A 461373-nucleotide genomic window follows, 5' to 3' on the forward strand; every position below is an offset into this window, starting at 1 on the left:
AACGCGAGCTCGACGTCGCTCTGGGCTCCGCCTGGGACGAAGAGCTCGAGCCCTTCCGCCATGCCGGCGACGACCAGCAGATCGTCTGGCTGCACAAGGTCGGTTGAGACCGTCGGGCGGGGGAGGCGCCACTACCGGAGGTCGGTGACCACACCCGGCACCGGGACCGCGTATCCCTCGCCTGACAAGACGAGAGCCCCCTGGCATCCCCGATTGCAGTCGGGTGGATGCCAGGGGGCTCTCGCCGTGCGGAAGACCGCGCTCAGACCGAGGCGATGGCCACGACGGCGTTGTGACCGCCGAAGCCGAAGGAGTTGCTGATCGCGAGCTGGTCGCCGGCTCCGAGCTCGACGGCCGAGCCGGACAGGGCGAACGGGACCTCGGGGTCCTGCTCGGTGAGGTTGATCGTCGGCGGGGCGACCCGATTCTGAAGCGCCAGCACCGTGAAGATCGCCTCGAGGGCACCGGTTCCACCGAGCAGGTGGCCGGTGGAGGCCTTGGTGGCCGACACCGGGATCTCGTCGACACGGGCGCCGAACACGGCGCGCAGCGCCTTGTACTCGTTCGGGTCGCCGACCGGGGTCGAGGTGGCGTGGGCGTTGATGTGGGTGACGTCGTCGACCGACGCGCCCGCCATCTCGAGCGCCATGTGCACGGCTCGTGCGGCCCCGTGACCCTCGGGATCGTTGGCGGTGATGTGATACGAATCCGCCGTGACGCCGCCGCCCACGATCGAGGCGTAGATCTTCGCGCCGCGGGCCTTCGCGTGTTCCTCGGTCTCGAGGATGAGGACACCGGCGCCCTCGCCCATGACGAAGCCGTCGCGGTCGATGCTGGCCGGGCGGGACGCCGTCTCGGGGGAGTCGTTGCGCTTGGAGAGCGCCTGCATCGACGCGAACGAGGCGATCGTGATGGGGTGGATCGCCGACTCGGTGCCACCGGCGATCACCACGTCGGCCAGGCCGTCGCGGATGTGCTGCACGGCGTTCACGATCGACTCGGTGCTCGAGGCACAGGCCGAGGCGACCGTGCGCGCGAACGCGCGGGCGTTGAAGTGCAGGGAGAGGTTGCCTGCGGCCGCGTTAGGCATGAGCATGGGCACCGTCATCGGCATGACGCGCCGCGGGCCCTTCTCGCGCAGGGTGTCCCATGCGTCGAGCAGCGTCCAGACGCCGCCGATACCGGTGGCGAAGTCGACGCCGAGACGGTCGGGGTCGATGTCGGGGGAGCCGGCGTCTTCCCAGGCCTCTTTCGCCGCCACCATCGCGAGCTGCGACGAAGGGTCGAGGCGCTTGGCGACGGGGCGCTCGAGCACGGTCTCGGGGCGCACCAGGGCCTCGGCGGCGAAGGTGACGGGCAGGTTGTACTGCTCGACCCACTCGTGCTCGAGGGAACGGGCGCCGGAGGTTCCGGCGAGCAGGGCGGACCAGCTCTCGGGTGCCGTGCCGCCGATGGGCGAAGTGGCTCCGATGCCGGTGACGACGATGCGGGGTGTGCTCATGAGCGAGAAATCCTTGGTGCGGCCGACAGGTCGTGACCGGTGGGGGCCGGAGCCCCCACCGGGAGATGTCAGGACTGGTTCGACGTGATGAAGGTCACGGCGTCGCCGACGGTCTTGAGGTTCTTGACCTCGTCGTCGGGAATGGTGACGCCGAACTTCTCCTCGGCGTTGACCACGATCGTCATCATCGAGATGGAGTCGATGTCGAGGTCGTCGGTGAAGGACTTCTCGAGCGCGACCTCGTCGGCCGAAATACCCGTCTCGTCGGTGATGAGCTCGGCAAGGCCGGCGAGAACCTCGTCGTTGGTGAATGCCATGATGTCTCCTGTTTCTTGGGGGCGGGGCCTGTCGGGCCCCGATCAGTCTAGAGTTCGACGGCGCTGCGTCAGGGCAGCACGACGACCTGCGCGCCGAACACCAGTCCGGCTCCGAAGCCGATCTGCAGCGCGAGGCCGCCGCTGAGCTCGGGGTGTTCCTCGAGCAAGCGGTGGGTGGCGAGGGGAATGGACGCCGCAGACGTGTTGCCGGTGGTCTCGATGTCGCGACCGATCACGACGGTCTCGGGAAGACCGAGCTGCTTGGCGAACTCGTCGATGATGCGCATGTTCGCCTGGTGCGGCACGAAGGCGGCGAGGTCGGCGGGCTCGATGCCCGCAGCCTCGATGGCCTGGCGCGCCACCTTGACCATCTCCCAGACGGCCCAGCGGAAGACCGTGGGGCCCTCCTGACGCAGGGTCGGCCAGGCGGCGACCCCGTCGCGAGAAGTCGGTGAGGGTGGCGTTCATGCCCACGGCATCCGACTTCGAACCGTCCGAGCCCCAGATGGTGGGACCGATGCCGGGGGTGTCGCTCGGGCCGACGACCACGGCACCCGCGCCGTCGCCGAGCAGGAACGAGATGCTCCGGTCGGTGGGGTCGACGACGTCGCTGAGCTTCTCGGCGCCGACGACCACCACGTGCTTAGCGAGGCCGGCGCGCACGAGGGCGTCCGCCTGACCGACGCCGTAGGCGAAGCCCGCGCACGCGGCGTTGAGGTCGTACGCGGCGGCCGGGTTGACACCGATGCGGTCCGCGACGATGGCCGAGGCGGACGGCGTCTGCTTGGGGTTGCTGATGGTCGCCACGATCACCGCGTCGATGTCTTCGGGCGCCACGCCCGACTTCTCGACGGCCTCGCGCGCGGCCGTGGTGGCCAGGTCGATGGCATCCGTCTCTTTGTTCGCGCGAACGCGCGTGACGATGCCGGTGCGCTGGCGGATCCACTCGTCGCTCGAGTCGATCGGGCCGACGAGGTCGTCGTTCGGCACGAAGTTCTCGCCACGGGCGGCGCCGTACGAGTAGATGCGCGTGTGCGCGGGGCCCTGCAGCTGGCGGAGGGTGGGGGTGCTCATGCCTGTTCTTCTTTCAGCAGGGAGACGGCCGCGTCGAGGTCGTCGGGGGTCTTGACCGCGACGGTCGGGGTGCCGCGGAGGGCGCGCTTGGCGAGCCCGGTGAGGGCGCCGGCGGGGGACATCTCGATGATGCCGGTCACGCCGTGCTCGGCGAACGAGAGCATGCAGCGGTCCCAGCGCACGGGGGAGGCGACCTGAGCGACGACGAGGTCGAGGGCGCGACGTCCCTCGGCGACGACGGAGCCGTCGGAGTTCGTCCAGAGCGTCGTGCTCGGGTCGGAGACCGCGACGTCGGCCGCGGCGGCGCGGAGGGTCTCGACGGCGGGCTCCATGAAACGGGTGTGGAACGCTCCCGCGACCTGGAGCGCGATGACGCGCGCACCGCGCGGCGCCTCGGAGGCGAGCTCTGCCAACGCCGAGAGTTCACCGGCCGCCACGATCTGACCACCGCCGTTGTAGTTGGCCGGGGTGAGGCCGAGCACGTCCAGTCGCTCGAGCACGGTCTGCTCGTCGCCGCCCAGGACGGCGCTCATGCCGGTCTCGACGGCCGCGGCGGCCTCGGCCATCGCGCGGCCGCGGAGTCCGACCAGACGCAACGCGTCGTCCTCGGAGAGCACACCGGATGCCGCCAGTGCGGCGATCTCGCCGACGGAGTGTCCCGCGACCCCGTGCACCGACGCGCCGGCGCGATCGTTCAGCGCGGCCCACGACAGCAGGCTCGCCGCCACGATCAGCGGCTGCGCCACGCTCGTGTCGCGGATGCGATCGGCATCCCACTCGGTACCGGCGGCGATGAGATCGACGCCCGCCTGCTCGGAATAGGCGGCGAGACGCTCACGCGCCCCGTCGAGTTCGAGCCAGGGCGAAAGGAACCCGGGGGTCTGAGAGCCCTGTCCGGGGAAGACGGCGATGATCACCGTTCCATCCTGTCAAGGATCGGGCACGCGCTTCTGGAGATATCGACACAGAAATACGGCGTGTCTTTGTGCGCGCCGTGCATCAACGCGCCAGAGGCGACCGTCGGCCCACCGGACTCCGGCGGCGCGTGGCATCCGTTCCGATCGATCCCAGGATGAGCGCGGTCTGCAGGATGAGCGCTTCTCGCGGCCCGGTGGCGTCCCACCCGATGACCTCCGACACGCGCTTGAGGCGGTACCGCACGGTGTTGGGATGCACGTACAGCTCGCGGGCCGTGGCCTCGAGCGAGCGGCCGTTGTCAAGGTAACTCCACAGGGTCGCGACGAGATCCGCGCTGTGCGCGTGCAGGGGCTGATACACGCGGTCGACCAAGGTCTGCTTGGCCACGGCGTCGCCGGCGAGGGCGCGCTCGGGCAACAGGTCGTCGGCCTCGACCGGGCGCGGGGCATGGCGCCAGGCACGGGCCACGGCGAAGCCGGCGAGGGCCGCACGAGCGCTCTGCCCGGCGTCGACCAGCGCGGGCACGGCGGGCCCGAGCACGAGATGCCCGGTGCCGAAGCCCGGCTCGAGGCGCCTCGCGATCTCGGGGAACGGCAGTTCGGCATTCTCTTCGCCGGCACGGGCGGGCAGGTCGGCCCGACCGACCACGAGCACCAGGCGGGAACCCTGCACACCGATGAGCACGTCGACGCCGAGCTTGCGCGCGGTGCGCCTTACCTGGTCGACGTCGAGCTGCGGGGGAGTCGTGCCCACCAGGACCGCGACTTCTCCGTGGCCGTGCCACCCGAGGGCGGCGATACGGCTGGGGAGTTCGTCGTCGGCCTCGCCGGTGAGGATCGAGTCGACGACGAGGGCTTCGAGGCGCGCATCCCAGAGCCCTCTCGCCTCGGCGGCACGCGCGTACACGTCGGCGGCGGCGAAGGCGACCTCGCGCGAATACGACAGCATCGCCTCGCGCACCTTCTCGCTGCGGCCTGCCACGCGTTCCTCCATGACCTCGACGGTCACGCGGACGAGCTGAAGTGTCTGCGTCAGGCTGACGCTGCGCAGCAGCTCACGGGGAGCGGCGGCGAAGATGTCCGCGGCGATGGCGGGGGTGGATGCCGGCTCCTCGAACCACTGCAGGAACGAGGTGATCCCCGCCTGGGCGACGAGCCCGACGGCCGAACGCCGCGCGGGGGGCATCTCGGCGTACCAGGGCAGGGTCTCTTCGAGGCGCTGGATCGTCGCCGTGGCCAGATCGCCCGAGATACGCCGGAGCCAGGTGAGGGTGTCGGCCTTCTCCTGCGCGGCGGCTACCGAGCCCGCAGACCGGTCGGGTCCGGCCCCGCCCGTGGAGGCGGAACCGGACCCGTCGGTGGTGCTCGTCACGTGATCAGGCCTCGCCGCCCGCGTTGCCGGTCGTTCCGGCGTTGACGTCGTGGAGACGGTACTTCTCGATCGCCTGTCCGACGACCGCGCGGTCGACCTTGCCCTCTTCGGCCAGCGCCTGCAGGGTGCGGACGACCATCGAGGGACCGTCGATCTTGAAGAAGCGACGTGCGGCGGCACGGGTGTCGGAGAAGCCGAAGCCGTCGGCCCCGAGGGTCCAGTAGTTCTGCGGGACCCACTGACGGATCTGGTCCTGGACCGCGTGCATCCAGTCGCTGACCGCAATGACCGGGCCCTGGGCTTCCTTCAACTTGTCCGTGAGGTACGGCACGCGAGGCTCTTCCTCGGGGTGCAGGAAGTTGTGCTCGTCGGCGGCGAGGCCGTCGCGGCGCAGTTCGCTCCACGAGGTGACCGACCACACGTCGGCGACCACGCCCCAGTCGTCCTTCAGCAGACGCTGGGCCTCGAAAGCCCACGGCACGCCGACGCCCGAGGCGAGCAGCTGGGCACGGGGGCCGTCGCCCTCGCCCGAGGAGATGTGATGGATGCCGCGGACGATGCCATCGACATCGACGCCCTCGGGCTCGGCCGGCTGCACGTACGGCTCGTTGTAGACCGTCATGTAGTACATGACGTTGGGGTCGGGGTGGTTCCCGCCGTACATCCGCTCGATACCCGAGCGCACGATGTGCGAGATCTCGTAGCCGTAAGCCGGGTCGTACGACACCGTGGCCGGGTTGGTGGACGCGAGCAGCTGCGAGTGACCGTCGGCGTGCTGCAGGCCCTCGCCGGTCAGGGTGGTGCGACCGGCGGTGGCGCCGATGATGAAACCGCGCGCCATCTGGTCGCCCGCGGCCCACTGGGCGTCACCCGTGCGCTGGAAGCCGAACATCGAGTAGAAGACATACACCGGGATGAGCGGCTCGCCGTGGGTCGAGTACGCCGTGCCCGCCGCGGTGAACGCCGCGAGAGCGCCCGCCTCGTTGATGCCGACGTGCACGATCTGACCCTGCGGGCTCTCCTTGTACGCCAGCAGCAGCTCGCGGTCGACGGAGGTGTAGTGCTGGCCCTTGGGGTTGTAGATCTTCGCCGTCGGGAAGTACGCGTCCATACCGAACGTGCGCGCCTCGTCGGGGATGATCGGCACGATGCGGTGACCGAAGTCCTTGACCCGCAGCAGGTCCTTCAGCAGACGCACGAACGCCATGGTCGTGGCGATCTCCTGCGTGCCCGAGCCCTTCTTGGGCAGCGCGTACGCGGCATCCCCCGGCAGTTCGAGACCGACGTGGGTGGTGCGACGCTCGGGAAGGAAACCGCCGAGCGCACGACGACGCTCGAGCATGTACTTGATCGTCTCGTCCTGCTCACCCGGGTTGTAGTACGGCGGCTGGTACGGGTTCTCGTCGAGCTGCGCATCGGTGACGGGGATGTCCATCGCGTCGCGGAACGCCTTGAGGTCGTCGAGCGTCAGCTTCTTCATCTGGTGGGTCGCGTTGCGGCCCTCGAAGTGCGGACCGAGGCCGTAGCCCTTGATCGTCTTCGCCAGGATGACGGTGGGCTGACCCTTGTGCTCCTTGGCCGCCTTGAAGGCTGCGTAGACCTTGCGGTAGTCGTGGCCACCGCGCTTGAGGCCCCAGACCTGCTCGTCGGTGTAGTCCTTGACGAGCTCGAGAGCGCGGGGGTCGCGACCGAAGAAGTTCTCGCGGACGTACGCGCCGTTCTCGGCCTTGTAGGTCTGGTAGTCGCCGTCGGGCGTGCTGTTCATGAGGTTGAGCAGCGCGCCCTCGGTGTCGCGGGCGAGGAGGTCGTCCCACTCGCGGCCCCAGACGACCTTGATGACGTTCCAGCCGGCACCGCGGAAGAAGCTCTCGAGCTCCTGGATGATCTTGCCGTTACCGCGGACGGGGCCGTCGAGACGCTGGAGGTTGCAGTTGACGATGAAGGTCAGGTTGTCGAGACCCTCGTTCGCCGCGACCTGCAACTGACCGCGGCTCTCGACCTCGTCCATCTCGCCGTCGCCGAGGTAGGCCCAGACGTGCGAGTCACCGACGTCCTTGATGCCGCGGTTGGAGAGGTACTTGTTCGACATCGCCTGGTAGATCGCGTTGATCGGGCCGAGGCCCATCGACACGGTCGGGAACTGCCAGAACTCCGGCATGAGGCGCGGGTGCGGGTACGACGGGATGCCGTTGGGCGCCTGCGACTTCTCCTGACGGAAGCCGTCGAGCTGCGCCTCGGTCAGACGGCCCTCGAGGTACGCGCGGGCATACGCGCCGGGGGAGGCGTGGCCCTGCACGAAGATCTGGTCGCCGCCCGACGGGTCGTCGAGACCGCGGAAGAAGTGGTTGAAGCCCACCTCGTACAGCGCGGCCGACGACGCGTAGGTCGAGATGTGGCCGCCGACGCCGATACCGGGACGCTGAGCGCGGTGCACGGTGACCGCGGCGTTCCAGCGGATCCACTTACGGTAGCGCCGCTCGAGCTCCTCGTCACCGGGGAACTCGGGCTCGTTCTTCTGCGAGATCGTGTTGATGTAGTCGGTGGTCGGAACCATCGGCACATTCAGGTGGAGTTCTTTGGAGCCCTTCAGAAGGCTCAGCATGATCTCGCGAGCGCGAGCCGGACCCTTCGCCTGGACCAGCTGTCGCAGGGATTCCTGCCACTCCCCGGTCTCTTCCGGGTCGCTGTCCTGCGGCCCCTGCGAATACGGATCCTGGTCGTGAACAGTCACGGAAGACCTTTCGTCGTCTGGCAGGTCATGCCAGAGAATCGCCATACGAGTGCGGCAACCCTTGTCTGCTCCGCACAATCAACCAGCGTCCAGCCTAGCGAGTCGCGGCGACATCGGATGCGCCACGGCCGCGACGAACCGGCCCGCGCCGCGCAGACGCTTCGACGTCGAGACGAGCTCCGGCCTATCAAGACCGCCTGAAGCCACCGCGTCGGGCGAGGCGTGCGGGGGCGCGGGTCTATCCTGACCGCGTGAGCACGCACGAGAGCGAAGGCTTCCGCACCCGACCGGAGCATCGCTGGCCGGTTCTGATCGCCCTGGCCGTCGGCACGGGCCTGTACGCGGTGCTCCCGAACGAGACGTCGGGCGTGCTCCGCTACGTCGTCGTCGGCGCCGGCGTGCTGTGCACGATCCCCATGGTGGTGACGAACCCCTCACGCCTGTCGCGCGAATCCGCCGTGGGCCGGGGCTTCGCTCTCGCCTTCACCGCCGTGCTGCTGCTGGCGAACCAGGTGGCGTTCTTCCTGCTCATCCAGCAGTTGCTGCGCGGAGAGGGCAGCGGCGCCGGAACCCTGCTCGGGGCTGCGCAGGTGTGGGCCATCAACGTCATCGGCTACGCCGTCGTCTACTGGGAGATGGATCGCGGGGGTCCGATCGCCCGCCGCCGCGACGCGCGAGACGACTTGCCGCCGGCAGACTTCCAATTCCCGCAGGACTCGGATCGGGATGCCGTGAGCGAGGTGGCCCGCCGTTCCTCCGACACCGAGGACTGGGCACCCGGGTACGTCGACTACCTGTACTTCTCGGCATCCAACGCCATGGCGTTCAGCCCCACCGACGTCATGCCGCTGAGCACGCGCGCGAAGCTCTTCATGATGGTGCAGGCGGTGTCGGGCTTCATCCTGCTCGCGCTCGTGATCTCGCGCAGCGTGAACATCCTGAACTGACGGTGGGCCCTGCCGGGATCGAACCGACGACATCCACGGTGTAAACGTGGCGCTCTACCAGCTGAGCTAAAGGCCCTGATGCCTCGAGTCTAGCGTCCGCCCGGCTCCTGGCCCGCGCCACCGCCGCCGCGAGGTCACGTGAACCGGGCGAGGGCACGGGGCATGTCGTGCGTCCTCGACCAGGTCGCGTGATCTGGCCCTCTCACGGCCACGGCTCGTCGCCGAGGCCGCGTGATCTGCCCCATCGGCAGCTTCGGCCCCGCACACCACGGACCCTGCCCGGTGGCGCGGCGATCGCGTACCGCCGATGTCGGAGCCCCGGGGTAGCGTGGAACCCGTGAATGCCGATCCCGCCGACCAGCGCAAACTGCTCGACCTCGCCGACCTCGACGCCCGTATCCGTCGTGACGAGAAGGTCTCGGCCAACCCGCCGCAGGCCGAGCGCGTGCGCGAGCTCCTCGCGCAGCGGGCGACGCTCACGCAAGAGCTGTCGACCCGCGCCAACGCGCGCGATGACATCACCGCCGAGCTGAAGCGTCTCGAGTCCGACGTGGCCGTCGTCGACGCCCGCATCGCGCGCGACACCGAGCGCCTCGCCGCCTCGTCGAACGCCAAGCAGGCGCAGGGCTTCGAAAGCGAGCTGGCCTCGCTCAAGCGGCGCAAGGGTGACCTCGAAGACTTGGAGATCGCGCTCATGGAACGCCTCGAGACCGCCGACGCCGCGGTCTCGGAGCAAGAGGCCCTCATCGCCGAGATGAATGCCCTGGGCACGCGGTTGAGCGCCGAGGCGAAAACCACCGTCTCCGATGCGACCACGCGCCTCGAGGGCGCCCGCCGCGATCGCGACGCGGTGGCCGCCTCTGTTCCCGCCGACCTGCTGGGACTGTACGAGCGTCTCGCCGCACGTGGCAACGGAGCCGGGCTCCTTCGCGCCGGCGCCTGCGAGGCGTGCCGCATGGTCCTCCCGCCGAGCGATGTCGCCACGGTGCGCCGCGCCCAGACCGACGAGGTCGTGTTCTGTCCCGAGTGCGGCGCCATTCTCGTTCGCACCGAAGAGTCACGATGACCCGAGACGGCCGTGCCGTCTGACACGGTCGTCGTCGGCTCCACATCCGCCGGGCGGATCGCCCTGATCGATCTGGATTCAGAGGGCTCACCGACGCGCACGATCGAGATCGCCGCAAACGAGCTGGCCTCCGTCGTCTCGACGCGCGAAGCAGCGGGTGAGATCCGCTGGGTATGGGCCGATTCCGCCGCGCTGTACGCCCGACTCCTGGCGGCCGGCGTGCGGGTGGCGCGGGCTTGGGACCTGCGTCTGGTCCACGCCATCCTCCGCGACGCCTCCGCGGTCGTCGACGACCACGACCTGCGGGCGGCCACGACCTGGGATGCCACCACCTCGGGCCCCCGCAGCCGGCGACACCCTCTTCGATCTCGGGGAGTCGGCATCCGGGGTTCCCGAGAGCGCAGACGCGGCCCTCGCCGAGTACCGGCGGCAGGGAGCGGCCATCGCATCGTCGACGAGTCCCGGGGCGCTGCGCCTGCTCTGCGCCGCAGAGTCGGCCGGGGCCCTCATCGCCGTCGAACTGCACGCGGCGGGCGTGCCGTGGAGCACCGCAGCGCACGAGAAGTTGCTTGAGAGCGAGCTCGGCCCGCGGCGAGGCGGCGGGCTTCCGCAAACCGTCGAGGAGACGGCAGCGGCCGTGCGCGCGGCCCTCGGCGATCCCGCGGCCTCGCTCGACTCACAGCCGCGGCTGCTGCGGTCGCTGCACCGCGCGGGACTCCTCGTCCAATCCACGAGTCAGTGGGAGCTGGCAGAGCACGACCACCCGGTCGTCGCCCCGCTCGTCGCCTACAAGAAGCTCATGCGGCTCTACACCGCGAACGGCTGGGCGTGGCTCAACGAGTGGGTCAGCGACGGACGCTTCCGACCCGTCTACGTTCCCGCGGGCGTCGTGACGGGCCGCTGGGCATCATCGGGCGGGGGAGCGTTGCAGATCCCGCGCAATCTCCGCACCGCGGTGCGTGCCGACCCGGGATGGACACTCGTCACCGCGGACGTCGCCCAGCTCGAACCGCGCGTCCTCGCCGCGATGGCGCGCGACACGGCCCTGGCCGAGGCGGCAGCCGGTCGCGATCTGTACGCCGGCATCGTCGAGCGAGGCGCCGTCGCCAGCCGCGACGAGGCGAAGCTCGCGATGCTGGGCGCCATGTACGGCGCTACGACAGGGGAGAGCGGTCGACTCCTGCCGCGCCTTCGCCGCACCTTCCCCCGGGCCATGCAGCTCGTCGACGACGCCGCACGCACGGGGGAGGACGGCGGACTGGTCCGCACCTGGCTCGGACGAACCTCACCCGCAGCCGGCGAATCGTGGCGCGGCCTGCAGTCGCGGGCGAGCGACGCAGCGGCATCCGGAATCGACGAGACACGCGCGCGTCGCTCCGCCCGAGACCGGGGAAGATTCACGCGCAACTTCGTCGTGCAGGGCACGGCGGCCGAGTGGGCGCTGGCGTGGCTGGCCGATCTCCGCTCCCGTCTCGCGAAGCTTCCCCCGGTGGATGCCGCCCACGCAGCGCCTGCGTCGGGCCCGGTGTTCGCGCGCTCTGCGCACCTGGCGTTCTTCCTGCACGACGAGATCGTCGTGCACACACCGCTCGAGCAGGCCGAAGCCGTGGCTGAGGCGGTGCGCGAGTCGGCCGCGTCGGCGGGACGCCTGCTGTTCGGAACCTTTCCCATCGACTTCCCGCTCGACCTTCGCATCGGCGAGACGGCGGAGAAGGGCTGAGCGGTCGGGGCCGCGCCGGTAGACTGGCGATCGCGAATGGGTCGGCTGGACGGTCGCGTCACGGGTTCGCCCGTGCCGAGGAACGTCCGGGCTCCACAGGGCAGGACGGTGGGTAACGCCCACCCGGAGCAATCCGCGAGACAGTGCCACAGAGAGCAGACCGCCTCGGCCCTTCGGGACCGGGGTAAGGGTGAAAGGGTGGTGTAAGAGACCACCGGGGTCGTGGTGACACGACCCGCGAGGTAAACCTCGTCCGGAGCAAGGCCAGACAGGGGATGACGACGCGGCTCGCCGAGTCCCCGGGTAGGCCGCTGGAGCGGCACGGCAACGTGTCGCCGAGAGAGATGACCGTCCACGGGGTTTCGACCCCCGGACAGAACCCGGCGTACAGGCCGGCCCATTCGCGCTTTTCCACGCCGGCTCGCCCTTCTCACCGGCGTCACCGCAGACCTGGCCCGAACAGACGCCGCGCGAGGGACACGCGCGCCGGAGGGCCGTCGAGGCCGAGCTCGAGCGCAAGACCGTCGGCTCGTCGAACCGATGTCGAGTGTCGTACATATGTTCTACACTCGAGCACGGCCGGGAAAGGGGTCCGGCGCATGGGTACGAGGGTCAGCGACGAGATGGTCGCGCGGGTGCTGGCATCCATCGCCCCCTGCACGCTTCAACCCGAGACGTGGGGGGCGCGGGCGATCGACTGGTATCCGCAGAAGCGCCCGGTGTGGGCATGGGTGACCTGGCCGAACCGCGCCGCGACACGCGAACCGGCGTGGGCGACCGGCGGGAACGATCGCGTCGTCATGCTCGAGGTGCCGTGCGAGGGCGGGCACTGGGCGCCCGTCGTGTGGCGGAACGCGGTGAGTGTGCGCCGGGTGGACGAGGCAGCCTGATCCGGCCGACACGGGGCATGGATGCATTCCCGTGCCGCGCCGCCCCGGCGGCACCCGTCTTCGGACGCCGACGGGACCTACTTGACCGCCGGCAGGGCCTCGGGCACCGGCACGGCGAGCGAGGCCGCACCGATGATGCCCGCGTTGTTGCGGTGCTTCGCCGGCACGATCGGCGCGCGGAGCTTCAGCAGCGGCAGGAAGTTCTCGGAGTGCTTCGAGACCCCGCCGCCGACGACGATGAGGTCGGGGCTGAAGAGGAACTCGACGTAGTCGTAGTACCACTGCAGACGCTTCGCCCACTTCTCCCACGACAGCTCTTCGCGCTCCATCGCGGAGTAGGCCGCGAAGTGCTCGGCGTCTTTCTTGTGGCCGGCGCGCTGCAGGTGACCCAGCTCGCTGTTGGGCACGAGCACGCCGTCGTAGATCATGGCCGACCCGATACCGGTGCCGAGCGTCGTGAGGATGACGAGACCGTCGACACCCTTCGCCGCGCCGTAGCGGACCTCGGCGATGCCGGCGACGTCGGCGTCGTTGGCGAAGTGGATGTCGCGCGAGAGCCCGTGCTCGAAGAACTTCTCGGCCTCGAAGCCGATCCACGACTTCGACACGTTCGCGGCCGACAGGGTGCGGCCGCCCTTCACGATGGCCGGGAAAGCCACGCCCAGCGGCAGATCCGCGGGAGCTTCGAGGGTCTCGAGCACCTGGTGCACGGCCGCCAGCACGTCGGCAGGCTCCGCGCCCGCGGGGGTTGCGACCTTGACGCGGTCGCTGACGAGCTCCCCGGCATCCAGATCCACGATTCCGGCTTTGATGCCGGTTCCGCCGATGTCCACTCCGACCGCACGAGACGCATTCGTTGCCATACCCCTCAGCCTATCCAGCCGCACGGTCGGGATCAGTAGGATCGGGGGAGCACCGGCGGTTCGCGCCGAGACGCGAGATCCACGTGAGGAGCGATCGTGAGCGACGAAGACAAGAAGTACTGGTACAACCTCGAGACCGGCAAGGTCGAGCAGGGGTACGAGTCGCCCGCGGTGGATCGCGCCGGTCCCTTCGACACCGCCGAAGAAGCGGCCAACGCGCCGCAGCTCATGAAGGAGCGGTCGAAGCAGTGGGCCGAAGAAGACGCCCGCGACGACTGGGGCTCCGGCTCCGCCCGCTGAACGCCCACCGAAACGAGGGATGACGATGGACAAGCAGCGCGATTTCGTCTTGCGCACGATCGAGGAGCGGGGCGTCAAGTTCGTCCGCCTCTGGTTCACCGACGTGGTCGGCACGCTGAAGTCGGTGGCGATCGCCCCGGCTGAGGTCGAGGGCGCCTTCACCGAGGGGCTCGGCTTCGACGGCTCGGCGATCGAGGGGCTAACGCGCTCCTACGAGTCGGACCTGCTGGCGCACCCCGATCCCACGACCTTCCAGATCCTGCCGTGGCGCGGAGAGATCGACCCGACGGCGCGCATGTTCTGCGACATCACGACGCCCGACGGCCAGCCCGCCGTCGCCGACCCCCGGCACGTGCTCAAGCGAACGCTCGCGAAGGCGGCCGACGCCGGGTTCACGTTCTATACGCACCCCGAGATCGAGTTCTACCTGCTGAAGTCGTCGCAGCTCGGCGCGGACGGACGCCCGCAGCCCGTCGACTCGGCCGGATACTTCGACAACGTCCCTGGCGGCACGGCGCACGACTTCCGCCGCCGTTCGGTGCGCATGCTCGAAGACCTCGGTATCTCGGTTGAGTTCAGCCACCACGAGGGCGGTCCCGGCCAGAACGAGATCGACCTGCGGTATGCCGACGCGCTCACCACGGCCGACAACATCATGACCTTCCGCACGGTGGTGAAGGAGGTCGCGATCGAGCAGGGCGTGTACGCCACCTTCATGCCCAAGCCCATCAGCGGCCAGCCCGGCAGCGGTATGCACACGCACCTGTCGCTCTTCGAGGGTGACATGAACGCCTTCTACGAAGAGGGCGGGCAGTACCAGCTCTCGAAGGTCGGTCGCCACTTCATCGCGGGCCTGCTCCGCCACGCGAACGAGATCTCGGCCGTGACGAACCAGTTCGTCAACTCGTACAAGCGTCTGTGGGGCGGCGACGAGGCACCGAGCTTCATCTGCTGGGGCCACAACAACCGCTCCGCTCTCGTGCGCGTGCCGCTGTACAAGCCCAACAAGGGCCAGTCGACCCGCGTCGAATACCGCGCCCTCGACTCCGCCGCGAACCCCTACCTGTCGTACGCGCTCATGCTCGCGGCCGGACTCAAGGGCATCGAGCAGGAGTACGAGCTCCCCGCCGAGGCGGAGGACAACGTGTGGTCGCTCAGCGACACCGAGCGCCGTGCCCTCGGCTATGCGCCGCTTCCCGCGAGCCTCGACCACGCCCTCGAGTACCTCGAGGAGTCGGAGCTCGTCGCCGAGACGCTGGGCGAGACGGTCTTCAAGTACGTGCTGCTCAACAAGCGTCGCGAGTGGCAGCAGTACCGCGCCCAGGTGACGCCGTTCGAGCTCGCGAGCAACCTCGAAGCACTCTGACGGTCGTTCCATGACCTCGGGCGATCGCTCCACCGCGCTCACCGCCCTGGCTCGCACCGGCTTCTCGCGGCTCGCCGAAGCAGACTCCCTGCTCGGCGAGCTCGAGGAGTCGGTGGGGGTCGGACGGGCGGATGCCATGCAGCTCGCGCAGCGCGTGGCGGATCCCGACCGTGCCCTCCTGTCGATCCTGCAGGTCGCCCGCCGCGATCGTGAGGCGGTTCGCACGACGGCCGCCGACGCCGGCGCGTGGCGGGCCCTGTGGGATCTGGCCGGCGCCTCCGACGGGTTCGCCGAGTTCTACCTCCGCCACCCCGACGAGCTCGCCCACCTGTCGGGTGCCGGTCTGACGCTGCCGGACGAGCCCACCATGAGGGCCGAGCTCCTGGCATCCGTCGGCGATGTCGAGGGTTTCGCGTCCGATTCCTCGGATGCCGCGTGGGTCGCATTGCGCGTGCGCTATCGCCGCTTGCTGGCCCGGATCGCGGCGTACGACCTCGGCCAGGATGACCCGGCGGGGGCGATCCCCGTCGTTTCCTCCTCGCTCGCCGATCTGGCGGGAGCCGCCCTCGAAGCCGCGCTGAGCGTGGCTCGGGCGCGGGTGTCCGGTGCCGGGCCGGGGTCCTTTCCGCGCGAACAGGTGGAGGCGACCCGGTTCGCCATCATCGCAATGGGCAAGACCGGCGCACGCGAGCTGAACTACGTCAGCGACGTCGACGTGATCTTCGTCGGCGGATCCGCCGACGAAGACGTGGTCTCCGAGGCGAGGGCGATCGATATCGGTACCCGCCTCGCCGTTCAGACGATGCGCGGCATCTCGGGACCCGAGATCGAGCCACCCCTGTGGGAGGTCGACCCGAATCTGCGCCCCGAGGGCAAGCAGGGCGCGCTGGTGCGCAGCCTCGCCTCGCACGAGCAGTACTACGCCCGGTGGGCCAAGAGCTGGGAGTTCCAGGCGCTGCTGAAGGCCCGGGCCATCGCGGGGGACGCGACGCTCGGCGCTGAGTACGTCGCGGCGGTCCAACCGCTCGTCTGGCACAGCGCCGCGCGCGAGAACTTCGTCGAGGGCGTGCAGCGCATGCGCGAGCGCGTGACCGACCACATTCCCGCAGCCGAGGTCAACCGTCAGCTCAAGCTCGGCCCCGGCGGTATCCGCGACGTCGAGTTCACCGTGCAGCTGCTGCAGCTCGTGCACGGTCTCACCGACGAGCGCATCCGCCAGCGCGGCACGCTGGAGGCGCTCGACGCTCTCGTGGCCGAGGGCTACATCGGTCGCGCCGAGGCTGAGGCCTTCGGTCGCGACTATCGTCTGCTGCGGCTGCTCGAGCACCGCCTTCAGCTCCGCGGTCTGCGCCGGACGGCCCTGCTGCCCGAGAAGGACGACGATCTCCGGGTGCTCGCACGAGCGTCCCGCCTGGCCGACTCGGCATCCGGAGTGCAGGCGGTGTGGGAGGGCATCAAACGCGAGGTGCGCGACATCCACGTGCGCCTGTTCTACCGGCCCCTGCTCTCGGCCGTCGCCGCCCTCCCCGAGGGGGAACGGACGCTCTCGACCGAGCAGGCGCGCGACCGGCTCGCCGCGATCGGCTTCCGCGACCCGGCCGGCGCGCTGCGCCACATCGCGGCGCTGACCAGCGGGCTCAGCCGCAAGGCCACCATCCAGCGGCACCTCATGCCGATCATGATCCGCTGGTTCGCCGACGGCGTCGACCCCGACTACGGTCTGCTCGTCTTCCGCCGCATCAGCGAGCGGCTCGGAAACACCCCGTGGTTCTTGCGCATGCTGCGCGACTCGGCGGGCGCTGCCGAGAGCCTCACACGCGTGTTGTCCGGCTCGAAGTACATCGGCGAACTCATGGAGTGGATCCCCGAGTCGGTCGCCTGGCTCGACGACGACGCCCTGCTGCGTCCCCGCTCGGGCAAGGCCCTCGAAGAAGAGGCGCGAGCGATCCAGACGCGGTGGCAGAACATCGACGACGCGATGCGCTCGGTGCGCGCCCTCCGCCGCCGCGAGATGCTGCGCGTCGCGATGGCCGCGGTGCTCGGCACCGTGTCGCTGGAGGAACTCTCCGACGCTCTCACCACCATCACCGAGGTCACGATCCAGGCCACCCTGCGCGCCGTGCGCCGGGTCGTCGTGCCGCCCGAAGACGACGACCTCGACTTCGCGGTCATCGCGATGGGACGCTTCGGCGGCCGGGAGATCGGATTCGGTTCCGATGCCGACGTCATGTACGTCTACCGCGCGAACGGCGTCGACCCTCAGCGGGCGGGCCAACTCGCGCTCAAGCTCGTCGCGGGCCTGCGCGAGCATTCGGAAGACCACCGCCTGCCGCTCGACCTGGACGCCGAGCTGCGCCCCGAGGGGCGTAGCGGTCCCCTGGCCCGCTCTCTCGATGCGTACGCCGAGTACTACCGGCGATGGTCGCTGTCGTGGGAGGCGCAGGCTTTGCTGCGCGCCCGCGGCGTGGCCGGCAGCGTGAAACTCATCGGGGCGTTCCTCGACCTCGCCGACGAGGTGCGCTACCCCGAGTCGGCCGACCCGAACGGCCTGCGCGAGATTCGCCGGATCAAAGCCCGTGTCGAGAACGAACGTCTGCCGCAGGGCGCCGACCCGGCGCGACACCTCAAGCTCGGCCCGGGCTCGATCAGCGACGTGGAATGGCTCGTGCAACTCCTGCAGTTGCAGCACGCTCGCGCGACCCCCGCGATGCGCACGACGTCTACCCTCGAGGCACTCGAAGCGGCCGTCGATGCGGGTCACATCGAGAGCGACGCGGCCGACAAACTCGCAGCGGCATGGCACCTGGCGAGCCGTCTGCGCTCCGCGAACACCCTGCTGTCGGGGCAGACGAGCAACGTCCTCCCCGTGGACCGCGCCAAACTCGACGGCATCGGCCGCATCCTCGAGTACGCGCCGCGCTCCGCGACGCAGGTCGAGGAGGACTACTTCGGCGCCACCCGCCGCGCCCGCCGCGTCTTCGACAAGCTCTTCTACGGCTGACGGCTGCAAAGGAAGGGATGCCGCGAGACCGCGGCATCCCTTCCTCTCATGCTTTGGACATCAGGCGTTCGCGGACCTCACGGCGCTGCACCTTGCCGATGAGCGAGCGGGGAAGGTCGTCGACGATGACGACTCGACGCGGAACCTTGTAGGCCGCGAGTCGCGCCTTGCAGAAGTCACGGATGGCGTCGGGCTCGACATGCACGCCCTCGCGCAGCACGATCGCCGCGGCGACGTCTTCTTGGCCGCTGGACTTCGGAAGGGCGACCACGGCTGCTCCCGCGATGTCGGGGTGCGAGGTGAGGACGTCTTCGACCTCGCTCGGCGAGACGTTGAAGCCGCCGGTGATGATGATCTCTTTGAGCCGGTCGACGATGGTGACGAATCCGTCGGGCGAGACCGTGGCGATGTCGCCCGTCCGCAGCCAGCCGCCGTCGAGCAGCGTGGCCGCCGTGTCGGACGGACGGTTCCAGTACCCCTGGAAGACCTGGGGGCCGCGCAGCAGCAGCTCACCGGCCTCGCCCTGCGGTCGGTCGACCGTGGGGTCTTCGGGGTCCACGACGCGGATGTCGGTGCTGGGGAACGGCACGCCCACCGTTCCGGGGCGACGCGACGGTCCGATCGGGTTGCCGAGGGCCACGGGCGAGGACTCCGTCATGCCGTAGCCCTCGACGAGCAACCCGCCGGTGGCGGCCTCCCAGCGATCCACGGTGGCGACAGGCAGACTCATCGCGCCTGAGATCGCGAACCGCACGCTGCTCAGATCGAGGGTGCCGCGCGCTGCCGCGCGCGCGAGCTGATCGTAGATGGGGGGAACCGCCGGAAGGAACGTCGGCGGACTCTTCTTCGCCGCCGCCGACACCAGGTCGAGGTCGTACTTGGGAAACAGCACGAGTTTCGCGCCGATGCTCATCGCGAACGTGAGGCAGAGCGTGAGTCCGTAGGCGTGGAAGAGCGGGAGCACACCGTAGAACGTCTCTTCACCGTCGCGCAGGCCGGGTACCCACGCGCGACCCTGCATCGCGTTCGCGCGGAGGTTGGAGTGCGTGAGGACCGCACCCTTAGGCGTACCTGTGGTGCCGCTGGTGTATTGCAACAGTGCGATGTCGTCGAGAACCGGCCCCGCGTGCTTACGCGAGAGCGTGCCGTGCGTCAGCAGCTTCTCCCACGCGAGCGGCCGCTTCGAGCGCGGGGTGCTCGTGAGCTGCTCACGCGCGGCCTTCGCCTTCGCGATGGGCAGACGCAGCGCCAGGCGCTTGGCGAGCGGGAGCGCGGCCGTGATGTCGACGCTGACGATCTTCTCGAGCGCGAGGTCGGCGGGGAACTCCGCGACCGTGTCGGCCAGCTTGTCCCAGACGATGGCGAACCGCGCGCCGTGGTCCTCGAACTGGTGGCGGAGCTCGCGCGGGGTGTAGATCGGGTTGTGCTCGATGACAATGGCACCGAGTCGGAGCGCAGCGTAGAAGGCGACGACGTGCTGCGGGGAGTTCGGAAGCACGAGAGCGACGCGGTCCCCGGCCCTCACGCCGATGCGCCGTAGTCCCTCGGCAGCCCGGGCGACCTGGTCGCCGAGCTCGCGATAGGTGGTGGGTGCGCCGAAGAATTCGAGTGCGGTCTTCTTGCCGAACTGGGCGACCGACGCGGCCAGCATTTCGGGGAGCGTTTGCGAGGGCTCATCGATCTCGAGGGGGACACCCTCGGCGTAGGAGGCAGACCACGGACGCGAGGCGTAGGGAGACTCGGGCATGCTCCCATCCTTGCGTGCCCCTCCGACATGGCGGCGGAGGTTGACCTGAAGGGATGCCGCGAAGTCGGTGACCTGGTTCGATGGGGGAGTGCACTTCCGACCGCTGGCCGACGATGACCTCGCCGTCTCTCCCTCATGGTGGGCTGATCGCTCACTTGCCCGCGACCGTTGGCGCGACGACGAGACCCGATCAGCGGTTGTCATCGACGGGGGCGAGATCGTCGCCGCGGGAGCGATCTGGCTCTCGCGACTGCACGAGGATCGATTCTGGCTCGAGATTGTCGTGGACCCCGAACGACGCCGACGGGGCATCGGAACCGCGCTGACGCAGCACCTGTCGACGCTGCGCTCGCGCGACCTGCCCTTCATGGCACGCGGCTACGTCGACGACGAGAGCATGCACTTCGCCGATGCGTTGGGCGCTCGCACAGTCCAGACCGTCCCGCCGGCGCGCGCGAGACTCGACACACTGACGGAGCTGCGCACCCACCCCGGGGTGCAACCGCTCACCGGTGCCGACAGCTCGCGCATCGAGTCGGCGTACGCGGAGCTTTATCGCTGGACGCACGAAACCTGGAGTCCGGTGCGAGCCGGCTTCGAAACCTCTCTCGCCGAGGGTCTCTGGGACGAGCTGGACGTCGAGGCCTCGGCTCTCGCGGTCGACGAATCGGGCCGCATCCGAGCCCTCGCTCTCACCTTCCGCGACACCGACCCCGCGCTGATCGTCGCCGAGACGATCGCACGCAACGAGCCGGAAGGGGAGCACCTGGTCGAGGGGTGCATCCGCCGCGCGATGACGATCCTCGCCCATCGCGGTCTCACCATGGTCGATTTCGACGGACACGTGAGCGACCCGCACTTCCTCCCCGCCCTCTCGCGCCTGCGTCCGGCCGGGCGCTGGTTTCGCCTCGTCGAGATCCCGGCCCCGTGAGCCGGGCCGGAGACCGCTGGACGCGCGAGCTGGATCGGCAGTTACGCGCGCGCGGACGCACCTGGGCGGTGCTCCTGATCCTGGGTGCAGTCGTGTTCGGGTCGCTCCTCGGCGCGTACGTGCTCTCGATCCTCGCGGACCTCAGCGCCGGCAGCATCGACTGGGACGACGCGCTCGGCTCCGGCCGAAGGCACATCCCCGCCGGGGTCATGGTCTGGGTGGGCGGCCCGTTCGCCGTGCTCAGCCTCGTCTACGGCGCCGCTCTCACCGTGCGCCTGGTCCGCGCCTGGCGCGACATGTCCCGCGAGGAAACGCAGCGCCCCTCGCGGTGAGCGGTCGATCGGCCTAGCCTGTCGGGCATGTGCCGCAACATCGTTCCCCTGCACAATTTCACGCCCCCCGCGACGGATGCCGAGTGCCACGACGCAGCGCTGCAGTTCGTACGCAAGATCGTGGGGACGACGTCGCCGTCGCGGGCGAATACGGACGTTTTCGATCGCGCCGTGGACGAGATCGCGGCATCCGTCCGGCATCTGCTCGACGACCTCGTGACGAACGCCCCGCCGAAGGTGCGCGAGGTCGAGGCGGCGAAGCGTCAGGCCCGCTCCGCCGAGCGCTACGAGGCGATCCGCGTGTTCCAAGAGCAGAAACGCGCTGCGCGCGCGAACTGAGACCGTATGCCGTGGTTACCGGCATCGCGGGGACCAACGAAGACGCCCGCCCCCGCGAAACGGCGGGGACGGGCGTCGACGTGGATGATCGGGCGATCAGACCCCGAAGTACAGCTCGTACTCGAAGGGGTGCGGGCGCTGGGCGATCGGCTGGATCTCGTTCTCGATCTTGTACTCGATCCAGGTGTCGATCAGCTCCTGCGTGAAGACGCCACCGGCGAGCAGGAACTCGTGGTCGGCGCGCAGAGCCTCGAGCGAGTCGAGCAGCGAGTTCGGAACCTGCGGGATGTTCTTGGCCTCTTCGGCGGGGAGCTCGTAGAGGTCCTTGTCGACGGGCTCGTGCGGCTCGATGCGGTTCTTGATGCCGTCGATACCGGCCATGAGCTGAGCCGCGAACGCGAGGTACGGGTTGCCCGAGGCGTCGGGCGCGCGGAACTCGATGCGCTTGGCCTTGGGGTTGGTGCCCGTGATCGGGATGCGGATGGCGGCGGAGCGGTTACCGGCCGAGTACACCAGGTTGACCGGCGCCTCGAAGCCCTTCACCAGACGGTGGTAGCTGTTGAGGGTCGGGTTGGTGAAGGCGAGGACGGCGGGCGCGTGCGCCAGCAGACCACCGATGTACCAGCGGGCGATGTCGGAGAGCCCGCCGTAGCCGGTCTCGTCGTAGAACAGCGGCTTGCCGTCATTCCACAGCGACTGGTGGGTGTGCATGCCCGAGCCGTTGTCACCGAAGAGCGGCTTCGGCATGAAGGTCGCAACCTTGCCCCACTGCTCGCAGGTGTTCTTGACGATGTACTTGAACTTCAGGATGTCGTCGGCCGCGTGCAGCATCGTGTCGAAGCGGTAGTTGATCTCCTGCTGACCACCCGTGCCGACCTCGTGGTGCGAGCGCTCGAGGGCGAAGCCCGCCTCGATCAGCTTGAGGGTGATGTCGTCGCGGAGATCCGCCGTCTTGTCGACGGGGGAGACGGGGAAGTAGCCGCCCTTGTAGGGGGTCTTGTTGGCGAGGTTCCCGCCCTCTTCTTCGCGACCGGTGTTCCAGGCGCCTTCCTCGGAGTCGACCGAGTAGAAGCTCGAGTTCTGCTTCACCTCGTAACGCACGTCGTCGAAGATGTAGAACTCGGCCTCGGGGGCGAAGAACGCGGTGTCGGCGATGCCGGTGGAGGCGAGGTACTTCTCGGCCTTCTTGGCGACCTGGCGGGGGTCCTTGCCGTAGATCTCACCGTTGCGCGGGTTGTAGATGTCGAAGATCATGACGAGGGTCTTGGCCTCGCGGAACTGGTCGACGTACGCCGTGGTCACGTCGGGGATCAGCTGCATGTCCGACTCGTGGATGTTCGCGAACCCCGCGGATCGACGAGCCATCGAACAGCTGTCCGACGGTGAAGAACTCCTCGTCGACGGTCGAGGCGGGGATGTTGAAGTGCTGCTGCACACCAGGAAGATCCGTGAAACGGATGTCGAGGAACTTGACGTCCTCGTCCTGGATGAACTTGAGCACCTCGGACGAATCTTTGAACATGAAGACTCCAGAGGTAGAACATTCGGGATCATGCCGGCCTCGGCCAGCCTCCTCGACCCTACCCAGAACCGGTGTCCCGGTCATATCTCGCATGTTTCGGGGATGTTACGGGGCCCCGATTACGCTGGATACCGTGAGCCTCCCCGCCGAGAACGAGTATCCGGGCCAGCGGCTCGGCCTTCCCCGCGAGGGTCGCGGCTCCATCGCCCGGCCGGGGCGCCGGATCGCGGCGCTGTTGATCGACGTCGCGAGCGCCGGTCTGATCGGATACGCGTTCTTCTCCGCCCCCGACCCTGTGACGGGTGTTCCGTTCGCCAACCCGATCGCGACGAACCTCATCTTCTTCGCCGTGCAGATCCTGTTCATCCCGCTCTTGGGCGGAAGCCCGGGGCACCGGATCATGGGGATGCGGCTCGAGCTGGCATCCGGGGGCTGGGTGGGCGTCTGGCGCCCGATCGTCCGTACCGTACTGCTGGCCGTGATCATCCCCGCGGTCGTCTGGGACGCCGATCAGCGTGGCCTGCACGACAAAGTGGTCGGCACGGTTCTCGTCCGCACCTGAACCCGACAGCACCGATGAGAAAGGCCCCCGCCGCGGCGGGGGCCTTTCTCATCGAATCAACGGGGGCGCGGTGAGCGCATCTTGGTCGGGTCGACACCCTTCGGAATCGGCAGCGACGACAGGCCCTGCGACACCGACGACACACGCTTGATGACGGCAGCCATCGTCGAGCGGTCGACCTTCTTCGGCAGCGCCTTGATGGTCGAGGCCAGCTTGGCGATCGGCACCTCGTCGTCGCCGTGACCGACGTAGAGCACGGTGACGGGGACGCCGGCCGCGACACGCGTCACACGGGAACGCTCCTCGCCGACGAGACGCGTCAGTCGGCTTCGGTTGCCCTCGCCGATGAGCACGACGCCACCGCGGCCGATGGCGCGGTAGACGGCCTCCTGCGTGCGGGGGTTGACGCCGATCGGCGCCTCCGAGGCCTGCCAGTTACGACCGAGAGAAGACGACAGCACGTGCCCGGTCGCGCCGGGCATGCCGTCGATCTTCTTGTACATGGCCGTCGTCGAGAGACGCGTCATGGTGATCATCGACGCCAGGATGCCGGCCAGCAGACCCGTCACACCCCAGAGGATGACGCTCCATGCGGCGAGCGGCGGGATGAGGAAGCCGACGAGCACGCCGAGGGCGATGCCCACCAACACGATGCCGGCGAGCAGGAACGGCAGCCACCGGTACTCCTTCTGCGTGAAGGTGTACAGGGTTTTCAGCTGCGAGAAGAAGCCCGGACGCTTCTCGGGCGTGGTGGTGCGAGCGGCCATGAGAACGATTCTATCTTTGCCGCGAGACCTTCCTCCCCAGCGGACGGTTCCGCCGAATGGTCCCCGCTTCCGACTTTTCTCGACACGCGGTCGGAGCGGTTCCGCCACCATCGCGGGATGAGCAGCTCCACGGCATCCGTTCTCGCCGAACCCTTCGATACGTACCTGCGGCGTCGCGCGCGCAGCACGGTCCCCCTCACCGCGGGGGAGGCGGTGACCGCCGCCGTCGGCCTCCTTCGCGGATGCCGCGGGGCAGCCGCCGCTCGAGAGGGAACGACGTGGTGGCTGACGGCGACCGGCTGCCCCGTGGCCGTGGACGACCCGGGCGGACCGGACGGCGTCGCCGCGACGGCGGAGAGCCTCGCGCACCTCGCCGAGATCGCAGCAGACCCGCCCACCCGCGACATCCTCGGTCGGGCACGAGAGAGCGTCCTGACCCGCCCTCCCCGGGATTGGGATGCCGTCGAAAGACGCCTCTTCTCGCACGCGGCGCCTCTGCCTCTCGTCCTCGGCCCGCTCATCCCGTCCGTCGAAGCCGCAGCGCCTTCAGCCGAGCGCGAAGGTGCGATGGCGCGTGTGCTCGAGTTGGTCGACGCCGATCTGGCCGACGCGACGCGCAGCGCTCTCGGGGGGATCCGCGAGCGTTGGCGCACGTCACGGATGCTTCGACTCGCGACCGTCGGAGGGGGCCTCGCCGTGATAGCGGTCATCGGTTTTTCTCTCATTCCGGCCGAGCACAACTCGGAGCCGACCGCATCCGAACAGGTGCTGATGGATCCCGCACCGACCTTCTCCACGCCGTGGCTGTCGGACCCGCCGCCGGTGGATGAAAGACGCCCGCTCTCCGATGACGTCGAAGAGATCGCGCGGAGGCTCTTCACGGACATCGCCGGATGCCGCGACGACGAGGCCTGCGCGTCGTCCTACGAGGAGAATTCGGTGTTCCCGCGGGAGCCTCTCCTCGCGGATGCCGCCGCGGGGGAGATCGAGGTGGTCGACGACTTCGGGGGAGTGACCGTCGTACGCGTCGACGCCGCAGGATCGACGCAGTACGTCACTCTCGTGCGGCAGAACGAGAGATGGCTGGTCCGCGCCGCCAGAACGGTCGCGGACCAGCCATCATGAGCTGGTGCTCGGCGGGATCAGATCCCGAGGTCGCCCTCGAACTGCGCCGCCTCGAGGCGAGCCTTGACCGTCCCGAGGAAACGGGCCGCGTCGGCGCCATCGATGATGCGGTGATCGTACGACAGTGCAAGGTACACGTACGAGCGCACCGCGATGGCGTCCTTTCCGTCGACCGACACGATCCCCGGCTTTTTCACCACGGCGCCGAGGCCGAGGATCGCCGACTGGGGCAGGAACACGATGGGCGTGTCGAAGAGCGCGCCGCGCGAACCGGTGTTGGTCAGCGTGAAGGTGCCACCGGCGAGCTCGTCGGGCTTCAGCTTGTTGTCACGCGTGCGGGCAGCGAGGTCAGCGATCTCGCGCGCGAGCTGGGCGATGTTCTTGTCACCGGCGTCCTTGACCACCGGCGTCAGCAGGCCGCGCTCGGTGTCGACGGCGATCGAGACGTTCTCGTGGGCCGGGTAGACGATCTCGTCGCCCTCGACCGTGGAGTTGATGATCGGGTAGGCCTTGAGGCCTTCGATGGCCGCGATGGCGAAGAACGGCAGGAACGAGAGCTTGTCGCCCGTCTTCTGCTGGAACTCGCCCTTCATGCGATCGCGCAGGGCGGCGAGCTTCGTCACGTCGACCTCGACGACAGTGGTCAGCTGGGCCGTGGCCTGCATCGATGCGACGGCGCGCTCGGCGATGACCTTGCGCAGACGCGACATCTTCTGCGTGGTGCCGCGCAAAGGCGAGACCTCGACGGGGGCGGCAGCAACGGGAGCCGCAGCGGCGGGAGCCGCCGCCGGAGCCGACTTCGCGGCCTCGGCGGCCTTGAGAACGTCTTCCTTGCGAATGCGTCCACCGACGCCGCTGCCCTTGACCGAGGCCAGGTCGACGCCCTGCTGCTGAGCGAGGCGACGCACGAGCGGGGTCACGTAGGTGATGTCGTCGTTCGACGACGCGGCGGGAGCCTGCTCGACGGGCTTCTCGGCGGCGGGGGCGGGAGCCGCAGGCTTCTCTTCCGCGGCGGGGGCGGGCTGCTCGGCAGGCTTCTGCTCGGCCGCGGGCTGTTCCACCGGCTTCTCCTCGGCGGCGGGCGCCGGGGCCTCGGGCTGAGCGGCCGGGGCCGCACCGCTGCCGATGCGCGCGAGAGCGGCACCGACGTTGACCGTCTCGTCCTCCTGCACGAGGATCTCCTGCAGCGTGCCGGCGACCGGCGAAGGGATCTCGGTGTCGACCTTGTCGGTCGAGATCTCGAGGAGGGGCTCGTCGACCGCGACGTCATCGCCGACGGCTTTCAGCCAACGGGTGACGGTGCCCTCGGTGACGCTCTCACCGAGCTCCGGGAGCTTCACCTCGGTCGAGTCGCCGGCGGCGGCCGGAGCCGGCTGCTCGGCGGGAGCCGCCTGCGCGGCCGGGGCGGACTCGGCGGGAGCGGCCTCTTCCGCGGGAGCGGACTCCTGCTCGGCGGGAGCCGCCTGCGGGGCGTCGTCGGACGACGCGGCGCCCGAGCCGTCACCGATCTTCGCGAGGACCGCGCCGACCTCGACCGTCTCGTCTTCTTGGACCAGGATCTCCTCGATCACGCCCGAGATGGGCGAGGGGATCTCGGTGTCGACCTTGTCGGTCGAGATCTCCAGCAGACCCTCGTCCTCCTGGACGGTGTCACCGACCTGCTTGAGCCAGCGGGTGACCGTTCCCTCGGTGACGCTCTCGCCGAGAGCGGGGAGGACGACGGAAGTGCTCATGGGTATGTCTCCTTCGTACCGGATGCGGTACCTAGCTTAGTGACCGGTTGCGGTCAGAGTGCGTGCAGGGGCTTGCCCGCGAGGGCCAGGAAGGCCTCGCCGAGCGCCTCGCTCTGGGTGGGGTGTGCGTGGACGAACGGCGCAATGTCCTCGGGGTGGGCTTCCCAGCCCACCGCGAGTTGCGCCTCCGAGATCAATTCGCCGACGCGATCGCCCACCAGGTGGGCACCGACGACGGGCCCGTCGACACGCCGGACGATCTTCACGATGCCCGAGGTACCGATGATCTCGCTGCGGCCGTTTCCGGCCAGGTTGTATTCGTACGCCTTCACGGCCTCGGATCCGTAACGATCCTGAGCCTGCGCCTCGGTCAGTCCGACGGACGCGACCTCGGGGTGGGAGTAGGCGACGCGGGGCACGTCGACATCGGGAACGAGCACGGGCGAGAGACCCGCGATCTCCTCCGCGACGAAGATGCCCTGCTGGAAGCCGCGGTGCGCGAGTTGCAGACCCGGCACGATGTCGCCCACGGCCCACACGTGGGCAGCGGCGGTGCGCAGACGCTCGTCGGTCTGGACGAAGCCTCGGTCGAGCACGACCCCGGCCTCTTCGTAACCGAGCCCGGCGGTGACGGGACCTCGCCCGACCGCGACCAGGACGTAGTCGGCCACGAGTTCCGAACCGTCGTCGAGGGTCACCGTCACGGAGCCCGCGGTCTGCGCGAGCGAGGCGAAGCGTCGACCCAGCTGGAAAGCGATCCCGCGCTTGCGGAACGCCCGCTCGAGAGCCTTGCTGGATGCCACGTCCTCCGCGGGCAGCAGATGCGGAAGCGCCTCGATGATCGTGACGTCCACGCCGAACGAACGCCAGACACTGGCGAACTCGACGCCGATCACGCCACCGCCGAGAACGATCACGCGCTCGGGGATCACGTCGAGCTCGAGCGCCTGCTCGCTCGTCAGCACACGTCCACCGACATCGAGACCGGGCAGGCTGCGGCTGTACGAGCCGGTCGCGAGAATGACGTCGGTGCCGCGATAGAGGTCGTCGCCGACGCGCACCGCGGGTCCGGCCTCGAGCGAGCCCTCGCCGCGGACCACGCGGATGCCGCGGGCCGAGATCAACCCCTCGAGCCCTTTGAACTTCTTGGCGACGATGCCCTCGCGGTACGAACGCACCCGCACCGGGTCGATGCCCGAGAAGGTCACGTCGACGCCGATATCGGCCGCGCCGCGCGCGGCGTCGGCGACCTCTCCGGCGTGCAGCAGCGCTTTGGTGGGGATGCAGCCGCGGTGCAGGCACGTTCCGCCGAGCTTGTCCTTCTCGACGAGCACCACATCTTTGCCCAGCTCGGCGAGGCGCAGAGCTGCGGCGTACCCGCCGCTTCCCCCGCCGAGCACGACGACGTCGGCGGTGTACTCGGTCACCGCGCGCCGTCCGTGGCCAGCATCTCGACGAGCGAGCGGACCGTTGCTCCCGTCACGCCCTTGTCGGTGTAGCCGAACGGTGCGGACTTGTTCATTCCCACTCCGGCGATGTCGAGGTGCACCCACGGGATGCGGGGGGCGTCGGCCTCCGCAGAGACGCGGCCGACGAAGTGACGGAGGAAGAGCCCGGCGAACAGCGAGCCGCCCGCGGGGTCTCCGATCTTCGCGTTCTGCAGGTCCGCGATGGGGGAGTCGAGATCATCGACCATGTGGTCGGGCAGCGGCAGCTGCCAGGCGAGTTCTGCCGTGCGGGCCGCTGCCGCGAGGTACTTCGCCACCGCGTCGTCGTCGCCCATCACGCCGGTGTGGCGGTTGCCGAGCGCCACGGTGATGGCGCCCGTCAGGGTGGCGACGTCGACGATGAGATCGGGGTTCTCGCGGCTGGCCGCAGCGAGGCCGTCGGCGAGCACCAGGCGCCCCTCGGCGTCGGTGTTCAGCACCTCGACCGTGGTGCCGTCGAGGGTGCGCAGCACGTCGCCCGGGCGCGTCGCACGGCCCGACGGCATGTTGTCGGCGATGCAGAGCCAGGCGCTGACGTGGACGGGCAACTGCATCTCGGCCGCGGCCTTGAGCACCGCCAGCACCGTCGCGGCGCCGCACATGTCGTACTTCATTCCGACCATCGATGCCGGCGGCTTCAGGGAGAGACCACCGGTGTCGAACGTGATGCCCTTGCCGACCAGAGCGACGTGGCGCTCGGCACCGGCGGGGGAGTATTCGAGGCGCACCATGCGCGGCGGGCGATCCGACCCCTGACCCACGCCGAGGATGCCGCCGTAACCGCCCTCGCGCAGGGCGGTCTCGTCGAGCACCTCGACCTCGACGGGGAGACCCTCGACGGCCTTGACGGCGGCGTCGGCGAAGTCGGCCGGGCCGAGCCACTCGGCGGGCGTCGTGACGAGGTCCTTCACCAGAGCCACGGCTCCGGCGACGGCCGCGACCGCCGCGGCGTCGGCGTCAGCGGGCGCCTCCTCGGCGACGACGGTCACCCGCGTGGCGCGCACCTTCGCGGCCTTCTTCTTGTAGTCGGCGAAACGGTAACCGCCCAGGGCGGCGCCCTCGGCGATCGGGCGCCAGGCGGAGGAGGCGAGCGACTGCACCGCAATGTGCTCGAAGCCGGTCAGCTGACGAAGACCGGTACCCGCGGCGTCGCGAAGCGCGGCCTCGGTGGGGTTCGCACCCGCACCTGCGACGGCGACCGGTGTCGCCACTCCCGGGACGTGAACCCGCTGGAACGATCCGGCGGCACCGGTGAAGCCGACCGCCGACAGAGCCGACCCGAGACCTTCCCAACCGTCGGGATCCGGGGATCCCTCCGAAAGGGTGGGAACGATCAGCAGGATCGCATCGGCGTCGGACTCGAGAGCGGGGGCGTGGGTGTACGCCACGGAGGGAAACGGCATGGCATCCATCCTAGGTTCGAGCGTGTTCGCTAGGAACGGGACGCACCGCGACCGACGCATCCGGCACGCTCGTAGAGTGGAGACATGCGCTCCTCCGCCCCGCTGTACGACCGCGCCCCCGCGGCGCCACCCGTGCCGTCGGGCCTGCCGCTCGTGATCGCACTGACCGGTTTCACGGATGCCGGTGGGGCGGTGACCCGCCTGGTCGAGTACTTCCGCAACGACGTGCAGCCCAACGCCCTCTTCGTCTTCGACAACGACTCGCTTCTGGACTACCGCGCGCGTCGCCCGGCGATCACCTTCGTGGAAGACCACCTCACCGACTTCCGTCCGGCGCGCCTCGAGCTCTCTCTCGCGCACGACTCACTCGGACAGCCGTTCCTCCTTCTTGCGGGGTACGAGCCCGACTTCCTCTGGGAGGCGTTCGCCGAAACCGTTCTCGAGCTGTCGGCGGGTCTGCAGGTGTCGTCGATCACCTGGGTGCACGCCATCCCCATGCCGGTGCCGCACACGCGCCCCATCGGCACCACCGTCAGCGGGACGCGCCCCGACCTCGCCGAGGCGCACTCCGTCTGGCGTCCGCACACGCAGGTCCCCTCGACCGCGGGCCATCTGCTCGAGTACCGCTTCGCGGAAGCCGGCGCCAAGGTCGCCGGTTTCGCGCTCCTCGTTCCGCACTATCTCGGTGATACCGAGTACCCCGCTGCGGCCCTCGCCGCCCTCGACAGCCTCACGGTCGCAACCGGTCTGGTGTTCGCAGGCGAAGTGCTCCGCGAAGAGAACCGCGAATTCCTCGGCAAGGTGACCGAGCAGGTCGAGGCGAGCGACGAGCTGACCCGCATGCTTGAGAACCTCGAGGAGCGCTACGACGCTTACATGGCGGGCTCCACGCAGGCCACCCCGATCATCCACACGGGCGATCTCCCCAGCGCCGACGAACTGGCCGCCGAACTGGAGCGCTTCCTCGCCACCCGGCCCGGCGACGACGATCGCCGCGGCAAGCTCGGCTGAGATCGGTCCTGCACCGCACGTACCCGGTCGCCGAGAAGACGGCATCCGGGAATGCCTTCCTTCTTGCGGGCGTTGTCTACGCATAGATCCCAGGCCCACGTCAAGTCCCGGTCCGGGAATGTGAGACAATGAAGAACCTGACCCGTTGTCAACCGGACCAGGAGCCCCCGCTCCTCGGTTCGGGACTTGACAAGGGTCTTACTAGTGTCCGAGAACGACCGGTGGCCGTGCAGCGTGCGTTCCCGGTGAAAGGCGAAACGTGGCAGACACGACAACCAAGACCCGCTCCCGGAGTGCGAAGGACACCGAACTCGAGAACTCCGAGGAGACCGTGACGGCGTCGAAGACGACGACCGCCAAGAAGGCCCCCGCGAAGAAGGCTCCGGCCAAGGCCAAGGCGGCCCCCGCCAAGGCGAAGACGAAGGCCAAGAAGGACGACGACCTCGAAGAAGACGAGGAAGACGTCGAAGTGGGCGATGTCGAGATCGACGACGCCGACGACAGCGACGACTCCGACGACGCGGCCAAGACAGACGCGAAGAAGTCCGACGACGACGACGAGGACGAGACCCCGGCGGCGCCCGCCGAGGCCCTCCCCACCGGCGCGATCGTCATCTCGTCGAGCGACGAGGACGACGTCCCCGTCTACTCCGCGCAGATCACGGGCGCGACCGCCGACCCGGTCAAGGACTACCTGAAGCAGATCGGAAAGGTTCCGCTGCTGAACGCGGCCGAAGAGGTCGAGCTCGCCATGCGCATCGAGGCGGGTCTGTTCGCCGAAGAGAAGCTGTCGAACATGACCGCGGCCGAGAAGACGAGCCAGCTCGGTCTCGATCTGCAGTGGGTCGCCCGTGACGGTCAGCGTGCCAAGAGCCACCTGCTCGGCGCCAACCTCCGCCTGGTCGTCTCGCTCGCCAAGCGCTACACCGGTCGCGGCATGCAGTTCCTCGATCTGATCCAGGAAGGCAACCTGGGCCTCATCCGTGCCGTCGAGAAGTTCGACTACACCAAGGGCTTCAAGTTCTCGACCTACGCCACGTGGTGGATCCGTCAGGCGATCACGCGTGCCATGGCCGACCAGGCCCGTACCATCCGTATCCCCGTGCACATGGTCGAGGTCATCAACAAGCTGGCTCGCGTTCAGCGCCAGATGCTGCAGGACCTCGGTCGCGAACCCACTCCGGAAGAACTGTCGCGCGAACTCGACATGACCCCCGAGAAGGTCATCGAGGTGCAGAAGTACGGCCGCGAGCCCATCTCCCTGCACACCCCTCTCGGCGAGGACGGCGACAGCGAGTTCGGTGACCTCATCGAGGACACCGAGGCCGTCGTCCCGGCCGACGCGGTGGGCTTCACCATGCTGCAGCGCCAGCTCGAGTCGCTTCTCGACTCGCTCAGCGAGCGCGAGGCGGGCGTGATCCGCATGCGCTTCGGCCTCGGCGACGGTCAGCCCAAGACCCTCGACCAGATCGGCGACACGTTCGGCGTCACGCGCGAGCGTATCCGTCAGATCGAGTCGAAGACGATGGCGAAGCTGCGTCACCCGAGCCGTTCGCAGTCGCTTCGGGACTACCTCGAATGAGCGCGGAGGCCAACGCCGGCAAGGCGCTCACCGTCACCGTCGAGGGCACCTCGTACGCTCGCATCCCGATCCGCACGCGGGTCGTCATGCCCGGTGACGACCTCGACGCCTTCATCCTCGAGTACGCGAAGGATGCCGTGCAGCCGGGCGACCTGCTGTTCGTCACCGAGAAGATCGTCGCGATCACGCAGGGTCGTTCGTTCAAACTCGACACGATCAAGCCCCGAAAGCTGGCTCTGTTCCTGTCGAAGTACGTCACTCGCACGCCGTACGGCATCGGTCTCGGCATGCCCGAGACCATGGAGATGGCCCTGCGCGAGTGCGGAACGCCCCGCATCCTGTTCGCCGCCGCCGTCTCGGCCGTGACCAAGGCGATGGGTCGCAAGGGCGACTTCTACCGCATCGCCGGCGACAAGGCGCGCGCGATCGACGGCCCCACCAAGGGCACGATCCCGCCGTACAACCAGGCCGTCGTCCTCGGCCCGGAGCGTCCCCGCGAGGTCGCCGCGCGCCTGAAGTCGCTGCTCGGCGGTGACCTGCAGGTTGCCGTGGTCGACATCAACGACCTGGGTGGCAACATCCTCGGCTCCACGATGGACAAGGCCGGCGAGAAGCGCCTCGTCGCGATCCTGAAGGACAACCCGCTCGGCCAGGGACACGAGTCCACGCCGCTGGGTATCGTCCGCCACAGCTGACACCATCCGACGAGAAGGCCCGCTCCCGTTCCGGGGAGCGGGCCTTCTCGTTATTTGGATGCCGCGGGGCACGCGGCGAAGACGGCGACCGCCCACGCGCGCCGGGCGCCGAGTCCAGAGCCCACGCGAAAGGCCCGCCCCCGACGCGGGAAGCGGGCCTTCGTACGCCCGGGGTCAGAACCCGATGGCGGCCTGGTAGCGCGGCTTGTGGCCGGTGCGGATTCCGGTGACGCTCGGCTTGTTCTCGTACACGCCGGCGCCCCAGTTGCCCTCGACGAGCACGGGTCCGTCGGGGCCGACGACGATGTCCCAGCCGACGTACTGCACCTGGGGCACGACGCGCGCGACCCGGTCGACGAACGCCTTCACCTCGTCGATCATCGGCAGCTGGAAGTCGGCGATGCGCGCTCCCGAGTCGGGGTGCAGCTCGTGCACATGCCCGTGCGAGTCGTAGCCGGCGCCGAGGGCGTGGCCGTTCTCGTCGAGCATCGTGTAGAAGCCGCCGAAGGTCATCTGGTCGCTGACCGCTCCGCGGCCGAACTTCTGCGCCATCGCGAGGATGTGCGTCTTGTCTCCGTCGAAGAAGGCCGTGACGCGCGTGGTGTTGACGGTGCCGGGGCAGACGGCCGCGAGGTCGTCGTGCTGGCGGATGACCTCTTCGACGAGGATCTCGCCGCGCTCGAGCAGCCCGCGGTGGAACTGCTCCCAGTCCTCGACCTCGGCCGCGTGGTAGCGGTGCACGCCGGTTCCGGCCTGACCGACCGGCTCCTTCGTGACGATGGTGCCGAGACGCTCGGTGAAGGCGCGCAGCTCGTCGGCGTTGTCCGCGTCGACCACCATCCACTCGCGGCGGAGGAACTCGCTGAACGTGCGGTCGAACTCGACCTTGTCCTGGAAGAGGCCGCGGTAGTCGGGGTGGTCGTACTTCTGCGAGATCTGGTTCGACACCGGATGCGTCATGTAGGTGGCGCGCTCGGCGGGGGTGAGAATCGCGAAGTCGTAGTCGATGTAGTCCTGGAAGCCGACGTTCTTCACACCCGCTTGGAACAGCATGTCGGCGACGACGAGCGGCAGGGCCTTGCCGTGCTGGGCCGAGACTTCTTTGGCGCGTTCGACGACGGATCCGACGTCGATGCGGCGGGCGCGTCCGGCGAGGTAGCGAAGGCGCGTGACGGGGGAGAAACCCTGCTGAGGCATGTGGCTCCGGGGTCGGGGAAGGAGGACCCCGTTAGTCTAAAGGGGTGACCTCCACGCTCCCTGCCCGCTTGCCCGCGGCCGGGGGAGTGGCGCCCGTGGCGCTCGTCTCGGAGTCCGCCCTGCGTCAGAACGCCCCGCTCGCCCTCGCGGCCGGCACCGGCTCACGCGCCGGCGACGTCTTCGCCGCCGATGCCTGGGGCCACGGCGCGGAGTGGGTGGCATCCGTGCTCTCGGATCTCGGGATGGATGCCGCACCCCTCGACGCCGCGGTCCTGTTCGGCCTGCCCGGCTCGCACACTCGCCCCGTGCTGTCGCTGCGCGGTCGAGCGCTCGGGACCAAGCCCCTGCTGCGCGGTGAGGGCGTCTCATACGGGTACACGCACCGAGCCCCCCTCGACACCACCGTCGCCCTGGTGACCGGCGGCTACGCCCAGGGCGTCGTGCGATCCCTGGGCAACGCGGTCTCGGTCTCGATCGACGGCCGACGTCATCTCATCGTCGGGCGCGTCGCCATGGACGTCTGCGTCGTCGACGTCGGAGACGCCGTCGTGCCGCGCGGCTCCGAGGTGGTCTTCTTCGGCGACCCTGCCGCGGGTCACCCCTCGCTGCAGGAGTGGACGGATGCCACCGGCCTCACCCCGGCCGAGATCGTCGCCGTCGTGGGTGTCCGCGCGGATCGGAGGGTGTCCGCGTGAGCGCCGTCTACCGCGTCGACCTCGACGCTCTCGCCCGGAATCTCCGCCGCGTGCGCGAGGCCGTCGCCCCCGCCACTGCCATGCTCGTCGTCAAGGACGACGCCTACGCCCACGGGCTCGAACCGATCGTGAGGCGTGCCGTCGAAGAGGGCGTTCGCTGGATCGGCGCCTTCGACGTGGTCACCGGAACCGAGGTCCGCCGCATCGCCGGACCCGACGTCCGCATCTTCGTATGGCTCATCGGCGGGAGCGACGACCTCGCCGCGGGCGTCGATGCCGACCTCGACCTCGGTATCGGCGACGAAGCGCTGCTCGACGACCTCGCGGGTCTCCGCCTCGAGCGCCCCGCACGCGTGCACCTCAAGATCGACACGGGCCTGCACCGAAACGGGATCCGTCCCGAGCGGTGGAACGCCGCACTCGCGCAGACCGCCGCGCTGGTCGCCGACGGTCGCGCCGTGTTCGAGGGCATCTGGTCCCACATCTCGGAAGCCTCGGATGCCGATGACGACGACGCCCGTGCGGTGTTCTTGGCGGCGCGGGAGACCGCGCGCGCGGCAGGGCTCGATCCCCGCTTCTCCCATCTGGCCGCCAGTGCGGCGGGTTTCGCCCGGGGCGAGTTCCGGGAGGATCTGGTGCGCGTCGGGGCGTTCTCGTACGGCATCCGGCCCGCCGGCGGACCCAGCGAGGTCGAGCTGGGGATCGAGCCGATCAGCCGCCTCACCGCCACGGTGACCGCCGTCGACGCTGCGGGCGTCCACCTCGACGTCGGAAGCTTGCACGGGCTGCCGAGCGCCCTCGGCGGACGTTTCGACGCGCCCACGCCGGAGGGGCCTCGCCGCGTCGAGGCCATCACCCCGACCGAGACGGTGCTCGCCCCGTGGGCGGGCGCCGCTCCCGGTGACGAGATCGTGCTGTTCGGCTCGGGCGCCCTCTACGGCGTCACCGACCTCGCCGAACTCATCGACACGATCGGCGAAGAGATCGCGTTGCGCGTGTCTCCCACCGTGCCGAGGTCCTATTTCACCGATCGAGCCTGAGACGCGAAACGGGCCCCGACGCACAAGGTGCGCGGGGCCCGTTTTCGATGACGTGGTCTTACTCGGCGGCGTTCAGTCGCGCCGTCTCGTCGTGCCACGAGGTGGCGACGCTGCGGAGCTTCTCTTCGTACTTGCGGCCGTGGTGCGCACAAAACAGCAGCTCGCTGCCGTTGACCGTCGCGGCGATGTACGCCTGTGCGCCGCAGGAGTCGCAGCGATCCGCCGCCGTCAGGCGGTGGTCGAGGACGGCTGACGCTTCGGGTGCAGTCGTGGTGGTCATGTCGGGTGCCCTCCTCAGGTGGTCGTGGGCGAGTCTCCATATACAACCACGCGGATGTTTCCCCTATGCCGCGGCTTGATCACATTTCGCTGTGCGCGTACGGTGACCCGACCCGCCTGTGTGTCTGGCAGTGGATGTCGGTGGCCCCGATTACGCTCAGAGATCGTGACGTCCGAGTACTCCGCCCATCATCTACAGGTCCTCGAGGGCCTCGAAGCCGTGCGCAAGCGCCCGGGCATGTACATCGGGTCCACCGACTCCCGCGGTCTCATGCACTGCCTGTGGGAGATCATCGACAACTCCGTCGACGAAGCCCTCGGCGGACACGGCTCGCGCATCGACATCGTGCTGCACGCCGACGGCAGCGTCGAGGTGCGCGACCGCGCCCGCGGCATCCCGGTCGACGTCGAGCCCCGCACCGGCCTGACCGGTGTCGAGGTGGTCTTCACCAAGCTTCACGCGGGAGGCAAGTTCGGTGGCGGATCCTACGCTGCCTCCGGCGGCCTGCACGGCGTCGGCGCCTCGGTCGTGAACGCGCTGTCCGAGCGACTCGACGTCGAGGTCGACCGCGGCGGCAAGACGTACGCGATGTCGTTCCACCGCGGCGAGCCCGGTCTGTTCGCCGGGGACACCCCCGACTCCACGTTCACGCCGTTCGAACGCAGCAGCGAGCTGCGCGTGATCGGCAAAGCGCCGCGCGGTGTCACCGGCACGCGCATCCGTTACTGGGCCGACCGACAGATCTTCACCAAAGACGCCGCCTTCGGCCTCGATGAACTCGTGCAGCGCGTGCGCCAGACCGCGTTCCTCGTGCCGGGACTCGAGATCGTCGTGCAGGACGAACGGGGCGAGGAGCGCGTCGAGACCAGCTACCGCTTCGACGGCGGGATCTCGGAGTTCGCGGAGTTCCTCGCACCCGACGCCGCCGTCACCGACACCTGGCGTCTCACCGGCACCGGCACCTTCACCGAGACCGTCCCCGTGCTGCAGCCCGGCGGATCGATGATCCCCACCGAGGTCGAGCGCGAGTGCGAGGTCGACATCGCGGTGCGCTGGGGCACCGGCTACGACACGACGACCCGCTCGTTCGTCAACATCATCGCCACCCCCAAGGGTGGCACGCACCAGCAGGGCTTCGAGCAGGGCCTGATGAAGGTGCTGCGTTCGCAGGTCGAGCAGAACGCCCGAAAGCTCAAGGTCGGCAACGACAAGATCGAGAAGGACGACCTGCTCGCCGGTCTCACCGCCGTCATGACCGTGCGCCTTCCCGAGCCGCAGTTCGAGGGCCAGACCAAAGAGATCCTCGGCACTCCCGCGGTTCGGCAGATCGTGGCATCCGTCGTTCAGAAAGAGCTGTCGGCCCGCTTCGCCTCGCCCAAGCGCGACGACAAGGCGCAGACCGCTCAGCTGCTCGAGAAGATCGTCTCCGAGATGAAGGCGCGCATCTCGGCGCGCACCCACAAAGAGACCCAGCGTCGAAAGAACGCCCTCGAGTCCTCCTCGCTTCCCGCGAAGCTCGTCGACTGCCGTTCCAACGACGTCAACGACTCCGAGCTGTTCATCGTCGAGGGCGACTCCGCCCTCGGCACGGCGAAGCTCGCCCGCAACAGCGAGTTCCAAGCGCTCCTGCCCATCCGCGGCAAGATCCTCAACACGCAGAAGGCCTCGATCAGCGACATGCTGTCGAACGCCGAGTGCGCGTCGATCATCCAGGTGATCGGCGCGGGCTCGGGTCGATCGTTCGATCTCGACGCGGCCCGCTACGGCAAGATCATCCTGATGAGCGACGCCGACGTCGACGGCGCGCACATCCGCACGCTGCTGCTGACGTTGTTCTTCCGGTACATGCGCCCGCTCGTCGAGGAGGGCCGGGTCTTCGCCGCCGTACCACCGCTGCATCGCGTGATCGTCATGAACCCGGGCACCAAGCCCAACGAGACGATCTACACCTACAGCGAGCAGGAGCTCCACACCCTGCTCACCAAGCTCAAGCGTGGCAACAAGCGTTGGCAAGAGCCGGTGCAGCGGTACAAGGGCCTCGGCGAGATGGATGCCGATCAACTCGCGACGACGACCATGGATCGCGGCGGCCGCATGCTGCGCCGCGTTCGCGTGCAGGACATGGAGGCCGCGGCATCCGTCTTCGATCTGCTCATGGGCAGCGACGTCGCGCCGCGCCGCGAGTTCATCATCGACTCGAGCGACCGCCTCGCGCGCGAGCGCATCGACGTCTGACGCCCTTTTCGTCGGCGCCCCGCTCGGGTGCGCCTCTGTGCCGGACCGTCGGGCGGACTCGGGGCTCGACACGTCGCCCCTGCCGCCCCTGCCACCGCGCGCCACCGACGAACTCCGCACGACGGCACATCGCCACCCCCAGAGAGGGCGCCCCCACCGCCGGCCCGAACGGTACCGTCGGGCGGACTCTCACCCCGACACGCCTCCCCAGCCACCCCTGCCCCGGCGCGCCAACGATCAACTCCGCACGACGGCGCACAAGGCGAGCCGACGGGGGAGCAGCCGGGCTCAGCGGACGACGGTCCCGATCGCGCCGATGACGGCCTCGAGCGGCTGACCCGACGCGTCGCGCTTCGCGCCCGCATCGGGCAGAGTCCGCACCGAGCCGTCGCTTCCGACAGCACGCGGGTCGGTACCGACCCAGGCGAGCACGAGGGCGTCCTCGCCGCGGAGCAGACGCTGCGCGCGCACGCCACCGGTGGCGCGGCCCTTCGCGGGGAACTCGGTGAACGCCGACACCTTCGCGCTGCCCGCGTCGGTACCCGGGAGCGCGGCAGACGAGCCGGCGACGGTGACCACGACGGCATCGAAGGCGGAGGCGCCCACCACGGCGAACGAGATCACGCGCGCGCCGTCGGAGAGACGGATGCCGGCCATACCTCCCGCGGACCGTCCCTGTGGTCGCACCGACGAGGCCTCGAAACGCAGCAGCTGCGCGTCGCTCGCGATGAAGACGAGCTCCGCGTTGTCGCCGGCGGGGGCAGCGCCGACGACGCGGTCGCCGTCGCGTAGCGCGATGATCTCGATCTCGTCCTTGGTGCCCAGCTCGGTCGCGGCGACGCGCTTGACCACCCCCTGCTCGGTGCCGAGGGCGATCGTGGGGGAGTCGACCAGGGGCACGAGGGCGACGACCTTCTCGCCCTTCGCCAGCGCCAGATACTGCTCCACCTTGGTTCCGGCGGCGACCTGCACCGAGTTGGCCGGCACCGAGGGAAGGTCGACGGGGGAGAAGCGCACGAGGCGCCCGGCCGAGGTGACCGCCGCGATGTCACCACGGGTGGTCGTGTCGACCGAGGAGCGGATCGCGTCGTGCTTGGACCGACGCGCGGGCGGGACCACGCCGCCGGCGGGGGCGTCGACCACGAGCTCGGCGCGGACCATGCGGCCGGTGGCCGAGAGATACACACGGCACGGTGCGTCCGCGATCTGCAGGTCCGCGGCGGCGGCGGCCTTCGCCGAACGGGGCTGCACGGGTCCGCCGTTGAGCAGCATGGTGCGCCGCGGGGTGCCGTGCGCCTCGGCCGCGGCATCCAGCTCTCTCGCCACCTGCTGGCGCAGCAGGGTCTCGCTGCCCAGGAGCTCGACCAGCTGGGCGATCTCGGCGTTCAACTGGTCGCGCTCGGCCTCGAGCTCGATGCGCGAGAACTTCGTCAGTCGACGCAGGCGCAGCTCGAGGATGTACTCGGCCTGGGGGTGCGAAAGGTCGAAGACCTCCTGCAGCTTCGTGCGCGCCTCGCTCGCCGTCGTCGGAGGAGCGGATGACCTGGATGACCTCGTCGATGTCGAGGATCGCGATGAGCAGACCCTCGACGAGGTGCAGACGCTCCCGTTTGCGGGCCAATCGGTACTCGCTGCGTCGCGTGACGACACGAATGCGGTGATCGATGTAGACGCGCAGCATCTCGCGCAGACCGAGAGTCTGCGGCTGCCCGTCGACGAGCGCGACGTTGTTGATGCCGAACGAGTCCTCGAGCGGGGTCAGCCGGTACAACTGCTCGAGAACGGCTTTCGGGTCGAATCCGGTCTTGATCCCGATGACGAGGCGCAGACCGTTGTTGCGGTCGGTGAGGTCGGTGACGTCGGCGATGCCCGTGAGCTTCTTCGCCTGCACGGCGTCTTTGATCTTCTCGATCACGCGCTCGGGGCCGACGAGATACGGCAGCTCGGTGATCACGATGCCGGTGCGACGCGGACCGAGCGACTCGATCGACGCCTTCGCGCGCGTGCGGAACGTTCCGCGGCCGTTCGTGTAGGCATCTTTGATGCCGTCGAGGCCGACGATGATTCCGCCCGAGGGCAGGTCGGGGCCGGGGACGAACTCCATGAGCTCTTCGACCGTGGCCTCGGGGTGCTGCAGCAGGTGGATGGCTGCGGCGACGACCTCGATGAGGTTGTGCGGCGCCATGTTCGTGGCCATGCCGACCGCGATGCCCGTCGCCCCGTTCACGAGGAGGTTCGGGAACGCCGCCGGAAGAACCTCGGGCTGCTGGAACTGTCCGTCGTAGTTGGGGATGAAGTCGACGACGTCCTCGTCGAGGTTCTCGGTCAGCGCCAGCGCCGCTGCCGCCAAGCGCGCCTCGGTGTAACGCGGGGCGGCGGGTCCGTCGTCGAGCGAGCCGAAGTTGCCGTGGCCGTCGACCAGGGGAACCCGCAGCGAGAAGTACTGCGCCAGCCGGACGAGAGCGTCGTAGATCGGCGCGTCGCCGTGGGGGTGCAGCTTTCCCATGACCTCGCCCACGACCCGCGCACTCTTGACGTGGCCGCGGTCGGGCCGAAGGCCCATCTCCGCCATCTGGTAGAGGATGCGGCGCTGCACCGGCTTGAGTCCGTCGCGCGCATCGGGCAGGGCGCGCGAGTAGATGACCGAGTAGGCGTACTCGAGGAACGACCCCTGCATCTCGGTCGAGACATCGACGTCTTCGATGCGCTCGACGACGGACGAGTTCGAGGGAGAGGAGGAACGGGAATCGGGCATAGGTACGGCCTCGGGTCGGGCGGGCGTCGCGTCTCGACGGGGATCGGGACTCCTGTGGAAGACTGGGCCCGATGTCACTCAGCCTACCGGCGGACCCGCCGCGCTCTCGGAGCCTCACCGGTGTGGTGCCCCAGTCGATCGCCGCCCTGAGGGGCGAGTCGGAGTGGTTCGCTCCCGCCCGCAGCGCCATCGTCATGCTCGTGGACGGGCTCGGCGCACACAACCTGGCGGCCCGGCGCGGCCACGCGCGGTTCCTGGGCTCGGTGGGCGGTCGCAAGGACGTCGCACGCACGGTGTTCCCCTCGACCACGGCCGCGGCGCTCACGAGCCTGCTCACCGGCGCGGAGCCCGGCAGCCACGGCATCGTGGGCTACCGCACCCGCATTCCCGGCACCGAGATCGCGCCCAATCAGCTGCACGGGTGGGAGACCGACAGCCTCGACCCGCTCACCTGGCAGAGACGCACTCCGCTTTTCGCCCTGCGCGCCGACGCCGGGCTCCGCAGCTTCGTCGTCTCACGACCGAGCTATACCGGCACCGGCTTCACCGAGGCGACGCTGCGCGGGGCGGAGTTCACCTCGTCCGACGACATCGACGAGCGCGTACGCCTGGCGGCCGATCTGGCCGCACGGCATCCGGGATCTCTGACCTACCTGTACGCCCCCGAGCTCGATACCGCGGGTCACCGGGACGGGTGGGAATCCGACCGATGGACCGACGCCCTCGAGCGGGTGGATGCCGCGGCCCGCCGCCTCGCCGAGTCCATCGACCCGCGCACGGGCGTCGTCGTCACGGCCGATCACGGCATGGTCGACGTCCCCGCCCACAAGCACGTCCTGCTCCGAGAGGGGGACCCGTTGCTCGAGGGAGTCGTTCTCATCGGCGGCGAGCCCCGAATGCTCCACCTGTACACCCACGCGGGGCGAGCGGATGCCGTGGCCGCGCTGTGGCGTGAGACCGAGGCGGCACGGGCCTGGGTGCTCACGCGCGAAGAGGCCATCGCAGCCGGCCTCTTCGGCGACGTCGACGCCGAGGTCCGCCCGCGCATCGGGGACGTGCTCGTCGCCGCGCGCGGACGTTTCGCGTACTACGACGACCGCGAGCCCGACAAGCGCCCGCAGCGCATGGTGGGCCAGCACGGCTCGCTCACCGACGAAGAGCGCACGGTGCCGCTCCTCCGTCTGGGCGCGTTCGCCTGAGCACAGCCCGAAGGCCGGGGTGCCGGCATCCGTCTCGGGCGGACCCGGATCGGCTGACCGAGGAACCGATCGAGAAGGTCGATCCCTCGTCAGCTCTCGTCGGAACGAGCGCCGAAGACGATCTCGTCCCACGACGGCATCGACGGTCGCCCCTTCGCGCGGCGACCGTTGTCGGCCTGGGGACGCTCGGGTTCACTCGGCGTCTCTTCGCTCTCGTCGACGTAGCCCGGCTCGACGGCGTCGAACAGGGCGACCGGCGGGCTCGAGGGACGCGGCTCCGGCTCGGCGACCTCGGAGGCACCGGGCAGCGGCTCGCGCTGGCCCCGACGGCGACGGAGCGCCTCGAGCAGGTCGGCGGTCTCGGCCGAGGTGACGGGCGCATCGGGTGCACGCTTGATGGCGGCAGCCTGAACGGCGGTGGCGACGGGACCGGTGGCCTCCACACCCGGCTCGTCGTCGATGTCGATGCGGCGAGGCCCGAAGGCTCCGCTGTCGAAACGGGAGTCGTCCTTCGAGACGTTGTCGAGGGCGCGAAGGCGGGGGATGAGCCCCTCGGGAAGCGAGCCCTGGCGAGACAACTGGATGGCGTCCGAGTTCTGCGGGGAGAGGACGCTGCGACGCGGGTCGAAGCTCCAGCGCGCGTCGTGGTCGATGCCGTTGGCAGTGAACTCCAGCTTGACGGACCAGCCCGAGCTCTCTTTCCAGCTCGTCCAACGCTCCGCGGACGCACCGGCCTCGGCGAGCTTGGCACGTACGGCCGCCCCGAAGGTGATGGGGGAGTCGTGCTCGAGGGTGCCGCCCAGCAGCACAGGCACGGCGAGGGCTTGAGCCACGACGTGCTCGCGCTCGGCGAGGACGGGACCCTCGAAGCGTTCCACGTCTTCGACGCGGGCGTTCAGAAGCGTCGCCACCTCACGAGCCGACATGCCGGCGCGAATGTGCGCCTGGATTTCTCGGGGGCTCGGGCGCGGGGCACGGTCGTCGTCCTCACGGTCCCGACGCGCACGGCGCGCTTCAGCGCGCAGCACCTCATCGAGCGCGAGGGCGAAGCGTTCGCCCGCCTGCGTCGCCACGACGAGGACGTCATCTTCGGTTCCGATGACTTTGAGCTGTTCCATACGAAACACCCCTCCGATCTGCGGTCAGCGTTCATGCTGTCACGCGTGCCGCCCGCAACCGGGAATATCGCGGGCGCGCCGCGAGTTTCCCGTCAGGCCTGACACGCTCGCCCCTCTCGGAGCATTTGCTTATCGAGGACGGGTCATGCAAACTATGGCCGCCCGATCGGGCACCCGATGGGGCATAGCACCACGAAATCCGGAAGTAGAGACCTGCACGCATGGCAACCGATTACGACGCACCGCGCAAGACCGAGGACGACAGCGAGTCGATCGAGGCCCTCAAAGAGCGCGTGCCCGACAAGGCGTCGGGGTCGATCGACAACGAGGATGCCGATAACCCCTCGGGCTTCGAACTGCCCGGCGCCGACCTCTCCGACATCGAGCTCGATGTCGTCGTGCTTCCCGCTCAGGAAGACGAGTTCACCTGCATGAACTGCTTCCTCGTGAAGCACCGTTCCCAGATCGCCGAAGAGAGCGGCCCCGGCTTCATCTGCCTGGAGTGCGCAGCCTGACCTGAGCACGCTGGATCGCCGCGACCAGGCGATCCGGCGTGCGGGTGGACACCACCCACGACGGGGTCGGGTCGTCGGGATCGGTCACGGGAACCGTGACGATGCCGTCGATACCGCCGCGGATCACGTGCCATGCCCGGTGGTCGAGACCACTCCCACGGGCGGTACGAGCCTCTTCGGCGACGACGCCGACGGGCGCACCCAGGAGGTCGACCGGGATGTGCGCGCGTCCCGCGCGCAGTTCGCCGTCACGGATCTCGATCACGGGGGCGATCGCCAGCAGACCCGACACGATCCCCACCGACACCACGAGCCCGATGAACAGAGCCAGGGTCGTGTCGAGCGGCGAGAAGACGACCGCCGCCATCGGACCGCACACGGCTGCGGCGACCAGCGCCCACAGCGACGGGCTGAGACGCTCTCGATACTCGGCTGCGGTGCGGATGCCGCACCCCCTCTTCTGCATTACCCTCGTGGGGTGACCGAAACGGTGGACGTCCTCATTGTCGCATCCGAGCCTCCGGTCTTCGCCCACCCCGGCGACGCCGGAGCCGACCTGACCGCCGCCGAGGCGGTTCGACTGGAACCCGGGCGCCGCGCCCTCGTCTCGACGGGGGTGCGCATCGCGCTTCCCGAGGGGTATGCCGCGTTCGTCGTGCCCCGCAGCGGCCTGGCCGCCAAGCACGGCATCACGATCGTGAACGCGCCGGGCACCATCGACGCCGGTTACCGCGGCGAGATCAAGGTCGCCCTTTTGAACACCGACCTCGACGAGGCCTATGACATCGCGGTCGGAGACCGCATCGCCCAGCTCATCGTGATGCCCGTCCCGACCGTGCGCTTCGTCCCCGTCGACGAACTGCCCGACAGCGTGCGCGGTCAAGGCGGCTTCGGATCGAGCGGATACCAGACTCTGCAAGGGAGCACCCGATGACCGACGACGAGTCGCAGACCACGCCCGAGACCACCGAAGACGATCAGTCCGGCGCCGAGGCGGTGCCGGCGACCAAGAGCGCCCCGGTCGACCGCGAGAGCGCGGGCCCGTTCGACGAGGCCGAGGCCAACCCCGTGCGCCCCTACATCGACCTGGGCGGGATCAAGATCCTGCCGCGCGAGGGCCTGAACCTCCGCCTCGAGGTCGAGGAGCAGACCAAGCGCATCGTGGCCGTCGGCCTCGACTACGCCGACTCGACCCTGCAGGTGCAGCCGTTCGCCGCTCCGCGCTCGAGCGGCCTGTGGGAAGAGACGCGCGACCAGATCCGCCAGCAGGTCAAGCAGCAGGGCGGCCGCGTCGAAGAGCGCGAGGGCCCCCTCGGTCCCGAGCTCCTCGCCGAGGTCCCCGTCGCCGCGGCGGACGGCGCGAGCAAGCGTCTCGCCCGGTTCGTGGGCGTCGACGGACCCCGCTGGTTCCTGCGCGGCGTCGTCGGGGGAGCGGCCACCAGTGACGTCGAGGCCGCCGCCGCTGTCGAAGACCTCTTCCGTTCGATCGTCGTTGTCCGCGGATCCTCGCCGATGCCGCCGCGCGATCTCATCCCGCTCCGGATGCCGTCGAGCCCCGGAACGGCATGAGCGACGATTCCGCCCGCCCGGCGCGAGAAGACGACCGCGTCCCCCTCGACCCGCCCTCCGCGGCGGAGAGCGTGAGTGCGGCTCTCGGTAACGCCGCGCGTCGCGCAGGCCTCGACCCGGCCAAGCACACCTCGACCGGCGCCGCCGTGTGGTCGGCGATGGGCGGGGTGCGCGGCATCCTGGAATCCGTCCTGCCCTCGCTCGCGTTCGTCGTGCTGTTCACGATCACGATCGACCCCGAGACGCGCCAGGGAAACCTGTGGTTGAGCCTGGGCGTCTCGGTCGGGCTGGCCGTCGTCTTCACGCTCGCGAGACTCATCGCCAAGTCACCGCCGAGCGCCGCGATCGGCGGGCTGCTCGCGACGGCGGGAGCCGCCGTGCTGTCGCTGGTGACCGGGCGCGGTCAAGACAACTTCGTGCCGGGGTTCTTCACCAACGGGGCATACGGGACGGCGTTCCTGGTGTCGGCGCTGATCGGCTGGCCGCTGATCGGTCTGGTGGCGGGCTACCTGCTCGGCGAGGGCACCCGCTGGCGCGCCGATCGCCGCAAGCGCCGCGCCTACACGTGGCTCTCGATCGCGTGGGCGGCCCTGTTCGCCGCGCGTCTCGCGGTGCAACTGCCGCTGTACTTCGCGGGAGACGTGACAGCGCTGGGGACGCTCAAGATCGTCATGGGCCTGCCGTTGTTCGCGCCGATGCTGGCGGTGACGTGGCTCGTCGTGCGCGCCCTCCACCCTCGTCGAGAGTCCTGATATTATCTTGACATCAAGATAAATCCGCTGCCTCGGGCGGTTAGGTCGACCTTCCTGGAATCGACCTCTCCCCGCGGGGAAGATGGAGAAATGCGGGCCGACGCCTGCGCATTCGCCGACGAAGGAGACGATCGTGTCCACGGTTGACAGCTTCGGTGCCAAGAGCACCCTGACGGTCGGCAGCACCGACTACGAGATCTTCCGCATCGACACGGTCGCCGGTCACGAGAAGCTCCCGTTCAGCCTCAAGGTGCTGCTCGAGAACCTTCTGCGTACCGAGGACGGCGCCAACGTCACCAAGGAGCAGATCGAGGCGCTCGGCTCGTGGGACCCCACGGCCGAGCCCGACACCGAGATCCAGTTCACCCCGGCGCGCGTGGTCATGCAGGACTTCACCGGTGTGCCCTGCATCGTCGACCTCGCCACCATGCGCGAGGCCGTCACCGCCCTCGGCGGCGACCCGAACAAGATCAATCCGCTCTCGCCCGCCGAGATGGTCATCGACCACTCGGTCATCGCCGACCTGTTCGGTAGCGAGAACGCCCTCGAGCGCAACGTCGAGATCGAGTACGAGCGCAACGGCGAGCGGTACCAGTTCCTTCGCTGGGGTCAGTCGGCCTTCGACGACTTCAAGGTCGTCCCCCCGGGAACCGGCATCGTGCACCAGGTCAACATCGAGCACCTCGCCAAGGTCATCTACGACCGCTCCGTCGACGGCGTGCTGCGTGCGTACCCCGACACCTGTGTCGGCACCGACTCGCACACCACCATGGTCAACGGCCTGGGCGTTCTCGGTTGGGGCGTCGGCGGCATCGAAGCCGAGGCGGCCATGCTCGGCCAGCCCGTGTCGATGCTCATCCCGCGCGTCGTCGGCTTCAAGCTCAGCGGTGAGATCCCCGCGGGCGTGACCGCGACCGACGTCGTGCTCACGATCACCGACATGCTGCGCAAGCACGGCGTCGTCGGAAAGTTCGTGGAGTTCTACGGCGAGGGTGTGGCCTCGGTTCCGCTCGCCAACCGCGCCACCATCGGAAACATGAGCCCCGAGTTCGGCTCCACCGCCGCGATGTTCCCCATCGACGACGTCACGCTCGAGTACCTGCGTCTGACCGGTCGCGACGAGCAGACCGTCGCCCTGGTCGAGGCGTACGCCAAAGAGCAGAAGCTCTGGCACGACGCCGACCGCGAGCTGGCCTTCAGCGAGTACATGGAGCTCGACCTGTCGACGGTCGTCCCCTCGATCGCCGGCCCCAAGCGCCCGCAGGACCGCATCCTCCTCTCCGAGGCGAAGTCGCAGTTCGAGAAGGACATCCTCAACTACGCCGGCGGCGCGACCTCGGACTCCGTCGTCGACCTCGAGGTCGACGGCACGTTCCCGGCCTCGGACCCCGGTTCGGTCCCCGGCCAAGAGCACGAGCACGTCACCGAGACCGAGGTGCTCGTCTCGTCGGGTCACCCCGCGAACGCCTCCAACCCGGTGCGCGTCACCACGCCGGAGGGCCAGTCGTACCTGCTCGACAATGGCGCGGTCACTCTGGCAGCCATCACCTCGTGCACGAACACCTCGAACCCCTCGGTCATGATCGCGGCCGGCCTCCTCGCCAAGAAACGCCGTCGACAAGGGCCTCAAGCGCAAGCCCTGGGTCAAGACCACGCTCGGCCCGGGCTCGAAGGTCGTCACCGACTACTACGAGAAGTCCGGTCTCGACAAGGCACTCGAGGGCCTCGACTTCTACACCGTCGGCTACGGCTGCACGATCTGCATCGGCAACTCGGGTCCGCTCATCGAAGAGGTCTCCGAGGCCATCAACGAGAACGACCTCGCCGTCACGGCCGTCCTCTCGGGAAACCGCAACTTCGAGGGTCGCATCAGCCCCGATGTGAAGATGAACTACCTGGCCTCGCCGCCGCTGGTGGTCGCCTACGCCCTCGCCGGCTCGATGAACTTCGACTTCGAGACCGACGCCCTCGGCAAGGACCAGAACGGCGAAGACGTCTTCCTCAAGGACATCTGGCCCGCCCCCGACCAGGTGCAGACGATCATCGACGCATCGATCTCGCGCGAGCAGTTCATCCAGCAGTACGCCACCGTGTTCGAGGGCGACGAGCGTTGGAAGAACCTGCCCACCCCGACCGGCCCGGTCTTCGAGTGGGATGCCGACTCGACCTACGTGCGCAAGGCCCCCTACTTCGACGGCATGACCATGCAGCCGGATGCCGTGCGCGACATCACCGGTGCGCGCGTGATGGCGACGCTCGGCGACTCGGTCACCACCGACCACATCAGCCCGGCCGGAAACATCAAGGCGGGCACCCCCGCTGCGCAGTACCTCATGGAGCACGGCGTCGCGCAGAAGGACTTCAACTCGTACGGCTCGCGCCGTGGCAACCACGAAGTCATGATCCGCGGTACCTTCGCCAACATCCGCCTGAAGAACGAGCTCACCGCGGCCGTCAACGACGGCACCGTGGTCGAGGGTGGTTACACCCGCGACTTCACCCAGGAGGGCGGCCCGAAGTCGTACATCTTCGACGCGAGCCAGAACTACCAGCAGCAGGGCACTCCGCTGGTGATCTTCGGCGGCAAGGAGTACGGCTCCGGCTCGTCGCGTGACTGGGCGGCCAAGGGCACGAACCTGCTGGGCGTCAAGGCCGTCATCACCGAGAGCTTCGAGCGCATCCACCGCTCGAACCTCATCGGCATGGGCGTCGTTCCGCTGCAGTTCCCGGCCGGCGAGAGCTGGAAGTCGCTGGGCCTCGACGGCACCGAGATCGTCTCGATCGAGGGCCTCGAGCAGCTCAACGAGGGTGTGACGCCGAAGACGGTCAAGGTCACCGCCGAGCCGAGCGAGTTCTCGCCCGAGGGCAAGCAGACCGTGACGTTCGACGCCGTGGTCCGCATCGACACCCCCGGTGAGGCCGACTACTACCGCAACGGCGGAATCCTGCAGTACGTGCTGCGTTCGCTGGTCTGACCCGCAGGCGAAGTGCCCCGGAAGCCTCGCGCTTTCGGGGCACTTCGCTTTCCGCAGAGACCACGTGGACGCGATCCGCGCAAGCCGTTGCCGGGCCCGTTCACCCCTCGGAGACTAGAATCGACCCGTACGCGCGGACCCCGCGCGCATCGCACGAGAGGAGTCTTATGGCTCTCCTACCCGGCATTCACGGTCCCCGTGACCTCGACGGGCTGACCCCCGACCAGCTACGACAGCTGGCCGCAGAAGTCCGCTCCTTCCTCGTCGAGAATGTCTCCCGCACGGGCGGACACCTCGGACCGAACCTCGGCGTCGTCGAACTGACGATCGCTCTGCACAAGGTCTTCGACTCCCCGTCCGACCCGATCATCTTCGACACCGGGCACCAGTCCTACGTGCACAAGATGCTCACCGGGCGTCAGGACTTCACGGCCCTGCGTTCGCGCGGCGGCCTCGCGGGCTACCCGCAGCGCTCCGAGAGCGCTCACGACGTCGTCGAGTCGTCGCACGCCTCGAGCTCCCTCAGCTGGGCGGACGGCGTCTCACGCGCCTTCAGCCGCACCGGTCGCCGCGACCGCCATGTCGTCGCCGTCGTCGGCGACGGCGCACTCACGGGCGGAATGACCTGGGAAGCGCTCAACAACATCAGCGACGACAACGAGCGCAACCTCGTCATCGTCGTGAACGACAACGGTCGGTCCTACGCGCCGACCATCGGCGGCATGGCGCGCTACCTCAACCGGGTGCGCACGAACGACGCCTACCGCACGCTGCATCGCGGGTCCGACACGCTCTTCCGGCGCCTCGGCCCGGCTGCCCGCGCGGTCTATCGCGGCGTGCGCGGCGGCACCCACGGCTTCCTGTCGCGTTTCACCAACAACGAGGCGCTGTACAGCAACCTCGACATCAAGTACCTCGGCCCCATCGACGGACACGACTTCGAGTCCCTCATCGAGACGCTCGAGCTCGCCAAGTCGTACGGTGCGCCCGTCATCGTCCACGCCATCACCGACAAGGGCAGCGGCTACGCGCCGGCGATGAGCGACGAGGCCGACCAGTTCCACGCCGTCGGCAAGATCGACCCCCTCACGGGTGAGGCTCTCGGCGCGGCCGGCGGTCTCCAGTGGACCGACGTGTTCGCCGAAGAACTAGTGAAGGTCGGAGCCGAGCGCGACGACGTCATCGCCATGACCGCCGCGATGCTGCGTCCGACCGGGCTGCAGAAGTTCGCCGAGCGCTTCCCCGAGCGGGTCTACGACGTGGGCATCGCGGAGCAACACGCCGTGGCATCCGCCGCCGGTCTCGCCTTCGGCGGTCTGCATCCGGTCGTCGCGATCTACGCGACGTTCATGAATCGCGCGTTCGACCAGGTCATGATGGACGTCGCCCTGCACAAGGCGGGCGTCACCTTCGTTCTCGACCGCGCCGGGGTCACCGGTCCCGACGGCCCGAGCCATCACGGGATCTGGGATCTCGCGATGCTGCAGCTCGTTCCCGGCATCCGGATCGCGGCTCCGCGCGATGCCGCGCGGCTTCGCGAGGAGTTCCGCGAGGCCACGGCGATCCAGGATGCCCCCACGGTCGTGCGCTACCCCAAGGGCAAGGTCAACGACGACGTCGAGGCCATCGAACGCCTGCACGACGGCGTCGACGTCCTGAGCCGCGGCACGAGCGAAGACGTGCTGCTCGTCGGCATCGGTCCGATGGTGCACCTCGCCCTCGAGGTCGCGGAGCGCCTCAAGGCGCAGGGAATCGGGGCGACGGTGATCGACCCGCGCTGGGCGATCCCCGTACAGCCCTCCGTCATCGAGCTCGCCCGCACGCACCGCCTGGTGATCACGATCGAAGACGGCATCCGCGTCGGCGGCGTCGGCACACGCGTGCGCCAGGTGCTGCGCGAAGCCGGGGTCGACACGGCCGTCGACGAGCTCGGGATCCCCGACGAGTTCATCGATCACGCCACGCGCGAGCAGATCCTCGAGGATGCCGGCCTCACCGCCGCCAAGATCGCCCACGATGTCGTGGCCCAGGTGCTCGGCACACGGATCCCCATGGCGCGGCAGACGCCGACCGGCTCGATCCCCACGATCGAGGCATGGGAGAACTCGCGCCCCTGAGGCGATAGCACCATCGGGACCGGGCCGGGATGCCGTAATCCCGGCCCGGTCTTGCATCTCCGGCGTCCGTCCGACGGTCGTCAGAACAGGAGAGTGCATCGAGAACAGGACGGAACCGCCCGATTCGGCCTGTTCTCGTCGCACAGCCTGTTCTCGTGACGCGCCCCACCCTGCGTCACGAGAACACGAACGACGGCGGCGCCGCCCCCGAAGGGACGGCGCCGCTGTCGTGTCCGGGGCTCAGGCCCCGATACCCCGGATCGGCGGGTGATGGAACGTGTCGCCGAAGGCACGCTCGGACGCCCCCTCGCGGTCGAGGTAGGGCGAGGCACCGCCATCGATGAACGGCCAACCGGCGCCGAGGATCAGGCACAGGTCGATGTCCTGCACCTCGGGGACCACGCCCTCGTCGAGCATGATCCCGATCTCCTGAGCGAGGCCGTCCTGCACGCGGGCGAGGATCGTCTCGGGCGCGACCGGCGCCTTCCCGGTGACGAGCACCTTCTGCGCAGCCTTGGTCCAGCCGGTCACCCGACCGCCCTTGTCTTTCTCGACGACCTCGGGGAGCGCGGCGAGCTCGTGGAAGTTCTCCGACGAGAAGAACCGGTCGGGGAAGGCGTGCGCCATCGTGTCCTGCACGTGCGCGGCGACTTTCCACCCGACGAGGTCGATGAGTTGGAACGGCCCCATCGGCAGACCGAGAGGCGCGAAAGCCTTCTCCACGACGGCGATGGGCGTTCCCTCGTACACCGCCCTCGCCGCTTCGCCCATGACCTTCGCCAGCAGACGGTTCACGACGAAGCCGGGGGCGTCGGCGGTGAGCACCGCGTTCTTGCCGAGGCCCTTCGCCACTACGAACGCCGTCGAGAGGGCGGCGTCGCTCGTGGCATCCGTCTTCACGACCTCGATGAGCGGCATCACCGCGACGGGGTTGAAGAAGTGGAAGCCGACAAGCCGCTCGGGGTGCTGCAGCACCGAACCGATCTCGGCGACCGACAGCGACGAGGTGTTGGTGGCCAGAATGGCGTCTTCGGACACGATCTTCTCGATCGCCGAGAAGACGTCCTGCTTGACGCCGACCTCTTCGAACACGGCCTCGATGACGAAGTCGCAGTCCGCGAACTCCGAGCGGTCGGTCGTGCCGTGCACGAGCGCGCGCAGCTGGTTGGCCGTGTCGCCGTCCAGACGCCCCTTGGCCTCGAGCTTGCCGATCTCGTCGTGGATGGATGCCACGCCCTTGTCGACACGGCCCTGGTCCAGGTCGGTGATGATCACGGGCACGCGCAGCCTGCGCACGAACAGCAGCGCGAACTGCGAGGCCATGAGCCCCGCGCCGATGACGCCGACCTTCGTGACCTTCTTCGCCAACGCCTTGTCGGGGGCTCCGACCGGACGCTTCGCGCGCTTCTGCACGAGATCGAAGGCGTACATGGATGCCGCGAACTGATCGCCCGTGATGAGGTCGGTCAGTGCTTCGTCTTCGCGGGCGAAGCCCTCGGCCTTCGTGCCGCTCTTGGCCTTGTCGAGCAGGTCGAGCGCGACATAGGGGGAGCGGGGGACGGTACCGATCTTCGACTCGAGCATGCCGCGGGCCATCTTGATGGCGATGGGCCACTTCGTGAGACGTTCGAGCTTGCCCGGCTCGTTCTTCCGCTCGACGCGGACCCGACCGGTCAGCACGCCATCCGCCCAGCGGAGCGAATCCTCGAGGTAGGAGGCGGCGGGGAAGATGGCGTCCATGATCCCGAGGTCGAATGCCTGCTGCGGCTTGAGCATGCGGTTCTGCTTGAGCGGGTTCGAGATGACGACCTCGAGCGCGTTCTCGATGCCGATGAGGTTCGGCAGCAGGTAGGCACCGCCCCAGCCGGGGATGAGGCCGAGGAACACCTCCGGCAACGCGACGGCTGCGGCTGAGGCGTCGACCGTGCGATACGTCGAGTTCAACGCGATCTCGAGACCGCCGCCGAGGGCGAGACCGTTCACGAAGGCGAACGAGGGCACGCCCAGCTCGGACAGTGAGCCGATGACCTGGTGGCCGCGCTGCGCGATGAGACGGGCGACGTCCTTCGAGGGCAGCTTGGCGACGTCGGACAGGTCGGCACCGGCGGCGAGGATGTACTGCTTGCCGGTGATCGCGACGGCGTGGATCTCGCCCGCAGCGGCACGCTCCTGGAGCGTCTGGAGCGTGCGCCCGAGTTCGGCGAGCGTCCCCGGCCCCAGCGTGTTCGGCCGCGTGTGATCGCGACCGTTGTCGAGCGTGATCAGAGCGAGCACGTTGCCCGAGGGCAGTCGCACGTCGCGGACGGGGGAGTGGGTGACCACCTCGTCGCCGGTCAGGGCGTCCAGAGGCGTGAAGTCGATCGCGGTGTAGTCGGTCACTTGCGCTTCTTCTTTCCGTCGAAGAACGGGTTCTCCCAGATGACCGAGCCGCCCTGGCCCAGGCCCACGCACATGGCGGTGAGGCCGTAGCGGACGTCGGGGCGCTCCGCGAACTGCGCGGCCAGCTGGATCATGAGACGGACTCCGGATGCCGCGAGCGGGTGGCCCAGGGCGATCGCACCGCCCCACGGGTTCACCCGGGGGGCGTCATCGGCGATACCGAAGTGATCGAGCAACGAGATCACCTGGATGGCGAAGGCCTCGTTGAGCTCGAACAGACCGATGTCGTCGATCGTGAGTCCGGCTTTCTTCAGAGCCTTCTCGGTCGAGGGAATCGGTCCGATGCCCATGATCTCGGGCTCGACCCCCGCGAAGGCGAACGACACCATGCGCATCTTCGGCGCGAGACCGAACTCTTTCACGGCGTCGCTTCCCGCCAGCAGGCTGATCGTCGCGCCGTCGGTGAGCGGCGACGAGGTGCCGGCGGTGACGCGACCGTGCGGACGGAACGGCGTCTTCAGCGTCGCGAGGCCCTCGAGCGTGGTCTCGGGCCGACGGCCCTCGTCCTCCGTCGCCAGGCCCCATGCACCGTCGGCGTCCTTGACCGCGACCGATACGAGGTCGGGCTGGATCTTGCCGGCGTCGTAGGCGGCCTGCACCTTGTGCTGGCTCGCGACGCCGAAGCGGTCGGCACGTTCTTTCGTGAGGTGCGGGAACCGGTCGTGGATGCGTTCCGCCGTCACGCCCATGTTGAGCGCACCCGGGTCGACAAGCTTCTCCGCGACGAAGCGGGGGTTGGGATCGACGTTGCCGCCGATGGGGTGTCGGCCCATGTGCTCGACGCCGCCGGCGAGGGCGAGGTCGTACATGCCCACGCCGATCGACGCGCCCATGGTGGTGACGCTCGTCATGGCGCCGGCGCACATGCGCTCGACCGCCAGACCGGGCACGGTCATGGGCAGCCCGGCCAGGATCGCCGCAGTCCGCCCCAGGGTCAGTCCCTGATCACCGGTCTGCGACGTCGCGGCGATGGCCACGTCATCGATCCGGTCCTTCGGCACGCCTGCGTTGCGCTCCATCAACCCGATGATCGCCTTGACCACGAGGTCGTCGGCGCGGGTGTTCCAGTACATGCCCTTTTCGCCGGCGCGCCCGAAGGGGGTACGCATTCCATCGACGAAGAAGACGTCCGTCATCTCGGCCACTCTGCCTCCAAAGTTTGGGATGACCCCAGCCTAGGAAGGCGAGATTGCTGCGCAGAATCGGTTGTCCGAACCTACGAATCGGTGGCGGACCCGTCGTCGTCGGTGTTGAGGGAAGCTACAAAGCTATCGGCGATCACCTGTGAGGTCTGGTCAATCTGCCAGGGGCGCGCGCCGAGCTCGGCGAGGGCTGCCCCGACAGAATCGGCGGTGAGCTCGGCCGGCGGCGCCCAGGCCAGACGGCGCAGGGTCTCGGGTGTGAGCAGATTCTCGGTCGGCATCCGCAGCTCTTCCGCCCGTGCCTCGACAGCCGGGCGGGCCTTCTTCAACCGGCGGTCGGCCTCGGGGTTGCGGTCCGCCCACGCGCGCGGCGGGGGGAGGGTGTCGCTGGGCACGCGATCGGCGGGCAGATCCGTCGATTCGCGACCGGCGACGATGGCGTTCCACCAGCGGTCCAGCTGGGTACGGCTGGCGCGACCGTTGAACTCTTTCACGCCCGCGAGCGCCTGCTTGCTCGCCGGGTCGGCAAGCACGGCCGCGACGAGGGCGCGATCGGGTACGAGTCGGCCGGGCGCGATGTCCTGCTCGCGGGCGTAGTCCTCGCGCGCCTGCCAGAGCGACCGGGCGACGGCCAGCGAGCGGCGACCGCGCACGCTGTGCAGCCCGCTCAACCGACGCCACGGGTCGTCGCGCGGTGGCTTCGGCTCACGATCGAGAACGGCCTGGAACTCCTGGCGTGCGATCTCGGTCTTGTCCTGCTCGGTCAGTTCGGCGTCGAGCACGTCGCGCACGTCGATCAGGTGCTCGACATCGAGGGCCGCGTATTCGAGCCAGGATGCCGGCAGGGGGCGCGTCGACCAGTCGGCGGCGGAGTGGGCCTTGGCCAGCGTGATGCCCAACGTCTGCTCGACGACCGCCCCGAGACCGACGCGCTCGTGCCCGAGCAGGCGCGAGCCCAGCTCGGTGTCGAAGATGCGCGGGGGCTCGAGCCCTCGTTCACGCAGCGACGGAAGGTCCTGGCTGGCGGCGTGGAACACCCATTCGACGTCGCCGATGGCGTCTTGAAGGGGCGAGAAGTCCTCGATCGTCGAGGGGTCGAAGAGGAAGACCCCGGCCTCGCGGCGGAAGACCTGGATGAGGTAGGCGCGCTGCGAGTAGCGGAAGCCGGAGGCACGCTCGACGTCGACCGCGACGGGACCGCTCCCCGCGTTCAGGGTCTCGCAGGCGGCGAGGAAGCCCGCGGCATCCTCGATGACGATGTACTCAACCACGCGTGGGCCTCCGGGCTCCGAGAACAGCGACGCCCTCCGACCCCGGGGGGAGGCCTGCGAGCATGCACACGAGCTCCGCCCACGCCTCGAGGTGCGGGCGGAAGGGACCGCGCGGCGACCACGACGCGCGAAGTTCGATCTGCGACCCCTCGCCCTGCGAGGCCAGGGCCCCGAAGCCGGTCGAGAGGGTCTTGGTGGCGGTGCCCGATTCCGAGTGGCGATCGGCACCGCGCGAGTCGAGCGCATCGATGAGCCACGACCAGGCGACCTCGGCCAGCAGGGGGTCCACGCCGATCTCGGGCTCGAGAGGCGCCTGCGCGAAACAGACGATGCGCCAGGCACCGCCCCACGGCTCGGGCTCCTCGGGGTCGTGCAGCAGGATGAACCGCCCGGTCCCGAAGGGCGAGTCGGTGGCGTGCTCTTCGGGCCGCACATCTCCCGCCAGAGCGAGAGAGAAGGGGGCCAAGCCGGAGGGCGACGGAATCTGCCGGACGACCAGATCATCGCGGAAAGTCGTGTCGCGCACCTCTTCGACGGCTCGCGCGAAGGGGCTGTCGGCCTCCGCCGGGCGCTGGTCACTCACGGCCACAGACTAGAGTGAGGCCTCGATGAACGCTCCCAGGCGCGCCGCGGGTTCCCGCGCATCGCAGCGCTCGACCACCGGTGTGCGCGCCACCCTCGCGGCCCTCGGCATCGCCCTCGCCGCCTCCGCGACGACGCTGGGGGCGGTCTCGCTCCGCATGGCGCGTACGGTCGTCCGCCCCGCCGGGCGACGCCCCGACACGCGTATCATGCGTCTCGACGCCGCGTCGCAGACGATCACCCTCGAGCGCACGCCGGACACGACTCTGCCCGGCCGATACGGTCTTTTCACCGTCGGCTCGGTGGACTATCTGCGACTCGGCTCGATCGTCGGAGAAGACGAGACCACCGTCACCCGCAAACTCCTCACGCATGTCCCCGCCGACGGCGATCTCGCCTCGGAGGCGGCCTTCAGCGGGTGGTACTTCGACAAGCCCGAGGACCTCATGCTCCCGTTCCAGGCGCTCGAGGTCGACGCCGGGGTCGGCTCGTGCCCCGCCTGGGAGTTCCCCGCCGAGGGCGACTCCGACGTCTGGGTCGTTCAGGTGCACGGGCGCGGAACGACGCGGTCCGAGGCCCTCCGCGCCGTCCCGGTCTTCCACGCGCTCGGCATCTCGAGCCTCGTGGTGTCGTACCGCAACGACGGAGATGCCCCTCGCAGCCCCTCGGGCACATACGCCCTGGGCGCGACCGAGTGGCGCGACGTCGACGCCGCGATCGGCTACGCCCGCCGTCGGGGGGCGCGCCGCGTGCTGTTGATGGGGTGGTCGATGGGAGGAGCGTTGTCGCTCCAGGCCGCCCTCGAATCGCCCCACGCCGACGTCATCGCCGGTCTCGTCCTCGAGTCGCCCGTGGTGGACTGGCGCACGGTTCTCGATTTCCAGGGTCGCGCGATGCACCTGCCCACGCCCGTCATCGCGATGGCCGAACGCGTACTCGCCTCCACCTGGGGAGCGACCGCGCTGCGCAGCGGCGAACCCATCCCTCTCGATCGCCTCGACGTGGTTTCGAGGGCGGTCGAGCTCCGGCATCCCGTGCTCATCCTCCACAGCGACGACGACGGCTTCGTCCCCGCCGATGCCTCGCACGCTCTCGCGAAGGCGCGTCCCGACCTCGTCACGATGGAGACCTTCACGGTCGCCCGGCACACGAAGCTGTGGAACTACGACGAGACGCGGTGGACCACCGCGATCCAGGACTGGGTGCGCGGGCAGGGCCTCTCTCGGGAGTGATCCCGGATGCCGGCCCCCGGCGACGCGTGCGGCTCAGGCGTCGCGCTTCGCGCGCACCTGACGCTTGGCGCGCATGAGCATGCCCGTCATGCCGGCGATGCGGAGCGGACTGACGGCGCGCGTGAGACCGATGCTCTGTGGGAAGTCGTCGGGCACGGCGAGGGCCTCCTCGGCGCTGAGACCGGTCAGCCCCTGCGCGAGGATGCTCGCGAAGCCGCGCGTGGTCGGCGCCTCGGCGGGAGCGGTGGCGTGCATCGCGACGCGGTCGTCGCCGTCGACCGTGACGATGATGAACACGGGGGACTGGCACTCCACCACGCGCTCGCGCAACTCGGGGTGATCGGCCAGCTCCTCGGGAACCTCGGGCAGCTCCTGCGAGAACTCCAGCAGCAGCTGCAAGCGGTCGGGCTCGTCGAGCTCGAGGAACTCGTCGCGGATCGCGGCGAAGCGAGCGGGGAGATTGTTGTCGGACATCACCGTCATCCTCCCACGCCCGCGTCGGCTGCGGTCAGCGCGAGGGCACCTCGCCGGGCTCCGACCCCGAGACGATCGGTACGCGCACCGCGCTGCCCCACTCGGTCCACGAGCCGTCGTAGTTGCGGACGTCGTCGAAGCCGAGCAGGTGCTTCAGCACGAACCAGGTGTGGCTCGAGCGCTCACCGATGCGGCAGTAGGCCACGATCTTGTCGCCATCGGCGAGCCCCGCACCGTCGCGGTAGATGGCGTCGAGCTCCTCGCGCGACTTGAAACCGCCGTCCTCGGCGACGGCCTTGCCCCACGGCACGCTCTGGGCGCTGGGGATGTGGCCGGCGCGGAGCGCACCCTCTTCGGGGTAGGCAGGCGCGGTGGTGCGCTCGCCGGAGTACTCCTCGGGGGAGCGCACGTCGATGAGCGGATTGCCGAGGTGGGCGAGCACATCGTCCTTGTAGGCGCGAAGCGCGGAGTCGTCGCGCTCGACGACGGGGTAGTCGGTGCGCTCGACGACCGTCTTGTCGGTGGTGATCGGGCGTCCCTCGGCGATCCACTTGTCGCGGCCGCCGTCGAGCAGACGCACGTCTTCGTGGCCGAACAGCGAGAACACCCACAGCGCGTACGCGGCCCACCAGTTGTTCTTGTCGCCGTAGATGACGACCGTGTCGTCGCGCGAGATGCCCTTGGCGCTCAGAAGTTCGGCGAAGCCCGCACCGTCGACGTAGTCGCGCACGACCGGGTCGTTCAGTTCGGTGTGCCAGTCGACCTTCACCGAGCCGGGGATGTGACCCGTCTCGTACAGCAGCACGTCTTCGTCGGACTCGACGACCACGAGGCCCGGCTGACCGAGGCGCTCTTCCAGCCACTCAGCCGTGACGAGTCGTCCGGGCTCGGCGTAGTCGGCGAACTTGGGGGAGGTGGTGTCGAACTCGACGGTCACGGGTACTCCTCGGTCAAGGCGATGCACGGTGCGGCATAGGGTGGACACCGCACCATCGACCCTAGATCCGCGGCATGGGGCACGCACCCTCCCCGTAAGACTTGGACACAGGACGGCCATGACCTCCACTCCCGCCACGACCGGCCTCATCCACCTGACCGAGCGCGAGCCCGCGGTATCGGGCGCCGACATGGTCAACGCCCTCGTCCCGCCGCCGCAGTTCGACGCAGCGACCTTCGAGTCGTACCGCGCCGACGACGCCTACCCCTCGCAGCAGGAGGCCAAGGTGCTGCTGCAGGAGTTCTCCGGAAAGCAGGCCGCCCCCGCCAAGAAGGGCGGCTTCTTCCGCCGCGCCGAGAAGGCCGCCCCCGTCAAGCCCGGTGTGTACCTCGACGGCGGCTTCGGCGTCGGAAAGACTCACCTCTTGGCCGCGATCTATCACGCGATGCCCGCTCGCCGGAAGTACTTCGGCTCCTTCATCGAGTACACCGCGCTGGTCGGCGTACTGGGCTATGCCAAGGCCGTCGAGCTCTTCCGGGGCTCAGATCTTCTCTGCATCGACGAGTTCGAACTCGACGACCCGGGCGACACGATGGTCATGACGCGCCTGCTCGGTGAGCTCGTGGCATCCGGAACCCGGCTCGCCGCCACCTCGAACACCCCGCCCAATGCCCTGGGCGAGGGGCGCTTCGCGGCCCAGGACTTCCTCCGCGAGATCCAGTCGATGGCCGACAGCTTCCGCACGATCCGCATCGACGGCACGGACTTCCGTCAGCGCGCGATCGACGGAGAAGCCAAGGTCCTGACCGACGAGGGTTATCGAGAGGCGATGGATGCCGCAGCCTCCGGCTCGGTCGTCGCCGACGACGCATTCCTGGACCTCGTCGACCACCTCGCTCGGGTTCACCCCTCCCGCTTCATCCGGCTGATCGACGGGGTCGACGTCATCGGCCTGCGCGACGTGCAGGTGCTGCACGACCAGTCGGCGGCACTGCGTCTGGTCGCTTTCGTCGATCGCGCCTACGACGCGCAGATTCCGATCCGGGCCACCGGCGTGCCGTTGAACACGGTGTTCAGCGAGGAGATGCTGGGCGGCGGGTACCGCAAGAAGTACCTGCGCGCGGTCTCGCGCCTCGTCGCGCTCACGCACTCCTGAGGCGAGTTCATCGCCGGTTCGCGGGCGCAGGAAACGCGATGTTTACCGGAGCGGCCCGGCTGTAACACCCCCGAAACACGGGGCGAACGGCGACGGAACCGGGGCTGTGGACACTGAGGGGACCCGACGCTTTACCTGCGTCCCTGCAGAGAGGTTCCCTCCGAGATGGATCAAGGCAACACCGCATTCATCCTGATAGCAGCCGCCCTCGTGCTGCTCATGACGCCAGGACTCGCATTCTTCTACGGCGGTCTCGTCAAGGCCAAGAGCGTCATCAGCATGATGATGATGAGCTTCGGCGCGATGGGCCTCATGGGCGTGCTGTGGGTGCTCTACGGCTACGCGATCGCGTTCCCCGCGACCGACGCCGGGGTCACCAACGCCCCGTGGCACATCGACGGCGCTGACTTCGGCCTCGCGAACGTTCTCACCACCCCCGAGGGCGCCGCGTACCCGCCGCTCGCCTTCGTCGCCTTCCAGGCCACCTTCGCCATCATCACCGTCGCCCTCGTCTCGGGCGCGATCGCCGACCGCGCCAAGTTCGGCGCGTGGATGATCTTCGCCGGCATCTGGGCCACGGTCGTCTACTTCCCCGTCGCGAGCTGGGTCTTCAACTTCGGCCTCGCCGAGGACGGCTCCTTCAGCTACGGCGGCTGGATCACGCACGGTCTGCAGGACGTCTTCGGCGTCGGCGCGATCGACTTCGCCGGTGGAACCGCCGTGCACATCAACGCCGGTGCCGCGGCCCTCGCGCTCGCCCTGGTCCTCGGCAAGCGCGTCGGCTTCCAGAAGGGCGCCCACGTCCCGCACAACCCGCCGTTCGTCCTCCTCGGCGCGGGCCTGCTGTGGTTCGGCTGGTTCGGCTTCAACGCCGGCTCCGAGCTCGCGGCCGACAACACCGCCGCCCTGGCCGTCGTCAACACGATCGCCGCTCCCGCCGCAGCCCTGCTCGCGTGGCTGATCGTCGAGAAGATCAAGGACGGCAAGCCCACGTCGGTCGGCGCCGCCTCCGGTGCCGTCGCCGGTCTCGTCGCGATCACCCCGGCCTGCGCGGCTCTCACGCCGGTCTGGGCCATCGTGCTGGGCCTGCTCGCCGGTGCGGTCTGCGCCCTCGCCATCGAGCTCAAGTTCAAGCTCGGCTTCGACGACTCGCTCGACGTCGTCGGCATCCACCTCGTGGGTGGTCTGCTCGGTACGCTCTACCTCGGCATCTTCGCCAACACGAGCGGCCTCATCTACAGCGGCTCGTTCAACCAGCTCATCGTCCAGGCGATCGCCGCCCTCGCGGTCCTGGTCTACTCCTTCGTGCTGGCCTTCATCATCGGCTTCGCGATCGAGAAGACGATCGGCTTCCGCGTGAAGAACGAGGACGAGATCGCCGGTATCGACACCGTCGTGCACGGCGAAGAGGGCTACGTGCTCTCCGACGTCCGCGGCTGACACCCGCCTCACCCCGAACGGGGCGTCGCCGATTCGTCGGTGGCGCCCCGTTCGTCGTGCCTAGGGTGTGGGTATGGGAACCACGTCTCGTCTGCTGTCGGCCTTTCTCGGGATGTTCCGTTCCGCGCCGCCCACGCGTCGCTCCACCCCGGCGCAGCCCACACCGCGTCCGAGCGCCCCTCGTGGCACGGAGACGGTCGAGATCGATCCCCCGAGGCGCTTGACCCTCTCGTACGCGCCGAAGCGCGACAACGCCCCCGACGGCGGAGAGATCGTCTGGACGTGGGTGCCGTACGAGGAGCGCGACGGGCGGGGCAAGGATCGTCCCGTCCTCGTCCTCGGGCGAGCGGATGCCACCCGCTCCTACGCGGTGAGGTTGACCAGCAAGCCGCACGACGGCGACCGGCACTACCTGTCCCTCGGCACGGGGGAGTGGGATCCCCAGCGACGCCCCTCGTGGATCGACGTCGAGCAGGTGTATCTGGTGCATGACGCGGGTATGCGGCGCGAGGCCGCCGCACTCGACCGCAAGCGCTTCGATGCCGTCGCCGACGCTCTCGCGGCGCGCTACGGGTGGGCACGCTCCTGACGCGGTTCTTCGCCTGATCGCGTCACCCGCCGAGGAACGGTTCGTGAGACCCAGGTGAGATTCCTCTCATCTGACGGGATTTTCGACGGATGAGCATTCGTTCTCGCGCGCGCTGTCGATAAATTTCTGCCGTGCCGTTGGATCCCGAAGAGTCGTTCGCGCAGGTGGAAGCCGATGTTCGTCGTGCCGAGCTGCGAGCCGCGCAGATGCCGGCCTTCGAGGCCGCGGTCGACGGCGTTCGCGGTACAGGCCGCTCGCGCGGCAGAGACATCGTCGCGCAGGTGGACTCCGCGGGCCGCGTCGTCGACCTTCGACTGAGCGAAGCGGCTCTGGCGCGCGGAGCCCAGCGTCTCTCGACGGAGATCCTGTCGACCATCCGCCAGGCCGAGGCCGATGCGCGAGAGAGCACCCTGCGCGCAGTCGCCGACCTGCTGGGCGCCGACGACCCCATCGTCGCGCAGCTGCGCGACGCCGAATCCGCCTCACCCGAGAGGACTCTTCATGGCCGATGACATCGCCGTCGACTTCGATCGACTCCGACAGCACGCAGCTTTCGTCGACTCCCTCGTGGGCGACGTGGGGTCGGCTCTCTCCGTCCTCCGCGGCGGCAATCTCCTCCCCGAGGCGTTCGGTCTGCTGTGCGCCTTCCTCGTCCCCCCGGGACTCGCCCTGTCGGCGGCCGCGACAGGACTCCTCGGCGAAGACCAGTCGCTTCTGGTGCGCACCGCCGGCGAACTCCGCCAGACCGCCGACCAATGGGAGCAATTCGAGAGCGACACCATCGCGACCATCCGCTCGCTCGAGTCTGCGATGGGCGCCTGATGAGCACTGTCGTCGCGCCCGGCACCACTTTCTCCGGAAGCCGCGTCATCGAATCGGGCCGCGCTCTCTCCGAGGCCGTCAAAAGCGGCAACTGGCTCGATGGCGGCATGGCCTTCCTCGACACCCTCGGCGACGCGGCCGCGGCTCTCACCGACCCGATCGGCACGCTCACCGCCTGTGGCCTCGGGTGGGTCATGGAGCACCTCAAGCCGCTGAGCACCTGGCTCGACCAGCTTGCGGGAAGCGCGTCGAACGTCGCCTCCGTCGCATCGCAGTGGGTTTCCGCCGGGTCGTCGATGCGGCAGGCCGGTGCCGACCTCACCCGTCGCCTGAGCGATCTCGACGGCATGACCGGGGGCAGCATCACCGCCTACGTGCGCTTCGCCACCGATGCGGCTGCGCACCTCGGCGCCTCGGGGGAGTGGGCCGAGGCCGCCGCCAGCGGCCTGACCTCGGCCTCCACGCTCGTGACGAAGATGCAGGGCGTGGTCAAGTCGGCGATCTCGAAGGTCGTCGCGACGGCAATCGAGGCGATGGCCGTGGTCGCCGCCTCGTTCGGCCTCGGCATGGGGTACGCGATCGCGCGCGTGGTCATGAAGGTCAACGAGATGGTCAACAAGGTGGTTCGCCCCTTGCGCGCCGTTCTCGGCTCGGTGAAGGCCCTCACGGGTCTGGTTCAGCAGCTGCGGGGCGTCTTCGACCGCACCTCGACCACCACCGCGGCCGCTCTGCAGACGGGCGCCCAGTCGATCCGGATCGATGCGGGAAGCGTCGTGGATGCGTCCGACGCCACGCGCTACGGCAACAGCGCCGCCCACGACCTGACGGTTCGCAACGAACGCGCGAACGGCGTCGTCTACCGCCCGTTCACGGTCTCGGGCGAGCACGCATCGGGGGACTTCCACCTGAGCGGCGCGCAGCCGCTCTCCGGCGCGCCCACGCCCGACGGCTCGGTCGTGGGACATGCTTCCCTCGGCGGGGCCGGCGGCGGTGGCTCTCTCGGCGGCACGTCGACGGTGGATGCCAGGGCGATGACCGGCGTCCCCGCTGGCGGCAGCGGACCCCTCATCGGGGGTACCGCCGGGGGAGCGGCCATGGCCGCGACGTCGATGACGTCGACTCAGGGAACGGGACCGGGGGGCCTTCGCCCTCCGCTGACGGGAGCGGGCACCTCGCACGGCGCAGGAGCAGGGAGCCGGCAGAAGCTCGGCCAACGGCGCCGGGATCTGCGCGTGGTCATCGAAGACGACTGACGCGCCCCACGACGACGCCCCGGCGCTCGACCTCACGATGGTCGGGCGCCGGGGCGCGGCCATGTAGGCGGCCTGCTGATCGCGCGAACACATCGAGGTGGTCTCGGAGCGGCTCGCGGCACACGACCGGGACACCCGACCCGATGCTCAGAGCCGCACCGCCCACGAAAACAGAAAACCCCCGGGAGAACCGGGGGTCTGACTGTGGGCGATGCCGGACTCGAACCGACGACCTCTTCCGTGTGAAGGAAGCGCGCTACCAACTGCGCCAATCGCCCTCATCCCGAACGGGACTCATCGATCGTACCGGATGCCGAGAGGTGCTTCGAACCAGTGCCGGGAGACACGCGCGGGGGGCGCCTCGTTTTGCGCCCGCGCTGAGATCGGGTAATGTCTTACGAGTGCTCGGGGCAAGCCCCGGGAACGAAATGCGGATGTAGCGCAGTTGGTAGCGCACAACCTTGCCAAGGTTGGGGTCGCGAGTTCGAGTCTCGTCATCCGCTCGAGTGGAGGGATATCCGTCTGGGAAACCGATGGAGCATCACGACACGTGGGTCGAACCACATCACGGTGGCGTGGCCGAGCGGCTAGGCACCGGCCTGCAAAGCCGTTTACACGGGTTCGAATCCCGTCGCCACCTCGCCTCACAATAGAACAGCCTGTATAGGCGCGATTGGCGCAGCGGTAGCGCGCTTCCCTGACACGGAAGAGGTCACTGGTTCGATCCCAGTATCGCGCACCACCTGAGAAGCCCCCGGTTCGCCGGGGGTTTCGTCGTTTCCGGGTGCGGCACAAGACCCGGACGACGGCGTGAATGCGACGTACCGTGCAGGGTTCTCGCGACGCTCTGTCCGACGACGTTCGCACGACTGTCGCGCAACGGCGCGCTCATGGACGAGTCGGTAACCCGCACCCCGAGTTCGGGAGCTGCGCCGAGGGGAGCTCTATCGAGCCGGTCAGGCGGAGAGCCATCGGACCGAGTGGTCGTTCCCGCCGCCAGTAAGGGGGGCTGCGGAGTGCCTGGCGGCGGGAACAACACGAGACTACGTCTTGTCCACCATTTGGGGGACACATTGGGTCGAGTCTTGTGGTGTCCTTGCGCTGATCTTGCGCTCGCTTTGCGCGGAGAACCTCGCGCGCACAGCGGGCGCATCGTCGAAGCTCAGTATCGTGACCTGGCACCCTGCGTGACCGCCGCCGACGCCCGAACCGCCTCGCGGAACAGGAAGCGAGACCCCCGTGAACAATGAAGCCCCCCTCTTCTCGACCCCGTCGGGTCCGATCCGCGGACGCCGTGAGGGCGCGGTTCTGCGCGCAAGCGGCATCCCCTATGCGCGCGCGAACCGCTTCGATCCCCCGGAACCGCTCGAGGACCGACCCGCACATGACGTGTTCGACGCGATCGCCCCGTCTCCCGCCTCCCCCCAGGCGCCCACCCCGCTGATCGATGCTCTCGGTGACCAGACAGGGGGGCTGCCGATCCGTGAGGACTGCCAGCACCTCTCCATCACCGTGCCCGCCGATCCGGGCACCGACGACGCACCTCTTCCGGTGATGGTGTGGATCCACGGTGGCGGGTACACGAGTGGCGCGGGTGACCTTCCGGTGTACGACCCCTCCGTGCTCGCGCACGAACAGCGGGTCGTCGTCGTGACGGTCACCTACCGCCTCGGCGTTCTGGGTTATCTCGGCGACGGTGCGGGACGGCCGGCGAACCTCGGTCTGCTCGACCAGCTGGCGGCCCTCGAATGGGTGCAGCGCAACATCGCGGGCTTCGGGGGAGACCCCGCGCGTGTGACCGCCTTCGGGCAGTCCGCCGGCGGCGACGCGGTCCTGCACCTCATGGCGACCGATCGGGCCCGCGGGCTGTTCGCTCGAGCGATCGTTCAGAGCGCCCCGATGGGAACCATGGGCGCACGCGTCAAGCTCGCGGCGGCGATGAGTGCCGCATCCGCCGAACTCACACCCATCACGCCGGTGGGGGAGCTGGCACGCATTCAGGCGGCCGCCCTGCGGGTCTCGCGCGGCTTCGGGCGTTTCTCTCTCATGCCGTTCGCGCCTCAGCCGGGATTCTCTCCGCTCCCTCCCGAGAAACAGATCCGCGAGAGGTGGCTCGAGCGCGCCGCCGGCATCCCTCTGCTCATCGGCGTGACGGCCGAGGAGACGCGGCTCTTCCTGCCGGGGATCTCGGTTCTCGACGGCCTTCGATCCCTCCCGCCGCTCTACGCGCTCGCCTCGATCGCGCTCGACAGGGCCATGAACGCCATCGTCTACGGCCTCCCCGCTCGTCGGCTCGCCCGTGACTATCGCCGTGCGGGCGGGACGGCGCTGCGTTACGTCTTCCAATGGCGGGCGAATGACGTCTACCGCGCTTCCCACGCGATCGAGGTGCCCTTCGTCTTCGGCACGGAGTCGACCGGGGCGCATTTTCCCCCGTACGCGGGAGCGCGGCCCGACGAACTCGCCGCCGTCGGGAAGAGCGTTCGTGCGCTGTGGGGCAGCTTCGCACACGGACGGACGGGAGAGATGGCATCCGTCCCCGAGGTTCTCGACCTGTACGGGGATCGAGGCGGGCCGTCGGCGCAACCCACCCCGGCGGAGAGCGCGGCGCACTACGGTGACACCATGACCGTCCCCGATGCCCAGTGGCGCGAGCTCGCCGCCACGCCGTTCGTCTCTCTCGGTACCTACCGCCGCAACGGCGCCCTGGTGGCCGTTCCCGTGTGGATCGCGCGCGACGGGGACGAGCTGGTCGTCACGAGCGAGCGTTCGACGGGCAAGGTCAAGCGTCTGCGCAACGACTCCCGCGTCACGCTGCAGCCCTGCAGCCGCATGGGGAAGGTCGAACCGGACGCCATCCGCGTCGAGGCCGAGGGACGCATCGCCGGACCCGCCACCGACGACGCCCGCGCGAATGCCGCGCTCAAAGGCAAATACGGGTTGCAGTACCGCGCCATCCTCGGCTTCGAGGCCTTCGCCAGGCGGATCCAGCGGAAGCCCGGTGACCGCGTCATCATCCGCATCTCGCGCGACGCCTGATCGGCGGCATCCGCTGCGCTATCCCGAACGCGCAGTCCACCGCAAGGGGATTGCGCGCGAGAGGGTTTCGAGAGACCGTTCACACAGAGAGCGGTTGCCGGCCCCCGGATCCCGCGTTCCCCTTCTCGCCGAGAGGCGCAGGGCCGTGGGCGGCGGCGACGGGAGTGGAAAATGGGCAAGTTCATCTACGACAGCAACGTCAAGGTCGATTTCGAAGACCGGCTGCTGGCCCACCTGCAGGCGGTCATCATGGCCAAGGTCCGGCGAGGCGAGAGCTTCCCCTTCACGTGGAAGGACGACATCAGCACCGGCGGGGGACGCACGACGGTCTACATCCACCCGCACGTGTCGCTGGTGTTCAAGTTCCACGGCAGCCGCACGCCGCAGCTCAGCACGGCCTGGCTGCACGCGCTGACCTACAACGCCAACTCGGGTCGAGGGCTCTATGTCGTGACCGAGCCCGACGAGTTCGTTCCCCGCGAGAGCGTGCGGCGCGAAGAGATGGTGTTCAGCGAGGTTCCGAACGACCAGGCCCCCCACTCCATCCGCGGCTGAGCAGGGAATGGATGCCGAGCCCTCGGCGGTTACCTCCGGTATGAGCAATTGGGCCACCACCAAGCCGTACTTCGAGACCGATGCCGTAGCACACCTGGCGACACTCATGCGTGACGGATCGCCCCACTCGATCCCGCTCTGGGTCGGGGTGGATGGCGAACGGCTCATGCTGTTCACCGAGGTCGACACCCTCAAGGACCGCAACCTGCAGCGCGACCCTCGCGTGGCCATCTCGGTCACGGCATCCGACAACAGCTACTCGATGGCGTTCGTGCGTGGCGTGGCCGTGGAACGGATCGACGGCGACGCCGCCCTGCCGTACGTCGATCGCATCGCACGGCTCTACACGGGCGAGGACTACGGTCTGCGCGAGGGACTGGCGGTCTGGTTCATCGAGCCCGGCAAGGCGTGGTCGCGTACCTACGAGGATTGACCGCTCACCACACGAGCGGCAGGACGCCCAGCAACAGGATCAGCGGCGCGATCACCGCGCCGAGCAGGACGAATCGGCTCCACCGCACCTCGACGCCCGCCGCGACGAGACGGTCGTGCCACAGCAGGGTCGCCAACGACGCCCAAGGCGTGACGATCGGACCGGCGTTCACACCGATCAGCAGCGCAGCCAGTCGCGCGGGAGAGCCCGCCACCGACTCGAGGGCGAGGTAGGCGGGCAGGTTGTTGATGCCGTTCGCCGCGAGGGCGCCGACACCCGCCACCTGCCAGAGCGACACGAGGTCGTCGCCCGAGCCGGCCAGCACCGCGGTGACCCGCCCGATCCCGAGGGCCTCGAGGGCCCCTACGGCCAGGAACAGTCCGCCGGCGAACACCAGCAGAGACCAGGGCACCAGACGGATGCCGAGGGCTCGCGGCGCGCGCCAGGCGAACGCGGCGATCAGGACGAGGGCCGCTCCCGTGGCCGGCATCCAGGGTTCGAGTCCGATGACCAGCAGGGGAAGCAGAGCGACGGTCACCACCGCCGAGACGCGTAGCAGAAGGCGATCCGAGACCTCGGGGGAGGCGGCATCCGGGTATGTCTTCGGCAGTCGGCGCAGGAACACGAGCGTCAGCACGATGACCGACACGGCAATGGCGATGAGCGCCGAGGGACCCAGCAGCGCGAGGAACGCGACGGGGTCGTGACCGCCGCCGAGCGCCTCGGATGCCAGCAGGTTGGTGAGGTTCGACACCGGGAGCACCAGCGAGGCGGTGTTGGCGAGCACGACCGTGACGAAGGCGAAGGGAAGCGGATCCAGCCGCCGCGCCACGGCCATGGCGACGACCACGGGAGTGAGCAGCACCGCGGTCGTGTCCAGCGACAGGAACGCCGTCGCCATCGTGGCCAGGGCCACGACGAGCACCCACAGCAAGGCGGTGCGCCCGCGAGCGATCCTCGCCAGGCGCGCGGCCACGACGTCGAACAGCCCCGCCTTCGAGGCCAGTTCGGCGACGATCGTCACGGCGACGACGAAAAGCAGGATGGGCCAGACGCGGTCGGCGACGGCGAGGGCGGCGTCGGCGGGGAAGACGCCGGTGAGCAGCGCGATGAGCCCGAGCACCCAGAGCACGCCGCCGATGATGGCCAAAGTCACCGCTCCACTATGAGGCACGTCGCGTGCGGTCGAGACCACGCCCGCCCGGTAGCCTGGAAACGACCCCTTCAGGAGATGTTCTGTGACTGATTTCCCCGCCGATGGCTTCGCCCTCTTCCCCGACCGTTCAGTCGTCGCTCTGCGCGTCAACGGGGAGTTGAAAGACCTGGCCACGACCGTGACGGCCGATGACCGGGTGGAGCCGGTCACGGTCGACAGCGCCGACGGTCTGTCGATCCTGCGCCACTCCACCGCGCACGTGCTCGCCCAGGCCGTGCAGCGTGTCAAGCCCCAGGCCAACCTCGGCATCGGTCCGCCCGTCACCGACGGTTTCTACTACGACTTCCAGGTCGACGAGCCCTTCACCCCCGACGACCTCAAGGTCATCAAGAAAGAGATGGAGCGCATCGTCCGCGAGAACCAGCGGTTCGTGCGCCGTGTCGTCAGCGACGACGAGGCCCGGGCGGAGTTGTCCGACGAACCGTTCAAGCTCGAGCTGATCGGGCTCAAGGGCGGCTCGGCCGAGGCGGCCGAGGGCGCGTCCGTCGAGGTCGGCGCCGGCGAGCTGACGATCTACGACAACGTCACCCGAGACGGCGAGACCGCCTGGAAAGACCTCTGCCGCGGCCCCCACGTTCCGGGCACCCGCCTCATCGGAAACGGTTGGGACCTCACGCGCATCGCCGGTGCCTACTGGCGCGGCAGCGAGAAGAACCCGCAACTGCAGCGCATCTACGGCACCGCGTGGCCCACCAAGGACGAACTGCGCGCCTACCAGCACCGTCTCGAAGAGGCCGCGAAGCGCGACCACCGCAAGCTCGGCAAAGAGCTCGACCTCTTCTCGTTCCCCGACGAGATCGGTCCGGGTTTGGCGGTGTTCCACCCCAAGGGCGGCATCATCCGCTACGAGATCGAGCGCTACATGCGCGAGCGCCTGCTCGCCAGCGGCTACGAGGTCGTCAATACCCCGCACATCACCAAGGGCGACCTGTTCATGACGAGCGGTCACCTGCAGTGGTACGCCGACGGCATGTACCCCCCGATGGTCCTCGACGAGGTCGTGGATGCCGACGGGCACGTGTCGCGCGAGGGCCAGGAGTACTACCTGAAGCCCATGAACTGCCCGTTCCACAACCTGATCTTCCGTTCGCGCGGACGCAGCTACCGCGAGCTGCCTCTGCGCCTGAGCGAATTCGGGTCCGTCTACCGCTACGAGAAGAGCGGAACCCTCTCGGGCCTCACGCGCGTGCGCGGCATGACTCAGGACGACACGCACATCTACGTCACCGCCGAACAGGTCAAGGGCGAGCTGACCCACAGCCTCGACTTCGTGCTGCAGACCCTGCGCGACTACGGTCTCAACGACTTCTATCTCGAGCTGTCGACCAAAGAAGACGGCAACCCCAAGTTCATCGGCGACGACGCGCTGTGGACCGAAGCGACCGAGACCCTTCGCGAGGTCGCCGAGGCCTCCGGCCTCGAGCTCGTGCCCGACCCGGGCGGGGCGGCCTTCTACGGTCCCAAGATCTCGGTGCAGGCGCGCGACGCGATCGGACGCACCTGGCAGATGTCGACCATCCAGCTCGACTTCAACCAGCCCGAGCGCTTCGAGCTCGAGTACACCGGCCCCGACGGCGAGAAGCACCGCCCCGTCATGATCCACCGTGCCCTGTTCGGCTCAGTGGAGCGCTTCTTCGCCATCCTGCTCGAGCACTATGCCGGAGCCTTCCCGGTGTGGCTCGCGCCCGTGCAGGTCGTGGCCGTTCCCGTGGCCGCCGAGTACGGCGACTACCTCCAGGGCATCGTGGCCGACCTCAAGGCCCGAGGCGTACGCGCCGAGGCCGATCACAGCGACGACCGCATGCAGAAGAAGATCCGCACGCACACCACGCAGAAGGTGCCGCTCATGCTGATCGCGGGGGAGCAGGACCGCGCGGGCGGCACGGTCTCGTTCCGCTTCCGCGACGGCACCCAGCTCAACGGCATCCCCGTCGACGAGGCTGTCGCGCGCATCACCGGGGCGATCTCGGCCCGGACGCTCGTCAACACCGCCGAGGATCTCGCGTGACCACCGATCCGGATGCCGTCGCGGCGGACTCGTCGCCGGTGGCCGGCCCGACACCCGCCAGCGACGGGTCCGGATCGGTTACGACCGACGCCGAACTCGTCGACGCCATGACGCTCCCGGGCGTGCCCGACGAGTTCCAGCGCCTGTGGACACCGCACCGCATGGCGTACATCTCGGCGGGCCGGGGGCCTATGGAGCAGAACTGCCCGTTCTGCGCCGCCCCCGACAAGTCCGACGAGGACGGTCTGATCGTCGCGCGCGGGAAGACCGCTTACGTGCTGCTGAACCTGTTCCCGTACAACTCGGGCCACCTGCTGGTGTGCCCGTACCGCCACATCGCGACGTACGACCAGGCCACCGACGAAGAGGTCGCCGAGATCGGCGCGCTCACGCAGCGCGGCATGCGGGTGCTGCGGGCGGTGTCTAAGTGCGACGGCTTCAACCTGGGCATGAACCAGGGCGCGATCGCGGGAGCCGGCGTCGACGGGCACCTGCACCAGCACATCGTGCCCCGCTGGGCGTCGGACGCGAACTTCTTCCCGATCATCGCGAAGACGAAGGCGCTGCCCCAGCTGCTCGGCGACGTGCGCCGCACGGTCTCCGACGCCTGGGGAGAGTGAACACGGCGGTGCCGGTCCGCGGATCGTCTTCGCGAACCGGCACCGTCGTTTCAGGCGTTACAGACCGTCATGGTGCATCGCCTGGATGAGCCGCACGTTGCGGTCGAACGCGGTCTCACTGAACTCGTCCGAGTAGTTCAGCCCGTACGGCCACATGTGGCTGCCGCCGCAGTTGATCCGCGCGTCCGGACCATCCCACGACTTCAGCAGGGGTAGGGCGGAGGGCCAATCCTGCGCGTCGCATTTGGCCTGAAAGTGGCCGGCTGTGCCTACCCCGACGGTGTGCGAGATCTCGTGTAGCGCCGTCCCCTCGACCATGTAGGAACGATTGCTTCCGAAGCGGATGTCACCGTTGATGCTGGCCTCGGCCGTGGGGACGCCGGGTGCGTAGGAGACATTCAGGTGCCGCCAGGTGTTGTTGAACTTGTTGTACCGGGCGAGCGCACGGTCCATCGCGTCCCTGATGCGGGCGTAGGCATCGAGCTCATCGGCCGACGGGTTCGACGACTCGTGGAGGGTGTATGTCATCTTCGACACGTTCGGGTCCGTAAGGCGCCAGCGCTGGACGCCGGAGCCGTCGCAGGTGACCTGCGACAGCAGCCCCCCGTCGGCAGGGGACGCGACACTCTGCAGGCAGAGGTTGTTGTACTTGTTGCGGATCTCGGTCCAGCCGCCTCCGACGTCGGTCAGCTGCCACTGCTGCACGTCGCCGCCCCAGCACGACCACTGACGCACCTCCGATCCGCTCGTGGTGGCGAAGTTGTAGTTGTCGAGGCAGAGGTTGCTGAACCTGTTCTTGATCTCGGCGTAGCCGTTTCCGAGATCGGTGATCGCCCAGAGCTGATTCTGGCCCTCGAGGCAGGTCCACTGGCGCACCTCGGCACCCGGCTGAGTATCGAAGGCGTAGTCGTCCATGCACAGGGTGTTCTGCTGATTGCGAATCTCTTGGTTCGTGCCCGTGCCGACCGGCGCGGTCGGTGCGGCCGAGGCGGGGGAGGCTGAGCCGAACACGGCGAGACAGAGGGCAAGGGATGTCAGGAGCGCGCTGCCCAGGCTCCATCCTCGACCTCCTGCTCGGGACGTCGTCGTCCGAGACATGTGAGTACCTTTCGTTGTGCCGGACCGCCACGAGGCGAGCCCGGGTGGGGCAGGGGAACGCCGCGCGCCGCAGGCAGGGAGTGCCGGCCGGAAGCGCACGACAGCGCGTCGTCGGGGAGGGGGTTGCCCGGCAGACCGCGACCCCTGACGGGATCTGCGGAGACGCGTTCTCGCGGGGCGTCGACTCCAGTGTTAACGCTCACATACCCGCTTGGGTGCGATCTTCTCGTCGCGAACCGGCCTCTGTCAAGGCGTCTTTGGACGTCATGCGTAACGCGTCGGACGAGAGCGCTCCCAGAACCTCGAGCGACCACGTATCGAGCAAACCGGGGTTATGCACAACCCCCGTCCGCGACGAGAGCGTTCCCGATAGCGTCACGGCATGAGCTCTCGGACTCGCCCTCTGGTTCTTTCCCTCACGCTCGCCGCCGTCCTCCTCGGGACGACAGCCTGCATCCCGCTGCCGAGCCCGCTCGAGCCCGACGGCGCCGCGGGGCGGCCGACCTCCGCTCCCGACGGCGCGCAGAGTCCTGTGCCCGAGGAGTCGACCACCGCCGATCCCGACGATGTGTCCGACGTCTTCGCGGAGCGGGAGGAGTACTTCCGCGAGCAGCAGCTTCCGATGGACGGTTCACCGCTGGTCGCGGTCACGCCTGCCCAGAAAGAATTCATCGCCGAGCAGCGGGCGTACGTCGAGCAGCAGGGTTCGGCTTGGACGTCGGCCGATGAGAGCCTGGCACTGGCCCTCGCCGGAGACGCGTGCGAGACAGCGATCCTCAACCGCCACCAGGTCGATGCCTCGACCATGAACACCCACGTCGCGACCTCCCCGCTGTTCGCCCAACTCATCCCGAGCGACCTCCAGGGCGCCGCGCGCACACAGGCCGAGAAGCCCATCGCGAGCGTCATGGTCTTCGGCGCGACCTTCATGTGCCCCGCCGACGGCGACGCCTGGGTCGCCGCGTATCGAGAGGTGTACGGCGACTGAGCCGCGTCAGCGCACCTGGCGGACGGCGAACTGCAGACGGGGGTTCGCGTAGGCCTCCTGCGACTCGATGAGTCGCAGTTCGCGCGATCCGGATTCGAAGGTGTTCGAGAGCAGATCGAAGACACTCGACGCCGTGCGCGCCAAGGCGTCGGCCGCGTCGCCGCTGCGGCGGTAGTGGGCGGTGAAGAGCGCCGCCGTCACATCTCCGGAGCCGTTGGCCTTCATGGGGATGAGAGGCGTCTGCACGATCCACGCGCCGGCGTCGTCGACGACCATCATCTCGATGGTGTCGGCCTCTCGGTCGGGGCGTTCCACGCTCGTGACGAGGATCGTGCGCGGACCCCGCTCGCGCACGAGGTCGGCCGAGGCGAGGGTCGAGTCGATGCCGTCGGGCTCGGTGCCGGTGAGGAATCCGAGTTCGAACTGGTTCGGCGTCAGGATGTCGGCCACCGGCACGACTCGCTCGCGCAGGAGTTCGGGAATCGCGGGCGCCACGAAGCAGCCCGACTTGGCGTTGCCCATGACGGGGTCGCAGGCGTAGACGGCATCCGGATTCGCCCTCTTGACCCGCTCGACGACGTCGATGATGACGTCGGCGATGCCCTCGCCGCCCTGGTAACCCGAGAGGACCACGTCGATCTCGGGGAAAACGCCGCGCTCCTCGATACCGGTGAGCACGTCGGCGACGTCGGCGGGAGAGATGAGGGGTCCGCGCCAGGCACCGTAGCCGGTGTGATTGGAGAAGTTGACCGTGTAGACGGGCAGGACCTCGACGCCGATGCGCTGGAGGGGGAAGACGGCGGCGGAGTTGCCGACGTGCCCGAACGCGACGGCCGACTGGATCGAGAGAACCTTCATGCCTCGATCCTCCCACCTCGGACGCCCGGACGGAGTGCGCCCGCGGCGACGGCGAGGTCGTCGGCGAGGGCGGCGGCCGAGGCCTCGTCGAGGTCGTGCACCGTCAGGCGCAGGAAGGCGCCGGCGTGGTCGGGGGAGAGGAAGAACGGATCCCCCTCGCGCACCAGCCAGCCGCGGTGCATGAGCTCCTCGCGGACGGACGCGGCCGGAACCGGCAGCGGTACCCAGAGGTTGAGGCCGTCGCCCGGGGCCACCGGCAGTCCGCGTTCGGTGAGGGCTGCTGCGAACGCCGCGTTGCGCGCGGCGTAGTGCTCGGCGGCCGCCTCGATGTCGGCTCGAACGGAATCGTCGGTGACGAGGGCGAGGGTCATGCGCTGCAGGATGTGGCTCACCCACGTCGTGCCCGGTGTGAGACGGACGGCGAGACCATCGGCCGTGTCGGGATCGGATGCCGTGACCGCGAGGCACGTGTCGGGCCCGAGGAACTTCGACATCGACCGGATGCGCGCCCACCGGCGTTGCGAGGGACCGATGACCGAGTGCAGGGGAGCACGCGACAAGAGCGAGAAGTGGTCGTCCTCGATCACCAGCACGTAGGGGTGCTCCGCGAGCACCTCCCGCAGGGCCGCGGCGCGCTCGGCGCTCAGGCTCGCCCCCGTGGGGTTGTGCGCACGGGGCGTACAGATCACGGCGCGAACGCCGGCCTCCAGGGCCGCGCGCAGTCCCTCGACGGTCATGCCCTCGGCATCCACCGCCACCGGCACCGCGCGATACCCGCCGGTGCGGACCGTGTGCAGCGCCGACAAGAAGCACGGGTCCTCCAGCGCCACGGCGTCGTCACGCTGCAGGGCCTGCGCGAGGAGGCGCTCGATCGCGTCGCTCGCGCCGCTGGTGACGGTGATCAGCAGATCGTCATGGGGCAGCTGGTCGGCCATCCAGCCGCGGGCCCAGGCCTCCAAGCCCGGGTCGATGACCGGCTCCCCGTAGAGCACCGGGCGCGTCGAGCGCGCCAGGGCCGCGGTGGGGTCGGGAATGAGCGCGGGGTCGGGGTTACCGGTACCCACGTCGCGCAGGACGGTATCGGGCGTGTAGCCCTCCTGAGCGACGGCGGTGCGGTCGGCGACACGCGTGCCGCCGCGGCCTCGCGCCTCGACGAGCCCCGCCTGCGCAAGCTGGCGGTAGGCCGCGACGACCGTGTTCCGGTTCACGCCGAGGTCCGCGGCGACGGCCCGCACCGACGGGAGGAGCGTCCCCGGTGGCAGCTCGCCCCGCTCGATCCGCTCGCGCAGGTCGGCGGCGATGCCGGATGCCGATCGGCCGGTCACATCGATGGTCATAGCCCCCCTGAGTCCAGACCAGCCTATGTCCTGCGCCATGCTACGGTTTGGCCTAAGCCAATTAGACGCGCCCCGAAGCGCGCATCTCGCGCCCCCGGGCGCCGAACGGAGTGGACATGACCGACACCGGAACCTCCCGCGTCAAGCGCGGACTCGCCGAGATGCTCAAGGGCGGCGTCATCATGGACGTCGTCACCGCCGACCAGGCGCGCATCGCCGAGGACGCCGGCGCCGTAGCCGTCATGGCACTCGAGCGTGTGCCCGCCGACATCCGCGCCCAGGGCGGCGTGGCGCGCATGAGCGACCCCGACCTGATCGACGACATCATCGCGTCGGTGTCGATCCCGGTCATGGCCAAGGCCCGCATCGGCCACTTCGTCGAGGCGCAGATCCTTCAGGAGCTCGGCGTCGACTACATCGACGAATCCGAGGTGCTCTCGCCCGCCGACTACGTCAACCACATCGACAAGTACGACTTCACCGTGCCGTTCGTGTGCGGGGCGACCAACCTGGGCGAGGCGCTGCGCCGCATCACCGAGGGCGCGGCGATGATCCGCTCGAAGGGCGAGGCCGGCACCGGCGACGTGTCCGAGGCCACCAAGCACATCCGCACCATCCGCGGCGAGATCAACGCCCTGCGCGCCAAGACCAAGGACGAGCTGTACGTCGCCGCCAAGGAGCTGCAGGCACCCTACGACCTGGTTGCCGAGATCGCCGAGACCGGCGAGCTGCCCGTCGTGCTGTTCACGGCCGGGGGCGTGGCCACTCCCGCGGACGCTGCGATGATGATGCAGCTCGGCGCCGACGGCGTCTTCGTGGGCTCGGGCATCTTCAAGTCGGGCAACCCCGCCCAGCGCGCCGCGGCCATCGTGAAGGCCACGACCTTCCACGACGACCCCAAGATCGTGGCCGAGGCCTCGCGCGGACTCGGTGAGGCGATGGTCGGCATCAACGTCGCCGACCTCCCCGCCCCGCACCGCCTCGCCGAGCGTGGCTGGTAAGCCCCGCGTCGGCGTTCTCGCACTCCAGGGAGACGTGCGAGAGCATCTCGCGGTCCTGACGACTCTCGGCGCCGACGCACGACCTGTGCGCCGGCCCGAGGAGCTCGCCGCCGTGGAGGGCCTCGTCCTTCCCGGCGGCGAGTCGAGCGTCATCGACAAGCTCGCGCGCGCCTTCGGCCTTTTCGACCCCATCCGCGAGGCGATCGCGGCCGGGATGCCGATGTACGGCACGTGCGCGGGACTCATCCTGCTCGCCGACCGCATCGACGGCGCCATCACCGGCCAGCGGACCTTCGGGGGCATCGACGCGCGCGTCGCCCGCAACGTCTTCGGCAGCCAGACCGCCTCGTTCGAGACCGACCTCGACGTCCCCGTCCTGGGCGACCCACCGGTGCACGCCGTCTTCATCCGTGCGCCCGCGGTCGTCGAGTGGGGACCGGATGCCGAGCCCCTGGCATCCCTTCCCGATGGACGTGTCGTGGCTATCGAACAAGGCGCACTGCTGGGCACCGCGTTCCACCCCGAATCGACGGGGGAGACGCGCTTCCATCGCCGATTCCTGGACCAGGTGTCCACCCGACACAGCACGCGCGCGCCCGCGCTCTAGACTGGAAGCCATGTCCGGACACTCCAAATGGGCCACGACCAAGCACAAGAAGGCGGTCATCGACTCCCGCCGCGCCAAGTCGTGGGCCAAGCTCATCAAGAACATCGAGGTCGCCGCGAAGCTCGGTGGAGCCGACCTCCAGGGCAACCCCACCCTCTTCGACGCCGTGCTCAAGGCCAAGAAGACCTCGGTCCCCAAAGACAACATCGACCGCGCGATCAAGCGCGGTGCCGGTATCGGCGGCGAAGCCGTCGAGTACACCTCGATCATGTACGAGGGCTACGGACCCAACGGGGTGGCCTTCCTCATCGAGTGTCTGACCGACAACAAGAACCGCGCCGCAGCCGAGGTGCGCACAGCCCTCAGCCGTAACGGCGGCACCCTCGCCGACCCGGGCAGCGTCGCCTACAACTTCAGCCGCAAGGGCGTCATCGTGGTCCCCTCCGAGGGCACCACCGAAGACGACGTCATGCTCGCGGTCCTCGAGGCCGGAGCCGAAGAGGTCGAGCCGCACGGCGAGGGCTTCGGCGTCATCACCGAGGCCTCCGACCTCGTATCGGTGCGCAGCGCTCTGCAGGATGCCGGCATCGAGTACGACTCCGCCGACGTCGAGTTCGTCCCCTCCCTCAAGGTCGAGGTCGACGCCGACACCGCCCGCAAGGTGTTCCGCCTCATCGACGCTCTGGAAGACAGCGACGACGTGCAGAACGTCTACACCAACTTCGACATGACGGCCGAGGTCCAGGCCGAGCTCGAGAACGACGAGTAAGGGCGCGCCCTCTCCTCGGCACGGCCCCCGGCGCTTAGCGTGGGGGCCGTGTCTCGTTCCCTCCGCGTCCTCGGCATCGACCCCGGACTGACCCGCTGCGGCCTCGGCGTCGTCGACGTCTCGCCGAACCGCACGGCCTCCCTCGTGCACGTGGGCGTCGCGCGGTCCGCACCGACGGATCCGATCGAGAAGCGCCTCGCGGCGATCGCCGCCGGCATCCGCGAGGTGCTCGTCCGACACCAGCCGCACGTCGTCGCCGTCGAGCGCGTCTTCGCCCAGAACAACCTGCACTCGGTCATGGGCACCGCCCAAGCCAGCGGCATCGCGTTGCTGCTCGCCGCCGAACACGGGCTCGCCGCCGCGACCCACACGCCCAGCGAGGTCAAGGCCGCGATCACCGGTTACGGCTCCGCCGACAAGCTGCAGGTGCAGACGATGGTCGCGCGGGTGCTGCGTCTCGACTCCCTTCCGCAGCCCGCGGACGCCGCTGACGCCCTGGCCATCGCCCTGTGCCACGCCTGGCGCGGGGGAGCCGCCGCAGCGTCGGGCGACGACACTCTGACACCCGCGCAGAAAGCCTGGCGGGATGCCGAGAAGAAGCGCACCCCGCCGACGCGTGTCGCTCGAACACATGTACGAACGGGCGCGTAAGCTGGTCCGATGATCTCATCGCTGCACGGTACGGCGGCTCACGTCGCCGACGACTCGCTGGTCATCGTGGTGGGAGGTGTCGGCTTCTCCGTCGCGGTGACCGCCCAGCTGGCACGCACGGTGCACGTCGGCGACGACGTCCACCTGCACACCAACCTCATCGTGCGCGAGGACGCGCTGTCGCTCTACGGGTTCGAGGCCCGTGAAGAACTCACCGTCTTCACGCAACTGATTAGCGTCACCGGCGTCGGCCCGAAGTCCGCCCTCGGCGTGCTGTCGTCGCTGACCGTGCCGCAGATCGCCCAGGCCGTGGCCGACGACTACGACGCACCGTTCCGCCGCGTCTCGGGCATCGGCCCCAAGACCGCGAAGCTCATCGTCGTGCAGCTGGCCGGCAAGCTGCAGGTCGCGCCGTCCGCGGCTCCCGCCGCCGCCTCGCCGCACGGACAGATTCCCGCGCAGGTCACGCAGGCGCTCGTGGGCCTGGGCTGGACGGAACGAACCGCGGCCGAGGCCGTGGCATCCGTCGCCGAATCCGCCTCCGAGGCCGACCGCGCCTCGGTCCAGTCGCTCCTCCGCCTCACTCTCGCTCTGCTGGGTCCCGCCCGGAAGGAGAGCGTGAGTGGCTGACGTCCGCGACGCCGGCACGCCCGACGACGAGGTCGAACTCGCCATCGAAGGCGCCCTGCGCCCCACCTCTCTCGCCGAGTTCGTCGGTCAGCAGAAGGTGCGCGGCCAGTTGCAGCTGCTGCTCGACGCCGCCCGGATCCAGCAGCGCTCTCCCGATCACATCCTGCTCTCGGGCCCTCCGGGGCTCGGCAAGACCACCCTCGCGATGATCGTGGCCCACGAGAGCGGTCGGCCGCTGCGCCTGTCGAGCGGCCCCGCGATCCAGCACGCGGGCGACCTCGCCGCCCTGCTGTCGTCGCTCACGCCGGGGGAGGTGCTCTTCATCGACGAGATCCACCGCATGGCGCGCTCGGCTGAAGAGATGCTCTATCTCGCGATGGAAGACTTCCGCATCGACATCATGGTCGGAAAGGGAGCGGGCGCGACCAGCATCCCCCTCGACCTCGCTCCCTTCACCCTCGTGGGCGCCACGACGCGCGCGGGCCTGCTGCCGAACCCGCTGCGCGACCGCTTCGGGTTCACCGCTCACCTCGAGTACTACGAGCCGGAAGAGCTGGAGCGGGTGGTCTCGCGGTCGGCATCCATGCTCGATGTCGGCCTGCCGGGCACCGCGCGCTCCGAGATCGCCCGCCGTTCGCGAGGAACTCCCCGTATCGCCAACCGCCTGCTCCGGCGCGTCCGGGATTACCTGGTCGTGAACGGCCCGTCGACCGGTACCGACGAGGGTCACGCCGACGTGCGCACGGTGGGCGCCGCCCTCGATCTCTACGACGTGGATGCCATCGGGCTCGACCGCCTCGACCGGGCCGTCCTCGATGCCCTCGTGCGCCGATTCCGCGGGGGACCGGTGGGGCTCAGCACCCTCGCCGTGGCCGTGGGAGAAGAGCCGGAGACCATCGAGTCGGTCGTCGAGCCGTACCTCGTGCGCATCGGATTCATGGGTCGGACCCCGCGCGGCCGTGTGGCGACTCCCGAGGCGTACGACCACCTCGGAGCACCCCATCCCGACGGCATGCTCCGATTCACCCGGGGGTCATGACCTATACTCGGCGGGGGATTCCCCGACCCACGCTAGGCAGTGCCGCACGGCGCGCCTGATCTGAAAGGTGCACCGCCTCCATGGACTCCAGTTTCCTCCTGCTCATCCTGTTCGCCGGTCTGCTCGTCTTCATGTTCCTGAGCTCCCGTCGGCGCATGAAGAAGCAGAAGGCCGAGCTCGAGCAGAAGGCTCGCGAGACGGTCCCCGGCGCCGAAGTGCTGCTGCAGGGCGGCCTCTACGGCACCATCGTCGAGTACGACGCCGAAGACCTCGACAAGCCCGCGCACGTCGAGATCGCCCCCGGCGTCGTCATCAAGGTGCACAGCCAGGCGATCCTGCGCATCGTCGACCCCGCCGCGGGCACGGTGACCGAAGACGAGTACATCGAAGCCGAAGAGACCGAGGCCGAGTACGCCGCCGGTGTCGCCGATGGCGACATCACCTCGATCAGCGACGACCAGCGCGCCGCCCGCCAGCACGCCGCCGACGCAGAGCGCGATGACAAGGACCGCCCCGCGGTCTGATCGCCCCTCCCGCCGTTTCGTTCACCGCCGCACAGAAAGCCGACTCCGTGGCGCCCTCGACTCCTGTCCGTCACGCCTGGCGCGTTTTGACCGGATTGCTCGCCATCACCGGCGTGCTCTTCGGCATCAACGCGCTGGGCGTGTACGTCTTCAACGCCAGTTCCTGGACCCCCGAGCTCGCGCTCGACCTCCAGGGCGGCACGCAGATCATCCTGCAAGCCCAGACCACCGACGGCGCCGCGCCCGACAGCGAACAGCTGGCTCAGGCCGTCACGATCATCCGCCAACGCGTCGACGCCTCGGGCGTGGGTGAGGCCGACGTCGCCACCGAGGGTGGCCGCAACATCGTCGTCCAGATCCCCGGCCAGGCCGATGAGGCCACGCGCCAGCGCATCCAGAGCTCGGCCCAGCTGCAGTTGCGCCCGGTGCTGTTCAGCGGCTCGCCGGCGACCTCGTTCGTGGGTCAGGACGGTGTCTCCACGCCGTACCCGACGCCCGACCCGAGCCTGCCGTCGACGCCGACCGCCTCGCCGACCAATGCGAGCGACCCGGCCTACATCACCCCGGCTCTGCAGGCGCAGTTCCTCGCGTACGACTGCGCGAACCCGCCGAGCAATCCCGCCCAGGCTCCGGCCGATCAGCCGATGATCACGTGCGGCACGAACGACGGGCAGAAGTACATCCTCGGCCCCGTCGAGCTCGACGGCACCGACATCTCCAACGCCACCAACGGTCAGGAGCAGAACACCGGCCAGTGGGCCGTCAACCTCGTCTTCAACGACCAGGGCACGCAGAAGTTCGCCGAGATCAGCCAGCGCCTCTACGGAGCGCAGCCGCCGCTGAACCAGTTCGCGTTCGTGCTCGACGGCTCCGTGCTGTCGGCACCGTCCATGAACGGCATCATCGTCGACGGTCGCCCCAGCATCACCGGCTCGTTCACGCAGGAGTCGTCGAAGGCCCTCGCCGACCAGCTGAAGTACGGCGCCCTGCCGCTGAGCTTCCAGGTGGTCAGCTCCGACACCGTGTCGGCGACGCTCGGTTCGCAGCAGTTGCAGGTCGGTTTCATCGCCGGCCTCATCGGCCTCGGTCTCGTCGCGATCTACTCGCTCATCGTCTACCGCGTGCTCGGGACGGTCATCATCGCCTCGCTCGGCGTGATGGCGGTGCTGACGTATCTCGCGCTGTGCGTCCTGGCGTGGCGAGCAGGCTTCCGCCTCTCGCTCGCGGGCGTCGCGGGTCTGATCGTGACGATCGGCTTCACCGCCGACTCGTTCATCGTCTATTTCGAAAGAATCAGAGACGAATTGCGCGACGGCAAGTCGATCACCGCTGCCGTCGAAGACGGCTGGTCGCGCGCCAAGCGCACGATCTACATCTCGAAGTCGATCAACATCCTCGCGGCCGTCGTGCTGTACATCCTCGCGGATGCCACGGTGAAGGGCTTCGCGTTCACGCTCGGCCTCACGACCGCGATCGACATCTTGATCTTCATCCTGTTCACGCACCCCGTGATGCAGTTGCTCGCTCGCACGCGCTTCTTCGGCTCGGGTCACCCCCTCTCGGGGATGGACCCCAACGCCCTCGGCGCCGTGTACCGCGGTCGCGCGCAGTTCCGGGCTCCCGTGGTCGACGCGGGCCGGGTGAAGAAGTCTCGCGGCGAGGCTCAGCGTCGGCAGACGATCGCCGAACGCAAGCAGGCCGAACTGGCGGCCGCCAGCCGCGGTGATAGCCGCTCCACGAAGGAGGGAGACGACTGATGCGCTCCATGTCGCAGCTCGGTAACGACCTCTACTCGGGGAAGACGTCCTTCCCCTTCGTGCAGCGTCGTCGCCTGTGGTTCATCATCGCCGCGGTCCTCGTGATCGGCGCGGCCCTCGTGCCGCTGTTCCGCCCCGTGCAGTTCTCGATCGAGTTCACCGGCGGCTCGCAGTTCACGGTGTCCAACCCGTCGACGTTCGACCAGGCTCTGGCCACGCAGGCCGTCACCTCGGTCGTCCCGGATGCCGCGACGCGCGTCACCACGATCAGCGATCAGTCCGTGCGCGTGCAGACCGACCAGCTGGACAACGACCAGACGCAGGCGGTCTCGGCCGCCCTCGCGACGGCATACGACGTTCCCACCTCGGAGATCACGAACTCGTTCATCGGACCCACCTGGGGCAACGACGTCACCCGACAGTCGCTCTGGGGTCTGTCGATCTTCCTCGCGCTGACCTTCCTGATCCTGGCGCTCTACTTCCGCACGTGGAAGATGTCGGTCGCCGCGATCATCGGTCTCGTCGACGTGCTCGTCATCACCATCGGTGTCTACGCCGTCTTCGGCTTCGAGATCTCGCCGGCCGCCGTCATCGGCTTCTTGACCATCCTCTCCTACGCCCTCTACGACACCACCGTCGTCTTCGACAAGGTGAGAGAGAACACCAGGGACGACGGCGAGATCTCCGGTCGCACGTTCGCGGAGTCGGTCAACCTCGCCGCCAACCAGACGCTGATCCGATCGATCAACACCACGGTGGTCGCGATCCTGCCCGTCGGCGCGATCCTCTTCATCGGTGTGCCGCTCGGCGCGCGCACACTCAGCGACATCTCGCTGTCGATCTTCGTCGGCACGATCGTCGCCGCGTATTCGACGCTCTTCGTCGCCGTCCCGATGTACGCCCTGCTGCGCGAGAAGGAGAAGCCGATCGCTCAGCGTGACGAACGTGTCGTGGCGGCTCGCGAGAAGGCGGGTGTCCCGGCCTGAGGCCGGGGCCCCGCCCCCGGGGTCTCACCCGCGGACCCCGCCTTGGACTCCTGTCTCGAGGCATAGACTTGATCGACTGGCCGTAAGGAAGGGGTGGCACATGGCTGAGACCACTTCCTCCGCGCCGCCGCCGTCTTCGCTCCGGCGTCTGGTCCCGCGCATCTTCTCGCGCGCCGCTCGCCGCGACGACGTCGACAAGCTGCTGCGCACGGTGCGTACGCACCACCCCAAGGGTGACCTCGCGATCATCGAGCGGGCCTATGCCGTCGCCGACAAGGCGCACGACGGGCAGAAGCGCCAGAGCGGCGAGCCGTACATCACGCACCCGCTCGCCGTCGCGCAGATCCTCGCCGAACTCGGCTTGGGACCGAAGGCCATCGCCGCCGCTCTGCTGCACGACACCGTCGAAGACACGGGATACCCCCTCGACGAGCTCGCCGCCGACTTCGGCGACGAGGTCGCGATGCTCGTCGACGGCGTGACCAAGCTCGACAAGGTCAAGTACGGCGACAGCGCGCAGGCAGAGACCGTGCGGAAGATGATCGTGGCGATGTCGAAAGACATACGCGTCCTGCTCATCAAGCTCGCCGATCGCCTGCACAACGCCCGGACCTGGGGCTTCATGCCCCCGCACAAGGCCGCGAAGAAGGCCACCGAGACTCTCGAGATCTACGCGCCCCTCGCGCACCGCCTCGGTATCCAGGCGATCAAGAGCGAGCTCGAAGACCTCTCTTTCGCGGTGATGCATCCCAAGCTCTACGCCGAGATCGACAGCCTGGTCAAGCAGCGTACGCCGCAGCGCGAGCAGTACGTCCAGAACGTCATCGACGCCGTCGACGCCGATCTGCGCGAACTGCGCGTCCGCGGCCGCGTGATGGGACGCCCGAAGCAGCTCTACTCCGTGTACCAGAAGATGGTCGTTCGAGGTCGCGAGTTCGACGACATCTACGACCTCATCGGTATTCGCATCCTCGTCGGCACCGTCCGCGACTGCTACGCGGTGCTCGGCGCCATCCACGCGCGGTGGACGCCCCTGCCGGGGCGATTCAAGGACTACATCGCCACGCCGAAGTTCAACCTGTACCAGTCGCTGCACACCACGGTGATCGGCCCGGGCGGACGCACGGTCGAGATCCAGATCCGCACGCACGAGATGCACCAGCAGGCGGAGTTCGGTGTCGCCGCGCACTGGAAGTACAAGGAGAGGATGGCGGGCGGCAAAGCCGACGCCAAGGCCGTCGACGCCGACATGGCCTGGATCGCGCACATCTCGGACTGGCAGGCCGAGACCGCCGACCCGGGGGAGTTCCTCGACTCGCTGCGCTTCGAGATCGGTGCGAAAGAGGTCTACGTCTTCACGCCGAAGGGCCGTGTGGTCGGCCTGCCGACCGGCGCGACCCCGGTCGACTTCGCCTACGCCGTGCACACCGAGATCGGCCACCGCACCATGGGGGCCAAGGTCAACGGACGCCTGGTGCCGCTCGAGTCGACGCTGCAGAGCGGCGACGTCGTCGAGGTCTTCACCTCCAAGAACCCCGACGCGGGTCCGAGCCAGGACTGGCTCGGCTTCGTCAAGAGCACCCGCGCGCGCAACAAGATCCGCGGGTGGTTCACCAAGGAACGTCGCGAAGAAGCCATCGAACAGGGCAAGGACTCCATCGCCCGTGCCATGCGCCGGCAGAACCTGCCACTGCAGCGGCTGATGAACCAGGACTCGTTCACGGAGGTCGCTCGCCTCTTCCACTACGAAGACGTCTCCGCCCTGTACGCCGCCGTCGGCGAGGGCCACGTCTCGACGCAGTCCGTGATCGAGAAGGTCACGGCGCTCGTCAACGTCGAAGAGACCAACACCGGGCCCATCGACATCCCCGTCGGTCGCAGCCGTGCCCCGCGCGGTGGCGATTCGGGCGTGCTCGTTCGCGGTGCCCCCGACATCCTCGTCAAGCTCGCCAAGTGCTGTACGCCGGTCCCGGGAGACGAGATCGTCGGTTTCGTCACGCGGGGGAGCGGCGTCTCGGTTCACCGCGGCGACTGCACCAACGTCAAGGCGCTGAAGGAAGAGCCCGACCGACTGATCGACGTGGAGTGGGCACCCACCACGAAGAGCGTCTTCCTCGTACAGATCCAGGTCGAGGCCCTCGACCGATCCGGGCTCCTGAGCGATGTGACCCGTGTGCTGAGCGAGCATCACGTCAACATCCTCTCGGCCACCGTGTCGACCACGAACGACCGTCTGGCGCTCAGCAAGTTCGTGTTCGAGATGGGTGACACCGTGCACCTCGACCGCGTGCTCAACGCCGTACGACGCATCGACGCCGTCTACGACGTCTACCGCGTGACTTCCTCCTAGCCGCCGCATCGGCGTTCCGAGTCCGCGGTCGCGAGCAGCGCGATCCCTCGCCGCCCGTAGGGGAAGGTCGGATGCCGATCGAGCCACGCTCGCGCATCGCTTCTCGCTCGCGGATCGGACGCCGCCCACGCGACCGCCGCAGCGCGCTGATGCTCGTCGTCGGAGCGGGCGAGGTCGGCCAGCGTGCGTCCCGGTGTGCTGAGGTGTACGCCGGCGAGCGACGTCGTATCTGCGGGTGGCAGGCGCACGTCGTGATATGTCACACGGGTCCCGTCATGGGCCCGTGTCCGCCTCGTCACGACCCGCTGAAGGTGATGCCGCGTCGGCTCGGTCGGAATCCCTCCGTGCACCCACGCGGCGGTCAGGCGCACCCCCGCCCATCGCTCCCCGAGAAGGGGCAGCAGGCTACGGGCGCGCATCCACGCCGTCTCGACGGCATCGGCGGGCATGAACCCTTCGCCGAGGGGCACCAGCAGCCCGTCGAGACACGCAGCGCTCAGTTCGCTCAAGGCGAGACGCTCCCCGGGGAAGAACAGAAAGGGCGACACCATCCCGTCAGTGTGACGGGGCGGTGTCGCCCGTGACGGTCGAAACCGTCGACCTGTGGAGAACCGATCAGCCGCCGAGGGCGCGGAGCCAGGTGCGGCGTGCTTCGAGAGCCTCCGATGCCTGAGCCGCGGCGCGCTTGTCGCCGCGCGACTCGGCCTCGGCGAGTTCGGCCTCGAGCTTGTCGATCGCGTCGGTCAGCTGGCGCGTCATGTCGTTGGCACGCGCCTTCTGCTCGGGGTCGTTCCGCTTCCAGTCGGCGTCCTCACGGGTGCGCACACTCTGCTCGATCTTGCGGAGCTCGTCGTCGAGGACACGCTCCTTGTCGCGGGGGAAGATCCGGCCGATCTCGTCCCACTCGCGCTGGATGGCGGTGAGCTTCTGGCGGGCGGTCGCGAGGTTCTTCTCGTCGACGATGGGTGCGGCCTTCTCGAGCAGGGCACGCTTCTGCTCGATCTTCTCCTTCGAGGCCTCGGCGTCGGCGGACTCACGCTCGATGCGCGCTCCGTAGAGGGCATCTCCCGCAGCCTTGAAACGAGCCCAGAGCGCGTCGTCGACCTTGCGGCCGGCGCGGCCCGAGGCCTTCCACGCGTCGAGCAGGTCGCGGTATGCCCCGATGCCGTCCTCGCCACGCGGCGCGAGAGCCTCGGCGCGCTCGACGAGACGCGTCTTCGCCTCGCGGGCGGACTTGTGGACCTCGTCGAGCGAAGAGAAGAACTCGCGGCGGTGACGGTCGACCGTGGCGCGGGCGTCGCGGAAGCGGCGCCAGAGCTGCTGAGCGGTCGACTTCGACAGACGGGGGCCGTTCTGCTGGTGAGCCTGCCACCGGTCGAACAGAGCCGTCATCTCGGCGGTCATCTGCTTCCACTGCACCGTCTGCGGGTCACGGGCGGCGAGGGCCTCGGCCTCTTCGACGATCGCGGTCCGCTCGCGCACAGCCTCTTCGGTGGCCTGCTTGGCGGCGACGGCCTCGGTCTCGCTCGCCTCGGCGAGCTCAGAGGTGAGGGCATCCACGCGAGCGATCAGGGCCTCGAGATCGCCCACCGCGGCCGCACCGTCGAGCTTGCCGCGAAGGGTCTTCGCCGTCGAACGGAGGTCGGATGCCGACGCCCCACCGCGACGATGACGCGTCTCGAGCAGGGTGACCTCGCCGGCGAGATCCGAGAACTTGCGCTGGTAGTAAGCGAGAGCTTCGGCGGGCGTGCCGTCGGGGTACTGCCCCACGACGCGCCAGTCCTCACCCTCGCGGACCGAGACGGTGCCCTCTTCGTCGACGCGACCCCACGGCTGCGCGGTCGAAGTGGACGCGGTCTTTCCCGGAGGCGGTCCGGGGATACGCGCGCCGGGCCGCGGAGCGGCGGGCTGCGCGGGCGCGGACGGGGTGCTGGGCGCCTCAGCCGCGTCGGAGGAGGCCTCGACCTCGGCGGTCGCACCGTCGTCGATCGCGTCATCGCCGGAGGGAGCATCGGCGGTGGACGCCGGCTCAGCGGCATCCGACGACTGCTCTGCGATCGGCACCTCACCCGCGGGAGCTTCATGCTCCTCGGCTGGCGCGGCGGCCTCGTCGGAGGAGGCGCTCGGGGCCGAAGATGCATCGGCCTCCGCCTCGACCGAGGTCGTGGCGGTGGGATCGACCTCGACGGCGTTCTCGTCGTCGCGCGGGTCGGAGGTCTCGGGAGTGGGGACGGAAGTCACGGGTAGCACCTCATCGCGGCAGAACCGCCTGGGGGAGAAGGACCCTCCGAGCCTAGTACGCGCGACCCCGGGGTTACAGGATCGAGCCCTGCCGATCACCGCGCGGCGGTTCCCACCGCACGGCGCGAGAGGTCAAGGAGTGGTCGACTCCGACGGCACGGGAGCGGGGACCTCCGTCGAGGCGGGCGTCGCGGGGGTATCGGTCGACGAGGGTGCCGGGTCCGGTGCGCCCGGGCCCGCGACGAAGTAGGCGGTCTGTGCGCCGACCGCGCCGGCGATCAGGACGAGCCCGACCACGAGACCGATGAGATTGTCGCGTGTGCGGCGTCGCCCCTGACGCTCGTGGAGCTCGAGCCGCGCCTGATACGCGCGAGCACGCTCGCGCTGCTCTCGCGCCTGCCGGTCTTTTCCGCGCGCCGCCACATCGACCTCCTCCGCCCGTCCGGGCACGTCGATCCTACAAAGAGCCGTCCAGCGACCGGGTTCGCCGCTCGCAGCACGGTGTCGGAGGCCGCGGTTAGCCTGGAGTGGTGACCCCATCTTCCGCGCTCTTCCAGGGCCAGACACCGCTCGCGGTGCGCATGCGCCCCGTGAGCCTCGACGAGGTCGCCGGCCAGGGGCATCTGTTGCGACCCGGGTCCCCGCTGGTCACGCTCGCGACGACCGACTCCTCGGCATCCGTCACCGCCGCCTCGGTGATCCTGTGGGGCCCGCCCGGAACGGGCAAGACCACGCTCGCCCAGGCGATCGCGCGGTCGTCGGGGCGCCGCTTCGTCGAGCTCTCAGCGATCACGGCGGGTGTGAAAGACGTTCGCGAGGTCATGCAAGAAGCCCTCACGCAGCGCGACCTCTACGGGCAGTCCACGATCCTCTTCCTCGACGAGATCCACCGCTTCACGAAGGCCCAGCAGGACGCCCTGCTGCCGGGGGTCGAGAACGGGTGGGTCGTGCTCATCGCCGCGACCACCGAGAACCCCTCGTTCTCGGTCATCTCGCCGTTGCTGTCGCGTTCTCTCCTGCTCACCCTCCGTCCCCTCGGCGACGACGACCTGGGCGCCCTCGTGGACCGAGCCGTGACCGACCCGCGCGGTCTGGCCGGCCGCGTCGTGCTCGAGGACGACGCTCGCGCCGCCCTGGTCCGCCTGGCATCCGGAGACGCCCGTCGCGCTCTCACCGCCCTCGAAGCCGCGGCCTCGGTCGCGGGCGACGACGGCGTCGCCCCCGCGTCGGCATCCGGCGGAGGCGACGATGAAGACGATGACGACGAGCAGGACCCGGGACCGTTCGTCGACGACGGGGGAGAGCTCCCCGTGATCACCGCCGACCACATCGCCCAGGCCGTGGACCGCGCTCTGCTGCGTTACGACCGCCAGGGCGACGAGCACTACGACGTGATCAGCGCCTTCATCAAGTCGGTGCGAGGTTCGGATCCGGATGCCGCGATCCACTACCTCGCGCGGATGATCGAGGCGGGGGAGGACCCCCGTTTCATCGCGCGGCGCCTGGTGATCTCCGCCGCGGAAGACATCGGCATGGCCGATCCGCAGGCGCTGCAGATCGCCGTCGCGGCGGCGGACGCCGTCGCCTTCATCGGCATGCCCGAGGGCCGCATCCCCCTCGCCGAAGCGACGGTGTACCTCGCGACGACCGCCAAGTCGAACGCCGCCTACAACGCCATCAATGCCGCGATCGCCGACGTACGCGCCGGTGGTTTCGGACGCGTGCCGATGCACCTCCGCGACGCGCACTACCCGGGCGCCAAGCGCCTGGGACACGGCAAGGGGTACAAGTACGCGCACGACAGCGAGATCGGCATCGTGGCGCAGCAGTACCTGCCCGACGAACTCCGGGGCAAGCGCTACTACGAGCCCACGAATCACGGCACCGAGCGCGACGTCTCCGCGCGCCTGGAGAAGATCCGACGCATCCTCGACGGGAAGTGAGCGTGCAGAGGGCACGCGTGGGTGGCTCTGATAGCATGAACCGGCTCGAAACAGGGTTTTCGGGCATCCCCTCCTTCCTGTGATCACCTTCCGGTGCGCCCCGGCGTGCGCTTCGGATCGGGCGGAAGGGGGCGATACGCCCGTGAGCCGTGAAAGGCGCGGCCACGTCATCGGAAGGAGAACTTCGTGACCACGAAGTCTCAGGACCGCCGCAAGGTGCGTCTGTCGCGCGCCCTCGGCGTCGCACTCACCCCCAAGGCCGCCCGCTACCTCGAGAAGCGTCCCTACGCTCCCGGCGAGCACGGTCGCACCAAGCGCAAGGCCGACAGCGACTACGCCGTCCGTCTCCGCGAGAAGCAGCGTCTGCGCGAGCAGTACGGCATCCGCGAGAAGCAGCTGCGCATCGCGTTCAACGAGGCCCGCCGCACCGACGGCCTGACCGGTGAGAACCTGGTCGAGCTGCTCGAGATGCGTCTGGACGCCCTCGTCGTGCGTTCGGGCTTCGCCCGCACCACCGCGCAGGCTCGCCAGCTCGTCGTGCACCGCCACATCATGGTCGACGGCCAGCTCGTGGACCGCCCGTCGTTCCGCGTGAAGCCGGGTCAGCTGATCCACGTCAAGACCAAGAGCGAGGGTCTCGAGCCCTTCCAGGTCGCCGCCGCCGGTGGGCACGCCGAAGTGCTGCCCCCCGTTCCGGGCTACCTCGAGGTCGACCTCTCGACGCTGCAGGCGAAGCTCGTTCGTCGCCCCAAGCGCGCCGAGGTGCCCGTCACGTGTGACGTGCAGCTCGTCGTCGAGTACTACGCCGCCCGCTGACCTCAGCGAGCACAGAAGGGCGCCGGGTTCTCCCGGCGCCCTTTCTGGTTCTCGGATCGCGCTTGCGCGCGACCCACCGCCGATTCCGACCCGATTCCGGGGGAGCTGCCCGAGATGACCCGCGTCGCGGCGGGACTCGCCGAGGAGCGTGCGCGTGTTCGAGCCTCACGCCGCCGCACGAGCCGGTGGCGACCTCGGCGACCGAGTCCGCGGCATCCGACCGGCGGACGCGCGCTCCGCGGGGGCCCTCGCCTACGATGGGGGAATGCCGCGACCGCGGCGTCGTATCGAGGAAGAAGTGGTGATCGTGAGAAGCCTCGTCTGGTTCGCGTTGGGCATCGTCGGCGGTTTCGTCGCCGCCCACCTCGTCAACAAGGACCCCCGCGGGCAGGAGGTGCTCGCGCAGCTCGACTCCCGCATCGGCGAGTTCACCGACCGTATGAGCGACGCCTACCACGCGCAGGAGACCCGCCTCTCCGAGATCATCGACGACGCGAAGAGCGTCGCGTCCTCGGCGGTCGAGAAGTCCGCCGACGCCGTCGACGACGCCGCCCGCGCCGCCGAGAAGGCCGTTTCCCCCTCCGACTGACCCCCTCCGGCCTCCCGCCCCCACACGTGGGGCGGATCCGCATGCGTACGGAAAGACCCGCCATGAAAACCGCCGAGATCGCCCAGCGCTTCCTCGACTTCTTCGAGAAGAAGAACCACACGATCGTCCCCTCGGCCTCGCTCGTCACCGACGACCCGGCCCTGCTGTTCACCGTGGCGGGCATGGTGCCCTTCATCCCGTATCTGAGCGGGGTCGTTCCGCCGCCCTATCCGCGCGCTGCCGACGTGCAGAAGTGCATCCGCACCAACGACATCGAAGAAGTCGGCAAGACCCCACGTCACGGCACCTTCTTCCAGATGCTCGGCAACTGGTCGTTCGGCGACTACTTCAAGGAAGACGCGATCCGCTTCGCCTGGGAGCTGCTGACGGCCCCCGAGTCGGAGGGCGGCCTCGCGTTCGATCCGAAGGACCTCTGGGTCACGGTCTACGAGGAGGACGACGAAGCCCGCGACCTCTGGCTCGAGCTCAGCTCCCTGCCCGACGAGCGCATCCAGCGCCTGGGCAAGGACACGAACTACTGGTCGACCGGTCTGCCCGGCCCCGCCGGTCCCTGCTCGGAGATCTTCTTCGACCGCGGTCCCGAGTACGGCATCGACGGAGGCCCCGCCACCGACGACGACCGCTACGTCGAGATCTGGAACCTCGTGTTCATGCAGTACGAGATCACCAACGTGCGCTCGAAGTACGACTTCGACATCGTCGGGGAGCTGCCCGCGAAGAACATCGACACCGGCATGGGCCTGGAGCGCATCGCGTTCATCAAGCAGGGCGTCGACAACATGTACGAGACCGACCAGGTGCGCCCCGTGCTGGATCTGGCCGCCAAGCTCGCGGGCAAGTCGTACGGCCAGGAGTCGCACGACGACGACGTGCGCCTGCGCATCGTCGCCGACCACGTGCGCTCATCCCTCATGCTGCTCGCCGATGGCGTCACCCCCTCGAACGAGGGCCGCGGCTACATCCTGCGCCGCATCATGCGTCGCGCGATCCGCTCGATGCGCCTCCTCGGCGTCGACGGCCCCACGTTCCCCGAGCTGTTCGCCGCCTCACGCGACGCGATGAAAGAGTCCTACCCCGAGGTCGAGGCCGATTACGCGCGCCTCTCGGCCTACGCGATCGCCGAGGAGCAGACGTTCCTCCGCACGCTCGCGGCCGGATCCGCGATCCTCGACCAGTCGGTCGTCGAGGCCAAGAACGGCGGCGGCACCACGCTGTCGGGCTCCGAGGCGTTCCTGCTGCACGACACCTACGGCTTCCCGATCGACCTCACGCTCGAGATCGCCGAAGAGGCCGGGCTGTCCGTCGACCGCGGCGCCTTCGACCAGCTCATGCTCGAGCAGCGCACACGTGCCAAGGCCGACGCCCGCGCCCGCAAGGGCACGATCGCCGACCAGAGCGCCTACCGCGAGTTCCGCGCCCACGGCGAGACCGTCTTCACCGGCTACACCGAGATGCAGACGGAATCGCGGGTTCTCGGCATCCTGATCCAGGGGGTCGGAACCGACCGCGCGGCCGAGGGCCAGATCGCCGAGGTGATCCTCGCCGAGACCGCCCTGTACGCCGAGTCGGGTGGCCAGGTCGCCGACAAGGGCGTCATCGTCGGTCCCGGCTACGAGCTCGAGGTGCTCGACGTGCAGCGTCCCGTTCCGGGTCTCGTCAGCCACACCGTCGAGGTGACGACCGGTGAGGTCTCGGTCGGCGCGCCCGCGACGACCGTCGTCGACGCGCTCAACCGCCACGCCGCCCAGCAGGCGCACACCGCGACTCACCTGGTGCACGCGGCGATCCGCGACACCCTCGGCAAGACGGCGACCCAGACCGGTTCGCTCAATCGCGCGGGTTACATGCGCTTCGACTTCAGCTGGGGCTCCGCGCTGTCGCCCGAGACCCGCACCGAGATCGAGGACATCGCCAACAACGCGGTGCGCGACAACCTCGAGGTCACCACGCGCGTGATGTCGCTCGACGAGGCGAAAGCCGCGGGCGCCATGGCGCTGTTCGGCGAGAAGTACGGCGACACCGTGCGCATGGTCGACATCGGCGGTCCCTGGTCGCGTGAGCTGTGCGGTGGCACGCACGTGTCTCGCAGCGCCGAGATCGGCCTGGTCAACCTCGTGGGCGAGCAGTCGGTCGGCGCGTCGAACCGCCGCGTGGAAGCCCTCGTGGGCCTCGACGCCTTCCGTGACCTCGCCGCCGAGCGCGCGATCGTCTCTCAGCTCAGCTCGAGCCTGAAGACGCCGCGCGAGCAGCTGCCCACCCGCATCGCCGAGTTGGCCGCGAGCCTCAAGGCCGCCGAGAAGAAGATCGCGGCGTTCGAGGCGCAGGCCCTCACCGGTCGCCTGCCCCAGCTGGTGGAGTCGGCCGTCGCCGTCGGCACCGTGCGGGTGGTCGCACAGAGCCTGGGGGAGGGCGCCTCGGCAGACGACGTGCGCTCGCTCGCGCTGCAGGTGCGCGACCGCCTGGGCAGCGACCCCGCGGTCGTCGCTCTCGCGAGCACCACCGGCGGCCGCGCCACGGTGGTCGTCGTCACCAACGACTCCGCGCGCGAACGGGGGCTCGCCGCGGGCGCCCTCGCCAAGGCGGCGGCCGGTGTGCTCGGCGGCGGTGGCGGAGGTCGTCCCGACGTCGCCCAGGGCGGCGGAACGGATGCCGCGGCCCTGCCGCAGGCGCTCGAGGGAATCGTCTCGGACGTGAGGACGACGATCGCGTGACGTCGTTTCGTCGCGGCATCCGATTCGGGATCGACGTCGGGCGCGCGCGCGTCGGCGTGGCGCGGTCAGACCCGGACGGGGTACTCGCCGTTCCCGTCGAGACGGTGCCTCGAAAGGGCGAGCCGATCCGCCGCATCGCGGCTCTGGCGGCCGAGTACGAGGCATTCGAGATCCTGGTGGGGCTGCCGCTGAACCTGCGCGGTGAAGACACGCCGTCGACGACCGACGCCCGCGCCTTCGCCGCGGCGCTGGCCGCTGCTCTGCCGATGCCCGTCCGCCTGGTCGATGAACGCCTGAGCACCGTTTCGGCGCACAGTGTTCTGCGCGAAGCAGGGCGTTCTCAGCGGGATTCTCGTAGCATTGTGGACCAAGTCGCCGCCGTGGTGCTTCTGCAGCAGGCGATCGATGTGGAGCGACAGTCCGGCGAGCCGGCCGGACCCGCCGTAACACCGGGACAGGAGCCCGCCTGACATGCCCGAGAACCAGCACCCCGAAAACGATCCGTTCGCGGATCTTTACGGTCGTCTGCCCGACCCGCGCACCGGTACGCGCTCCTCTCGCCTCCCCGGCGGCGAGGATGCCGCTCCGCCGTCGCGCCGGGCCGCCCGCGAGGCCCGACGCGCGGCGACCGAGGCCACGCCGACCATGTCCGCGGAGCAGGCGGTCGAAGGCACGTCCACCGCGCCCGCCGATCGCGGAGCCGAATCCACGGCCGCACCGCGAGTCGCGGACGCTCAGCCGCCGCTGGAGCCGGCCGCTCCCGCCGAACATCCGACAGCCTTCCCCGCCGAGCCGTCGGGTGCTTCGCGCCCCGGCTCGACACCCGCGCCTCGTGCCGCAGCCGAGCAGGCGGCAGGGAGGGAGTCTGCGCCCGCGCGACGCACCGATTCCCCTTCGCCGCAGACCCCGCGAGCCGCCGCGTCCGCTGGCGGCCGCGACGAGGCGGCGCCGGGGCCGCGCCGCAGCGGTGCTCCCGCCGCGGCCTCCGCGACGGCGCCGGAACCGGCGGCCTCAGACCGTGCCACGCGCTCTGTCCGAGATCAGGCGCCTCGCACGACCTCCGCGCAGAGCACTCCCTCCCAGCCCTCCGGCGCCGCGCAGCCCGCCCGTGACACGCAGTCCGCCGCCTGGCAGGCCGCCGCCCGCCGCGCGGACGCTCCCCGTTCCGGATCCGAGTCTCGCCGCAACGAGCCTTCGCGCGACCGCGAACCCGCCCTCGTCGGAGCCGGCGCGGGAACGGCGGCCGCATCCTCCACCACGCCTCGCAGCACGGCATCCGGATCTCTCGAAGACCTCTTCACCGGTGAGACCACCACGCAGCAGATCGGCTGGGCACCTCAGAAGCCTCCGAAGCGGCGCCGCGGTGGGGGTCGCTGGATCGCCCTCGCCATCGTGTTGATCCTCGTCGGCGGTGTCGCCGGCGGCGGCTTCCCGCTGTGGAACACCTACGGCGAACGTATCCAGGCGTTCCTCGGCAACGGCGAGCCGCTCGAGTACGAAGCGGGACAGGCGACCGGCGAAGCACGCGTCACGATCGTGTCCGGTGACACGGGCCAGTCCGTTTCGCCGAAGCTCTTCGAGGCGGGCGTGACGAAGGCGACCAACTCGCTCTACAAGTACATGGTCGACAACGCGGTGGGGTTCACGTTCCAGCCCGGTGTCTACAAGCTGCAGCAGCAGATGACCTCGGAGGCGGTGATCGCCGCGCTCCGCGACCCGGCCAACCGTCTCGACAACTCGGTGCAGCTGCGTGAGGGGCTCACCCTGACGCAGTCGCTGGACATCATCTCGGAGCAGGCCGGCATCGCGCGCGCCGATCTCGATGCCGCGGTCGCGACCCCCTCGACCTACGGGGTCTCCGCCTCGACCCTCGAGGGCTGGATCTTCCCCGCGACCTACGATTTCGACGACGGAGTCACCGCCCCACAGGTCATCGATCGAATGGTCAAGCGCACGATCGAGTCGCTCGACAAGGCCGGCGTGGCGCCGAACGATCGAGAGCGCATCCTCACCATCGCCTCGATCATCGAACGCGAAGCCCGCAGCAGCGAGGACTTCTACAAGGTCTCACGCGTGATCGAGAACCGTCTGCAACCCGACAACACCGAGACGCACGGTCTGCTGCAGATGGACTCGACGGCGCAGTACGGCGCGAACGAGCTCGACGCCGGAGCCTCGTCGTCGAGCGCGAACGCCCTCAACAGCGACAATCCCTACAACACCTACAAGTATCCCGGGCTCCCCGTCGGGCCGATCGCCAACGCCGGAGACCTCGCGATCGACGCCGCGATGCACCCCGTCGACGGCCCCTGGTACTACTTCACGACGGTGAACCTGTCGACGGGGGAGACGGTGTTCTCGACCACCTACGCCGACCAGGAGAAGGCGGTCGCGCAGTTCCAGCAGTGGTGCCGCGAGAACCCGAACGGCGGATGCTGACCGGGCCTCGCCGCCGTCTGGCCGTCTGGGGCGACCCGATCGCGCATTCGCGGTCGCCCCGGCTGCACGCGGCGGCGTACGGCACGCTCGGCCTCGACTGGGACTACGGGCGCCGACGGGTGGGCGAGGCGAACTTCGCCGCTGCGGTGGAAGAACTGGATGCCGCCTGGCGCGGCCTCTCGCTCACCATGCCGCTCAAGCACGCGGCCGCTCGCGCCGCCGTCTCGCTCGACGACGACGCGCGGCTGACCGGCGCCGTGAACACCTTCCTGCTGGCCGAGGGCGGCCCCCGCGGTTTCAACACCGACGTGGGCGGCCTGGCCCGTGCCCTCGACGAGATCGGTGTGCGCGAGCCCGGGGCGATCCGCGTGCTCGGTGCCGGAGCCACAGCGACCTCCGCGGTGGTCGCCGCCGCCCGTACGGGAGCCGGTCTCATCGAGGTCCGCGCGCGGCGGCCCGAGGCGGCCGCCCCCCTCGGCGCCCTCGCCGACCCCCTGGGGGTCGTCGTTCGCGTCGTCGCCCTCGACGACCCCGAGCTGTCACCGGTGGACGCCACCATCGCGGCTCTGCCCGGGGGCACCGATCTCGGCCGCGTCGCCGACGATCTGGCATCAGTCTCCGGTCCGCTCGTCGACGTCGTCTACGGCGGCTGGCCGGCCCCGCTCGCTCAGGCGTGGGAACGCGCGGGCGGCGAGGCGCACGACGGTCTCGCGATGCTGCTGCACCAAGCTCTGCTGCAGGTGCGCGTCTTCGTCGGGGCAGACCCCGAGGTCGCCCTCGAACGCGAGACCGAGGTGCTGGCCGCAATGCGCACCGCGCTCGTGGGAGACTAGGACCATGCTTCGCGTTCTCACCGCCGGCGAGTCCCACGGCCCCGAGCTGATCGCCCTCATGGAAGGGATGCCGGCCGGCGTCCCCATCTCTTCGGCGCAGATCCGCGCCGAACTGGCGCGCCGTCGCCTGGGATACGGTCGCGGTTCGCGCATGAAGTTCGAAGAGGACGAGCTGTCGCTGTCCACCGGCATCGTGCACGGCTTCACGATCGGAAGCCCCATCGCCCTGCGCATCGGCAACACCGAGTGGCCGAAGTGGACCGAGGTGATGAGCCCCGAGCCCGTCGAGCTGTCCGACCGCTCGCGCGGCCGCGGCGCCGCTCTCACGCGCCCCCGTCCCGGCCACGCCGACCTCGTCGGCATGCAGAAGTACGGCTTCGACGAAGCCCGGCCCATCCTCGAGCGCGCCTCGGCCCGCGAGACGGCCGCGCGCGTCGCACTGGGTGCCGTCGCCCGCTCGTTCCTCAACGAGCTCGGCATCCGCCTGGTCAGCCACACCCTCTCGATCGGCCCCGTGCGTGTCCCCGACGACGCGGAGTTCCCCACGCCCGACGACGTCGACCGCCTCGACGCCGATCCGCTGCGCTGCTTCCACGCCGAGACGAGCGCGGCCATGGTCGCCGAGGTCGACGACGCCAAGAAGACGGGCGACACCCTCGGCGGTGTCGTCGAGGTCCTCGCCTACGGCCTTCCGCCGGGGCTCGGCTCCCACGTGCAGTGGGATCGTCGACTGGATGCCAAGCTCGCTCAGGCGCTGATGAGCATCCAGGCGATCAAGGGGGTGGAAGTCGGCGACGGCTTCCTCACCACCACCCGCCGTGGATCGCAGGCACACGACGAGCTGTTCGCCACGGGCGACGGGATCACGCGGTCGTCCGACCGCGCGGGCGGCACCGAGGGCGGCATGTCCACGGGAACCGTGCTGCGCGTGCGTGCCGGGATGAAGCCGATCGCGACGATCCCCAAGGCCCTCCGCACGGTCGATGTGGCCACCGGCGACACCGCCGCCGCCCACCACCAGCGCTCCGACGTCTGCGCGGTTCCGGCGGCCGGTGTCGTGGCCGAAGCCATGGTCGCGATCACCCTCGCCGACGCGGTGCTCGAGAAGTTCGGCGGCGACAACATCGTCGAGACCCGCCGCAACGTCGAGACGTACCTCGCGAACCTCCCCGAGACGCTGCGCACGACCGACGCGTCCGACGCGGCGCTGCTCGCGCATGACCTCGCCTGAGCAGCCGAACGCGGGTTCGGCCGTCGTGCTCATCGGTCCGATGGGCGCGGGAAAGACCAGCGTCGGGCGCCGCGTGGCGCGAGCGCTGGGCACGCCCTTCACCGACACCGACAAGCTCGTCGTCCGCGACCACGGCCCGATCCCGGCGCTGTTCGTCGCCCACGGCGAGCCGCACTTCCGCGCCCTCGAGCGCGAGGCGGTCGTCGAGGCCCTGGCCCGCGGCGGAGTGGTCGCGCTCGGTGGGGGAGCGGTCCTCGACCCGTTGACGCGCGCGCGCCTGCGCGAGCACCGCGTCGTGCTGCTGACCGTGGCGCCGCACGTCGTGGCATCCCGGATCCACGGCGACGAACGGCCGTTGCTCGGCGGAGAAGACCCCGTCGCGCGCTGGCAGCGCATCTTCGAAGAACGGCGGCCCGTGTACGAGCAGACCGCCGACATCGCTTTCGACACCTCGTCCGGCCCGCTCGCACGGGTCGTCGACGACATCGTGGCCTGGGCACGCCGTGTGCCGGCCGGAGAGACGGTATGACCGACACCACCACCATCAGCGTCGCCGGCGAGCCCGGCTACGACATCACGATCGGACGGGGCCTTCTCGCCTCGCTCGGCGAGGCACTGCCCGCGGCGGCGCAGAAGGTGCTGGTGGTTCACCCGCCGACGCTCGCGAAGCAGGCCGAAGAGCTTCGCGCCCAGCTCGTGGGCGATCGTCAGGTGCTGCTCGCCGAGATCCCGGATGCCGAGGCCGGAAAGCGCGTCGAGGTCGCGGCGTTCTGCTGGCAGGTCATGGGGCAGGCCGACTTCACCCGCACGGACGTCGTCGTAGGGTTCGGCGGCGGCGCGGTGACCGACCTCGCCGGTTTCGTCGCCGCGACCTGGCTGCGCGGCGTCGCTCTCGTGCAGGTGCCCACGACAGTGCTGGGGATGGTCGATGCCGCCGTCGGCGGCAAGACCGGCATCAACACCGCCGAGGGCAAGAACCTCGTCGGGGCATTCTGGCCGCCGGTCGCCGTGGTGTGCGACCTCGACCTGCTCGACACGCTCTCGAAGAACGAAGCGACCGCCGGCTTCGCCGAGGTGGTCAAGGCGGGCTTCATCTGGCATCCGGAGATCCTCGATCTCATCGAGGCCGACCCGGAGGGGATCGTGAACCCCCGCGGAGACGGCTTCCGTCGCTGCGTCGAACTCGCGATCGACATGAAGGCGCGCGTGGTCGGCGAAGACCTGCGAGAGGCCGGACTGCGCGAGGTGCTCAACTACGGGCACACGCTGGGACACGCGATCGAGCACGCCGAGCGGTACCGCTGGCGTCACGGCGCGGCGATCTCGGTCGGCATGGTGTTCGCCGCCGAGCTGTCGCGCCTGGCGGGGCGGCTCTCGGATGACGTCGCTCAGCGCCACCGCACGGTGCTGGAGTCTCTGGGTCTTCCGACGACGTACCGCGCCGGGGCGTTCCAGACCCTGAAGGCAACCATGCAGCGCGATAAGAAAAGTCGGGGCAGCATGTTGCGCTTCATCGTGCTCGACGACCTCGCGCGTCCCACCGTGCTGCAGGCGCCCGACGAATCGCTGCTCTTCGCGGCGTATCAGGAGGTCGGTGCGTGAGCATCGCCGTGCGCCGCGTGCGCGCGGATGAGGGTGCCCGCGTGCGCGAGCTACGACTGCGCGCGGTCGGAGACCCGGTGGCATCCATCGCCTTCCTGACCACCCGCGAGGAGGAGCTCGAGCGCGACTCGGCCTTCTGGGACGAGCGCGCGGCGGGCGGTGCCGCGGGGCAGGCCGCGGCGATGTTCGTGGCCGAAGACGGCGACGCGTGGGTCGGATCGCTGACCGTGCTGGTTCGCCGTGCGGGCGATGTCGACCACACGGCGCGGCGGCTGAGCACGGGGCGCGCTGACATCGTCGGCGTGTACGTCGCCCCCGAGGCGCGGGGGAGCGGAGCGATCGACGCTCTTCTCGACGCCGCCGCGCGCTGGAGCGCCGAACAGGGCTTCGAGACACTGTCACTCGACGTGCACGTCGACAATGCCCGCGCTCAGGCCGTGTACCGGCGCGCGGGATTCGAGCCGACCGGCGAGACGTTCACGGGGCCGATCGGCGCCGAACTCGCGATGAGCCGGTCGCTGCGCACGCTCTGACGCGCGCGCCGCTGCGCCGACGTCCGCACGCAGGTCGGATTCCCGCGCCGAAATCGGAACACCCCGCCCGCTTCCTCGAACCCGTTGCGAGTCTCCGGATCGATGAGGCGCGCGAGTGCCGAGGCGGTGGCATCCGGTCCTGATTCCCTCGCGAACCCGACGTCGAGCGCGGTCTTCCGAGATCACCCGTGCGCGCGAAAGCCCCGCCTTCCGGAGAGGACGGGGCTTTCGCGAGCCGATCAGACCGTCGCAGGAGCGCGGCGCTCAGCGGCGAGGCCGAGCTGATCGGTCGGGACGTCCTTCGTCTCGCGGGCGGTGAGGGCGCTCACCGAGGCGATCACGGCGATGACGGCGGTGAAGACGCTGATGACGACCCAGCCGCCGGCCGATCCGCCGCCGAGGGCGGCGACGATGCTCGGGGCGAAACCGGCCATGAGGAAGCCGAGCTGGGTGCCGATCGCCATGCCCGAGAAGCGGACGCGGACGCTGAACATCTCGCCGTAGAACGAGGGCCACACGGCGTTGGCCGCCGCGTATCCGCACGAGAACGTGAGGATCGCCAGACCGAAGGTGACGAGGTTGTTCCCGGCGCCCATCGACAGCATGTAGAACGGCATGAACGCCGCCGACGACAGCGCGCCGTAGATGAAGACGGGCTTGCGTCCGATGCGGTCGGCGAGCGTGCCGAACAGCGGCTGCGTGAACAGCGCGACGACGTTGGCCACGACGACGAGCCACAGGGTGACGCTCGCGTCGAGACCCTCTTCCTTGCCGTAGGCGATCGCGAGGGTGCCGAACACGGTCGAGACCGCGGCGATGAACGCGCAGCAGATCACCCGGAGCACGTCGCGCCAGTGGTTCTTCAGCAACGGCACCAGCGGCATGCGGGCGATCTGGCCGTCGGCCTTGGCCTGCTCGAACTCGGGCGTCTCGTGCAGGCTCCGTCGGATGAAGAACGCCACGACCACGACGACGGCGCTCAGCCAGAACGGCACGCGCCAGCCCCACGAGAACTTGATGTCATCGGGCAGGGCGACCACCGGGATGAAGATCAACGCGGCGAGGATCTGTCCACCCTGGGTGCCGGTCAGCGTCCACGAGGTGAAGAACGAGCGACGCGAATCCGGAGCGTGCTCCAGGGTGAGAGACGACGCTCCCGCCTGCTCGCCGGCGGCCGAGAGCCCCTGGGCGAGACGGCAGAGCACCAGCAGCACCGGGGCGAACCAGCCGATCTGCGCGAAGCCGGGGAGGCAGCCGATGACGAAGGTCGACAGCCCCATGAGCAGCAAGGTGAACATCAGCACCTTCTGGCGTCCGATGCGATCCCCGAAGTGGCCGAGGATGACGGCGCCGAAGGGCCGGGCGATGTACGCGAAACCGAAAGTCGCGAACGACATCACGAGTGCGGCCTGATCGCCCGAGGGGAAGAACACCGTGGGGAAGATGAGGGCGGCGGCGGAACCGAACAGGAAGAAGTCGTAGTACTCCACGGCGCTCCCCATGAAGCTGGCGGTGGCCGCCCTCACGGGAGTCTTCCGCGTCGTTGCGGTGGTGGTCATGGACGAATGCTCCTTTAGCGGGCGAGGGCCGGATCGACGGGGGTGTCGGCGGCCACGAGGTCGAGGAAGTGGGCGCTCATGCGGTCGGGATCGGGTCGCGTCCCGGTGATGAGGGCGAATGCGTCGACGGCCTGGTGGACCGCCATGCGTCCGCCGCTGAGGGTGCGGCACCCGCGCTCGCGTGCGGTGACGAGCAGCTCGGTGTCGAGCGGACGGTACACGATGTCGGCGACCCACAGCTCAGGGCGCAGCAGCCCGGCATCGAGCGGAAGGCCGGGGTGCTCGGCCATGCCGACCGGCGTGCAGTGCACGAGCCCGTCGGCGTCGGCGAGCACCGCGGGAAGATCGGCGACAGAGGCCGTCTCGACGACGGCGAGAGGATGACGCCGGCCCAGGTCGTCCGCGAGAGCCGTCGCGCGAGCGGGGTCGAGGTCGACGATGCTCAGACGCGCGGTTCCGAGACGCAACAGGGCATCGGCGACCGCCGAGCCGGCCCCTCCGGCGCCGAGCTGGACGACGTGCCGGGTGCCGGCATCGGGGAGTCCGTCGCCGAACGCCGCGGCGAAGCCCGTCGTATCGGTGTTGTAGCCCACTCGACCGGCGGGTGTGAACAGCACCGTATTGACGGCGCCGAGAGCGGCGGCGACCGGATCGACGTGGTCGAGATGGGCGAGCACGCTCTGCTTGCAGGGGTGCGTGACGTTGACGGCGTCGTACCCGAGGCGCTCGGCCCAGGCGAGCACGTCGCCGATACGGTCGGGGTCGATCCCGAGGGCGGTGAGGTCGAGAGGGCGGTACACGTAGGTGAGCCCGAGAGCGCGAGCCTCGGCCATGTGCATCGGCGGCGTCAGCGAGGGCAGGACCCCCGTGCCGATGAGGCCGACGAGATACGGGTGAGCGTCGTTCACGGTACTCCTTCGTGTCCGCGACGCGGTTATGTACTAACCGGTACGTTCAGAGGAAACCATGCCTCGCAAACGGTGTCAACGATCGATTCCGGATGCCTTAGCTGCTCGCCGCCGTCGGCGCCCGGGGCGAAAGACCCCGACCACCTCAGCGCGAGGACGCCGTCAGCCACCCGACCACGACGTCGCCGATGACCGCGCGCAGGTGCGTCCGTCGGTCGGGGGAGGCGAGGTCGACATCGAAGAGGTGCCCGAAGGTGTACTGGTTCGCGACCTGGAACACGCAGTACGAACTGATCACGAGGTGCACGTCGATCGCGTCGACGTCGGCGCGGAAGATCCCCGCCGCGCGACCGCGCTCGAGGATCTCGTCGAGCAGCCCCTTCGCGGGCTGCGACAGGGTCCGCAGGCCCTCGATCTGGCGGATGAAGGCCCCGCGGTGGATGTTCTCGATAGCGACGAGACGGATGAAGGCGTCGTGGCCGACGTGGTGGTCGTAGGTGAGTTCGGCGAGGGCGCGAATGGCATCCACCGGGTCGGCGTGGTCGACATCGATCGCGCGCTCGGCCTCGCGGATGCCGCGGTACGCCTCTTCGAGCACGGCTCGATACAGACCGTCCTTGCTGCCGAAGTAGTAATAGATCATGCGCTTGGTGGTGCGCGTGCGCGCCGCGATCTCATCGACGCGGGCACCCGAGTAACCGTCTTCGGCGAACACCTCGGTCGCCACGGCCAGCAGCTCGGAGCGGGTGCGCTCGGCGTCTCGACGTGCCTCGGCCATGGCCCCAACCTAGTGGACGGGGGAGTGGACCCCGTTTGTACTAACTGGTACATTCGGCCGCCATGAGGACCTCGATGGCGACCGTCTGCATCAGCGGCACCCTGGCCGACAAGCTCCACGCGTGCGCCGATGCCGGCTTCGACGGCGTCGAGATCTTCGAGCCCGACCTGCTCGCCGCCCCGGAGAGCCCCGAGGAGATCGCCGCCCTCGCCGGCAGGTTGGGCCTCGCTCTCGACCTGTACCAGCCGATGCGCGACGTCGAAGGAGTCGATGAGCCGGCCTTCGCCGCGGTCCTCCGCCGCGCGGAGGCGAAGTTCCGCCTCATGAACCGCCTCGGAATCGACCTCGTGCTGTGCTGCAGCAACGTCGCGACCGCGACGATCGACGACGACGCCGTCTCGGCCGGGCAGTTGCGGCGACTCGGCGATCTCGCCCGGGGCTACGGCATCCGGATCGCCTTCGAGGCTCTGGCGTGGGGGCGCTTCGTCGACGACTACCGCCGCGCGTGGCGCATCGTCGAGCTTGCCGACCACCCCGCCGTGGGGGTCTGCCTGGACTCGTTCCACATCCTCTCGCGCGGGCACGATCCCGCGGCCATCGCCGACATCCCGCCGGAGAAGATCTTCTTCGTCCAGCTCGCCGATGCCCCGCGGCTGAGCATGGACGTGCTCTCGTGGAGTCGGCACCACCGCCTGTTCCCGGGCGAGGGCGACTTCGACCTGGTCGATTTCACCGCGCGCATCGTCACGGCCGGATACACCGGTCCGTGGTCGCTCGAGGTGTTCAACGACACCTTCCGTCAGACCGACGCGCGCCGCACGGCCCGCCACGCGCGCCGTTCGCTGCGCTGGCTCGAAGACGCCGTGTCGAGGGTGCTCCCGGATGCCGTGGACCGCGACGACCTGTCGATGCTCCCCGACTCCGCGGCTCCCTCGGGAGTCGACTTCGTCGAGATCAAGGCGGAGGACACCTCGGCCGTCGAGGAGCTTCTCGGTCAGCTCGGGTTCACCTCGCGTGGACGCCACCGTACGAAACCGGTGACGCTGTGGACCACCGGCAACGCCCGCCTCGTACTCAACGAGCAGCACGCGCGCGGCTGGGAGCCACGGCTGGCCGCGGTGGGCCTCGAGGTCGACGACGCCGAGGCGGTGGACCTGCGCATGGACGAGCTGCACGTGCCGCGCGCCTACCGCCGCACCTACGCGAGCGAAGAACGCCTCGACGGCGCCGTCGCCCCCGACGGCACCGAGGTCTACTGGGCGCAGGCCGCCGACGAGGGCGAGCCCGCATGGGTCGCCGAGTTCGAGCACGGCGAGCCCGAGCGTGCCAGTGCCGTGGTGGGCGTCGACCACGTGAGCCTGTCGCAGCCCTGGCAGGCCATCGAGGAAGCCACGCTGTTCTACACCGCCGGCTTCGCCCTGCGCGTCGACAGCAGCACCGAGGTGCCGGGGCCGCAGGGACTGGTCGCCAGCCGCGTGCTCGGCGCCCCCGGCGGTGGGGTGCGACTTCCCCTCAACGTCGCCCCTCCGATCCTGGCCGGCGAGCGTGCCGGCGCCGCCCTGCCCCAGCACGTCGCGTTCGCGTGCAGCGACGTACGGGCCCTCGCCCGGTCCGCCCGTGAACGGGGCTTCGTCCCGCTGGCGATGCCGCGCAACTACTACGACGACCTCGCGGCGCGTTTCGAGATGACGGATGCCGCTGTCGATGAGCTGCGCGAGCTGCATCTGGGCTACGACCGCGACCACGCGGGGGAGTACCTGCACTTCTACACGCGCACGATCGGGGAGGTCTTCCTCGAGTTCGTCGAGCGCATCGACGGGTACACGGGCTACGGCGCGGGCACGGCCCCCGTGCGGCTCAGCGCCCAGGGGCGGCGCTGATAGCGTGCCTGGCATGACCACCCCCCGCCGTCTCCTGCTCGTCAACGGCCCGAACCTCAACCTGCTCGGGACGCGCCAGCCCGAGATCTACGGCCGCGAGACACTCGCCGACGTGGAGCGCGTGACGACGGAGGCCGCCGACGGGCACGGCCTGGAGGTCCGCGCCATCCAGAGCAATCACGAGGGGGTGCTGATCGATGCGATCCACGCCGCGCGTCTGGACTGCGCCGGGATCGTGATCAACGCCGGAGGGCTGACGCACACCTCGGTCGCGCTGCGGGATGCGCTGGCATCCGTCGCCCTTCCCGTCGCCGAGGTGCACATCTCGAACATCAAGGAGCGCGAGAGCTTCCGCCATTTCTCCTACATCGAAGACGTCGCCGTGGTGCACGTCATCGGCGAAGGAGTGCCCGGCTACGCCCGCGCCGTCGACCTCCTGGTCGAGGTCCTCTCGGGGCGGGCCGACGGCTGACGGCGGGGATCGCGTAGACTCTGACGTCGGGCTCTCGCCCACTTCGACTCACGAAACGGAATATCGGCACTCATGGCATCCACTGCAGACATCAAGAACGGCGTCGTCCTGAACATCGACGGTCAGCTCTGGAGCGTCGTGGAGTTCCAGCACGTCAAGCCCGGAAAGGGCGGCGCGTTCGTCCGCACGAAGCTGAAGAACGTCATGAGCGGCAAGGTCGTCGACAAGACCTTCAACGCCGGCGCCAAGATCGAGACCGAGAACGTCGACCGCCGCGACTTCACGTACCTCTACAACGACGGCGACGGCTTCGTCTTCATGGACGTCGCCGACTACGACCAGATCACGGTCGGTTCCGCCACGGTCGGCGACGCCGCCAACTTCCTGCTCGAGAACCAGCAGGTCCAGATCGCGCTCAACAACGGCAACCCGCTGTACGTCGAGATGCCGCCGTCCGTCATCCTCGAGGTGACGTACACCGAGCCCGGCCTGCAGGGCGACCGCTCGTCGGCCGGCACCAAGCCCGCCACCGTCGAGACCGGCTACGAGATGCAGGTTCCCCTGTTCCTCGAGACCGGCACCAAGATCAAGGTCGACACTCGCACCGGCGAGTACCTCGGCCGCATCAGCTGACGTTGAGCGCCCGTACCAAGGCGCGCAAGCGCGCCCTCGACATCCTCTTCCAGGCCGACGTCCGCGGCGAAGAACTGTCGATCATGCTGGCCACCGAGGCCAAGCGCGCGGCGAACGAGCCCGCTCGCGAGGCATCGTGGCTCTACGCCCGCGACATCGTCGACGGCGTGATCGACAACCGCGACGCGATCGACGAGCAGATCACCACGTTCGCCAAGGACTGGTCGCTGCAGCGCATGCCCGCCGTGGACCGTGCGCTGCTGCGCATGGGCACGTGGGAGATCCTCTACAACGACGAGGTGCCCACGGCCGTCGCGATCGACGAGGCCGTCGAGCTCGCCAAGGAGTTCTCGACCGACGACTCCGGCTCGTTCGTGCACGGCGTGCTGGCGCGGATCGCGCGATCGTCCTGACCCCTTCCGACGTGTTCCGACGCGGCCCCGACCTCCCGTCGGCGGCCGCGTCGCGTCGTTTCGACTCCCGGGGCGGCACCGCGTGGCCTCCCGGGGCCCCCACCCCACGCATAAACGCTCTGCGCGCGCATAAACGCGAGGACACCGCGTTTATGCACGCGGATCGCGTTTATGCGTGCCGAGAGGTCGCCGGGGGCGACGTTCCGGCCGCGATGTCGGAGGTCCGCGGAAGGATCGTGCCGTGACCTCGTGGCGCGACCTCGTCCCCGAGGGCGCGCGGACCGCGTTCGAGCCGCTCGCCCTCGGCGTCGAGCTGCGCCAGCGCGAGGCCTACGACCCGTCGCGCTGGGAGGCGCGAGCGGTGGTGCCCGTCACGCCGCGATCGCTGGCGAAACGGCAGGACGACCTGCAGCTGGCCGCCCGCCCCCTCGTGCGCGGGTCGCGTGACGCGTGGATCCGCGCGGATGCCACGTGGGATGCCGTCCGGCGGTCCTCCCGCCGGTTCGACCCCGCACACGTGAGGTGGTTCGCCGAGCTCCACGCCCTGGCGCAGGCCCTGCGCACGGCGGGTCCCTTCGCCCCGTCGGGGGACACCGTCGCGCTCGACGCCATCGACTCGCCCCTGCTGTGGCCGCACCTGGCCGCGGCCGAGGGTCTCGGCATCCCTCTCGTTCCGATGCACGCGCAGCAGCGTGTGCGACTCGCCCGTGAAGCGACAGCCCGTGTGGCCCTCGACGCGGTGGGTCAGGGAGCACTGCGCGTGTCGGCGGCCCTCGAGCTCGACGGGCGGTCGACGGATGCCGCGCACGCCCGCGCCATCGGTGACTCGGGGCTGTTCGCCTATGCGATCGACGTCGACCCGGTGCCGATCGTGCTGGCCGCCGTCGATCTGCCCGCACCGCTGCCGTCGCTGCTCGGAGCGCCGCCGGTCGATGTGCCGCCGTCCGAGGCCGCCGAGTTCGTGGCGGAGGTCTATCCCCGACTCGCTCGGCGCGCGCCCCTGTCGGTGGGGGCGGGGGTTCCGGCCCCTCCGCCGGCACGCCCGACGCTCGAGGTGGCGGTCGGCTACGAGGACGACGTCGTGACCTACCGGCTCACCTGGGCGTATCCCGGCGGTCTCCGTGTCGCCTACGGCTCAGACGCAGACGACGGCGAACGCGAAGTGCGCGCCGAGGCACAGATCGGTGAGCGGTTCGCGACGGCGTGGGCGGCGGCAACCGACCTGCCGATCGCGGCGAGCGCGATCTTGCGCGATGCCGATGCAGCCGTCTTCGCGACGCGCGTGCTGCCCGCCGTCGATGTGCTCGGCGAGGTGCGGGTGCGCACGACCGGCACCGCCCCGGCGTTCCGCGAGCTGCGGGGCGACCCGTCGCTGCGCATCACCGCGGTGGAGTCCCTCGACCGCGATTGGTTCGACCTGGGGATCGTCGTGACCATCGAGGGGCGCACGATCCCGTTCGGGATGCTGTTCTCGGCCCTGTCGCGGGGGCGGACGCGCATCAAGCTCTCGGACGGCGCCTGGTTCTCTCTCGCGCACCCTGCGCTGCAGCGTCTGCGGGAGCTGCTGGAAGAGGCTGCGTCTCTCGACGAGTGGGAGACCGGCCCGCGTCTGCCTCGGACCCATCTCGCACTCTGGGCGGAGTTCGAGGACCTCGCCGATCAGTCCGAGGCCGCCGTCGAATGGCGTGCGCTGGCGCGGGCTCTGCGCGACATCACTGAGGTACCGGTGGTGCCGACGCCGAGCGGGTTCCGTGCCGAGCTACGGCCGTACCAGCGCGAGGGGCTGTCGTGGCTCGCTCTGCTGCACGCGCACCGGCTGGGCGGCATCCTGGCCGATGACATGGGTCTCGGTAAGACGCTGCAGCTGCTCGCCCTGGTGGCGCACACGCGCGCCCTCGGCGAGCGCCGTCCCTGGCTCGTGGTCGCCCCCACGTCGGTGCTGCCCACCTGGCGCGACGAAGCGGCACGTTTCGCTCCCGACCTGCGGGTCGCCGTCGTCGAAGCCACCTCGGTGCGTCGCGCGCAGACAATCTCCGAGATCGCCGCGGGAGTCGACATCGTGGTCGCCCCCTACGGGGTCGTGCGGACGGATGCCGAAGAGTTCGGCGTGCCGCACTGGGCGGGCGTCGTGCTCGACGAGGCCCAGTTCGTGAAGAACCCCGCGACGCGGATCCATCGGGCGATCGCCTCCCTCACCACCGACGCGGTGTTCGCCGCAACGGGCACACCGATCGAGAACGGTCTCGACGACCTCTGGGCCCTGCTGGCTCTCACCGCTCCGGGACTGTTCCCCTCGATCCGTCAGTTCCGCGAGGACTACACGCGGGCGATCGAACAGCTCCCCACGGACGCCCCGACCGCGATCTCGGCCGCGGCGGCGAGCGTGAACCGCGAGAAGACGCTCGAACGCCTGCGTCGGCGGGTGCGGCCGTTCCTGCTGCGGCGGACGAAGGACGTGGTGGCGTCCGATCTCCCTCCCAAGCAGGAGCAGGAGATCGCCGTGCCCCTCGGCCCCGCCCATCAGGAGCTCTACGACCGGGTGCTGCAGCGCGAGCGGCAGAAGGTGCTGGGTCTTCTCGACGACCTGGATCGGCAGCGCTTCATCGTGTTCCGTTCGCTCACGCTCCTGCGCATGCTCGCCCTGGCGCCGGGGCTCGTCGACGAACGCGACGCGCACCTCGGGTCGGCGAAACTCGACGTTCTGCTCGAGCGCCTCGTCGAGGTGGCCGCCGAGGGGCACCGCGCGTTGGTGTTCAGCCAGTTCACGTCGTTCCTCGACCTCGCCGCCCAGAGGTTGGATGCCGAGGGCCTGTCGTACGCGCACCTCGACGGCTCCACCACCCGGCGCGGGGACGTGATCGACGGGTTCCGCGGGGGAGACGCCCCGGTGTTCCTCATCAGTCTCAAAGCGGGTGGGTTCGGTCTGACCCTCACCGAGGCCGAGTACGTGTTCGTTCTCGACCCGTGGTGGAACCCCGCCGCGGAGTCGCAGGCCATCGACCGCGCGCACCGCATCGGGCAGACGAAGAGCGTGTTCGTCTACCGGCTGATCGCCGCGGGCACGGTGGAAGAGAAGGTGCGGGCCCTGCAGCAGCGCAAGGCTGCGCTGTTCGATGCGGTGATCGACGACGACGATGCGTTCGCGGCATCGTTGGACGCCGACGACATCCGGGGGCTGCTGGGGCCGTGAGCGCCGAGGCGGGACTTCGCCGACCCGCCCGCTCTCCCCGAACCCGTTCAGCCGCCCCCGCGTAGACTCTTCTGGTTCGCCAACGACACAGGAGCGGCATGAAGATCACCGGCCTCGGCCACGCGGGAATGTTCATCGAGACGCGCGGCGGCAGCATCATCTGCGACCCCGTCATCGGCCCGAGCTTCTTCGGCTCGTGGTTCCCCTTCCCCGACAACCGCGCCCTCGACTGGGAGCGTTTCGGCAAGGCGGACTTCCTGTACATCTCTCACCGCCACCGCGATCACTTCGACCCGGCGATGCTCGAGCGGTACGTGTCGAAGGACATCAAGGTCCTCCTGCCCGAGTACCCGACCGATGACCTCGAGCAGGATCTCATCGCGCTCGGCTACACGAACCTCATCCGCACCGAGGCCGGCGTGCCCCTGCAGTTCGGCGAGCTGAAGCTCATGGTGACGCCGTTGCGCGCCCCCTCCGACGGTCCGATCGGCGACTCGTCCCTGTCGCTCGATGACGGCACCGCGTCGATCCTCAACCAGAACGACTCGCACCCGCTCGATCTCGAGAAGCTCTTCGACTTCGGCAAGCCCGACGCGTACTTCACCCAGGTCTCCGGCGCGATCTGGTGGCCCATGGTCTACGACCTGCCCCAGGACGCGAAGCAGAACTTCGCGCAGCTCAAGCGCGACGCGCAGAACAAGCGCGCGATGTACTACATCGACAAGGTGGACGCCGAGCACGTGTTCCCGATGGCCGGTCCGCCGATGTTCCTGCGCGAGGAGCTGTTCCGCTACAACGGGACCGGCCTCGAGAACGACTCGATCTTCACCGACCAGCGGGAGTTCCTCGCGCACATGAAGGAGCAGCGCCCCGACCAGAAGGGCTACCTGTTCCTCCCGGGGACCGAGGTCGAGGTGCAGGGGTCGGACGTCACCGTCACCCAGACGCTGTACACGGATGCCGAGATCGAGCGTGTCTTCGGTGACAAGTGGAACTACCTGGCCGAGCAGCGCGACAGCCGTCAGGCAGAGGTGCGGGCCGAGGAGGCCACTCGCGCGGAGGTCATCCCCCCGGCGGAGATGCTCGCCGCGATCAAGGAGTGGTGGGAGCCGCTGCTGCGTCGTGCCCGCACGATCCGCAACGGTGTCGGCGGCATGGTGCGCTTCCGCATCGGCGAGCTCGACATGGTCGTGGACTTCCCCAAGGCGAAGGTTCGGGAGTACGCGGGCGAGGAGTGCATCTACTGGTACACGATCCCCGCCGACCTCGTGTCGACGAACATCCGCGACCACGAGATCGACTGGTCGAACTCGATCTTCCTGTCGATGCAGTTCGAGGTGGGTCGTTCGGGCAAGTTCAACGAGTTCCTCACGACGTTCCTGAAGTGCCTGTCGCGCGACCGCATCGAGTACGTCGAGAACTGGTACGCCGAGCAGTCGGATCAGACCGAGGATGCCGAGATCGACGGGTGGACCGTTCAGCGCCGCTGCCCGCACCTGCGCGCGGATCTCACCAAGACCGGCAAGATCGAGAACGGCGTGCTGACGTGCTCGCTGCACGACTGGAAGTGGGACCTGGCCAGCGGTCGCTGCTTGACCACGACGGGGCACCCGATCCGTTCCACGCCCAGCGGCGAGCGCGCCGAGGCCGAGAGGGCTGCCGCCGAAGTCGCCGCTGGCTGACCCGTGCCGGGGTTCCATCACGTCGAGGTCTGGGTCGCCGACCCGGTCGTGGCGCGCGTGGACTGGGGGTGGTTGCTCGACCAGCTCGGATTCGAGCGCAGCGCCGAGTGGACCGAGGGGGAGTCGTGGGCCGCGGGGGAGTCCTACCTCACCCTCACCACGTCACCCAATCTGTCCCGTCCCGATCACGACCGTCGCGCCCCGGGTGTGAACCACCTGGCATTCCGCGGGGGTTCTCGAGCGCGCGTCGACGAGATCATGGCGTCCTGCTCGGATCACGGTTGGCGGCCCCTCTACCAAGAACGCTATCCGTTCGCCGGCGGTCCGGCCCACTACGCCGGATGGATGGAGAACTCCGCCGGTTTCAAAGCAGAGATCGTCGCCGACGAGGACCAGACCCCGACCCTCGACTGACGCGTCCTGCGAAGGCGGCGCCAGCCGAATGACATGGCACGCTTCTCGCCGGATGCGCTGGTGCGGCCGACGGCGACGGGGTCGCCGAGTTACCCGGCTGATACGGACCCCCGCCGCACAGCTTCTCTCCACGGCATCCGGCCAGCCCACCCGCTAGACTGGTCCGAGAACCACAGCAACCTTTAACCCCGTCCCGTGAGGCGGAGAAGGGAGCGGCGGATGAATACGCGCACCGTCATGCACGATGCCGATATCGCCCGCGCTTTGACGCGCATATCGCACGAGATCCTGGAGTCCAACAAAGGACCGGAGGGACTCGTCCTCCTCGGCATCCCGACCCGCGGCGTCACGCTCGCGAATCGGATCGGCCCTCTCGTCAGCGAGTTCGGCGGTGCTCCCGTCGCGGTCGGCTCCCTCGACGTGACGATGTACCGCGACGATCTGCACCGCAATCCCACGCGGTCCCCGCGGAAGACCGAGATCCCCGCCGGGGGCATCGACGGCAAGACGGTCGTGCTGATCGACGACGTGCTGTTCTCGGGCCGCAGCATCCGTGCCGCCCTCGACGCTCTGCAGGACATCGGCCGCCCCGCCGCCGTGCGCCTTGCGACGCTGATCGACCGCGGTCACCGCGAACTGCCGATCCGCCCCGATTTCGTGGGCAAGAACCTCCCCAGCGCCCGTGACGAGCGCGTGAACGTGCGCCTCGCCGAGATCGACGGCGTCGAGGAGGTGACGATCGAATCATGAGGCACCTCCTCGACACGCAGCGCCTCGGGCGCGATGACGCCCTGCAGATCCTCGACGTCGCCGAAGACATGGCCGACACCCAGCGCCGCGAGGTCAAGAAGCTTCCGACCCTGCGCGGAAAGACCGTCGTCAACCTCTTCTTCGAGGACTCCACGCGCACGCGCATCTCGTTCGAGGCCGCCGCCAAGCGCCTCTCCGCCGACGTCATCAACTTCTCGGCGAAGGGCTCGAGCGTCAGCAAGGGCGAGTCACTCCAGGACACCGCGCAGACCCTTCAGGCGATGGGGGCGGATGCCGTGGTCATCCGCCACGGAGCCTCCGGCGCTCCTCGGACCCTGGCGACCTCCGGCTGGATCAGCGCGGGCGTGGTGAACGCCGGCGACGGCACGCACGAGCACCCGACCCAGGCCCTGCTGGACGCGTTCACGATCCGCAAGCGCCTGTTCGGCGACGACAGCCGCGGTCGCGACCTCAGCGGCATCCGGGTGACGATCGTCGGCGACGTGCTGCACTCGCGCGTCGCGCGCTCGAACGTCTGGCTGCTGCACACCCTGGGCGCCCAGGTCACCCTTGTCGCCCCGCCCACGCTCGTGCCGCAGGACGTCAGCGGGTGGCCCGTGGAGATCGACTACGACCTCGATCACGCGATCGCGGCGGGTCCGGACGCCCTCATGATGCTCCGCATCCAGCTCGAGAGAATGAGTGCCGCGTATATCCCGACTGAACGGGAGTATTCCCGCCGGTACGGTCTCGATGCGCGGCGTTTGCAGGCTCTGCCGGACGGTAGCATTGTCCTGCACCCCGGTCCGATGAACCGGGGTCTGGAGATCTCCGCCGAAGCCGCCGATTCGCCTCGTTCGACGGTGCTCGAGCAGGTCACGAACGGTGTCTCCGTGCGGATGGCCGTGCTCTACCTGCTTCTGGCGGGCGAACGGCCCCACACCGAGAAAGAGGACCTCCGATGAGCCACGCCACCCCCCAGACGCTTCTGGTGCGCGGCGCGCGCATCGAGGGCCACGATGCCACCGATCTCCTCGTGCGCGACGGGGTCGTCGCCGAGACCGGTTCCGGTCTGTCGCACGCGGGCGCCACGGTCGTCGACGCCGACGGGCTCATCGCCCTGCCCGGCCTGGTCGATCTGCACGTGCACCTTCGCGAGCCGGGGTACGAGGCGTCCGAGACGATCCGGACCGGCTCCCGGGCGGCCGCCGCCGGTGGCTTCACCACCGTCTTCGCCATGCCCAACACCTCACCCGTGGCCGACACCGCGGGCGTGGTCGAGCAGGAGCTCGCCCTCGGTGAGGCCGCCGGCTATGTGCACGTGCAGCCGATCGGTGCCGTGACGGTGGGACAGAGGGGCGAACGTCTCGCCGAGCTCGGCGCGATGGCCGATTCGCGCGCTCGCGTCCGCGTCTTCAGCGACGATGGGTTCTGCGTCTTCGACCCGCTCATCATGCGTCGCGCGCTGGAGTACGTGAAGGCGTTCGACGGCGTCATCGCCCAGCACGCCCAGGACCCCCGCCTGACCGAGGGCGCCCAGATGAACGAGGGCGCCGTCTCGGCCGAGCTCGGTCTCGCCGGCTGGCCCGCGGTCGCCGAGGAATCGATCATCGCCCGCGACGTCCTGCTGGCCGAGCACGTGGGCTCGCGCCTGCACGTGTGCCACCTCAGCACCGCGGGTTCGGTCGACATCATCCGCTGGGCCAAGAAGCGCGGCGTCAACGTCACCGCCGAGGTCACCCCGCATCACCTGCTGCTGACCGACGAGCTCGTGCGCGACTACGACGCCCGCTTCAAGGTCAACCCGCCACTGCGCCGCGAAGAAGACGTCCTCGCCGTGCGCGAGGGACTGGCCGACGGCACGATCGACATCGTGGCCACCGACCACGCTCCGCACCCCACCGAGGCGAAGGCCTGCGAGTGGGCGGCCGCGGCCAACGGCATGGTCGGACTCGAGAGCGCCCTGCGGGTCGTCCATCAGGCGATGGTCGAGACGGGCCTGATGACCTGGGCCGACGTCGCCCGGGTGATGTCGGCGACCCCGGCGCGCATCGGTCGCCTCGACGGCCACGGCACGCCCGTGGCCGAGGGACAGCCCGCCACCTTCACGCTCTACGACCCGCGCCCCTCGCGTGCGTTCGGACTCGACGATCTCGCGGGACGCAGCACGAATTCGCCCTACCTCGGCCGGGAGCTGCCCGGAGAGGTGCGCTGGACCGTGCGTGCCGGCATCCCGACCGTCGCCGACGGTGCCGTGCTCGACGCCCCCGGAGCGCTCTCGTGAGCCGCGAGGGCGCCCTGCTCGTCATGGTCGGTGTGGCCGTCGTCCTGCTCGCCCTGCTCGCGTGGGCCTGGGTGCGACGAACGCGGCGCGATGCGCGCTACTCCGCCCCGGTGGGGGAGCTGCCCGAAGGCGCCGTCGAGACGGCGGTGTTCTCGGGGCTCTACGTCGCCACGACCCGGCACGACGAGCCGCTCGAGCGGCTCGCCATCAAGGGTCTCGGCTTCCGCTCCCGCCTCGACGTCACCGTCACCACGGCCGGCGTCGCGCTCGACCTCCGAGGCCAGCCCCGCATCGTGCTCGACCGCGACCGCCTGGTGGACGCCGCTCAAGCCACCGTCGCCATCGACCGCGTGGTCGAGCGCGACGGTCTGACGCGCGTCAGCTGGCGCATCGACGACGAGACCGTCGTCGACACCTACCTCCGACCCCAGGATGCCTCGGCGAAAGCACTCGCCGACGCCATCCGTCCCCTCATCACCACGACAGGAAGCGACGCATGACCGCCCTGATCAGTTCCTCGCGCCTCACGCGAGACCCCGCCGTCCTCGTGCTCGAAGACGGCACCCGCTACACCGGCCGTGCCTACGGCGCACGCGGCGAGACCCTCGGCGAGGTCGTCTTCGCCACCGGCATGACCGGCTATCAAGAGACCATCACCGACCCCTCGTACGCGGGTCAGATCGTCCTGCAGACCGCGCCCCACATCGGCAACACCGGCGTGAACGAGGAAGACCCCGAGTCGCGTCGCATCTGGGTCGCCGGCTACGTCGTGCGCGACCCCTCGCGCATGGTGTCGAACTGGCGCGCCGACCGTTCGCTCGACGACGCCCTCGTAGAGGACGGGATCGTCGGCATCGCGGGCATCGACACCCGCGCCGTCACCCGTCGCATCCGCTCCTCGGGCAGCATGCGCGGCGGCGTCTTCTCGGGCGAGGCGGCGAACCTCGCTCCCGACGAGCAGCTGCGCCGCGTGCTCGAGGCCCCGGGCATGGCGGGCCGCAACCTCTCGGCCGAGGTCTCGGTCAGCGAGGTCGAGGTCACCCCGGCGACGGCCGAGCGCATCGGCAACCTCGCGGTGCTCGACCTGGGCGTCAAGCAGTCCACGATCGTGAACCTCGCCGCCCGCGGGTTCGACGTGCACGTCTTCCCGCAGTCCGCCACGATCGACGACATCCGCGCGATCGAGCCCGTCGCGGCGTTCTACTCGAACGGCCCCGGCGACCCCGCGGCATCCGATCAGCACGTCGAGCTGCTGCGCGCCGTCCTCGGCGACGGCCTGCCCTTCTTCGGGATCTGCTTCGGCAACCAGCTGCTGGGCCGCGCCCTCGGCTTCGGCACCTACAAGCTGCCCTTCGGGCACCGAGGCATCAACCAGCCCGTCCTCGACAAGACCACCGGTCGCGTCGAGATCACCTCGCAGAACCACGGCTTCGCCGTCGACGCCCCGCTCGACCAGGTCGTCGACAGCCCCGCCGGCTTCGGCCGCGTCGAGGTGAGCCACATCGGCCTCAACGACAACGTCGTCGAGGGTCTGCGCGCCCTCGACATCCCGGCGTTCAGCGTGCAGTACCACCCCGAGGCGGCCTCGGGCCCGCACGACGCCAACTACCTGTTCGACCGCTTCCGCGAGATGGTTCTCGCGACGATGGAGACCAAGAAGAATGCCTAAGCGCGACGACATCAACTCCGTCCTCGTCATCGGCTCCGGCCCGATCGTCATCGGTCAGGCCTGCGAGTTCGACTACTCCGGCACCCAGGCGTGCCGCGTGCTCCGCGAAGAGGGGGTGCGCGTCATCCTCGTCAACTCGAACCCCGCGACGATCATGACCGACCCCGACTTCGCCGACGCGACCTACATCGAGCCGATCACCCCCGAGGTCATCGAGTCGATCATCGCCAAAGAGAAGCCGGATGCCGTTCTCCCCACGCTCGGCGGCCAGACGGCGCTGAACGCGGCGATCCAGCTCCACAAGCGCGGCATCCTCGAGAAGTACGACGTCGAACTCATCGGCGCCGACTTCGACGCGATCAACCGCGGTGAGGACCGCCAGATCTTCAAGGAGCTCGTCATCGAGGCGGGCGCCGACGTGGCGGCATCCGTCATCTGCCACTCGATGGACGAGCTCCTCGCCGGTGCCGAGAAGCTGGGCTACCCGCTGGTCGTCCGCCCCTCGTTCACCATGGGCGGCCTGGGCTCGGGCTTCGCCTACGACGAGGCCGACCTCCGCCGCATCGGCGGCGCGGGCCTGCACGACTCGCCCACCAACGAGGTGCTCCTCGAAGAGTCGATCCTCGGGTGGAAAGAGTACGAGCTCGAGCTCATGCGCGACACCGCCGACAACACGGTGGTCGTCTGCTCGATCGAGAACGTCGATCCGGTCGGCGTCCACACCGGCGACTCGATCACCGTGGCGCCCGCCCTCACGCTGACCGACCGCGAATACCAGCGCCTGCGCGACATCGGCATCGACATCATCCGCGCCGTGGGCGTCGACACCGGCGGCTGCAACATCCAGTTCGCCGTCGACCCCGCGACCGGCCGCATCATCGTGATCGAGATGAACCCGCGCGTCTCGCGCTCCTCGGCGCTCGCGTCGAAGGCCACGGGCTTCCCGATCGCGAAGATCGCCGCCAAGCTCGCGATCGGCTACCGCCTCGACGAGATCCCCAACGACATCACCAAGGTCACGCCGGCGAGCTTCGAGCCCACGCTCGATTACGTCGTGGTGAAGGTGCCGCGCTTCAACTTCGAGAAGTTCCCGGCCGCCGACACCACCCTCACCACCACCATGAAGTCGGTGGGCGAGGCCATGGCAATCGGCCGCAACTACACCACCGCCTTGCAGAAGGCCCTCCGTTCGCTCGAGAAGCGCGGCTCGAGCTTCCACTGGGGCGAGGAGTCGCGCTCGGTGGAGCAACTCCTCGAGATCGCGAAGACCCCGACCGACGGGCGCATCGTCGTGCTGCAGCAGGCGCTGCGCAAGGGCGCGACGGCCGAGCAGGCCTTCGAGGCGACCAAGATCGATCCGTGGTTCATCGATCAGATGGTCCTCATCAACGAGGTCGCGGACTTCATCGGCGAGGCATCGGAGCTGGATGCCGAGACCCTCCGCACGGCGAAAGAGCACGGTTTCAGCGACGCCCAGATCGCCGAGATCCGCGGGATCGACGAGGCCGCGGTGCGCGAGAGCCGTTACGCGCTCGACGTGCGCCCGGTCTACAAGACCGTCGACACGTGCGCGGGGGAGTTCCCGGCGCTCACGCCGTACCACTACTCCTCGTACGACGCCGAGACCGAGGTCACCCCCTCCGACCGCACCAAGGTCGTCATCATCGGCTCGGGCCCCAACCGCATCGGTCAGGGCGTCGAGTTCGACTACTCCTGCGTGCACGCGTCGTTCGCTCTGTCGGCTGCCGGGTACGAGACCGTCATGGTCAACTGCAACCCCGAGACGGTCTCGACCGACTACGACACCTCCGACCGCCTGTACTTCGAGCCGCTGACGCTCGAGGACGTGCTCGAGGTGCTGCATGCCGAGTCCCAGTCGGGTCGGATCCTCGGCGTCGTGTGTCAGCTCGGCGGTCAGACGCCGCTGGGCCTTGCCAAGGGGATCGAGGCCGCCGGCTACACGATCCTCGGCACCAGCCCCGAGGCGATCGACCTCGCCGAGGAGCGCGAGCTGTTCTCGCGCCTGCTCGACGAGGCCGGTCTCGTCGCCCCGCGCAACGGAACGGCGATCGATGTCGAGGGCGCGGTCACCGTGGCCGAAGAGATCGGCTACCCCGTGCTGGTTCGCCCGAGCTTCGTGCTCGGCGGTCGCGGCATGGAGATCGTGTACTCCACCGAGGCGCTGCGCGACTACTTCGTGCGCGTCGCCGACCAGGCGATCATCGGCCCCGGGCTCCCGCTGCTCGTGGACCGTTTCCTCGACGACGCGATCGAGCTCGACGTCGATGCGTTGTACGACGGCACCGACCTGTACATCGGCGGCGTCATGGAGCACCTCGAAGAGGCCGGCATCCACTCCGGTGACTCCTCGTGCACGCTTCCGCCGGTCTCGCTCGGTCGCACAGAGGTCGACCGCGTCCGCGAGGCGACCCTCGCGATCGCGAAGGGCGTGGGCGTCCGCGGTCTGCTGAACGTGCAGTTCGCGATCTCGGCGGGGGTCCTCTACGTCATCGAAGCGAACCCCCGCGCCAGCCGCACCGTGCCCTTCGTGTCGAAGGCCCTGGGCATCCCGCTCGCGAAGGCGGCCAGCCGCATCATGGTCGGCAACACCATCGCCGAGCTCGTCGCCGAGGGGCTGCTCCCCGAGCAGGACGGCTCGCGCGTGCCGCTCGACGCCCCCGTCGCCGTGAAGGAGGCCGTGCTGCCGTTCAAGCGGTTCCGCACCGCCGACGGTCACACCGTCGACTCGGTCCTCGGACCCGAGATGCGCTCCACCGGTGAGGTCATGGGCATCGACCGCGATTTCCCGACGGCGTTCGCGAAGTCGCAGGAAGCCGCGTACGGCGGTATGCCGACCTCCGGTACCGTCTTCATCTCGGTCGCCGACGCCGACAAGCGCGCCGTCATCCTGCCCGCCCACCGCCTGCAGGAGCTCGGCTTCGAGCTCATGGCGACCGAGGGCACCGCCGAGATCCTGGCCCGCAACGGCATCCGGGTCAAGGTCGTCGAGAAGTACTCCGAGACGCAGGGGTCTGACCAGCAGAACGTGGTCGACCTGATCAACGCCGGCGAGATCGACATGATCGTCAACACGCCCTCGGGCGGCACCGCCCGTGCCGACGGGTACGAGATCCGCGCAGCCGCGGTGGCCGCCGACAAGGCCCTGTTCACCACGATGGCCGTGCTCGGCGCCGCGGTGAGCGCCCTGGGCGCGATGAAGGACGGCTTCGGAGTGCGCAGCCTCCAGGAGTACGCCGTGGATCGCGCGGGGCGTCTGTGAGCGACACCTTCGGACAGCGGCTCAGCGCCGCCCTCGACCTGCACGGCGCCCTGTGCGTCGGCATCGACCCCCACGCCGCGCTGCTGTCGGCGTGGGGGCTGGATGCCACGGCCGAGGGCGCGCGCGAGTTCGGCCTGCGAGTGGTCGAGGCCGCCCGCGGGCGGGTCGGCGTGGTCAAGCCGCAGGTGGCGTTCTTCGAGCGCTACGGCTCCCGCGGTTTCGCCGCGCTTGAGGACGTAATGGCGGGCGCCCGCGACGCCGGGCTCCTGGTCATCGCCGACGCCAAGCGCGGTGACATCGGTACGACCATGGAAGGCTATGCCCACGCGTGGCTCGAGCCCGGCGCTCCCCTCGAAGCGGATGCCGTGACCCTGTCGCCCTACATGGGCGCCGACTCGTTGCGCGACACGCTGTCGCTCGCGGTGCACCACGGAAAGGGCGCGTTCGTGCTGACCGCGACGAGCAACCCCGAGGCGCGTGCGCTGCAGAGCGCGATCGTCGACGACGCGCAAGCCGTGGGCGATCACGAGCATGTCGCCGCGCGCGTGGCGCACGACGTCAACCAGGCCAACATCGGCGCACCCGGGGCCCTGGGTCCCGTGGGAGTCGTCGTCGGAGCCACGGTGGACCGCGCCGCTTTCGGCCTCGGCGACGTGGCTCTGGCGGGCATGCCGATCCTCGCTCCGGGTTTCGGCGCGCAGGGGGCAGCCCCTGCCGATCTGCGCCGCCTCTTCGGTTACGTCGCGAAGGCCGTCGTGGCCAACGAGAGCCGAAGCATCCTCGCGGTCGGACCCGACCGTCTCGCCACCCGCATCGATGAGCGCGCCGCGCTCTACCGGGAGTCCCTGCATGGCTGAAACCCGTCGCCCACCCGAGGTCGACCGCGCCGCCGCCTCGCGCCGCGCCGTCGAGGCCCGTCGCGAGCGCGCCGCGCTCAAGCGCGACGTGTCGACGCGCGTCATCTCGCCGCAGGAGCTGCTGCGCCGGGGACTCGCCGACCCGCTCTCCGCGGCCGGTGCGATGCGCGTGACGGAGTTCCTCACGGCGATCCCCGCGATCGGCGAGAGCAAGCGCGACCGCATCCTCGCCTCGCTCTCTATCTCGCCGGTGAAACGCCTCGGCGGCCTCGGCACGCGCCAACGCGACGCCCTGCGGCAGTACCTCGACACGCGCTGGCCCGAGCCCGGACCGCGTGAAGGCCGCAGTCGTCTCATCGTGCTCGCCGGACCCACCGCGGTCGGCAAGGGCACGGTCGCCGCCCACATCAAGCAGAACTACCCCGAGATCCACCTCTCGGTCTCGGCCACCACCCGTGCGCCGCGCCCGGGCGAGGTCGAGGCGCGAGCACTACTACTTCGTCGACGACGCCGAGTTCGACCGTCTGGTCGCCTCGGGAGAGCTGCTGGAGTGGGCCGTCGTGCACAACAAGAACCGCTACGGCACTCCGCGCGCACCCATCGAGCGGGTGCTCGCCGACGGCGGCACCGCCCTGCTCGAGATCGATCTGCAGGGTGCCCGCCAGGTGCGCGCCGCCGATCCTTCGGCGACCCTGGTCTTCCTGCTGCCGCCGAGCTGGGACGAGCTCGTCCAGCGTCTGGTCGGGCGTGGGACCGAGGATGCCGAGGAGCGTGCCCGGCGATTGCGCACGGCGCGTGTCGAACTCGCGGCCCAGAACGAGTTCGACTACCGCGTCGTGAACGAGAACGTCGACTCGGCCGCTGCGGAGGTCGTGGCCCTGGCGGCGGCTCAGCGCTGAGCGGTCACCGGCGCGCACCGTCGGTCGACGGCGGGATGGACTCCCGCGACCTCGCTACCGGTCCCCGCGAGGTTGCGCCACGTTACACCTGACTCGGCGGACGACGGCGATGCCGCCAGGGTGGGGGCATGCCCCTTGCCGTTCGTCCTCCCGCTGTCGGTCGTAGCGCCGCGCCCCGCGGAACCGTCTCGCTCCGAGGCGTCGAGCGCACCTTCAGCGCGACGCGCACCGTGCTGCGCGGCATCCAGCTCGATCTGGCGCCCGCCGAGATCGTCACCGTCATCGGTCCATCGGGCTGCGGCAAGTCGACGCTCCTGCGCCTCCTCGGCGGGTTGGACAGTCCCACCGCCGGCCGCATCACCGTCGACGGCACGGCCGTGCGCGCCACTGATGCCCGCACAGCGATGGCGTTCCAGGAGCCGCGCCTGCTGCCCTGGCGCACCCTCGCCCAGAACGTCGCGCTCGGGCTCCCGCGCAGCACCGACCGGCGCTCCGGAACGGCCCGCGTGGCCGAGCTGCTCGACCTCGTCGGGCTCGAGGCCGCTGCGGCGCACCGTCCGCGCGAGGTCTCCGGAGGAATGGCGCAGCGCGCCTCGCTCGCACGAGCGCTCGCCCGCGACCCCGAGGTCCTGCTGCTCGACGAGCCGTTCGGCGCCCTCGACGCCCTCACCCGGCTGCGTATGCAGGACCTGCTGCTCGAGATCCACGCATCCCGCCCCACCACCATCGTGCTCGTCACGCACGACGTGGAGGAGGCGCTGTACCTCGCCGACCGGGTCGTGCTCCTGCGTGCGCTCGGCGACGACGATGCCGCGTCGTCCGTCTCGCGCGTGATCGAGGTACCGGGCGCCCGTCCTCGCGATCGCGCCGACCACACCCTGACCGCCCTGCGCGTCGAACTCCTGAACGGGCTCGGCGTGCACACTGTCCATCACTCTCGCCAGGAGACCCCATGAGCCCCCTGTCCCGCCGCCTCGTCCCCGCCACCGCGATCGCGGGGGCGCTCGTCCTCGTGCTCACCGGATGCCTCGCCGGCGAGAACGCTCCCTCCTCGGCCGGAGCAGACGGTGCCTCCGCGGCGGGGGAGTGGTCGACCGACACCGTGACCTTGGACTTCGCCACCTACAACCCGCTCAGCCTGATCGTGCGCGACCAGGGACTCGTCGAGAAGGCCCTCGGCGACGCGGTGACGGTCGAATGGGTTCAGTCGGCCGGCTCGAACAAGGCCAACGAGTTCCTGCGGGCGGGATCCATCGATGTCGGCTCCACCGCGGGGTCGGCTGCCCTGCTGGCCCGAGCCAACGGATCTCCCATCAAGGTCATCGACATCTACTCCCAGCCCGAATGGTCGGCCCTGGTCGTCTCCGCCGACAGCGACATCACCTCGGTCGCCGACCTCGCCGGCACGTCGATAGCTGCGACGCCGGGTACGGATCCGTACTTCTTCCTCCTGCAGGCGCTCGAGACCGCCGGACTCGGGCTCGATGACGTACAGCTGCAGAACCTGCAGCATGCCGACGGTCGCGCGGCCCTGGCCGCCGGTTCGGTTGACGCCTGGGCGGGATTGGACCCGATCATGGCCGCCGCGGAGGCTGAGTCGGGCGCGAAGCTGCTGTATCGCAACGTCGATTTCAACTCCTACGGTTTCCTCAACGCGACCGAGGACTTCATCGACAACCATCCCGACGTCGCACAGGTGGTCGTCGACGCATACGAGCAGGCCCGCACGTGGGCACTCGAGAACCCCGACGAGACCGCAGCGCTGCTGGCGGAGGTCGCCGGCATCGATCCGGCGGTGGCCACCACCGTCATCGGCGAACGCTCGAACCTCGATGTGAGCGGTATCCCCGGCGACGATCAGCTCGCGGTGCTGCGCGTGATCGCCCCCGTGCTCGTCCAGTCCGATGCCGTGCAGGGTGGTGACCAGGCCGTTCAGTCGGCCCTCGAGTCGATCGTCCACGACGACTTCGCCCGCTCCGCGACGGGCGATCGATGACCGCCGGCGCCGGCCGCTTCGCGGTCGAGGCGCGGACGGGGCGCACCGGGGTCGCAGACCAGGGGGGAGTCACCGTGGCGGCGACGCGCTCGTTCTGGGCGCGACCGGCTGTGCACGTGGTCGGGGGACTCGTCATCCCCGTCCTGCTTCTCGCGGTCTGGCAGATCACCACCTCGGTCGGGCTCGTGCCGGTGTACCGGCTGCCCCCGCCCGCGTCCGTCGTCACCGCCGCCGTCGGTCTGGCGGAGTCCGGGGAGTTGTGGCGTCATATCGCCATCTCGGTGCAGCGGGTGCTGGTCGGCTTCACCGTGGGCTCGCTCGTCGGGCTGGCGGTCGCGGCTCTGGTGGGCCTCACCCGTGCGGGGGACGTGCTGTTGAGCCCCACTCTCGCCGCCATCCGTGCGATCCCCTCGCTCGCTCTCGTTCCGCTCCTGCTGCTGTGGATGGGGATCGGCGAGGATTCGAAGGTCACCCTCATCGCCGTCGGCGCCTTCTTCCCGATCTTCACGACCGTGGCCGGCGCCCTGCGTCACGTCGACGCGCAGCTCGTCGAGATGGGGCACTCTTTCAGCCTGCGCGGCTGGGAGTTGTTCCGCACGGTGCAGCTGCCGGCCGTGGTGCCCTCCCTCGTCTCGGGACTGCGGCTGGCGATGGCGCAGTCCTGGCTCTTCCTGGTCGCCTCCGAGCTCATCGCCGCGTCGATGGGCCTCGGATTCCTCCTGACGCTGTCGCAGCAGAACGGCCGCGTCGACCGCATCCTGCTGACCATCGCGCTGCTGGCGGTTCTGGGGGCGCTGTCCAACGCCATCCTCAGCGTGATCGAGAAGCGTCTGCTGCGCCGCTGGACGTGACGGCCGTCCCGACGCGATATCCCAGCCCGGCGCGGTAGACTGGTCGAATGCTTCGGCGCTCCCGGCGCCGCATCCACCTCATCCGCCGCACCAGGAGGTTCCCATGGCCGGACGTGACAAGGGCATTATCGACCCGCCCATCGACGCTCTGCTCGACAAGGTCGACTCGAAGTACCAGCTTGTCATCTACGCGTCCAAGCGCGCGCGTCAGATCAACGACTACTACTCCGACCTGCACGAGGGAAACCTCTTCGACAACGTGGGCCCGCTCGTGGACTCCACCGTCGAGGACAAGCCCCTGACGATCGCTCTGCACGAGATCCACGAAGACAAGCTGCGCCTGCGCGCTGCGGAGTGATCCCCAGCCTGCGCACTTTCGTGATCTGTTCACAGATGTGACGATGCCCCGGGCGGCCGATCGCCGCCCGGGGCATACTTGTGCCCATCCCCGCCCCACACTTCTCCGGAGTCGCCTTGACCGACCTGCGCCTTTTCACGTCCGAGTCCGTCACCGAGGGTCACCCCGACAAGATCTGCGATCAGATCTCCGACAGCATCCTCGATGCCATCCTCACCGAGGACCCCACCGGTCGCGTGGCCGTCGAGACGCTCGTGACGACGGGCCTCGTGCACGTGGCCGGCGAGGTGTCCACGAGCGCCTACGTCGAGATCCCGGCGATCGTTCGCGACGTGGTCAACCGCATCGGGTACACCTCGAGCGACACCGGCTTCGACGGTGAGTCGTGCGGCGTCTCCGTCTCGATCGGGGCGCAGTCGTCCGACATCGCCGCGGGCGTCAACAAGGCGTTCGAGCAGCGCGAGCGCGGCTCCGTCGACCCGCGCGACCTCCAGGGTGCCGGCGATCAGGGCATCATGTTCGGCTTCGCCACCAACGAGACCCCCCAGCTCATGCCGATGGCCGCCTGGACCGCCCACCGCATCGCCGAACGTCTGGCATCCGTCCGCAAGGACGGATCGCTGCCGTTCCTGCGCCCCGACGGCAAGACGCAGGTCACCCTCGGCTACGACGGCCTCGTGCCCCGCACGGTCGACTCCGTCGTGCTGTCGACCCAGCACCACCCCGACATCTCGCAGGAAGACCTGCGCGCCGAGGTGCAGGCCGCGGTCATCGACCCCGTGCTGGCCGAGACCGGCCTCGAACTGCCCGACGTGAAGTACTACATCAACCCTGCCGGTCCGTTCGTCATCGGCGGGCCGAAGGGCGATGCAGGCCTCACGGGTCGCAAGATCATCATCGACACCTACGGCGGCGCGTCGCGCCACGGCGGAGGCGCCTTCAGCGGCAAGGACCCGTCGAAGGTCGACCGCTCGGCGGCGTACGCCATGCGATGGGTCGCGAAGAACGCGGTGGCCGCGGGTCTCGCCGACCGGCTCGAGGTGCAGGTCGCCTACGCGATCGGCAAGGCCAACCCCGTGGGCCTGTACGTGGAGTCGTTCGGCACCGCGCACGTCGCCGACGAGGCCATCGTGCGCGCGATCCGCGAGGTGTTCGATCTGCGTCCGGCCGCGATCGTCGACCAGCTCGACCTGCTGCGGCCGATCTACGCTCGAACCGCGACGTACGGTCACTTCGGCCGCGAACTGCCCGACTTCACGTGGGAACGCACCGACCGCGTCGACGAGCTGCGTACCGCCGCCGGACTCTGACGGTGACCGGGGGAGTGCGCTCCGCCCGCCCACAGGTCCTCCCGCGCGACGGCGTCCACGGCGGGGGAGTCTCCTCGTGAGCGAGCGCCGTGTGGCGCGCGTGCAGCTGGAGTCGCCCGTGCCGCAGCTCGACCGGCTGTTCGACTACGCCGTCCCTCATCCGCTGGTCGCCGACATCGCCCCGGGCGTCCGGGTCAAGGTGCCGTTGCGCTCGGCGGGGCGGATGATGGACGCCTTCGTCATCGAGGTGGTGGCCGACGACGGCTCGGAGAGACCGCTGTCAGCGGTCGAGGCGGTCGTCTCGCCCATGCCTGTGCTGCCCGAGCGGCTCTACACGCTGGCGCGGCGGGTGGCCGATCGTGCGGCGGGGTCGGTGAGCGACGTGCTGCGCCTCGCGGTGCCCAAACGCATGGTCCGCGCCGAGAAGGCGTGGGCTGCCGCCCCCGCACCCACCCCGCCCGAGGTCGTTCCCGCCGCCCTCGAGCGCGCCACGGCGACCCTCGCTCCGTACGCGGGCCTGGCCGCCGCCCTCGACGCGGGGGAGCGGATCGCCCTCGACGCGCCTCCCCATCCGCACGGCGAACTGCCGCGCGGAGCCTGGGCCGACCTCCTCGCGTCCGCCGCGGTGCACACCCTCGCCCGCGGGCGCAGCGCCGTGCTCGTGGTCCCCGACTACCGCGACCAGGCGCAGCTCATGGCGGCGCTGGGCGAACTCGTGAGCCCGGATGCCATCGTCCGCGACGACTCCGACCAGTCCGGCCCGGCTCGCTATGCGCAGTACCTCCGCACCCTCGCTCCGGTGCCGTGCATCGTCGTCGGCCGCCGTTCGGGCGTCTACGCCCCCGCGCACGACACCGCTCTCGTGGCGATCTGGGACGACGGCGACACGCTTCTCGCCGAGCCCCTCGCCCCCGGTGTCCACGCGCGCGATGCGGCCCTCGTGCGCCAGGAGATCGAGGGCTCGGCCCTGCTGTTCGCCGGGCACACCCGCACCACCGACGTCCAGCGGCTGGTCGAGGTCGGATACGTCCGCGACATCCCGCAGACGCGCAGGCCGAGCCCGCGCGTGGTGCTCAGCGCGACGCGAGAGGGAGAACAGCGGCAGTCGCGCGTTCCGTCGTCGGCGTTCGCCGCCGCCCGCGAGGCTCTGCAGCACGGTCCGGTGCTCGTGCAGGTCGCTCGTCCCGGGTACGCGCCCTCTCTCGTGTGCGCCGATTGCCGGCGCCCCGCGCGCTGTCAGCACTGCGCGGGCCCGCTGCGCGCGGCCCGGCCCGGCGCGACTCCCGTGTGCGCCTGGTGCGGCCGCAGCGCCCACGCCTGGGCGTGCGGACACTGCGGCTCGACCAAACTTCGCATGGCCTCCTCGGGCAGCGAGCGCACCGCCGACGAGCTCGGCCGAGCCTTCCCGAACACGCGCGTGATCGTCGCCGACGGCGCCCACCCGGTGGCCGAGGTCGACGCCGCCCCCGCTCTGGTGATCGCCACGCGCGGCGCGGAGCCCCTCGCTCGCGGAGGCTATCGCGCCGTCATCCTGCTCGACGGCGACCGGATGCTGCAGAACGAGGCCCTGCGCATCGCCGAGCACTGTCTGCGCTGGTGGTCGAATGCCGCGGCCCTCGCCGCCCCCGGCGCTCCGGTGCACCTCGTGGGAGTCGCCGGCCCCGTCGCCCGGGCCCTCGCCACCTGGACCCAGCCCGCCTACGCCCGCGCCGAACTGCTCGAGCGGCTTCCCCTGCGCATGCCCCCGGCCGTGCGCGTGGCCAGCGTCGACGGACACGCCCGGAGCGTCGACGTGCTGCTCGAGTCGCTGCGTGAGAGCGTGCCCGACCTCGACGCTCTCGCGATCCTGGGCCCGGTCGACACCTCCGCCGACCCCGACACCTCGACCTCGCGCGCCCTCGTGCGCTTCGACTACGCCCACGGTCGCGCCGTGGCCGACGCGCTGCGCGCGGGGGTCATCGCCGATGCCCTCCGGGCGCGCAAGTCGCGCAAGGATCGCGGCCCCAAGCCGCGCAGTACGCTCAGAGTCCGCCTCGACATCCCCGAGCCCGACCTCTGAGCGGCGGCACCCCACCCCGTCCGTCCGTTCCCGAGAGTCTGAGGAGACCCATGCGCCTCGTCTACGCCGGCACACCCGCCGTCGCCGTCCCGTCGCTGCGAGCCCTGGCATCCGGCCCGCACGAGATCGCGGCCGTCGTCACCCGCAGCGACGCCCCGCTCGGGCGCAAGCGCGTCCTCACGCCGTCGCCGGTCGCGCAGGCGGCCGCCGAGCTCGGCATCCCGATCATCAAGGCCGACCGGCTCGACGCCGACGTCACCGAACGCATCACCGCCCTCGACGCACAGCTGGGTGTGATCGTGGCCTATGGCGGTCTCGTGCGCGAACCGCTGCTGTCGACCCCCGCGCACGGGTGGATCAACCTGCACTTCTCCCTGCTGCCTCGCTGGCGCGGCGCGGCCCCCGTGCAGCGCGCCCTCATGGCCGGTGACACGGCGACGGGAGCGAGCGTCTTCCAGCTGGTGGCGGCGCTCGACGCCGGAGACGTCTTCGCCGAAGAGCGCTACGACATCCCTGCCGGGGCCACCTCGGCCGACCTGCTCGACTCCCTCGCCGAGATCGGCGCCCCCCTGCTCGCGCGTGTCGTCGACGGTATCGCCGACGGCTCCGCGGTCGCCGTCCCGCAGCAGGGCGACCCCACCCTGGCCCCCAAGCTCACGCTCGAAGACGGCGCCCTCGATCTGACGCGGGATGCCGAGAGCCTTCTGCACCAGATCGCCGGAGTCACCCCCGAGCCCGGCGCACACACCACGCTCGAGGGGGCGCGCTTCAAGGTGCTGCGCGCGACTCCCGCCGAGGCCCCGCCGCTGCCGCCCGGCCGGGTCGTGGCATCCGGAAAAGACGTTCTGGTCGGCACCGGAACCACTCCTCTGCGCCTCGAGACGGTCCAGCCGTCCGGCAAGGGCGCGATGCCCGCCGGCGACTGGTTCCGGGGCCTGCGTTCGAGCGAACCGGTGCTGGGCGCATGAGCGTGCAGGGAGCACGCGCCGTCGCCTTCGAGGTGCTGCGGGCGGTATCGGGGGACGAGGCCTACGCCAACCTCCTGCTGCCGCACGCGATCGCTCGACAGCGGCTGGATGCCAAGGACGCCGGACTCGCGACCGAGCTGACCTACGGAACCCTCCGTCGACGCGGAACGTACGACGCGATCATCGCGGTCGCCGCCGACCGCACGGTCGACCGCATCGACCCCGCGGTCCTCGACGCCCTGCGCCTCGGTGTGCACCAGCTGCTCTCGACCCGCGTGGCCTCCCACGCCGCGGTGAACGAATCGGTCGAGCTCGCACGCCGTCACGGTGGCGGCAAGGGGGCTGCGGGCTTCGCGAATGCGGTCTTGCGCCGCGTCTCGCGCGACAACCCCGGAGAGTGGATGCAGCGCATCGCCGCCGGCGCCCGCAGCGACGACGAACGCATCGGCCTGACCACCTCGCATCCCGTATGGATCGTGCGGGCGCTGCGCCGCGCGTTGACCGCCGAGGGCCGCGCCGACGAGCTCGAGGGACTGCTCGAAGCCGACAACGTCGCCCCGCGCGTCGCGATGATCGCCCTGCCGGGCCTCGCCGAGGTACCCGAAGACGCGACCGCAGCGAGATTCGCTCCGACCGCCTTCACCACGCGCGGGGGAGACCCCGAAGGCCTCATCCGTTCCTCGCACGGCCGTATCCGCGTGCAGGACGAAGGCTCGCAGCTCGCAGCGCTGGCCCTCAGCCGCGCGCTGCCGGTTCGAGAGGGGGAGCGGTGGCTCGACCTGTGCGCGGGCCCCGGCGGCAAGACCGCGCTCCTCGCGGCCGAGGCGCTGGCGCACGGCGCGCACCTCGACGCCAACGAGATCGCGCCGGCCCGAGCGGGACTGGTGCGCCAGGCCGTGGCATCCGTCCCCCTCGAGGTCGAGGTGAGCGAAGAGGACGGGCGCGTTCGCGCGGCCCGGATGCCGGGGGAGTACGACCGCATCCTCGTCGACGCCCCGTGCACGGGGATCGGCGCGCTGCGTCGTCGTCCCGAGGCCCGGTGGCGCAAGACCCCCGCCGACGTGCCGGATCTCACCGCCCTACAGCAGGAGCTCGTGCTCGCGGCGTTCGAGGCGCTCAAGCCCGGCGGGGTGGTGGCGTACGTCACGTGCTCGCCGCACCTCGCCGAGACCTCGGGGGTGCTCGCCGAGGTCAAGCGCGCGCTCGGCGAGGCCGCCGAAGAGCTCGATGCCCGCGCCGTGGTGCGTTCGATCGCGCAGGACGAGATCGATCTGCCCGAGCAGGCCGACGGGTCGCTCCGTGCGCAGCTGTGGCCCCACCGCCACGGCACCGACGCGATGTCGATCGCCCTGCTCCGAAAGCGCTGACTCCGACTTTCCGCGCGTGCGTCGCCGGGACCCGCTGCCGCGCGCCCGCCGGGAGCGACAGCCGCGCACCCATAATGGTCGGGTGCCTACCGACGCCCCGCGCATCAACCCGAGCATCCTCGCCGCCGACTTCGTGAACATGGAGGCCGAGCTCGCGCGCATCGCGGGTGCCGATTTCGTGCACGTCGACGTGATGGACAACCACTTCGTGCCGAACCTCACCTTCGGTCCCCAGATGGTCGGCCGCATCCAGGAGACGAGCCCCGTCCCGCTCGACGTGCACCTCATGATCGACGACCCCGACCGTTGGGCACCGGACTACGCCGAGCTCGGGGCCGCTTCCGTGACCTTCCACCTCGAGGCCGCGGCATCCCCGATCGCCCTCGCCCGCCGGCTGCGTTCGATCGGTGCTCGCGCCGGAGTGGCGGTCAAACCCGGCACGCCCGTCGAGAACCTCTTCGAGTCGCTGAACGAGTTCGACCAGATCCTCGTCATGACCGTCGAGCCCGGCTTCGGCGGCCAGTCGTTCATGCCCGAGACCATGCCCAAGCTCCGTGCCCTCGCCGACGAGGCGAAGCGCCGCGGCTCGAGCGTGTGGCTGCAGGTCGACGGCGGCATCGGCGAGTCGACCATCGCGCAGGCGGCCGAGGCGGGGGCAGACACCTTCGTCGCCGGTTCCGCTGTCTTCGGCGCCGATGACCCCGACCGCGCGATCCAGTCCCTCCGCGCCACCGCCGCCCGCCACCGCCACTGACGGTCGCGCGCGCTCGGTCCGCCGCCTCCCGGCCAGGCCGCATCTCACGCATAAACGCTCTGCGCGCGTGAAAACGCGTTCTCCCCGCGTTTATGCGCGCGGAGAGTGTTTATGCGCGCCCGGAAGCCCGCTCCGGCCGCATCCGGCACCGGCCCGCACCCGCGCCAGCCCACCGCCCACGCCCCACGCCGGCCCACCACCCGCACCCCGTGCCCAGCGCCGACTCACCACCCGCACCCCGCGCCCCGCGCCGGCCCACCACCCGCACGCCGCGCCGCGCGGCGACCCGCCGCCCGCTTCACGCACGCAGAAACACGATCCACGCGCACAAACACGCGCTCCCCGCGTTTATGCGCGCGGAGAGTGTTTATGCGCGCCGGAAGCACGCTCCGGCCGCATCCGGCACCGGCCCGCACCCGCGCCAGCCCACCGCCCACGCTCCACGCCGGCCCACCGCCCGCGCCCCGTGCCCAGCGCCGACTCACCACCCGCACCCCGCGCCCCGCGCCGACCCACCACCCGCACCCCACGCCCAGCGCCGGCCCACCGCCGACGCCCCCCGCACGCAGAAACACAATCCACGCGCACAAACACGCGCTCCCCGCGTTTGCGCGCGCGCAGAGCGTTTATACGTGAAAGCACCGGGATGCCGGGACCCCGACGCCCCAGCGGACAGCCCCACCCCCGCCGACCCGATACCCTGGACAGGTGAAAACCTTCGACGACCTGTTCGCGGAACTCAGCGCCAAGGCCGTCGAGCGACCCGAGGGGTCCGGCACCGTCGCGCAACTCGACGCCGGCGTGCACGCGATCGGCAAGAAGATCGTCGAAGAGGCCGCCGAGGTGTGGATGGCCGCCGAGTACGAGTCCGACGAGGCCGCGGCCGAGGAGATCTCGCAGCTGCTCTACCACCTGCAGACGCTCATGCTCGCGAAGGGCCTGTCGCTCGAGGACGTCTACCGACATCTCTGAGCCACGCCCCGCCTCCCACAGCTCACCCCACACGAAAGCCCCCGTCATGCTGCGAATCGCCGTGCCGAACAAGGGGTCGCTCGCCGAAACCGCCGCCGAGATGCTCTCGGAGGCCGGATACACCGGACGACGCGACTCGAAAGACCTGTACACCGTCGACCCCGCCAACGAGGTCGAGTTCTTCTACCTCCGCCCGCGTGACATCGCCACCTACGTCGGCTCCGGAGCGCTCGACGTCGGCATCACGGGCCGCGACCTGCTGCTCGACGCCCGCATGCCCGGTGCGCGCGAGGTCGAGTCGCTCGGCTTCGCCGGCTCCACCTTCCGCTTCGCCGGTCGTCCCGGTCGCTTCACCGACGTCCAGGACCTCGAGGGTCTCCGCGTCGCCACGGCCTACCCCGGGCTGGTCGATGCGTTCCTCGACGAGCGCGGCATCGCCGTCGACATCGTCCCGCTCGATGGAGCCGTCGAGTCGGCCGTCCAGCTCGGTGTCGCGGATGCCGTGGCCGACGTCGTCTCGACCGGAACGACGCTGCGTCAGGCGGGGCTCGAGATCTTCGGGCCGGTGCTCCTCGAGAGCGACGCCGTCCTCATCTCGGGTCCGAACGAGGTCGAGGGCACCGAGACGCTGCTGCGTCGCCTGCGCGGCGTGCTGGCCGCGCGCAAGTACGTCCTCGTCGACTACGACCTTCCCGCGAACCTCGTCGACCAGGCCATCGCCGTCGCTCCCGGCCTCGAGTCCCCGACGATCTCGCCGCTGCGCGACCCCGAGTGGGTCGCCGTGCGCGTGATGAGCCCGCGCCGCGACGTGAACCGCGTCATGGACGAGCTCTACGCGATCGGCGCACGCGCGATCCTCGTCACCGAGATCCTCGCCGCGAGGCTCTGATGACCCTCGCGCGTCGCGTCATCCCGTGCCTGGACGTCGCGGGCGGCCGCGTCGTGAAGGGCGTGAACTTCCTCGACCTGCGCGACATGGGTGACCCGGTCGAGCTCGCGAAGCTCTACTTCGACCAGGGTGCCGACGAGGTCACCTTCCTCGACGTCACCGCCACGGTCGACGAGCGATCGACGACGTACGATGTGGTCCGCCGCACCGCCGAACAGGTCTTCATCCCGTTGACGGTCGGCGGGGGAGTGCGCTCTGCCGATGACGTCGCGCGGCTCTTGGCGGTCGGCGCCGACAAGATCGGCGTGAATTCCGCCGCGATCGCGCGCCCCGACCTGGTCGGCGAGATCGCCGACCGCTTCGGCGCGCAGGTGATCGTGCTCTCGCTCGATGTGAAGCGCTCGGCATCCACCCCCTCGGGTTTCGTGGTGACCACCCACGGCGGCCGCACCGAGACGACCCTCGACGCTCTCGAATGGGCGCGCGAGGCCGTCGAGCGCGGTGCCGGCGAACTGCTCGTCAACTCGATCGACGCAGACGGCACCAAGCAGGGCTTCGACCTCGAACTCGTCCGCCTCATGCGCCAGGTCGCGGCGGTGCCGGTCATCGCCTCGGGCGGCGCCGGGGCCCTGGAGCACTTCGCCCCGGCGGTGCAGGCCGGCGCCGACGCCGTGCTCGCGGCATCCGTCTTCCACTCCGGTCAGCTGAGCGTCGGACAGGTCAAGGACGCCATGGCGGCCGAAGGGATCGAGGTGCGCCGATGAGCGTCGACCGCGTGAAGTACGACGCCGACGGCCTGGTCGCCGCGGTGATCCAGCAGTTCGACTCCCGCGAGGTGCTCATGGTGGGGTGGATGGATGCCGAGGCCCTGAACCGCACGCTCACCACCGGCCGTGTGACCTTCTGGTCGCGCTCGCGCCAGGAGTACTGGCGCAAGGGCGACACCTCGGGTCACATCCAGCTCGTCAAGGGGGCGCGTCTCGACTGCGACGGCGACACCCTGCTCATCGAGGTGGACCAGATCGGTGCCGCATGCCACACGGGAGACCACACCTGTTTCGACGCCGACGACCTGCAGCCGGTCGTGGGGGAGCGCTGATGCGTCGCGCCCGTTCCTCGGCGGTGCTGGCGATGCTCCTGGCCGGAGCCATCTGCGTGATCGCCTCGACGCAGACCTGGATCGACGTCACCCTCGACGACGGCGCCCAGCAGACCCTGGCCGTCCCGGGGGCCGAAGCGCTGCCGGTCCTCACGCCGCTGAGCCTCGCCGCTCTCGCCCTGGGCGCCGCCCTCTCGATCGTCGGGCCCGTGCTGCGCTACGTCTTCGGCGCACTCGGGGTGCTGATCGCGGTCTTCCTCGGCGTCGGCACCGCGCAGATCCTCTTCGCGACCCCGGTCTCGGCGACGGCGGCGACCGTCACCGACGCGACGGGTATCTCGGGAACGGATGCCGTGGCCTCCCTCGTCTCGAGCCTGGCGCTGACACCGTGGCCGACGGTGACACTGCTCGCGCAGATCGTTCTGCTCGCGGCATCCCTGTTCACCCTCGTCACCGCGCGCCGCTGGGCGTCGGGGGCGAGCCGCAAGTACCGCACCGCGACCGAGGCGGGGGCCGAGACCGGCCGCCCGCACGACGCGATCGACTCGTGGGACGACCTCTCGCGCGGCGACGACCCGACCGCCTGAGGTTCCGCACGCTCCCGGCTCCCGCCGGGGTCGCCGACACCCGGGCGTCCCGTGTCCCTCGGTCCCGGGACCCCTCACGACGAACACCTGCCTGACGGCGCCGTTCCGCTCGCGGAGGCGTCTGCCCGGCAGAACCACGAGACGTCGCGACATCGAGACGTCGGCGCGGGGACCGCACCCGCGTTTCGGTAGACTGATCGGACGCTTTCCCCCGCGCTCGCGCGCGACTGTAAGGAGCCCCATGAGCAACCCCATCGGCGACCCCGGCCACGGACACTCGCCCGCCGCCTGGACGGCCGTGATCATCATGCTCGTCGCTTTCACGCTCGGCACGCTGTTCTTCTGGCTCGACATGCCCGTCCTGGTATGGGCCTCGGTGGGTCTGCTCCTGGTCGGCGCGATCGTCGGCTGGGCCATGACCAAGGCCGGCTACGGCGCGAACGGCGCGAAGTCCAACCCGAAGGCTCACTGATGGCACTGGCCGATCTCACGGCCGGGGCGGTAGAAGACGCCGAGGAACGCGCCCAGTCGCGCCCCCTCGCCGAGGTCGAGCGCGATGCTCTCGCACAGACGCCTGCGCGCGATGCGCTGGCGATGCTCGCGCCCGCCGACCGCGTGAAGATCATCGCCGAGGTCAAGCGCGCGAGCCCGTCCCGCGGCGATCTCGCGGCGATTCCCGACCCCGCTCGCCAGGCCCGCCTGTACGAAGAGGGCGGGGCGTCCGCGATCTCGGTTCTCACCGAGCGTCGCAAGTTCAAGGGCAGTCTCGCCGACCTCGAGGCCGTGCGATCGGCCGTGAGCGTCCCCGTGCTGCGCAAGGACTTCATCGCGACGCCCTACCAGGTGCTCGAGGCGCGTGCGTCCGGCGCCGACCTCGTGCTGTTGATCGTGGCGGCCCTCGAGCAGAAGACGCTCGCCGAGCTCTACGGCCTGGTCACCGACCTGGGCATGACCGCGCTGGTCGAGACGCACTCCGCCGACGAGCTCCAGCGTGCGTCCGAGCTGGGCGCGAAGCTCATCGGCGTCAACGCCCGCAACCTCTCCACTTTCGAGCTCGACCGCGATCTGTTCGGCTCTCTCGCCGATCGTTTCCCGGCCGATGCGATCAAGATCGCCGAGTCCGCGGTCCTCGCTCCCGCCGACGTCGCGCACTACCGTGCTGCGGGTGCCGATGTCGTGCTCGTGGGCGAGGCTCTCGTGACCGGCGACCCGGTCGCCACGCTCCGTGCGTTCCTCCAGGAGACGACATGACCACCGCTCCCACCCAGAACCTTCGCGGTCAGAAGGGCCCGTTCTTCGGCGACTTCGGCGGCCGGTACATGCCCGAGTCGCTGATCGCGGCGATCGACGAGCTGACCGCGGTCTACGAGTCGGCCATGGCCGATCCCGAGTTCCACGCCGAGTTGCGCGCTCTGCTGCACGACTATGCGGGCCGCCCGTCGGTGCTCACCGAGGTACCGCGTTTCGCCGAGCACGCCGGCGGCGCACGCGTCTTCCTCAAGCGCGAAGACCTCAACCACACCGGCTCGCACAAGATCAACAACGTGCTGGGGCAGGCGCTGCTCACCAAACGTCTCGGCAAGACCCGTGTGATCGCCGAGACCGGCGCCGGCCAGCACGGTGTCGCCACCGCGACGGCCGCGGCCCTGTTCGGCCTCGAGTGCGTCGTCTACATGGGCGAGGTCGACACCGAGCGCCAGGCTCTCAACGTCGCACGCATGCGTCTCCTCGGCGCCGAGGTCATCCCCGTCACGACCGGGTCGCGCACCCTCAAGGACGCGATCAACGAGGCGTACCGCGACTGGGTCGCCTCGGTCGAGACGACCAACTACATCTTCGGCACGGCCGCCGGCCCCCACCCCTTCCCGGCGATGGTCCGCGACTTCCAGAAGATCATCGGCGAAGAGACCCGCGCCGAGTTCCTCGAGCGCCTCGGCCGCCTCCCCGACGCCGTCTTCGCGTGCGTCGGCGGCGGGTCGAACGCGATCGGCATGTTCGATGCGTTCCTCGACGACGAGGGCGTCGCCCTCTACGGAGTGGAGGCCGCCGGCGACGGCGTCGACACCCCCCAGCACGCGGCCTCCATCGAGCGCGGTCGTCCCGGCGTGCTGCACGGCGCACGCACCTATGTGCTGCAGGACGAAGACGGCCAGACCATCGAGTCCCACTCGATCTCGGCCGGACTCGACTACCCGGGCGTGGGTCCCGAGCACGCGTGGCTCGCCGACATCGGCCGCGCGCAGTACATCCCCGCGACCGACGACGAGGCCATGCAGGCCCTGCGCCTGCTCTCTCGCACCGAGGGCATCATCCCGGCGATCGAGTCGGCCCACGCCCTGGCCGGTGCTCTCCGCGTCGGTCGCGAGCTGGGCCCGGATGCCGTGATCGCCATCAACCTCTCGGGGCGCGGCGACAAGGACATGGACACCGCCGCCCGCTACTTCGACCTGTACGACGCCGAGCACGCTCCGCCGCCGTCGCCCGAGGGCGCCCCGCAGACGCGCGCGGCAGAGGCCGTGGCATCCGCTCCCGGCTCTCCCGTCGACGTCAGCGCCGCACCCGATGCCGCGAGCGGTGCCGGGGTCGAGCTGTGACCTCGCGCGTCTCCGCGGCGATCGAGGCCGCCCACGCCGAAGGGCGCGGCGCTTTCGTCGGGTACCTCCCCGCGGGGTACCCCGACGTCGCCTCGAGCGTCGAAGCGATCGTCGCCCTCGCTGAAGCCGGTGCCGACGTCATCGAGCTCGGACCTCCCTACAGCGATCCGGTGATGGACGGTCTGGTGATCCAGGAGGCCACGCAGACGGCGCTCGCCAACGGGTTCCGCATGCGCGATCTCTTCACGATCATCCGGGAGGTCACCGCGCGCACCGACGTGCCGATCCTCGTCATGACCTACTGGAACCTCGTCGAGCAGTACGGCGTCGACCGCTACGCCGACGAACTCGTCGCGGCCGGCGGGGCGGGGCTCATCACGCCCGACATCACCCCCGACGCCGCAGCTGTTTGGATCGCCGCGAGCGAGCGCTCGGGCCTCGACCGGATCTTCCTCGCCGCCCCCACCTCGTCGGACGAGCGTCTGAAGATGATCGTGGAGGCATCGACGGGCTTCGTGTACACGGTGTCGACCATGGGCATCACGGGGGAGCGCGCGCAGCTCGATGCCGCGGCCCGCGGGCTCGTGGAGCGCCTGCGATCCTTCGGCGCGAAGCACGCGTGCGTGGGCATCGGCATCTCGAACGCCGAGCAGGTCGCCGGTGTCGTCGAGTACGCCGACGGAGCGATCGTGGGCACCGCGCTGGTCAAGGCGCTCCGCGACGGCGGCGTCGAGGGTCTGTCGACTCTCGCGCGCGAGCTGTCTGCGGGCACCGCGCGGCGCGCCTAGACTCGAACCCATGACGTTCGCCCTCTCGAGCGCCGCCTCCGGCGTGCTCGCCAGCATCCCGAGCCCGACCATCTCGTACGTCGACCTCGGTCCGCTCCGCATCCACTTCTATGCCCTGTGCATCGTCGCGGGCATCATCGTCGCGGTCTTCCTGACCAACGCGCGCCTGACGCGTCGGGGTGCCGAGAAGTGGGTCGTCATCGACATCTGCCTGCTGGCGGTTCCGCTCGCGATCGTCGTCGCACGCATCTACCACGTGGCCACGCACGCCGGTTTCTACTTCGGTCCCGGCTCCAACCCGTGGAACATCACGCAGCCGGGCTCCGTCTGGGCCATCTGGGAGGGCGGCATCGCCATCTACGGCGCCCTCATCGGCGGTGCGATCGGCGCCATCATCGGATGCCGATGGACCGGCATCCGCTTCTGGACCTTCGCCGACGCGCTGGCTCCCGGCCTGATCATCGCCCAGGCCATGGGCCGCTTCGGCAACTGGTTCAACCAGGAGCTCTTCGGCCAGCCCACCGACCTCCCGTGGGGCCTCGAGATCGCCGCGGGCAACCCGGCCATCCCCGTCGGACTGCCATCGGGCACGCTTTTCCAGCCGACTTTCGCGTACGAGGTCATCTGGAACCTGCTCGGCGCCGCGGTCATCCTGTACGTCGGGAAGCGCTTCACCCTGCAGTGGGGAAAGCAGTTCGCGATCTACCTCGTCTGGTACTCCGCGGGCCGTATCGTCTGGGAATCGATCCGCGTCGACCCGAGCGACATCATCCTGGGCCTGCGTACCAACGTGTGGGCGGCCATCTTCGGCGTCATCCTCGGCATCGTCATCTTCGCCGTGCAGTCGCGTCGTCACCACGGCTACGAGCCGTCGCCGTACGTGCCCGGGCGCGAATCGAAGGCTCCGGGGGCTGTAGACTCAGGCGACCCCTCTGACTTCGTCGACGTGAGCGAGCCGCCCGCGACGAGCGACACCGTCGGCACCAGCGCCACAAGCAGCCCCGCCACGAACTAATTTCCTGGGCCGACGTCGTCCCATTCGAAGCATCAACGTGAGGACGGTTGATATGGCTTCCAGCCTGCGTTCCGACACCGTCGGAGGCGCATTCCCCGCCCGCCAGGGAATGTACGACCCGTCGTTCGAGAAAGACGCCTGTGGCCTCGCCATGGTCGCCACTCTCCGCGGCGAAGCCGGACACGACATCATCGATCTGGCGCTGACGGCGCTGCGCAACCTCGAGCACCGCGGTGCCATCGGCTCCGACGCGGGCACCGGTGACGGTGCCGGCATCCTGACCCAGATGCCCGACGCGTTCCTGCGCGCGGTCGTCGGCTTCGACCTGCCGCCGGTGGGGGAGTACGCCGCCGGAATGGTGTTCCTGCCGCTCGGTCACGACGAGCGCGCCGCGATGAAGGCGGGGATCGAAGAGATCGCGCGCCACGAGAACCTCGAGGTGCTGGGCTGGCGCGAGGTGCCGGTCGAGCACGAGAACCTCGGCAAGCTCGCCTACGAGGCCCGCCCGGCATTCGAGCAGCTCTTCGTCTCGCGCCCCGCCACGGGCGACCAGCCGGCGCTCTCGGGCATCGCGCTCGACCGTCGGGTCTACCGCTTGCGCAAGCGCGCGCGGCACGAGCTCGAGGCGTACTTCGTGTCGCTGTCGAGTCGAACGCTCGGCTACAAGGGCATGGTCACGACGCTCCAGCTCGAGCCGTTCTACCCCGACCTGCAGGACGAGCGCTTCGCATCCGAGCTCGCGGTCGTGCACTCGCGCTACTCGACCAACACCTTCCCGTCGTGGCCGCTCGCGCAGCCGCTGCGCATGCTCGCGCACAACGGCGAGATCAACACCGTCAAGGGCAACCGCAACTGGATGCGGGCGCGCCAGTCGCAGCTCGAGTCCGAGCTGATCGGCGACGTACGCCCGCTGCTGCCGATCTGCACCGAGGGCGCCAGCGACTCGGCATCCTTCGACGAGGTCCTCGAGCTGCTGACCCTCACCGGCCGCAGCCTGCCCCACGCGATCATGATGATGGTCCCCGAGGCGTACGAGAAGCAGGCGACGATCGACCCCGCCCTGCGCGCCTTCTACGACTTCCACTCCATGCAGATGGAGCCCTGGGACGGACCCGCCGCCCTCATCTTCACCGACGGCACCCTCGTCGGTGCGACCCTCGACCGCAACGGCCTGCGTCCGGGGCGCTGGACCGAGACCACCGACGGCCTTGTCGTCATCGGCTCGGAGACCGGCGTGCTCGACTTCGCGCCGGAGCGCATCAAGCGCCGCGGACGCCTCCAGCCCGGTCGCATGTTCCTCGTGGACACCGCCCAGCGCCGCATCGTCGACGACGAGGAGATCAAGTCCGACCTCGCCGCCCTCCACCCGTGGGGCGAGTGGGTCGACAAGGGTCGGGTGAAGCTCAGCGAGCTGCCCGAGCGCGAGCACATCGTGCACCCCATCGCCTCGATCACGCGTCGACAGCGCACCTTCGGCTACACCGAGGAAGAAGTGCGCATCCTGCTGACGCCGATGGGCCAGGGGGGTGCCGAACCTCTCGGCGCGATGGGCAGCGACGCCCCCGTCGCGGTGCTCAGCGACCGCCCGCGCCTGCTGTTCGACTACTTCTCGCAGCAGTTCGCGCAGGTCACCAACCCGCCGCTGGACTCGATCCGAGAAGAGGTCGTGACCTCGCTGTCGTTGGGTCTCGGCCCCGAGCGAAACCTCCTCGACTGGGGTCCCGAGCACACCCGCACGGTGACGCTCGACTTCCCCGTGATCGACAACGACGAGCTGGCCAAGATCCAGCACATCGACACGGCCCTGCCGGGGCGGTCGTCGGTGACGATCCGAGGCCTGTACCGCGTCGAGGCCGGGCACAAGGGGCTGCAGAAGCGCCTCACGCAGATGTGCACCGAGGTCGACCAGGCCATCGAGGACGGCGCCGAGTTCATCGTGCTCAGCGATCGCGACTCGAACAAGGATCTGGCCCCGATCCCGTCGCTGCTCATGCTCGCGGCCGTCCACCACCACCTCATCCGCAAAGAGACGCGCATGAAGGTGGGTCTCGTGGTCGAGGCCGGCGACGTGCGCGAGGTGCACCACGTGGCGACCCTCATCGGCTACGGCGCGTCGGCGGTCAACCCGTACCTCGCGATGGAGACCGTCGAGTACCTCGTGCGCGCCGGCTTCATCACGAACGTCACCCCCGAGAAGGCCGTCAAGAACCTGATCTACGCGCTCGGCAAGGGCGTGCTGAAGATCATGTCGAAGATGGGCATCTCGACGGTGTCGTCGTACGCGGGCGCCCAGGTGTTCGAGGCCGTGGGCCTGTCGCGCGACTTCATCGACGCCTACTTCACCGGCACCGAGACCAAGCTCGGCGGTGTGGGCCTCGACGTCATCGCGGCCGAGAACGCCGCACGCCACGAGTACGCCTACCCGCAGGACGCTGCGGCGCGGGCGCACGAGCGGCTGTGGACCGGTGGCGAGTACCAGTGGCGCCGCGACGGGGCCCCGCACCTGTTCAACCCCGACACGGTGTTCCGTCTGCAGCACGCCACGCGCGAGCGCCGGTACGACATCTTCCGCGAGTACACGCAGCTGATCGACGACCAGGCGCACGAGCTCAAGACCCTCCGCGGTCTCTTCGGGCTGCGCACCGGCACCCGCCCCGCGGTGCCCATCGACGAGGTCGAGCCGGTCTCGGCCATCGTCAAGCGCTTCTCGACCGGTGCCATGAGCTACGGCTCGATCTCGAAAGAGGCGCACGAGGTGCTCGCCGTCGCGATGAACCGCATCGGCGGCAAGTCGAACACCGGCGAGGGCGGAGAAGACGTGGACCGTCTGCTCGACCCCGAGCGCCGCAGCGCCATCAAGCAGGTGGCATCCGGTCGCTTCGGAGTGACGAGCCTGTACCTCACCAAGGCCGACGACATCCAGATCAAGCTCGCGCAGGGCGCCAAGCCCGGCGAGGGAGGTCAGCTGCCGCCGACCAAGGTGTACCCGTGGGTGGCGCGCACGCGTCACGCGACCGCCGGCGTCGGGCTGATCTCGCCGCCGCCGCACCACGACATCTACTCGATCGAAGACCTCAAGCAGCTCATCTTCGACCTCAAGCGCGCCAACCCCTCGGCTCGCATCCACACGAAGCTCGTCAGCCAGTCGGGCATCGGTGCGGTCGCGGCGGGTGTCGCCAAGGCGCTGAGCGACGTCATCCTGGTCTCGGGTCAGGACGGCGGCACGGGCGCGAGCCCGATGAACTCGCTCAAGCACGCGGGCACCCCGTGGGAACTGGGCCTGGCCGAGACGCAGCAGACGCTCATGCTCAACGGCATGCGCGACCGCGTGGTCGTGCAGGTCGACGGGCAGATGAAGACCGGGCGAGACGTCATCATCGGCGCGCTGCTCGGCGCCGAGGAGTTCGGCTTCGCCACCGCCCCGCTCGTCGTCTCGGGCTGCATCATGATGCGCGTGTGCCACCTCGACACCTGCCCCGTGGGCGTCGCGACGCAGAACCCGGTGCTGCGCGAACGCTTCACCGGCAAGGCCGAGTACGTCATCAACTTCATGGAGTTCATCGCGCAGGAGGTACGCGAGTACCTCGCCGCGATGGGCTTCCGCTCGATCGACGAGATCGTGGGACGTTCGGAGCTGCTGGATGCCAATGAGGCGATCCAGCACTGGAAGGCTCGGGGCCTCAACCTGTCGCCGATCCTCGAAGGACCCCGCTTCGCCGAGGACGAGCCGCGCCGCCACGCCCGCAACCAGGACCACGAGCTCGAGGACCACTTCGACGTACAGCTCATCGAGCGCGCGCAGGACGTCATCGCCAACGGCGGTCAGCTCACGATCGACCTGCCCATCCGCAACACCGCCCGCGCGGTGGGGACCATGCTCGGCCACCACGTCACCAAGGCGCGGGGCGAGCACGGTCTGCCGGAGAACTCGATCGACGTGCGTCTGACGGGCTCGGCCGGGCAGTCGTTCGGCGCGTTCATGCCCGCCGGCATCACGCTGCGCCTGGAGGGCGACTCGAACGACTACGTCGGCAAGGGCCTGTCGGGAGGAACGATCGTCGTCCGCCCGCCCCGTGGCTCGACGTTCGCGGCCTCCGAGAACGTCATCGCCGGAAACGTCATCGGCTACGGCGCCACGCAGGGGCAGATGTTCCTCAACGGCGTCGTGGGGGAGCGCTTCCTCGTCCGCAACTCGGGTGCCACCGCGGTCGTCGAGGGCGTGGGCGACCACGCGCTCGAGTACATGACCGGCGGCCTCGCCGTGATCCTCGGTGCCACGGGTCGTAACCTCGGCGCCGGAATGTCGGGCGGCCAGGCCTACGTCTACAAGCTCGACCGTGATCTGGTGAACCGCGAGGCCATGGCATCCGGTGAGCTCGAGCTCGGTTCCCTCGGATCGGGGGATGCCGAGATCCTCCGCGACCTGCTCGAGAAGCACGTCGCAGAGACCGATTCCACGCTGGCCCGTCGTCTGCTCGACGACTTCGAGGCCGAGGTGGACAACTTCGTCCGGGTGCTGCCGCGCGATTACGCCGCTGTGCTGCAGACCCGCCAGGAGGCGGTCACCGAGGGGCTCGACCCCGACGGCGACGTCGTCTGGAAGCGCATTCTGGAGGTGACGGGTGGCTGACCCGAAGGGCTTTCTCAAGGTCACGGAGCGCGAGCTCCCTCAGCGCCGGCCGGTGCCGGTGCGCATCATGGACTGGAAAGAGGTGTACGAGCCGGGTGATTCGGCCGTCATCAAGCGCCAGGCCGGTCGGTGCATGGACTGCGGCATCCCGTTCTGTCACAAGGGCTGTCCGCTCGGGAACCTGATCCCCGAGTGGAACGACCTCACGTGGCGCGGCGAGGGCCGCGCGGCGATCGAGCGCCTGCACGCGACGAACAACTTCCCGGAGTTCACCGGTCGCCTGTGCCCCGCGCCGTGCGAGAGCTCGTGCGTGCTCGGCATCAATCAGCCGGCCGTGACGATCAAGCAGGTCGAGGTCTCGATCATCGACGAGGCGTTCGGCAACGGCTGGGTCGAGCCCGAGCCGCCCGAGCGCCTGACCGGCAAGACGGTCGCCGTCGTGGGCTCCGGCCCCGCCGGCCTCGCCGCCGCCCAGCAGCTCACGCGCGCCGGTCACACCGTTGCGGTGTTCGAGCGCGACGACCGCATCGGCGGTCTGCTGCGCTACGGGATCCCCGACTTCAAGATGGAGAAGCGCCACCTCGAGCTGCGCCTTCGCCAGATGCAGGCCGAGGGCACGCGCTTCCGCGCCGGCGTCGAGATCGGCAAGGACGTGTCGTGGAGCGACCTGCGGGCCCGCTACGACGCCGTCATGGTGGCGACCGGCTCCACCGTGCCGCGCGACCTGGCCATCCCGGGCCGCGACCTCGACGGGGTGCACTACGCCATGGAGTACCTCGTCGAGGGCAACAAGGCCGTCGCGGGCGATCAGGTGCCGCACCAGATCACGGCGGAGGGCAAGCACGTCGTCGTCATCGGCGGCGGCGACACCGGAGCCGACTGCATCGGCACGGCGCACCGTCAGGGCGCGTTGAGCGTGACCAACCTCGCGATCGGCAAGCAGCCCCCGTCCGAGCGCCCGGCCGAGCAGCCCTGGCCGATGATGCCGAACCTCTTCGAGATGGCATCCGCTCACGAAGAGGGCGGAGAGCGCTCCTTCCTCGCCTCGACCGTGGAGTTCCTCGGCAACGCCGCGGGAGAGGTGCGCGCCCTGCGCGTGGCCGAGACCGAGTACGTCGACGGACGACGCGTGCCCAAGAGCGGCACCGAACGCGAGATCCCGGCCGACCTGGTGCTCATCGCGATGGGCTTCACCGGCCCGGAGCGCGAGCACCTCGAGAGCCAGCTCGGCACGCAGTTCACGAACCGCGGCAACGTGGAACGCGACGCGACCTACGCCACCACCACCCCGGGAGTGTTCGTCGCCGGCGACGCCGGTCGCGGACAGTCCCTGATCGTGTGGGCCATCGCCGAAGGCCGCGCGGCCGCCGCCGAGGTCGACACGTTCCTCATGGGCGAGACGGTGCTGCCCGCACCGGTGCGCCCGACCGATGTCGCCATCGGCCTCCTGCCCGCCTAAGCTGGCAAGGGCCGATCGGCCACTTCCCGAAAATTTCACGGAGCTTGAAACCGGATGAGACGCGCCAAGATCGTCGCAACACTCGGGCCCGCCACGTCGTCGTATGAGATGGTTCGCGCCATCATCGACGCCGGCGTCGATGTCGCCCGCCTGAACCTGAGCCACGGAGACTACTCCGTGCACGACGCCAACTTCGCCAATGTGCGCAAGGCGGCAGAAGACGCCGGACGCCCGGTCGCCGCCCTGGTCGACCTGCAGGGCCCGAAGATCCGTCTCGGCAAGTTCGAGAACGGCCCTCACGACCTGCTTCCCGGCGACATCTTCAAGATCACCATCGAGGACATCCTCGGCACCAAGGAGATCGTCGGCACCACGTTCAAGGGCCTGCCCCAGGACGTCCGCCCCGGCGACTTCCTGCTCATCGACGACGGCAAGGTCCGCGTCGAGGTCGTCGAGACCGACGGCACCGTCGTCACCACCAAGGTCATCGTCGGCGGCCCGGTCTCCAACAACAAGGGCATCAACCTGCCCGGCGTGGCCGTGAACGTCCCCGCCCTGAGCGAGAAGGACGAGGCGGACCTCCGCTGGGGCCTGAACGCCGGCGCCGACCTCATCGCCCTCTCGTTCGTCCGCGATGCGAAAGACATCGAGCGCGTGCACGAGATCATGGCCGAAGAGGGACGCTACGTGCCCGTCATCGCCAAGATCGAGAAGCCGCAGGCGGTCGACAACCTCGAAGAGATCATCGACGCGTTCGACGGCATCATGGTCGCCCGCGGCGACCTCGGCGTCGAGCTGCCGCTCGAGGCCGTGCCGATCGTCCAGAAGCGCGCGGTCGAGCTGGCCCGCCGCATGGCGAAGCCCGTCATCGTCGCGACGCAGATGCTCGAGTCGATGATCACCAGCCCGGTTCCCACGCGCGCCGAGACCAGCGACGTCGCCAACGCCGTCCTCGACGGCGCGGACGCGGTCATGCTCTCGGGTGAGACCAGCGTGGGCGACTACCCGGTCGTGGTCGTCGAGACCATGGCCCGCATCGTCGCCTCGACCGAGGAGCACGGTCTGGAGCGCATTGCACCCCTGACCAACAAGCCCCGCACGCAGGGTGGCGCCATCACCCTCGCCGCCGTCGAGGTCGCCGACTTCGTCGAGGCGAAGTTCCTCTGCGTCTTCACCGAGTCGGGAGACTCGGCGCGTCGCATGTCGCGCCTGCGCTCGACCATCCCGATGATCGCGTTCACGCCCGAGCCCGGCATCCGCCGTCGTCTCGCGCTGACGTGGGGTGTGCGTTCGACCCTGGTCGAGCACGTGTCGCACACCGACAAGATGTTCCTGCAGGTCGACGACTATCTCCTGAGCCACAAGCTGGCCGAGGTGGGAGACAAGGTCGTCGTGATCTCGGGTTCCCCTCCCGGAATCGCGGGCTCGACGAACGACCTGCGCGTGCACCGCGTCGGCGACGCCGTCCACGGCGCGGCCCCGGTCTACAAAGAGGTTTGACCCTCGAGAGCGCGCGCCGGGTCCGCCCGGCGCGCGCCTTCGCGTTCCCACCCCGGCGTCCACGCCGGTAAGTTGGGTACGCAACACCTGCCGGTGTGGCGGAATGGCAGACGCGGGGCACTCAAAATGCTCTGTCGAAAGACGTGTGGGTTCGAGTCCCACCACCGGTACCCGAGACAGCACCCGAGCGATCGGGCTGTGATCCGGGGCTTCGCGCCCCACCAGACTTAGGATGGTTCCGTGACTGATCAAGAAGCCGTTCCGGCCAACGCTCCGGCCGCCCCCCGACGCGTCGTGGTCGCGGAAGACGAGTCGCTCATCCGCCTCGACATCGTCGAGATTCTCCGCGACAACGGCTTCGACGTCGTGGGCGAGGCCGGCGACGGCGAGACCGCCGTCCAGCTCGCCACCGAGCTTCGTCCCGATCTCGTGATCATGGACGTCAAGATGCCGCAGCTCGACGGGATCAGCGCCGCCGAGAAGCTCAGCAAGAACCACATCGCTCCCGTCGTGCTCCTCACCGCTTTCAGCCAGAAGGAGCTCGTCGAGCGCGCCAGCGAGGCCGGCGCCCTGGCGTACGTCGTGAAGCCGTTCACGCCGAACGACCTGCTCCCCGCGATCGAGATCGCCCTCGCTCGCTACGAGCAGATCATCACGCTCGAGGCCGAGGTCGCCGATATGGTCGAGCGCTTCGAGACCCGCAAGCTCGTGGACCGCGCGAAGGGCCTGCTCAACGAGAAGATGGGGCTGAGCGAGCCCGAGGCTTTCCGCTGGATCCAGAAGGCGTCGATGGACCGCCGCCTCACCATGCAGGACGTCGCCAAGGCGATCATCGAGCAGCTGGCCCCCAAGAAGGCCTAGTCAGAACCCTCCGTCAAATGGATGCCGCTTCGGTGGCATCCATTTTTCGTTTCGGCGTGTACCGGGTGGGGCCGGGATCGTCGGATCCACCGTGACATCGCGTCGGAGGAGAACCCTTCGACGAGCCCGGGGCCTCGCGGCGTCAGGGACGCGGGGCGTCCTTGATCATGTTGGTGATGCGGATCGTCGAGCAGCGGCGGCCCTGCTCGTCGGAGACGGCGATCTCGTGCACGGTGAGCGAGCGGCCGAGGTGGACCGGCGTGCACACGCCCGTCACGATCCCCGATGTCGCCGAACGGGTGTGCGTGGCATTGATGTCGATGCCGACGGCGAGCTTGCCCGACCCGGCGTACAGGTTCGCGGCCATCGAGCCGAGCGACTCGCCCAGCACGACGTAGGCGCCGCCGTGCAGCAGGCCGACCGGCTGCGTATTGCCCTCGACCGGCATGGTGGCGACGCTTCGCTCGACCGAGAACTCGACCCACTCGATGCCCATCTTCTCGGCCAGGGCGCCCATTCCGCGCTCCTTCGCCCAGTCGAGGCCGGAAGTCGTGTCGGGGGTCGTGGAGGTCATCATCGCCTTCGATCGGGCCGGGGCCGGGGGAGTGTCCGTGGTTCTCGTTACGCTGGAGGGGTGACGGATGCCGAAAAGCCTACTCTCCTCGTCGTCGACGGCCATTCGCTGGCGTATCGGGCGTTCTACGCCCTGCCGGTCGACAACTTCTCGACGAAGGACGGCCAGCACACCAACGGCATCTACGGCTTCCTGTCGATGTTCGTCAACCTCGTCAAGGCTGAGAAGCCCACGCACCTCGCCGTGGCGTTCGACACCTCGCGCCAGTCGTTCCGCACCCGCGAGTACGCCGAGTACAAGGCGAATCGCAGCGAGTCGCCCGCCGAGTTCAAGGGCCAGATCCCTCTCCTGCAGGACTGCCTGCGTGCGATGGGCGTGCCGGTGCTGGCGAAGGAAGACTTCGAGGCCGACGACATCCTCGCGACCCTCGCCACACAGGGTGAAGAACAGGGCTTCGAGGTGCTCGTGTGCTCGGGCGACCGCGACACGATCCAGTTGGTCACCGACGACGTGACGCTGCTCTACCCGAACGTGCAGGGCGTCTCGCAGCTCAAGCGGTACGACACCGCCGCCGTGATCGAGAAGTACGGCCTGCCGCCCGCGCAGTACCCCGAGATCGCGGCGCTGGTCGGCGAGACCAGCGACAACCTGCCGGGCGTGCCCAAGGTCGGCGAGAAGACCGCGGTCAAGTGGCTGACGCAGTGGGGCTCGCTCGACGCGCTTCTCGACAACGCCGACAAGATCACCGGTGTGGTGGGCGGCAATCTGCGAGAGCACATCGACGGCGTGCGTCGCAACCGCACCCTCAACCGTCTGCTGCGCGACGTCGAGCTGCCCGTCGGCCCGCGAGACCTCAAGATGCACCCGCTCGACGCCCAGGCGGTGCGCGACATCTTCGCGCGCCTCGAGTTCCGCACCCTGCTGCCGCGCGTGTTCGACGCGCTCGGTGGCGACGCTGGCGAGGTAGAGGAACAGCGCCCCACCGCGACCGCTCCGGCCCCCGAGCGTCTCGACGCCGAGGCCCTGGCAGCCTGGGCCGCCGCGGCCGAGGGCCCGGTCGGCGTCACTGTCACGCTCGAGGGCTCGCAGCCCACCGCGATCGGTCTCGCCTCGGCCGACGCCGCGGTCGAGACCGAGTGGACGGATGCCGTGGGCGACGCGCTCGCGTCGTGGCTGGCATCCGATGCCCCCAAGGTGTTCGCCGATGCCAAGCCGCAGATCAAGGCGCTGGCCCGCCGTGGCCTGACCGTCGGCGCTCTCGCGTTCGACGTCGTGCTCGCGGGGTGGCTCGTGCGACCGAGCTTCCCCGACAAGACGCTCGGCGACCTCGTGGAGCGCGTGCTCGACGAGAAGCTCCCCGTGGCGGATCCCACCCAGCTCGTCCCCGAGACCGAGGGGGCGACCCCCGGGCAGCTGTCGTGGTTCGCCCGCCGGGTGGCCGAGGCCCAGCGGGCCGAACTCCCCGGCCGCGTCGCCGAGGTGCTGGACGACATCGAGCTTCCCACGCTCACGGCCCTGGCCGACATGGAGCTCGCCGGCGTCGCCGTCTCGCACGAGAAGCTGTCGAGCTTCTCCGGCGAGCTGGCCGCCCGCGCCGACGCCCTGGCGCGCGACGCCTACGCAGCGATCGGCCATGAGGTCAACCTCGGCTCGCCGAAGCAGCTGCAAGAGGTGCTGTTCGACGAGCTGCAGCTGCCGAAGACCCGCAAGACGAAGAGCGGGTACACGACGGATGCCGCGGCCCTCGCCGACCTGCAAGAGAGCGCCGACCACCCCTTCCTCGACCTGCTGCTGCGCCACCGTGAGGCGACGAAGCTGAAGCAGATCATCGACGCCCTCGACGCCGCGACCGGTGCGGACGGCCGCATCCACACCACCTACGTGCAGACCGGCAGCCAGACCGGGCGTCTGTCGAGCACCGACCCGAACCTGCAGAACATCCCGATCCGCACCGAAGAGAGCCGGCGCATCCGCGCCGCGTTCGAAGTCGGCGAGGGCTACGAGACGCTGCTCACGGCCGACTACTCGCAGATCGAGATGCGCATCATGGCGCACCTCTCCGGCGACCCGGGGCTCATCGAGGCGTTCAACTCCGGTGAAGACCTCCACCGCTTCGTCGGCGCGCGCGTCTTCGGCGTCGAACCCGAGGACGTCACCCCGGCGATGCGCACCAAGGTCAAGGCGATGTCGTACGGCCTCGTCTACGGGCTCTCGGCGTTCGGTCTGTCGAAGCAGCTGCGCATCGAGCAGTCCGAAGCCAAGAAGCTCATGCTCGAGTACTTCGCCCGCTTCGGCGCGGTGCGCGATTACCTGCGGGGCTCGGTCGAGCAGGCGCGGCAGGACGGCTACACCGAGACGATCTTCGGTCGGCGTCGCCCGTTCCCCGACCTCACGAGCATGAACCGCGTCCTTCGCGAGAACGCCGAGCGCGCGGCTCTCAACGCCCCCATCCAGGGCAGCGCCGCCGACATCATGAAGGTCGCCCTGTTCCGTATCCGCGACGAGCTCGCGGCCGCGGGCCTGCGTTCGCGCGTGCTGCTGCAGATCCATGACGAGCTCGTCGTCGAGGTGGCGGCGGGGGAGTGGGATGCCGTCGAGCAGATCGTCCGCGCACGCATGGCCGACGCAGCCGATCTCTCCGTACCGCTCGACGTGCAGATCGGCCGCGGCGGCGATTGGGACGAAGCGGGGCACTAGCGGCCCCGGCCGCCCGCGAACCTACAGCCCGGCGAACCGGCTGACCGGAGGAGATCCCGAGAACGGGAGCACCCACGGTGGCCACAGGCTCCTCCGTTCCCGGATCTCCTCCCGTCAGCTCACTCCGCACCGCTGCGCACGGGGGGACGTGCGGACCGGTCCCAGCTTCCCTAGGCTCGGAGGATGACTGACGCACAACGCACCCCCACGCCGATCGACACGATCGCCGACGCGTGGGTCGACACCCTGGCCGAGCGTAAACCGACTCGCGCGACCTACATCGGGCGTTTCGAGCACAACGGACGCTTCGGCGACTACAGCCCCCAGGGTGCCGAGGCCCTCATCGCCGACGCCCGCGCGAGCAAAGCGGCCCTCGACGGCGCCGACGCAGTCGATGCGATCGACACCGTCACCAAGATGGACCTGGGCCGCGAGCTCGCGCTGATGATCGAGCAGCACGAGGCGAAGACGCACCTGCGCGACCTGAACGTCATCGCGTCTCCCGCGCAGGACATCCGCTCGACCTTCGACCTCATGCCGACGGCGACCGTCGACGATTGGTCGACCATCTCGGCGCGACTCAAGGCCCTGCCGGGCGCGATCGACGGCTACATCTCGACCCTTCGTCAGGGCATCAGCGAGGGCATCGTTCCCGCTCGCCGCCAGGTGACCGAGGTGGTCACGCAGATCGCCCGCTACACCTCCGACACGGGGTTCTTCGCCGAGTTCGTGGGCGAGGCTTCTCCCGACGAGGGCCAGCTGCCGGCATCCCTCGCTCGAGACCTCTCGACCCACGCCAACGCCGCACGCGTCGCGTACGACTCGCTGGCGTCGTTCCTGTCGTCGGAGCTCGCTCCCGTGGCGGGCGAGACCGACGCGGTCGGGCGCGAGATGTACGCGCTGCACTCCCGGCACTTCCTGGGCGCCGAGATCGACCTCGACGAGACCTATGAGTGGGGCGTCGAGGAACTCGCGCGCATGGTCGCCGAGCAGGAGGCCATCGCGAACGAGATCCTGCCCGGCGCCAGCGTCGAAGAGGCGGTGGCCTTCCTCGAGAAGGACGAGTCGCGCAAGCTCCGCGGCACGAAGGCCCTGCAGGAATGGATGCAGCGAACGAGCGACAAGGCCGTCGAGGAACTCGGTCGCACGCACTTCGACATCGCCGAACCCATCCGCAACCTCGAGTGCATGATCGCGCCCACGAATGAGGGCGGGATCTACTACACCGGCCCGACCGACGACTTCTCGCGACCGGGACGCATGTGGTGGTCGGTTCCCCAGGGCGTCGACACGTTCGACACCTGGCGCGAGCTGACCACGGTCTACCACGAGGGCGTTCCCGGGCACCACCTCCAGATCGCGCAGGCCGTGTACAACCGCGCCCAGCTCAACTCGTGGCGTCGCCTTCTCGCGGGCACGAGCGGCCACGCCGAGGGCTGGGCGCTCTATGCCGAGCGCCTCATGGAGCAGCTGGGATACCTCGACGATCCCGCCGATCGCCTCGGCATGCTCGACGGGCAGCGCATGCGCGCCGCCCGCGTGGTGCTCGACATCGGCGTGCACCTGCAGAAGCCGCGACTGGACGGCACCGGCGTGTGGGACCACGACTACGCTCTGGCGTTCATGATGAAGAACGTGAACATGAGCGAGGAGTTCGTGCGCTTCGAGGTGAACCGCTACCTCGGCTGGCCCGGACAGGCGCCGTCGTACAAGGTCGGTCAGCGCATCTGGGAGCAGGTGCGCGACGAAGAGGAGCAACGCCGCGGCTCCGACTTCTCGATGAAGCAGTTCCACACGCGCGCGCTGGACATCGGCGGGGTCGGTCTCGACACGCTGCGCGCAGCGCTGGCATCCGCCTGATCTCCCCGAGGGGCGTCGCCGAGTCGGCGCCCCTCGGCGATGCGGGGGAATACCCCGTCGTCGCGTAAAGTTCATTCATCCGAATGCAAGGAGACCCCATGGACGCCCGTTCCCTCGAGCTCGGCCTCGACACCTTCGGAGACATCTCGCGCGCCCCCGACGGGTCGCTGCTGTCCGATGCACAGACCATCCGAAACGTCGTGGACCAGGCCGTTCTGGCCGACGAGGTCGGTCTGTCGTTCTTCGGAGTGGGCGAGCACCACCGCAAGGACTTCGCGGTCACGAGCCCCGAGATCGTCCTGGCCGCAGCCGCCGCGCGGACGAAGAGCATCCACCTCGGCACCGCGGTGACCGTGCTATCGAGCGACGACCCCGTGCGCGTGTACGAGCGCTTCGCCACCCTGGATGCCATCTCGAACGGACGCGCCGAGGTCATCCTCGGGAGGGGCTCGTTCATCGAGTCGTTCCCCCTCTTCGGCTACGACCTCGCCGATTACGAGCAGCTGTTCGAAGAGAAGCTGGAGCTGTTCTCGCACCTGCTGACCGAGAAGCCCGTCACCTGGTCGGGTCGCACGCGCGCCGCGCTCCAGGATGCCGATGTGTACCCCAAGACCGAGACGGGTCTGACCGCGTGGGTCGGCGTCGGCGGCTCACCGGAGTCGGTCGTGCGCACGGCCCGCTACGGCTACGGTCTCGTGCTCGCCATTATCGGCGGCTCGGCTGCCCGCTTCCGCCCCTACGCCGATCTGTATCGCCGTTCCCTGGCAGAGCTCGGCAAACCCCAGATGCCGATCTCGGTGCACTCGCCCGGCCACGTCGCCGAGACCGACGAGCAGGCGTGGGACGAGGCTTTCGAGGGCGTCGCGGAGCTCAACAACACCATCGGCCGTGAGCGCGGCTGGCCCGAGTACAACCGCATGCGCTTCCAGCACGACGTGGGCCCCGAGGGGTCGCTGTACGTCGGTTCGCCCGAGACCGTCGCCCGCAAGATCGCCGCGACCGTGCGGGCACTGGGCAACTCACGCTTCCAGATGAAGATCGCGAGCGGGTCCATCTCGCACGACCGGCTCCTGTCGAGCATCGAGTTGTACGGCACCAAGGTGCGTCCTCTCGTCGAAGAGATGCTCGCCGACACCCCCGCGTCGGCCGACGCCCCCGGCATCCGGTGACCACGACCACCGACACCATTCGGGTGTCCGAACGTCTCGACGCGCTGCCGTTCACCCGTCGTCACGGGCGGATTCTGGGCGGGTCGGGTCTGGGGTGGGCCCTGGATGCCATGGACGTGGGCCTCATCTCGTTCGTCATCGCCGCGCTCAGCGTGCAGTGGCAGTTGGCGCCGACGCAGGCGTCGTGGATCGCGTCGGCGGGCTTCGCCGGCATGGCGATCGGGGCGAGCGTCGGCGGGCTTTTGGCCGATCGGTTCGGTCGGCGTCACGTCTTCGCGCTGACTCTGCTGGTGTACGGCGTGGCCACCGGTGCGAGTGCACTGGTGGGCGGTCTGGCAGCGCTGCTCGTGCTCCGCTTCGTCGTCGGTCTCGGCCTCGGGGCCGAGCTGCCGGTGGCCTCGACCTACGTCAGCGAGTTCGCACCCGCGCGCATGCGGGGGCGGCTCATCGTTTTCCTCGAGGCGTTCTGGGCCGTCGGGTGGACCGCAGCCGCCCTCATCGGCTATCTCGTCGTGCCGTCGTCCGCCGATGGCTGGCGCTGGGCCTTCGCGCTCGGTGCGATCCCCGCCGTGTACGCGTTGGTCGTGCGATGGGGTCTGCCCGAGTCTCCGCGTTGGCTGGCTTCGCGCGGACGCAACGCCGAGGCGATCGTCATCGTGCGGGATCTGGAGGCCGCGGCCGGTCGGATCGCGCTCGAGGCCTCGACGGAGGGGGCCTCGGCATCCACTCCGGCCCCGCGACCGCGCGTGAGCGCGCTCTGGGCGCCGGCGCTCCGCGCCCGCACCGTGGCCCTGTGGGTGCTGTGGTTCTGCGTGAACTTCTCGTACTACGGGGCGTTCATCTGGATCCCGACCATCCTCGTCGCCCAGGGGTACGACCTCGTGCGTTCGTTCGGTTTCACCCTCGTCATCACGCTCGCGCAGTTGCCCGGTTACGCGGTCGCCGCCTGGCTCATCGAGGTCTGGGGGCGGCGCGCGACACTCGCGGCCTTCCTCGCCGGTTCCGCGGTGGCCGCGGTGCTCTTCGGCACCGCGACCGGTGAGGTCGCGGTGATCGCCGCGGGCATGGCGCTGTCGTTCTTCAACCTCGGCGCCTGGGGCGCACTCTATGCCGCGACCCCCGAGACGTACCCCACGCCGCTGCGCGCCACCGGCTCCGGCTGGGCCGCGGGCGTCGGGCGGATTGCGTCGATTCTCGCGCCGCTCGCCGTGCCGCCGTTGCTCGGATTCGGGGGCGCCCCGCTGCTGTTCATCGTTTTCGCGGCGTTCTTCGCGGTGGCCGTGGTGGCGGCACTGTTCCTGCGCGAGCAGCGCGGGCGGGCTCTCGCCTAGATCACCCCGAGGCGTCGCGGAGGTGTTCTCCGCTCGGGCCTCCGGCCGCACGACGGGACCCGTCCCGGAGGGCAGCCGTTGCCTGCGACCGGATCGCGCCCGCGTAGGCTCGAGCCATGGCATCCGTCCGCTACGTCGCGATCGGCGACTCGTTCACCGAAGGCGTGGGCGACGAACTGCCCGACGGCACCGTCCGGGGCTGGGCCGATCTGGCGGCGCAGGGATGGGCGGATGCCGCGGGGGAGCCGATCGAATACGCGAACCTCGCGATCCGCGGCAGGCTCATCGAGCCGATCGTCTCGCAGCAGCTCGAACCCGCTCTCGCGATGAAGCCGACCCACCTGTCGTTCAACGGCGGCGGCAACGACATGCTGCGTCCGCGGACGGGCATCGACCGCATCGTCGACCTCTTCGACCACGTCGTGCGCCGCTGCGATGAAGAGGGCGTGAAGCTCATCGTGCTGTCGGGCGCGAACCCCACGGCCGGGCTTCCTCTCGGCAGGGTCATCGAAGCCCGCGGTGATCGCCTCTCGCGCGCCGTCGAGAAGCGCCTCGAGGGCCGGTCCGATGTGATCACGGCGTACAACTGGTTCGACCGCAAGCTCGCGGGCGGGGAGTTCTGGTCGGTCGACCGGCTGCACATGAATGCGCGCGGTCATCACCGGGTCGCCGCGCGCGTGATCGAGTCGGTCGGCCTCACCCCGCCCGCGGAGTGGTGGAACCTGCGCGAGATCCCCGAGACCCAGCGGCTGAAGGGCTCGGCGTACTACCGAGAGCACGTCGCCCCGTGGGTGCGCCGGCGGCTGACCGGCACCTCATCGGGAGACAACCGGCAAGCGAAGTTCGGCGGCGGGTGGGTGGAGCTCACGCCGAGCTGGTGAGCTCGAGCGCTCACGGCGCGCGGCACTCCGCGGTCAGCGAGAAGTGCAGCAATCCGTCGATGCTCGAGCGATCCCGAGCCGACAGGCGCATCACGCCGTTGCACCGAAGGTCTTCTTGCATGGCCCGGTCTTTCGCGTAGCCCTCGGCGTCCCATGCCGCCAGGATCGCCTCGTAGGAGGCGGCGTTGTCGTCCGTGCGGATGGCGAGGTCGTACGCGGTCGTTCCGTCGCAGGGGAGATCGGAGGCGAGCGGGGCCGACAGCGGCGCCCCTTCGGCATCCGTCACCGTCCCACCCGCGGCATCGAGAGTTCGCTGCACCATCCGGGCGACCTCGGTCCGCGCGTCCGTCGCGGGCGCGGGGGCAGGGCCTTCGTCCGGGTCGGCGGAGACGGTGGGAACCGGGAGGGGCTGTTCGTCCGCGTCGATACCGCCCGCGAGACCGCAGCTCGTCTCGGTGACGAGTCGCGGCAGGACGAACGACGGCGGAGAGGACGTGCTGAGCCGTTCCCCCACGCTCTGAAAGGTGTTCCAGACACGGAGGGTGTCGCCTTCGGTCACCGCGATGTACGACTGCTGCTGAAAGGGCTTGTGACCGTCGTCGACCTCGGTACGGCCGACCGATGTCCCGATCAGGCCGTCCAAGCGGCGAACGCTGCCGGAGGCCGCGAAGAGGAAGCTGCGCTCGGTCACGACGTACCCGGTTTCGCATCCGTTCGCGACGATCGGGGTGACCGAGTCATCGGTCAACGAGAAGGCGAGACCGCCCAGCGCCATCGCCCCGATGGCGATCGCCCGGAGCGGTCCCAAGAGTAGCCACCACCACCTCCGCGCGGGAACGGCGAACACGATCACGGCGAGCGAGACGATGGCTGCCGCGATGCTTCCGGTGACGATGACTTCGCCCGTCCAGGGACCCACCACCACCTCACGGGCGTCTACGCTGTCAAGCGAGACAGGCCAGACGACGACGATCAGCGCGAGCAGCAGCAGGTAGATCACGCTCGCCGCGACCACCGTCCACCGCCGCACCACGCGCACACGGCGATCCAACACCCGCTTTGTTTCGTCATCCCCCACGGGATCACCCTCGCAGCATGCCCTGGACAACCCCCGCACACCGAACCCATGGGATCCGAGGCGCATGATGAGACCATGACTCTCGCACTCGTCACCGGAACCACCAGCGGCATCGGCCTGCACACCGCGATCCAGCTCGCGCAACGGGGAGTGACGGTGGTCGCCACCGTCCGCGACACCGCGCGCGCCGACGCCCTGCGCTCCGCGGCATCCGAAGCGGGTGTCGAGCTCGACATCCGGGCGCTGGATGTGACGGATGCCGAGGCCGCCCGCGCCCTGATCGAGGCCGCGGGCCCCGTGGACATCCTCGTGAACAACGCCGGGCGCGGCGCGGTGGGCACGCTCGAGCAGGTGAGCGACGACGAGCTGCAGGAGCAGCTCGAGACGAACTACCTGTCGGTCGCGCGTCTGACCCGTCTCGTCCTCCCCGGGATGCGTGAGCGGGGGAGCGGCCGCATCGTGACCGTGACGAGCGTCGGGGGAGCGGTGGGGCAACCGTTCTCCGACGCGTACTGCGGCGCGAAGTTCGCCGTCGAGGGTCTCATGCAGTCGCTCGCCCCGGTGGTCGCCCCCTTCGGAGTCGATGTGTCGATCGTCGAACCGGCCGCCGTCGCCTCGTCCTTCGTCGCCTCGGTGCATCGCGCCGCCCCCGGCCCGTACGCGGAACTGCAGCAGGCGTACCTCGACCGCGCGGCGACCTCGTTCGCATCGGCGCAGTCGGCGGAGGACGCCGCGAAGACCGTCGTCGAGGCCGCCACCACCTCGGCCCCGCGGTTCCGCTGGCAGACCTCGGATGCCGCGACCCAGTTCGCCGGCCTGTCGCTGGGCGACCTGGACGGTTCGCGCGTGCTGGGCGTGACGGCAGGGTGGGTGCGGAGTGACTGAGCGACACCCCTGCCCTGAGCGTGGGCGGTATGACGCGCGTCTGGCTGGATTCGACGGAGTGGGACTGATGCGGTGACCCGTTCACCCTGAGTGACGAAGTGGACTTCGTCGTTCATAGACACGGTTACGGCCGTCGAAGGTGGGGTCGTCGTATCCCTTCGCCCACGTCTTGAAGGCGCGCCAGGCCTCGTCGTCGTGAGGCCGGCCTGCGCGACGGACGATCTCGCGCTCTTCCAGCCTGCGCAGGCGTTCCGCCGGGTCCAACGTGACGAAGACGATCGCGTCGCACTCGGCGACGACCGACTCACCCCACCCGAGCATCGACCCTGACAGCACCCAGGCGGGACGGGACACGAACGTCTCGCGCATCAACGCCACCCTCTGCGCTTCTTCCCTTTTGCGGAGGAACGGGGGAGTGGTCGGCATCCACAAGTTAGTCGTCCGCGTCGGCATGCGGCACCGCCCATCGTGCGGCCAGCGCGTGACCGAGGGTCGTGGTTCCGCTGCCGCTCGCACCCAGGGTGTGCACGCGTGAAGGACGCATCTCGTCGATCTCCGTCAGGACCGGGGGCTGTCGGTGTGGCCGCCTTCGGCACGCAAGGCATGGCCGGCATTCGCGGGGACCGGAAGGCTGCGGGGGGGGCTTTGTGCGCGGCGGCAATCACTCATCGAATTTTCATGAACACGCCGTGCGGATGGCGAAGAGCCTGCCGTAGTGTTATCGACCGATAACAACACTTCCTGCCCTGAGGACTGCGATGACGCTCGACCTGCCCCCCTTCCGCCATCACCCGATCGGCCGGTTGGCGGCCGGCCTTACCACCTGTGTGATCGCAGCCGCCCTCCTCGCCGGGTGCGCGACCGCCGCAGACGTCTCCGGCGACAGCTTCACCCCGGATGACACCGGGTCGATAGATGACACGGGCATCTCCGGCGACGCAGGGTCGGCCTCGACGAGACCCTTCCCGCACATCACGAGCTGCGAGCAGGTGACCGACGTGATCCCGTCCTTCGTGAGCGGGATGACGCTCGTCGGCGAAAGCATCGCCGATGATGGAGTCCTCTGCCAGTGGTCGGCACCTGACGACGGACCCTTCGCCAGCGTGACCGTGAGCGCCGCTGACGACATCCCGACCCGCGATGCGCTGGCGATGCAGGGCAAGATGCTACACCTGACCCCGACCCCCATCGACGACCCCCGCCTCGACGGCGTCAGTGGTCTCGGCATCCGGTGGACGACGGACGGCGCCGCCGACAGTCCGGGATACTCGAACGTCTACGTTCCCGGGGTGTCGATCGAACTGCACGATGGCCGACACGATGATTCGGGCAGCGAGTCCTACGCGCCTGCTGACGACACCACAGTGACCGTCGCGCTGGCCGTTCTCGGCCTCTGACACCGTTCGCCCACATCCAGCATCGAACACAGCAACGCCGCAGGGCGTCTCAGCCGGCTTCGCTCACCTGCCGAAGCCCGTGGGCGCTTGCCTCCGGTGCAGCTTGCCCTATAGGACGAGACCGCTGTAGTCAGAGCGCCAGGGCCCGTACTGATAATCGACGGAGTAGCTCAGCTGCCCATCCCAGACACAGGAGCCGTCCGAGGCTTTCCGTGTCATGTACGGACAGATCACGGGCGACCAGACGACCCCTGCGTCCGATTGCTGGCCCGAACTGGAGATCGTCCAGAAATACAGTCCGCTGGTGGATTGATCCGTCGTTCGAGCAACGCGCTGCGCACCACCGACAGAAACGTCCACGATAAAGTGCCCATCAAGAACGAGGTTGTAACGGAGTACGCCTTCGTCATCGACAACGTCATACTGAAGCATGGCGCCGTTTGAAAGGACCACGAGAACGCTGGGAATGAACCAGTAGGGATTCCATGTGCTCATCTTCGGACCCGTGGCTATCACGGTGGGCTGGACTCCACTGGGCAGGCGTGGGGTAGGGAGAAGCACCGGATCCAACGACTGCGTCCGCTCGCCGACGGCTATCGCCCCCCAGACCCATATGGCCCCACTGTTGTCGAGTGCGACGGAGTAGTCGCCACCGGACGAAACCTGCACGATGCGACCGGCAGTCGACGGCATGGCAACCTGGTACGGCCGGAGACGGTCCTGATATCTGTGGTCACCCACTTGGCCATCACCACCGTCACCCCAGGACCAGACGCTGCCGCCCCATCCCGTCGCGATGACATGGCTGCCCATTGACGAGATGGAGAGGACACGTAGATCCGGAATCACATGCGGCCTGGTTGTGCTGTCGACACTGCCGTCTCCGAGCTGCCCATCGGTGTTCATACCCCAGGCCCACACCGCACCGTTCTGATCGATGACGAACATCGTCTGAGAGTCGCCGAGTATCTGCCCAAGGGACCCAACTTCCACACCATCGGGAAACATCACGCGCTGGGGGAGCACCTGATTGTCGGTGTTGCCGATCCCGAGATTGCCGACGTTGTATCCCCACATCCAGAGCGTCCCATCATCAAGGAGGGCAGCAGACCACATATTGCCGGTCGCGATCTGCACGGCGGTTCGGCCAGATGGGAGGATCGTCCGCTGAGGTGTGTCGGTCGAGGTGGTCGTACCGTCACCGAAAGCACCTTTCCCGTTGTATCCCCACGCCCAGACGTACCCGTTCTCATCGATCGCCAACGTGTGTTTCAGCCCCGCCGAAACTCGTGCATAGCGCAGGTGGCGCCCACTCGGATTCGGATCGGTGAAAGAGGTGTTCGACCCGGTGTAGAGATCTTTCGCGGGGTAGGAGCCCACGTGACGGGTGACCCGGTAGTTGATCCCCGACGTGACGTTGTTCGCGGTCGCCCAGGTCTGTGACGTCGCACTGTCCCACGAGAGCGTGTTGCCGGTGGACGCACTCCAGCTGTTGCGGAAGTTCTGGGGCGCGCCGAGCGTCGCCGACCCGAGAGAATTCCCTGACCTTGACTCGGAGTCGGTAAACCAGGCTCCCGTGTGCGAGGCGGGGGCGATGGCACCAGCCGCGGCCACAACGATCAGCGTCGCAGCGAGAAGCCTGCTCGTCGCGAAGAGACCGGATCGCCGGATGGTTGGTCGTCGCATGCACGCTCCTTGAGTCGTCTGCCGAGCGCAAGCCCGGCCTCGTGGGCACGTCAGCGTCGCCGCATCGTTCGTGAAACGGCGCGCCTGAAACCCGGCCCGCGGTACATATCGGGTTGAATCGGGCCGGAGTGGACTATATCGGAAAATACGGTATTGCGCGGCGGCGTTGCTCAACAGTCATCAGCGGAGGAGCACGCCAGCAGCACTGGCGCAGGAAGAGCCATGTCGCAGGGGTAGCCGAGCGCATCATGCGGCGACGGCATCCGCGGCGCCTCCCCGTTGCCACGCGAGACAATGGGGCCGCGGGCGGCGAGCTCAGTTCGAGATCTCCGCGCGGAGCCCCCCGATACGGGGAGTGCTCGATATCGCCCGCCTCTCACAAGCTGACATAATGTGCATTATCGGTGGTATCACGAATGCCCGGGGACGCACAGATCTGTGCGTCCCCGGGCATTCGCGTGAGGACTCACGTACCGGAGCTGGATGAGGGACGAGCCAACGCGGTCACGTGAGCTTCCACGTCTGGGACGGGCTCCCGTCGCAGGTGTCGATGCGTTGCTGCGTACCCGCCGTTGCCTTGCGGCTCGGATCCGAGAGGCACAGCTTCGACGAGGGGTTGTACATCGATCCGTCATCCCGAGGAACCCACCACTGGTAGCCGAGCCCGTTGCATTCCCACAGCTGGACGACGCTGCCTGGCGTGTTCCCCTTCATGTCGAGGCACTTTCCGTTTGCGCGGAACGTTCCGTCAGACCACGTCGACCACTTCTGGCCCGACGACGACGAGTCGCACGCCGCCAGGACGACCGGCGTACCTTGATCGCTACTGTTCCCCTGGATCGTCAAACACATGCCACTGCTTCCCGGCCCTCCCACGACGGCCGCACCCGTCTGCGCCGGCGTGGACGCCGCTGTGACGGACGCTGACGGCGCCGACCACGCGAGGTACTGGTAAGAAACCGCATACGTGACCCGGCCAAGGAAAGGGCAGTACCCCGCGGAGTTCGGAGTACCTCCGTCGTCGCACGTGGTGAAAGTCGCTCCCCCGTCCTGATAGGTCAATCCGGTGGCCGCGATGACGGGGTACGGATAGGTGGAGTACTGAGCGTCACCGTTTCCGAAGACCGGGGTCGAAGGCAAGTTCCCACCCCACGCCCAGAACGTCCCATTCTGGTCCACGGCATAGCTCTGGACGCTCCCAGAACTCAACTCCAGAACTTTATACGAAACCCGATCTGGATTGTACGTCTTCACCGGCACATTGCTGTCGACTTTCGAGCCATTACCCAGTGCCCCCTGTTCCCCCCAGCCCGCCATATAAATGGTCCCGTCTGAAGCAATGGCGCCGATCGTGTCATAACCAACCGAGATATTGGTCCAGGTCTTGTCGGCCGGAACTTGAAACTTCTGTAGATAGGCGTACGAGGAATCTCTCCCTACGGGCCGGGCGGCTCCCAACTGGCCCCTTCTGTTGGACCCGGCAGTCCAGACGGTGTTGTTGTTCAGCAGGATCGCCGTGTTGTCGCTGTAACTCGAAATTTTCACGGCTGCGGTGCCAGCCGGAAGAATGGCTTGCACGGGATCGACCGACGGGTCGAAAGTTCCGTTGGCGAGTTGCCCATACTGGTTCGAAGCGTTACCGCCGACGGACCACACCGTACCGTCGCTCGCGAGAACCATCGCACCTTTCGTGAGTTGGACGACTTGGCGACCCCCGGGGAGACTCAACGCGGTGAGGCTCCCGTCAACCGGCCCCCGCCAGACGACACCGTTCGCATCGAGCATACGGACGGTGAACCCGTCGTATGTCGCCGAGACAATTTTCGTTGACGTGGGTGCGGAGAACAGTCGTGGAGTCGCCGAACCGCTGCGATACCCCCAGATCCATACCGTTCCATCGGCTGCAACGGCTGCTGCAGAGGAAAGGCTGTAAGAAAAATTCACGATGGTGCGATCACCCGGGACCGTCACTTTCATCGGGTACTTGTTGAGAGTGGTGTTCGTTCCGAGCGCTCCATAATGGTCCTCCCATCCCCACGTGTAGAGGGTGCCGTGATCGATGGCCCCGGCGACGTTGCCACCGACACTGAAGGTCGACTGCGTCTGCCACGTCTTGGCCAAGGGATACGGGTCACTCGCCGTCGTTCCGCTTCCGGAATACACGGTGGTGGCGTTCTTTCCGTCAATCGTGCGCGTCACCGCGTACGAGACGCCGGACGACACAGAGTTCGCAGTGGCCCAGTTTTGCTGCTGAGCATCGACCCATCGCGCGTTTACACCGTCGTCGCGGCTCGTCGCCGACAAGCCCGAAACAGCTCCGAGCGACGCCGCGCTGACGGAGTTGTCGCCCTGACTCTGTTTTGCGGTGAACCACGCGCCGGTATCGCCCGCGGGCGCGACGAAGCCGACGCCCAACACTGCCGCCACGGCGGTCAGGACGAGGGCGACACGGCGCCACGTTCGCGGCGACGCGCGGACGCCGTGAGTGAGCGCGATCGGGTCATGGCTGCTCCTAGAGCTTTCACCGACCTTGCGACTTGCAGGAAGCAGACGGAACGTCGTGGGATGAATAAGCGGGACGAGACGTGGCGGACGGCTCCTCGGTGCGTCCTCGGAGACTGCACTTCGGGGCGCCGACATCAAAGCGCAACGGCTCATGTCAAAGCCTGGTTGCGCGACGATTTGGACAGCTCCACAATAGCGGAACGAAACGGGCCGAAACGGGTCAAAGTAATCTATTCCACACCGACGCGGTTGCCAAGCCAAGCGCAGGGTATCCCCAACCCCTAGCCCCTCAACGAAGAACCGGCGGGCGTTGCCCTCAGCGCCGACAGACGAAGAACAACCGCCGCGCATCGTCGTCGACCGGGACGCCTCGACCGCCGCTCACCTCGACCCGCGTGAACCCGGCATCGGCGAGCATCTCCCGCACCTCGGTCAGAGCCACGGCGTACTCCGCGATCGTGTCCTCCACGATCGCCCCGGCGCCTTCGATCCGCACGTGCCAGTCGTAACGATCGTCACCGACGGAGTGAATACGCATCGACACAGTCGTCCCGTCGGCCTCGGTCGTGTGCTCCTCACCGGCATCCGTCCGCAGACGGCCGAGGGTGTTCATGTCGAAGAGGAACACCCCGTCGTCCGCCAGGTGCGCCGCGGCCGTGGCAAAGACCGAGGGCCAATCTCTCCCGGGCAGGTGATTGATCGTGTCGTAGACGCACGCAACCACGTCGAACGTGCGTTCCAGCGACAGCGACCGGATGTCTGCTGCGACGAACGCGGCATCCAGTCCCTTCGTCCGGGCGATCTCGAGCATCTCGGGCGAGACGTCGACGCCCACCTTCTCCCACTCCGCGGGCAGCAGCTCGAGGACGGCTCCGGTGCCGCAGCCCAGCTCGAGCACCGAAGCCGGAGAAAGTCCCGACTCCCCCGCCCGTCGCTCGACCCACCCGGCGAAGGCCTCGGCCGCCCCGCTCTGGACGACGTCGTAGAAGGGTGCGAACTCGGAATACATGGGCCTCATCCCACCACGACGTCACGGACGGGACCAAGACCCCCGCTACGCTCGAAGCGATGACTCCCCCAGCCGCCCCCGTGCCAGCCCCCGGCGCATGAGCGGCGTCTTCACCGGATTCGCCGTCGTCGGACTCGCTGTCGTCGTCGGCTACGTCATCGCCCGCATCGACCTGCTGGGCCCGCACGCGCGACACGTGCTCAGCCGCCTGACGTTCTTCGTCCTCTCGCCGTTCCTGCTGTTCACGGTGCTCGCGAAAGCCGACGTCGCGACGTTGTTCTCGGCGCTGCTTCCGGTGTCGATGATCACCGCCGCCGTCATCATCGGCATCTACGCCCTCGTCTCGGCCCTGATCCTGCGGCGCCGTGTCGGCGAGACGGTGATCGGCGCGCTGTCGGCGGGCCAGGTCAACAGCAACAACATCGGCATCCCGATCTCGCTCTACATGCTCGGGAACGCGGCCTACTCGGCCCCGGTGATCCTGTTCCAGTTGCTGATCCTCATGCCGATCGCCCTCTCCATCCTGGATGCCGCGACCTCGGGCTCGCGAAATCTCGGGCGCCTTCTGCTGCAGACGGCGAAGAACCCCATGCTCATCGGCTCGGCTCTCGGTGTGCTGGTGGCCCTGCTCGACATCGATCTGCCGCCCATCGTCTTCGACCCCCTGCACCTCATCGCGGGTGCCTGCGTGCCGGTGCTGCTGATGTCGTACGGCATGTCGCTGTACGGCCAGCGCGTGCTGACCGAGCCGGGGAGGCGTGTCGACGTCGTGATCGCCTCGGCGCTCAAACTCCTCGCGATGCCGGCGTTGGCGTGGCTCGTCGCGACGCTGTTCGCCCTGCCCGCCGACCAGGTGTTCATCGTCGTCGTGCTCGCGGCTCTCCCGACGGCGCAGAACGTCTTCAACTTCGCGCAGCGCTACGGAGTCGGCGAGATCCTGTCGCGGGACGTCGTCTTCATCTCCACCCTCGGCTGCCTGCCGGTGCTGTTCACCGTGGCGCTCCTGCTCGAGCACTCCCCCGCGTAGCCCCGGTCGCGCTCGTCAACCCTCGGGTCTAGGGTGAGACCTGTTCTCAGCTTTCACTCAGAAAGGCTCGTCATGTCGCCCTCCACGACCAGTCCCGCCGTCGGCGCCGTCCGCACTGCGCTCGGCGTCAGCGGAGTCCTCTCGCTCGTCATCGGTCTGCTCATCCTCATCTGGCCCGGCCGCACCGCCGAGGTCGCCGTCGGCATCATCTCGGTCTACGTGATCATCGCTGGCCTGGTGAACATCGGCATCGGACTGTTCTGGCGCTCCGGTTGGGCGCGTGTCGGCTATCTCGTGCTCGGCGTGCTCTTCATCGTCGCGGGCATCTTCTCGTTCGCGAACCTGTCTGCCACGACCGCGTGGTTCGGGGTGTTCATCGGCACCCTGGTCGGCATCCTGTGGATCATCGAGGGCGTCGTCTCGCTCACGACCGCCGGTCACGCCTCGAAGGCGCGAGCCTGGACGATCTTCTTCGCGATCGTCAGCATCGTCGCCGGGATCGTGCTGCTGTTCTCGCCCCTGCTGGGCGCGGTGACGCTGTTCCTGCTGATCGGCATCTCGCTGGTGATCCTCGGTGGCTTCCAGATCGTTCGCGCGATCCAGTTCGGCAAGGCCGTCTGACCTTCATCGACGAGGGGCCCGGATGCCGTGGCATCCGGGCCCTTCTCCATCACCGCACCGGCAGGTAGCGGCTCCACCAGTCGAGAACCGCTTCGAAGCGCTGCACGCGGTGCTGCGGGCGACCGGCGCGCGTGAGTTCGTGGTCTTCGCCGGGGAAGACCAGCATCTCGGCCTCGACGCCGTTGCGCTTGAGGGCCGCGTAGTAGCGCGTGGCCTGCTCGAGCGGGCAGCGGTAGTCGAGCTCGGAGTGCAGCACGAGCGTGGGCGTCTCGACCTCATCGACCACGGCCATGGGGCTCTGCGCGGCGACCAGGAGCGGATCGGTGCCGACGTACTCGTCGCCGAAGAACGAGCCGATGTCGCTCGACCCGGGGAAGGCCGTGGGGTCGAGGAACCCGCGCTCCACGATCGCACCCGTGAAGCGATGATCGTGAGCGATGATCCAGGCGGTCATGTACCCGCCATACGACCCGCCCATCACGCCGACCCGTTGCGCGTCGAGCCGCGGGTCTGCCGTGACGATGCCGTCGAAGAAGTCCATGACGTCGAAGTAGTCGAGCGTGCCCATGCGGCGGCGGATCGACCGGCCGTGCGCGCGGCCGTACCCGGCACTCCCCCGCGGGTTGCTGTACACCACGGCGTAGCCGGCGTCGACGAGCACCTGCGTCTCGTCGAACAGGTGCACGCCGTAGGAGGCGTACGGGCCGCCGTGGATCTGCAGGATGACGGGGAACGGTCCCTCGCCTTCGGGCACCGCGACCCAGCCGTGCACGGGGTACCCGTCTCGGCCGGCGACCTCGTGCTCGACCGGAACGACGATGCCCGCCGCCTGCGCGGCGGCGCCGAACGTCGTGAGGGCTCGCACCTCGGGCCCGTCGATGACAACGAGCTCGCCGAAGGATTCGGGAGAGGCGACGGATGCCACGATCCGGCCCCGCGCCACCGCGTGCCCCGACACCTCGAGGTCACCGCCGAGCACCTGCTCGACCCGCCCCTCGCGCGATACGCGCAACAGACGCAACCGGCCGCGCGTGCGGTCCTGCACGAGGACGTCGTGGCCGTCGAAGGAGAGGTGGCTGCCGACCTCGCCGAGGTCGATCGTCTCGGGGTCGGTGAGCAGGCGGGGGCCGTCGACGTCGAGCACGAAGAGCGCGACACCGGGCGCGACGAAGTCGGCGCCCTCGTCGCCCACGTCGTTCGCGAGTGCGAAGACGGCGCCGTCGGGTGCGACATCGACCGTCGCCACGGAGAGGTTCTCGGTCGACCCCAGCACCTCGCGCTGCTCGCCGCTGTCGGCGGAGATCGCCACGATCCGGTCGCGCAGGTCGCGGCGAGCGGTCTCGATCACGTCGGGCACGCTCAGCAGTTCGGCGCCGTCGGTGGTCCAGACCACGCCGCTCCAACTCGTCTCACCGTGGGTGAGCTGCACGGCGGGCTCGGGCACGACACGCTTCTGCGAGGCCTCCAGACCGGGGGCCGGCTCATAGAACGGCTCAGCATCGGTGGCGGGTGCGTCCACGACGAACACCTGGGCGGGCCGATCGAGGTAGCCGAGACCGTTCGCGTGCCAGCGGATGCCGGTGATCCGGCGGGGCGGTTCGGCTGCGGCATCCCGGCCCTCGACGGTGCCGTACCGCCCGGGTTCGAGAACGCGCGCGGTGAAGCCGAGACGCGAGCCGTCGGGCGACCAGGCCAGGTCCAGCACTCCCCCGGGCTGGTCGGTGACCTGCACGGGTTCGCCGCCGTGTTCGGCGACGACGAAGACCTGGGCGCGGCCCCTGTCATCGGGACGAAGGAACGCGATGGTGCTGTCGTCGGGCGACAGACGAGGACCGCGGTCCGCTACCCCGCGCGTGATGCGGCGCGGCGAGCCGTCGGGCAGGTCGACCCGCCACAGCTGGCCCACCGCACGGTCGGCCTCGAGGTCGGGGCGCGAGGTCGCGAAGACCGCGAACGCACCCGTGGCGGCGATCGCGGGCCGACCGACCCCGATCAGCGTCTGGATGTCGGTCGGCCGCACGGTCACTCGCCTCCGAACGAACCCGTGTCTCCGACGAGGCGGGTGTTGTCGGCCGGAACGGGGTCGACGGCCGCACGGGCGACCTCGGCGGCGAACTCCGACACGTTGTAGAGCTTGCCCGCCTCTTCGCGGCGAGACGAGATCGCGCCGGGGTTGGCGCGCTCGAGCAGGGTCGCCGTGATGGTGCCCTCGATCATGTCGCCCGAGACGACCGTGAAGCCGATGCCGCGCTCCCGCAGGGCGGGGATCTTCTCGCGCAGGGCGTCTTCGCCGGCGCGCTTGGACAGGGCGACCGGCTCGTACTCGGGCATGGTCGGGGTGGTGCGGATGAAGTGCGCCTGGTGGCTGGTGACGAAGACCACGCGGGCGTCGTCCTTCAGTAGGGGCAGGGCCGTCTCGAGCACGTTGACCTGGGCGTCACGGTTGAGCAGCAGAGCGTAGTCCTCGGCCATGCCCGACTCCATGCCGCCCGAGGCGTTGAGGACGAGGATGTCGAGGCCGCCGAACGTGCGCTCGACCTCGTCGAACATCGCCTTCACCGATTCGGGATCGGTGAGATCCGCGCCGACCACAAGGGCCTCGACGCCGAGCTCGCGCAGCTGCGTCGCGAGCTTCTCGGCGCGGGGCGCCTTGTTGCGGAAGTTGATGACGACATTCGCGCCGGCCTCGGCGAAGTAGCGGACGGTGTCGGCGCCGATGCCGCGCGACGAGCCGGTGACGAGGGCGGTCTTGCCGCTCAGCGAGCCGGACGGGAGGGTCTGGGACACGGGAGTTCTCCTGACGATTCGGGATCAGCCACCAGCCTATCGACCGGGATGCCATGCCCCGGCGACGTCGACTCCTGTGGGGACGTCGAGAACCGGCCCGGGTGTCGGCAGCCGGTGCTACGTTCAGGCGAGGAGGCACGAAATGGACGTTCTCTCCACCCTCGAGACCTGGGCCTGGATCGGTTGGATCCTGCTCATCCTCGTCTTGCTCGTGTGCGAGATGCTCACGGGCGAACTCACGTTCCTCATGGTGTCGGCGGGAAGCCTCGTGGGGCTCGTCTCCGATCTGTGGGGTGCACCGCTCTGGCTGCAGATCATCGCGGCCGCCGTGGCTTCCGTGGCGCTGCTGCTGTTCGTACGCCCGCCATTGGTGCAACGGCTGCACCGCGGCTCCGATCCCCGACCGTCGAATGTCGAGGCGTTGCTGGGACTCGAGGGACTCGTCCTCTCGCGGATGTCCGCGTCGGTTCCGGGGCAGGTCAAGCTCTCCAACGGCGACGTGTGGACCGCACGCGCCGACACCGACACACGGATCGACCCCGCCACGCGCATCGAGGTCGTCCGCATCGACGGCGCCACCGCCGTCGTCCGCGCGCGCAGCCAGGAGGCGACGTCATGAACGAGCTGATTCCCCTAATAATCGGTTGGGTCCTCGCGGCGGTGGTGACCATCTTCGTCGTCGTCGTGCTGTTCCGCGCGATCCGCATCATCCCGCAGGCGCGCGCCGGTGTGGTCGAGAGGCTCGGCCGGTACCACAAGACCCTGTTGCCCGGTCTCAACCTCGTCGTGCCCCTGGTCGACCGCGTGCGACCGCTCATCGACATGCGCGAGCAGGTCGTGTCGTTCCCGCCGCAGCCGGTCATCACCGAGGACAACCTCGTGGTCTCGATCGACACCGTCGTGTACTTCCAGGTCACCGATGCGCGGGCAGCGACCTATGAGATCGCCAACTATCTCGGCGCCGTCGAGCAGCTCACCACCACGACGCTGCGCAACGTCGTGGGCGGACTCAACCTCGAGCAGGCCCTGACCAGCCGTGACAACATCAACGGGCAGCTCCGTGTGGTCCTCGACGAGGCCACCGGCAAATGGGGCATACGGGTGGGTCGCGTCGAGCTGAAAGCGATCGATCCTCCCCTCTCGATCCAGGACTCGATGGAGAAGCAGATGAGGGCCGAACGCGACCGCCGCGCCGCGATCCTCACGGCCGAGGGGTCGAAGCAGTCCCAGATCCTCGAAGCCGAGGGGCGTCGCCAGGCCTCGATCCTCGAGGCCGAGGGCGACCAGCAGGCCGCGGTCCTGCGCGCCCAGGGTGAGGCCCAGGCGATCCAGTCCGTCTTCGCGGCCATCCACGAGGGCCGGCCCGACGACAAGCTCCTCGCCTACCAGTACCTGCAGATGCTCCCGAAGATCAGCGACAGCGCTTCCAGCAAGCTGTGGATCATCCCGAGCGAGTTCACCGAGGCGCTGAAAGGGATCTCCGGAGCATTCGCCCCGAAGAGCGCGGGCGAGGACTCCCCCACCCTCACGCCCGGATCGAGCGGTCCCGCACCCCGATGACACGGCATCCCTACCTCTCTCGCTCCTCGCCGCGCGTGCTCGCTCATCGCGGTCTGGTGACACCGGATGCCGCCGCCCAGGGCGTGGTCGAGAACTCCTTCGCCGCGGTGGCGGAGGCGCACGCGGCCGGGGCCGAGTACGTCGAGTCGGACTGCCACCTCACCGCCGACGGCGAGGTCGTGCTGTTCCACGACGACGACCTGAAGCGGGTTGCCGGCGATCCTCGGGCGATCGCCGATGTGCGCCTACGCGAGATCGAGGAGCTGATGGCCGAGCGGGGAGGTCTCGTCACCCTCGCTCAGGCCCTCGAGGCGTTCCCCGAGGTGCGTTTCAATCTCGATGTGAAGGCCGCGGCCGCAGCCCAAGAGGTCGGTCGGCTCGTCGCCCCTCACGTCGAGCGCGTGCTGGTCACCAGCTTCTCCGATGAGCGACGCCTCGACGCGCTCGCCGCCGCGCGCGAGGCGGGAGCTGCGACGCGCCCGGCCACCTCCCCCGGGTCCGGCACGATCGCTCGGCTCCTCGCCGCGCGCGCCCTGCGTCAGACGCGACGCGTCCGCGCCCTGCTCGAGAGCGTCGACGCCCTGCAGATCCCCGAACGGCAGGGGCCGATCCGCGTCGTCTCGCCCGGCCTGATCCGCGACGCGCACGCGGCCGGGGTCGAGGTGCACGTGTGGACCGTCAACGACGAGATCGACATGTCACGTCTGCTCGACCTCGGCGTCGACGGCCTCGTGACGGACCGCGCGGACGCCGCCCTCGCGGTGGTGAACGAATGGGGAACGACGCCTGTCTGAGCATCCACTGTGAAACTCGTCAGGACGCGCACAGTTCGAATAAAGCGCACAGGTGCGAACGTTATACATGGGGACCGACGAGAGGACCACAAAATGGCAGACCGCAGTCTCCGCGGCATCCGACTCGGCGCCCAAAGCCTCCAGAGCGAAGACGGCGTCGTGTTCCACGACCGTGCACAACACACCTACTCCTGCAGCACCTGCGGACGCGACACCGTCCTGACCTTCGCGGCTGACGCCGAAGCGCCCGACGCCTGGGAGTGCCGCACCTGCGGTGCCGAGGCTCTCCTGCGCATCGGCGAGGGCACGGCGACCGTCGACCACAGCGCCGACAAGGCCGCCCGCACGCACTGGGACATGCTCCTGGAGCGTCGCACGATCCCCGAGCTCGAGGAGCTCCTCGAAGAGCGCCTCGCTTTCGTCCGCGCTCGTCGCGGCGCCGGGAACGAGAAGCTCAGCGCCTGACGCTGACCCGCCGATTCAGACGCCGGCCCCTTCGGGGGTCGGCGTCTTCTTCGTAGCCCGCGAGCGGATGGCCAGGACGAGCCCGGCGGCGATCAGCCCCGCGAGGCTCCCCCACCCGAGAACGATCTTCACGGCCGGCCCGATCACGACGGCCGGGGTCAGTCCGGTACGAAGCGGCACGTCGGTGAGCATGTGTCCCGCGGTGTCCGGCGGCAGGGAGTCGAGCGTCGAGCCGTCGGGCGCGATGACCTGGCTGGTGCCCACCGTCGACAGGTTCACCACCGCGCGGCCGGTCTCGATCGCGCGCATCTGCGCGAAGGCCAGCTGTTGGAGGTTCTCGTCGGTGCCGCGGAAATCGGCGTTGTTCGTCTGGAACATGTAGACCTCGGCGCCCTCGTTCGCGCCGTCCCAGACGACGTCGTCGTAGATGACGTCGAAGCAGATCGCGAGCCCGACACCGACCCCGTCGAGATCGATCAGCGGCGGGGCCGTTCCGGGAGTGTACTCACGGCCGATGAGCCCGATCAGATCGGGGGCGAAGGGTTCCCAGAACGCGCGATCGGGAACGTACTCCCCGAACGGCACGGGATGCCGCTTGTCATAGGTCGACCCCTCCTGCCCGGAAGCCGTCCACAGCAATGAGGAGTTGAACAGCTCCGAGCCGCGCTCGGTGACCGCCGAGACCAGCAGGGGCGCATCCATGCGCCGCGAGAGCTCCGCGAGCGTCGCCGCCGTCGCCGGGTTCGAGGTGGGGTCGGAGTCGACACCGCCCTCGGGCCACAGCAGCACGTCCATCTTCTGTCCGAACAGCGGAGCGGATGCCGCGAGTTGCGCGTTCAGCACGGCGTTGCGCGAGCGCTGGTCGAAGTACCCCGCCGGACCATTGCCCTGCACCGCACCGACGCGGATCGAGCCCGCGTTGGTGGTGGGGAATGCCGGAAGGGCCAACAGCACCACCAGCACCAGCGCCGCGGGGAGGGCGCCGGCGACGCGGCGCACGCGCCCGCCGCGCACGAACTCGATCGCCATCGCGCAGAACAGCACGACCAGGAACGACAACCCCGACATGCCCACCCACGACGCGACCTCGGCGAAGGGGCTGTTGACCTGCGAGACGCCGATCCGCCCCCAGGGGAAGCCGCCGTAGGGCCACGAACCCACGATCTGTTCGCGCAGGGTCCAGAGGGCGGCCACCAGCGCCGGAAGCAGCAGGAGCCGTCCCACACGCCCCGGTGCGACACGGGGCAGCCAGCGATACGCCAGCGCGATCGGTGCCGCCAGAACGGCCGTCAGCAACGCCTCGAGGACGAACAGGGCCGCCCACGGGATGGGCCCGAGGTAGCGGGCGGTGAAGAGCAGGTTCACCGAGAAGAACGCCACCCCGAAGAGGAATCCGATCAGAACGGCCGACCAGAACCGGCGACCGATGAGGGTGACGAGCGCGAGCGCGACGGCGGGGAACGCCATCGGCCACCAGGCGAGGGCCGGGAAGGCGGTGACCAGCAGCAGTCCCGCCACCACGGCGAGGGGCGCGGCGAACGCGAGGCGCAGCGGTGGCGCGGGGGCTGCGGCCGGCGCTGCATCGACGGCCACGGACGAACGGCTCATGCCGAGGTGTAGGCCACGATGCCGCGTCGAACGGAATCGAGCGCGGTGCGAGCGGTCTTGGCGAGCTTGGGCTCGGCGACGAGCGAGATCTGGTCGAGCAGGTCGATGGTCTGCTTCGCCCAGCGGACGAAATCGCCCGCGGCCATGTCCGCGAGCGTCAGCACGCTATCGAGCGGCAGACCTTTCGCCCACGCGTGCATGGCCGGGGCAAGCCCGGAAGCGGGCGGCTCGGAGCCGGGCAGACGGTGGTCGCGCTCGAGGTCGTCGAGTTGCTGCCACAGGGTCTGCGTGGTGTCCAGAGCCTCGCGGAAGGCACCGCGCGGCAGCCCCCGCTCACCCGGGCCCGCCTCGTCTCGACGCGGTTCGTAGACCAGGCAGCACGCGAGCGCTGCCAGAGAGGGGGCGTCGAGTCCCTGCCACAGGCCCTGCCGCAGCGACTCGGCCACCAGCAGGTCCCGCTCGCCGTAGATGCGCCGCATCGTGCGGCCGGCCGGTGTGAGCACGGTTGCGCCGTCTTCCTCGATCGCCACGTACTCGAGGGTCGCGAGCACCTCGACCACACGGTCGAAGACGCGCGCGACGGTGCCCGTGCGCTGGTCGATCTGATGGCGGGTCTTGTCGGTGGTGCGCTTCAGCTTCCAGTACCGCTCCGCCCAGCGCGCGTGCGCCTCACGATCGGGGCACGAGTTGCAGGGATGCCGCTGCATCCGCTTGCGCAGCGACTGGATCTGCTGCTGTCGCTCGTCGCGCAGACGGCGGGGCGCCGTGGCATCGCGTCTATTGACCTTCTCGAGGTCGCTGAGCTCGCGGCGGATCGTGGAGTACTCGCGGAAGTCGCCGCGATCGCACGTCATGGCCTTCTCGTAGCCGTCGAGCGACTCCTCGGCCTCTTTCACCTGGCGGGCGAGGCCGACGACCGAACGATCGGCCTGGAACTGCGCGAACGACGACTCGAGGATCTCGCGGGCGCGGGCGCGGCCGAACTGATCGATGAGGTTGACGGCCATGTTGTACGTGGGCCGGAAACTCGAGTTGAGCGGATACGTGCGCCGCGAGGCGAGGGCGGCGACCGATTGCGGGTCGAGCCCCTCGGTGAACTGCACGACAGCGTGACCCTCGACGTCGATCCCGCGACGACCGGCGCGACCGGTCAACTGGGTGTACTCGCCCGAGGTGATGGCGACGCGCGCCTCACCGTTGAACTTCTCGAGCTTCTCGAGCACGACCGTGCGCGCGGGCATGTTGATGCCCAGGGCGAGGGTCTCGGTTGCGAAGACCACCTTGACGAGCTTGCGGCGGAACAGTTCTTCGACGACCTCTTTGAACGCCGGGAGCAATCCCGCGTGATGCGAGGCCATACCCCGCTCGAGGTTGTCGCGCCACTCCCAGAAGTGCAGCACGGCGAGGTCTTCGTCTTTGAGGGTGAAAGTCAGTTCGTCGACGATCTGGCGGATCTCGACGCGCTCCTCGGCCGAGGTCAGACGCACGTTCGCCCGGCGCAACTGCTGCACGGCGGCATCGCACCCGGCGCGGCTGAAGATGAAGAAGATCGCCGGGAGCAGGTGGTTTCGCTGCAGCAGCTCGACGACCTCGGGGCGGTCGATGCGCTCGATGCGCGGCCCCTGCTGCGCGCGCAGCGGCTTGTGTCCGCCGCGACGCTGGTGAGCGTGCCGCGGGCCGCCCGCATGCCGCTGGGAGCGGTACTCCTGCGCGCGACGGTTGTTCTCGTACCCGCCGGCGTTTCCGCCGCGGATGCGCAACAGCTCCTGGTTCACCTGCGCCGTTGCGACCCCCGCACGGTCGTCGAACAGGGGCAGCAGATCGCCCCGGACCAGGACGTGCTGTTCCAGGGGCACCGGCCGGGTCTCGGACACGATCACCTCGGTGTCGCCGCGCACGGTGTCGAGCCAGTCGCCGAACTCCTCGGCGTTCGACACCGTCGCCGACAGCGACACGAGCTTGACCGACGGCGGGAGGTGGATGATGACCTCTTCCCACACCGCCCCGCGGAAGCGGTCGGCGAGGTAGTGCACCTCGTCCATCACGACGAAGCGCAGGCCGCGGAGGGCCGGCGAGTCGGCGTAGAGCATGTTGCGCAGCACCTCGGTCGTCATCACGACGATGCGCGCCGAGGCGTTGATGTTCGTGTCGCCCGTGAGCAGGCCGACCTCGTCGTCGCCGTAGACCTCTTGCAGCTCGTGGAACTTCTGGTTCGACAGCGCCTTGATCGGGGTCGTGTAGAACGCCTTGTCACCCGGCTCGAGCATGGCGAGATGGATCGCGAACTCTCCGACGATCGTCTTTCCTGCGCCCGTGGGGGCGGCCACCAGGACGCTGCGGCCGTCCTCGAGGGCATGGCATCCGGCGATCTGGAAGTCGTCGAGCTCGAAACGCTGCATCTCGGCGAAGTCCGCCGTGTGCGGGTGCGTGGAACGGGCGGCGGCTCGAGCGAATCGCTCGGCCGGACTGGGCGAGCTCACGCGATGGGCCCCGACGGCATCTCGGACGCCGCGAGTCGGCGGGCCTTGCGCCGGTCGAACAGCATCGACACCCCGGCCGCCGCGAAGAACAGCACGGTCAGGATGCCAGCCAGCATCAGCATGCTGATGATGTCGGCCGCGGGGGTCGCGAGAGCCGAGAACAGGGTCGCGATGAGGATCGCCACGCGCCACCCCTTGAGGATCGCCTTGCCGCTCATGATGCCCGCGACGTTCAGGGCGACCAGGAACACCGGCAGCACGAACGCGACGCCGACCACGATCATCAGCTTGAAGACGAAATCGTAGTAATCGGTGGCGTTGTAGAAGTTGACGCCGCCCTCGGGGGTGAAGCCCCACATCAGCTCGATCACGTGCGGGACGATCAGCAGGCCGACCCAGCAGCCGACGAAGAAGAGCGGCACGGCGGATGCCACGAACCCGACCGTGTACCGGATCTCTTTGCGCGTGAGCCCGGGCATGATGAACGCCCAGATCTGCCACAGCCACACCGGCGCCGACAGGAAGATGCCGATCGAGAAGGCGATGCGCATGCGCAGATCGAAAGCCGAAGTCACCGAGGTGAAGTTCAGCGCCGAGAAGTCGTCACCGCGGCGCTCGGCGATCACGCGGATCGGCTCGGTGATGAGGTGGATGATCGGATCGGTGATGATGAAGGCCACCACCATGCCGACAACGAGCGCGAGCGCCGCGATCATCAGACGCTTGCGCAGCTCGACCAGGTGCGCCCCGATCGACATGCGCTTGTCGCGCCGCGGCCCTTCGGTCACGTCGATCCGCGGCGGTCCTGCCGTCGCCACGGGTTAGACGGTGGGGTCGGTCGACCTGCGCGGCTCGGGAGCGACGGTCGGCGTAGTGCCGGCGTCGGTGGCGCGCGGGGCTTCGGATGCGGCAGCGACCTCGTCGTCGCGCTTCATCTCCTTCATCTCACTCTTGAACACTCGCGCCGACTGACCCATGCTCTTCGCGAGAGCGGGGAGCTTGGCGGCACCGAACAGAAGAAGGATGACAGCGAGAACGATCAACAGGTGCCATCCGGTCAAACCCTGGAACATGGGGACTCCTCGTCTCGTTCGGGCGGTGCTTCAGTCTAACCCGGGCGCTGGGAGCGTGCTCCGCCGCGCGGGAACCCGGCGGAATCGGTCAGGATTCGGGCGTGTACTGCGCGAGTCCGGCAGCCGCCCAGGCAGCGGCCGCGCGCCGCGCCCCGGCGGGCTCCAGCAACTCGACCTCTCCCCCACGACGCGCCGCGAGCCGCTTGAGGCTCTGCTCGTCCGCCAGCCGGAGGGAGGCGACGGCCAGAGCATCGTCTGCTTCCTCGATCTCGGCGCGCTCGAGGTAATCGGACAACAGGGGCGCCACCGCCCGGGGGAAGCGGAAGCGTGCGACGACCTCGTCCTCGGTGGGCGCGAAGAGCTCGGGCACCGGGTCGGCGCCGTGCACGGCCGCGATGTCGGTGACGCACGCGTCGCTGACGCGGTCGAGATGGAAGGTGCGTACGGCCTGTCGCAGGTGATCCCAGCCCTGCAGGTACCACTGCCCGTTCGCGATGTGCACCTTGATCGGGTCGACCGTTCGGGTGATGGGGTCGGCACCGGGGGGCGTGATAGGTGAAGGTCACGGCGACGCGCGAGCGCAGGGCCTCGTCGACCACGTCTCGCACGCCGTCGACGGGACCCGGGGCGACGATGACGGCGGCCGGAGCGGTCGCGGCGCCCCGCGCGAGCTTCGACAGGAGCTCGGTGACGAGCTCGCTATCGCCGAAGCCCGGCAGACTCCGCGCCAGCTGAAGGCCCGCCAGCAGCGCCGCCGCCTCGCGTGCGGTCAGGCGCGGAGAGCGCTCCAGACCCACCGTGTTCGTGATGGCGATCACATCGTCGCGATCCAGCAGATCCCAGTCGATGTCGAACAGGTCGTGGGGAAGCTGCCAGTACCCCCGCTCGCCGGGCAGACCAATCACGGTCAGACGCTCGACCATCGCGCGCATCTGTTCGGGAGCGACCTCGAACTCCGCCGCGGCCTCGGCGACCGAGACCTCGCCCTTACCCAGGAGGTAGGGGACGAGCTGCAGCAGGAGCGCGGCGCGGTCGAGAGCGGCGACGGGACGGTCGGTGCTCACGCGGCACCCCCGTGGAGAGCGAGCGTCGCCTCGAGCCGGCGGATGACCTCGGAGCGCAGGTCCGCGGGCTCGACGACGCGCACCTCGGGGCCGTACGAGGCGAGCTCGTCGGCGAAGACGTGCAGGTCCACGTACGGGACGTAGATGCCCTGGGGCGCCGCTTGGGCGCGGCGGTCGAGCCGCAGCGCCGCCTCGGTGCCGGGGTGCACTTCCAGCAGAGCGCGTTGACGGGCGGCGACGGCGCGCAGGCCGTCGAGCGCGCGCTCCCCCGCACCCTCGCGCTGTTCGGCGGGGAAGCTCTTGCGCGTGGCCGCCACCTCGCCGACGATCCGCGAGAGAAGGAAGGTGCGATCCGCGTCGACGTTGAGGTCGTAGCCGTAGACATGCCACCGCGCCTCGTACTCGACGAGCGCGAGGGGCTGCACGCGTCGCTCTCGCGGCCGTGCTTCTCCGGGGCGAAGGTAGGCGAAGGTCACGACACGGCATTGCTCGATCGCCCGCTGGAGGGCGGCGAACGAGGCGTCGCGCACGCGGATGCGCGGGGCATAGCCGATGATCGGCTCGTCGACGGGGATACCGAGGGCCCGGATCTTGCGCAGTCCGCTGCGCGCGTCTGCGGACAGCGACTCGCTCCCCCAGACGCCACCCGCGATGTTCAGCAATGCGACCTCGGCGGGGCTGAAGGTGATGTCCTCGGGCAGCGCGTACTCGGCGGTCGGCACGCGGTAGCGCGCTTCGCGAAGGTCGTCGGGGTCCGCGCGATTGCCGATCGTCTCGATGGGCACGCCGAGGCCGCGCAGGCTCTCTTTGTCGCGCTCGAACATCTTCTCGAGTGCGTCTTTCGACGCGCCCGCTTCGAGCTGTTCGCGGTAGCCGGCCACCGACGACAAGATGGTGTCCTTCGTCAGCCCCTGCTCGGTCGCCATGAGGGCGACGACGAGGTTCACCAGACGCTCCTCGGGAGCGCTGCGGGACACGGTGGCGGGCACCCGCCCATCCTAGGCGTCGAGCGCGGAACGGGTGCGGAGCAGTGCGTTCCCCGACCGCCCGAGAGAACCCCCGGTCAGCGGATGCCGATCAGCTGACGGTCCCGAGCACGTCGATGACGTAGACGAGAGCCGCATTGGCGGGAGCCTTGAGGATCTGCTGATCCTGCGCGGTCTGATCGGCCGGGACGACGACGAGCACCTGCGAACCGACGGTCTGTCCCTCGAGTGCCGAGGCGAGGGCCGGCGGCAGCTGCGACACGGTCGCCTGCCCGGGCGCGCCGTTCTTCCACGTCGAGGCGAAGGTGGTGGTCGCGCCCCACGCGACGCCCTGGACGTGGATGACGACCGACGAGTCGGCGGCCAGCACGTCGCCGTCGCCCTTCTTGATGGTCTGCGAACGCACCTGCGTGGGCGCGTCACCGGCGGGCATGACCACACCGGGGGTGCCGTCGGGAGCCCGCACGACCGAGGGCATGCCCGAGTCGGCGTTGTACTGGTCGGCGCCGTCGGCCGCGGGGAGGAAGACCTTGCGCACATCGAAGACGAATACCGCGCCGTCGCCCTCGTTGACGCCGAGAGCCTGAGCACCCTGGGTACCCAGCTCGGAGCCGGGGATGGCCACGGCGACGCGCGACCCCTCGGCCACGCAGTGCAGCAACGGCGCGATCGCGGGGATCGCCTGCGTCAGGCGCGGCAGGGGCGTCGCCGACTTCACGTCGGAGGCGTAGGTCGTCGCGACCAGCTGCGAGCCGGTGGCGGCGTCGAACACCGTCACGTCGACGAGCGAGAGCTGGTCGTCGCTCGTGATGCGCTGCCCGTCGCCCTGGATGAGCGTCTGCGTACCGGCGGTCTCGGGGATGAAGGGCGAGCGCACCGACACGGTGGGCGCGGTGCCGAAGTCGCCGCTGGCCTCGACCACCGAGGCGATCGCACTGTCGGTGGGCGTCGGGCACGACGAAGAGGCGGATGCCGAGCACCCGACGAGGCCGAATCCGGCCAGGGCGGTCACGGCCACGAGAGCGGGGAGTCTACGCACCGGAACAGTTTAGGTGGTCGAACCGGGCTCCTCCGACGAGGCACCCGCGACGGACTGCCGGACCCCCTCGGCGGACTTCTGCGCCTCGCGCACACGCTTGCGGAGATTCTTGTCGGTGATCTGACGATCCCCCACGGCCCCGGGGGTCCACAGCTCCACGTCTTCGTCGCCGTAGCTCGACTTCGACGCTCGGCGCTTGACCTCGGGAGGAATCGCGCCGGGCGCCAGGCGGCGCGCGGTGATGAGGAAGCCCGTGTGCGCCACCATGCGGTGGTCGGGGCGGACCGCGAGGCCCTCGACGTGCCACCCGCGGACCATGGTCTCGCTGGCATCCGGCTCGGTGAACAGCCCGGTCGCGCGGATGTACTCGGCCACGCGGCTGAGCTGGGTGGCGGTGGCGATGTAGCAGAGCACGACACCGCCCGGGGTCAGGGCGTCGGCCGCGGCGTCGATGCACTCCCACGGCGCGAGCATGTCGAGCACGATGCGGTCGACGGACGCGGGGGCCACGGCATCCGGGAGGCTCTCGACCAGATCGCCGACGACGACCTCCCAGGTCGCGGGCAGCTCGCCGTGGAACGTCTCGACGTTGGCGCGGGCGACCTCGGCGAACTCCTCACGGCGCTCGAACGAGAGCAGCCGACCCGCCGGGCCGATCGCGCGCAGCAGCCACAGCGACAACGCACCCGACCCGACGCCGGCTTCGACGACGGTGGCGCCGGGGAAGATGTCGGCCTGCGCGAGGATCTGCGCGGCGTCCTTCGGGTAGACGATCGCGGCGCCGCGCGGCATGGACATGACGAAGTCGCGCAGCAGGGGGCGGACGGCCAGGTACTCGTGGCCGGAGCTGTTGGTCACCACGCTGCCGTCGGGCTGGCCGACGAGGAGCTCGTGCTTGAGCACGCCGTTGTGGGTGTGCAGCTCGCCTGCCTCGCGCAGGGTGATCGTGTGCATCCGCCCCTTGGGGCCGGTCAGCTGCACCCGGTCGCCGACCCGGAAGGGGCCGCTCAGGTGGGGGGTCTCGCTCATCGGGTGGCTCGTGTCTCTTCGGCGTGGGTCGGGGTGTGTGCGGCGTGGAGCGCCCGCAGGTGGGAGGTCGTGCGCCCCTCGAGGCTCGGCCACAGCGCGTGGGCGCCGACCCCCTCGAGCGGCACCATCAGCGGCACGCCGAGCGCGACGGCTCCGCTGGCGATCGCGGAGCGCAGTCCGTTCGGGGAGTCCTCGATCGCGACGGTGTCGCCGATGTGGACGCCGAGGGCGGCTGCGGCCTGGAGATAGGGGTCGGGGTAGGGCTTGGGACGCTCGACGTCGTCGCCGGCCACCACGAGGTCGAATGCCGGGAAGTCGATGAGGTCGACCACCGACAGCGCCATGCGACGCATCGACATCGTCACCAGCGCCGTCTTGACGCCCTCGGAACGCAGGTCGGCGAGCAGCTCGCGAGCGCCCGGGCGGAACGGCACGCCGGTCACGGCGAGCTGTCGCTGCACCTCGTCGGTGAGGTACGAGATGATCTCGTCGACACCCCACGGCACGCCCGCGTTCTGGAGCAACCGCGCGGAGTCCTCGAGAGCGAGACCGACCATGCCGAGAGCCTGCTCGTGCGACCACGTGCCGCCGAACCGCTCCACGAGCGGGGTCTCCGCGGCCATCCAGTACGGCTCGGTGTCCACGAGCGTGCCGTCCATGTCCCAGAGGACGGCGGCGGGAGCGGGGGAAGTCATCGTTCCATCCTATTGAGGGCGCGACTCCCGCCCGTCCGGCCCGCTGGGCCCGGCGCGGGCGGGACCGGCTCGGTCCGTGCGGGTGCGCCTATCCTGGAAGCCAGCCCCGACGGGGCAGAGGAGGTTGCGTGGACGCACTGGGTCGCCGGATCATCGTCGCCGCGTTCGACGGGTGGAACGATGCCGGAGAAGCCGCGTCGGCGGCAGCGGCGATGTTGCGAGCCGACGTCGAGTACGAGGTCGTCCACACGGTCGACCCCGAACTGTACTTCGACTACCAGTACACGCGCCCGCAGGTCGGATTGGATGCCGAGGGGCGTCGCACCTTGAGCTGGCCCGAGGCCACGCTGCTGCGTCCCGTCGAACGCTCCGACGACGCCGAGATCTGGCTCCTCGTGGGCGTCGAGCCCGCCCGCGCCTGGCAGGCGTTCGCCGCCGAGTTCATCGACGTCGCCCTGCGCGAGGACGTCTCGGGCTTCGTCGCGCTCGGCTCGATGATGTCCGATGTACCCCACACGCGCCCCATCTCGGTGTTCGCCGGCAGCGACAACGAGGCCGTGCGCCAGTCCCTGTCGCTCGAGCGGAGCCTGTACGAGGGGCCGGTCGGCATCCTGAGCGCCATCGGTCACGTCTCGGAGACCGTGGGCATCCCGACCGCGAGCCTGTGGGCGAGCGTGCCGCACTACGTCGCCGGGCACACGCCCTCTCCCAAGGCCACCCTGGCCCTGCTCGAGAAGCTCGAGTCGATCACGGGCATCGCCGTTCCGCGGGGAGACCTCGAGAACGAGTCGCGCCTGTGGGAGGCGTCGATCGATGCGGCAGCGGCCGACGACGAAGAGATGAGCGAATACATCCGCCAGCTCGAGCAGACGCGTGACACGTGGGACTCCCCCGAGGCGTCCGGAGACGCCATCGCCCAGGAGTTCGAGCGCTACCTGCGCCGCGGCGGCGAGGGCCCCACCAAGCCCGGCCGCGACGACCCGCCCCGCCGCTGAGCACGAGTCGGTCGCCGCTTGCGCGACGCACTCTCGCCCTCCTCCGACATGACGAAGGCGCCGACCCCGAGCGGGACGGCGCCTTCGCGGCATCCGGGACTCAGCCGGTGATGGCGGAGTACGCCGGCAGCACACCGAGCGTCAGCAGCACCATGATCAGCACGCCGAGAGCGACGCGATAGATCACGAACGGCAGGAAGCTGCCGCGCTTGAGGTACTGCATGAGGAAGGCGATCACGAGGTAGCCGACGACGAACGCGATGACGGTCGCCAGCGCCGTCTCACCCAGGGTGTACGGGCCGGTGCCCTCGTCGAAGCTCTTGTACAACTCGAAGAACCCGCTGGCGAAGACCGCCGGCACCGCGAGGAGGAACGAGTACTCCGCGGCGGCGGTGCGCTTGTAGCCGAGGGCACGACCGAGGGTCGTGGTCGCCCCCGAACGCGAGACCCCGGGAACGAGGGCGAGGGCCTGGGCGACGCCGAAGGCGATACCGTGCGGGTAGGTCAGGTCGTCGAGCTCGCGACGACGCTTTCCGTAGTGGTCGGCGAGACCGAGCAGGATGCCGAAGACGATGAGCACCACCGCGGTGATCCACAGGCTCCGGAAGTTGTCGCGGATAAGGCTCTGCAGCAGCACGCCGAGCAACGCGATCGGCAGTGTGCCGATGATGACCAGCCAGCCCATGCGGGCGTCGGGGTCGGTGCGGGGCACCTTGCCGGTGAGCGAGCCGAACCATCGTGAGATGACCCGGACGATCTTCTTGCGGAAGTAGATCAGCACCGCGAGCTCGGTGCCGATCTGGGTGATGGCGGTGAACGTCGCGCCGGGGTCGGTCTTCGACGGGAGAAACTCCCCCACGATCCGCAGGTGGGCGCTCGAGGAGATGGGGAGGAACTCGGTGAGGCCCTGGACGAGCCCGAGGACGATGACCTCGAAGATATGCATGCGGTCCTTCAGTACGTGCGGATGAGGTCGGCGAGGACTCGCTGACCGAACTGGAGCGCGTCGACGGGGACGCGCTCGTCGACCCCGTGGAACATCCCGGTGAAGTCGAGGTCGGCGGGGAGGCGCAGCGGTGCGAATCCGTAACCGGCGATGCCGAGGCCGGCGAGGGCCTTGTTGTCGGTGCCGCCGCCCATGAGGTACGGCACGACCGGCACGCCGGGATCGTGCCGACCGAGCTGCGCGATCATCGCGTCGACGAGATCGCCCGAGAAGGGCACCTCGAGGCCGATGTCCTGATGGACGATCTCGATCTCGACGTCGGGTCCGACGATCCGGCGGATGTCCACCAGTGCGGCCTCTTCGGTACCGGGGAGAACGCGAACGTCGATGAGCGCCTCGGCACGGTCGGGGATGACGTTGTGCTTGTAGCCGGCGGTGAGGCCGGTCGGGTTCGTCGTCGTGCGCAAGGTGGAGCGGATGAAGCTGGATGCCGCGCCGGTGCGCAGGGCGAGAGCGTCGGGATCGCCCGCATCGTCGCCGGTGATCTCGGCCAGGCCCTGGAGCAACTGCGAGGTCGTGTCGGTGAGGCGGATCGGCCACTCGGTGCGGCCGAGGGCGGCGACGGCCTCGGCGAGCTTCGTCACGGCGTTGTCGGCGTTCAGGCCGCTGCCGTGGCCCGCGCGGCCGCGGGCGACGAGCTTGATCCAGACGAGGGCCTTCTCGCCGACCTGGAGCAGGTACGCGCGGCGGTCGCCCACGGCGATGGAGTATCCGCCCACCTCGCTGATCGCCTCGGTCGCGCCGGCGAACCACTCGGGACGGTTCTTCACCACGAGTGCCGAGCCCTCGACGCCGCCGTTCTCCTCGTCGGCGAAGAAGGTCACGATGATGTCGCGTTCGGGCTGCTCCCCCGCGCGCAGCACGTCGGCGACGGCGGTGAGGATCATGGCATCCATGTCCTTCATGTCGACGGCGCCGCGCCCCCAGAGCACGCCGTCGCGGATCTCGCCCGCGAAGGGGTCGACGCTCCAGTCGGCGGCGACCGCCGGCACCACGTCGAGGTGGCCGTGCAGGATCAGGGCGGGCTTGTGGGGGTTGCGTCCGGGAATGCGGGCGCAGACGTTCGTGCGACGCGCGATGGGCTCGTAGTACTCGACCTGGAGGCCGAGGGCCTCGAGGTAGGCGCCGACGTACTCGGCCGCTTCGCGCTCGCCCTCGGCACGGCCTCCGCCGTAGTTCGAGGTATCGAACCGGATCAGGTCGCGCGCGACGCGGGCGACCTCGGGGACGTCGGTTTCGAGCTCGGGCATGCGCACTACGGTACCGGGGGCGAGCATGCTCCCCCGCCCCCGCGTCGCCGTGAGACGCGCCCGGGCGGCGGCATCGATTCGAGGCGGCGTCGGGAGCGTGGTAATGTCGTTCTTCGTTGCGAAAGCAGCAAATCACCCAGATGCGCGGGTGGCGGAATAGGTAGACGCGCTAGCTTGAGGTGCTAGTGCCCTTTAACGGGCGTGGGGGTTCAAGTCCCCCCTCGCGCACAGAACGACGAAGGCCCCGGATTCATCCGGGGCCTTCTTCGTTGTATGCGTCGACAGCCATACAGCCAACCGATAGCCCCCACTGTCTGCCGACATAGGCCGCGTCCCTATCTTCCTTGCCGATAACGGTTCTCATTCGCAGAGAGCCGATCGCCGAAGGGACACCGACCTCCATGAAGACTGCGCGCACCGTCGTCGCCGCCACCGCCTCCGTTTCTCTCCTCACCCTCATCCTCGCCGGATGCTCGACCGGGGCGTCGTCCGCCGCTCCCGCCGCGGCCACCGACTCCAGCCCGAAGATCACCGTCGTCGCCGGAGAGAACGAGTACGCCGACGTCGTGCAGCAGATCGGCGGCGACCGTGTCGATGTCTCGGCGATCATGAGCGATCCCAACACCGACCCCCACACCTTCGAGGCGAGTGCGAGCGTGGCGAAGGAGATCGCCGGCGCCCAGCTCGTGGTGCAGAACGGTCTCGGATACGACGACTTCATGACCGATCTCGAGAAGGCCTCCCCCGACGCGAACCGCTCGGTCATCGTCGCCCAGGACGTCTTGGGCCTTCCCGACAGCACCGACAACCCGCACCTCTGGTACGACCCGAAGACCATGCCCGCCGTCGCGAGCGCCGTCGCCGACAAGCTCAGCGAACTCGACCCGGCGAGCGCCGACGCCTTCCGCACGAACCTGGCGACCTTCACGGCCTCTCTGAGCGACTGGACCGACGCTCTCTCGTCCTTCGCGAAAGACCACCCGAAGACACCGGTGGCCGTGACCGAGCCCGTCGCGGACTTCATGCTGCAAGCAGCGGATGCCGACGTCAAGACGCCGTGGAACCTGCAGGCGGCCATCATGAACGACACAGACCCCTCGGCCCAGGACACCGCGACGCAGGACGCCCTGTTCACCGGCAAGCAGGTGAAGGTGTTCCTGTACAACCAACAGGTCACCGACGACACGACCGACAAGTACCTGCAGCTGGCGAAGGACAACGGCATCCCGGTGGTCGGCGTGTACGAGACGATGCCGGCGAACTACCACTACCAGGACTGGATGCTGGCCGAGGTGAAGGCGCTCGAGACGGCTGTCACCCAGGGCGCCTCGACCGAGCACCTGTGAGCGAGGGTTTCGCGCACCACGATCCCGACGTCGTCCTCCGGGCACGCGGGATCGCGGTGCGTCTCGGCGGTGCTCCCGTGCTCGAAGACGTCGATCTCGACGTTCCCCCGGGCGCGATCGTCGGCTTGATCGGGGCGAACGGCGCGGGCAAGACCACGCTGCTGCGGGTGCTGCTCGGGATCCTGCGTCCGCAGTCCGGTCGGGTACACCGCCCGGACCGGCGCGCGGGCATCGGATACGTACCGCAGAAGATCAGCCTCGACCCGCACGCGCCGCTGCGCGCCCGAGATGTCGTGATGCTCGGTCTCGACGGAGCGCGGCTCGGGATTCCGCTCGGGCGGGGGCGGCTGCGCGGCGCCGTCGACGAAGCTCTCGCCCGCGTGGGGGCGACGGGGTTCGCCGATGCGCGCGTGGGCGAACTCTCGGGCGGGCAGCAGCAGCGCGTGCTGTTGGCACACGCGATCGTGAGCCGCCCCGCCCTGCTGCTGCTGGACGAGCCGCTCGCGAGTCTCGACCCGGTGAGCGCGCGCGACGTCGTCGTGCTGCTCGACGAGCTGCGCCGGCAGAGCGGCGTGGCGATCGTGGTCACCGCACACGATCTCACCCTGCTGCTGCCCGTGCTCGACCGTGTCGCGTACCTCGCGGGCGGTCGAGCGGTGGCGGGAACGCCGGCGGAGGTGGTGCGAGACGACGTGCTGAGTGAGCTGTACCGCCGTCCGATGCGGGTGATCGAGGCGGCGGGACGCACCTTCGTCGTCGCCGACGAGGGGGTGACGAACGCGTGAGCGCCGTGCTCTCGGCGTTCTTCGTCAGCCCGACGGTGCAGACGGCCCTCGTGGTGGGCACGGTGGTCGCGGTGGTGTCGGGCATCGTCGGGGTGTTCACCATCACGCGCGGACAGTCGTTCGCGGGGCACGCGCTCGCCGACCTCGGGGCGGTCGGGGGCTCGGGCGCGTTCCTTCTCGGGGTCAGCCAGCTGTGGGGGTTCGTTCTGGCGGGGGTGGTGTCCGCCGTGGCCATGGAGGCGATCGGGACGCGTCGCCTCGAGGGACGCGATGTCGCCACGGGGGTCGTCTTCGGCGCGGGGATGGGGCTGACCGCTCTGTTCCTGACACTTGACACCTTGATCGGCGGTTCGAGCAACGCGGCGATCTCGGTACTGTTCGGCTCGCTGTTCTCGGTCGACTCACGGCTCGTGCCGGTCATCGTCGCCCTGGGGGCCGCCACCCTCGCAATCGTCGCCGCGGTCTGGCGGTGGGTAAGTCTCGAGACGCTCGATCGCGATCTCGCCGCCGCGCGCGGGGTGCCGACGCGCTGGGCGAGCACGCTGTTCCTGATCGCGCTCGCTCTGTCCGTGCAACTATCGTCGCTGTCGATCGGAGCGATCCTCTCGACGGCGCTGCTCATCGGCCCGGCGGCGACCGCCCTGCTGTTCACACGGCGACTGGGGACCGCTGCCGCGCTGGCCGCGGTCATCGCTGTGGGTCAGGTCGGGGTCGGCTGCCTGGTGTCGTTCGCGAGCTACGACTGGTTCGGCGGCAACAGCTGGCCCGTGAGCTTCACTATCGTCGCGGCGGTGTTCCTCACCTACATGGGCGCGCGCGCCGTCGACGCCCTCCGTCCCCTCATCAATCGAACGGCCGTTGCGTGATGTTCGCTGCATACCTGATGACCGCGTGGGCGGGAGGGACGATCGTGGCGGTGGTCGCGGGCGTCGTCGGTTTCTTCGTCGTGCTGCGCGGCAACGCCTTCTTCGCCCACGCCGTGCCGCACGGGGCGTTCGCCGGGGCGGCTGGGGCGGTGCTGATCGGGGCGAACCCGCTCGTGGGCCTCGGGGTCTTCGCCGCGGGCGGGGCGGTGGGCATCGTGTTGCTGGGACGCCGGGCTCGACACGACGTCGTCACGGCCCTGACCCTCGTGACCATGCTCGCCCTCGGCGCGCTGTTCCTCAGCCGCTCGCGCGAGTACTCGGCGCAGGTGTTCGCCCTGCTGTTCGGTCAGATCCTCGGTGTCTCGCCCGGTCAGCTCGTCACGATGAGCCTGCTCGGGCTCGGGTGCCTCGGGCTGGTCGCGCTCATCGCGAGGCCTCTCCTTCTGGCATCCGTCTCTCCCGCCCTCGCCGCCGCGCGTGGAGTACCGATCACGGGGGTGGACCTGGTGTTCGCGCTCGTGATCGCCGCCGCGACGACGGTGAGCGTTCCGATGGTGGGGGCACTGCTGATGTTCGCGCTGCTCATCGGACCCCCGGCCGCCGCGCAGGTGCTCGCGCGGACGCCCGGTCGGGGCCTTTCGCTGTCGATCGTCCTCACGCTCGTCACCGTGTGGGCATCGATCGCGCTCGCCGTGACCACCGACCTGCCGATCGGGTTCTTCGCCACGGCGATCGGTGCACTGCTGTACGCGGGCGCTCGCGGCGCGGCGCGGTCACGTCACCGCCGGCTGGGATGATCCAGATATCGGAACCCGGCGCCGAGGCGGCGACCCTGACATCGCCAGCGCGCGGTGCACCGATGCGCGCGCACCGCGCCTGCCGTGACTCCACAGAAACACCCGTGTGACATCCGCCGCTTAGCGTCGGGGCATGCCCGCTTTCGCTGTTCCGACGATCGACATCTCCGCCTGGGTCGGCCCCGGGGTCCTCCGACGCCCGTGCAGCGGTGGTCGCCGCGGTCGACCACGCGTGCCGCACCGTGGGGTTCATGCAGGTGGTGGGTCACGGCATCCCGGATGCCGTGATCTCGGAGCTGACCGAGGGAATCGACGAGTTCTTCGCCCTGCCGCTGGAGGCGAAGAAGGCGTACGTGCGGCCCGCGGCGGAGAATCGCGGATACAGCCCGCCGAAGAGCGAGTCGCTCAGCTACAGCCTGGGCGTCGACCCGGTGACGCGGATGAACGACTTCTTCGAGGCGTTCAACGTGGGAACCTCCGCCGCCGAGTACCCCGGCAGCACCGCGACAGAAGCGGACTATGCCGAGAACACCTGGCCGTCCGAGACGCAGCTGTTTGAGCCCGCGGTGCACGCCTACTACGGCGAAGCGCGCCGGGTCGCGCACACTCTCACACGGATCTTCGCTTCGGCGCTTCGGGTGCCCGACGACTTCTTCGACGGCGTCACCGACCATTCGATCGATGTGATGCGCATGAACAACTACGCCCTCCCGCCCGGCGAGATCGAGCTCGGCGCCGAGCTCACGGGCATGGGCGAGCACACCGACTTCGGCCTCGTGACGGTGCTGTGGGCGGATCAGGTCGCGGGCCTGCAGGTGCTCGGCCAGGACGGCTCGTGGAACGACGTCTCGCCCGCGCGCGGCGCGCTGCTCGTCAATCTCGGCGACGTCGCCGCCCGCCTGACCAACGATCGCTGGATGTCGACGCTGCACCGGGTGAAGCCACCCGTCGTCGACGGGACGATCGAACGCCGCCGATCCGCCGCCTTCTTCCACGACGGCAATGCCGACGCCATCATCGCCCCGCTGCCGCACTTCGTCTCGGACGAGGCTCCGGCCCTGTACGACCCGGTGACGATCCGCGAGCACATCGCGGCGAAGCTCGCCGGGTCGCGCGCGGGGCGCAAGAACACGGGTGCACAGCGCGAGGCGGCGCGGGTGACTGCAGCGAGCAGAGGCTGAGCCGGGCCGCGGGTGACGGGCGGGGCTTGCGCCCGCACGCGGGTGACGGCGGACGCGGCGCGCCCACAGGCGGGTGACGGCGGACGCGGCGCGCCCACAGGCGGGTGACGGCGGACGCGGCTCGCACCCACACGCAGAAACGCGATCAGCGACCAGAAACACGCGCTCCTCGCGTTTCTGCGCGTAAATCGCGTTTCTGCGCGACACAACGGCCGAACCCGGCACCGGACCGAACCAACGCCGGGCCGGACGCGCATCGCGAGGGGCGGGCGCCGGCGAACGACCTCACGCATAAACGCGATCAGCGACCAGAAACACGCGCTCCTCGCGTTTCTGCGCGCCAATCGCGTTTTTGCGCGACGCAACGGCCGAACCCGGCACCGGACCGGACCAACGCCGGGCCGGACGCGCATCGCGAGGGGCGGGCGCCGGCGAACGACCTCACGCATAAACGCGATCAGCGACCACAAACACGCGCTCCTCGCGTTTCTGCGCGCCGATCGCGTTTCTGCGCGCCGATCGCGTTTCTGCGCGACACAACGGCCGAACCCGGCACCAGACCAACGCCGGGCCGGACCAACACCGAGCCGGTCGCGCATCGCGAGGGGCGGGCGCCGGCGAACGACCTCATGCCCACACGCATAAACGCAATCAGCGACCACAAACACGCGCTCCCCGCGTTTCTGCGCGTCGATCGCGTTTCTGCGCGTCGATCGCGTTTATGTGCGCCGGGGGCGCGATCGCCGCGGGGCCGAATCAGGCCGCCGACACCCCGAACAGCAGACCCAGCAGGTAGGTAACGGCGGCGGCGCCGAAGCCGATCGCGAGCTGGCGCAGGCCGCGCTTGAGCGGCGAGGCACCCGAGAGCAGACCGACCATCGCACCGGTGCCCATCAGCGCGACGCCGACCAGGCCGAGGGCGAGGGCCACGGCCGCGAAGCCCGACATCCCGAAGATCCACGGCAGCACCGGGATGATCGCGCCCGAGGCGAAGAACAGGAAGCTCGACAGGGCCGCTCCCCACGCGCTGCCGACGACGTCGTGCGAGGACTCGCCCGGGGCAGCCGCGGCGGGTGCGGTACCGGCCTGGGCCGCGGTGACGACCTCGCGAGCCTTTTCGAGGGCCTCATCGGGGTGCATTCCGCGGGTGCGGTAGACCAGCGCGAGCTCGTTGGCATCCAGATCGAGGTGAGGAAGAGCAGAGTCGGCGAAGTCGCTCTCTTCGGTGGCCTCGAGCAACTCGCGCTGCGAACGCACCGACACGAACTCACCGGCGCCCATCGAGAGGGCTCCCGCGAGCAGGCCCGCGATGCCGCTGAACAGCACGAAACTCGGGGCGACACCGGTCGCGCCGACACCCATCACGAGTGCGAGGTTCGACACGAGACCGTCGTTGGCGCCGAAGACGGCGGCGCGGAAGGTCCCCGAGAGGCGTCGACGGCCGCGGGCGGCGAGGCCCCGCACGACCTCGTGGTGCACACGCTCGTCGGCGGCCATCGCGGGGGTGGCGTAGGGCTCGTCGGCGTAGGGCGAGCGGGCCTCGGCGTTCTGGGCCAGGGCCAGCACGAAGATCGAGCCGAATCGGCGGGCCATCCACGCCAGGAGACGCGTGCCGATGCCGGGCTGCGGCAAGCGCGGCGGCTGCTCGCCGAGCAGATCGATCCAGTGCTGCTCGTGGCGCCCCTCGGCCTCGGCGAGGGCGAGGAGGATGTCGCGTTCTTCACCGGTGCGGCGCGACGCGAGCTCGCGGTACACGCGCGCCTCGGCGCGTTCGTCGACGAGATAGCGAGCCCAGCGGCGGCGATCGCGGGCGGTGGGTGTGGCGGGGGTCGTCACGGGGGCTCCTTCGGGTCGCCCCCCACCGTAGTGAGGGGGATTCATCCTCTCGGGCGCGTCGGCTCACACTGACAGCATTTCGGGCCTCCGAAGAGCGTGATCCCGCGGATGCCGGGGCTTCGGTGCCAGCATTTCGGGACCGCGAAAGCGGGTCGGCGGCGGCGTCACAGGGGCCGGCGCATCGCACCGCGCACGGCGGCGTCACCGGGGGCCGGCGCATCACCGGCGCGCGGCGCTGCCAGCGTCACGAGACGGTGCGCCGCAACGACGCAATAGACGGCCGCGGCGTACAAAATTCCTGAGTTCCGGGCGCGTCGCCCGCGGCGGCGAGGCCCGGGGTCCGATTCTCAGGGGGCTACGGGTATCACCGGCCGGCGGGCTGAGCCGCAGCCGCGCGAGTCTCAGGAGTTAGGGACGCTCGCGGCGGTTCCCCGCGGCCGATGCGCCGCCCGGGTCGCCACTGCGGCCGGCCCACCGCGCAGGGTCGCCACCGGGGCCGCCCCGACGCGCGGCCGCCCCGACGCGCGGCCGCCCCGACGCGGGGCCGGGCGACGCGGGGCCGGCCGGCGCGGGGCCGGGGCTTGCACGCGCCTCAGGAATGCACGCGCTTGCGCAGGACGTCGATGCGCGCCTGCAACTGGGCGACCGTCGCGTGCGACACGGCGGGGGCCGCCGCAGATGCGCCGAAGCTCGGCGTGCACGAGTCCGTGCGGCTCGCCGCTCTGGCGGGCATAGAGGCCCACCATCGTGTTGAGCAGCTGACGTTGTTCTTTCAGCGTGCGGTGCAGCGGGGCTGGAAGCCCCCCGTCGTCGACGCTCGGCGGCTCGACGCCGCTCTCCTTCTCGGTCGCCTCGCGGGTGGAGCGGTGGCGTGACTGCCGCGTGGCGCGCGACATGAGCACCTCGTGCACCTGTTCGGGTTCGAGAAGACCCGGGATGCCGAGGAACTCCTCCTCTTCGATGGTTCCGGGAACCGCGAGCTGCCCGAACTCCTGCCCGTCGAACATCACGCGATCGAAGTGCGCGAGGGACCCGAGCGCCTGGTACTCGAATTCCTGCTCGAGCGCATCGGAGGCTTTGTCCTCGCGCTCGGCGGCATCCATCATGTCTTCTTCGGCGTTCCATTGGTCTTCCGCGTCGCTGTCGCGGTCGAGGGCGTGCTCGCGCTGCGCCTCCATCTCGCCGGCGAGAGCGAGCAGCTGCGGGACGTTGGGAAGGAACACGCTCGCGGTCTCACCACGACGGCGCGCACGGACGAAACGCCCGATGGCCTGGGCGAAGAACAGCGGAGTCGAAGCGCTCGTGGCGTACACGCCGACGGCGAGGCGCGGGACGTCGACACCCTCGGACACCATGCGGACGGCGACCATCCAGCGGCTCGTGCCCTTCGAGAACGTCTCGATCCGCCCCGAGGCCTCGGCTTCGTCCGAGAGGACGATGGTGACCTTCTCACCGCTGATGTCTTCGAGGATGGCGGCGTAGGCGCGTGCGGCGGTCTGGTCGGTCGCGATGACCAGGCCCCCGGCATCCGGGACCGTCTCGCGCACCTCGGTGAGGCGCCGATCCGCGGATCGGAGGACCGCGGGGATCCAATCGCCGTTCGGGTCGAGCGCGGTGCGCCAGGCCTGCGAGGTGATGTCCTTGGTGTTGTCCTGCCCGAGCTGGGCCTCCATCTCTTCGCCGGCCTTCGTGCGCCAGCGCATCTGCCCCGCGTAGACGAGGAAGAAGACGGGCCGCACGACGCCGTCCTCGAGAGCGCGCCGGTAGCCGTAGGCGTAGTCGGTGCGCGAGAGGCGGATGCCCTTCGCGTTCGGGTGGTACTCCACGAACGGAATGGGCGCGGTGTCGCTGCGGAACGGCGTTCCCGACAGCAGCAGACGCCGAGTCGCGCGGTTGTAGGCCTCGCGCAGGGCGTCGCCCCAGCTCAGCGCATCTCCACCGTGATGCACCTCGTCGAGGATGACGAGGGTTCTGGCATCCATCGTCAGACGCTGATGCACCTCGGCCTTCACCGCGACCTGGGCGTAGGTGACCGCGACGCCGTGATACTGCCGCGAGGGCGTGGCGTGACGGTTCGAGAAGAAGGGATCGAGACGGATGCCGACACGCGCGGCCGCCTCGGCCCACTGGGTCTTGAGGTGCTCGGTGGGGGCCACGACGACGATGCGGTCGACGACGCGGCGACGCATGAGCTCGGAGGCGAGGCGCAGGGCGAAGGTCGTCTTACCGGCGCCGGGGGTGGCCGCGGCGAGGAAATCGCGCGGGCCCTTGCCCTCGCCGTCGGGTCCGTCGAGGCCGAAGTAGAGGTCGAGCGCCTCGGCCTGCCAGGCGCGCAGGCGCTGCGCCGTTCCCCAGGGGGCGCGCTGCGGGAACGAGGGCGACAGGTGCTCGGCGGCGAACGAGCCGAAGTGCGGTTCGACGCCGTCGGCCGTCGCGGCGTCGAGAGGCAACGGCGCCTCGCCGGGGAGCGGGTGGTCGGCGACGGGCGCGGTGGCGTGGGTGGGGGCGGCGGGGGCGTCCGCGGAGGCGGGCGCGGCGGAGCTGACGGCCGCGAGGTCGGGGCTGGCGACCGGGCGGTGACTGGCCGCGGGGCCCGGACTCGCGATGAGACCCGGGGACGCCACGGGACCCGGACTCGCGATCGGACCCGGAGACGCCACGGGACCCGGACTCGCGATCGGACCCGGAGACGCCACGGGACCCGGACTCGCGATCGGACCCGGGGACGCCACGGGACCGGGGCTGGCGATGCGCGTCGAGGGCACGGCATCCGGGACTGCGGGGGTGTGCGGGAGGTTCGGGGTGCGGGCTTCTTCTTCCAGCATCGAACCTCCGTCCCGTGTGTGCGCGAACATCCACGATAGGCGAAGCGGATCGGTCGTGGCGGCGGCCGGCGAGTCGTTCCGCCGTCTCACCGTCGATAAACGCTCTCCCCACGCAGAAACGCTCTCTCCGCGCGTTTTCGCGCGGACATCGCGTTTATGCGTCGAGGACACGGCGCGTCGGGCGTGTCTGCCGTCGGGGCGTCTCGACGAGTGGCGGGGCGGGCCGCACCGGAGCCTGGAGCGATGTCGGAGGCCGGGGTTAGCCTGGGGGTCGGAGGTTTCGATGACACTCGATCCGCACTCGCCCCGCACCTCGCCCTCGCCCGACAACCCCGGTCCGCACCCCTGGCGCCGGTACGTCGCCCTGGGCGACTCGTTCACCGAAGGCATCGGCGACCCGCTGCCCGACGGCGGCCATCGGGGGTGGGCCGACCGCGTCGCCGAGGTCCTCGCCTCGGCGGTCGACGACTTCGCCTACGCCAACCTCGCCGTGCGCGGCAAGCTCATCGGGCAGATCGTGGCCGACCAGATCGAGCCCGCGCTCGCGCTCAAGCCCGACCTCATCACGTTCTCGGCGGGCGGCAACGACGTCATCCGTCCCGGGACCGATCCGGATGCCGTGGCCCAGCAGTTCGAAGATGCCGTCATCCGCCTGCGTCGCGACAACGCCACCGTCGTCGTGTTCACCGGCATCGATACCGAGTTCACGCCCGTGTTCCGCGGCATTCGCGGCAAGGTCGCGATCTACAACGAGAACATCCGCGCGATCGCCGACGCCCACGACTGCGTCGTCGCCGACCAGTGGGGACTGAAAGAGGTGCAGGACATGCGCTTCTTCGACGACGACCGGCTGCACTACAACGCTCTCGGCCACCACGAGGTGGCGCGCATGGTGCTGCGGGCGTTGAACGTGCCCAACGACCTGCAGCCGATGCAGCCCGAGGCCCTGACCGCCACCACGTGGCGTGCCGCGCGCGAGAAAGACCTCGTGTGGGCGCGGTCGTATCTCGTGCCGTGGGTGCTGCGGCGTCTGCGGCATCAGTCGTCGGGCGACCACATCCAGGCCAAGCGTCCCGAGCCGCTGCCCGTCATCACGCTGGCGCCGGGGCGGGATGCCACGGCCTCGGGCGAGACGCGGGTCTGACCGCCGTGTCGGTCGAGGCCCTCGTCCCCGAGGCCGTCGCCGCGCTGCTGCGCGTCGCCGATGCCGACACCCTGCTCCGCGACGCTGACGGACTCGCCGACGGGCTCACCGACGCGGGATGGACGCTCGAGGTCGAGAGCGGGCGCTTCAGCGCCGACGGATGGGACCTGCTGTCGACGGCATGGGCGCCGAGCGTGTCGGGTGTTCTGTGACGGCGACGATCGCACGGTGCGGGAGGCTGCGCTGTCGGTCGCCGCGGCACTCAACGACGATCCGCATCGATGGACGTTCCGCTCCGAGGGGCCCGACTGGTCGACGTGGGCTCCCGACGACGAGCGGTGGGCGAAGGAAGACATCGACTGGCTCACGTGGGCGGGAGCAGGCGTGGTGGTGCTGCTCTTCACCGCGGGAGGGTCGACCGCCCCAGCGGGCCCGCTCCCGGCGCACCTGCAGCTTGCGATCGAACGCGCCGATACCCCGTCCGAGGGTCTTCCCCGTGACGACGATCGCGCGCGCCGCGTGCTGCGCGAGGGCTCCGTCGTCGCGCGCTGGTATCTCTCGGGTGAGCATGAGCTTCCCGATGACGTGGTCCGGGCGCTCGAGAACGACTCCGACGCTCGCGTGCGGGCCGCCGCGGAGTCGGAGCGCTGGATCCGTGAACGAGCGGAGGGCGAGCTCCCTCAAGCGGAGTGAGAGCAGTCAGGCCCGTCACGAAGGCGGCCGTCTCGCGGAGGGCAAGCCTCCTGGGGCGGAGTAAGAGAAGGCAGACCCGTCACGAGGTGGCTGTCTCGCGGAGGGCAAGCTTCCTCAATCGGAGTGAGAGCAGTCAGGCCCGTCACGAAGGCGGCCGTCTCGCGGAGGGCAAGCTCCCTCGGGCGAAGTGAGAGCAGGCGGGCCCGTCACGAAGGCGGCCGTCTCGCGATCTGCGCCCTCCAACTCCACGAGCGATGGGCGCGAGTGCGCTCACGACCGCCGTCTCGGCCCCGCGCGGAGTCCGCGCACGCGGATGGGCCGCCCCGCGCCCCACCCCCGCCGCCCGCTCACGCGAACGCCGGGGCGCCCTCCACCGCCCCCGCGAGCTCTGCGAGCGTGCGGTGACTCAGCACGTCGGCGATCGTCACGGAGACCCCGCGCGCGGCGAGGGCGTGGGTGAACGAGACGAGGTCGATGCTGTCCATTCCGGCGTCGAGGAGGTCGTCGTCGCGGTCGACCGGGTGACCGAGCACGGCTTCGGCGGCCTCCGCGAGAGCGGTCTCCACGAGAGCCACCTCCGCGAGATCGGCTCGCGCAGAGGTGGTCTCAGCGAGAACACCCCCCGCAGAGACGACCACGGCGGGCTGCAGCGCCTGCAGCGCGCGCGCGTCGAGCTTGCCGTTCGGCGTCAGCGGCAGCGCCTCGACCAGTACCGCGTCGGCGGGGACCATGTACCCCGGCAGCACCGCGGCGAGCTGCGTGCGGAAGGAGGCGGCATCCATGAATCGGGGGAAGGGACCCGGCTCGCCGGTGACGAGGAAGGCCCGCAGCACGGTCCCGCGCCCGCGGGGCCGCGGGAGCACCGCGGCCTCGCGCACCCCGCCGAGGCTGCGCACTGCCGTCGCGACCTCGCCGAGTTCGATGCGGTGCCCGCGGATCTTGACCTGGTCGTCGGAGCGGCCGAGGTACGCGAGTCGTCCGTCGGGTCGCACGCGGACCAGGTCGGCGGTGCGGTACATGCGTCCGCCGTGCCGGAAGGGGTCGGCGACGAAGCGCTCGGCGGTGAGGGCGGCGCGCGCCGCGTACCCGCGCGCGAGCTGCGGGCCGGCGAGGTAGAGCTCGCCGACGGCTCCCACGGGTGTGGGCCGCAGCCGCCGGTCGAGGACGTACGCGCGCATCCCGGCGACCGGTCGACCCAGCACGACCTCGTCGGTCTCGCTCATCACCGCCGACACGGCGTCGACGGTCGTCTCGGTGGGCCCGTAGAAGTTCATCGCGCGCACCGGCGAATCCCCCAGCGTGCGCCACGCCTCGACACCGACCGCCTCTCCCCCGAGTCCCAGCACGCGCAAGCGCTCGTGCACCGGGCTGTCGGCCGGCAGGCACCCGAAGAGCGTGGGCGACAGCTCGATCATCGTGATGCCGCGGCCCAGGATCTCGGCCTCGAGGCTGACCGGATCGCGCATCGTGTCGGCGTCGAGCAGCTCCACCCGGTGTCCCGAGAACAGGGCCAGCAACGGCTGCCACGACGCGTCGAACCCGAACGACCACGCGTGCCCGACGGTGAGCGACCCCGGTGCGGCGCCGGAGTACGCACGCTCGGCGTGGTCGGCGTGGAGGGCCACGATGCCGCGGTGCGTTGCGACGACGCCCTTGGGCTCCCCCGTCGACCCGGAGGTGAAGATCATGTACAGCGCGTCGTCGGGGTGCACCTCGACGACGGGCGGGGCGGCGTCCGCGGGCTCGACCTTCGGCACGTCGTGCCACGGCGAGACGCCGATCACCGCTCGAGGGTCGGACAGGCGGCGGATCGCGTCGAGACGACCGGCCGGTAGCGTCGGGTCGAGGTACACCGCGCACGCACCGGCCCGGGCGATGCCGAACAGCGCCTCGACCACCTCGATCGAGCGCGGCAGGGCGATGCCGACCACGTCTCCCCCGCCGATCCCCGCGGCGGCGAGTCCGGCGGCGAGGCGGGCCGTGCGATCGTCGAGCTCGCGGTAGGTCCAGGCGCGGATGCCGTCGGCGAGGGCGATGGCGTCGGGGCCGGATGCCACGGCCCCGGCGAACAGGTCGGGAACGGTGCGGCGGTCCTCGAGCGGGGCGCCCCAGTCGTTCGCCGCGCTCGGGTCGCGGCGAGAGGCGGCGGCATCCATCCCCGCGGTGAGATCGCTGTCGCGCCCGACTCCACGCGCGTCGCCGGCCAGCCGCGCCCACGCCGCGCGATCCACGTCCCTTTCGGCCCGGATGCCGTCGACCGGCGCGGCGGGTCGGGCGATGATCTCGTCCAGCGCGGCCTGCCACAGATCGGCGAGCCCCGACGAGGAGTGCCCGACGAGCTGCTCGGCGCGCACCTCGACATCGACGACGAACCGACCCTCGATCACCGCGGGGGCGACGACGAGCGGGTAGTGCGTGAGGCTGTGCGCTTCGGCGTGACGGACAGCGGCATCCGGAGCGAAACCGGTGCCGTCGTGACGCGAGACGGGCGCGTTCTGGAAGACGAGCAGGGTGTCGAAGAGCGACCCGGCGCCGGCGGTGCGGGCGATCGCGCGCAGCCCGGGGTGGGCGTGCGCGACGTCGAGGGCGAAGTCGTGCTGCAGCCGCTCGAGCACGGCGGCCACGGGAGCGTCGTCGAGGCCGATACGCACCGGCACCGTCGTGATGAACAGCCCCACCATGCTCTCGCTGCCGACGAGCTCGGGGTCGCGGCCCGACACGGTGGTGCCGAAGACGACGTCGTCGCGGTCGGTCAGGCGCGACAGCATCACGGCGGTGGCGAGCTGGGCGAGCGTGTTCAGGGTCACGTCGTGGCTGCGGGCGAATGACAGGAGGCGATCGGTGTCGGATGCCGACCACCCCCGCCGCTCGATCGTGGCGGCGCCGAAGCGGCCGTCGCCGGGCTCGGTCGCACGGTCGGCCAGCTGCAACGGGACGAAGCCGTCGCCGAGACGCGCGCGCCAGTGGTCGAGCGCTGCGGTCATGTCCTTCTGCTGCAGGTGGAGCACCTGATCGCGGAAGGGGCGCACCGCGGGGAGCGCGGCGTCTGCGTAGGCACGCTGGATCTCGTCGATCACGATGCCGAACGACCACCCGTCGAGTGCGATGTGGTGCCCGGTGAGCACGACCTCGTCGCCCGCGTCGGCATGGACGAGGGTCACCCGCAGCAGCGGACCGGTGCGCACGTCGAACCCGCGCCCGCGTTCCTCGTCGGCGATCGTCACGCCGTCGCCGGAGCGTTCCTCGACGGGGATCGTCCCCCGCGCGGGAATGACGTGGACCGGGTGCGGCAGTCCCTCATCGACGAAGCGCCCGAGCACGACCGGGTGACGCGCAGCGACCGTGTCGACGGCGGAGCGCAAGCGAGCGGCATCCACTCGCCCGTCGAGTTCGAGACGCACCTGGATGACGTACGCGTCGTCGGTCTCGGCGGCCAGGGCCAGCAGTCCGCGCTGCAGCGGGGTGGCCTGGAGGACGTCGGCGATCATCGGCAATCTCCTGTCGAGGCGGGACGCGGGGCACGCGGGGTCACGACGCCCGCGATCATCGGGGGTCCCCCACCAGAGCGGCGAGGAGTTCGGGGCTGAGCCCGGAGGCCGACAGCGGGGTGCTCTCGGTCGCGGTCGCGGCGGTCTCGGCGGGCCGGAGCGCACGTGCGAGCTCGACGAGCACCGGGTGAGCGAACACCTGGCGCGGGGCGGCGGCGAGACCGCGCTCCCGGAGGCGCGCGACGAACGCGATCGATGAGATGCTGTCGCCGCCGAGGGCGAAGAACGACGCCTCGGGCGAGGGATCGGGGATGCCGAGCACCTCGGCCGCGCACGCGAGGACCGCATTCAGGGTGTCGATGTCGGGATCGGTTCCCGCGCCCGCGGCGGCGGGAATGGAACCCGACGCAGCCCCCGCCCCGGAACCGCGGGCGGGCTCGGCATCCGGAGCATTCGACTCGGTCGGCCGCGCCTCGCCGCGCGGGATCGGGAGGTCGGCGAGGGTCGCGGTTTCGTCGAGAGTCGGCCAGCGCGCCGATGACGGCCAGCAGCCGTTCGGCGAGACGGGCGACCGTGCGCGAGTCGAACAGCGCGGTGCGGAACGCGATTCCGCCGCGCAAGCCCTCGGCGTCGTCGATGAACTCGAACGACAACTCGAACTTCGCGTGCGTGCGCTCGGGCTCGGCGATCTCGTAGGCGATCTCGCCGCCCGGGTGCGGGAGCGTGCCGCGCAGCTCTCCCCCGCTGTGCAGCTGCACCATCGTCGTGGCGAGGGGGCTCAGGCCGGTCGAGCGGTCGGGACCGACCGCGAGCACGACGTTCTCGAACGGCACCGTCTCGTGCTCGAGCGCGTCGACGAGGGTCTCGCGCGCCGAGACCACGAGAGCGTCGAGCGACGTGTCGGCCGGAACCCGATGCCGCAGCACGACCGTGTTGGCGAGCATGCCCACCATTTCGGCCGTGCGCTCGTCGCGGCCCGCCACGGGAACGGCGACGAGGATGTCGTCGCTCTCGCCGAGGCGGGCGAGCGTGGCGACGACCGCAGCCTCGAGCACCACGAACAGGCTCGAGCGGGTGCGCCGGGCGACGCCGCGCAAGCCCGCGGCGGCTCCGTCGGCGATCGTGAACGCGTGCCACCCGCCATCGGCCGAGGCGAGGGGATCGGGCGCGCGATCGGCGGCGAGGGGCAGCCCCGCGGGCGCGTCGGCGAGCCGCGTGCGCCAGAACGCCAGGGACGCGTCTGTGTCGGCGCGTTCCGTGACCAGGTCGAGCGGCGAGGGCGCGGGGGTCGGCCATGCCGGCGGGCGTCCGGCGGCGCGCGCGTCGTAGGCGGTGGCGAGATCGCGCAACAGGATGCCGGTGGACCACTCGTCGGCGACCAGATGGTGCAGCAGCAGACCCAGCGTCCGGCCGTCGTCGGTGTGCACCGCGCGCACCCCGATCTCACGGTCGAGGTCGAAGCCGCGACGGAGGTCCTCGGCATCCGTCGACCACCAGGCGAGGTCGTCGAGCCGGTGCGTCGGCACCGCGCGCTGCCGGGGGGTGCCGTCGACGACATCCACCAGGACGCGCAGTCCCTCGTGGCGCACGAGCACGTCGCGGACGGCTGCGCGGAGCGCGGCGGCATCGGGAGCACTGGTGAAGCGCAGCACGTACGGGATGGCGTAGCCGAGACCGCCGTCGTCGAAGCGGTCGAGGAACCAGATGCCGCGCTGTTGCGGGAGCAGCGCAACCGCGTCGGCGCGCGTGGCCGCACCGGACTCCTCCGTTTCGGCGGAACGCGGCGTACCGGGGGGTGCGGGAGCGTCGGCGCGGGCGGCCCCCGATCTCGCCGTCGCGGGCTCACCCGCCACCGCGCCGAGCGCCCGCGCGGTGGGGTGGGCGAAGAAGTCGCCGATGCGCAGGCCGTCGATACCGCGCGCGCGAAGGGTCGCGATGACGCGGGTGGCCAGCAAGGAGTGTCCGCCGGCGTCGAAGAAGTCGTCGTCGGGCCCCAGGTCGAAAGCTTCCAGGGCACCGCGGAACGCCTCGAGCACGGCATCCGCCCGCTCGGTGAGCTCGGCGTCTGCAGAAACCGTCGCGGTGCGTACCGGGGCCGAGGCGTCGACGACCCCCGTCGCGACAGATGCCGGTCGCAGCAGCACGACGTCGCGCAGCAGCCGCCCGGCGGGCTCGTCGCCCTCCGCGGTCGCGAGGGCCTCGACGGCCGTGCACAGCGCGTCGAGCACCGTGCGCGCCGCCGTCTCGGAGACGTCGGACGACCACGTCACCTCCAGCGCGGGCGTCGTACCTTCGCGGAGGGCGAAGGTGATCCCCGGCTCGGTCGCCAGCGGCGGCAGCTCGATCTCGCGGGCCGCGGCGCCGCCGATGCGGGCGGAGCCGAGCACGTCGCCGACGCCGACGAGCAAGAACCCGGCGCGCTCGCGCAGCGCGGGCTGCGTGCGGCGGATCAGCTCGACGGGAACGACGCCCCCGGCCGTCGCCGCGCGCACCGCCTCGACGGTGCGGGCGGTCAACGACGCCACCGTGTCGTCGCCGCGCACCCCGAGCCGCAGCGGCACGAGATTGCCTCGCGCGCCCACGGCGTGCGCTCCCATGCCCTCGACGTCGAGCACGGGCAGGTCGATGACGCCATCGGTGCGCCCCGTGGCCGCCGTCAGCACCGCCGCCGCGGCCACCGCGAGCGTGTGCAGTCCACCGGCTCCGGTGCGGGCGCCCGCCTCGGCGAGCCGCGGCAGCTCGGCGCGCAGGCGCCGGATGCCGTGCGCCTCGGCCCCGACCGGTGTCGGCTCCGCCATCGAGCGACGCCATGCCGCGGGGAGCGTCAGCGGCATCGCCCCGTCGAGCACCGCACGCCACCGCTCGAGCACGGGCGCACTGCCCGTCCCCCGCAGCCAGCGCACCTTCTCGGCGGCGAAGCGCCGGTAGGCGCCCCGATCGATGGCGGGGGCGTCGCCGTCGTAATGAGCGCTCAGCCGGGCGAAGAACGGATGCCAGGAGGCATCGTCGAGGGCGATGTGGTGCCCCACGATCCCGAGCACGAGTCCGGGTCGATGGGCATCGTCCGCGCCGGTGTCGCGCGCGTCGGTGTGGGCCTCCCCTGAGGTTCCTGATGCGGTGGCGCCCGCAACAGTGCCCCGATCGCGGGTGTCCCCGGAGCCGGTGTCGATGAGCGATACGCGCAGCGGCGCCTCGGTGGCGAGGTCGAAGGCCACGCGCGCGCGGCCCACGACGTACGCGCGCACCTCGTCGGGGGCGAGCGCGATCCGCTCGACGTGGACCGCGTCGGCGGACAGCTCCCGCGGGCGTACGCCGCCCTCCACGGCATCCCAGACGGTGCGCAGCGCCGGGAAGTCCTCGATCGTGCGGCGCAGCGCCGTGGCGAGCCGATCGGCGTCGACGTCGCCGTCGAACCGCACGGCGAGGGCGACGGCGCCCGTCGCCGCGTACGGGTCGAGCTCGTGCAGGAGCCACATGCGCTCCTCCGAGGGCGAGGCGACCACTTCGTCGACCGATGCCGGAGCGGCAGCGGTGGCGATCCCCCGCGCTTTCAGCAGGGCGTCCATGCGGGCGCGCTTCGCGCCGCTCAAGAGCGACGACGCGCGCGCGGCGGGCCGCGGACGACCCACTGCGTCGAGGCGCCGGGACACGGCATCCAGGATCTCGTCCGCCGTCTCGAGCGCGAGGGCGTCGACGGCGACGTCGGCGGTGAGCATGAGGGCGCCGTCGCTCTCACCGAGTCGGATGTCGAGCACGACCTGGGGCGTCGCCGTCCAGGCGGCGACTGGGGCGGGGGTAGCGGGCCAGGCGAGGCCGTTGGTGACGACGACCGGGCAGGCGACCGCCGTGCGGTCGCGTCGGGCCAGAGCGGTGGCGACCGCGGGGCCGTCGGGTCCGTCGAGGCGAGCGAACAGCTCGGCCTGCAGCACCCGGGCGCTGCTGACGGCGTCGGCCGGATCGGCTCCGGCGCCCACGACGACGAAGCCGGCGAACGGCCCCACCGGCGCATCTTCGCCGCCCCCCCGCGGTCGGCACCGACAGCCGCACCGGGCCGCCGGACCGCGCGGCCAGCTCATCGCCGATCGCACCCGCGGCGACGGAGTGCGCCGACAGGCCCGCCGCTCCGCCTGAGAGCACCGCTCGTCGCCAGATCGCCGCGTCGACGACCCGAGAGGTCCGCTCCGTGCGGATCGGTCCCAGGCCGTCGAGGGCCGCGCGCCAGGGCAGACGGGGAGCCGCGGGCAGATCGTCGGCCGCGCGCTGCGCCCGGTCGGCGTCGGCGCCCGCAGGGAACGCGCGCAGAGCATCGAGCAGCCCCGTCGGCGCGGGCGGCAGGGAGAGCGTCGGGTCGGCCAGCAGACGCCGAGCCTCGGAGATGACGCGTGCGAGGCCCTGCCCGTCGAGGGCGAGCGCGTCGGAGCACAGCACCACCGCGTCGCGGTCGTCGCGGCGCACGTGCACGATCTCGACCAGCGCGTCGAGGGGCCGAGGTGCGGTGCGCAGCCCCGCGAGCAGATCGTCGAAGGCGTCGTCGCCGCGTCCGTGCAGGTCGACCACCCGCAGCACGTCCGCCTCGGGCGCGACGCTCTGCGTTCCCGCCGCCGCGTCGATCCGCAGTCGCAGCGCCTCGTGACGGGCGACCAGGGATGCCACGACCTCGCGTAGCCGATCGGCATCGACGTCGCTCTCCCAGACGCGCACGTCGAGCATCCCGGTCGCCCCGAGGGGAGCCGCGCCGTCGCGCGCGGCGAGGTACGCCCGCTGCAGCGGGGTGAGGGGTGCGGAGTTTGCGTGCTCAGACATCGGCGCCCTCCGTCACGAGCTCGACGAGCAGTTCGGCGATGACGTGCACGTCGTCGCCGCCGCGATCGGCGAGCACGGCGGCGAGCCGGCGAGGCGTGCGCGCCTCGAACAGCTCGGCGACCGTGAGGTCGCTCACCCGCAGCTCGTCGCGCAGGGCTGCGACGCACGCGACGGCGCGCACCGAGTCGCCGCCGATGCGGAAGAAGTCGTCGTCGGCGCTCAGGTCGGCCGTTCCGACCACCTCGGCCATGACCAGGGCCACGGCGCGCTCGAGCGGCGTCTCGTCGGACGCGGCCGTCGTGGGCATCGCCGCGCGCGCGGCCCCCTCGGCCAGAGCGGCGCGGTCGATCTTGCCGTTGACGGTCAGCGGCAGGCGGTCCACGAGCACGATGACCTCGGGCAGCATGTACGCCGGCAGGCGTTCGGCGAAAGCGGCGCGGATGCCCCGCTCGTCGACGGCCGCGCCGGCACGGCGCGCCACGGTGACCGCGAGCACCCCCGACCGCACGGGCAGCAGCGACGCGATCGCGCGATCGACGCCGGGCACGCCGTCGAGAGCGCGCTCGATCTCGCCCAGCTCGATGCGGTATCCGCGCAGCTGGATCTGGTGGTCGCGGCGCCCGTGGAACTCGATCACCCCGTCGGGGCGGTAGCTCGCCAGATCGCCGGTGCGATACCACCGCACCCCCTCGTGCACGACGAAGCGGTCGCTGGTGCGCTCGGGGTCGCCGCGGTAGCCGCGCGCCACGCCCGCTCCCCCGATCCACAGCTCGCCGACGACGTGGTCGGGGCAGTCCTCGCCGCGCTCGTTGACGACGCGGCAGCGGACGCCCGCCATCGGAACGCCGTACGGGACGACGGCCTCGGGGTGGTCGGCATCCGGTTCGTGAACGGTCGAGTGGATCGCCGTCTCGGTCGTGCCGCCGAGTCCCGCGAAGCGCACGCCGGGCACGCGCGCAGCGAAGGCCGCGGCTGTCGAGCCGGGCACCCAGTCGCCCCCGGTGATCACGGTGCGAACGCTCGCGAGCTGATCGTCGGATGCCGCATCCAGCAGCATCCGCAGCAGGGCGGGCGCCGCGTTGACCACGGTGACGCCGTGGCGCTCGATGAGCTCGGCCCAGGCGAACGCGTCGCCGGTGTCGGCGGCCTCGGGCATGACCACCGAGCCGTCGAGGGCGAGCGGGGCGAACAGGTCGTACACCGACAGGTCGAACTGCAGCGACGACAGCGCGATCGTGCGCTCGTCTCCGGCGAGGCCGAAGTGCGCGGCGATCGCGTCGATCGTCGCCGCCGCCGCGGAGTGCGGCACCTCGACGCCCTTCGGCTCGCCCGTCGACCCCGAGGTGAACAGGACGTAGGCGATCGCCGACGGCTCGACCGGCACGGGGGCGGCGAGGGGCACGGCATCCCCCGCAACCGCGAGCACCGGCACGTCGACGCCCTCGGCCGCGCCCACGAGCGCCTGGGCGCCGGAGCGGGCGAGGATGCGGTCGCGGCGGGCGGCGGGATCGTCGACGTTGATCGGCACGTAGGCCGCCCCCGCCGCGAGCACGCCGAGCACCGCGATCGCCTGGTCGACGCCCTTGGGCAGGCGCACCGCGACCGTGTCGCCCGCGCCGACGCCGATCGCGGCGAGACGCGCCGCGAGGGTGAGGGCCTTCTCGGCGAGCTCGCCGGCGGTGAGGTCGCCGCCGGCGGAGCGGACGGCGATGCCGTCGGGGTGCAAGCGGGCGCGGGTGAAGAACGCCTCGTGCAGGGTGCGGGCGGCGGGTGCGGGCACGTCGTGCGCGGTGCGCCGCTCGAGCTGCCCCGCCGGAAGGGGAACGGCGCCGTCGCCGTGGTCGATCACGGTGTCGACGAGGTCGATGAACGCGCGGAACATGTCGGCGATCACTCCGGGCGGGAAGGCGTCGCGGCGCACGTCCCAGTTGACGAGCATCCCCTCGGCGACGTCCACCACCTGCGCGTCGAGCTCGACCTGCGGTCCCTGCGAGATGATCCACGACGGCGTGCCGAACACGCCGAGCACCCGCTCCGAGAACAGCCGGCCGAGGTTGAGGCCCGAGGTGAACACGATCGGGGCGAGCACGGGTTCGCCGGCTGCACGGCCGAGGTCGCGCAACACGTCGAGCCCGCCGTACGCGGCGTGGTCGACGGCCGCGTGCAACTGGCTCTGCAGCCGCCGGGCGCGCTCGGCGAACGACTCCGGAGCGGTGTGGTCGACGGCCAGGAGCACCGAGTTGGTGAAGTCGCCGACGAGGTCGTCGACGTCGGGCACGACGGGCGCGCGCGTGAAGAGCGGCACGTTCAGGAGGAACCGCTGCTGGGTCGACCAGCGCGCCACGACCTCGGCGAAGGCGGTGGCGAGCACGACCGACGGCGTCACCCCGAGGCTCCGGGCGCGCGCGGCGAGGGCGTCGGCGCGGTCGTGGTCGAAGGTCTCGGCGAGGCGGACGCTCGCGTGCGGGTCGGGCCGGTCGCCCTCCGCCCGCGCCGGGAGCGCCGGGGCACCGGGGAACGTCGGCACCCGTTCGGCCCACCAGGCCCGGTCGCGCTCGCGGGCCGCGGGGTCGCCCTCGACGGCGAGGTATTCGCGGTAGCCGGGATGGGCGGGAACGCCGAGCACGTCATCGTCGTCGTAGGCGCGAGCGAGGTCTTCGAGGATGCGACGGTAGCTCTGCGCGTCGGCGGCGAGCATGTCGACGTCGACGTGCAGCCGCGTGCGCCCGGCGGGCAAGAGGGTCAGGGCCACCTGGACGACCTGGCCGTCGACCACGTCGAGCATCTGGTGCGATCGTTCGTCGCGCAGACGCTCCAGCTCGCCAGCGACCCCGGCGTCGTCGAGGTCGCGCACGTCGTCGACCCGCACCGTCGACGACACCGCTCCCGCGGGAACGATCCACTGCATCGCGTCGTCGGTGAAGGCGGCGCGCAGCATCGGGTGGCGTGTGACGAGCGCCGTCACCGCGCGCGAGAGACGGCCGGGGTCGATGCCGTGGCCGTCGAATTCGACGTAGAGGTGCGCGGCGACCCCGCCCAGCCGATGCTGCGTCTGCCGGCCGCTCCAGTAGGCGTGCTGCATGGGCGCGAGCGCGAAGCGGGGGTCGTCGTGCACGGCGGCGCGTGCCACCTCGCGCGAGACGGGTGCGCCGGCCCCGGCGAGAAGGCGCTCCCACGCGGCGACGGTCGGGGTGGCGGCCAGCGCGCCGAAGCCCACCTCGGCGCCTTCGGCCCGCCATCGCTCGGCGAGGCGGATGATGGCGAGCGAGTGCAGGCCGTGCATGAGCAGGTCGTCGTCGGGCTCGATCTCGTGCGCGGCGATGCCCACCTGGGCGGCGATCTCGGCGGTGATGCGGGTGCGGTCGAACACGGTTCTCCTCAGACTCCAACGGGAACGGAAAGACGGATGCCGACGCCCTCGGCGCCGACGTTCGCGGGGGCGCCCGCGAAAGGGGCAAGACGGATGCCGACGCCCTCGGCGCCGGGAACGAGATCACCGGCGTCGACGACCTCGGAAAAGAACGGGAGCATGCCGACGCCCGCGGTGAGCGCCGGGTGGCGCCCGGTGTGGGCGCGCACCGCCCGGGCGCCACGCGGGGCTTCGTCGCGCACGGCGAGGGCGCCCGGCAGTCCCCCGACATCGAGGTCGACGAGCTCCAGCCGGGCCGCGGGGTCGAGAGCGCACGTCACGACGGCCGGCGCCGCGTCGGCGGGGGCGGAGGGTGAGGGCCTCGGGCTCGGCGACGAGGCCGGTGCCGAGGCACTTCACGACCGCTTCGCGGCGCACCCACGCCCGCGCGAGCGTCGCTGCGTCCCAGCCGCTCCGCGGACGTTCGCGGACGGGGAGGTAGTCGGCGACGGCGTCGTTCGCCGCACCGATCCCCGCCTCGACGTCCACGCCCACGTCGCCCTCGGGTCGGTACGCCACGAGCACCACGCCGCCGGAGTGGGCGATCGAGATCCCCCCGGCGGCATCCGGAGTCGACGGCATGCCGGCGCGCGGGTCACCCGGCGGGCGTACGTCGATCGTCACGTCGGCGGGGCCCCTGCCGGTGGCCGCGGCGACGAGCGCCCGCGCGAGCACGCGGCCGGTGGTGAACTCGGCCGCGCGAGCCGGGCGCATCGCCCTCAGACGCTCGCGCTCGCGGTCGCTCAGCCACGGGTGCCCCGGTGCGAGCACGCGGGCGGCGACGATCACGCGCCCACCGCCGTGCGGATGCGCGACAGCAGCAGCTCGGGGTGGTCGAGGAGGGCGAAGTGTCCTCCCTCCAGCACGAGCGTTCCGTGATCGACCGCGCCGGCCTGCAGCAACGGCATCCATCCGCTGACCGCGACGGGACCGGCGACGGGGTCGTCGCGCCCGGCGACGGTGAGCAGTCCCCCGGCACGCAACGGACCGCGCTCGGCGTCGGCGGCTGCGCCCGGGCGGTCGAACTCGGCCGCGGCGGTGAGGTCACCGCGAAGAGCCCGGATCGCGAGCGTCAGGAACGGCTCGTCGCCGAGCAGCACCTCGGGGGTACCGCCCAGACGACGCAGCCACGCGCGCCACGCCTCGCGGTCGTCGTCGGCGGGGAGGCGTCCGCCGCGTCGTCGCCCCGGTGCGGGGCGACCCGACAGCACGAGGAGATCGACCGGGATCAGGGCCGACAGCGCCGCCGCGAGCGACGCGCCGAAGCTGTGCCCGAGCAGCACCGTGGGGATGCCGTCGGACGTCAGCTGTCCGAGCACGCCTGCGAACGCCGCGACGAACTCCGGGTACGAGGTGAGCGGCTCCTCGGCGATGCGGGTCTCGTGACCGGGGTACTGCAGGGCGACGATGTGCGGCGGGTCGGCGAGACCGGCCCCGAGTCGTGCGTAGGCCCCTGCCGATCCGCCCGCGTGCGGCAGGCATACGAGCCGCCAGGCGGCGTCGGCCGGTCCGCTCACCCGCGCGAGCGCACCGAGATCGAGCGTGGGGGTCACGGGGCGGTCCGCTCGGGCGTGCGCTGGCGCACCTTGCTCACCTTGCCCACCCCCGTGGTCGGAAACGCCGTGACGAACTCGATCGTGTCGGGCAGCTTGAACCGCGCGACGCCGCGATCCGCGAGGAATCTGCGCAGCTCGATCGCCCGCGGGGCGCGGTCGAGGTCGCGACGCGGGATGACGTAGGCGGCGATGCGCTCGCCGAGGGTGTCGTCGGGCACGCCCACGACCGACACGTCGTGCACGACGGGATGGCCGAGCAGGAGGTTCTCCAGCTCTTCGGGCGCGACCTTCTCGCCGCCGCGGTTGATCTGGTCCTTCGCGCGCCCCACGACGCGGACGTACCCCCGCTCGTCGACCGAGACGAGATCGCCCGTCCGGTAGAAGCCGTCGGCCGTGAAAGAGGCGCGGTTGACCGCTTCGTCGGCGAGGTACGCGCGGATCGTGTACGGCCCGCGCGTCAGCAGATGCCCCGGTGTTCCCGTCGGTACCGGCTGATCGTGATCGTCGACGACGCGTACCTCGTCGTCGGGCGAGATCGGCCGCCCCTGGGTGGTGACGATCGTCTCCTCGTCGTCGTCGAGGCGGGTGTAGTTCACGAGCCCCTCGGCCATACCGAACACCTGCTGCAGCGTGCACCCCAGTTCGGGCCGCACCCGCCGGGCGACGGCCTCGCTGAGCTTGGCCCCGCCGACCTGGACGGACCGGAGCGTGCGTAACCGCTCACCGCGCGCGGCGTCGAGCCAGGCGATCAGCAGCGGCGGCACGAGGGCGACGGTGGTCACGCCATGCCGCTCGATGAGGGGGAAGGCGATGTCGGGGCTCGGCGCAGGACACATGACCACCGATGCGCCGACGGCGATCGCGCCCAGGATGCCGGGGGAGCTCATCGTGAAGTTGTGGGAGGCGGGTAGGGCGACGAGCATCACGCTGTTCTCGTCGAGTCCGCAGATCACGGCGCTCTCGCGCACGGAGTAGAGGTAGTCGTCGTGCGTGCGCGGGATGAGCTTGGGCCCGCCCGTGGTCCCACCCGACAGCTGCAGGAAGGCGATGGCATCCGGTCGCGACGGGCTCTCGCGGCGCTCGGCGGGCGCGGGGGCGTCGAGATCAGCGGATGCCACGAGCAGCACGCGCACGCCCGCGGGTGCGCCGCGGCGGGCGATGTCGGCGTAGTCGGCGTCGGCGGGACGACCGAGGGTGAGGATCGCGCGCGCGGCCGAGCGGGTCGCGACGTCGGCGAGCTCGTGCTCGCGGTGGGCGGGGAGCGCGAAGACGGGCAGCGCCCCGACGAGGGCGAGCGCGAACACCGCGACGGGGTGCTCGGCGACGTTCGGCAGGAAGAGCACGATCCGATCCCCCGGGCGGATGCCGTCGGCGGCGAGCCGATCGGCGAGGGCCCGCGCGGCGCGGTCGAGTCCGCGGTAGTCGAGCACGCGATCGCCGTCGATCACGGCGGGGCGGGCGCCGTGGCGCGCGACGGTCTGCTCGAGCAGCCCGGTGAAGGTCTGACCGATCCAGTACCCGCGTGCGCGATACGCGACGGCGACGTCGTCGGGGTACGGGCGCACAGCGCGTAGGGCGTGCTCCACGCGCAACGACGCCGGGCGCAGGTCGGTCCAGGCGTCGTCGACGACACGCAGCGCGTCGGGGCGCGGCAGCGGCTCGGTCACGGGGGTCCACCCGGCTGGCAGGGGCGGTCCCACCGGCCAGAGCGAGTGCTGGCCCTCGTCGTTGACCAGCACGTGGAAACGGGCGTCGGGGTCGTCGAAGGGATTCGGCATCGGGGGGAACCTTTGTGTGGAAAGCGAGGAGGGAAGGGTCGTGGCGGGCGCGGGGCCCGCCACGACCGGCGCGTCAGGAGCCCGTGATCGCGCTGAGCGCGTACGAGGCGTTCAGCGGCGACGGGTTGCGCAGCGCCGCGATCTGCACCATCGACAGGTCGACGAGGTGACCGTCCTTGACGGCCGTGAGCGTCGGGAAGACGGCGCTGCTCTGCCACGCGGTCTTGACGTCGGGGCTCAGGAAGGCGACGTACATGCGGTCGGCATCTGCCTTGTCGACGGTCTCGAACGACAGGCCCGCGGCTCCCGAGCCGTCATCGAGCGCGGGAAGGGCGGCCGCGGTCGGGCTGAACGTCATGCCCAGGGCGTCGAAGGCGCGGACGCTGCCGTCTTCGGTGTCGTTGACGACCTTGAGGGCGTTGGGCGTGGCGAGCGAGAGCGTGTAGGTGAGCCCCTTCAGCTCGGGGTGGCTCTCCCCCGCCTCGGCGAACGTGGCCGTGTCGGCGTCGATGAGCGGCTGCACGGCATCGGTCTTGCCGAGCGCCTCGGCGATGAGCGGCGCCTCGACCTTCCAGTCGAGGTGGTGGATGTTCTTCGCGCTCGGACCCACGACCGGAGCGATGGCCGAGAGGCCGGCGTAGTTGGCTTCGAGGTCGACGTACGAGGTCGCGACGATCAGGTCGGGGTGCAGCGCCGCGATGGCCTCGAGGTCGAGGGGCGCGCGGTCGGCCCCGGCGGCGGCGGTCTGGATGAGCGCGGGGGTCGTGGTGAGCTTCGGGGCAAGCCACGGAGCGATGCCGGATTTGTCGAACGGGAACGCGGAGGTCGCGACGGGCTCGACGCCCAGCGCCGTGACGATGTCGGCCTCCATCCAGCCGAGGGTCACCACGCGCTCCGGGGCCGCGGGGATGGTCGCTTCGCCGTAGGCGTGGTCGACCGTGACGGGGAACCCGCCCGAGGTGGCTGCGGGCGTGCTGCCGGCATCGGGCGTGCCCGTGGCGCAGCCCGACAGGAGCGCAGCGCTGACCGCGAGAGCGGCGGCCGCGGCGACCGCGCGGGCCGGACGGAGGAAGCGGGCGAGAGACATGGAACTCCTTACGGGTGGTGAGCTGTGGAGGGGGCGGGATGCCGCAGGTCGGCGAGCACGCCCCGATGTAGGTTAGCCTAACCTAACCATCTGCGACGCCCGGTTCTCTCGGCGTCGACGAAACCGGCCGCCCACCGAGAGGATCCCCATGAGCCGCAGCCTGCGCCTGACCGAGAACCAGCGCGACGTGATCGCCCACCCGGCCCATGCGCACGGGCTCGCGGACGAGATCTCTCTCGTGCGGGATGCCGCGGAGATCTCGCCGATCGTCACGCGCGTGACGATCGATCTGGGCGGCACGCCCGACGCGGCGGAGTGGGCGAAGCCGAACACGGCGATCCGCATCGAGGTCCCCGCGCTCGACGACGACACCGCGCTCGTGTCGCGCGTGTACACCGTCCGCCGTTTCGAGGCGCCGCGCACGATCGAGGTCGACGTCGTGCGGCACGGTCACCGCACCCCGATGACGGCGTGGCTCGCCGGCATCCGCCCCGGTGACAGCGTGCGCGTGATCGGTCCGCGCACGCACCTGCTGCCCGCCCACGACGGGCGCCCGATCGAGCTCGTCGCCGACGACTCCGCGCTTCCGGCCGTAGCCTCGATCCTCGCGGCGTGGCCCGCGGGCAGCCGCGGGCGCGTCCGCACGACGAGCCGAGACGACGTGGTGCTGGCGCAGCTGCCGCCCGCGCCCGACGTGTCGGTCGAGCGCATCGCCGATGTCGACGCCGTCGAGGCCCCGGTCGGCGCCGTGCTGTGGGCCGCCGGGGAACGCGACGCCATGCGGGCGCTGCGCGCGCGGTGCCTCGCCGCCGGCATGGACAAGGCCGACCTGCGCGTCTTCGGCTACTGGAAGCAGGGCGTGAGCAACAGCATCATCGACGCCAAGCGCCTCGATCACTTCGCCGCGCTCCTGAAGGCGACCGGCTCGACCGACGGCGCCGACGACTTCGACATCGACATCTGAGACACCGGTGTCGGAGCCCCCGGCTCCGAAGATCCGGGCGACGAAGCCCCCCGCACCGCAGACACCGACATCTGAGCCACCGGCTCCGCGGCCCCGAGCGCGCGCAGAAGGGTGCGGAACTTCGCCCCCGTCTCCTCGATCTCGCGCTCGGGCTCGGAGTCGGCCACGATCCCCGCGCCCGCGAAGAGCCGGATCGTGCGTCCGGCGATCTCGGCGCTGCGGATGCCGAGGGCCCACTCCCCGTCGCCCGAGGCGTCGGTCCAGCCGACGGGCCCCGCGAACGGTCCGCGCGGGAACGGCTCGAGCGCCTCGATCGCCGCGACCGCGTCCGCCGTGGGCACCCCGCCGACGGCCGGGGTGGGATGAAGGGCGAGAGCCAGCTCGGCGGAGGTGACCGTCGGGTCGTCGAGCACACCCTCGATCGTCGTCCCGAGGTGCCACATCGTCGGCGTCGCGACGACGTCGGGGCGATCGGGCACGCGCAGGTTGCGGCAGAACGGGCCGAGGGCGGCCGCGATCGCGTCGACGACGAAGCGGTGCTCGCCGAGGTCTTTCGTCGAGGTGGCCAGAGCCGCGGCCCGCGCCCGATCGACCTCGGGATCGGCGCTGCGCGGCAGGGAGCCCGCGAGCGGGACGCTGCGCACCGCCGTTCCCACCCGGCGGATCAACAGTTCGGGGCTCGCGCCGAAGAACACGCGCGGGTCGGCGGTGGTGCCGAGGTCGAAGGCGAAGCCGAACGCGGTCGGGTTCGCGTCGAACAGCGCCTGTACGAGAGCGGCGCGCGGCACGTCGGGTGGAAGATCGGCGACGAGGGTGCGCGCGAGCACGACCTTGTCGAGCCGCCCTGCCCGCAGGGCGTCGAGCGCCTCGTCGACGAGCGCGCCGAAGACGTGCGCCTCCGGCTCGGGCACGAAGCGCAGACCGACGTCGCGCGGCGCGGTGGCGGCCACGGCGGTGCGCGCCTGCACGCCCTCGCGCAGCGTGTCGGTCGTCGCGACGCGTGCCGGAACGATGAGGTGCGCGTCGCGTGCGGGGTCGAAGCCGAGCGAACCCAGCACGAGGGGCACCCCGTCGTCGTGAGCGGCCGCGATGCGCTGCAGCACCGGGCCCGTGGCATCCGCTCGCCGACGCCCGAAGGCGACGACCGTCCGCTTGCTGCCGCGGTAGATCGCCGAGGCGCCACCGGGGAGGGGGGCGAGGGCGCTCATGCTCCGAGCCCCGCTCCCCCGTCGACCGTGAGCGTCTGCATCGTCACGTGCCGGGCGTCGTCCGACACCAGGAATCCGACCACCCGGGCGATGTCCACCGGGTCGGCGATCCGCCCCAGCGGGATGCCGAGCCGGAACGCGTCGGCGTCTCCCGCCACCACACTGTCGCGACCGGCGCCGGTGATCGCGTGGAAGTCGCGCTGCATCGCGGTGTCGGTGGATCCGGGAGCGACGATGTTGCACCGGATGCCGAGAGCCGACGCCTCGAGTCCGAGGGTGCGCACGAGGGCGTTCGCGGCTGCCTTCGACGCGCCGTACGCCGCCATGCCCGCGCGCGGGATGACCGCGGCGTTGGAGGTGACGGCGACGAACGATCCACCGCCCGCCTCGACCAGGTGCGGCATCGCCGCGCGCGCGAGGGCGAGCACGCCCCCGGCGTTGACGCGGACGAGATCGAGCAGGTCGTCGATCGAGGTCTCCAGCGCGGATGCCACGTGGAACACGCCCGCCACGCTCGCGGCTCCCACGAGCGGACCGAGCCGGTCGCGGGCCTCGGCGACGGCCTCCCCCAGGGCGGCCTCGTCGGTGACGTCGGCGACCAGCGGGATCGCGCCCTCCACGGCCTCGGACCGGGCGCGGTCGATCGCGGCGACGGAGAACCCGCGCGCGACGAGGTCGGCGACGACGGCGCGGCCGATGCCGCCCGCGGCTCCCGTGACGACGACGGCGCTCATGAGACGCCGTTTCCGACGAGGGCGCCGGCGAACGCACCCTGCGGGTCGCGCACGCGCCGGGCGTCGAGCGACTCGGCGATCTCGCCCGCGCGGACGGCGACCGCCGACAGCAGCGACGACGTCAGGCCGTGCGTGTGCTCGGTTCCGCCCTGCAGGTACACCGCGGGGGCGAAGGCCTCGTCGGTGCGCAAGCGATAGTCGCGTTCGACGATCACCCGGCCCTGCTCGTCACGCGCGAATCGGGAGGCGAGCGCCGGCAGCAGGTCGTCGACCGAGACGGGCTCGTAACCGGTGGCGAACACGACGGCGTCGACCTCGATCTCGCGGGTCGTGCCGCGCGATTCGTCGCGGACGGTCAGGGTGACGCCGTCGGGGCCGTCGACGACGCGCTCGACGCGGCTGACGTTCTCGACGTGCAGGCGCCGGGCGCCCCGCACGATCTCGGCGTACTCCCGCCGGTACAGCTCCTCGATGAGGTCGAGGTCGACGACCGAGTAGTTCGTGTTCGCGTGCACGCGCAGCAGCCGCTCGCGGATGTCGGCAGGGGCGCCGTGGAACTCGTCGACCGTCGCCGGGTCGAAGATGCGGTTGGCGTAGGGGCTGTCGTCGGCGGGTGCGAACCCGAAGCGTCCGAAGATCGCGTGCACCGCGGCATCCGGATACCCGGCGTGCAGATACTCGACGATCTCGGCCGCGCTCTGGCCGGCTCCCACGACCGCGAACCGGCGATGGGCGGATGCCGGGAGCGCGGCGAGCGCGGAGAGGAACGCGTCGGAGTGCCACACGCGGGGCGACGGCTCGACGCCGTGGGGCAGGCGGGGGCGGAGGCCCGCTCCGACGACGATGCTGTCGGTCTCGACGATCTCGCGGCGACCGTCGCGCACGATGTCGACGGCGAGGGCGTCGACCCGGTCGCCGTCGCCGACGGGGCGGACCCCGACGACCTCGGTGCCGTAGTCGCAGACGGGGGCGACGCGCGCGGCGGCCCACTGCAGGTAGTCGTGGAACTCGAGGCGGGTGGGGAACGACGTCTTGAGGTTGATGTAGTCGATCAGGCGACCCTGCTCGTGCAGGTAGTTGACGAAGCTGAAGGAGCTCCGCGGGTCGCGGAGGGTGACGAGGTCCTTGAGGTGGTTGACCTGCAGCGTCGCGCCGGGCAGCAGCATGTCGCGGTGCCATCCGAAGCACTCCTGGCGTTCGAAGAACCGCATCCGGCCGGTGTCGCCGCGTTCCTCGAGCGCGATGGCGAGGGCGAGGTTGGAGGGACCGAAGCCGATGCCGACGGCGTCGTAGCGCGCGGTCATCGGGGAACCGCCGCCATGGCGCCGGCGAGCGCCCGCGACACCTGGTCGGCGGTGGTGACGACGCCGCAGCGGCGGGCGACGTACGACAGCGCCATCTCGTGGTCGTCCCGCGAGAAGTCGGCGACGGCGTCGGCGACGAGGAACGCCTGCCGGTCGCCCATGAACGCGCTCGCCGCGGTCATGAGGCACCCGATGTGCGCGTACACGCCGGTGATGATGATCTGGTCGCGGCCGAGGTCGGCGAGCAGGTCTTCGAGGCCCGAGCGCACGAACGCGTCGTACCGCCACTTGGTGAGGCGGTGGTCGTGCGCGCGCGGTTCGAGTTCGGCGACGATGCGCTCGCCGTCGCCGCTCGGCACGCCGGCCCCCCAGAGGTCGAGCTGCAGCCCGCGTTCGACGGGTGACTGCCCGCCGGGCTGGGCCGTATACACGACGGGAACGCCCGCGGCGTCGGCGACCTCGCGCAGGTTATGGATCGCCGCGACCGCGGGGGCGAAGGGCTCGGCGCCGCGTACGAACGCGCCGGCGAAGTGCTCCTGCATGTCGTGTACGAGCAGCACGCTGCGCTCCGGATCGATGCGCCAGTCCAGCGTCGACGCGGGGATCTCGGTCGGCGCGGTGTAGGGCCGGATGCGGGGAAGAGCCATGGGCACCCTCTCGTCTCGGGTCGGCTGCGATCGGTGCAGCTGGGGGGAACGGCCCTCCGATCGGGGGCCGGGGCGGCTCGTCGATGCGAGCCGGCGCCCGAGCAAGTAAAGTTAGGCTAACCAAACTTTGTCAAGCGTGCCCCGACCGAGAGGACCCCGGCGACGTGACGCTCTTTCGCGTGCCTGCACGGCGGGAATTCCGGATGCCGCAGCTGCGGCGCCGACGCCGCGCGGCGATCCCGGTGCTCGCGGTGGCCCTGCTCGCCGCCGTGGCCCTGAGTCTGGCCCTGGGCGGTCGCGAGATCTCGTTCCCGGCCCTGATGGACGCGGTCTTCTCGCCGGGCAGCGCCGACCAATCGGCCGTCGTGTGGGGGCTCCGCGCCCCGCGGACCGTGGTCGGGATCCTCGCCGGGGCGGGTTTCGCCGTGGCGGGGGCGCTGATCCAGGCCGTCTCGCGCAACCCGCTCGCCGAGCCGGGCATCGTCGGGGTGAGCGCCGGCGCGGGTTTCGCCGTGACCCTCGCCGCGGCGGTGTGGGGCATCGCCTCGCCCTCCGCCGTGGCGGGAGTGGCGTTCGCGGGGGCGTTGCTGACCACGGCCGTCGTCCTGGCGATCGGTCGCACCGGACGCCCGGGAGGCTCGGCCCGCATGCTGCTGGCCGGGGTCGCGATCGCGGCGATCCTCGGGGGCCTGTCGACGGGCATCGCCCTGCGCGACACCTCGGCCTTCACCGCCGTGCGCAACTGGGCGCTCGGGTCGATCGTGGCGACCGGGTACGACGAGGCGCGGGTCATGGGGCTCGTCATCGCGGCCGGGGTGGTGGTGGCGTTCGCGTGCGCCCCGGGCCTCAACGCGCTCGCCCTCGGCGACGAGCTCGCCGCCTCGCTCGGTACGCGCGCGGCGTGGGTCCGCGGCACCGGCGTCGTCGCGATCGCCCTCACCGCCGGCGGGGCGACGGCCCTGACCGGCGGAATCGTCTTCTTGGGGCTCATGGTGCCGCACGCGATGCGATGGATCGTCGGCCCCGACCAGCGGTGGATCCTCGCGACGTCTCTGCTCGCCGCCCCCGCGCTCGTGCTCGTCGCCGACGTGATCGGGCGCCTCATCGCCGCCCCCGGGGAGATCCCCGTGGGCGTGGTCGTCGCGGTCGTCGGGGCGCCGGTGCTCATCGCGATGGTCCGCCGTCGGGAGGTGAGCGGACTGTGAACGTCATCGCCGCACCGCCCCCCATCATGACGCTCCGCCGTCGGGAGGTGAGCGGACTGTGAGGGTCGCTCCCCCGCCGTCCTCACGCGAGAGCGAGCCGACGGCCGCCCCCGCCGCACGGCATCCCGCCCCCACGGCACCCCCGCGCCGCCGCGCCGCGCGCCGTACCGTCCTCGTCACGACCGGGCTGTTCCTCGCCGCCGTTGCGCTCTCGGTCCTGTCCCTGACGCTCGGGAAGTACCCCATCGCTCCCGACCGCCTCCTCGCCGTGGCACTGGGCACCGGCAGCGACTTCGAGCGACTCGTGCTCGTCGAGTGGCGCCTGCCGACGGCGATCGCCGCGGTCGTGTTCGGCGCCGCCCTGGGACTCGCCGGCGCGATCGTCCAGCGTCTCACCCGCAACCCGCTCGGCTCCCCCGACCTCGTCGGCATCGACGTGGGCGCGTTCACGGGCGTGGCGATCGCGATGATCCTGCTCGGCGCGAAGGGCTTCTGGCAGGTCGCCGCCGCCGCATCCCTGGGCGGTCTGCTCACGGCCGCGCTCGTGACGGTGCTCGCGTATCGGGGCGGGCTGTCGACGTTCCGCCTCATCGTCGTCGGCATCGCGGTGGCCGCGGCGCTGGGGTCCGTCAACGCCTACCTCATCACGCGCGCCGATGTGGGCGACGCCATGTCGGTGGGGCTCTGGGGAGCGGGTTCGCTCACCCGCGTGTCGTGGGAGAGTCTCGCACCGAGCGTGGTGATCCTCGTGCTCGTCGGCGCCGCCGCGCTGCTCACCACCCGGTCGCTGCGCAGCCTCGATCTCGGCGACGACGTCGCCACCGCTCACGGCGTCGCGGTCGTGCGCTTGCGTCTGACGCTGATCGCTCTCGCCGTCGTCTTGACCGCGGTCGTGACCGCCAACACCGGTCCGCTCGCGTTCGTCGCACTCGCGGCTCCCCACGTCGCCCGGCGCCTCGCTCCCGGCACGGGCCTCATCCCGGCGATCGGCGCCGGGGCGTTCCTCCTCGCCTCCGCGCAGCTCGTCGCGCTCGTGCTGGGTCTCGCGGGTATCGCTGCTCCCGTGGGTCTGGTCACCCTCTCGCTCGGCGGCGCGTACCTGCTGACGCTGCTCGTGGGTGCGCGGCGGCGGTGAGCGGCGGGACGACGGGTCGAGACGCCGGCCTGTGCGTGCGCGCGTGCACCGACGCTCTCGGCGCACGGCCGGAGCTGCTCGACGACCGCGGCCACGACCCGTGGACGGGCGCAGCCCGCGGTGTTTCGTCGGGCGGTCACGCCGTGGTTGACCGCCCTCCCGCGGAGACGGCGGCCCACGGAGTCGGCCGCCGCGTATCGTTCAGCGCCGCCCGCGCCCCAGCTCCCACAGAGCCACCGCGCTCGCCGCGGCGACGTTGAGAGAGTCCACTCCCCCGGCCATCGGGATCGTCACCACGGTGTCGGCCGCGTCCAGCGCGCGGCGTGACAGCCCGTCGCCCTCGGCCCCCATCAGCAGGGCGACGCGCTCGTGCCCCGCCGCCGAGAAGTCGTCGAGGGTGACCGCATCGTCCGACAGCGCGAGGGCCGCGAGATGCAGCCCCGCATCGTGCAGCAGGGGGGCGGCCTCCGACCATTCGGGCAGTCGCGTCCACGGCACCTGGAACACCGTGCCCATGCTCACGCGCACACTCCGGCGGTACAGCGGGTCGGCGCAGCGGGGCGTGACGAGCACGGCATCCGCACCGAGGGCCGCCGCCGAACGGAATGCCGCCCCGATATTCGTATGGTCGACGATGTCCTCGAGCACGACGACGAGCCGCGCGTCTCTCACGACCTCTTCGACGGATGCCAGCGCCGGACGATGCATGGACGCCAAGAGCCCCCGATGCACGGTGTACCCCGTCACCTGCTCGGCGATCTCGGCCGCGACGACGTAGATCTCGGCATCCCCTCCGACGAGGGCGAGGGCGTCGGCGAGGAACTTGTCCTGCACGAGCACGGAGCGCGGACGGTGCCCCGCGCGGAGGGCGCGGTCGAGCACCTTCGAGGACTCGGCGATGTAGAGCCCGCCCGCGGGCTCTGTCACCCGGCGCAGCGACACATCGGTGAGGTCGCGGTAGTCGGCGAGGCGCGGGTCGTCGGCGGAGTCGAGAGGGATGACGGGCATCGTCCCATCGTGCCAGCCGAGCCGCGCTCCGGCCGCGCGCGCCCCCGCCGAGTGTCCACGACACACCGCGACCCCGCGGGCCGTGGCGGCGTGTCGTGGAAACCCGACCGGTGAGCAGGGCTCGCCGCGGGATGGACGCGACGGCGCGCGCCTCACGCGACGTGCAGCACACTCCCGCCAGCGACCACGAGCATCCGCTCGGGCACGCGCACCAGCGCGTCGAGGGGGTTCTCGGCCTCGACGAGCACGATGTCGGCGCGCGCGCCCTCGACGAGGTCGTGCACCTCGCGCCCCACGGCCCAGGCGCCCGCGCTGGTCGCCAGCCGCATCACGCGCAGCAGGTCCTCATCGCGCGCGAGGCCCGCCGCGCGGGCGTACTGCCACGCGATACCCAGGGTGTCACCGGTGCCGTAGGGGCTCCACAGATCCCGGATGCCGTCGGTGCCGAACGCGAAGCGCACGCCGGCCGCGTCGAGCTCGGCGAGGGGCAGCTGCGGCACGCGGAGCGGGGCGACCGTGGTCATCGTGACCCCGACCTCGGCCATGGCCGCGAGCAGGTCGCGGCGACGCGCCGGGTCGAGCTGCGCGACGGCGAAGCCGTGGGCGACGTTCACGCGACCCGCGAGCCCGAGGCGCGCGGCGCGGTCCACGAGCAGCTCGATCTGGAACGCGCCGAGCTCGGCGGGGTCGTGCAGGTGGATGTCGATTCCCGCGCCCGTGTCGGCGGCGAGCTCGGCGATCGCGTCGATCTGCCCCACCGGGTCGCGGTCGATGGTGGCGGGGTCCAGCCCGCCGATCCACTCGACGCTCGGGCGGGTCGCTGCCTCGCGGAGAAGGTCGAGGACACCGGGGCGACGGAGGACTCCGTCCTGCGGGAAGGCGACGATGCGCACGTCGAGCGCCCCCTGATAGGCGGCGGCGGCTTCGTCGACCGCGTCGATGCCACGCAGGCCGAGCTCGGCGTCGACGTCGACGTGGGTGCGGATCGCGGTGGTGCCGTAACGGACGAGCTCGCGCAGCACGTACGCGGAGCGCTCGAGAGAGGGGATGCCGAGGCGATCGCGCTCGGCGCGTTCGTGCCGGATGCGCCCCTCGGTGCTCCCCTCACCGCCGTAGGACTGCCAGGGCAGTCCCCACCACGACTTGTCGAGGTGGGCGTGGGCGTTCACGAGGCCCGGCAGCGCCAGCAGGCCCCGTCCATCGAACTCGCGCACCCCGATCGGGGCGGTCCCGGCGGGGGTGATCGCGGTGATGACCCCGTCGGCCATCGCGATGTCGACGGGGTCGCCGCCCCAGGGCCGCACACGGCGGAGGCAGGTGATCTCGAGCATGGCGGGTGGGGGGAGAGCGCTCATCCCTCCAGTATCGACGCCACAGGCCCGCGGCCACCGGGGGTGTGCCCGCTGCACCGCGTCCGGTACGCGCGGACCGGACGCGGTGCCCCGCCGTAGACTCGACGACACGGAGGTGTGCATGACCGACACGACGGAGGAGACCGAGTTCTCGGCATCCATCGATCGCGCCGTCGACGTGCTCGCGGGCCGCAAGATCGCCGTGCTGACGGGCGCGGGCGTGTCGACCGACTCGGGGATCCCCGACTACCGGGGCAAGGGCGCACCCACGCGCACGCCCATGACGGCGCAGCAGTTCCTCTCGAGCGCCGACGCCCGTCGCCGCTACTGGGTGGGCAGCCACCTGGGCTGGAAGGTGTTCGCGGCCGCGCAGCCGAACGACGGCCATCGCGCCCTCGCCGATCTCGAGTCCGCGGGAGTCGCCAACGGCGTCGTCACCCAGAACGTCGACGGTCTGCACGTGCGCGCGGGCAGCGGCCGGGTGGTCGAGCTGCACGGCACGATGCGCCGGGTCGGCTGCCTCCAGTGCGGGCAGGTGTTCGACCGCCGCGATCTGGCCGAGCGCGTCGAAGCCGACAACCCCTGGATCACGTTGCCCGAGAACGTCGAGCTCGGCCCCGACGGCGACGTGACCCCGGCTTCGGCCGACGGGTTCGTCGTCCCGGTGTGCTCGGTGTGCGAGGGCACGCTCAAGCCCGACGTCGTGTTCTTCGGCGAGTACATCCCGGTCGAGAAGTTCCGCGAGGCCGAGCAGCTCGTCCACATGAGCGAGGCTCTGGTCATCGCCGGTTCGTCGCTCGTGGTCAACTCCGGCATCCGACTGGTCGAGCGGGCGCGGCGCAGGCGCCTCCCGGTGGTCATCGTCAATCGCGGCGAGACCCGCGCCGACCAGCGCGCGGCGGTCAAGATCGACGGCGGCACGACGCACGTGCTGCGCGCTCTCGCCGACCGGCTGCCGGCACTGCTCTGAGACCCGGCTCCTCTCGCGCGGCGAACTGCCAGGCGAACGGCGACGCTGTGATCGCACGCCGACACCGCGGCCGCATGCGCCCGCGGGGAGAGGCGGCCCGCGCCATCCGGTGCCGCGCCCACCGCCGTCACCGCTCCCGCGTGAAGCCCACCACTCCGCCGTCGAGGAACGCCCGGTGCGCCCCGCGCACGGTCATGCCGGTGAGACGCTCGATCGCGGAGGTCGCCCCGGGGCGCAGCTCGCCGTGGCGGCGCACGAAGACCTCGTGGGCGCGGGGGGCGTTCCACCCCGCGGGCAGCAGGTCGGCCGGCAGGTCGGGATCAGTGAAGGGGAAGCGGCGGTAGTCGTCGGTGAGGCGCACGCGGGCCACCAGGGCATCGTCGTCGGTCCCGCCGTCGGCCGGGCTGTCGTGCCGCGCCACGAACGTGCCGTACAGCGCGTCGAGCGCGTCGAGGTCCCACCCGCGCGCGGCGATCGATCGGTCGTGGTCGAGGTCGCCGCTGCGGCTGAGGAACACGTCGGAGCTCACGCCGTTGGTCTCCATCAGATCGCGCGCTGCGGCCATGCGGTCGCCGGGTGCGACCCAGATCGCGGGCTGCAGCTGCCCGAAGCCCAGCCAGGTGAGCTGTTTGCGCACTTCGTCGCGGGCCGAGCGGTCGCCCGCGCGCGTCGCGATGAGCGTCCACTGGCCGCCCCACTCGCCGGACACGTGACGGAAGATACGTTCGCGTCCCTCGTCGAGCAGCTGCCAAGCCTTGGGCGAGAGCACGTAGGTGGTCAAACGACCGTCACGGCGGGTCTCGAACCATCCCTCGGCCCGCAGGCGCGACATCACCACGCGGGTGGTGGCCGGCTCGACCTCGAAGAGCTGGAGCACGTCGCTGAGTCCGCGCAGCGGAGCCTCCCCGTCGCCGCAGTAGCGGAAGTAGTCCCCGAAGAGCGTGAAGACGAGAGAGCGGGGGCGCATGCGAGAACGTTACCCGACCATCATGTAACGGAGCTATGGCGCAGAACGCGTTTATGTTGCATACTCGTTGCGTCGTGACGGTTCGACATTCTCAGCGAGGAGGCTGACATGCGTATCGCAATCATCGGAGGCGGCCCGGGCGGGCTGCTCTTCGCCGCCCTGGCCGCGCGGAACATCCCCGGGGCTCACGTCGACCTGTTCGAGCGCAATCGCGCCGACGAGGCCTTCGGCTTCGGCGTCGTCTTCTCGAACGCGACGCAGAGCGGGGTGGATGCCGCCGACTCGGCGCTGCGCGAGACCCTCGACGCGTCGGGGGTGCGGTGGGACGCCATCCGCGTCACCGCGAAGGGCGAGACCATGACCTTCGCCGGCAACGGCATGGGCGCCGTGCTGCGCAAGGATCTGCTCGCCGCCCTCCAGCAGCGGGCCGTCGCCGCCGGGGCGCATCTGCACTTCTCCGCTCCGCGATGCATCGACGAACTCGGCGACTACGACGTGATCGTTGCCGCCGACGGAGCGAACTCGCAGACGCGCGCCGCGATCGGCGACGACACCCTGGGGGTGACGTACGAGACGGCCGCGGCGAAGTTCATCTGGTTCGCCACCGACGCCCCCTTCGAGGGACTCACGTTCCTGCACACCCACGCCGAGGGTCTTCCCGACGACGTCGCCGGCGTCTTCGCGGCGCACGCCTATCCGATCGGCGGCGGCCTGTCGACCTTCATCGTCGAGACCGACGAAGACACCTGGCGCGCCGCCGGTCTCGACGCCTTCGCCCCCACCACTCCCCCGGGCCCGAGCGACGAGCACAGCCAGCACCGGCTCGAGCAGATCTTCGCCCCCCTCATCGGCGGCGCGCGCCTCATCGGCAACAACTCCCGGTGGGGCAACTTCGCGCACCATCCGCGCGCGCAGCTGGCACCGCGGCAACGTCGCGCTGCTCGGTGACGCCGTGCACACCGCGCACTTCTCGGTGGGCAGCGGCACGAAGATGTCGCTCGAAGACGCCATCGCCCTCGCCGACGCTCTCGCGGCGCACCCCGACGACGTCGAGGCCGCGTTCCTCGCGTACGAGGGCGTGCGACAGCCGCAGGTCGCCCGCATTCAGGGCGCGGCGCGGCCCAGCCTGTCCTGGTGGGAGAACTTCGGGACGTACTTCCACGCGTTCGAGCCCTGGCAGTTCGGTTTCCACTTCTTCTCGCGCGCCCTTCCCGCGGCCAAGATCGCGCGCCGCGACCCGGATGCCGTGGACCGTGCCCTGCGACAGTGGCAGAACAGGCACGGCGCCCCGCCCCTCGAGTCGGCGGTGACGGGGCTCCTCGACAGACGTGTGCTCGACCGCGACCAGCTGCCCCCGGTCGTCACGGTCGCTGCGGGCGACGGGATCCGTCCCGACGACGCCGTGCGCGAGGCCCTCGCCGGTCACGCCGACGCGTCGGCGGTGCTCGTCACGGGCGGCAGCGCGCTCGATCGCCAGCTCACCGCCGAGGCCGCTCGCCTGCGACACGGCGTGGCGGCGATCATCGACGAGCCCGAATGCGACGAGGATCGCGCCATGACGCTGGTGCTCTCGGGCCGCGCGGATGCGGTGCTGCGATGAAGACGCGCGAGGGGACGACGCCCTGGCCCGCCGACGTCGCCGCGCGGTACCGCGCCGAGGGGCTGTGGCAGGGCCGCACGCTCGGTGACGCGTTCGCCGAAGCCGCGCACGTGCACGCCGACCGGGTCGCTCTCGTCGACGACGAGGTCTCCCTGACCTACACCGAGCTGCACGACCGGGTCGAGGCGTGCGCGGCGCGTCTGATCGATCTGGGCCTCGCCCCCGACGATCGCGTCGTCGTGCAGCTGCCGAACCACTGGACGTTCGTCGTTCTGACGGTCGCGTGTCTGCGGGCCGGGATCGTGCCGGTCATGGCGCTTCCCGCCCACCGTGAGCACGAGTTGCGGCACCTGGTCTCGGCATCCGAGGCCGTCGCGCTCGTCACTCCCGACGCCCTGCGCGACTTCGATCACCTGGCGCTCGCCCGCGCTCTAAGGGCGTCGAGCCCGACCGTGCGGCACCTGATCGTGCTGAGCGACGACGACGACGCTCCCGACGCCGTCAGCCTCAGGGCCCTGTGCGCACCGTCCGACGACTCGATCCGCGGTCGGGCGCTGCCGAGACCGGATGCCGCCGACGTCGCCGTGTTCCTGCTCTCGGGCGGCACAACGGGCCTTCCCAAGCTCATCGCCCGCACGCACGACGACTACCTCTGCAACATCGTCCTGACCTCGCCGCCCTCGGCGGTCGATCGCGACACGGTATACCTCGCGACGCTGCCCATGGGACACAACTTCCCGCTCGCGTGCCCCGGCATCCTGGGCACCCTGCTCGCCGGCGGCGCTGTCGTGCCGTTGGTTTCTCCGCGGCCCGAGCGCGCGTTCGCGGCCATCGAGCGGCACGGAGTCACCCACACCGCCGCGGTGCCCGCGGTGGTCGCCTCGTGGCTCGATCACGCCGGCGCCGTGGGGTTCGACGCGCTCGGGAGCCTCCGCGTGCTGCAGGTGGGCGGAGCGCGCCTCGCCGACGAACTGGCCGAGCGCGTCGTGAAGGCGCTGCCGGGCACGCTGCAGCAGGTGTTCGGCATGGCCGAGGGGCTCATCAACGTCACGCGGCTCGACGATCCGGTCGAGGTCGTCGTCGGTACGCAGGGGCGTCCCGTGTCGCCCCTCGACGAGCTCCGCGTGGTCGACGAGACGAGCGGGCTCGACGTCGCCCCGGGCGTACCCGGCGTGCTGCTCACCCGAGGCCCCTACACGCCGCGCGGGTACTACGACGCTCCGGAGACCAACGCGCGCTCCTTCACCCCCGACGGCTTCTACATCACCGGCGACATCGTGCGCCGGCGTCCGGACGGGAACCTCGTCGTCGAGGGACGCAGTAAAGACATGATCAACCGCGGCGGCGAGAACATCTCGGCCGAAGAGGTCGAGAACCTCGCCTACGCCCTGGCGGGGGTGCGCCTCGCCGCGGCGGTGGCCATGCCGCACGACACCCTGGGTGAGACGGTGTGCCTGTTCGCCGTGCTGTCCGACGGGCACGACCTCGATCTCGGCGCGGTGAGGGCGCACTTCGATGCCTGTGGCGTCGCGGCGTTCAAACGCCCCGACCACCTCGTGACGGTGACCGAGCTGCCGTTGACGAAGGTCGGCAAGATCGACAAGAAGGCCCTGCGCGAACGTCTCGTCGCCGAGCGGTCCGCCGAGCTCACCGCATCCTGAACCGGAAGGAGCGTTCGATGTTCATCGACGCCGCGGGGCTCTCCCCCGCCGACACGTACCGCCTGCTCGTCGGATCGGTCGTGCCCCGCCCGATCGCGTGGGTGACGAGCGGGCGGGAGCCCGTGAACCTCGCCCCGTTCAGTTCGTTCACCTGGGTGAGCCAGCATCCCGCGATGCTGGGCTTCACCGTCAACAAGCGCGCGAACGGCCGCAAAGACACCGTGCGCAACATCGAGGAGCAGGGCGAGTTCGTGGTGAACATCGCCGACGAGGCGATGCTCGAAGCGCTGCACGCGAGTTCGGAATGGATGCCGCCGGAGGTCGGCGAGGCCGACCGCCTGGGTCTCGCCCTCGCGGAGTCGCGCGTCATCGGCATTCCGGGTTTGGCCGACGCCCCCGTGCGCATGGAGTGCCGATACCACTCCACGACCGCGTTCAGCCCGACGGGCGGCGAGTTCGTCGTCGGCACGGTGGTCGCCTGGTCGATCCGCGACGACGTCGTGCGGCTCGGCTCCACCGGTGCGGCCAGCATCGACACCGAACTGCTGCGGCCGATCGGCCGTCTCGCCGGCCCGCGCTACACCCCGCTCGGCGAGGTGGTCGAGCTGCCGCCGGTTCCGGGCGGGTGAATTGCTCCACGCGTGAGACCCCGTGGGGTCTGCACGGGGCCCTGTGAGACGTCGACTCACCCCGGCTTGGGAGCGGAGCGCATCGGCGTCGGACGACCTCAGGTGTCCGAGATCGAGAACGGCGATCTCGAGAACATGAAGGTCCGCACGATCCGGGGATACCCGAGGCCGACGGCGGCAGCTTCGTCATCGAGTGCGTCACGGGCGACGCCCGGGCGCAGGTCGCAGAGTTCGGCGTGGGCCCCGCGCGTGCCGTCCCGCAGTTCCGCTCGGGTGACGCCCGCATGCCAGTCGCGTCGCCCGACGCGGAGCACATCCGCGAGCGGTCGCGACGGAGCGCCCTCAGAACCAGCGTGCGATCGCCGGCAGCTCCCCACCGCCCACGACCCGCAGCCGCCGCGCACCGCGGCCGGCGAGCCAGCGCGCAAGGTCTGCCGCGGCGCCCTCGACCACGGGGCCGCCCTCGCCGTACTCCCCCGCTGCGGCGTCTCGGTCGGTGGCCCGCAGCACCACCGCGCCGGGCTCGCTGCGGCGCGTCCAGGCGCGCAGGACGTCGGCGACGATCCCGTCGACCATCTCGGGCGGGAAGTCGAGGAACGAGCCGCCGTTGTCGAGGTCGACCGCGTGCACCCACACTTCCTTGGCCCGCATCCACGCCGTCTCGCGCGCGGGCACCGTGCGTCCCTGCGCGGTGACGACCTCGGCATCCCACTGCGCATCGGCGAGATCACGCCACTCGACGTCGAGGTGCACGGCGGCGTGGTCGACGAGGTGGCGCAGCGCCCGGGTCGGCAGGGTCGCGCCGAGCACGATCTCGTCCCACCGCTGCGTGTCGGAGGCGTACATGCGGTTCTCCACGCCCGTTCGCGCCCATTCGACGAGTCGGGCGACGGCGCGGGCGTTGTAGCCGACATGCGCCACGAGGTGACGACGGGTCCATCCGGGCAGCAGGCTCGGCGCGTCGAGGTCGGCGTCGTCGAGCTGCATGAGCCGCCGGGCGAAGTACGCGGTGCCCCGGCGCGCGAGATCGAGGTGCGCGTGCGGGGCGGCGTCGGCGTCGTAGCGCGCGCCCGCCCCCTGCCGCTCGCGCAGGGCGAGCTGCTCGGGGCTCAGCGGGGCGCCGCTCACGGCTCTTCCGGGACGAATCGGTTGGTCAACGTCCCGATCCCGTCGATCGTGACCTCGACCACGCTTCCGGATGCCAGATACTCGCGGGGTTCGCGGGCGTGCCCGACGCCGCCGGGGGTTCCGGTGAGGATGACGTCACCGGGGCGCAGGGTCGTGATGGTCGAGACGTAGCGCACGAGGTCGACGGGGCCGTGGACGAGGTCGTGGATGTCGCCGACCTGCTTCTGCACGCCGTCGACGGTCGTGGTCATCCGGGCGTCGGAGGGGATCTCCTCGGGGGTGGCGAGCACCGGCCCGAGCGGCGTCGAGCGCTCCCATGTCTTGCCCTGCAGCCACTCGCGGGTGCGGAATTGCCAATCTCGCATCGAGACGTCGTTCGCGATGGTGTAGCCGGCGATCGCGTCTTCGGCCTCCTCGTCCGACGCACGGCGCACGGTGGCGCCGATGACGACCGCGAGCTCGCCCTCCCAGTCGACCTCGGGGCTCTCCGGCGGCAGGGCGATCTCTTCACCGGCCGCGGCGAGGGTGTCGGCGAACTTCGCGAACAGCACCGGATACTCCGGCAGCTCGCGCTTCATCTCCAGGATGTGGGCGCGGTAGTTCAGGCCGACGCACACGATCTTGCTCGGTGCCACGATCACGGGCGCATAGCGCACGGCATCCAGCGCGATCACCGCCCCCTCCAGCGACGCCACCGCCGAAGGAGCCCCGGCGCGCAGCACGGCTCCGACGTCGGCGAACCCCTCCAGCACGACAGCGCGATCGCCCTCGACACGGGCGGCGGCGGTGTCACCGTTCCACAGAATGGTGCAGAGCTTCATGGACGGTTCCCCTCGACGACTCCGGCATACGGAGCGATTACACCGAGGACCGGGAGAGTTCTGCGGAGCGTCATCGCCGGCTCCCCTCGTCGCGGGCCGTTCGCCCGGTGTGAATCGGAGGGATTTTTGCGGAGGGTCATCGGTCGGTCTCCTCTTCGAACTCGCGGTACAGCCCCAGCCCCTCGAAGATCGGGGTGTCGCTGAAATGGAACAGGTCCAGGCGCGTTTCGGCCTGCACGCGGAAGCGGCACCAGCTGGGCACGACGAAGATGTCGCCGTGCTCGACGGTGTGCTCGGTGTCGCCGAGCAGGACCCGGCCGGTGCCGTCGAACACCTGGTAGACGTTGGAGCCGACCTCCTGTCGCACCGGCGTCGAGGCCCCCTCGCGCAGGCGGTGGAACTGCGCGCGGATGGTGGGCATGACGTCTCCCCCGGTGGTGGGGTTCGCGAAGCGCACGGCGGCGTGACCGGGACCGACGGTGGCCGGCATCCCCTCGTTCTCGAGCAGCAGCTGGTCGGTCAGGGCGGCGTCGGTGTGCTCCCAGCGGTAGGCGCCGATCGGGCTCGATACGGTGCGACGCAGGCCGGCCAGCGGCAAGAGGCCCGGATGCGCCCACAGGCGTTCCGAGCGGGAGTAGTTGGGGGTCGCCTCGTCGGTGACCCGCTCGGAACCGAACTCGAAGAACCCCGAGTCCATCTGGTAGGCGAAGGGGATGTCGAGGCCGTCGATCCACGTCATCGACTCGTCGGTCTCGTTGTGGTGCCCGTGGAAATGCCAGCCCGGGGTGAGCAGGAAGTCGCCGCGGCTCATCCGCACGGGATCGCCGTTGACGACGGTCCAGACGCCCTCCCCGGAGGTCACGAAGCGGAAGGCGTTCTGCGAGTGCCGGTGCTCGGGTGCCGTTTCGCGGGGGCCGAGTTGCTGGATCGCCGCCCACAGCGTCGGCGAGATGTAGGCGCGTCCGCCCATTCCGGGGTTGGCCAGACCGATCGCACGGCGCTCTCCGCCGCGCCCGACGGGCACGAGGTCGCCGGCGCGCTCGGCCAGGGGCTGCAGGGCGCTCCACCGCCAGACCCACGGCAGGGCCTTGGGCTGCGGGGTCTGCGGCATGAGGTCGTCGAGCTGCGTCCACAGGGGAATGAGGTGCTGCTCGTCGAATCCTCGGTACAGAGCGCGCAGTTCGGGGGTGTCCTCGGGCTGCATCGCGTTCTCGACCGGGGTGATGGTCTCGCTCATCGGTCCTCCTCGACGTCGGCGTGATTCCAGGTTGCATTACTTCACCTCGTTGCGCAACGCACTTTTGTCACACGTTTCGACGAGGCGAGACATTTCCCTTGCGCAAGACGCGAATTTGTTACACCATGTCGCCACGGGATGCCGCGGCACGGTGCCACGGCCCCGGTGAGAGCATCGACGCCGATCTGCAAGGAGGCAGAGCATGTCCGAACTCGAGCACCACTCGACCACTTCGTCCGATGGCACTCCCATCTCGTACTTCCGACGTGGCCGGGGACCCGCGCTCGTCGTGACGCACGGGAGCATCGCGACGAAGGAGCAGTGGATCCCCGTCAGCGAAGCGCTCGCCGAGCACGTCACGCTCTACGTGTACGACCGACGCGGACGCGGCGGCACCGGGGATGCCGGCGACTACTCCCTCGCCCACGAGGTCGCCGACATCGCCGCGATGAGGGAGGTCGCCGGCCACGGAGCCCACCTCCTGGGTCACTCGTTCGGCGCCCTCGCCACCCTCGCCTACGCGCGCGAGCACGGCCTCGGCGGCGGCACCCTCCTCGCCTACGAGCCTCCGCTCGCCGTGCAGGGGCCCGTCGCGGGCGACCGCCTCGCCGGTTACCGAGAACTCGTGGATGCCGGTGACCTCGACGCCGCCCTCGAGTACGCGCTCGTGAACTTCGTGCGCGTGCCCGCCGAGGCGATCCCGTTCATCCGCGAGACACCGCTGTGGGGCGCCAGCGTGCCCCTGACCCCCACGTGGGTGCGCGAGCTCGCCGAGATCGACGCCCTCGGCAGCGACCTCGCGCCCTACGCGGAGATCGACGACCCCACCCACCTCATCGCGGGCACGGCGACCACTTCATTTCTGTATCAGTCCGCTCACGATCTGGCGAACATCATCCCCGGCGCGGGCATCACCGACATCGAGGGCGCCGATCACTTCGCGCATCTCGCCGATCCGCGGGGCTTCACCCGCGTCGTGGTCGACGCGCTCGATACCGCCGCGGTCGTTCGGTAACCCCCGCCCCAGGACCGGCCCCCGGCGCGCGCACCGACCGCGCCGGGGGCCCCACGAGTCGGGACGGTTCCGCCGTCCGACGGAGCGCTCGGGCGCCCGGAGCCTCCGCACGCGGTGCGAGGGAGCGGGCGGCGGGGTACAGGCGGCGGGATGCGCACCCCACCCCCGGGTTAGGCTCGAACGGTGACGATCCTGACTCTGGTGCGACATGGCGAGACCGCGTGGAACTACGAGGGGCGGATCCAGGGCTCGACCGACATCCCCCTGAACGACACCGGCCGTCTGCAGGCGCGGGGCATCGCCGACACGCTCGCCGCCGAGTACGCGGGGCGCGACGTCATCGTCGTGTCGAGCGACCTGGGTCGTGCCGCCGAGACCGCCGACATCATCGCCGCGGCCCTCGGCACCACCGTGTCGCGCCGCTTGCCCGGGCTGCAGGAGCGCTCGTACGGCGACGCCGAGGGGATGGACGCCCCGACCTTCTACCGGACCTACGGCCCGTGGCACGCGGCCGACGTCCCCGGCGCCGAGACCTGGCCGGTGGTGCGCGAGCGCGCCCTCGCCGCGATCGCCGAGGCCGTGGCATCCGCTCCCGCGGGCGTCGACGTGATCGCCGTCGCCCACGGCGCACTCATCCGCGAGGTCATCATGTTCGCCACCGACGGGGAGTTTCCCCGCGAGGGCGAGCGCCTGCCGAACTGCTCGGCGACGACGTTCCGCCTCGAAGGCGACCGCTGGGAGATGCTGGCCTATGCCGGCGTCGCGAGCTGAGATCCCCGTCTCCGCACAGACCCGGCGTCACGTGAGAACCCGAGGGATCTCCTCACTCCCCCGCGCGCGCCACCACCGACCGCGCGTGCCGCAGGATCGGCTCGTCGATCATGCGTCCCTCGTAACGGAACACACCCCGCTCCCCCTGTGCCGCGTCGAGGACGCCCCGCGCCCACGAGATGAGATCGGCGCTCGGGGCGTATGCCTCGCGGATCGTCGCGACCTGCCCCGGGTGGATGCACGCCGTGGCGGCGAACCCGGAGGCAGCGGCATCCCGAGCCTCCTCGGCGAGCCCCTCCAGGTCGGCGATGTCGACGTGCACGGCGTCGATGGCCCGCTTGCCGAACGCCCCCGCGGCCAGCAGCACGCGTGCACGAGCGACGCGTGCGACGTCGCGGTAGCTTCCGTCGTCACGACGGCTCGACGTACCGCCGAGGCTGGCGACGAGGTCTTCCGCACCCCACATCAGCGCCACGACCTGCGGGAGCGCCGCGAGCTGCTCGGCGTTGACGATCCCTCGCGCGGTCTCGCACAGAGCGATCACCTCGAACCCGCCTGTGGGATCGAGGGATGCCGGCGTCTCGGCCTTCGCGACCATCACGCGCCGCACGCGCGTGAGCGCCAGCGCCTCGAGGTCGAGCGCGAAGTCCGGTGTCTCCGGTGCGTTCACCCGCACGATCACGCGCTCGGGGTCGGGATCGGCGGCGATCATCGCCTCGCGCGCCGATGCCTTCGCCTCTGCGGACACGGCATCCTCGAGGTCGAGGATCGCGGCATCCGCCCGCTCGAGGGCCTTCGGCAGCCGTTCGGGGCGATCGGCCGGAACGAACAACAACGCGGGTCCGAGGGCGAACGCGCGTGCTGCTGCGCGGGCGTCGGAGTGAATCCCGCTCATGCCCGCCCCTCGCTCGCCCAGACCAGCACCGTGCGGGTGGCGGTGGCCACGACCTCGTCGTTCTGCGAGCGCCCGGTGTGCGCCATGACGACCACGCCCTGCCCCTGGCGGGAGGCGGAGGGCCGCACCGAAACGATCTCGGTCTCGGCGGCCAGGGTGTCGCCGACGAACAGCGGCGCGGGAAAGCTCACGTCGGTCAGCCCCAGCTGCGCCACGAGGGTCCCCTGCGTCAGCTGCGCGACGGAGAGGCCGACGAGGGTCGACAGCGTCCACATCGAGTTGACCAGGGGACGACCGAAAGGCTGGGTCGCCGCATAGACGGAATCGAGATGTAGGGCCTGCGTGTTCATCGTCAGGGTCGTGAACAGGACGTTGTCGGCATCCGTCACGGTGCGCCCGGGGCGGTGCGCGTACCTTTCGCCGACGATGAACTCCTCCAAGTACAGGCCGCGCTGCTCGATCATGCGGCAACGGTACCCGCGAGCCCCAGCGCGCGCGAGATCACCATGAGCTGCACCTCGGTGGTGCCCTCTCCGATCTCGAGGATCTTCGAGTCGCGGTAGTGCCGCGCCACGGGGTACTCGTTGATGAATCCGTTGCCGCCGAACACCTGTGTCGCATCCCGCGCGTTCGCCATCGCGGCGTCGCTCGCGGTCATCTTCGCCACGGCTGCATCGACCGTGAAGGGCTTGCCGGCGTCGCACAGACGCGCGGCGTGCACCCACGCCAGACGCGCGGTGTGGACGCGGGCGTGCATGCGCGCGAGCAGGAACTGCATGCTCTGGCGCGTCGACAGACGCTCGCCGAAGACGGTGCGGCTGCGGGCGTAGTCGACGGCGGCCTCGAGGCACCCCTCCGCGGCCCCCGTGGCGAGCGCCGCGATCGCGACGCGGCCCTCGTCGAGCGTGCGCAGGAAGTTCTTGAACCCGTGCCCGCGCTCGCCGAGCAGGTTCGCCTCGGGCACTCGCACGCCGTCGAAGGTCAGCGGGTGGGTGTCGGAGGCGTTCCAGCCGACCTTGTCGTACGCGGGGCCGACGGTGAAGCCGGGCGTGCCGTTGGGCACGATGATCGTCGAGATCTCGGAGCGCTCGCCCGTGCGGCCGGTGACGGCGGTGACGGTGACGAACCGGGTGATGTCGGTGCCGGAGTTGGTGATGAACTGCTTCGACCCGTCGATCACCCACTCGCCGCCCTCGAGCGTCGCGGTGGTGCGGGTGGCCCCGGCGTCGCTGCCCGCCTCGGCCTCGGTGAGTCCGAATCCGGCGAGGGCACGACCCGCGATGAGGTCGGGCAGGTACCGGGCCTTCTGATCCTCGGTGCCGTAGCGGTAGATCGGCATGGCGCCCAGCCCCACGCCCGCCTCGAGGGTGATGGCCATCGACTGATCGACGCGCGCGATGCCCTCGATCGCGACGCAGAGGCTCGCGTAGTCGCCGCCCTGTCCGCCGACCTCCTCGGGGAAGGGCAGCCCGAACAGCCCGAGTTCGCCCATCTGCTCGACCAGGTCGAGGGGCAGCTCGTGCGCACGGTCGGCTTCGTACGAGCGCGGCGCGATGACCTCGTCGGCGAACTCGCGCACCATCGCGCTCAGTTCGCGCTCGTCGTCGGTGAAGGCCTGCTGGCTGTCGATGCTCACGGGAGGGTCTCCTTGTGGGAAGGGATGGGGGCGGATGCCGGGACGGGCGCGGATGCCGGGACGGGCGCGGATGCCGGGGTGGGGGCGGATGCCGGGGTGGGGGCGCGATCGCGGGGCCCGGGGACGCCCGGGGGCACCGCGTCGGCGCGCGTGTCCTCCGCGATCCGCACATCCTCAGCCCCACCCGCCGCCCCCACGACGGAGGTTGCGCGAATCGCTGAGGTTCTGCTCGCGACGCCCACGCGATCATGGGGCCCAGGGACGCCCGGGCGCACCGCGTCGGCACGCACATCCTCCGCGACGCCAGCGTGATCGCGGGGGTCGGGGACATCCGGGCGCACCACGTCGGCGCGCACATCCTCCGCGATTCGTACATCCTCAGCCCCACCCGCCGCCCCCACGACGGAGGTTGCGCGAATCGCTGAGGTTCTGCGCGCAACACCGGCGTGATCGTGGGGGTCGGGGACGCCCGGGGGCACCACGTCGGCGCGCACATCCTCCGCGATCCGCACATCCTCAGCCCCACCCGCCGCCCCCACGACGGAGGTTGCGCGAATCGCTGAGGTTCTGCGCGCGACGCCAGCGCGATCGCGGGGCCCAGGGACGCCCGGGCGCACCGCGTCGGCGCGCACATCCTCCGCGATTCGCACATCCTCAGCCCCACCCGCCGCCCCCGCAACGGAGGTTGCGCGAATCGCTGAAGTTCTGCTCGCACTGCCGGCGGATGCCGAGGCTCCGGCGTGACCGTCGGGCTCGGAGACCGCGGGGGTCACCGTCGCGACGACCGCGTCGCGGGCGACCTGCGCGCCCGTCGCCGTGCGCAGCCGCACGATGCCGGCGTGTGGTGCGGTGACCGTGTGCTCCATCTTCATGGCCTCGATCGTGACGAGCCGGGCACCGGCCTCGACGGCGTCCGCATCGGCGACGTGCACCGCGACCACGGTGCCCGGAAGGGGGGCGACGAGGTCGGGGGTCACGGCCCCGGGGCCGCGGCCCGCGGCGGTTCGGCGACGCTCGGCGGCGGCCCGGCGCGAGACGAGACGCAGGCGGTGCGCGACGCCGTCGGCGTGCACCCAGTACTCGACCGGACCGCCCGTCACACGGGCATCGACCTCGGCCGGGCTGACCAGGTGCACACGGCCGTCGTCGTCCTCGAGCGCCACCGTCCGAGCGGGCGTCGCTCCCCCGGCACGCCATGCTCCGACGCGATGCCATACCGAGCCGTCGCCCGGGGTCTCGGCATCCGCCCTCGCCCGCTCGGCCACCGCGGCCAGCGCGGTCGGCGACGGTTCCGGGGCCGCGGGGGTCCCCCGCCGGTCCAGCAGCCCGGTGTCGAGATCCCCCGCGCGCACGGCGGCGTCGGCCAGCAGCGTACGCAGGTCGGCGATGTTCGTGTCGACGCCGAGCACGACCGTCTCGGCCAGCGCCGCGTCGAGGCGGGCGATCGCGCTCTCGCGATCGGGGCCGTGCGCGATGACCTTGGCGATCATCGGGTCGTACAGCGAGCTGACGACGCTTCCGGTCTCGACGGCGCTGTCGACGCGAGCGGATCCCGGATGCCACAGACTCACGGTCCCGGTCGAGGGTAGGTAGCCGCGCGAGGGCGTCTCGGCGTACACGCGCGCCTCGATCGCGTGTCCCTCGAGGCGGATCTCGGGCAGATCCAGCGCGAAGCCCGCCGCGACCCGCAGTTGCTGTTCGACGAGGTCGATGCCGGTGACCATCTCGGTCACGGGGTGCTCGACCTGCAGGCGCGTGTTCATCTCGATGAAGAACGGCTCGTCGAGCCGGTCGCCCGCGAGCAGGAATTCGACGGTGCCGGCGCCGAGGTAGCCGACGCTCCGCGCCGCGGCGACGGCCGCCTCCCCCAGACGCGCGCGTGTCTCGGGGTCGACCACGGGCGAGGGCGCCTCCTCGATCACCTTCTGGTGCCGCCGCTGCAGGGTGCACTCGCGCTCGCCGAGCGAGAGGGTGGTGCCGTGCGCGTCGGCGAGCACCTGCACCTCGATGTGGCGCGGGCGCTCCAGCAGACGCTCGAGCAGCAGGGTGTCGTCGCCGAAGGCCGCGGCGGCAACCCGGCGGGCGGTCGCGAGGGCGTCGGCCAGGTCGGCGGGGCCGGTGGCCACGGTCATGCCCTTGCCGCCCCCGCCGGCGGAGGGCTTCACGAGCAGGGGGTATCCGGCGCGGTCGGCCTCGGCGGCGATCTCGTCGTCGCTCAACCCCATCGCGGAGAAGCCCGGCACGGTCGGCACGTCGTGCGCCGCGACGTGCTCCTTCGCGCGGATCTTGTCGCCCATCACCTCGAGCGCCTCGACTCCCGGGCCGACGAACACGATCCCGGCCGCGGCGCACGCGCGCGCGAAACCGGCGTTCTCGCTGAGAAAGCCGTAGCCCGGGTGCACGGCCTCCGCGCCCGAGGCCACCGCGGCGGCCACCACCGCGTCGACGTCGAGATACGACGGCACGCGCACGGCGCGGTCGGCCTCACGGGCGTGGGGGGCGTCGGCATCCGCATCGGTGAAGACCGCGACCGAGCGGATGCCGAGACGCCGCAGCGTCCGGAAGACCCGGCGCGCGATCTCGCCGCGGTTGGCGACGAGAACGGACGCGAACATCCGGGGCGCGTCGGCACCGGAGCGCGGGATCGACGTCACGACCGACGCCGGCGGGCTGGAACTCTCGGTCATCTCGCTCACATCCGGAAGAGCCCGAAGGCTCGGTCTGCCAGCGGCACCCGGCTGACGACATCGAGGGCGAGCCCGAGCATCGTGCGGGTGTCGGCGGGGTCGATCACGCCGTCGTCCCAGAGCCGGGCGGTGGCGTAGTAGGGGCTGCCCTGCTCTTCGTAGCGTTCGCGGATGGGCTGCTGGAACGCCTGGTCGTCGGCATCCGTCCACTCCTGACCGCGCGCGGCGCGCTGCTCGCGCGTGACGGTCGAGAGGACGGAGGCCGCCTGCGCCCCGCCCATGACCGAGATGCGGCTCGACGGCCAGGTCCAGAGGAATCTCGGGTCGTACGCGCGCCCGCACATCGCGTAGTTGCCGGCGCCGTACGAGCCGCCGACGAGCACGGTGAGCTTGGGGACGCGGGTGGAGGCGACGGCGGTGACCATCTTGGCGCCGTCTTTCGCGATGCCGCCGGCCTCGGCATCGCGCCCCACCATGAACCCGGTGATGTTCTGGAGGAAGAGCAGGGGGATGCCGCGCTGATCGGCGAGCTCGATGAAGTGCGCGGCCTTGAGGGCGGACTCGCTGAAGAGCACGCCGTCGTTGGCGATGACGGCGACGGGGTGTCCGTGCAGGCGGGCGAAGGTCGTGATGACGCTCTCGCCGTAGAGCGCCTTGAACTCGTGCAGGGAATCGGCGTCGACGAGGGTGTCGATGATCGCGCGCATGTCGACGGGCTGCGAGACGTCGGCGGGGACGATGTCGTAGAGCTCCTCGGGGGCGCGTGCCGGGGGCGCTTGTTCGACCACGTCCCATACCGGGGCGGGCGTCGGCGGCAGGGTGGCGACGATGTCCCGCACGATCTCGAGCGCGTGCTCGTCGTCGTCGGCGAGGTGGTCGACCACCCCCGAGCGGCGGGCGTGCAGATCACCGCCGCCGAGCTGTTCGGCGGTGACGTCTTCGCCGATCGCGGCCTTGACCAGGGGCGGTCCGCCCAGGAACACCGTGCCCTGGCCGCGCACGATGACGCTCTCGTCGCTCATCGCGGGGACGTAGGCGCCGCCCGCGGTGCACGAGCCCATGACGGCGGCGATCTGCGGGATGCCGAGGGCCGACAGCTGCGCCTGATTGCGGAAGATGCGCCCGAAGTGATCGCGGTCGGGGAACACCTCGTCCTGCATCGGCAGGAAGGCCCCACCGGAGTCGACGAGGTAGACGCAGGGCAGGCGGTTCTCGCGCGCGATCTCCTGCGCGCGCAGGTGCTTCTTCACCGTGAGCGGGAAGTAGGCTCCGCCCTTCACGGTCGCGTCGTTCGCGAGCACCATGACGTGGCGCCCGTGCACGAGCCCGATCCCCGCGACGACGCCGGCTCCGGGCGCCTCGCCGTCGTAGAGGCCGTGGGCCGCGAGCGGGGCGACCTCGAGAAAGGGGCTGCCCTCGTCGAGGAGCCGGTCGATACGCTCGCGCGCGAGGAGTTTGCCGCGGCCCGTGTGCCGTTCGCGCGCGGTGTTCGAGCCGCCGCGGGCTGTGCGGGCCAGGATCGCGCGGAGCTCTTCGACGAGGCCGCGTTGGGTCGGCGCGGGTGCGGCGGTGTCGATGACCGGTGCTGTGCTCATGGCGGCTCCGTCTCGGTGCCGCATCGTCGACGGCACCGTCGTTCCCGTCGGGGTCGTTCCCGCGGGGTGGGGTTTCAGTTAATGTTGGCTAACTGAAATGCCAGGCTAACCCGAGCGGATGCCGATGACAAGAGCGAACGAGGGCCCCCCGGCGATCGCCGGTGCGCCACGAGCCGACGCGGCGACTCCCCCCGCCCCCGCGGGCACGGCGCGCGACCGCGCCAAGGCCGACCGCCGCGCGGCCCTGCTCGCCGCCGCGGCCCGCCTCTTCGCCGAACGCGGCTTCGACGGCGTCACCCTCGGCGACATCGGCGAAGCGGCGGGGGTGAGCGGCCCCGCCGTGTACCGGCACGTCTCCAGCAAGCAGGCGCTGCTCGGCGCGATCCTCGTCGACGTCAGCGAGCGGTTGCTGCGGGGCGGACGTGCGGTCGGACACGATCCCGAGACGCCCGGCGACCGTCTCGCGCGACGCAGCCCCGACACGCCCGCCCCGGCGTTCGAGAACCCCGGTCACGGGACCGACCCCCGCACGATGGACGGCCCGGGCGGCGTCCTCGAAGCCCTGGTCGACTTCCACGTCACGTTCGCGCTCGCCGAGGCCGACGTGATCCGCGTGCAGGATCGCGACCTCGACCGCCTTTCCCCCGACGACCGTCGCGCCGTCCGCGACCTACAGAACGCGTACGTCGCCGTCTGGACGGCGGCTCTCGCCGCGCGGAATCCGGATGCCGAGTCCCCGGCCGAGCGCCGCGTGCGCGCCCTCGCGTGCTTCGGCTTGATCAACTCCACGCCGCACAGCGTGCGGGGCGTGCCCGCGTCACGCGTCCGCCCCACCCTGACCCGCATGGCTCTGGCGGCGCTGACGGCGTGAGCGGCGTTATCCGCCCGCCCCTTCACCGCCGCGAGTGTCCAAGAAACCCGGACGCCCCCCACATCGCGCCCGGGTGTTCTGGACACTCAACAGGAACACGCACCCACACCCCCGGGCGAGTGTCCACGAAACCCCGCGCACCGGGCGGGAATCGCGGCATGCCCTGGACACTCGATCAGGCGTCACCCCGGCTCCCGCTGCCCGCGAGCACGAACCGGGGCCCGCGCCACCGGCTCAGCGCAGCAGCATCGCCCGCCCGGGCTCGCGAAGCACGCCGGCGACGTCGGTGAGGAAGCGCGCGGCCTCGGCCCCATCGACCAGCCGGTGGTCGAACGAGAGGCTGAGGGTGAGCACATCGCGCAGCGCGATCTCGCCGTGGTGCTCCCAGGGGGTGCGCCGCAGGGCGCCGACGGCGAGGATTCCGGCCTCGCCCGGGTTGAGGATCGGGGTTCCGGCATCCACTCCGAACACACCGACGTTGGTGATCGAGAAGGTTCCGCCGGTCATCGCGGCGGGGGCGGTGCGCCCGGCGCGGGCGGTGGCGGCGAGTTCGGCGATCGTGTCGGCCAGGTCGACGAGGTCGAGACGCTCCGCGTCGGCGATCACCGGAACCACCAGTCCCCGGTCGGTCGCGGCGGCGATCCCCAGGTTCACGTAGTGGTGCTCGACGATCTCTCCGGCCGCCCCGTCCCACTTCGCATTCAGCGCGGGAGTCCGCCCGAGAGCGAGGCACACCGCCTTCGCCACGATCGCGAGCAGCCCGATTCTGTGCCCGTCCAGAGCACGGTCGGTTTTGAGGGATGCCAGCAGCTCGGTCGTCGCGGTCGCATCCAGCGTGAGGAAGGTCGTCGCGTGCGGAGCGGTGAACGCGCTCTGCACCATCGCCGCCGCCGTGTGCTTGCGCACCCCGCGGATCGGCGTGCGCGTGACCCGGTCTCCCGGCGAGGGGGGAACGCTCGCGTGAGGCACCGCGGCATCCGGCGGCGACACCGCCGCACGGGCGAGGTACTCCTCGACGTGCGCTCGTGTGACCATCTCGCCCGGATGCGCAGCCGCGACGAGCACCAGGTCGACCCCGTGGTCCTTCGCGAACTTGCGCACCGGAGGCGTGGACCGCGGACGCTCGACCGGAAGGTCGATCGGGCCCGTCCGCACGATGTCGTGGGGGGCCGCCTCGCGCACGGCGTGGTCGGTGTCGAGCGTGACGGTTCCGGCCCCGCGAGCGCGGCGGCGCGGGCGGGTGCCCGAGCTCGGCGCGGCGCCATAGCCGACGAGGTTGGGCGTCGCCCGTTCTCCCTCTCCCGCGCCCGGAGCCGCCGTGCGGATGTCGGCGGCGACACGCCGTTCGGCGGGATCCGAAAGCGGCGTGTCGCCGCCCGACTCCGCAGGACGGTCGGCCGAGCCGCCCGCGGACCGCGACGAACCCGTCGTCCGGCCCTCGGTCCGTGCCGCGACCGCCTGCCCCGCGGGCACCTGCCCCGCGGGCGCCCGCCCCACGGGTGCCTGCCCCGCGGACACCTGCCCCGCGGACGCCTGCCCCGCAGGCACCTGACCCGTGGGCGCCTGACCCGTGGGCGCCTGTCCCGTGGGCGCCTGCCCGGCGGGCACCTGCCCCGCGGGCGCCTGTCCCGCGGGCGCCGAGATGCCGGCATCCGCCCCCTCGACGGCGAACGACACGAGGGGCGAGCCGACCTCGACCGTGTCTCCGGCCGCGGCGTGCAGACCCTGCACGGTGCCCGCGTAGGGCGAGGGGATCTCGACGATGGCCTTGGCCGTCTCGACCTCGGCGATGGTCTGGTTCAGGGCGACGGTGTCGCCCTCCGACACGTGCCACTGCACGATCTCGGCTTCGGGAAGACCCTCGCCGAGATCGGGGAGGCGGAACTCCGCGATCATCGCGCTCCCCCTCCGCTCGTCTCGACGGCGCTCTCGTGCGCCCCGCGCTCCCGCACCCGGTCCACCGCGTGCAGGATCCGATCCAGATCCGGCACGTGGTGCTTCTCGAGCTTCGAGGGCGGATACGGGATGTCGTGCCCGGTCACACGCTGCGGCGGCGCCTCGAGGTAGTGGAAGCACTGCTCGGTGATGCTCGCGACGAGCTCGGCCCCCACCCCCGCCTCACGGGCCGCCTCATGGGTGACCACGACCCGACCGGTCTTGCGGACGGATGCCGCGACCGTGTTCATGTCGATCGGCGAGAGCGATCGCAGGTCGATGACCTCGAGCGAGATCCCCTCGTCCTCCGCGGCGAGCGCGGCGTCGAGAGCCGTGCGCACCTGGGCGCCGTAGGTGACGATCGTCGCGTCGGTGCCCTCGCGGGCGACGCGGGCGAGGTGCATCGGCGGGGCGTCGGCGAGGTCGACATCCAGATCGACCTCGCCCTTGGAGTGGTACAGACGCTTGGGCTCGAAGAAGATGACCGGGTCGTCGGAGGCGATCGCCTGCCGCAGCATGACGTACGCGTCCTGCGGGTTCGACGCCGCGACCACGCGCAGCCCGGCGGTGTGCACGAAGTACGCCTCGGGCGACTCGGAGTGATGCTCGGCGGCTCCTACTCCCCCGGCCCACGGGATGCGGATCACCAGCGGCATCCGGATCCGCCCGTTGCTGCGGTAGTGGAGCTTGGCGACCTGGCAGACGATCTGATCGAACGCCGGGTAGACGAAGCCGTCGAACTGGATCTCGACGACGGGGCGGTAGCCGCGGAGGGCGAGGCCGACCGCGGTTCCGACGATCCCGGCTTCGGCGAGCGGGGTGTCGACCACGCGGTGCGCGCCGAAACGCTGCTGCAGGCCGTCGGTCACGCGGAAGACGCCGCCGAGCTTGCCGATGTCCTCGCCCATGAGCAGGACTTTCTCATCGCCTTCCAGCGCGCGGGACAGGCCCGCGTTGATCGCGGAACCGAGGGTGAGGGAAGTCATCGCGACGCCTCCGTGCTCCCTGTCGCCATACCGGTCGTGGTGGACACCGTCATCGCGAACCCGCCCCTTCGAAACCGGCCATGTACTCGACGTACTCCGCTCTCTGGCGCGCGAGCCCGCTGTGCGGCTCCGCGTACACGTTGTCGAATATCGTCTCGGGTGCGCGCGTCGTCGCCCCGATGCACGCCGCGCGCACCTCGGCGGCGAGCGCGTCGGCGGCACGGGCGACCTCGGCCATGCCGGAATCGTCCAGCATCCCCTCGGCGCGCAGGTACGCCTCGAGCCGCGCGATGGGGTCGCGCTGCGCCCACTCCTCGACCTCGGCGGCATCGCGGTAGCGGGTGGGGTCGTCGCTGGTGGTGTGCGGTCCCATGCGGTAGGTCACGGCCTCGATGAACGAGGGACCCTCACCTCGTCGAGCGCGATCGAGGGCCCACCGCATCGCGGCGACGCAGGCGAGGGCGTCGTTGCCGTCGATCCGCAGACTCGGGATGCCGAACCCCGGCGCCCGACCCGCGATGGGGTACTTCGCCTGGACGGTGACGGGTTCGCTGATCGCCCACTGATTGTTCGAGCAGACGAAGACGACGGGGGCGCGGAACGACGAGGCGAAGACCATCGCTTCGTTGACGTCGCCCTGACTGGTCGCCCCGTCGCCGTAGTACGCGACCGCGACGTCGGAGGAGCCGTCGCGCTGGGCGCCCATCGCCCAGCCGGTGGCGTGCAGCGACTGCGCACCGATGATGATCTGGGGAGGAGCGGCGTTGATCGACGTGTGGTCGTAGGCCGAGTGCTCCTCGCCGCGCCACGCGAGCACGTAGTCGGCGGGCTTGGCGCCACGCCCGAGCAGCACGCCGTGCTCGCGATAGCTGGGGAAGACGAAGTCGCCGGGGGCGAGGGCGTGGGCCGTGCCCACCTGGATGGCCTCCTGTCCGCGGCACGGAGCCCACAGCGCCAGCTGGCCCTGACGCTGGAGGGCGACGCCCTCGGCATCCAGTCTGCGGGTGAGGACCATGTCGCGGTGCAGGGCGCGCAGCTCGTGAGGTGAGAGGTCGGCGACCCAGGGGTCGAGGGTGTCGTCGGCGATCCGGGAGCCGTCGGGCTCGAGAAGGCGGAGCACGTCCTCGGGGGCGTCGTGATCGTCGGCGCTTCCCGCAGAAGAGCCTCGCGTCTGGGTGTACGTCATCGTCATCCCTCCGTGCTGCCCGGGCTCCTCGTGAGAGCGGGGGCGTATGGATGTCGGCAGCACCGCCGACGAGGCCGACCGTACGCGCGGAACGCACCCCGCTCAAGACCTCGCCGTCACATTGAGCATCGTGCCCACCGCGAACGACCTTCGCGCTGCTAATGTTTCGCACCATGAGCAAGCTCGACGCGGTCGACCTCGACCTCCTCCGCGCCCTGTCCGCCGATCCGCGCGCCACCGTCGTCGCCCTCGCCGAAAAACTCGGGCTCTCCCGCAACACCGTCCAGGCGCGCATGAGCCGCCTGGAACGCGGGGGCGTCTTCCTCTCGTACGAACGCACGCTGTCGGCGGAAGCCCTCGGCTTCCCGATCGAGGCGTTCCTCCAGGTGACCGTCCGTCAGGCCGAGCTGCCGGTGATCCGCGCCGAGCTCGCCAAGGTTCCCGAGGTCCTGCAGGCGCACGGGCTCAGCGGGCAGGTCGATCTGCTCGTGCGGGTCGCGTGCCGCGACACCCAGCACCTGTTCGACACCGACGCCCGCATCCTCGCGATCGAGGGCGTCGAGCGCACCGAGACGTCTCTCGTCATGGGCGAGGTCATCGGCTACCGCGTCGGCCCGTTGATGCAGCTGGCGCGCGACGAGATCTAGCGTCGGCGCCGGGGGTCGCCGATTTCACGGCGCCGAAACCCTCCGTCTACGGCGCCGGGATCACCGGAATGCTCGCCGTCTCGGTCTTCTGCTCGGTCGGGCTCCCGGCATCCATCCGCACGAGAACCACGCCCACGAGGATCAGCGCTCCGCCCGCGAACTGGACCGGCGCCGGTGTCTCACCGAGCAGCAGCCACGCGAACCCCAGCGCGAACAGCACCTCGCTGAGACCCACGAAAGAGGCCAGCCGCGCGCCGATGAGCGGCACCGCGATGACCCCGAGCGCGTAACCGACGGTGGTCGCGACACCGCCCACCCACAGCAGGGGCAGGATGCCGGGAAGCTCGAGCCCGGCGAGCGACACGGTGATCGAGGGTGCCGCGAAGGGCAGCACTCCGGTGAGCACCAGCACCCCCATCAGCAGCGCCCCGGTGAGCAGGCCGCCGGCGGCGAGAGCCAGGGGCGGCAGGTCGTCGCCCGCGCGCCCGGCGATGACGAAGTACGCCGCCGCGCACACCGCGGCGCACAGTGCGAAGAGCGTACCGAGCAGGTCGAACCGCGCACCGCTGATGTCGACGACGAGCACGAGACCGGCCATCGCCACGACGGACCCGATCAGCACGGCCCTCGACGGCGAGCGGCGGGTGCGCACCCACACGGCGATGACGATGAGCACCGGCGCGATGTACTGGATGAGCAGGGCGACGGCCACCGGCATCCGCTGCATCGCGGCGAAGTAGAACAGCTGGCATCCGGCGACGGCGGTCAGACCGAACGACACGATCAGCAGCCCGTGGCGGCGCAGGAACCCGGGCTGCCGGCGCACCGCGCGAACGAGCGCGGGCGAGAGCAGCAGCGCCGCGAGCCCCATGCGCACCAGGAGCACCGCTCCCAGCGACCAGCCACCGTCGAGCAGGGGTTTGACGAACGGCCCGCTGGAGGAGAACGCCAAGGCCGAGGCCACGGCGATCGCGAGGCCGGTGACGGCGGTGGAGCCGCGGTGGGTGGGACGCGGGAGGGTCACGGAGGACGTGGTCATGCGGGCCTGCTGTCACGAGTGAAGGGGGTTTACACTCGTGACAGTACGGCCTCTACCTGTCAGGAGTCAACGTGGTCTTCATCCGTGACACCGAACTCGTGCTGCGCGCCGCCGTCGAGCTCGTCAACACCCTGCCCCACACGGAGGTCAGCGGCGTCGACACCCTCGTCGACGCCTCCGACCTCGAGGCCTTCACCGGCCGCCACGGCTACACCGGCTCGCGCACGCGCGACGCCCGCGAGCTCGCCGACGTCCGCGGCATCCGGCCCCGCATCCTGGAGCTGTGGGGCGCGGATCGCGACGCGGCAGCCCCCCTCGTCAACGCGATGCTCGCCGACGGGCGGGCGCTCCCCCAGCTCGTGCGTCACGACGGCCTCGACTGGCACATCCACGCGAGCGACCCGGCGGATCCGCTGGCCACGCGCATCCTCGTCGAGACGGCGCTCGCCTTCGTCGACGTCATCCGCGCCGACGAGTACGACCGCGTGCGCGTGTGCGACGCCGACGACTGCAACGGCGTGTACGTCGACTTCTCCAAGAACGGATCGAAGCGGTACTGCGACGCGGGCAACTGCGGCAACCGCATGAACGTCAACGCCTACCGCAAGCGCAAGGCGCACGCGCCCTCCTGACCGGACGCGGTCTCGCGCTCGACCCGATTCCGGGGCCGAGCCCTCCGCGCGACTACTCCACGAACTCCCGGATCGCGGATGCCGCCGCCTCCGGCGTCTCGTAATGGATCAGGTGCCCGACCTCGGGGATCTCCACGAGCCGCGCATCGGGGAACAACGTCGCCAGGTGACGCTCGGCCTCGATCGGGGTGATGTCGTCCTTCTCGGCCGCGATGAGAAGCGTCGGCTGCGCGATGCGCGGGGCGAACTCGCGCACGTCGTGCGAAACGCTCGTCACGAAAGCCTCGTGCAGCACGTCGCGGTCGGCGAAGCGCGAGAAGTACTCGTCGTGCTGCTCGTGCACGAAACGGCGCAGGTCGGGGTCGCGCGTCTTGGCCATGGCGTTGCTCATGACGCGCACGATGAGGCCGTTGCGCAGCAGTGCGTCGCCGAGCACGCGCGGAAGCCTCGCCCCGGCCAGGTAGTAGAACACGGCGAGACGAGTCAGAATGCCTCGCGGCCCCTCGAGGGCTGGGGCCCCGATCGGGTTCACGAGAATGAGCCTCGGCGTCGACAACCCGCCCGCCACCGCCGCGGATGACACGATCGAGCCGAACGAGTGGCCGAGCACGACGGCATCCGGAGCGACCTGCTCGACGAACGCCCGCAGCCACGCGGCGTAGGTGTCGAGATCGTGGGGGCGGCCGACGAACGGCGCGGTCTCGCCGAACCCGGGAAGGTCGGGAGAGATGACCCGGATGCCGGGAAGATGCGCCACCACCGGATCGAGCCCGTGGTGCTCACCGCGGAAGCCGTGCACCGCGACGATCGTCGTCTCGGCGTCGTCGTCGCCGTAGACCCAGTACGCCGTGGTCCCCCCGAGAACCCGCGCCTCGCGCCGCGCGACGGGGATCTGGGCGAGGCGTTCGGCGTAGGGGTTCGGCATGCGTCGAGTCTACGAGGGGGGATACACGACTCTGATCGAGCGCTCTTCGTCATCCACCCCGCTCTGCGCGCCTCGACGGTGATGTCGGAGCTCCCCTCTACCGTGAGCGCATGACCACGTGGCAGGCCGAGCCGCTCCCCCTCTTCCAGACGCCCGAGTGGGCGCGCCTCATCGGCGTGTTCGACCTCGAGACCACGGGGATCGACGTCGAGAACGATCGCATCGTCACCGCGCACGTGGGTGTACTCGACGCCGAAGGCAACGTCGTCGACGCGCGCGACTGGCTCGCCGACCCCGGCGTCGAGATCCCGGCGGGAGCCGCGGCCATCCACGGCATCTCCACCGATCGCGCCCGCGCCGATGGCGCTCCGGCGCCGCGCGTGGTGGCCGAGGTCGTCGAGGCTCTCGGGTCGCTGTTCGCCGCCGGCATCCCGGTCGTCGCCTACAACGCGCCCTTCGACTTCTCGATGCTGAAGAACGAAGCCGTGCGTCACGGCGTGACCCCGATCGCCGCCCCCTCCCCCGTCATCGACCCTCTCGTGGTCGACAAGACCTTCGACCGGTACCGCCGCGGCAAGCGCACGCTCTCGGTCGTCGCCGAGCACTACCGTGTGCCGCTCGAATCCGCCCACGAGGCCTGCGCCGACGCGGTCGCTGCGGGGCGACTCGCCCTGGCCCTCGCCGAGAAGTTCGGCCCGTGGCTCCCCTCGACCCTCGACGAGCTCCATACCCGCCAGATCGCCTGGGCCCGCGCTCAAGCCGAGAGCCTCACCGAGTACTTCGTGAAGATCGGTCGGCTGGATGCCACCGCTCCCGCGATCGACGGGGCTTGGCCGATCCGCTGACGCCCGGACGACCGGTCTCAGGCTCCCGGCATCCGACAGCATCGAGTCTCTCAGGGCTCCCGGCCGCCTTCCGACACGGCGGTCGAGTCTGCCACCTGATCGCCTTACCCGCTGAACACACCATCCGCACGAGCCCGACACCATCGAGCTGCGCCTGAGCCGACCTCTTCTCTTGGTCGAAAGCACACTCATACGAGCCGGCGCAACGATCCGAGCCCGAACCCCGCTTCCTCACGGGTCGAAGCTCCGGCCCCCACCACCGGCCACCACGACACACACCCGAACTCCGCTCCCGCCCCGGTCGAAACGCCACCCACACGACCCCGACACCGCGACCCGAACCTGCTCTCACCACCGTCCCGGTGCACGACACCGCCCCCCACCACGACACGAGCCTGCTCTCACCCATTGCCGCGCCCCCACCCGCCTCGACACCACGACAGAACCTGAACCCAGGTCCCACCCCGGTCAGGAGCAAGACCCGACGCCCCGATCCAGGCCTGCTCCTCCCCCTCTCCTAGGCGAAGAGGTCACGAGCGCGGCCACTGAGGAGCAGCGTTGAGGGAGTTCCGCAACCGCCCATGCTCTACCCCTGCACTCGCCGGCCTTCACCGGACTCGCGTGCGAGGTCGCCCTTGAGACTCGGATTCACCGAGTGAATGCGACCCCGACCCAATGTCGGAGGTCGGCGATACCGTTCTCCCATGACCCGCATCGCACCCTCCGAAGACCGGCCGACGCCGGTGTTCCGAGAGTGCGACGGCGCGCCCTGGCCCAGCGACGACGAGCTCGAGCTCGAAGCCGCATGGGCTGCTTTTCGCGAGAGCGGCGATGTTCAATGGTCGACGGGCGACGAGGCGCCTTCGGCGAACCCCGTGTCTCCCTCTCCCGCCCACAGCGCGCCGCTGCAGGTGCCGCACATTCTTCATGCCCCCGACGGTGCCACGACCTGGGAGTGGGAGTGGGACGACGTCATCGACCCGCCCGGCAGCGAAACCGCAGGGGTCTCCGACATCGAGGCGCGATTGGGGCACCTCGAGTGCGTCGTCAGGGATCGGCAGCGTGCGACCGCCGACGAGTACCGTCTGATCCTGGCGATTCTCGACGATGCCGCCTTCGACCCCACACCGTGGGTCGGACCCGACCCCACGGTGGATCGCGCCTGGAGTGATTCCCGAGGCCGCACGCCCGGCGCCGTGCGGCGCGACCGCGTCGACCTCGCGGAACGCGCCGCTGTCGCCGAGATCGCGGTCCGCCTGCATCTGTCCGAACAGACGGTCCGGACAAGGGCCGCTCACGCGCGGACGCTGGCCGTCGGGTGCCCAAAGCTGTGGACCGCCTTCGGCGAGGGGCGCTTTTCCGAGAAGCACGCCGTCGACGCGGCCCGGATGGCTTCGACCCTCCCCGCAGGCGACGCCGATGCCTTTCGGCGCTTCGACGACGAAGCGTGCGCGCAGGCGCTGGCCCTGCCCCCGGCGAAGTTCGCCGTGGCGGCCCGCGCCATTCGCGAGCGCGTCCACGCCGAGTCCATCGAGACCCGTCACCGTCGGGCTGCAGAGGAGCGCGGCGTGTGGATGAGAGCCGAGCTCGACGGCATGGCTTCGCTGCACGCGCTTCTCCCCGCTGACCGCGCTCGCGCTGTGATGTCGCGCCTCGACCAGGCAGCTCGGCACCTGCGCGCGGCGTCCGACGAAGAGCGCACGCTCGCGCAACTGCGAGCAGACGCCTTCGCGGACCTGGTGACGATGACAGACGACCCGGTGTCCGCAGTGATGGGCCCGACCCCGGCTGACGGCACCGTCGGCCCCTCCCCTCAAGCGGTCGATGGTGCAGGCCCGAGGCCTCATTCACCGAGCAAAGCGCTGCGCGCGCCCCACCCACCCGACACACGCCACACCGAGTCCCGCGGATCATCCAGCGCTCACGAAACCGGAGCCCCGCGACCCGCACCCGCACCCTCATCCTCACCCGACGCACCCCATGATTCACCTACCGCCCCGCGCACCTTCCGAGCCGCGCCTTCAGCGACCGTCGTCGTCACGATCCCCGCGCTCACCCTCCTGGGCCACAGCAGCGAGCCCGCCACGCTCGAGGGGTACGGACCGATCGATCTCGACACGGCGCGGCGCTTGGCCGGCACCGCGACCTCGTGGATCCGGCTGCTCACCCACCCGGTGACCGGCACCCCGCTCGCGCTCGACCGCAAGACGTACCGGGTTCCCGTCGCCCTCCGCCGGTGGCTCGGCGTCACCTCACCCACCTGTGTCTTCCCCGGGTGCGGTCGCGCTGCACGCGAGTGCGACATCGATCACCGCACCGCGTGGGCCGCCGGCGGAACCACCGATGATGACAACCTCGACCCCAAATGCCGCCATCACCATCGCCTGCGCCACGAGAGCCGCTGGGATATCGACCACGGGGCCGGCGGCGACAGCGCCTGGACCTCTCCCCTCGGTGGGAGATACGGAACAGATCCGCCGCCGTTCTAGGAACGACGCGGCGAGACCGCCACGATGAGACCGGACCGCGAGCTCGGTCCGCCCTGCACCGACGCACGCGCTGTTCCACACCGGCAGTCGCGTTGCTTTGGACCCGGCCCTCCCGTGGCCCTCTCCTCCCGCACCGCTTCCCCCTGGCTGACCCCCGATCCTGCCCTTCCAGCACCCGCGCTGCGCGGCCGCTGCCGCAAACCCGGCCCGGACCCCGACCCCGCCCGATCTTCGGGCCGCGCCGCGCACCTGCTGGCATCGCCTGCCCTGGTCCAGGCTCCGACTCGACCCCGGGTCTCGCTGCGCCCGCGCCGCTGCCCCGACCCCGAGTCCGGCCCCGACCCCAACCCGGGCTCACCGCCGGGCCGCTGCCCCGATCTCGAATCCGCCCCCGACCCCTGCACACTTCCGCACCGCGCCGCGCGCCCGCCGCCGCCCCGATCCCGGACCTAACCCGCAACCCCGACCCACTTTCACTCCCTGCCCGCCCCGCCATCGCCCCGAGCCCGGACCCAACCCACGACCCCGACCCACTTCAACTCCGCCACCGCCACGACCCGCCCCCTGACCTGTCAAACTGCTCTCGTGACCGCCCGCATTGCTACCGTCCAGGCCGAGGCCGTCCCCGGCGCCGTCGAGGTCAACGTCACGCGAGCGGCGCGGTTCGTCATCGAAAGCGACGCGGCGGGAGCAGACGTCGTCCTCTTTCCCGAGGCGTTCCTCACCGGCTACGACGAGACCTTTTTCGCTGGTGTGCTGCCGAGCATCGCGGACCGCGCGTGGCTCGCCCCGCTGCAGGAGGCTGTCGACGAGACGGGCATCGCCGCCGTGGTGAATACCGCGCTCCAGTCGGGCGATCGACGAACGCTGACCGACCTCCTGTTTACCCCCGGCCAACCGCCCCACCCCGCATACTCCAAGCAACACCTCCACCCGCCCGAGCGCGCCTTCTTCACCTCCGGCGCGCGTGGATACTCGTTCCGAATCCGCGACGTCGAGTTCGCCTTATCGGTCTGTTATGACGCGAACTTTCCCGAGCATGCCGCCGCGGCTGCGGCGGCCGGCGCCACCGTCTATCTCAACAGCGGCGCATATTTTCCGGGCGGTGGCCGCCGCCGCGATCTTCACCTGGCCGCACGTGCGCTCGACAACGGCATCTACGTCGTCTACAGCGGTCTCGTCGGCGTTCCGAGCGACTTCATCGGCGGCTCGGCCGTCTTCGACCCGCTGGGACGCCGCATCGCGGCCGTCGGCGAACGCGAAGGGCTGGCCATCGCCGACATCGACCCCGCTGTCGTGGAAGACGTCCGTCGCGACCAGCGCATGTGGGCGGACCGCCGAGACGACCTGGGCGCCTTCGAGCGATCCGGCGAACTCCGGTCACAAGCCGGTCGCGCAGCACCGGCCTGATACAGCTGAGCGAATCTCCCCCCACCACCCGCCCGTCCCGCCAGACCCTCTACCCGCGCGGCGACCCCGCGCCACGAGGCGCGCGCAACACCGGCCCGAACCGGCCCGGCGAACGCCCGCCACCACCCGGCCGTCCCGCCCGTCCCTCAACCCGCACGGCGAACCCACGCCACGAGCCGCTCCCGCAACACCGGCCCGAACCAGCCCGGCGGACCTCCCCCACCACCCGCCCGTCCCTCACCCCGCACGCCGAACCCGCGCCACGAGCCGGCAGCACCGCGCAACCGAAGACATTCCGCCGAGCCCCCTCACCACCCCGCACCGGTACGAGACCCGGAGGTCATTGCCGCCCCATGCGATCCACCGGGTTTCTCAGGGTCCGCAGCTCGGCGGCGGTTGCAGCGCCCCGCCCGCATGCGGCGAATTCGCAGAACGATCCGCTCACGCGCAGGAAAACGAACGTGCTTTAACGCGCTCCCGTGTAACGCAAAAGCCCCCCATCCCGAAGGACGAGGGGCTTTCGCTGCGAGAACCGCTGCGGATCAACGACCGCCGAAGTTCTTGAAGCGCTGGTTGAACTTCTCGACGCGACCGGCCGAGTCCATGATGCGCTGCTTGCCCGTGTAGAACGGGTGCGAAGCCGACGAGATCTCCACGTCGATGACGGGGTACTCCACGCCGTCGAGCTCGATCGTCTTGTCGCTGGACACGGTCGAACGGGTGAGGAACGTGTCGCCCGAACCGAGGTCGCGGAACACGACGGCCTTGTACGTGGGGTGGATGTCAGTCTTCATGGGAGGTCCTTTGAGAAGTGGTGTCCTGGATTCTGCCAGGACGTCAAAGTCTGCGGCGCCGATGGCACCAACGGAAGAGTCTACCAGGCCCAGCTCCGAGCCGCGGCCCCGTGACTCGAGCGCCGATCGGGTCAGGAAGCGCGAGCCGCCCAGCGCCCGGCTTCGTGCGTGAGCGTGATGTCGAGCCCGAACGTCTTGGAGAGGTTCTCCGCCGTCAGCGCCTCATCGAGGGGCCCGGATGCCACGACCTCACCGTCACGCAGAAGAAGAACATGCGTGAACCCGACGGGGATCTCCTCGACGTGGTGCGTCACCATGACCATCGCGGGCGTGGTGGGAGCCTGCGCGTAACCGGACAGCAGAGCCAGCAGTTCTTCGCGCGCTCCGAGGTCGAGGCTGGCCGTCGGCTCGTCGAGCAGCAACAGCTCGGGGTCGGTCATGACCGCGCGGGCGATCTGCACGCGCTTCTGCTCGCCGTCGCTCAGGGTGCCGAAGGTGCGGTCGGCGAGGTGGTCGAGTTTCCACTCGGCCAGCACGCGCAATGCGCGACGCTCGTCGATGTCGTCGTAGTCCTCGCGCCAGCGACCGACGACCGAGAAGGCCGCCGTGAGCACGACGTCGAGGACGGTCTCTTCCGGCGGCACGCGACGCGCCATCGCCGACGATGCGAACCCGATGCGCGGGCGGAGCTCGAACACGTCTGTGCGCCCCAGACGCTCGCCGAGGATCGTCACCGAACCCGAGGTGGGGTGCAGCAGCGTGTCGGCGAGCTGGAGGACCGTCGTCTTCCCCGCGCCGTTCGGGCCGAGGACGACCCAGCGCTGGTCATCCGACACCGTCCAGTCGAGGTGGGACACGATGTCCCGCGCGTTCCGGCGGACGACGACGTCGGAGAACTCGAGAACCTGGGGCATGCCTCCAGCCTACTGTCCGAGTCGGAGAGAATCGGATGCCACGCGGCCCCTGTGGACAGCGGGCCACGGCCAGCGCAGGACCCGGGCGCACAGCCCCACCGCGCCCCCGACGACCACCGCGAGTTCCCTCCCCGCAACCGCCGCGCACAACGCCACCGCGCCCGCGACGACCACCGCGAGTTACTTCCCCGCAACCTCCGCGTACAGCGCCGCCGTGGTCTCCGCGATCGCCGCCCAGCTGAAGTCATCGACCGCGCGCTGGCGTCCGGCGCGTCCGTAGGCCCGGGCCTTCTCGGCATCCATCGACACCTCCGTCAGCACGCGGGCGAGGTCGTCGACGAAACGCTCGGGATCCACGGGCGTTCCCGTGCCGTCCTGCACCTGGTCGATCGGCACGAGGCGGCCCGTCACGCCGTCCACCACGACCTCCGGAATACCGCCCGTCGCCGTTCCCACCACCGCGGCGCCGCACGCCATGGCCTCGAGGTTCACGATGCCCAGGGGCTCGTACACCGAGGGGCACACGAACGTGGTCGCGGCCGTGAGAATGGCGCACAGCTCGTGGCGCGGCAGCAGTCGCTCGATCCAGACGACCCCGTCGCGGGTGGCCTGCAGTCCCCGCACCAGCTCCTGAACCTCCGCCATGATCTGCGGGGTGTCGGGCGCTCCCGCGCACAGGATCAGCTGCACCTCGGGCGGAAGCTGCTCCGCCGCACGCAGCAGATACGGCAGGCCCTTCTGACGGGTGATGCGACCGACGAACACGACCGACGGGCGTGCGGGGTCGATTCCCTGCGACCGCAGGAAGTCGTCGTCCGACACCGGATGCCATGACTCGGTGTCGATGCCGTTGTAGATGACCCGCACCTTGTCGGGGTCGAGCGAGGGGTAGCTGCGCAGGATGTCGTCGCGCATGCCCGAGCTGACCGCGACGACCGCCGCGGCGCCCTCGTACGCGGTCTTCTCGATGTAGCTCGACACCGCGTAGCCGCCACCGAGTTGCTCGGCCTTCCACGGGCGGAGCGGTTCGAGGCTGTGAGCGGTGACGACATGCGGGATGCCATGGAGAAGCGACGCCAGGTGACCCGCGAAGTTCGCGTACCAGGTGTGGGAGTGCACGACGTCGGCGCCCGCGATGTCCGACACGATCGCCAGATCGGTGCCGAGTGTCTGGATGGCGCCGTTCGCCGACGCCAGCTCGGCGGGCACGTCATACGAGGTCGTGTCCGTCTCCTCGCGCGACGCGCCGAACGCGCGCACCTGCACCTCGGTGCCCTCGGCGCGCAGCGCCTTCACGAGTTCTGTGGCGTGGACCCCGGCTCCGCCGTAGATCTCCGGCGGGTACTCCTTGGTCACGATGTCGACGCGCATGAGACGAACCGTAGTACAGGCAGAGACGCGCCGTGAACGTGTTCCCGCTCGCTTCCCTGAGCCCTAGGGTGGTGCCATGCCTGCAGCGCCGAAGGTCTTCGGAATCATCCTCGCCGGCGGCGAGGGAAAGCGACTCATGCCCCTGACGGCGGACCGCGCCAAACCCGCCGTCCCCTTCGGCGGCCAGTACCGCCTGATCGACTTCGCGATATCGAACCTGATCAATTCGGGACTGCGTCAGCTCGTCGTGCTGACGCAGTACAAGTCGCACAGCCTCGACCGCCACATCTCGCAGACGTGGCGCATGTCGCCGATGCTCGGCGCGTACGTTGCCTCGGTCCCGGCCCAGCAGCGACTCGGCAAGCGGTGGTTCTCGGGCTCTGCCGACGCGATCCTGCAGTCGATGAACCTGATCCGCGACGAAAAGCCCGACATCGTCGTCGTCATCGGCGCCGACCACGTGTACCGCATGGACTTCAAGCAGATGCTCGACGCCCACATCGCCTCCGATGCGCGGGCGACGGTCGCCGGCATCCGTCAACCGATCTCGCTCGCGAACCAGTTCGGTGTGATCGACACCGACCCCACCGACCCGACGAAGATCCGCGCCTTCCTCGAGAAGCCGCAGAACCCCGAGGGACTGGCCGATGCCCCCCACGAGGTGCTCGCCTCGATGGGCAACTACATCTTCGACACCGACGCCCTGGTCGAAGCCGTCGCCCACGACGGGGAGCTGCCGACCTCGGCGCACGACATGGGCGGCGATATCGTGCCCTACTTCGTCAATCGCGGTGAGGCCGCCGTCTACGACTTCAACCGCAACGACGTGCCCGGCTCCACGCCGCGCGATCAGTCGTACTGGCGTGACGTCGGCACGATCGAGTCGTTCTACGACGCGCACATGGACCTGATCTCGACCCTGCCCGTGTTCAACCTCTACAACAACGACTGGCCGATCTACTCGCAGACCTTCAACGCCCCGCCGGCGAAGTTCGTGCGCGACTCCGTCGGACGCATCGGCAACGCGATCGACTCGATCGTGTCTCTCGGTTCCGTGCTCTCGGGCACGCACCTCGAGCGCAGCGTCGTCGGCCCGTGGGCCCTCGCCGGGGGCGGCTCGACGATCACCGATTCGGTGCTTTTCGACAGCGTGCAGGTCGGCGCGGGAGCGCGGATCCACCGTGCGATCCTCGACAAGAACGTCGTCCTCGAGCCCGGCGCGACCATCGGCGTCGACCGCGAGCGCGACCTCGCCCGCGGATTCACCGTGACCGAGACGGGCATCACCGTCGTCGGCAAGGACGTGCACGTCCACGCCTAGCGATCGGGACGGCTCCGGATGCCGCACGGCTCCGGGTGCAGAAGAGGGGCGATGACCGAGCTGGTCACCGCCCCTCTCTCGTTAGGAGAGCGATCTTCGCACCATCGCGCGCGAGTTCGTCGCACGGGGTGGGCGCCAGCGACGCGGGCCGGGTGAGACGCGCTCGCGCGGAGAGGCCCTCTCTCAGACCCCCACGCGCTCGAACGCGTCGCGCGAGATGCCCTTGGCGAGAACGGCTTTCGACCACTCCTTCGCCGTGTGAAGGCTGTGGTCGCGGTAGTTGCCGCAGCTGAAAGCGTCGGTGCCGGGGACGTCGTCCCACTCCACGTCCTCGGCGATCGCGCGCAGCGAGTCGGAGATCGCGTCGACGAGGGCCGCGACCTCGGGCTCGCCCCACATGATCACGTGGAAGCCGGTGCGGCAGCCGAACGGCGAGATGTCGATCAGACCGTCGATGCGATCGCGCACGAGGCTGGCGAGAAGGTGCTCGATGGTGTGGAGCCCCGCGGTGGGGATCTCCTGCTCGTTCGGCTGCACGAGACGCAGGTCGAAGTTCGAGATGACGTCGCCGCGCGGACCCGACTCGGTACCGATGAGGCGCACGTACGGCGCCAGCACGGCGGTGTGATCCAGGGTGAAGCTTTCGACGTCGGCCATGAGGAGGTCCCTTCGGAGGAAGCGGGGGGGTACCGGACGAGCCTACGCGGGGGCGTCGCACGATGACCCCGCGTGACGCCGCGGGAGGCGTGCGGCGGCATCTGCCCGGGAAAAGCGGGGGACGCCGGAACAGCCTCGGCGGACACCGCGCGACGACCCCGCGACTGTCACGGCCGCGTCGAGCTGGTGGCCATCGAGTTGTCGACGTCCGCCGGCATGAGGGGCTTGGAAGGGTACTCGCGCAAGACGAGCGCGGTGGTGACCGGGCCGTAGCGCGCCAGGGAGTCGACGATCCTCTCCAGTCGAGCCGCGTCGGCGCAATGGACGTCGAAGATGAGGCAGTCCTCTCCGGTCACGCGGAGCGTCGACGCGATCTCGTTCGTCTCCGAAGCGAGCTGCAGGGCGGGGCCGAGCTGCGCGTGCGTCGTGCGCAAGCGGACGACGGCCCGGATGTTCAGACCCACCGTGCTCGCGTGAACGATAGCGCGGTAGCCGGAGATGACCCCTGCTTTCTCGAGGCGTGAGATGCGCGCGCTGGCAGCGGGTTGCGACAAGCCGACCCGGCGGCCGACCTCCGCACCGGTGAGCCGTCCGTCGTGCTGGAGCAGCTCGAGGATCCGGCGGTCGACTCGGTCCAATGGTTCCATCGTCTTTCGCTCCCCCTCCTTAGGGATCGCTTGCTGAGCGTGCGCGTTCGCGATGATCCCATCATGCTCGATCGCGGAGCCTCGTCTCAGGCTCCCACGAGCGAGAGAAGCAGAGGTGGAACGTGGTGGGATACATGATCGTCCCGGGAATCGGCGGGTCGGACGATTCGCATTGGCAGACTCTGTGGGAGCAGCAGTGGGGCAGCGAAACCGCCGTCCGTATCGAGCCAGGGTCGTGGTCTCAGCCGGACCTCCAGGACTGGGTCGGGGCGATCGCGCGAGCGGTCGAGGTCGTGCAGTCGCGCGATGGGGATGTCGTGCTGATCGCGCACAGTCTCGGATGCTGGGCGGCATCGGAGTGGTTGCAGCAGGCGAGCCACGGGCATGCCCGAGGAGCGCTCCTCGTCGCACCGCCGGACCCGACGGGTGAGGCGTTCCCCGCCGACGCCGCCCCGACCTTCCTTAGTGTTGCCGCACGTCCGCTGCCCTGCCCGAGTGTGGTCGTGGCCAGCACGAACGACCCGTATTGCGATCTGAAGGTGGCCCAGGAGCTCGCAGGGAGCTGGGGCAGTGATCTGGAGGTGGCCGGCGCACTCGGACACCTGAACTCCGCCAGTGGTCTCGGCGGGTGGCCCGCGGGTCGGGAGATGCTCGACCGCATGGCGTCCCTGTGACCTGTAGCTGGGTTGCCGGCCCGGCACCGCAGCACAGCAAGCGGAACAGTCGGGCACGGACGGAAGCGCGTTCCTCGAACCGCTAGCGTGGAGCGCGTGCCTGCGACCGCCCGTTTCCTCGTCGTCCTCGACGCCGATTCCACGCTGATCCGCAACGAGGTCATCGAGCTCCTCGCCGACGAGGCCGGCCGGGGTGCCGAGGTGGCCGCCGCCACCGAAGCCGCGATGCGCGGCGAGGTCGACTTCGCCACGAGCCTGCGCTCGCGGGTGCACGCACTGGCGGGCGTAACCACCGAGGCGTTCGAGCGGGCGATCCCGCGCATCGACCCCACCCCGGGCGTGCGCGAGCTGATCGCCGCCGTGCACGAGCGCGGCGGGGTCGTCGGCGTCGTGTCGGGCGGGTTCCACGAGGTTCTCGACACCGTGGCTCCCGGCCTGGGCGTCGACCTCTGGCGCGCGAACCGGCTCGTGGCCGTCGAGGGAGTTCTCACGGGAGAGGTCGACGGAGACATCGTGGATGCCAGGGCCAAGGCCGACACGCTCCGCCGCTGGGCCGATGAGCTCGGTGTCCCCCTCCCTCTCACCTTCGCGATCGGAGATGGCGCGAACGATCTCGAGATGATGGCGACGGCGGGACTCGGTCTCGCGTTCAACGCCAAGCCCGCCGTGCGCCGGTGCGCGGATCTCGTGGTCGGCCCCGTCGACCTCGCGCAGGTCGTCGCCCTCCTCCCCCGCTGACGGGGCGCCCCGGGCTGACGACCGCCTCGGACTCTCCCTCCGGCGGCGGCCTGCCGCCCCACCGAGCCGACGCGACGGTCCCCTTCCCGATGTCGGAGGTCCGTTCTACCCTCGCCGCATGGACGTCATCTTGGTTCCCGGTCTCTGGCTCGACGCGTCGTCGTGGGACGACATCACCCCCGCCCTCGAGGCGGCCGGCCATCGTCCGCATCCGTTGACTCTGCCTGGCCCCGCCGCAGGCGACCTGGTCGTCGACGACTGGGGGGACGCTGTCGTCGGTGAGATCGATCGATTCGACGACCGCGTGGTCCTGGTCGGACACTCCGGTGGCGGCAACGTCGTCTGGGGTGCGGCCGACCGCCGGCCCGACCAGGTCGCGCGCGTCATCCTCGTCGACACGATCGTGCCGCATCCGGGCGCGATGATCTCCGAATTCCCCATCGAGGACGGTGTCGTGCACTTCCCCGGGTGGGACTTCTTCGACGAAGACGACGTCGCCGACCTCGACCCACAGACGCGAGAGCGCACCGCGCAGCAGGTCGTCGATGTGCCCGGCCGCGTGCCGAGCTCGCGGATCACCCTGAGCGACGAGCGGCGATTCGCCGTGCCCGTGACGATCCTGTCGGGGCAGCTCGATGCAGAAGCCCTCCCGCGGGTGCTCGCCGAGTGGGGTGCGTACGCCGAAGAGGTCGACCGCCTCGACAGTCTCGAGGTCGTGCGGCTCGGCTCCGGCCACTGGCCGCAGTTCTCGCAGCCCCAGCGGTTCGCCGAGAAGCTGGTCGCCGCGGTGCGGTGAGAAACCGGGCCCGATCGAGAGGGCGATGGTGTCGCGCCGGGCCTTCGGGTTCTGGGGTGAGCCGGACTCCCGGCGTCAGTGCCCCATGCCGAGGCCGCCGTCGACCGGAATCACGGCGCCCGAGATGTACGCGGCGTCGTCACCGGCGAGCCACGTGACGACTCCGGCGACCTCGTCGGGAGAGGCGAAACGTCCGGCGGGGATGTTCTTCTTGTACTCGGCCTGGGTGTCGGCGGGGAGCTCGGCCGTCATGTCTGTCTCGATAAACCCCGGTGCCACGACGTTCGCCGTGATGCCGCGGCCGCCGAGCTCGCGCGTGAGCGAGCGGGCGAAGCCGACGAGGGCGCTCTTCGACGCGGCGTAGTTGACCTGACCGGCCGAACCGTAGAGACCGACGACGCTCGAGATGAGGATGACACGACCCCAGCGCGCCTTGAGCATGCCCTTGGAAGCGCGCTTGACCACGCGGAAGGCGCCACCGAGGTTGGTGTTGACGACGCTGTCGAAGTCGTCTTCGCTCATGCGGAGCAACAGGGTGTCCTTCGTCACCCCGGCGTTCGCCACGACCACCGCGATCGGGCCGAGCTCGGTTTCCACCCGGGTGAAGGCGGCGTCCACGGCGGCGGCGTCGGTCACGTCGGCGCGCACGGTCAGGGTTCCCTCGGGGCCCTCACCGGAGCGGGCGGTCACGGCGACCTTCCATCCCTCGGCGACGAAACGCTCGGCGATGGCTCGACCGATGCCCCGGTTTCCTCCGGTGACGACGACGACGCGGTCCTGGGACATGGTGAGACTCCTGCGCTTGCGGTGACGGAACCGCCCTAGCCTACCGAGGCGACTCCCCCGCCCCGCCCGCCGAGGTTTGACACGGGGTCTGCGCCGCTGGAACGCTGGAGGAACGCGCGACGAAAGGGGCTCCCGTGAGCGACGACCGCACCACCGACCCGCAGCATCCCGAGCACATCGGGTCCGAGAACGCGAACGGCGGCGACCAGCCGTCGTCGCCGTACGCTCCGCAGAGCGACACGCCCCCGGCTCCCCCGTACGAGGCAGCGGGCACGCCAGCGTCCGCGGCACCTTCCGGCGCTCCGGCGGACACCGCTACGCCCTACGGAACCCCGACGCCGGAAGCCCCGGCATCCCACACACCCGCGCCCGAGGCCCCCGCCTATGGCGCACCCGCGCCCGAGGCCGGCGCAGCCTACGGCGCACCCGCCTACGGCGCCCCGGCGTACGGGCAGCCCACGACCTCGACCTACGGACAGCCCGCGTACGGTGCCCCGAACGCGGCGTACGGGTACGGGGGCGGCTACGCCGCCCCCGCGCGCACCAACGTCCTGGCGATCGTGTCGCTGGTGGCATCCCTCGTCGGCTTCGTGCTCATCCTCCCGGTGGTGGGATCGATCGCCGGTGTCATCATGGGGCACATCTCGCTCAAGCAGATCAAGGAGCGGGGCGAGCGCGGCCGCGGAATGGCGCTTGCGGGCGTCATCATCGGCTACGTGACGCTCCTGTTCGTCATCCTCTTCATCATCGGGATCTCGATCCTCATCGCCGGCAGCGCCGGTTCCAGCGGCTCGCGCTACGGCGCCTGACGGTCGCGATCAAGCCGCCGGGCGCTCAGGCGCCCGGCGGCTTGTCACGACGTCGAGGAGTCGGCGCGAGAGCGCACCCTGTGTCATCCCCACGGGCGTACCCTGATACCACTGTGAAGACATCGCACACCGCTCAGTCCGCGACGTCGCTCCCCAAGGCACCGAGGGAGGACGCCGATTCCCGTTTCACCAAGTACATGGTGATGATGGGGATCCGCATCGCGTGCTTCATCGCGATGGCCGTCATCACTCCCTACGGCTGGTACACCTTCGTGTTCGCGGCCGGAGCGATCTTCCTGCCCTACCTCGCCGTCATCGTCGCCAACGTCGGCGCCGACCAAGGCTCCACCGAGGCGATCAACCCCGAGCGCGCCATCGAAGCTCCCTCGGCCGCCCCCGCTCCCGCAGCCGCTGCCGAGGGCCCGCTCGTCATCCGTATCGCCGAGACCCCGCGCCTCGACCCTCCGCGCGACGACCGCTCGTGAGCGACGAGCCCGCCGAATGCTCGCGGGCCGGATGCCGAGAAGCCGCCGTCTGGGCGATCCACTGGCGCAACCCGCGCATCCACGCGGCCGACCGCCGCAAGACCTGGGTCGCCTGCGACGAGCACGTCGCCTATCTGCGCGAGTTCCTCAGCGCCCGCGACTTCCCCGTCGAGGTCGCCGCCCTCTCGAGCGATCGCGCGTGAACGCCCTGCCGTCGGACGTACCCTGGAAGACGTGGTCTGTTCGGTCGAGATGAACGTGCGCATCGAGAGGTGCCCGCGATGAGCGCGCGTGAGATGCCCGCGGCCGGGCGCTGGGCGATCTACGTCGGTATCGCGATCCTCTTCGCGATCGCCTGCGGGTTCCTCTCGAACTGGCAGTTCTCGCGCAACGCCGAGCGCAGCGAGCAACTGCAGCTCGTCGCCGACAACTACGACGCGACCCCGGTCCCCCTCGCGGAGTTGCTCGCCCCCGGCGCCGAGATGAACCCGGGAGACGAGTGGCGTCCCGTGCGCATGCAGGGGCAGTACCTCGCCGACGAGCAGCTGCTGGTCCGCAACCGCGCGCACGGGGGCTCGGCGGCCTTCGAACAACTCGTGCCGTTCCGACTCGACGACGGCCGCACGTTCCTCGTGGACCGCGGTTGGCTCCCCCCGGGCAACCAGCAGTCGGAACCCGACGACATCCCCGCGCCGCCCTCCGGCGACGTGACCGTCGAGGTCCGTCTGCGCCCCGAAGAGGCCGCCCCGACCTCGGGTCGCACCGCCGAGGCGGGTCAGGTACCCACCATCAATCTCGGACTCGTGGAGGAGCAGACCGGCCCCATCGAGCAGGGCGCGTACGGCCTGCTCATGTCCGAATCCCCCGCTCCCGCGACCGCCCCCGCCCCGGTCGATCCACCGAGCAACGACCCCGGACCGTACCTCTCGTACGCGGTGCAGTGGATCCTCTTCGCCGTGATGGGCTTCGGTTTCATCACCTACGTGATCATCAACGAGCGCAAGCTCCGCCGCGAAGAGGACGAAGACGAGGACGACGAGGACGCGCTGGTCGAACCCCTCCCCTCACCCGAGAAGCCCTCCGGTGAGCGCCGTCGCGTCGACCCGGTCGCCCTGCACCGCTCGCGCAAGCGCCCGAAGGACCGCGACGCCGACGACGAGGACGCCCTGCTCGACGCCCGCTGAGCGCGGGACGGGCGGATTCCCAGGCACCCCACAGACGCGTTTCGTCCACCAGCGTCTCGCCGACATCGAAGACGATCGCCCTGACGTCTTCAGGAATCTCTTGACGGGTCACTCGGCGATGGTGCCACGCACCGCGGCCCTTCGCGACCCGCTACGCCAGTGTGATCAGATCTGCGTAGTCGCGACCCCAGATGTCCTCGACACCGTCGGGCAGGATCAGCACGCGCTCGGGGTTCAGCGCCTCGACGGCGCCCTCGTCGTGCGAGACGAGCACGACGGCGCCCTCGTAGTGCGACAGCGCGCCGAGGATCTCCTCGCGCGAGGCGGGGTCGAGGTTGTTCGTGGGCTCGTCGAGCAACAGCATGTTGGCCGACGAGACGACGAGCGTCGCGAGCGACAGACGCGTCTTCTCGCCACCCGAGAGGACCCCGGCGGGCTTCAACACGTCGTCGCCGACGAAAAGGAATGATCCCAGCACCTTGCGGGCCTCGGTCGCGGTAATGTGCGGGGCCGACGACATCATGTTCTCGAGCACCGAGCGGTTCACGTCGAGATTCTCGTGCTCCTGGGCGTAGTAGCCGATCTTCAGGCCGTGCCCGGGCTCGAGCTGACCGGTGTCGGGCTGGTCGACTCCGGCGAGAATACGCAGCAGCGTGGTCTTTCCCGCACCGTTCAGCCCCAGGATGACCACGCGCGAGCCGCGGTCGATAGCGAGGTCGACGTCGGTGAAGATCTCGAGCGAACCGTACGACTTCGACAGGCCCGAGGCCATGAGCGGCGTCTTGCCGCAGGGCGCGGGCTTGGGGAACCGCAGCTTCGCGACGCGCTCTTCGGCACGCACCTCGTCGAGGCCCGAGAGCATCTTCTCGGCGCGCGCGACCATCTGGTGCGCGGCTGCGGCCTTCGAGGCCTTGGCGCCGAAGCGTGCGGCCTGCAGCTGCAGCGCCGTGGCCTTCTTCTCGACGTTGACGCGCTCCTTCTTGCGACGCTCCTCGTCGGCCACCCGCTGGCGCAGGTAGTTCTTCCAGTTCATGTTGTAGACGTCGATGACCTGGCGATTGGCATCCAGGTAGAAGACGCGGTTGACGGTCTCGCCGACGAGCTCGACGTCGTGCGAGATCACGATGAGCCCGCCCTTGTAGCCCTTGAGGAATTCGCGCAGCCACACGACACTGTCGGCGTCGAGGTGGTTGGTCGGCTCGTCGAGGATCATCGTCTGCGCGTCGGAGAAGAGGATGCGCGCGAGCTCGATGCGGCGACGCTGACCACCCGAGAGGGTCTTCAGCGGCTGATCGAGGATGCGGTCGGGAAGCGAGAGGTTGTGGGCGATGGATGCCGCCTCGGCCTCGGCCGCGTATCCGCCGGCCGCCTCGAAGCGCTCGGTGAAGTTCGCGTACTTCTTCATGGCCTTCGCGGCGACGGCGGGGTCGTCGTCACCCATCGCCATCGACGCCTCGTGCATGCCGAGGGCGAGCGAGCCCAGGCCGCGGGCGTCGAGGATGCGGGTGCGCGCCAGCATCTCGGGGTCGCCCGAGCGCGGGTCCTGCGGCAGGTAACCGAGTTCACCCGAGCGGTCGACGCCGCCGTTGGCGGGCAGCAGGTCTCCGGCGAGCACCTTGGTCAGCGTCGTCTTGCCGGCGCCATTACGCCCGACGAGGCCGATCTTGTCGCCGTCGGAGACGCGGAACGCCACGTCGGACATGAGCACGCGGGCACCCACGCGGATCTCGAGGTCGTGCACGGCGAGCACAGCGAACGTCCGTTCTTCGGGGATGGGGAGTGGCCGACATGGCCAGCCACCCAGTATAAGACGCACCCCTGCATGCCCGCCGACAGCCCGCTATCTCGTCGTGGGCGGGTTACCGACGTGGCGCAGCGGACACGTCGGAACGGCGGTCGAGATTACCTCGATACCGAGACGAATCCCCCGGTCCATCACCCTCTGAGTTTGCGTTCTCACCCGATCCCTGAACTAACCTAAGCCTATCCTTACTTAATACGCAGGAGGCTCTTCGTGTCCCGATTCCGCGCTCTGGCGGCCCTCGCCGTCGGTACCGCCCTCGTCCTCACCGGCTGCGCCGGTACCTCAGCCGCGCCGGGCGGCCAGGAAGGTTCGTCGACGTCGGCATCGGGTTCCTTCCCCGTCACGATCGACCACGCCTTCGGCGAGACCACGATCGAGGCGGAGCCGCAGCGCGTCGTCACCGTCAGCTGGGGCAACCAGGAGGCGGCGCTCGCCCTCGGCGTCGTCCCGGTCGCCATGCCCAAGGTCACCTGGGGCGACGAAGACGGCGACGGCCTGCTGCCCTGGGTCAAGGACAAGCTCGACGAGCTCGGTGCGCAGACGCCCACGCTCATGGATGAGACCGACGGTTTCGACTACGAAGCGATCGCCGACGCCAAGCCCGACGTGATCCTCGGCGCCTACTCCGGCATGACGCAGGAGCAGTACGACACGCTGAGCAAGATCGCCCCCGTCGTGGCGTTCCCCGAGATCGCGTGGGGCACCTCCTGGCAGCAGATGACGCTGGCGGATGCCAAAGCCCTCGGCCGCGAAGAGCAGGCGGAGCAGCTGATCGGCGACCTCGAGAAGCACGTGACCGACGAGTCGGCGAAGTACCCCGCCCTCGCCGGCAAGAAGACGCTGTTCACCTCGCTCGACCCGACCGACCTGAGCACCGTCGGCTTCTACTCGCTCAAGGACCCCCGCGCGCTGTACCTCTCCGAGCTCGGTATGACCCCCTCGTCGGCCGTCGAGACCGCGAGCAAGGACAGCGAGACGTTCTGGTTCACGCAGAGCACCGAGAACATCGAGTCCTTCGCCGACGTCGACGTCATCGTCGGTTACGGAACCCCGGCGCTCCTGACCCAGTTGCAGGCCGACCCGCTGTGGTCGCGCATCCCCGCCATCAAGAGCGGTGCCGTCGCACTGCTCACCGACAACACCTCGATCGCCGCGGCGGGCAACCCCAGCCCGCTGTCGATCGGCACCTCGTACGGCGACGACTTCATCGGCCTCGTGGGCGCGGCGGCCGACAAGGCCGGCAAGTGATCGCGCTCTCCCCCGCACCGGCGCGATGACTCGTCTCGCCCCGGCATCGACCGCCCCCGTCGACGCAGACCCGCGTCGACGGGGGCGGCGACGCGTGCTCTGGGTCGTCCTGTTCGCCGCGGCCCTGGCCGTCGTCGCCGTGCTGTCCGTGACCTTCGGAGCCCGTGACGTCGCACCCGCCGACATCTGGGCCGGCCTCGCCGGCTCGACCGACACCGCGTCGGCCGCCGCGGTCGGCAAGCGCGTCCCGCGCACCATCCTCGCCATGCTCGTCGGTGCCGCCCTCGCCGTGGCCGGGGCCGTACTCCAGGGCGCCACGCGCAACCCTCTCGCCGACCCGCAGATCCTCGGGATCAACGGCGGTGCGTCGCTCGCGATCGTCTCGGGCATCGCGTTCTTCGGCCTCAGCTCGGCATCCGGCTACATCTGGACCGGCATGATCGGCGCGGCCGCGGCCGCCGTCTTCGTCTACGCGATCGGGTCGCTCGGTCGCGGCGGACCCACGCCCCTGCGCCTGGCTCTCGCCGGAGCCGTCACTGCCGTCGCGTTCAGCTCGCTGATCAGCGCTATTCTGCTCCCCCGCATCAACGTCATGAACGTCTTCCGCTTCTGGCAGATCGGCGGCGTGGGAGGCGCCACCCCCGACACGATCCTGCAGGTACTGCCCTTCCTTCTGTTGGGCCTCCTCGTCTGCCTCGCGAGCGCATCGGCCCTGAACACCCTCGCTCTCGGCGACGAGCTCGCCGCGGGTCTCGGCGCTCGCGTCCGCACGGCGCGCCTCGTCGCCTCGGCAGGGGCGGTCATCCTGTGCGGCGCCGCGACGGCCGTGGCCGGTCCGATCGGCTTCGTCGGTCTCGTCGTCCCGCACATCTGCCGCCTGCTCGTGGGGGTCGACCATCGCTGGCTGCTCCCCGTCTCGGCCGCCGGCGGGGGCATCCTGCTCACCGTGTCCGACATCGTGGGGCGCGTCATCGCCCGCCCCGAAGAGATCGAGGTCGGCATCGTGACCGCGCTGATCGGCGCCCTCCTTCTTCATCGCCCTCGTTCGTCGCCAGAAGATGAGGGCCCTGTGAGCACGCACACCTCCCCACGGGTGGCCACCGCGAGCGTCGTGCCCGATGCGCTGGCATCCGTCGTCGCCGGCCGCCGCCGTCGCCGTCACCGTTGGACGCTCGTCACGGTCGTCCTCGCGATCGCGGTCGTCGTCGCCTTCGCCCTGTCGCTCATGATCGGCCAGACCTTCTACACCCCCGCCGAGGTATGGGGCGTGCTGAGCGGACAACGGGTGGCCGGCGCCTCGTTCACGGTCGGCGAACTGCGCCTTCCCCGCGCGCTGACCGGCCTTCTCACGGGACTCTGCTTCGGCATGGGCGGTGTCGTCTTCCAGTCGATGCTGCGTAACGCCCTCGCCAGCCCTGACGTGATCGGCATCAACACCGGCGCGAGCGCCGCGGCTGTCTTCGGCATCGTCGTGCTGGGGTGGGGCGAGACCGCCGTCTCGGTCGTCGCGATGGCCGCGGCCCTCGCCGTCGCCCTGTCGATCTACCTCCTCGCCTACCGCAAGGGCGGGTCCGGTGCGCGGCTGATCCTCATCGGCATCGGCGTCGCCGCGATGTGCCAGGCGGTCGTGTCCTACGTCATCTCTCGCGCCGCCGAGTGGGACCTTCCCGCCGCGATGCGCTGGATCACCGGAAACCTCAACGACGCCACGTGGGACCGCGCCCTCCCGGTCGCCGGAGCCGTCGTCATCCTCGGACCGATCCTGCTCGCTCTGTCGGGCCGCCTCGAGATCCTGCGGATGGGCGACGACACCGCCGCCGCCGTCGGGCTCCCCGTCGAGCGCACGCGCCTGCTGCTCATCGTGGCGGCCGTGGGCCTGCTGGCCTTCGGCACCGCCGCGGCAGGTCCCATCGCCTTCGTGTCCTTCTTGGCGGGCCCCATCGCCGTACGCCTGCTCGGCCCCGTCGGCTCTCCCGTGCTCCCCGCCGGTCTCCTCGGCGCGCTGCTGGTGCTCGTGGCCGATTTCTGCGCCCAGTACGCGTTCGGAACGCGTCTGCCCGTGGGCGTCATCACCGGCGTGCTGGGCGCGCCGTATCTCATCTACCTGCTCGTTCGCAGCAGCCGAACCGGAGGAACCACGCTATGACCGTCGAGCGCTCCCTGGTAGCCGAGGGCGTCACCCTCGGCTACGGAGACCGGACCATCGTCCACTCTCTCGACCTGGAGATCCCGCCGGGCAAGGTCACGACCATCGTCGGCGCGAACGCGTGCGGCAAGTCGACGCTGCTCAAGGCCATGGCGCGCCTGCTCGCGCCCTCCGCGGGGCAGGTGCTGCTCGACGGCAAGTCCATCCACCGCCAGCCCACCAAGCAGGTCGCGCGAGTGCTGGGGCTCCTCCCCCAGTCGCCGATCGCCCCCGACGGCATCGCCGTGTCCGACCTCGTCAGCCGCGGCCGCCACCCCCACCAGGGCGCGCTGTCGCGCTGGACGAGCGCCGACGACGCCGCGGTGGCACGCGCCCTCGACGCCACCGACGTCGCGCACCTCGCCGACCGCCCCGTCGACGAACTCAGCGGCGGCCAGCGCCAGCGCGTGTGGATCGCGATGGCCCTCGCTCAGGAGACCGACGTCCTGCTCCTCGACGAGCCGACGACGTTCCTCGACATCAGCCACCAGATCGACGTCCTCGACCTGCTCGCCGACCTCAACCGCGACCGCGGAACCACGGTGGCCATGGTGCTCCACGACCTCAACCTCGCCGCCCGTTACGCCGACCACCTCGTGGCCATGGCGCAGGGCGAGGTCATCGCCGCCGGAGACCCCGCCGAGGTCCTCACCGAAGAGACCGTGCGCCGCGTCTTCGGCCTCGACAGCCGCGTCGTACCAGACCCGCTGACCGGGCGGCCCATGGTCATCCCGATCGGTCGGCACCACACGGTGGCCGAGCCGGAGCAGGCGCAGACGGCCTGACGCTCCGAGAACGAGACAAGCCCCGGCCTCGGCCGGGGCTTGTCTCGTTCGGCGTGGAACGTGCCGCTTACGCCGTGCGCTCGACCTGACCCGCGCGCCAGTACCCCATGAACGCCACACGCCCGCGGTCGACGCCGCAGCCAGAGACGAGCATGCGGCGCAGCAGCTTCACCGTCGACGATTCGCCCGCGATCCAGGCGTAGAACTCCCCCTCGGCGTCGGCCGGGCTGTCCCACAGCAGCTCGACGTCGAGGTCGATGTCTTCGAGCACCTGCGGGCGGGGCGCGGCCGCCCGCGCCAGAACGTCACCGGATGCCGCGGTCCAGGCCTCCATGGCCTCGATCAACGCCTCGCCGTGGGGCCGTTCGCCACGCGGAAGCCAGGTGACGCGCGCATCGCCGCTTCGCACCGGAAGGGCGTCGTCGACATCGGGCACCTCGATGAACGCGTCGACCTCGAGACCCGGCTCAAGCCCCTCGAGCACAGCGCAGATCGCCGGAGCGGCGGTCTCGTCGCCGGCCAGCACGATGCGACGAGCCGTACCGGGATGGAAGTCGATCCCCTGCTCCGACTCGGGGCTGCGCGCGTCGGGCCCGACGACCACGAGCTGGTCGCCGACGGTCGCGGCCTCGGCCCACGAACCCGCGGGGCCGGCGTCGTGGTGCACGACGAAGTCGATGTCGAGCTCGCGTGCCTCGGGATCGATCCGGCGCACGGTGTAGGTACGGAACGGCATCCGCTGCTCGTCAGGAAGGTCGCGCCAGCGGATGTACCACTCGCCGTTGGCGATGGCGTCCGGGTCCTCCTGTCCGATGTCGCAGACGGTGCCGTCCCGACCGGGCAGGACCAGCTTGACGCGCTGGTCGCGACGGTCGGTGCCGAAGACGTCGAAGTCGGGCGATGTGAACGTCACGCGCACGAAGTGCGGCGAGAGTCGCCGCGCTTCCTTCACCACGGCGACGTACGGGCGGTAGGCGGGACGCGTGGCAGTGATCACGAGATAAGGATACCCTTACCTTGTCTCGAATGCCACGCCGCTGCCTCGACGACGAGGTACCCCCGCCGGGCTACCCGCGATCGACGAGTCCCCCGATGCGCTCGATCGCCTCGCGCAGCACCTCGGGCGCGCACCCGACGTTGATGCGCACGTGCCCCACGCCCTCGACGCCGAAGAGCGGCCCGTGATGCAGGGCCACCTGGGCCTCGCGACGGATGAACGGAGCGGGGTTGTCGCCCCAGCCGTACGCCGAGACGTCGACCCACGCGAGGAACCCCGCCTCGGGGACGCGATAGCGCGCGAGCGGCAGATGCTCGGCGAGCAGGTCGGCGAGCAGCCGGCGATTGGAATCCAGGGCCACGAGCAGCGACGCGAGCCACTCGTCGCTGTCGACGGAGAACGCCGCGCGATTCGCGATGACGCCGAACAGCCCCGCTCGCCACTCCACCTCCCACGGGAGTCCGCGGACGACGGCGGCGGTGTCCTCCGCCCCCGTCACGATGACCGCGCACTTGAGGCCGGCGAGGTTGTACGTCTTGCTCGCGCTCGTCACGGTGTAGCCGACCGCGGCGGCATCGTCGCCGGCATCCAGGAAGGGGGTGAACACCGCCGGGGCGTGAGTGAGCGGCGCGTGGATCTCGTCGCTGACCACGCTGGCGCCGTAACGCCGGGCCAGACGCGCGAGGGCCGCGAGCGACTCACGCGAGTGGACGGTTCCGGTCGGGTTGTGCGGGTTGCACAGCAGCACGGCACGCGCGCCCCCGGCCAGCGCCCGCTCGATGCCATCGAGATCCAGACTCCACCGTTCGCCGTCGTCCACCAGCGGGACGCGCTCGACCACGGCCCCCGCCTCCTCGACGGTGTCGTAGAACGGCGGATACACCGGCGGCGTCACGACCACCCGGTCGCCGGGCGAGGTCACCGCGCGCAGCACCTCGACGACGCCCATCATCACGTCGCCCGTCCAGCGGATGCGCGCCGTATCCGGCCGCCACCCCCACTGCCGCTCGGCGAAGTCGGCGAAGTCGAGATCGATGCCCGGTCGCGGCGGGGTGTACCCCGTGTCACCGATCTCGACGGCCCGGTGCAGAGCGTTCGTGATGGCCGGCGCGAGCGGAAAGTCGGTCTCGGCCACGAACATCGGGATCACGTCATCGTCGTAGGAACGCCACTTCGTGCTGCTGCGCTGGCGCAGAAGCTCGAGCGGCAGGGCCTGCAACGGGAGAACGCTCATGCGAAAAGCCTAACGAGAGCCCCGGATGCCGAGCATCCGGCGCGTCAGAGGAGGACACACGACGCGCAAAGAACCACGAACGCCCACCCCCGGAGGGATGGGCGTCCATGAGAGGATCTCAGATCGCGAAACCGAGGGCGCGCATCATGTCGCGACCGTCGTCGGTGATCCGTTCGGGGCCCCACGGCGGCATCCACACCCAGTTGATGCGGAAGCGTTCCACGACGTTGTCGAGGGCCTGGGCCGTCTGCTCTTCGAGCACGTCGGTCAGCGGGCAGCCGGCCGAGGTGAGGGTCATGTGGATGACGAGCGCGTCGTTCTCGTCATCCCACGCGAGATCGTAGATGAGGCCGAGGTCGACGACGTTGATCCCCAGTTCGGGGTCCATGACGTCTTTGAGAGCCTCGGTGACCTCGTCGTACTTCTCGGGAGCGAGGGTTGCGGTCATGTAACGATCCTACGCGTCGATCGGCGTACCGGCCTCGAGGAAGCGGTCGTAACCCTCTTCTTCGAGTCGGTCGGCGAGCTCGGGCCCGCCCTCTTCGACGATGCGGCCCTTGACGACCACGTGCACGAAGTCGGGGCGGATGTAGCGCAGGATTCGCGTGTAGTGGGTGATGAGCAGCACACCGAGACCGGTCTGCTCCTTCGCGCGGTTCACACCCTCGGACACGATCTTCAGCGCGTCGACGTCGAGACCCGAGTCGGTCTCGTCGAGCACGGCGATCTTCGGCTTGAGCAGCTCGAGCTGGAGGATCTCGTGGCGCTTCTTCTCGCCGCCCGAGAATCCCTCGTTCACATTGCGGGAGGCGAACTTCGGGTCCATGCGGAGGTTCTCCATGGCGCCCTTGACGTCTTTGGTCCACGAGCGGATCGCCGGGGCCTCGCCGTCGATGGCCGTCTTGGCGGTGCGCAGGAAGTTCGTGACGGTGACGCCGGGGATCTCGACCGGGTACTGCATCGCCAGGAAGAGGCCCGCGCGAGCGCGCTCGTCGACGCTCATCTCGAGGACGTCCTCGCCGTCGAGCGTGATGGAGCCGCTCGTGACGGTGTACTTGGGGTGACCGGCGATCGTGTACGCCAGGGTCGACTTGCCCGAGCCGTTGGGGCCCATGATCGCGTGGGTCTCACCGGTGCGCATGGTCAGCGTCACGCCGTTGAGGATCGGGGTCGTACCGTTCTCCGTCTCGACCGTCACGTGGAGGTCGCGGATCTCGAGGACAGACATGGTGTTCCTTACTCGTAAATTCTGGGGGTCGTGGGCGCGGCTCAGGCCGTCGCCTTGGTGACGGACGGATCGATGAGCACGTCGTCTCCGTCGATCACGACCTCGTACACGGGAACCGGCTCGTAGGCCGGGAGGTTCAGCGGGCGGCCGGTCTTCAGCGAGAACGCCGAGCCGTGGGCCCAGCACTCCAGGGTCTCCCCCTCGACGAAGCCGTCGGAGAGCGAGATGTCGCCGTGCGTGCACACGTCGCCGATCGCGTGGACATCGCCGTTGCCGTCGAGGACGACGGCGATCGCGACACCGTCGATCTCGACGCGGTGCGCCTCGTCTTGCGTGAGGTCGCTGAGGGCGCAGGCGCGGGAGGCGCTCACGCCGGGGCTCCCGCGGCCAGCTCGTGCTCGATGGCCTCGATGAGCTCGATCTCGAGCTCGGGGATGCCGATGCGCTGCACGATCTCGCTGAGGAAGCCGAGCACGACGAGGCGGCGAGCCTCGTCTTCCGCGATGCCGCGAGCCTGCAGGTAGAACAGCTGCTCGTCGTCGAAACGCCCCGTGGCGCTGGCGTGGCCGGCGCCCTGGATGTCGCCCGTCTCGATCTCGAGGTTCGGGATCGAGTCGGCGCGGGCACCGTCGGTGAGAACGAGGTTGCGGTTGGCCTCGTAGGAGTCGGTGCCCGTGGCATCCGGTCCGATGAGGACATCGCCGATCCACACGCTGCGCGCGCTCTCGCCCTGCAGGGCGCCCTTGTACAGCACGTCACCGACCGTGTGCGGTCCCTTGTGATGCAGGTAGACCTGTGACTCGAGGTGCTGACCGGCGTCGGCGAACGACAGGCCGTACAGGCGTCCCTCGGCGCCGGGTCCCGACAGCTCCACCGAGGGGTTCACGCGCACGACACCGCCGCCGAAGCTCACCACGACGTGCGTGAGCTTGGCGTCGCGGTCGACGCGGGCCTGGTGGGATGCCGCGTGCACGGCGTCGTCGTTCCAGCGCTGCACCGAGACGACGGTGAGGTCGGCGCCGTCGCGCACGATGATCTCGACGTTCTGCGCGTGGTTCGCGGTGCCCTCGTGACGCAGCACCACGGTGCCGCGCGAGTTCGGCTGCGCCTCGATCACGACGTGGGCGTGCGCGAGGCCGCCCGTGCCGGTCAGGCGGACGACGACGGGCTCGTCGAGCTCGACGTTCGCGGGGATACGCAGCAGCGGCGCCTCGGCCTCGTGCTGCCAGGCGAGGGCGGCGGTGAGGTCTTCCGGACGGAAGTGCTCGCCGCGCGGAGCCTCACCGGCGGCCAGCCGCAGCTGCTCGACGGCGGCGGGGGCGCTCACCTCGACCGAGACAACGCCCGAGGGGCCCGCCTCGTCGACGAACAGCGGCGCGAGCCGGGCGATGGGCGTCAGCTTCCAGTTGACCTCGCGGCCCGTGGGCACACCGAAGTCAGCCGGATCGAACGAGGTCGGTCGCTCGGAGCGCGTCTGCACCGGAACGACGGATGCCACGAGTGCGGCGGGGTCGATATGCCCCTCCGCGGCGGCTGCGGGGGTCTGAGTCGCAGTCGTCATTTAGCCTACGGATCCTTCCATGCCCATCTCGATGAGCTTGTTGAGCTCGAGCGCGTATTCCATCGGCAGCTCGCGAGCGATCGGCTCGATGAAGCCGCGCACGATCATGGCCATGGCCTCGTCTTCGGGCATGCCGCGCGACTGCAGGTAGAACAGCTGCTCTTCGCTGACCTTGGAGACCGTGGCCTCGTGGCCGAGCTGCACGTCGTCGACGCGGATGTCGATCGCGGGATAGGTGTCGCTGCGCGAGATCGTGTCGACCAGCAGGGCGTCGCAACGCACCGTGTTCGCGGAGTGGTGCGCATTGGCATCCACTCGGACCTCACCGCGGTAGCCCGCCCGACCGCCACCACGGGCGATCGACTTCGAAACGATCGACGACTGCGTGTAGGGCGCCATGTGGATCATCTTCGCGCCGGCGTCCTGGTGCTGACCGGGACCGGCGAAGGCGACCGAGAGGGTCTCGCCCTTGGCGTGCTCACCCATGAGGTAGATGGAGGGGTACTTCATCGTGACCTTGGAGCCGATGTTGCCGTCGACCCACTCCATGGTCGCGCCCTCGTGCGCGATGGCGCGCTTGGTGACGAGGTTGTAGACGTTGTTCGACCAGTTCTGGATCGTCGTGTAGCGAACGCGGGCGTTCTTCTTCACGATGATCTCGACCACGGCCGAGTGCAGCGAGTCGCTCTTGTAGATGGGAGCGGTGCAGCCCTCGATGTAGTGGACGTAGCTGTCCTCGTCGGCGATGATCAGCGTCCGCTCGAACTGGCCCATGTTCTCGGTGTTGATGCGGAAGTACGCCTGGAGGGGGATCTCGACGTGCACGCCCTTGGGGACGTAGACGAAGGAGCCGCCCGACCAGACCGCCGTGTTGAGAGCGGCGAACTTGTTGTCTCCGGCGGGGATGACGGTGCCGAAGTACTCTTCGAAGAATTCGGGGTGCTCGCGCAGAGCGGTGTCGGTGTCCATGAAGATGACACCCTGCTGCTCGAGGTCCTCGCGGATCTGGTGGTAGACCACCTCGGACTCGTACTGCGCGGCGACGCCGGCGACGAGGCGCTGACGCTCGGCCTCGGGGATGCCGAGCTTCTCGTAGGTGTTGCGGATCTCTTCCGGAAGGTCTTCCCAGGTCTGCGCCTGCTTCTCGGTCGAGCGTACGAAGTACTTGATGTTGTCGAAGTCGATCTCCGACAGGTCTGCACCCCAGGTGGGCATGGGCTTGCGGCCGAAGAGCTGGTAGCCCTTCAGGCGCGTCTTCAGCATCCACTCGGGCTCGGACTTGAGGGCGGAGATCCCGCGCACCACGTCCTCGTTGATCCCGCGCTGCGCGATCGCGCCGGCGGCATCGGTGTCGTGCCAGCCGAACTCGTATTGCCCCAGGCTTTCGAGCTCGGGTCGGTCGATGAGTACATCGGACATGGTGATCACTCTCCTTCTCGGGCCACAACGGTGTCATCCGCCCCGGCATTCCGGACTCCGGTCGAAGTCTCAGGAAGGTCGCTGGTGGGCCCGCTCGAAGGCGCTGGCTGCGCGCCTAGACTGTCGTGGGTGCGGAACGCGTGAGCGCTGCACCCGGACCCTTTGATTCTACAGGCAACACCCGCTCTCGGCATGGCAGGCCCACTCTCCCGACGGCCAGGAGCACTTCGACGCCAGGAAGCCGTACGCATGCCCTCCGCCTCGTCCCCCACCGCCTCCACCCGCGACTCCGGCGCTCTGCGCCGCCTGATCGGATGGCTCCCCACCGACGTCGACCGTCGCGTGCGCGTTTTCGCCTGGTTGTCGTTCGTCGCCGAGGTGCTCATCATCGGCACCGGGGGCGCCGTGCGCCTCACCGGCTCGGGCCTCGGCTGCCCGACCTGGCCCAAGTGCACGCCCGACTCGCTCGTGAACACGCAGGAGATGGGCGTCCACGGTGTGATCGAGTTCGGCAACCGGACGCTGACCGGGCTGGTCGGGATCCTCGCCATCGCCGTGGTGGTGCTCGTCTGGCGCATGCGGCACGAGCGCCGCGTGCTGTTCGTGCTCGCGCTCGTCGTGCTCGTGGGGATCGTCGCCCAGGCCGTCGTCGGCGGCATCACGGTGCTCACCGGCCTCAACCCCTTCATCGTCGGCTTCCACTACGTCGCCTCGGTGTCCCTCGTGGCGGTGTGCGCCGCCTTCCTCGTGCGGATGAACCAGCCCGCCGGCCCTCGCCTGCTCGCGGTCCCCCGCTGGTTCGCCGGCCTGGTCCACGCGACGACGGGCGTCCTCGCCCTCACGATCGTCTTCGGCGTGCTCACCACCGGCGCGGGCCCCCACTCGGGTGACGCCTCCGCCGGACGCAACGGGTTCGACGCCGAAGTGCTCGAGCACGTGCACTCGTGGCCCGGGTACGCGCTGTTCGCGCTGACGCTCGTCGTGGTCGTCGCGGCGTGGCGTCTGCGCCTGCCGGTGCGCCGCTGGGCGATCGCCCTGCTCGCCGTCGAACTCGTTCAGATCGCCGTCGGTCTCTACCAGGCACGCAACGGTCTGCCCGAGTTCGCGGTCGGTACCCACATGGTGCTCGCGGCCCTGACCGCCGCCACCATGACCGTCGTGGTGCTGCGCCTGAAGCGGCCCGCGACCGCGGGCCGAAACGATGCCGCACGCGAGACGGCGGCCGCCCGCGGCTGACGCGGGGCCGGGGTCTGCGCCGAGACGCGCTCTCGCCGACGGTCCGCTTCGCCGCCGGCCGGCATCCGCTCGGCACCGCGATGTCCACCTCCGCATGCCCTCAGGGCGCGGATCGGACCCCCTTATACGCTCATAGGCGTTTCATCGGCGACCCCTACACAGCACACCGGCGCATGGGTCATGGTCGAACATGGCACTTTCGTGTCCACCGTCCCGTCGTCCCCCGCTTCGGGACCCGCCGCCCGACACCCCCCGTCGGAACGACAAGGAGTACTCCCCATGAAGACCCGTCCCCGCCTGGTGACCAGCATCCCGTTCTGGGTGCTCGTCGTCGCATCCCTGGCCGCAATCGCCGGCGGACTCGCGATCGTCCTGAACGGGATCGACGCGATGGAGCAGGTGCTCAACGATCCGAACGCCACCGTCGTGCAGGTCTACGTCGGCCAGTCGTGGGTCGTCGTCGGCGCCGCCGTCCTCGGCGCGGGTGCGATCGGCATCGTCGCGGTCCTCGCCCTCGCCGCCGCCACCGCGCTCACCCGCCGTCCCGACGTCGCTATCGAGACCATCGACTGGAGCAGCGACGACGAGACCGTCGCCGAGGACTCCGCTCCCGTCGCCCCGTTCGCGCCCGCCACGACCGCCACGCCCCTCGCGGTGGAGGATGCCGACGTCGAGACGCCGTCGACCGCGACCGCTCCCCCGCAGGCCGCAGCGTCCGCTCGCCACGACGAGCCCCGGCTCGACGCCGGAGACGACGCCACGCGTCGCTGATCCCGCGCCTCGAAGCGCCCGCTCCCGATGGGGGCGGGCGCTTTTCGCGTCTCCGGAGGACGGGTCGAATGCGTACCGTGGAGGGATGTTCACACTGCGCACGACCCGGGAGGTCGACTGGCCAGAGGTGCGGTCGTTCCGCATCGAGAACGCCACGGACAACCCCGTGTCGTGGACCGCGACCGTCGAAGAGACGCTGCTCATCCCGGACGAAGGCTGGAAGATGCGCGCACGTCGCGGCGAACAACCGGACACGACGAGCCTGGCCGCCATCGCCGACGAGACGGGTCGATGGCTCGGGATGATGTGCGCGCAGCTCGGCGATGCGCACGGTCCGGAACCCGTCCTCACGGGCGTGTATGTGACCCCGGACGCGCGCGGGCGTGAGAACGGCGTCACCGACGCCCTGCTCGCCGCGGTCCTGAGCTGGGCGGCCACACGCGGAACGACCCTCCGGCTCTGGGTGGCCGAGCGCGCCGCCCCGGCCCGGAAGTACTACACCCGAAACGGGTTCGTCTCCACTGGACGCACCCAGGAGCTTCGGGTCCTCGGACGCGAACCCCACCCCGACGACGGCGGCCTCGTGGAGATGAGTCGCTCCCTGATCGCCGACGCACCCCGCGCGGACGCCGACCGCTGATCGCCACGGCCCCGGCTCGCTCGGTCACGCCAGGAACCGGCATCCGGAACGAAAAAGCGCCCGCCCCGAGAACGGGGCGGGCGCTTTCTGGAAGAGATCAGAACGGAAGCAGCGGGTCGACCGCGATCGCGACGAACAACAGGGTGAGGTAGGTGATGGAGGCGTGGAACACGCGCATCGGCCGGGGCTCTCCGCCGCGTACGGCACGGGAGTACAGCCGGTGCGACTCGTAGATGAACCACCCGCCGAACACGAGCGCCGAGACCGTGTAGACCAGGCCCATCGGCGCGACGGGGATGAGCAGCAGCGAGCACGCGACGGTGGCCCACGCGTAGAGGATGACCTGCAGGCCGACCTGCGAACCACTGCGCGTCGCGCCGAGCATGGGTACGTCGACCTCGTCGTACTGGGCGGCGTACTTCATCGACAGCGGCCAGTAGTGCGGGGGCGTCCACAGGAACACCAGGGCGAAGAGGATGAACGGCGTCCACGAGAGCGAGCCCGTCACCGCCGACCAGCCGATGAGCACCGGGAAACACCCCGCGATGCCGCCCCAGACGATGTTCTGCTCGGTGCGGCGCTTGAGGATCATCGTGTAGATCACGACGTAGAAGAAGATCGCTGCGGCCGACAGACCCGCCGCGAGGACGTTGGTGAAGGCCCACAGCCAGATCGTCGAGACCGCCGCGAGCGTCCACGCGAAGATCAGCGCACCGCGCGGCGAGACCTCTCCCGTCACGAGCGGGCGGTTGACCGTGCGCTGCATGTGGGCGTCGATGTCGCGATCGAGGTACATGTTGAACGCCGCCGCCGACCCCGCGCTGAGCGAACCGCCGATGACGGTGGCGAGGATCAGCCACAGGTTGGGAAGGCCGCCCTGCGCCAGGATCATCACCGGCACGGTGGTCACCAACAGAAGCTCGAGGACGCGGGGCTTGGTCAGAGCGACGTAGGCCCGGAGGGTGCGTCCGACGGAGCGGCGATCGGTCGTCGCAATGACGTGCGACGTCGTCGAGATGTCCATCGTCCCCCGGGGTAGCGCGAATAGAACCCTCACGATTCTATGCCATCCCCACCACACGGCCGGCCGCCTGTCGACCCCCGTCACGCACCGCGACCTGCACCGGCGTTCTCGCTATGCTGACGGAGAACGCGCGCCCCGCGCCGACACCCCACCCCTCTCCCACTCCTACGGTGGTGAGTGCGGCGTCGGAAGTGAACCCGGGCGCTCAGTATCGAGAAAGGCGACCCAGTTGTCGGACTTCGAATGGGATGACATCGATCGGCGCGCGGTGGACACCGCTCGCGTTCTCGCGGCGGATGCCGTGGAGAAGGTGGGCAACGGCCACCCCGGAACCGCGATGTCGCTCGCTCCCGCGGCCTACCTGCTCTACCAGCGCGTCATGCGCCACGATCCCGCCGACACCCACTGGCCGGGTCGCGATCGCTTCATCCTGTCGGTCGGACACTCCTCGCTGACGCAGTACGTGCAGCTGTACCTCGGCGGCTTCGGTCTCGAGAAGAAGGACCTCGAGGCGCTGCGCACCTGGGGCTCGCTGACCCCCGGCCACCCCGAGTACGGTCACACCGACGGCGTCGAGATCACCACGGGTCCCCTCGGCCAGGGACTCGCCTCCTCGGTCGGCTTCGCCTACGCGGCGCGCTACGAGCGCGGTCTGTTCGACCCCGAGTCCCCCGCCGGCGAGAGCCCCTTCGACCACTACGTCTACGTCATCGCCGGTGATGGCGACCTCCAGGAGGGCGTGACCAGCGAGGCCTCCTCGCTCGCCGGCCATCAGGAGCTCGGCAACCTCATCGCCATCTACGACTCGAACCAGATCTCGATCGAGGACGACACCAACGTCGCCTTCACCGAGGACGTCCAGAAGCGCTACGAGGCGTACGGCTGGCACGTGCAGACGGTCGACTGGAAGAAGACCGGTCAGTACGTCGAAGACGTCGCCGAGCTGCACGCGGCCATCGAGGCCGCGAAGGGCGAGACGAGCAAGCCCTCGCTGATCATCCTCAAGACGATCATCGGCTGGCCCTCGCCCGGCAAGCAGAACTCCGGCAAGATCCACGGCTCCGCCCTCGGCGCCGATGAGCTCAAGGCGACGAAGGAGGTGCTCGGTTTCGATCCCGAGCAGCACTTCGCCGTCGACGACGACGTCATCGCCCACACGCGCAAGCTGGTCGAGCGGGGCGAGGCCGAGAAGGCCGCCTGGCAGCAGAAGTTCGACGCCTGGGCCGAGGCCCACCCCGAGCGCAAACAGCTGTGGGACCGCCTGCAGGCCCGGGAGCTCCCCGCCGGCATCGCCGACGCCCTCCCCGCCTTCGAAGCGGGCAAGGACGTCTCGACCCGCGCCGCCAGCGGCACGGTCATCAACGCCCTCGCCGCCGAGCTCCCCGAGCTCTGGGGCGGTTCGGCCGACCTCGCCGAGTCGAACCTCACGACGATCAAGGATGCCAAGTCCTTCATCCCCGCCGAGTGGTCGACACACGAGTGGTCCGGCGACGCCTACGGGCGCGTGCTGCACTTCGGCATCCGCGAGCACGCGATGGGCGCGATCCTCAACGGCATCGTGCTGCACGGGCCCACGCGCCCCTTCGGCGGCACGTTCCTCATCTTCAGCGACTACATGCGCCCGCCGGTGCGTCTGGCCGCGCTGATGAACATCCCGACGATCTTCGTCTGGACGCACGACTCCGTCGCCCTCGGCGAGGACGGTCCCACGCACCAGCCGATCGAGCAGATCGCCACGCTTCGCGCCATCCCGAACTTCGCCCTCGTGCGTCCCGCGGATGCCAACGAGACGAGCGTGGTCTGGCTCGAGATGCTGCGCCGCACCGCCGGCCCCGCCGGTATCGCCCTGACCCGCCAGAACATCCCCGTCTTCGCCCGCGGCGAGGGCGCGGCATCCGGTGACGAGTTCGCCTCCGCCGAAGGCGCGGTCAAGGGAGCATACGTGCTGGCCGAGGCCAAGAACGGCGAGCCCGACGTGATCCTCATCGCGACCGGCTCCGAGGTGCAGCTTGCCGTCGAGGCGCGAGAGACGCTCGCGGCCGAGGGCGTGCACGCCCGCGTCGTGTCGGCCCCCTCGCTCGAGTGGTTCGCCGAGCAGGACGAGGCGTACCGCGAGTCGGTGCTGCCCTCGTCGGTCAAGGCACGCGTGTCGGTCGAGGCAGGCTCCGCCCTCAGCTGGGCGGGCATCGTCGGCGACGCCGGTCGCTCGGTCGCGATCGACCACTTCGGTGCGTCGGCCGACTACAAGACCCTTTTCCAGAAGTTCGGCATCACGACGGAGCACGTCGTCGAGGCCGCCCGCGAGTCGCTTGCTGCCGCGGGAGCGGCAGCCGGACAGACGTCCGCAACGCAGAAGTAATCAGAGGAGAACCAGAACAATGAGCACTCCCACCGCAGATCTCTCCGCCGCAGGCGTCAGCATCTGGCTCGACGACCTGTCGCGTCAGCGCATCCAGTCCGGCAACCTCGCCGAGCTCATCGAGAAGCGCGACGTCTCGGGCGTCACCACCAACCCGACGATCTTCGCCGGTGCGCTGTCGAAGGGCGAGGCCTACGAGGGCCAGGTCAAAGAGCTCGCCGCCCAGGGCGCCAGCGTCGACGAGGCGATCTTCTCGATCACCACCGACGACGTGCGCGACGCGTGCGACATCTTCCTCCCGGTCTTCGAGGCCACCAACGGCGTCGACGGTCGCGTCTCGATCGAGGTCTCCCCCGACCTCGCGCACGACACCGAGGGCACCGTCGCTCAGGCGAAGGACCTCTCGGCCCGCGTCGACCGCAAGAACGTCCTCATCAAGATCCCCGCCACCAAGGCCGGCCTGCCCGCCATCACCGAGGTCATCGGCGCCGGCATCTCGGTCAACGTCACGCTCATCTTCAGCCTCGAGCGCTACGAAGAGGTCATCGACGCGTACCTCGCGGGCGTCGAGAAGGCGCGCGACGCCGGTCACGACATCGCGAACCTGCAGTCCGTCGCGTCGTTCTTCGTCTCACGGGTCGACACCGAGATCGACAAGCGTCTCGCCGCGATCGGCACCGACGAGGCCGCCGACCTCAAGGGCAAGGCCGGCATCGCCAACGCGCGCCTGGCCTACGAGCTCTTCGAGAAGAAGTTCGCCGAGCCCCGCGCCAAGGAGCTCCTGGATGCCGGTGCCACGGTGCAGCGTCCGCTGTGGGCCTCGACCGGGGTCAAGGACCCGGCTCTGCCCGACACGCTCTACGTGACCGAGCTCGTCGCCCCCGGCACCGTGAACACGATGCCCGAGAAGACGCTCGAGGCCACGTTCGACCACGGCGTCATCACCGGCGACACCGTCACCGGCGCGTACTCCGAGGCGCACGAGGTCTTCGACCGCCTCGCCGCGGCAGGCGTCGACGTCACCGACGCCACCCAGGTGCTCGAGGACGAGGGCGTCGAGAAGTTCATCGCCTCCTGGCATGAGCTGCAGGACACCGTGAAGACCGCACTGCAGGCCGGAAGCGCCCAGGCCGCGCAGTGACTCTCGCCGTCAAGGTCACCGGCCACGTCAAGTCGGTCGTCGACGCGGAGCTGCCGGGCCTGACGGGCTCGCTCATCGCGTCGGGCATCACCGCGGGCGACGCCTCCCTATGGGGCGCCGCCGCGGAGGACGAGGCCTCGCGTCGGCTCGGGTGGGTGCGGGCGGTCTCCGTCTCGCGCCCGCTCGTGCCCGAGATCACGGCCCTGCGCGACGAGCTCGTCGCGCAGGGCGTGACCCGTGTCGTCCTGGCGGGGATGGGCGGATCCTCGCTCGCCCCCGAGGTCATCGCGCAGTCAGCGGGCGTACCTCTCGTCATCCTCGACTCGACCGCTCCGGGCCAGGTGCTGGCTGCGATCGACGGCGATGCCGAGTCCGGTGGCCTCGAGAAGACCGTGCTGGTCGTCTCGAGCAAGTCGGGCTCCACGATCGAGACCGATTCCGCCAAGCGCGCCTTCGAGGCCGCCTTCCGCGACCTCGGCATCGACCCGGTGGGTCGCATCGTCGTCGTCACCGACCCCGGCTCCCCGCTGGAGGAGTCGGCTCTCGCCGACGGCTACCGCGTCTTCACCGCCGACCCCACCGTGGGTGGGCGCTACTCGGCACTGACGGCGTTCGGACTCGTCCCCACGGGCCTCGCGGGCGTCGACATCGAGGATCTCCTCGACGAAGCGGATGCCACTCTGCTCGAGGTCGCGATCGACTCGCCTGAGAACCCCGCCCTCGTGCTGGCCGCGGCGATCGCCGGAGGCGGCGATCTTCGCCGCGACAAGCTCGGCCTGGTGACCGACGGCAGCCACATCATCGGCCTGCCGGACTGGATCGAGCAGCTCGTCGCCGAGTCGACGGGTAAGAACGGCACCGGCATCCTGCCCGTCGTCCTGCTCCCGGTCTCGCCCGAGCTCGAGACGAGACCGGACGACCTGCAGGTCGTGCGCTTCGTCGACGACGCCGACGCCTTCCACCTGTTCGAGCGCCACACCGGCGAGGTGCTGGTGAGCGGCTCACTCGGCGCGCAGTTCGTCGTGTGGGAGTACGCCACCGCGATCGCCGGTCGGCTGCTCGGGATCGACCCCTTCGATCAGCCCGACGTCGAGTCGGCCAAGACCGCGACGCGCGGTCTGCTCGACGCGCAACCCGCCCCCACCGCCCCGGCCTTCGTCGACGGCGGAGTAGAGGTGCGCGTCTCCGACCCGGCCCTGGCGGCCAGCGGAACGGTCGCCGGTGTGCTCGCGGCGCTGTGGCAGACGGTACCCGCGGACGGCTACGTCAGCGTTCAGGCGTACGTGAACCGACTCGACCTCGCCCAGCTCGCGGGGCTGCGCGAACTCGTGGCCGCCGATTCCGGTCGCCCCACGACGTTCGGGTGGGGACCGCGGTTCCTGCACTCCACCGGGCAGTACCACAAGGGAGGACCCGCGACCGGCGTCTTCCTGCAGATCCTCGAACGCACCGACGTCGACCTCGAAATCCCCGGTCGACCGTTCACGTTCGGACAACTCATCCAGGCACAGGCCGCGGGAGACGCGAGCGTGTTGGCGGAGGGCCACGGCCGTCCCGTCGTCACGCTGACGCTGACCGACCCGCAGGTCGAAGTGCTCTCACTCTTCGAGGCGGCACAGTAAGCATGGTCGTAGAGATCACTCCGGGTCACAATCCGTTGCGCGATCCCGAGGATCGCCGTTTGAGCCGAATCGCGGGGCCCAGCGCCCTCGTGATCTTCGGCGTCACCGGCGACCTCTCGCGCAAGAAACTCATGCCGGCGGTCTACGACCTCGCCAACCGCGGGCTGTTGCCCCCGGGCTTCGCGCTCGTGGGGTTCGCACGCCGCGACTGGGAGGACCAGGACTTCGCGAAGGTCGTCTACGAGTCGGTCAAGAAGTACGCCCGCACGGAGTTCCGCGAAGAGACGTGGAAGGAGCTCCTCGAGGGGATCCGCTTCGTCCAGGGCGAGTTCGACGACCCCGAGGCCTTCCAGCGCCTGCGTGCGACGGTCGACAAGCTCGACACCGAGCGCGGCACGATGGGCAACCACGCGTACTACCTCTCGATCCCGCCGAAGGCCTTCCCGCTGGTGACCACCCAGCTCAAGGCATCGGGGCTCGTCGGAGACGAGTCCGACGGCGTCAACGGGTGGCGTCGCGTGGTCATCGAGAAGCCGTTCGGCCACGATCTCGCTTCTGCTCGCGAGCTGAACGAGGTCGTCGAGAGCGCGTTCCCCGCCGACTCGATCTTCCGCATCGACCACTACCTCGGCAAAGAGACGGTCCAGAACATCCTCGCGCTGCGTTTCGCCAACGAGCTGTACGAGCCGATCTGGAATCGCAACTACGTCGATCACGTGCAGATCACCATGGCGGAGGACATCGGTGTCGGCGGCCGCGCCGGCTACTACGACGGCATCGGCGCAGCACGTGACGTCATCCAGAACCACCTGCTCCAGCTCCTGGCCCTCACCGCGATGGAAGAGCCCATCAGCTTCAACGCCGCGGATCTGCGTGCCGAGAAGGAGAAGGTGCTCGCCGCGGTCCGCGTGCCCGAGAACCTCGCCGAGGCCACCGCTCGCGGTCAGTACGCCGGCGGGTGGCAGGGCGGGGAGCAGGTGCTCGGCTTCCTCGAGGAAGACGGCATGAACCCCGAGTCGGTCACCGAGACGTACGCGGCGATCAAGCTCGAGATCAACACGCGCCGCTGGTCGGGCGTGCCCTTCTACGTCCGCAGCGGCAAGCGCCTGGGCCGCCGCGTGACCGAGGTGGCCGTCGTGTTCAAGCGCGCGCCGCAGCAGCTGTTCTCGCAGAGCCAGACGCAGGAGCTGGGGCAGAACGCCCTCGTCATCCGTGTTCAGCCCGACGAGGGTGTGACGATCCGTTTCGGCTCGAAGGTCCCCGGCGACGGCACCCAGGTGCGCGACGTCACGATGGACTTCGGCTACGGGCACGCTTTCACCGAGGCGAGCCCCGAGGCCTACGAGCGCCTCATCCTCGACGTGCTGCTCGGGGACCCGCCGCTGTTCCCCCGTCACGAAGAGGTGGAGCTCAGCTGGAAGATCCTCGACCCGATCGAGGAGTTCTGGGCCGCCCAGGGCGGTCCGCTCGAACAGTATTCGCCCGGTTCGTGGGGTCCGGCTTCCGCCGACGAACTCCTCGCCCGCGACGGCCGCACCTGGAGACGCCCGTGATCATCGATCTTCCCGACACCACTGTCAGCGCCATCTCGAAGAAGCTCGTGAGCGTGCGCGAAGAGGGCGGCGCCGTGGCCCTCGGCCGCGTGCTGACGCTCATCATCGTCACGCATCACGGTGCCGAAGAAGAGGTCATCGAGGCCGCGAACGACGCGTCGCGCGAGCACCCGATGCGCGTCATCGCCGTCCTGTTCGGCGACGGCGACGACGAGCCGCGTCTCGACGCGCAGATCCGCGTGGGCGGCGACGCCGGGGCGAGCGAGGTCGTGGTGCTCCGCGCCCACGGCGCCGCGGGCTCCAACGCCGAGAGTCTCGTGACCGGTCTGCTGCTCCCCGACGCGCCGGTCGTCGCGTGGTGGCCGGCCGACGCTCCCGACGATCCATCGCATTCCGCGATCGGTCGCATCGCCCAGCGTCGCATCACCGACGCGTCCTCTCAGGCGGATCCCGCCGCGTGGGTCGCGCACCTCGGCGAGCACTACGCCCCCGGCGACACCGACTTCGCATGGACCCGCGTGACGCGCTGGCGCGAGCAGTTGGCCGCGGTCCTCGACCAGCCGCCCTACGAGCCGGTCACCGCGATCGAGGTCCGCGGCGCCGCCGACTCCCCCTCCACCGCCCTGCTGGCGGCGTGGCTGGGGATGAAGCTCGAAGCCCCGGTCGACTACGCGTATCTGCCCGCGGACGAGTGGTCGAGCGGCATCAAGTCGGTGCGTCTGACGCGGGCAAGCGGCGACACCCTTCTCGAGCGCCCGGAGTCCGGTGTCGCGGTGCTGACCCAGCCGGGTCAACCCACGCACGACCTGGCATTCCCCCGGCGCACGCTCCGCGAGTGCCTCGCCGAGGAGCTCCGCCGCCTCGACCCCGACCTGCTCTACGGCCGCGTCATCACCGAGGGGCACGACCTTCTGCTCGCGGCGAGCGAGCGGAACGCGTCATGACCGACAACGGCTCGGCCAAACAGGTCATCATCAAGCCGGATGCCGAGAGCCTGGCATCCTACGTCGCCACGCGTTTCGTGAACCGCATCGTCAAGCGCGTCGCCGAGGGAAAGCGCATGCACGTGTGCCTGACCGGCGGGACGATGGGCGGAGCGGTGCTGCGCACGGCCGCGCGCGACGAGCGCATCGGGCAGATCGACTGGTCGCTCGTGCACTTCTGGTTCGGCGACGAGCGGTTCGTTCCGCGCGACTCCGCCGATCGCAACGAGAAGCAGGCGCGCGAGGCGTTCCTGGACCACCTCGACATCCCGGCCGAGAACATCCACACCGTGGCCTCGAGCGAAGACGGACTCGACCTCGATGCGGCGGCCATCGCCTACGCCGACGAGCTGGCGCAATTCGCGCCGTCCGATCGCAGCGAAACCGGTCCGTGGCCCGCGTTCGACATCTGCTTCCTCGGTGTCGGTCCCGACGCGCACATCGCCTCGCTGTTTCCGGATCGCCCCGAGATCTCGGTGGTCGATCGAGCCACCGTGCCGGTGCGCAACTCCCCCAAGCCGCCGAGCGAGCGTGTGTCGCTGACGCGACCGGTGATCAATTCGTCCAAGCGCGTGTGGATGGTCGTGGCGGGTGCCGACAAGGCCGCTGCTCTGGGCCTCGCCCTCGCCGGCGCCAGCTATCAGAGCGTGCCGGCGGCCGGAGCCAAGGGACGCCGCCGCACGGCGTTCTTCGTCGACGAGGTCGCGGCCGACCAGGTTCCGCCGCAGCTCATCGACCGCGAGTACTGAGACCCGCGAGAACGAGCGCTGCCGCCTGCGTCGCGCCTGTCGAGACCGGATGCCACACGGCATCCGGTCTCGGTCGTTACGCACTCGTAAGTCTGCCGGGGTCCCCGCCCATTGTCTTCGACCCATCGCGGTCTTACTCTTCTCGTGGGGGGCATCCTTGACCACTCGACGGGGCTCGATCCGCAAGGGTCGATCAGCGACGAGCGGCCGACGCAGCAGGGAGCGTTCGGATGCCATTTTTCGGTCGAGACCGAGAAACGCAGGTCACAGATAAAGACGTCGCGGCGCACAACGGCTCGGCGAGATTGTTGTTCGGAGAGCCCGGAATCGGCAAGACGCGCCTCGCGTGGGCTATCGCCGAGCGGCACGAGACGGTCGTCGTGTCGGCGAGCCCGAGTGAGCGCATGTGGCCGTACTCGGGGCTGTCAGCCGCTGCCGCGGCTCTCGGCGGCGCACGGGGGGCCGCCATCGATGGTCTGCTGGCTCGAGGTCGCGACTGGCCGGAGCACCTGCTCGCCGAGGAGCTGAACCGGACTCTGCATCTCGTCCACGACGAACCAGCCGTCCTCGTCATCGACGACCTCGATGAGATGGACGATGCGAGCATCGTCGTGCTGTCCTTCGTGTTCGCCCGCCTGCACGGGACGGGACTCACCGTCCTCGCCACCGCCCGCGAGTCCGGCGGCCGCCACGACTTCACGGGTATGGCGCATACGCGGATCCGGCGGCTGTCGTTCGACGAGTCCGTCGACCTCGCCCGGTCGGTCCTCGGAGCGAGCACCGCCGCGGCCGTCCTCTACACGATCGCGGAGGTCACGGCGGGCCACCCGGGCACGATCGTCCATGTGCGGCTGACGCCGCGAGAGGCCGCCGGCGACCAGCCCCTTCCTCTCCCCCTGCGCCTGGCAGACGACCGCGCACGTCGTCGAAGGGAAAGGCGTACCGCCGATGACCCGCGAGTGACCTCGCTGCTCGATCTGCTGGCGGTCGGCCCCGTCTTCAGCTATGACAGGTTGGGACTCGTCGCCGAGGAGCGCGGCGTCGACCTCGAGGCGCTCATCGACGACGGTCTCGTCTCGGTGCACGACGAGCTGGCCCGCATCGCCGACCCTGCCCGCCGGCTGAGCCACCACGCGGCACTGTCGACGGAAGAACGTCGTCGACTCCATGTCCGAGCGGCGCAGGAGCACGAGAGTGCACACCCGGCCACCTACCTGTGGCACACGAGCTTCATCCAGCCCGAGGCGGACCGCGAGGGACTGCTCGCCGCGGCCGTCGAGCTCGCCCGCGGCGGCGATCACCTCGAGGCGATCGAGTTCGCGGAGAGAGCGCTGGCCGGCGCGATCTCTCCCGAGGTGCGCTGCCGCCACCTCATCGACCTCGGCGAGGCCTTGGTGCTGCACGGTCAAGACGTGCAGGGGCGGCACTACCTGAACAGAGCCGGGCACGCAGCCCAGCCGGATCTTCGCGCTCGGGCGGCTCTCGCTCGGCTTCGCGCCACGGCGGCGATCGAACATATGATCGACGAGGCCGCCATCGCCGTCGCGGTCGATGCCGACGACGGCCGCACCGCCGAGCACGTCCTGTGCGAAAGCGCCCTCCTGCATCTCTGGCACGGCGAACTCGAGCGAGCCCGGGAGCTGATCGCCATGGCGATCGAGCGCGGTGTCGCCACGATCGAGACCGCTCTGGTGGCGAGATTGCTGGAAGCGCTGGGGACCGACACCCTCTCGGACCTGACGATCGACACCGGCGTCACCACGGCGCCGGCGGACGCCGAGCTGCCGATCGAGCTGGAGTTGCTCCAGTTGAGAGCCGGAGTCATGCGCGAGGAGTACGCCGCGGTGCGCCGCCGGATCCGAGGGCTGCTCGAGCGTACCCCCCGCTTGGCGCCGATCTGGCGCGACCACCTCTTGTGCCTGCTCGTCACGAACGAGGTTCGCGGAGGCGACCCCCTCGGAGCACACGAGGCCGTCGCCGCGTGGCGGCGGGAGTGGGTCGACGGTCGCACCGTCGACGTCGCGACGATTCTCGTGCTGGCCCCTCGGCCGCAGCCCTCGACCCGCTCGACCCGCAGGCCGGCGCTCTGGTGCGGCAGGGACGCGAACTGTGCCGGAGAGCAGGGACCCCGACTCTTCTTCCGTGGTTCGCCGTCATCGAGGGGCAGACGGCCCTGGCAGAGGGCCGCTATGACGACGCCGTCGTATCGCTGCAAGCCGGGCGGGACGCGGTCGAAGCCGACGACCCGGCTCTGCTGCGCGCCGACGCCGACCTGATCGAGGCGCTCTGGCTCAGCGGACGGCGGGCGCAGGCCCAGCAGGAGCTGCACGGGCTCGAACGCGCGGCCCGACGTTCCCCGCGCCGCTGGACCACGCTGGCCCTCGCGCGGTCGCGAGCGATCTGCGCCTCGGATCGCGACGCCGTCGGTGCGTTCCGCGAGGCCGAGGCGATCTACCGCACCGACGATGCGCCGCTCGAGCGCCGCCGTCTCGCGCGCGCTCGCGAGCGCTGCGTCACCGTCCACGAACGCGTCCTCCTGCGCCCCGTGCCCCGCACCGAGACGCGCAGTCGCTCCCTCACCGCCCAAGAGCACGATGTCGTCGCTCTGGTCGAGAAGGGCCTGCGCAACCGCGAGATCGCGGCATCCCTCTTCCTCTCTCTCCGCACCGTCGAGCTGCGGCTCACCGGGATCTACCGCAAGCTCGGGGTCAGTTCGCGCGCCCACCTCATCGCCACGCTGCACAACGCCGCGAGCTGACGGGAGGGCAGCCGAACACTCACGGCCCCGCGCGAGGCGAGGAGACGCGGCTCGCGCGACGGGGTACGCGGCCCCTTCGACGACAGGGGAAAACCAGGGGGAACCCCGCGCCGGTCACGCCACAGATTCCCGGGCGGGCCGTATCGCGCGCCGATCGGGGCTGCGCCACCGGCCGTCCGAGGGACGCCCCAGGGCGGCCCCGAGTGCGCGTAAGCACTGCACCGCGTCCCAGACGCGCATGAGGGGGAACAGCAGCATCCACGCGCGGGGACGCACGCGCGAGATCGCGCACGCGAACGCCGTCATCACGGCATCCACGACGAAGAATCCCAGCGCGATGGGCCCCACCGGGAACGCGGCCGACACCCATGCCGACACCTGCCCCGCCTCGCCCGAGAGCAGAGGGGCCGTCACCAGCGCCGCCGTTGTCACGAGCAGGACGGGCAGGATGGCCGTCAGGACGACGCTGGACACCACGGTCTCGAGCGCGAAGACGCCGACCGTCGCCGAGAAGAGCCCCGGCCGCACACCGTGGCGACGTACCGTCTGCCAGAACCCCAGGCTCCACCGCCGCACCTGCGCTGTGTAGTCGCGGAAGACGGCCGGATCCTGCGTCTCGGCGATCGCGCACTCGGGATGGAAGGCGATGCGTCCGAGCCGCTTCGCGTGCACCTCGAACGTCATGTTGAAGTCCTCGATCGACAGGCCCGGAGCGTCGATGTCGATACGGTCGAGCACGTCGGTGCGGTACAGACTGGCAAACCCCGGCACGATCGCCACGACGTCCGCGGCGCGGGCGGCCTGACCGAACTTGTGCAGGTACTGCGTGCAGACGTAGGTGCGCTCACGATAGGCCGTGAGGAATCGTCCCATGCGGGTGGTCGGTGCGTCGGCTGCGGTCGTGGCGCACCCGGCCACGGCGACCACACCGTCGTCGGTGAACAGGGGCAGAGCTGTCTGGAGGTAGTCCGGCCGGGGCCGGGAGTCGGCGTCGAGCAGCAGAAGGAGGGGAAAGCGCGACGGGATGCCGAACCGCTCGAGCCCCTCGCGGATGGCACCGGCCTTCCCACGGTTGGGCGTGAGATCCCACGCGGTGGCCCCCTCGGTACGCGCGCGCTCCACCGTCGCATCGCTCGAACCGTCGGACACCACGAACACGTTGCGCGCGGGCACCAGGCGGCACGCGGCCGCGACGGCGTCGGCGATGACGAGCTCCTCGTTGTGCGCCGCGATCAACACGGCCACCTCGTCTCGGCGGTAGTACATCGACGGCGAGAGCAGGGCGTGCTCCTGCCGACCCTCGGCCAGCAGGCGGCAGATCGCAGCGAGCCCCCACACCAGGGTCGACACGCCGATCGTGCACACAGCGACCATGACGACGGCGGCGGGGGTCATGGCATCCCTCCTCTTCGGGGCGAGGCGTTCGTGCCGACGGTACGCCGTGCCCAGGCCGAAGACGACCGCAACCGCCCGCACAGCGACGTGCGGTTTCCCGCACTCCGCGGTGCGGTCGGCGGCAACCCGCATGATGCGGCCGGCGATCTTGACCGTCGCCGGAGCCGCGCCCCAGTGTGATTCCCGGAGCAGCGTCGATACCCGACGGACGCCGTCCCATCACCCGAATTCCTCCGAGGGGGCGCCTCATCTCCCCCGAGCCGTCCCCTCGGACCCTGCCTTGGAGGATGAACATGTCCACTCTCGACATCCGGGCCGACGTGGTCACCACGCCGCCGCCCTCTGCTCCCGCCCCGACGCGGACGTTCGACTTCGACGTCGCCATCGTGGGGCTGGGATACGTGGGGCTCCCGACGGCGCTCGCCTACCACGCCAGCGGCTCCCGAGTGATCGCCCTCGATGTCTCCACCCGGCGCCTGCGCACCATCGCCGCTCGAGGCGCCGACCTCATCGGATCCGATCGGGAGCGTCTCGAGACGGCCCTGCGCGCACCTGCCGGATTCCGGCTCACCAGCGACCCCTCGGAGCTCCGTCGCGCCGCCGCGATCGTCGTGTGCGTGCCGACGCCCGTGGATCATCAGCAGGTGCCGGATCTCACCGCGCTCCGGGCGGCGTGCGCCACCGTCGTCGCCGCCGTCCGGCCCGGGCAGCTCGTCATGCTCACCTCGACCACCTACGTCGGGTGCACGCACGATCTGGTCGAGATGCCGCTTCGGGAGCGTGGGATGCAGGTCGGCCGCGACGTGTTCGTGACCTTCAGCGCCGAGCGCATCGACCCCGGCAACATCGGGTTCGCCCAAGAGATCGTCCCCCGCGTCGTCGGTGGAGCCACCCCGCAATGCGAAGAGGAGGGCGCTCGACTCCTCGCCCGTTACGCCGCGCGGGTGCACCGGGTGTCGAGCCTGGCCACCGCCGAGATGACGAAACTGCTCGAGAACACTTTTCGCGCCGTCAACATCGCCCTGGCCAACGAATTCGCCGACATCTGCGGTGCTCTCGACGTGCGTATCACCGAGGTCATCGAGGCCGCGAGCACCAAGCCCTACGGATTCATGGCGTTCTACCCGGGCCCGGGGGTCGGGGGCCACTGCATCCCGTGCGACCCGCACTACCTGCTGTGGCAGCTCAAGGCCCTCCACGTCGACGCCGGCGTGATCACCGAGGCCATGACCCGCATCGCCGCCCGCCCCCTCCGGGTCGTCGACCGCATCCGCGACGTCCTGGGTCGCGCGGGCAAGGGAACCCTCGGCGCCCGCATCCTCATCGTCGGCGTCACCTACAAGCCCGACGTCGCCGACCTCCGCGAGTCTCCCGCCCTGGAGATCATCGACCACCTCATCGACGCCGGCGCAGAGGTGCAGTACGTCGACACGCACGCACCGCACATCCACCTCGACTCGGGGCGGGAACGCGACTCGCTCGCCGACCCAGCGGACTTCCATCCCGACGTCGTGCTCGTGCACACGCGCCACCATGACAGCGACCTCGGCTGGCTCGACGGCGAAGCCGTGGTCGTCGACGGCACCTACCGCAGCGCCGACATCGCGGGGCGGGTGCTCCTGTGAGCGGCGTGCCGGTCTATCCGGGCTCCGCGCACTCGCACACGCGCACGCTGGTCACCGGCGGCGCCGGCTTCATCGGGAGCCACCTCGTCGAGCATCTGCTCGCTCTCGGTGACGAGGTCGTCGTCCTCGACGATCTCTCCACCGGCTCAGCCCGCAACCTCGCGGGCATCGCCGACAACCCCCGCCTCGAGATGATCCACGGCTCGATCCTCAACACCAAGACGGTGGGTTCGGCGATGCGGAGCTGCGACCGCGTGTTCCACCTGGCCGCGGCCGTGGGGGTCAAGCTCATCGTCGAGCAGCCGCTGAGGGGACTGCGCATCAACATCCACGGCACCGAGAACGTGCTGACCGCCGCCATCGAGCAGCAGGCCTCGGTGCTGATGGTGTCGACGAGCGAGGTGTACGGCAAGAACACCGCCGACCGCCTACGCGAGGACTCCGATCGCGTGCTCGGCGACCCGCTGCTCTCACGCTGGACGTACGCCGGGGCGAAGGGGATCGACGAGGCGTTCGCGAAAGCGTACTGCGACCAGGAGGGCCTGGACGTCTCGATCGTGCGCCTGTTCAACACCGTCGGCCCCCGCCAGACCGGACGCTACGGCATGGTGCTGCCGAATCTCGTGGGCCAAGCCCTGCGCGGCCAGCCGCTCACCGTCTTCGGCGACGGGCAGCAGACGCGCTGCTTCTCGGCGGTCGAAGACGTGGTTCCCGCGATGGTCGCCATCGAGAGAGATCCGCGCGCCCGCGGCCAGGCCTACAACCTCGGCGGCGCTCGCGAGATCTCGATCTCGGCGCTGGCGGAGGAGATCATCCGCACCCTGGACAGTCGCAGCACGATCCAGCTGGTTCCCTACGAGCAGGCGTATGCGCCGGGGTTCGAGGACATGCGCCGCCGTGTGCCCGACAACACCAAAGCGCACGACCTCGTGGGCTACGAGCCGCACACCTCGCTGACCTCGACCATCATGCGCGTCGCCGCCGATCTGCTCTCGCGCGAACGACTCGGTTCGGATGCCATGCCGTTGGCCGGTGCCGGCTCCTTTCGGGGGGTTCTCTGATGTGCGGGATCACCGCCTATCGCGGACCATCCTCAGCCGCATCGCGCGCGCGATCCGCCCTCGAACGCCTGGAGTATCGGGGCTACGATTCCGCGGGCATCGCCGCCCGGCACCTCGACGGCACGACGCTGCACGTGCGCACGCTCGACGGCGTGGCCTCCCTGACCGACGCGGTGCATTCGGATGAGTCGGGGACGGATGCCACGACCGCGGCGATCGGCCACACGCGCTGGGCCACCCACGGCGAGGTGAGCCGACGCAATGCCCATCCGATCGAGGACTGCAGCGGCCGGCTCTTCGTGGTGCACAACGGGATCATCGACAACGCCGATCTGCTGCGCGCGCATCTCGTCGCCGGCGGACACCGCTTCGCCACCGACGTGGATACCGAGGTGATCGTGCACCTCGTCGAGCAGGCCCTGCGCCCGGGGGTCGGTCTCGGTGACGCCCTCGCCGACGCGGCCCGGCACCTCGAGGGGTCCTGGGCTGTCGTCGCCCTCGACGCGCGCACGGGAGCCCTCGCGGGCACCGCGCACGGCTCTCCCCTCATCTTCGCCGAGGGTGAGGAGGGAGTGTACTTCGCGAGCGACGTCGGCGCGATCACACCCGTCGTGGAGGCGTTCCGCGTGCTGGAGGACGATGACGTCGTCGAGGTCGATGCCGAGGGGATGCGCTGGCACCGTTCCGGCGGCAGCTGCCGTCCGCGGGGGCTGTGGCCGGTGCCCCAGACGGCCTATCTCGCCAGCAAGGGGCGCCACCGCGACCACATGGGCAACGAGATAGACGAGCAGCCCGCTGTGGCTCGCCGGGTGCTGGAGGTGCTCACCCCGGGTATCGCCGACGGGCTGCTCTGGCGCGGGATGGGCCTGGCCCCGCTCGACGAGATCGACCGCGTCACCGTCCTCGGTTGCGGGACCTCGCTGCACGCGGGGCGGGCCGTCGCGCAGGTCTTCTCGCGTCTGGGCGGTCTTCCCACCCGGACCCTCGTCGCGAGCGAGGCGGCGCACGAGGTCTGGGAGCCGCGGACCCTCGTGATCGCGCTCAGCCAGTCCGGGGAGACGGCCGACGTGTTGAGGGCCCTCGACAGGCTGCCCGAGGGTGCCGCCACGGTGCTGGCACTGACGAACAACCCCTCCTCGACACTCGCGCGACGCGCCGACGCCACGCTGGACTGCCTCGCCGGCCCCGAGATCGGCGTCGCGGCGACGAAGACCTTCGTCGCACAGGTGCTCACGGGCGCGTGCCTCGCCCTATCGGGGCTCTCCGTGTCGTCGCGAACCGACGCGATCGCGCTCGAGAGCGACCTGCGGGCGATGGCCGCGACCCCCGACGCGCTCTCGGCGGCGCTGGACACCTGGCGGGAGCCGTCCGCAAAGATGGCCGGCGAGTTCGTCGACGCGCCCGGCTTCCTCTTCCTGGGGAGGGGCTCCGGCCTCGTCTACGCGGCCGAGGGCGCCCTCAAGCTCAAGGAGCTGTCGTATCGCTGGGCCGAGCACCAACCGGCGGGAGAGCTCAAGCACGGCCCGCTCGCCCTGGTGGACACCGGCACCCCCGTGTTCGTCGTCGACAACGGCGATCCTCGACTCGATGTCGACATCGCCGAGATCCTCGCCCGCGGGGGGCGTGTGCTGCGCGTCGGTGAGAGGGTGCTGAACGTCGGCGGTCTGCCCATGCACCTGCCGCGGACCGGTCCCTCGTGGGGGCCGCTCGAAACGGTGGTGCCCCTGCAGATGTTCGCGCGAGAGCTCGCGCTGCGGCTGCGTCGCGACGTCGACAAGCCTCGCAATCTCGCCAAGTCGGTGACGGTCTCATGACCGATCGCGCCCCCGACGAATGCGCGTCCGACGACGCCCCGGTGCGTCGACGGACGACCCCTCTCACCCGAAAGGACTCCCCCATGATCCAACGACACGCCGCCCCCGGGCGGCGACGGATTCGGGCCCTGGCGGTGCTCGCCGCCGTCGCCGTGGGAACGGGCGGGCTCATCGCCACCTCGCCCCCGGCATCGGCGCCGGCGCAGGCCGCGACCCGCACGATCGTCAGCCTCACTTTCGACGACGCCAACTCCGACCAGCTCAATGCTCTCCCCTCCCTGCAGGCCAACGGCATGAAGGGGACGTTCTACGTCAACTCCGGCTTCATCGGAGCCGCGGGGCACATGACCCGAACCGATCTGACGAACCTGAAGAATGCGGGGCATGAGCTCGGCGGCCACACCGTCAACCACCCCGACCTCGCGCAGGTGAGCATCGACGAGGCCACCCGGCAGATCTGCACCGACCGGAAGAACCTCACGTCGTGGGGGTTCGCGGTCCGCAGCTTCGCGTACCCGTTCGCGTCCGCCGACGCCGCGGTCGAGAAGGCGGTGGCGAACTGCGGGTACAACAGCGCACGACTTCTCGGCGACATCCGCAGCCGCTTCGGGTGCCCCGAGTGCGCCTACGCGGAGTCCACCCGACCCGCCGACAAGTACGCGCTGAAAGCCCTCGATCAAGTCGACGCCACCTGGACGCTCGACGACCTCAAGGCCGGGGTCACCAACGCCGAGAAGAACGGCGGCGGTTGGGTGCCGTACACCTTCCACGACATCTGCGACGACGCCTGCAGCGACCTCGCGGTGACCACGTCGCTCTTCGGACAGTTCACCGCGTGGCTGAAGACCCGCCAGTCGGCCGGCACGGTGGTCAAGACCGTCGGCGAGGTCATCGGCGGCGCCACCAAGCCGGTGGTCGACGGCCCCTCGGTGCCCGTGGTGACAGGGTCCGCCAACGGCATCGTCAACCCAAGCATGGAGACCGGTGCCCCCGACTGCTGGATGAGGGGCGGATACGGCGACAACTCACCGGCCTTCAGCACGGGGTCGCCCGCCCATACGGGCAACATCTCAAGCGCTATCGTGATGTCGAACTACGTCGACGGGGACGCCAAGTTGCTGCCGCAGTTCGACCTCGGGCAGTGCTCCCCCACCGTGACGCCCGGCACGTCGTACACGCTTCGCGAGTGGTACCAGTCGAGCGGAGTGACGCAGTTCGCCGTCTATCTCCGTTCGACGAGCGGCTCGTGGTCGTACTGGACCTCCAGCCCCTGGTTCGGCTCGGCGTCGGATTGGATGCAGGCCGATTGGACGACCGCGGCCATCCCGGCCGGGTACAACGGCATCAGCTTCGCGCTGACGATCTTCGGCAACGGCACCCTCCGAGCCGACGACCTGCAGCTCTACGACAGCGCCGGTGCCCCGCCCCTGGCTCCTGCCACCGTGACCGCTCCCTCGTTCGCCCCGATGACCGCGACACCCCCTCAGGGACCGGTGGAGAAGGTCCACCCCACCGAAAGCGACATCAGCGAGTGACGCGAGCGTTGCGGCCGACGGCGGCGACCACCCTCGTGGTGGTTGCCGCCGTCGGCCTGTCGGCGTGCGCCCCGCTCGCGGCTCCTCGCCCCGACACGGGGTACCCGTGGCACACCGACGTCGTAGCCACCACGTTCTGGGTCGGCGAGGTGTTCGATCCAAACACCTCCGACGGCAATCAGCGCATCTCGACCTACGACTCCGACTGGCTCGGCTCGTACGGCGGCTGCGATGGGATCGTCGTCGGCGACGACTGCCGGACCGAGCCCCGAACCCCCGGGTCGGGCTACTTCCCCACCGCGATGACACCCCGCGAGAACCCGTTCTACCTCGATCTTCCCTTCGACGACGTCAACGACGACACGGCCTTCGCCACGCGGGGAGAGGTCATCCCCTGGGCGAGCGAGCCCGCCTATACGGCCGTCGTCGACGAGCGCTCCGCGAGCCTCATGAAGAACCGCTGGGTCGTCCTCCGCGCAGCCGGACGCATCTGTTACGGCCAGATCGAGGACGCCGGCCCCGGCGAGTACCACGACGCCGCGTACGTCTTCGGCTCCGACGACCAGCGCCCCGCCAACGCGCGCTACAACGGTGCCGGGCTCGACGTATCCCCGGCTCTCAACGGCTGCCTGGGCTTCAGCGACCTGAACGGCCAAGACGACCGCGTCGACTGGTCCTTCGTCGACGAGGAGAACGTCCCCTCCGGACCCTGGACGACGATCGTGACGGACTCCCCCGTCCGCTGAGCGGACCGCGCACACGCAGAAGGGCCGGATGCCATGGCATCCGGCCCTCGTGTCGTGCGCGCTCGGGGACTTACTGTCCGCGACGCTCGCGCAGCTGCTGCAGCGCGTCGTCGAGCAGCGAGGCGGCTTCTTCGTCGCTGCGGCGCTCCTTCACGTACGCGAGGTGCGTCTTGTAGGGCTCCGCCTTGGCCAGGGCCGGCGGGTTGGCCTTGTCGCGACCGGCGGGAAGACCGGAGTGCGGGGAGTCGATGGTCTCGGGGATCTCGTCGTCGGGAATACCCGCGGCGAAGTAGCGCACCGTCTCGTTGCCGAGCGCATCCCAATACGACACGGCGACGCGGTCGGCGTGGAAGCCGTGATCCTGTTCGCCCATGGGGCCCGCGCCGACACGCGAGCCGCGGATGGCATTGCCTCCAGTGGCCATGATCAGATCTCCGCGAACTTGGTCAGCAGACCGAGACCGACGATGGTGACGAACCACACCAGCGCGAGCACGATCGTGAAACGGTTGAGGTTACGCTCGGCCAGGCCCGACGAACCGAGGGCGGAACTCATCCCGCCGCCGAACATGTCGGACAGACCGCCGCCGCGACCCTTGTGGAGCAGGATGAGCAGGGTCAACAGGAGGCTGGTGATACCCAGGAGCACCTGCAGGACGAACTCGAGAATCTGCACAGTCGAAAGCCTTTCGTAGCGATCGGTTCGACCGCACAAGCGTCAAGTATACGGGGACGCGTCCCAGACGCACGGATGCCCGCGGCGTAACGCCGCGGGCATCCGGTCAGCGTCAGACGCCGACGTGCTTCTGGAACCGGACGATGGCGGCGAACTCATCGACGACGAGGCTCGCACCGCCCACCAGGGCGCCGTCCACGTCGGGCTCGCGCATGAAGCCCGCGATGTTGCCGGACTTCACCGAGCCGCCGTACAGCACGCGGGTGCGAGCGGCCGCATCGGCGCCGAGCTTGTCGGCCACGACCGCGCGGAGCTTGGCGCAGACCTCCTGGGCCTGGTCGGGCGTCGCCGCCTGACCGGAGCCGATGGCCCACACCGGCTCGTACGCCACGACGATGTCGGCATCCGCCGCGACACCTTCGAGGGCGACCTCGAGCTGACCGACGGGAACGGCGCTCGCGCCGAACTTCTCGAGGTCCTCCGAGGTCTCACCGACGCAGATCACCGGAGCGAGGCCGTGACGGAGGGCCGCCTGGGTCTTCGCTGCGACGACCTCGTCGGTCTCGTTGTGGAACTGACGACGCTCGGAGTGCCCGATGATCACGTACTTCGCGTCGAGCTTGGCCAGGAACTGGCCCGAGATCTCGCCCGTGTACGCACCGGAGTCGTGCGCGGACAGGTCCTGACCGCCGAGGGCGAAGTCGATCTTGTCGGCGTCGAGCAACGTCTGCACGGTGCGCAGGTCGGTGAACGGCGGGAAGACCGCGACCTCGACGCTTCCGGTCTCGTGCTTGGCCTCCTTCAGCGTCCAGTGCAGCTTCTGGACGAACGCGACCGCCTGCAGGTGGTCGAGGTTCATCTTCCAGTTGCCGGCGATGAGAGGGGTTCTGGTCACTGCCATCCGAGGACCTCCAGTCCGGGGAGCTTCTTGCCTTCGAGGAATTCCAGGCTCGCGCCGCCACCGGTGGAGATGTGGCCGAAGGCGTCGTCCGTGAAACCGAGCTGACGCACGGCCGCGGCGGAGTCGCCGCCGCCGACGACGCTGAGGCCGTCGACCTCGGTGAGCGCCTGGGCGACGGTCTTCGTTCCGGCTTCGAACGCCTTCATCTCGAACACGCCCATCGGGCCGTTCCAGAAGACGGTGCGCGAGCCGCGGATGGCGTCGGCGAAGATCTCCGCCGTGCGGGGTCCGATGTCGAGACCGAGCCCCGAGGCACCGAAAGCGGTGTTCTCGAGAGAGTCGGCGTCGGCGACCACGTGTTCGGCATCCGCCGAGAAGGACGCCGCGACGACCGCGTCGACGGGGAGCACGATCTCGACGCCGCGCTCCTTCGCCGTGGCGAGGTAGCCCTTGACGGTGTCGATCTGGTCCTTCTCGAGCAGGCTCGAGCCGACCTTGTGGCCCTCGGCGACGAGGAAAGTGAACATCATGCCGCCGCCGACGAGGAGCTTGTCCACGCGAGGGAGCAGGTGCTCGATCACGCCGAGCTTGTCGCTGACCTTCGAGCCGCCGAGCACGACCGTGTAAGGACGCTCCGGGTTCTCGGTGAGACGGTCGAGGACCTCGAGCTCCTTCTGGATCAGAAGGCCCGCGGCGGAGGGCACCAGCTTCGCGAGGTCGTAGACGCTCGCCTGCTTGCGATGCACGACACCGAAACCGTCCGACACGAGAGCGTCGCCGAGACGGGCGAGCTCCCGCGCGAAGGCCTGGCGCTCGGCCTCGTCCTTGGAGGTCTCGCCGGCGTTGAAGCGGAGGTTCTCAATGACGGCGACCTCGCCGTTCTCCAGCGAGGAGACGGCATCCTGAGCGGATTCACCCACCGTGTCGCGCGCGAACGCGACCGGCTGACCGAGCAGCTCGGACAGACGCTGCGCGACGGGCTCGAGAGAGAACTTCGGATCGGGTGCCCCGTCGGGGCGGCCGAGGTGCGAGCACACGACCACACGCGCGCCGGCGTTGATCAGTGCGTTGAGGGTCGGCAGCGACGCGCGCACGCGGCCATCGTCCGTGATGATCCCGTCCTTGAGAGGAACGTTGAGATCACAACGGACGATGACGCGCGTGCCGGCCAGCGACCCCAGCGAATCGAGGGTGCGCAGAGCCATGAAGGGTTACAGGCGCTCGGCGACGTACTCGGTCAGGTCGACGAGACGGTTGGAGTAGCCCCACTCGTTGTCGTACCACGACGAGACCTTGACGAGGTTGCCGCTGACGTTGGTCAGCTCCGCGTCGAAGATCGAGGAGTGCGGGTTGCCCTGGATGTCGCTCGAGACGATCGGGTCCTCGGTGTACTGGAGGATGCCGTTCAGGCGACCCTCGGCAGCAGCCTTCTTGTAGACCTCGTTGACCTGGTCGACCGTCAGACCCTCGGTGGGCGTGACGATCGTGAGGTCGACGATCGAGCCGGTGGGAACCGGAACGCGGTACGACGAGCCGCTGAGCTTGCCGTTCAGCTCGGGCAGGACCAGGCCGATGGCCTTGGCGGCACCGGTCGAGGCGGGGACGATGTTGATGGCCGCGCCGCGCGCACGACGAAGGTCGCTGTGCGGGCCGTCCTGCAGGTTCTGGTCGGCCGTGTAGGCGTGAGCGGTCATCATGAAACCGCGCTCGATACCGAAGGCCTCGTTGAACACCTGGGCGAGGGGCGCCAGGCAGTTCGTGGTGCACGACGCGTTCGAGATGATGACGTCGGTCTCGGGGTTGTAGGTCTCTTCGTTGACGCCCATGACGATGGTCGCGTCGTCGCCCGTTGCGGGAGCCGAGATGAGAACCTTCTTGGCACCGCCGGTGATGTGCTTCTTGGCGTCTTCGGCCTTGGTGAAGCGACCGGTGGACTCGATGACGATGTCGACGCCGAGCTCGCCCCAGGGGAGGTTGGCGGGGTCGCGCTCTTCGAAGACCTTGATGGTCTTGTCTCCGACGGTGATGGAGTCTGCGGTGTACGAGACGTCCTCGGTCAGCACGCCGCCGACGGAGTCGTACTTGAGGAGGTGCGCCAGCGACTTGTTGTCGGTGAGGTCGTTCACCGCCACGATTTCGAGGTCGGCACCCTGCGCGAGAGCTGCGCGAAGGTAGTTGCGTCCGATACGGCCGAAGCCGTTGATTCCGATCTTGACGGTCACGGAATATCTCCTGAATCAGTTGTGCGCGAGAAGCGCGTGATTGCGATGTTCGCTGGCGGACAACGGCGTCCCGGTGGGGTGTCCCACCGGGACGCCGCACCGTTTACGACAGTACCAGCAGACCCGAGGTCTTCTCCCGGGCGGCCGCGAAGCGCTTCTGAGCGTCGTCCCAGTTGGCGATGTTCCAGAAGGCCTTCACGTAGTCCGCGCGGACGTTCTTGTAGTCGAGGTAGTAGGCGTGCTCCCAGACGTCGAGCAGGAGGATCGGAACGGTCCCCGCCACGATCTGCCCCTGCTGGTCGAAGAACTGCTGGATGACGAGGTTCTCACCGATCGAGTCCCAGAACAGACCCGCCCAGCCCGAGCCCTGCACCCCGAGGGCCGCAGCGGTGAACTGCGCGCGGAACGCGTCGAACGAACCGAACTGGTCGTCGATCGCGGACTCGAGGTCGCCGGTGGGCTTGTCGCCCCCGTTGGGCGAGAGGTTGGTCCAGAAGATCGAGTGGTTCGTGTGACCGCCGAGGTTGAAGGCGAGGTCCTTCTGCAGGCGGTTGATGTTGGCGAAATCGCCCTTCTCGCGCGCTTCGGCGAGGAGGTCGAGAGTGGTGTTGGCGCCGTTGACGTAGGTCTGGTGGTGCTTGCTGTGGTGCAGCTCCATGATGGTCGCACTGATGTGCGGCTCCAGCGCCGAGTAGTCGTAGGGCAGTTCGGGCAGCGTGTACTTCGCCATGATCTCAACTTCCGAATCGGGCGCCGCCGAGACCTCTTCGCCGAAACGACGTGCCGAGGAACCGAGCAGCGAGGGTGACGATTTCATCCTACTGACGGGTAACCACGGCGCACCGGGGTTGCTTCCCCGAATGACGGAAGATAGGCGCCCGGGCGCGTCGGACGACGCGGTTCGGGATGCCGGCGACCCGCGCATCGCGGCCGACGCGAAGGAACCAGTCGCCTGCGGCAGCGCTCTGCGGGCTCAGCCCTCGGCGCCGACCGGCACAGCGGCTTCGGTGCCGGGAATGCCCTCGACCTCGGCCTTCTTGTCAGCCATCGCGAGAAGGCGGCGGATGCGGCCGGCGACGGCGTCCTTGGTGAGGGGCGGATCGGCGTGGTGGCCGAGCTCGTCGAGGCTCGCGTCCCGGTGGGCGAGACGCAGCTCACCCGCCTGCTGCAGGTGAGCCGGCACCTCGTCGCCGAGGATCTCGAGCGCGCGCTCCACGCGGGCGCACGCGGCGACGGCAGCCTGCGCCGAGCGGCGGAGGTTGGCGTCGTCGAAGTTCACGAGGCGGTTGACACCCGCGCGCACCTCGCGGCGCTGACGCATCTGATCCCACTCCCCTGCGGTGCGACGAGCGCCCATCTCGTAGAGGGCTCCACGGATCGCCTCGCCGTCGCGCACGACGACGCGCGGGACACCTCGGACCTCGCGGGCCTTGGCGGGGATGCCGATGCGGTGGCCTGCGCCCACGAGCGCCATGGCCGCCTCGGACGAGGGGCACGAGATCTCGAGGGCGGCTGATCGGCCCGGGTCGCTGAGGGAACCAGCCGCGAGGAAGGCCCCGCGCCAGATGGCGCTGAGATCGGGTCGCGAGCCGGTGGTGAGCTTGTTCGGCAGCCCGCGCACCGGGCGACGACGCTGGTCGAGGAGACCGGTCTGACGGGCCAGGGTCTCACCGGCCTCGATCACCCGCACGGCGTAGAGGCCGCCCGCGCGTCCTCCCGAGCCCTGCACGTGGTGCAGCTCGGGGCGCACGCCGTAGAGCTCCATGAGGTCGCGGGCAACGCGGCGCGCGAGGATGTCGGAGTCGAGCTCGGCCTCCACCGCGACGCGGTTGGCGATGGAGTGCAAGCCACCGGAGAAGCGCAGGAGGGCCGTCAGCTCGGCGACGCGTGCGGTCGGGCGCGGGTCGCGAACGGTGATGAGTTCGGCCTTCACGTCGGCGGTCAGCGGCACGGTTCTCCTCGGGTGGGGCGGCGGGGACGACGGTACAGCCTACTCGCGACCGAGGTCGCGGTGAGCCACGCGGACGGCCACCCCGGGCACATCGGACAGACGTGCAGCCAACTCACGGGCCATCACCACCGAACGGTGTTTACCGCCCGTGCAGCCCACCGCCACGACGGAATGCCGCTTGTTCTCGCGCTGATACCCCTCCATCACGGGGCGCAGCGCCGCCGCGTACGCGTCGAGGAACTCCGATGCGCCCTCTTGAGCCAGCACGTATTCCCGCACGCGGGGGTCTTCGCCGGTGAGGGCTCTCAGGTCATCGTTCCAGAACGGATTCGGCAGGAACCGCATGTCGGCCACGAGATCGACGTCGGGCGGCAGACCGTACTTGAAGCCGAAGCTCATGAGCGTGACGGTGTGCCGCGCCGCTCCCTCGTCGCCGAAGAGCGATACCGTCCGCAGGGACAGCTGGTGCACGTTCAACGCCGAGGTGTCGATCACCACGTCGGCCGCCTCGCGCACGGGGGCCAGTCGCTCGCGCTCGCGATGGATCCCATCGAGGATCGTGCCGTCATGCTGCAGAGGGTGCGGTCGGCGCACGGCTTCGAACCGCCTCACGAGCGCCGCGTCACTGGCATCCAGGAACACCACCCGCACCTGACGGTTCGCCTGCAGGGTCCGCATCGCCTCGGGCAGGTCGCCGAAGAGCGACCGGCCGCGCACATCCACCACCACTGCCACCCGCGGAACGGCTCCGCCGGCGAGCTCGGTGAGCTCGAGCAAGGGGCGCAGCATGCGCGGCGGGAGGTTGTCGACCACGTACCAGTCGAGGTCTTCGAGGGCGTTGGCGACCGTGGATCGCCCGGCACCCGACATGCCGGTGACGATCAGCACCTCTCCTGGCTCGTCGTCGCGTGCCGGTTCCATGGGCGATCGCCTCCCGTCGTGTGGTCCCAGCCTACCCAGCAAGATGCGCGTGGATGGCCGCGGCCAGGGTCGGGCCGATGCCCGGCAGCGCCGTGATCTCCTCCGCGGTGGCGTTCTTGAGCGCCGAGACCGAACCGAAGTGCCGCAGAAGCGCCTTGATGCGGGTGTCGCCGAGACCCGGCACCTCGGCGAGCACGCTCGTGATGTCTCGTTTCCGGCGCTTGCGCTGATGCACGATCGCGAACCGGTGGGCCTCGTCGCGCAGGCGCTGCAGCAGGTACAACGCCTCCGAGGTGCGCGGCAGGATGACCGGGTACTCCTCCCCCGGCAGCCAGACCTCTTCCAGACGCTTGGCGATGCCGCACAACGCGATCTCCTCGTGCCCCGCATCGGCGAGGGCACGCGCTGCGGCGGCGACCTGCGGCTGACCGCCGTCGACCACGAGCAGCTGGGGCCGGTAGGCGAAACGCGGACGCTTTCGCGCGGTCACGACCTCGCCGTCGGCCGTGGCCTCTTCGGAGTCGGGGGCGGCCACGATCGCGCCGTCGATCGTCTCGGGTTCGATCTCGTCGGGGCGGTCGAGGTACGCGAGGCGCCGGCTGAGCACCTGGTACATCGAGTCGGTGTCGTCCGTCGTCTCGGCGACGCCGAAGGAGCGGTACTGGTCCTTGCGTGGGAGACCGTCTTCGAAGACGACCATGGATGCCACGACGTTGGTGCCCGAGAGGTGGGAGATGTCGAAGCATTCGATGCGCAGCGGCGCCTCGCTCAGGCCGAGCGCTTCCTGGAGATCGGTGAGAGCCTGCGACCGGGCGACGTAATCACTGGTGCGGCGGGTCTTGTGGAGCATCAGCGCCTGTTGCGCGTTCAGGGTCGCCGTCTTGAGCAGATCGGCCTTGCGACCGCGTTGGGCGATCTGCAGGGTCACCGGTCGGCCGCGTCGCTCGCGCAGCCAGTCCTCGAGCTGCTCGGCGTCGTCGGGGAGCTCGGGGACGAGCACCTGGCGCGGGATGTCGCCGGCGTCGGCGTCTCCGTACGTTCGCTGGAGCACCTGGTCGACGAGATCGGCTCCGGAGATGTCGATCTCCTTCTCGATGGTCGTCGCGCGCACGCCGCGCACGCGTCCGCCGCGGACGACGAAGTGCTGCACGGTCGCGGCGAGTTCGTCTTCCGCGATGCCGAAGAGATCGGCATCCGTATCCGATGCGAGGACGAGCGCGCTCTTGCCGAGCACCGCGTCGATGGCCTGGAGGCGATCGCGGTAGTGCGCGGCGGATTCGTAGTCCATCGCGGCCGAGGCCTCTTTCATGCGGGCGGTGAGCTCGCGCGTGAAACGCTGATCGCCGCCGGACATGAACGCGATGAAGTCGTCGACGACGGCGCGGTGCTCTTCGATCGTCACCTTCATCGAGCACGGGCCGCCGCAACGACCGATCTGCCCCGGGAAACAGGGGCGACCGGATGCCATGGCTTTCTTGTACGAGGAGTCGCTGCACGTGCGGATCGGGAAGACCTTGATCATCAGGTCGATCGTGTCGTGCACGGCCCACACCTTCGGATACGGACCGAAGTACTTCGCCCCGCGGATCTTGTGGTTGCGCGTGACGATGACGCGCGGGGCCTCGTCGGCGAGGGTGATCGCCATGAAGGGGTAGGACTTGTCGTCGCGATAGCGGACGTTGAAGGGCGGATCGAACTCCTTGATCCACATGAACTCCAGCTGCAGGGAGTCGATATCGCTCGGGACCACCGTCCACTCGACGCTCGCCGCCGTGGTCACCATGCGACGCGTGCGCTCGTGGAGCGAATGCAAGGGAGCGAAGTAGTTCGACAGTCGCGCGCGCAGGTTTTTCGCCTTGCCGACGTACAGCACGCGCCCCTCGGCATCCCGGAACCGGTAGACCCCCGGGTTGGTGGGGATCTCACCGGCCTTCGGGCGGTACGACAGGTGCGAGACCCGTTCTCTCGGGGCCACGCTCAGCCCGCCGCGCTCACGAGCTCTCGCTCGGCGTCGCCGCTGCCGACCGCGGCGGTGTTGCGCTGCGTGCCGGTACGGCCGGTCTCGAGGAGCTCTGCCAGGAACGAGCCGGTGTGGCTGCCCTCGACCTTCGCGACCTGCTCGGGAGTTCCCGTGGCAACGATCGTGCCGCCGCCGGCGCCTCCCTCGGGGCCGAGGTCGATGACCCAGTCCGAGCTCTTGATGACGTCGAGGTTGTGTTCGATCACGATGACGGTGTTGCCCTTGTCGACGAGGCCGTTCAAGACCTTGAGCAGCAGCGAGACGTCCTCGAAGTGCAGACCCGTGGTGGGCTCGTCGAGCACGTAGATCGATCGGCCGTTGCTTCGGCGCTGCAGCTCGGTCGCGAGCTTGACGCGCTGCGCCTCACCGCCCGACAGCGTGGTCGCCGACTGCCCCAGGCGGACGTATCCGAGACCCACGTCGACGAGGGTCTTGAGATAGCGGTGGATCGCCTGGATGGGCTCGAAGAACTCCGCCGCCTCGGAGATGGGCATCTCGAGCACCTCGGCGATGTTCTTCCCCTTGTAGTGCACCGAGAGGGTGTCGCGGTTGTACCGCTTGCCGTGGCAGACCTCGCAGTCGACGTAGACGTCGGGGAGGAAGTTCATCTCGATCTTGAGCGTGCCGTCGCCCGAGCACGCCTCGCAGCGCCCGCCCTTGACGTTGAAGCTGAAGCGCCCGGCCTGGTAGCCGCGCACCTTCGCCTCGGGCGTCTCGGCGAACAGGCTGCGGATGCGGTCGAAGACCCCGGTGTAGGTCGCCGGGTTCGAGCGCGGGGTGCGCCCGATCGGCGCCTGATCGACGTGCACGACCTTGTCGAGGTTGTCGAGACCGGTCACGCGCGTGTGCTTGCCCGGAACGCGACGCGCACCGTTCAGCTTCGAGGCGAGGACTTCGTACAGGATGCCGTTCACCAGCGTCGACTTGCCCGAACCGCTCACGCCAGTCACCGCCGTCAGCACCCCCAGGGGGAAGTCGGCCGTGACGTTCTGCAGGTTGTTCTCGCGCGCGCCGACCACCGTGACCTGACGTTTCTTGTCGATCTTGCGGCGCTTCTTCGGCGCCTCGATCGATCGGCGGCCGGAGAGGTAGGCACCCGTCAGGGAGTTCTCGTCGGTCAGCAGGCCGGAGAGCGGACCGGAGTGCACGACATTGCCGCCGTCGACACCGGCGCGGGGCCCGATGTCGACGACCCAGTCGGCCGCGTGGATGGTCTCTTCGTCGTGCTCCACCACGATGAGCGTGTTGCCGAGGTCGCGCAGAGTCTCGAGCGTCTGGATGAGGCGGCGGTTGTCGCGCTGATGCAGACCGATCGAAGGCTCATCGAGCACATAGAGCACGCCGGTCAGCCCCGACCCGATCTGTGTGGCGAGGCGAATGCGCTGCGCTTCTCCGCCCGAGAGCGTGCCGGCCGCGCGGCCGAGGCTCAGGTAGTTCAGGCCCACCTGCAGCAGGAAGTCGAGTCGCGCGCGGATCTCACGCAATACCGCCGCGGCGATCGTCGCCTCGCGGTCGGTCAGCGTCAGCTGCGAGAAGAACTCCCGCGCATCGGCGAGGCTCATGCGCGAGGCCGCCGCGATCGAGGTGCCGTCGACGAGCACCGCGAGCACCTCGGGCTTCAGCCGATCGCCGTCGCACACCGCGCAGGGCACCTCGCGAAGGTACTCCGACCAGCGCTGGCGCTGGGTGTCGGACTCGGCCTGCAGGTACTGACGCTCGATGTAGGGCACGACGCCCTCGAAGCCCGACGAGTACCGCATCTCGCGGCCGTAGCGGTTCTTCCACTTGACCGTGACCTTGTAGTTCTCACCGCGGAGCACCGCCTGCTGCACGTCGTGCGAGAGGTCCTTCCACGGCGTGTCGAGCGAGAACTCCAGATCGCGCGCGAGCCCCTCGAGAAGCCGCTCGTAGTACTGGAAGAGCCCCTTGCCCTGGGTCGTCCACGGCAGGATCGCGCCGTCCCGGATGGAGAGCTCCTCATCGCCCAGCATGAGGTCGACGTCGACCGACATGCGCGTTCCGAGGCCGGAGCAGACGGGGCACGCACCGAAGGGCGCGTTGAACGAGAACGTGCGCGGTTCGATCTCGGTGAGCTGCAGCGGGTGCCCGTTGGGGCACGCCAGCTTCTCGGAAAACGACTGCCAGGCGTCATCGCCCTCTTCGTCGACGTAATTGACCTGCATGATGCCGCCGGCGAGCCCCATCGCCGTCTCGACGGAGTCGGTCACGCGGCTGAGGTTGTCTCCGGATGCCACGAGTCGGTCGACGACGACCGCGATGTCGTGCTTGTAGCTCTTCTTCAGCGTCGGGGGCTCGGCCAGCTGCACCAGCTCGCCATCGACCACCGCACGGGCGTAGCCCTTCGCGCTGAGCTCCTTGAAGAGGTCGACGAACTCCCCCTTCTTCTGAGTGACCACGGGGGCGACGATCTGGTAGCGCGTGCGCTCGGGAAGCTCCATGAGCTGGTCGGCGATCTGCTGGACCGTCTGCCGCTGGATGCGCGCTCCGCAGTCGGGGCAGTGGGGCACGCCGACGCGCGCCCAGAGCAGACGCATGTAGTCATGGATCTCGGTGATCGTGCCGACCGTCGAGCGGGGGTTGCGGTTGGTCGACTTCTGGTCGATGGAGACCGCGGGACTCAGCCCCTCGATGAAGTCGACGTCGGGACGGTCGACCTGCCCGAGGAACTGTCGCGCGTACGCGCTGAGCGACTCGACATAGCGGCGCTGGCCCTCCGCGAAGATGGTGTCGAAGGCGAGGCTCGACTTTCCCGAGCCCGACAGACCGGTGAAGACGACGAGGGAATCACGCGGGATGTCGAGGTCGACGTTCTTCAGGTTGTGGACGCGTGCACCCCGGACACTCAGCTTTCCACTGGTACCGGAATTCGCGGACGGCGAGGGAGAGGCGACAGGAACGATGGGCACCTGTTAAGTCTAGGTCGGACCTCCGACATCGGCCCCGGGTTCGCCCCGGGCGCACGTATGTGCGAGAGTGCGGCACGCGTCGCGCCGCAGGCCCGCCGTGCGGCTCAGCCCTTCGACGGCCCGGCGAAAGGAGCGAGCCCGTCGCGGAGCGCTGCGAGAGCGTCCGCATCGACGCCGACCCGCGCCATGATCTTGCCCGGCACCTCGAGGGCTGCAGCCCGCAGCGCTCGACCTCCGTCGGTGAGGTCTATGTCGAGCACGCGCTCGTCGTCGCTCCGGCGCGCGCGAGCGACCCTCCCCTGCGCCTCGAGGCGCTTGACCAGCGGCGACAGGGTGGCAGGCTCCATCGCGAGTTCCGCGGCCAGGGCGCCGAGCGAGCGAGGCGCCTGATCCCACAGCGCCAGCATCACCAGGTACTGCGGGTGCGTCAGACCGAGCGGCTCCAGCACGGGTCGGTAGATCGACACGACGTTGCGGGCCGCCGTGACCAGGGCGAAACAGACCTGGTTCTCGAGCTTGAGCGGGTCGTTCACGCGCCCTCCTCCCAATTAGTTAGTACACTAATGATCATGACACAAAAGGATGCCGACCGACCGCCCCTGCGTGAGCGTGTCCGCGAGGCCGGCGGTTGGTACCAGTACCTCAACACGCGTCTCATCCGCGTCGCCGGTCCCGCGTCCGTCGGCCCCTACGAGACCACTCCGGAGCCCGTCCGGACGGGACGCCCCTGTCCGCTGTGCGGGCACGCGATGACGGAGCATTCCGTCGACCGCTCGGGGCCGAAGCCGTTGCTGCACTGCCCGTGACGCACTGACGGCGCGCCCACCATTCCGCCGGCGACGAAGGACGCCACCTCCCCGGCGACCGAAGCCGCATGAGCATTCCATCCGAGCGCGCGCGGAGGGCGATCGCGCGCTCGACGCCTCCGACGCCCAGAGTGACGAGCGTGACGCGCCGGCGCACGACGATTTCCGCGTGTCAGAACCCCGCGGGCTCAGGCGTGACCGGCGCGCTCCATGGCGCGCAGCTCTTTCTTCATGTCCTGAACCTCGTCACGTAGGCGTCCGGCGAGCTCGAACTTCAGCTCGGCTGCGGCCGCGAGCATCTGCTGGGTGAGATCCGCGATCGTGGACTCGAGCTGATCCGCGCCCTCCGCCGCGATGCCGGTGCGCCGTAGGGACGGGGTCGGCGATTTCCCCTTCCCGGACTTGTCGTTGCGCGACAGCAGGTTCTTGGTGTCGGACGCCTCTCGGTTGAGCACCTCGGTGATGTCGGCGATCTTCTTCCGCAGCGGCTGCGGGTCGATCCCGTGCTCGGTGTTGTAGGCGATCTGCTTCTCGCGACGGCGCTCGGTCTCTTCGATCGCCTTGCTCATCGAGTCGGTCATCTTGTCGGCGTACATGTGCACCTGACCCGAGACGTTTCGGGCCGCGCGACCGATCGTCTGGATGAGCGACGTGCCGCTGCGGAGGAAGCCCTCTTTGTCGGCGTCGAGGATCGCTACCAGCGACACCTCGGGAAGGTCGAGACCCTCGCGAAGGAGATTGATGCCCACGAGGACGTCGTAGACACCGGCGCGCAACTCGGTCAACAGCTCGACACGGCGGAGCGTATCGACGTCGGAGTGCAGGTAGCGCACGCGCACCCCGTGCTCTCCGAGGAAGTCGGTGAGCTCCTCGGCCATCTTCTTCGTGAGCGTCGTCACCAGTACGCGCTCATCGCGCTCCACACGCAGACGGATCTCTTCGAGCAAGTCGTCGATCTGCCCCTTCGAGGGCTTCACGATGATCTCGGGATCGACGAGACCGGTCGGGCGGATGATCTGCTCCACCACCCCGTCGGCGATGCCCATCTCGTAGCGGCCGGGCGTCGCCGACAGGTACACCGTCTGACCGACGCGCTCCTTGAACTCGTCCCAGCGGAGCGGGCGGTTGTCCATCGCGCTCGGCAGGCGGAATCCATGCTCCACCAGGGTGCGCTTACGGGATGCGTCGCCCTCGTACATCGCGCCGATCTGCGGCACGGTCACGTGCGACTCGTCGATGACGAGCAGGAAATCATCGGGGAAGAAGTCGAGGAGCGTGTGCGGCGGATCCCCCGGCATGCGACCGTCCATGTGCCGTGAGTAGTTCTCGATACCCGAGCAGAACCCGAGCTGCTGCAGCATCTCGAGGTCGAAGGTCGTGCGCATCCTCAGACGCTGCGCCTCGAGGAGCTTGCCCTGCGACTCGAACTCTTTGAGGCGCTCCTCGAGTTCGTGCTCGATCGTGCCGATCGCGCGCTGCACCGTCTCGGTTCCCGCGACGTAGTGCGACGCGGGGAAGATCGGCACGGAGTCCATCTTCTCGATCACGTCCCCGGTCAGCGGGTGCAGGAGGTACAACGCCTCGATCTCGTCGCCGAACATCTCGATGCGGATCGCGTACTCCTCGTACACCGGGATGATCTCGATCGTGTCACCGCGCACGCGGAAGTTGCCGCGGGAGAAATCGACGTCGTTGCGGTTGTACTGCATCGAGATGAACTTGCGGATGAGGGCGTCACGGTCGTAGCGCTCGCCCACCTGCAGGGCGACCATGGCGCGCAGGTACTCCTCAGGCGCACCGAGGCCGTAGATGCACGAGACCGTCGAGACCACCACGACATCTCGGCGCGAGAGCAACGAGTTCGTCGTCGAGTGGCGCAGGCGCTCGACCTCCGCGTTGATCGAGCTGTCCTTCTCGATGAAGGTGTCCGTCTGCGGGACGTACGCCTCGGGCTGGTAGTAGTCGTAGTACGAGACGAAGTACTCGACGGCGTTGTTCGGCATGAGCTCACGGAACTCGTTCGCAAGCTGCGCCGCGAGCGTCTTGTTGTGCGCCAGCACCAGCGTCGGCCGCTGTACCTGTTCGACGAGCCAGGCTGTCGTCGCCGACTTTCCGGTACCGGTCGCACCCAGCAGCACGACGTCGGTCTCACCCGCGTTGATGCGCCCCGCGAGCTCGGCGATCGCCTGTGGCTGATCACCGGACGGGGTGTACTCGCTGATGACCTCGAAGGGGCGGACGGAGCGCGTGGCCTGCATGCTTCCAGCGTAGGCGGGGCCTCCGACATCGGGGGCGGGTTGCGTTCGCCGTGCGCGAGCGCTCGACCTCCGTGCGCCGGGTCAGGCCCCTCGGTTCCAGCGTTCCCAGAGCTCGTCGACCTGCCGACGGGTGGCATCCAGATCCATCGACGTGTCGATGACGACGTCGGCCAGCGCGAGCCGATCCTCCTCGCTCGCCTGCGAGCCGATGCGGGCACGCGCCTCGGCCTCGGTGAGGCCGCGACTCTCGACGAGACGTCGCACGCGAAGCTCCGCGGGGCAGTGCGCCACCACGACGAGGTCCCAGGAGTCGGCGCCGCGGGCCTCGGCGAGCAGCGGCACGTCGTACACGATCACCGCGGCCGGGTCGGCGGCGCGGGCTTCGGCGAACCGGCGCTCCGACTCGATCCGAACCGCCGGGTGCACCAGAGCGTTCAAACGCGCGAGCCGATCGGGGTGCCCGAACACGAGAGATCCGAGCGCGGGCCGATCGAGCGAGCCGTCCGGGCGCAGCACCCCCGCACCGAACTCCCCCGCGATCTCCTCGAGCACGGCGGATCCGGGGGCCTGCACTTCCCGCACGATGGCGTCCGCGTCGACGACGACGGCTCCACGGTCGGCGAGAAGGGCGGCGATGGTGGACTTGCCGGAGGCGATCCCACCCGTCAACGCGAGAAGAGGCACTCGACGAGGATGCCACATCCGCACGTCCTTCCACCGGGGAGGCGGGCCGCCGTCCCGTCGTCTAAAATCCCCCCAGGCCGCTCGCCCGAATCGGCCCGACGAAAGCTCCGCCATGACCGCATTGCACACCACGGTGGTGATAGAGGACGACCTCGACATCCGCCTCCTCGTGACGGCGGTGCTCGAGAGCGCCGGATACGTCGTCCACGCGGCAGCCACGGGCCTCGACGGTATCGAGCTCGTCCGCCGACACGACCCGATCGTGACGACGCTCGACGTGAGCATGCCGGGCATCGACGGCTTCGAGACGGCTCGCCGCATCCGTACCTTCAGCGACACCCGCATCCTCATGGTGAGCGCAAGAGCGGACGAGGACGAACAGCGGGCGGGGCGCGAGGCCGGTGCCGACGATTACCTCACCAAGCCGTTCCGTCCCCGCGAACTCCGTCAGCGAGTCGCCGAGCTCGCCCAGTCGGCACGGGGCTGAGTCCCGCTCTCACGCGAGACCGAACGCCTGCTCGCCCGTCGCCGCGGCACGGGCGGCGGCCTCGTCGGCGCGGCTCGTGAGGGCTTGCGCGCGGTAGCCGTGATCTGCGGCCAATGCCACTCCGACGCCCACCGCCGGTACGACGGCCGCGCCCAGTCGCGCGAGATCCGCGACCACCCGTTCGTGCAAGACGCGAGCGGCGCGACGGACATCTGTCGTCGGCGTCGTCGTGAACGCGACCGCGAGACCGGCGGCATCCGTCTCCCCCACCAACGCCATCGTCGGCGCATGCCGCCGCACCGCGGCGCGCACCTCGAGAGCCAGGCGTTCGGCGTCGTCGGGGCCGAAGGCCACCGCGACGCGCTTGAGATCGTCGATGCGGATGCCGATCACGCACACCCCCTCGCCGGCGGCCTGTGCGCGAGTGCAGATGATGGCGAGAGTGGCCTCGAAGGATTCGCGGAACAGCACGCCGTTGGTATCGACCGCGAGTCGTCGTGTCTCCGCCGTTCCGCGAAGGGCCGACTCATTCGCCCGGAGCACCGAGGTCACCACGACCGCCGCGATCAGAAGCGAGATCGTGAGGAACGCCGAGACGCGCGTATCGAAGACGTTGCGGAACAGATCGCTGTCGGGTCCGAGCCACAGGAACACCACGACGCGCGCGAGGAACCACACCGTTTCGATCGCGAGCACCGCGGTCAGGCCCGAGGAACTCCATCGCCGGCCGATGGCCGCGCGTCGCGTCTCGATCGCTCCGGTGGCCGCGAACACGGCATTGCCCAGGAAGAAGGGCACTGCCCCCGCCCACGAGCCGCCTTCGGGACCCGCGACGAGAGCCGAGACGACCACGACGATCACCGTCGCGCTGAGAAAGAGCGCCGGGCGGCGCACAGGTCGCCCGTTGAAGGCGACGCAGCCCAGCCAGATGAAACCCGTCGCCGCGACGAACGCGCCGTTGCCCACCGCGACCGCGAGGTACACGTCGGGCAGGAGCAGCCACGCCAGGTAGCACGTCGCCGAGAACGTGCCGGACAGGTAGGCGCTCGCCCACAGACGCCCGGGCAGCCCGTCCTTCAGCATGAGCGTGTCGAGCAGGTACATCACCGTCGAGGCGACAATGACCAGCGTCGCCGCCGCCTGCAGGGTGAGGACGTCAAAGTTCACGGGGTCTCCCTCGGTTGGCGGGGTAGCCGGACGATGAAGGTCGCACCTTCACCCGCCGCCGTATTCACGGTGATCTCGCCCCCGTGGGCGCGGACGAGGTCACGGCTGATGGCCAGCCCCAGGCCGCTGCCGTGGGTCGAAGATTTGCGTACGGCATCGCCCCGGAAGAAGCGCTCGAACAAGCGCCCCTGCTCGCTCGCGCTGATCCCCGGCCCGTCGTCGGAGATCGTCACCGTCACCGAGTGCGGATCGTCGTCGACCGACACGAGGACCGAACCCCCTCGCGGGTTGTACTTGACGGCATTCGACATCAGATTGTCGATGACCTGGCGCACGCGACGTCCGTCCACCACAGCCTGCGCGGGCGGGAGCGTGCCCGTCTCGATCCGGATGCCTTGGTCATGCGCCCGTGGAGCGATCGACTCGATCGCCGAGCGGACGATGACGGAGACGTCGGTGGGGCGGAGGTCGAGTTCGACGCCGAAGCCCTCGCGTGAGGTGGAGGACACCGCGAGGATGTCTGCGACGAGCTCGAGCAACCGCGAGGCGTTGCGCTCAGCGACCTCCAACCGGTCACGCGTGCCGAGGTCGAGGGTCTCGTCGTCGAGAGCGAGCTCGAGGTAACCGATGATCGAGGTCAGCGGCGTGCGCAACTCGTGCGAGACACTCGCCACGAGGTCCTCGCGGGCGCGGCGCGCCTGCTCCTCCACGGTGACGTCCCGAGACACCACCACCCCACCGACCTCCCCGCTATCGCTCTCGGGCAGACGTCGCGAGGTGACGCTGAGGGCACGGCGGTCCTCACCGGGTGAGCCGTACCAGACCACCTCCGCCTCGAAGGCCTCGCCCGATCGCGCGCGGGCCAGCGGCGCGGCATCGGGGGCGATCGCCGTGGAGCCGTCGGCGGCGAACACGGCGATCTCGCGCCCGAAGGCGTCGGTGCTGTTCAGAAGGAGCCCGTGGGCGGTGTTGGTGACCGAGAACTCCCCCGAGGGAGTGATGCGCGTCACGCCGAAGTCGACGGCATCCAGGACTTCGGTCACCAGGTCTTCCTGGCGCCGGGCGCGATCGAGAGCGCGACGCAGCTCAGCCGATTGCTTCTCGAGCAGGATGCGTTGAGCGCGACCGCGGCGCGCGGTGAGGGCGGCCATCGATGCGAGCGCCGTGACCGTGAAGGGCAGGACCAACGTCGACGAAGAGAACCGCTGCAGGTCATCCGTCACGAGTTGATGGACCATGACGACCGAAACCGTCAGCGAGACGGCGATGATCCCGCGAAGGCCGAACACCGTCCCGATCCAGATCGCGGGGAAGGTCCACAGCAGGCCGAGACCCGACATCGGAGCGCTCTCGCGCATCGCAGCGATCGCCACGACGTCGACGATGGGGAGCAGCCCGACCACCCACCTCGGCATCCCCTGCCACGGCACCAGGACGGCCGCGATCGCCCCCGCGAAGACGAGGGCGGTGCCCGCGAAGAACAGCGACGCGTGGACGACCTGCCCGACCGCGATCGACACGACCACACCCAGGAGGGTCGCCGCAGCGAGCAACGTCTGACTCGCCATGATGCTGCGGCGCAGACCGTAGCGCTCGCTCGAGGTCGGGGGCGCCATGGCCTCGACGATAGCGTTTCGCTCACCTCGGGCACCGTCAGAGCACCGCGGCACGCCGTTCAGCGAGTGTTCACGCCCCGGCCCACGGGGTCAGAAGCCGAAATCGCCCCCGAAATCCCCACCGAGATCGCCTCCGCCGGCGTCCATCGCCCCCGGGTCGGCGCCTCCGGGATCGGACATCGCGGGGTCGGGCTGCGCATCCGCCGCCGCACCGTCGGCGTAGCCCGCGTCGTACCCCGGATCGAACATCGCCCCGACGAGAGCCGAGCCGACGACGTATCCGCCGATGGTTCCGAGCATCGACGCCCCGAGCATGGAGCCGAATCCCGGGCCGTTCGAGAACCCCCGTCCCCCGAAAGTGCGCTCCATGAAGCCGGGCTGCGAGTACTCCGCTCGCGTGGCCGCACGGGCCAGGGTGGCGGGGTCGTCACTCGCGGGACGCTCCGCGGGAGCCAGCCCCGACGACAACTCGGCGAGAACCTGCTGACGCTGCCCCTGGGTCAAGCGGCCGAAAGCCTCGGCGTGCACCTGCTCGACGGTCTCGGGCGGAGCCGTGCGCAAGAGGTACCGGTAGCGCTCGATGGCCTGACGGTCGTCTTCGGATCCGGATGCCGCGGGCCCCGGCGTCGCAGCCTGCGCCGGCGGAGGTGCGTACCGGCCGCCCGCCTCGCGGGATCCGCTCACCGGAACGTGCGGCGCCGGAACCTCGGAGGTGCGCCGCGACGTCTCGTCGCCGGAGCCGAACAGTCGGTCGAACAGTCCCATGTTGTCGCCTCTCGAGTCGTGTCCCCGAACCCTAGAGCCCGGCGCTCAGAAGCTCCTGAGGCTTGCGCGCTGCATGCACGGCGTTCCGGAGCGGTCCGAAGGGCAGCCGAGACGGCACCATCGAGAGAGTCCGAACCCCCGGGACCCCTCATCCGCTCCGTGCGATCGCCGCGCTTGTCCAGCGGGCGTAGAGGGCCCACGGGTCGTCGACGCCCGCGGCCAGCCCGGTCACGTGCGCATCGAGTGCCGGGCTCCGGCGGAACCACTCGGTCCTGCCGAAGCGCTCCTCGGCGAAGAGGGCATGGCGGCGGCGCTCCAGCGAACGGTCCCCCGGCTCGAAAGCGAGAAGCTCGTCGTGCCAGATCGCCGAGAGCCGTTGACGGGGGCTCGCGGTGGTGCCGATCTTGATGCGGTCCTCGAACCTCAGGTAGTAGACCACGTCCACTCGTGGGGGTGGGAGTTCGTCGTCGACGGCTTCCCCATGCCGCCACTCGCACACCGCGCACAGCCATCCGCTCGGCCATCGCACGCCCAGGCGCGACCCGCAGAGCCGACAGGGCGACGGCAGAACATCGGTCACCCCCTCGGTCGAAGCCGCCCAGTCTGCGCTGACGGCCAGGTGCCACGCGCACAGGGTCACCGGCGCAAGAGGCTCGGACGGCTCGCGACACCCCGGCACGAGGCAGTCGGGGGTGGACATGCCCTCACGCTATGCCCGACCCCCGACATCGCTTCAGTCCTCGATGACCGGAGGCTCCAGCACGAGGAACAGACCGGCGTAGGGACCGAGCTCGAGCGAGAAGCTCTGCAGCTCGTCCACGCGGCCGACGGCTTCACCCGTCGCCGCGTCGATCGCCGTGCTCTGGGGAACGAGCCACTCGGAGCGTACGGTGCCCTCGATCGTCTCGCCCGAGAAGTTCAGCACCGTGATCTGCAGCGGGGCCGCCTGGTCTCGCCGATCGCCCCCGTCGAGACGGTGAACCATCACGAGCATGCTCGGGTGACCGACCTGTGGGATGTCGACCTGCGAGGCGATGGCGATGCCGTGGTCGCCGCGGATCCGCAGGATCTCCTTCAGTCCTGACAGGAAGGACTCCGGGTCCTCCTGCTGCCGTCCGAGCGAGCCGTACAGCGAACGCGCGCGCGGCACGCCCGACATCGACGACGACGCCTCGGGCGCCACATCGAGCAGGTCGTGCGCTCCGCGCTCGATCCAGCGGGTGTCACCCGTCGAGATGAGGTGCCGCACATCGTCGGCGGGAAGCGTGAGCGAACCGGTGAGATCCCACCCGGACAACGCGAAGACGCCCGGCTGCCACGAGTTGTACTTCGCCAGCAGCAGGTGCGCGTCGCGGATCGCCGGGATGTCCTCGTCGGAGATGTCGTCGAGGGTCGCCTTTCCCTGCGTGGCGGCGATGAGGGATGCCGAGGTGCACGCGATCCCGTTCTGCGTGAAGACGAGATTGTAGTCGGCCTCGACCGTGAGCTTCTCGGTCAGCTCGGCGCGCACCATCTCGGCGATCTCTCCGCCTGTGTGCTCCTCGTGGCGGAAGGGGTAGACGGTGTCGCGGTGCGTCGTCGCCCAGTGCACGAGCTCGTAGGTCAACTCGTCGTGATTCTGCATGCCGTGCACGAGCTGCACGGGCTCGACGCCGGTCTCGAGGGCCGTGGTCAGCGCAAGACGCAGGAACTCGGTGTTCGCCGTGGCGAGAGCGTGGTGATACCCGGGCCGCGTCACGAAGTCGTACGAAAGGTCTGCGCCGACCGCACTGGTGTCGCGGATGTCCTCCATCGTCAGGTTCAGCTCCTGGAAGGTGAAGCCGCCCACCTTGCGCACCATACCGGCGATGATGTGGTTCGCCGCATGGGAGAGCGGATGGCCCTCCGACCACGCCGGCAGACCCTCCGCGCTCTTCTCGACCCCGAGGAAACCGTTGGCATCGAGGCGAAGCGCGCTCGTGCCGAGGTCGCCGAGCGAGTGCAGCGCGTCTCCGATCACGAGCCGCATCCCCGCGAACGTCGGGTCCAGCCAGTTGATGGACGGCTGCCCCTCTTTGAAGTAATGCAGGTACACCCAGCGCCGTTCGAGACCATCGGTACCGACGACCGGTGCCGTGGTGCTCCAGTTCGTCTCCTTGACCCCGGGGGTGTAGAAGATGACGCGCTGCAGCTCACCGATGATGTAGCCGCGAGCGCTCAGCTCTCGTTCGGTGTCGGCGTCGAGGTTCACGGAGTCGCGACCCGCGGGCACCTCGGGCAGGAGATCCCAGTCCTCGCGCGGAATCTCGACCATGTGGTAGATCCCGGGATAGTCCTTGTAGGCCATCTCGGCGAGGCGGAAGTCCGCCCCCTTGCCGGTGTGACCGGGGACGATGTCATCGATCACGCTGCCACCGTGGGACTCCGCGACATCCGCGACGCGACGGAAGGCGTTCTCGTCGCCGAACTCGGGGTCGATCTGCGTGCTGATCCGGTCGAAGTGACCGTCGACGCTCGGGGTCTCCTGCCATCCCGTGATGCCGCCGGCGCGCTTCACGGGCCCGGTGTGGATGCCGTTGATCCCCACCCACTCGAAGGCCTCCCACAGTGCCTCGTCTCCGAGTGCTTCCAGGAAGGACTCCCCCGGCCGTGTGATCAGCGAGATCGGATAGGCCGTGAACCAGACGTCGGTGGACTCGATCGCGCGACGAGCGTCGGGGCGCGCATAGGGGTTCCGCCACATGGACGGCTGGCCCGAGAGTTGCCGGCTCAGGACGTCGGCGTCTTTCAGCATCGACTGACGCACGAGCCACTCGACGTATGACGGGTTACCGCCGTTCGCATTGCGAGGATCGGTCAGGAAACGGCGTAGCGTCCCGCCGCGGAACTGATCACGCGGGCGGAGTCGACGCGGTCGCGCCGGATAGCGCTGCTCGTCGTAGCTGATCTCCGTCGCGTTCTCGATCGCGTCTTCCGCGTCGCCCGGATCCCCCTCGCCCTGACCGGCGTCGACCATCTCGTCATCCATCGCAGCGCGCTCATCGGCGTCTTCCACTCCGACCTCCCTCACGTCATCTACGACGCTAGTCTCTCCCGTCGACATCGACCCGGGCCATTGACCTCGACCCGCCGAACATCGATGGATACGCCGACAGGTCTCATCGAGGGCGAGCAGGAGCCGAGCGCAGAGCCAACAGGGCGACCCCGAACGCGAAGACGCACATCCCGAGCACCAGTGATGAGAAAACGACCCACCCTGCCGACGCGAACACCAGCCCGAGCAGCCATCCGAACAGGCTGGAGCCCCCGTAGTAACCCAGGTAGTACAGCGAGGACGCTTGGGCGCGCGCTTGCGGATCTGCCGCCACCGGCGTCCATCCCGACGCCACCGCGTGCGCCGCGAAGAAGCCCGCGGTGAACGCGAGAAGCCCCGCGATCACGGCTGCGACCGACGGGATAGACATCGCGACGACGCCGACCGCCATCACCCCGATGCTCCCCAGAAGCACCGGCAGACGCCCATACCGCACGGCGAGGGCCCCTGCACGAGGAGACGACACCGTGCCTGCCAGGTACGCGAGGAACAACAGGGTCACCACGGCCGGCGCCAGAGAGAAAGGCGGCTCGGCGAGGTGAAATCCCAGGTAGTTGTAGACCGCGACGAAAGCACCCATCAACAAGAACGCCTGGGCGTACAGCGCCAGCTGCACGGGTGAGCGCAGGTTGAGCGCGAGGCGGCGCCGCACCGTGGGACCCCTCACGGTTCGCGCGCGCCCGGGCACGAAACCCCGCGCCGTGGGCACCAACGCCAGGAACACGGCCGCGGCCACCGCGCAGAGGAACACAACGGATGCCACCCCCCACCGCCACCCGGCGAACTCGGCGACGAAGCCCGAAGCGACGCGGCCCGACAGGCCTCCCACGGTGGTGCCCGCGATGTAGGAACCGGCGGCAGCCGCCACGAAACGCGGCGAGACCTCTTCGCTCAGATACGCCAGAGCGACAGCGGGCACCGCACCGAGTGCCACCCCTTCCAGCAGCCGCAGCGCCAGCAGCAAACTGAGATCGTGAGCGAACGGTGTGACGGCGCCGAGCAGCGTGGCGGCGATGACACCGATCGCCATCGCCGGAACCCGACCGATCCGGTCGGCCACCAGCGACCACGGGATGACCGCCGCAGCCAACCCGAGAGTGGACGCCGACACGGTGGAGGCGGCGCCCGCCGGCCCCGACGCCACATCGACGGCGATCGCGGGTAGCACGGCCTGCGTTGCGTAGAGCTGCGCGAACGTGGCGACACCGCCGAAGAAGAGACCGATCAGGAGACGCCGGTACTCGCGGCTCCCGGGCAGGTGTCCCGAAAAGCCGCTCACGTCATCGACCCTATCGATCCCGCGGTGGGTGTGGGGGTGCGTTGGTGGGTGCTTCCGTACGGAAGGACGCGCCGACGCGGTGCCGCACCCGAAAGTGCCCGTAAATGCGAAATGGCCACCCAACATTGGGTGGCCATTTCGACTGAAAAGAAGTCCGGCGGTGTCCTACTCTCCCACAGGGTCCCCCCTGCAGTACCATCGGCGCTGAGAGGCTTAGCTTCCGGGTTCGGAATGTAACCGGGCGTTTCCCTCTCGCTATGGCCGCCGAAACACTATTGATGTTTCACAAACCAACAACGACATGATCATTGTTGAGTTCCCGACCGTACATCGAGAACCACTCAGTGGACGCAAGCACCAAAAACAGGTGTGTTATCAAGTCATCGGCTTATTAGTACCGGTCAGCTTCACGTATTACTACGCTTCCACATCCGGCCTATCAACCCAGTAGTCTGGCTGGGAGCCTCTCACCATAAAGGTATGGAAGTCTCATCTTGAGGCCGGCTTCCCGCTTAGATGCTTTCAGCGGTTATCCATCCCGAACGTAGCTAATCAGCGGTGCTCCTGGCGGAACAACTGACACACCAGAGGTTCGTCCAACCCGGTCCTCTCGTACTAGGGTCAGATCCTCTCAAACTTCCTACGCGCGCAGCGGATAGGGACCGAACTGTCTCACGACGTTCTAAACCCAGCTCGCGTACCGCTTTAATGGGCGAACAGCCCAACCCTTGGGACCTACTCCAGCCCCAGGATGCGACGAGCCGACATCGAGGTGCCAAACCATGCCGTCGATATGGACTCTTGGGCAAGATCAGCCTGTTATCCCCGAGGTACCTTTTATCCGTTGAGCGACAGCGCTTCCACAAGCCACTGCCGGATCACTAGTCCCGACTTTCGTCCCTGCTCGACCTGTCAGTCTCACAGTCAAGCTCCCTTGTGCACTTACACTCGCCACCTGATTGCCAACCAGGTTGAGGGAACCTTTGGGCGCCTCCGTTACATTTTGGGAGGCAACCGCCCCAGTTAAACTACCCACCAGGCACTGTCCCTGAACCGGATCACGGTCCTAAGTTAGATATCCAGAGTGACCAGAGTGGTATTTCAACAATGACTCCACACTCACTGGCGTGAATGCTTCACCGTCTCCCACCTATCCTACACAAGCCACACCGAACACCAATACCAAGCTGTAGTAAAGGTCACGGGGTCTTTCCGTCCTGCTGCGCGTAACGAGCATCTTTACTCGTAATGCAATTTCGCCGAGTTCGCGGTTGAGACAGTTGGGAAGTCGTTACGCCATTCGTGCAGGTCGGAACTTACCCGACAAGGAATTTCGCTACCTTAGGATGGTTATAGTTACCACCGCCGTTTACTGGGGCTTAAATTCTCAGCTTCGCCTTACGGCTAACCGGTCCTCTTAACCTTCCAGCACCGGGCAGGCGTCAGTCCGTATACATCGTCTTGCGACTTGGCACGGACCTGTGTTTTTAGTAAACAGTCGCTACCCACTAGTCTCTGCGGCCACCACACCCTTTCGGAGCAAGTCCTAATAAGTGGATGGCCCCCCTTCTCCCGAAGTTACGGGGGCATTTTGCCGAGTTCCTTAACCACGATTCTCTCGATCTCCTTGGTATTCTCTACCTGACCACCTGAGTCGGTTTGGGGTACGGGCGGCTAGAACCTCGCGTCGATGCTTTTCTTGGCAGCATAGGATCACCCACTTTTTATCCGCATCGTGTCTCAGCCTCATGACTCCCGGATTTGCCTAAGAGTCGGCCTACGCACTTGCACCAGGACTACCATCGCCTGGCTTGGGCTACCTTCCTGCGTCACACCTGTTAATACGCTAGCCGCACCAGCATGGGGTCGAGCGTTCACACACACCCGCCTCACCCCGAAGGGATCCGCTAAAGCGTGAGCTAGGACTCTTAGCACCACTGGATTGACTGGGGCGGTTCTTCGCCGGTACGGGAATATCAACCCGTTGTCCATCGACTACGCCTGTCGGCCTCGCCTTAGGTCCCGACTTACCCAGGGAAGATTAGCTTGACCCTGGAACCCTTGGTCTTTCGGAGGACGTGTTTCTCACACGTCTTTCGCTACTCATGCCTGCATTCTCACTCGTGTAGCGTCCACGGCTGGGTCACCCCGCCGCTTCACTCGCCACACGACGCTCTCCTACCCATCAACACGGCTGGACCACGAAGGCCTACCAAAAATGTCAATGCCACAACTTCGGTGGCGTGCTTGAGCCCCGTTACATTGTCGGCGCGGAATCACTTGACCAGTGAGCTATTACGCACTCTTTCAAGGGTGGCTGCTTCTAAGCCAACCTCCTGGTTGTCAAAGCAACTCCACATCCTTTCCCACTTAGCACGCGCTTAGGGACCTTAGTTGGTGGTCTGGGTTGTTTCCCTCTCGACTATGAAGCTTATCCCCCACAGTCTCACTGCTGCGCTCTCACTTACCGGCATTCGGAGTTTGGCTGACGTCAGTAACCTTGTAGGGCCCATCGGCCATCCAGTAGCTCTACCTCCGGCAAGAAACACGCAACGCTGCACCTAAATGCATTTCGGAGAGAACCAGCTATCACGAAGTTTGATTGGCCTTTCACCCCTATCCACAGCTCATCCCCTCAGTTTTCAACCTAAGTGGGTTCGGTCCTCCACGACGTCTTACCGTCGCTTCAACCTGGCCATGGATAGATCACTTCGCTTCGGGTCTAGGACACGCGACTGAATCGCCCTATTCAGACTCGCTTTCGCTACGGCTACCCCACTCGGGTTAACCTCGCCACGTATCGCTAACTCGCAGGCTCATTCTTCAAAAGGCACGCTGTCACCCCTACTAAGGAGGCTCCAACGGTTTGTAAGCAAACGGTTTCAGGTACTATTTCACTCCCCTCCCGGGGTACTTTTCACCTTTCCCTCACGGTACTTGTCCGCTATCGGTCATCTGGGAGTATTTAGGCTTATCAGGTGGTCCTGACAGATTCACACGGGATTTCTCGGGCCCCGTGCTACTTGGGATACTTCTCACGCCAAGAACAGGCATTTCGACTACGGGGTTCGCACCCTCTATGACCGGCCATTCAAAACCGTTCGTCTATACCCTCTTGTCACGTCGATCATTCGGCAGAACAATCAGAAAAGTCCCGCAACCCCCAACATGCAACGCCTGCCGGCTATCACACACGCTAGGTTTAGCCTCTTCCGGTTTCGCTCGCCACTACTTACGGAATCGCTTTTGCTTTCTCTTCCTGTGGGTACTGAGATGTTTCACTTCCCCACGTTCCCTCTACCCGCCCTATATATTCAGGCGGGAGTCACCAGGTACGCACGCGCCCTGGCGGGGTTTCCCCATTCGGACATCCTCGGATCAAAACTCGCTTATCAGTTCCCCGAGGCTTATCGCAGATTGCTACGTCCTTCTTCGGCTCCAGATGCCAAGGCATCCACCGTTTGCTCTTAAAGACTTGAAATCACATGAGTTGAATCGTCAAAAAATTGACTAATGATCTTTAAGATCATCTTCACGACACAACCAAAAAGTCATGTCGAAGATGCTCGCGTCCACTGTGTAGTTCTCAAAGTACGGGCGGTACCCACCCCACACGCCACAACCGTGACAGCAGGGAAGGCCCACGAGGAACAGCCACCAACCACACCAGCCTTCCGACTAGCGCAACCAGCGCCCGGCCCCTCAGGACCCAACAGCGTGCATGTACCCACCCCACCAACCCGAACCGTTCCCACAGCAAGCTGCGTACTAGACCCGAACCATCGGCATGAGCACCCCATCAAATGTTCCACCCATGAGCTACCAGCAACACACATTCGGTGTTGAACTGGCGCCTGGACACTCGAACCGAAACCCGAGTGCCAGATGCTCCTTAGAAAGGAGGTGATCCAGCCGCACCTTCCGGTACGGCTACCTTGTTACGACTTAGTCCTAATTACCGATCCCACCTTCGACGGCTCCCTCCACAAGGGTTAGGCCACCGGCTTCAGGTGTTACCGACTTTCATGACTTGACGGGCGGTGTGTACAAGACCCGGGAACGTATTCACCGCAGCGTTGCTGATCTGCGATTACTAGCGACTCCGACTTCATGAGGTCGAGTTGCAGACCTCAATCCGAACTGGGACCGGCTTTTTGGGATTCGCTCCACCTCACGGTATTGCAGCCCTTTGTACCGGCCATTGTAGCATGCGTGAAGCCCAAGACATAAGGGGCATGATGATTTGACGTCATCCCCACCTTCCTCCGAGTTGACCCCGGCAGTATCCCATGAGTTCCCACCATTACGTGCTGGCAACATAGAACGAGGGTTGCGCTCGTTGCGGGACTTAACCCAACATCTCACGACACGAGCTGACGACAACCATGCACCACCTGTTTACGAGTGTCCAAAGAGTTGACCATTTCTGGCCCGTTCTCGTATATGTCAAGCCTTGGTAAGGTTCTTCGCGTTGCATCGAATTAATCCGCATGCTCCGCCGCTTGTGCGGGTCCCCGTCAATTCCTTTGAGTTTTAGCCTTGCGGCCGTACTCCCCAGGCGGGGAACTTAATGCGTTAGCTGCGTCACGGAAACCGTGGAATGGTCCCCACAACTAGTTCCCAACGTTTACGGGGTGGACTACCAGGGTATCTAAGCCTGTTTGCTCCCCACCCTTTCGCTCCTCAGCGTCAGTTACGGCCCAGAGATCTGCCTTCGCCATCGGTGTTCCTCCTGATATCTGCGCATTCCACCGCTACACCAGGAATTCCAATCTCCCCTACCGCACTCTAGTCTGCCCGTACCCACTGCAGGCCCGAGGTTGAGCCTCGGGATTTCACAGCAGACGCGACAAACCGCCTACGAGCTCTTTACGCCCAATAATTCCGGATAACGCTTGCGCCCTACGTATTACCGCGGCTGCTGGCACGTAGTTAGCCGGCGCTTTTTCTGCAGGTACCGTCACTCACGCTTCTTCCCTGCTAAAAGAGGTTTACAACCCGAAGGCCGTCATCCCTCACGCGGCGTTGCTGCATCAGGCTTCCGCCCATTGTGCAATATTCCCCACTGCTGCCTCCCGTAGGAGTCTGGGCCGTGTCTCAGTCCCAGTGTGGCCGGTCACCCTCTCAGGCCGGCTACCCGTCGACGCCTTGGTGAGCCATTACCTCACCAACAAGCTGATAGGCCGCGAGCCCATCCCAGACCGAAAAATCTTTCCAAACACGACCATGCGATCACGTCTCATATCCAGTATTAGACGCCGTTTCCAGCGCTTATCCCAGAGTCCAGGGCAGGTTGCTCACGTGTTACTCACCCGTTCGCCACTGATCCACCAAGCAAGCTTGGCTTCACCGTTCGACTTGCATGTGTTAAGCACGCCGCCAGCGTTCATCCTGAGCCAGGATCAAACTCTCCGTAAAAAAGAAATGCATACAACCACCGGGAAAACGACAGTCATAGCGAGTTTGAAACTGACCAAAGAGAAAACATCAAAACTGACGAATTCATATGCCAACCCCCGGAAGGGCTGGTCTTTGATCCAAAGGAATTTCTCGCAATCCAACAAAAGTCAGACCGACGAGGAATAAATTGGCATTTGACAAGTGCACGCTGTTGAGTTCTCAAGGAACGGACGCACCCACAGAAACGATCTCCCGACCTACCCGTGAGGCAATTCACTACCTATTCGATCATTCAAACCTTAAGGTTCTCACCGTGGGACCTATCAAAGATCAACGTCGTGAAACCCGGTCGAAGACCAGAACCAAAACCATACACCGAAACGATGAGGTTCTGGACAATCCGCCACTTGAGACGAAGCGGGGCCTTCCGGCCTCTCCGCTCTCCCCTGTGGGGCGAACAGGTAATAAGTTACGCGGGAACGACCGACCCGTCGAATCCGGGCACATCTCGGGCGTGTCGCCGGACCGCAGGCGCGGAATCCTGCGGAAACGTCGACGGCCCGGCGCGACCTTCCAGGTCGTCCGGGCCGAGCCACGGGAACGGTATGACGGTCAGGCGACGAGCATCCATGTCGACGGCGAGGTCATGGCATCCGCGTGTCCCCCGGTGAACTCGATCCCACCGAAGAACATTGCGCCGATGACCAGAGCGAAGACGAACGCGATCGACAGGAAGAGCACGGCCACGCCGGCGAGGGTGATCAGGAGCGGAAGTCGAGAAGCCATGTCTTCATACTGCCTTGATCCCCCGCTCGTTCACCAGGGCTTGCGCCCGGGAACGACCGAAGGCCGGCACCTCCGAAGAGGTACCGGCCTTCAGTGCGGGACGGATCAGCGACCGGAGAGCTTCTCGCGAAGCGCAGCCAGCGACTCGTCGTCGGCGAGGGTGCCCTGGGCGGGCGACTCGGACGAGAAGGATCCACCGAACGAACCGGTGTCCGTCGGGTTGGCCGCCTCGGCCTCGAGGGCCTTGGCGACGGCAGCCTTGTGAGCCTCCCAGCGACCCTGGGCAGCGGCGTACTCCTGCTCCCATGCTTCGCGCTGAGTGTCGAAGCCCTCGAGCCACGCACCCGACTCGGGGTCGAAGCCCTCGGGGTACTTGTACTCGCCACGCTCGTCGTACTCGGTGGCCATGCCGTACAGCGCCGGGTCGAACTCGGTGCCGTTGGGGTCGACCGACTCGTTGGCCTGCTTCAGCGACAGCGAGATGCGGCGACGCTCGAGATCGATGTCGATGATCTTGACGAAGACCTCTTCGCCGACCGACACGACCTGCTCGGCGAGCTCGACGTGCTTACCCGACAGCTCGGAGATGTGCACGAGGCCCTCGATGCCGTCGGCCACGCGGACGAACGCACCGAACGGAACGAGCTTGGTGACCTTGCCCGGAGCGATCTGGCCGATCGCGTGGGTACGGGCGAACACCTGCCACGGGTCTTCCTGCGTCGCCTTGAGCGAGAGCGACACGCGCTCGCGGTCGAGGTCGACCTCGAGGATCTCGACGGTGACCTCCTGGCCCACCTCGACGACCTCGGAGGCGTGCTCGATGTGCTTCCAGGAGAGCTCGGAGACGTGGACGAGACCGTCGACGCCACCCAGGTCGACGAACGCACCGAAGTTGACGATCGACGAGACCGTGCCCTTGCGGACCTGGCCCTTGTGGAGGTTGTTGAGGAACGTGGTGCGCGACTCGGACTGCGTCTGCTCGAGCAGGGCGCGGCGCGAAAGCACGACGTTGTTGCGGTTCTTGTCGAGCTCGAGGATCTTGGCCTCGATCTCCTGGCCGAGGTACGGCGTGAGGTCGCGGACGCGGCGCAGCTCGATGAGCGAGGCCGGGAGGAAGCCACGGAGGCCGATGTCGACGATGAGGCCACCCTTGACGACCTCGATCACGGAACCGGTGACAACACCGTCGTTCTCCTTGATCTTCTCGACGTCGCCCCACGCACGCTCGTACTGCGCGCGCTTCTTGGACAGGATGAGGCGGCCTTCCTTGTCCTCCTTCTGGAGAACGAGGGCCTCGACGTGATCGCCGACGTTGACGACCTCGTTGGGGTCGACGTCGTGCTTGATCGAGAGCTCGCGGGAGGGGATGACGCCCTCGGTCTTGTAACCGACGTCGAGGAGGACCTCGTCGCGGTCGATCTTCACCACGGTGCCTTCGATGAGGTCGCCGTCGTTGAAGAACTTGAGCGTCTTCTCGACCGCGGCCAGGAAGTCTTCGGCCGAGCCGATGTCGTTGATCGCGACCTGCTTGATAGCCGGGGCGGTCGTTGCGGTAGTCATGTAGTGGGTTGTCCTAGTTGGGTGTGGTGTCGGGCTCCGACTCCTGTACCCGTCGGTCCGAAGACCGGGGGCCGTCGGGCTGGGGCCGCCCGAGGGCGAACTCCAACCACGAGTCGAAGCGAAGCGGATTGTTTGTGCGATGCCACGGGCCCGCCAGACAGACGAACCCAGATGTGACACCCCAGTCTAACGCACCGGGCCTGGCGCGTGGTCGCGGGCTCCGCGCACCAGCCGTCGGGCACGTCGTATGGGGACATCCGACCCTGGCGAAGGTGACGGACGGAGCCTGAGGCACCGGGAGCTTCGGGCGAGCGATTCGCCTCGGATCGGCGCTTTTGTCTGGCCGGTTTGAGGCGGTCCGCCCAGGTGGCGTCCAGAAACACGTGCCAGGCTCCCCGTCTTGTGCCCGCTGAACGCGGGTCGGACGGTGACACCCGCACCGTCCTCCCTCACGTGAAACCGGTTTTATGCGCTCTGACTCGACGCCCCCCACCAATCGTCGTGACCGCCGCCTCGCCGCCCGCCGCACTCGTCGTCGCCCCGTGACGACGGTGGGCACGCTCGTGCTCGGCGTCGTCGCGGCTGCGGCTCTCACCGGCACCGCGCCGGCTGCCACGGCTTCCCCCGCAGACCTGTCCACGGCGACGTTCTCTCTCGCCTCCTCGATCACTCCCACGGTCCTCGCCGCCAGTCCCGGCCCCGAGAAGACCCAGGCGAAGACCGCCGAAACGGCGGCCTCGACCTCGATCCAGGCTGCCGCCGCCGTGCAGAAGGACATCGCGGCATCCGGTCTCGACATCGGTCAGCCGGCCACGGTCGACACCACCGCTCTGCAGCACGCGACGGATCGCCTGGAGGCGGCGTCCGCGCTTCCCGAGACCTTCCTTCCCGCCCTCGCCCACGACGTCACCGCGGCCACCGCCTCGGTCGACCAGCGCGTGGCGGAGCTGCGCGGCGGCCTTGACGCCGCCGTCGCCAAGAAGGCCGAAGAAGAGGCCGCCGAGAAGGCACGACAGGAGGCCGAGGCCGCTGCTGCCGCGAAGGCCGCCGCAGACAAGGCGGCCGCGGAGAAGGCCGAGTCGTCGTCGTCGTCGGGCTCCAACAGCGGTGGAGGCGGCGGATCGTCGGCCCCCATTCCCACAGGCGGCGGATCGGGCGACAACAGCGTCGCGGGTGCTCAGGCCGCTGCTCGCGACATGCTCGCCAGCCGCGGCTGGGGCGACGACCAGATGTCGTGCCTCGTGTCGCTGTGGAACAAGGAGTCGGGCTGGAACTACAAGGCCTACAACTCCGGCAGCGGCGCCTATGGCATCCCGCAGGCTCTCCCCGGCAGCAAGATGTCGTCCGCCGGTGCCGACTGGCAGACCAACGCCGCCACCCAGGTGTCGTGGGGCCTCGGGTACATCTCGGGCCGCTACGGCACACCGTGCGGCGCGTGGGGCCACTCGCAGTCGACCGGCTGGTACTGAGCCCTCAGCTCCACCGCATCATCGAGCGCGCCGCTCCGGAGAACCCTCCGGTGCGGCGCGCTTCTGCGAGCAGCGAGAGGTTCTCGGGACCGTCGAGCTCGTGCAGGACGGCCGGCCCCACGTGCACCTGCCACGCGCTGTGAAAGCGGAGAGCGTCCGCCCGACGACGACCGATCTCGGAAGGCACGGCGACGAACTGCCGGGACCGGGAGCGTCCCGCGCGCTCGAGGACGCCGCGCACCCACCACGGCCCTCCGCCGCGATCGACCTCCAGCACGAAGCGCGGCGCCCGGATCGGACCGCACAGCTCCTCCAGTGCGATCGCGAACGTCCTCTGATCGGCGAGGCTCGCGTGCGCCATCCTGATCTCGGCGCGGGTGGCGTCGGCGTCCCTCCGCTCTCCCTCCCACATCGCAACGGCGAGCGGGGACCGGACGCGCCCGCTCTCGGACAGTGCCGTCCACACCACATGCGCCATGTTCCGCAGCGTCGCCGCGGCATCCCGAGCCTGCCGACGCGTCCGACGCCACGCGGAGAACAGGGGCACGGCCACGACGGCCCCGATCATGGCGCTGACTCCCCCCACCGCGACTCCCGCGACCGGGGGCAGGAAGAACGACAGCGCGATCAGCGCCGCCGGCGCTCCCGCCGATACTCCGAACCATCCGCCGAGGGCACGCTCGGCCGTCACCGACGTCGAGAAGACCGGCGTGCGGGCCGGGCGCTCGACCACCGCGGAGAGCTCCTCGCGATCGTCGTACGGGGAGCCGATGCGCCAGGCGGATCGCGTCTCGTTCCGCGGCGGAACCGAGGTCAGGGCGTCGACACGCTCCAGCGACGCACCGGGGGCCTTCTCGAGCACCTCGTCGAGCGCACGACGACGTTCGCGCCCCAGCGCCGCCGGCAGCCCGCGGACGATGCGGTCGGGGTGGTCGGCGTCGAGTCCCCACAGGCCGGCGTGCTTGCGACGGAGGCGGGCGGCATCCGGTTGCGCGTCGAGGAGCGAGTCGGGCGGCAGAAGCGCCGAGACCGTCCAGTTGTGGGCGACCTTCTCGGGCCAGCTCGGATCGCGTCGCAGCGTACGGCCCCGCAACTGCTGCGTCGCTGACGCCGTCGCCACCGCCGTGAGGTCGATCAGGGTGTTCACCGCCGGGCAGTCCCAGCCCTCGCCGAACAGACCGCGCGTGCCCACGACCACCTCGAGCGAGCCGTCGGCGAGCAGCCGGGAGACGGCGCCGACCACACCCGACCCCGTGGTCCCCCGCACTTCGAGGACGGCCCCATCATCGGGGCAGGGCTCCCCCGTCACCGGGACGCCGAGCTCGCGCGCGAGCGCCGGAAGCAGCGTGTCCGCGTGGCGGACGGCGACGCGCACCGTCGAGGACGTGACGAGGATCGCGCGCAGCGCCGAGGTAACGGCATCCGTCGCCACGATCGAGAACGTGCGGACGGCACCGGCCGAGCCCAGCAGCCCCCCGTGGACGTTGCCGTGGGTGACGTAATCGGTCACGACGAGGGCGCGGAGGCGGTCGCCGAGCTCGGTACGCTCGCGGGCGAGGATGTCGCACGCTCCCCTGTCCTTCGAGAGGGAGGACGCGAGGACCGTGTCGATCGGGTCGCGAGTGCGCCGCACCCCGCGGTCGGTCAGGGCGAAGCCGAAATCGGCGAGCAGGCGGCGCAGCCGTCGCCAATCGTCGGCGCGCGCGGGGTCGGGGAGCACCCGGTCCAGGGCATATCGACCCAGCAGGCGCAGCGTCTCCTCGGTCGTGGGCGCACGTCGCGCCACGGCGGGAAGACCAGCGGTGAGCGGGTCGTCGGGCGCGACGACGGAGAACATCGCCGCGGCGGCCTCGGCACCGGCGAAGTCGACGGCGAAGGCCGCCGAGAGAGCGGCATCGACCGCGGCATCGGGGTCGGACGACTCGGCGGCGGGCGGCGGGGGCTCGATCTCCGCACCGTCGACCGCGCTCCTCCCGGCGGGAGCGACCGAGGCCGGGGCCGAGACTCCCTCGACGGGCGGTTCGAGGGGATCCGCGGGGGCGGAAGGGGCCGGCGGCTGGAGCACCGCGCGGAGGAACTCTCTCCCGGCGCCCACCGCGAAGGTCGTCCGCAGCGCCTCCGCGAGGGCTTCGGCGTGAGCGGAGAGGAACGCCCTCTCCTCACCCGTCGGTTCGACCACGTGGACGAGGTCGCGGTACGGCGCGAGATCCCCCTCTCGAACGACGGCCGGGACGGGAACCTCCAGATCGACCTCGCCCAGCAGCGAGACGTAGTTCTCGTACTCGTTCGCGTCATCGGGCGAGGGCAGGGTGGCGGTGAGCCCGATCACGAGCGGCTCCCGACCCGCCGCGCGCAGCCGCGCGACGAGCGCCGCGACCACCAGCGCCCAGTGATCCAGGAGGTGGTGGCACTCGTCGAGGACGACGGTCTCGACGCCTGCCTCGACCAGGCGCTCCAGCAGCTCGCGCGATCGCGGGTGGAGCGCGGCCGTGAGCGCGGCGGCATCCTGTCTCGCCAGAGTGCGCCGAAGAGCGCGGGAACGAGAGCGGATGCCACGGCCGTACGCCGCGGCATTGCTCTGGCTGAGCGCCTCGAGCCATTTCTCGGCCTGGTCGGGAGTGCGATCGTCGGCGATCAGCTCGTCGACCCAGCGGGCGTGCGCCAGGGCCGCGAAGGGTTCGCTGGAGTCGACCACGCTGATCGCCTGGTACGTCAGGGCCGTGAGGTCGGCCGGGCGATCGGGGTCGTCCGACACGGCGGCGTCATCGTTCGCCAGCACGCGGGCAGCGCCCACCCACTGCGCCCGGATGGCCGTCGTGGGCGCGAAGACCACGGTGCGGCGCCCCCGGCGTGCGGCGAGGAGGAGCCCGAGCAGAGTCTTCCCGGCACCCGGCGGAGCGACGAGGTGCAGCGGCTCCCCCGCGTCGACGTCGACACGGTCGAGCGCGGCGCGCTGATAGGCCCGGAGCGTTCCGTCGAATCGCCACGCCGACAGGGGACGGCGTGATTCGGTCGACACCGCGCCAGTCTAGGGAGGGGCCCCGGGCGGGCGGGCGGGCCGACACCCGCCGGAGAGGACGGCCCGTGGGCCTTCGGTGGCTCGACGCCGCCGACGACGACGTGCGGCGGGAGCTGCCGATCACCCCGCCACGGGTGGTGGGCGAACGTGCGGGTGGTCTCGTCGTTCATGGTCGGAACGGCGGTCTCCGGCATCCCGGTGTTCTTCGACGTCGTCACGCTTCTGGGCATGTTCGACGGGCGTTGAGCCGGGCGGCATCCTTCGCCGTCTCACGTGGCTCCGACCCCGTCAGGCGCCGTTGCGTCGAGCGACCCACCCGGCCAGCAGGGCGTGCGAGAGCGGCGCGATCGACACGACCATGAGGATCGTCCCCAGCACCGCCTGCTCGGACTGCAGCAGCACCCCGCCGATGAGCAGGCCCGTGAACAGCACCGACGACACCACCCGACGCACCATGCGCTCGAGATCGCGCATGCGCCGTTCGATGCGCGGAGTCTGCACCGAGACCGATCCGTCTTCGAACCGCGAGATGAGGTTATCGGCGCGTCGCGGGAGGCGCGCGGTCACCGCAGCGACCGCTCCGACCTCGCGGACGAACGCCTGCGCGGTGTTGCCGCTCTCTTCGCGGATGAGGCGCTGGGCGTAGGGCTCGACGGCATCCCAGATGTTGAAGGCCGGATCGAGGGCGCTGCACATGCCGCTCGTGAGCGACATCGCGCGCACGATCAGCAGGAAGTTCTCGGGCAACTGGAACGGCAGCGACCGCACGACGTCGCCGAACTCGATTGCGAACGCGCGGAACTCGCGCGGATCGACCTCTTGCAGTTCGGCGAAGCCCATGCCACCGAAGCGCGAGAAGAGCTGCGTCATCGCCCGCTCGAGTTGGATCGTGTCGGCCGAGGGCAGCAGGACGCCCACATCGCGGATGCCGTCCACCAGGCCCTTGCCGTCACGGGAGGCGGCCGCGATGAGCACTCGGCGGAGCCCACGGCGCAGGCTCGGCGGGACTTCTCCCATCATGCCGAAGTCGATGAACGTGAACCGCCAAGCCGGGGTGCCGGCATCCGTCGTCCCGGGAAGGGGGGTGACGAAGACGTTGCCGGGATGCGGGTCGGCGTGGAAGAAGCCGTCGTCGAAGAGCTGGTCGAACATGACCTGCGCGAAACGTGCGGCCACCTCGGCCGGATCGATGCCCGCGGCGCGCAGTGCATCGACGTCGTTGATCTTGATCGCCGTGACGTCCTGCAGGGTCAGGACGCGGCGGGTCGTGCGCTCCCACACGACCTCGGGGACGGCGACACCGCCCTCTCCCCCGAAGTCGGCGGCGAAGCGCTCGGAGTTCGCGGCCTCGTGGAGGTAGTCGATCTCTTCGAGGCTCGTGACGGCGAACTCCTCGACGAGCGAGGGCATGTCGACACGGTCGCGCACCAAAGCAACCTTGCTGAGCCACACGCCGACCTTGCGCAGGGCGCGCAGGTCGACATCGACGATGCGGTCGATGCCGGGGCGCTGGATCTTCAGGACCACGGCGCTCAGGCCGGTCTCTGCGGCGAGATCCTCCGTCAGCACGGCGCGGTGCGCCTGGCCCAGCGACGCTGCGGCGAGAGGCCGTTCGTCGACGCTCGCGAAGGCGCGCTCCAAAGGCATGCCGAGCTCTTGTTCTGCGCGGGCGCGCATCTGCGCGAACGGGACCGCGGGCACTTCGTCTTGAAGGCCCTCCAGCTGCTTCGTGATGGAGGGCGGCAGGACGTCGAGGCGCGACGACATGAACTGGCCGACCTTGATCATCAGACCGCCCAGGTCGACCGCCAGCACGTGGAAGCGCTGAGCGATGCGTTCGAGCCGCCGGGTGCGGCCCCGGGCGGAGATCCACCCGAGACCGAACCGCGGCAGAAAGAGCTCGAACCACCAGGCCTGCACCAGATAGCGCGCCGCGAAGCGGGTGATCCGCCGGTAGCGGGCTTTCATGAGGGCGTCGTCGGTCATCGGATCTCCTGGATGCCGACGGGCGTGGAGCCCCCGTCGAGCGGGCGTGACCTCAACCCTGGGCGAGGATGGAGTAGAGCTTACGGCGGGCCTCGTCGAGGATCTCGACGGCTTGCGCCACCTGCTCTTTGTCGCCCCGTGCGTGCGACCTGGGCCGCGGCCTGGGCGAGCTCGACGCCCGCCTTGGGCAGCGCCGTCATGCGCCCGCCGTCACGCGAACCGGCCGACTCCCACGGGGCGGTGCGCTCGGTGGTCTCGTCGCCGGCGGCGGCACGGCCTTCGGCGGTGAGCGAATAGGTCTTGCGGCCGCTTGACTCCTCGGCCTCCACGAGACCCTCATCGGTCAGCAACTGCAGCGTGGGGTAGACCGAGCCCGGGCTCGGCTTCCAGGACCCACCGCTGCGATCCTCGATCTCGCGGATGATCTGGTACCCGTGCATGGGCTGCTCGAGCAGCAGCGACAGAACCGCCGAGCGCACGTCGCCCTTGTTCATGCGGGGCGTGGAACCGGTCTTCTGCTCGAACTGCGTGCGCAACTGCTCGAGACCCTCGAGGATGTTGGACATCGGCCAGCCGGGGGTGTTGTTGCCACCGCGTCCGCCGAACGCGTCTCCCAGGAATGAACCACTCATGACGACCTCCTTCGCGCGGACCCGATCTGGGCCAGCGATATATAACGATATATCGCTGAGCGCGATCGAGGGTCGTCGTCGAGGGGATTCTCAGTACCAGTTCATCGCCTGCGAGTGACCCCAGGCGCTGCACGGGGCACCGTAACCGCGGGAGATGTAATCGAGACCCCAGGCGATCTGGGTGGCGGCGTTGGTCTTCCAGTCGGCGCCGAACGTCGCCATCTTGCTGCCGGGGAGCGCCTGCGGGATGCCTGTGGCACCGCCGTCGTTGTTGTAGGCCTGGTAGTTCCAGCCGGACTCCTTGGTCCACAGCGACGACAGGCAGGAGAACTGATCGCTCCCCCACCCGTACTTCTCGGAGGCGAGTTGGGCCGCGTACGCCTTGGCGCCCTCGGTGGTGTTGACGCGCGCCAGCGCGGCCGCCGCGTCGGCCTGACGCTGAGCTTCTGCGGCAGCGGCGGCTTCGGCCTGGCGCTGAGCCTCGGCGGCGGCGTCGGCGGCGGCCTTGTCGGCCTTGGCCTGATCGAGGCTCCCGCTGACCTCCGCCACGCGAGCGTTGACGCGCTCCGTCTCGGCCTGGGCGTTCTGACTCAACGCGGGCACGAGCAGCACGGGGAGCAGATCTCGCGAGTTGAGGCGGTCCACGGCATCCTGCAGCGCGCTCGTGTCGATGGACGCGTCGCCGATCGAGAGCGGGAGACCGGTCGCGGCGACGTCGGACTGCACGGTGCTCGCGCTCGAGAGCGCCGTCTGCGCTCCGTCGAGGGCGGCGCTCGCCCCGGTGCTGACGGCGTCCAGGGTGGGCGCCGTCGAGACGGGCACGGACGTGCTGGGAGCGGAGAACGAGGACGCCGACGCGTCGGGAAGCGACAGGGGCGCGGCCATCGCGAGACCGGTCGTGGCGACCGTGCCGAAGGCGAGACCGGCACAGGTCGCCGCCGTGACGAGGGTGCGCCGGGCGCGGTTGACGTGGGTGAGCTTTATGTCGGAACGCAGCAAGAGAGATCTTTCGTCGGGGGCGCGCTCGTCGGGATCGAGCGCGATGTCGTGCCGTCGGGTCGGCACGGGCCCCGAGTGTGGGTGCTGGTTCTGGACGTTATCTTTTCGTTACCTGGAAGACCGGTGGGAGCGTAGGGGCCGGGCCGCGGTGGGACACGTCGCCTTCGACCGCGATTCCACACGACATCCGCGCGAGTCAAGAAGCAGCAGAATTAACCCTCTCACCGGGTAATTCGAGGAAAACGCGCGCGCTACGACGCCGCAACATCGACGGAGCGTCGCGCCCCGGTCGACAAGAGGCCGACCCGACGAGGAAAACTTCTCGCCGAATCGGCCTCTTTGCGAAGGCTCTCGCCCACGCAGAGCGTTTTGCGGACTAGCCGCGGTGAGCCCGGTAGTAGTCGAGGAGCCCTCGGGTCGAGGAGTCCTGCGCGGCCAGGGCCTCGTCGTCGCCCTCGATCGCGGGGGCGATCTGGAGGGCGAGCTGCTTGCCGAGTTCGACACCCCACTGGTCGAAGGAGTTGATGCCCCAGATCGTGCCCTGCGTGAAGGTGATGTGCTCGTAGAGCGCGATCAGTTGTCCGAGCACGGAGGGGGTGAGGGAAGGAGCGAAGATCGAGGTCGTCGGGCGGTTGCCCGGGAACGTGCGGGCTGCGACGAGTGCTCCCCGGGTTCCCTCTGCCTCCACCTCTTCGGCGGTCTTGCCGAAGGCCAGCGCCTTGGTCTGCGCGAGGAAGTTCGCCAGGAAGAGACCGTGCACGTCGCGCCCGTCATCGGCACGGGGGTAGGCCGGGTTCACGAAGGCGATGAAATCCGCGGGGATGAGCCGCGTGCCCTGGTGGATGAGCTGGTAGAAGGCGTGCTGGCCGTTCGTGCCGGGCTCGCCCCAGAACACCTCGCCGGTGTCCGTCGTGACGGGCGTGCCGTCCCACCGGACGGACTTGCCGTTGGACTCCATCGTGAGCTGCTGCAGATAGGCGGCGAAGCGGTGCAGCTGCTGGGCGTACGGGAGGACGGCGTGCGACTGCGCGCCGAGGAAGTTCGTGTACCAGACGTTGAGCAGGCCCATCAGCACGGGCACGTTCTGCTCGATCGGAGTCGAAGCCACGTGCTCGTCGACCGTGTGGAAGCCGGCCAACAGCTCGCGGAACACGTCGGGGCCGAGCGCGATCGCGAGCGACAGCCCGATCGCGGAGTCGACGGAGTACCGGCCGCCCACCCAGTCCCAGAACCCGAAAGCGTTGGTCGGGTCGATACCGAAGGCGGCGACCTTGTCGAGCGCCGTCGACACGGCGACGAAGTGGTGGGCCACGGCGTCGGTGCGCGCGGCATCGGAATCGTCGATCGCGCCCTTCTCGGCGAGCTGTGCCCAGAGCCAGTCGCGCGCGAGGCGGGCGTTGGTGAGGGTCTCGAGGGTGGTGAACGTCTTCGAGGCGACGACGAAGAGCGTCGTCTCGGGGTCGAGGTCTGCGGTCTTCTGCGCGATGTCGGTGGGGTCGATGTTCGACACGAACCGCGCGTGGATACCGGCGTCGGCGTAGGGAAGGAGAGCCTCGTAGACCATGACCGGTCCGAGGTCGCTGCCACCGATGCCGATGTTGACCACGGTCGTCACCTTCTTACCGGTGACCCCGCGCCATTCGCCCGAGCGCACGCGGTCGGCGAAAGAGCTCAGTCGGTCGAGGACCTCGTGCACGTCGTGGTCGATCTGCTGGCCGTCGACCACGAGGGCGGGCTCGGCGCCGGCGGGACGACGCAGAGCGGTGTGCAGCACGGCGCGGTCCTCGCTGGTGTTGAGGTGCGCGCCGCGGAGCATGTCGGCGAAACGCCCGCGCACACCGGTCTCGTCCGCGAGCGCGACGAGGGCGTCGAGGATCTCCGGGGTGACGAGGTTCTTCGACAGGTCGACGTGGAGATCGCCGACCGTGCGGGTGAGGTCGCGAGTGCGGTCGGCGTCGGAGGCGAACCAGCCGCGCAGATCGGGGGTGAAGCCCTCGCGCAGGGCGCTGAGGCGGGACCAAGCGGAGGTGGTGGTGGGGTCGATAGGCGCAGTCACGGGTTCCACGCTAGCGACCCGCGTCCTTCGCCACGCCGCGGATGACGAAGTACACCGGAAGGGCTACGGGCGACGCACGCCCGAGGAACGTCCTCCGCCGCCGGCGATCGCCTCGGGCAGCGCGATCACTCTCGAGCGATCCCACGGCTCCGTCCACTCGAGGAGGTCGAACAGGCCATCGAGCAGCATCGCCGTGAACCCCCAGACCGTCTGCAGGCCGCGGGCCGTCTGCAGTGAGAAGGCGGGCCCGCGCCACTCCCGTCCGTCACGCCGGACGACGGTCACCCCACGACGCGCAGGGTCGAGCAGGTCGGCCACGGGGGCTCGGAAGACCGCGGCGGACTCCGCTTCGTCGACGGCGCGGACCGGCGTCGGTCGGACCCACCAGCCGATGACCGGGGTCACCTCGTGGCGAGAGAACGCCAGCGGCACCGGATCGAGCGTCCCCAGCACCTCGACGCCGTGCGGATCGAGCCCGGTCTCCTCGCGGGCTTCACGGAGCGCCGCTGCCACGGCATCCCGATCTCCGGGATCCACCCGACCACCGGGAAAGGCGACCTGACCGGGGTGGGCGCGCAGGGTGCTCGCCCGCGCCAACAGGAGGACGTCGAGATCGCTGGGCACGTTCACCGCCTCGCGAGAGCTCGGTATGCCGTCGAGGACCCCGAACAGGATGAGCACCGCCGCGGCGCGGGCCTCACCCTCGACCGGGACCGCCCGCAGGGCCGGCGAGACGTCGCCGAGCCCCCGGGCGAGGAGGTCTTCGAGTTGGGCGCGGGGAGACGGCATGGATCGAGGCTAGCCGCGGCCTCTGCTCAGCGGGTTCTTAGCGCGACCCGTTGCAGGCGAAGCCGTCACCGTCGCCATCGAGCTTGTAGACGTCGGCACCGACGACCCGGGCGACGCCGTCGAAGTAGGACGGGCCGTTGCCCTTCCCACCCGCGCAGTCGACGTCGGAATCGATGGGCACGCACGCGTCGGCGTAGTTGGGGTCGCAGCCCTCGCCGCCGGATGCCGCTTCGACCGGCGCGGGCGGAGGGGGTGCGACGTACGTTCCTCGCGAGGTGACCTCCGCGACCGGCGCGCGACCGACGGATTCGCTGAGCAGAACGCGCTCGGACTCGACCCCGTCGATCGTCGTCACGCGGTAGACCGAGACCTTCTCGCCATCGACGCCCGCCGTCGACACGCGTGACTCTCCCGACGGCAGGGAACCGTCGTCCACCGTCGTCCGTTCGAAGGGCAGGGCGGATGTGACGGTCTGCTCCGACACCGCGACGACGGGTGTCGGCGACGGCGTCTCGGTGGGCGACGACGCCACGAGGCGTCGCGCGTCGCCGGTGGCCGCCGGCTCGGCGGATGAGACGGAAGAAGAGCATCCCGCCGCGAGCAGCACGGTCACGACGACCGCCGTCACCCCCAGGGCGACGTGCCGGGGTCGGTGGGCGCGCAGGCGCGCAGAGATTCGATCGTTCGCAACGGTCATCGTGGTGTTCCCCCCAGAACAGGAGCGCGGCGTCTTCGCCATGCTGATGCTCAGCAGACCAGATCGGAGGCGCCGAGGCAACCACGACTTTCACGCGCCAGCCGCGTCAGGGTCAGCGGCCGCCGGGCATCGCCCCCGCGGCCGCCGTCGTCGTGGTGTCGACGCGAACCGTGAGGGCGACCGTCCACCCCGTGGCGTTGTCTCCGGTCGTCGTGGCGAGTTCGAGCACTCCCCCGTCGTCGCCGAAGACGTTGTCGCTCTCGAGGGAGACGCGGGAGAGGTTGGATGCCGAGGAGGTGTAGGCCGCGTCGGCGTAGACGACGTCGCAGGTCGCGGCGGGCAGGGCCACCTGCGACGTCGCGATGGCGTTGGCGGCGTCGGTGATGGCGTCCGCGTTCGGATACACCTCGAAGTGGATGTGGGGCCAACGCCCGTCGTAACAGGCGGGGAAGATCGAGGTGAAGGAGACGACTCCGTCGGCGCCGACGACCTGAACCCCCCGCAGGTAGGTCTCGTTCTGGATGCCGGACGAGTACATGGAGTATCTTCCCTCGGCGTCGCAGTGCCAGACGTACACCGCGGCCCCGGCGAGGGGGACGTCGCCGTTCGCCATGTCGAGGATGGTGAGGTCGAGCGTCATGGGCACGCCCGCCGCGGTCGCCCCACCGTCCAGGCTCGAGCGCAGGTCGCTGCGCACGACCCCTGACCTTTCGAGGATGTCGGCGCCGTTCGAGCCGTCACCCGGGTAGGGGCCCGCCGTCTCTTGCGGGATCTCCCCCGCGGGCAGCGCGACAGCCGGTGCGGTCGTCGAGGTGCTCGGGGACGGCGCGCTCAGGGCGGTCGCGCTGGGGCTCGCGGTGGCCGCGGTGCCGGTGGGCGCGCACGCCGCGAGGGTCGCCGTTCCCGCTCCGACGGCGAACAGTCCCAGGAGACGACGGCGGGATACAAGCGTGCGGATGTCGAAGGGCGCACCCTGGTCGACGACCGGCTCGTCGGCTCGGTCGAGCAAGCGGCCCTCGTAGGCGGGACCTTCCGGGGTCATCTGGGTGTCGGGGATGCGGCTCATGGTCGGTTCTCCAAGGTCGAGGCGGGCGTTCCCCCGAGGATGGGGAACGCGGCCTGCCCCCGCCCTCACCGATCCTGTGCGCCGCCTGTGACATGGCATCCCCCGTCGGAAAGACCCGCCCCTCACCGGACACGCGCGTGTGAGGATGAGGAAGGGAGGTGCGCGATGACCGGAGTGCTGCACGCGGTGACCCTCGTCGTGAACATGCCGATCACCAAGATCGACGCGCTCGACGCGATCGCCTTCGCCGCCGACGGCGGGGTCGAAGATGCGGGTACCGCCCGCCCCCGCGTATGGCTCGCCCCGCACGCGTGGGCCGAGGTCGAGATCCCGAAGTTCGCGGATCCCCCGCCGTTCGCCATCGACATCTACTCCGACGTCTCGGGGCAGATCGCGTGGGCGCAGGCCCGGCGTCTGCACGACGCTCTCGAGCGCTTCGGTTGGAACGTCTCGCCGCCGCGGGCGGGCGTGCGGTAGGCGAGGCCGACGCGCGGCTAGCTTGCCGTGGGCGTACTGAAGAGGTTCACGACGTTGCCGTCGGGGTCGCGGACGAGTGCGGACCGGTTGCCCCACGGCATCGTGGTCGGTTCGAGAACGACATCGTCACCGGTCCGTCGCAGTCTCGCGAACTCGGCGTCGACGTCGGCGACTTCGAACTCGATGAGCACGGATCGATTCGTCGCGGGGACCACAGCATCGCCGAGCATCGCGACGGTGGCGCTGCTCGCGATCGCGAGGTTCACGCCGGAGCCTCGGAACTGCGCGAAGACGGGGGCGGGGCGTTCGGCCGACTGTCCGGTGACCCGCTCGTAGAAGGCGACGAGAGCGTCGAGGTCGTCAGTGGCGATACGGATGGAGGCAAACGGCATGGCGTTCCTTCGATGGGGTCGACGAGATGAGAGCCCCAGCCTCGCGGAGCCTCGCGACACCGTCCTGTCGGTGTTTCCCGAAATCCTCCGACGAGTTTCAGCCCTCGACCACCGACCGCAAGCGCCCGTAGGGGATCGCGAGGTCCGCCGCACGCAGGGATCGTTGCGGGGGTCGCTCTCGCGTCACCTCGATCGACAGCATCCGGTCTCCTCGAAACGCCCGTACCCCGTCGCGCAGGCGGCACCACGCGATGAGGTACCACTGCCCGTCTTTGCCGATCGATCCCAACGGTTCGACGTCTCGGGTGGACTCTGCGCCGCTGGCGTCCTGGTATCGAAGGCGAACGACACGGTCCGCGCGAAGGGCCGCGGCGAACTCGGACGGTACGACAGCGTCATCCTCACTCTCGAGCAGATGCACGCGCGAAGCGAGCGCGCTGGCACGCGCCGCATCTTCTTCGGGCATGACCGCCAGCAGCTTGCGCATCGCCGTCCGGGCGGAATGCCGGAACGGACTGTGGCGAAGGGTGCCGAGCCCGATCAGCACCGAGAGGGCCTCGTCGAGGGTGAACCCCGCCGGTCCCAGCGTCGCCGACGCGTCGATCACGTACCCGCCGGTGCGGCCCGGCTCCGCCCAGATGGGCAGCCCCGACTGCTGCAGCGCTGCGAGGTCTCTTTCGATGGTCCGAACCGACACCTCGAACCTCTCCGCGAGACGGCGAGCGCTTCGCGGCCGCGGCGACACGGCCCGAAGCTCCTCCACGAGGCCGTAGAGGCGATCGGTACGATTCACTGCCCCATCATGCGTCACGTCTCCCGCGGGACGACAATGCGGGCGGGTGATCGCGGGGATCAGCCGTCGAGACCCACCAGCACCTCGCTACGCTCCCACAGCTGCCGAGCGAGAACGGGGTCGTCCGCCAAGCGGCTGGTCTTCGCCTGTTTGTTGTTGGAGTAGAAGCCGCCGGGTGCCCAGTCCACGCCGGGCTTACCGAGGGCGAGCCACGTCAGACGCGCACCGCCGACCGACGTCGAGGTCATCAGACGTTGGGCGAGCGGACCGCCGTAGAGGAACTTCCACGGCCCATCGCTGGTGGAGCCGAAGTTCGAGGCGATGACGCCCGGATGAAAGGCCACCGCCGACAGCCCCGCATCGCCGAAGCGACGGTTCAGCTCCTTCGTGAACAGCACGTTCGCGAGCTTCGCGTTGCCGTAGGCCGCGGTCGAGGAGTACCGGTGCTCGCCCTGCAGGTCGTCGACGTCGAACCGCGGGAACAGCTTCGCCGCGGCGCTCGAGGTCTGGATCACCGACGCCTGCGACTCGACGAGCCGCTCGCGCAGCAGATTCGTGAGCAGGAACGGCGCGAGGTGGTTCACCTGGAAGGTCGTCTCGTACCCGTCTTTGGTGAGCGTGCGCTGCCCGAACACCCCGCCGGCGTTGTTCGCGAGGACGTCGATGCGCGGATAGCGCTCGAGGAGGGATGCCGCGAGCTCGCGCACCTGAGACAGCTCGCTGAAGTCCGCGACGAACGACTCCACCCCGAGCGTCCGGGCCACTCGCGCGGTCTTCTCGGGGTTGCGCCCCACCACGACCACCTCTTCGCCGAGCTGGGCGAGCTGTTTCGCGGACGCGGCGCCGATGCCGTCGCTGGCTCCGGTGATGACGATCGTGCGGGTCATGCGTACCTCCTGGTCGATGGCGCCACGTTAATGCGGGCACCGATGAGAACCGCGGGGCTTGCCCTCGGCATCCGGGGTCGATGAGAACTCACAGCCCGCTCCCAGCCCCGCGGGACCAAAACCGGCGGGCCTCGCGTTCTTACCCATGACGCTCGACACAGGGCGTCATGACGAAGGGATACGCACCGTGAGCACGGAGTACCGGAAGACGTCGGAGGCGCTCAGCCGCCTCACCGACCGCCAGTTCGCCGTCACGCAGGACGACGCGACCGAACCGCCGTTCCGCAACGAGTACTGGGACAACCACGAGGACGGCATCTACGTCGATGTCGTATCGGGACAGCCGCTGTTCTCCTCGACCGACAAGTTCGAAAGCGGCTCGGGCTGGCCGAGCTTCACCAAGCCCATCGACGACGCCGCCGTCGTGAACAAGACCGACCGATCGCTCTGGATGACCCGCACCGAGGTGCGCTCCGCCGGTGCCGACAGCCACCTCGGGCACCTGTTCGACGACGGCCCCCGCGACGCCGGTGGACTGAGATACTGCATGAACTCGGCGGCGATGCGCTTCGTGCCCGTCAGCGAGCTCGAGGCGCAGGGCTACGGCGCGTACCTTCCCCTGTTCCGCGAGAGCCGGGCCTCATGAACCTCTTCCCCTTCCGCAACCGCAAAAGGAGCATCATCATGACCAGCGGACCTTCCGACACCGGCGAGATCACCCGTCGTCCCGGCACCGAGACCGCCGTCCTCGCGGGCGGCTGCTTCTGGGGGGTCGAGGACCTCATCCGTCGCCAGCCCGGTGTGCTCGATACGCGCGTCGGCTACACCGGAGGTCAGAACGACCACGCGACCTACCGCAACCACCCCGGTCACGCCGAGGCCGTCGAGATCGTGTTCGACCCGACGCAGACGTCGTACCGCGACGTCCTGGCGTTCTTCTTCCAGATCCACGATCCGTCGACCCTGAACCGTCAGGGCAACGACGTCGGCACGAGCTACCGCTCGGCGATCTTCCCGCTCTCGCCCGAGCAGGAGAAGGTCGCGCGCGACACGATCGCCGACGTCGACGCGTCGGGCATCTGGCCCGCCAAGGCCGTCACCACGATCGAGCCCGAGGCGCCCTTCTGGGAGGCCGAGCCCGAGCACCAGGACTACCTGATCCGCATCCCGAACGGGTACACGTGCCACTTCGTACGCCCCGGTTGGGTGCTGCCCAAGCGCGAGCAAGCCTCCGCGTAAGCGACGAGCGAGGGCCCGGATGCCATGGCATCCGGGCCCTCTGTCGTGTCACGTGACTGCTCGGCTGCGTCTCTCGATGAGGACGGTGTCGCGCCACATGCCGGCAGCGTCGCGGGCAATGCGTTCGCGGACGCCGACGATGCGGAATCCATGGCGCGCGTGCAGGGCGAGCGAGGCGTGATTGTCGGCGAAGATCGACGACTGGATCGTCCAGACACCGGCGGCCTCCGTCGAGGCGATGAGAGCCTCGAGCAGCAGGTGACCGATCCCCCGACCGCGGGCGTCGGCCTCGACGTAGACCGAGTGCTCCACGACCCCGCGGTAGACGGGGCGTGCCGACACGGCGGACACGGCCGCCCACCCGACGACCCGGTCGTCGACGACCGCGACGAGGCGATGCGCGACCAGCTTGCCCTCGTCGAACTCGCCCCACGTCGCCGGGGGCGCCGTCTCGAACGTCGCGTGGCCGGTCGCGATGCCCTCCGCGTAGATGCGGTGGACCTCCGGCCAATCGTCCGCGGCGAGCGGGCGCAGCGACGCGCTCACGCGCAGCAGGACCCCGCGTCGGTCGTGCACACGCCCGTCTCGGGCAGCACGAGATCGACCTGCCGTGCCGCCACCCGGTCGCCGGCGAGTTCCGCCGCGATCGAGCGCACCTGCTCGTATCCGGTGAGCAGCAGGAAGGTGGGCGCCCGCCCGTACGACTTCATGCCCGCGAGGAAGAAGTCGGGCTCGGGGTGCGTCAGTTCGGCGACCCCGTGCGGCGGCACGGAGCCGCACGAATGCAGATTCGGGTCGATGAGCGGGGCGAGCGCGCGCGGTGCCTCGACGATCTCGTCGAGCCCCACGCGGATCTCGCGCAGCATCGTCAGGTCGGGACGGAATCCCGTGGCGTTGACGATCACGTCGACCTCGAGGGCGAACGCCTCGCCCGCGCGGCGGCCACTGACGCGCACGCCGTCGTCGCACAGCCGCACGTCGTCGATCTCGAACGAGGCGATCTGCTCGACACGGCCATCGGCCACCAGGTCGTGGACCGCCGTGCCGAGGCGTCCGCGCGCGGCGAGGTCGTCGGCGGCGTCGGCGGCCAGGCGTGCGGTGCCGTCGTTGCGCACCGCCCACGACACACGCGTCGCCGGATCCTCCTCGGCGAGAGCGGCGAGGGCGATCAGGGTGTTCGCCGCCGAGTGCCCCGCACCGACGACGAGCACGCGCCGACCGGCGAAGCGGCCGCGGTCGCGTCCGCGCACATCGGGGAGCGCCGTCGTCACGCGATCACCGAGGTCGTCGTGCGCGAGACCCGACGACAGCAGCGACCGCGGCGAGCTCGTGGTGCCCGAGGTGTCGATGACGGCGCGAGCCGTGGTATCCGTCGTCTGCTCGGCCGTGCGTAGTCGCAGCACGAAAGGAGTGGCCGCCCGACCCACCGACCGCGTGCGGTCCATGCCCTGGCGGGCCACGGCCTCGACGCGCGTGCCGTACCGGATGACGGATGCCAGGGCGGCGGTGCGCGCGAGGGGTTCGAGGTAGCCGTCGACCAGCTCGTCTCCGGTGGGGAGTCCCTCGGCATCCGGGGCGGTCCACCCCTCGGCCTCGAGCAGGCGACGCGCGGCGGCGTCGATGACGTAACGCCACGGCGAGAAGAGACGGGTGTGCCCCCACGCGCGAACGGCCGCTCCGGCGGTGTCGCCCGCTTCGAAGACCACGACCGGCAGCCCGCGTTCGATGAGGTGCGCGGCGGCAGCCAGGCCGACGGGGCCGGCGCCGATGATCGCGACGGGCAGACCCGCGCGGCGATCGGCCTCGAGCCGCGGCGGGACCGTGAGGGTCAGGCTCATGCGTCGACCCCGAGCTCGCGCAGCAGCGTGGTCACCCGCGCCTTGATGTCGTCGCGGATGGGGCGTACCTCGTCGAGACCCTTGCCGGCCGGGTCGGTCAGCTCCCAGTCCTCGTAGCGCTTGCCGGGGAAGATCGGGCACGCGTCTCCGCAGCCCATCGTGATGACGGCGTCGGAGGCACGCACGTCGTCGGTGAGCAGCAGCTGCGGCACCTCGGAGCTGATGTCGATCCCCTCTTCGGCCATCGCGGCCACCGCCATCGGGTTGAGAGCGTCGCCGGGAGCGCTGCCGCCCGAGAGCACGCGTACGCGGTCGCCGCCCAGGGTGCGGGCGTAGCCAGCGGCCATCTGCGAGCGGCCGGCGTTGTGCACGCAGACGAAGAGGATCGTGGCGGTGTCGGACATGGCGCTTCCTTCGGGTCGGGTCGAACGGGAACAGCATGACGCAACACATCGACGTTCGTCAATATTGACGTTCATCGATGTGAGGGAGATGATGGATGCCATGACCTCCCCTATCGCCCTGCCCCTGCTCGACGCCGGCTGCTGCGTCTCGTCGAGCGACGCGGCGATGGCGCCCGCCGAAGCGGAGACGCTGGCGAAGACGCTCAAGGCGCTCGCCGATCCGGCGCGGCTGCGGATCGTGTCGATCATCGCCGCGCAAGACGCCGGCGCCACGTGCGCGTGCGACCTGCAGCAACCCCTCGGCCTCTCGCAGCCCACGGTCTCGCACCACACGAAGGTGCTGGTGGATGCAGGCATCCTGACCCGCGAGAAGCGCGGCACCTGGGCGTACTTCTCGCTCGTGCCAGGCGCTCTCGACAGCGTCGCCGCGGCCATCGCGCCCCGTCGCTGACGCTCGCAACCCCCGCTTCCGCTCGCCTTCGCCTGCTTAGGCTCGCGGCATGAGCGAGTACGACGTCGTCGTGGTGGGAGCAGGGCTTGCGGGACTCCGCGCCGCGACCCGGCTGGCCGAGGCCGGGCGCGACGTCGTGGTCCTCGAGGCGAACGACGCGGTCGGCGGGCGCGAGCGCACCGACATCGTCGACGGATTCCGCCTCGACCTCGGCTTCCACGTGCTGAACCCGGCGTACCCGGCCGTGCGGCGCTGGGTCGACATCGACGCCCTCGCGCTCCGGCGCTTCCCGGTCGCCGTCGGCGTGCGGCTCGACGACCGGGTCGCGCGGTTGGCCCATCCGCTGCGGCACCCGTCATCTCTCCCGACGACTCTCGCGAGCGGGCTCGTCCACCCCGCCGATGTCGCCGCACTCGCACGATGGGTCGGCCCCACCCTGCTGTCGCCGCGGGCCGCCAAGAGGGGCCGCGACTTCTCGCTCGACGAGGGCTGGGACCGGGCCGGCCTTCGCGGACCCCTTCGTGAGGCAGTGCTCGAGCCCTTCCTCGCCGGGGTGATCGCCGACGACCGGCAAGAGACCTCCGACGCCTTCGTGCGCCTGCTCATCCGCAGCTTCGCGCTCGGGCGTCCCGGCGTTCCCGCCGCGGGGATCGGCGCCCTTCCCGCGCAGCTCGCCGACACCGCGCGGCGTGCGGGTGTCGGCATCCGCCTCTCGCACCGCGTCGTGTCGACCCGGCGGCGCACGCGCGGCTGGCACCTCGGGGTGGAGGGCCGGGATGCCGTGACCGCCCGCAGCGTCGTGCTCGCGTGCGGCCTGGATCACGCCCTCGATGCCCCGCACCCCCGCACGCGGGGCCTGCAGACGTGGTGGTTCGCCGCCGACGAGGCCCCCTCGCACGATGCCGCGCTGCGCGTCGACGGACGTCGCCGCGGGCCGATCGTCAACACCGCGGTCATGACCAACACCGCCCCCACGTACGCCCCGCGCGGACAGCACCTCATCCAGGCCACGTGCGTGATGCCGTCGGCCGCCACCGAGAACGACGTGCGGCGTCAGCTCGGCGAGGTGTGGGAGGCCGACACCCGGCCGTGGCGCCTGCTGCGCCGCGACGACATCACCCACGCGCTCCCCGCGCAGGACCCGCCGCTGCGCCTGCGCCGCCGCGTGCGGCTCGACGACGGCCGATACCTCGCCGGCGACCATCGCGACACCGCGTCGATCCAGGGCGCTCTGGTGTCGGGGCAGCGAGCGGCGGAGGCGGTGCTGGGCGACCTCGCGCGGTGAGTTCGCGCGGTCAGCCGGCGCAATGCGCGAGACGTCGCGCGCCACCTCCATCGCGAGACGGCATCTCGCTCACAACTCCGCTGCAACCTGACGCGGGTTCGTCAGCGAGATGCTGTCTCGGCGACCCCGCCGCCCGCGCACCGCGCGCCGCTCGGTCCGCGCCGCGACCGGGGAATGCACGGGCGCAGAACCCGAGCTACCCCCGCGCGGCCAACGCCGCCAGCGCGTCGCCGGTCACCCGGCGGGTCGTCCACTCGTCCATCGCCTCGGCGCCGAGCGCGCGGTAGAAGCCGATCGCGGGCTCGTTCCAGTCGAGCACGGTCCATTCCAGACGCGAGTAGCCCTTCTCGAGGCACTCCGCGGCGAGCGCGGCCAAGAGGGCGACGCCGTAGCCGTTCGACCGGTACGGCTCGTGGACGTACAGGTCCTCGAGCCAGATGCCGTGGCGACCGGTCCACGTCGAGTAGGTGAGGAACCAGATCGCGATGGCCCGGATCTCCCCCTCCCTCTCGACGACGAAGGCGAATGCGCGGGCGTCATCGCCGAACAGCGTGCCGGCGATCATCTCGGCGGTGTTGTCGACGGCATCCGGTTCGCGTTCGTAGTCGGCGAGAGCCTGGATGCACGCGAGGATTCCCTCTTCGTCGCCCGCACGGGCGGGGCGCAGCACGGCGCCGTCTTTCAGGTGGGTCATGTCAGGGGCTCCCAGCTCTCGGCCGCGACGCGGCGGAAGTTCCCGCCGAGGACCGCGGCGACGTCGGTGTCGTTCCATCCTCGCGCGGCGAGCGCCGAGCCGAGGAGCACGAAGGTCTCGGGCGGCATCCACTCCATCGGCCCCCACCGGGTGTAGCTCGCGTCGTAGAGCTCGGGCATGCGGACGACCTCGTCGCGGAAGGTCTCCCAGTCGAACGAGAAGTCGGTGCTGACGCCCACGTGCTCGATACCGACGAGTTCGACCGCGTACTCGAGGTGGCGGATCATCGCCTCGAGGGTCGGGGTGTTCGGCCCCAAGAAGATGCCCACGCCGGTGATGCCCACCACTCCTCCGGTGGCTGCCGCCGCGCGCGCCTGGTCGTCGGTGATGTTGCGGGGGTGCTCCCACACGGCGCGCATGTTCGAGTGGCTGAACACGACCGGTCGGGTCGACGCGGCGCACATGTCGAAGGTCGTGCGGGCACCGACGTGCGAGCCGTCGGGAACCATGCCGCGCCTGTTCATCTCGGCGACGAGATCGCGGCCCCACGCGGTGAGTCCGTCGTCGACCGCGTCGAGGCACCCGCCGCCGGCGCGATTGGCGTGGTTGTAGGTCGGGCCGAGGGTGCGCACTCCCCGGGCGACGAGGGTGGCCACGGCATCCAGGTCGCCCCCGAGGGGGCCGCTGTCTTCGAGGTCGAAGGCCACGGCCGTGTCGCCCCGGGCCGAGACCCGGTCGATGTCAGCCACCGTGGCGGCCAGCTCCAACCCGTCGATCGCGTCCACCTGCGCGCGGAAGGAGCGAAGGAGGGATGCCGTGAGCTCGGGCGTGTGCGGGGCGTAGCCGACGTTGATCGAGACGTAGCCTCCCCCGGCCCCGCGGTAGCGCCGCAGGTCGCCGAGGTCGGCGGACTCGACGAGCTCGACGCAGGCGTGCTGGTCCCAGAGCACGTCAGGCCACGACCCGGGCGGAGAGAGCGGGGTCGAGGGCCTCGCGCTCGTCGAAGACGAAGCAGTCGCCGTTCCAGTGCGCGGCACCCTGGGCCTCGAACCACCCGAGGATCCCGCCCTCGAGCTGGTAGGCCTCGAGCCCCTCGGCCCGCAGATGCAGCGCGGCCTTCTCGCAGCGGATCCCGCCGGTGCAGAAGCTCACCACGGTCTTGCCCTCGAGCTCGTCGCGGTGCGAGTCCGCGGCATCCGGGAACTGGGTGAAGCGGTCGATGCGCCAGTCCTTCGCACCGGCGAACGTGCCGTAGTCGACCTCGAACGCGTTGCGCGTGTCGACGAGCACGACCTCGCGACCCTCGTCGTCGGCGCCCCGGTCGAGCCAGCGGCGCAGGGTGGCGGGGGTGACGACGGGAGCCCTTCCGTCCTGCGGGCGGACCTCGGGCCGGTCCATGCGGATAATCTCGCGCTTGACCTTCACGAGGAGCTTGCCGAAGGGCACCTCGTCCGACCAGCTCTCTGTGGCTTTCAGGGCCGCGAACCGCTCGTCGCAGCGCACCTCGTCGAGGAACCCGCGCACCGCGTCGCCATCGCCCGCGAGGAACAGGTTGATGCCCTCCTCCGCCAGCAGGATCGTTCCGCGCAGCCCCGCCTCGCTCGCGCGCTCGCGCAGGACCGTGCGCAGGGACGCCGGATGATCGATGCGCGTGAACAGATACGCCGAGACGTTGAGGACGGATGCCATGGCATCCACGATACGAAAGGTGCGCGCTGTCGGCCGACGGCGCGGTCGTCAAGCCGGGAGGCTCCGATCGCGCATCGCCTAGCGTGGAAGCACTCGTCCCCGGGAGGAAGCGTGTCTCAAGGCCCCGTTGCGTCGGCCGTCACCGTCTCCGTCGTCATTCCGTGCCGCGACGACGGCGCCCACCTGTGGCGCTGCCTGCGCGCCCTCGCCGCGCAGACGCTCGCGCCGGACGAGGTGGTCGTCGTCGACAACGCCTCGACCGACGACAGCGCAGACATCGCCCGAGCCGCGGGCGCGCGGGTGGTGTTCTGCGGCGAGCGCGGGATCCCCGCCGCGGCCGCGGCGGGCTACGACGCGGCGCGGGGAGAGCTCATCCTGCGCCTGGATGCCGACAGCATCCCCACCCCGACGTGGGTGGAGAGCATGGTCGAGGCGCTGAGGGACACGACAGTGGATGCCGTGACCGGCGGCGCCGTGTTCCACGACGGTCCCGCGCGAGGACGAGTGGCGATGGCGCGGCTCTTCCTCGGCACCTACGCCACCTTCGCCACCCCGGCCCTGGGTCACACGCCGCTGTGGGGATCGAACATGGCGTTCCGCCGTCGCGCGTGGGAGGACGTGCGCGGCGAGGTGCACCTCGACCCCGAGCTGCACGACGATCTCGACCTCGCCTACCACCTCGGCCGGCGGCACCGGATCGCGCGGGTGTCGGGCGCGCACATGCGGGTCTCGTCGCGCACGGTCGAACCCCGCCGCTTCGCGCGATGCTTCCGCCGCGGCGCGGGCACGGTGTTCGCGCATTGGCCCGCCGACATCCCCCCGGCCCGGTGGATGCGTCTGGGCATGCGGGGGCGCTCGTGACCGGCATCCTGTTCCCGAACGTCGAGCCGCCCGAGCTGCACGTGATGAGCTTCAACATCCGCCGCCGCTTCGACCGGATCACGTGGCCACCCGCCGACCGGTGGCCGATGCGCAAAGAACGCCTGCGCACCTTCTTGAGCGCCAACAAGCCGCATCTGCTGGGCACGCAGGAGGCGATGCCCGATCAGGCGCGGTGGGTGCAGGGCGCGCTCGGCTCGGACTACGGACGGATCGGCCTCGGGCGGGGGCCGCGCCGCGACGGCGAGGGCACCCCGCTGTTCTACGACCGCGAGCGCATCGAGGTCGAGGATTGGCAGCAGGTCGCCCTGTCCAATACGCCCGAGGTGCCCGCCTCGACCGGGTGGGGCAACACGATCCCGCGCATCGCGGTCATCGCGCAGCTGCGCGACCGCGCCACCGGCTCCCGGTTCACCTTCGTCAACACGCACTTCGACGCGTTCTCGCGCCGGGCCCGGCGCCGATCGGCGACCTGGCTGCACGAGCTGGTCGCCCGACGCGAGCACCCGTTGCTGTTCACGGCCGACGTGAACGCGCACGTGCGCTCGAGCGAGCTCGCGGACATGTTCGCCGACGGCCTGCTCGTCGACACCTGGTCGTACGCCCCCGCCCGCCGCACCGCCGAGTGGGGCACCTTCAACAACTACGCGGCACCCAGGATCGGCGCACGACGCATCGACGCTCTGCTGGCGACCCCCGACGTGGGAGTGAGGGCGGTGGGCATCGACCCGCGCCCGACGGGCACGCAGTGGCCGAGCGACCACCTTCCGGTGCAGGCCGTGGTGCGCATCCATCCCCCGGGGACGCCGTGATCCCGGCGATGTATGCGAACCTGAAGCGTCCGCCGCGAAGCCTCACCGACTGGCTGTCCGACGCCGTGCGGGCCCTGGCGATCGTCGTCGTCCTCGCGTCGTCGTTCACCCTGCCGTTCACGGACTTCGCCGTGCTGTCCATGACGTTGCCCGCCGTCATGCTCTCGCGGATGATCGGTCTGCGGTCGGGACTCGACCTCATCACGTGCGTCACGGTGTTCGTGGCCGCGGGCAGCAACGTCATCGATCTGTACCGCACCTGGACGGGTTGGGACCTGGTGGTGCACCTGGTGTGCACCGGGGTTCTCGCCGCGATCGCTCTCGTACTCCTCGACGACGCGGGCGTGATCGGGTCGACCGGCCGCCGCCGCACGCCGATCGTCGTCGCGACGATCGCGGGCCTCGCGCTCAGCGCCGTCTGGGAGATGGTCGAGTGGTTCGGCTACCGCTTCATCACCGACGCGATCTTCGTCACCTACGACGACACCATCGGCGACATGATGGCCGGCGGCGCGGGCGCGCTGATCGCCGGCGTCCTGGCATCGCGGCTGCCGCTCACCCGAGCGGATCGCGCCGCGCTGTGAGGACGCACTCCGACGCGAGACGGCGTCTCGCGGACGACCGAGGCGTGTGAGCGCCGTACCACCGGTGAGAGGCGGCTTCGGCAGGATATCGCCGCGTCGGCGCCGGCCTCCGCGCCGGACGAGAAGACCGGCGGCCCCCCGAAGGAGGCCGCCGGTCCGGTCTGTCGACGCTCAGATACGACCCGCAACGTCCCGTCCGACGAGGTCGCCGTCGGGGTTGGGCTCGCTGAGCTGCTCGCCCGGAGCGGTCGATCCCTCGAGCGGCGGAAGAGCGGCCTCGACGCGGGCGCCGAGCTCGGCATCCACGTTCTTCCAGTACTGCACGGCGCGATCGCGCACCTCGGCGCGGGTCACACCGCCGACGTGCCCGGTGATCGTCTCGACCAGGCGGTCGCGCTCCTCGGCCGACATGACCTCGCGCACGAGCGTTCCCGCCTGACCCCAGTCGTCATCCTCGGGGTGGAGGGTCGCCGCCGAGCGAACGAGCTCGCCGTCGCTCTGCCAGCCGCCGTCGCCCGCGCGGCGCGGGTCGGCCGCCGGGCCGCCGACCGAGTTGGGGGCGTAGACCGGCACCTCGGGCGGGTTGTACTCGTAGCGCATGGCGCCTTCCTTCGAGTACGAGTGCACCTCGGTGTGCGGCCGGTTCACCGGCAGCTGCTGGTAGTTCGTGCCCACGCGATAGCGGTGCGCATCGGCGTAGCTGAAGATGCGCGCCTGCAGCATCTTGTCGGGACTGCCGTCGATGCCGGGTACGAAGTTCGACGGCTCGAAGGCCGCCTGCTCGATCTCGGCGAAGTAGTTGCCCGGATTGCGGTTCAGCTCCATCGTGCCGACCTCGATCTCGGGGTAGTCGCTGTGCGGCCACACCTTCGTCAGGTCGAACGGGTTGAAGCGGTAGGTCTTCGCATCCTCGTACGGCATGATCTGCACCTTGAGCGTCCACGTCGGGAACTCGTTCCGCTCGATCGCGGCGTAGAGATCGCGGATGTGGAAGTCGGCGTCCTGCCCCGCGATCTGATCGGCCTCGTCCTGCGTGAGCGTCTTGTGGCCGAGGTCGGTGTGGAAGTGGTACTTCACCCAGAACCGCTCGCCCTCGGCATTGATCCACTGGTACGTGTGCGACCCGTAGCCGTTCATGTGGCGCCAGGATGCCGGGATCCCGCGGTCGCCCATGAGCCAGGTGACCTGGTGCGCGCTCTCCGGAGAGAGCGTCCAGAAGTCCCACTGCATGGTGTTGTCGCGCAGGTGGCTGCCGGGCAGACGCTTCTGCGAGCGGATGAAGTCGGGGAACTTGATGCCGTCCTTCACGAAGAAGACCGGGGTGTTGTTTCCGACGAGGTCGTAGTTGCCCTCGGTCGTGTAGAACTTCAGCGAGAACCCGCGCGGGTCGCGCCAGGTGTCGGGGCTGCCCTGCTCGCCGGCGACCGACGAGAAACGCGCGAGCATCTCTGTCTCGACGCCCGGCTGGAACAGCGCCGCGCGCGTGTAGGCCGACACGTCTCCGGTCGTGCGGAACGTGCCGAACGCCCCGCCGCCCTTGGCATGTACGACACGCTCGGGAACGCGCTCGCGGTTGAACTGCGCCAGCTTCTCGATCAGATAGTGGTCGGTGAGAGCGATCGAGCCGTCGGCTCCGACGCTCTGGGAGTGCTCGTCGCTGGCGACGGGGGCTCCGTTGTTGGCGGTGGTCGGCTCGGTCATGGCTCTCCTCACGTCGTGGGCCGAAGACGAAAGGCCCACCTCCACGGTAGGCGGGGCCTCCGACATCGCGGAGGCATTGCGCAATGGGTCTCGACCACGTAGGGCTCCTGAGGCTGTCAATCCCCCGCTGAGCGCGGTCCCGCCTCGACAGCATGGCGGGACCGAACGAGAGGAACGAGCACATGTCGAAGGATCTGTCGAAGGGCGACCGCGTCAGCTGGGACACCCCGCAGGGGAAGACCCAGGGCAAGGTCGTCGAGAAGAAGACGAAGGACTTCCAGCACGACGGCCAGAAGTTCACGGCATCCGACGACGAACCGGCCTACATCGTGGAATCGGAGAAGTCCGGCTCGAAGGCCGCGCACAAGGGTTCGGCACTGAACAAGCTGAAGAGCTGAGCGAGCGCGTCGCGTGCCGAACTCCTGAATTCACGCGTCTGCGCCGCGATACAGCGGTCGCAGACCCGGCCCACCACCGGTATCTCAGGAGTTCGGCCCGCCGCCGTCCGCCTCGCGGGCGTCCCGCCGCTTGCGCATCTGCGCCAGCGCCAGCCCGAGCCTGTGGTTGCCGGCCAGCACGTCCTCGTGCCGCTCCAGGAACTCCCAGTAGGCGTCCGTGAAGACCGAGTCCTTGGCGTCCTGAGCCGACGGCCACCACGAGCCCATCTTCTGCAGGTAGGCCCCGCCCGAGACGTACGGCTTCGTCGCGACGAACCCGCCGTCGGCGAACTGGCTCATCCCCATCACGTTGGGGACCATCACCCAGTCGTAGGCGTCGACGAACAGAGCGAGGAACCACGCGTTCACCTGCCGCGGCGCGTATCCCTGCAGCAGGAACCAATTGCCCAGCACCATCAGCCGCTCGATGTGGTGCGCGTAGCCCCAGCGGTGCACCCGTTCGAGCACCGTGCGCACGGGGATCGGCAGGTCCCGTGGCATCCGCTCACCCGAGTACCAGTACTTCTCGATGCGCTTCTCGAGATGCAGAGCGTTCACGTGCTCGAGCTTCGGGTGGGCCCGGTACATGCCGCGCATGTACTCGCGCCAGCCGATGACCTGACGGAGAAAGCCCTCGACGGATGCCAGGGGCGCATCGGTCCGTGTCGCCGCGGCGACCACTTCTTCTACGGTGAGCAGACCGATGTTCAGCATCGGCGAGATGATCGCGTGGAAGAGGAAGGGCTCGTCGGCCTTCATCGCGTCTTCGTACCGCCCGAAGTCGTGCAGACGCTCGGCGACGAAGACGTCGAGCCAGTCACGAGAGTCCTCGGGGGTGACGGGAAGCCAGAAGTCCGCGGCGCTGCCGGGGTGATCGGAGTATCGCTCGTCGACCTCGGCGATGACCGCTCGCGTGATGTCGTCGTGGTCGAGCTGCGGGAGCGGCGGGATCTCCACGCCCTTCTTCGGCAGCGCTTTGCGGTTGTCGGCGTCGAAGTTCCACCGACGACCGGCGGGCTTGCCCCCGTCCATCAGGATGCCGGTGCGCCGCCGCTGCCAGTGGTAGAAGTCCTCCATGAGCGGCGTCGGGTGCTCGGCGAACCACCCGTCGACGTCGTCTTCGGGGGTGAGGAACAGGGCGTCCGAGAGGACGTCGGTGTCGACGTCGTGGTCCGCGCAGATGCGGGCGATGCGATCGTCGACCGGGCGGTTCGGGTCGCTCATCCAGGTCAACTCGGTGACCCGGTGTCTCTGCAGCAGGCGCTCGAGACCGGCCTTGAAGGTGAGGTCGTCGTCCAGGGTGATCCGCCGAACGACACGTCCCTCGGCCTCGAGTCGGGCGGCCGTGTGACGCATCGCCGAGATCAGCAGCACGATCTTGTGACGGTGGTACGGAAGCTTCGCGAAACGCGGTGCCGACTCGATGAAGAAGAACTCCTGCACCTCGTCGTCCTCGTACGCCGGGTGCTCGGCGAACTGCTGCGTCGCGAGGATCAGCGCGGCCTTCACGCGCGCCGCCTCTGCTTCGCGGCGTTCGCCCGGCAGCCGCGCGAGCAGTACAGCACCTGGTCCCACTGGTCACGGCCGCTCCACCGTTTGCGATCGGTGAACGGGCGTCCGCAGTAGGCGCAGGGCTTGGAGCGCACCTCGGGTCGTGACATGCCGTCATCGTCGCAAAGCGCACCCGCGGCATCCGGGGGCTTGCGCTCGCACGCCGACCCGGTTTGCGCAAGGCCCGCGCGGCGGCGGGCCCGGACGTGGTCCGCTAGCGACATGGATACCGCACCGGAGCGCACGAACGACACCGCCGACGACCCCGACGAGCTCGAGACCGCCGACGCCCCCTCGATCCCCGACACGACCGACGACGGCAACGCCCCGGTCGACAATCCCTCGGGCGGCTGACGCACGAGGAGCCCCGCACCTGTCCGGCGCGGGGCTCCTCCATGGGTCCTCAGTCGGTGAGGTCGAACTTCTCGTTCTCGCCGCCCTTCGGGCGCTGGCCCGTCACCTTCGAGGTGACCAGGGCGATCGCCGTCGCGAGACGTCCCCCCGCGCTACCCCAGTACTCGCCGGTCAGCGCGGACACCTTCAGCAGCGTCACTCCCGGCGACTCGGGGCCGTCGGGGAACCATGCCTCGACGCTCGTCGACCACAGCTCCTTGAGCTTGGCGAGGTCGTCGATCACCTCGGCCTCGCCCGCCAGCGACAGCCAGGTTCCGTCGGTGCTGAACGACAGACCCACCTTCGGTTCGCGGCGCACGTGCTGGACGGCCGAGGCGTGCGTGCCGACGATGAACCAGAGGTCGCCATCGGACTCGCGCTCCTGCACCGTCAGCGGGTGCGCGTGCAGAGCACCGTCCTCGGCGCGAGTGGTGACCATGGCGAAGCGGAACTTCTTCAGCAGTTCGTTGAGCGTTTCGAGCTCGGACGCGGTGGTGGACATGAGACTCCTTCGGTTCGATCCTTCAGCGAATCGCGCGAGATGACGCCGCGCTATGCGTTGACGTCGGCCGCACCGTCTGCTCTGTCGGTGGCCGCCAGCGCATCGAGAGCTTCCAGCGCGTCGCGGGCGCGGCGCACACGCGCGTCGACCTCGTCGTCCCACCAGCGCGGTCCCCGCTCCCCCAGGCCGCGTTTGGCGATTCCCACGCGCTCGCGCGCGGCGGCGACGGCGTCGTCATCGCCGGTCCCCTTCGCCGTGCGCACCGCGGATCGCGCCCGCCCGAGATGCGAGCGCAGACGCACGGCCAGGTCCTCGGGGAGCCGCGGATCGGTCCGCCGCCATCGTCTGCCGTCGATCACGAGCCAACGCTCGTCGTCGGTGGTTTCGTCCGCGGATGCCATGACCCCAGTGCACCCTTCAGACAGGGGTCGCGAAATCTCCCCGGCACAGAGGGGACATCCGTGCTAGCCTCATCAGTATTCGTTCTGGGACTTGCTTCATCGACGCCCGCCTCATCGCTGAGATGCCGGGCGCACGGCGCCGAGCCGTTTCCGACAGCAATCCCCCCTCTCACCATCGCGTGCCTCGCTCGACGGCTTCGGTCCTCGCCTCGCACTCGCGGAAAGTTCTTGTGTCTCTGCTTCACCCCTCGCCACTATCGTGGCGCCAGGCCGATCTCGACGTGTACGTCGCGACGGTCGGATCCGACTACGCCGGTTTCGTCGGCGCGGGAACCTCGGGCTTCGAAGCCCAGGGCCCCCTCGGCGAAAATCTCGGTGTCCACACGTCCGTCGACGCGGCTCAGGCCGCCGTCGACGGGCACCGCGTACGCGCCACCACCACGGTGACGCGGCGTCCCCGTCCGCTCCGCACTCGTCGGAGCGGCGCCCACGGCCGCATTGCGGCCCAACATGAATAAAGGAAGAACACGATGGCCACTGGCACCGTGAAATGGTTCAACTCCGAAAAGGGCTACGGCTTCATTGCTCCCGACGACGGCTCCGCCGACCTGTTCGCGCACTTCAGCGCGATCCAGGGCAACGGCTTCAAGGAGCTCACGGAAGCACAGAAGGTCGAATTCGACGCTGAGCAGGGCCCCAAGGGCATGCAGGCGGCGAACATCCGCCCCCTCTAAGCTCCGCTTACCTCGAGAGCCGGGTTCGTCGCCATCGCGACGACCCGGCTTTCGTCGGTTTCCGGCACGTTTTCGCTCGCTGGGTTTCGGTTTCCCGAGAGCCCGCTGAGCATCGCGACGTATTCCGAGTCGCCCATACGGCCAGCCGTAGTGTGGGCCTCAGCACGGAGTAGCCGCTCCGCCGTCCACCCCGGTCCTTCCCGATCCGAGGAGCAGAACATAGCCTCCACCGTCGTCGAGTCCCGTCTCGGCCCCGTTCGTCAGACCTATTCCGGTACCACCGAATTCCCCCCGATCACCAAGGCCTACACAGAGCTGTCTCAGGTCGTCCGTGAGAGCGGACTGCTCGTTCGCACTCCGGTGTTCTACTCCGTCGTCGCCGGCGCCATCGTGCTCGGCTTCGCCGGGTGCGTGACCGGCTTCATCCTCCTCGGCGACAGCTGGTTCCAGCTGATCGTCGCAGCGGTCCTCGGCATCCTGTTCACCCAGGTCGCATTCCTCGCCCACGAGGCCGCACACCGTCAGATCTTCGCCTCGGGCCCCGCCAACGACCGCCTGGGCCTGCTCATCGGCAACGGCATCGTGGGCATGAGCCGTTCGTGGTGGGCATCGAAGCACACACGCCACCACGCCAACCCGAACCGGGTGGACAAAGACCCCGACATCGAGATCGACACGATCTCCTTCCTCGACGTCGACGCCGCCAAGGCCCGCGGCATCCAGCGCTGGATCACCCGGCGTCAGGGCTACCTGTTCTTCCCGCTGCTGGCTTTCGAAGGCATCAACCTGTACGTCCTGGCCTTCCGACACCTTCTCTCGCGCGGCGAGGTCAAGGGGCGCTGGGTCGAGATCGCCCTGCTGACGCTGCGGCACGCGCTCTTCATCGCGCCGATCTTCATCTTCTTGCCGGTCGGTCTCGCCTTCGCGTTCTTCGGCGTCTCGGTCGCGGTGTTCGGCATCTACATGGGAGCGTCCTTCGCCCCCAACCACAAGGGCATGCCGATCATCGCGCCCGGCGCGAAGCTCGACTTCTTCAGCAAGCAGGTGCGCACCTCGCGCAACATCTCCGGCGGCTGGTGGGCCACGTGGCTCATGGGTGGTCTGAACTACCAGATCGAGCACCACCTGTTCCCGAACATGCCGCGAACGCACCTCAGCAAGGCCCGTGTCATCGTGCGCGAACACTGCGCCACCCTGAACGTGCCCTACGTCGAGACCACGCTGTTGCAGTCGTACGGCATCGTCATCGCGTACCTCAACCGGGTCGGCCTGGCCGCCCGCGACCCCTTCGACTGCCCGCTGACCTCTCCGACGCGTCAGCTCAACGTCGAGTAGGCATCCCGATGACGGCGCCGTCCCCTCCGGGGCGGCGCCGTCATCGTTCACCCGCGCGCGTCCGCCATCGGCGCGGGGCATTCTCCTCCGGCGTCCGTCGCCCTCTCGAAGTGCCACCGCTCGTTGGCGTAGGTCTGGCACAGACCCCACTCGCGTCCGTGATCGATGATCCACAGCTGCGCGTCGAGCGAGCCGATGTCGACGGCATGACCGGTGACGTGGCTCGACCCCTCGGGCGAGGCGACGTACTGTCGCGCGATCGCTTCGGAGCCGTAGGTGCGGATCGCATCCCCCAGCAGCCACCGCTGGTAGTCGGCGCTGCGCCACCCGCTGGTGACGTCGAAGACGATCCCGTCGACCTCAGCGGCCCGCTGGGCCGCGCGCAGAGCATCGCGCAGCTCACCATCGAGCCCGGTCATCGCGGGGTGCTGATCGTCGTAGACCGTCAGCGGCGCCTCGGCGGGGATCATCCCCTCGGCCTCGGTCGGCGAGAACGGCGCGTGCGCGCTCAGCCCCGCCGACAACGACGACGCCGTGGTCATCGCGAGCACTGCCGCGACCGCGGTGAGGACGACGGCGAGACCGACCGCGACCGCGACGAATGCGATACGGCCGCGGGAGGGGGATCGAGTGCGGGATGCCGAAGATGCCATGCCCCCATTCGAGCCGGGCCCGCGTTGCCGGGCCGTATGGCGGGGACCATACGACGGCGATACGCCAGAGTCGATAGCTCAGTCGCGTGAGACCTCGTGCAGCACCACGTCGCGGATCTCGCCGGCAGAGAGGGTCGCGGTCATGAGGGTGCACGCGGGCTGACGGCGGCGGTCGGTGGGCGAGCCCGGGTTGAGAAGGCGAAGGCCGTTCGGGGTGACGGTGTCCCACGGGATGTGGCTGTGCCCGAACACGAGCAGGTCGGCGTCGGGGAATGCGGCATCCATCCGCTTCTCGCGCCCGAGCGACGCCCCGGTCTCGTGCGCGACGGCGACTCGCACCCCGTCGATCTCGGCGCGCGCGATCTCGGGCAGGCGCGAACGCAGGTCGTCGCCGTCGTTGTTACCCCACACCCCCAGCACGGGGCCGAGCGTCTCGAGTTCGTCGAGCACGCTCGCGCTCACCCAGTCACCCGCGTGCACGATGAGATCGACGCCGGATGCCGCTTCGCGCACCGCCGCGGGAAGCACGCGCGCCCTCCGGGGAACGTGCGTATCGGCCACGAGGAGCAGTCGGGTCGCCATGCCCCCACGCTATCGAGGCCGAGGTTATCGGGGGCGGGAACGACTCCCGCTCCGGGCTCCGGCTCGCGCATACGTCGGCGATACGCCCCCGCACCTACGATGACGGGATGCGCGTGCTGATCGTCGAGGACGAACCCTTCCTCGCCGAGGCCATCCGCGACGGCCTCCGCCTCGAGGCGATCGCGGCCGACATCGCCGGCGACGGCGACGCGGCCCTCGAGATCCTCGGCTACACCGCCTACGACGTGGTGGTGCTCGATCGCGATATCCCCGGTCCGAACGGCGATGAGATCGCGCGCCACCTGAGCGCACGGCCCGCCGCTCCGCGCGTGCTCATGCTCACGGCCGCAGACCGGCTCGACGACAAGGCCAGCGGCTTCGAGAGCGGTGCCGACGACTACCTGACGAAACCGTTCGTTCTGCGCGAGCTGGTGATGCGCCTGCACGCCCTCGCCCGTCGTCCTGCGGCCTCGCTCCCGCCGGTGCTCGAGCAGCACGGCATCCGCCTCGATCCCTTCCGCCGCGAGGTCTATCGCGACGGGCGCTACGTCTCGCTGACCCGCAAGCAGTTCGCGGTGCTCCAGGTCCTCATGGGCGCCGGCGGCGGCGTGGTCAGCGCCGAGGACCTGCTCGAGCGCGCATGGGACGAGAACGCGGATCCGTTCACCAACGCCGTGCGCATCACGATCTCGACGCTGCGCAAACGTCTGGGCGAGCCGTGGCTCATCCAGACGGTCGCGGGCGTCGGCTACCGCATGGGTCCGGTCGATGCGTGAGCGTGCCCCCGGGCTCTCGGTACGACTCAAGCTCACCCTGAGCTACGCGGGCTTCGTCGTGATCGTGGGGATCACTGTCTTCGTGGTGGGTTTCCTCGTGCTGCGCTTCCTCCCCGAGGGCAACCTGTACTCCCAGAGCGGTCTGTTCACGCCGGGTCGCGGCGACCTCACCGAGGTCTTCGTCCGCTACGCGTGGTACGCCGTGCTCGCGCTGGCGGTCCTCGGCCTCGGCGGCGGCTGGATCGTGTCGGGGATCATGCTGCGTCCGCTGCACCGGATCGCGGATGCCGCCCGCGCGGCGCGGGACGGCGACCTCGCGCACCGCGTCGAGTTGCCGGGGCGTCGTGACGAGCTGACGGACCTCGCCGACACCTTCGACGCCATGCTCGCGCGGGTCGAAGAGACCCTGGACGAGCAGAAGCGCTTCGCCGCGAATGCCTCCCACGAGCTGCGGACCCCGCACGCCACGATGCGAACGCTGCTCGAAGTGGCCCGGGTCGACCCCGCCGGCGTAGACGTGGACCAGCTGCTCCACCGCCTCGAGCTCACGAACGAGCGCGCGATCCGTCTGATCGAGGCGATGCTCGCCCTCGCCCGGTCGACACGCGAGGATGCGCTCTCGCTCGAACCGACGGGAGTCGACGATCTCGTCGCGACCGTGGTGGCGGAGGCCGAGCGCGACACCCGGGGTCTCGACCTGGCGATACTCGGCGCCTCGGGCGGGGTGGCGCGGATCGACGAGACGCTCGTGCACCAGGCCGTGACGAACCTGGTCCGCAACGCGCTCGTGCACAACGTGGCGGGCGGCTGGGTGCGCGTCGCGGTGAGCGGCGAGGTCGACGAAGTGGTCGTCGACGTCGTCAACAGCGGCGACACGCTCTCGCAGGAGCTCGTCGCGACGCTCCCCGAACCTTTCGTGCGCGCGGTCGGCCGTACGCGCGGGCGCGCCGACGGCACGGGCCTCGGACTCGCGATCGTCGCCTCGATCGCTCGCGCGCACCGTGGCCGCCTCGAACTGTGGCCCCGCGACGGCGGCGGCCTCCACGCCCGCCTCCGGCTGCCCCGCTGACGACGAGCTCAGCGTCGAGCCGCGTGCCTGCCCCGGGCGGCAGCCCTCATCGCGACGACGAGGACCGTCCCGATCGCGGCGCCGATCGTGTTCGACAGGACATCCTCGGCATCCGGAACCCGACCGGGGATCCCCGCCTGCAGGGTCTCGACCGTGAGCGAGACGAGAGCGCACAGCAGAACGGATGCCGGCGACCACCGCAACGGCAGAAGCATCGCGAGCGCCGCTCCGAGGGGGACGAAGAACGCGATGTTGAGGGCGACGTCGGCACCCGCGCCGAACATCAGCGCGCGCCACGACGACGGAAGGTGATCGAGGGCGTCGAGGACGACGGTGCGGGCCGGCCACGCGATCGCGCGGGGCGCGAGGGTGAGCACCCCCACCGTCGCGAGCACGGCCCCCGCCGACAGCACGCGAGCGGGAGTGAAGACGGGACGATCGGACACGCGGACCTCCAGGATCGGGAGATCCCATCCCAGCCTGCGAGGTGTTGCCCCGATGTCTCGGCTCCGGGATACGCGGACGATACGCTCGCGCCACGGCGGGACAATGGGAACGTGTCCTCTTCGCGCCGTTTCCCCGTGTTCGCCCTCGTCATCGACCTCGTCCTCGTCGTCGTCTTCGCCGCGATCGGGCGGGCGACCCACGACGGCGACGTGCTGGGCCCCGCCGGTTCGGGACTCGCCACCACCGCCTGGCCGTTCGTCGTGGCGTTGCTGGTCGGCTGGCTCGTGACGCGCGCCTGGCGTCGACCCGCCGCCATCGCGAAGACAGGACTGCCCGTGTGGGCGATCACCGTCGCGCTGGGCATGGTGCTTCGCGCGCTCAGCGGTCAAGGGGTCGCGGTGGCGTTCGTCATCGTCGCCACGATCACCCTCGCCGTCATGTTGCTGGGGTGGCGCGGGATCGCCCGCCTCGCATCGCGGTCGCGACGGGCGTGAGGCCGGGTCGTACCCGGAGCGAGAGCGGTGGACGACCGGCGCCCCGCTGCCGGTGACCGCGGGTCGTGAGCCGGCCGGTCAGTCCGCGAGGGTCACGTCGACCTGGATCTCGGTCGCGAGACGCTCGAGCTGTGCGACGAGGTCGTCGACGGCGACGTCGGCCGCCACCGTCGCGGTGATGGAGGCCTCGAACAGGCGTCCGCCCGCCATCGCGGCATCCGTGGTCTGCGTCGACATGCGCTCGATACTCGCCCCGTGGGCGCCGAGCGCGGCCGACAGCTCGCGCACGATGCCGGGGCGGTCGTTGCCGACGACGTCGAAGGTGACCGTGCGGCCCGTGGTCTCGGCCGACCCCGCTCCCGCGTGGACGGTCACGCTGAGCGTGCCCGCGAGGCCTTCGAGCGCGGCGCGCACGGCATCGGCGCGATCGGAGGCCACCGAGACCTCGATGATCCCGGCGAACGCGCCGGCGAGTTCGGCGAGCTCGCTGTTCTCCCAGTTGCCGCCGTGGGCGTCGACGATGTCGGCGACCGCGGACACGAGGCCCGCGCGATCGTCGCCGACGACGGTGAGGACGAGGGTGGTCATGGCGACAGCGTAGCGACACGCGCGCTGCTACCGTGGATGTTCAACCACAGGGGGTGAGCACGTGATCGCATCGCTGATCGCCGCCCTCGACCTGCTCCTGGCCACCGCCGAGCTGGCGCTGACCCCCGGCGGCGGCGCACCCCTGCTGGCGGTGGCCCTCGCCGCGGCCGTCGTGCTGACCGCGGTCGTCGTGCTCGTCGTCGCTCCGGCCCTCGTCGCCGCCACGCCGCCCCCGTCCGCGCGTCCGATCGACCCCTCGGCATCCCTCGCCCAGAGCGATCCCGACGCCGCGGGTCATCCTCGGCCCCGAGCTCCGGGGTTCGCGGCCCGCGTCGCGTAGCCCCCTGCCCCATCGCCTGGCGACGGTCTGCAGCGAGGCCGCGACGCCGGTCGCTCGCGTGGTCTCCGCGCGCTGGGCGACCGATCAGTCCGTGATCGCTCGCTCTGATGGGATGCCCCGTGGACCTCTTCGCCTTTCCGCCCCTCGCACTGCTGCTCGACCTGACTACTCGCGCCCTCCTCGCCCTCACGTCGTTCTTCGACCCCCTCGCCGGCGGTCTCTCCGCCGCCCTCGCCGTCGTCGTCGTGACGCTCGCGGTAAGGGTCCTGTTGATCCCCGTGGGAGTGTCGCAGGCGCGCGCCGAGCAGACGCGTGCACGCCTCGCCCCGCGACTTCGTGCGCTGCAGGAGCGGTGGCGTAAGGATCCCGAGCGTCTCCAGCGCGAGACGATGCAGCTGTACCGCGACGAAGGCGCCTCCCCCTTCGCGGGCTGCCTTCCCGTGCTGGCCCAGGCACCCGTCGTCGGACTGCTCTACGCGGTGTTCCTGCACCCGCAGGTCGGCGGACACGTCAACACGCTGCTCGAGCACGACGTCTTCGGCGTTCCGCTCGGCCGGAGCCTCGTCGGAGCCCTGTCGGCGGGGACGACGGATGCCGGTACCCTCGCCGTCTTCGCGGTGCTCGTCGCCGTGATCGCCGGGGTGGCCGAACTCACGCGTCGACTCCTGCGACCCGCGGTCGATCCGTCGGCGCCCGCGTGGACGACGGGGATGCTCGGAGTCCTGCCGTTCACGACGGCCGTGGTCGCGCTGTTCGCCCCACTCGCGGCGGGGCTCTATCTCACCGTCACGACCGCGTGGACGTTGGTCCAGCGCCTGCTGCTGCGGCGGCGCTACCCGCTGCCGCGCTGAGTCCCGCCGCGGGGAACGCCCGGTCCCACCTCGGTGCGGCCGAGGCGTTCACCGCCGCCATGGCGAGCACGAGAAGGGCCGCCCCCGCGGGCAGGAGCATCGCGGTGGAGACGGAGACGTTCTCGGCCACCGCCCCGGTCACGGCTGACGACAGCGCCTGCGCGAGGGTCAGGGCCGAGGCGAGGATGGTCATCGTCGAAGCCGTGCGGCCGCGCGGTGCGCGGTGTCCGGCAAGGCTGAAGAGCGTGACGAGCGCCGGGCCGACGCCGATGCCCATGAGGCACAGCACCAGGGTGACGGTCGTCACGGATCCACCGACCGTATAGGCCCCGGCGGACGCGGTCAGCACACTGGCGAACAGCACGAGGCGCCAGCGCAGCGGGAAGCGCTCGGGCACGAGGGCGACGGCGAGGGCCAGCACCGCCGACCCCACACCCATCACCCCGTACAGCAGCGCGCCCGCCTCGGGCGCCCCCTGTGCCTCCATGAACGCCGTCAGCGAGGTGAGGGTCGAGCCGAAGAACAGCCCGACGCCGAACACGGCGGCCACGAGCACGAGCATGCGCGGATGCAGCACCTCGCGCAGCGGCGCCATCGCGGTGCGCTCCGAGCGTTCGGGCACGGCGCGACCGGTGGGGTGCAGGGCGAAGGCGGTCACGAAGACGAAGCTGAGGATCGCGGCCCCGACGATGGGAGCCCAGGCAGCGACCAACGCCGCCAGCACACCGACCACGAAGGGACCGATGACGAACGCCGTCTCATCGGCCGCGGACTCGTAGGCCATGGCCCGGGAGAACGTGCGGTCCCGCCGCTCGGGATGCACCCGCAGACCGATCAGCGCCATCACACGGCTGCGCGACATGGCCGCGGTCTGCGGGCCGGTCATGCCGATCACCGCGGCTGTTCCGAGCAGCAGGGCGTCCGACGTCGCGTACTCCACCACGAGGGGGAAGATCGCCAGCAGGATGCCGTTGGCCAGGCCCACCGGCACGAGCACCCGCCGCTGCCCGTAGCGGTCGGCGAGATCGCCGAGCACGGGACCGGCGACCACGACGCCGAGACCCACCGCCGCGGACGTCAACCCGCCGAGGGCGACGGACCCGCGCGTCGCGACGACGAGGGCGAGGACGCCGACGGTCATCATCGCGAACGGCAGCCGAGCCACGAAAGCGATCGGGAAGTACCAGAAGCCGGTGTGATGGACGAGGGGCCGATGGTCGACGGCGGGCGCTGTCATGACGCGGGTCTCCAGGGAGGGGGCGATGGAACGTGCCGCCTTGCCGGACCGGTAGGTAGTTGCACAGAGTGCGGCGGGGGGATCCCGCGTCCCCATGCTACCGCGGGCACCTCCCGGGCACCTGGGTGCGCGAGATCAGCCGACGAGGGCGGCGACCGCGGCGATGACCGAGGCCGCAGCCAGCACGAGGGCGAGCCCGATCAGCACCGCGTGCACGATGAGGAACGGCGTGGCCTTGCCCGCGGCGTTCTTCGCGCGGGGGTCTTTCGCCACGCGCACGAAGAAACGCGGCCAGACGACGACGTTGAAGACGGCGTTGGCGAACAGCAGCGCGATGAGGACGGGTTCCATGCTTCGAGCCTAGGCGCCGCGGCTCACCTGACACGTCGACCGCCGCCGCCGCGGCTCAGGCCGCGCACGAGATGCAGCGCCGCGCGAAGGGCAGCACCTCGAGACGAGCGTCGGCGATCGCCCGCCCGCAGTTCTCGCACACGCCGAAGGTGCCGGAAGCCACCCGCTGGCGCGCCGCGGCGATCTCGCTGTGCTCCGCTTCGGCGCCCCGCCGCAAGGCATCGACCTGGGCCCACTCCCCCGACAGCGTCGAGCCCTCGGGATCGTGCTCGTCGTCGGCGGTCGCGTCGGCGCGATCGTGGCGCAGGCTCGCCTCGTCGTCGAGCAAGCGCGACAGACGGTGCTCCACCTCGCGCTCGCGTTCGTCGAGCATGCGCGTCGCGGTCCTGGCATCCATGCTTCGACGCTAGCCCTCACCACCGACACCGAGGCTGCGGAAAGATCTGTCTATGACCGCACTCCGACGACACTGGACCCCCACCGCCGTGGCCTTCCTCGTGCTGGCCCTGGCCGGCCTCGCGGGCACCTGGACCTTCAACGCCTTCGCGATCGTGCAGATGCGCGACTTCATCGGCGACCTCGTCTCGAGCGGGCCGGCGGTCTCGTCGATCACCGTCGATCTGCTGGTCGTGGCGGTCGCGGGGAGCATCTTCATCATCGTCGAGGGGCGACGGCTCGGCATGCGCTTCACCTGGCTCTACGTGGTGCTCTCGGGGGTGACCGCCTTCGCGTTCACCTTCCCCCTGTTCCTCGCAATGCGCCAGCGCCGGATCACCGCCCTCGCGACCCCGGGCCCGGCACGCCCGTCGTGAGGCGCACCGGACCCCGGGCCAGCTGCCGTGGTGCCCGACGCTCAGCGAGCGGCGAGACCCTCGCGCAGGCCCTCGATCAGCGGCGTGGTGGGACGCCCGATGATGCGCGAGAGCGAACCGTCGGTCTTCTCCAGTGCGCCGCGAGCAATCGCGTCGTCGATCCCCGCCACAAACGCCGCCGTGCCGGCATCCAGTCCCGCCGCTTTCAGACCCTCCGTCAGCTGCTCGACCGAGACGCGCGTGTAGCTCACCGGACGGCCGAGCACCTCCGTCGCGGCAGCGGCGAGTTCGTCGTAGGTCCACGCGACGTCGCCGCCGACCTCGATCGTGCGGTCGGCGAGGTCGTCGGTGGTGAGGGCGATGGCCGCCGCCTCGGCGTAGTCGCGACGACTCGCGCTGGCGACGCGCGCGTCACCCGTTGCCGCGACGATCTCGCCGGTGTCCGCCGCGCGGGAGACCGCGTCGAGGTAGTTCTCCGTGTACCAGTTGTGGCGGAGGATGGTGGCGCTGACGCCCGCCTCGGCGATCGCCTGCTCGGTCGCCTTGTGATCGGCCCCGAGCGCGTAGTCGATCTCGTCGACGCGGGGGGCGCTGGTGTAGACGAGGCGCTCGACACCGGCGGCGCGAACGGCGTCGATGACGTTGCGGTGGCCCGCGACGCGGTCGGCGTCGGTGCCGGAGATGAGCAGAACGCGGGTCACGCCCTCGAGGGCGGGGGCGATCGTCTCGGGGCGCGCGTAATCGAGCTCGGCGACGGCGATGCCGCGGGCGGCGAGGTCGTCGACCTTGGCGGGGGTGCGCACACCGGCGACGATGTCGGAGGCCGCGATGCCGCGCTCGAGCAGAGCGTCGACGACGAGGCGCCCGAGGTGGCCGGAGGCGGCGGTGACGAGGAGGGTCATGATGGAATCCTTTCGGTGGGTTCGTGGGGCTCAACGCCCCGTGGCTCGTCACATTCCGGAATGCCGGTACCCACTTTCTGGTTAGGTACTTACATGAGCGTCAGTCTCGCGTCGATGCGCGCCGAACACCCCGGACTCTTCGCCGACGGGTGCCCCACACGCACGGTCCTCGATCACGTCATGGGCAAGTGGGGGGTCCTGGTGCTGCTCGCCCTCTCGGACGGCACGCAGCGCTGGGGAGCCCTCCGGCGCAACATCGAGGGCATCAGCGAGAAGATGCTCGCGAGCACGCTGAAGACGCTGGAGGCCGACGGCCTCGTCCTCCGCACGGCCTATCCCGAGGTTCCGCCCCGCGTCGAGTACGGCCTCACCGACCGCGGGCGCGGCCTCATGACGCACGTCATTCCGCTCATGGGATGGGTCGCAGAGAACGCGACCGACATCGTCGGACGACGGGAGTGAGGGTGCGCGTCCCCTCCGCCCGCGCCATGCGCGACAGCCTCACCTTCCGCGCTCCGCGGCGCGTGCCGCTGCTGCAGGTCGCCAAATCGGCCATCGCGATCGTGGCCGCATGGCTGCTGGCCGGCTGGCTCGTCCAGGGCCCGCCCCCGATCTTCGCCGCCATCGCCGCACTGCTGGTGGTCCAGCCGAGCATCAACCAGTCCTTCACGAGGGCGGTCGAGCGCAGCGTCGGGGTGATCGTCGGCGTGCTCATCGCGGCCCTGCTCGGCCTCGTGTTCGGCTCGCACCCGTGGGTCGCGTTGCTCTCGGCGGGAGTCGCCCTGCTGGTCGCGTGGGCGGCGCGCATCTCCGCCGGAGCGACGAACCAGATCGCGATCAGCGCCCTGCTCGTACTCGCCCTCGGCACGGCGACCCCGAACTACGCCCTCGACCGCGTCCTCGAGACGCTGATCGGCGCGGCCATCGGCATCGTCGTCAACGCCGTGCTCGTTCCCCCCGTCCTCGTCCCCACCGCGCGCACGAAGGTCGACATCCTCGGTCGCGAACTGGCGGCGGCACTGGAGCGTCTCGCAGACGCCCTCGAGACACCGCAGACGTCGGCCTCTGCCGAGGGGCTCCTGCTCGAAGCGCGCCTCCTGCGTCCGGTTCGGGATGCCGCGGCCGACGCGATCCGCGACGGCGCCGACTCGCTGGCGCTGAACCCCCGGAGCGGTCGGCACCGCACCGCTCTCGCGGAGATGGATGCGCTCGTCGAGCGCTTCAGCCCCGTCGTCACGCAGACGATCGGCATGACGCGCGCCGTCTACGACGGCTACGAGCCGACGATCGTCGACGAACCGGCCGTCCGCGCGATCGCCGAGCAGCTGCACCGCGCCGCACACGACGTGCGGCTGGCGTTCGCCCTCGACGCGGGTCCCGAGCGCGTCGCCGAGGAAGAGCCGGCCCTCACCCGCCCCCTGCAGATCCGCACGCCGTCGACCGCGCACTGGGTGCTCGTGGGCTCTCTGCTCATGGACCTGCACCGCATCCACGAGACACTGCGCGACGACCAGGACTGAGAGCGCATGGCCGACCTGGGAACTCGCTCGCTGATCGCGCTCCCCCGGCCCCGCGTCCGCCCGCCCCTGATTGACTGAGCGCATGGGTACCGCGATGTTCCCCCTCGGGGCCGTCCTCTTCCCGCACACGCCCCTCGCGCTGCGGATCTTCGAGGAGCGCTATCTGGTCATGCTCGGGCGCCTGCTCGACGAGACGGATCCCGCCTTCGGCGTCGTCCTCATCGAGCGCGGCAGCGAGACCGGCGGAGGCGACCAGCGCTTCCCCCTCGGGACGATGGCACAGCTGAGCCAGGTCGTGCCGCAGGCCGGACAGATGCAGATCGTCGCTCTCGGAACCGGACGCTTCGAGATCGTCGAGTGGCTCGACGACGACCCCTACCCGCGGGCAGACGTGCGCGCGCTCCCCGATCTCGAGTGGAACGACGCCCTGCTCCCCCTGCTCGAGGAGGCCGAGAGGATCGTCCGACGTGTCCTGGGCCGCGCCCGGATGTTCGGCGGCACGCGGTGGGATCCCGAGGTGGAGTTGGCAGAGGAACCGCTCCCCCGCGCCTGGCAGGTTGCAGCGATCGCCCCGCTCGGCGAGCTCGACCAGCTGGAGCTGCTGCGGTCGGCGACCCTCGGCGGGTTGCTGCGCGCGACGATCGACCTCACGCTCGCGGCCGAGCCGCTGCTCGGCGACCCCGTCCCCGACGGCGTGATCATCGTCGACGACGAGGGCCCGAGCGACGCGGACTGAAACGCACCGGCACCCGCCACCGCGGGCGGGCGACGCCGGGGCACCGCGTCGCGTCAGCGCCGGCGTCCCGACCAGGAGCCGGCCGGGACGCCGCGCCGAGGAGCGACGTCCCGACTCTCGTCAGTTGAGTTCGCGCACCGACGAGGGGATGACCCCGTCGCCGTAGAGATCGATCGCGAGATCCTGCAGCGAGGTCAGCGCGACACGCTGAGTGAGCGGACCGTACGAGATCCGAGCGACGCCGAGCTTCTCGTACTCGCCGGCCGACAGCGCCCCGGGGAAGCCGATGACGCTCAGACGCTGCTCTCCCAGACCCTCGACCAGCCGACGGGTCGTCTCCGCGTCCAGAAGACCGGGGACGAAAACCGAGGTCGCTCCGGCATCGAGGAAGGCGCGTCCGCGCTTCACGGCATCCGCGATCTTCTCGTCGAGCGGGCGGTCGCCGCCCTTGACGAACACGTCGGTGCGCGCGTTGAGCACGAAGGGCACGCCCTCGGCCTCCCCCGCCGCGATGACGGCCTCGACCGCTGCCACCGCCTCGTCGAACGGCTTGACCCGGTCCTCGACGTTGGCGCCGACGATGCCGACGCCGATCGCGCGGCGCGTCGTCTCGCCGGGGTTGCCGAAGCCGGCGTCGAGGTCGGCGGTCACCGGCACATCCACCGCCGCGACGATGCGTCCCACCATGTCGAGCATGACCTCGAGCGGGATGTTCTCGCCGTCCTCGTAACCGAAGGTGGCGGCGATCGAGTGTCCGGCCGTGGCCAGGGCCTTGGTCTCGGGCAGGGCGGCGACCGCACGGGCCGAGACGACGTCCCAGATGTTCACGACCCGCAGGATCTCGGGCGCCGTGTGCAGCTTCGCGAAGGCCTCGGCCTTCTCGCTCAGAGCGTTCATGCCTGTTCTCCGTTCGTGCGACCGGCATCGGCCACGATGGCCTCGGCGATCGGGGTCTGCCCGGCACCGAAGCGGATGAAGCGCCCCACCGTGGCGGGCTGCAGGAGTACGGCCGCCGCGACGGCCGCGACGTCGGCTCGCGAGACCTCGGCCTTACCCTGCGGCGCCGTGGTGATGCGACCCGTGGGCTCGTCCGTGGTGAGCGTCCCGGGGCCAAGGATCGTCCAGTCCAAATCGCTGGCGCGCAGGTGGTCGTCGGCCGCGAGCTTCGCGTCCGCGTAAGCGAAGAACGCGTCGTCGGGGTCGATGCCGTGGTCGGGCGTCGAGCCGATCCACGAGACCATGACGAAACGTCGCACGCCGGCCTTCGCGGCCGCGTCGATCGCTCGTTGCGCGGCATCGCGGTCGACCGCGTACGTGCGCTCGGCGCTGCCGCCGCCCGCTCCCGCCGACCAGACCACGGCATCCGCTCCCGAGAAGGCCTCGACCATCTCGCCCACATCGGCCTTCTCGACATCGAGCACGAGCGGCGTGGCGCCCGCGCTCTCGATGTCGGACGACTGCTCCGCCGTGCGGATGACCGACGTCGCCTCGTCTCCACGGTCGGCGAGCAGCCGAGCCAGATGGAGGGCCACCTTGCCGTGCCCTCCCACGATCACGATGCGTTCCATGTCACTGTCCTCCTACTTTGTCGATCGACATCTTCAGGATCACTCGATCCGCGCTGTCCGGCGGAGCCGCCTGCTCGGCGTTGCCGTAGCGCTGCCCGAGGCGCACGTAGAACGCCCCTGTCGGATCGGGCTCGGCCGCGATCAGACGCCCGCGCACCTCGACATAGCGATACGGGCGTTCGGGATCGAACACCATCAGGCTCATCGAGGGGTTTCGCTGCAGGTTGCGGAACTTCTGCCGCGTCGAGGTGTGCGTGAAGAGCAGGTGCTCCCCGTCGAACTCGAACCACATCGGATTGACCTGCACCGTGCCGTCGGGGCGAACGGTACCGAGGCTGCCGTAGTTCGGGTTCTCGAGGAGGTCGCGGTGTTCGTCGGGGATCATCCGTGTCCTTTCGCCGAGGATCCTGGACCGACCCTACGCACCACCCCCGACATGCCCCGCGGGCTTGACGACCCCCGCGAGCGGCTCCGTGTCAGTCGACGTCGCCGTCCACGTAGACCCAGCGCCCGCCGCGCCGCGCGAACCGGGAGCGTTCGCGCAACTCGCCACGCTCACGGCCATGCCGCCATGCGGCGCGGAAGGTCACGGTCGCGGCATCGCCGTCCTCGGAGGCATCCTCGATCACGAGCGCCGTCCACTCCGTGCCGTCGTCGACGACGATGTCGTCGGGTCGGGTGCGCGGATGCCATGACCTGGTCAGATGCACCGCGTCGCCGACCGAGAACGCGGTGTAGCGCGAACGCATCAACCGTTCCGCGCTCGGGGCGATCGCGCCGTCCAGGATCGGTCCGCAGCACTCGCCGAAGGGAGCGCGACCGCACGGGCACGCGGCATCCGGTGTCGGACGATACGAGGCGGAGCCGAAGGACATCCGGCCACTCTAGGTCAGCGGGCCACCCCGCGTGCCAGGATCGAGGGCGTGACCGATCGCCTCATGCTCCTCGACACCGCCTCGCTCTATTTCCGCGCGTTCTACGGGGTACCCGACAAGGTCAAGGCGGCCGACGGCTCGTCGGTGAACGCCGTGCGGGGCCTGCTCGACATGATCGCGAAGCTGGTCACGACGTACGAGCCCTCGCGGCTCGTCGCCTGCTGGGACGACGACTGGCGCCCCGCGTGGCGCGTCGACCTCCTGCCGAGTTACAAGGCCCATCGCGTGGTCGAGGCCGTTCCGGCCGGGCCCGACGTCGAGGAGGTACCCGATCCGCTCGAAGCGCAGATCCCCCTCATCCGCGAGGCGCTGGCCGTGCTCGGCATCCCCGTGGTGGGCGCCGCCGAGCACGAGGCCGACGACGTCATCGGGGTCCTCGCCACGCGAGCCGACGTCCCGGTCGACGTCGTCACCGGCGACCGCGACCTCTTCCAACTGGTCGACGACGATCGCGGCATCCGGATCGTCTACACCGCTCGAGGGATGAGCAATCTCGAGCTCGTCGACGACGCGGCCGTCTTCGCCAAGTACGGCGTCCACGCCAAGCAGTACGCCGACTTCGCGGTGCTGCGCGGCGACCCCTCCGACGGGCTGCCCGGCGTTTCGGGCATCGGCGAGAAGTCCGCGGCGGCGCTGCTCACCGCGTGCGGCGACCTCGACGGTATCCGCGCGGGGGTCCTCGAGGGCACCGCGGGAACACCCGCCCAGCGCGCGAAGATCGCCGCCGCCGCGGACTACCTCGAGGTCGCCCCGACCGTGGTGCGCGTCGCGCGCGAGCTCGACCTCGAGCCCTTCGACGACCGCCTCGGCCCCGTGGACCGGTCCGCCGCCGAAGAACTCGCCGAGCGCTGGAACCTCGGATCGTCGATGACGAGGGCGCTCGCCGCCCTCCCCGCCTGAGCGGGCTCAGCGACCGCGCTCGAGCCAGGCGCGCAAGCGCTCGAGCGGCCAGGTCGTGACGATCCGGTCGACGGGCACCTGCAGAGCCTCGGCGCGCGCGGCACCGAAGTCCAGCAGCGACAGCTGACCGGGAGCGTGGGCGTCCGAATCGATCGCGAAGAGGCATCCCGCCTCGATCGCGAGAGCCAGCAGGTCGTCCGGAGGATCCTGTCGCTCGGGTCGCGAATTGATCTCCACCGCCACACCCGAGGCCGCCGCCGCCGCGAAGACCTCGCGCGCGTCGAACTCCGATCGAGGTCGCGTCCCCCGCGCTCCCTCCACGAGCCGGCCGGTCACATGCCCGAGCACGTCGACCCGCGGGTCGCTCGCCGCCGCGACGAGCCGTTTCGTCATGGGCCCGCGTTCCATGCGCAGCTTGGAATGAGCGGATGCCACGACCACATCGAGCGCGTGCAGCAGCTCGTCCTCCTGGTCGAGGGCACCGTCGTCGAGGATGTCGACCTCGATTCCACTGAGGAGCGTGAACCCGTCGCCCCGATGACCACGGACGATGTCCATCTGCGCGCGGAGCCGCTCGGGCGAGAGCCCGTTCGCGACGGTGAGTCGCGGAGAGTGATCGGTGAGGGCGAGGTACTCGTGACCGAGTCCGCGCGCCGCGTCGACCATGGTCTCGATCGGGGTCAGTCCGTCGGACCATTCGCTGTGGCTATGCAGGTCGCCCTTCAACTGCGCCCGCAGCTCCGCGCCTCCGGTGGGGGCGGACTCCGCGCGCAGCGTCGCCAGGCGTTCGGGCACCTCGCCCCTCAGCGCCTGCTGGATGACCGCGAAGGTGGACTCCCCGATGCCCGCGCGGCGACGAAGCGACGGATCCCGCAACTGCGCGTCGCTCAGCCCCTCGATCGCGGCGGCCGCCGTGCGGAACGCCTTCGACTTGTACCGCGAGGACCGCTCCCGCTCGAGCAGGTACGCGATCTCGGTGAGCGCGTCGAGCGGGTCCACGCCTACTCCGCCAGCGCCTTCGAGGCCTCGACCCAGTCGTCGAGCTTCGCGGATGCGCGGCCGTCGTCGATCGCCGCGGCCGCGTCGGCCATGGCCTCACCCAGCCGCTCGAGGATCGGCCGCTGCACCTGCGCGGCATCCTGGAACAGACGGAACGACACGAGCCCCGCCGCCGCGTTCAGCAGCACGATGTCCCGCACGGCCCCGCGGTCGCCGCCGAGCACCCGCCGCACCACGGCGGCGTTGTGATCGGGAGACCCGCCCAGCAGGTCGTCCATGTCGGCGAGAGGGATGCCGAGATCCCGGGGATCCAGATCGTGCTCGTGGACGTCGCCACGGCTGATCTCCCAGACACGGCTGTGCCCGGTGGTGGTCAGCTCGTCGAGACCGTCGTCGCCGCGGAACACCAGGGCGGTCGCCCCGCGTGTGCGGAAGACCCCCGTGATGAGTGGAACGCGGTCGAGGTGCGCGACGCCCACCGCGTTAGCCTCGGCACGCGCGGGATTGCAGAGCGGACCGAGGAAATTGAACACCGTCGGCACACCGAGCTCCGAACGGGTGGCCGCCGCGTGTCGGAAGCCCGGGTGGAAGGCCGAGGCGAAGGCGAAGGTGATGCCCGTGCGGTCCAGGATCTCGGCGACCTTCTCGGGCGACAACGTCAACCCGATCCCCAGAGACGACAACACGTCCGAAGACCCCGAGGCCGAGCTCGCGGCACGGTTGCCGTGCTTGACGACGGGAACTCCGGATGCCGCGGCCACGACAGCCGCCATGGTCGAGATGTTCACGGTGCCGTAGCGGTCGCCGCCCGTGCCGACGATGTCGAGGACATCAGCGCGGACCGGGAGGGGCACCGCGGCTTCGAGGATCGCGTCGCGGAAGCCGACGATCTCCTCGACCGTCTCGCCCTTGGCCCGCAGCGCCATGAGGAACCCGCCGAGTTGAGAGGGCGTCGCCTCCCCCGCCATGACCTTGCGCATGGCCCAGGTGGACTCCGACACGCTGAGGTCGTCGCCGGCCAGCAACGACGAGAGGAGATCGGGCCAGGTGAAACGTTCCGCCATGCCATGATCCTTCCACACGCGTGTCGCGCGACAGCGCTCCGCACCCGCCAACGAAACAGCCTCCGTACCGGGGATTACTTGGAGATTCTGAGGCTTCCCTAAGTCTCGACGATGGAATATCGCAGGGTAGGGATGGGAATATCGGGCTCTCGGATCGCGCATAATGGAACGGTGACGACCTCAGCGACGTATTCCCAGGCTGTGCGTGCCGTGAAGCGGCCCGACCCGGTCGCCGTGGGCACCATCGTGTGGCTGGGCAGCGAGGTCATGTTCTTCGCCGGCCTGTTCGCGATCTACTTCACCCTCCGCAGCACGTCGGCCTCCCTGTGGGCCGAAGAGACGCAGCTGCTGAACGTTCCCTTCGCGACCGTCAACACGATCATCCTCGTGCTGTCTTCGGTCACCTGCCAGATGGGCGTCTTCGCCGCGGAGCGGTACCAGCCGTACCGCACCGGCAAGGCCACCGGCTTCCTGAAGTGGGGAATGGTGGAGTGGTTCTACCTCACCTTCATCCTCGGCGCGGTCTTCGTGTCGGGTCAGGTGTGGGAGTACGCGACCCTGGTAGCCGAAGGCATGCCCATCAGCGCCAACCCCTACGCCTCGGCCTTCTACATCACCACCGGCTTCCACGCCCTGCACGTGACGGGTGGCCTCATCGCCTTCCTGCTCGTGATCGGCCGTGCGTACGCCGTGAAGAACTTCGGTCGGAAAGAGATGACCACCTCGATCGTCGTGTCGTACTACTGGCACTTCGTCGACGTCGTCTGGATCGCCCTGTTCTTCGTCATCTACTTCCTCAAGTAAGAGAGCAGTACTCCACATGGCACGCGAGAAGAAGACTCGTCGGGCGTCCGGGCGTCGTAGCCCCCTGGCCGCCGCCGCGCTCATCGGCATCGGACTCCTCCTGACCGGAGGCGTCTACGCCGGCGCATCGGCCGCGATGGCCGCCACCTCCAGCACCCCCACGAGCGAGGCGAACTCGGCGTCGGCGGTCGAAGAAGGGCAGAAGCTCTTCCAGGCCAACTGCGCCACGTGCCATGGTCTCGACCTGCAGGGCAGCCAGCAGGGCCCGTCGCTCTTCGGCGTCGGCGAGCTCTCGGTGCACTTCCAGGTGTCGACCGGTCGTATGCCGTTGCAGGCCCAGGGTCCGCAGGCTCCGGTCAAGCCCGTGCAGTTCACCGAGGAGCAGGTCAACGCGATCGCCGCGTACGTCCAGTCATCGGCCCCCGGCCCGAGCTACCCCACCGAAGACCTGGTCGACGGTCAGGGCGACCTGTCGCACGGCGCAGAGCTCTTCCGCATCAACTGCGCCATGTGCCACAACGTGGCCGGCGCCGGTGGCGCGCTCACCGAGGGCAAGTACGCCCCCGACCTGCACACCACCACCCCGGTCAACATCTACGCGGCCATGGTCACCGGCCCGCAGAACATGCCGGTGTTCAACGACCTGAACCTCACCCCCGAAGACAAGCGCGACGTCATCTCCTACCTGATGTACCTGCAGAAGAGCGACTCGCCCGGTGGCTACGCCCTCGGTTCGCTCGGCCCGGTCTCGGAGGGTCTGTTCATCTGGATCTTCGGTATCGGGGCGCTCATCGCCCTGACCGTGTGGATCACGGCGAAGTCCAACTGACCGTCGTCTTCGACATTACGTAAACGCACGAGGAGCACCATGGCACACGAGGACGACGCACTCGAGCACGAGAGGGCTTCCTGGAAGCCCACCTCGGGGCTCGCCGTCGCGGTTCCCGACGCCGTACAGAACCCCGGCCTTCCCGGCCACCGTCAGCGCATGACCGACCAGGACCCGCAGGCGATGAAGCGTGCGGTTCGCACGGTCTACACCCTGTTCTACTTCTCGGTCGCGGCGAGCATCTGGGCGAGCATCGCCTACATGATCTTCCCGATCGAGTCGGGCGCGCTGATCGACATCCGGTACAACAACCTCTTCATCGGACTCGGCATCGCCTTCGCGCTGCTGGCGATCGGCATCGGCACCATTCACTGGGGCAAGTCGGTCATGTCCGACAAGGAGTACATCGAGGACCGTCACGCCACCCGTGGCCGTGACGAGGTCCGCGAGGGTGCGATCAATGTCTTCGCCGAGGCCGACAAGGACTCGGGGTTCGGACGTCGCGAGATCATTCGCAACTCGATGTTCGCCGCCCTGGCCGCCTCGGTCATCCCGGGTATCACGCTGTTCCGAGGCTTGGCGCCGCAGGACCAGGACCCGGTGAAGCTCCTCAGCCACACCATGTGGAAAGAGGGCATGCGCCTGACGCACGACCCCTCGGGTCGTCCGATCCGCGCGGCGGACGTGACCCTGGGGTCCGCCTTCCACGTGATCCCGGAGGAACTCGCGGGCCTGGGCCACGACGAGGGCTACCTCGAAGAGAAGGCCAAGGCGATCGTTCTGCTCATGCGCATGCAGCCTGAGCAGCTCAACCCCGAGACCAACAATCTGGACTGGTCGTACGACGGCATCATCGCGTACTCGAAGGTCTGCACCCACGTCGGTTGCCCCGTCGCGCTCTACGAGCAGCAGACCCACCACCTCCTGTGCCCCTGCCACCAGTCGCAGTTCGACGTCGCCAACGGTGCGGCCGTCATCTTCGGCCCGGCCGCCCGTCCCCTGCCGCAGCTCCCCATCACCGTCGACGCCGAGGGTTACCTCGTCGCGCAGAGTGACTTCCACGAGCCCGTCGGCCCCAGCTTCTGGGAGCGCTCATGAGCATCGGTACCCATCCCACCGAGAACGTCACCACCGAACCCGCGGTGCACGCGGGTCCCCCCGCGACGAGCGGGCGCGACGGCAAGCCGCTCGGCGGCCGCTTCGTCGGCTCGGTCGCGAACTACATGGACGAGCGCACGAGCATGTCGGGCATCGTCAAGGAGCTCGGCCGCAAGGTCTTCCCCGACCACTGGTCGTTCATGCTCGGCGAGATCGCTCTGTGGAGCTTCGTCGTCGTGCTGCTCTCCGGCACCTTCCTGACGTTCTTCTTCCAGGCTTCGATGGTCGAGACGCACTACAACGGTGCGTACGAGCCCATGCGCGGTATCGCGATGTCCGCCGCCATGGAGTCGGCTCTGCACATCTCGTTCGATCTGCGCGGCGGCCTGCTCGTTCGCCAGATCCACCACTGGGCGGCGCTCGTGTTCGTCGCCGGTATCGGCGTGCACATGCTCCGCGTGTTCTTCACGGGCGCGTTCCGCAAGCCCCGCGAGCTCAACTGGGTCGTCGGCTTCATCCTGTTCATCCTCGCGATGGCCGAGGGCTTCACCGGATACTCGCTCCCTGACGATCTGCTCTCCGGCAACGGCCTGCGCATCATCGACGGCATGATCAAGGGTCTGCCGATCATCGGCACGTGGACGTCGTTCCTGCTCTTCGGTGGCGAGTTCCCCGGTACCGCGATCGTCGGACGCCTCTACACGCTGCACATCCTGCTGCTGCCGGCGATCCTCGTGGCGCTCCTCGCGGTGCACCTCATGCTGATGATCATCAACAAGCACACCCAGTTCGCCGGCCCCGCCCGCACGAACAGCAACGTCGTGGGCTACCCGATGCTCCCGGTCTACGCCTCCAAGATGGGTGGCTTCTTCTTCATCACGTTCGGTGTGATCGTGCTGATCGCCGCTCTCGTGACCATCAACCCCATCTGGAACTACGGTCCGTACGACCCCTCCCCGGTCTCCGCGGGAACGCAGCCCGACTGGTACATCGGCTTCGCCGACGGCATGCTCCGTCTGATCCCGCCGCACCTCGAGTTCGTGCTCTGGGACCACACCTTCTCGTGGAACATCATCATCCCCGTCGGCGTGCTGGGGCTGTTCATCGTCCTGGTTCTCGTGTACCCCTTCATCGAGGCCTGGGTGACCGGAGACAAGCGCGAGCACCACATCGCCCAGCGTCCGCGCAACGCCGCGACGCGCACCGCGATCGGCGCCGCCGGCGTGACGTTCTACGCCGTGATGTGGGCGGCTGCGTCGTCCGACATCATCGCGACGCACTTCCACCTCACGATGGAAGGTGTCATCCACGTCCTGCAGGCCCTGCTGATCCTGGGTCCGATCCTCGCCTACTTCATCGCGAAGCGCGTCTGCATCGCGCTGCAGAAGAAGGACCGCGAGATCGCGCTGCACGGCTATGAGTCCGGTCGCATCGTCCGTCTCCCCGGTGGCGAGTACATCGAGGTCCACCAGCCCGTCGACGAGTACGAGCGCTGGAAGCTGATCGACAACGAGACCTACGAGCCGCTGGTCGTGCGTCCCAACGCCAAGGGTGAGATCCCCTGGTACGAGAACGTCCGCGGTTCCGTGTCGCGCTGGTTCTTCGAGGATCGTCTCGCTCCCCTCACGCAGGCCGAGCTCGACGCCGCGGTGGCTCACCAGCACCACGAACTCGACCACATCGATAACGAAGAGGCCGACGAGATCGCGGGCGCCAACGCCCGTGCCGACGAGGATGGTCGCCCCCGTAACGCGGTGGGTGAGCGTACCGAGGTCGAGATCCCGGCTCCCAAGGGTCTCGAAGAGCGCAACCGCCCGGAGGGCGACAAGAGCGAGTGATCGCCTCCCCCAAGAACCCCGGTGCTTCGGCACCGGGGTTCTTGCGTTCTCCCCGCCGTGCCTCACGTCCGCGCGAGACACGTAGCCCGAGCCACGCCTCCATCCACGCGGAGAGGGTCTGGCAGGCAGGCACCGCGGAATGGCATCCGTGCTCCTCCCCCGGCGTGACGCGCTCCCCTAACGTGGGAGACATGACCGACGCTCAGGATTACTTCTCGCGCCGCCTCGCCTTCGAGACCGACCCCAGCGACGTGTACGCGGCCCAGAAGAACGGCGACCGCTTTGTGCTCGTCGACGTGCGCGGCGACGAGGCCTGGGCGCAGGGACGCATCACGGGCGCCGTTCACATGCCGTATCGAGACATCGACGATCGCGCACCTCTCGAGATCGCGCTCGATACCCCCGTCGTGGTGTACTGCTGGAGCCCCGGCTGCAACGCCGGGCAGAAGGGCGCCCTCGCCTTCGCCCGCCTCGGCTACGAGGTCCGCGAGATGATCGGCGGCTACGAGTACTGGGTACGTGAGGGCCAGCCCTTCGAGAACGACCAGGGTCCCTGCGAGCGGGTCTTCGACCCGACGGTCATGGTCGTCCGCTCCTGACCTCGAACACGACCCGGGATGCCGTTAGGCTGCCGAGATGCAGCATCCCCCTCTGGAACCGTTCGACTCCGGGTTCGTGGAAAGGCCGGACGGCGCCCGGCTGTATTGGGAGACCTCCGGTAATCCGCGAGGGCGACCAGCGCTCTATCTGCATGGCGGACCCGGCGGGAATCTCGGCAAGGGCGGGTACCGACGCCGGTTCGACCCCACCCTTCATCTGATCGTCGGGATCGATCAGCGCGGTTGCGGGCGGAGCGAGCCCTGGGCGATGGATGACCTCTCCAGCCTGCAGCATCAGACCATGGACGACCTCCTCGCCGATATCGAGGCGGTGCGGGTGCATCTCGGCATCGACCGCTGGCTCTTGCACGGAGTGTCGTGGGGATCCACCCTGGCGCTCGCGTACGCCCTCGAGCATCCCGATCGGGTCACGGAGATCGTCAACCTCGCCGTCACGACCGGAGGGCGATGGGAGATCGATTGGATCACCGACGGCATCGCTCCGGTGTTCCCCGAGGCGTATGAGCGCCTCCGTTCGCTCCTGCGCGCGGATGAACGCACGATCGAGGGCTACGCACGGCTCTTGACCCAGGGCGATCCGCACATGCGCCAAGTGGCCGCCGACCAGTGGGACGAGTGGGAGGCCACCCACATGTCCCTGGGCCCGCTCTCCACCCCGGGTCCGCTGCACGACGACGAGCGGCACAGACGAAACTTCGCCACCCTGGTCTCGCACTACTGGGCGCGCGACTGCTTCCTCACCGGTGACGCGGCCATCCTCGCCCGTGCGGAACAGCTCGCCGGCATCCCCGGGGTCCTCGTCCACGGACGGCGTGACATCAGCGGGCCGGCATTGACGGCGTGGAGACTGCACCGCGCCTGGCCAGGATCCCGCCTCGAGATCGTCGAAGAGGACGGCCACGGTGGACCGCGGAGCGCGGAACTCTCTCAAGAAGCGATGGACGCGTTCGCCCGGGCATCGCGATGAACGCCGATCGACGAGACCGAGCCTGACCGGACTCTTCGTTGCCGGACGCGTCAGGCTGTTTCGACGTCCTCGGCGAACCAACGCGCCGCAGAACCGCAGAACACCGGGTCGCCGCCCACCGTCTGATCGTCGTCGACGACATCGCAGACGACGACGGTCACGTTATCGCGCGTGCCGGCCTCGAGCGCGAGCGCCACAGCTGCGGCGGCGGCAGATCGCGGGTCCGGCGCCTCGCCGACGAGGCGGGCGACATCCGCCTCGGGGACGTAGTCGGTCAGGCCGTCGCTGCAGAGCACCCATCGGTCGCCGGTCACCGGCGGACGCTCGGCGACGGAGACGACGTCTCCCTCTGCGCCCCCGAGCGAAGCGGTGATGATGTTGCGCCGCGGGTGCGCCTGCGCGGCCTCGGGAGGGATGATCCCGTGGTCGACGAGCGCCTGAACATACGAATCATCACGCGTCTCGCGCGTGAACTCGCCGTCGCGGAGCAGGTACGCCCGCGAGTCGCCGGTGTGCGCGAGCAGCAGCTCGCCGCTCACACTGAGGAAGATACCCGTGAACGTCGTCGCCATGCCCTGGAGCGCAGGGTCACGCTCGACGTGGGCGCGGATGTCCCAGTTCGCTTCGCGGATGCGCACGAGCAAGCCGTCGGCATCCATCCCACCGCCGCGCGTGGCGACGAGGCGATGAAGGAGCGCAGCAGACGCGAGGTCTCCAGAAGGCCCTCCTCCGACGCCATCTGCCACCGCCGCACCCCAGGACGCCGCGAAAGCGGCGTCCTGGTTGGTGGGACGATGGGAGCCGGCGTCGGAGACGGCGGCCGCATTCAGCCGAATGGGCACGGGATCAGCGCGCGAAGTACCCGCGGTAGTACTCGTACACCCAGCCGACGATGGCGATGACGAAGATCGCGAATCCGACGGGGACGAGCCAGCTTCCGACGGCAAGACCGATCACCGCGATCGCCGCGGAGGCAGCGAGAACGATGGGCCACCACGACCACGGGCTGAACTCGCCCATCTCGGGGTCACCGTCGTCGATGTCCGCCGTGAGGGTGTCCTCGGGAAGATCACCGCGCTGCGCCTTCATGACGCGCGAGATGTAGAACGCGATCATCGACGACATCAGTCCGAGGAAGACGAGCGCGACGCTGCCCACCCACTCGACTCCACCGTGCTGGAGAAGACTCCAGACGGTGTAGACGGCGGCGATCAGGAAGCCGAAGACGGCCAGGAGCCACCAGAGTCCAACGTTGGTACGCATTCTTACTTGACCTCTCCAGCCGCAGAGTCGACCACGGGCGCCTCGGGCGCGTCCTTCGCGGGGCCCACGCCTACCGGGATACCGGCCTCGGGGTGGTTCAGATCGAAGGCGGGACGCTCACTGCGGATACGCGGGATCGAGGTGAAGTTGTGACGCGGCGGGGGGCACGAGGTGGCCCACTCGAGCGAGGCACCGTAGCCCCACGGGTCGTCGACCGTCACGCGCGGCGCCTTGCGGGCGGTGATCCAGACGTTCAGGAGGAACGGGATCATCGACGCGCCGAGGATCATCGACCCGACGGTCGAGAGCTGGTTCTCCCACGTCCATCCATCAGCGGCCGCGTAGTCGGCGTAGCGACGGACCATGCCGTCGACACCCAGCCAGTGCTGGATGAGGAAGGTCATGTGGAAGCCGATGAACAGCATCCAGAAGTGAACCATGCCCAGACGCTCGTTGAGCATCTTGCCCGTCCACTTCGGCCACCAGAAGTAGAACCCGGCGAACATCGCGAACACCACGGTGCCGAACACGACGTAGTGGAAGTGAGCCACCACGAAGTACGAGTCGGACAGGTGGAAGTCGAGCGGGGGCGACGCGAGGATGACGCCGGTCAGACCACCGAAGACGAACGACACGAGGAAGCCGAGGGCGAAGACCATGGGCGTCTCGAAGGTGACCGAGCCGCGCCAGAGCGTTCCGATCCAGTTGAAGATCTTCACGCCGGTCGGGACCGCGATCAGCATCGTCATGAGGGCGAAGAACGGCAGCAGCACACCGCCGGTGACGTACATGTGGTGCGCCCACACCGCGACCGACAGGGCCGCGATCGCGATGGTCGCGTACACGAGGGTCTTGTACCCGAAGATCGGCTTGCGGCTGAAGACCGGGAAGATCTCGGAAACGATGCCGAAGAACGGCAGCGCGATGATGTACACCTCGGGGTGTCCGAAGAACCAGAAGAGGTGCTGCCAGAGGAGCACTCCGCCGTTCTCGGGGCTGTAGATGTGGGCGCCGAGCACGCGGTCGGCGGCGGCGGCGAAGATGGCCGCGGCCAGCACGGGGAACGCAAGCAGGATCAGGATGCTGGTGATCAGCGTGTTCCACGAGAAGATCGGCATGCGCCACATTGTCATACCGGGGGCGCGCATCGTGAGCACGGTGGTGATGAAGTTGACCGCACCGAGGATCGTGCCGAAACCGCTGATGCCGAGACCGAGCATCCAGAGGTTTCCGCCGACGCCCGGCGAGAAGCTGGCGTTGGCGAGTGGCTGGTAGGCGAACCAGCCGAAGCCGGCCGCGCCCTGCGGGGTGAGGAAGCCGGAGACGGCGATGGTCGACCCGAACAGGAACAGCCAGAACGCGAACGCGTTCAGACGGGGGAACGCCACGTCGGGGGCGCCGATCTGCAACGGCAGCAGCGCGTTCGCGAAGCCCGCGAACAGCGGCGTCGCGAACATGAGCAGCATGATCGTGCCGTGCATGGTGAAGAGCTGGTTGTACTGCTCTTTGGTCGGGATGATCTGCATGCCCGGCTCGAACAGCTCGGCGCGGATGATCAGCGCCATGACACCACCGAGCATGAAGAACATGACGGAGGCGATCAGGTACATGTACCCGATGGTCTTGTGGTCGGTGGAGGTGATCCACTTGACGACCAGGTTGCCCTTCTGCTCGACACGCGTGGTGCTGAGCAGTGCGGCTTGACGCGGCGGGAGAGTCGTCGGCCGCGAGGGGCCCGTCCCCTGGAGCGGAAGCGTCGTGGCCATGATCACTCGTTCCCTTCGGTACCGGCCGTCGTCAGGTTCTGCAGACGCGACAGGTCGCTGATGTCGCCCACGTCGCCGGCACGGCGCAGCGAGTCGAGGTAGGTGTTGTACTCGTCTTCGCTGACGACCTTGACGTTGAAGAGCATGGCGGAGTGGTACTCGCCGCAGAGCTCCGCGCACTTGCCCTCGTACGTGCCTTCACGGGTGGGCGTGAACGACCACTCGTTGTCGCGACCGATGTACATGTCTTTCTTGTAGAGGAAGTCGATGATCCAGAACGAGTGGATGACGTCGCGCGAGCGGAGGTCGATCTTCACGGTCTTGTTCACCGGCAGGTACAGCGTCGGGACGTCCTGGAGGTCGTACCCGTCGGACGTGGCCTTGGCCTGGACGCCCATGGAGTACACGGCGTCGGAGTTGTCTTCCTTCGTGCCGTTGTACTGGAAGTCCCACGCCCACTGCTTGCCGTAGGCGGTGATCGAGACGTCGGGGTTCTCGTACTGCGTCTCGAGCGTGTTCTGGTCGCGCGCCGTGAAGGCGAAGAAGCCCACCACCAGAATGAGCGGCACGACCGTGTAGAAGATCTCGACCGGCATGTTGTAGCGCAGCTGCACCGGCAGACCGGACTGACCCTTGCGACGGCGGTACGCGATGACCGACCACAGCATGAGGCCCCAGGTGATCACACCCACGGCGAGAAGGACGATCCACGAGTTGACCCAGAGCCCTGCGACCATGTCGGTGTGGTTCGTGGCGGCCGGGCCGTCATCGACGAAGCCGGGCAGGAAGCCGTGGAGCTGGGTGGTGGTGCAGCCGGAGAGGGCCGCGACGGATGCGATTCCGAGGGGAAGCGCTGCCCAGCGAAGGCGACGTTTGGAGGGCACAATGCACCTTTCCGGGTCGTGGATGTTGCTCTGACAGTCTAGAGCAACCTCTCACCGTTCTCAGGCCATTCGTCCAGTGCCGAGACATCGAGAACCCCCGGTTTCCGCGGTGTGATCCGGGATTCCGGGGGCTCTCGATTCGGCGCCGGAGACCGGCGTCGGGGTCAGTGGAAACTGTCTCCACAGGCGCAGGAACCCTGCGCGTTGGGGTTGTCGATCGTGAAGCCCTGCTCCGAGATCGTGTCCTTGAAGTCGATGTTGGCGCCGTCGAGGTACGGAACGCTCATGTCGTCGACGATGACCTCGACGCCGTCGAAGTCGACGACCTTGTCTCCGTCGAGGTAACGCTCGTCGAAATACAGCTGGTAGATGAGGCCGGAGCAGCCGCCGGGCTGGACGGCGACGCGCAGACGCAGGTCGTCGCGGCCCTCCTGCGAGAGCAGGCTCTTCACCTTGTCGGAAGCGGCCGCGGTCAGGCCGACGCCGTGCTCGCGGGTGTCGGCGGAGGACGACAGTGTGGTGTCGGTCATGGCGATGCCCTTCGGTTGTTCGGTCGCGGGGACGGGACGAGTCTACGCCCGTCCCGCCCGCGCGGCCTCGATCAGTGCGAGCGCGCGTTCAGACGCGCGAGCAACAGCGCCTCGGAGACCAACGCGTTGCGGAAGGTCTCGAGGTGCAGCGACTCGTTCGGACTGTGCGCCCGGGCGTGGGGATCTTCCACGCCCGTCACGAGGATCTGCGCCTCCGGAAACTCGCGGACGAGGTCGGAGATGAACGGGATCGACCCGCCGATGCCGACGTCGACGGAGTCGACCCCGTATCCGTCGGCGAACGACGCTCGCGCCTCTTCCACGGCCCACCCGCTCGTGTCGACGAGGAACGAGTCACCGCAGTCGACGTCGCTGAATTCCAACTGCGCTCCGAACGGGGCGTGGGCGCGCAGATGCGCCTCGACCGCGGCGAAGGCCTCTCGGGCGTCCTGCCCGGGGGCCACGCGCGCGCTGATGACCACACTCGTCTGCGGAGAGAGGGTGTTGGATGCCGCCTCGACCGGGGTGGCATCCCAACCGGTGATCGTGATCGACGGCTTGTTCCAGATGCGGCTGAGGATTGAATCGCGTCCGATCGGACTCACCCCCTCGAGCAGGCCGGATTCGGCGCGGAGAGCGGACTCGTCGTAGGCGGGCGTCTCGGCGTCGCGCACGGCGAGGCCGTCGACCGCGACGGCGCCGTCGTCGTCCCACAGGGTCGCGAGCAGCTTGACCGCGGCGAGCATGGCATCCGGAACCGCCCCGCCCATCATCCCGGAGTGCGACGCGTGTTCGAGAGTGCGCACGGTCAGGGTGAAGCGGGCGTTGCCGCGCAGGGAGACGGTCAGACCGGGGGTGCGCTCGTCCCAGTTGCCGGAGTCGGCGACGACGATCACGTCGGAGCGGAGGACCTCGGCGTTGTCGGCGAGGAACTGCCCGAAGGAGCGCGAGCCGTACTCCTCCTCGCCCTCGATGAAGACGGCGATGCCGAGGTCGAGGTCGTCGCCGAGAACCTCGGAGACGGCCCGGATGGCCCCGACGTGGGCCATGACGCCGGCCTTGTCGTCGGCAGCGCCGCGACCGTAGAGTCGCCCGTCGCGGACGGTGGGCTCGAACGGCGGCGAATCCCAGAGCGCCTCGTCTCCGGGGGGCTGCACGTCGTGGTGGGCGTAGAGCAGCACCGTGGGGCGACCGTTTCGGGCCGCGCGCGTGGCGAGAACGGCGGGCTGACCGAACTCCTCGGTTCCGGGGATCGCGGCGCGCTTCACCTCGACGGAATCGAAGACGCCGGTGCCCTCGAGGAGGGCGGCCACGGCGTCTGCGCTCTTCACGAGTGCTGACTGGTCGAAGGCCGGCCATGCGATCGAGGGGATGCGCACGAGGGAGCCGAGATCGGCGAGGGCGGAGGGGATGCCGGCGTCCGCTGCTTTTTGCACAGCGTCCTGCCGGGACAGGTCGAGGGTCATGCGGGTAATCTTAAATCTCCCGATCAGCGAAGCACCGAGGTTTCCCGTGGCCAAGTCCCCCGCACCCGCCCCCAACGACACTCCCGTCGAGCCGACGGAGCTCGGTTCGGGCAAGGGCCGCGCGACGCCGTCGCGCGCCGAACAGGAGGCCGCCCGCAAGCGTCCGCTCGTGCCCGACACCAAAGAGGCCAAGGCCCGCGCCCGCGCCGAGCTCGCCGCTCAGCGCGAGAAGGCGCGCATCGGAATGGCCGCCGGCGAGGAGAAATACCTCCCCGTGCGCGACCGCGGTCCGCAGCGTCGCTTCGCCCGCGATTTCGTCGACGCCGGGTGGCACCTCGGTGAGGGCGTCATGCCCTTCATGATCCTCGTGATCGTGGCGACCCTGATCCCCGTCTCGTTCTTCCAGTACTGGTCGTTCGTGGCGCTGTGGATCTTCATCCTCTTCGTCGTCGGCGACATGATCATCACGTCGATCCGCATCAAGAAGGCCGCCAAGGAGAAGTTCGGCGAGAGCCGGCTCGAGAAGGGCCTCGGCTGGTACGCCGCGATGCGCACCGTCCAGATGCGCTTCATGCGCCTCCCCAAGGCGCAGGTCAAGCGCGGCCAGTACCCCGTCTGACCCCGGGTTCCACGAAACGGCGCGCCTTCGGGCGCGCCGTTTCTGCGTTGCGGGCCCATCACCCCATTTCGGCGTTGAGTGTCCAAGACACGCCGCTCGAGAACGTCTGGGCACGGCGTGTTCCGGACACTCGACATGCTTGCCGGCGCCTGGGGGCACGGTCGCCGCCGGGGCGCGGGAGTGGGAGACGCGTGCGCGGGTCAGCGGGTGCGGGCGAGACCGCGGTTGATCTGGCGGGCCCACAGCGGGCCGCGGTAGAGGAATCCGGTGTACCCCTGCACGAGGGTCGCACCGGCGTCGAGACGCTCGCGCACGTCGGCGGCGGTCTCCACTCCCCCGGCCGAGATCACGACGAACTCCGCCGGGACGACCTCGCGGACGAGCCGGAGCACGTCGACGGCACGCTTCTTCAACGGCGCGCCCGACAGCCCACCGGCGCCCATCGCCTCCACTCTCGCGGCATCCGTGCTCAGACCGGTTCGCGCGATCGTCGTGTTCGTGGCGATGATGCCGGCGAGCCCCGAATCGACGGCGAGGCGCGCGATGTCCTGCACCTCCGCGTCGTCGAGATCCGGGGCGATCTTCACGAGCAGGGGCGTATCGCCCGCGGCATCCCGCACCTCGGTCAGGAGCGGACGCAGCGTCTCGACGGCCTGCAGACCCCGCAGACCGGGAGTGTTGGGAGAGGAGACGTTGACGACGAGGTAGTCGGCGAGAGGGGCGAGCAGTCGCGCGCTGCGGACGTAGTCGGTCGTGGCGTCCTCGACGGCGACCACGCGGCTCTTGCCGATGTTGACGCCGATGATCGGGCGCCGACGCGAACGACGCACGCGGCGCAGTTTCGCCGCGGCCGCGGCAGCACCGTCGTTGTTGAACCCCATGCGGTTGATCACCGCGCGATCGGCGACCAGGCGGAACAGACGGGGTTTGGGGTTGCCCGGCTGCGGGAGCGCGGTGATGGTCCCCACCTCGACGTGTCCGAAACCGAGAGCTCCGAGGCCGCTGACCATCGTGACGTTCTTGTCGAAGCCCGCGGCGACGCCGAAAGGCGAGTCGAACACGAGGCCGAGCGCCTCGACCTTCTGCGCGGGCACGGGCGCGGTGAAGCGACGGACGAGGGATGCCACCGGCCCCGCCCCCGCAGCACGGATCACGACCGCGCCGAGATGGTGAGCGAACTCGGGGTCGAGGCGGGTCAGGACCGTACGGAAGAGAAGGGGATACATCCCCGCCAGGTTACTGGACCGGGTCGTCCTCGCCGATCCGTGCCGTCGAGCGCTCGGCGTGGTCGGCCCGCAGCTGAGCGATCGCGACGTCGAAGTCGTCGAGCGAGTCGAACGCCTGATAGACGCTCGCGAAGCGCAAGTAGGCGACCTCGTCGAGCTCGCGCAGCGGACCGAGGATCGACAGACCGATCTCGTTCGCCTCGATCTGCGACGACCCGGTCTGGCGGATGTTCTCTTCGACCTGCTGGGCGAGCACCGCGAGGTCGGCATCGGTCACCGGCCGCCCCTGGCACGCCTTGCGGACGCCCGACATGACCTTCTCCCGGCTGAAGGGCTCCACGACACCGGAGCGCTTGATGACATTGAGGCTGGCGGTTTCCACCGTCGAGAAACGCCCGCCGCACTTCGGACACTGGCGACGTCGACGGATGCTGAGGCCATCGTCGCTCGTGCGCGAGTCGATGACGCGAGAGTCCGGGTTGCGGCAGAAGGGGCAGTGCATGACGCCGCCAGACTACGCGTCGAAGCGCGCGGTCACGGCCTCGCCGTGCGCGGGCAGCGCCTCGGCGTCGGCGAGGGTCACGATGGCATCGCGCACCCGCGCGAGGGCGTCGCGGTCGTACTCGACGACCTGCTGGGGCCGCAGGAAGGTCGCCGCCGACAGACCGGCGCCGTAGCGTGCCTGTCCCCCGGTGGGCAGCACGTGGTTGCTGCCCGCGAGATAGTCGCCGAGGCTGACCGGGGTGTAGGGGCCGACGAACACGGCACCCGCGTTGACGAAGTCCTCGGGCCGCGGGTCGGAGAGGTGCAGCTCGAGATGCTCGGGCGCGTAGGCATTGCTGAACGCGGTGGCCTGGGCGAGGTCGTCGACCAGCACGACGGCCGACTGCGGGCCGTGGAATGCCGCGGTGACGCGCTCGCTGTGGCGGGTGGCGGCGACGCGGCCCGGGAGCGCCGCGAGCACGGCCTCGGCCAGGTCGGCGGAGGCGGTGACCAGCACGGCGGAGGCCTGCTCGTCGTGCTCGGCCTGGCTGACCAGGTCGGCGGCGACGAGGGAGGGGACGGCGCTGTCGTCGGCGACCACGAGGATCTCGGTCGCTCCGGCCTCGGAGTCCGTTCCGACCCGACCCGCGACGGCGCGCTTGGCGGACGCCACGAAGTTGTTGCCGGGGCCGGTCACCACATCGACCGGGTCGAGCCCGATCTCGCCGACGCCGTGGGCGAAGGCGCCGATCGCTCCCGCGCCGCCCATGGCGTAGACCTCGGTGACGCCCAGAAGCTTGGCGGCGGCGAGGATGACCGGGTGCACGCGCCCGCCGAACGCGGCCTGCGGCGGAGAGGCGAGGGCCACCTCGCGCACTCCCGCCACCTGTGCGGGAACGACGTTCATCACGACGCTCGAAGGATAGACGGCCTTGCCACCCGGGACGTACAGACCCACGCGGCGCACCGGCTGCCACCGCTGGGTCACGCGTGCACCCTCGCCGAGCTCGGTGACGACGGGGGCAGGCACCTGGGCCGCGGACGCGGTGCGCACGCGCGCGATGGCCTCGTCGAGAGCGGCACGGATGCCGGGATCCAGATCGCGCAGGGCTTCGTCGAGGTGGTCGGCTGGCACGCGCAGGGCGTGATCGCTCACCCGGTCGAAACGCGCGGCCTGCTCGCGAAGAGCTTCTTCGCCGCGCCGGGCGACGTCGTCGACCAGCCGGGCGGCGGTGGCGAGGGCCTCGTCGCGGGCGGCGTCGGCTCGCGGGACGACGGCGAGAAGCTCGGCCGGCGAGAGCACGCGGCCGCGGAGATCGATCGTGCGAAGCATGTGTTCCAGGCTACCGGCGCCTGCGAGCCGCCTCGCGCGGGGCGGGCGGCTCGCAGGCTCTGTTCAGCCGCGTGTGACGCCGGAGACGTCGTGCAGGTAGCCGATGCGGCCGTCGTCGTGGCGGACGACGAAGGTCTCGCCGCGGTCCTCGATCACGAGCGCCCACGCCGTGGGACCGATGTGGAAGATCGGTGTGCCGTAGTCGTCGACGATCTCGCGCTGCTCGGGAGCAAGCGCCCAGAACGCCTGCGCGTGCGGGTGGTCTTCGTGAGCGGTGCGCTGCTGGGCGGTGGGCTCGTCGCCCGCGGGGGCCTCCCAGCGCGAGTGATCCTCGCGATCGTCGTCATCGGCTCGCAGCGGAGCGAACACATCGGTGTCGTTGGCGTCGGCATGGGCGGGGAACACGCTGGTCGCCGGTGCCGGGTCGTGGGAGAGATCGGTCGAGCCGGTGTAGCTGCCCGGGACGGGGACGTCTGCCCCGGCCTCGGCGCCCGAGTCGGCGGCCGCCACGGGGGTCGCCGTCTGCTCCGCCGCCTTCGGGGTACGCGGGGTTCGCGGGCGCGCCACGACCGGACGGATCGGACGCGCGTTGCGGTGAGCCGGGATCTCTTCTCGACCACGGAAATCGGCCGAGAAGGGCGGGATCAGCGGCGCGAACACGGTGAGGACGACGCCCGCCAGCAGGAGGACGGCCTCGACCCAGATCACCCATGAGCGCGTCCAGACTCCGTTCGAATCGAAGACCGCGACCGTGTCCCACACCCACGCGATCCACACCAGGGCCGCGACGGTGAAGGCGACGGAGGCGAACTGGTCGATGCCGAGCGAGCCGACGCGCCGGATGCCCTGGGGCGACAGGCGCCGGAGCACGATGAGGCCGACCGCGACGGTGGGAAGGGCGATGGACGGGATCCACCACAGACCCGAGAGCCAGACGTTGGCACCACCGACGAGGACACCGGAGCCCGATTCGAGGATGTTGGTGCGGAAGAACGAGACGAAGAACGCCACGACCCAGACGCCGAGGAGCGCGACCTCGCGAACGGAGAACGGACCGACGCCGTAGTTGGGGCGGTCGGCACCTCCGTCGACCTGCGAGTGAGTGCCGGTGCGGGCGTTCGCGTGCGCCGCGGCGGGTACGGACGCGCCGCGGGATCCGGCGTCGAGAGCGCCGGTGTCGTGGCCTCCCGTGTCGGTCAGATCTGCGACGTCGCCATCGGAGCCCCGTCGACGGGCGCCGGTCGGCTGGTAGGGCGCGCGATCCTCGGTGCGGGATGGGTCGAGTGCGCCGGGGTCGGTGGGCGTGAAGCCGTCGTGGGGGGTCGGATCGGTCACGGTGGTCCTTTCGGAGGGCGGCAAGCGCCCGGTCATCCTAACCAGGGGATCCCCAGCATCCGCTGGGGTTGCAACTCTTTACGGAGGTGCGTCGATCAGCCGAGGCAGTTCGGGCCGAGGAGGCCCTTGAGCTCGCCGAACAGGTCGGCGGTCACGCGGACGGGCATCGGCACCTCGAACACTTTGGCGGTGCCGCCTTTGTGCAGCTTGAGGACGACCTCGGTCGAACCGGAATGCCGGCGCAGCATCTGCGCGAGCTCGCCGACGAGAGCCTCGTTCGCGCGCTGCTCCGGAACGACGAGGGTGAGCCCGCCCGCATCGTCGAGGCCCTCGAGGTCGGGAGCGAAGGCGCTCTGCGCGTGCAGGTTCAGCCCGTCGTCACGGCGCGAGACCCGACCACGCACCACGAGGATGGAGTCTCCCTGCAGGATCGGCGCGAACTCCGCGTAGGTCTTGCCCATGAACATCACGGTCACCTCGCCGTTGAAGTCCTCGACGGTGACCATGCCGTAAGGGTTGCCGCTCTGCTTCGCGACGCGGTGCTGGACGCTCGTCAGCAGGCCCGCCACGGTGACCTGATCGCCGTCCTGGACGTCCTCGGAGGCGAGGAGATCGTGGATCGACGTCGAGGCGTGCTTGGCGAGGGGCACCTCGAGACCGGCCAACGGATGATCGGACACGTAGAGCCCGAGCATCTCGCGCTCGAAGGCGAGTTTGTCCTTCTTGGTCCACTCGGGACGCTCGGGGACCTTCTCGACCTGCTGCGGTTCGTCCCACAGAGAGTCGAAGTCGAAACCCACCTCGCCGTTCGCCTCGCGACGCTTGTCGAGCACGGCCCCCTCGCACGCGTCCTCGTGGATCTCGACGAGAGCGCGGCGGGTCGACCCGAGCGAGTCGAAGGCGCCGGCCTTGATGAGCGATTCCACCGTGCGCTTGTTCGCCACGTGCAACGGGACCTTCGACAGGAAGTCGTGGAACGACGTGTACTTGGCATCTTGTCTGGCCGAGACGATCCCGTCGACGACGTTCGTTCCGACGTTGCGGACGGCTCCGAGGCCGAAGCGGATGTCCTCGCCGACGGCCGCGAAGAAGCGGATCGACTCGTTGACGTCGGGCGGCAGCACCTTGATTCCCATGCGACGGCACTCGTTGAGGTAGACCGCCATCTTGTCCTTCGAGTCCCCGACGCTCGTGAGCAGAGCGGCCATGTACTCGGCGGGGTAGTGCGCCTTGAGGTAGGCGGTCCAGTACGACACGAGACCGTAGGCGGCGGTGTGCGCCTTGTTGAAGGCGTAGTCCGCGAACGACTCGAGCACCTTCCACAGCGTCTGCTGCGCGACCTCGCCGAAACCGCGCTCGGTCATGCCGCCGAAGAACGTCTCTTTCTGCTTGTCGAGCTCGCTCTTCTTCTTCTTGCCCATCGCGCGGCGCAGCAGGTCGGCCTGACCGAGGGTGTACCCGGCGACACGCTGGGCGACGGCCATCACCTGCTCCTGGTACACGATCAGGCCGTACGTGGTGTCGAGGATGTCCGCCAGCGGTTCTTCGAGCTCGGGGTGGATGGGCTCGATCTCTTGCTGCTTGTTCTTTCGCAGCGCGTAGTTGATGTGCGAGTTCACGCCCATGGGGCCCGGGCGGTACAGCGCGAGCACCGCCGAGATGTCCTCGAAGTTGTCGGGGCGCATGAGACGCAGAAGCGAACGCATCGGCCCGCCATCGAGCTGGAACACACCGAGCGTGTCCCCGCGGGCGAGGAGCTCGTACGAGGCGGGGTCGTCGAGCTCGAGGTCCTCGAGCACGAGGGGGTGACCGCGGTTGGCTTCGATGTTGTCGAGGGCGTCGTTGATGATCGTGAGGTTTCGAAGCCCCAGGAAGTCCATCTTGATCAGGCCGAGCGACTCGCACGCCGGGTAGTCGAACTGCGTGACGATCTGGCCGTCCTGCTCGCGGCGCATGATCGGGATGATGTCGATCAGCGGCTCGCTCGACATGATGACACCGGCCGCGTGCACGCCCCACTGGCGCTTCAGGTTCTCGAGTCCCAGAGCGGTGTCGAAGACCGTCTTGGCCTCGGCATCGGTCTCGATGAGGGTGCGGAACTCGCTCGCCTCTTTGTACCGGGGATGCTCGGGGTTGAACATGCCGTCGAGCGGCATGTCCTTGCCCATCACGGCCGGGGGCATGGCCTTGGTGAGTCGGTCTCCCATGCTGAAGGGGAATCCGAGCACGCGACCGGCGTCCTTCAGCGCCTGCTTGGCCTTGATCGTGCCGTAGGTCACGATCTGGGCGACGCGCTCGTCGCCGTACTTCTCGGTGACGTATTGGATGACCTCGCCGCGGCGACGGTCGTCGAAGTCGACGTCGAAGTCGGGCATCGAGACGCGGTCGGGGTTGAGGAAGCGCTCGAAGATGAGGCCGTGCTGGAGCGGATCGAGGTCGGTGATCTTCATCGCGTACGCGACCATCGAGCCGGCGCCGGAACCACGGCCGGGACCGACGCGGATCCCGTGGTCCTTCGCCCAGTTGATGAAGTCGGCGACGACGAGGAAGTACCCGGGGAACCCCATCTGGAGGATGACGTCGGTCTCGTACTCGGCCTGCTTGCGCACGGCATCCGGGATGCCGCCGGGGTACCGGTCGTGAAGCCCGTTCTCGACCTCTTTGATCATCCAGCTGCCCTCGGTCTCGCCGTCGGGCACGGGGAAGCGCGGCATGTAGTTGGCCGAGGTGTCGAACTCGACGTCGCAGCGCTCGGCGATGAGCAGCGTGTTGTCGCACGCCTCGGGGTGATCGCGGAACACCTGACGCATCTCGGCGGGCGACTTGACGTAGTAGCCGTCACCGTCGAACTTGAAGCGCTTCGGATCGTCGAGCGTCGAGCCCGACTGCACGCAGAGCAGCGCGGCGTGGCTCGTCGCGTCGTGCTGGTGCGTGTAGTGCAGGTCGTTGGTTCCCAGGAGCGGGATGCCGAGATCTTTCGACAGCTTCAGCAGGTCGCCCATGACGCGGCGCTCGATCGAGAGGCCGTGGTCCATGATCTCGGCGAAGTAGTTCTCTTTGCCGAAGATGTCCTGGAACTCGGCGGCCGCGGCCCGGGCGGCTTCGTACTGGCCGAGGCGCAGGCGCGTCTGCACTTCGCCGGACGGGCAGCCGGTCGTGGCGATGAGGCCCTTGCTGTAGGTCTGCAGCAGCTCTCGGTCCATGCGGGGCTTGAAGTAGTAGCCCTCCATGCTCGCCTTGGACGACAGCCGGAAGAGGTTGTGCATGCCCTGCGTCGTCTCCGACAGCAGTGTCATGTGCGTGTACGCACCCGAACCCGAGACGTCGTCGCTCTGCTGTTCGGGCGTGCCCCAGCGCACACGCGTCTTGTCGGAACGGTGAGTGCCGGGGGTGACGTAGGCCTCGATGCCGATGATCGGCTTGATGCCCGCGTCTTTCGCGGTCTTGTAGAACTCGAAGGCCGCGAAGGTGTTCCCGTGGTCGGTGACAGCGATGGCCGGCATGCCCTGTTTGACGGCCTCTTGGACCATCGGGCCGATGCGGGCGGCACCGTCGAGCATCGAATACTCGCTGTGCACGTGAAGGTGAACGAAGGAGTCTGCTGCCACGGGTCGAGTCTACGTTCGGCCCCCGACATCGATCACGGAAGTTCGCAGCCGGCGCTCAGTTCGACGCGCTCCCCCGGGCGCGTCGCCGGGGTCCCGGCATCCGGTCCGTCCGTCAGCGCCCAGGGAGCGTGCCGATCGTCCGGTCAGGCCCCGTCGCCGAGCAGCTCGAGGGCGTGCGCGAGATCCGCGGGGTACGGGGACTCGAACTCCACCCGCTCCCCCGAGCCGGGGTGCGTGAAGGCAAGTCGATGCGCGTGCAGCCACTGGCGCGTGAGACCGAGGCGGGCCGACAGCGTGGGGTCGGCGCCGTACAGGGGGTCGCCGGCGCAGGGGTGGCGGTGGGCCGCCATGTGGACGCGGATCTGGTGCGTGCGTCCGGTCTCGAGATGGATCTCGAGGAGGGAAGCGCGCGGGAACGCCTCGATCGTCTCGTAGTGCGTCACGGAGTCTTTGCCGTCCGGCGTCACGGCGAACTTCCACGAATGATTCGGATGCCGGCCGATCGGCGCGTCGATGGTGCCGGAGAGCGGGTCGGGGTGACCCTGCACGACCGCGTGGTAGATCTTGTCGACCTCGCGCTCCTTGAAAGCGCTCTTGAGCAGCGTGTAGGCACGCTCGGTCTTGGCGACCACCATGAGTCCGCTCGTTCCGGCGTCGAGGCGGTGTACGACACCGCGCCGCTCGGCCGGTCCGCTCGTGGCGATGCGGAAGCCCGCCGCGGCGAGGGCGCCGAGCACGGTCGGTCCGTCCCACCCCACGGAGGGGTGGGCTGCGACGCCGGCGGGCTTGTCGACCACGACGATGTCGTCGTCGTCATGCACGATGCCGAGGTCGGGGACCTCGACCGGCACGATCTCGGGCTCTCGCCTGGGCTCCCACTCGACGCTCAGCCAGGTGCCGGCGCGCAGGCGGTCGGAACGGCCGGCCACCCGGCCGTCGACGCTCACGCCACCGGCGTCGGCCACCTCGGCCGCGAACGTGCGCGAGAAGCCGAGCATCTTCGCCAGGCCCTGGTCGATGCGCGTCCCGTCGAGCCCGTCGGGGACGGGCAGGCTCCGCGACTCCATGTCAGCGAGCGCCCGGATCGGCGGGGGCTTCGACGTCGCCCTCGGCGGCGTCGGCCGTCGTGCTCGAGGCCTTGGTCTCGCGGGTCCCGTCGAGCTTGAGGCCGAAGAGCACGAGGACGGCGACCGAGATCATCATCGTGACGATGAACATGTCGGCGACGTTGTAGATCGCGGGCATCATCCAGGGCGTCGAGATGAAGTCGACGACGTGACCCACGGGGAACCCGGGCTCTCGCACCAAGCGGTCGGTGAGGTTACCGAGGACACCGCCCAGAAGCAGTCCCAGCACGATGGCCCAGAGACGGGAACGGACACGACGAACGCCGAGATAGACGATCACGCACGCGACCACCGCCAGAGCGATCGTGAAGATCCATGTGACGCTTTCGCCGAGCGAGAACGCCGCACCGGGGTTACGGACGAGATAGAACTGCAGGAAGTCGCCGATGATCGGAACCACGCGCTCCGAGGGGAGGCTGGCGATCGCGGCGTTCTTCGCAAACTGGTCGGCGGCCAGCACCAGCACCGCGAGAATCGCGATGGTGATGCCGGCCGCCGCCGTACGCAGAGGAGGTCGACTGCGCAAAGAGTCGGCCTACAGACCGATCGCCGACACCGGCGTCGAGCCCGAGGACGTCGCGGTGGTGTCGAGGTCGCGAAGCTGACCCTCGATGTACGAGCGCAGCTGCGAGCGGTAGTCGCGCTCGAAGTTGCGCAGCTCGGTGATGCGACCCTCGAGCGTGGTGCGCTCCTTCTCGAGACGGGCGCGCTCTTCGCGGCCCTTCTGCTCGGCCTCGGCGACGATGGACGCCGCCTGAGCCTGCGCCTCACCGATGAGCTGGTCGCGCTGGGCCTTGCCCTCGGCGACGTGCTCGTCGTGCAGGCGCTGCGCCAGCTCGATGATGCCGGCGCTCTGGGCGGCGGGCTCGACGTCGTTCGACGGCGCGGAGGCGACGGGGGCCGGAGCGGGCGTCTCGGCGACGACCGGCTCTTCGACCTTGGGGGCCTCGGCGGGGGCTTCGGCGGCGGCCGGGGTGGCCTCGCCGGACTCGTACGCCGCGAGCTTGGTCTTCAGCTCTTCGTTCTCGGCGATCGTCTTGCGCCACTCGACGACGATCTCGTCGAGGAAGTCGTCGACCTCATCGGGGTCGAAGCCCTCCTTGAAGCGGACGTGCTGGAACTGCTTGGTGACGACGTCATCGGGGGTCAGTGCCATGGTGTTTCCTCTTTCGAGAGCTCTGATGTCGGAACTGTGGGGGTGTCGCACCGGGGCGTACCGCTTCGGAACAGCATAGCCGCCGCCCTCCACCGGTGTCGAAGATCACTGGTGAAGAAGCGGCGGCGGAGAGTCACACGGCCGCGAGGGACCGCGTCACACTCAGAAGCATGAAGCAGACGAACATCACGATCGCGAAACCGAAATCGATCGCGATCCCCCCGATGCGCAGGGGTGGGATGAAGCGACGGATCAGCTTGATGGGCGGGTCCGTCACGGTGTAAACGATCTCTGCCAACACCAGCGTGACGCCGCGTGGACGCCATTCACGGTTGAACATCGGGATGTACTCGAGCACGAGGCGCGCGAGCAGGAGCACGATGAAGATGAACAGGATCGCGCTGAGGATGGAGCCGACGAGGCTCAGAACGGCCACTGTTACTGGGACGCGAAGGGCGCAGCTTCAGGGTCGGCCTGCGCGATCGCACCATCGCCGGACACGGCGATGTTCTCGGGCGAGAGCAGGAAGACCTTGCTCGTGACCCGCTCGATGCGACCGTACAGCCCGAGCGAGAGACCGCTCGCGAAGTCGATCAGGCGGCGCGCGTCGGCGTCGCTCATCTGCGACAGGTTGATGATGACCGGGATTCCCTCGCGGAAGTTCTCGGCGATCGTCTGCGCATCGCGGTACTGCTTGGGGTGCACCGTGAGGATCTCGCTCACGGGTCCGGCCGCGGGCTGGCGCACCACGGCGGGACGGTGCAGGGGGGTCACCGGCGCGGACTTCTCGAGGGGAGCGGCAGCGGTGGGCTGCTTGCGCGCGATGGGCTGCGGCGCGGTCTCCTCATAGGTCTCTTCCTCGTCGGCGAGGCCCAGGTACACCATCGTCTTCTTGAGGGGGTTCGACATCGCATCCTCCGTTCGCTCGTCTGATTCGAGGCTAGTCGCGCACGGGGCGCGGGCCCGTGATTGCCGAGCCGATCCGCAGGTGTGTCGCGCCCATTGCGACGGCTTCGGCGAAGTCTCCGGTCATACCGGCCGAGATCCAGCGCGCGTCCGGGACGACGGAGCGCACCGCCCCGGCGCACCGGTGCAGTCGCTCGAAGGCACGGGCGGGTTCTTCGTCGAGCGGGGCGACGGCCATGACACCGCGAAGGCGCAGCGTCGACAGCCCCGCGACGTGCACTGCGAGTTCCTCCACGCTCTCGGGAGCGACTCCCCCGCGACCGGGGTCGTCGGTGAGGTTGACCTGCACGAGGACGTCGAGGAGGTCGCCCGCGGCACCGGCGGCGTGCAGCGCGTCGGCGATCCGCGATCGGTCGACGGAGTGCACGGCATCCGCCCCCGCACGCACCGCCCGAGCCTTGTTCGTCTGCGCCTGGCCGATGAAGTGCCAGACGAGATCCGGGATGCCGTCGAGCTCGGCGCGCTTGGCAGTGAGCTCCTGCTGCCGGTTCTCGCCGACGTGCCGCACGCCGAGCGCGTGCAGGTCGGAGACGAGGGATGCCGGGTGGAACTTGGTCACCACGATGCGGGTGATCTCGGCGGGGTCGCGGTTCGCGGCCTCGGCGGCTTCGCGGATGCGCTCGTCGACGGCGGCGAGGCGGTCGGCCAGGGCGGTGTCCATGCTGCTCCTTCGACGACGAGAGCGGGCCCGGTGGAGACCGGACCCGCTCGTCGTACCGTTCGCTCTTACTTCAGGAAGTCGGGCACGTCGAGGTCGTCGTCGGCGTAGCCGCCGTCGTACGAGGTCTCGGGCACGCGGGCGGTCACCGGCGCAGGCTCAGGGCGACGCTCGGGAGCGCGCTCCGTCGCGGCCTTCTGCTCTTCGGCCGCGTCGAGGTCGCGAGCGACGTCATCGGCCGGGATGACGGGCACGACGGGCGCCGAGACGGGACGCTGGGCTCCGACCGCGTCGATGCGCAGCGACGGCTCGCCGCCGTCGAAGCCGGCAGCGATGACGGTGACGCGCACCTCGTCGCCGAGCGTGTCGTCGATGACGGTTCCGAAGATGATGTTGGCCTCGGGGTGCGCGGCCTCTTTCACCAGCTGGGCGGCGTCGTTGATCTCGAAGATGCCGAGGTTCGAACCACCCTGGATCGACAGCAGCACACCGTGAGCGCCCTCAATCGAGGCCTCGAGCAGGGGCGATTCGACGGCGAGCTCCGCGGCCTTGATGGCGCGGTCGGCGCCGCGGGAGGAGCCGATGCCCATGAGGGCGGAGCCGGCTCCCTGCATGACCGACTTCACGTCGGCGAAGTCGAGGTTGATGAGACCCGGGGTCGTGATCAGGTCGGTGATGCCCTGCACACCGGCGAGCAGCACCTGGTCGGCGGTCGCGAACGCCTCGATCATCGAGATGCCGCGGTCGCTGATCTCGAGCAGGCGATCATTGGGGACGACGATGAGGGTGTCGACCTCTTCTTTCAGGCGCTGCACACCGCCCTCGGCCTGGCTCTGACGGCGGCGGCCTTCGAACGAGAAGGGCTTGGTCACGACACCGATGGTCAGTGCGCCGATCGACTTCGCGATCTTCGCGACCACGGGAGCACCACCGGTGCCCGTGCCGCCGCCTTCGCCCGCGGTGACGAACACCATGTCGGCGCCGCGCAGCGCCTCTTCGATCTCTTCGGCGTGGTCCTCGGCGGCGCGTCGCCCCACTTCGGGGTCGGCGCCGGCACCGAGGCCGCGCGTCAGCTCACGACCGACGTCGAGCTTGACGTCGGCGTCGCTCATCAGCAGCGCCTGGGCGTCGGTGTTGATCGCGATGAACTCCACGCCACGAAGGCCGAGCTCGATCATGCGGTTGACGGCGTTGACGCCGCCCCCGCCCACACCGACGACCTTGATCACGGCGAGGTAGTTCTGGTTGTGGCTCATGCCGGCCTCCGTTTGTCCCCGAACCCGAAACTTTAAACCTCATGTTGAGGGTTAAAGAATTGCCCGGTATGCAATTCCTTAGCTCGAACGTAGGCGGCGGATGAGACCCCGCCCGCCCGACACGCGGCGTGTCGGATTATCGCCTCGAAGATCAGCGGACGACGCCCGCCTCGGGCGAGGTCACGTCGTATTCCTTCGCCCGATCCGGAGGGCTCTTCTGCATGAGACGGTCGAGGACGACGGCCTTCTCGGCGGAGCGGTCGGCGCTGCCCCACACGACCTTCGACCCCGACGCCCCGAGCGTCAGCGTCACGTCGTCGGGCGTCGAGGCCGACACCGCGGTGACCTCGGACCGCACGGCATCCGGAAGGGAGCGCACCACGCGTCCCGCGGCTCGGAAGGCGGCCGAGGCGGTGCCACCGGTGATGTCGAGCACCGGCTCGCCGGCGGGCGCGTCGGGGGTGGTCGACAGCGCGACGCCGGCGGCATCCACCACCGTGAAACCCGCCGCGGACTGCATCGCGCCGATCGGGGTGCGCTCCACGATGCGCACGACGAGATCGTGCGGCGGACGCGCCTCGAGCGTGTACGACTCCACGAGGGGGAAGCGCACCAGCGCCGCTTTGACGGCGCTGTCGTCGACCATCGCCAGCGGAACACCCAGCTGATCGCCCAGGGCGGCGGAGACGGCTGCCGGGTCGAGCTGTGAGGTTCCGACCACGTCGACCTTCTCGACCGCGAACAGAGGGCTGTACGCCACACCCGCCGTGCCGAGTGCCATGACGAGGAACGCCGAGATCACCCCGATCCACACGCGCCTCCGACGCCGCTGGCGCACGGTGAAGCGGCGCACCTCGGCCGAGAGCGCCCGGCGCCGGGCCCGGGAGGCGCGCCACACGTCGCGCAGACCCGCTCCCTGGGCATCCGACTCCCCCGCACCCGAGCCGGCATCGCGCGACCGATACAGAGGCGTGAGGGCCGTGGTGTCGTCGACCGAGGCCGGACGCCGCGTCGCCGCGGAGCGCTGAGGCGTGGGGCGGCGCGCGGACTCCGGCGTCGACGGCAGGGGCGAGGGCCGCTTCACGCTCAGACCGCCGCGGCCTCGGTGCGGGACAGCGCCTCGAGCACCTGCGGGATGATCTGGTACACGTTGCCGCAGCCGAGGGTGATGACGTAGTCGCCGGGGCGGGCGATCCCGGCCGTGTAGTCGGCTGCCGCCTGCCAGTCGGGCACGTAGTGCACGTGGGTCGGATCGGCGAAGGCACCGCTGACCAGCTCGCCGGTCACGCCGGGCACCGGGTCTTCGCGCGCGCCGTAGACGTCGAGCATGACCGTGTGGTCGGCGTGGGTCTCGAGCACCTCGGCGAATTCGCGATACATCTCTTGCGTGCGCGAGTAGGTGTGCGGCTGCTGGATCGCGATGATGCGTCCCTCGCCGACGACCGTGCGCGCGGCCGAGAGCGCGGCGGCGACCTCGGTGGGGTGATGCGCGTAGTCGTCGTAGACGCTGACACCCTGCTGCACGCCGTGCAGCTCGAAACGGCGGACCGTGCCGCCGAAACCCTCGACGGCGCGCGCGGCCTCGACGAGCGAGTGGCCGAGCACGCGGAGCACGGCGACCGCACCGGCGGCGTTGACGGCGTTGTGAGCCCCGGGGACGCGCAAGCGCACCTCGACGCTCTCGCCGTCGGCGGTGAGCGTGAAGGCGACGGGACCGTCGGTCCGGATGCCGCTGAGACGCACGTCTGCCGCCGCATCCTCGCCGAAGGTCACGACGTTCGCGTGCGTGATGCGCTCGCGCACGGAGCGAGCGCCGGCGTCGTCGGACGAGATCACCACGGCCTCACGCGCGGCATCCGCGAACCGGGCGAAGGCCGCGTCGAAGGCGTCGCGCGAGCCGTAATGGTCGAGGTGGTCGGGGTCGACGTTGGTGATGAGGGCGACGGAGGTGTCGTACAGCTCGAAGGTGCCGTCGGACTCGTCGGCCTCGATGACGACGAGGTCGTCGCTTCCCGTGCCGCTCGAGGCTCCGAGGTCGGCGATCACTCCGCCGTTGACGAACGTGGGGTCGACGTCGAGGGCGCGCAGGGCCGTGACGATCATGCCCGTCGAGGTGGTCTTGCCGTGAGCACCGGCCACCGAGACCAGGCGGCGCCCGCCGATGAGCCAGTGCAGCGCCTGGGAGCGGTGGATGACGTGCAGCCCGCGTTCCTTGGCCGTGACGAACTCGGGGTTCTCGGGCCAGATCGCTCCGGTGTGCACGACCGTGTCGGCATCCCCCAGGTGCGCGGCGTCGTGACCGACGTGGACGACCGCACCGCGTGCGGCGAGATCCCGCAGAGCGGCACTGTCGGAGCGGTCGGAGCCGGAGACCCGGATCCCGCGGTCGAGGAACATGCGCGCGAGTCCCGACATGCCCGACCCGCCCACGCCGATGAAGTGGGCGGAGGAGATGGTCTCGGGGATGGGGAGGCTCAGGTCGGGTCTGATCATGGCGCTTGCGAGTTTACGTCGCCGATCCTGCGCGAAGGTCTCGGCGCGCTGGGGAGGCGGGGCGGTCGAGGCCGGACGTCGGCGGCGGACCGTCGGACAGACCCGGGCGGGCCGGATGCCCGCGGCGGGCCGTCAGGCGGACTTCTCGGACGACACACCGACCGCACACAGCCCGAACCGGCATGTCGCCGACGAACTCCGCGCGACGGCACAGGCGGAGAGTGACGCCGGCGGCGGGGCGGAGGGGTCAGCCGCCGAGCGCCTCATCGATGAGGGCGATCACGTTCTCGGTTCCCGTGCGGATGCCGGTGCGCGCGGCGGCGTCGCGCATCGCGGCGCGGCGATCCTCGTCGCGCAGCAGCGGCACGATGTCGGCGCGCACGCGCTCGGGCGAGAAGTCGGCGTCGGGGATGAGCAGTGCGGCGCCCGCGCGGACGGAGGCTCCGGCGTTGAGGCTCTGCTCGCCGTTGCCGACCGCGTAGGGCACGTACACCGCCGGGATGCCGAGGGCATTGATCTCGCTGACCGTTGCGGCGCCCGAACGGGAGACGACGAGATCGGCAAGGGCGAAGGCGAGATCCATGCGGTCGACGTAGCGGACGACGGCGTAGCCGGCAACGCCCGGGTCGGGCAGATCGGAGTTCTGCCCCGTGACGTGCAGCAGCTGCCAGCCCGCGTCGAGGACGTCGCGCCACGCTCCGCCGAACGCGGTGTTCAGGCGCAGGGCGCCGAGCGACCCACCGAAGACCAAGAGGGTGGGGCGCGCGGCGTCGAGTCCGAAATGCGCAGCCGCCTCGGCACGGAGTGCTGGGGCGTCGAGCTCGACGATCTCTCGGCGCAACGGCATCCCGACCTCGCGTGCCCCGCGTAGCGGCGTGCCCTCGAAGGCCACACCGACGCCCGCCGCGCCACGGGCGCCCAGCACGTTGGCCAGGCCGGGCCGGGCGTTGGCCTCGTGCACGACGAACGGCACGCGTTCGCGCCGAGCCGCCACGTAGGCAGGCGCAGCGGCGTACCCGCCGAACCCGACGACGACGTCCACTCCGCGCGAGCGGATGAGGCGGCGAACGTGGGCGACCGCGCGCAGGAACCGCACGGGGAACGCCGCGGCTGCCCCGTTCGGTCGGCGCGGGAAGGGGACCTTGGCGACGGTGAGCAACTCGTAGCCGCGCAGCGGGACCAGACGGGACTCGAGGCCCTCGCGCGTACCGAGGACGAGGACATCGGCGGCGCCGTCGCGCGCACGAAGGCCGTCGGCGACCGCGAGCAGGGGGTTCACGTGTCCGGCGGTGCCGCCGCCGGCGAGGAGGTAAGTCGTCACTGTTCGACCCTAACCACGTCGAGCGCGGCCGAGAGGCGAGAGCGCGCTCAGCCGCGCGGACGGCGGGCGGATGCCGCGGCCCGGCGCGCCGTGCGCGGGGGCGCCTCGCTCACCGCGCGGCGATCCGGCAGGGTCCGTGCGCAGGACAGCAAGACGCCGCACCCGATCAGCACCGAGAGGAGCGACGTCCCCCCCTGGGACATGAACGGCAGCGGCACACCCAGCACGGGGAACACGCGCAGCACCACCGCGACGTTGATCATGGCCTGGCCGACGATCCAGATCGTGATGCCGCCCGCGACGATGCGCACGAAGGGGTCGTCGGTGCGGCGGATGATGTGGAAAGCGCCGACGGCGAAGAGACCGAAGAGGAGGAGCACCACGACGCAGCCGATGAGTCCGAGTTCCTCGCCCACGATCGCGAAGATGTAGTCGTTCGCCGCGGCCGGAAGCCAGTCGTACTTCTCGGCGGAGTTGCCGAGGCCGACGCCGAAGATCCCGCCGGCTGCGAGACCCCAGATCCCGTGCAGGGGCTGATAGCAGTCGCCGAGGTAGTTGGCGATGCAGTCCTGATCGAGGAAGCTCATGATGCGGCGCATGCGGTCGGCGCTCGTGATGGCGAACAGGGCGATGGCGCCGACGGCCGCGAGGGCCGGCAGCACGAAGATGCGCAGCTTCACGCCCGAGAAGAACAGAGCCCCCAGCAGGACGAGCACGAGGATCATCGTCGTCCCCAGGTCCTTGCCGCCCATGACGGTGGCCACGACGAGAGCGAAGACCGGAACGATCGGGATGAACACGTGCCGCCAGTCCCCCAGCAGCGTCTGCTTGCGGTACAGGACGTAGCCGAGCCAGAGCGCGAGAGCCAGCTTGAGGAACTCCGCCGGCTGAGCCTGGATGCCCGCGAGATTGATCCAGTTGCGGTTGCCGTTCGCCGAGATGCCCAGGGGGGTGAACACCAGCAGCTGGAACAGGGTCGCGAGGATCAGCGCGGGCCACGCCATGCGCTTCCAGAAGCGCAGGGGTGCTCGGCTGAGGACGAACATCAACGGGACGCCGATGACGGCGAAGACGCCCTGCTTGATCACGTGCTCGAAGGGGTTCTGCGCGCCGTCGAGAGCCGAGGTCGCCGACAGCACCATCACGAGACCGAAACCGGTCAGCAGGAGCGCAGCGGAGGTGATGAGCAGGAACTCGCTCGGCACGGGCCGGAACGCCCGACCCAGGGAGACACGGGCGGCGAGCCCGGTGCGTTCGGGTTCGTCGGGTGTGCGCCGCGGAGGAGGTGCCGTCGTGGTCACGCGAGTCCCCTCAGTCGTGCGGTCGAGAATCTCCGTCGTGGCCCGCGATCCACACCTGCACCGCTTCGGCGAAACGGTCGCCGCGGTCGGAGTAGGACGCGAACTGATCGAAGGATGCCGCCGCGGGAGCCAGGAGAACGGTGTCTCCATCCCGGGCCACACCCGCCGCCAGTTCGACGACCCGGGCCATGACGTCTTCAGTCTCGGCGTGGTCGACCTCGAACAGCGGCACCGCCGGGGCGTGTCGCTCGAACGCCGTCACGATCTCGTCGCGCTCGGTGCCGATCACGACGACCGCTCGCACCGACGCGCCACGAGCACGGACGAGGTCGCCGAGGTCGACGCCCTTGAGGAGCCCCCCGACCACCCAGACGGCGCCGGGATAGGCCGCGAGCGACGAGGCCGCCGCGTGGGGGTTCGTCGCCTTGGAATCGTCGACCCAGGTCACCCCCCGGTGGACTCCGACGACCTGGATGCGGTGCGGGTCGAGGCGGAAGCGCTCGAGCGTGTCGTGGATGTGCGCGGGGCTCGCGCCGAGGGAGCGCGCGAGCGCCGAGGCGGCGAGGATGTTGGCGACCATGTGGGGGGCCGCGAGCCCCCGCTCGGCGAGGTCGGCCACCGTCGTGAGTTCGAGAGCGGAGGTGGCGCGTTCCTCGAGGAACGCCCGATCGACGAGGATGCCGTCGACCACGCCCAAGTCGCTGGGGCCGGGGACACCGAGGTCGAAGCCGATGGCGCGAGCGCCCTCGATCACCTCGGCGTCCTCGACCATCTCACGGGTGGCGACGTCCGCCTTGTTGTAGACGCAGGCGACCCGCGTACGAGCGTAGACGCCGGCTTTCGCCGACCGGTACGCGTCAGCACCGCCGTGCCACTCGAGGTGGTCGTCCGCGAGGTTGAGGCACACCGAGGAGTGCGGCGACAGCGCGTCGGAGCCGGTCTGCAGGTTCAGGTACCAGAGCTGGTGGCTCGAGAGCTCGACGACGAAGACGTCGAAGCCGCTCGGGTCGCGCACCGCGTCGAGCACGGGGGTTCCGATGTTGCCCACCGGAACCGCCCGCTGACCCGCGGTCATGAGCATCTCGGCGGTCAGGCGCGTCGTGGTGGTCTTGCCGTTCGTGCCGGTGATCAGCACCCAATCGGCGGGGCGCCCGTCGGCCCGCACGACCTTGTCGCGCACGCGCCACGCGAGTTCGACGTCGCCCCACAGCGCGATGCCCCGCTCCCGCGTCCACGCGATCACGGGGTGGTGCGGGGGAAAGCCCGGGGATGCCACGACCACCTCGGGCGCGAAGTCGGCCATCTCGGCGGGCACGGTCTCGAGCGGGCCCTCATGCAGATTCACGCCCAGCACCGGGAGGAGGCGGGAGTACTCGGCATCCGCCCGCTCGGTCACCACGAGCACCTCGGCGCCGAGCTCGGCGAGGGTGTCGGCGACGGAGAAACCGGTCACCGAGAGACCGAGGACGACGACGCGCAGCCCCTTCCAGTCGGCGTGCCAGCTGGTGAGGGTGGAGAGGTCGGTCATACGCGTGACAGCCATTCGACGTAGAAGAATCCGATGCCCGAGACGGCCAGGAGCCCGGCGATGATCCACATGCGCACGACGATGGTGACCTCGGGCCACCCGCGCATCTCGAGGTGGTGGTGCAGCGGGCTCATGAGGAAGAGGCGCTTGCCCCGGGTGACCTTGAAGTAGGCCCGCTGCAGGATGACCGAGCCCGACGCGATCACGTAGACGCCCGCGATGAGGATGAGCAGGAGCTCGGTGCGGGTGAAGATCGCCAGGGCGGCGATCACGCCGCCGATCGCCATCGAGCCGCAGTCCCCCATGAAGACCTTCGCCTTGGGGGCGTTCCACCAGAGGAAGCCGACGAGCGCTCCCACGAACGAGGCACCGACGATGGCGAGGTCGAAGGGGTCGCGCACGGCGTAACACCCGGCCTGCACGGTGGGGTCGAGCACGTCGGCGCAGACCTGCTTGTTCTGCCAGAAGGCCATGAGGCTGTACGCCCCGACCACGAAGATGCCCGAGCCCGCGGCGAGGCCGTCGAGACCGTCGGCGACGTTGACCGAGTTGGAGGTCGCGGTTCCGATGAGCGAGATCCACGCGAGGTAGAGCAGCCATCCGAGGATCGGCCCGAGCGCGAAGAACGACAGCAGCTGGATGTCGCGGAACACGGAGACGTAGCCCGAGGCGGCGGTCTGCCCGACCGTGTTCGGGAAGTTCAACGCCACGATCGCGAAGGGCACGACCACGATCACCTGACCGGCGATCTTGCGCCAGCCCGAGAGTCCGAGGCTGCGCTGCTGGCGGATCTTCATGTAGTCGTCGATGAAGCCGACCACACCGAAGCCGAGCATGAGCCACAGCACGAGCAGGCCCGAGACCGTGGGCGGGTTGTTACCGGCGTACGAACCGATGAAGTACCCGACCATCGTCCCGAGGATGAAGATCGTGCCACCCATGGTGGGAGTGCCGCGCTTTGCCCCGTGCGAGGGGTTGTGCACGTTCTCGGGGGTGCGGATGACCTGGCCCCAGCCCCACTTGCGGAACCACCGGAGGAAGACCGGGGTGAGGAAGAGGGTGAAGGCGAGCGAGATCGCAGCCGACGTCAGAAGTGATCTCACGCGAACAAGTCTCCCAGACGGTCGCCGAGGTGCCGGAGCCCCGCCGAGTTCGACGACTTCACCAGCACGCGATCACCGTCGCGCAGTTCGGTCGAGAGGTAGTCGTAGGCCGCATCGGCGTCGGCGAAGAAGACGGCCTCGCCGTCCCAGGAGCCCTGGGCGATGGCCTCGAGGTACATGCGGCGCGCCTCGGGTCCGATCACGACGATCCGCTGGATGCGCAGGCGCACGGCCAGCAGTCCCACACGGTCGTGCTCCTCGTCGGCGTACTCGCCCAGCTCGCTCATCGCGCCCAGGACGGCGACCGTTCGCTCCTCGGGACCGGTGATCTGGGCGAGGGTGCGAAGGGCCGCGGCCATGGAGTCGGGGCTGGCGTTGTACGCGTCGTTGATGATGCGCACGCGATCGGAACCCAGCGGCTGCATCCGCCAGCGCTCGGCGATCTCGACGGTCTCGAGACGGGCGATCGCGTGGGCTGCGGGCACGCCGAGCGCGGTGGCCGCGGCGAGGGCCGCGAGAGCGTTCATCACGTGGTGCTCACCGAGCACGCGCAGGGTGAGGGTGAAGGGTTCTCCGTCGATCACCAGATCGGCGCGGGTCCCGGATGCCGAGACCTCCACGTCGACGGCGCGCACCTCGGCCCGCTCGCCCCGGCCGAACCACCGCACGTCCTGCCCGCGCTCGCGCGCGATCGGCTCCATCGCGGCCACGCGCGGATCGTCGGCATTGAGGACGGCGAGGCCGCCTTCGCGGGTGGCCTTCACCAACTCGCTCTTGGCGTGGAACGTCGACTCGATGCCGCCGAACCCGCCGGCGTGCGCCATGCCGACCATCAGCACGACTCCGATGTCGGGGGTGACCAGACCCGCGAGGTGCGCGATGGCGCCCGGGGCGCTGGCTCCGAACTCGCTCACGAGGTAGCGCGTGTTCTCGGTGACGCGCAGCATCGTCAGCGGGGCGCCGACCTCGTTGTTGAACGAGGCGCGCGGTGACACCGTCTCTCCCTCGTCCTCGAGGATGCGGGCGAGAAGGTTCTTCGTGGTCGTCTTGCCGTTCGACCCCGTGATGCCGACGATCTTGAGCGCGCCCGTCTCGCGGACTCGAGCCACGACGTCCCGAGCCAGGTCGCCGAGGGCGGCCACGGCATCCGGGACGACGATCTGGCTCACCGCGTCGTCGAGCTCGCGTTCGACGATCGCGAGGGCCGCGCCCCGCTCGACGGCCGTGCCGACGAAGAGGTGGCCGTCGGTGGTCTCACCGGGCTTGGCGACGAAGATGCCGCCGGGCTCGATAAGGCGCGAGTCGGTGTCGACGAGCCCCGAGACGAGGGTGTCGGCAGTGTCGTCGCCGCGGACGACGAGACGCCCGCCGAGCACGTCGGCGAGGTGGGAGAGGCTGAGGGAGATCATTGCTGTGGGACGCCCTTTCCGGTCGCATTCGTTACCGAGACGAGACCGACGTGGGCCCTTTCTCAGCCGAACTTGGGCAGTTCGGGGGTCGTGGTTCCGGACGGAATCACCCGGTAGGACTTGAGAACCTGGGTGAGGGCCTTCTGGAACGCGGGGGCGGTGGCCGCCGACGATTTTACCGTCCGCGGCTCGTCCAGGTTGACCGCGACGACGTACTGCGGGTCGTCGGCGGGGGCGAAACCGATCATCGTGGTGAAGTACGCGTCGGGCTTGTAGGCACCCGTGTTCTCGTCGACTTTCTCACCCGTACCGGTCTTGATCGCGATGCGGTAGCCGGGAATGGCGATCTTGGAGGCGAGCTCGCCCTGCGTGGCGACGTTCTCGAGCATGAGCGAGACCTCCTTCGCCGTGTCGGTCGAGATGACCTGGGTGCCCTCGGTCGAGGGGACGTCGGTGACGGTGCCGTCGGCCGCGGTGCAGCCCTCGACGATCGACAGCGGCTTCTTCACGCCGCCGTTGGCGATGGTCTGGTACGCGCCCACGAGCTGGGGCACGGTGACCGACAGGCCCTGACCGAAAGCCGTGTTGAAGAAGGTCTGCTTGTCCCAGTCCTGGACGGGGTGCAGGATGCCGCCCGACTCACCCGGGAAGTCGATCGCGCTCGTCGTTCCCATGCCGAACTTCTGCAGGTAGTCGAAGCGCGTCTGCGCGGGGATCATCTCGGCGAACTTGGAGATACCCACGTTCGAGGAGTCGATGAGGACGCCGGTGGGGGTGTAGACGTTCGGGCCGTGCGAGAACGCGTCGGAGACGCGCGCGTCGCCGTCCAGCACCTCGCGCCCCGAGGCCGTGACCGTCGTCTGCGGCGTGTACGAGCCGCTGTCCAGGCCGATCGCCGTCGTGAGGGCCTTGAACGTCGAGCCGGGCTCGAACGGGCTCGAGAACGCACGGCTGCCGCGGTCCTCGGGGGCCGTGGCCGTGGGGTCGTTGGGGTCGACCGTCGGGTACTCGGCGAGGGCCCGGATCTTGCCCGTCTTGGCCTCGACCACGGTGATGGTGCCGCGCAACGACCCGGTGTTCTGCACCTGCTCGGCGATGAGCTGTTGCAGGTACCACTGCAGGTCGCGGTCGATCGTGAGCTTGAGGGTGCCGCCGTCGACGGCGGGCTGAGTGACGACCTCGGTGCCCGGGAGCACCACGCCGTCGCGGCTCTGCTGGAAGACGACCTTGCCGTTGGTCGAGGCGAGACAATCGTTGTCGGCCGCCTCGAGGCCGGCGAGGGCCTGACCGTCGCTGCCGACGAAGCCCAGCAGGTTCCCCGCCACCGCCCCGTCGGGATACATACGACCGGCCTGCGGCGGGAAGCTGAGGAACGGCAGCCCCAGGGCCACGAGGGCTCGGTATTGCTCGGTCGAGACGTTCTTCGCGATCATCGCGTAACGCGACTCGGGGTTGTCGGCCACGGCATCCTGGACGATCTTCTGCACGTCGGCGGCGTCCTGGCCGGTGACACCGGCGATCTGGGCCGCCAGGTCGGGCCAGGCCGTCGTGGTCTCGTTGCCGTCGTCGTCGCGCGTGGTCACGCCCTTCGCGGCGAGCATCGGGTCGATCTGCACGTCGTAGCGATTCACGCTGGTGGCCAGGGGCACCCCGTTGTCGTCGACGATCGATCCGCGCGAGGCGTACTCGATGCGGGAGTTCTGCAGACCCATCGAGAGCGAGTCGTCCACGTGGTCTCGGGCGTTGACGACCTGGATGTCGACCAGGCGGACGACGAAGGCGATGATCACGATCAGGACGACCGCGAGGGCGACGACGGTGCGACGCCGCGGGGAACGGGAGGTTGTCGTCGTCATGGCTCTCATCGTGTCGCGGGAGTCGGCAGACCGTCGCTGATCGGCGGGGGTGTCGCGGATTGGGCGGTCGGGGCGGCGGCCTCGGTCGGCGCGGGCGATCCGGGTGCCGCGGGCGCGGGAGTGGCCGTGCCGTTCTCGGTGGTGGATGCCGCCGGGTCGGTCACCAGCGGGACACCCGAGATCAGGGCGTTGCCGACCGAGCCGCGGCCCTTGGCGTCCACCGAGGAGGCGGTGTCGGCGGGCTTGTCGGAGCCGATCACGGCACCGTCGCTGAGGCGTAGGTACGTCGGCGACTCGTCGATGACCATGCCGAGCGCTGCGGCGTTGGCCGCGAGGTACTGCGGCGAGCTGAGTCCCGCGCTCTCGTCGGAGAGGATCTGCTTCTGGTAGGTCAGATCGCGCTGCTGCTGGGTGAGCGACGAGATCTCGAAGGAGCTCTGGGTCGTCAGGATGCCGAGCCCCATCTGCACCAGCACGATCGCCAGCGCGCCGAGCACGGCGATGACGCCGAACAGACGCCGCGGGGCCCGACGACGCGCGGTCGCGGGCACGACGGTGAGCCGGCGCTCGCGAACGGGCGTCGGGAAGTCGGGCAGGAAGGCCGCATCGATGGCCTGGGGTGCACTCATGCGTCCTCCTGGATTCTCTCGGCCGCGCGCAGACGCACGGGGGTGGCGCGGGGATTGACCGCGCGCTCTTCGTCGCCCGCCAGCTCCGCGCCGCGAACGAGGAGCCGGAACTTCGGCGCGTGCTCGGGCAGCTCCACGGGCAGTCCGCGCGGAGCCGTGGACGTCGACGCGTCGGCGAAGACGCGCTTGACCAACCGGTCCTCGAGCGACTGATACGACAGCACGACGATGCGCCCGCCGACACCGAGCACGCTCAGCGCGGCCGGGATCGTTCGCTCGAGCACCGACAGTTCGGCGTTGACCTCGATGCGCAGGGCCTGGAAGACGCGTTTGGCCGGGTGACGCTCGCGCAGCACCGCGGCGGGAGTGGCCGCCTGCAGGACGTCGACCAGCTGGCCGGAGCGCTCGAGCGGCGCCTCGGCGCGGGCGGCGATGATCGCGCGGGCGTAGCGACCGGCGAGCTTCTCTTCGCCGTAGCGCTCGAAGATGCGGCGCAGATCGCCCTCGCCGTAGGTCGCCAGCACCTCCGCGGCCGTCACGCCGGTGGTCTGGTCCATGCGCATGTCGAGCGGCGCGTCCTGGGCGTAGGCGAAGCCGCGGTCGGCGACGTCGAGTTGGAGCGACGACACGCCGAGGTCGAACAGGATGCCGTCGACCTGGGCGACACCGGCAGAGGCCACGGCCTCGGCGATCCCGTCGTAGACGGTGTGAACGAGGGTCACGCGGTCGCCGAAACGCGCGAGACGCTCCCCCGCGATGCGAAGGGCGTCGGTGTCGCGGTCGAGGCCGATGAGGCGGGTCTCGGGGAAGCGTTCGAGGAACGCCTCGGAGTGGCCGCCCATACCGAGCGTTCCGTCGACGAACACCGAGCCGGGCTTGTGGAGCGCAGGGCCCAGCAGCTCGGCGCAGCGCTCGAGCAGGACGGGGGTGTGGATGTCGCGGATGTCCATGATGTGTCGGGCGGAACCTTCGGACTCTGATCCCCATCCGCGTCGACCTGGCGCCGGGGAAGTGCGTCAGGGCGAGCGGCTGGGCATCACAGCCGAAGGGTCAGAAGAGTCCCGGGATCACCTCCTGTTCCATCTCGGCGTACGTTTCTTCGTTGCTCTCCGCGTAGGAGTTCCACGCCTCGGCGTCCCAGATCTCGGCGTGTGCTCCGACGCCGGTGACGACGAGTTCGCGACCGAGCCCCGCGTAGGTACGCAAGGCGGGCGGGACGGTGATGCGGTTCTGACTGTCGGGCTTCTCGGCGCTGGCCCCCGAGAGGAACATGCGCAGGAAGTCGCGGGCCTGCTTGTTGCTGAGCGGGGCCTCGCGGATCCGCTCGTGCACGCGCTCGAACTCCTCGGTGCTGAACACGTAGAGGCAGCGGTCCTGCCCGCGCGTGATCACCACTCCGGCGCCGAGATCGTCACGGAACTTCGCCGGCAGGATGACCCGACCCTTGTCGTCGAGCTTGGGTGTGTGCGTTCCGAGCAGCATTCGGGCGTCCACCCCCTTCGTCCGGCCTGCGAAGTTTCCCCCACTTTACTCCACCGCCCTCCACTTTGCTATCAAATTCCGGGGCTTCTGCGCGGAAGCACAGCCGTGTACTGTGATCGGCCGCCCCGACGGATCGCGCCGGACTCCGCGTGTTTCCGCCGCCGAACCGCGAGAATCACCCCCGAAGACAGCTCGAGTGGAGGAAAAGGGAGCGATTCGAGGCCTTATCTCGCCCCTCTCCCCCTCCACGGCGCCATTCCGTCGCGGACAGGACCCCCGGGCGCACGAAAAAGCACCGGCTCAGAAGAGCCGGTGCTGAAGAAGTGGGTGTCGGGCTTAGGGTCCGTCGTGGCGGCGGTCCCAGCGTTCGTTCATGCGATCCATGAACGACGAACCGGAGGCGCGAGCCGGTCGGGGCTTCGCGGAGGGTGCTGCCTGAGCAGCGCCGCGCGTCGGGGTGACGGCGAAGACGACCCCGCCGACCATGAGGAGGAATCCGACGACGCCCACGGCGATGCCGACGAAACCGGTGTTGAACCCGATCGACACGCCCGCGACGAGAGCGCCGAGACCGGCCAGCACGAGGATGGAACCGAGGACGATGTTGCGGTAGCTGAGGGCACGACTGGGGGCAGACACCACATCGGTGTCGTTGCTCATGAGATGGCGCTCCATCTCGTCCAGTAGACGCTGCTCCTGCTCTGACAGTGGCATGCATCCCCCTTTGTTGTTCGTTGTGGACGATTCTACGCGCGGCGTGGATCACTAGGCTAGGCCCGTGGCGACCTCCCCGGAACCGATCGAAGCTGTTTCCCAGCGACTCGACAAGTTCCTCTCCGAACAGCTATCGTACGCCTCTGCACTGGGCCCGGAGGCGGAGGCGTTCACCCGATCGGGGGCTTCCGCCCTCCAGGGAGGAAAGCGTCTGCGGGCCCGCTTCTGCCTCGCCGGGTGGAGTTCGGTTCGCGCGCTCGAAGCCCCGCCCTCCTCCGCATTCGACGAGTCCGCGCTGGCCGTGGCCACCTCCCTCGAGATCTTCCACGCCGCCGCCCTCGTCCACGACGACCTCGTCGACAACAGCGACACGCGTCGAGGTCAGCCCGCGGCCCACCGCGCGTTGCAGAAAGCGCATCAGGATGCCGACTGGGCCGGCGACTCCGACGCGTTCGGTCGATCCGGAGCGATTCTCCTCGGCGACCTGCTGGTCGCGTGGAGCGACGATCTGCTCGAGGAGGGCCTGAAGGGCCACCGCCATGCCGCCCCGACCCGTCGCGCCTACGCGCGGATGCGCCGCGACGTGACGATCGGCCAGTTCCTCGACGTCGCCGAGGAGTCCGCCTACACCGTCTACCCCGACGACGCCCATGCGGAGCGGGCGCTGCGCATCGCCTCGTACAAGTCGGCGCGCTACAGCATCCAGCAGCCGCTGCAGATCGGCGCGGCTCTCGCCGGCGCCGACGAGGCGCAGCTCGACGCCCTCGGGCGCTTCGGTCACGACGTCGGCATGGCATTCCAGCTGCGCGACGACGTGCTGGGGGTCTTCGGCGACAGCGCGGTCACCGGAAAGCCGGTCGGTGACGACCTGCGCGAGGGAAAGCGCACGGTGCTGGTCGCCTACGCCCGTGAGAGTCTGTCACCTCAGCGACGCGAGGGCTTCGACGCCCTCCTGGGCGACCCCGCCCTGGATGGGGCGCAGATCGCGGCGCTGCAGCAGACGATCCTCGACACGAGAGCGCTCGAACGCACGGAGGACCTGATCGCCGACTACTCGCGGCGAGCCGATCTCGCTCTCGCCGACGCCGAGGTCGACACGGCCGCACTCGAGGACCTCCGCGCTCTCGCGCGTGCCGCCACCGAACGAACGGCCTGAGGCCGGGACGTCTCAGGCGAGAGTCGCGGCGACTCGGCGGACCTCGCTCTTGCGCCCGGCGAGCAGAGCCTCGATGGGTGCCATGCCGATGCTCTCTTCCGGAGTCAGGAGCCAATCGATGGTCTCGTCCGCGTCGAACCCGGCATCGTGCAGAACGATGATCGTGCCGCGCAGCGACGCCAGCGGGCGCCCGTCCACGATGAAGACCGCCGGCACCTTGAACACGCCCTCGCGGCGCGAGCCGACGAGGTAATGCTCGTCGAACAGGCGACGGACGCGGCCGAGCGACTCGTCGAGCATCTCGACCAGGTCGGGAATGGTCAGCCACGCGGTCTCGTAACGGGAAGTCTCACTCACTCGCCCATCCTCTCATTTCCGCCGCCCCGGACCGCCCCGCGGTCCATCTGCACACGAGTCACATGCGTCACAACCGTCACTTTCGTTGACATCAGCCCCGAGGCATGCCAGCGTGTCGGGCAGTCGAACGAACGGAATCCCCCCACCATGCGGCGACTCACGCTGTCCCCCCTGCCCTCGCGACGCCGCGCGGTCGCCATCTGGCCGGCCGCTGTGGCCGGCTCGATCGCCCTGACCCTCGCCGCCGAGCACGCCGCTCACGCCGCGCCCCCCGAGCCAGCCCTCACGGTCCTGCCTCCCGCCCCCCGCGGTATCGGGGTGCCGGCACTCGCGGCCGTCACCGCCCCCAGCACCTACACCGTCAAGTCAGGCGACACGGTGTGGGGCATCGCTCGGGCTCATGGTCTCGACACCGCGGCGGTCCTGGCGGCCAACGGCCTGACACCCGACAGCCTCATCCGACCCGGCCAGGTTCTCGCACTCACCCCCGCGGCGACGCCCGCTCCCCCGGCTCCCGCCGCTCCCGAAGCCGCACCCCGGTCGCACGAGGTCCGCCCGGGCGACACCGTCTCGGCCATCGCCCGCGCCAACGGCGTCTCGCTCGACGCCGTGCTCAGCGCGAACGCCCTCACGCGCGCCTCGATCATCTACCCGGGCGACGTGTTGCAGATCCCGTCGGGATCCCCCGCACCCGCACCCGCGGCCGTGGCCCCCGCCACCGCCCCCGGGCTGGATGCCGAGCAGTCCGAGAACGCACGTCTGATCATCCGCATCGGGCGAGAACTCGGCGTCTCGGATCGCGGAATACTCATCGCCCTGGGCACCGCGATGCAGGAGTCGTGGCTGCGCAACCTCGATTGGGGCGACCGCGACTCGCTCGGCCTGTTCCAGCAGCGCCCCAGCACCGGCTGGGGCACCCCGGATCAGATCCTCGACCGAGAGCGGTCCACCCGCGTGTTCTACGGCGGAGCGGCCGACCCCAACGGCTCCGCGACCCGCGGCCTGCTCGACATCCCCGGGTGGGACCAGCTGTCGTACGCCGACGCCGCTCAGGCCGTGCAGATCTCGGCCTACCCGGACCGGTACGCCCAGTGGGAGCAACCCGCCACCACGTGGCTCTCCGTTCTCGGCTGATCTTCTCGTCCGAGGTGAGGGTGAGCCGCTCCCCGGCCTCACAGGGGGCGCTCCGTAGACTCGACCTGTGAGCACGAGTCAGCAGGCAGACCCGCTGATCGGCCGTCTCGTCGACGGCCGATACCGGGTCCGCGCGCGTATCGCGCGCGGCGGGATGGCGACCGTGTACGTGGCGACCGACCTGCGCCTCGAGCGCCGCGTCGCGCTGAAGGTCATGCACGGCCACCTCAGCGACGACACCGTGTTCCAGAGCCGCTTCATCCAGGAGGCCCGCTCGGCCGCCCGCCTGAGCGACCCGCACGTCGTGAACGTGTTCGACCAGGGTCAGGACGGCGAGATGGCCTACCTGGTGATGGAATACCTCCCGGGCATCACCCTGCGCGAGCTGCTGCGCGAGCATCGGCGCCTCACGGTCGATCAGACCCTCACGATCATGGATGCCATCCTGTCGGGGCTCGCGGCAGCGCACCGGGCCGGGATCGTCCACCGCGACGTCAAGCCCGAGAACGTCCTGCTCGCCGAGGACGGCCGCATCAAGATCGGCGACTTCGGTCTGGCGCGCGCGACGACCGCGAACACCGCGAGCGGCGCCCAGCTCATGGGCACGATCGCGTACCTGGCGCCCGAACTCGTCACCCGCGGCACCGCGGACGCCCGCAGCGACATCTACTCGCTCGGAATCATGCTCTACGAGATGCTCGTCGGCGAGCAGCCCTACAAGGGCGAGCAGCCGATGCAGATCGCCTATCAGCACGCCACCGACTCCGTCCCGCGCCCCAGCGCCAAGAATCCCGGCGTCCCCGAGCAACTCGACGAGCTCGTGCTGTGGTCGACCGAGCGCGAGCCGGGCGATCGCCCCCTCGACGCCGGAGCGATGCTCGAGCGGCTGCGTGCGATCGAGAAAGAGCTCGGCCTCGCCCCCCAGGTCGCTCGCGCCGTGTCGGTGGGCACGACGGGCCCGGCCTCCGCAGCGGAGTCCCGCGAGCTGACCAAAGTTCTTCCCCAGACGGCATCCCTCCCCTCCGCCACCATCGATGAACCCGACAACGCCGCGCGTCTGCGTACCCGCACGCGTCGACGCACGGCGCGCGGGGCCTGGCTCCTCGTGCTCGTGCTGCTGCTCGCCGGCGGCGCCGGATTCACCGGCTGGTACTTCGGATCGGGGCCGGGCTCGCTCGTCGCCGTCCCCGACGTCTCGGGGCGGAGCTTCGCCGACGCCCAAGCCCTGTTGACGCAGCAGCAGCTGCAGGCGCAGGCGCAAGAGGTCACGGATCGAGAGATCCCCTCCGGCACGACGGTGGGGTCCGACCCCGCCCCCGGCGAACGGCTCGACAAAGAGACCGTCGTCACCGTCTTCGTCTCGATCGGACCGGCGACCCATCAGATCCCGGCCCTCGCCGGCAAGAGCGCGGACGAGGTGCGCGCGATCCTCGAGCAGGCCTTCGTCGGCGTCGCGGGCGACCCCGAGCGCCAGTTCGCCGACCCCGCCGACGGAACGGTCCTGGGCGCCTCGGTCATCCCCCGCTCGGGCGGCGACGCGATCGACTGCACGCAGGGATGCACCGTCTACGAGGGTGACGCGGCCTCGCTCGTCGTCTCTCTCGGCCCGATCCCCGACGTCACCGGAGACTCGCGCTCGCAAGCCCAGCGCGCCCTCGACGGCGTCGGGCTGAAGTCCTCGGTGACCGAGGATTACAGCAACTCCGTGGCATCCGGCAACGTCATCTCCATGGGCCAGCGCGACGGCGGCGGCAACTGGCGCCCCGGTGACACGGTTCCCCTGCGCGTGTCGATCGGGCCGAAGCCCGTCGAGATCCCCGGCAACGTGGTGGGGATGTCGATCCGGGATGCCGTGAAGACCCTCGAAGCGCTCGGATTCCAGGTCAACGCGGGTATCGACGACGGCACCCTGCCCCTCGGCTTCAAGTACTGGGACATCTACAAGGTTCGCGCCACGAACCCCAAGGCCGGGACGACCGCTCCGCAGGGATCGACGATCACGCTGACGCCGACGTTGTAGGCGTCGCCGCCCTGAGCGCGACCTCACGAACGACGACGCCCCCGACCTCAAGGCCGGGGGCGTCGTCTGATTCACAAGAGAGTCAGCGCTTCTCGAGCTCCTCGGCCACGAGGAACGCCAGCTCGAGGCTCTGGCGGTGGTTCAGACGCGGGTCGCACAGGCTCTCGTAGCGCGTGGCGAGGGTCGCCTCGTCGATCTGCTCCGAGCCGCCCAGGCACTCGGTGACATCGTCGCCGGTGAGCTCGACGTGGATGCCGCCGGGGTGCGTGCCCACCGAGCGGTGCGCCTCGAAGAAGCCGCGAACCTCGTCCACGACGTCGTCGAACCGGCGCGTCTTGTAGCCGGTGGGGGTGGTGATGCCATTGCCGTGCATCGGGTCGGTGACCCAGAGCGGGGTGGCGCCCGAGTCGCGGACGGCCTCGAGCAACGGCGGCAGGGCGTCGCGGATCTTGCCCGACCCCATGCGGGTGATGAAGGTCAAGCGACCCGGCTCGCGCTCGGGGTCGAGCTTGTCGATCAGCGCCAGCGCGGTGTCGGTCGTCGTGGTGGGGCCGAGCTTGACACCGATGGGGTTGCGGATCTTCGAGAAGTAGTCGACGTGGGCGCCGTCGAGCTCGCGGGTGCGCTCGCCGATCCACTGGAAGTGCGACGACGTGTTGTACGGCTGGCCCGTGCGCGAGTCGATGCGCGTCATGGGGCGCTCGTAATCCATGAGGAGACCCTCGTGGCCGGTGTAGAACTCGACGCGGGTGAGCTCGTCGAAGTCCGCCCCGGCGGCCTCCATGAACTTGATGGCCCGGTCGATCTCGGTCGCCATGCTCTCGTAGGCCTGATTGGCCGGGGTGCTCGCGAAACCCTTGTTCCAGCTGTGCACCTCACGGAGGTCGGCGAAGCCGCCCTGGGTGAAGGCGCGGATGAGGTTCAGGGTCGACACGGCCGTGTGGTAGCCCTTGAGCAGACGCGCGGGGTCGGCCTTGCGCGACTCCTCGGTGAAGTCGTAACCGTTCACGATGTCGCCGCGGTAGGCCGGCAGCGTCACGTCACCACGCGTCTCGACGTCGCTCGAGCGCGGCTTGGCGAACTGACCCGCCATGCGGCCCATCTTGACCACGGGCATCGAGGCGCCGTAGGTCAGGACGACGGCCATCTGGAGCACGGTCTTGATGCGGTTGCGGATCTGCTCGGCGGTGGCACCGGCGAAGGTCTCGGCGCAGTCACCGCCCTGCAGGAGGAAGGCCTGGCCGGCGGCGGCACGAGCGAGGCGCTCGCGCAGGTTGTCGACCTCACCGGCGAAAACCAGAGGCGGGAGGGTCGAGAGTTCTGCGGATGCCGCGGCCACAGCGGCCTCGTCATACCACTGCGGCTGCTGCTTGATGGGCAGGGTTCGCCAGTGGTCGAGGTCGTGGAGCTGCTGATTCACCCCTGAAGTCTAGTGGCGGGAAACCGGCGCCTTCGCCGCCCGTGACGTGGCGAGACGGTCCTTCACGGTCGAGGCGTAGACGTCTTCGTACCGCTGCTCGCCGAGACGCTGGAGCGCCACCATGATCTCGTCGGTGACGGAACGCAGCACGTAGCGGTCGCCCTCCATCCCCTCGAAGCGCGAGAAGTCGAGGGGCTCGCCGATCACGATGCCGACCCGCCCCACGCGGGGCAGGCGCTGACCGATCGGCATGACGGCGCCGGTGTCGACCATGACCACGGGCACGACCGGGACGCGCGCCTCGAGAGCCATCCGTGCGATGCCCGTGCGCCCGCGGTACAACGTGCCATCCGGGCTGCGCGTTCCCTCGGGGTAGATGCCGAGCAGCTCGCCACGCCCCAGCACCCCCAGGCCCGTGTTGAGAGAGGCCTCGGAGGCCTTGCCGCCCGACCGGTCGATGGGCAGCTGGCCCGTCGCGGTGAAGAACATGCGAGTGGCCCAGCCCTTGAGACCCTTGCCCGTGAAGTAGTCGCTCTTGGCGAGGAACGCCATCCGGCGGTCGATCATGAGCGGCAGGAAGATCGAGTCGGAGAACGACAGGTGGTTGCTGGCCAGGATCGCCGCGCCGTCGGCGGGGATGTTGCGCCGACCCACCATCCACGGGCGGAACACGGCCTTGATGACCGGCCCGATCACCACGTACTTCATGAGCCAGTAGAACATCGTCAGCGCTCCTTCCCGGCGAGGTCCGCGACCCCGATGAGACCGGCGTCGTTGCCCAGACGTGCGATCGCGAACTCGGCGACCGGACGTTCACCGTACCCCGGGAGCGAGGTCTCGTACGCGAGCTTCACGGGCTCGAGCAGGTCGGCGCCGAGCTGGGCCACTCCCCCGCCGATCACGAAGACCTCGGGGTCGAGCACCGCCTGGAAGCCGCCGCACGCCTCGCCCAGGGCCGTGGCGACACGGCGGAGGGCCTCGATCGCCCCCGGATCGCCGGCGAGGACCAGGCGCGAGACGGCGGGGCCGGGGATCGCGCCCCGCTCCTCGCGGACGGCGGCGAGAGCCGCGCCGATGCCGCCCTCGTCGGCGATGGCGTTGGCCTCGCGCTGCAGTGCGCGTCCCGAGGCGTACTGCTCGAGGCATCCGTTCTGCCCGCACCCGCAGGGGTGACCGCCGCGCACGAAGCGCATGTGGCCGAGTTCGGCGCCGATGCCGTGACCGCCGCGGAAGAGCTCCCCGTCGGTGACGACGGCACCGCCGACGCCGGTGCCCATCGTGAGCATGACCATATCGCGCACGCCCCGACCCGCACCGAAGCGGTACTCGCCCCAGCCCGCGGCGTTCGCGTCGTTCTCGATCGTGACGGGGGCGTCGAGACGCTGCTCGAGACGCGCGCGGAGGGGCTCGTCACGCCAGTCAATGTTCGGCGCGTAGATGACGGTGCTGCGGTCGCGGCTGATGAAGCCGGCGGCGGCCACGCCGATCGCGTGGATCTCGTGGGCGCGGCGCAGATGATCGGCCATGTCGACCACGGCGTCCACGAGGGCCGCGGGGTCGATGGGAGTGTCGACTCGAAGCTTCTCGACGATGGTGCCGTCGTCGTCGACGACGCCCCCCGCGATCTTCGTTCCCCCGATGTCGATGCCGACGTTGCGCACCGCGCTCCCTTCCGGGCCCACCGTGCGGCTCGGCCCGGAGCAGTCTAGCCACCCGGTGCAACCGACGATGATGCCGTGCGCTCCCCGGGGCGAGCACGTCGATGCGGATAGACTCGTCCCACAGCTCGACGTTCTTCCGGTGCCAAAGGAGTTGCCGTGATCCAGTTCGATCAACCCGCCCTCATCCCCGCAGACCCCGACGCCAACGCGTCCGACCTGCTCGCCGACCGCGTCCGCGCCACCCCCGACCGGCCGCTGTTCGCGGTACCCGACCGAGACGGATGGCGAGACGTCACCGCCGTCGAATTCGAACGGCAGGTCATCGCCCTCGCGAAAGGCTTCGTCGCCGCCGGCATCCAGCCCGGCGAGAAGGTGGGGTTCATCGCCCGCACCACCTACGACTGGACCCTGGTCGACTTCGCGCTGTTCTACGCCGGCGCCATCATGGTCCCGGTCTACGAGACCAGCTCGCCGTCGCAGATCTCGTGGATCCTGTCGGATTCCGGTGCGATCGCCGTGGTCCTGGAGTCCACGGAACACGCCGAACGTCTCGACGAGGTCCGCAGCGACCTCCCCCTCGTCCGCGAGGTCTGGGCGATGCACTCGGGAGCCCTCGACGCGCTCGTCTCGGGCGGCACGCACATCACCGACGAAGAGATCGAGCGCCGCCGCCATCTGGCGAAGGCCTCCGACGTCGCCACCCTCATCTACACCTCGGGCTCCACCGGCCGTCCGAAGGGCTGCGTGCTCGTCCACAGCAACTTCGTCGAGCTGGCGCGCAACTCCGCCAAGTCGCTGCACGAGGTCGTCGAGACCCCCGGCGCTTCGACCCTGCTGTTCATCACCACGGCGCACGTGTTCGCGCGTTTCATCTCGCTGCTCAACGTGCACGCGGGCGTGAAGACAGGACATCAGCCCGATACGAAACAGCTCCTCCCGGCGCTCGGCAGCTTCCGCCCCACCTTCCTCCTCGCGGTCCCCCGCGTGTTCGAGAAGGTCTACAACTCCGCCGAGCAGAAGGCCGAGGCCGGTGGCAAGGGCAGGATCTTCCGCGCCGCCGCCGACGCCGCGATCGAGCACTCCCAGCGCCTGCAGGACGGAAAGTCGATTCCCCTGCTGCTCAAGATCAAGTTCGCGCTCTTCGACAAGCTGGTCTACTCCAAGCTGCGGGATGCCATGGGTGGCAACATCGTCTACGCGGTGTCGGGATCGGCCCCTCTCGGCCCCCGCCTGGGTCACTTCTTCCGCAGCCTCGGCGTCGTGATCCTCGAGGGCTACGGCCTCACCGAGACCACCGCCCCGGCCACGGTGAACCTCGCCACGAAGTCGAAGATCGGCACCGTCGGTCCCGTACTGCCGGGTGTCGGCATCCGTCTCGCCGATGACGGCGAGATCCAGGTGCGCGGTATCAACGTGTTCCGCGAGTACTGGCAGAACCCCGAGGCGACGGCCGACGCCTTCGACGGCGAGTGGTTCAAGACCGGCGACATCGGCGCCTTCGACAGCGACGGATTCCTCGCCATCACGGGCCGCAAGAAAGAGATCATCGTCACCGCGGGCGGCAAGAACGTCGCTCCCGCCGCTCTCGAGGACCCGATCCGCGCGAACCCGATCGTCGGTCAGGTCGTGGTCGTGGGCGACCACAAACCGTTCATCGCGGCCCTGGTCACGCTCGACACCGAGATGCTCCCCACCTGGCTGGCCAACAACGGCCTGCCCGCCGACATGCCGCTCGCCGAGGCGGCCGAGAACGACAAGGTGCGCGCCGAGGTGCAGGGCGCGATCGACCGCGCCAACACGCGGGTCTCGCGCGCGGAGTCGATCCGCAAGTTCACGATCCTGCCCACCGAGTGGACCGAGGCCAGCGGGCACCTGACGCCGAAGATGAGCATCAAGCGCAACGTCATCGTCGCCGACTTCGCCGACGCCATCGAGGACATCTACGCCGTGCCGGTGAACACGACCAACGTGTCGCTCCCCTGAGACGCGCGACGACGACGGCCCGGTCCCCCGAGGGGCCGGGCCGTCGCGTATCCCCTCTCACGACGTCAGCGACCCGCACAACCTCAGCCCGGCTCACAGGAAACCCACGGAGGTTGCGCAAATCGCCGAGGGCACGCCGACGCCGGCCGCACCTCGGCGACCCGCACAACCTCAGCGATCCGCGCAGCCTCAGCCCGGCGCCCCGGAAACCGACGGAAGTTACGCAAATCGCCGAGGATACGCCGACGCCAGCGAGACCTCGGCGACCCGCACAACCTCAGCGATCCGCACAACCTCAGCCCGGCGCGCCGGAAACCCACGGAGGTTACGCAAATCGCCGAGGGTACGCCGACGCCAGCGACACCTCGGCGACCCGCACAACCTCAGCGACCCGCGTAGCCTCAGCCCGCCGCCCCGCAAACCCACGGAAGTTACGCAAATCGCCGAGGGTGCGCCGACGCCGGCCGCACCCCAGCGACCCGCACAACCTCAGCTACCCGCGCAGCCTCAGCCCGCCGCCCCGGAAACCCACGGAAGTTACGCAAATCACCGAGGATACGCCGACGCCGGCCACACCCCAGCGACCCGCACAACCTCAGCGATCCACACAACCTCGGCGATCCGCACGACTACGGCTCGACATGGCCGAAAACGACGGAGGTTGCGCGAATCCCGGGGGAAGCGCGTGACCCGGCTCCGAATCAGAACCAGTCGCTCTCGCGCACCTGGCGCATCGCCTCACGACGCGTCTCGGCGGACAGGCGCGAGAGGTACAGCATGCCGTCGAGGTGATCGGTCTCGTGCTGCAGGGCCTGGGCGAGCAGCCCCTCGCCCTCGAGCACGACCTCGTTGCCGTCGAGGTCCATTCCGACGACCTTGGCCCACGGATAGCGCAGCGCATCGTGCCAGAGACCCGGCACCGAGAGGCACCCCTCCCCCACCGGCTCCGGCTCTCCGCGCGTCTCGACGAGCACGGGGTTGAGCACGTAGCCGATGTCGCCATCGATGTTGTAGCTGAAAGCGCGCAGACCCACGCCGATCTGCGGCGCCGCGACCCCCGCGCGCCCGGGCAGCTCGACCGTGTCGATCAGGTCTTGGACGAGGGCACGGATGCCGTCGTCGATCTGCTCGATGGGCGCACTGGGCGCGCGCAGGACGGGGTCGCCGAACAGGCGGATCGGGCGGACGCTCATGCCGCGACCGCCGGGGCACGCAGGCCCTCGACGACGGCGGCGGCGAGCTCGCGCGCGGCCTGTCGGGTCGAGGGCTGCAGGTCGCGGAAGGTGATGGCGCTGCCCGCGGCGATATGTGCGTCGTAGGGCATGCGGATCACGGTGCGCACACGCGAGCGGAAGTGCGCCTCGAGCTCGCTCTCGCGCACCAGCGGCGTGCCGGGGCGGGAGTTGTTCAGCACGACGACCGCATCGCGGACGCGCGCCGCATAGCCGTTGGTCTCGAGCCACGTGAGCGTCTCGGACGCGAGGCGCGCCTCGTCGACCGACAGGCCCGCCACGATGACCAGGGTGTCGGCCAGTTCGAGTGTCGCACCCATGACCGAGTGCACGATCCCCGTGCCCGTGTCGGTGAGGACGATCGAGTAGTAGTGCGCGGCGACGTCGGCGACCTGGCGGTAGTCGTCGTCGCTGAAGGCCTCGGACACCCGCGGATCGGAATCGGATGCCAGCACGTCGAGACGCGTGGCGTCGCGAGCGACGATCGACGAGACGTCGTTGTAGCCGACCATCTCGTCGTGCGAACGGACGAGGTCGCGGACCGTGCGTCCGTTCGGACGGCCGACGCGGTCTGCGAGCGTCCCGCGATCGGGATTGGCGTCGACCGCGATGATGCGGTCGTCGCGCGCGTCGGCGAGGGCCATGCCCAGGAGCGAGGTGACGGTGGTCTTGCCCACACCGCCCTTGCGCGAGAGCACCGGCACGAATCGCGCGCCGCCCGCGAGAGGCGTAGCGATCCGGCGGTCCAGATCCTTGCGCTGACGGGCACGACGACCGTCGCCGAGGTTGATGCGGTGACGCGAGACCGAGTACACCAGCTGCTGCCAGAGACCCTCGGGCTCGGGACGCGCGATCTGACGCGGATCGAGCAGACGGTCGGCGGTGAGCAGGTCGGAGCTTTCGCGCGCGTCGTCGATCTGACCGATGCGCTTCGAGGTCAGCGTGACCTCCGGAGCGGGCGTGCGCACGCGCTCCAGCGCGTGGGCGCGATCGACGCGGGCGGCCTCGTCGGCGGCACGGGCGGCATCATCGGCCTGGTGGGCGCTGCGGCGCGTGAGCGGAATCGTTCCGATGACGCCCGTCGCGGCGCGCTCTGCGCGCGTGGTCGGCGCCGCTGCGGGGGCGACGACGGTCTGAGGCTCCGCCCCGGCGGAGTCGGCTTCGACCTCGACCTCGGCGGTAGCCGGCGGTGCGGGCTGCGACTCGGCGGTGACCGGCGGGCGGGGCGCGTCAACGGACTGTCGGGTGGGCTCGGGCGTGTCTGCCACGGTCTCGGTCTCCTCGACCTCTGCGTCGTCGTCGTCGTCGGCGTCGGCGTCGGCGGGTGCGGTCGCGGCGAGCTCGGTCTCCTCGACAGCGACCTCTTCCGGCTCCGCGAGTGCGGACACCGCGTCGTGCGGCCCCGACTCTTCCGGGGCGATCTCTTCTGTGTCGCCGTGCTCAGGCTCGCCGACGGCCGCGGGGACCCACGGCGCGTGCGTGAGCGGCTCCGAGATGTCCGCCGACAGGTCGGGCTCGACGTGCGTCTCGGGCTCGCGTTCATCGGCCGGTGCGTGGTCCGGCTCGAGGTCTTCCCCACCCCGGGACGCCGCATCCAGGGCCCCCACCGTCTCGGCGGCATCGGCTTCGGTCGCGAGGTCGTCGACGATCTCGGCATCGGCGAGGTCTTCGGCCCGCGAGTCGGACTCGGCCGCCCCGGCCAGGTCGGCTTCCACCGGGTCGATTTGCGCGAGCAGGTCCTCACCCGGGAGGGCGTCAGCGGCGGTCGGGGCGTCGACGTCATCGTCCTCGTCGGCGCCCACGAGCTCGTCGCCGGAGGCAAGCTCCTCGGCCTCTTCCGACGAGAAGGTCTCGTCGAAGCGGTCCTGGTCTTCGTCGATCTCGCGCGATTCCGCGGACAGCTCCGCCGCGGCATCCGCCGCGGTCTCGTCACCGACTCCTTCCGCGACGGCCGGGGGCGTCGGCATCCGGCATCTCGTGCTCCGAGGCGTCGCGGGGCGACTCGTCGACGATCTCCGCATCGTGCACGTCGTCGTCGGAGAGCGGCTCCGTCGTTGCGTCCGTGTCATGCGGCTCGAGGATGATGTCGCCGGTCGGGAGCTGCTCGACGTGCGGGTCGTGCACGATCTCGGCGTGGTCGTCGATGCCGGCGGGTACGGCGGAAGGAACGCGCGGGGCGTCGAGGGCGGCGAGATCGGCCTCGTCGAGGGGGATCTCGTCTTCGATCACATCGTCATCGAGGTCGTCATCGCTGGCCACGGGCAGGTCGACATTGACCTGAGCGATGTGCCCGCCGAGGATCGTGATGCTGGCCGTGTCGAGATTCCCGCTCTCCTCGAGCACGCCGTGCTCGGCGTTCTCGTCGGGGTTCGCGTCGGTGCGGTCGGGGGTCACTGCAGTCTCCAAACGGGAAGAGGGCGCGAAAGCGCCCCCTTCTAGGTTACTGCGCTTGGCGGATTACCAGCAAAAGATCTCCTGCTTCCACCTGTTGTGTGGTACCGATGGCGACACGTTCGACCACGCCGTCGACGGTCGCGGTGATGGCCGCCTCCATCTTCATCGCCTCGATCGAGGCCACGGCCTGACCGGCCGAGACGCGGTCCCCCGCCGTCGCCTTCATCGTCACGACGCCGGAGAACGGCGCTGCCATCTGCCCGGGTTTCGAGGTGTCGGCCTTCTCGGCCTGGCGGGCTTCGACGTCGATCGAACGATCGCGCACGAAGACCGGGCGCAGCTGGCCGTTCAGCGTCGTCATCACCGTGCGCATGCCCTTGTCGTCGGCCTCGCCGACGGCCTCGAGCCCCACGAACAACTGCACACCCCGCTCGATCTCGACGGTGTGCTCTCCGCCGGACTGAAGACCGTAGAGATAATCGGCCGTATCGAGCACGCTGAGATCGCCGTACGTCTCGCGGGTCTGCTCGAAGGTGCGTGTCGGGCCGGGGAAGAGCAGCCGGTTCAGACGCGCGCGTCTCTCGGAGGACTCCCCCGCCAGGGCGGCCTGGTCGTCGTCGGTGAGCGGGGTCGTGCCGGTCTTGACATCCCGCCCGGCGAGAACCTTCGAACGGAAGGGCTCGGGCCACCCGCCCGGCAGGTCGCCGAGCTCGCCCGCCATGAACGAGACGACCGAGTCGGGCACGTCGTACTTCTCGGGGTGCTGCTCGAAATCGTCGGGGTCGGCCCTGACGGCGGCGAGGTGCAGGGCGAGGTCGCCCACGACCTTCGAAGAGGGTGTGACCTTCGGCACGCGGCCGAGGATGCGGTTCGCCGCGGCGTACATGTCCTCGATGAGCTCGAAGTCGTCGGCGAGCCCGAGCGCGATCGCCTGCTGGCGCAGGTTCGACAGCTGACCGCCCGGGATCTCGTGCCGGTACACGCGTCCGGTAGGACCGGCCAGTCCCGATTCGAACGGACGGTACAGGTGACGCACCGCCTCCCAGTACGGTTCGAGGTCGCTCACGGCCGCGAGGTCGAGACCGGTATCGCGATCGGTGTGCGCGAGGGCGGCGACCAGGGCCGACAGAGACGGCTGGCTGGTGGTTCCCGCCATGGGTGCCGACGCCGCGTCCACGGCATCCGCTCCCGCAGCCGACGCGGCCAACAGGGTCGCGAGCTGCCCGCCCGCGGTGTCGTGGGTGTGCACGTGGACCGGCAGGTCGAACCTCTCGCGCAGAGCCGAGACGAGCTTGGCCGCGGCCGTGGGGCGGAGCAGCCCCGCCATGTCCTTGATCGCGAGCACGTGGGCGCCCGCATCGACGATCTGCTCGGCCAGACGAAGGTAGTAGTCGAGCGTGTAGAGATCCTCGGCGGGATCGAGAAGGTCGCCGGTGTAGCAGACGGCCACCTCGGCGACGGCGGTGCCGGTGCGCAGAACCGCGTCGATCGCCGGGCGCATCTGAGACACGTCGTTGAGCGCATCGAAGATGCGGAAGATGTCGACCCCGGATGCCGCGGCCTCGGCCACGAACGCATCGGTGACCTCCGTGGGGTACGGGGTGTAGCCGACGGTGTTGCGGCCGCGCAGGAGCATCTGGATGGCGACGTTCGGCAGGGCCTCGCGGAGAGCGTCGAGGCGCTCCCACGGGTCTTCGCCGAGGAAGCGAAGGGCGACGTCGTAGGTCGCCCCGCCCCAGGCTTCGACGGAGAGGAGTCCGGGTGTCGAGCGCGCCACGTAGGGGGCGACGCGCGCGAGGTCACGGGTGCGCACGCGCGTGGCGAGCAGCGACTGGTGCGCGTCGCGGAACGTCGTCTCGGTGACCGCGAGAGCGGTCTGATCGCGCAGGGCCTTCGCGAAGCCGGCGGGACCGAGCTCCTGCAGCCGCTGACGCGAGCCGGCCGGGGCCGGGGTGGCCAGATCGGGCGTGGGAAGCTTCGCGCCCGGATCGATCGAGAGCGGGTTCTCACCGTTGGGGCGGTTGACGGTGGTGTCGACCAGCCACGAGAGGATCTTCGTTCCGCGGTCCTTCGACTCGCGGCCCTTCAACAGCTCGGGGCGTTCGTCGATGAACGAGGTGCTCAGGTCGCCGGCGACGAAGGCGGGGTCGTCGAGCACGGCCTGCAGGAACGGGATGTTCGTGGAGACACCTCGGATGCGGAACTCGGCGAGGGCCCGACGCGCGCGCGACACGGCGGCCTCGAAGTCGCGGCCGCGACACGTGAGCTTCGACAGCATCGAGTCGAAGTGCGGGCTCACCTGCGAACCGGCCGCTGTCGTGCCTCCGTCGAGACGGATGCCGGCCCCACCGGGCGACCGGTAGGTCGTGATCTTCCCGGTGTCGGGGCGGAACCCCTGCGTGGGGTCCTCGGTCGTGATGCGGCACTGCAACGCGGCACCGCGCAGGCGGATGTCGTCCTGGTGCAGGTGCAGGTCGGCGAGGGTGGCGCCCGCGGCGATGCGCATCTGCGACTGCACGAGGTCGACGTCGGTCACTTCTTCGGTGACCGTGTGCTCGACCTGGATGCGCGGGTTCATCTCGATGAAGACGACCTCACCGGTGCGCGGGCCCGCGGTCTCGAGCAGGAACTCCACCGTTCCCGCGTTCTGATAGCCGATCGAGCGCGCGAAAGCGACGGCATAGCGGTGCAGATCGTCGCGGACCTCGGGGGCGAGGTTCGGCGCGGGCGCGATCTCGATGACCTTCTGGTGGCGCCGCTGCACGGAGCAATCGCGCTCGAACAGATGCACGGTCTCGCCCGCGGCATCCGCGAGGATCTGCACCTCCACGTGACGCGGACGCTGGACAGCCTGCTCGAGGAACATGCGCGGGTCGCCGAAAGCGCTCTGCGCCTCGCGCATGGCCTCGGCCAGGGCCGGGGCGAGCTCGCCCTTGGATTCCACGCGGCGCATGCCGCGCCCGCCCCCGCCGGCGACGGCCTTCGCGAACACGGGGAACCCGATGTCGTCGGCCTGAGCGAGCAGTTCGTCGATGTCGTCCGACGCCGGGGTGGAGCGCAGCACCGGAACGCCCGCCGAGATCGCGTGCTCCTTCGCCGTGACCTTGTTACCGGCCATCGCGAGCACTTCGGCGGGAGGACCGATGAAGGTGATGCCGTGAGCGGCCGCCTTCTCGGCGAGCTCCGGGTTCTCGGACAGGAAGCCGTAGCCCGGGTAGATGGCATCCGCCCCGCATTCGCGGGCGACGCGGATGATCTCGTCGACGTCGAGGTAGGCGCGGACCGGGTGGCCCCGCTCGCCGATCTGGTACGCCTCGTCGGCCTTCAGGCGGTGGAGCGAGGCACGATCTTCGTACGGATAGACCGCGACGGTGCGGGCGCCGACCTCGTATGCCGCACGGAAGGCGCGGATCGCGATCTCCCCGCGATTGGCGACCAGGATCTTCGAGAACATGCGCACCTCACGTCAAGCTGGCGGAGCTGAATGTGCTCACAGCCTAGGGGACGGTAACGTGGACTCTCGTGCACGTACTCTCCGTCAGCTCTCTCAAAGGCGGGGTCGGCAAGACGACCGTGACACTCGGGCTGGCTTCCGCAGCCTTCGCACGTGGCGTTCGCACTCTCGTCGTCGACCTCGACCCTCAGTCCGACGTGTCGACCGGGATGGACATCCAAGTCGCCGGTCGGCTCAACATCGCCGATGTCCTGGCCAACCCCAAAGAGAAGGTCGTCCGACAGGCGATCACCTCCAGCGGGTGGGCGAAGGTTCATCCGGGCACGATCGACGTGCTCATCGGCAGCCCCTCGGCCATCAACTTCGACGGTCCGCATCCCAGTGTCCGCGACGTCTGGAAGCTCGAAGAGGCCTTGGCGACCATCGAGGCCGACTACGACCTCGTGCTGATCGACTGCGCGCCCTCGCTGAACGCCCTCACGCGCACCGCGTGGGCCGCGAGCGACCGCGTCGTCGTGGTCACCGAACCGGGCCTGTTCTCCGTCGCCGCAGCCGACCGTGCCCTGCGCGCGATCGAGGAGATCCGCCGTGGACTCTCGCCGCGCCTGCAGCCGCTCGGCGTCGTGGTCAACCGCGTCCGCCCCCAGTCGATCGAGCACCAGTTCCGCATCAAGGAACTCCGCGACATGTTCGGCCCCCTGGTCCTCAACCCGCAGCTGCCCGAGCGCACCTCGCTCCAGCAGGCGCAGGGCGCGGCCAAGCCGCTGCACGTGTGGCCCGGCGACTCCGCTCAGGAGCTCGCTGCCGACTTCGATGCGTTGCTCGACCGGATCGTGCGCACCGGCCGTATCCCCGTCGAGAACGAGGCACCCCAGGCCTGACCGCGGTCCTGTCCGACGCCGCCCCGCTGCCTCGCAGTCGGGCGGCGTCCGTCATTACGGCGCTCCGCGAGACCCCTGAGCACATCGAGGGGCCGAGATCCGTGCCGGCAACGGCGCTGTCGGCGCACCCGCCGCTCCCCTGCTGGTCGTCGGCCGAGAGGAGTCGGAGGACGACGCATTGCCGGATGCCGTGGCATCCGATGAGAACGGGCGTGTCTACGCGGTGCGGGCGGCGCGGCGAGCGGCGAGTTCGTCGACGGCCTCGGGGGTCGCCTTTTCGAAATCGACCAGCGTCGACTCGACCTCGCGGAGGACCTTGCCCACGGCGATGCCGAAAACGCCCTGTCCGCGGCTGACCAGGTCGATGACCTCGTCGTTCGAGGTGCAGAGATACACCGATGCTCCGTCGCTCATGAGCGTGGTGCCGGCGAGGTCGCGGATGCCCGCGGCGCGGAGCTGGTCGACCGCCGTGCGGATCTGCTGCAGCGAGATGCCCGTGTCGAGAAGGCGCTTCACGAGCTTGAGGACGAGGATGTCGCGGAAACCGTAAAGACGCTGCGATCCCGAGCCGCTCGCTCCGCGAACCGTCGGAACGACGAGCTCGGTCCGAGCCCAGTAGTCGAGCTGGCGGTAGGTGATGCCGGCGGCGCGTGCCGCGACGGCTCCGCGGTAACCGGTGTCGTCGTCCATCTCGGGCAGACCGTCGGTGAAGAGGAGATCAGCGGCGAACCGAGGTTCACCGAGTGCGTCGCCAGCGTTCATGCTCGCGTCCTCCTCATCGGTTCGTTTCCTCCACGCTAGATGAGCGGAGGTCCCCCGGCAATGACATCCGCTCCGAGGGCTGCGGCGTGTCGCGATCAGGACAGGATTCGCTCGAGAGCGTCTCGCACGAACATCGTGCGCACCTCGTCGAGACGGGCCGCGAGCTCGGGTGCGAGCTCGCTCGCGCGAGCCCGAGAAGGCGCGTCGGGACGACGCAGCAGAGCCGACAACGCGGACTCCACCAGTGAGACCTCGCGCTCGGCGCTCTGGCGGAGCGAGCGGATGTGACGCGGTTCGATGCCGTGGCGATCGAGCGCGACGAGAGCCCGCAGCAGAGTGACGGCCTGCTCGGAATACGTGTCGGCACCGGCGATCACCCCCGTGCTGACCGCGTCGTTCAACAGCTGGGGACGCGCGCCTGCGGCGGACAGGAGTTCTTCGCGACGATAGCGGCGCGGAGCGCTCGTCATCGACGGGATCGAGGTGGGCGGCGCCGGGTTGCGGCCCGCGTCGAGGTCGGCGAGGTAATCGCGGATGACGACGAGCGGAAGGTAGTGATCGCGCTGCAGGGTGAGCGCGAGGCGCAGGCGCTCGAGGTCGGCGGGCGAGAACTTGCGGTACCCCGACTCGGTGCGGGTCGGCGACACGATGCCCTGCACCTCGAGAAAGCGGAGCTTGCTGGAGGTGAGCGCCGGGAAGTCGGGGGTCAGACGCGCGAGCACCTGGCCGATGCTGAGCAGCCCCGCAGCCGTCTGTCGACTACGGGAGGGGGCTGCCGCCATCAGCGCTCTGCCGCGGGCAGGTCGACCGGCGAGCCGAAGAAGTTCAGGCGGAACTTGCCGATGCGCACCTCGGCGCCGTTGACGAGAGCCGAGCGATCGACCCGCTCGCCGTTGACGTAGCTTCCGTTCAGCGAACGCTGGTCGACGATCTCGAACGAACTGCCGGAACGCAGGATCTCGGCGTGACGGGCGCGACACGGTCACGTCGTCGAAGAAGAGGTCGGCCTCGGGGTGACGGCCGACGGTGGTCACGTCGGTGTCGAGCAGGTACCGGGCGCCCGTGGTCGGACCGGAGCGCACGATGAGCAGGGCCGCCCCCGAGGGGAGGGCCTCGATCGCCTCGAGCTCGGCCTCGGTGAGATCGGCACCGAAGGGCACGAACGACAGGTCGGCGTCGTGGGTCTGGGTCGTGTCGTGCGACGCGCCGGCTGCTGCGGCGTCGGCCGCGCGCCGGATCTCGTCTCGCTCGAATCGGCTGGTCTCGTCCACGGCTTCTCCTTCATATTCACCATAACCGATCGGTCGCCAACGGCGGGGTCGACCGACTTCGAGCAGGTCATGGTGAGGCGTGATGTGTCTGTATTCGCCGAAACCGGGACACCGCGGTTTGGGGGATGCGGAGGCGGCCGACGAGACACTCGAACCTATCGACCCGGACCTACCCCTGTCGAGTCCGCATCACCCGCTGTCGGCGCGCCGTCTTCACCCCGGACCGCTACGCAGGACGCCGAGACCCTGCGCATGCCCCCCGTCCGGCCGCTTTCACCCTGGTTAGGGTCGGAGAATGACTTCCTCCGAGACGCCTCGCCGCCGCACTGTTCCCGCTGTCCTCGCCGCAGGCCTGCTGGCCGCCGCCGCACTTCTCGTGCCGGCACTGCCGGCCGCGGCCCACGACGAACTCGTCTCGACCGACCCCGCGGCCGGCGCGACGCTGGAGTCGCTCCCCTCCCAGATCACCCTGTCGTACAGCGCCGACATCCTGACCGACGCGGGAGCGACCGTCATCGAGGTCACCGACTCCGCCGGAGCCTCCCTCGCCAACGGCGCCCCGACCGTTTCGGGAACCGAGGTGACGCAGGCCCTGGCGGGGCCGGCATCCGGGACCGTCACCGTGAAGTGGCGGGTCGTCTCGAGCGACGGGCACCCCATCGACGGCGACTTCGCCTTCGCGGTGCCCGCGGCCGCTCCCACCCCCACCGCGACCGCGACCCCCACCGCGTCGGCGAGCCCCACGGCGACCGAGAGCGCCGCACCCTCGGCGACGTCCGAGGCCACTCCCCTGCCCGCCGAGGACAGCTCCGGCGCCTCGCCCCTGCCCTGGATCCTGCTCGCGGTCCTGCTCGTGATCGTGGCGGGCGTCCTCGTCTACGTCTTCGCCTCGCGCGCGGGCCGCAAGACCGCCGGCGGCGACACCACCGGGCGATAGGCTGGAACCATGCCTCATTACGATCTGGTCATTCTTGGTGCGGGTCCCGGCGGGTACGTCGCCGCCGTCCGCGGCGCACAGCTCGGACTGTCGGTCGCGATCGTCGAAGAGAAGTACTGGGGCGGTGTGTGCCTCAACGTGGGCTGCATCCCCTCCAAGGCGCTGCTTCGCAACGCCGACCTCGCGCACACCTTCCACGCGAAAGCCGACCTGTTCGGCATCTCGGGGGACGTCACCTTCGACTTCGGCAAGGCGTTCGACCGCTCGCGGTCGGTGGCCGCTGGCCACGTCAAGGGCATCCACTACCTGATGAAGAAGAACAAGGTCACCGAGTACGAAGGCCGCGGCTTCTTCGCCGACGACCACACCCTCGACGTGACGCTGACCGACGGGTCGAAGGAGCAGGTCACCTTCGACAACGTCATCATCGCCACCGGCTCCACCGTGCGCCTGCTCCCCGGCGTCAGCCTCTCCGAGAACGTCGTGACGTACGAGGAGCAGATCCTCACCCGCGAGCTCCCCGAGTCCATCGTCATCGTCGGCGCCGGGGCCATCGGCATGGAGTTCGCCTACGTCATGACGAACTACGGCGTGAAGGTCACGATCATCGAGTTCCTCGACCGTGCGCTGCCCAACGAAGACGCCGAGGTCTCGAAAGAGATCCAGAAGCAGTACAAGGGCTACGGCGTCGACATCCTCACCTCCACGAAGGTCGACTCCGTCACCGACCACGGAGACAAGGTCACCGTCGCCTACACCGCGAAGGACGGCTCGACCGGGTCGATCGACGCCGACCGCGTGCTCATGTCGATCGGCTTCGCCCCCAAGGTCGACGGCTTCGGTCTCGAGAACACCGGCGTGAAGCTCACCGAGCGCGGTGCGATCGACATCGACGACCACATGCGCACCAACGTGCCGCACATCTACTCGATCGGCGACGTCACCGCCAAGCTGCAGCTGGCCCACGTGGCCGAGGCGCAGGGCGTCGTGGCCGCCGAGACCATCGCCGGTGCCGAGACCCAGACCCTCGGCGACTACCGCAACATGCCGCGCGCCACCTTCTGCAACCCGCAGGTCGCCTCGTTCGGCCTCACCGAGCAGCAGGCCCGCGACGCCGGTCACGACATCAAGGTCGCGAAGTTCCCCTTCTCGGCCAACGGCAAGGCCAACGGCCTGGGCGAGCCCGTCGGCTTCGTCAAGCTCGTCGCCGACGCCGAGACGCTCGAGCTCATCGGCGGTCACCTCATCGGCCCCGACGTGTCCGAGCTGCTGCCCGAACTCACCCTCGCCCAGAAGTGGGACCTCACCGCCCTCGAGGCGGCCCGCAACGTGCACACCCACCCGACGCTGTCGGAGGGTCTGCAGGAGGCCTTCCACGGTCTGACGGGACACATGATCAACCTCTGATCGTGTGACGCACGAAGGCCCGCCCGGTTCGCCCGGGCGGGCCTTCGTCGTCTCCGCGGACGACCTCGGCGCGAACGCGAAACGGCACTCCGCCGACGGTCGGTCGCACGTGGCGACCGTGTCGTCGGCGGAGTGCCGCATCTCTTCGCGCGGGCGGAGAAGTCAGTGCCCGAGCGCGCGAGCGAGCTTGGACCCGGATGCCGCGTGGCGGCCCCCCGCAGCGAACACCGCCGCGTCGACCGCGGCGAAGAACGCCGCGCGCGCGTCGTCGTCGGCCGGCGCGGCAGGACCGAGTTCGACCTCCCACTCGCGCCAGACGGACTCTACGCCGCGGCGCTCGTCGCGGGCGTGGACACGGTCGTCGACGAACTCGGCGACCTCGTTCCCGACCGCGTCGAGCAAGGAGTAGGCGGTGCGATGGTTGCGCACCCGCGCGAGGGGGGTGAACGGAGGCGCGGCGACCGAGGCGACGGCATCCTGAATCGCTTCGGGCACCACCGGATCGGCGTCGGGGTCGATGTCCCCCTCAAGCGGCCACTGCCTCTCGGTGCGACCAGCACCCTCGAGGGGACCCTTGATGTGCCAGCCCTCGTCGGGCCCTCCGGTGCGGCGGCGGACAGCGATCCCCGCGCGAGCGAGGTCGGCGTCGGCCGTATCGAGGTAGCGTGCGTCCAGGTCACGCGGCTCGGGTTCTCCGACCCGTGTCACGCCCGGGAGGGCCGCCCAGTCGGGAAGGGGCGTCTCATCGTCGACGTCGTACTTCGACTCGATCTCGACGCTCGACGACCCGCTCGGGGCTGCGCTCAATCGTCGCGGCCGTCGGCGTCGGGGTTGATGTCCTCGGTCTCCTCCGAGAAGACGAAGACGGCCTCGGTCGGCCCGTCGGACTCGCCCTGGTTCGCCAGGCCGCCATCGCGGCGGTAGACGAGCTGGCCCTCGCTGTAGGGCATGATCAGCGTGTCGTCGGACTCGTTCTCGAGCGGGAGCACCTGCCCGTCGAGCGGGCCTCCGGTCAGTCGTGCAATAGCCATGACGCCAGCGTAGACCGCGGCACCGACACCGCCCGGTGCCTTGACAGCGCTCACCTACAATCGCTGGAGTGACCTCGACCGACCTCCCCGGCGACCGCCCCTTCGTGCTGCTCGCCACGCGCGCCGAAGACCGCCCGGCCGACGAGGAGTACGCGCTGTTCCTGCGATTCACGCGGCTGCCTCCCGAGCGGCTGCTGCGTGTGCGGCTCGAGCGGGACTCGATGCCCGCCTTCGACCTCGACGCGGTGTCGGGGATCCTCGTCGGCGGCAGTCCTTTCAACGCGTCCGACCCGCCCGAGCGCAAATCCGCCGTCCAACGGCGCGTCGAGGCCGAGATGGCCGCCCTGGTGGATGAGGTCGTCGCCCGGGACGTCCCCTTCCTCGGCGCCTGCTACGGGGTCGGCACCCTGGGGACGCACCTGGGGGCACCCATCGACGGGACGTTCGCGGAGCCCATCAGCGTCGTCGACATCTCTCTCACCCCCGAGGGACGCGACGATCCTCTCGCAAAGGGACTGCCCGCGACCTTCCCCGCGTTCGTCGGGCACAAAGAGGCCATCAGCGCGCTCCCGCCATCGGCGACCCTTCTCGCGTCGTCACCGACGTGCCCCGTGCAGATGTTCCGTGTGAAGCAGAACGTGTACGCGACGCAGTTCCACCCCGAGCTCGACCTCGACGGCATCGTCACGCGCATCCACGCCTACGCCTCGTACGGCTACTTCGCGTCGGACGAACTCGACCTGACCCTCGCCGCCGTCCGCCGCGCGCCCGTGACGGCTCCCTCACTCATGCTGCGGACCTTCGTCGAGCGCTACGCCCGCTGAACCCCTCTCGTCAGGAGCGGTCGCGGGGAGTCACCCGCACGACCTGGACGGGAGCGGTCACCGCGGGATGCGCGAGCCGGAGATAGGGTTCGAGCCCCAGGTCGACCAGGTGCACGAGTCCGGACAGCTCCGGACCCCGTCCACGGACCAGGCCCGCCTTGAGAGCCCCGAAGGTGACCGTGACGTCGGCGGCGAGCACGGCGGCATCCGCCGTCCCGTCATCGGGATCGAGGCCGCTGGGGAGGTCGACCGCGACGACGAACGGTTGCTCCCGAAGGCCGCGGACGCCTTCGACGAGAGCGCGCGCTCCCCCGCGCAGGCGCCGGTCCGCCAGACGACCGATGCCGAGGATGCCGTCGAGCACGAGCGCGTACTCGGCCAGCTCACCGCGGACCTCCGACGCCGAACGCACGCGCGCTCCCGCGGCGACCGCGGCATCGAGCGCCGCTCGGTGCACGCGATCGCGCACGAGCACCAGGTCGACGCGCTCGGCGACGGCGCCGAGCTCGGCCGCGGCGTACAGGGCATCTCCCCCGTTGTCGCCCGCGCCCACGAGGACGAGAACTCTTCCGGGGCGCGCGACGAGCTGCTGCGCGACGATGTCGGCCAGGGCCGCGGCGGCCCAGCGCATGAGCGGCCGCCCCTCCGCCAGCAGAGGCTTCTCGGCGGCACGGACGGCGTCGGCGCTGTACGCGGCGACACGTTCCCCCGAGGCCAGCAGCCCGCTCGCGGACTCACTCATCGGGGGACCCCGCGCGAGCCTCGGCGCGGTCCTCGCGAGCGGCCGCCGCAGGGTCGTTCTTCGCGAGGTTCTCGCGCTCCTTCGTCTCTGCGGCGCGGGCGGCGTCGAGCTCACCGGTCGCAGCCCGCACCGCCTTCTCGGCTCGGCGGACGCGGAACTGGATCATGGTCGACGCGCCGTACTTCGCGCGGACGCGGTCATGGTCCTCTTCGGTGGCGACGGTGATGTACGCGCCCGCGATGAGGATGACCTGGCTGGAGAGGTTCAGCCACAGCAGCAGAGCGATGAGCGAGGCGAACGTCGCCAGCAGCGGGTTGTTGCCCGCTCCGCCGACGAACAACCCCGACAACTGCTGCAGGACGACGAGTCCCACGCCGCCGAGAAGGGCACCCCGTAGGAGCGTGGGGCGGCGCGTCTTCACGCCCGAGAGGGCGGCGAAGGCCACGGCCACGGCGGTCGTGTCGAGCAGCAGGACGACGAGCGTCGAGACCAGCCACGTCAACACCGCGGAGATCCAAGAATCGGCGGAGATGCCCAGCAGCTCCCGCACGAACGTCAGCCCGGCGGTGGCGAGGAAGGTCACGACGGCCGCGCCGACGAGAGCGACGCCGATGCCGATCGCGACGGCGAGGTTGCGCACGATGACGAGGATGGGGAGTGTGTCGTCGGTGGCGACGCCGGCGATCTGTCGAAGGGCCGAGCGCAGCGAGCCGATGGCGCCGATCGCTGCGCCGAGCAGACCGATGGTTCCGATCACCCCCGCGACGGTGAACTCCCGCGGGGCATCGAGGTTGCTCACGTCGAGCAGACCATCAGGTCCGACGAGACCCGGCACCACGTTGTTGACCGCTCGCTCGAGCGCCGAGAACGCATCGGGGTTTCCCGACAGCCAGATCGCCGCGAACGAGAACCCGATGAGCACCGCAGCGAACAGGCTGAACAGGGTGCGATAGGTCACGCTGTCGGCGAGCATGGGGCCGCGCGCCCCCGAATAGACGAGGAACGCGCGCACGAGACGGAGCCGCAGCGCCCACGCCGTGACACGACGGATGAGGTCAGCCATGCGCTCAGGGTATCGGCGCGGCGGGGCGTGCCCCACGGGCTTGACCGCGGAGGTGCGCAGCGACAGGTCAGCCCGACGGCATCCCCTCTCCCGGCCCGCCCACCAGACGCAGCCACACGCCCGAGAGGAGCCAGGGGCCGTAGGCGATCTGCGTGCGCCGTCCACCCGCGAGCAGAACACCGGTGGCGGCGACGCCGCCGAGAACAACAGCGAAGAGCAGACCGGATGCCACGGCCTCGGGCCCGTACCACCCCAGCGGCGCCCCGACGAAGGCAGCGAGCTTGACGTCTCCTCCGCCGAACGCACCGGGACGCGACAGGTGCAGCGCGAGAGCGACGGCGAACGCCGCCGCCGACCCCCCGACGACCCCGAGCGCACGCCCCGGTTCACCGGTGCGCAGGGCTTCGGCCGTCAGCAGCGCCGCGACCACGAGCAGCGCCGGAAGCATAACCGCATCGGGCAGCCGGTGGGTGCGGACGTCGACCACGGCGAGCGCGATGCCCGCCACGGCGAACACTCCGGCGGCCAGTGCGATCAGCATCGGCACGGCTCAGGCGTCGATCACGAAGAGGTCGACGCGCACGACCGACCCGGGGTCGATGGCTTCGGCGTCGCGCACCGCGCGCTTGAGGGGCAGGACGTAGACGCCCCCGGCCTGCGGGAAGATCGAGGTACGGAAGGTCGTGGCGCCGATCGTGGCGTCGACCCGCACCCCGCCGAAACCGCGCCGATACGTCTGCGTCTCACGGATCTCCGCGCTGAGCTCGGGCGGCAGCGCGACGAAGTACCAGTCGCTGTCGCTGCGCGCCTCCCACCGGAAGACGTCGCCCTCGAACCGCACTCTCATCGCCGTTCCCCTCCGTCGTGCGAGGTGGTCACGATACCGGTGAGCGGCTGACGGCGGGCGGCGTCATCCCCTGGGGAGGAACGTCGACGCTCATCGTCGCGGTTCGCGCCTCGGCGAGCGTCCGACGGCGACATCCGCGCCGACGGCGACGATCGCCGCGCACACGTAGACGACGATGTCGCGTGCGTCGAACCCGGTGCCGAGCACGAGCGCGATGGGACGGAACCGTTCCGCGAGGTCGACGGGGATTCCCGTGGCCTGGAAGAGTTCCACGGCCACACTCCATCCCCCGGCGATCAGGCCGACGACGAACGGGCGCAGGCGCGGGAGCACCATCACGAGCGCGGCGTAGACCGCGACCGTGTAGAGCGCGTCGCCGGCGACATCGGTCGCGGTGTTCGAGGGCAGCACGAGGTGGACGACGAGCCCGGCGGCGACCACCGCAGCCAGTGCGAACAGGGCTATCGTGCGGCGTCGAGTGGGCGGCATCCTGCCATCGTGACACCTTCCGCCGCGGCGTGAGACGCGCGTCAGCGGATGACCCCCGCGGCCCGCGCCGGGTCGGCGTACGCGCGAGCGAGCGAGTCGACGGTGTCGTGGGCGTTCAGCCCGCTGGGGTTGGGCAGCACCCAGGTGGGGACGTCCGCGATCGACTCCTCCTGTCGCCCCGCGGTCGCTCGGGGCCGCTGGAAGCCCTGGCGGTAGGCGGTGAGCCCGACGACCGCGACGGCCCGAGGCTGCCACCCGGCTACCCGCTCGACGAGCGACGCCGCACCCGCCCGGAGCTCCTCCCGTGACAGCTCATCGGCCCGGGCGGTCGCTCGCGCGACGAGGTTCGACACGCCGACTCCCGCGTCGAAGATCATGCGGCGGTCCTCGTCGCCGAGCGGCTCGGAGTAGGCGGGCAGACGCGGAAGGATCCCCGCCCTCACCAGCGCCGGCCAGAAGCGGTTGCCCGGGCGTGCGAACGGGGTCCCGGTCGCCGCGGTCCACAGACCCGGGTTGATGCCCACGAACAGCAATCGCACGCCCGGCTCGACGAGGTCGGGCCTCGTGGCATCCCGATAGGACTCGAGTTCGGCGCGCGTATACCCCATGAGACCACTATGACCACTACGCGGTGCGGGCCGGCGCGCTCTGCCAGGATCGGAGGAATGGATGCCGTTCCCGCCCTGACCGAGGTCCCTCCCGCGCAGTTCGTCATCGTCGGCGACAACGTGCGCCTCGCGACCTACTCGTGGGGCGACGTCGAGGCAGATCCCGTCCTGTGCGTCCACGGCTTCGGTTCGAGCACCCGCGACAACTGGGTCAATACCGGGTGGGTGCGCGACCTGCTCCGCGCCGGTTACCGCGTCATCGCGGTGGATCAGCGCGGTCACGGCGCCAGCGACAAACCGCACGACGCTGCGTCTTACACCATGCCCACGCTCGTCAGCGACCTCGTCGCCGTGCTCGACACGTACCTCCTCGATCAGGTGCGCTACCTCGGCTACTCCCTCGGCGGGCGGGTGGGCTGGCAGCTCGCCGTCGACGCCCCCGAACACGTGGAGCGCGCGGTTCTGGGCGGCATCCCGGACGGTCGTCCTCTCGCGCGGCTGCAGGTCGACCAGGCTCGGGCGTTCCTCGACCACGGTGAACCCGTTCAGGATGCCACGACCCAGCGTTACGTCTCGCTCGCCGAACGCGTGCCGGGCAACGACCTGCGTGCGCTCGTCGCGATCGCAGAGGGGATGCGCCTGGGCGAGACCGACCCCGATCCCTCGTCTCCTCCGCGTCAGCCCGTGCTCATCGCCACGGGAACGGAAGACCCCATCCACGACCAGTCGAAGCACCTGGCGGGGCTCCTCCCCCGGGGCGAGTTCGCCGACATCCCGGGCCGCCACCACGTGAATGCCCCCGGCGCTCGGGCGTTCCGCGAAGCGGGCATGGAGTTCCTGGGGCGCTGAGCCGCGAGCCGCGGTGCGCGGAGTTGCCGCGGCGCCGTCCCGACGGCATCCCGCGTTCTCTCGCGGGGTGTGCCGCTCCCGCCCCCGCCCCCGCTCCCGCCCCCGCTCCCGCTCCCGCTCCCGCCCGTTGAGTGTCCAGAAAACCCGGAGAGATTTCGAATTCGTCCGGGTGTTTTGGACACTCGACGTACTCGGGCTGAACGTGCGCGAGATGCACGGGCGGCCGGTGCCCTCCGTCGAGTGTCCCAGGCACGCCGCACGCGCGTCCCGGGAGCCGGCGTGTCGTGGACACTCAACCGGATAAAGCGCCGTCTCAACCGCAGTCGTAGACCGTAGAGGGGGCGGAGCTGTCGGTGGCGCAGTGCTGCGTCACCCATGTGCGGATCTGCGAGGACGCGGTGGTCGTGGCCGCGGCGGCCATCGACGTACCACCGCCGCGCTGGTCGCCGCCGATGACGTATCGCACCTGGCCCGAGTCGACCATGGCGGTGAAGGCCTGCAGGGTCGGCACATCGTCGGTGCCGTTGAAGCCGCCGATCGGCAGGAACGAGCCGCCGTCCGAGGCGATGATCAACTGCGCCGCCGACTGCGCCCCGAAGGTCGCGGCCAGATACGTGGATCCCGTGCCACGGGCCTGCAACCACGAGACGAGAGCGTCGCTGTTCTCGCCGCCACCGGCGCCGAAGCCTGCGCCGCCGGTCGGTGCTCCACCCGCTCCCCCGCGCGTGTGCCCCGAGGCCGAGCCGCCGGGCGCCGTCGCCGGGCCGGATCCCTGCCCGAACCCCTGGCCCGGCGTTCCTCCGCCCCCGGGTGCGGCGCCGAGTCCCTGGCTGCCGCGTCCGCCGGTCGGCATCCCGCCGGCGAAATCTCCGCCGCCGAAACCGCGGCCACCAAAACCCGAGGTCTCCGATACCCCTCCCGCGACGGGATTGATCGAGTTGGGGTGGGCGACGGTAACCGCCGACCAGACGGCCGGGGTCAGCAGCAGCCCGATCATCAGCGCGACGGTGGTGACCGGACGCCCACGGTGGCGTGTCGACAGCAGCACGATTGCAATCACGGCGACGAGGGCCTGAGCGATCGAGACGGGCACACTGTATCCCCCGGTCGATAGACCGATACCCAAGGCCGTGGCTCCCGCGGAGGCAACGATCGCGATCTGCGGCCACACCCTGCCCGCACGATGAGCCACGGCGAGCGCGGTACCGATGGCGAGGGCGAGGGGTATCGCGAGCGATGCCGTGTAGAACTGGTGCATTCCCGCGACGGCGGAGAACATCGCGGCGAAGGTGGCGAGCCACACCGTCAGCAACACCGTGAGCGGTCGCGAGAAGCGCAGCACCCACAGGACGACGAGAGCGACGACGGCGGCCGGAACGAGCCACGCCACCTGCCCCGCGAGCTGGGCGTTGAACAGGCGCAGCACCCCGGGCTCACCAGAGAACGGAGGGGTGAACGACTCGTACGCACCGCTGTCGGCGGTCGCCGAGAACCGGCCCAGACCGTTGTAGCCGAACACCATCTCCCACGGGTTGTTCGTGAGGGTGCTGCCGATGTAGGGCCGGCTTCCCGCGGGGATGAGCGACACGATCGCGACCCACCACAGCGAGGCCGCGAGGCTCACCGCACCCGCGAGCGCGAGGTGGCCGATGCGTCGAGACCACGACTGCCGGGTACACAGGTACGCGGCGGCCAGTGCCGGCCAGACCGCCCAGGCCTCGAGCTCGTAGAACTGGAACGACAGGCCGATCAGGGCGCCCGCGGCAATGAGCCACCCGAGACTGCGCGCCTGAACGGCGCGCACCGCCGCCCAGGCCGTCAGCGACAGACCGAGCACGAAGAACGTCTCGGGCTGGTTCGAGCGCGCGACCGCGACCAGGATGGGCGTCACGGCCACCACCGCGCCGGCGATCAGTCCGGCGCGCTCCCCCGCCACGCGTCGTGCGGCGAAGGCGGCGACGAGTGCCGCGGCGACCGCCGCGAACGCGTTCGGCAGGATCACCGCCCACGCCGAGTACCCGAAGGCGCGCACGAAGAGCGCCGGGATCCAGAACGACCCGGGGATCTTGTCGAGCGTCACGGTGCCGGCGGGGTCGACGGCGCCGAAGAAGAAGTTCGACCACGAGCGACTCATCGACAGGGCGATGGAGGCGTAGTACTCGCTCGGAGCCCCCGCCCATACCTGCCACCCCGTGAGGGCGAGCGCGACGAGTCCGACGGCGGCGAGGCCGACGGTCCAGCGTCGAGGTCGACGCAGACCCGACGTCAGCGGAAGCGTCGGGGTGGGAACGGGAGGAGATGCAGCGGCCACCGGCGCATCGTAGGCAGCGCTTCCCCCATCGCAGCCCTGGGCACCTTATGCGCCAGCGATGGATGTTAGGTCGTCACCTCGCAGGAGGACCTCAGGATGCCGTGACGATGAGCTTCGGAGCGGACGGTGCCCGCGTGGCCGCCGCCTGCAGGCCCACCCGCACGCTCTGACCGGGAGCGAGCGCAGCCGCCCAGGCGTTTCCGGTGCACGTGACACGGCCCGCGGCCACGGAGCAGCTCATGCCCCACGCGTTCGACACCGCGGTGGTGCCGGGGGCGTCGAAGGATACGGACCACTTCTTCACCGGCCCGGTGGCGGTCACCGTGAGCTCGGCGACGTATCCCTCACCCCAGGTGCTCTGCGGAACCCAGGTAGCGGTGATGCCGGCCGCCGCGCTCGCACCCGGCTTCGGCGTGGGTGCAGGGGTGGGCGACGCGGTGGGCGATGGGCTGGGAGCCGCCGGTTTGGGAGACGCCGTCGGCTTCGGTGACACCGTGGGAGACGCCGTCGGCTTCGGCGTGGCCGTCGGCGCGGGATTCGGCTGCGGCGCCGGCGAGGCGACCGGTGTCAGGATCGGCGCGAGAGCGGCGAGTTTGGCCTTCTGCGGGGTCCGCCAGTCGTCACCGACGAGCCCACCGGTGTCGCCGCTGTTCGGGTTGAAGGACCAGTAGGCGTAGCTGATCTCGGTCTTCGCGAGGTACCCCACGAGCGCGTCGAGCCAGGCGCGGTCGCTCGCCGTCTCGAGTTTCGTGCCGAACTCGCCCAGGAGGACGGGCGCGATGTTCCCCCGCACGAGGTAACCCCAGTTGGCATCCCACACCGTTTCGAGATTGGCGGGATAGTTGGAGGCCGAGAACCAGGGCTGCGCAAAGACGCTCGCCGGGTAGTCGTGCGGCGAGTAGACGACGCGGTTCTTCACCGCGAGGGTCACGGGAGCGGCGCCGGCGTCCTTCAGGCCGCCGCCCCACCACGTGCTCGATCCGTCGTTCTGGCGTTCGACGCCCTCGACGATGATCAGCAGGTTCGGGTTCACCGCCAGCACCGCATTGCCGGCGCGGGTGGCCGCCGCGCGCCAGTCGCGCGAGGGGTCGCCGCAGTTCCAGCAGGCCGACCCGTGAGGTTCGTTGTGCAGATCGACGCCGATGACGGCGGACTCGTTCTTGTAGCGAGCGGCAAGCATCTTCCAGTCGTCGATCCACCGCTGTTCGCTGTACTGCGCGGTGTACCAGAGCTCGCTCTGTGCGGCCGAGCCGGGGCGATGGCGGTCGAGGATCACCGACAGCCCGTGCGCCTTGGCGCGGGCGATGACGGTGTCCATCAGCTGCAGGGGCGTGAGCGACACCAGCCCCGGGTTGACCGCGGCATTGATCGAGTTCGACGCCGTCGCGGCGAGGCACTCGTTCGAGAAGGGGAGGCGGATGGTGTTGAAGCCCATCCCCGCGATCGCGGCGAGACCGTCGTCGAGCGAGATCGACCACAGCCCGTGCGGGGCGCAGTTCGAGGTCTCCATGCCGAACCACGCGGCCGCCTTGATGGTGAACGGCGCACCGGATGCCGTGACGATCGTCGACCCGTTGGTCGAGAGCCAGCCCGGAAGAGTCGTCGTGGCAGACGCGGGAGAGGCGATCGCCCCCGCGGCGACGAGGGTTGCGCCCGCGACGATAGCCGCAGCGCGCCGCAGCGCACGACGCGTGAACGAGCGGTTCTTGCGCCAAGCGGACATCGGCACCTCCGCGATCATCGTAGGGGGCGCGAGCGCTGCGGCGGAGCGGATTCGGCGATCTTTTCGGCGCGGCGACGCCGCCCGCCGCGGTCGTCTCGGAAGGCGGTCCTCGGTGCGTGCCCCAGGATGATCGCACGCGCGGTTCTCGCCGGTCGTGTCACCCACAGCGGCGGCATAGCCGATTGATACCCGCTCCCGTTCTCACCGAGGGAATCTGTGCGTCGTGACCTCTCCCGTCCCTCTCGCGCGCTGGTGGCGCGAACCCCGGTGGGCACGGATCGCGCTGACGCTGATCGTCGCGGGTTTCGTCGTGCTGACCTGCTGGAACCTCTCGCGCGGCGGTGACTTCTCCTTCTACGAGGCTTCGGCCCGGTCGATGTCGCAGTCGTGGCACGCGCTCTTCTTCGGGGCCTTCGATCCGGATGCCACGGTCACCCTCGACAAGCTCAGCGGCTTCGCCGTACCCCAGGCGCTGAGCATCCGCCTCTTCGGGATGTCGATCTCGGCCATCGCCCTCCCCCAGGTAATCGAGGGTGTCGTCACCGTCGTCGCGTGCGCGGTGCTGGCCCTCCGCTGGGGAGGACGCGGCGCCGGGCTGCTCGCCGCCGCCGCGGCGGCCTCGACCCCGATCTTCGTGTCGATGTTCGCCCACCCGATGGAAGACGGGCTGCTCACGATGGCCCTCGCCGTGGCCCTGGTGTGGTGGCAGCGCGCGGTGCTCACCGCGAGATGGTGGCCGCTGGTGCTCTGTGCGGTGTTCATCGGCGTGGGCTTCCAGGCGAAGATGATGGCCGCGTGGTTCGTCCTTCCCGCCCTCGTCGGGGGCACCCTGATCGCGACCCCGGGATGGCGTCATGGCCTCGTTCGCGCCGGTGCCGTCACGGGCGCCGCGCTCGCGGCATCCGTCGCCTGGATCACCGTGGTCGCCCTCGTTCCCGCCGACGCGCGCCCCTATATCGACGGGTCGACGACGAACGACGTCTTCGCGATGGTCTTCGGATACAACGGCCTCGACCGCTTCGTGCCCGGAGCGGTCCCGGGCTCGGTGGGCGCCTCGAGCTCCATGGGCGGGCTCGGCGCGACCCTCGCCGCCCTCGGCCATGCGCTCACGACGCCCGCCCCCTCCGGCTCGGGAGGCTCCCCCTCCCTCACGAAACTGCTGGAGCTGCCGCTCGTGAGCCAGATCGGCTGGCTGTACCCGGCGGCGCTCGCCGGTATCGCCCTGGGCCTCTGGCGGTATCTGCCCCGACGCGGCAGCCCGCGCACGCCGCTGAGCACGGCCCGCCTGCCGCTCGTCGTCGTCGCCGCGGTGTGGTTCGCGACTGCCGCGGCCGTCCTCTCCCTCACCCACGTGCCGCACACGGCGTACGTCGCTGCCCTCGGCGTCCCGATGGTTCTGCTCGTCGCCGTCGCCTGGGTCGAGGGGGTACGGCTGCTTCGTGCGCCCCTCAGACGGTGGCGGCTCGCGCTGCCGGCCGTCGTCGTGGTGCAGGCCGCCTGGTGGGTCGCGCTCATCGGCCAGGCGCGTCTGCCCGCGGTGCTGCTGGTCCCCGCGATCGCGATCGGAGCGCTCGGGCTCGCGGTGGGCGTGACCGCCGCCCTGGCATCACCCGGTTCGCTCCCCCGTCTCGGCCGTGCCGCCCCGGCCGCTCTGGCCGTCGCCCTGATCTGCCTGCCCGTGGCGACCAGCCTCCAAGTGCTCGACGACGCGCGCGACGGCAGCGGAGGCGACGCCTACGTCGGCGTCACCGCGCGCGGCGGCCACCCCGACGAGACGTTCACGGTCTCGTCCCCTTCGATCTGGGGTGGAACCCCGCAGATGAGCCCCGCGGTCGCGCAGATCGCCGAGGCTGCCCGTCAACACGGGGGCGGCGAGAACGGCACCCCGCTCTTCGTCACCGACTCGTGGGCCCTGTCGTCGCAGGTGATCGATGCCACCGGGGCGAGCGTCTTGACCGACGGGGGCTACAGCGGACACGTACCCGTGTTCACGACGGACGACCTGGAGCAAATGATCCAGAACGGCCACGTGCAAGTGTTCGTCGTGGCATCCGGTGCTCCCGAGGGCGACCCGGTGAGACGCGTGGCGACCGGCCCCGGCTGCCACGAGGTGAAGGATTGGGACTTCAGCCAGTCGAAGGAGGGCGGCGAGATCAACAAGGTCACCGGCGCCACTCTCTATCAGTGCACGGGTGGGTGACCGGCTGCGGCCGTGCCGCCTCGCGTGCGCGCCACGGGAACAGGCGGACGAACGGCGCGGTCTCGCCCCGACAGGTCGCGCCACGGCGCTCACTGCGCCGCCGGTAGACTTCAGCCAGTGAGCAGCACCCGAACCGAAGCCGCGTACCTGCGCTCGGTGACGGCGTTCAAGAACCCGACCCTCGACCTGCTGCACGGACGCTTCGCGCCGTTCGTCGTCGCGGTGCTGTCGATCGTCTTCACCCCCGGCCGCCCCGCCGTCGCGGTCGCCGACGCCCACGTCGAGGTCGCCGAGGCGATCGAGGAACTGCGGGCCGCGGGCATCGACACCGACGACGACCGGCGGATCCCCGCGGGTTCCGCTCGAGAGATCTGCCGCGGATGGGTGCGCGTGGGGTGGCTCGGTCTGCAGATCGAAGACGACGTCGAGGTGTACCGGCTCTCGGCGCACGCGGTCGGCGCCCTCGAGATCGCCGGTCGCGCCGGCGGCGGGCGCGCGCGCGTCTCGCGCTCTCGCGTGCGGACCCTGCTCGATGCCGTCGACCGGCTCGCGCGCGACGCCGAGAGCGACCCCGCCCGTCGCCGCGAGGCCCTGCTCGAAGAGAGAGCGGCCCTGGACGCCGAGATCGCCGCCCTCGACGAGGGGATCGTCGAACCGCTCGACGACGATCATCTGCTCGAAGAGGCCGAGAACGTCATCCACCTCGCGCGAGAACTCCCCGCCGACTTCTCGCGCGTGGCCGAGTCGATCGCCGCGATGCAGCGCGACGTGGTCGCCGAGCTGCGTCGCGACGTGCGCCCCACCGGCGAGGTGCTGCGCGAGTACCTCGAGCGCGGGCGCCAGGTGATGCAGGCCACCCCCGAGGGCCGCGCGTTCCAGGGCGCGCTGCGTCTGATCGGCGACCCCGAGAACATCGACGACCTCACCGACCAGCTGCACGCGGTGCTCGCCCAGCCCTTCTCGCGCCTCATGACGCCCGAGCAGCGCGGCGAGCTCGACGCGATCGCGCGCCGCGTCGAGGCCGGCGTGCAGGAGGTGCTCACCGCGCAGCGGCGGGCCTCGCACGTCATCACCGCGCAGGTGCGCACCCACGACCCCATCCGCGACCGCCAGGTCGACGATCTGCTGCGCGCGGTCATGGCGGGCCTGCACCGCTGGAGCCAGACCCGCTCCCCCGGCCGCGTCGAGCCCGTGCGGACGCTCCCCCTCGCCGACATCGGGCATCTGCGCCGGTCTCTCAGCGACGTGCGTCCTCCCGGGGCGCCGGAGCCCCTGGCATCCGGAGACGAGGACGTCGAGTTCGTCGACGCCGACACGCGCGCGTGGGGCGGGCCGCACTACCCCGAGCTCGAGGCCTACGTCGCCACCCTCGGCGAGGGCTTCGACCTCGCGACCGCGTTCGCCGCGGCCGGGGCCGACACCCGGCGCCCGGTCGACCTCGTGGGCCTGCTCGAGATCGTCCACCGCGGCGGCCTGATCGAGACCGACGACGTCTCGATCGTCGAGGCCGTCCGCCCCGATGGCACGACCCGTCGCTTCGCCTTCGGGGCGGTCACCGCCTCCCGCACGACAGAAACGGATGCCGATGACTGACATCGCCCCGTCCGCCCCCGACACGGACACCCCCGCGTTCATCTCGCCCGTCGCGATGGAGAACGATCCCGACGCGCTGTTCGCCGGGGACCGCGGCATCCTGGACGCCGACGTGCGACGCGTGCTGGTGCGCATCCTGCAGCGGCGCTTCCTCGTCGCCGAGAACTCCCCCGCCGAGTGGAAGCTGCTGCTCGAGCACCAGCAGATGATCGAGTCCCGCCTGAACGATCTGTTCGTGCGGCTCGTCGTCGACCACGCGCGCGGGGTCGCCTACAAGGAACAGGTGCGCAGCGACGACGTCGACGTGCCGATCCTGCTCAAGGACGAGGCGTACTCTCGCGCCGAGACGCTCGTGCTCGTCTATCTGCGGACCGTGTTCCAGCGCGAGACGACCGCCGGCACCGCCTCGGCCCGCGTCGACGTCGAAGAGGTCGAGCAGACCGTGCTCACCTACTTCAGCGAAACGGACGGCACGCGCGCGAGCCAGCAGCGGGCCGTCCGCACCGCCATCGCCCGCCTCGATCGCGAGGGCATCATCGAGGAGGAGTCCGAGGGGCGCTACCGCATCGGCCCGCTCATCGAGATCGTGCTCAGCGCCGAGGTCCTCCGCGAGCTCCACCGCTGGCTAGAAGAGCAGATCCCGGATGCCGGCACCCCGGCGGCGATCCTCGACGAGGCGGACGCCGACACCGAGGTCGTGGCATCCGGAGAATTCGAGGAGGAGAGCGCATGACGATGCTCGAGACGCTGTTCGGGCTGATCCCCGCGGCATCGCGTGGGCAGCAGTGGGTCGCCGAAGACCTCCAGCTCATCAACTGGGGCGGCTACGACGGCACGCACCGTGTGCGCTTCGCGCCGACCGCGACGCTACTGTGCGGCGGGTCGGGCTCGGGCAAGTCGACGCTCATGGACGCCTACGTGGCGCTCATGATGCCGCACACCACCCCCTTCAACGGCGCATCGAACGGCGCGGTCGTGGGGCGCCCGCGCGGGCAGGAGCAACGCAATATCCTCTCGTACGGCCGCGGCAAGCTCGACGAGTCGCGCACCGACGAGGGCACCAAGGTGCGGGTGCTGCGCGGCGACGGCGTCGACACGTGGACCGCGATCGCCATGACGTGGGCCGATCACGACGGCGCCCGGTTCACCGCGGTGCGCGCCTGGTACATCCCGGCGGCAGCGCGCACGCTCGACGACGCCGTCAAGGTGCGCGCGACCGTGCACGGCGCGTTCGACCTGCGCCAGCTCGACCGGGCGGCGCAGAGCCACCTCTCCGACTCCGCGGTCCGGGCCACGGGCCTCGACACCCTCGCGACCGACCGCGAGTTCTCAGCGCGGCTGCACGCGGTGCTCGGCATCGGGGCGGCGGGCGCGGGAACGAAAGCCATGAGCCTTCTCGCGCGCATCCAGGCCGGGCAGCAGATCACCACCGTCGACGACCTGTACAAGCGCATGGTGCTCGAGGAGCCCGAGACGCTCGTCGTCGCCGACGCGGTCGTCACGCACTTCGACGGACTCGAGTCGACGCGTACGCGCATGCTCGAAGCCCGCCAGCAGGTGCGTGCGCTGCAGCCCATCCGCGGGATGAAGACGCGCATCGACGACGCCGCCGAGCGCTTGCGCCTGATCGACGCGCTCGGCCGTCTGGGCGACCCCGACTCGCGCGCCTCGCTCTGGCGCGCCCAGCGCCGGGTCGACCTGCTCGAAGCGGTCGAGGCCGAGCTGCGCGAGCGCACCCACGCCACCGACGCGCTCGTGCGCGAACGCCAGTCCCTCGCCGATGCGGCGGAGGCCGAGCGCGAGGGACTCGGCGACGTGCTGCGCGCAGCCGGCGGCGACCGGCTCGACGCCGCCCAACGCGAGCTCCGGAACCTTGAGCGGCGCCTCGCCGGCATGCAGCGCGACCGCGAGCGGTTCGAGGCGGCGCTGGCGGTGCTGTCGGTCGAGGTCGCCACCGAGAAGCAGTTCGCCGCCCTCGTCGCCGAGGCGCGTCGCACGCTCGGGGACACGGATGCCAAGAGCGCGGTGCGCGACGCCTTCGTCGCCGCCAGCAGCCGGCACACCGATCTGCGCCAGCAGCTCGCCGCCATCGAGACCGAGCACCGGCGCACGCAGACCCGCGACGACAACATCCCACAGCGTCTGCACGAAGCCCGCGAAGCTCTCGCCGAGGCCGCGGGACTCACCGCCGCCGAGCTGCCCTTCGTCGCCGAGCTCGTCGACGTCCGCACCGAGTTCGAGCCGTGGCGCGGGGCGTTCACCCTCGCCCTGGGCGGATTCGCGACGACGCTGCTCGTCGACGCCGCGCACCTGGCATCGTTCCGCTCCGCGATCGACGGCGTGCGCCTCGGTGAGCGACTGCGCTTCGAGGGCGTTCCCACCGACCTGCCCGAGCGCGGCGGGCTCGACCCCGCGACCCTTCCCGGGCGCCTCGAGTTCCGCCGCTCCCCCTTCACCGGGTGGCTGCAGGACCGGCTCGAGCAGCAGTTCTCCTTCGTGTGCGTCGATTCCGTATCGGAGCTGTCGCAGCACCGCATGGCCCTGACCATCTCGGGACAGACGAGCCAGGGCGCACGCGGCGCTCACGGCGGGTCGGCGCGTCAGAGCATCCTGGGGTTCTCGTCGCGCGTGCGCCTCACCGAGCTCGGCGAGCAGATCGTCACCGTGCGCCGCGACCTCG

406 protein-coding genes, 7 tRNA genes, 3 rRNA genes, 1 other RNA gene and 13 pseudogenes (2 of these 430 only partly in view) are annotated in these 461373 nt (G+C 69.8%); 216 read left to right on the forward strand and 214 right to left on the reverse strand.

Features of this window, described 5'->3' with window-relative positions:
- Positions 1–107: the 3' portion of a DUF3145 domain-containing protein gene (locus QE454_RS13725; RefSeq protein WP_210074985.1), read on the forward strand. 397 nt of this gene lie to the left of the window's left edge; the window shows 107 of its 504 coding nt (coding positions 398–504); the start codon falls outside the window, past its left edge; its stop codon occupies positions 105–107.
- 155 nt (positions 108–262) lie between these two features.
- Here the strand turns inward: QE454_RS13725 and QE454_RS13730 are convergent, their stop codons facing one another.
- The 6 genes and pseudogenes from QE454_RS13730 to aceE all read right to left on the reverse strand — a co-directional run bounded on the left by QE454_RS13730 (position 263) and on the right by aceE (position 7912).
- Entirely contained in the window at positions 263–1501 is a 1239-nt protein-coding gene (locus tag QE454_RS13730; RefSeq protein WP_210074987.1) for a beta-ketoacyl synthase, read from the reverse strand.
- A 68-nt stretch (positions 1502–1569) separates the two neighbouring features.
- The gene (locus QE454_RS13735) at positions 1570–1818 is read right to left on the reverse strand and encodes an acyl carrier protein (protein WP_022880558.1); all 249 of its coding nucleotides are present in this window, start codon (positions 1816–1818) and stop codon (positions 1570–1572) included.
- Between the two features lie 68 nt (positions 1819–1886).
- Positions 1887–2892: pseudogene (locus tag QE454_RS13740) on the reverse strand (beta-ketoacyl-ACP synthase III).
- Positions 2889–3809: an ACP S-malonyltransferase gene (locus QE454_RS13745; protein ID WP_307460532.1), complete on the reverse strand. Its 921-nt coding sequence runs from the start codon at positions 3807–3809 to the stop codon at positions 2889–2891. Before QE454_RS13745 ends, QE454_RS13740 begins: the two are co-directional and overlap by 4 nt.
- Positions 3810–3891: 82 nt before the next feature.
- A complete protein-coding gene (locus QE454_RS13750) occupies positions 3892–5061 on the reverse strand; it encodes a CdaR family transcriptional regulator (RefSeq protein WP_307461244.1) in 1170 nt (389 codons plus the stop codon).
- Positions 5062–5185: 124 nt separating this feature from the next.
- On the reverse strand, positions 5186–7912 hold the full coding sequence (gene aceE / locus QE454_RS13755) for a pyruvate dehydrogenase (acetyl-transferring), homodimeric type (RefSeq protein ID WP_307316871.1): 2727 nt from the start codon (positions 7910–7912) through the stop codon (positions 5186–5188).
- A gap of 251 nt (positions 7913–8163) precedes the next feature.
- Here aceE and QE454_RS13760 point away from each other — a divergent pair, with 251 nt between their 5' ends.
- The gene (locus QE454_RS13760; protein ID WP_307460529.1) at positions 8164–8859 is read left to right on the forward strand and encodes a hypothetical protein; all 696 of its coding nucleotides are present in this window, start codon (positions 8164–8166) and stop codon (positions 8857–8859) included.
- Positions 8860–8862: 3 nt separating this feature from the next.
- Here QE454_RS13760 and QE454_RS13765 read toward each other — a convergent pair.
- Positions 8863–8935 (reverse strand) — tRNA-Val (locus QE454_RS13765).
- Positions 8936–9196: 261 nt separating this feature from the next.
- Here QE454_RS13765 and QE454_RS13770 point away from each other — a divergent pair.
- The 4 genes and pseudogenes from QE454_RS13770 to QE454_RS13785 all read left to right on the forward strand — a co-directional run bounded on the left by QE454_RS13770 (position 9197) and on the right by QE454_RS13785 (position 12535).
- The gene (locus tag QE454_RS13770; RefSeq protein WP_307460527.1) at positions 9197–9925 is read left to right on the forward strand and encodes a zinc ribbon domain-containing protein; all 729 of its coding nucleotides are present in this window, start codon (positions 9197–9199) and stop codon (positions 9923–9925) included.
- A gap of 12 nt (positions 9926–9937) precedes the next feature.
- Positions 9938–11645, forward strand: a pseudogene (locus QE454_RS13775) (bifunctional 3'-5' exonuclease/DNA polymerase).
- Positions 11646–11682: 37 nt separating this feature from the next.
- An RNA gene (rnpB, locus tag QE454_RS13780) (RNase P RNA component class A) lies at positions 11683–12049 on the forward strand.
- Positions 12050–12244: 195 nt separating this feature from the next.
- Positions 12245–12535, forward strand: coding sequence for a hypothetical protein (locus QE454_RS13785; protein ID WP_210075002.1), 291 nt, complete (start codon positions 12245–12247; stop codon positions 12533–12535).
- A 77-nt stretch (positions 12536–12612) separates the two neighbouring features.
- Here the strand turns inward: QE454_RS13785 and ppgK are convergent, their stop codons facing one another.
- Entirely contained in the window at positions 12613–13398 is a 786-nt protein-coding gene (gene ppgK, locus QE454_RS13790) for a polyphosphate--glucose phosphotransferase (protein ID WP_210075004.1), read from the reverse strand.
- A gap of 96 nt (positions 13399–13494) precedes the next feature.
- Here ppgK and QE454_RS13795 point away from each other — a divergent pair, with 96 nt between their 5' ends.
- The 3 genes from QE454_RS13795 to QE454_RS13805 are packed head-to-tail and all read left to right on the forward strand — an operon-like array spanning position 13495 to position 18065.
- The gene (locus QE454_RS13795) at positions 13495–13698 is read left to right on the forward strand and encodes an SPOR domain-containing protein (protein ID WP_210075006.1); all 204 of its coding nucleotides are present in this window, start codon (positions 13495–13497) and stop codon (positions 13696–13698) included.
- A 25-nt stretch (positions 13699–13723) separates the two neighbouring features.
- Positions 13724–15064, forward strand: coding sequence for a type I glutamate--ammonia ligase (glnA, locus tag QE454_RS13800; RefSeq protein WP_210075378.1), 1341 nt, complete (start codon positions 13724–13726; stop codon positions 15062–15064).
- Positions 15065–15074: 10 nt separating this feature from the next.
- Complete coding sequence (locus tag QE454_RS13805) at positions 15075–18065, forward strand: bifunctional [glutamine synthetase] adenylyltransferase/[glutamine synthetase]-adenylyl-L-tyrosine phosphorylase (RefSeq protein WP_307460520.1); 2991 nt, start codon at positions 15075–15077, stop codon at positions 18063–18065.
- A 46-nt stretch (positions 18066–18111) separates the two neighbouring features.
- On the opposite strand, the gene QE454_RS13810 is transcribed toward QE454_RS13805, so the two are convergent.
- A complete protein-coding gene (locus QE454_RS13810; RefSeq protein WP_307460518.1) occupies positions 18112–19812 on the reverse strand; it encodes a long-chain-fatty-acid--CoA ligase in 1701 nt (566 codons plus the stop codon).
- A gap of 67 nt (positions 19813–19879) precedes the next feature.
- Here QE454_RS13810 and QE454_RS13815 point away from each other — a divergent pair, with 67 nt between their 5' ends.
- The 3 genes from QE454_RS13815 to QE454_RS13825 are packed head-to-tail and all read left to right on the forward strand — an operon-like array spanning position 19880 to position 21414.
- On the forward strand, positions 19880–20743 hold the full coding sequence (locus QE454_RS13815) for a GNAT family N-acetyltransferase (RefSeq protein ID WP_307460516.1): 864 nt from the start codon (positions 19880–19882) through the stop codon (positions 20741–20743).
- The gene (locus tag QE454_RS13820; protein WP_210075012.1) at positions 20740–21075 is read left to right on the forward strand and encodes a hypothetical protein; all 336 of its coding nucleotides are present in this window, start codon (positions 20740–20742) and stop codon (positions 21073–21075) included. Before QE454_RS13815 ends, QE454_RS13820 begins: the two co-directional genes overlap by 4 nt.
- A gap of 27 nt (positions 21076–21102) precedes the next feature.
- Entirely contained in the window at positions 21103–21414 is a 312-nt protein-coding gene (locus tag QE454_RS13825) for a DUF2277 domain-containing protein (protein ID WP_307460513.1), read from the forward strand.
- A gap of 96 nt (positions 21415–21510) precedes the next feature.
- Here the strand turns inward: QE454_RS13825 and glnA (QE454_RS13830) are convergent.
- Positions 21511–22936: pseudogene (gene glnA / locus QE454_RS13830) on the reverse strand (type I glutamate--ammonia ligase).
- A 133-nt stretch (positions 22937–23069) separates the two neighbouring features.
- Here glnA (QE454_RS13830) and QE454_RS13835 point away from each other — a divergent pair.
- Complete coding sequence (locus QE454_RS13835; protein WP_307460511.1) at positions 23070–23498, forward strand: RDD family protein; 429 nt, start codon at positions 23070–23072, stop codon at positions 23496–23498.
- 56 nt (positions 23499–23554) lie between these two features.
- Here QE454_RS13835 and QE454_RS13840 read toward each other — a convergent pair whose 3' ends face one another.
- The gene (locus QE454_RS13840; RefSeq protein WP_210075018.1) at positions 23555–24265 is read right to left on the reverse strand and encodes a DUF4191 domain-containing protein; all 711 of its coding nucleotides are present in this window, start codon (positions 24263–24265) and stop codon (positions 23555–23557) included.
- A gap of 117 nt (positions 24266–24382) precedes the next feature.
- Between QE454_RS13840 and QE454_RS13845 the strand changes: the two genes are divergently transcribed.
- A complete protein-coding gene (locus QE454_RS13845) occupies positions 24383–25390 on the forward strand; it encodes a hypothetical protein (protein WP_307460508.1) in 1008 nt (335 codons plus the stop codon).
- 17 nt (positions 25391–25407) lie between these two features.
- Here QE454_RS13845 and sucB read toward each other — a convergent pair whose 3' ends face one another.
- The 3 genes from sucB to QE454_RS13860 are packed head-to-tail and all read right to left on the reverse strand — an operon-like array spanning position 25408 to position 30013.
- On the reverse strand, positions 25408–27123 hold the full coding sequence (sucB, locus tag QE454_RS13850; RefSeq protein ID WP_307460506.1) for a 2-oxoglutarate dehydrogenase, E2 component, dihydrolipoamide succinyltransferase: 1716 nt from the start codon (positions 27121–27123) through the stop codon (positions 25408–25410).
- Between the two features lie 53 nt (positions 27124–27176).
- Positions 27177–28550 carry a dihydrolipoyl dehydrogenase gene (lpdA, locus tag QE454_RS13855; protein WP_307460503.1) on the reverse strand — a complete coding sequence of 458 codons (1374 nt, stop codon included), beginning with the start codon at positions 28548–28550 and terminating at the stop codon, positions 27177–27179.
- Positions 28547–30013 (reverse strand): leucyl aminopeptidase, encoded by a 1467-nt coding sequence (locus tag QE454_RS13860; RefSeq protein WP_307460501.1) that lies wholly within the window; start codon positions 30011–30013, stop codon positions 28547–28549. Before QE454_RS13860 ends, lpdA (QE454_RS13855) begins: the two co-directional genes overlap by 4 nt.
- An 84-nt stretch (positions 30014–30097) precedes the next feature.
- On the opposite strand from QE454_RS13860, the gene QE454_RS13865 reads away from it, so the two are divergent.
- From QE454_RS13865 to QE454_RS13875, 3 genes are all read left to right on the forward strand, one after another.
- On the forward strand, positions 30098–31024 hold the full coding sequence (locus tag QE454_RS13865) for a PAC2 family protein (RefSeq protein ID WP_210075029.1): 927 nt from the start codon (positions 30098–30100) through the stop codon (positions 31022–31024).
- 259 nt (positions 31025–31283) lie between these two features.
- Positions 31284–32606: an RNA polymerase sigma factor gene (locus QE454_RS13870; RefSeq protein ID WP_210075030.1), complete on the forward strand. Its 1323-nt coding sequence runs from the start codon at positions 31284–31286 to the stop codon at positions 32604–32606.
- Positions 32603–33301, forward strand: a complete 699-nt coding sequence (locus QE454_RS13875) for a coenzyme F420-0:L-glutamate ligase (RefSeq protein WP_210075033.1) — start codon at positions 32603–32605, stop codon at positions 33299–33301. Before QE454_RS13870 ends, QE454_RS13875 begins: the two co-directional genes overlap by 4 nt.
- 174 nt (positions 33302–33475) lie before the next feature.
- Here QE454_RS13875 and QE454_RS13880 read toward each other — a convergent pair whose 3' ends face one another.
- The gene (locus QE454_RS13880) at positions 33476–34498 is read right to left on the reverse strand and encodes a sugar-transfer associated ATP-grasp domain-containing protein (protein ID WP_307460498.1); all 1023 of its coding nucleotides are present in this window, start codon (positions 34496–34498) and stop codon (positions 33476–33478) included.
- A gap of 44 nt (positions 34499–34542) precedes the next feature.
- Here QE454_RS13880 and QE454_RS13885 point away from each other — a divergent pair, with 44 nt between their 5' ends.
- Positions 34543–35193 carry an alanine racemase C-terminal domain-containing protein gene (locus tag QE454_RS13885; RefSeq protein WP_307460495.1) on the forward strand — a complete coding sequence of 217 codons (651 nt, stop codon included), beginning with the start codon at positions 34543–34545 and terminating at the stop codon, positions 35191–35193.
- Positions 35190–36233: an alanine racemase gene (locus tag QE454_RS13890; protein ID WP_210075039.1), complete on the forward strand. Its 1044-nt coding sequence runs from the start codon at positions 35190–35192 to the stop codon at positions 36231–36233. Before QE454_RS13885 ends, QE454_RS13890 begins: the two co-directional genes overlap by 4 nt.
- A gap of 58 nt (positions 36234–36291) precedes the next feature.
- Here QE454_RS13890 and QE454_RS13895 read toward each other — a convergent pair whose 3' ends face one another.
- Entirely contained in the window at positions 36292–36513 is a 222-nt protein-coding gene (locus tag QE454_RS13895; protein WP_115918381.1) for a hypothetical protein, read from the reverse strand.
- Between the two features lie 165 nt (positions 36514–36678).
- Between QE454_RS13895 and QE454_RS13900 the strand changes: the two genes are divergently transcribed.
- Entirely contained in the window at positions 36679–38748 is a 2070-nt protein-coding gene (locus tag QE454_RS13900) for a type IIA DNA topoisomerase subunit B (protein ID WP_373459412.1), read from the forward strand.
- A gap of 288 nt (positions 38749–39036) precedes the next feature.
- Here the strand turns inward: QE454_RS13900 and QE454_RS13905 are convergent.
- Positions 39037–41503: pseudogene (locus tag QE454_RS13905) on the reverse strand (DNA topoisomerase (ATP-hydrolyzing) subunit A).
- Between the two features lie 71 nt (positions 41504–41574).
- On the opposite strand from QE454_RS13905, the gene QE454_RS13910 reads away from it, so the two are divergent.
- Positions 41575–42702 (forward strand): alkaline phosphatase family protein, encoded by a 1128-nt coding sequence (locus tag QE454_RS13910; protein ID WP_307460486.1) that lies wholly within the window; start codon positions 41575–41577, stop codon positions 42700–42702.
- 89 nt (positions 42703–42791) lie between these two features.
- Here the strand turns inward: QE454_RS13910 and sepH are convergent, their stop codons facing one another.
- Positions 42792–43820 (reverse strand): septation protein SepH, encoded by a 1029-nt coding sequence (gene sepH, locus QE454_RS13915; RefSeq protein WP_210075045.1) that lies wholly within the window; start codon positions 43818–43820, stop codon positions 42792–42794.
- 221 nt (positions 43821–44041) lie between these two features.
- Between sepH and QE454_RS13920 the strand changes: the two genes are divergently transcribed.
- Positions 44042–44335: a DUF4193 domain-containing protein gene (locus QE454_RS13920; protein WP_055837222.1), complete on the forward strand. Its 294-nt coding sequence runs from the start codon at positions 44042–44044 to the stop codon at positions 44333–44335.
- On the opposite strand, the gene QE454_RS13925 is transcribed toward QE454_RS13920, so the two are convergent.
- The gene (locus tag QE454_RS13925; protein WP_210075047.1) at positions 44310–44801 is read right to left on the reverse strand and encodes a DUF3093 domain-containing protein; all 492 of its coding nucleotides are present in this window, start codon (positions 44799–44801) and stop codon (positions 44310–44312) included. The genes QE454_RS13920 and QE454_RS13925 overlap by 26 nt on opposite strands.
- A 12-nt stretch (positions 44802–44813) precedes the next feature.
- Here QE454_RS13925 and dut point away from each other — a divergent pair, with 12 nt between their 5' ends.
- From dut to dxs, 5 genes and pseudogenes are all read left to right on the forward strand, one after another.
- Positions 44814–45269, forward strand: a complete 456-nt coding sequence (dut, locus tag QE454_RS13930) for a dUTP diphosphatase (protein WP_307460482.1) — start codon at positions 44814–44816, stop codon at positions 45267–45269.
- Positions 45266–45904, forward strand: coding sequence for a DUF3710 domain-containing protein (locus QE454_RS13935; RefSeq protein WP_267787256.1), 639 nt, complete (start codon positions 45266–45268; stop codon positions 45902–45904). Before dut ends, QE454_RS13935 begins: the two co-directional genes overlap by 4 nt.
- Positions 45901–46656, forward strand: coding sequence for a DUF3159 domain-containing protein (locus tag QE454_RS13940; RefSeq protein WP_210075051.1), 756 nt, complete (start codon positions 45901–45903; stop codon positions 46654–46656). Before QE454_RS13935 ends, QE454_RS13940 begins: the two co-directional genes overlap by 4 nt.
- A 133-nt stretch (positions 46657–46789) precedes the next feature.
- Positions 46790–49631: pseudogene (gene acnA, locus QE454_RS13945) on the forward strand (aconitate hydratase AcnA).
- Positions 49632–49798: 167 nt separating this feature from the next.
- Positions 49799–51748, forward strand: coding sequence for a 1-deoxy-D-xylulose-5-phosphate synthase (gene dxs, locus QE454_RS13950; RefSeq protein ID WP_307460474.1), 1950 nt, complete (start codon positions 49799–49801; stop codon positions 51746–51748).
- Positions 51749–51988: 240 nt separating this feature from the next.
- On the opposite strand, the gene QE454_RS13955 is transcribed toward dxs, so the two are convergent.
- The 4 genes from QE454_RS13955 to QE454_RS13970 form a co-directional block, all read right to left on the reverse strand.
- On the reverse strand, positions 51989–54127 hold the full coding sequence (locus QE454_RS13955) for a 3-hydroxyacyl-CoA dehydrogenase NAD-binding domain-containing protein (protein ID WP_307460469.1): 2139 nt from the start codon (positions 54125–54127) through the stop codon (positions 51989–51991).
- Positions 54124–55332, reverse strand: coding sequence for a thiolase family protein (locus QE454_RS13960; protein WP_307460467.1), 1209 nt, complete (start codon positions 55330–55332; stop codon positions 54124–54126). Before QE454_RS13960 ends, QE454_RS13955 begins: the two co-directional genes overlap by 4 nt.
- Before the next feature lie 71 nt (positions 55333–55403).
- Positions 55404–56600, reverse strand: a complete 1197-nt coding sequence (locus QE454_RS13965) for an HRDC domain-containing protein (protein WP_267787261.1) — start codon at positions 56598–56600, stop codon at positions 55404–55406.
- The gene (locus tag QE454_RS13970; RefSeq protein WP_210075064.1) at positions 56593–57183 is read right to left on the reverse strand and encodes a DUF3000 domain-containing protein; all 591 of its coding nucleotides are present in this window, start codon (positions 57181–57183) and stop codon (positions 56593–56595) included. Before QE454_RS13970 ends, QE454_RS13965 begins: the two co-directional genes overlap by 8 nt.
- 25 nt (positions 57184–57208) lie before the next feature.
- On the opposite strand from QE454_RS13970, the gene QE454_RS13975 reads away from it, so the two are divergent.
- Positions 57209–58414, forward strand: coding sequence for a S9 family peptidase (locus QE454_RS13975; protein ID WP_307460465.1), 1206 nt, complete (start codon positions 57209–57211; stop codon positions 58412–58414).
- Positions 58415–58447: 33 nt separating this feature from the next.
- Here the strand turns inward: QE454_RS13975 and QE454_RS13980 are convergent, their stop codons facing one another.
- Complete coding sequence (locus tag QE454_RS13980; RefSeq protein ID WP_307460461.1) at positions 58448–58888, reverse strand: SufE family protein; 441 nt, start codon at positions 58886–58888, stop codon at positions 58448–58450.
- 34 nt (positions 58889–58922) lie between these two features.
- Positions 58923–59825 carry a sulfurtransferase gene (locus QE454_RS13985; protein ID WP_210075070.1) on the reverse strand — a complete coding sequence of 301 codons (903 nt, stop codon included), beginning with the start codon at positions 59823–59825 and terminating at the stop codon, positions 58923–58925.
- A 118-nt stretch (positions 59826–59943) separates the two neighbouring features.
- Here QE454_RS13985 and zapE point away from each other — a divergent pair, with 118 nt between their 5' ends.
- The 6 genes from zapE to QE454_RS14015 all read left to right on the forward strand — a co-directional run bounded on the left by zapE (position 59944) and on the right by QE454_RS14015 (position 65085).
- On the forward strand, positions 59944–60981 hold the full coding sequence (gene zapE, locus QE454_RS13990) for a cell division protein ZapE (RefSeq protein ID WP_307460459.1): 1038 nt from the start codon (positions 59944–59946) through the stop codon (positions 60979–60981).
- A gap of 165 nt (positions 60982–61146) precedes the next feature.
- Positions 61147–62421 carry an ammonium transporter gene (locus QE454_RS13995; RefSeq protein WP_307460456.1) on the forward strand — a complete coding sequence of 425 codons (1275 nt, stop codon included), beginning with the start codon at positions 61147–61149 and terminating at the stop codon, positions 62419–62421.
- A gap of 73 nt (positions 62422–62494) precedes the next feature.
- Positions 62495–63010, forward strand: a complete 516-nt coding sequence (locus QE454_RS14000) for a type II toxin-antitoxin system PemK/MazF family toxin (RefSeq protein ID WP_307460452.1) — start codon at positions 62495–62497, stop codon at positions 63008–63010.
- A 131-nt stretch (positions 63011–63141) separates the two neighbouring features.
- The gene (locus QE454_RS14005) at positions 63142–63522 is read left to right on the forward strand and encodes a hypothetical protein (protein ID WP_307316796.1); all 381 of its coding nucleotides are present in this window, start codon (positions 63142–63144) and stop codon (positions 63520–63522) included.
- Positions 63512–63832: a type VII secretion target gene (locus QE454_RS14010; RefSeq protein WP_210075081.1), complete on the forward strand. Its 321-nt coding sequence runs from the start codon at positions 63512–63514 to the stop codon at positions 63830–63832. Before QE454_RS14005 ends, QE454_RS14010 begins: the two co-directional genes overlap by 11 nt.
- Positions 63832–65085, forward strand: a complete 1254-nt coding sequence (locus QE454_RS14015; protein WP_307460449.1) for a hypothetical protein — start codon at positions 63832–63834, stop codon at positions 65083–65085. The genes QE454_RS14010 and QE454_RS14015 overlap by 1 nt, the downstream gene beginning before the upstream one ends.
- Before the next feature lie 205 nt (positions 65086–65290).
- Here the strand turns inward: QE454_RS14015 and QE454_RS14020 are convergent.
- Positions 65291–65363, reverse strand: a tRNA-Val gene (locus QE454_RS14020).
- Between the two features lie 152 nt (positions 65364–65515).
- Between QE454_RS14020 and QE454_RS14025 the strand changes: the two genes are divergently transcribed.
- The 6 genes from QE454_RS14025 to QE454_RS14050 all read left to right on the forward strand — a co-directional run bounded on the left by QE454_RS14025 (position 65516) and on the right by QE454_RS14050 (position 69112).
- Positions 65516–65588 (forward strand) — tRNA-Gly (locus QE454_RS14025).
- Between the two features lie 66 nt (positions 65589–65654).
- Positions 65655–65725: transfer RNA gene (locus QE454_RS14030), tRNA-Cys, on the forward strand.
- Positions 65726–65752: 27 nt separating this feature from the next.
- Positions 65753–65827: transfer RNA gene (locus tag QE454_RS14035), tRNA-Val, on the forward strand.
- Between the two features lie 497 nt (positions 65828–66324).
- Complete coding sequence (locus tag QE454_RS14040) at positions 66325–68124, forward strand: PPOX class F420-dependent oxidoreductase (protein WP_307460446.1); 1800 nt, start codon at positions 66325–66327, stop codon at positions 68122–68124.
- Positions 68125–68295: 171 nt separating this feature from the next.
- Positions 68296–68679: an ATP-dependent DNA ligase gene (locus QE454_RS14045; protein WP_210075087.1), complete on the forward strand. Its 384-nt coding sequence runs from the start codon at positions 68296–68298 to the stop codon at positions 68677–68679.
- Between the two features lie 7 nt (positions 68680–68686).
- Complete coding sequence (locus QE454_RS14050; RefSeq protein WP_267787323.1) at positions 68687–69112, forward strand: TIGR03618 family F420-dependent PPOX class oxidoreductase; 426 nt, start codon at positions 68687–68689, stop codon at positions 69110–69112.
- Between the two features lie 4 nt (positions 69113–69116).
- Here QE454_RS14050 and QE454_RS14055 read toward each other — a convergent pair whose 3' ends face one another.
- Positions 69117–70268 carry an SLC13 family permease gene (locus QE454_RS14055; protein ID WP_307460440.1) on the reverse strand — a complete coding sequence of 384 codons (1152 nt, stop codon included), beginning with the start codon at positions 70266–70268 and terminating at the stop codon, positions 69117–69119.
- Positions 70269–70350: 82 nt separating this feature from the next.
- Here QE454_RS14055 and thrS point away from each other — a divergent pair, with 82 nt between their 5' ends.
- Together thrS and QE454_RS14065 are read left to right on the forward strand one after the other, a co-directional pair.
- Positions 70351–72336 (forward strand): threonine--tRNA ligase, encoded by a 1986-nt coding sequence (gene thrS / locus QE454_RS14060; RefSeq protein WP_210075091.1) that lies wholly within the window; start codon positions 70351–70353, stop codon positions 72334–72336.
- A 107-nt stretch (positions 72337–72443) separates the two neighbouring features.
- A complete protein-coding gene (locus QE454_RS14065) occupies positions 72444–72956 on the forward strand; it encodes an HIT domain-containing protein (protein ID WP_210075387.1) in 513 nt (170 codons plus the stop codon).
- Between the two features lie 57 nt (positions 72957–73013).
- Here the strand turns inward: QE454_RS14065 and QE454_RS14070 are convergent, their stop codons facing one another.
- Entirely contained in the window at positions 73014–74054 is a 1041-nt protein-coding gene (locus QE454_RS14070) for an RICIN domain-containing protein (protein ID WP_307460437.1), read from the reverse strand.
- A gap of 382 nt (positions 74055–74436) precedes the next feature.
- On the opposite strand from QE454_RS14070, the gene QE454_RS14075 reads away from it, so the two are divergent.
- Positions 74437–75042, forward strand: coding sequence for a hypothetical protein (locus tag QE454_RS14075; RefSeq protein WP_307460434.1), 606 nt, complete (start codon positions 74437–74439; stop codon positions 75040–75042).
- 6 nt (positions 75043–75048) lie between these two features.
- Here QE454_RS14075 and pdxY read toward each other — a convergent pair whose 3' ends face one another.
- Both pdxY and QE454_RS14085 read right to left on the reverse strand, forming a co-directional pair.
- Entirely contained in the window at positions 75049–75900 is an 852-nt protein-coding gene (gene pdxY, locus QE454_RS14080; protein WP_210075097.1) for a pyridoxal kinase PdxY, read from the reverse strand.
- On the reverse strand, positions 75897–77237 hold the full coding sequence (locus tag QE454_RS14085) for an aminotransferase class I/II-fold pyridoxal phosphate-dependent enzyme (protein WP_307460431.1): 1341 nt from the start codon (positions 77235–77237) through the stop codon (positions 75897–75899). The genes pdxY and QE454_RS14085 overlap by 4 nt, the downstream gene beginning before the upstream one ends.
- A gap of 116 nt (positions 77238–77353) precedes the next feature.
- Here QE454_RS14085 and pdxS point away from each other — a divergent pair, with 116 nt between their 5' ends.
- From pdxS to QE454_RS14135, 10 genes are all read left to right on the forward strand, one after another.
- Positions 77354–78238, forward strand: a complete 885-nt coding sequence (gene pdxS, locus QE454_RS14090) for a pyridoxal 5'-phosphate synthase lyase subunit PdxS (RefSeq protein ID WP_210075101.1) — start codon at positions 77354–77356, stop codon at positions 78236–78238.
- Positions 78228–78845, forward strand: coding sequence for a pyridoxal 5'-phosphate synthase glutaminase subunit PdxT (pdxT, locus tag QE454_RS14095; protein WP_307460425.1), 618 nt, complete (start codon positions 78228–78230; stop codon positions 78843–78845). The genes pdxS and pdxT overlap by 11 nt, the downstream gene beginning before the upstream one ends.
- Positions 78846–78855: 10 nt before the next feature.
- Positions 78856–79614: a YebC/PmpR family DNA-binding transcriptional regulator gene (locus QE454_RS14100; protein WP_210075105.1), complete on the forward strand. Its 759-nt coding sequence runs from the start codon at positions 78856–78858 to the stop codon at positions 79612–79614.
- Positions 79615–79662: 48 nt separating this feature from the next.
- Positions 79663–80265 (forward strand): crossover junction endodeoxyribonuclease RuvC, encoded by a 603-nt coding sequence (gene ruvC / locus QE454_RS14105; protein WP_210075107.1) that lies wholly within the window; start codon positions 79663–79665, stop codon positions 80263–80265.
- 9 nt (positions 80266–80274) lie between these two features.
- The gene (ruvA, locus tag QE454_RS14110; protein WP_307460422.1) at positions 80275–80895 is read left to right on the forward strand and encodes a Holliday junction branch migration protein RuvA; all 621 of its coding nucleotides are present in this window, start codon (positions 80275–80277) and stop codon (positions 80893–80895) included.
- Positions 80888–81934 carry a Holliday junction branch migration DNA helicase RuvB gene (ruvB, locus tag QE454_RS14115; RefSeq protein ID WP_210075111.1) on the forward strand — a complete coding sequence of 349 codons (1047 nt, stop codon included), beginning with the start codon at positions 80888–80890 and terminating at the stop codon, positions 81932–81934. The genes ruvA and ruvB overlap by 8 nt, the downstream gene beginning before the upstream one ends.
- An 80-nt stretch (positions 81935–82014) precedes the next feature.
- The gene (yajC, locus tag QE454_RS14120) at positions 82015–82458 is read left to right on the forward strand and encodes a preprotein translocase subunit YajC (RefSeq protein WP_307460417.1); all 444 of its coding nucleotides are present in this window, start codon (positions 82015–82017) and stop codon (positions 82456–82458) included.
- Positions 82459–82505: 47 nt separating this feature from the next.
- The gene (gene secD, locus QE454_RS14125) at positions 82506–84215 is read left to right on the forward strand and encodes a protein translocase subunit SecD (RefSeq protein ID WP_307460413.1); all 1710 of its coding nucleotides are present in this window, start codon (positions 82506–82508) and stop codon (positions 84213–84215) included.
- Positions 84215–85201 carry a protein translocase subunit SecF gene (secF, locus tag QE454_RS14130; RefSeq protein WP_307460410.1) on the forward strand — a complete coding sequence of 329 codons (987 nt, stop codon included), beginning with the start codon at positions 84215–84217 and terminating at the stop codon, positions 85199–85201. The genes secD and secF overlap by 1 nt, the downstream gene beginning before the upstream one ends.
- A 100-nt stretch (positions 85202–85301) precedes the next feature.
- The gene (locus tag QE454_RS14135; protein ID WP_307460407.1) at positions 85302–87551 is read left to right on the forward strand and encodes a bifunctional (p)ppGpp synthetase/guanosine-3',5'-bis(diphosphate) 3'-pyrophosphohydrolase; all 2250 of its coding nucleotides are present in this window, start codon (positions 85302–85304) and stop codon (positions 87549–87551) included.
- Here QE454_RS14135 and QE454_RS14140 read toward each other — a convergent pair.
- From QE454_RS14140 to QE454_RS14150, 3 genes are all read right to left on the reverse strand, one after another.
- Positions 87548–88102 carry a hypothetical protein gene (locus tag QE454_RS14140; RefSeq protein ID WP_307460404.1) on the reverse strand — a complete coding sequence of 185 codons (555 nt, stop codon included), beginning with the start codon at positions 88100–88102 and terminating at the stop codon, positions 87548–87550. The two genes, QE454_RS14135 and QE454_RS14140, sit on opposite strands and share 4 nt — an antisense overlap.
- A gap of 64 nt (positions 88103–88166) precedes the next feature.
- Complete coding sequence (locus QE454_RS14145) at positions 88167–89792, reverse strand: DUF349 domain-containing protein (RefSeq protein ID WP_373459411.1); 1626 nt, start codon at positions 89790–89792, stop codon at positions 88167–88169.
- A 132-nt stretch (positions 89793–89924) separates the two neighbouring features.
- Positions 89925–90242: a dioxygenase gene (locus QE454_RS14150; protein WP_307460400.1), complete on the reverse strand. Its 318-nt coding sequence runs from the start codon at positions 90240–90242 to the stop codon at positions 89925–89927.
- A 131-nt stretch (positions 90243–90373) separates the two neighbouring features.
- Here QE454_RS14150 and QE454_RS14155 point away from each other — a divergent pair, with 131 nt between their 5' ends.
- The 11 genes from QE454_RS14155 to QE454_RS14205 all read left to right on the forward strand — a co-directional run bounded on the left by QE454_RS14155 (position 90374) and on the right by QE454_RS14205 (position 102510).
- Positions 90374–91735: a replication-associated recombination protein A gene (locus QE454_RS14155; protein ID WP_373459425.1), complete on the forward strand. Its 1362-nt coding sequence runs from the start codon at positions 90374–90376 to the stop codon at positions 91733–91735.
- Positions 91736–91921: 186 nt separating this feature from the next.
- Positions 91922–92551, forward strand: a complete 630-nt coding sequence (gene rpsD, locus QE454_RS14160; RefSeq protein ID WP_056231683.1) for a 30S ribosomal protein S4 — start codon at positions 91922–91924, stop codon at positions 92549–92551.
- 154 nt (positions 92552–92705) lie between these two features.
- On the forward strand, positions 92706–93140 hold the full coding sequence (locus tag QE454_RS14165) for a hypothetical protein (protein WP_307460396.1): 435 nt from the start codon (positions 92706–92708) through the stop codon (positions 93138–93140).
- A 62-nt stretch (positions 93141–93202) separates the two neighbouring features.
- Positions 93203–95872 carry an alanine--tRNA ligase gene (gene alaS, locus QE454_RS14170; protein WP_307460394.1) on the forward strand — a complete coding sequence of 890 codons (2670 nt, stop codon included), beginning with the start codon at positions 93203–93205 and terminating at the stop codon, positions 95870–95872.
- Positions 95869–96342 (forward strand): Holliday junction resolvase RuvX, encoded by a 474-nt coding sequence (ruvX, locus tag QE454_RS14175; protein WP_210075131.1) that lies wholly within the window; start codon positions 95869–95871, stop codon positions 96340–96342. The genes alaS and ruvX overlap by 4 nt, the downstream gene beginning before the upstream one ends.
- A 1-nt stretch (position 96343) precedes the next feature.
- Entirely contained in the window at positions 96344–98311 is a 1968-nt protein-coding gene (gene mltG / locus QE454_RS14180; RefSeq protein ID WP_307460393.1) for an endolytic transglycosylase MltG, read from the forward strand.
- On the forward strand, positions 98305–99144 hold the full coding sequence (locus tag QE454_RS14185) for a shikimate dehydrogenase (protein WP_307460392.1): 840 nt from the start codon (positions 98305–98307) through the stop codon (positions 99142–99144). The genes mltG and QE454_RS14185 overlap by 7 nt, the downstream gene beginning before the upstream one ends.
- A gap of 4 nt (positions 99145–99148) precedes the next feature.
- Positions 99149–100375, forward strand: a complete 1227-nt coding sequence (gene aroC / locus QE454_RS14190) for a chorismate synthase (RefSeq protein WP_210075137.1) — start codon at positions 99149–99151, stop codon at positions 100373–100375.
- Complete coding sequence (locus QE454_RS14195) at positions 100362–100904, forward strand: shikimate kinase (protein ID WP_307460389.1); 543 nt, start codon at positions 100362–100364, stop codon at positions 100902–100904. The genes aroC and QE454_RS14195 overlap by 14 nt, the downstream gene beginning before the upstream one ends.
- Positions 100901–101977, forward strand: coding sequence for a 3-dehydroquinate synthase (aroB, locus tag QE454_RS14200; protein ID WP_210075141.1), 1077 nt, complete (start codon positions 100901–100903; stop codon positions 101975–101977). The genes QE454_RS14195 and aroB overlap by 4 nt, the downstream gene beginning before the upstream one ends.
- Positions 101974–102510 (forward strand): GNAT family N-acetyltransferase, encoded by a 537-nt coding sequence (locus QE454_RS14205; protein ID WP_307460387.1) that lies wholly within the window; start codon positions 101974–101976, stop codon positions 102508–102510. The genes aroB and QE454_RS14205 overlap by 4 nt, the downstream gene beginning before the upstream one ends.
- A gap of 239 nt (positions 102511–102749) precedes the next feature.
- Here QE454_RS14205 and QE454_RS14210 read toward each other — a convergent pair whose 3' ends face one another.
- The 3 genes from QE454_RS14210 to QE454_RS14220 all read right to left on the reverse strand — a co-directional run bounded on the left by QE454_RS14210 (position 102750) and on the right by QE454_RS14220 (position 105755).
- Positions 102750–104069: an MFS transporter gene (locus QE454_RS14210; protein ID WP_210075144.1), complete on the reverse strand. Its 1320-nt coding sequence runs from the start codon at positions 104067–104069 to the stop codon at positions 102750–102752.
- A 14-nt stretch (positions 104070–104083) separates the two neighbouring features.
- Complete coding sequence (locus QE454_RS14215) at positions 104084–104977, reverse strand: shikimate dehydrogenase (RefSeq protein WP_309668716.1); 894 nt, start codon at positions 104975–104977, stop codon at positions 104084–104086.
- Between the two features lie 145 nt (positions 104978–105122).
- Positions 105123–105755, reverse strand: a complete 633-nt coding sequence (locus tag QE454_RS14220; RefSeq protein ID WP_210075148.1) for a TetR/AcrR family transcriptional regulator — start codon at positions 105753–105755, stop codon at positions 105123–105125.
- Positions 105756–105817: 62 nt separating this feature from the next.
- Between QE454_RS14220 and QE454_RS14225 the strand changes: the two genes are divergently transcribed.
- The 39 genes and pseudogenes from QE454_RS14225 (at position 105818) to QE454_RS14415 (ending at position 150235) form a co-directional block, all read left to right on the forward strand.
- Positions 105818–107635: a sugar phosphate isomerase/epimerase and 4-hydroxyphenylpyruvate domain-containing protein gene (locus tag QE454_RS14225; RefSeq protein ID WP_307460384.1), complete on the forward strand. Its 1818-nt coding sequence runs from the start codon at positions 105818–105820 to the stop codon at positions 107633–107635.
- Between the two features lie 13 nt (positions 107636–107648).
- Entirely contained in the window at positions 107649–108107 is a 459-nt protein-coding gene (locus QE454_RS14230) for a type II 3-dehydroquinate dehydratase (RefSeq protein ID WP_307460381.1), read from the forward strand.
- Positions 108108–108179: 72 nt separating this feature from the next.
- A complete protein-coding gene (gene efp, locus QE454_RS14235) occupies positions 108180–108740 on the forward strand; it encodes an elongation factor P (RefSeq protein WP_307460379.1) in 561 nt (186 codons plus the stop codon).
- 2 nt (positions 108741–108742) lie between these two features.
- A complete protein-coding gene (nusB, locus tag QE454_RS14240; protein ID WP_307460376.1) occupies positions 108743–109153 on the forward strand; it encodes a transcription antitermination factor NusB in 411 nt (136 codons plus the stop codon).
- Positions 109154–109394: 241 nt separating this feature from the next.
- Positions 109395–112343, forward strand: a complete 2949-nt coding sequence (locus tag QE454_RS14245; protein ID WP_307460373.1) for a DEAD/DEAH box helicase — start codon at positions 109395–109397, stop codon at positions 112341–112343.
- Between the two features lie 98 nt (positions 112344–112441).
- Positions 112442–114025 (forward strand): Rieske 2Fe-2S domain-containing protein, encoded by a 1584-nt coding sequence (locus QE454_RS14250; RefSeq protein ID WP_307460368.1) that lies wholly within the window; start codon positions 112442–112444, stop codon positions 114023–114025.
- A gap of 3 nt (positions 114026–114028) precedes the next feature.
- Entirely contained in the window at positions 114029–114439 is a 411-nt protein-coding gene (locus QE454_RS14255) for a VOC family protein (protein ID WP_307460365.1), read from the forward strand.
- Positions 114440–114658: 219 nt separating this feature from the next.
- Positions 114659–115189: a bifunctional pyr operon transcriptional regulator/uracil phosphoribosyltransferase PyrR gene (pyrR, locus tag QE454_RS14260; protein WP_210075161.1), complete on the forward strand. Its 531-nt coding sequence runs from the start codon at positions 114659–114661 to the stop codon at positions 115187–115189.
- Positions 115186–116154 carry an aspartate carbamoyltransferase catalytic subunit gene (locus tag QE454_RS14265; RefSeq protein WP_307460360.1) on the forward strand — a complete coding sequence of 323 codons (969 nt, stop codon included), beginning with the start codon at positions 115186–115188 and terminating at the stop codon, positions 116152–116154. Before pyrR ends, QE454_RS14265 begins: the two co-directional genes overlap by 4 nt.
- Positions 116151–117473: a dihydroorotase gene (locus tag QE454_RS14270; RefSeq protein ID WP_307460356.1), complete on the forward strand. Its 1323-nt coding sequence runs from the start codon at positions 116151–116153 to the stop codon at positions 117471–117473. The genes QE454_RS14265 and QE454_RS14270 overlap by 4 nt, the downstream gene beginning before the upstream one ends.
- Positions 117470–117973: a hypothetical protein gene (locus QE454_RS14275; protein ID WP_210075167.1), complete on the forward strand. Its 504-nt coding sequence runs from the start codon at positions 117470–117472 to the stop codon at positions 117971–117973. Before QE454_RS14270 ends, QE454_RS14275 begins: the two co-directional genes overlap by 4 nt.
- On the forward strand, positions 117970–119142 hold the full coding sequence (gene carA, locus QE454_RS14280; RefSeq protein WP_307460350.1) for a glutamine-hydrolyzing carbamoyl-phosphate synthase small subunit: 1173 nt from the start codon (positions 117970–117972) through the stop codon (positions 119140–119142). The genes QE454_RS14275 and carA overlap by 4 nt, the downstream gene beginning before the upstream one ends.
- Complete coding sequence (gene carB / locus QE454_RS14285) at positions 119135–122422, forward strand: carbamoyl-phosphate synthase large subunit (protein WP_307460347.1); 3288 nt, start codon at positions 119135–119137, stop codon at positions 122420–122422. Before carA ends, carB begins: the two co-directional genes overlap by 8 nt.
- Positions 122419–123279: an orotidine-5'-phosphate decarboxylase gene (gene pyrF, locus QE454_RS14290; RefSeq protein ID WP_307460345.1), complete on the forward strand. Its 861-nt coding sequence runs from the start codon at positions 122419–122421 to the stop codon at positions 123277–123279. Before carB ends, pyrF begins: the two co-directional genes overlap by 4 nt.
- Positions 123272–124178: pseudogene (gene gmk / locus QE454_RS14295) on the forward strand (guanylate kinase). The gene pyrF and the pseudogene gmk overlap by 8 nt, the downstream one beginning before the upstream one ends.
- A gap of 128 nt (positions 124179–124306) precedes the next feature.
- On the forward strand, positions 124307–125134 hold the full coding sequence (locus QE454_RS14300) for an ABC transporter ATP-binding protein (RefSeq protein ID WP_309668717.1): 828 nt from the start codon (positions 124307–124309) through the stop codon (positions 125132–125134).
- Positions 125131–126174: an aliphatic sulfonate ABC transporter substrate-binding protein gene (locus QE454_RS14305; RefSeq protein WP_307460342.1), complete on the forward strand. Its 1044-nt coding sequence runs from the start codon at positions 125131–125133 to the stop codon at positions 126172–126174. Before QE454_RS14300 ends, QE454_RS14305 begins: the two co-directional genes overlap by 4 nt.
- Positions 126171–127025, forward strand: a complete 855-nt coding sequence (locus QE454_RS14310; protein WP_307460339.1) for an ABC transporter permease — start codon at positions 126171–126173, stop codon at positions 127023–127025. Before QE454_RS14305 ends, QE454_RS14310 begins: the two co-directional genes overlap by 4 nt.
- A gap of 103 nt (positions 127026–127128) precedes the next feature.
- On the forward strand, positions 127129–127383 hold the full coding sequence (gene rpoZ / locus QE454_RS14315) for a DNA-directed RNA polymerase subunit omega (protein ID WP_055837405.1): 255 nt from the start codon (positions 127129–127131) through the stop codon (positions 127381–127383).
- Between the two features lie 116 nt (positions 127384–127499).
- Positions 127500–128693, forward strand: a complete 1194-nt coding sequence (gene metK, locus QE454_RS14320; RefSeq protein WP_307316693.1) for a methionine adenosyltransferase — start codon at positions 127500–127502, stop codon at positions 128691–128693.
- A 76-nt stretch (positions 128694–128769) separates the two neighbouring features.
- Positions 128770–130752: a primosomal protein N' gene (locus QE454_RS14325; RefSeq protein ID WP_307460335.1), complete on the forward strand. Its 1983-nt coding sequence runs from the start codon at positions 128770–128772 to the stop codon at positions 130750–130752.
- Between the two features lie 50 nt (positions 130753–130802).
- Positions 130803–131720, forward strand: a complete 918-nt coding sequence (gene fmt, locus QE454_RS14330; protein WP_307460332.1) for a methionyl-tRNA formyltransferase — start codon at positions 130803–130805, stop codon at positions 131718–131720.
- On the forward strand, positions 131717–133087 hold the full coding sequence (locus QE454_RS14335; RefSeq protein ID WP_307460329.1) for a transcription antitermination factor NusB: 1371 nt from the start codon (positions 131717–131719) through the stop codon (positions 133085–133087). Before fmt ends, QE454_RS14335 begins: the two co-directional genes overlap by 4 nt.
- Before the next feature lie 82 nt (positions 133088–133169).
- The gene (gene rpe / locus QE454_RS14340; RefSeq protein WP_210075188.1) at positions 133170–133841 is read left to right on the forward strand and encodes a ribulose-phosphate 3-epimerase; all 672 of its coding nucleotides are present in this window, start codon (positions 133170–133172) and stop codon (positions 133839–133841) included.
- A 708-nt stretch (positions 133842–134549) separates the two neighbouring features.
- Positions 134550–134813, forward strand: coding sequence for a phosphoribosyl-ATP diphosphatase (locus QE454_RS14345; RefSeq protein ID WP_094732978.1), 264 nt, complete (start codon positions 134550–134552; stop codon positions 134811–134813).
- Positions 134814–134859: 46 nt separating this feature from the next.
- On the forward strand, positions 134860–135702 hold the full coding sequence (gene hisG, locus QE454_RS14350) for an ATP phosphoribosyltransferase (RefSeq protein WP_210075190.1): 843 nt from the start codon (positions 134860–134862) through the stop codon (positions 135700–135702).
- Entirely contained in the window at positions 135702–136466 is a 765-nt protein-coding gene (hisF, locus tag QE454_RS14355) for an imidazole glycerol phosphate synthase subunit HisF (RefSeq protein ID WP_210075192.1), read from the forward strand. The genes hisG and hisF overlap by 1 nt, the downstream gene beginning before the upstream one ends.
- On the forward strand, positions 136463–136801 hold the full coding sequence (hisI, locus tag QE454_RS14360) for a phosphoribosyl-AMP cyclohydrolase (RefSeq protein ID WP_210075193.1): 339 nt from the start codon (positions 136463–136465) through the stop codon (positions 136799–136801). Before hisF ends, hisI begins: the two co-directional genes overlap by 4 nt.
- On the forward strand, positions 136801–137388 hold the full coding sequence (locus QE454_RS14365; RefSeq protein ID WP_210075195.1) for a Trp biosynthesis-associated membrane protein: 588 nt from the start codon (positions 136801–136803) through the stop codon (positions 137386–137388). The genes hisI and QE454_RS14365 overlap by 1 nt, the downstream gene beginning before the upstream one ends.
- 241 nt (positions 137389–137629) lie before the next feature.
- Positions 137630–137860 carry a DUF6704 family protein gene (locus tag QE454_RS14370; RefSeq protein ID WP_103209588.1) on the forward strand — a complete coding sequence of 77 codons (231 nt, stop codon included), beginning with the start codon at positions 137630–137632 and terminating at the stop codon, positions 137858–137860.
- Positions 137860–138639: an indole-3-glycerol phosphate synthase TrpC gene (gene trpC, locus QE454_RS14375; RefSeq protein ID WP_307316677.1), complete on the forward strand. Its 780-nt coding sequence runs from the start codon at positions 137860–137862 to the stop codon at positions 138637–138639. The genes QE454_RS14370 and trpC overlap by 1 nt, the downstream gene beginning before the upstream one ends.
- Positions 138636–139982, forward strand: a complete 1347-nt coding sequence (gene trpB, locus QE454_RS14380; RefSeq protein WP_309668719.1) for a tryptophan synthase subunit beta — start codon at positions 138636–138638, stop codon at positions 139980–139982. Before trpC ends, trpB begins: the two co-directional genes overlap by 4 nt.
- The gene (gene trpA, locus QE454_RS14385; RefSeq protein WP_307460323.1) at positions 139979–140770 is read left to right on the forward strand and encodes a tryptophan synthase subunit alpha; all 792 of its coding nucleotides are present in this window, start codon (positions 139979–139981) and stop codon (positions 140768–140770) included. The genes trpB and trpA overlap by 4 nt, the downstream gene beginning before the upstream one ends.
- A gap of 10 nt (positions 140771–140780) precedes the next feature.
- The gene (gene lgt / locus QE454_RS14390; RefSeq protein ID WP_307460320.1) at positions 140781–141785 is read left to right on the forward strand and encodes a prolipoprotein diacylglyceryl transferase; all 1005 of its coding nucleotides are present in this window, start codon (positions 140781–140783) and stop codon (positions 141783–141785) included.
- Positions 141786–141837: 52 nt separating this feature from the next.
- The gene (gene gltB / locus QE454_RS14395; protein WP_210075205.1) at positions 141838–146415 is read left to right on the forward strand and encodes a glutamate synthase large subunit; all 4578 of its coding nucleotides are present in this window, start codon (positions 141838–141840) and stop codon (positions 146413–146415) included.
- Complete coding sequence (locus QE454_RS14400; RefSeq protein WP_210075207.1) at positions 146408–147874, forward strand: glutamate synthase subunit beta; 1467 nt, start codon at positions 146408–146410, stop codon at positions 147872–147874. The genes gltB and QE454_RS14400 overlap by 8 nt, the downstream gene beginning before the upstream one ends.
- Positions 147875–147928: 54 nt before the next feature.
- Positions 147929–149374, forward strand: a complete 1446-nt coding sequence (gene pyk, locus QE454_RS14405) for a pyruvate kinase (protein WP_210075209.1) — start codon at positions 147929–147931, stop codon at positions 149372–149374.
- An 89-nt stretch (positions 149375–149463) separates the two neighbouring features.
- Positions 149464–149544: transfer RNA gene (locus QE454_RS14410), tRNA-Leu, on the forward strand.
- 70 nt (positions 149545–149614) lie between these two features.
- Positions 149615–150235: an ANTAR domain-containing response regulator gene (locus QE454_RS14415; protein WP_115918621.1), complete on the forward strand. Its 621-nt coding sequence runs from the start codon at positions 149615–149617 to the stop codon at positions 150233–150235.
- A 142-nt stretch (positions 150236–150377) separates the two neighbouring features.
- Here the strand turns inward: QE454_RS14415 and QE454_RS14420 are convergent, their stop codons facing one another.
- Positions 150378–150809, reverse strand: coding sequence for a hotdog fold thioesterase (locus QE454_RS14420; protein ID WP_210075211.1), 432 nt, complete (start codon positions 150807–150809; stop codon positions 150378–150380).
- 60 nt (positions 150810–150869) lie between these two features.
- Here QE454_RS14420 and polA point away from each other — a divergent pair, with 60 nt between their 5' ends.
- The 5 genes from polA (at position 150870) to QE454_RS14445 (ending at position 158747) form a co-directional block, all read left to right on the forward strand.
- Entirely contained in the window at positions 150870–153506 is a 2637-nt protein-coding gene (gene polA, locus QE454_RS14425) for a DNA polymerase I (RefSeq protein WP_210075213.1), read from the forward strand.
- 183 nt (positions 153507–153689) lie between these two features.
- Positions 153690–155366: a DUF885 domain-containing protein gene (locus tag QE454_RS14430; RefSeq protein ID WP_210075215.1), complete on the forward strand. Its 1677-nt coding sequence runs from the start codon at positions 153690–153692 to the stop codon at positions 155364–155366.
- A gap of 98 nt (positions 155367–155464) precedes the next feature.
- A complete protein-coding gene (locus QE454_RS14435; RefSeq protein WP_210075217.1) occupies positions 155465–156535 on the forward strand; it encodes an LLM class flavin-dependent oxidoreductase in 1071 nt (356 codons plus the stop codon).
- Positions 156532–157866 (forward strand): MFS transporter, encoded by a 1335-nt coding sequence (locus tag QE454_RS14440; protein ID WP_309668720.1) that lies wholly within the window; start codon positions 156532–156534, stop codon positions 157864–157866. Before QE454_RS14435 ends, QE454_RS14440 begins: the two co-directional genes overlap by 4 nt.
- 116 nt (positions 157867–157982) lie before the next feature.
- Entirely contained in the window at positions 157983–158747 is a 765-nt protein-coding gene (locus QE454_RS14445) for an SGNH/GDSL hydrolase family protein (protein ID WP_307460305.1), read from the forward strand.
- 10 nt (positions 158748–158757) lie between these two features.
- On the opposite strand, the gene QE454_RS14450 is transcribed toward QE454_RS14445, so the two are convergent.
- A complete protein-coding gene (locus QE454_RS14450; protein WP_307460302.1) occupies positions 158758–159825 on the reverse strand; it encodes a hypothetical protein in 1068 nt (355 codons plus the stop codon).
- 75 nt (positions 159826–159900) lie between these two features.
- Between QE454_RS14450 and QE454_RS14455 the strand changes: the two genes are divergently transcribed.
- A complete protein-coding gene (locus tag QE454_RS14455) occupies positions 159901–160710 on the forward strand; it encodes an SDR family oxidoreductase (RefSeq protein WP_307460298.1) in 810 nt (269 codons plus the stop codon).
- 81 nt (positions 160711–160791) lie between these two features.
- Here QE454_RS14455 and QE454_RS14460 read toward each other — a convergent pair whose 3' ends face one another.
- A complete protein-coding gene (locus tag QE454_RS14460; protein ID WP_309668721.1) occupies positions 160792–161079 on the reverse strand; it encodes a hypothetical protein in 288 nt (95 codons plus the stop codon).
- Between the two features lie 389 nt (positions 161080–161468).
- Here QE454_RS14460 and QE454_RS14465 point away from each other — a divergent pair, with 389 nt between their 5' ends.
- A complete protein-coding gene (locus QE454_RS14465; RefSeq protein ID WP_307460292.1) occupies positions 161469–162107 on the forward strand; it encodes a hypothetical protein in 639 nt (212 codons plus the stop codon).
- Positions 162108–162215: 108 nt separating this feature from the next.
- Here the strand turns inward: QE454_RS14465 and QE454_RS14470 are convergent, their stop codons facing one another.
- The 3 genes from QE454_RS14470 to QE454_RS14480 form a co-directional block, all read right to left on the reverse strand.
- Entirely contained in the window at positions 162216–163793 is a 1578-nt protein-coding gene (locus QE454_RS14470; RefSeq protein WP_307460288.1) for a hypothetical protein, read from the reverse strand.
- Positions 163794–164297: 504 nt separating this feature from the next.
- The gene (locus tag QE454_RS14475) at positions 164298–166208 is read right to left on the reverse strand and encodes a ricin-type beta-trefoil lectin domain protein (protein ID WP_309668722.1); all 1911 of its coding nucleotides are present in this window, start codon (positions 166206–166208) and stop codon (positions 164298–164300) included.
- A gap of 406 nt (positions 166209–166614) precedes the next feature.
- Complete coding sequence (locus QE454_RS14480; protein WP_307460280.1) at positions 166615–167307, reverse strand: class I SAM-dependent methyltransferase; 693 nt, start codon at positions 167305–167307, stop codon at positions 166615–166617.
- Between the two features lie 97 nt (positions 167308–167404).
- Here QE454_RS14480 and QE454_RS14485 point away from each other — a divergent pair, with 97 nt between their 5' ends.
- On the forward strand, positions 167405–168334 hold the full coding sequence (locus QE454_RS14485) for an AEC family transporter (RefSeq protein WP_210075236.1): 930 nt from the start codon (positions 167405–167407) through the stop codon (positions 168332–168334).
- 72 nt (positions 168335–168406) lie between these two features.
- Complete coding sequence (locus QE454_RS14490) at positions 168407–168955, forward strand: HdeD family acid-resistance protein (RefSeq protein ID WP_210075238.1); 549 nt, start codon at positions 168407–168409, stop codon at positions 168953–168955.
- 49 nt (positions 168956–169004) lie between these two features.
- Here the strand turns inward: QE454_RS14490 and QE454_RS14495 are convergent, their stop codons facing one another.
- Both QE454_RS14495 and QE454_RS14500 read right to left on the reverse strand, forming a co-directional pair.
- Positions 169005–170975: a S9 family peptidase gene (locus QE454_RS14495; RefSeq protein ID WP_307460276.1), complete on the reverse strand. Its 1971-nt coding sequence runs from the start codon at positions 170973–170975 to the stop codon at positions 169005–169007.
- 2 nt (positions 170976–170977) lie between these two features.
- Positions 170978–171742, reverse strand: coding sequence for an SDR family oxidoreductase (locus QE454_RS14500; RefSeq protein WP_307460271.1), 765 nt, complete (start codon positions 171740–171742; stop codon positions 170978–170980).
- A gap of 142 nt (positions 171743–171884) precedes the next feature.
- On the opposite strand from QE454_RS14500, the gene QE454_RS14505 reads away from it, so the two are divergent.
- The 4 genes from QE454_RS14505 (at position 171885) to QE454_RS14520 (ending at position 174561) form a co-directional block, all read left to right on the forward strand.
- Positions 171885–172361 carry an NfeD family protein gene (locus QE454_RS14505; protein ID WP_210075244.1) on the forward strand — a complete coding sequence of 159 codons (477 nt, stop codon included), beginning with the start codon at positions 171885–171887 and terminating at the stop codon, positions 172359–172361.
- A complete protein-coding gene (locus QE454_RS14510) occupies positions 172358–173302 on the forward strand; it encodes an SPFH domain-containing protein (RefSeq protein WP_307460268.1) in 945 nt (314 codons plus the stop codon). The genes QE454_RS14505 and QE454_RS14510 overlap by 4 nt, the downstream gene beginning before the upstream one ends.
- On the forward strand, positions 173299–174096 hold the full coding sequence (locus QE454_RS14515; protein WP_307460265.1) for a glycerophosphodiester phosphodiesterase family protein: 798 nt from the start codon (positions 173299–173301) through the stop codon (positions 174094–174096). Before QE454_RS14510 ends, QE454_RS14515 begins: the two co-directional genes overlap by 4 nt.
- Before the next feature lie 93 nt (positions 174097–174189).
- Positions 174190–174561, forward strand: coding sequence for an RNA polymerase-binding protein RbpA (locus QE454_RS14520; RefSeq protein WP_307460263.1), 372 nt, complete (start codon positions 174190–174192; stop codon positions 174559–174561).
- Positions 174562–174576: 15 nt separating this feature from the next.
- Here the strand turns inward: QE454_RS14520 and lnt are convergent, their stop codons facing one another.
- The 10 genes and pseudogenes from lnt to QE454_RS14570 all read right to left on the reverse strand — a co-directional run bounded on the left by lnt (position 174577) and on the right by QE454_RS14570 (position 184535).
- Complete coding sequence (lnt, locus tag QE454_RS14525) at positions 174577–176169, reverse strand: apolipoprotein N-acyltransferase (RefSeq protein WP_307460259.1); 1593 nt, start codon at positions 176167–176169, stop codon at positions 174577–174579.
- Positions 176166–178649: an RNA helicase gene (locus QE454_RS14530; RefSeq protein WP_307460254.1), complete on the reverse strand. Its 2484-nt coding sequence runs from the start codon at positions 178647–178649 to the stop codon at positions 176166–176168. Before QE454_RS14530 ends, lnt begins: the two co-directional genes overlap by 4 nt.
- The gene (gene tatC / locus QE454_RS14535) at positions 178646–179407 is read right to left on the reverse strand and encodes a twin-arginine translocase subunit TatC (protein ID WP_210075391.1); all 762 of its coding nucleotides are present in this window, start codon (positions 179405–179407) and stop codon (positions 178646–178648) included. The genes QE454_RS14530 and tatC overlap by 4 nt, the downstream gene beginning before the upstream one ends.
- Before the next feature lie 63 nt (positions 179408–179470).
- Positions 179471–179722 carry a Sec-independent protein translocase subunit TatA gene (gene tatA, locus QE454_RS14540; RefSeq protein ID WP_210075255.1) on the reverse strand — a complete coding sequence of 84 codons (252 nt, stop codon included), beginning with the start codon at positions 179720–179722 and terminating at the stop codon, positions 179471–179473.
- Between the two features lie 88 nt (positions 179723–179810).
- On the reverse strand, positions 179811–180224 hold the full coding sequence (locus QE454_RS14545; protein WP_309668723.1) for a WYL domain-containing protein: 414 nt from the start codon (positions 180222–180224) through the stop codon (positions 179811–179813).
- A gap of 223 nt (positions 180225–180447) precedes the next feature.
- Positions 180448–180786: pseudogene (locus tag QE454_RS14550) on the reverse strand (WYL domain-containing protein); the annotation flags it as partial.
- Positions 180783–181775, reverse strand: coding sequence for a YafY family protein (locus tag QE454_RS14555; RefSeq protein ID WP_267787394.1), 993 nt, complete (start codon positions 181773–181775; stop codon positions 180783–180785). The pseudogene QE454_RS14550 and the gene QE454_RS14555, both read right to left, overlap by 4 nt.
- 88 nt (positions 181776–181863) lie before the next feature.
- Entirely contained in the window at positions 181864–182811 is a 948-nt protein-coding gene (locus QE454_RS14560) for an FKBP-type peptidyl-prolyl cis-trans isomerase (RefSeq protein ID WP_307460247.1), read from the reverse strand.
- A gap of 9 nt (positions 182812–182820) precedes the next feature.
- Positions 182821–183840 (reverse strand): tRNA (adenine-N1)-methyltransferase, encoded by a 1020-nt coding sequence (locus QE454_RS14565; protein ID WP_210075263.1) that lies wholly within the window; start codon positions 183838–183840, stop codon positions 182821–182823.
- Positions 183837–184535 (reverse strand): HAD family phosphatase, encoded by a 699-nt coding sequence (locus QE454_RS14570; RefSeq protein WP_210075265.1) that lies wholly within the window; start codon positions 184533–184535, stop codon positions 183837–183839. Before QE454_RS14570 ends, QE454_RS14565 begins: the two co-directional genes overlap by 4 nt.
- Positions 184536–184663: 128 nt before the next feature.
- On the opposite strand from QE454_RS14570, the gene QE454_RS14575 reads away from it, so the two are divergent.
- Positions 184664–185530: a PAC2 family protein gene (locus QE454_RS14575; protein ID WP_210075267.1), complete on the forward strand. Its 867-nt coding sequence runs from the start codon at positions 184664–184666 to the stop codon at positions 185528–185530.
- A 100-nt stretch (positions 185531–185630) separates the two neighbouring features.
- On the opposite strand, the gene QE454_RS14580 is transcribed toward QE454_RS14575, so the two are convergent.
- A complete protein-coding gene (locus tag QE454_RS14580) occupies positions 185631–186476 on the reverse strand; it encodes an undecaprenyl-diphosphate phosphatase (protein ID WP_210075269.1) in 846 nt (281 codons plus the stop codon).
- A gap of 8 nt (positions 186477–186484) precedes the next feature.
- Positions 186485–187786 (reverse strand): M20/M25/M40 family metallo-hydrolase, encoded by a 1302-nt coding sequence (locus tag QE454_RS14585; RefSeq protein WP_307460239.1) that lies wholly within the window; start codon positions 187784–187786, stop codon positions 186485–186487.
- 142 nt (positions 187787–187928) lie between these two features.
- Between QE454_RS14585 and QE454_RS14590 the strand changes: the two genes are divergently transcribed.
- The 6 genes from QE454_RS14590 (at position 187929) to QE454_RS14615 (ending at position 192761) form a co-directional block, all read left to right on the forward strand.
- A tRNA-Leu gene (locus tag QE454_RS14590) sits at positions 187929–188014 on the forward strand.
- A gap of 173 nt (positions 188015–188187) precedes the next feature.
- The gene (locus tag QE454_RS14595; RefSeq protein ID WP_307460236.1) at positions 188188–189132 is read left to right on the forward strand and encodes a metal ABC transporter solute-binding protein, Zn/Mn family; all 945 of its coding nucleotides are present in this window, start codon (positions 188188–188190) and stop codon (positions 189130–189132) included.
- The gene (locus QE454_RS14600; protein ID WP_307460231.1) at positions 189129–189917 is read left to right on the forward strand and encodes a metal ABC transporter ATP-binding protein; all 789 of its coding nucleotides are present in this window, start codon (positions 189129–189131) and stop codon (positions 189915–189917) included. Before QE454_RS14595 ends, QE454_RS14600 begins: the two co-directional genes overlap by 4 nt.
- Positions 189914–190783, forward strand: a complete 870-nt coding sequence (locus QE454_RS14605) for a metal ABC transporter permease (RefSeq protein ID WP_210075277.1) — start codon at positions 189914–189916, stop codon at positions 190781–190783. Before QE454_RS14600 ends, QE454_RS14605 begins: the two co-directional genes overlap by 4 nt.
- The gene (locus QE454_RS14610; RefSeq protein ID WP_103209690.1) at positions 190783–191580 is read left to right on the forward strand and encodes a metal ABC transporter permease; all 798 of its coding nucleotides are present in this window, start codon (positions 190783–190785) and stop codon (positions 191578–191580) included. The genes QE454_RS14605 and QE454_RS14610 overlap by 1 nt, the downstream gene beginning before the upstream one ends.
- 209 nt (positions 191581–191789) lie before the next feature.
- Entirely contained in the window at positions 191790–192761 is a 972-nt protein-coding gene (locus QE454_RS14615) for a 2-oxoglutarate and iron-dependent oxygenase domain-containing protein (RefSeq protein WP_309668724.1), read from the forward strand.
- Positions 192762–193517: 756 nt separating this feature from the next.
- Here QE454_RS14615 and QE454_RS14620 read toward each other — a convergent pair.
- Both QE454_RS14620 and QE454_RS14625 read right to left on the reverse strand, forming a co-directional pair.
- On the reverse strand, positions 193518–194597 hold the full coding sequence (locus tag QE454_RS14620; RefSeq protein WP_210075284.1) for a VIT1/CCC1 family protein: 1080 nt from the start codon (positions 194595–194597) through the stop codon (positions 193518–193520).
- A gap of 592 nt (positions 194598–195189) precedes the next feature.
- Positions 195190–197047, reverse strand: a pseudogene (locus QE454_RS14625) (DEAD/DEAH box helicase).
- 658 nt (positions 197048–197705) lie between these two features.
- Here QE454_RS14625 and QE454_RS14630 point away from each other — a divergent pair.
- The 3 genes from QE454_RS14630 to QE454_RS14640 are packed head-to-tail and all read left to right on the forward strand — an operon-like array spanning position 197706 to position 199259.
- Complete coding sequence (locus QE454_RS14630) at positions 197706–198566, forward strand: SGNH/GDSL hydrolase family protein (protein WP_210075286.1); 861 nt, start codon at positions 197706–197708, stop codon at positions 198564–198566.
- A 5-nt stretch (positions 198567–198571) separates the two neighbouring features.
- Entirely contained in the window at positions 198572–198778 is a 207-nt protein-coding gene (locus QE454_RS14635; RefSeq protein ID WP_309668725.1) for a hypothetical protein, read from the forward strand.
- Between the two features lie 16 nt (positions 198779–198794).
- On the forward strand, positions 198795–199259 hold the full coding sequence (locus QE454_RS14640; protein ID WP_309668726.1) for a hypothetical protein: 465 nt from the start codon (positions 198795–198797) through the stop codon (positions 199257–199259).
- A 347-nt stretch (positions 199260–199606) separates the two neighbouring features.
- Here QE454_RS14640 and QE454_RS14645 read toward each other — a convergent pair whose 3' ends face one another.
- From QE454_RS14645 to QE454_RS14680, 9 genes and pseudogenes are all read right to left on the reverse strand, one after another.
- The gene (locus tag QE454_RS14645) at positions 199607–202747 is read right to left on the reverse strand and encodes an amino acid adenylation domain-containing protein (protein WP_307460218.1); all 3141 of its coding nucleotides are present in this window, start codon (positions 202745–202747) and stop codon (positions 199607–199609) included.
- A 55-nt stretch (positions 202748–202802) separates the two neighbouring features.
- Entirely contained in the window at positions 202803–203069 is a 267-nt protein-coding gene (locus QE454_RS17325; protein WP_396652986.1) for a phosphopantetheine-binding protein, read from the reverse strand.
- Positions 203070–203283: 214 nt separating this feature from the next.
- Positions 203284–206463 (reverse strand): annotated as a pseudogene (locus QE454_RS14650) (condensation domain-containing protein); the annotation flags it as partial.
- A gap of 16 nt (positions 206464–206479) precedes the next feature.
- Complete coding sequence (locus tag QE454_RS14655; RefSeq protein WP_309668727.1) at positions 206480–207550, reverse strand: hypothetical protein; 1071 nt, start codon at positions 207548–207550, stop codon at positions 206480–206482.
- Positions 207543–210920, reverse strand: coding sequence for an amino acid adenylation domain-containing protein (locus QE454_RS14660; protein WP_307460212.1), 3378 nt, complete (start codon positions 210918–210920; stop codon positions 207543–207545). Before QE454_RS14660 ends, QE454_RS14655 begins: the two co-directional genes overlap by 8 nt.
- A gap of 8 nt (positions 210921–210928) precedes the next feature.
- Positions 210929–211240 (reverse strand): hypothetical protein, encoded by a 312-nt coding sequence (locus QE454_RS14665; protein WP_309668728.1) that lies wholly within the window; start codon positions 211238–211240, stop codon positions 210929–210931.
- A gap of 504 nt (positions 211241–211744) precedes the next feature.
- Positions 211745–212512 (reverse strand): thioesterase II family protein, encoded by a 768-nt coding sequence (locus QE454_RS14670; protein ID WP_307460205.1) that lies wholly within the window; start codon positions 212510–212512, stop codon positions 211745–211747.
- Positions 212509–214293: an AMP-binding protein gene (locus tag QE454_RS14675; RefSeq protein WP_307460202.1), complete on the reverse strand. Its 1785-nt coding sequence runs from the start codon at positions 214291–214293 to the stop codon at positions 212509–212511. The genes QE454_RS14670 and QE454_RS14675 overlap by 4 nt, the downstream gene beginning before the upstream one ends.
- 73 nt (positions 214294–214366) lie before the next feature.
- Positions 214367–215380 (reverse strand): ABC transporter substrate-binding protein, encoded by a 1014-nt coding sequence (locus QE454_RS14680; protein ID WP_307460199.1) that lies wholly within the window; start codon positions 215378–215380, stop codon positions 214367–214369.
- A 148-nt stretch (positions 215381–215528) separates the two neighbouring features.
- Between QE454_RS14680 and QE454_RS14685 the strand changes: the two genes are divergently transcribed.
- Positions 215529–216344, forward strand: coding sequence for a siderophore-interacting protein (locus QE454_RS14685; RefSeq protein ID WP_267787412.1), 816 nt, complete (start codon positions 215529–215531; stop codon positions 216342–216344).
- Here the strand turns inward: QE454_RS14685 and QE454_RS14690 are convergent.
- The 4 genes from QE454_RS14690 to QE454_RS14705 are packed head-to-tail and all read right to left on the reverse strand — an operon-like array spanning position 216275 to position 220237.
- Entirely contained in the window at positions 216275–217552 is a 1278-nt protein-coding gene (locus QE454_RS14690) for an isochorismate synthase MenF (RefSeq protein ID WP_307460195.1), read from the reverse strand. The two genes, QE454_RS14685 and QE454_RS14690, sit on opposite strands and share 70 nt — an antisense overlap.
- Positions 217549–218286, reverse strand: a complete 738-nt coding sequence (locus QE454_RS14695) for an SDR family oxidoreductase (protein ID WP_307460192.1) — start codon at positions 218284–218286, stop codon at positions 217549–217551. Before QE454_RS14695 ends, QE454_RS14690 begins: the two co-directional genes overlap by 4 nt.
- Positions 218283–219590: a lysine N(6)-hydroxylase/L-ornithine N(5)-oxygenase family protein gene (locus QE454_RS14700; RefSeq protein ID WP_307460189.1), complete on the reverse strand. Its 1308-nt coding sequence runs from the start codon at positions 219588–219590 to the stop codon at positions 218283–218285. Before QE454_RS14700 ends, QE454_RS14695 begins: the two co-directional genes overlap by 4 nt.
- Positions 219587–220237, reverse strand: coding sequence for an isochorismatase family protein (locus QE454_RS14705; protein ID WP_307460186.1), 651 nt, complete (start codon positions 220235–220237; stop codon positions 219587–219589). The genes QE454_RS14700 and QE454_RS14705 overlap by 4 nt, the downstream gene beginning before the upstream one ends.
- Before the next feature lie 203 nt (positions 220238–220440).
- On the opposite strand from QE454_RS14705, the gene QE454_RS14710 reads away from it, so the two are divergent.
- Together QE454_RS14710 and QE454_RS14715 are read left to right on the forward strand one after the other, a co-directional pair.
- Complete coding sequence (locus QE454_RS14710; RefSeq protein ID WP_307460184.1) at positions 220441–221442, forward strand: iron ABC transporter permease; 1002 nt, start codon at positions 220441–220443, stop codon at positions 221440–221442.
- A 58-nt stretch (positions 221443–221500) separates the two neighbouring features.
- Positions 221501–222577: an iron chelate uptake ABC transporter family permease subunit gene (locus QE454_RS14715; protein ID WP_307460181.1), complete on the forward strand. Its 1077-nt coding sequence runs from the start codon at positions 221501–221503 to the stop codon at positions 222575–222577.
- Positions 222578–222778: 201 nt separating this feature from the next.
- On the opposite strand, the gene QE454_RS14720 is transcribed toward QE454_RS14715, so the two are convergent.
- Positions 222779–223585 (reverse strand): RNA methyltransferase, encoded by an 807-nt coding sequence (locus QE454_RS14720; RefSeq protein ID WP_309668729.1) that lies wholly within the window; start codon positions 223583–223585, stop codon positions 222779–222781.
- A gap of 152 nt (positions 223586–223737) precedes the next feature.
- Positions 223738–224940, reverse strand: a complete 1203-nt coding sequence (locus QE454_RS14725; protein ID WP_210076541.1) for an amidohydrolase family protein — start codon at positions 224938–224940, stop codon at positions 223738–223740.
- 118 nt (positions 224941–225058) lie between these two features.
- Between QE454_RS14725 and QE454_RS14730 the strand changes: the two genes are divergently transcribed.
- Positions 225059–225907, forward strand: a complete 849-nt coding sequence (locus QE454_RS14730) for a Sir2 family NAD-dependent protein deacetylase (protein WP_307460177.1) — start codon at positions 225059–225061, stop codon at positions 225905–225907.
- Between the two features lie 127 nt (positions 225908–226034).
- Here the strand turns inward: QE454_RS14730 and QE454_RS14735 are convergent, their stop codons facing one another.
- The gene (locus QE454_RS14735) at positions 226035–226874 is read right to left on the reverse strand and encodes a PaaX family transcriptional regulator C-terminal domain-containing protein (RefSeq protein ID WP_210076545.1); all 840 of its coding nucleotides are present in this window, start codon (positions 226872–226874) and stop codon (positions 226035–226037) included.
- A gap of 108 nt (positions 226875–226982) precedes the next feature.
- Between QE454_RS14735 and QE454_RS14740 the strand changes: the two genes are divergently transcribed.
- From QE454_RS14740 to QE454_RS14755, 4 genes are read left to right on the forward strand one after another with little or no spacing between them, the layout of a single operon-like run.
- The gene (locus QE454_RS14740) at positions 226983–227822 is read left to right on the forward strand and encodes a lycopene cyclase family protein (RefSeq protein ID WP_309668730.1); all 840 of its coding nucleotides are present in this window, start codon (positions 226983–226985) and stop codon (positions 227820–227822) included.
- A complete protein-coding gene (locus tag QE454_RS14745; protein WP_309668797.1) occupies positions 227812–228474 on the forward strand; it encodes a hypothetical protein in 663 nt (220 codons plus the stop codon). The genes QE454_RS14740 and QE454_RS14745 overlap by 11 nt, the downstream gene beginning before the upstream one ends.
- A complete protein-coding gene (locus QE454_RS14750; RefSeq protein WP_210076550.1) occupies positions 228471–230135 on the forward strand; it encodes a (2,3-dihydroxybenzoyl)adenylate synthase in 1665 nt (554 codons plus the stop codon). The genes QE454_RS14745 and QE454_RS14750 overlap by 4 nt, the downstream gene beginning before the upstream one ends.
- 17 nt (positions 230136–230152) lie before the next feature.
- Complete coding sequence (locus QE454_RS14755) at positions 230153–230764, forward strand: flavin reductase family protein (protein ID WP_210076552.1); 612 nt, start codon at positions 230153–230155, stop codon at positions 230762–230764.
- Positions 230765–231106: 342 nt separating this feature from the next.
- Here the strand turns inward: QE454_RS14755 and QE454_RS14760 are convergent, their stop codons facing one another.
- The 3 genes from QE454_RS14760 to QE454_RS14770 form a co-directional block, all read right to left on the reverse strand.
- Positions 231107–231892 carry a maleylpyruvate isomerase family mycothiol-dependent enzyme gene (locus tag QE454_RS14760; protein WP_309668731.1) on the reverse strand — a complete coding sequence of 262 codons (786 nt, stop codon included), beginning with the start codon at positions 231890–231892 and terminating at the stop codon, positions 231107–231109.
- A complete protein-coding gene (locus QE454_RS14765) occupies positions 231889–232713 on the reverse strand; it encodes a fumarylacetoacetate hydrolase family protein (RefSeq protein WP_210076554.1) in 825 nt (274 codons plus the stop codon). Before QE454_RS14765 ends, QE454_RS14760 begins: the two co-directional genes overlap by 4 nt.
- Positions 232714–232849: 136 nt before the next feature.
- Positions 232850–233950, reverse strand: a complete 1101-nt coding sequence (locus tag QE454_RS14770; protein ID WP_103209733.1) for a cupin domain-containing protein — start codon at positions 233948–233950, stop codon at positions 232850–232852.
- A gap of 202 nt (positions 233951–234152) precedes the next feature.
- Between QE454_RS14770 and QE454_RS14775 the strand changes: the two genes are divergently transcribed.
- Both QE454_RS14775 and QE454_RS14780 read left to right on the forward strand, forming a co-directional pair.
- Positions 234153–234965 carry an alpha/beta fold hydrolase gene (locus tag QE454_RS14775; RefSeq protein ID WP_210076558.1) on the forward strand — a complete coding sequence of 271 codons (813 nt, stop codon included), beginning with the start codon at positions 234153–234155 and terminating at the stop codon, positions 234963–234965.
- Between the two features lie 183 nt (positions 234966–235148).
- The gene (locus QE454_RS14780) at positions 235149–235736 is read left to right on the forward strand and encodes a histidine phosphatase family protein (RefSeq protein WP_267787428.1); all 588 of its coding nucleotides are present in this window, start codon (positions 235149–235151) and stop codon (positions 235734–235736) included.
- Between the two features lie 52 nt (positions 235737–235788).
- On the opposite strand, the gene QE454_RS14785 is transcribed toward QE454_RS14780, so the two are convergent.
- Genes QE454_RS14785 through QE454_RS14805 form a run of 5 tightly spaced genes read right to left on the reverse strand, consistent with a single transcriptional unit; the run spans position 235789 to position 242549 of the window.
- The gene (locus tag QE454_RS14785) at positions 235789–236631 is read right to left on the reverse strand and encodes a CoA ester lyase (protein ID WP_307460168.1); all 843 of its coding nucleotides are present in this window, start codon (positions 236629–236631) and stop codon (positions 235789–235791) included.
- Positions 236628–237095, reverse strand: a complete 468-nt coding sequence (locus QE454_RS14790) for a MaoC family dehydratase (protein ID WP_307460164.1) — start codon at positions 237093–237095, stop codon at positions 236628–236630. The genes QE454_RS14785 and QE454_RS14790 overlap by 4 nt, the downstream gene beginning before the upstream one ends.
- Positions 237092–238267 (reverse strand): acyl-CoA dehydrogenase family protein, encoded by a 1176-nt coding sequence (locus tag QE454_RS14795; protein WP_307460160.1) that lies wholly within the window; start codon positions 238265–238267, stop codon positions 237092–237094. Before QE454_RS14795 ends, QE454_RS14790 begins: the two co-directional genes overlap by 4 nt.
- Positions 238264–240954 carry a biotin carboxylase N-terminal domain-containing protein gene (locus tag QE454_RS14800; protein ID WP_307460156.1) on the reverse strand — a complete coding sequence of 897 codons (2691 nt, stop codon included), beginning with the start codon at positions 240952–240954 and terminating at the stop codon, positions 238264–238266. Before QE454_RS14800 ends, QE454_RS14795 begins: the two co-directional genes overlap by 4 nt.
- A 5-nt stretch (positions 240955–240959) precedes the next feature.
- Positions 240960–242549 (reverse strand): carboxyl transferase domain-containing protein, encoded by a 1590-nt coding sequence (locus tag QE454_RS14805; protein ID WP_309668735.1) that lies wholly within the window; start codon positions 242547–242549, stop codon positions 240960–240962.
- A gap of 124 nt (positions 242550–242673) precedes the next feature.
- Here QE454_RS14805 and QE454_RS14810 point away from each other — a divergent pair, with 124 nt between their 5' ends.
- On the forward strand, positions 242674–243420 hold the full coding sequence (locus tag QE454_RS14810; protein WP_307460153.1) for a TetR/AcrR family transcriptional regulator: 747 nt from the start codon (positions 242674–242676) through the stop codon (positions 243418–243420).
- A gap of 234 nt (positions 243421–243654) precedes the next feature.
- Here the strand turns inward: QE454_RS14810 and QE454_RS14815 are convergent, their stop codons facing one another.
- The 3 genes from QE454_RS14815 to pdhA are packed head-to-tail and all read right to left on the reverse strand — an operon-like array spanning position 243655 to position 247527.
- Complete coding sequence (locus QE454_RS14815; protein WP_307460151.1) at positions 243655–245316, reverse strand: dihydrolipoamide acetyltransferase family protein; 1662 nt, start codon at positions 245314–245316, stop codon at positions 243655–243657.
- Entirely contained in the window at positions 245313–246341 is a 1029-nt protein-coding gene (locus QE454_RS14820; protein WP_307460148.1) for an alpha-ketoacid dehydrogenase subunit beta, read from the reverse strand. Before QE454_RS14820 ends, QE454_RS14815 begins: the two co-directional genes overlap by 4 nt.
- A 49-nt stretch (positions 246342–246390) precedes the next feature.
- Positions 246391–247527 carry a pyruvate dehydrogenase (acetyl-transferring) E1 component subunit alpha gene (gene pdhA / locus QE454_RS14825; RefSeq protein ID WP_307460145.1) on the reverse strand — a complete coding sequence of 379 codons (1137 nt, stop codon included), beginning with the start codon at positions 247525–247527 and terminating at the stop codon, positions 246391–246393.
- A 173-nt stretch (positions 247528–247700) separates the two neighbouring features.
- Between pdhA and QE454_RS14830 the strand changes: the two genes are divergently transcribed.
- Positions 247701–248174 carry an Lrp/AsnC family transcriptional regulator gene (locus QE454_RS14830; protein WP_210076576.1) on the forward strand — a complete coding sequence of 158 codons (474 nt, stop codon included), beginning with the start codon at positions 247701–247703 and terminating at the stop codon, positions 248172–248174.
- 46 nt (positions 248175–248220) lie between these two features.
- Here QE454_RS14830 and QE454_RS14835 read toward each other — a convergent pair whose 3' ends face one another.
- Positions 248221–249213 (reverse strand): DMT family transporter, encoded by a 993-nt coding sequence (locus QE454_RS14835; protein ID WP_210076577.1) that lies wholly within the window; start codon positions 249211–249213, stop codon positions 248221–248223.
- A 71-nt stretch (positions 249214–249284) separates the two neighbouring features.
- On the opposite strand from QE454_RS14835, the gene QE454_RS14840 reads away from it, so the two are divergent.
- A complete protein-coding gene (locus QE454_RS14840) occupies positions 249285–249845 on the forward strand; it encodes a CGNR zinc finger domain-containing protein (RefSeq protein WP_307460142.1) in 561 nt (186 codons plus the stop codon).
- A 52-nt stretch (positions 249846–249897) separates the two neighbouring features.
- On the opposite strand, the gene QE454_RS14845 is transcribed toward QE454_RS14840, so the two are convergent.
- Complete coding sequence (locus QE454_RS14845; RefSeq protein WP_307460139.1) at positions 249898–250770, reverse strand: alpha/beta fold hydrolase; 873 nt, start codon at positions 250768–250770, stop codon at positions 249898–249900.
- A gap of 110 nt (positions 250771–250880) precedes the next feature.
- Here QE454_RS14845 and QE454_RS14850 point away from each other — a divergent pair, with 110 nt between their 5' ends.
- The 3 genes from QE454_RS14850 (at position 250881) to QE454_RS14860 (ending at position 255514) form a co-directional block, all read left to right on the forward strand.
- Positions 250881–251615: an exonuclease domain-containing protein gene (locus QE454_RS14850; protein ID WP_307460136.1), complete on the forward strand. Its 735-nt coding sequence runs from the start codon at positions 250881–250883 to the stop codon at positions 251613–251615.
- A 704-nt stretch (positions 251616–252319) separates the two neighbouring features.
- Entirely contained in the window at positions 252320–254104 is a 1785-nt protein-coding gene (locus QE454_RS14855; RefSeq protein ID WP_307460134.1) for an HNH endonuclease signature motif containing protein, read from the forward strand.
- 585 nt (positions 254105–254689) lie between these two features.
- Positions 254690–255514 carry a carbon-nitrogen hydrolase family protein gene (locus tag QE454_RS14860; RefSeq protein WP_307460131.1) on the forward strand — a complete coding sequence of 275 codons (825 nt, stop codon included), beginning with the start codon at positions 254690–254692 and terminating at the stop codon, positions 255512–255514.
- 542 nt (positions 255515–256056) lie between these two features.
- On the opposite strand, the gene QE454_RS14865 is transcribed toward QE454_RS14860, so the two are convergent.
- From QE454_RS14865 to glgA, 3 genes are all read right to left on the reverse strand, one after another.
- Positions 256057–256308: a type B 50S ribosomal protein L31 gene (locus tag QE454_RS14865; protein ID WP_013586710.1), complete on the reverse strand. Its 252-nt coding sequence runs from the start codon at positions 256306–256308 to the stop codon at positions 256057–256059.
- Positions 256309–256439: 131 nt separating this feature from the next.
- Positions 256440–257222: an ABC transporter ATP-binding protein gene (locus tag QE454_RS14870; protein WP_210076589.1), complete on the reverse strand. Its 783-nt coding sequence runs from the start codon at positions 257220–257222 to the stop codon at positions 256440–256442.
- A 180-nt stretch (positions 257223–257402) separates the two neighbouring features.
- Positions 257403–258593, reverse strand: a complete 1191-nt coding sequence (glgA, locus tag QE454_RS14875) for a glycogen synthase (RefSeq protein WP_307460128.1) — start codon at positions 258591–258593, stop codon at positions 257403–257405.
- Between the two features lie 76 nt (positions 258594–258669).
- On the opposite strand from glgA, the gene glgC reads away from it, so the two are divergent.
- On the forward strand, positions 258670–259914 hold the full coding sequence (gene glgC, locus QE454_RS14880) for a glucose-1-phosphate adenylyltransferase (protein WP_210076594.1): 1245 nt from the start codon (positions 258670–258672) through the stop codon (positions 259912–259914).
- Positions 259915–260097: 183 nt separating this feature from the next.
- Here glgC and QE454_RS14885 read toward each other — a convergent pair whose 3' ends face one another.
- Together QE454_RS14885 and QE454_RS14890 are read right to left on the reverse strand one after the other, a co-directional pair.
- A complete protein-coding gene (locus QE454_RS14885) occupies positions 260098–260571 on the reverse strand; it encodes an S-ribosylhomocysteine lyase (protein ID WP_210076596.1) in 474 nt (157 codons plus the stop codon).
- Between the two features lie 167 nt (positions 260572–260738).
- On the reverse strand, positions 260739–261218 hold the full coding sequence (locus QE454_RS14890) for an Lrp/AsnC family transcriptional regulator (protein ID WP_307316517.1): 480 nt from the start codon (positions 261216–261218) through the stop codon (positions 260739–260741).
- A gap of 122 nt (positions 261219–261340) precedes the next feature.
- On the opposite strand from QE454_RS14890, the gene QE454_RS14895 reads away from it, so the two are divergent.
- The 3 genes from QE454_RS14895 to QE454_RS14905 all read left to right on the forward strand — a co-directional run bounded on the left by QE454_RS14895 (position 261341) and on the right by QE454_RS14905 (position 263426).
- Positions 261341–261892, forward strand: coding sequence for an alpha/beta hydrolase (locus QE454_RS14895; protein WP_309668737.1), 552 nt, complete (start codon positions 261341–261343; stop codon positions 261890–261892).
- Positions 261893–261988: 96 nt separating this feature from the next.
- The gene (gene serB / locus QE454_RS14900) at positions 261989–262630 is read left to right on the forward strand and encodes a phosphoserine phosphatase SerB (protein WP_307460118.1); all 642 of its coding nucleotides are present in this window, start codon (positions 261989–261991) and stop codon (positions 262628–262630) included.
- 118 nt (positions 262631–262748) lie between these two features.
- On the forward strand, positions 262749–263426 hold the full coding sequence (locus tag QE454_RS14905) for an alpha/beta fold hydrolase (protein WP_307460116.1): 678 nt from the start codon (positions 262749–262751) through the stop codon (positions 263424–263426).
- A 75-nt stretch (positions 263427–263501) separates the two neighbouring features.
- Here the strand turns inward: QE454_RS14905 and fabG are convergent, their stop codons facing one another.
- Positions 263502–264212 carry a 3-oxoacyl-ACP reductase FabG gene (gene fabG, locus QE454_RS14910; protein ID WP_307460113.1) on the reverse strand — a complete coding sequence of 237 codons (711 nt, stop codon included), beginning with the start codon at positions 264210–264212 and terminating at the stop codon, positions 263502–263504.
- Positions 264213–264346: 134 nt separating this feature from the next.
- Between fabG and QE454_RS14915 the strand changes: the two genes are divergently transcribed.
- The 4 genes from QE454_RS14915 (at position 264347) to QE454_RS14930 (ending at position 266690) form a co-directional block, all read left to right on the forward strand.
- Positions 264347–265021: a DUF4190 domain-containing protein gene (locus QE454_RS14915; RefSeq protein ID WP_307460110.1), complete on the forward strand. Its 675-nt coding sequence runs from the start codon at positions 264347–264349 to the stop codon at positions 265019–265021.
- A 113-nt stretch (positions 265022–265134) separates the two neighbouring features.
- The gene (locus QE454_RS14920; protein WP_210076608.1) at positions 265135–265506 is read left to right on the forward strand and encodes a DUF3099 domain-containing protein; all 372 of its coding nucleotides are present in this window, start codon (positions 265135–265137) and stop codon (positions 265504–265506) included.
- Positions 265503–265709 (forward strand): hypothetical protein, encoded by a 207-nt coding sequence (locus QE454_RS14925; RefSeq protein WP_210076610.1) that lies wholly within the window; start codon positions 265503–265505, stop codon positions 265707–265709. The genes QE454_RS14920 and QE454_RS14925 overlap by 4 nt, the downstream gene beginning before the upstream one ends.
- Positions 265710–265787: 78 nt before the next feature.
- Positions 265788–266690 (forward strand): SURF1 family protein, encoded by a 903-nt coding sequence (locus QE454_RS14930; protein ID WP_307460106.1) that lies wholly within the window; start codon positions 265788–265790, stop codon positions 266688–266690.
- A 151-nt stretch (positions 266691–266841) separates the two neighbouring features.
- On the opposite strand, the gene QE454_RS14935 is transcribed toward QE454_RS14930, so the two are convergent.
- A complete protein-coding gene (locus QE454_RS14935) occupies positions 266842–268440 on the reverse strand; it encodes an ABC-F family ATP-binding cassette domain-containing protein (RefSeq protein ID WP_210076612.1) in 1599 nt (532 codons plus the stop codon).
- A gap of 264 nt (positions 268441–268704) precedes the next feature.
- Here QE454_RS14935 and QE454_RS14940 point away from each other — a divergent pair, with 264 nt between their 5' ends.
- The 4 genes and pseudogenes from QE454_RS14940 to QE454_RS14955 all read left to right on the forward strand — a co-directional run bounded on the left by QE454_RS14940 (position 268705) and on the right by QE454_RS14955 (position 272712).
- Complete coding sequence (locus QE454_RS14940) at positions 268705–269742, forward strand: iron-siderophore ABC transporter substrate-binding protein (protein WP_210076614.1); 1038 nt, start codon at positions 268705–268707, stop codon at positions 269740–269742.
- A gap of 25 nt (positions 269743–269767) precedes the next feature.
- Positions 269768–270815 (forward strand): annotated as a pseudogene (locus tag QE454_RS14945) (FecCD family ABC transporter permease).
- A gap of 20 nt (positions 270816–270835) precedes the next feature.
- Positions 270836–271888: an iron chelate uptake ABC transporter family permease subunit gene (locus QE454_RS14950; RefSeq protein WP_267789419.1), complete on the forward strand. Its 1053-nt coding sequence runs from the start codon at positions 270836–270838 to the stop codon at positions 271886–271888.
- Positions 271885–272712, forward strand: coding sequence for an ABC transporter ATP-binding protein (locus tag QE454_RS14955; protein WP_267787451.1), 828 nt, complete (start codon positions 271885–271887; stop codon positions 272710–272712). Before QE454_RS14950 ends, QE454_RS14955 begins: the two co-directional genes overlap by 4 nt.
- Positions 272713–272779: 67 nt before the next feature.
- On the opposite strand, the gene QE454_RS14960 is transcribed toward QE454_RS14955, so the two are convergent.
- The 7 genes from QE454_RS14960 to sufB form a co-directional block, all read right to left on the reverse strand.
- Positions 272780–273709, reverse strand: coding sequence for a siderophore-interacting protein (locus QE454_RS14960; protein WP_307460097.1), 930 nt, complete (start codon positions 273707–273709; stop codon positions 272780–272782).
- A 70-nt stretch (positions 273710–273779) separates the two neighbouring features.
- Positions 273780–274943, reverse strand: a complete 1164-nt coding sequence (locus tag QE454_RS14965) for a MalY/PatB family protein (RefSeq protein WP_307460094.1) — start codon at positions 274941–274943, stop codon at positions 273780–273782.
- 118 nt (positions 274944–275061) lie between these two features.
- Complete coding sequence (locus tag QE454_RS14970; RefSeq protein ID WP_056232125.1) at positions 275062–275391, reverse strand: metal-sulfur cluster assembly factor; 330 nt, start codon at positions 275389–275391, stop codon at positions 275062–275064.
- Positions 275392–275400: 9 nt separating this feature from the next.
- Positions 275401–276171 (reverse strand): Fe-S cluster assembly ATPase SufC, encoded by a 771-nt coding sequence (sufC, locus tag QE454_RS14975; protein WP_307460089.1) that lies wholly within the window; start codon positions 276169–276171, stop codon positions 275401–275403.
- A 41-nt stretch (positions 276172–276212) separates the two neighbouring features.
- Positions 276213–276542: a non-heme iron oxygenase ferredoxin subunit gene (locus QE454_RS14980; protein ID WP_115918788.1), complete on the reverse strand. Its 330-nt coding sequence runs from the start codon at positions 276540–276542 to the stop codon at positions 276213–276215.
- Entirely contained in the window at positions 276539–277732 is a 1194-nt protein-coding gene (gene sufD, locus QE454_RS14985; protein ID WP_210076624.1) for a Fe-S cluster assembly protein SufD, read from the reverse strand. Before sufD ends, QE454_RS14980 begins: the two co-directional genes overlap by 4 nt.
- A complete protein-coding gene (gene sufB / locus QE454_RS14990) occupies positions 277733–279151 on the reverse strand; it encodes a Fe-S cluster assembly protein SufB (protein ID WP_094734162.1) in 1419 nt (472 codons plus the stop codon).
- Positions 279152–279400: 249 nt separating this feature from the next.
- Here sufB and QE454_RS14995 point away from each other — a divergent pair, with 249 nt between their 5' ends.
- From QE454_RS14995 to QE454_RS15005, 3 genes are all read left to right on the forward strand, one after another.
- Positions 279401–280387 (forward strand): heme A synthase, encoded by a 987-nt coding sequence (locus tag QE454_RS14995; protein WP_307460086.1) that lies wholly within the window; start codon positions 279401–279403, stop codon positions 280385–280387.
- A 279-nt stretch (positions 280388–280666) separates the two neighbouring features.
- Positions 280667–281158 (forward strand): dinucleotide-utilizing enzyme, encoded by a 492-nt coding sequence (locus QE454_RS15000; RefSeq protein ID WP_210076628.1) that lies wholly within the window; start codon positions 280667–280669, stop codon positions 281156–281158.
- A gap of 85 nt (positions 281159–281243) precedes the next feature.
- Positions 281244–281798: a GNAT family N-acetyltransferase gene (locus QE454_RS15005; protein ID WP_307460083.1), complete on the forward strand. Its 555-nt coding sequence runs from the start codon at positions 281244–281246 to the stop codon at positions 281796–281798.
- 97 nt (positions 281799–281895) lie between these two features.
- Here QE454_RS15005 and QE454_RS15010 read toward each other — a convergent pair whose 3' ends face one another.
- Complete coding sequence (locus tag QE454_RS15010) at positions 281896–282822, reverse strand: heme o synthase (RefSeq protein WP_210076632.1); 927 nt, start codon at positions 282820–282822, stop codon at positions 281896–281898.
- 229 nt (positions 282823–283051) lie between these two features.
- On the opposite strand from QE454_RS15010, the gene tkt reads away from it, so the two are divergent.
- From tkt to QE454_RS15050, 8 genes and pseudogenes are all read left to right on the forward strand, one after another.
- Positions 283052–285181 (forward strand): transketolase, encoded by a 2130-nt coding sequence (gene tkt, locus QE454_RS15015; RefSeq protein WP_307460078.1) that lies wholly within the window; start codon positions 283052–283054, stop codon positions 285179–285181.
- 19 nt (positions 285182–285200) lie between these two features.
- Positions 285201–286322 carry a transaldolase gene (tal, locus tag QE454_RS15020; RefSeq protein ID WP_210076635.1) on the forward strand — a complete coding sequence of 374 codons (1122 nt, stop codon included), beginning with the start codon at positions 285201–285203 and terminating at the stop codon, positions 286320–286322.
- A complete protein-coding gene (locus QE454_RS15025) occupies positions 286319–287944 on the forward strand; it encodes a glucose-6-phosphate isomerase (protein WP_267787460.1) in 1626 nt (541 codons plus the stop codon). The genes tal and QE454_RS15025 overlap by 4 nt, the downstream gene beginning before the upstream one ends.
- A 2-nt stretch (positions 287945–287946) precedes the next feature.
- Entirely contained in the window at positions 287947–289497 is a 1551-nt protein-coding gene (gene zwf / locus QE454_RS15030) for a glucose-6-phosphate dehydrogenase (RefSeq protein ID WP_210076639.1), read from the forward strand.
- Entirely contained in the window at positions 289494–290441 is a 948-nt protein-coding gene (locus QE454_RS15035; RefSeq protein ID WP_210076641.1) for a glucose-6-phosphate dehydrogenase assembly protein OpcA, read from the forward strand. The genes zwf and QE454_RS15035 overlap by 4 nt, the downstream gene beginning before the upstream one ends.
- Positions 290438–291229, forward strand: coding sequence for a 6-phosphogluconolactonase (gene pgl / locus QE454_RS15040; protein WP_307460075.1), 792 nt, complete (start codon positions 290438–290440; stop codon positions 291227–291229). Before QE454_RS15035 ends, pgl begins: the two co-directional genes overlap by 4 nt.
- 230 nt (positions 291230–291459) lie before the next feature.
- Positions 291460–291855: pseudogene (locus QE454_RS15045) on the forward strand (ATP-binding protein); the annotation flags it as partial.
- Between the two features lie 1463 nt (positions 291856–293318).
- Positions 293319–293987, forward strand: coding sequence for a LuxR C-terminal-related transcriptional regulator (locus tag QE454_RS15050; RefSeq protein ID WP_309668741.1), 669 nt, complete (start codon positions 293319–293321; stop codon positions 293985–293987).
- Between the two features lie 114 nt (positions 293988–294101).
- Here the strand turns inward: QE454_RS15050 and QE454_RS15055 are convergent, their stop codons facing one another.
- Positions 294102–295382 carry a glycosyltransferase family 2 protein gene (locus QE454_RS15055; RefSeq protein WP_307460065.1) on the reverse strand — a complete coding sequence of 427 codons (1281 nt, stop codon included), beginning with the start codon at positions 295380–295382 and terminating at the stop codon, positions 294102–294104.
- A 293-nt stretch (positions 295383–295675) separates the two neighbouring features.
- Between QE454_RS15055 and QE454_RS15060 the strand changes: the two genes are divergently transcribed.
- The 5 genes from QE454_RS15060 to QE454_RS15080 all read left to right on the forward strand — a co-directional run bounded on the left by QE454_RS15060 (position 295676) and on the right by QE454_RS15080 (position 302163).
- The gene (locus QE454_RS15060; RefSeq protein WP_267787465.1) at positions 295676–297007 is read left to right on the forward strand and encodes a nucleotide sugar dehydrogenase; all 1332 of its coding nucleotides are present in this window, start codon (positions 295676–295678) and stop codon (positions 297005–297007) included.
- Complete coding sequence (locus QE454_RS15065; RefSeq protein ID WP_307460062.1) at positions 297004–298068, forward strand: NAD(P)-dependent oxidoreductase; 1065 nt, start codon at positions 297004–297006, stop codon at positions 298066–298068. Before QE454_RS15060 ends, QE454_RS15065 begins: the two co-directional genes overlap by 4 nt.
- On the forward strand, positions 298068–299882 hold the full coding sequence (gene glmS, locus QE454_RS15070; RefSeq protein WP_307460059.1) for a glutamine--fructose-6-phosphate transaminase (isomerizing): 1815 nt from the start codon (positions 298068–298070) through the stop codon (positions 299880–299882). The genes QE454_RS15065 and glmS overlap by 1 nt, the downstream gene beginning before the upstream one ends.
- 83 nt (positions 299883–299965) lie before the next feature.
- A complete protein-coding gene (locus tag QE454_RS15075; protein WP_307460054.1) occupies positions 299966–301417 on the forward strand; it encodes a polysaccharide deacetylase family protein in 1452 nt (483 codons plus the stop codon).
- A 35-nt stretch (positions 301418–301452) separates the two neighbouring features.
- A complete protein-coding gene (locus QE454_RS15080; RefSeq protein ID WP_309668746.1) occupies positions 301453–302163 on the forward strand; it encodes a hypothetical protein in 711 nt (236 codons plus the stop codon).
- 70 nt (positions 302164–302233) lie between these two features.
- Here QE454_RS15080 and QE454_RS15085 read toward each other — a convergent pair whose 3' ends face one another.
- From QE454_RS15085 to QE454_RS15135, 11 genes are all read right to left on the reverse strand, one after another.
- Positions 302234–302587 carry an RNA polymerase-binding protein RbpA gene (locus QE454_RS15085; protein WP_055955187.1) on the reverse strand — a complete coding sequence of 118 codons (354 nt, stop codon included), beginning with the start codon at positions 302585–302587 and terminating at the stop codon, positions 302234–302236.
- A 2-nt stretch (positions 302588–302589) separates the two neighbouring features.
- Entirely contained in the window at positions 302590–302838 is a 249-nt protein-coding gene (secG, locus tag QE454_RS15090) for a preprotein translocase subunit SecG (protein WP_056232190.1), read from the reverse strand.
- Between the two features lie 112 nt (positions 302839–302950).
- Positions 302951–303739 (reverse strand): triose-phosphate isomerase, encoded by a 789-nt coding sequence (gene tpiA / locus QE454_RS15095; protein WP_210076656.1) that lies wholly within the window; start codon positions 303737–303739, stop codon positions 302951–302953.
- Entirely contained in the window at positions 303730–304944 is a 1215-nt protein-coding gene (locus tag QE454_RS15100) for a phosphoglycerate kinase (protein WP_307460048.1), read from the reverse strand. Before QE454_RS15100 ends, tpiA begins: the two co-directional genes overlap by 10 nt.
- A gap of 6 nt (positions 304945–304950) precedes the next feature.
- Positions 304951–305961: a type I glyceraldehyde-3-phosphate dehydrogenase gene (gene gap, locus QE454_RS15105; RefSeq protein WP_094734144.1), complete on the reverse strand. Its 1011-nt coding sequence runs from the start codon at positions 305959–305961 to the stop codon at positions 304951–304953.
- 103 nt (positions 305962–306064) lie between these two features.
- Entirely contained in the window at positions 306065–306691 is a 627-nt protein-coding gene (locus QE454_RS15110) for a superoxide dismutase (protein ID WP_103210019.1), read from the reverse strand.
- 243 nt (positions 306692–306934) lie between these two features.
- Positions 306935–307912, reverse strand: a complete 978-nt coding sequence (gene whiA / locus QE454_RS15115) for a DNA-binding protein WhiA (protein ID WP_267787470.1) — start codon at positions 307910–307912, stop codon at positions 306935–306937.
- Positions 307913–307951: 39 nt separating this feature from the next.
- Entirely contained in the window at positions 307952–308833 is an 882-nt protein-coding gene (gene rapZ, locus QE454_RS15120) for an RNase adapter RapZ (protein ID WP_210076662.1), read from the reverse strand.
- Positions 308834–308864: 31 nt separating this feature from the next.
- The gene (gene uvrC, locus QE454_RS15125; RefSeq protein ID WP_307460044.1) at positions 308865–310808 is read right to left on the reverse strand and encodes an excinuclease ABC subunit UvrC; all 1944 of its coding nucleotides are present in this window, start codon (positions 310806–310808) and stop codon (positions 308865–308867) included.
- A gap of 2 nt (positions 310809–310810) precedes the next feature.
- Positions 310811–313780, reverse strand: a complete 2970-nt coding sequence (uvrA, locus tag QE454_RS15130) for an excinuclease ABC subunit UvrA (protein WP_210076666.1) — start codon at positions 313778–313780, stop codon at positions 310811–310813.
- Between the two features lie 104 nt (positions 313781–313884).
- Positions 313885–314313, reverse strand: coding sequence for a MarR family winged helix-turn-helix transcriptional regulator (locus QE454_RS15135; protein ID WP_307460039.1), 429 nt, complete (start codon positions 314311–314313; stop codon positions 313885–313887).
- A 30-nt stretch (positions 314314–314343) separates the two neighbouring features.
- Here QE454_RS15135 and QE454_RS15140 point away from each other — a divergent pair, with 30 nt between their 5' ends.
- Positions 314344–314586, forward strand: coding sequence for a hypothetical protein (locus QE454_RS15140; protein WP_210076670.1), 243 nt, complete (start codon positions 314344–314346; stop codon positions 314584–314586).
- A gap of 188 nt (positions 314587–314774) precedes the next feature.
- Here QE454_RS15140 and uvrB read toward each other — a convergent pair whose 3' ends face one another.
- Positions 314775–316844: an excinuclease ABC subunit UvrB gene (uvrB, locus tag QE454_RS15145; protein ID WP_210076672.1), complete on the reverse strand. Its 2070-nt coding sequence runs from the start codon at positions 316842–316844 to the stop codon at positions 314775–314777.
- A gap of 81 nt (positions 316845–316925) precedes the next feature.
- Positions 316926–317528, reverse strand: coding sequence for a dephospho-CoA kinase (coaE, locus tag QE454_RS15150; protein WP_210076703.1), 603 nt, complete (start codon positions 317526–317528; stop codon positions 316926–316928).
- Between the two features lie 112 nt (positions 317529–317640).
- Here coaE and QE454_RS15155 point away from each other — a divergent pair, with 112 nt between their 5' ends.
- Positions 317641–318015, forward strand: coding sequence for a response regulator transcription factor (locus QE454_RS15155; RefSeq protein ID WP_210076674.1), 375 nt, complete (start codon positions 317641–317643; stop codon positions 318013–318015).
- A gap of 9 nt (positions 318016–318024) precedes the next feature.
- Here QE454_RS15155 and QE454_RS15160 read toward each other — a convergent pair whose 3' ends face one another.
- The 11 genes from QE454_RS15160 to rpsA form a co-directional block, all read right to left on the reverse strand.
- The gene (locus QE454_RS15160) at positions 318025–319182 is read right to left on the reverse strand and encodes a diguanylate cyclase domain-containing protein (RefSeq protein ID WP_210076676.1); all 1158 of its coding nucleotides are present in this window, start codon (positions 319180–319182) and stop codon (positions 318025–318027) included.
- A complete protein-coding gene (locus tag QE454_RS15165; RefSeq protein WP_307460028.1) occupies positions 319179–320798 on the reverse strand; it encodes a cell wall metabolism sensor histidine kinase WalK in 1620 nt (539 codons plus the stop codon). The genes QE454_RS15160 and QE454_RS15165 overlap by 4 nt, the downstream gene beginning before the upstream one ends.
- A gap of 90 nt (positions 320799–320888) precedes the next feature.
- Positions 320889–321563, reverse strand: coding sequence for a hypothetical protein (locus tag QE454_RS15170; protein ID WP_307460025.1), 675 nt, complete (start codon positions 321561–321563; stop codon positions 320889–320891).
- Between the two features lie 148 nt (positions 321564–321711).
- Positions 321712–322263, reverse strand: a complete 552-nt coding sequence (locus QE454_RS15175) for a GIY-YIG nuclease family protein (RefSeq protein ID WP_307460020.1) — start codon at positions 322261–322263, stop codon at positions 321712–321714.
- 33 nt (positions 322264–322296) lie between these two features.
- The gene (gene treS / locus QE454_RS15180) at positions 322297–324570 is read right to left on the reverse strand and encodes a maltose alpha-D-glucosyltransferase (protein WP_396652987.1); all 2274 of its coding nucleotides are present in this window, start codon (positions 324568–324570) and stop codon (positions 322297–322299) included.
- 130 nt (positions 324571–324700) lie between these two features.
- Positions 324701–325915 (reverse strand): MFS transporter, encoded by a 1215-nt coding sequence (locus tag QE454_RS15185; protein ID WP_307460018.1) that lies wholly within the window; start codon positions 325913–325915, stop codon positions 324701–324703.
- 152 nt (positions 325916–326067) lie between these two features.
- Positions 326068–326184 (reverse strand): 5S ribosomal RNA (gene rrf, locus QE454_RS15190).
- 102 nt (positions 326185–326286) lie between these two features.
- Positions 326287–329396 (reverse strand): 23S ribosomal RNA (locus QE454_RS15195).
- 415 nt (positions 329397–329811) lie between these two features.
- Positions 329812–331333, reverse strand: a 16S ribosomal RNA gene (locus QE454_RS15200).
- Together the 16S, 23S and 5S rRNA genes form the textbook arrangement of a ribosomal RNA operon.
- Before the next feature lie 594 nt (positions 331334–331927).
- Complete coding sequence (locus tag QE454_RS15205) at positions 331928–332101, reverse strand: hypothetical protein (protein ID WP_307460016.1); 174 nt, start codon at positions 332099–332101, stop codon at positions 331928–331930.
- 105 nt (positions 332102–332206) lie between these two features.
- Positions 332207–333661, reverse strand: coding sequence for a 30S ribosomal protein S1 (gene rpsA / locus QE454_RS15210; protein ID WP_058622362.1), 1455 nt, complete (start codon positions 333659–333661; stop codon positions 332207–332209).
- A gap of 467 nt (positions 333662–334128) precedes the next feature.
- Between rpsA and QE454_RS15215 the strand changes: the two genes are divergently transcribed.
- The gene (locus QE454_RS15215; protein WP_307460013.1) at positions 334129–335130 is read left to right on the forward strand and encodes a lytic transglycosylase domain-containing protein; all 1002 of its coding nucleotides are present in this window, start codon (positions 334129–334131) and stop codon (positions 335128–335130) included.
- Between the two features lie 4 nt (positions 335131–335134).
- On the opposite strand, the gene QE454_RS15220 is transcribed toward QE454_RS15215, so the two are convergent.
- The 8 genes and pseudogenes from QE454_RS15220 to QE454_RS15255 all read right to left on the reverse strand — a co-directional run bounded on the left by QE454_RS15220 (position 335135) and on the right by QE454_RS15255 (position 346374).
- Positions 335135–338149, reverse strand: coding sequence for a DEAD/DEAH box helicase family protein (locus tag QE454_RS15220; RefSeq protein WP_309668747.1), 3015 nt, complete (start codon positions 338147–338149; stop codon positions 335135–335137).
- Positions 338150–338437: 288 nt separating this feature from the next.
- A complete protein-coding gene (locus tag QE454_RS15225) occupies positions 338438–340135 on the reverse strand; it encodes an AarF/ABC1/UbiB kinase family protein (RefSeq protein ID WP_210076193.1) in 1698 nt (565 codons plus the stop codon).
- A 52-nt stretch (positions 340136–340187) separates the two neighbouring features.
- Positions 340188–340767 (reverse strand): annotated as a pseudogene (locus QE454_RS15230) (PadR family transcriptional regulator).
- Between the two features lie 90 nt (positions 340768–340857).
- Complete coding sequence (locus tag QE454_RS15235; RefSeq protein WP_307460004.1) at positions 340858–341832, reverse strand: phospholipase; 975 nt, start codon at positions 341830–341832, stop codon at positions 340858–340860.
- 310 nt (positions 341833–342142) lie between these two features.
- The gene (gene pgi, locus QE454_RS15240; RefSeq protein WP_307460001.1) at positions 342143–343822 is read right to left on the reverse strand and encodes a glucose-6-phosphate isomerase; all 1680 of its coding nucleotides are present in this window, start codon (positions 343820–343822) and stop codon (positions 342143–342145) included.
- 63 nt (positions 343823–343885) lie between these two features.
- The gene (locus tag QE454_RS15245) at positions 343886–344611 is read right to left on the reverse strand and encodes a CoA pyrophosphatase (protein ID WP_267786812.1); all 726 of its coding nucleotides are present in this window, start codon (positions 344609–344611) and stop codon (positions 343886–343888) included.
- Between the two features lie 37 nt (positions 344612–344648).
- Positions 344649–345308, reverse strand: a complete 660-nt coding sequence (locus QE454_RS15250) for a G5 domain-containing protein (protein WP_307459997.1) — start codon at positions 345306–345308, stop codon at positions 344649–344651.
- A 112-nt stretch (positions 345309–345420) separates the two neighbouring features.
- The gene (locus QE454_RS15255; protein ID WP_267786810.1) at positions 345421–346374 is read right to left on the reverse strand and encodes an intradiol ring-cleavage dioxygenase; all 954 of its coding nucleotides are present in this window, start codon (positions 346372–346374) and stop codon (positions 345421–345423) included.
- A 165-nt stretch (positions 346375–346539) separates the two neighbouring features.
- Here QE454_RS15255 and QE454_RS15260 point away from each other — a divergent pair, with 165 nt between their 5' ends.
- Positions 346540–346851, forward strand: a complete 312-nt coding sequence (locus QE454_RS15260) for a hypothetical protein (protein WP_210076205.1) — start codon at positions 346540–346542, stop codon at positions 346849–346851.
- A 17-nt stretch (positions 346852–346868) separates the two neighbouring features.
- Here QE454_RS15260 and QE454_RS15265 read toward each other — a convergent pair whose 3' ends face one another.
- The 3 genes from QE454_RS15265 to QE454_RS15275 form a co-directional block, all read right to left on the reverse strand.
- The gene (locus QE454_RS15265) at positions 346869–347243 is read right to left on the reverse strand and encodes a VOC family protein (RefSeq protein ID WP_307459989.1); all 375 of its coding nucleotides are present in this window, start codon (positions 347241–347243) and stop codon (positions 346869–346871) included.
- A gap of 97 nt (positions 347244–347340) precedes the next feature.
- Complete coding sequence (locus QE454_RS15270; protein ID WP_210076209.1) at positions 347341–348036, reverse strand: YafY family protein; 696 nt, start codon at positions 348034–348036, stop codon at positions 347341–347343.
- Between the two features lie 59 nt (positions 348037–348095).
- On the reverse strand, positions 348096–348923 hold the full coding sequence (locus tag QE454_RS15275; protein WP_307459984.1) for an SDR family NAD(P)-dependent oxidoreductase: 828 nt from the start codon (positions 348921–348923) through the stop codon (positions 348096–348098).
- A gap of 187 nt (positions 348924–349110) precedes the next feature.
- Between QE454_RS15275 and msrB the strand changes: the two genes are divergently transcribed.
- Positions 349111–349569: a peptide-methionine (R)-S-oxide reductase MsrB gene (msrB, locus tag QE454_RS15280; protein ID WP_144781908.1), complete on the forward strand. Its 459-nt coding sequence runs from the start codon at positions 349111–349113 to the stop codon at positions 349567–349569.
- A 38-nt stretch (positions 349570–349607) separates the two neighbouring features.
- Complete coding sequence (gene msrA, locus QE454_RS15285; RefSeq protein ID WP_210076213.1) at positions 349608–350162, forward strand: peptide-methionine (S)-S-oxide reductase MsrA; 555 nt, start codon at positions 349608–349610, stop codon at positions 350160–350162.
- A gap of 48 nt (positions 350163–350210) precedes the next feature.
- On the opposite strand, the gene QE454_RS15290 is transcribed toward msrA, so the two are convergent.
- From QE454_RS15290 to QE454_RS15300, 3 genes are read right to left on the reverse strand one after another with little or no spacing between them, the layout of a single operon-like run.
- A complete protein-coding gene (locus tag QE454_RS15290) occupies positions 350211–350738 on the reverse strand; it encodes a GNAT family N-acetyltransferase (protein WP_307459980.1) in 528 nt (175 codons plus the stop codon).
- On the reverse strand, positions 350705–352000 hold the full coding sequence (locus QE454_RS15295; protein WP_307459976.1) for an FAD-dependent oxidoreductase: 1296 nt from the start codon (positions 351998–352000) through the stop codon (positions 350705–350707). The genes QE454_RS15290 and QE454_RS15295 overlap by 34 nt, the downstream gene beginning before the upstream one ends.
- Positions 351997–352404: an arsenate reductase ArsC gene (locus QE454_RS15300; RefSeq protein WP_103210809.1), complete on the reverse strand. Its 408-nt coding sequence runs from the start codon at positions 352402–352404 to the stop codon at positions 351997–351999. The genes QE454_RS15295 and QE454_RS15300 overlap by 4 nt, the downstream gene beginning before the upstream one ends.
- 100 nt (positions 352405–352504) lie before the next feature.
- Between QE454_RS15300 and QE454_RS15305 the strand changes: the two genes are divergently transcribed.
- Both QE454_RS15305 and QE454_RS15310 read left to right on the forward strand, forming a co-directional pair.
- Positions 352505–352855 carry a helix-turn-helix transcriptional regulator gene (locus tag QE454_RS15305; protein ID WP_307459972.1) on the forward strand — a complete coding sequence of 117 codons (351 nt, stop codon included), beginning with the start codon at positions 352505–352507 and terminating at the stop codon, positions 352853–352855.
- A gap of 49 nt (positions 352856–352904) precedes the next feature.
- Complete coding sequence (locus QE454_RS15310) at positions 352905–354140, forward strand: NAD(P)/FAD-dependent oxidoreductase (RefSeq protein ID WP_307459969.1); 1236 nt, start codon at positions 352905–352907, stop codon at positions 354138–354140.
- A 196-nt stretch (positions 354141–354336) separates the two neighbouring features.
- On the opposite strand, the gene QE454_RS15315 is transcribed toward QE454_RS15310, so the two are convergent.
- Genes QE454_RS15315 through QE454_RS15325 form a run of 3 tightly spaced genes read right to left on the reverse strand, consistent with a single transcriptional unit; the run spans position 354337 to position 356523 of the window.
- The gene (locus QE454_RS15315) at positions 354337–354834 is read right to left on the reverse strand and encodes a GNAT family N-acetyltransferase (protein ID WP_210076222.1); all 498 of its coding nucleotides are present in this window, start codon (positions 354832–354834) and stop codon (positions 354337–354339) included.
- Complete coding sequence (locus QE454_RS15320) at positions 354831–355784, reverse strand: dipeptidase (RefSeq protein ID WP_307459966.1); 954 nt, start codon at positions 355782–355784, stop codon at positions 354831–354833. The genes QE454_RS15315 and QE454_RS15320 overlap by 4 nt, the downstream gene beginning before the upstream one ends.
- Position 355785: 1 nt before the next feature.
- On the reverse strand, positions 355786–356523 hold the full coding sequence (locus tag QE454_RS15325) for a sulfurtransferase (RefSeq protein ID WP_210076225.1): 738 nt from the start codon (positions 356521–356523) through the stop codon (positions 355786–355788).
- A gap of 111 nt (positions 356524–356634) precedes the next feature.
- On the opposite strand from QE454_RS15325, the gene QE454_RS15330 reads away from it, so the two are divergent.
- Genes QE454_RS15330 through QE454_RS15340 form a run of 3 tightly spaced genes read left to right on the forward strand, consistent with a single transcriptional unit; the run spans position 356635 to position 358798 of the window.
- Positions 356635–357384, forward strand: a complete 750-nt coding sequence (locus QE454_RS15330) for a glycosyltransferase family A protein (RefSeq protein ID WP_307459960.1) — start codon at positions 356635–356637, stop codon at positions 357382–357384.
- Positions 357381–358214, forward strand: a complete 834-nt coding sequence (locus tag QE454_RS15335) for an endonuclease/exonuclease/phosphatase family protein (RefSeq protein ID WP_307459956.1) — start codon at positions 357381–357383, stop codon at positions 358212–358214. Before QE454_RS15330 ends, QE454_RS15335 begins: the two co-directional genes overlap by 4 nt.
- Before the next feature lie 8 nt (positions 358215–358222).
- Complete coding sequence (locus QE454_RS15340) at positions 358223–358798, forward strand: hypothetical protein (protein WP_307459953.1); 576 nt, start codon at positions 358223–358225, stop codon at positions 358796–358798.
- Positions 358799–358969: 171 nt separating this feature from the next.
- Here QE454_RS15340 and QE454_RS15345 read toward each other — a convergent pair whose 3' ends face one another.
- Positions 358970–360499, reverse strand: a complete 1530-nt coding sequence (locus tag QE454_RS15345; protein ID WP_307459951.1) for a catalase — start codon at positions 360497–360499, stop codon at positions 358970–358972.
- Positions 360500–360681: 182 nt separating this feature from the next.
- Here QE454_RS15345 and QE454_RS15350 point away from each other — a divergent pair, with 182 nt between their 5' ends.
- A complete protein-coding gene (locus QE454_RS15350; protein ID WP_210076235.1) occupies positions 360682–360897 on the forward strand; it encodes a DUF2945 domain-containing protein in 216 nt (71 codons plus the stop codon).
- 84 nt (positions 360898–360981) lie between these two features.
- Here the strand turns inward: QE454_RS15350 and QE454_RS15355 are convergent, their stop codons facing one another.
- Both QE454_RS15355 and QE454_RS15360 read right to left on the reverse strand, forming a co-directional pair.
- The gene (locus QE454_RS15355) at positions 360982–362445 is read right to left on the reverse strand and encodes a cryptochrome/photolyase family protein (RefSeq protein ID WP_307459948.1); all 1464 of its coding nucleotides are present in this window, start codon (positions 362443–362445) and stop codon (positions 360982–360984) included.
- Positions 362442–362597, reverse strand: a complete 156-nt coding sequence (locus QE454_RS15360) for a DUF2256 domain-containing protein (protein WP_150951372.1) — start codon at positions 362595–362597, stop codon at positions 362442–362444. The genes QE454_RS15355 and QE454_RS15360 overlap by 4 nt, the downstream gene beginning before the upstream one ends.
- A gap of 112 nt (positions 362598–362709) precedes the next feature.
- On the opposite strand from QE454_RS15360, the gene QE454_RS15365 reads away from it, so the two are divergent.
- On the forward strand, positions 362710–362841 hold the full coding sequence (locus QE454_RS15365; protein WP_307459945.1) for a hypothetical protein: 132 nt from the start codon (positions 362710–362712) through the stop codon (positions 362839–362841).
- Positions 362842–362890: 49 nt separating this feature from the next.
- Here QE454_RS15365 and QE454_RS15370 read toward each other — a convergent pair whose 3' ends face one another.
- A complete protein-coding gene (locus tag QE454_RS15370) occupies positions 362891–363382 on the reverse strand; it encodes a pyridoxamine 5'-phosphate oxidase family protein (RefSeq protein ID WP_210076239.1) in 492 nt (163 codons plus the stop codon).
- Between the two features lie 50 nt (positions 363383–363432).
- On the reverse strand, positions 363433–363783 hold the full coding sequence (locus tag QE454_RS15375) for a biopolymer transporter Tol (RefSeq protein ID WP_210076241.1): 351 nt from the start codon (positions 363781–363783) through the stop codon (positions 363433–363435).
- A gap of 230 nt (positions 363784–364013) precedes the next feature.
- On the opposite strand from QE454_RS15375, the gene QE454_RS15380 reads away from it, so the two are divergent.
- The 3 genes from QE454_RS15380 to QE454_RS15390 all read left to right on the forward strand — a co-directional run bounded on the left by QE454_RS15380 (position 364014) and on the right by QE454_RS15390 (position 365852).
- The gene (locus tag QE454_RS15380) at positions 364014–364301 is read left to right on the forward strand and encodes a hypothetical protein (protein ID WP_103210781.1); all 288 of its coding nucleotides are present in this window, start codon (positions 364014–364016) and stop codon (positions 364299–364301) included.
- Positions 364302–364313: 12 nt separating this feature from the next.
- A complete protein-coding gene (locus QE454_RS15385) occupies positions 364314–364517 on the forward strand; it encodes a cold-shock protein (protein WP_013583139.1) in 204 nt (67 codons plus the stop codon).
- A gap of 219 nt (positions 364518–364736) precedes the next feature.
- Positions 364737–365852 carry an acyl-CoA desaturase gene (locus QE454_RS15390; RefSeq protein WP_210076508.1) on the forward strand — a complete coding sequence of 372 codons (1116 nt, stop codon included), beginning with the start codon at positions 364737–364739 and terminating at the stop codon, positions 365850–365852.
- A 47-nt stretch (positions 365853–365899) separates the two neighbouring features.
- On the opposite strand, the gene QE454_RS15395 is transcribed toward QE454_RS15390, so the two are convergent.
- Positions 365900–366505 (reverse strand): M15 family metallopeptidase, encoded by a 606-nt coding sequence (locus tag QE454_RS15395; RefSeq protein ID WP_267786781.1) that lies wholly within the window; start codon positions 366503–366505, stop codon positions 365900–365902.
- Between the two features lie 78 nt (positions 366506–366583).
- Positions 366584–367087, reverse strand: a complete 504-nt coding sequence (locus QE454_RS15400) for a metallophosphoesterase (protein WP_307459942.1) — start codon at positions 367085–367087, stop codon at positions 366584–366586.
- A gap of 107 nt (positions 367088–367194) precedes the next feature.
- Here QE454_RS15400 and QE454_RS15405 point away from each other — a divergent pair, with 107 nt between their 5' ends.
- Together QE454_RS15405 and QE454_RS15410 are read left to right on the forward strand one after the other, a co-directional pair.
- Positions 367195–367863: a response regulator transcription factor gene (locus tag QE454_RS15405; RefSeq protein ID WP_307459939.1), complete on the forward strand. Its 669-nt coding sequence runs from the start codon at positions 367195–367197 to the stop codon at positions 367861–367863.
- The gene (locus tag QE454_RS15410; RefSeq protein ID WP_307459937.1) at positions 367856–368932 is read left to right on the forward strand and encodes a HAMP domain-containing sensor histidine kinase; all 1077 of its coding nucleotides are present in this window, start codon (positions 367856–367858) and stop codon (positions 368930–368932) included. Before QE454_RS15405 ends, QE454_RS15410 begins: the two co-directional genes overlap by 8 nt.
- Before the next feature lie 8 nt (positions 368933–368940).
- Here the strand turns inward: QE454_RS15410 and QE454_RS15415 are convergent, their stop codons facing one another.
- Positions 368941–369378: a VanZ family protein gene (locus tag QE454_RS15415; RefSeq protein WP_210076251.1), complete on the reverse strand. Its 438-nt coding sequence runs from the start codon at positions 369376–369378 to the stop codon at positions 368941–368943.
- A 111-nt stretch (positions 369379–369489) separates the two neighbouring features.
- Here QE454_RS15415 and QE454_RS15420 point away from each other — a divergent pair, with 111 nt between their 5' ends.
- Entirely contained in the window at positions 369490–369873 is a 384-nt protein-coding gene (locus tag QE454_RS15420) for a DUF3054 domain-containing protein (protein WP_210076253.1), read from the forward strand.
- A 78-nt stretch (positions 369874–369951) separates the two neighbouring features.
- On the opposite strand, the gene QE454_RS15425 is transcribed toward QE454_RS15420, so the two are convergent.
- Positions 369952–370461, reverse strand: a complete 510-nt coding sequence (locus QE454_RS15425) for a glycine cleavage system protein R (protein ID WP_210076255.1) — start codon at positions 370459–370461, stop codon at positions 369952–369954.
- A 61-nt stretch (positions 370462–370522) separates the two neighbouring features.
- Here QE454_RS15425 and QE454_RS15430 point away from each other — a divergent pair, with 61 nt between their 5' ends.
- Both QE454_RS15430 and QE454_RS15435 read left to right on the forward strand, forming a co-directional pair.
- Positions 370523–370801 carry a DUF6412 domain-containing protein gene (locus QE454_RS15430; RefSeq protein ID WP_210076257.1) on the forward strand — a complete coding sequence of 93 codons (279 nt, stop codon included), beginning with the start codon at positions 370523–370525 and terminating at the stop codon, positions 370799–370801.
- 119 nt (positions 370802–370920) lie between these two features.
- A complete protein-coding gene (locus QE454_RS15435; RefSeq protein ID WP_210076259.1) occupies positions 370921–371652 on the forward strand; it encodes a membrane protein insertase YidC in 732 nt (243 codons plus the stop codon).
- On the opposite strand, the gene QE454_RS15440 is transcribed toward QE454_RS15435, so the two are convergent.
- The 3 genes from QE454_RS15440 to QE454_RS15450 all read right to left on the reverse strand — a co-directional run bounded on the left by QE454_RS15440 (position 371588) and on the right by QE454_RS15450 (position 373637).
- Positions 371588–372889, reverse strand: coding sequence for an MFS transporter (locus QE454_RS15440; protein ID WP_210076261.1), 1302 nt, complete (start codon positions 372887–372889; stop codon positions 371588–371590). The genes QE454_RS15435 and QE454_RS15440 overlap by 65 nt on opposite strands.
- A gap of 135 nt (positions 372890–373024) precedes the next feature.
- Positions 373025–373240, reverse strand: coding sequence for an SCO4848 family membrane protein (locus QE454_RS15445; protein ID WP_210076263.1), 216 nt, complete (start codon positions 373238–373240; stop codon positions 373025–373027).
- A 55-nt stretch (positions 373241–373295) separates the two neighbouring features.
- Complete coding sequence (locus QE454_RS15450) at positions 373296–373637, reverse strand: TraR/DksA C4-type zinc finger protein (RefSeq protein ID WP_210076265.1); 342 nt, start codon at positions 373635–373637, stop codon at positions 373296–373298.
- A gap of 52 nt (positions 373638–373689) precedes the next feature.
- Here QE454_RS15450 and QE454_RS15455 point away from each other — a divergent pair, with 52 nt between their 5' ends.
- The gene (locus QE454_RS15455; protein ID WP_210076267.1) at positions 373690–374052 is read left to right on the forward strand and encodes a DUF2834 domain-containing protein; all 363 of its coding nucleotides are present in this window, start codon (positions 373690–373692) and stop codon (positions 374050–374052) included.
- A 41-nt stretch (positions 374053–374093) separates the two neighbouring features.
- Here the strand turns inward: QE454_RS15455 and QE454_RS15460 are convergent, their stop codons facing one another.
- Entirely contained in the window at positions 374094–374954 is an 861-nt protein-coding gene (locus QE454_RS15460) for an SDR family oxidoreductase (RefSeq protein WP_210076269.1), read from the reverse strand.
- A 93-nt stretch (positions 374955–375047) separates the two neighbouring features.
- Here QE454_RS15460 and QE454_RS15465 point away from each other — a divergent pair, with 93 nt between their 5' ends.
- The 3 genes from QE454_RS15465 to QE454_RS15475 all read left to right on the forward strand — a co-directional run bounded on the left by QE454_RS15465 (position 375048) and on the right by QE454_RS15475 (position 377210).
- On the forward strand, positions 375048–375416 hold the full coding sequence (locus QE454_RS15465; RefSeq protein ID WP_210076271.1) for a helix-turn-helix domain-containing protein: 369 nt from the start codon (positions 375048–375050) through the stop codon (positions 375414–375416).
- A 2-nt stretch (positions 375417–375418) separates the two neighbouring features.
- On the forward strand, positions 375419–376474 hold the full coding sequence (locus tag QE454_RS15470; protein WP_307459920.1) for an aromatic acid exporter family protein: 1056 nt from the start codon (positions 375419–375421) through the stop codon (positions 376472–376474).
- 82 nt (positions 376475–376556) lie between these two features.
- Positions 376557–377210, forward strand: a complete 654-nt coding sequence (locus QE454_RS15475; RefSeq protein WP_210076273.1) for an LON peptidase substrate-binding domain-containing protein — start codon at positions 376557–376559, stop codon at positions 377208–377210.
- Positions 377211–377330: 120 nt separating this feature from the next.
- Here the strand turns inward: QE454_RS15475 and QE454_RS15480 are convergent, their stop codons facing one another.
- The 4 genes from QE454_RS15480 to QE454_RS15495 all read right to left on the reverse strand — a co-directional run bounded on the left by QE454_RS15480 (position 377331) and on the right by QE454_RS15495 (position 379653).
- Positions 377331–378107, reverse strand: coding sequence for an isocitrate lyase/phosphoenolpyruvate mutase family protein (locus tag QE454_RS15480; RefSeq protein WP_210076275.1), 777 nt, complete (start codon positions 378105–378107; stop codon positions 377331–377333).
- Entirely contained in the window at positions 378104–378778 is a 675-nt protein-coding gene (locus QE454_RS15485; RefSeq protein WP_210076277.1) for an SDR family oxidoreductase, read from the reverse strand. Before QE454_RS15485 ends, QE454_RS15480 begins: the two co-directional genes overlap by 4 nt.
- A 1-nt stretch (position 378779) precedes the next feature.
- Positions 378780–379163, reverse strand: a complete 384-nt coding sequence (locus QE454_RS15490; protein ID WP_210076279.1) for a PPOX class F420-dependent oxidoreductase — start codon at positions 379161–379163, stop codon at positions 378780–378782.
- Positions 379164–379254: 91 nt separating this feature from the next.
- Entirely contained in the window at positions 379255–379653 is a 399-nt protein-coding gene (locus QE454_RS15495; RefSeq protein ID WP_307459910.1) for a YchJ family protein, read from the reverse strand.
- 48 nt (positions 379654–379701) lie between these two features.
- Here QE454_RS15495 and QE454_RS15500 point away from each other — a divergent pair, with 48 nt between their 5' ends.
- Positions 379702–380613: a 5'-3' exonuclease gene (locus QE454_RS15500; RefSeq protein ID WP_210076283.1), complete on the forward strand. Its 912-nt coding sequence runs from the start codon at positions 379702–379704 to the stop codon at positions 380611–380613.
- A gap of 6 nt (positions 380614–380619) precedes the next feature.
- On the opposite strand, the gene QE454_RS15505 is transcribed toward QE454_RS15500, so the two are convergent.
- A complete protein-coding gene (locus tag QE454_RS15505; protein WP_307459906.1) occupies positions 380620–381612 on the reverse strand; it encodes a PHP domain-containing protein in 993 nt (330 codons plus the stop codon).
- A gap of 2 nt (positions 381613–381614) precedes the next feature.
- Entirely contained in the window at positions 381615–382676 is a 1062-nt protein-coding gene (gene trpD, locus QE454_RS15510; RefSeq protein ID WP_307459903.1) for an anthranilate phosphoribosyltransferase, read from the reverse strand.
- A 132-nt stretch (positions 382677–382808) separates the two neighbouring features.
- Here trpD and QE454_RS15515 point away from each other — a divergent pair, with 132 nt between their 5' ends.
- The 6 genes from QE454_RS15515 (at position 382809) to QE454_RS15540 (ending at position 388832) form a co-directional block, all read left to right on the forward strand.
- A complete protein-coding gene (locus QE454_RS15515) occupies positions 382809–383480 on the forward strand; it encodes a heme-copper oxidase subunit III (protein ID WP_094733763.1) in 672 nt (223 codons plus the stop codon).
- Between the two features lie 16 nt (positions 383481–383496).
- On the forward strand, positions 383497–384309 hold the full coding sequence (locus QE454_RS15520; protein ID WP_210076288.1) for a c-type cytochrome: 813 nt from the start codon (positions 383497–383499) through the stop codon (positions 384307–384309).
- A gap of 39 nt (positions 384310–384348) precedes the next feature.
- Positions 384349–385407: a ubiquinol-cytochrome c reductase iron-sulfur subunit gene (locus QE454_RS15525; protein WP_210076290.1), complete on the forward strand. Its 1059-nt coding sequence runs from the start codon at positions 384349–384351 to the stop codon at positions 385405–385407.
- Positions 385404–387245 (forward strand): cytochrome bc complex cytochrome b subunit, encoded by a 1842-nt coding sequence (locus QE454_RS15530; RefSeq protein ID WP_373459410.1) that lies wholly within the window; start codon positions 385404–385406, stop codon positions 387243–387245. The genes QE454_RS15525 and QE454_RS15530 overlap by 4 nt, the downstream gene beginning before the upstream one ends.
- Before the next feature lie 191 nt (positions 387246–387436).
- On the forward strand, positions 387437–387844 hold the full coding sequence (locus QE454_RS15535; RefSeq protein ID WP_307459899.1) for a rhodanese-like domain-containing protein: 408 nt from the start codon (positions 387437–387439) through the stop codon (positions 387842–387844).
- 37 nt (positions 387845–387881) lie between these two features.
- Positions 387882–388832, forward strand: a complete 951-nt coding sequence (locus QE454_RS15540; RefSeq protein ID WP_307459895.1) for an alpha/beta fold hydrolase — start codon at positions 387882–387884, stop codon at positions 388830–388832.
- A gap of 50 nt (positions 388833–388882) precedes the next feature.
- Here QE454_RS15540 and QE454_RS15545 read toward each other — a convergent pair whose 3' ends face one another.
- The 6 genes from QE454_RS15545 to QE454_RS15570 all read right to left on the reverse strand — a co-directional run bounded on the left by QE454_RS15545 (position 388883) and on the right by QE454_RS15570 (position 394741).
- The gene (locus tag QE454_RS15545) at positions 388883–389674 is read right to left on the reverse strand and encodes a PP2C family serine/threonine-protein phosphatase (RefSeq protein WP_210076299.1); all 792 of its coding nucleotides are present in this window, start codon (positions 389672–389674) and stop codon (positions 388883–388885) included.
- A 4-nt stretch (positions 389675–389678) separates the two neighbouring features.
- Complete coding sequence (locus tag QE454_RS15550) at positions 389679–390095, reverse strand: cytochrome c oxidase subunit 4 (RefSeq protein ID WP_210076301.1); 417 nt, start codon at positions 390093–390095, stop codon at positions 389679–389681.
- A 2-nt stretch (positions 390096–390097) separates the two neighbouring features.
- Positions 390098–391861, reverse strand: a complete 1764-nt coding sequence (ctaD, locus tag QE454_RS15555; protein WP_056227796.1) for a cytochrome c oxidase subunit I — start codon at positions 391859–391861, stop codon at positions 390098–390100.
- A 2-nt stretch (positions 391862–391863) separates the two neighbouring features.
- On the reverse strand, positions 391864–392745 hold the full coding sequence (coxB, locus tag QE454_RS15560; RefSeq protein WP_210076303.1) for a cytochrome c oxidase subunit II: 882 nt from the start codon (positions 392743–392745) through the stop codon (positions 391864–391866).
- Between the two features lie 164 nt (positions 392746–392909).
- Positions 392910–393275, reverse strand: a complete 366-nt coding sequence (erpA, locus tag QE454_RS15565) for an iron-sulfur cluster insertion protein ErpA (RefSeq protein ID WP_210076305.1) — start codon at positions 393273–393275, stop codon at positions 392910–392912.
- A 71-nt stretch (positions 393276–393346) separates the two neighbouring features.
- Positions 393347–394741: a dipeptidase gene (locus QE454_RS15570; protein WP_210076307.1), complete on the reverse strand. Its 1395-nt coding sequence runs from the start codon at positions 394739–394741 to the stop codon at positions 393347–393349.
- Between the two features lie 46 nt (positions 394742–394787).
- On the opposite strand from QE454_RS15570, the gene QE454_RS15575 reads away from it, so the two are divergent.
- Positions 394788–395360, forward strand: coding sequence for a DUF3043 domain-containing protein (locus tag QE454_RS15575; protein ID WP_210076309.1), 573 nt, complete (start codon positions 394788–394790; stop codon positions 395358–395360).
- 200 nt (positions 395361–395560) lie between these two features.
- Here QE454_RS15575 and QE454_RS15580 read toward each other — a convergent pair whose 3' ends face one another.
- From QE454_RS15580 to QE454_RS15695, 24 genes are all read right to left on the reverse strand, one after another.
- A complete protein-coding gene (locus QE454_RS15580) occupies positions 395561–396586 on the reverse strand; it encodes a quinone-dependent dihydroorotate dehydrogenase (RefSeq protein ID WP_267786746.1) in 1026 nt (341 codons plus the stop codon).
- A 10-nt stretch (positions 396587–396596) separates the two neighbouring features.
- A complete protein-coding gene (gene nrdR, locus QE454_RS15585) occupies positions 396597–397088 on the reverse strand; it encodes a transcriptional regulator NrdR (protein WP_267786745.1) in 492 nt (163 codons plus the stop codon).
- A gap of 12 nt (positions 397089–397100) precedes the next feature.
- A complete protein-coding gene (hisD, locus tag QE454_RS15590; RefSeq protein WP_307316289.1) occupies positions 397101–398402 on the reverse strand; it encodes a histidinol dehydrogenase in 1302 nt (433 codons plus the stop codon).
- A 63-nt stretch (positions 398403–398465) separates the two neighbouring features.
- On the reverse strand, positions 398466–399737 hold the full coding sequence (locus QE454_RS15595; protein ID WP_307459885.1) for a hypothetical protein: 1272 nt from the start codon (positions 399735–399737) through the stop codon (positions 398466–398468).
- Positions 399738–399832: 95 nt separating this feature from the next.
- On the reverse strand, positions 399833–403297 hold the full coding sequence (gene dnaE, locus QE454_RS15600; protein WP_373458881.1) for a DNA polymerase III subunit alpha: 3465 nt from the start codon (positions 403295–403297) through the stop codon (positions 399833–399835).
- A gap of 191 nt (positions 403298–403488) precedes the next feature.
- On the reverse strand, positions 403489–404412 hold the full coding sequence (locus QE454_RS15605; RefSeq protein ID WP_210076318.1) for an RluA family pseudouridine synthase: 924 nt from the start codon (positions 404410–404412) through the stop codon (positions 403489–403491).
- A gap of 1 nt (position 404413) precedes the next feature.
- Positions 404414–404998, reverse strand: a complete 585-nt coding sequence (lspA, locus tag QE454_RS15610) for a signal peptidase II (RefSeq protein ID WP_210076320.1) — start codon at positions 404996–404998, stop codon at positions 404414–404416.
- 9 nt (positions 404999–405007) lie between these two features.
- Entirely contained in the window at positions 405008–405628 is a 621-nt protein-coding gene (locus QE454_RS15615) for a DivIVA domain-containing protein (RefSeq protein WP_210076322.1), read from the reverse strand.
- 133 nt (positions 405629–405761) lie between these two features.
- Positions 405762–406064, reverse strand: coding sequence for a YggT family protein (locus tag QE454_RS15620; RefSeq protein ID WP_094733641.1), 303 nt, complete (start codon positions 406062–406064; stop codon positions 405762–405764).
- Between the two features lie 2 nt (positions 406065–406066).
- On the reverse strand, positions 406067–406537 hold the full coding sequence (locus QE454_RS15625; RefSeq protein WP_307316271.1) for a cell division protein SepF: 471 nt from the start codon (positions 406535–406537) through the stop codon (positions 406067–406069).
- Between the two features lie 31 nt (positions 406538–406568).
- Positions 406569–407255, reverse strand: coding sequence for a YggS family pyridoxal phosphate-dependent enzyme (locus tag QE454_RS15630; protein ID WP_307459880.1), 687 nt, complete (start codon positions 407253–407255; stop codon positions 406569–406571).
- A 65-nt stretch (positions 407256–407320) separates the two neighbouring features.
- Entirely contained in the window at positions 407321–408508 is a 1188-nt protein-coding gene (ftsZ, locus tag QE454_RS15635) for a cell division protein FtsZ (protein WP_074694330.1), read from the reverse strand.
- Between the two features lie 151 nt (positions 408509–408659).
- Complete coding sequence (locus tag QE454_RS15640; RefSeq protein ID WP_307459876.1) at positions 408660–409592, reverse strand: FtsQ-type POTRA domain-containing protein; 933 nt, start codon at positions 409590–409592, stop codon at positions 408660–408662.
- Between the two features lie 2 nt (positions 409593–409594).
- On the reverse strand, positions 409595–411001 hold the full coding sequence (murC, locus tag QE454_RS15645; protein ID WP_267786737.1) for a UDP-N-acetylmuramate--L-alanine ligase: 1407 nt from the start codon (positions 410999–411001) through the stop codon (positions 409595–409597).
- Between the two features lie 247 nt (positions 411002–411248).
- Positions 411249–412322: a glycosyltransferase gene (locus tag QE454_RS15650; RefSeq protein ID WP_307459874.1), complete on the reverse strand. Its 1074-nt coding sequence runs from the start codon at positions 412320–412322 to the stop codon at positions 411249–411251.
- 47 nt (positions 412323–412369) lie between these two features.
- Complete coding sequence (gene ftsW, locus QE454_RS15655) at positions 412370–413623, reverse strand: putative lipid II flippase FtsW (protein WP_210076334.1); 1254 nt, start codon at positions 413621–413623, stop codon at positions 412370–412372.
- A gap of 10 nt (positions 413624–413633) precedes the next feature.
- Positions 413634–415166 carry a UDP-N-acetylmuramoyl-L-alanine--D-glutamate ligase gene (murD, locus tag QE454_RS15660; RefSeq protein ID WP_373459409.1) on the reverse strand — a complete coding sequence of 511 codons (1533 nt, stop codon included), beginning with the start codon at positions 415164–415166 and terminating at the stop codon, positions 413634–413636.
- Entirely contained in the window at positions 415148–416254 is a 1107-nt protein-coding gene (gene mraY, locus QE454_RS15665; RefSeq protein WP_210076338.1) for a phospho-N-acetylmuramoyl-pentapeptide-transferase, read from the reverse strand. The genes murD and mraY overlap by 19 nt, the downstream gene beginning before the upstream one ends.
- Positions 416251–417663, reverse strand: coding sequence for a UDP-N-acetylmuramoyl-tripeptide--D-alanyl-D-alanine ligase (gene murF / locus QE454_RS15670; RefSeq protein WP_307459868.1), 1413 nt, complete (start codon positions 417661–417663; stop codon positions 416251–416253). The genes mraY and murF overlap by 4 nt, the downstream gene beginning before the upstream one ends.
- A gap of 62 nt (positions 417664–417725) precedes the next feature.
- The gene (locus QE454_RS15675) at positions 417726–419519 is read right to left on the reverse strand and encodes a penicillin-binding protein 2 (RefSeq protein ID WP_307316256.1); all 1794 of its coding nucleotides are present in this window, start codon (positions 419517–419519) and stop codon (positions 417726–417728) included.
- Between the two features lie 5 nt (positions 419520–419524).
- Positions 419525–420148 (reverse strand): hypothetical protein, encoded by a 624-nt coding sequence (locus QE454_RS15680; RefSeq protein WP_307459864.1) that lies wholly within the window; start codon positions 420146–420148, stop codon positions 419525–419527.
- Positions 420145–421098: a 16S rRNA (cytosine(1402)-N(4))-methyltransferase RsmH gene (gene rsmH / locus QE454_RS15685; protein ID WP_307459859.1), complete on the reverse strand. Its 954-nt coding sequence runs from the start codon at positions 421096–421098 to the stop codon at positions 420145–420147. The genes QE454_RS15680 and rsmH overlap by 4 nt, the downstream gene beginning before the upstream one ends.
- A 100-nt stretch (positions 421099–421198) precedes the next feature.
- Positions 421199–421630, reverse strand: coding sequence for a division/cell wall cluster transcriptional repressor MraZ (gene mraZ, locus QE454_RS15690; RefSeq protein WP_056227713.1), 432 nt, complete (start codon positions 421628–421630; stop codon positions 421199–421201).
- A gap of 336 nt (positions 421631–421966) precedes the next feature.
- Positions 421967–422344: a DUF3040 domain-containing protein gene (locus QE454_RS15695; protein ID WP_307459856.1), complete on the reverse strand. Its 378-nt coding sequence runs from the start codon at positions 422342–422344 to the stop codon at positions 421967–421969.
- A gap of 64 nt (positions 422345–422408) precedes the next feature.
- On the opposite strand from QE454_RS15695, the gene QE454_RS15700 reads away from it, so the two are divergent.
- Positions 422409–423500, forward strand: a complete 1092-nt coding sequence (locus QE454_RS15700; RefSeq protein ID WP_307459853.1) for a polyprenyl synthetase family protein — start codon at positions 422409–422411, stop codon at positions 423498–423500.
- Between the two features lie 12 nt (positions 423501–423512).
- Here the strand turns inward: QE454_RS15700 and QE454_RS15705 are convergent, their stop codons facing one another.
- On the reverse strand, positions 423513–423857 hold the full coding sequence (locus tag QE454_RS15705; RefSeq protein WP_324289885.1) for an Rv2175c family DNA-binding protein: 345 nt from the start codon (positions 423855–423857) through the stop codon (positions 423513–423515).
- A gap of 147 nt (positions 423858–424004) precedes the next feature.
- On the opposite strand from QE454_RS15705, the gene QE454_RS15710 reads away from it, so the two are divergent.
- Positions 424005–424991, forward strand: coding sequence for a LysM domain-containing protein (locus tag QE454_RS15710; RefSeq protein ID WP_307459849.1), 987 nt, complete (start codon positions 424005–424007; stop codon positions 424989–424991).
- 67 nt (positions 424992–425058) lie between these two features.
- On the forward strand, positions 425059–427011 hold the full coding sequence (pknB, locus tag QE454_RS15715; RefSeq protein WP_210076354.1) for a Stk1 family PASTA domain-containing Ser/Thr kinase: 1953 nt from the start codon (positions 425059–425061) through the stop codon (positions 427009–427011).
- 82 nt (positions 427012–427093) lie between these two features.
- Here pknB and QE454_RS15720 read toward each other — a convergent pair whose 3' ends face one another.
- The 3 genes from QE454_RS15720 to QE454_RS15730 are packed head-to-tail and all read right to left on the reverse strand — an operon-like array spanning position 427094 to position 430092.
- Positions 427094–428431, reverse strand: coding sequence for a class II 3-deoxy-7-phosphoheptulonate synthase (locus QE454_RS15720; protein WP_210076356.1), 1338 nt, complete (start codon positions 428429–428431; stop codon positions 427094–427096).
- 9 nt (positions 428432–428440) lie between these two features.
- The gene (locus tag QE454_RS15725) at positions 428441–429154 is read right to left on the reverse strand and encodes a 1-acyl-sn-glycerol-3-phosphate acyltransferase (RefSeq protein ID WP_210076358.1); all 714 of its coding nucleotides are present in this window, start codon (positions 429152–429154) and stop codon (positions 428441–428443) included.
- Between the two features lie 2 nt (positions 429155–429156).
- Positions 429157–430092 (reverse strand): ROK family glucokinase, encoded by a 936-nt coding sequence (locus tag QE454_RS15730; protein ID WP_210076359.1) that lies wholly within the window; start codon positions 430090–430092, stop codon positions 429157–429159.
- A 156-nt stretch (positions 430093–430248) separates the two neighbouring features.
- Here QE454_RS15730 and QE454_RS15735 point away from each other — a divergent pair, with 156 nt between their 5' ends.
- Positions 430249–432075, forward strand: coding sequence for a long-chain fatty acid--CoA ligase (locus tag QE454_RS15735; protein ID WP_210076362.1), 1827 nt, complete (start codon positions 430249–430251; stop codon positions 432073–432075).
- A 701-nt stretch (positions 432076–432776) separates the two neighbouring features.
- On the opposite strand, the gene def is transcribed toward QE454_RS15735, so the two are convergent.
- Genes def through QE454_RS15755 form a run of 4 tightly spaced genes read right to left on the reverse strand, consistent with a single transcriptional unit; the run spans position 432777 to position 439155 of the window.
- On the reverse strand, positions 432777–433268 hold the full coding sequence (gene def, locus QE454_RS15740) for a peptide deformylase (RefSeq protein ID WP_210076364.1): 492 nt from the start codon (positions 433266–433268) through the stop codon (positions 432777–432779).
- Entirely contained in the window at positions 433265–435274 is a 2010-nt protein-coding gene (locus QE454_RS15745) for a MinD/ParA family protein (protein ID WP_309668749.1), read from the reverse strand. The genes def and QE454_RS15745 overlap by 4 nt, the downstream gene beginning before the upstream one ends.
- Positions 435237–435701, reverse strand: coding sequence for a hypothetical protein (locus QE454_RS15750; RefSeq protein WP_309668750.1), 465 nt, complete (start codon positions 435699–435701; stop codon positions 435237–435239). The genes QE454_RS15745 and QE454_RS15750 overlap by 38 nt, the downstream gene beginning before the upstream one ends.
- Positions 435702–435747: 46 nt before the next feature.
- Positions 435748–439155, reverse strand: a complete 3408-nt coding sequence (locus tag QE454_RS15755; RefSeq protein WP_307459840.1) for a pyruvate carboxylase — start codon at positions 439153–439155, stop codon at positions 435748–435750.
- A gap of 68 nt (positions 439156–439223) precedes the next feature.
- Between QE454_RS15755 and QE454_RS15760 the strand changes: the two genes are divergently transcribed.
- On the forward strand, positions 439224–440036 hold the full coding sequence (locus tag QE454_RS15760) for a ParA family protein (RefSeq protein ID WP_055835478.1): 813 nt from the start codon (positions 439224–439226) through the stop codon (positions 440034–440036).
- 216 nt (positions 440037–440252) lie between these two features.
- On the opposite strand, the gene QE454_RS15765 is transcribed toward QE454_RS15760, so the two are convergent.
- From QE454_RS15765 to QE454_RS15775, 3 genes and pseudogenes are all read right to left on the reverse strand, one after another.
- Positions 440253–440798, reverse strand: a complete 546-nt coding sequence (locus QE454_RS15765; protein ID WP_210076368.1) for a MerR family transcriptional regulator — start codon at positions 440796–440798, stop codon at positions 440253–440255.
- Between the two features lie 95 nt (positions 440799–440893).
- A complete protein-coding gene (locus QE454_RS15770) occupies positions 440894–441580 on the reverse strand; it encodes a MerR family transcriptional regulator (RefSeq protein WP_210076370.1) in 687 nt (228 codons plus the stop codon).
- Positions 441580–442036: pseudogene (locus QE454_RS15775) on the reverse strand (FHA domain-containing protein). Before QE454_RS15775 ends, QE454_RS15770 begins: the two are co-directional and overlap by 1 nt.
- A 328-nt stretch (positions 442037–442364) precedes the next feature.
- Here QE454_RS15775 and QE454_RS15780 point away from each other — a divergent pair.
- Positions 442365–443006, forward strand: coding sequence for a copper resistance CopC family protein (locus tag QE454_RS15780; protein ID WP_307459838.1), 642 nt, complete (start codon positions 442365–442367; stop codon positions 443004–443006).
- A gap of 9 nt (positions 443007–443015) precedes the next feature.
- Positions 443016–444413, forward strand: coding sequence for a dihydrolipoyl dehydrogenase (gene lpdA / locus QE454_RS15785; RefSeq protein WP_210076375.1), 1398 nt, complete (start codon positions 443016–443018; stop codon positions 444411–444413).
- A 162-nt stretch (positions 444414–444575) separates the two neighbouring features.
- Here the strand turns inward: lpdA (QE454_RS15785) and QE454_RS15790 are convergent, their stop codons facing one another.
- Together QE454_RS15790 and QE454_RS15795 are read right to left on the reverse strand one after the other, a co-directional pair.
- Entirely contained in the window at positions 444576–445220 is a 645-nt protein-coding gene (locus QE454_RS15790; RefSeq protein ID WP_307459836.1) for a CYTH domain-containing protein, read from the reverse strand.
- The gene (locus tag QE454_RS15795) at positions 445217–445444 is read right to left on the reverse strand and encodes a response regulator (protein ID WP_267786713.1); all 228 of its coding nucleotides are present in this window, start codon (positions 445442–445444) and stop codon (positions 445217–445219) included. The genes QE454_RS15790 and QE454_RS15795 overlap by 4 nt, the downstream gene beginning before the upstream one ends.
- A gap of 68 nt (positions 445445–445512) precedes the next feature.
- Between QE454_RS15795 and QE454_RS15800 the strand changes: the two genes are divergently transcribed.
- Positions 445513–446268 carry a glutamine amidotransferase gene (locus QE454_RS15800; protein WP_307459833.1) on the forward strand — a complete coding sequence of 252 codons (756 nt, stop codon included), beginning with the start codon at positions 445513–445515 and terminating at the stop codon, positions 446266–446268.
- Between the two features lie 10 nt (positions 446269–446278).
- On the opposite strand, the gene QE454_RS15805 is transcribed toward QE454_RS15800, so the two are convergent.
- From QE454_RS15805 to QE454_RS15830, 6 genes are all read right to left on the reverse strand, one after another.
- Positions 446279–447010, reverse strand: coding sequence for an NAD(P)H-hydrate epimerase (locus QE454_RS15805; RefSeq protein WP_307316212.1), 732 nt, complete (start codon positions 447008–447010; stop codon positions 446279–446281).
- Positions 447003–448073 (reverse strand): YihY/virulence factor BrkB family protein, encoded by a 1071-nt coding sequence (locus tag QE454_RS15810; protein ID WP_307459831.1) that lies wholly within the window; start codon positions 448071–448073, stop codon positions 447003–447005. Before QE454_RS15810 ends, QE454_RS15805 begins: the two co-directional genes overlap by 8 nt.
- A 67-nt stretch (positions 448074–448140) precedes the next feature.
- The gene (locus QE454_RS15815) at positions 448141–448614 is read right to left on the reverse strand and encodes an A24 family peptidase (RefSeq protein ID WP_307459829.1); all 474 of its coding nucleotides are present in this window, start codon (positions 448612–448614) and stop codon (positions 448141–448143) included.
- A gap of 9 nt (positions 448615–448623) precedes the next feature.
- A complete protein-coding gene (locus QE454_RS15820; RefSeq protein WP_307316200.1) occupies positions 448624–448920 on the reverse strand; it encodes a DUF1905 domain-containing protein in 297 nt (98 codons plus the stop codon).
- 90 nt (positions 448921–449010) lie between these two features.
- On the reverse strand, positions 449011–449409 hold the full coding sequence (locus tag QE454_RS15825; protein ID WP_307459825.1) for a DUF2809 domain-containing protein: 399 nt from the start codon (positions 449407–449409) through the stop codon (positions 449011–449013).
- 41 nt (positions 449410–449450) lie between these two features.
- Positions 449451–450017 (reverse strand): mismatch-specific DNA-glycosylase, encoded by a 567-nt coding sequence (locus QE454_RS15830; RefSeq protein ID WP_210076392.1) that lies wholly within the window; start codon positions 450015–450017, stop codon positions 449451–449453.
- Positions 450018–450074: 57 nt separating this feature from the next.
- On the opposite strand from QE454_RS15830, the gene QE454_RS15835 reads away from it, so the two are divergent.
- Entirely contained in the window at positions 450075–450866 is a 792-nt protein-coding gene (locus QE454_RS15835) for an alpha/beta fold hydrolase (RefSeq protein WP_307459821.1), read from the forward strand.
- A 313-nt stretch (positions 450867–451179) separates the two neighbouring features.
- Here QE454_RS15835 and QE454_RS15840 read toward each other — a convergent pair whose 3' ends face one another.
- Together QE454_RS15840 and QE454_RS15845 are read right to left on the reverse strand one after the other, a co-directional pair.
- Complete coding sequence (locus tag QE454_RS15840; protein ID WP_307459818.1) at positions 451180–453177, reverse strand: glycosyltransferase family 39 protein; 1998 nt, start codon at positions 453175–453177, stop codon at positions 451180–451182.
- Between the two features lie 91 nt (positions 453178–453268).
- Entirely contained in the window at positions 453269–454900 is a 1632-nt protein-coding gene (locus QE454_RS15845; RefSeq protein ID WP_307459814.1) for a cellulase family glycosylhydrolase, read from the reverse strand.
- A 223-nt stretch (positions 454901–455123) separates the two neighbouring features.
- Here QE454_RS15845 and QE454_RS15850 point away from each other — a divergent pair, with 223 nt between their 5' ends.
- The 4 genes from QE454_RS15850 to QE454_RS15865 form a co-directional block, all read left to right on the forward strand.
- Complete coding sequence (locus QE454_RS15850; protein WP_307459811.1) at positions 455124–457100, forward strand: glycosyltransferase family 39 protein; 1977 nt, start codon at positions 455124–455126, stop codon at positions 457098–457100.
- Positions 457101–457217: 117 nt separating this feature from the next.
- The gene (locus QE454_RS15855; RefSeq protein WP_210076401.1) at positions 457218–458693 is read left to right on the forward strand and encodes a DUF3375 domain-containing protein; all 1476 of its coding nucleotides are present in this window, start codon (positions 457218–457220) and stop codon (positions 458691–458693) included.
- Positions 458680–459426, forward strand: a complete 747-nt coding sequence (locus QE454_RS15860) for a DUF4194 domain-containing protein (protein ID WP_373459408.1) — start codon at positions 458680–458682, stop codon at positions 459424–459426. Before QE454_RS15855 ends, QE454_RS15860 begins: the two co-directional genes overlap by 14 nt.
- Positions 459423–461373, forward strand: partial view of an ATP-binding protein gene (locus QE454_RS15865; RefSeq protein WP_307459804.1) — the 5' portion only. 1403 nt of this gene lie beyond the right edge of the window; only the first 1951 of its 3354 coding nucleotides appear in the window; it begins with the start codon at positions 459423–459425; its stop codon lies off the right edge, out of view. Before QE454_RS15860 ends, QE454_RS15865 begins: the two co-directional genes overlap by 4 nt.

The sequence above is a fragment of the Microbacterium sp. SORGH_AS_0454 genome (genome assembly GCF_031453395.1).
In the GTDB taxonomy this organism is placed as follows: domain Bacteria; phylum Actinomycetota; class Actinomycetes; order Actinomycetales; family Microbacteriaceae; genus Microbacterium.

What these genes read in the sequence shown, in the direction of transcription:
- QE454_RS13730 (WP_210074987.1), bottom strand. Translation starts at nt 1,501, where the DNA reads ATGAGCACACCCCGCATCGTCGTCACCGGCATCGGAGCCACTTCGCCC.
- QE454_RS13735 (WP_022880558.1), bottom strand. Translation starts at nt 1,818, where the DNA reads ATGGCATTCACCAACGACGAGGTTCTCGCCGGCCTTGCCGAGCTCATC.
- QE454_RS13785 (WP_210075002.1), top strand. Translation starts at nt 12,245, where the DNA reads ATGGGTACGAGGGTCAGCGACGAGATGGTCGCGCGGGTGCTGGCATCC.
- ppgK (WP_210075004.1), bottom strand. Translation starts at nt 13,398, where the DNA reads ATGGCAACGAATGCGTCTCGTGCGGTCGGAGTGGACATCGGCGGAACC.
- glnA (WP_210075378.1), top strand. Translation starts at nt 13,724, where the DNA reads ATGGACAAGCAGCGCGATTTCGTCTTGCGCACGATCGAGGAGCGGGGC.
- QE454_RS13805 (WP_307460520.1), top strand. Translation starts at nt 15,075, where the DNA reads ATGACCTCGGGCGATCGCTCCACCGCGCTCACCGCCCTGGCTCGCACC.
- QE454_RS13810 (WP_307460518.1), bottom strand. Translation starts at nt 19,812, where the DNA reads ATGCCCGAGTCTCCCTACGCCTCGCGTCCGTGGTCTGCCTCCTACGCC.
- QE454_RS13825 (WP_307460513.1), top strand. Translation starts at nt 21,103, where the DNA reads ATGTGCCGCAACATCGTTCCCCTGCACAATTTCACGCCCCCCGCGACG.
- QE454_RS13840 (WP_210075018.1), bottom strand. Translation starts at nt 24,265, where the DNA reads ATGGCCGCTCGCACCACCACGCCCGAGAAGCGTCCGGGCTTCTTCTCG.
- QE454_RS13845 (WP_307460508.1), top strand. Translation starts at nt 24,383, where the DNA reads ATGAGCAGCTCCACGGCATCCGTTCTCGCCGAACCCTTCGATACGTAC.
- sucB (WP_307460506.1), bottom strand. Translation starts at nt 27,123, where the DNA reads ATGAGCACTTCCGTCGTCCTCCCCGCTCTCGGCGAGAGCGTCACCGAG.
- QE454_RS13860 (WP_307460501.1), bottom strand. Translation starts at nt 30,013, where the DNA reads ATGCCGTTTCCCTCCGTGGCGTACACCCACGCCCCCGCTCTCGAGTCC.
- QE454_RS13865 (WP_210075029.1), top strand. Translation starts at nt 30,098, where the DNA reads ATGCGCTCCTCCGCCCCGCTGTACGACCGCGCCCCCGCGGCGCCACCC.
- QE454_RS13875 (WP_210075033.1), top strand. Translation starts at nt 32,603, where the DNA reads ATGAGCGCGGAGGCCAACGCCGGCAAGGCGCTCACCGTCACCGTCGAG.
- QE454_RS13880 (WP_307460498.1), bottom strand. Translation starts at nt 34,498, where the DNA reads ATGCCTCAGCAGGGTTTCTCCCCCGTCACGCGCCTTCGCTACCTCGCC.
- QE454_RS13895 (WP_115918381.1), bottom strand. Translation starts at nt 36,513, where the DNA reads ATGACCACCACGACTGCACCCGAAGCGTCAGCCGTCCTCGACCACCGC.
- QE454_RS13910 (WP_307460486.1), top strand. Translation starts at nt 41,575, where the DNA reads ATGTCACTCAGCCTACCGGCGGACCCGCCGCGCTCTCGGAGCCTCACC.
- sepH (WP_210075045.1), bottom strand. Translation starts at nt 43,820, where the DNA reads ATGGAACAGCTCAAAGTCATCGGAACCGAAGATGACGTCCTCGTCGTG.
- QE454_RS13920 (WP_055837222.1), top strand. Translation starts at nt 44,042, where the DNA reads ATGGCAACCGATTACGACGCACCGCGCAAGACCGAGGACGACAGCGAG.
- QE454_RS13925 (WP_210075047.1), bottom strand. Translation starts at nt 44,801, where the DNA reads ATGCAGAAGAGGGGGTGCGGCATCCGCACCGCAGCCGAGTATCGAGAG.
- QE454_RS13935 (WP_267787256.1), top strand. Translation starts at nt 45,266, where the DNA reads ATGACCGACGACGAGTCGCAGACCACGCCCGAGACCACCGAAGACGAT.
- QE454_RS13940 (WP_210075051.1), top strand. Translation starts at nt 45,901, where the DNA reads ATGAGCGACGATTCCGCCCGCCCGGCGCGAGAAGACGACCGCGTCCCC.
- dxs (WP_307460474.1), top strand. Translation starts at nt 49,799, where the DNA reads ATGGCTCTCCTACCCGGCATTCACGGTCCCCGTGACCTCGACGGGCTG.
- QE454_RS13975 (WP_307460465.1), top strand. Translation starts at nt 57,209, where the DNA reads ATGAACGCTCCCAGGCGCGCCGCGGGTTCCCGCGCATCGCAGCGCTCG.
- QE454_RS13980 (WP_307460461.1), bottom strand. Translation starts at nt 58,888, where the DNA reads ATGTCCGACAACAATCTCCCCGCTCGCTTCGCCGCGATCCGCGACGAG.
- zapE (WP_307460459.1), top strand. Translation starts at nt 59,944, where the DNA reads ATGACCTCCACTCCCGCCACGACCGGCCTCATCCACCTGACCGAGCGC.
- QE454_RS13995 (WP_307460456.1), top strand. Translation starts at nt 61,147, where the DNA reads ATGGATCAAGGCAACACCGCATTCATCCTGATAGCAGCCGCCCTCGTG.
- QE454_RS14000 (WP_307460452.1), top strand. Translation starts at nt 62,495, where the DNA reads ATGGGAACCACGTCTCGTCTGCTGTCGGCCTTTCTCGGGATGTTCCGT.
- QE454_RS14010 (WP_210075081.1), top strand. Translation starts at nt 63,512, where the DNA reads ATGGCCGATGACATCGCCGTCGACTTCGATCGACTCCGACAGCACGCA.
- QE454_RS14015 (WP_307460449.1), top strand. Translation starts at nt 63,832, where the DNA reads ATGAGCACTGTCGTCGCGCCCGGCACCACTTTCTCCGGAAGCCGCGTC.
- QE454_RS14045 (WP_210075087.1), top strand. Translation starts at nt 68,296, where the DNA reads ATGGGCAAGTTCATCTACGACAGCAACGTCAAGGTCGATTTCGAAGAC.
- QE454_RS14050 (WP_267787323.1), top strand. Translation starts at nt 68,687, where the DNA reads ATGGATGCCGAGCCCTCGGCGGTTACCTCCGGTATGAGCAATTGGGCC.
- QE454_RS14065 (WP_210075387.1), top strand. Translation starts at nt 72,444, where the DNA reads ATGACGCTCCCGGGCGTGCCCGACGAGTTCCAGCGCCTGTGGACACCG.
- QE454_RS14070 (WP_307460437.1), bottom strand. Translation starts at nt 74,054, where the DNA reads ATGTCTCGGACGACGACGTCCCGAGCAGGAGGTCGAGGATGGAGCCTG.
- QE454_RS14075 (WP_307460434.1), top strand. Translation starts at nt 74,437, where the DNA reads ATGAGCTCTCGGACTCGCCCTCTGGTTCTTTCCCTCACGCTCGCCGCC.
- pdxY (WP_210075097.1), bottom strand. Translation starts at nt 75,900, where the DNA reads ATGAAGGTTCTCTCGATCCAGTCGGCCGTCGCGTTCGGGCACGTCGGC.
- QE454_RS14085 (WP_307460431.1), bottom strand. Translation starts at nt 77,237, where the DNA reads ATGACCATCGATGTGACCGGCCGATCGGCATCCGGCATCGCCGCCGAC.
- pdxS (WP_210075101.1), top strand. Translation starts at nt 77,354, where the DNA reads ATGACCGACACCGGAACCTCCCGCGTCAAGCGCGGACTCGCCGAGATG.
- QE454_RS14100 (WP_210075105.1), top strand. Translation starts at nt 78,856, where the DNA reads ATGTCCGGACACTCCAAATGGGCCACGACCAAGCACAAGAAGGCGGTC.
- ruvA (WP_307460422.1), top strand. Translation starts at nt 80,275, where the DNA reads ATGATCTCATCGCTGCACGGTACGGCGGCTCACGTCGCCGACGACTCG.
- yajC (WP_307460417.1), top strand. Translation starts at nt 82,015, where the DNA reads ATGGACTCCAGTTTCCTCCTGCTCATCCTGTTCGCCGGTCTGCTCGTC.
- secF (WP_307460410.1), top strand. Translation starts at nt 84,215, where the DNA reads ATGCGCTCCATGTCGCAGCTCGGTAACGACCTCTACTCGGGGAAGACG.
- QE454_RS14135 (WP_307460407.1), top strand. Translation starts at nt 85,302, where the DNA reads ATGGCTGAGACCACTTCCTCCGCGCCGCCGCCGTCTTCGCTCCGGCGT.
- QE454_RS14140 (WP_307460404.1), bottom strand. Translation starts at nt 88,102, where the DNA reads ATGGTGTCGCCCTTTCTGTTCTTCCCCGGGGAGCGTCTCGCCTTGAGC.
- QE454_RS14155 (WP_373459425.1), top strand. Translation starts at nt 90,374, where the DNA reads ATGCGCCCCGTGAGCCTCGACGAGGTCGCCGGCCAGGGGCATCTGTTG.
- alaS (WP_307460394.1), top strand. Translation starts at nt 93,203, where the DNA reads ATGAAAACCGCCGAGATCGCCCAGCGCTTCCTCGACTTCTTCGAGAAG.
- mltG (WP_307460393.1), top strand. Translation starts at nt 96,344, where the DNA reads ATGCCCGAGAACCAGCACCCCGAAAACGATCCGTTCGCGGATCTTTAC.
- QE454_RS14185 (WP_307460392.1), top strand. Translation starts at nt 98,305, where the DNA reads ATGCTGACCGGGCCTCGCCGCCGTCTGGCCGTCTGGGGCGACCCGATC.
- aroC (WP_210075137.1), top strand. Translation starts at nt 99,149, where the DNA reads ATGCTTCGCGTTCTCACCGCCGGCGAGTCCCACGGCCCCGAGCTGATC.
- QE454_RS14195 (WP_307460389.1), top strand. Translation starts at nt 100,362, where the DNA reads ATGACCTCGCCTGAGCAGCCGAACGCGGGTTCGGCCGTCGTGCTCATC.
- aroB (WP_210075141.1), top strand. Translation starts at nt 100,901, where the DNA reads ATGACCGACACCACCACCATCAGCGTCGCCGGCGAGCCCGGCTACGAC.
- QE454_RS14210 (WP_210075144.1), bottom strand. Translation starts at nt 104,069, where the DNA reads ATGACCACCACCGCAACGACGCGGAAGACTCCCGTGAGGGCGGCCACC.
- QE454_RS14220 (WP_210075148.1), bottom strand. Translation starts at nt 105,755, where the DNA reads ATGGCCGAGGCACGTCGAGACGCCGAGCGCACCCGCTCCGAGCTGCTG.
- QE454_RS14225 (WP_307460384.1), top strand. Translation starts at nt 105,818, where the DNA reads ATGAGGACCTCGATGGCGACCGTCTGCATCAGCGGCACCCTGGCCGAC.
- QE454_RS14230 (WP_307460381.1), top strand. Translation starts at nt 107,649, where the DNA reads ATGACCACCCCCCGCCGTCTCCTGCTCGTCAACGGCCCGAACCTCAAC.
- efp (WP_307460379.1), top strand. Translation starts at nt 108,180, where the DNA reads ATGGCATCCACTGCAGACATCAAGAACGGCGTCGTCCTGAACATCGAC.
- QE454_RS14250 (WP_307460368.1), top strand. Translation starts at nt 112,442, where the DNA reads ATGAAGATCACCGGCCTCGGCCACGCGGGAATGTTCATCGAGACGCGC.
- pyrR (WP_210075161.1), top strand. Translation starts at nt 114,659, where the DNA reads ATGAATACGCGCACCGTCATGCACGATGCCGATATCGCCCGCGCTTTG.
- QE454_RS14265 (WP_307460360.1), top strand. Translation starts at nt 115,186, where the DNA reads ATGAGGCACCTCCTCGACACGCAGCGCCTCGGGCGCGATGACGCCCTG.
- QE454_RS14270 (WP_307460356.1), top strand. Translation starts at nt 116,151, where the DNA reads ATGAGCCACGCCACCCCCCAGACGCTTCTGGTGCGCGGCGCGCGCATC.
- carA (WP_307460350.1), top strand. Translation starts at nt 117,970, where the DNA reads ATGACCGCCCTGATCAGTTCCTCGCGCCTCACGCGAGACCCCGCCGTC.
- carB (WP_307460347.1), top strand. Translation starts at nt 119,135, where the DNA reads ATGCCTAAGCGCGACGACATCAACTCCGTCCTCGTCATCGGCTCCGGC.
- QE454_RS14300 (WP_309668717.1), top strand. Translation starts at nt 124,307, where the DNA reads ATGCCCCTTGCCGTTCGTCCTCCCGCTGTCGGTCGTAGCGCCGCGCCC.
- QE454_RS14305 (WP_307460342.1), top strand. Translation starts at nt 125,131, where the DNA reads ATGAGCCCCCTGTCCCGCCGCCTCGTCCCCGCCACCGCGATCGCGGGG.
- QE454_RS14310 (WP_307460339.1), top strand. Translation starts at nt 126,171, where the DNA reads ATGACCGCCGGCGCCGGCCGCTTCGCGGTCGAGGCGCGGACGGGGCGC.
- rpoZ (WP_055837405.1), top strand. Translation starts at nt 127,129, where the DNA reads ATGGCCGGACGTGACAAGGGCATTATCGACCCGCCCATCGACGCTCTG.
- fmt (WP_307460332.1), top strand. Translation starts at nt 130,803, where the DNA reads ATGCGCCTCGTCTACGCCGGCACACCCGCCGTCGCCGTCCCGTCGCTG.
- QE454_RS14335 (WP_307460329.1), top strand. Translation starts at nt 131,717, where the DNA reads ATGAGCGTGCAGGGAGCACGCGCCGTCGCCTTCGAGGTGCTGCGGGCG.
- hisG (WP_210075190.1), top strand. Translation starts at nt 134,860, where the DNA reads ATGCTGCGAATCGCCGTGCCGAACAAGGGGTCGCTCGCCGAAACCGCC.
- hisF (WP_210075192.1), top strand. Translation starts at nt 135,702, where the DNA reads ATGACCCTCGCGCGTCGCGTCATCCCGTGCCTGGACGTCGCGGGCGGC.
- hisI (WP_210075193.1), top strand. Translation starts at nt 136,463, where the DNA reads ATGAGCGTCGACCGCGTGAAGTACGACGCCGACGGCCTGGTCGCCGCG.
- QE454_RS14365 (WP_210075195.1), top strand. Translation starts at nt 136,801, where the DNA reads ATGCGTCGCGCCCGTTCCTCGGCGGTGCTGGCGATGCTCCTGGCCGGA.
- QE454_RS14370 (WP_103209588.1), top strand. Translation starts at nt 137,630, where the DNA reads ATGAGCAACCCCATCGGCGACCCCGGCCACGGACACTCGCCCGCCGCC.
- trpC (WP_307316677.1), top strand. Translation starts at nt 137,860, where the DNA reads ATGGCACTGGCCGATCTCACGGCCGGGGCGGTAGAAGACGCCGAGGAA.
- trpB (WP_309668719.1), top strand. Translation starts at nt 138,636, where the DNA reads ATGACCACCGCTCCCACCCAGAACCTTCGCGGTCAGAAGGGCCCGTTC.
- lgt (WP_307460320.1), top strand. Translation starts at nt 140,781, where the DNA reads ATGACGTTCGCCCTCTCGAGCGCCGCCTCCGGCGTGCTCGCCAGCATC.
- gltB (WP_210075205.1), top strand. Translation starts at nt 141,838, where the DNA reads ATGGCTTCCAGCCTGCGTTCCGACACCGTCGGAGGCGCATTCCCCGCC.
- pyk (WP_210075209.1), top strand. Translation starts at nt 147,929, where the DNA reads ATGAGACGCGCCAAGATCGTCGCAACACTCGGGCCCGCCACGTCGTCG.
- QE454_RS14420 (WP_210075211.1), bottom strand. Translation starts at nt 150,809, where the DNA reads ATGACCTCCACGACCCCCGACACGACTTCCGGCCTCGACTGGGCGAAG.
- QE454_RS14430 (WP_210075215.1), top strand. Translation starts at nt 153,690, where the DNA reads ATGACTGACGCACAACGCACCCCCACGCCGATCGACACGATCGCCGAC.
- QE454_RS14435 (WP_210075217.1), top strand. Translation starts at nt 155,465, where the DNA reads ATGGACGCCCGTTCCCTCGAGCTCGGCCTCGACACCTTCGGAGACATC.
- QE454_RS14445 (WP_307460305.1), top strand. Translation starts at nt 157,983, where the DNA reads ATGGCATCCGTCCGCTACGTCGCGATCGGCGACTCGTTCACCGAAGGC.
- QE454_RS14455 (WP_307460298.1), top strand. Translation starts at nt 159,901, where the DNA reads ATGACTCTCGCACTCGTCACCGGAACCACCAGCGGCATCGGCCTGCAC.
- QE454_RS14460 (WP_309668721.1), bottom strand. Translation starts at nt 161,079, where the DNA reads ATGCGCGAGACGTTCGTGTCCCGTCCCGCCTGGGTGCTGTCAGGGTCG.
- QE454_RS14465 (WP_307460292.1), top strand. Translation starts at nt 161,469, where the DNA reads ATGACGCTCGACCTGCCCCCCTTCCGCCATCACCCGATCGGCCGGTTG.
- QE454_RS14470 (WP_307460288.1), bottom strand. Translation starts at nt 163,793, where the DNA reads ATGCGACGACCAACCATCCGGCGATCCGGTCTCTTCGCGACGAGCAGG.
- QE454_RS14480 (WP_307460280.1), bottom strand. Translation starts at nt 167,307, where the DNA reads ATGTATTCCGAGTTCGCACCCTTCTACGACGTCGTCCAGAGCGGGGCG.
- QE454_RS14485 (WP_210075236.1), top strand. Translation starts at nt 167,405, where the DNA reads ATGAGCGGCGTCTTCACCGGATTCGCCGTCGTCGGACTCGCTGTCGTC.
- QE454_RS14490 (WP_210075238.1), top strand. Translation starts at nt 168,407, where the DNA reads ATGTCGCCCTCCACGACCAGTCCCGCCGTCGGCGCCGTCCGCACTGCG.
- QE454_RS14505 (WP_210075244.1), top strand. Translation starts at nt 171,885, where the DNA reads ATGGACGTTCTCTCCACCCTCGAGACCTGGGCCTGGATCGGTTGGATC.
- QE454_RS14510 (WP_307460268.1), top strand. Translation starts at nt 172,358, where the DNA reads ATGAACGAGCTGATTCCCCTAATAATCGGTTGGGTCCTCGCGGCGGTG.
- QE454_RS14515 (WP_307460265.1), top strand. Translation starts at nt 173,299, where the DNA reads ATGACACGGCATCCCTACCTCTCTCGCTCCTCGCCGCGCGTGCTCGCT.
- QE454_RS14520 (WP_307460263.1), top strand. Translation starts at nt 174,190, where the DNA reads ATGGCAGACCGCAGTCTCCGCGGCATCCGACTCGGCGCCCAAAGCCTC.
- lnt (WP_307460259.1), bottom strand. Translation starts at nt 176,169, where the DNA reads ATGAGCCGTTCGTCCGTGGCCGTCGATGCAGCGCCGGCCGCAGCCCCC.
- tatC (WP_210075391.1), bottom strand. Translation starts at nt 179,407, where the DNA reads ATGTCGATCGGGGCGCACCTGGTCGAGCTGCGCAAGCGTCTGATGATC.
- tatA (WP_210075255.1), bottom strand. Translation starts at nt 179,722, where the DNA reads ATGTTCCAGGGTTTGACCGGATGGCACCTGTTGATCGTTCTCGCTGTC.
- QE454_RS14565 (WP_210075263.1), bottom strand. Translation starts at nt 183,840, where the DNA reads ATGAGCGAGACCCCCCACCTGAGCGGCCCCTTCCGGGTCGGCGACCGG.
- QE454_RS14570 (WP_210075265.1), bottom strand. Translation starts at nt 184,535, where the DNA reads ATGACTTCCCCCGCTCCCGCCGCCGTCCTCTGGGACATGGACGGCACG.
- QE454_RS14580 (WP_210075269.1), bottom strand. Translation starts at nt 186,476, where the DNA reads ATGCATATCTTCGAGGTCATCGTCCTCGGGCTCGTCCAGGGCCTCACC.
- QE454_RS14585 (WP_307460239.1), bottom strand. Translation starts at nt 187,786, where the DNA reads ATGCCCGAGCTCGAAACCGACGTCCCCGAGGTCGCCCGCGTCGCGCGC.
- QE454_RS14595 (WP_307460236.1), top strand. Translation starts at nt 188,188, where the DNA reads ATGAAGACTGCGCGCACCGTCGTCGCCGCCACCGCCTCCGTTTCTCTC.
- QE454_RS14610 (WP_103209690.1), top strand. Translation starts at nt 190,783, where the DNA reads ATGTTCGCTGCATACCTGATGACCGCGTGGGCGGGAGGGACGATCGTG.
- QE454_RS14630 (WP_210075286.1), top strand. Translation starts at nt 197,706, where the DNA reads ATGACACTCGATCCGCACTCGCCCCGCACCTCGCCCTCGCCCGACAAC.
- QE454_RS14645 (WP_307460218.1), bottom strand. Translation starts at nt 202,747, where the DNA reads ATGATCGCCGACGTCCTCCAGGCCACCCCGCTGCAGCGCGGACTGCTG.
- QE454_RS14655 (WP_309668727.1), bottom strand. Translation starts at nt 207,550, where the DNA reads ATGTCTGAGCACGCAAACTCCGCACCCCTCACCCCGCTGCAGCGGGCG.
- QE454_RS14675 (WP_307460202.1), bottom strand. Translation starts at nt 214,293, where the DNA reads ATGCCGAATCCCTTCGACGACCCCGACGCCCGTTTCCACGTGCTGGTC.
- QE454_RS14680 (WP_307460199.1), bottom strand. Translation starts at nt 215,380, where the DNA reads ATGTCTCTCGCCCGCTTCCTCCGTCCGGCCCGCGCGGTCGCCGCGGCC.
- QE454_RS14685 (WP_267787412.1), top strand. Translation starts at nt 215,529, where the DNA reads ATGAGCCGCAGCCTGCGCCTGACCGAGAACCAGCGCGACGTGATCGCC.
- QE454_RS14690 (WP_307460195.1), bottom strand. Translation starts at nt 217,552, where the DNA reads ATGAGCGCCCTCGCCCCCCTCCCCGGTGGCGCCTCGGCGATCTACCGC.
- QE454_RS14695 (WP_307460192.1), bottom strand. Translation starts at nt 218,286, where the DNA reads ATGAGCGCCGTCGTCGTCACGGGAGCCGCGGGCGGCATCGGCCGCGCC.
- QE454_RS14700 (WP_307460189.1), bottom strand. Translation starts at nt 219,590, where the DNA reads ATGACCGCGCGCTACGACGCCGTCGGCATCGGCTTCGGTCCCTCCAAC.
- QE454_RS14705 (WP_307460186.1), bottom strand. Translation starts at nt 220,237, where the DNA reads ATGGCTCTTCCCCGCATCCGGCCCTACACCGCGCCGACCGAGATCCCC.
- QE454_RS14710 (WP_307460184.1), top strand. Translation starts at nt 220,441, where the DNA reads ATGCCGCAGCTGCGGCGCCGACGCCGCGCGGCGATCCCGGTGCTCGCG.
- QE454_RS14720 (WP_309668729.1), bottom strand. Translation starts at nt 223,585, where the DNA reads ATGCCCGTCATCCCTCTCGACTCCGCCGACGACCCGCGCCTCGCCGAC.
- QE454_RS14725 (WP_210076541.1), bottom strand. Translation starts at nt 224,940, where the DNA reads ATGAGCGCTCTCCCCCCACCCGCCATGCTCGAGATCACCTGCCTCCGC.
- QE454_RS14730 (WP_307460177.1), top strand. Translation starts at nt 225,059, where the DNA reads ATGACCGACACGACGGAGGAGACCGAGTTCTCGGCATCCATCGATCGC.
- QE454_RS14735 (WP_210076545.1), bottom strand. Translation starts at nt 226,874, where the DNA reads ATGCGCCCCCGCTCTCTCGTCTTCACGCTCTTCGGGGACTACTTCCGC.
- QE454_RS14740 (WP_309668730.1), top strand. Translation starts at nt 226,983, where the DNA reads ATGCGTATCGCAATCATCGGAGGCGGCCCGGGCGGGCTGCTCTTCGCC.
- QE454_RS14750 (WP_210076550.1), top strand. Translation starts at nt 228,471, where the DNA reads ATGAAGACGCGCGAGGGGACGACGCCCTGGCCCGCCGACGTCGCCGCG.
- QE454_RS14755 (WP_210076552.1), top strand. Translation starts at nt 230,153, where the DNA reads ATGTTCATCGACGCCGCGGGGCTCTCCCCCGCCGACACGTACCGCCTG.
- QE454_RS14765 (WP_210076554.1), bottom strand. Translation starts at nt 232,713, where the DNA reads ATGAAGCTCTGCACCATTCTGTGGAACGGTGACACCGCCGCCGCCCGT.
- QE454_RS14770 (WP_103209733.1), bottom strand. Translation starts at nt 233,950, where the DNA reads ATGAGCGAGACCATCACCCCGGTCGAGAACGCGATGCAGCCCGAGGAC.
- QE454_RS14775 (WP_210076558.1), top strand. Translation starts at nt 234,153, where the DNA reads ATGTCCGAACTCGAGCACCACTCGACCACTTCGTCCGATGGCACTCCC.
- QE454_RS14785 (WP_307460168.1), bottom strand. Translation starts at nt 236,631, where the DNA reads ATGAGCGGGATTCACTCCGACGCCCGCGCAGCAGCACGCGCGTTCGCC.
- QE454_RS14790 (WP_307460164.1), bottom strand. Translation starts at nt 237,095, where the DNA reads ATGATCGAGCAGCGCGGCCTGTACTTGGAGGAGTTCATCGTCGGCGAA.
- QE454_RS14800 (WP_307460156.1), bottom strand. Translation starts at nt 240,954, where the DNA reads ATGACCGAGAGTTCCAGCCCGCCGGCGTCGGTCGTGACGTCGATCCCG.
- QE454_RS14805 (WP_309668735.1), bottom strand. Translation starts at nt 242,549, where the DNA reads ATGAGCACAGCACCGGTCATCGACACCGCCGCACCCGCGCCGACCCAA.
- QE454_RS14810 (WP_307460153.1), top strand. Translation starts at nt 242,674, where the DNA reads ATGACAAGAGCGAACGAGGGCCCCCCGGCGATCGCCGGTGCGCCACGA.
- QE454_RS14815 (WP_307460151.1), bottom strand. Translation starts at nt 245,316, where the DNA reads ATGATCGCGGAGTTCCGCCTCCCCGATCTCGGCGAGGGTCTTCCCGAA.
- QE454_RS14820 (WP_307460148.1), bottom strand. Translation starts at nt 246,341, where the DNA reads ATGACTTCCCTCACCCTCGGTTCCGCGATCAACGCGGGCCTGTCCCGC.
- pdhA (WP_307460145.1), bottom strand. Translation starts at nt 247,527, where the DNA reads ATGACGTACACCCAGACGCGAGGCTCTTCTGCGGGAAGCGCCGACGAT.
- QE454_RS14830 (WP_210076576.1), top strand. Translation starts at nt 247,701, where the DNA reads ATGAGCAAGCTCGACGCGGTCGACCTCGACCTCCTCCGCGCCCTGTCC.
- QE454_RS14835 (WP_210076577.1), bottom strand. Translation starts at nt 249,213, where the DNA reads ATGACCACGTCCTCCGTGACCCTCCCGCGTCCCACCCACCGCGGCTCC.
- QE454_RS14845 (WP_307460139.1), bottom strand. Translation starts at nt 250,770, where the DNA reads ATGCCGAACCCCTACGCCGAACGCCTCGCCCAGATCCCCGTCGCGCGG.
- QE454_RS14850 (WP_307460136.1), top strand. Translation starts at nt 250,881, where the DNA reads ATGACCACGTGGCAGGCCGAGCCGCTCCCCCTCTTCCAGACGCCCGAG.
- QE454_RS14855 (WP_307460134.1), top strand. Translation starts at nt 252,320, where the DNA reads ATGACCCGCATCGCACCCTCCGAAGACCGGCCGACGCCGGTGTTCCGA.
- QE454_RS14865 (WP_013586710.1), bottom strand. Translation starts at nt 256,308, where the DNA reads ATGAAGACTGACATCCACCCCACGTACAAGGCCGTCGTGTTCCGCGAC.
- QE454_RS14870 (WP_210076589.1), bottom strand. Translation starts at nt 257,222, where the DNA reads ATGCCCCAGGTTCTCGAGTTCTCCGACGTCGTCGTCCGCCGGAACGCG.
- glgA (WP_307460128.1), bottom strand. Translation starts at nt 258,593, where the DNA reads ATGCGCGTCGACATCGTGACCAAGGAGTACCCGCCGGAGATCTACGGC.
- glgC (WP_210076594.1), top strand. Translation starts at nt 258,670, where the DNA reads ATGCCTGCAGCGCCGAAGGTCTTCGGAATCATCCTCGCCGGCGGCGAG.
- QE454_RS14885 (WP_210076596.1), bottom strand. Translation starts at nt 260,571, where the DNA reads ATGGCCGACGTCGAAAGCTTCACCCTGGATCACACCGCCGTGCTGGCG.
- QE454_RS14890 (WP_307316517.1), bottom strand. Translation starts at nt 261,218, where the DNA reads ATGGAACCATTGGACCGAGTCGACCGCCGGATCCTCGAGCTGCTCCAG.
- QE454_RS14905 (WP_307460116.1), top strand. Translation starts at nt 262,749, where the DNA reads ATGGACGTCATCTTGGTTCCCGGTCTCTGGCTCGACGCGTCGTCGTGG.
- fabG (WP_307460113.1), bottom strand. Translation starts at nt 264,212, where the DNA reads ATGTCCCAGGACCGCGTCGTCGTCGTCACCGGAGGAAACCGGGGCATC.
- QE454_RS14930 (WP_307460106.1), top strand. Translation starts at nt 265,788, where the DNA reads ATGAGCGCGCGTGAGATGCCCGCGGCCGGGCGCTGGGCGATCTACGTC.
- QE454_RS14955 (WP_267787451.1), top strand. Translation starts at nt 271,885, where the DNA reads ATGACCGTCGAGCGCTCCCTGGTAGCCGAGGGCGTCACCCTCGGCTAC.
- QE454_RS14965 (WP_307460094.1), bottom strand. Translation starts at nt 274,943, where the DNA reads ATGAGCGTTCTCCCGTTGCAGGCCCTGCCGCTCGAGCTTCTGCGCCAG.
- QE454_RS14970 (WP_056232125.1), bottom strand. Translation starts at nt 275,391, where the DNA reads ATGACCGCAACCCTCGCTCCCGAGAAGTACGACGAGGTCACCGAGGCT.
- sufC (WP_307460089.1), bottom strand. Translation starts at nt 276,171, where the DNA reads ATGTCTGTCCTCGAGATCCGCGACCTCCACGTGACGGTCGAGACGGAG.
- sufD (WP_210076624.1), bottom strand. Translation starts at nt 277,732, where the DNA reads ATGACGACTGCGACTCAGACCCCCGCAGCCGCCGCGGAGGGGCATATC.
- sufB (WP_094734162.1), bottom strand. Translation starts at nt 279,151, where the DNA reads ATGTCCGATGTACTCATCGACCGACCCGAGCTCGAAAGCCTGGGGCAA.
- QE454_RS14995 (WP_307460086.1), top strand. Translation starts at nt 279,401, where the DNA reads ATGCCCTCCGCCTCGTCCCCCACCGCCTCCACCCGCGACTCCGGCGCT.
- QE454_RS15000 (WP_210076628.1), top strand. Translation starts at nt 280,667, where the DNA reads ATGAAGACCCGTCCCCGCCTGGTGACCAGCATCCCGTTCTGGGTGCTC.
- QE454_RS15005 (WP_307460083.1), top strand. Translation starts at nt 281,244, where the DNA reads ATGTTCACACTGCGCACGACCCGGGAGGTCGACTGGCCAGAGGTGCGG.
- QE454_RS15010 (WP_210076632.1), bottom strand. Translation starts at nt 282,822, where the DNA reads ATGGACATCTCGACGACGTCGCACGTCATTGCGACGACCGATCGCCGC.
- tal (WP_210076635.1), top strand. Translation starts at nt 285,201, where the DNA reads ATGAGCACTCCCACCGCAGATCTCTCCGCCGCAGGCGTCAGCATCTGG.
- zwf (WP_210076639.1), top strand. Translation starts at nt 287,947, where the DNA reads ATGGTCGTAGAGATCACTCCGGGTCACAATCCGTTGCGCGATCCCGAG.
- pgl (WP_307460075.1), top strand. Translation starts at nt 290,438, where the DNA reads ATGACCGACAACGGCTCGGCCAAACAGGTCATCATCAAGCCGGATGCC.
- QE454_RS15055 (WP_307460065.1), bottom strand. Translation starts at nt 295,382, where the DNA reads ATGACCCCCGCCGCCGTCGTCATGGTCGCTGTGTGCACGATCGGCGTG.
- QE454_RS15060 (WP_267787465.1), top strand. Translation starts at nt 295,676, where the DNA reads ATGTCCACTCTCGACATCCGGGCCGACGTGGTCACCACGCCGCCGCCC.
- glmS (WP_307460059.1), top strand. Translation starts at nt 298,068, where the DNA reads ATGTGCGGGATCACCGCCTATCGCGGACCATCCTCAGCCGCATCGCGC.
- QE454_RS15075 (WP_307460054.1), top strand. Translation starts at nt 299,966, where the DNA reads ATGATCCAACGACACGCCGCCCCCGGGCGGCGACGGATTCGGGCCCTG.
- QE454_RS15085 (WP_055955187.1), bottom strand. Translation starts at nt 302,587, where the DNA reads ATGGCCACTGGAGGCAATGCCATCCGCGGCTCGCGTGTCGGCGCGGGC.
- tpiA (WP_210076656.1), bottom strand. Translation starts at nt 303,739, where the DNA reads ATGGCAGTGACCAGAACCCCTCTCATCGCCGGCAACTGGAAGATGAAC.
- QE454_RS15100 (WP_307460048.1), bottom strand. Translation starts at nt 304,944, where the DNA reads ATGGCTCTGCGCACCCTCGATTCGCTGGGGTCGCTGGCCGGCACGCGC.
- QE454_RS15110 (WP_103210019.1), bottom strand. Translation starts at nt 306,691, where the DNA reads ATGGCGAAGTACACGCTGCCCGAACTGCCCTACGACTACTCGGCGCTG.
- rapZ (WP_210076662.1), bottom strand. Translation starts at nt 308,833, where the DNA reads ATGGAACCGGCACGCGACGACGAGCCAGGAGAGGTGCTGATCGTCACC.
- QE454_RS15140 (WP_210076670.1), top strand. Translation starts at nt 314,344, where the DNA reads ATGATCATGACACAAAAGGATGCCGACCGACCGCCCCTGCGTGAGCGT.
- uvrB (WP_210076672.1), bottom strand. Translation starts at nt 316,844, where the DNA reads ATGCAGGCCACGCGCTCCGTCCGCCCCTTCGAGGTCATCAGCGAGTAC.
- QE454_RS15155 (WP_210076674.1), top strand. Translation starts at nt 317,641, where the DNA reads ATGACCGCATTGCACACCACGGTGGTGATAGAGGACGACCTCGACATC.
- QE454_RS15165 (WP_307460028.1), bottom strand. Translation starts at nt 320,798, where the DNA reads ATGGCGCCCCCGACCTCGAGCGAGCGCTACGGTCTGCGCCGCAGCATC.
- QE454_RS15170 (WP_307460025.1), bottom strand. Translation starts at nt 321,563, where the DNA reads ATGGGACTGTTCGACCGACTGTTCGGCTCCGGCGACGAGACGTCGCGG.
- QE454_RS15175 (WP_307460020.1), bottom strand. Translation starts at nt 322,263, where the DNA reads ATGTCCACCCCCGACTGCCTCGTGCCGGGGTGTCGCGAGCCGTCCGAG.
- treS (WP_396652987.1), bottom strand. Translation starts at nt 324,570, where the DNA reads ATGGATGACGAGATGGTCGACGCCGGTCAGGGCGAGGGGGATCCGGGC.
- QE454_RS15205 (WP_307460016.1), bottom strand. Translation starts at nt 332,101, where the DNA reads ATGGCTTCTCGACTTCCGCTCCTGATCACCCTCGCCGGCGTGGCCGTG.
- rpsA (WP_058622362.1), bottom strand. Translation starts at nt 333,661, where the DNA reads ATGACTACCGCAACGACCGCCCCGGCTATCAAGCAGGTCGCGATCAAC.
- QE454_RS15215 (WP_307460013.1), top strand. Translation starts at nt 334,129, where the DNA reads ATGCGCTCTGACTCGACGCCCCCCACCAATCGTCGTGACCGCCGCCTC.
- QE454_RS15225 (WP_210076193.1), bottom strand. Translation starts at nt 340,135, where the DNA reads ATGACCGACGACGCCCTCATGAAAGCCCGCTACCGGCGGATCACCCGC.
- QE454_RS15245 (WP_267786812.1), bottom strand. Translation starts at nt 344,611, where the DNA reads ATGCCGTCTCCCCGCGCCCAACTCGAAGACCTCCTCGCCCGGGGGCTC.
- QE454_RS15250 (WP_307459997.1), bottom strand. Translation starts at nt 345,308, where the DNA reads ATGACCGTTGCGAACGATCGAATCTCTGCGCGCCTGCGCGCCCACCGA.
- QE454_RS15255 (WP_267786810.1), bottom strand. Translation starts at nt 346,374, where the DNA reads ATGAGCCGCATCCCCGACACCCAGATGACCCCGGAAGGTCCCGCCTAC.
- QE454_RS15260 (WP_210076205.1), top strand. Translation starts at nt 346,540, where the DNA reads ATGACCGGAGTGCTGCACGCGGTGACCCTCGTCGTGAACATGCCGATC.
- QE454_RS15265 (WP_307459989.1), bottom strand. Translation starts at nt 347,243, where the DNA reads ATGCCGTTTGCCTCCATCCGTATCGCCACTGACGACCTCGACGCTCTC.
- QE454_RS15275 (WP_307459984.1), bottom strand. Translation starts at nt 348,923, where the DNA reads ATGACCCGCACGATCGTCATCACCGGAGCCAGCGACGGCATCGGCGCC.
- msrA (WP_210076213.1), top strand. Translation starts at nt 349,608, where the DNA reads ATGACCAGCGGACCTTCCGACACCGGCGAGATCACCCGTCGTCCCGGC.
- QE454_RS15295 (WP_307459976.1), bottom strand. Translation starts at nt 352,000, where the DNA reads ATGAGCCTGACCCTCACGGTCCCGCCGCGGCTCGAGGCCGATCGCCGC.
- QE454_RS15300 (WP_103210809.1), bottom strand. Translation starts at nt 352,404, where the DNA reads ATGTCCGACACCGCCACGATCCTCTTCGTCTGCGTGCACAACGCCGGC.
- QE454_RS15305 (WP_307459972.1), top strand. Translation starts at nt 352,505, where the DNA reads ATGACCTCCCCTATCGCCCTGCCCCTGCTCGACGCCGGCTGCTGCGTC.
- QE454_RS15310 (WP_307459969.1), top strand. Translation starts at nt 352,905, where the DNA reads ATGAGCGAGTACGACGTCGTCGTGGTGGGAGCAGGGCTTGCGGGACTC.
- QE454_RS15315 (WP_210076222.1), bottom strand. Translation starts at nt 354,834, where the DNA reads ATGACCCACCTGAAAGACGGCGCCGTGCTGCGCCCCGCCCGTGCGGGC.
- QE454_RS15325 (WP_210076225.1), bottom strand. Translation starts at nt 356,523, where the DNA reads ATGGCATCCGTCCTCAACGTCTCGGCGTATCTGTTCACGCGCATCGAT.
- QE454_RS15340 (WP_307459953.1), top strand. Translation starts at nt 358,223, where the DNA reads ATGTATGCGAACCTGAAGCGTCCGCCGCGAAGCCTCACCGACTGGCTG.
- QE454_RS15345 (WP_307459951.1), bottom strand. Translation starts at nt 360,499, where the DNA reads ATGACCGAGCCGACCACCGCCAACAACGGAGCCCCCGTCGCCAGCGAC.
- QE454_RS15350 (WP_210076235.1), top strand. Translation starts at nt 360,682, where the DNA reads ATGTCGAAGGATCTGTCGAAGGGCGACCGCGTCAGCTGGGACACCCCG.
- QE454_RS15360 (WP_150951372.1), bottom strand. Translation starts at nt 362,597, where the DNA reads ATGTCACGACCCGAGGTGCGCTCCAAGCCCTGCGCCTACTGCGGACGC.
- QE454_RS15365 (WP_307459945.1), top strand. Translation starts at nt 362,710, where the DNA reads ATGGATACCGCACCGGAGCGCACGAACGACACCGCCGACGACCCCGAC.
- QE454_RS15370 (WP_210076239.1), bottom strand. Translation starts at nt 363,382, where the DNA reads ATGTCCACCACCGCGTCCGAGCTCGAAACGCTCAACGAACTGCTGAAG.
- QE454_RS15375 (WP_210076241.1), bottom strand. Translation starts at nt 363,783, where the DNA reads ATGGCATCCGCGGACGAAACCACCGACGACGAGCGTTGGCTCGTGATC.
- QE454_RS15385 (WP_013583139.1), top strand. Translation starts at nt 364,314, where the DNA reads ATGGCCACTGGCACCGTGAAATGGTTCAACTCCGAAAAGGGCTACGGC.
- QE454_RS15395 (WP_267786781.1), bottom strand. Translation starts at nt 366,505, where the DNA reads ATGGCATCTTCGGCATCCCGCACTCGATCCCCCTCCCGCGGCCGTATC.
- QE454_RS15400 (WP_307459942.1), bottom strand. Translation starts at nt 367,087, where the DNA reads ATGGCGACCCGACTGCTCCTCGTGGCCGATACGCACGTTCCCCGGAGG.
- QE454_RS15405 (WP_307459939.1), top strand. Translation starts at nt 367,195, where the DNA reads ATGCGCGTGCTGATCGTCGAGGACGAACCCTTCCTCGCCGAGGCCATC.
- QE454_RS15410 (WP_307459937.1), top strand. Translation starts at nt 367,856, where the DNA reads ATGCGTGAGCGTGCCCCCGGGCTCTCGGTACGACTCAAGCTCACCCTG.
- QE454_RS15425 (WP_210076255.1), bottom strand. Translation starts at nt 370,461, where the DNA reads ATGACCACCCTCGTCCTCACCGTCGTCGGCGACGATCGCGCGGGCCTC.
- QE454_RS15440 (WP_210076261.1), bottom strand. Translation starts at nt 372,889, where the DNA reads ATGACAGCGCCCGCCGTCGACCATCGGCCCCTCGTCCATCACACCGGC.
- QE454_RS15445 (WP_210076263.1), bottom strand. Translation starts at nt 373,240, where the DNA reads ATGGAACCCGTCCTCATCGCGCTGCTGTTCGCCAACGCCGTCTTCAAC.
- QE454_RS15450 (WP_210076265.1), bottom strand. Translation starts at nt 373,637, where the DNA reads ATGGATGCCAGGACCGCGACGCGCATGCTCGACGAACGCGAGCGCGAG.
- QE454_RS15455 (WP_210076267.1), top strand. Translation starts at nt 373,690, where the DNA reads ATGACCGCACTCCGACGACACTGGACCCCCACCGCCGTGGCCTTCCTC.
- QE454_RS15460 (WP_210076269.1), bottom strand. Translation starts at nt 374,954, where the DNA reads ATGACCCTCCTCGTCACCGCCGCCTCCGGCCACCTCGGGCGCCTCGTC.
- QE454_RS15465 (WP_210076271.1), top strand. Translation starts at nt 375,048, where the DNA reads ATGAGCGTCAGTCTCGCGTCGATGCGCGCCGAACACCCCGGACTCTTC.
- QE454_RS15475 (WP_210076273.1), top strand. Translation starts at nt 376,557, where the DNA reads ATGGGTACCGCGATGTTCCCCCTCGGGGCCGTCCTCTTCCCGCACACG.
- QE454_RS15480 (WP_210076275.1), bottom strand. Translation starts at nt 378,107, where the DNA reads ATGAACGCTCTGAGCGAGAAGGCCGAGGCCTTCGCGAAGCTGCACACG.
- QE454_RS15485 (WP_210076277.1), bottom strand. Translation starts at nt 378,778, where the DNA reads ATGGAACGCATCGTGATCGTGGGAGGGCACGGCAAGGTGGCCCTCCAT.
- QE454_RS15490 (WP_210076279.1), bottom strand. Translation starts at nt 379,163, where the DNA reads ATGATCCCCGACGAACACCGCGACCTCCTCGAGAACCCGAACTACGGC.
- QE454_RS15495 (WP_307459910.1), bottom strand. Translation starts at nt 379,653, where the DNA reads ATGTCCTTCGGCTCCGCCTCGTATCGTCCGACACCGGATGCCGCGTGC.
- trpD (WP_307459903.1), bottom strand. Translation starts at nt 382,676, where the DNA reads ATGGCGGAACGTTTCACCTGGCCCGATCTCCTCTCGTCGTTGCTGGCC.
- QE454_RS15515 (WP_094733763.1), top strand. Translation starts at nt 382,809, where the DNA reads ATGGGAATATCGGGCTCTCGGATCGCGCATAATGGAACGGTGACGACC.
- QE454_RS15520 (WP_210076288.1), top strand. Translation starts at nt 383,497, where the DNA reads ATGGCACGCGAGAAGAAGACTCGTCGGGCGTCCGGGCGTCGTAGCCCC.
- QE454_RS15525 (WP_210076290.1), top strand. Translation starts at nt 384,349, where the DNA reads ATGGCACACGAGGACGACGCACTCGAGCACGAGAGGGCTTCCTGGAAG.
- QE454_RS15530 (WP_373459410.1), top strand. Translation starts at nt 385,404, where the DNA reads ATGAGCATCGGTACCCATCCCACCGAGAACGTCACCACCGAACCCGCG.
- QE454_RS15535 (WP_307459899.1), top strand. Translation starts at nt 387,437, where the DNA reads ATGACCGACGCTCAGGATTACTTCTCGCGCCGCCTCGCCTTCGAGACC.
- QE454_RS15540 (WP_307459895.1), top strand. Translation starts at nt 387,882, where the DNA reads ATGCAGCATCCCCCTCTGGAACCGTTCGACTCCGGGTTCGTGGAAAGG.
- QE454_RS15550 (WP_210076301.1), bottom strand. Translation starts at nt 390,095, where the DNA reads ATGCGTACCAACGTTGGACTCTGGTGGCTCCTGGCCGTCTTCGGCTTC.
- ctaD (WP_056227796.1), bottom strand. Translation starts at nt 391,861, where the DNA reads ATGGCCACGACGCTTCCGCTCCAGGGGACGGGCCCCTCGCGGCCGACG.
- erpA (WP_210076305.1), bottom strand. Translation starts at nt 393,275, where the DNA reads ATGACCGACACCACACTGTCGTCCTCCGCCGACACCCGCGAGCACGGC.
- QE454_RS15570 (WP_210076307.1), bottom strand. Translation starts at nt 394,741, where the DNA reads ATGACCCTCGACCTGTCCCGGCAGGACGCTGTGCAAAAAGCAGCGGAC.
- QE454_RS15580 (WP_267786746.1), bottom strand. Translation starts at nt 396,586, where the DNA reads ATGTATCCCCTTCTCTTCCGTACGGTCCTGACCCGCCTCGACCCCGAG.
- nrdR (WP_267786745.1), bottom strand. Translation starts at nt 397,088, where the DNA reads ATGCACTGCCCCTTCTGCCGCAACCCGGACTCTCGCGTCATCGACTCG.
- hisD (WP_307316289.1), bottom strand. Translation starts at nt 398,402, where the DNA reads ATGCTTCGCACGATCGATCTCCGCGGCCGCGTGCTCTCGCCGGCCGAG.
- dnaE (WP_373458881.1), bottom strand. Translation starts at nt 403,297, where the DNA reads ATGCTCGACGGTGCCGCCCGCATCGGCCCGATGGTCCAAGAGGCCGTC.
- QE454_RS15605 (WP_210076318.1), bottom strand. Translation starts at nt 404,412, where the DNA reads ATGGAGTCGCGGAGCCTGCCCGTCCCCGACGGGCTCGACGGGACGCGC.
- QE454_RS15615 (WP_210076322.1), bottom strand. Translation starts at nt 405,628, where the DNA reads ATGGCACTGACCCCCGATGACGTCGTCACCAAGCAGTTCCAGCACGTC.
- QE454_RS15625 (WP_307316271.1), bottom strand. Translation starts at nt 406,537, where the DNA reads ATGTCGAACCCCCTCAAGAAGACGATGGTGTACCTGGGCCTCGCCGAC.
- QE454_RS15630 (WP_307459880.1), bottom strand. Translation starts at nt 407,255, where the DNA reads ATGGACACCGCCCTGGCCGACCGCCTCGCCGCCGTCGACGAGCGCATC.
- ftsZ (WP_074694330.1), bottom strand. Translation starts at nt 408,508, where the DNA reads ATGAGCCACAACCAGAACTACCTCGCCGTGATCAAGGTCGTCGGTGTG.
- murC (WP_267786737.1), bottom strand. Translation starts at nt 411,001, where the DNA reads ATGATCAGACCCGACCTGAGCCTCCCCATCCCCGAGACCATCTCCTCC.
- murD (WP_373459409.1), bottom strand. Translation starts at nt 415,166, where the DNA reads ATGGCTGTCACGCGTATGACCGACCTCTCCACCCTCACCAGCTGGCAC.
- murF (WP_307459868.1), bottom strand. Translation starts at nt 417,663, where the DNA reads ATGATCTCCCTCAGCCTCTCCCACCTCGCCGACGTGCTCGGCGGGCGT.
- QE454_RS15675 (WP_307316256.1), bottom strand. Translation starts at nt 419,519, where the DNA reads ATGACGACGACAACCTCCCGTTCCCCGCGGCGTCGCACCGTCGTCGCC.
- QE454_RS15680 (WP_307459864.1), bottom strand. Translation starts at nt 420,148, where the DNA reads ATGAGTGCACCCCAGGCCATCGATGCGGCCTTCCTGCCCGACTTCCCG.
- rsmH (WP_307459859.1), bottom strand. Translation starts at nt 421,098, where the DNA reads ATGGACATCCGCGACATCCACACCCCCGTCCTGCTCGAGCGCTGCGCC.
- mraZ (WP_056227713.1), bottom strand. Translation starts at nt 421,630, where the DNA reads ATGCTGCTCGGAACGCACACACCCAAGCTCGACGACAAGGGTCGGGTC.
- QE454_RS15695 (WP_307459856.1), bottom strand. Translation starts at nt 422,344, where the DNA reads ATGCCACTGTCAGAGCAGGAGCAGCGTCTACTGGACGAGATGGAGCGC.
- QE454_RS15710 (WP_307459849.1), top strand. Translation starts at nt 424,005, where the DNA reads ATGCGGCGACTCACGCTGTCCCCCCTGCCCTCGCGACGCCGCGCGGTC.
- QE454_RS15725 (WP_210076358.1), bottom strand. Translation starts at nt 429,154, where the DNA reads ATGTTCTACTGGCTCATGAAGTACGTGGTGATCGGGCCGGTCATCAAG.
- def (WP_210076364.1), bottom strand. Translation starts at nt 433,268, where the DNA reads ATGAGCGTCCGCCCGATCCGCCTGTTCGGCGACCCCGTCCTGCGCGCG.
- QE454_RS15745 (WP_309668749.1), bottom strand. Translation starts at nt 435,274, where the DNA reads ATGCCGACGCCCCCGGCCGTCGCGGAAGGAGTCGGTGACGAGACCGCG.
- QE454_RS15755 (WP_307459840.1), bottom strand. Translation starts at nt 439,155, where the DNA reads ATGTTCTCGAAGATCCTGGTCGCCAATCGCGGGGAGATCGCGATCCGC.
- QE454_RS15765 (WP_210076368.1), bottom strand. Translation starts at nt 440,798, where the DNA reads ATGAACGCTGGCGACGCACTCGGTGAACCTCGGTTCGCCGCTGATCTC.
- QE454_RS15770 (WP_210076370.1), bottom strand. Translation starts at nt 441,580, where the DNA reads ATGGCGGCAGCCCCCTCCCGTAGTCGACAGACGGCTGCGGGGCTGCTC.
- QE454_RS15780 (WP_307459838.1), top strand. Translation starts at nt 442,365, where the DNA reads ATGACTTCCTCCGAGACGCCTCGCCGCCGCACTGTTCCCGCTGTCCTC.
- lpdA (WP_210076375.1), top strand. Translation starts at nt 443,016, where the DNA reads ATGCCTCATTACGATCTGGTCATTCTTGGTGCGGGTCCCGGCGGGTAC.
- QE454_RS15795 (WP_267786713.1), bottom strand. Translation starts at nt 445,444, where the DNA reads ATGGCTATTGCACGACTGACCGGAGGCCCGCTCGACGGGCAGGTGCTC.
- QE454_RS15805 (WP_307316212.1), bottom strand. Translation starts at nt 447,010, where the DNA reads ATGAGTGAGTCCGCGAGCGGGCTGCTGGCCTCGGGGGAACGTGTCGCC.
- QE454_RS15810 (WP_307459831.1), bottom strand. Translation starts at nt 448,073, where the DNA reads ATGGCTGACCTCATCCGTCGTGTCACGGCGTGGGCGCTGCGGCTCCGT.
- QE454_RS15815 (WP_307459829.1), bottom strand. Translation starts at nt 448,614, where the DNA reads ATGCTGATCGCACTGGCCGCCGGAGTGTTCGCCGTGGCGGGCATCGCG.
- QE454_RS15820 (WP_307316200.1), bottom strand. Translation starts at nt 448,920, where the DNA reads ATGAGAGTGCGGTTCGAGGGCGACGTCTTCCGGTGGGAGGCGCGCAGC.
- QE454_RS15825 (WP_307459825.1), bottom strand. Translation starts at nt 449,409, where the DNA reads ATGCCGCCCACTCGACGCCGCACGATAGCCCTGTTCGCACTGGCTGCG.
- QE454_RS15830 (WP_210076392.1), bottom strand. Translation starts at nt 450,017, where the DNA reads ATGGGGTATACGCGCGCCGAACTCGAGTCCTATCGGGATGCCACGAGG.
- QE454_RS15835 (WP_307459821.1), top strand. Translation starts at nt 450,075, where the DNA reads ATGGATGCCGTTCCCGCCCTGACCGAGGTCCCTCCCGCGCAGTTCGTC.
- QE454_RS15845 (WP_307459814.1), bottom strand. Translation starts at nt 454,900, where the DNA reads ATGTCCGCTTGGCGCAAGAACCGCTCGTTCACGCGTCGTGCGCTGCGG.
- QE454_RS15860 (WP_373459408.1), top strand. Translation starts at nt 458,680, where the DNA reads ATGCCGATGACTGACATCGCCCCGTCCGCCCCCGACACGGACACCCCC.